The organism is Bacillus sp. FSL L8-0528 (assembly GCF_038593085.1).
Lineage (GTDB): Bacteria > Bacillota > Bacilli > Bacillales > Bacillaceae > Bacillus > Bacillus paralicheniformis.
This window is the reverse complement of record NZ_CP151961.1, coordinates 3,460,928-3,922,300: the sequence shown is the minus strand read 5'-3', so window position 1 is coordinate 3,922,300 and position 461,373 is coordinate 3,460,928. Positions and strand designations below refer to the sequence as shown.

Here is a 461,373-nt window from a genome sequence, read left to right as displayed (position 1 = left end):
AAAATCGGCCTGATTATGATGCTGGCTTCGGTGATCTCAAAAGCAAGTCCGAAAGGCTCGCGCTCGATGCAGGAGGATGTTCACCTTTTGCTGAAAATCGCAGGGGTATCTGCAGTTCCGGTCGGTTTGATTTTAATGCAGGACGCCGGTACGGCCGGTATTTGCATGTTCTTTGTCGCCGTTATGGTGTTTTTATCAGGTGTGAACTGGAAGCTGATTTCGATTGTGGCGGGGTCAGGAATCGCCCTCGTACTGCTCGTTCTGTTTTTGGTGATCAATTTTCCGGAATTTTCGAAGGATACGCTGCACATCCAGCAATACCAGATCAACCGGGTGATGACATGGGTCGATTCGAGCCAGCAGGACGCGAACGATACGTATCAGACCGAAAAGGCCGTTACGGCGATCGGCTCTGGAGAAATCTTCGGAACGGGCATGAACAATTTGAAAGTATACGTTCCTGAAGGCCAAACCGATTTCATCTTTGCCGTCATCGGGGAAAGTTTCGGCTTTATTGGCTGTACTTTTGTCGTCATCCTGTTTTTCCTTTTCATTTACCGGCTTGTCGTGCTGATCGATAAGATACACCCGTATAACAAGTTTGCGTCATTTTTCTGTGTTGGGTATACGGCATTGATTGTCATCCATACATTCCAAAATATCGGAATGAACGTCGGACTGATGCCGGTTACGGGCGTTCCCCTTCTGTTCATCAGCTACGGAGGGAGCTCTGTGTTGTCTGCTTTGATCGGCTATGCGATCGTTTATAACGCCAGCTGCCAGCTGACAAAATATAAAGGCTATATGTTTAAGTGAAAAAAGACAGCCGAATCAGGCTGTCTTTAGTCTTGGTTTAAAAATGCGAGAGCCGCCGACACAAGAATTTTCGCCGCGTTCAGCATGCCTTTTTCATCGATGTCAAACATCGGGTGATGGTGCGGGTAAACGGCTCCAGTCTGCGGATTGCCCGCGCCGGTAAAAAAGAATGATCCAGGGACATGTTCAAGATAATAAGAGAAATCTTCGCCGATCATATTCGGTTCGAGTTCGATGACGGCTTCAGGGCCGACGAGCCGTTTTGCACATTGACGGACGATGTCCGTTTCATTTTCATGGTTGACGACAGGCGGGTAGCCTTTCTCATAATCGAGTGAAAACGAAGCGCCGTTGCTGTCGCATACGCCCTTGATGACGCGCTCCATCTCGGCGATGATCGTCTCTTGGACATGCTTTGAAAAGGTGCGGACCGTTCCTTCGATGACCGCTTCTTCGGCGATGACGTTAAACGCCTGGCCTGAATGAAATGTTCCGATCGACAAGACGGCTGCTTCTGTCGGATCGATTCGGCGGCTGACGATTTGCTGGAGATGGTTGACGACCGAGGCTCCTGTGATTAAAGCGTCTGTCGTTAAGTGAGGCGCGCCTCCGTGTCCGCCCCGCCCGGATATCGTGACTGTAAATTTATCAGCGGCTGCCATCATCGGGCCTGATGTAACACCGACTTGACCGACGGGCATCGGAGCCCAGATGTGGGTGCCGAAAATGGCATCCACGCCTTCGAGACAGCCGGCTTCAATCATCGGCTTGGCGCCGCCTGGTGTGACCTCTTCACCGAATTGATGGATCAGCACGACATTTCCTTTCAAGTCTTTTTGATGCTTTGCCAGGGCTTTTGCGGCTGTGAGGAGAGCCGACGTGTGGGCATCGTGTCCGCAAGCGTGCATGACGCCGGGGACAGTCGACCGGTACGGAACATTTTTTTGATCCTGTAAAGGCAGAGCGTCGAAATCGGCTCTCAAGGCGACCGTCTTGCCGGGGCGGCCGCCTTTAATGTGACCGACGACCCCTTGGCCGCCGACATTTGTTTTCACGTCAATCCCGAGGTTTTCCAAGTAATTTGCAATGGTGCGCGGTGTATTGACCTCGCGATGGGAAAGCTCCGGATATTGGTGAAAATGTCTCCTGAGTTCGATCATTTCCGGATATAATGCATCTAATTCTTCAATTACGGACTTCACCGTCATCTCCCTTTCCGCTTCAAAAATAGTAAGTCGATTCTTTCATTTTACCATATGAAATTGAATCCTTTTGCAGTCCGCCAAACCGTTTTGCTTTAGAGAAAAGCAGATATTGGATATGATAAAGGCTGAGGAGGTAAAAGGATGAATAAAACGATTGAAACTATTTTAAATCACCGTTCGATCAGGTCTTTTACAGATCAGCTCCTGACCGAAGAAGAGGTTCGCCTGCTTGTGGAGAGCGCTCAAAGCGCATCGACGTCAAGCTATATTCAAGCTTATTCGATCATCGGTGTCACCGACCCGGACAAGAAGCGCAAGCTTGCGGAATTGGCCGGGAATCAGCCATATGTTGAAAAAAACGGCCATCTGTTTGTATTTTGCGCAGACCTTTACCGGCATGACAAAATGGCCCGGGAAAAGGATGTGGATATCACAGCTTCTCTTGAAGGGACGGAGACCTTTATGGTCAGCGTCATCGATGCAGCGCTTGCCGCTCAAAATATGTCAATAGCGGCCGAATCAATGGATCTCGGCATCTGCTATATCGGCGGGATTCGCAATAACTTGGACGAAGTCTCCAAGCTTCTGGAAACACCTGAATACGTTCTGCCGCTGTTCGGGCTTGTCGTCGGCCATCCGGCCAACCCGTCGGCCAAAAAGCCGCGTCTGCCGCTTGATCATATTTATCATGAAAATGCCTATCAAGCGGACGATGCTGAGTTTAAAAAACATTTGTCCGCATATGACGAAACGATTTCAAACTATTATCAAAAGCGGACAGACGGCAAACGGTCTGACAAATGGACAGATCAGATCACCGGCAGCCTCAAAAACCCGCCGCGTGCGTATATGAATGAATTCGTTAAAGGAAAAGGTTTCAACAAAAGGTAAGGAACTTCCCCTCCGGCTCGGAGGGGACTTATCTTGTCAGCATGTATTGAAGGAAAAGATAAAGCATCAGCCAAAAGGGAAGACTGAAAAGGATTCCGAATAAACAGCCTTTTGCAAAGTGTTCTTCTACGGCTGGCGGGTGCGTTTTTTGCTTCGTCTCATTCATCAGTATTAGGAGCTCCTTTAGGTTTTTCCATGATACTATTATTTCTTTTTGCGCAGGAAAAGTAAACGGAGATTTGGGGTGAAAAAGATGTTGTCATTAAGCATACTTGATCAGACTCCCGTTTCTGAAGGAAGCACACCTGAACAGGCTTTGCAGCATACGGTGGAGCTCGCGCAAGCGGCGGAGCGGCTCGGATACAAGAGATTTTGGGTTTCCGAGCACCATTTTTCTAGAAACTTGGCAGGATCAAGTCCGGAAGTTCTGATCGGTTATCTTGCGGCTAAAACGGAGAAGATCCGTATAGGATCCGGCGGCGTCATGCTTCCTCATTACAGCGCCTACAAGGTGGCAGAAAACTTCCGTGTCTTGGAAGGACTTGCGCCCGGCAGGATTGATCTCGGTGTCGGACGTGCTCCGGGAGGGATGCCGATCGCTTCCATGGCTCTTCAAAATGGAGGAAGACGGATGGCTGACCAATATCCCGAACAAATTCAGGATCTCGTCACATATTTATACGATCAAGCCGATGAACACCACCGCTTTCCCAACTTGACCGCATCGCCGAACGTGGCCGCAGCGCCCGCTGTCTGGCTGCTCGGCTCCTCAGGGGAAAGCGCGAGGCTTGCCGCACAAACAGGAGCATCCTATACATTTGCCCAATTTATTAACGGTGAAGGCGGAGAAGAGGCGGCAAGACTTTACAAAGAGAGGTTCGAACCTTCTGTATTGGGGGAACGGCCAAACGTGATCGTTGCCGTATTTGTGATTTGCGCTGAGACAGAAGAGAAAGCGGAGAACCTTGCCAAAAGCTTGGATTTCTCATTATTGGCCAATGAACAGGGGATGGTGATTGAAGGCTTTCCATCATTGGAAACGGCGCTGTCATATCAATTTTCTCCTTATGAAAGAAAGAGAGTCGAAGACAATCGAAAACGGATGGTCATCGGGACGCCGCGGCAGGTGAAGGAACAGCTGCTTGAACTGGCCGGCGCTTACGGAACGGATGAAATCATGGCGGTGACCATCACCCACGATTTTCAAGACAGGCTGGAATCATACCGGCTGCTGGCCGAAGCGTTTCATCAGTCAATTTAACGTTTTTGCTGAAAAAAATCGAGAAAATGGCGGATCGGAAAAAGAATAAACAGAATGCATATGTATAAAGCGGTAAACAGCCAGCTGAGCGGAACGAGGATGACGGTATCGACGGTTTGCTCCGCGGCTTTTTGAAAAGGCTGGGGCTCGCGCTTCTGCAGGTTGACGGCGAAGTACAAAATCGTGAAAAATATAAAGCAGACAATAATGAAGGATAAGCCGAATAATACGAAAAAAGAAAGCATATATACGATGTCCTCCGATTGCTTTTTTCACGTTTTGAAGAGAAGGGGGATCTTCTCCTGAACGCATTATCCGTATTTTAACATAAAAAAGCCTTGTTGAGTGGTTCTCAACAAGGCTTGTCATTATTCGACGATAAAAGGGTCTTCCGTCAAGATGTAGCTTGATTTTCCTTTGGCGGACGCATAGGCTAGCATATAGTATTTTCCGGATTTAAGGGTTGCGGCGTCATTGATTTTGCCGTTCCATTGATAAGATTGATAGCCTTTGCCCTGGTTTTTGTAAACGCCGGCCTGGCCGAGAAGGTTCAGATTTTCATCATAGACGAGAAATGCGAGCTCTTCAGCCCCGCCCGGCAGGTAGGCTTCGATCGTGTAAGCGCCCTGCTTTGCCCCCGGTTCAACCGTTACGGATGTGACGCGCGGGTAGTCTGGCTCTTTGACGATCAACAGGAGCGGGATTTCGGCGACTTTTCTTCCGTCTTCACGGATGTAAACCGTGCCTTCATATGTGCCTGCTTTCGTTTTCGCGGAATTGACGGTTACTTTTGCCGCTGCTTTACCTGTTTGATGGGCCGGTACCACGACTCGTTCCGTTCCTGATACCGTGATGCCCGCCCCTTTAAAGGAGTATTCGAGCTGATAGGCTTTTCTGTGTGAAGAAAGGTTTTCAATCGTGAACGCTTGTTTTTTCGTTTGTTTTCCTTTGTCTTTCAGAAATGTTCCGTATGAATGGCTGCCCGGCGTTACAATGGATGAAGCTTTAAGGGCCTCGATGATGCGGATGCTGCCCGCTCCTTGCGTATTGTGAGGGAGAGGCTTTCCGTTTTCATCCGTCAGTTTTTCCGCCGTATTCATCAGCACGCCTTTGATTTGCTCTGGCGTCCAATCCGGTTTGGCCTGTTTTAATATGGCTGCCGTTCCCGCGACATGCGGGGAAGCCATGCTTGTACCCTGCTTTGAACCGTAACCGTGAGGGTTTTTCGGATCATGGGTCGGAATGGTGCTGACGATATTGACGCCTGGCGCTGAAACGTCAGGTTTAATCATCCATGTATCCATGACAGGTCCGCGGGACGAGAAGGAGGCAATCGTTTCCCCGAGTTTTTTGTCCAATTTGAAAGAAAAGATAGCGGAGCGTTTTCCTTCTTTGATCTGTTGAACAAGCTTTTCGCCCTCTTCTTTCGACAATTTGACGGTCGGTACGGCCATCCCTACAACATTGGCCTCGATTTCCCCTGTTACATTATTGTAAATCACGGCTCCGACAGCGCCGGTGTTTTTGGCGTTTTCAGCCTTATCCACAAATGGAATGACGCCTCTCTGGATAACCGCTACTTTTCCTTTCACATCTTTGCCTTTGAAATCGTCAGCTTGTCCGATGCCGGCTTCAACAAGTTCCACCTCTTGACCGTTCAAAGCTTCAAGATCTTTTTCCTCCTGGTACCCCATCACTTTTGCTGATGAATAAGAAGGAAGCGTCACAGAATATTCATTAAACGGAAGCTGTGAGGCGCCGACGGAAATCGCATCCCTTGAAGTTCCCGGCGAGCCGACCGTCCAGTTTTCCGGTCCGCTGTTTCCGTTTGACGTCACAGCGACAACCCCTTCGGCCATTGCCCAGTCAAGTGCGATGCTCGTTGCATAATCAGGGCTGTTCAGTGAATTTCCCAATGAAAGGTTCATCACTTTTGCTCCGTCCGCAACGGCTTTTTCAATGCCGGCAATCACGTTCTCGGTTGTTCCTGAGCCGCCGGGGCCGAGCACACGGTAAGCAAGCAGCGTTGCTTCTGGCGCCACACCTTTAATCTGTCCGTTCGCGGCGATGGTCCCCGCAACATGGGTGCCGTGATCAGTCGCTTCCCCGCGCGGGTCGCCTGTCGGTGTTTCTTGTGGATCATAGTCATTATCCACAAAGTCATACCCCTTATATGGGCCGAAATTGTTCTTTAAGTCAGGATGTGTGTAATCCACACCCGTGTCAATGACGGCTACCTTAATGCCTTTACCGGTATAGCCTGATTTCCATGCCTGATCCGCTCCGATGTACGGTGCACTTTTATCCATCTGTGGATAAATGGCGTCCGCTGCAAGTGTCACGTCTTTTCCTTTTATGCTGTCAGGTTTGTAAGCTGCGTTCGGATAAACCGCTTTAACTTCCTTGACGGCGAGCAGCTTCGGAATTTCACTGGCCGGCAGTTTCATTGAAAAACCCGAAAATACACGGTCGTATTCACGGTTTATTTTCGCTTTTTTAAGTGTTTTCAGCGCACTGTTTTTCGCTTTGCTGCGAGCGGTTTTTAAAGAAGCTTTCGTTTGTTTTTCTCCATTCGCTTTTGCTTCGGCAAGCGACTTTTCTTTCAGCTCCACAATAACCGTTGTCTGTTTATCAGACGTCACATCAATATCACCGTAGATTTCAGCTTTCTCAAGCTCAGGCGACTTTTGATCGGGAACGGATGTTGCCTGCACTCCGGTGAGGAATGTGGATAACGCAAATAATAGAATAAAAGCCATAACGAAATTGCGCATGATACTTTTTCTCAATCTGTTTTCCCCCTTATGGATAAATGATTTCTTTGTAATCCTTAGAGTTTCGAACTTTTAAAATATTCTCTCATTTTCAAAAAAATCCTTCTATATATAGAAATAATTTTCAAAGATTCAATGTATTGGAGCGTGTTTCTTTAGATTTATGCACAATTTACTGTGTATAAGTGAATAAACTTGTGTATAGATATTGTAGGGAATATACGTTCTTATACTAAATGTTGAATAAATATGTGGATATGTGGATATACCCTGTGGGTAATATGTGTTTATCCTTAGGATAAGCTGTGAGTAAGTTACATTCATGGTTTGTTTCCGTTGAATCATGCGTTTCCATCAGTTTTCAACAAAACTTCTAAAAACTAGAATCAATTTGCACACACATTGTGACAAACATTTTCATTTTGCTGGGATAAGATAGAGCAAGAAAGTTTAATAGAGTTGCTAGTTTTATCACAACGAAACTGGAGGGGATCGGTATGAAAGGTTTGATATCATTTTTAAAATTATGGACGGCTGTACTGCTGAATGCGGTGGTGCCTGTCAGAGAGACTCAGATGAAGGTGATGGCGTTCGCCGGCGGTACATATCAGGCTGCCGATGCTTATCAGGCAGGCGGCTTTTCGGAAAAAAGAGAAGAGAAGACAGAGGGGATGTCGGGCTGTAAGAGAGTGAAGCCCGGCAGTTATACAACAGAACCAAGCCAGGCTGTTTGCAAAAAAGCGGTGAAAAGAGTAAGAGCCGGACCAACTCTTTACACGGGAACTTAAACAAGGTAAAATCCCACTCATAACGGGAAGTGGGTGACAGCTTTGAAAATCTATAAAGTACTGAACAACAATGCAGCAATCATAAAGGAGGATGGTCAAGAAAAAATTGTCATGGGGCCTGGTATCGCTTTTCAAAAAGGCAAAAACGATACCATTCCAAGAAACAAGGTAGAAAAAATTTTTACCATTCATGAAGAAAATGAAAAGTTTAAACAAATCCTCGAAACACTTCCGGAAGAACATATTGAAGCTGCCGAAGAGATCATCAGCTATGCGGAAGGGCGGCTGTCCGCACCGTTGAGCGATCATATCCACATCGCCCTTGTGGATCATTTGTCATTTGCAATCGAGCGAGTCCGCAAAGGATTCGTCATTCAAAATAAATTATTAAATGAAATCAAAGCGCTTTATAAAAAAGAATATGAGATCGGACTCTGGGCAATCGATTTGGTCAAAGAAAAATTGAAAGTCGAATTGCCTGATGATGAAGCGGGTTATATTGCGCTGCATATTCATACCGCAAAAATGGATGCGGAAAACATGCAGAAGACACTTAAATACACGAACATCATCAAAGAATTGATAGAAAAAATCGAATGCTGTTTCAATCAGAAGATTGACGAAAACAGCATCTCATATCAGCGTCTTGTCACGCATCTCAGGTATGCCATCAACAGGCTGGAATCAAATGAAGCGTTTCATGTCATGGACGATGACATGCTTTATTTCATCCGGCAAAAGTATCCTGAAAGCTACCGGTGTGCGGCAGGTCTGGCGGATTATGTAAAAATTGAATATGATCTTCATCTTCCGGAATCGGAAGTCGGATATATTACGCTGCATGTCCAGCGTTTAAATGATTCCTATAGGTAATACCGCCTGATAACGCGCGATCAGGCTTTTTTTAGGTCGATTTTCACAGAAAATAAAAAAGTAGTTGACGAAAGCGTTATCACATAATAAAATGAAAGCGTATTAAAAAAAAAATACCGGGGATTGTGACTGGTAAAGCAGGCAAGACCTAAAATTTGCTAGATGAATGGGGAGAATCTATCCGCCATTCGTTGGTGAATTTTAGGTCTTTTCTGCTTTTTTTTTAAAAAAAGGAGGAGTCATCATGAATCACAAAGAAATCGCCGTACGTCTTATACAGCTTCTTGGCGGAGAAGATAATGTCATCAGTGCAGCTCATTGTGCGACAAGGCTTCGTTTGGTGATCAAGGACGAAGCGAAAATCGACCAGGAAAAGGTCGAAGAGCTGGAAGGTGTAAAAGGAGCCTTTTCGAGCTCTGGCCAATACCAGATTATTTTCGGAACAGGACTTGTTAATAAAGTGTATGAACAGTTTGCCAAAGAGCTGAATCTTGACCAAAAGGAAACGGTTCAGCACAGCGATGCCGCAAAGGGAAAAATGAATCCTTTAGCGCGATTCGCGAAAACGCTGTCAAATATTTTCGTGCCAATCATCCCGGCCATTGTTGCAAGCGGTTTATTAATGGGGCTGTTGGGGATGATGAAGGCATTTCAGTGGGTCGATCCTGATGCGGCGCTGTATAAAATGCTTGATATGTTCTCAAGCGCGGCATTTATTATCCTTCCGATCTTGATCGGTGTCAGTGCTGCGAAGGAATTTGGCAGCAACCCTTACCTGGGGGCTGTACTTGGAGGTATTTTAATTCACCCGAGCTTGTTCAATCCTTGGGGACTGGCAACTGCATCACCGGATGTCATGAACTTTTACGGGCTCAAAATCGAGATGCTTGGCTATCAAGGAACCGTTGTTCCAATTTTGCTTGCCGTGTATGTGATGAGTAAAATCGAAAAAGGCGTAAGGAAAATTGTTCCAAACGCGATCGATCTTTTAGTCACACCGTTTGTCACGATTATTTCAACGGGATTTATTGCCTTTATCGCAATCGGTCCTTTAGGAAGAATGCTTGGTACAGGGATCACGAACGTTTTAACTTATGTATATGATCTTGCCGGACCTGTTGCCGGACTGATTTTCGGAGGAACATACTCGCTGATCGTTTTAACTGGTGTTCACCACAGTTTCCACGCGATTGAGGCCGGCCTTATCGCTGATATCGGCAGGAACTACCTGCTTCCGATCTGGTCTATGTCCAATGTCGCCCAAGGCGGGGCCGGACTTGCCGTATTCTTTTTGGCAAAGCGCGCAAAAACAAAAGAAATCGCTTTACCTGCTGCTTTCTCTTCTTTTCTCGGTATTACAGAACCTGTTATTTTCGGTGTTAACCTTCGTTACCGCAAGCCGTTTATCGCGGCAATGGCCGGTGGAGCGCTCGGTGCTGCATACGTTGTCTTTATGAATGTTGCGGCAAACGCCTACGGTTTGACGGGAATTCCGATGATTGCGATTGTCGCCCCTCTTGGAATGGGCAACCTGATCCATTATTTAATCGGAATGGCGATCTCTGTGTCTGTCGCGTTTATCACAGCCTTTATCTTAGGCATTAATGAAGACGAGAAAAAGTGACGGAAGGAGGGGAAAACGATGAATCAAGATCAAAAGGCAATAAACCGGGTTGGAGAATACCGGGATATTGTAAACCTTGATCCCTATCGGCTGCATTATCACATCATGCCTCCTGTCGGACTGCTGAATGATCCGAACGGGTTCATTCAGTGGAAGGGAGTTTACCATCTTTTTTATCAGTGGATGCCTTTTAAAACGGGGCACGGTGCAAAGCTGTGGGGGCACTACTCTTCAACAGATCTCGTGAACTGGCGGCATGAAGAGATCGCCCTCACGCCGAGCGACTGGTTTGATAAAAACGGCTGTTATTCAGGAAGCGCGATCGCTGAAAATGATGTGCTCCACCTGTTTTATACGGGGAATGTCAGAGACGGCGAGGGAAATAGGGAGACCTATCAATGTCTCGCCGTCTCGAAAGACGGCATCTCATTTGAAAAACAGGGGGTTGTTGCAAGGCTTCCGAAAGGATATACGGCTCATTTCCGCGATCCGAAAGTATGGGAAAAGAATGGAAGCTGGTACATGGTGCTCGGCGCCCAGACTGAAAAACTTGAGGGCAGAGCCGTTCTGTTTCAATCGGATAATTTGAAAGACTGGCAGTTCCTTGGCGACATCACAGGTTCAAATACAAATCAGCTCGGGGAATTCGGCTATATGTGGGAATGCCCTGACATGTTCGAACTGGACGGCAAAGACGTTTTAATTGTCTGCCCGCAAGGCCTTGAAGCGGAAGAGATGCGCTACCAAAACGTCTATCAGTCAGGTTATTTTGTCGGTGAATTGAACGAGCAGAAACCAGGTTTTACACACGGAGATTTTGAAGAGCTTGACCGCGGCTTTGATTTTTATGCGCCGCAGACGACAAAAGACGAATCAGGCCGGCGGATTTTGGTCGCCTGGATGGGTGTTCCAGACCAGGATGAACAGAGCCAGCCGACGATTCAGCATCAATGGGTGCACTGTATGACATTGCCGAGGGAATTGCATTTGCAAAACGATAAAATCGTTCAAAAACCGGTCGCGGAGCTTAGAAGTCTCCGCCAAAACGAAAAACACGCGGCAATATCACTTAATCAAGGCACCGAAAAACTGGACATTGTTCAACCGGACAAAACCGAGCTTTTCATCAGCCCGCAACTTATTGAAGAGAGCTTTGAGATTTCCTTCAGGGGTGCCGCGCGGCTCATTTACAATAAAGCTGACGGCATCATAACCTTGGAAAGAAACAGCTATGTTGATGAAATAACGGAAGCCAGACAGTGCCGTTTGCATGAGCTTCGCGATTTAAACATCTTTTTAGACGCGTCTGCGATTGAAATCTTCATCAATGGGGGAGAGGAAGTCTTTACGGCAAGATATTTTCCTTACCCGGGAAATAATGATGTTTGGATCAGTGCCAGAAAAGAAATCATAGTGAATGTGACATCCTGGACGGTGGCATAAAGGGAGCGGGTGCGGTTTGCTATTTTCTGTACAATCCCTTTATGATATGCTTTTTTTAGAGAGAGTGCAGTGAAAAAGGGGTTGTTTTTTTGGATCAAAACCAGCAGAAGTTGACAGCCGTGCGTTTGAAAAAAATAGCGGATCATATTGAGGATACGAGAGAGGAATACAATGGTTTGCTCCTTCAGATGAAGAAGCTGATCGGCGGTATTGAAGATAAAACAATTCCGAATGATGAAGAAATACAAAAGAAACTTCAAGACACTTATGAACAAATGAAAGAATATGCTCTTTTTGTGGAATCGATCGAGACTTTCTTAAGATCATCTGCAAGAACGATGAAACGTGAAAGCTAAATAAAAGCCAGCCCCTTTTAATGGGGCTGGCTTTTTATTTGCCGCTGAGCCGTAAAGCGGAGTGCTTCGTCGGCCCGACGTATTGATTCAAACGGAACGATTCGCGGATGGCTTCCGTAATAAACGTTTTTGCAGAATAAATGGCTTCTTTTACATTTGAACCTTTGGCGAGTTCAGCCGTAATCGCTGCGGAATAGGTGCAGCCCGCCCCGTGCGTGTATGGAGTTTCAATTCTTTCTCCTTCGATGACTTCTGCATCGCGGCCGTCAAATAATACATCTACCGCTTTTTCGTGATTCAGTTTGCCTCCCCCTGTAATGAGGACGTGTTCAGCGCCGAGCCCGTGAATGACTTTTGCCGCTTCCTTCATTTGCTCAACCGTTTTAATTTCTCCAAGTCCGCTGAGCTGGCCGGCTTCAAAAAGGTTTGGCGTAATGACCGTGGCAAGCGGAGCCAGAAGCTCTCTTAAAGCCTTTGCGTGTTCGGGATACAACACTTCATTTGCCCCTTTACATACCATAACGGGATCAATGACGACATTTTTCATGCTGTGCTTCTTGATTGTGTCTGCCGCCAATTCAATGATGTCAACGGTCGGAAGCATGCCCGTTTTCATCGCATCTACCCCGATGCCGTCCACAATCGTCGACAGCTGGGCGCGGATGACCTCTGTATCAACCGGGAATACCTGGTGATTCCAGTTGTTCTCAGGATCCATGGCGACAACAACCGTAAGGGCCGTCATTCCATAGACGTTCTTTTCTTGGAACGTTTTTAAGTCCGCCTGAATGCCGGCGCCTCCGCTTGAGTCAGAGCCGGCGATTGTCAGTGCTTTGTGCATTGTCATGTTCAGTCAATCCTCCACGATAAGAGATTCCATCCAAAGTTGGTTTATTACTTATTATAGACAGCTTTTCGCAAGATCACAATGAAATGACTGCCGCTTTATAGTGCAGCGGTCCTCTGCCAAATTTCGTGAATGGGTTGGCATAAAAAACCAAACCATCTTTTGATCCATGTGAAATTATTCGCATTATGATTTAATATGTTTAGAATGAAATAAGAAGGAGCGTATATTACAAACATGAACATATCTATCGTAGTTGTCACGCACAACCGGGTCACCGCTTTGTGCGAATTGCTTGAATCCATTACAAAACAGTCTGTTGCACCGTTTGAAGTCATTATTGTTAATGATGCCGGGGAGAGCGTCGACTTTGTTGAGCGCCTTTATTCAGACCTTCCGATCAGAGTTATACATCTGAAAGAAAACGTGAAGCATGTAAAAGCGAGAAATATAGGGGTGAAAGAAGCTTCCGGAGATGTTATTATGCTGTGTGATGATGATGATTTTTTCACTCCGTGCCATATGGAAAGAATGTTAAATGCGCTGGAGACCGCCGATTTTGTTTATTCGGATGCTGAGATTGTGTCTTTCGAAGAAAAAGAGGATAAAAGAATTCCGACAAGCCGTTATCTTTTTGCGTATTCCTTTAACTTGGATGAAATGAGGAAGTTTTCTACATATGTTCCTTCAGGGAGTATGTACAAACGGTCTCTTCATGACGAGATCGGCTATTTTGATCCTGCCGTCCACAATTATTGGGATTGGGACTTTTTCCTGAGAGCAGCTGAGCGGTTTCGCGTGAAAAGGGTTCCTTTTGCAAGCGTAATCTATGCGTTTTCAGATCAGGGTGACAACCAATCCGGAGATCTTGGCGGAATGAGACAGTATTATTTGGATGTCTTGAGTGAAAAGCATCAGCTTGGCAAGCTGCCGACAAAGAACTTTTTCGTACTTCTCGAAGAACCTGCCATGAAAAAAAGGGAAGCGGAAAGCGAAATCGTCTGGGACGGAAAACCGGTCGCATCCAGGCTTTCCGCTGCAAGACAATTGAGTTAAGGAGGCCTGAACATTGAAACAGATTTTGAATGACAGCTGGTGGCAGCAGCTAAAGGACGAATTTAATAAGCCTTACTATCAAGAACTGAGGGAAATGCTGAAAAGGGAGTATGCAGAACACACCGTATATCCTGAACCGAACGATATATACAATGCTTTGCATTATACTTCCTATGAAAATGTTAAAGTTGTGATTCTCGGCCAGGATCCGTATCATGGCCCGGGGCAGGCTCATGGCTTAAGCTTTTCCGTACAACCCGGCGTCAATCCGCCGCCTTCTTTGAAAAATATTTTTATAGAATTGCAGAATGACATTGGCGCCGACATCCCCAATCACGGTTCTCTCGTGAGCTGGGCTAAGCAAGGCGTTCTGCTGCTGAACACCGTTTTGACCGTGAGACGGGGTCAGGCAAATTCGCATAAAGGAAAAGGCTGGGAACAGCTGACAGACAGTATCATAGATGTTTTAAACAAAAGAGATAAGCCGGTCGTTTTTATTCTCTGGGGCCGGCATGCCCAAATGAAAAAAGAACGAATCGATACATCCAAGCATTTCATTATCCAATCGCCGCATCCGAGCCCATTCTCGGCTAGAAACGGGTTTTTCGGGAGCAGACCGTTTTCAAGAGCCAATCAGTATTTGGAACAAATCGGTGATGAGCCGATTGATTGGTCCCTTCCGAATCTTTAAAATCGCGAGAACCGCTAAAATAAGCGGTTCTTCGTTTTGTCTGGCTCCTATCTAGCTGAGAAGTTTTTTGATGATCCGCAGCCCGTTTTTTGATGAAGGGTAACGGAATGAAATGTCAAACAGGTTTGTCTGTTTTAAAACGCTTTTCTCGTGGGAAAACGTCTTAAAGCTGTGATACCCATGGTAACTTCCGATTCCGCTTTCACCTACGCCGCCAAAGGGGAGGTAAGGTGTGGCTGTGTGCATCAGCGTGTCATTGATGCATCCCCCGCCAAATGAAACCCGGCTGAGGATGTGCTTCTGTACCGTTTTTTCATTCGTGAACAAATAGAGCGCGAGCGGTTTAGGGCGGCTTTGAACCATTTGGATAACGTCTTCGATTGTTTCATAGCCGATGACGGGAAGGAGCGGCCCGAAAATCTCTTCCTGCATGATCGGCGATTCCCAGTCAGGTTCATCGATAATGGCCGGAGCAATTTTAAGTGCGTCTTTTTGATACGTTCCTCCTGTAACGATATTCTCGTTGTGTAAAAAGCGGAGTAACCGTTCGAAATGACGTTCGCTTATGATTTTTCCGTACGCCGGATGGCTTTCCGGCGCTTTTCCGTAAAAGGTTTGGATCGATTGCTTGAGAGCGCGCATCAGCTCGCTTTTTACATCTTTGTGTACGAGCAGATAATCAGGCGCGATGCACGTCTGTCCTGCGTTTGTCAGCTTTCCGAAAACAATCCTTTGAGCTGCAAGCTTGAGATCAGCATCCTTGTGCACGATGCAGGGGCTTTTTCCGCCAAGCTCAAGTGTGACTGGAATGAGCTGTTTTGCTGCGGCTTCCATGACGACTTTGCCCACGGGAACACTGCCTGTAAAAAAGATATAGTCAAATTTTTGCCGCAAAAGCTCTTGATTCGTCTTCACCCCGCCCTCAATAACGGACACATATTCGGGCGGAAAGATTTCCTTAATCATCTTGGATATGACGCTGGATACAGCGGGAGCAAGCTCTGACGGTTTGATGACGGCCGTATTCCCCGCAGCAAGTGCGCCGATCAGAGGCGAAACGGCAAGCTGAAACGGATAGTTCCATGGTGCGATGATCAGGACCGTGCCATAAGGCTCCGCAATGACGATGCTTTTTGAACCGATGTGCGAGACGGCCGTTTTGGCCTTTTTCGGCTTGGCCCATTTTTTTAATCGTCTGCTGATGAAGCGGATTTCTTCCAGTACAATGCCTATTTCCGTCATATAGGCTTCGTGCTCTGATTTATTAAGGTCTTTCTGAAGGGCTTCAAGTATGTCCCGTTCATATTTTTTTACAGCATTCTTAAGAATGTTGAGCTGTTCCAGACGATTTTCAACAGCGAGTGTTGCCCCGCTTAAAAAATATCGCTTTTGCTCGGTAACAGTCGTTTCGATGGAGGGTGTACGTTCTGCCATTCCCTGCTTCCTTTCGCTTTTAGAAATTCGAGTGAAGTTTTTTTCATTATGTGTGACAGCCTTTTCAGCTGTCAACTTCTAGCCGTAAGAAAATCGGCGTTTTCCACCTGCGTTTGCCTGCAGATATCTTTTTTAAAAGTGCAAAAGGCCATATTTCACAGCAGGAGAGGCAATTTTTCGCAATGGATATTTGCAAAGTGCATTCGGCACGAGAGAAGTTAATTTGGTAAAATGAAATGGAAACTGAAAACGGTTTGGAGGATCGATTTGATGAACATACATATATCAAGTTTGCTGGAGAAGATGGAGGACGAATTGAAAAAAGCAAAGGAATGCAGCCAGGAAAACGAATTGAAAATGCACATCGCGGTTATCCGCTCTCTTTGCGACGTCATTGTTGAACCGCAGCAGCGGCCTTCTGTCCAGTCTTCACCCTATGTTCAAACGGCCAATAAACCATCGAGCGACCAGCTGATGCTAGAAAAAATGATGGGAAGCGCCGGTGCTGAACAATACAAAAAACAAGAGAAACAAAAGCATGAAGATGACGGCAACGGAGATTCTATTTTTGATTTCTAGGCGCCGTCCGGCTGTTTAAAAAAGAGAGGTTGATCAACTTGAAACTGCTTTTTGGGGCTTTACAATGGACGGCATTTATTATTGCGTCCGCAATCGTGGTGCCCATTGCAATCGGGCAGTCATTCGGGCTGAACCAGGCAGAGACCGCAGGGCTGGTTCAAAGCACTTTTTTCGTGCTCGGCACAACGGCTTTTATCCAATGTTTATTGGGACACCGCCTGCCGATTAATGAGAGTCCGGCTGGCCTCTGGTGGGGCGTGTACACGATTTATTCCGGTCTTACAGGGACCGTATTTGCGACTCATATCGAAACGCTTCAGGGGCTGCAGGGAGCGATGCTGTTAAGCGCGGTTTTCTTCTTTATTTTTAGTTTATTTAAAGTCATTGATAAGCTGGCTGTGATGTTTACCCCTGTTGTGACGGGCATTTATTTACTGTTGCTGGTTATCCAGCTTAGCGATCCGATCGTTAAAGGTGTCATGGGGATCGGCTACCGGAAAAACGAGGTCGATATACCCGTGTTTTTGCTGGCGGTTGTGATCATGCTGGCTACGTTTCTGATGAGCCGGTCGAAGATTCCGGTACTTAAGCAATATTCAATTTTAATTGCGCTTTTCGGCGGCTGGGTCTTATTTGCCGTATTCGGCGTGGCGAAGGCGCCTGAGCGTGCGAACCAGCTGTTCCACCTTCCGGATATTTTTCCGTTCGGGATGCCGCTGTTTGACAGCGGATTAGTCGTTACTTCGCTGTTTATTACAGTGTTGTTAATCGTCAATATGCTCGCCAGCATACGGGTGGTTGAAGGAGCGGTCAGACAGTTTGAGAAACTGGAGGAGAGGAAGCGGGCCCGTCCTGCCGGATTTATCGCCTCCGTCAGCCATTTGCTGAGCGGATTGCTCGGAGCTGTAGGGACGGTGCCGATATCCGGGGCGGCCGGGTTTATTCAAACGACGAGAATGTCTTCGAAAAAACCGTTTTTGCTCGGGAGTCTGATCGTGATCGTCATCAGCTTTTTCCCGCTGGTTATGAATACTTTTGCCAGCCTGCCGTCTCCGGTCGGCTTTGCGGTGAACTTCGTCGTGTTTTCAACGATGGTCGGCCTGGCATTTGCCGAATTCGATTCTTATGAAAAGGACGAGGCAGGCCGCATCCGTTTTGTTACCGGGATTGCGCTCCTTGCCGGCGTTGGGGTCATGTTTGTACCTGAAAGTGCTTTGGAAGGAATGCATCCTGTTTTTGTTTCTATTTTAAGCAATGGGCTTGTCCTTGGAACAATTGTAGCGATTGCTGCGGAACAGATGCAGCTTCGGAAAAAGAAATTTGACAATATCGTGTCATGAGATGTGCAAACGTTGAAATTAAAGGCGTGTGCGCTATGATGATAAAAGAAAGGCGGGGGATTTGATCGTGAAATTATTTTTAATTTTAGGTGCTGTCAATGCGATGCTTGCGGTTGCTTTAGGGGCGTTCGGAGCTCATGGTCTTGAAGGGAAAATTCCCGAGAAATATTTGCAAATCTGGCAGACCGGCGTCCAGTATCATATGTATCATGCGCTCGGTTTAATTGCCGTCGCGCTCATCGCGGCAAAGCTTACAGATGCGGGAAGCGTAACTGCGGCAGGTTGGCTGATGTTTGCCGGAATCGTTTTATTTTCAGGAAGTTTATATGTCCTCAGCCTTACGCAAATCAGCGTCCTCGGCGCGATTACTCCGCTGGGCGGTGTGGCGTTTATTGCCGCATGGATCATGGTTGTTGTTTCAGCGGTCAAATACTTGTAGCTTTACTAAAAAGCCAATCTCCTGAAAAGGATTGGCTTTTTTTTATTTTAACAGGGGCTGATTCATGGTAATTTAATGTTATGAACAGGGCGAAAGACCCGGCTTTTGCATTTTGACAGAAGGGATGTGCATGGCGGAGGACCGGTCTCCGTTCAAAGATGAAAATTAAAGTGATCATTGCGGATGACAATTCATTCATAAGAGAGGGTATGAAAATCATATTGAGCACTTATGATGAATTTGAAGTGCTGGCGACGGTAGAGGATGGCTTGCAAGCGGTCGAATTTTGCCGCGGCCAAGCTGTGGATATCGCACTGCTTGATGTCCGCATGCCCAACATGGATGGAGTGGAAGCTGCGCGGCTCATTTCAGAAACGGGCGCCAAGCCTTTTATTTTAACAACGTTTGATGACGACGAATACATCGTTGCTGCAATACGGAACGGAGCAAAAGGATATTTGCTGAAAAATGCCGAGCCTGAGCGAATCAGAGACGCGATTAAAAGCGTGTTCAACGGCCATACTGTCATGCAGGATGTCATCCTCGACAAGATTAAATCCAATTTGGCGGAGCAAAAAGAAGCGGAATCCAAAATAGACGAAAGCCTGTTTACCGAACGCGAGCTCGGAATTATGGCTCTGATCGCCAGAGGGCTGTCCAATAAAGAAATTTCGAAAGAGCTGTTTATTTCTGAAGGTACGATCGCCAATTATATTTCCTCGATTTTGGGGAAAACAGGGCTTGAACACCGGACGCAAATCGCGATTTATTATTTAACCGGAAACGTTAACTTTTAACCTGGGGGATCACCATGGAATTGCGGATTATGACCGGTAAACTGATTTTGTTGGGATTTATCATCTATCAATGCGTTTCTTCGGAAATTGACAATCTGCCGTGGCTTGTATTCAGCCTTCTTGTTTACGCCTGTATCAACCTCGGGATTGCGATTTTACCTGAAGGAAAAATAAAAAAGCTTTTTATTATTATGTCTGTCATTATTTCAATTGTTTCTTATGCAGATGTGCACCCCCTATTTATATTATTTCTTCCTTTTAGCCTGTATGAAGGAGCAGCTGATTTCGGGCTGCCGAAGTGGGTGGTACTTGCCGCTTCAATCGGTCCGGTTTTGTTTATCAATGAAAGCATCTCAGCGGTCTACGCGTTGACAGCCGCTTTTCAATTTTTGCTGTACTGGGCGGCAAGCCATGATGCAGCGCGGATTGAAAAGCTTGAACATCATATCGATCAAACGAGAAGAGACCTGGAGAAGCTAACAAACATGCTGCGGGAAAACAAAGAGTTTATCAGACAATCCGAATATACGTATAAGCTTGAGGAGCGCAACCGGCTTTCCCAGGAAATACACGATAAAATCGGCCATTCCATGACAGGAGCGCTGATTCAGCTCGAAGCGGCGAAGCGCGTCCTTGACATAGACAAGGAAAAAGCTTCCGAGCTCCTGCAAAACGCGATTAACATCTCCAAGGACGGGATCGAAAACATCAGATTGACGTTAAAAAGCGTCAAACCGCCTTCAGAACAGATGGGTATCCACAGATTGAAGCTGTTTATCGATGAATGTTCGGCGCGGTACCATATGAATATTTCATTTTTGCATAAAGGCGATTTGGATGTTATTTCTCAAATTCAGTGGAAGATTATTTTTGAAAATATCACCGAAGCGCTGACAAACTCGGTGAAATATGCTGAAGCGACACATGTGTCCATCTATATTCATGTGCTGAATACGCTCATTAAAGCCGAAGTGAAAGACAACGGAAAAGGGCGGCAGAAAATCAAGAAAGGGATGGGGATCATCGGGATGGAGGAACGGGCCGCTTCTGTTAACGGAAAGGTGATTGTTGACGGTTCGAACGGCTTCTCTGTCACCACCCTGCTGCCCAAGCATGAATGATTTCATGAATTGAATATGAATTTTCTCATGTGAAAAAGATGAAATGCTGCACTGCCGCACCATTCATCTTTTTTTTATAATGAAGTCAAAATGAGGTGAGAACATGAATGTATTGGAAATTCATCATTTAACGAAAAAATTTGGCGACTTTGTTGCCGTCGATAATATATCACTCTCAATCGAAGAGGGCGAAATATTTGGATTGCTCGGCGCAAACGGGGCGGGAAAGAGTACGACCATTCACATGATCTCGAGTTTGCTGAGAAGCAATGAAGGCGAGATTTTGATTCTCGGAAAAAACATTGCGAAACACCGCAAGTTCGCCAAGATGAATATCGGCATTGTTCCGCAGGATCTGGCCATTTACGAGGATTTAACGGCATATGAAAATGTAAAGTTTTTCGCCGGGCTCTATGGTCTGCGCGGGGCCCATTTGCACAATCGGGTGGAAGAAGCATTGCAGTTCGTCGGTTTAAGCGATAAGCATAAAAGCTTTCCGAAAAACTTTTCCGGCGGGATGAAAAGAAGGCTCAATATCGCCTGCGCGATCGCCCACAGGCCAAAGCTGATCATCATGGACGAACCGACGGTTGGAATTGATCCGCATTCGAGAAATTATATTTTGGAATCCGTCAAAAAGTTAAATGCGATGGGATGTACGATTATTTACACGAGCCATTATATGGAGGAAGTTGAAGAGATTTGTACGCGGATCGCCATCGTTGATCACGGAAAAATTATCGCCGAGGGAACGAAGGAGCAGCTGAAATCGATCATTACCAACACGAAAGATATTCAAGTCGTTCTTAAATCTGCGGAAAATATCGATATCGGCGAACTAAAAACGATCAGCGGTGTGGAAGCGGCTGTTCTTGAAGACAATACGCTCAAAATCAACTCGGATGCAGGCGTCAATAATTTAAACCAGATTATTGAAAAGCTGATGAAAAACGGGGCCGAGATTCGTTCATTGGAAGAAAAAGCGCCTAATTTGGAAACCGTGTTCCTGACCTTGACCGGAAGACAGTTGCGCGATTAGAAAGGGGGGCCATGGTTTGAATACACTCATCATTGCGAAAAAAGAAATTGTATCGGCTTTTCGGGACAAGCGGACATTCCTTTTTATGCTGGCATTTCCGATTGTACTGATGATGATTTTAGGCACCGCGCTGACGAACGCTTTCGATCAACAAACAGCAGCGGTCGGCGAGGTTCATGTCTTGTATAAAGACAAGTCTGACGGAGCGTTTTCACAAGGTTTTAAAACATTCGCAAAAGAAGCGAAAACATCCGGCGTTCATTTTAAAAAAGTATTGTCCGATATGGATGAAAAACAAGAAATCAAACAAGGGAACTACGATGCTTATCTTGAAATCGAAAACAGCGGCATCAAGCTTTACCAAATGGATAAAAACAGTATGAAAAACAGCATTATTCAAGGGATGCTGACCGCGTATGCAAACCGGTACAATGCCGCAGCAGAGATCATCAAAGCCGCTCCTGAGCAAGCGGGTGCCGTGCTCGGTGACACACCGGGCGACCATTATATCAAGGAGACGTCGCTCAGCTCAGATAGAAAGCCCAACTCCATAGATTATTACGCGGTTGCCATGACCACTCTGATCGCGCTTTACAGTGCATTAAGCGCCAGTTATTTAATAAGGGGAGAGCGGCTTGGAAAAACAGCCGACCGGCTGATCGCGGCACCGGTTCATAAAGGTGAGATTTTTGCCGGCAAGCTGATTGGCAATCTTGTGACAAACGGATTGTGTATTTTTGCCGTCGTCGTACTCAGCAAATACGTATTTAAAGCGAACTGGGGAGATCATCTCGGCCTTGTGGCAGCCGTGCTGTTCAGCATCGTATTGTTTGCCGTATGCCTCGGCCTCGGCGTCAGTTATTTGACGAGAACAGGGGAGGCGGCAGTGGCGATCATTAACGTGTTGATTCCGCTGGTTGCATTTTTCGGAGGCGCTTATTTTCCTGTCGACGGTGCGGAAGGTGTTTTAGCTTTGATCAAAAACCTGTCTCCGCTCGCCTGGACGAACGAAGCCATTATGAACATTATATTTGCGGACGATCTAGCGGCAGGGCTGCCCGCCATCTTGCTGAACATCGGCTTATCCCTGTTATTTCTGCTGATTGCCGTTGTCTCATTGCAGAGAAGGGAGGGGCTGTAAGATGAAAGAAATGCTATGGCTTGTCAAAAACACACTGAATGTCACCTTCAAAAAGAAGATCAATATCTTTCTGTTTGTATGTCTGCCCTTGCTAGGCATATTCGTATCGCTTTTAACAGAGGGAAGTATGGACAAGACAGATTTGCGCGTCGGAATTATCAATCATGACGGCGGACGAATCGCCGAAGATACTAAGGATTTTTTGAAGGGGATCGAGAATGTCAACATCAGCGCGGTCAGTGAAGCAGAAGGGAAAAGTCAAGTTGCGTCAGGGGAGCTTGATTGCGCCATTACGTTTGAACAAGGCTTTTCTCAAAGCGTGCAGAACGGAGAACCGGCTCATATCGCGATTGCATCTGTCAAAGGCGCTGAAATTACCGGATTTGTGAAATCATATGTTTATCATTACATTGATAATATCGCCGCAATCGGCAAATCGGCGCAGGGGAATGAAAAGCGTTTTGAGGAAATGTATAAAAATTACCGGAGTTCTGAAGCGGGTGTCAAAACATATACGGTTGAAGACACGGCGAAAAATAGAAACATGACGGAGCGGACGGTCGGTTTTCTTCTGATGGCGATGCTTTTTTCAGCGGGAAGCTTGACCGAACTGTTAGTGAAGGAAAAAGAGAACAGAACGTATTTCAGGCTTTTGACCACACCGATAACGGCAAGGCAGTACGTGATGTCCAACGTGGCCGTCAGTATGTCTGTCATCACATGCCAAATCTTTTTAACATTGATAATGGTGAAATATGTGTTCCGCATGGAGACCGGCATCTCATTTTGGGAGATGGCAGCGGTGCTGTTGATCTTTGCGCTAAGCGCGGTCGGTCTGGCATTGATCACAGTCGTCTTTGCAAACAGCTCCAAGTCATCCGGGGTATTGCGAAATTTAATTTTCACGCCGACGATCATGCTGTCCGGATGTTTTTGGCCGATTGAAATCATGCCGTCTTTCGCACAGCGTATCGCGGACTTTCTTCCGCAGCGATGGGTGCTGGATACGCTGGCAAAATTGCAGGAGGGACAGCAGCTTCAAGGTCTGTATTTGAATATCATGATCCTGTTTGCTTTCGCTGCTGTCTTTTTCCTCATCGTTATTTACAAATTCAAACGCAATAATGATGTGAGAAACTTTGCTTAATATTGATAAAAAAAGGGTTCGGTTTTAATTAAACCGAACCTTTATCTTGGGGTATATGAGGCCATTGAATACGGATAATCATAAGTGATCGGCTCATCAAACGTAATATAGTCAAGATACACCATCAGCAGCAAATAGCGTGTGCCCGTTTTTCTGTCGCTTAAAATGATGTGGTCGCGGCCGGCTGCTTCAATTTCTCCCCGAAAGACTTTCGCATTCCACTCCGGATTGTTTTCGAATGTCATATATACGGTTGCCACTTTTCCGCGATTGAGCCGCAAAATGTTTTCAATGTAGGATTGCTCAAGCGGCAGCATGCCTGGGATGCTCGGCGAAGTCTGCTGTGCTGAAGGCATCGGAGGGACCTGGACTCCTGCCGGCTGCGGCTGAAACAGCTGTGGGCCGGGCTGCTGCTGCGATTGCTGCCCTCCCATTTGGGTGAAAGGCTGCTGTCCCTGCTGCTGATACATTTGCCCCATCTGTCCCATCTGCGGATAAGGGTTGGGCCCCATTTGCTGCCGGAAATCCGGCATCTCAAGCTCTTGAAGCGGCTGAAATTGATTTTTTTTAAATTTCATCTCGTTCCTCCTCATTTCATTGTGTCAAAGTCATGCCTACCGTCCATACATGAGGAATGATAAAGTGCTGCTATGAAGACGATCCGGCTGTAAAAGCAGGGGGGCTGACTCAAGATGATAGATCAATATTTCCCATCCCTTTTACAGTATGAACGGGCGGGATGGAATATGACGACACATCATGTTGGAAAGAGAAAAACAGAAAGACCGCTCATGAAAAGAGCGGTCTTTCAGCGTGTCGACAAACCCTCGCATTCGTTGTCGGGCCTGCTAAGTCGGTGCTTACGAATAGGAGAAGGATCGGCGGCTAACCGCCCAGGCGTCCTGCCTGAACGCCGCCGTCATCACCTCCTGTGAAAGTCCGCTCGCAAAAAGAGCGGTCTTTCTAAATATTAACCTGTGATCACTTCATCTTCAGGATGGCGGATCGGTGCCTTCTTCGGCTTGGCCAGCGTAAACGCCATAGTCAGAGGCCCGACGCGGCCGATAAACATCATCATCATGATAACCGCTTTGCCTGCGGTCGTTAAATCAGGTGTCAGTCCCATCGACAGGCCGACCGTTCCAAAAGCGGAAAATACTTCAAAGACGATTTCCAAAAATGGAGCTTTCTCTGTGATCGTCAATATAAATAATGCGAAAAGCACGAATAAAAAACTGATCACAATGATGGCCAAAGCTCTTAAAATGGTTTTCATTTTAATCGCCCTTTTGAACACAACCGTCTCGCTTTTTCCCCTTAAAAAGGTGATCGTCGCCAAGATCATCACGATAAACGTTGTCAGTTTAATTCCGCTCCCTGTTGACGCGCTTCCGGCTCCGATAAACATCAAAACGATGGTTAACAGGAGGGAAGGCGTTGTCATCTGGGCGATATCAAGCGTATTGAATCCGGCTGTTCGCGGTGTCACACCTTGGAAGTAAGCACCCCACATTTTGTCGGCTAAAGGCAATCCGCAGAGCGTACCCGGATTCGAGTATTCCAAAATAAAAATCAGCAAGGCGGCTGTCGTATTGATGATCAATGTTCCAACGATCATGAGCTTGGAATGGAGCGATAATGTCCGGAAGTTTCGCTTTGTCCATAAATCCAGCAGAACGGTAAAACCGATACCACCTGTAATGAAAAGGCCTGTGATGACAATGTTGACAATCGGGTCGCCGACATATTGAGACAAGTTGTCCGGCCACAGGGAGAACCCCGCATTGTTAAAGGCTGAAATCGTGTTAAACAAACTATGAAACAAGCCTTTTTGCAAACCGTATTCAGGAACCCATCTGATCGAAAGGATCAGAAATGCCGCAAATTCTATGACAATGGTGAAAATAAACAAATGCTTGACCAAGCGGACAAGTCCGCCTAAAGAAGTCTGGTTAAATGCTTCTTGAACGAGAATTCGTTGCTGCAAGCCGATTTTTTTGCCGATCATCATGACGACGAGGACGGCAAATGTCATTAAGCCGAGTCCGCCGATTTGAATCAGGCACATAATAACTGTTTGTCCGAAAACCGTAAAATCTGCCCCTGTATCGACAACGACAAGGCCCGTAACCGTAGTTGCAGAGGTGGCCGTAAATAAAGCATCCACCCATGAAATGTAAGTAGTGGAGGCACCGGGCAGCTTCAATAAACAGGCGCCGATAGCAATGATAATCAAGAAACTGAGCGCCAGCGTCTGCGGCGGACTAATATTGATGATCTTACCTTTTACAAGATTTGAAGAAACCAATTTAGGCATTTTTTCGTTCCTTTCTTCATCCATTCAGTCAAAACATGAATGGAGAAAAAGCAAGGTGATTTCAATTTTAAACGCAGATGGTAATGTTTCAATAATGTCAATAATGTACAGCCAGATACATCGTTTGTCAACAAAAATCAGGAGGATGAAGAGAAGGAATGTAGACGGGTCTTTTGTCCTTTACTAAAGCACAGCGGAGAAAATCAAGAGGAGCAACGCCTGGTTAAATTCTATTATTTTGTATTTATTTTAAAAATATGACATGGAAAACATTTACTACGCGCTGGAAAAATGGTAGTTTTTAATAGAAATCACCAAAGTGCCGGCGCTTTGGGAAGAAGGCGTTGCTTGATGTTGCCTTTCTTGCACGCTTTCGTCATGACGAATGATGAAAAAAATGATGACCAGGGGGAATTGCTGTGTTGAAAAGAATGTATCGTTCTAAATTGTCAATCTTGGCGGTTAGTCTCGTGATGATGGTTGCGATTTTTCTGCCTTCATTCCAGGCCGGCGCTCAAACAACCAAAACTGAATCTGTCTACCGCCCGGCTGCGAAAGCTTCCTTGTATTCGGTGATAACAGGTGCTAGCAAACAGGAGTGGTCGTTCTCGGATATTGAGTTAACGTATCGTCCGAATTCAATCCTGGCGCTGGGAACGGTTGAATTTACATTGCCGTCGGGATTTTCCGCAACAACGAAAGATACGGTGAACGGAAGAGCGCTGACAACGGGGCAAATTTTGAACAACGGAAAAACGGTAAGGCTGCCGCTTACAATTGATCTGCTTGGTATTGCGGAGTTTAAGCTGGTGCTGGCAAACAAAACGCTGCCTGCCGCAGGAAAGTATACATTCCGGGCGGAGAACAGAGTGCTGGGGCTCGGATCGACTTTCTATGCCGAATCTTCAATCGAGGTGCAAAAAAGGGCGACTCCGCCTACACAGCCGTGTAACTGCAAGTAAATAGAAAAAAGCTCCAAAGACTTCGGTCTTTGGAGCTTTTTATCATTACACATGCAAAAATGCAGGCAGCTGTTCATTTGCGAGGCGGTTGCCGACAAAGAATGAACCGAATTCACCGTAGCGGGCGCTTACTTCATCGAAGCGCATTTCATAGACGAGCTTTTTGAACTGGAGCACATCATCTGAAAAGAGCGTGACACCCCACTCATAATCGTCAAATCCGATTGAGCCGGTAATAATCTGTTTCACTTTTCCCGCATAGCCGCGTCCGATCATCCCGTGGCTGCGCATCAAGCTTCTTCTCTCTTCCATAGACAGCATGTACCAGTTGTCATCGCCTGATCTTCTTTTATCCATCGGATAGAAGCAGACATATTTGGCGTTCGGGAGCTCAGGGTACAGGCGCGCCCGCACTTGCGGATTTTCGTAAGGGTCTCCGTCGCCGCTTCCCATATAGTTGCTCAGCTCGACAACGGATACGTATGAATAAGCAGGTATCGTGTATTCAGCGAGTTTGGATTTGTTGAACTCAAGTTCAATTTGATTTAATTCCTCCATAGTAGGACGCAAAATCATCAGCATGAAGTCCGCTTTTTGGCCGACGATGCTGTAAAGCGTATGGCTTCCGTTACCTTCTTTTTGAGCAGCTCCCCATTTTTCAAGAAGACCTGTAAATTCGCTGATAATGATCTGGCGCTCATCGCTTGAAAGCATTTTCCATGCGGACCAGTCCATTGTCCGGAAATCGTGAAGGGCATACCAGCCGTCAAGCGTTTGTGCGGCTTCGTTCGTTTTTTGCTGTTCGCTCATTTTGCAATCACTCCCAATTTGTATGTACTTGTCTTCATCATATCATAGTTTGCCGCGTTTTATCCGTCTAGGAGATTTGAACAAAAGGTGACACTCTGTCGTATAACTGGGAAAGGCTGTTATATACTAATAGAAGGTTTAAAGCCTGCCGCACTTAAATTAATTTAAAAAAATCGTTTAAAAAGTGAAAGCATTATAATAAAATACAGAAGGATTGAATTTATATCACAAAAGAGTATGCTTAATAGAGAAATGAAGTATTTGTGACACTTTCAAGGAGGGTATATAGTGGCAGATCTATTTACAACAGTGCAGGAAAAAGTAGCAGGAAAAGGAGTTAAAATCGTATTTCCGGAAGGTATGGACGAGCGTATTCTCAAAGCTGTCAACGACTTGGCCGGAAACAACGTATTAAAGCCGATCCTTGTTGGAAACGAGCAGGAAATCAAAGAAAAAGCGAACGGGTTGAATTTGACGCTGGATGGCGTTGACATATACGATCCTCATACATACGAAGGAATGGAAGACCTTGTTCAGGCTTTCGTTGAACGCCGCAAAGGAAAAGCGACGGAAGAACAGGCCCGCCAAATCCTTTTAGATGAGAACTATTTTGGAACGATGCTTGTTTATAAAGGGCTTGCCGACGGTCTTGTCAGCGGTGCGGCTCATTCAACAGCGGATACGGTTCGCCCTGCGCTGCAAATTATTAAAACAAAAGAAGGCGTGAAGAAAACTTCCGGCGTCTTTATCATGGCGCGCGGCGATGAACAGTATGTATTCGCAGACTGTGCGATCAATATTGCGCCTGACAGTCAGGACCTTGCGGAAATCGCAATCGAAAGTGCGAACACAGCGAAAATGTTCAACATTGACCCTCGTGTCGCCATGCTCAGCTTTTCAACAAAAGGCTCGGCAAAATCAGACGAAACTGAAAAGGTAGCCAATGCGGTTGCAATCGCCAAAGAAAAAGCGCCTGAGCTTACACTGGACGGCGAATTCCAATTTGACGCGGCATTTGTTCCGTCTGTCGCTGAGAAAAAAGCGCCGGACTCCGTCATTAAAGGTGATGCAAACGTATTTGTTTTCCCAAGTCTTGAAGCGGGGAACATCGGCTATAAAATCGCTCAGCGCCTCGGCAACTTCGAAGCGGTCGGTCCGATTCTGCAAGGGCTGAACATGCCTGTAAACGACCTCTCCAGAGGATGCAACGCTGAAGACGTTTATAATCTTGCGCTGATTACGGCGGTTCAAGCGCTGTAATTTGTTGTTGAAAAAGGTGAACCTGAAGAGGTTCGCCTTTTTTTATGCTTCAATCGCTACATTCAGCAGAGATTCCGCCCCTTTCCGACTGGGATCGAGAGGCGGCCACTGACAAAGGTCAAAAGGAAAATCGGAACCCGGAACAAGGCGGTCTTCTCCGATGAGCTTCTTCAAATATGCCGCACTTTCTTTCTCCCACAGCACGCTGTCAAACCAAAACTTCCGCAAATATTCGATAGGCGGAGCCGAAAGCGATGAAGAAACGCCGGCCCATTTGTCATACCCTTTGTTCAGTCTTCCGATCTGATAAGGCAAAAAGCCGCCGCCGTGCGCCAACAGAATTTTCACATTTTGAAAACGGTCTGTTAACCCGCTTAACAAAAGGTCTGCGGCACAAATCGTCGTTTCCCACGGAACGCCGATCAAATTTGGCAGCATCCTGCGGCGAAGCCGCGGATCTTCAGAAAGAAGCGGATGGATAAAGATAATCGCTTTTCTTCTGTCAGCCGTTTCCCAAAACGGTGTAAATGCTTCGTCTGAGAGAAGCATTTGCGAAGCGCCGGGGCCGATAATCGCTCCTTTAAGGCCGTTGTTCATCGCTTCATTCAGGCGCTCGCTCGCCTGTAAAGGGCTGTTCAGCGGGACGGTGCCGAGGCCTGAAAGGCGGCCGTCGTGTTTTTTAACCCATCCGGCAAGCGCTTTGTTGTATACAAAGGACAATTCGTCTGTGATTTCTTCGGCGAGATCGTAAAGGAAAAGCTGCGGAACCGGCGATACCAATGAGTGTGAGACGCCGGCCTCCTGCTGGGCTTCCAAATATAAAGCCTCCTGATAGAACAGCTCTTTTAATTCAAAGCCCCATTTGTGATTGACCGTCAAAAACTCCGCTTGGCAGCCAGCCTTTTTTTCGCGGACCGCGTGGACTCTCTTTTCATTGTCGTCCAGCCAAAGCAGCACATCGTGCGGTATAAAGTGCGTGTGAAGATCATACAAAGCCAATTCCCCCAATTTTTATATTCGTTGCCAGTATCCGATCCTTTCGGAAATATCCCGGGCCGCTTTTTTTACTTGGTATACGATTTTCGCCTGCCGGGCCTTTATGCGTTCTGCCGGGCCTACGACACTGATGGCGTACAACACTCGTCCCGCGTGGTTTCTGACAGGAGCTGAGATGGATGTGACACCATCAATAAATTCCCCGCAACTGATGTCAAATCCGTTTTCTTTAACGGTTTTCAGCGCCTCTCTCAGTTTGTCCCCGTCTGTAATCGTTTGTTTCGTACAGCTTTTCAAGCCGTCCTTCACATACTCATCCAATATGCCATCTTCATCAAAGGCGAGAAGCACCTTGCCCGAGCTTGTGCAATGCATCGGGTTTTGCCGTCCGATATATGAGAGAAGTTCGACAGGGCGGGGGCATTCCGTCCGATTGAGATAAACGACGCTGAGATCGCATCGCATCGCAATATGCGACGTTTCGCCGGTCTCTTCTGTCAGCCGTTTGAGGACCGGCTGGGATTCGCGGTTGATTTCAAGAGTGGAGTTGACAATGGTGTTTAACTTCAGAACCGATAAGCCGAGCTTGTATCTTCTGGATTCCGGGTCCTTCATGACAAACCCTTCGCTTTCCAATGTAGTCAAAAGGCGCGATACTGTGCTTTTTCCGAGGCCGAGCGATAAGGCGAGTTCGGTTAGTTTCTTTTCCGGTGTCTCTAATGTAAACGATTGAAGCAGCCGAAGTGCATTTTTTACTGAACCGAGCAGCTGGTGGTCCTTTGTCTCAACAGTCATAGGTTCCTCAACTCTCTCCCTTGTTTTCGTTTCCTTTTGTTCCATAATATAACATGATTTAAAAAATAAAAAAGCGGAAAATATCAAATTTTCGGAAAAAATGTCTGATTTGTTCCGCATAGAGGAACATTGCTGTTTTCTTGTCGTTTAAAATCATTTAACTTAATGGAAAGGATTTGAAAAGGAGGATGTTTGTAGAATATGAATGTTCAGACCCCATCGGCAAAACTCGTAAAACCTTTTGACTGTCAGCACTACATAAACGGCAGGTACTTTCCTTCAGAGAACGGAAGCACGTTTGACAACATCAATCCGGCTACACAGGAAATCATCGGGAGCGTTGCGGAAGGAGGCAAAAAAGAGGTCGATCTTGCAGTCGCGGCAGCCCGGCGTGCTTTAAACGGACGCTGGAAAAACATGACCGCTGACGAAAGGATTCGGATCATCAGAAAGATCGGCGACATCATACTTGAGCGTAAAGACGAACTGGCAAGGCTCGAGACATTGGATACGGGGAAGCCGCTTTCGCTCTCAAGTAATTTAGATATTCCGCGGGCTGCTTTCAACTTTCATTTTTTTGCGGATTTTATGAGAGGAGCCGGAACGGAAGCTTATCAAACTGACGATCTTGCAATCAATTATGCGATCCGCCGTCCGGTCGGCGTCGTCGGGCTGATCAATCCGTGGAACTTGCCGCTGCTGTTGCTGACGTGGAAATTGGCGCCTTGTCTGGCAGCGGGAAATACAGCCGTCATCAAACCGGCTGAACTGACGCCGCTGACAGCCACGCTCCTCGGGGAAATCTGCCATGATGCAGGGATGCCTGACGGGGTCGTTAATATCGTCCACGGATTTGGGCCTGATTCCGCCGGCGCTGCGCTTTCTGAGCATCCCGATGTTGATGCGATATCTTTCACGGGAGAAACGACAACCGGCAAAATCATTATGGAAGCTGCTTCGAAAACATTAAAGAAACTTTCTTTTGAATTGGGAGGAAAGAACCCGAACATTATTTTTGCCGATGCCGACATGGAGGAAGCCGTCAGCACCTCATTGAAATCGAGTTTCGTCAACCAGGGCGAAGTATGCATGAGCGGCTCCCGCATCTATGTCGAGCGGGAAGCGTATGACGAATTTCTGAACAAGTTCATTGAGAAAACGAAAGAGCTCAAAGTCGGCGATCCTTTTGATCCGGATACGAATATCGGCGCCTTAATTTCTTCTGAACACACCGAGCGTGTGATGAACTACATCGAATTGGCCAAACGGGAAGGCGGCGTTATTTTAACCGGAGGAAAACGCCCTGAAGGACAGGAATCCAGCTGCTTTCTTGAACCGACGATTATCACCGGACTTTCCCGCAATTCCAGGCTCATTAAAGAAGAAATCTTCGGTCCGGTCGTGACGGTGATTCCGTTCGACGAAGAGGAGGAAGTTATTGCACAGGCTAATGACACACATTACGGGTTAAGCGCGACCGTATGGACGAACGACCTCCGCCGGGCGCACCGCGTAGCCGGGCAAATCGAATCAGGCATGGTATGGGTCAACAGCTGGTTTCTCCGCGATCTTCGGACGCCGTTTGGCGGCATGAAACAGAGCGGGCTCGGACGGGAAGGAGGCATTCACAGCCTCGAATTCTTCAGCGAATTAACCAATATTTGCATCAAGCTGTAAAAGGGGGAAAACGGATGAATACGACAGCATTAAAAGATACGGCGCGCCTCTTGTATCTTGCCGAAACAGAGAAGCGCGAGGTTGAAAGAATCACAAAGGACTATCCGGAGCTGACCGTCGAAGAGGCGTATGCGATTCAAGAAGAACTGATTCAGCTGAAATTATGGGATGGCAACGGCATTATCGGTCCGAAAATGGGCCTGACAAGCCGGGCGAAAATGAAGCAGATGAACGTCGAGGAGCCGATCTACGGTTATATTTTTGAAGATATGATCGTGCCAAACGGCGGAAGCATCCGGATGAACGAGCTGATTCACCCGAAGGTTGAAGCGGAGATTGCTTTTGTGCTTGGGAAGGATATTGAAGGACCGGGTGTTACAAAGGAGAAGGTCCTTGAAGCCGTTGCTGAATTGATTCCCGTTCTTGAAGTGATTGACAGCCGCTATGAAAACTTCTCATTTACCCTGCCTGATGTCATTGCGGACAATGCGTCATCTTCAAGGGTGGTGTTAGGTGAAAAAGTGAAGATGCCGGACCAATTCAAGCTTGATGAAGCAAAAGTCTCTTTAGTGATAAACGGCGAGGTCAAAGAGCAGGGCACTGGTGCAGCGGTTGTCGGACATCCCGCAAATTCGGCGGCCATGCTCGCCAATATGCTCTCCAGGAAGAAACAAAAGCTTGCGGCCGGAAGTATCATTTTAACGGGCGGTGTAACGGGAGCTGTCATGCTGCAGCCGGGCGACCGCGTTTCAGCACAAGTAGAAGGACTGGGAGATGTATCATTTTCAGTCCAATCATAACCTGAGGTGATCATATGCCGATCGTTCATATTCAACTATTAGAAGGCCGGCCGCCTGAAAAGGTCGAGGAAGTCATTCAAAAAGTGACGGAAACGTTGAGCGCCACCCTTGATGCTCCGAGGGAAAACGTCCGCGTTCTTGTCACTGAAATTCCTAAAAGCCACTGGGGCATAGGCGGAACACCGGTTTCAAAATTAAGACCTTAAAGAAGGCGATGGGAGGAATCTACATGTCAATCGAATTGGCGGCGCTTGTTCCGCATACACCGAGGATGTGCTTTGAAGATAAAACCCCTGACTTTCAAAAAGAGCTGGTTAAAGGGATGAAGCGGCTCTCCGGGATCATCGAAAGAATTCAGCCTGATGCCGTTGTCTTGATTTCCTGTCACTGGACGTCAAGCTTCGATCATCTGATCGATGCGGCTCCCGATCATCAAGGCGTTTTAACAGCTTTGGAGTGCCCGAATTTAATTTCCGATGTTCCGTATTCTTACCCCGGGGATACGGAATTGGCGCTGCAGTTGGCCGAAGCCGGCGCAAAAGAGGGGCTTTCCGTCATTCCTATCAATGATCCCGCCTACTGCTGGGACTACGGGACGGTTGTTCCGCTGCGCTATCTCGTTCCAAAAGGGGATATTCCGGTCATCGATTTATCAGTTACATTGGCCGCGAACCTTGAAGAAACGCATTTGTGGGGCCGGATTGCCGGAAGAGTACTGAAGGAAAGCAGAAAGAAAATCGTGTTCATCAGCAGCGGGGCACTCAGCCACCATTTGGTGAGAGGGCCCGAATGCATGCCGACTTTGGCCGAACAGGCCCTCGATGCTCAATTTTTAACCTATTTAACAGACAACGATCTTATATCTGCTCAGCAGATGCTGCCTCAATATGCTAAAAATGCCGGACTTGAAGCTGGCGGCCGCCACATTGCAATGCTTTTGGGCGTGCTTGAAGACGGATGTAAAAGCACGTTTTACGGATACGGCCAGTCTTCCGGGAGCTCCAATGTCGTCATGGCATTCGAACCGGCGGGGCAAAAAGCTCGCACGCACGCTTTCAATGAAAAAGACACCGTGCGTTAAGCTGTTTTCATAATACGATTAGAATCGTGGAGGGGAACATGAAAAATCGTTCAGTTCATCCAGCAGAAATCATGGCGGCCAGCAAATTCAACAAAGTACATCTGACTGTTTTCCTATGGTGTTTTTTCGCCATCGCCTTTGACGGTTATGATATTGCGATGTACGGCGTCAGCCTGCCGTGGCTGATGGAGGAATGGAGCCTGACCGCCATTCAAGCCGGAGCGATCGGCAGCTATACATTGATCGGTATGATGCTCGGCGCGCTTATTTTTTCACCGCTCGCAGATCAATACGGCCGCAAAAAGGTGTTAGGCTTCTGTATTTTTCTGTTCAGCCTGTTTACGGCATTAGCCGGGCTGATCGATTCTCCGCTTTTGTTTACGATCATGCGGTTTCTCGCTGCTCTTGGAATGGGCGGATTGATGCCGAATGCGATTTCGCTGATGACCGAATATTCGCCGAAAAAAAACAGGGCGGTGATTGTAGCCGCCATGTATTGCGGCTATTCCGCAGGCGGTGTGCTGGCGTCCCTCGTCGGCATGTTCGCCGTGCCCGGGACAAGCTGGAGGGTGCTGTATCTGATCGGAGCCGTGCCGCTCTTTGTGCTCCCGTTCTTTTTCAGCCGGTTCCCCGAATCTCTGTCATTTTATGTTTTGAAGAAAAAGACGAAAGCGCTGGCTGAGATTCTCAATCAGGTGCATCCGGCGGGACGGTACAGGGAAGACGATAATTATCAAATTTCGGTGATTGCGAAAGAAAAGAAAGGCTTTCCGGTTAAAAAACTGTTCGAACAAAAACGTGCAGCGAGCACATTCGCATTCTGGCTTTCCGTTTTCAGCTGCCTTCTCATGGTCTACGGCTTAAATACCTGGCTTCCGAAAATGATGCAGGCGTCAGGCTACGGGCTGTCGTCAAGCTTGTCATTTAATCTGGCGCTGTGCAGCGGACAAGCCGCAGGAGCGGTATTCGGCGGGTATTTGGCAGATAAGGCCGGCCATAAAAAAGTGCTTGCGGCTATGTATGTCATCGGAGCCTTTTGTTTTGCAGCGTTTGGAATGACGATGAACCCCGTTCTTCTGTACTTGCTGATTGCTTTAGGCGGAGCATGCACTGTCGGAGCGCAAAATATCGCCAATCCTTATATTTCAGAATATTATCCGAAAGAAATCAGAGCGACCGGAATCGGCTGGGCGCTCGGGGTCGGCAGACTCGGAGCGATCATTGCGCCTTCGCTGTTTGCATTGATTCTTGCTGCCGGGATGGAGCCGAAGCAGGCTTTCATGGTGTTCGCGGTCCCGAGTGTTTTTGCTGCATTCGGCATCATGCTCGTCCAAGAGAAGCATGCTTCATTTGATTTTGTCTCTGAGTCGGAAAGCGCCGAGTTTACGTTAGAAGCCACATCAAAACATGGATAAAGGGAGGAAACCATTTTGCGGACACAAGTGGGAATTATCGGAGCGGGGCCTGCCGGGCTTATGCTCGCCAACCTGCTCCAGCGCCGGGGAATCGAAGCGGTCGTGATCGAATCCCGCTCGCGAAAGGAGATTGAAGAGACCATCCGTGCAGGCGTTCTTGAACAGATGACGGTAGATTTGCTAAATGAAACAGGCGCCGGTGAACGGATGATGAAAACAGCCATGTTTCATCAAGGGATTGAGATCCGCTTTGGCGGCAAGCGGCACAGAATTGATATGCATAAGCTGACGGGAGGAAAGTACATTGCCATCTATCCCCAGCATGAAGTGATCAAAGATTTAATCGACGTCCGTCTGCAATCGGGAGGGAGCATCGTTTTCAATGTGTCTGGCGTCCGCCTGTCAAATATTGATACAGAAGCGCCCGTCATCACTTATCAGACTGAAAACGGCGATACAGAAGAACTGACCTGCGATTTCATTGCAGGGTGCGACGGCTTTCACGGGCCAAGCAGACAAAGCATTCCGAAGGAGATTCGTAAAGAGTACGAAAAGGTGTACCCATACGGATGGCTCGGCATATTGGCTGAAGCTCCTCCGTCCTCGTCTGAACTTGTGTATGCCCATCATGAAGACGGGTTTGCCCTCGTCAGCACGAGGACTCCGGAAATCCAGCGGCTTTACCTGCAAGTCAGCCCTTCAGATTCAATCGGGAACTGGCCGGACGAAAGGATATGGGAGAAGCTTCATTTAAGGCTGTCGGCCGATGACGGATGGAAGCTGACTGAAGGCCCGGTGATTCAAAAGAACATTGTCTCGATGAGAAGCTTTATTTGCGATCCGATGCAATACGGCAGACTTTATTTAGCGGGGGATGCCGCGCATATTGTACCGCCGACCGGTGCGAAAGGCCTGAATCTTGCAATGGCGGATGTCCAAAGGCTTGCGTGGGCACTCGAAGACTATTACGAAGCCGGCAAAACCGAACGGCTGGAGCGCTATTCTGAGGCTTGCCTCCGCCGCGTCTGGAAAGCGGAGCGCTTTTCCTGGTATATGACATCACTGCTGCACCGCCATCACGGCTACACGCCATTTGACTACCAAATTCAATTGGCTGAGCTTGACCATGTCACAACCTCAACAGCGGCCGCTCAAAGTCTTGCCGAAAATTACGTCGGGCTGCCGCTCGAATCCGGAGAACCGTCTTTAAGCGTCACATGAATGAAGGGGAAGCGCCGGAGATAAGAAATCCCACATCATGTTTTCGTAAATGGTATAATGGATGTTGGCTGAAATGTATAACGAAAGGGTTTACAATATATATGGCAAAGCAACCGATTGATCTACTCATCCAGCCGAAATGGAGAATCATTGACCAATCCAGTCTCGGCCCATATTTTGATGCAAAACAATCATTTGCGATAGATGATACGCTGTGCGCTTCTGTCGGGAAAGGTTTATCTCCGGCGACCGCGCGTTCCTGGGTGCACCATGACACGATTGTGCTCGGAATCCAGGATACAAGGCTCCCTTATTTACAAGAAGGGATTTCATTGCTTGAAGAAGCGGGCTATCAAGCCATCGTCCGCAATTCCGGCGGACTGGCCGTCGTTTTGGACAGCGGGGTTTTAAACGTTTCCCTGATTTTTCAGGATAAGAAAAACGGAATTGATATCGACAGAGGCTATGAAGCGATGTTTGAGCTCGTTAAGCGAATGCTGTCATCCTATGACGCAGCAATCGAAGCCTATGAAATCAAAGGCTCCTACTGTCCAGGAAGCTTTGATTTGAGCATCGGGGGAAGGAAATTTGCGGGAATTTCCCAGAGGCGCCTGAGAGGCGGAGTGGCTGTTCAAATTTATTTGTGCGCTGATCAAAGCGGAAGCGGGCGCGCTGAGCTGATCAAACGCTTTTACGACACCGCCTTGAAAGACATGCGCGGGAAAACAAAAGCCGTTTATCCCGATATTCGCCCGGAAACGATGGCTTCGCTTTCTGAGCTTCTCAATGAAGACATTTCGGTGCAGGACTTGATGCTCTTGCTTCTGACACAGCTGAAAGAGCTGGGCGGGGAGATTTATCAAGGCCCTCTCACGCCCGCAGAAGAGGAAGTGTATGAGAAAAACCTTGTCCGCATGATTGAACGGAATGAAAAGGTTTTTGGATAGAAGAAGAGCCTCCGCCGCCTTTATATTCGTTGTCAGGCATGCTTAAAGCGGTGAAAAACCAGCGGGCTGTAAAATGCTTCAAAGACGGCAAAATCCTAAAACGGTTGAACGTTTTAGGATTTTGCCACACCTCACCGCTTCCGGAGCGGTTTTTTTATGCTGCGCTCGAAGCGCTTTTTCGTTTTACATATGTTTTGATGAGAAGATAAGCCGCCAAAGCGATGATATACGCCAAACTGACGGCCATTAAAATAACGGTTGCCGGCGTATGCTTGGCCGCATAGACGAAAAAATCAAGCTGTGAAATATTATGTGCGTTTTTAATGGAGTCCTCTCCGTACAGCCAACTTGTAAACTTGGCTGTATATTTCCACTCCCACGGCACCTTTAAAAGCTCGCTGCCTTGATACCAGCTTGCCAATGCAGAAAACAAAAACAAAAGGGCCGCAGTGCCGAACTGAACCGCATATAAAACAAACTTCATCGAATACCCCGCCTTATGAATTGCTATCCCTATTATGAAATTTTTGTCATATAAAAGCAAGCCGCAGAAAGGTAAAAATACCCCCTTTTTTAAAGAAAGGGGTATCCTCGTATCGAAAAATGTTTGTATGCATTGTCAGTCCTTGCTGCCTGAACGTCTCTGCCGCATCCTCTGAGAGCGCTATTCAGCCATTTTTTCTAAATTGCCGTTCCGGTCCATTTTGAAGGCGGGCGCAGCGTGTTCGTCTTCTTCGAATAAAACTAGTTTTCTTGCACGGTTCATAATTTTTACGAGCGTTTCGTAGTCTTCCTGGATGGTTGTCTGGTCTTTTTCCAGCTTTTTGACTTCCGCTTCAAGCTTTTCAACTTTCTTCGTCAGTTCTTCGTTTTCCTGTTTTAAACGTTCATTTTCCATTTTTAAAGCGGCAGTTTGTTCTTCGTTTCCTGTATAGTTTTGCAGGAAGCGGATCACATCATCGATCGTCATGTCTTTCGATGTATCGGCTGTATGGCCGGCCTGCGGCTGATTTGGCGATAGAAGGTGAGATAAACTAGCTAACTCTTCTTTAAAGCTCTCATCAACATAAGGCAGATGCTCGCTGGCGATCGGCTGCTGTTCGCTTGAATCTGCGGTTGCTTTCTTCTGCTCAACAACGCTTTCTGCAGGAGGTTCAGCATTCGTTTCGACCGGCGGCTTGTATAATAAGCGTTTTTTCGCCGGCTGTCCGTTTCCGAGGGCGCGCATTCTTTGCTTCCTCTGTTTTTTAGCCAGCTGCAATGCTTTTTCGTATTGGTGGCGGACAACTGCGTTCCATCTAAAACCGCAGGCGGCTGATGTCCTGTTCAGTCTGTCTCCGACTTCCTCGAAGGCGTTCAGCTGTGTGCTCCCTTCCCTGACATGCCGCAATACCGTTTCAGCAAGCAGTAAATCATTTTCCTCAGACCAAGCGTCTTGTCTTTGTTTCATCACTTCTCAACTCCCATTGTCAGTATTGGTATTAGATTGTCCATTTTGGAAAATATTTATACAAGTTTGCTAAAAGAATAGGAACTGATTTTTTTAGCGCGATCCTTGCAGGAATGAAAGAATCCTTGTAAAATGAAGGATGGTGTCATTTTTTATAAAAGTTCGGCACAGTTGAATGCCTTTCATAAAGACAGATGAACAAAACGAAAGGAAGCGTATGAAATGGCTAATGAATTTCGAGTATGCGACGATTGCCAGGCCACCAATTTAAAGACGCTTTTGCCCCGTCTGAAAGAAATTGATCCGGATGCAAAAGTGGAAATCGGCTGCCAGTCTTACTGCGGGCCGGGACGAAAAAAATCGTTTGCGTTTGTCAATAATCGTCCGCTGTCAGCTCCTGATGAAGACGAGCTGATCGAAAAAGTGAAAAAGAAACTCAAAAAATAACCGCCTCCCTAACGGGTCAGGCGTTTTTGCTTGTTTAACGGCTTTTTGGCAGGCTGGAACAAATGGCCGGGTAAATTCAAGGATGTTTTCAAAAAAACAGACTCGATATAATAGAAGCAGACCTTAAAGAAAACAAGCAGATCGGGCAATACTTACAATATACATTTAGTTTTCCGAAGAAAAAGAGACGGATGGGCAGCGATCAGTTTGCCTCACGTTTGAAAAAAAGAGGGACAAAAATGGCGTATCCAAACGGAAAATTATCAGAAGAAAAAGTGTTTAAAGATCCTGTTCACCGCTATGTCCACGTACGGGACAAGCTGATATGGGACTTGATCGGAACCCGCGAATTTCAGAGGCTGCGCAGAATCAAACAGCTTGGGACGACCTATTTGACGTTTCACGGAGCCGAACACAGCCGTTTCAACCATTCTCTCGGCGTCTATGAAATTGTCAGAAGAATGGTTGATGACGTTTTTAAAGGCAGGGAGGAATGGGATGACAGCGAGCGCGATCTGTGCCTTTGCGCCGCATTGCTGCACGATTTGGGGCACGGCCCGTTTTCCCATTCGTTTGAAAAGGTCTTCCGGCTTGATCATGAAGACTTTACGAGAGCGATCATTTTAGGCGATACAGAAGTTAACCGAGTATTAAACAAGGTAAGTCCGACATTTGCAAAGGATGTCGCTGAAGTCATCGCGAAAACCTATCAAAATAAGCAGGTCGTCAGCCTGATCTCAAGCCAGATTGACGCTGACCGCATGGACTACCTTCAGAGGGACGCCTATTACACCGGCGTCAGCTACGGTCATTTTGATATGGAGCGGATTCTCCGCGTCATGCGGCCGCGCGAAGACCAAATCGTCATTAAGCAAAGCGGAATGCATGCTGTTGAGGACTATATTATGAGCCGGTACCAGATGTACTGGCAGGTCTACTTCCATCCTGTGACAAGAAGTGCGGAAGTGATTTTGACGAAGATTCTTCACCGTGCAAAGCAGCTTCATGAGGAAGGCTATGTTTTCACGCATGCGCCAGTGCATTTTTATTCTATTTTTGAAGGCAATGTCACATTGGAAGATTATTTAAGTCTTGATGAATCAATCATTCTTTATTATTTTCAGGCCTGGGAAAAAGAAGAGGACGAAATTTTGTCTGATTTATGCCGCCGTTTTATCAACCGCAGGCTGTTCCAGTATGCGGAATTCAATCCGAATGAGGAAATGGCGACTTACTTTGAACTGACCAACTTGTTTAAAGAATCAGGGATTGATCCCGAATATTATCTTGTGGTGGATTCGTCCTCAGATCTTCCTTATGATTTCTACAGACCGGGGGAAGAAGAGGAACGCCTCCCGATTCAATTGCTGACGCACAACGGCCAGATTAAGGAGCTGTCGCGGCAGTCCGATATTGTCGATGCGATATCAGGCAAGCGGAGAACGGACCATAAGCTGTATTTCCCGCTCGATTTAATCGAAGGGCTGCCTGACGGCCGTCATGCGAAAAGAATGAAAGAATTGCTCGGACTGAAATAGAAAGAAAAGGATGAAGGAGATGGCGGAGATTTGTTAAAAGAACATGCAAAGCTGATGAAGGTCTTCTCGGATTCGGGGGAGATTGTCGGGCGGAAAAAGCTGCAGAAAATCATTTATATCGCAAAGAAATTGGAGCTTCCTTTTTATGAAAAGTATGATTTTCATTTTTACGGGCCTTATTCAGAGGAGCTGACGCTTCAAGTCGAAGAACTTTGCAATCTCGGATTTCTCCATGAAGTCAAAGAAAAAAAGGGCGGCTATTATCAATACCGCTATTCACCCACTGAAGCGGGAAAGCAGTTTTTGAGCCAGTGTGAGCTGGATATGCGGGATATTAAAGCCTATTTAGACGACGTAAACGGCCAGTCATCGCGTTTTTTGGAACTGGTGTCGACGATTTTGTATTTTGAGGGGCTGGAGCAGGAAGAGATTAGAGAAAAAGTGTTTACCGTAAAAAGCAAACAGCGGTATACGGACGAAGAATTCGATGAAGCCGTCGCTTACATAAAAAAGCTCAGAAATCTTTGTTCATAAGCCTGCCGAAAAACGGTAGGTTTTTTGGTTTGTTTTTTTGTCTGCGTTTTGGAATTTTTGTAGGGAAATTGAAAGAAGCAGTGAAAAGAACGTATGCAATATTTCCTCTTTTTGGATGAATTGAAGGAATTTTTTGATAACTAGCAGAATTTTTCATTCGTTCAAAAAATAAGGAGGGGTTTTGCAGTGAAGAAACGTTCTTTATTCTTATCTCTATTACTTTCCGTCAGTCTCATTCCCGGTGTGACGGCCGGTGCCGCCAAGACGGGCGGGCATGAGCACGAGCACGATCATGAAGCAAGAGGAACTTATATTGATTCTTTGCCTAAAGCGAAAGATTTTAAAGACTTGAAAGGAAAAGTTCAAATTGAAAGAACGGTCAATACGAAAATACTGGATGAGAAAGGAAATGTGACGGGAACGAAAACGTTTAAAAAGAATACGGGCAAAGGGTCGTTTTCAACCCAGGCAGGCACGGGAAGCCAGAAAGTGAGCGTCCTTGCCGTGGCTGACGCTCAGTATCGGGCGAAATACAGCGATTGGCAGACAAGAATCGTCCAAATTATTGAGCAGGCGGATGTCATGTTCAACAGGGATCACGATGTTGATTTTGTCGTCGAAGCTGTGGCGCCTTGGACCTCTTCAGGCAGCAACAGCTCTCAAATTCTATCAAACCTTCAGAGCAATTTCAGCGGGCGCAGCTATAAATTCGTCGTCGGAGTTACGGCGAACAGTAATTTTGACGCCGGCGGCATCGCATACGTATACAACAGCAAGCCGAACGGCAGCGCCTTCAGCGTAAACCTCGACCAGGGAACGGCCAACACGGCAAAAGCTGCAACCCACGAATTTTCCCATAACTTCGGCTTGAACCACGATGCGCAAGGAAGCGGAATCCGCTGCATTATGAACTACGACTACGCATACACGGTCGATGTTTGGGATTCAGCTCACAATAGCCAGATCACTAAAAACAAAGCTTGGTATAAATAATAAAAACGGCGTCCCGCGCGTAAGCGGCGAACGCCGTTTTCTTTTACATATCGCTCATTCGTTTGCCGGCGACACCGTAGTTTTCCTTTTTCATTTCCTCAATGATGACCGCGATTTTTTCTGCAGGTGCGCCTGTTGTTTCGGAGACGGCTTCGGTCACTTTTTTAACGAGATTTCTTTTTTGTTCATCTGTGCGGCCTTCCAGCATTTGAACAGTTACGTATGGCATATGTTCTCCTCCTCCTTTTAAAAAATGGCTGCTCACTTTAGCATCAGGTTCTCTTATAGTATACTGGAGATAGTAAATCTTTGTATATGAGAAAGAGGGAAAGCCACATTTTAGACCGTTTTCTTATTTATCCGCTGGAAATGATTCCGTATGTTGTTTTGACACTTGCTGCCGCATTCACTGTGCATGAGGTCGCCCATGCGTATGTGGCTTACAAATTCGGCGATGAGACGGCCAAACGGCAGGGCAGGCTGACGCTCAACCCGCTTAAGCATCTTGATCCGTTTGGAACGATTTTGATCTTTATATTGGGATTCGGCTGGGCAAAGCCGGTGCCCGTTAACCGCTTTTATTTTAAAAACCCGAGGCTGGCCGGATTTCTCGTGTCAATCGCCGGACCGATCAGCAATCTGATCCTTGCTTTCATCGGTTTTATATTGCTGCTTTTGTCCGTGAAGCTGTCCGGGACGCTGCCTGCCGGTTTTTACAGCGGTTTGCTTCAATTTTTTACGATTTGGGTGAATCTCAACCTGCTTTTATTTCTGTTTAATTTAATGCCGTTCCCGCCTCTTGACGGTTTTCGGGTTATACAGGATGTGGTCGCCCCCGAAGTGCGGGCGAAGCTGTCGAAATATGAGGCGTACGGCTCGATCGTCTTTCTGATTATCGTCATTACACCGCTTGGCCAATATGTATTCTGGCCGTTTTTGAATGACGGGCGGGAATTGATCATATCGATATTTAACAGCGTTTTCCGGCCGCTGATGTAGGAGGTATTTTTGATGGAACAAGGAAAAAAGAAAAAAACAATCGGATTCAACATTATTAAAAGCGATCCGACAGACGGACACGGGGGATTTGGAGCAGGGGCTTTAAGCCTTGACAACATCTCGCCTGTCTTTGTCGATGTCGAAGAGAAAGAAGCGTTTGTTGATATCGGCGCCATGCACGCCCGCAGCACTGTTGAAAAAGGAATCAAATTTTTGCCGAACAAGGAAGAGGTGCCGAACGGAAAACCTTACTGGCTTGTGTGGGTGACGATCGACCGCAGGGAAGAAGGCCCTTATTATGCGGGGGTGACGGCTTGCGAAATGACGGTCGACAGAAGCATCCGCCGCGGCTATAAATCGCTTCCGGAGCACGTGAATTTAATGGATAAGTCGATGAAGCGGAAGATTATTGTCGAGCACATGGATGAAAGTTCCAAGCGCGTTCTTGCCGATTTTCTGAAAAATCATGATCAAGGGCTTTGGGACCGTTCATCAGATGAGCTGAAAAAGGGATTGCTTCAGCAATAGGAAAAAAACCCCCCGGACCGCTGTGAAGTCCGGGGGGGTTCGTCTATCCCGCCCAAAAAAGTTTATTCTTCTTTTTTAAACCATTTTTCCCACCACTTTTTCCGCTTATGGGGAGCGGCGGACTTTTCGCGCCCGGCTTTTTGCTCCTTATAGATTTCTTTTCCGTAGCAAACCTGCTCAGGTTCAGTACCTTCGATAAAATAAGCGAAATATTTGGACGGGCAGCTGGGCGCCGCCGCATAGCCTGTAGCCGGGTCAATATACATCCCTTTCACGCCTTCAGGCGGCTTTAAAGCTGCGGCGGGCGCGTCTTTAAGCGCTTTTTCCATGAATTCGGCCCAAATTTGTTTGGCATAGTTTTTTTCTGCGACGGCATCGATTGTGCGCTCTTTGTCATATCCCGTCCAGACGCCTGAAGCAAGGCCGGGATAAAAGCCGACCATCCAGCTGTCGGTGCTGGTCGTTCCCGATTTTCCGGCGTATGGGCGCGTCAGCTGATCTGCGATCGTCCGCCCGGTAACAGATGTATAGCCGTTGAGTGATTTGTCGAACATTCCGCTCATCATGTCGGCCGTGATAAAAGCCGCTCTTGGGTCAAGGATTTGTTTGCTCCGCTTCGGTTTTTCGTAAAGAACCTCCCCGTTCGAATCGGTAATTTTCGTAATAAAGGAAGGTTCGATTTTTTTTCCGCCATTGGCAAACATGGCGTATCCGTTCACCATTTCAATCGGCTTCACTGGGGATGTTCCGAGCGCAAGCGACGGCACTTTTTGCAGCGGGCTCGTGATGCCGAATTGTTTTGCGGCATCAATCAGTTTGTCCATGCCGAGGAAAAGGTGCGTTTTCACCGCGTAAATGTTATCAGACAAAGCCAGGGCTTGAAGAAGAGTGATTGGGCCGTCTGCGTAATAGCCGTGATAGTTGCTCGGGGAATAAGCGCTGCCTTGCCCGAGCTCAAATGTCGTTTCCGCGCTCCTCATCCGGGTGGCCGGTGTAAAACCGTTTTGAACAGCCGAATAATAAAGGAAAGGCTTCATGGTGGAGCCGGGCTGCCGCATAGCCTGGGTTACGCGGTTAAACGGGCTTTTTTCGTAGTCGCGTCCTCCGACAAGCGCAAGAACGCTGCCGTCGGACGGGTTGATCGCTGCAAACCCTGCCTGAATGTCTGATGACGAATCGATCGTGCGTTCGATTGTGTCCTCGGCAATTTTTTGGAGACGCGGGTTGAGCGTGGTGAATACGTTGTAGCCGCCGGTTTCTGCTTGCTCCGGTGTCAAATGCAGCAAGCGCGCGATTTCTTTAACAGCTTCGTCATAAAAGTACGGAGCGGTTTTAGCGGTTGTTTGCTTATCCTGCTTTTCAAAGCGGAGCGGCAGTTTTTTCAGTTCTGCCGCCTGCTTTTTCGTCAGCTTGTTTTCTTTCTCCATCATTGTCAGGATCATTTCCTGGCGTTCTTTCGCTTTTTTTTCATTAACAAAAGGCGAATAAACGGAAGGACCTTTTGGAATGCCGGCAAGCATCGCGGCCTCCGCCGCATTGATATCCTTGGCCCGTTTGCCAAAATACAGCCGGGAAGCCGCTTCGATCCCGTAGGCTCCATGCCCGTAATAAATCGTATTTAAATAGCCTTCCAAAATATCTTTCTTTGTGTAGTTTTGTTCGAGCCGTATCGTATAAAAAGCTTCATTCCACTTTCTTTTCCATGTTTTATCGTGGCCGAGGTAGAGGTTTCTCGCATATTGCTGTGTAATGGTGCTGGCTCCCTGGACCTTGGACATCGCCTTTAGATCGGCAATGAGGGCGCCGCCCATTCTCATATAGTCGAAGCCGTGGTGCCGGAAGAAGTTCCGGTCTTCAACGGCAAGCGTGGCATCGATGACGGCGGGATTGATGTTCTTCAGCGAAACCCAGTACCGCTTTTGCCCGTAATGCGTCTCCCCCATTTGCTTTCCGCTTCCGTCATACAGCACGGTAGACCTCGGCACCTGAATCGAAGGAGCGCCTTGCCATTTGGCCGCCAGGACTACCGTCATGACAACGATTGAAAGGAAGATCAGCATCAATGCTCCCATGAACAAAAATGCGCGTATCGTCTTGATGGTTAAACGGACCCGCTTGTCCGTCATCATGTCCATGTTCAAATCTCCTCCCGGATAAATAAATGTTCTTATCATTATGAGGAAAAAGAGGAGGATTTAAACAAGCGGGAAGGAAAAAACAGCAGACCCTCGAGCAGCCGATTAACAGAGCAACCGGAGGAATCCTAAGTTTTGGCGGTCGCCGTGGCAGAATAAGCCTTGCGCCTATCTGTGGCAAGCTCAGCCAAAACGGCCGCCGGGAATGGAATGACTCCTGAAAATGAATCGATCCGTCTTTACAATCAGCTGCAATTCCTCTATACTTTTTCCTTAGGCAAAAGCCGATGCTTCAGTGCAGAATAATCGCCGCCGCAGGCGAGAAAAATAGATGGAAATACAGCTTATCACGAAAGGAAGATGACGCTTTGAGCGGACTTTGGTACACAGAGAAGCAAACGAAAAACTTCGGCATTACGATGAAAATCAACAAGACTTTACATACAGAGCAGACGGACTTTCAAAAGCTCGAAATGGCCGAGACGGAAGAATTCGGCAACATGCTGTTTCTTGACGGCATGGTCATGACATCTGAAAAAGATGAATTTGTCTACCACGAAATGGTGGCTCATGTGCCCCTGTTTACGCATCCGAACCCTGAGCATGTCCTTGTGGTCGGCGGCGGAGACGGCGGCGTCATCCGTGAAATTTTGAAGCATCCGAGCGTGAAAAAAGCGACGCTTGTCGATATCGACGGCAAGGTGATCGAATATTCTAAGAAATTTTTGCCTTCCATTGCAGGCAAACTTGACGATCCGCGCGTCGAAGTAAAGGTCGATGACGGCTTCATGCACATTGCACAATCTGAAAATGAGTATGATGTCATCATGGTCGATTCAACCGAGCCTGTAGGGCCGGCTGTCAACTTGTTTACAAAAGGCTTTTACGCCGGCATAGCAAATGCGCTAAAGGAAGACGGCATTTTCGTTGCTCAGACGGACAACCCTTGGTTTACACCTGAACTGATCACTAACGTTCAGCGCGATGTAAAAGAGATCTTCCCGATCACAAAGCTGTATTTGGCCAACATTCCGACATATCCAAGCGGATTGTGGACGTTTACGATCGGTTCGAAAAAATACGATCCTCTTGAAGTGGAGGACAGCCGTTTCTTTGATATTGAGACGAAATACTATACAAAAGACATTCATAAAGCGGCATTCGTCCTTCCGAAATTCGTCAGCGATTTAATCAAATAAAACAGTTTGGCGCAGGATGGCATTCTGCGCTTTTTTTCAGGGAGGTTTTTGAAGATGAGATTTGATGAAGCATATTCCGGCAAGGTGTTTATTGCAAGCCGCCCCGATTGGGAAGAGGCGGACGCCATCCTTTACGGCATGCCGATGGATTGGACAGTCAGCTACCGTCCCGGATCGCGCTTCGGTCCGGCGAGAATCCGCGAGGTGTCCATCGGGCTTGAAGAATACAGCCCTTATTTAGACAGGGAGCTGGACGAGGTTCATTTCTTTGACGCCGGCGACATCCCGCTGCCTTTCGGGAACCCGCAGAAGAGCCTCGACATGATTGAAGAATATGTTGACAGCATTTTAGAAAAAGGAAAATTCCCGCTCGGAATGGGGGGAGAGCACCTCGTTTCATGGCCGGTCATTAAAGCGATGTACAAAAAATATCCCGATCTTGCCATCATTCATATGGATGCGCACACAGATCTCCGCGTCGACTATGAAGGAGAGCCGCTCTCGCATTCGACGCCGATCCGTAAAGCAGCGGAACTGATCGGTCCCGGCAATGTCTATTCATTCGGCATCCGTTCCGGTATGAAAGAAGAGTTTGAATGGGCAAACGAAAACGGCATGCACATTTCCAAATTTGAAGTGCTTGAGCCGCTTAAAGCCGTCCTGCCGAAACTCGCGGGGCGTCCGGTGTATGTCACGATTGACATCGATGTCTTAGATCCCGCCCATGCGCCGGGAACCGGTACGGTTGACGCCGGAGGCATCACATCAAAAGAGCTGCTCGCTTCGATTCACGAAATCGCCCGCTCAGACGTCAACGTCGTTGGAGGAGACCTTGTTGAGGTCGCACCGGTCTACGACCATTCGGAACAAACCGCAAATACGGCAAGCAAGCTGATTCGCGAAATGCTGCTCGGCTGGGTGAAATAAACAGGCTGTCCTTTTTCGGGACGGCTTTTTTCTTAGAAAATAGTTTATCTTCCCGTCCGTTCTGTTAAGATGGTATAAAGGAGCAGCGGTTGAACTTTTTTTCCCGAATGATTATACTAATCAAGTCAAATCGGATCAAAAAAGGAAGTGTCGGAATGGATCAGGAGACACCCGTTAATATCCATGTGAAATCTGTTATCCGGGAAGGATCGGACACAGAAACGATCGAGTTCCGGACAACTGGGTTTTATTATATGAAAAAAGATAAAATATATCTTTCTTATCATGAAGAGCATGATGCGGGAAAGGTGAAGACGATCGTCAAAGCAAGCGAAAACGAAGTTCTGGTGATGCGTTCCGGCGCCATTGAAATGAAACAGCGTTTCAGGCCGGGCAGCCGCACCGTCACTCATTATAAAATGCCTTTCGGCAGGCTCGAGCTTGGCGTGGATACAAAATCCGTATCAGTCACCCGGCAGCCGCCAGACGGAAAGATCAGCGTTGAGTACGATATGATTGTAAGCGATGAACAAAAGCATTTACATATGATGTCGATTTCGTATAGAGGAGGACACGAGTCATGAACATAGTCGAACAAATGAAAGATGTGCTGAAACAGGAAATTAAAGAAGCTGTCATGAAAGCCGGCCTCGCCGCAGAAAGCGAGATTCCCGAAGTCGTATTGGAAATCCCGAAAGACAAATCGCATGGCGACTATTCCACTAACATGGCGATGCAGCTGGCGAGAATCGCCAAAAAAGCGCCCCGGAATATTGCCGAGGAAATCGTCGCATCCTTTGACAAAGGAAAAGCGTCGATCGATAAACTTGATATCGCAGGACCGGGCTTTATCAATTTCTACATGAACAATCAATATTTAACGAAGCTCATTCCGGCTGTGCTTGAAGCAGGAGAGGCCTACGGTGAAACAAATATCGGAGGCGGAGAACGTGTTCAGGTGGAATTCGTCTCAGCAAACCCGACGGGCAACCTGCATCTTGGACATGCCCGCGGAGCCGCTGTCGGAGATTCCCTCTGCAATGTACTTGAAAAAGCGGGGTATGAAGTGAGCCGCGAATATTATATCAACGATGCCGGCAATCAAATCAACAACCTCGCATTATCCGTCGAGGCCCGTTACTTTCAGGCGCTTGGAAACGACAAGCCGATGCCTGAAGACGGATATCACGGCGAAGATATTAAGGAAATCGGCCGAAAGCTCGCCGATGAATTCGGCGACCGTTTTGTTCATGAAGAAGAGAGCGAACGCCTCGCGTTTTTCCGTGAATACGGCTTAAAGTACGAATTGGGCAAACTTCGTGAAGACCTCGAGAATTTCCGTGTCCCATTTGATGTCTGGTACTCAGAGACATCGCTTTACCAAAACGGAAAGATCGATCAGGCGCTTGAAGCCCTTCGCGAAAAAGGGCACATCTATGAAGAAGACGGAGCGACATGGTTCCGCTCGACGGCGTTCGGCGATGACAAAGACCGCGTCCTGATCAAAAAAGACGGGTCCTACACGTATCTTCTGCCTGACATCGCTTATCACAAAGACAAGCTTGACCGCGGCTTCCAAAAGCTGATCAACGTATGGGGAGCGGACCATCACGGCTATATCCCGCGCATGAAAGCGGCCATTGAAGCGCTCGGTTATGACAAAGAAACGCTTGAGGTCGAGATCATCCAGCTCGTCCACCTCTACAAGAACGGCGAAAAAATGAAAATGAGCAAAAGAACCGGAAAAGCTGTGACAATGCGCGATCTCATTGATGAGGTCGGCCTTGACGCGGTGCGTTACTTCTTTGCGATGCGCAGCGCCGATACCCACATGGACTTTGACCTGGATTTGGCCGTCTCTACATCTAATGAAAACCCGGTTTACTACGCGCAGTACGCTCATGCGAGAATTTGCAGCATGCTGCGACAAGGAGAAGAAAAAGGTATTTCATTTGAAGGGAACCTTGATCTGACGAAAATCGCTTCTGAAAAAGAGTATGATCTGCTTAAAGTGATCGGCTCGTTCCCTGAGGCTGTTGCCGATGCCGCAGAGAAGCGGATTCCGCACCGCATTACAAACTATATTTTTGAATTGGCATCTGTGCTCCACAGCTTTTACAATGCCGAGAAAGTTCTCGATCCCGCAGATGAAGAAAAAAGCCGGGCGCGTTTATCATTGATGAAGGCAACACAAATCACATTAAATAATGCACTCAATCTGATCGGCGTATCAGCTCCTGAAAAAATGTAAAACGAATCCCCCGTCCATTGAACGGGGGATTTTTTCTTGATTTGGTGAGGAGGCGTCTCACACAAAGGAAGGGCCGCCGCCTTCCCTTATTGAACTTGAGCGTCAGAAAGAATCGATTGTGCTTTTCTTACTAACTCCTGCGCCATCTTCCCTTCGATGACAATCAGGCACTCATTTTCGCGATTGGCCATTCTGAACATTTCCAGCTCAATTAAATCTTTAATTTTGCACATCGTTTTTCTTGAGCATATATAAAGCTGATGTCTGGCTGAGCGGCAAAGTCTGTACAGCTCAATCAAGTTTTTTAATGTCATCGATTGTGCGCGGAGCTTAATAGACTCTGCTTGGTTCATCATATATCCCTCCGTATGTAATCATCACTTTGGTGAAATGTTACCCGCATGTTATACAGGATAAACGTACGATTCATAAAAAGTATGAAATCGATTTCGCCAGCCATTCGACTGGCCGCTGCATCACCGGCCGCTTCGCATACCGCTCCTTTGTCAGAAGCTCGGCGTGTTCAATGCTTTCCTTGACGACGTCAAAGAATTGTTTTGCCCAGTCTTTATCATGGATGACGACATTCACTTCATCATTGAAAAACAGGCTTCGGTTGTCAAAATTCGATGTTCCGATCATCACATCCCGGTCGTCGACGATCAATGCTTTTGCATGATAAAAGCCTCTGTAGTACCGGTAAATATAGCAGCCCGCTTCCAAAAGTGCGGGAAAATTCGTGTAGGCGGCCTCTTTGACAAGCGGATGATCGGCTTTCATCGGCACGAGAACCGACACGATCACGCCCCTTTCCCTGGCTGAAAGAACTGCCTGCTGCAAAGCCGGACTCGGAATATAGTACGGCGTGCAAATCATGATTCTTTCTTTTGCCTGATCAATAAATGAAATATATTTTTCCTCCAGTGAAAATCCCTTTGTCGCATGCATCGAATGCGTGACAGCTCCTTGATGGAGCGGCGGAAACTCGCCGCTGTCCGGCTGTGCCTGCGGCGCTTCTCTTTTGAAGTCCGATAAAAAAATGTGCTGCAAGTCGGCAACACCTTCCCCTGTCATTCGCAAATGGTAATCCTTCCACGGTCCGAATTCCGCTTTTTTACCAAGGTATTCTTTCGCAATGTTAAATCCGCCCACATAGCCGATCTTTCCGTCTATGACGGTGATTTTCCGGTGATTTCTTGCATTCAGCCGATAAAAGAAATAAGGGAAGCCAGGCTTGTTGACAAAAAAAACGTGCGCTCCGCTTTGTTTCAAGCCTGACAGCGTTTTTTTCTTTACCTTCATCGAGCCGATCCGGTCGATCAGCAAGCGGACGCATACGCCGGCTTTCGCTCTATCCTTCAGCACTTTCAAAAATTCAAGACTGATGTCATCGTTCTTCACAATATAAAACATGACATGCACCGACGATTCGGCCTGGCGGATGTCATCCATCAGCCGCTCACACAAGTCTTCTCCATTATGAATCAGTTCAATATCGCTTTTCTTCTCTGAAAAAACGGGTTCGTAAGCTTTCTTTTCAAAGGCTTTGCGGCCGAAACGGAAATCGAGCGCAAGAAGGAGGATGAGAAAACATACCATAATCATAAGCGGCACCAATGAAGACACTCCCTTTTTTCGTGTAAAGAATAGTGTCCCCCTAATTTCCTGCATTTATGAAAATATATTGACTGAACACTCATTCATTATTTAAGATAAAGGTAGTTCAAGGGGATTTAAGGTTGGGGAAATGAAAGGGGGAGCAGCTGATGAATGTCTTATTGTGGTTGAATTTCATTGCGTTTTTAGGTGTAACCGCTTACGCCGTTTATCTGTTTGTCTATTTGATCCGAACGAGAATCAGTTACATCAGGCTCGGACAAAAAGAGGATTTTGATAAGCGGACGAAGGAGCGCCTTCAAAAGATATGGGAGAACGTGTTCGGCCAAAAGAAACTGCTTAAAGATAAAAAAAGCGGCATTATCCACGTCATGTTTTTTTACGGCTTTATTCTCGTTCAGTTCGGAGCGATCGATTTTATTTTGAAAGGGCTCGTTCCCGATCAAGGACTTCCGCTTGGCGGCGTCTACCCGGCGTTTACGTTTTTTCAGGAAATCGTCACGCTGATGATTTTAATTGCGGTAGTCTGGGCCTTTCACAGGCGTTATATTGAAAAACTCGTCAGACTGAAGCGTAATTTTAAGTCGGGGATCGTACTCATGCTGATCGGCGGTTTGATGTTTACCGTTTTACTCGGAAACGGTATGAACATGATCTGGCATGAACATTCATTATCATGGCACGAACCGATGGCATCAGGCATCGCTTTTGTCCTCGGCTTCATGGGAGAAACCGCCTCAGCGGCAGTGTTCTATGCGGCATGGTGGGCGCATCTTCTCATCTTACTGACATTTTTAATCTATGTGCCGCAGTCAAAGCACGCCCATTTAATTGCCGGACCGGCAAACGTATTTTTCAGCCGGCTGACAAACCCGGGAAAGCTTCAAAAAATCGATTTTGAAGATGAAACAAAAGAAACATTCGGCGTCGGACGGATCGAGGAATTCAGGCAATCTCAGCTGATCGACCTTTACGCGTGCGTGGAATGCGGGCGCTGTACCAATATGTGCCCGGCTACCGGAACAGGCAAGATGCTTTCGCCGATGGATCTGATTTTGCGGCTCAGAGACCATTTGACAGAAAAGGGAGCAGCAGTAACATCGAAAACGCCTTGGGTTCCCGCGCCGCTCTTTCAGCATACGAAAGGCAACCAGCTGGCCATGGCGGCGGGGGGAGAAGGATCAAAAGAAGCGGCTGCTTCAGAACTATACAATCCGAGCTTAATCGGCGACATCATCACCGAAGAGGAAATTTGGGCCTGCACAACGTGCCGGAATTGTGAAGATCAGTGCCCGGTCATGAATGAGCACGTCGACAAGATCATCGATCTCCGCCGCTATCTGGTGCTCACAGAAGGGAAAATGGATGCAGATGCCCAGCGCGCCATGACGAGCATTGAAAGACAGGGGAACCCTTGGGGATTAAACAGAAAAGAACGTGAAAACTGGCGTGACATGAGAGACGACGTTAAGGTGCCGACAGTGAAAGAAATGAAGAAAAAAGGCGAGTCCTTTGAATACCTGTTCTGGGTCGGATCGATGGGATCGTATGACCGGAGAAGCCAGAAGATCGCCATGGCTTTCGCGCGTCTCCTCAATCAAGCCGGGGTCACGTTCGCGATTTTAGGCAATAAAGAAAAAAATTCAGGCGATACACCGAGGCGGCTTGGCAACGAGTTTTTATTCCAGGAGCTTGCCGCAAAAAACATTGAGGAATTTGAAAAAAATGATGTTCGAAAAATTGTAACCATTGATCCGCATGCATACAATATTTTTAAAAATGAATATCCTGATTTTGGTTTGAAAGCGGAGGTGTATCATCATACAGAAATGCTCGCTGCCCTGATTGAAGAAGGAAGGCTGAAACCTGAGTTTCCGGTTCACGAAACCGTCACCTTTCATGATTCATGCTATTTGGGCCGCTACAATGAGGTTTACGATCCGCCGCGCGCTATTCTGCGCTCCATTCCGGGCATCCGTTTAACGGAAATGGAACGCAGCCGTGAAAACGGAATGTGCTGCGGAGCGGGGGGCGGTCTCATGTGGATGGAGGAAGAGGCGGGCACTAGGATCAACGTTGCCAGAACGGAGCAGGCGCTCAGCACATCACCTTCTGTCATCAGCTCGGGCTGTCCTTACTGTTTGACGATGCTCGGCGACGGAACAAAAGCCAAGGAAATGGAGGATCAGGTCGGCACCTACGATGTGGCGGAGCTGCTTGAACGCGCCGTATTCGGCTCAGAACAAAAAGAACATGCTTCATAGACGGATTTCATGTTTTGAATAAAGAAGGTGTGAGCCGGATCTCCGCCTTCTTTTATCATCGGTATCACAAATCATGATAAGGGGAGAGGATGTCAGGTGGCGAGATCGGTTATTGCAGGCGGCGCGCGCACGCCTTTTGGAAAACTCGGGGGCGCGCTTCAGTCAAAGACGGCAGCGGAGCTCGGCGGAATCGCCGTAAAAGAAGCATTAAAACGTTCCGGTGTACATCCTGAGGATGTCGATGAAGTCATCATGGGCTCCGTTCTTCAAGGCGGACAGGGGCAGCTGCCGTCGAGGCAGGCAGCGCGTTTTGCGGGACTGCCATGGGACGTGAAAACGGAAACGATTAATAAAGTGTGCGCTTCAGGTTTAAGAAGCGTCACAATGGCGGATCAGATCATCCGGGCCGGTGATGCGGAGGTCATTGCCGCAGGAGGTATGGAATCGATGTCAAATGCCCCTTATTTGCTTCAAAAAGCGAGATGGGGGCTGAGAATGGGAGACGGAGCGGTTAAAGATTTGATGATCACAGACGGGCTGACATGCTCATTTACGGGCGTTCATATGGGCTCCTACGGAAATGCCGCTGCGAAAGAATTGGAGATTGCCAGGGAAGAGCAGGATCGATGGGCGCTCAGGAGCCACATGCGGGCCGTACAGGCTGCGGCTTCAGGTGCGCTCGGAGAAGAGATCGTCCCGGTTCGTATACCGCAAAAGCGGGGCGGCGAATTAACGGTCGATCAAGATGAAGCTCCGCGGCGCGACACGTCATTGGAAAGGCTGTCACAGCTTGCTCCGGTTTTTGACCATGACGGGACCATTACTGCGGGAAACGCGCCGGGTGTAAATGACGGGGCATGTTCGCTTATCGTGATGAATGAAGACAGGGCAAAGGAACTCAATGTGAAGGCGTCCGCCGTCATTAAAGCGCATACATCCATTGCAGTCGAAGCCAAAGACTTCCCGAAAACCCCAGGGCTTGTCATCAGAGAACTGCTTGACAAAACCGGAGCTGAACTTTCTGATATCAAACTGTTTGAAATCAATGAAGCTTTCGCCGCGGTAGCTTTGGCAAGCGGAAAGATCGCGGGCCTTGACATGGAGAAGGTCAATGTCAACGGCGGCGCCATTGCGCTTGGCCATCCGATCGGCGCGAGCGGGGCAAGAATCATTTTGACGCTTATGTACGAATTAAAACGGCGCGGCGGCGGTACAGGTATTGCTGCCATTTGCAGCGGCGGCGGTCAGGGAGACGCCGTGATGATCGAGGTATAAAAAGGGGGATTTTAAATGAAAAAAGACACGATCATGGTCATCGGAGCCGGCCAGATGGGGGCCGGGATCGCCCAGGTCTCTGCCCAGGCCGGATACAATGTTTACATGCACGACGTATCACCTGACCAAATTGAAAAGGGAATGAAGCGCATTTCCGGCCAGCTAGTCAGACAGGCGGAAAAAGGCAAGCTTCCACATGGAGACGTGCAGCAAATCTACCAGCGTCTTTCTCCTTCGGCTTCACTCGACGAAGCGCGGGAAGCTTTTCTCATCATTGAAGCGGCTGTTGAGCAAATGGATGTAAAAAAAGAGATTTTCAAACGGCTTGATGAAGTGACCGAAGACTCAGCTATATTGGCATCAAATACATCGTCATTGTCGATTACGGAACTCGCTTCCGTCACGAAAAAACCTCAGAATGTCATCGGCATGCATTTTATGAACCCGGTTCCGGTCATGCAGCTTGTCGAGGTCATCAGGGGGCTTGAGACGAGCGGTGAAACATATGAAACCGTCGTGGCTGCGGCGGAGCGGATGAACAAGGTTCCGATCGAGGTGCGGGATTTTCCGGGATTTATCTCCAACCGCATTTTAATGCCGATGATTAATGAGGCGGTTTTTGCGCTTTATGAAGGCGTCGCCGAGAAAGAAAGCATAGACGGCATCATGAAGCTTGGCATGAACCATCCGATGGGCCCGCTGGCTCTCGCTGATCTGATCGGTCTGGATACGTGTCTGTATATTATGGAGACGCTGCATGAAGGCTTTGGCGATGATAAATACCGGCCATGTCCGCTCCTTAAACAATATGTCAGCGCAGGACGTCTCGGAAAGAAAACGGGCAGAGGGTTTTACACGTACGAAAAGCAGCCGACATAAGGAGGGGTGAGCTTGAATTTTCAGTTTACAGAAGAGCAGACCCGCATGCAGAAGATTGTCAGGCAATTTGTTAAACAGGAGGTCGCTCCTTTTGTACCTGAAATGGAGAAAGGGCGTTTTCCAACCTCTCTTTTGAAGAAAATGGCGGAGCGCGGCTGGATGGGGATTCCGATACCGGCTAAGTACAGCGGAGCCGGTCATGACTTTATCACCTATATGATGACCATCCATGAGCTGTCAAAGAAAAGCGCCGTTCTTGGCGCGGTTCTATCTGTACACACGTCAATAGTCACCATTCCCATTCTTTTATACGGAAATGAGCGGCAAAAAGAGCACTATGTTAAAAAGCTGGCAGCAGGGCAGTACTTGGGAGCTTTTTGTTTAACTGAACCGAGTGCCGGTTCCGATGCGGGCAGTCTAAAAACAAGGGCCGAAAAGCGCGGCGATACCTATGTGCTGAACGGAACGAAAGTTTTTATCACAAACGGCGGAGCCGCCGACATTTATCTTGTTTTTGCTTCAACCGATCCGAAAGCGGGAACGGGAGGCATTTCGGCTTTTATCGTGGAGAAGGGCGCGCCGGGCTTTTTCATCGGAAAAAATGAAGAGAAAATGGGGCTTCACGGTTCGCTGACGGTCACTTTAAATTTTGATAACGCTGTTATTCCCGCCCGGCAGCTGCTGGGGGAGGAAGGAAAAGGATTCAAAATGGCCCTTTCCAATCTGGATACCGGGCGGATCGGCATTGCGGCGCAGGCACTGGGCATCGCCGAAGGAGCGCTTTCTGAAGCCGTCCAATTTCTAAAAAAACGGTATCCGGACGGAGAGCTGTATAAGAACGGGCAAGGGCTTGCCTTTAAGCTGGCCGACATGGCGGCAAGGACAGAGGCAGCCAGGCTTCTCGTCTATCAGGCCGCTTCATTGAAACAGCAAGGCGTGCAAACGGGAAAGGCTGCTTCAATGGCCAAACTGTTCGCTTCGGAAACGGCGATGTATGTCGCCGGAGAGGCCGTGCAGCTGCTCGGAGATTTTGGATATACAAAGGATTTCAACGCTGAACGATATTTCAGAGATGCGAAAGTGTGTGAAATTTATGAGGGCACAAGCGAGATCCAGCGGATCGTCATCGGTAAGCATTTATAAGGGGGGAAAAGAATGATCTTTAAGCTGAGTGAAGAGCACCAAATGATACAGAAGATGGTGCGCGACTTTGCCCGTCAAGAGGTGGAGCCGACTGCAAAGGAGCGGGATGAGGAAGAGCGGTTTGATATGGAACTGTTTGCCAAAATGGCGGAATTGGGGCTGACGGGAATACCGTGGCCTGAGGAATACGGGGGGATCGGCAGCGACTATCTCGCCTATGTCATCGCGGTTGAAGAGCTTTCCAAAATCTGCGCCTCAACGGGCGTTACCTTGTCAGCCCATACTTCGCTTGCAGGCTGGCCGATTTATGCATTCGGAACGGAAGAACAGAAGCAGGAATACTTAAAGCCGATGGCCCGCGGTGAAAAGATAGGCGCCTACGGATTGACGGAGCCCGGTTCAGGTTCTGATGCCGGCGGTATGAAAACGACCGCGGTCAGAAATGGTGATGATTATATTTTAAACGGAACGAAGATCTTTATCACAAACGGCGGAATTGCAGACATCTACATCGTGTTTGCCAACCTTGCGCCGGAACAGAAGCACAAAGGCACAACCGCTTTTATCGTTGAAAAGGATTTTCCCGGTTTTTCTGTCGGGAAAAAAGAAAGGAAACTGGGCATCCGTTCATCGCCGACAACCGAAATTATCTTTCAGGACTGCCGCGTGCCTTTAAAAAACCGCCTTGGCGGGGAAGGTGAAGGCTTTAAAATCGCAATGCAGACGCTTGATGGAGGCAGAAACGGAATTGCCGCTCAAGCCGTCGGGATTGCCCAGGGCGCATTTGAGGCGGCGAAGGTGTATGCGAAAGAGCGGAAGCAATTCGGCAGGCCGATCGCCGAGCAGCAGGGCATCGCTTTTAAACTGGCTGATATGGCAACGGAGATTGAAGCTTCAAGGCTTTTAACCTACCAGGCGGCATGGCTGGAATCAGAGGGGCTGCCTTATGGAAAAGCTTCCGCCATGTCGAAGCTATACGCAGGGGATACGGCTATGAAAGTGACGACAGAGGCCGTGCAAATCTTCGGCGGATACGGCTACACAAAGGATTATCCGGTCGAGCGCTTTATGCGCGATGCAAAAATCACTCAAATCTATGAAGGAACACAGGAAATTCAGAAGCTCGTCATTTCGAGAATGCTGATGAAATAAGGGTGGAAAACAGCCGTCTGGCACGGTTTGGGCTGCTGCCGGCGGACAGGCCGCCGAGGCAGTTTTTTTCGTTTTCAAGGGGCCGGACGCTCCCGGCTGTTCTATGTTTCAATCCCGCTTGCCGCCGATTTCCAATGCAACAGGTAAAAATTATTGAATTAACGGGAATAAAGGTGGCATAAAGTGATTTCTTTTGTTTATAATGAGAGGTATGGTTTGTCGTAAAGACAGGGATTACATGCTTATTTTCTATGACAGAGATAGTAGATACATACATGAAGATAGAAAGGGAGTGTCTGGCGATGAGTTTGAAACAATACTCAGAGGAACAGCTAAAGGAAATGGCTTTAGTTGAAATCGCATACGAAATTTTTTCGGAACACAAAAAACCGATTACATTCCAGGAGCTAACAGATCAAGTGGCTTCCTTGCTTGGAATGGGGAAAGAAGAGCTGGAAGACCGCATCGCCCAGTTCTACACAGATTTAAATATCGACGGACGCTTTTTGGCGCTGTCAGACCAAACGTGGGGCCTGCGCAGCTGGTATCCGTATGATCAGCTTGATGAAGAAACACAGCCGACTGTAAAAGCGAAAAAGAAAAAAGCGAAAAAAGTGGTTGAAGAAGATCTTGCTCTTGACGAATTCGAAGAAATCGACGAGGATGATATTCTTCTTGACGATGTCGAAGACGATTTGGACATTGACGCCGATGAATTCGAAGAAATCGATGAAGCCGACGATGATGAACTGGATGATCTTGAAGACGAGATCCTGGATGATGATGAAGATTTTGAAGAAGAGGAAGACGAGGAGTAATTTTGCCGCCTGAACGGAATTCATGTTTAAATCGATCTTGACTTTCACAGGCGAACTATGTAGTATGTATTTTGGGCTCTTCAAAACGAAGAGATTCGAGTGATACGGACTATCAGCTCCCTTTCAAGAAATTGAAAGGGAGCTTTCTTGTTTTTCCGCCTCCTTATCATTTAAATCATTTAGAAAAGATCTAAATGATTTTTCATAAAAAGAGCATTTTAAGGAATAAGCGTTAATCGAAGAGAGGGGTACAGAAATGACAAAATATATCTTTGTAACCGGAGGAGTTGTATCCTCGCTTGGAAAAGGAATTACGGCGTCTTCGCTCGGCCGCCTGCTGAAGAACAGAGGTTTGAATGTCACCATTCAAAAATTTGACCCGTATATCAACGTAGACCCGGGGACGATGAGCCCGTATCAGCACGGTGAAGTGTTCGTAACCGACGACGGTGCGGAAACGGATCTTGACCTCGGCCACTATGAGCGCTTCATCGACATCAATTTAAATAAATACAGCAACGTGACAACAGGAAAAATCTATTCCACGGTGCTGAAAAAAGAGCGCAGAGGCGATTATTTAGGCGGTACCGTACAGGTTATACCTCATATCACAAATGAAATTAAAGACCGCGTATTCCGCGCCGGAAAAGAAACGGGCGCTGATGTCGTGATCACCGAAATCGGCGGAACCGTCGGTGATATCGAATCGCTGCCGTTTCTTGAAGCGATCCGCCAGATCAAGAGCGATGTCGGCCGCGACAATGTGATGTACATCCACTGTACGCTAGTTCCATATCTTAAAGCGGCGGGAGAAATGAAAACAAAGCCGACTCAGCACAGCGTAAAAGAACTGCGCAGCCTCGGCATCCAGCCAAATGTCATCGTCGTGAGAACAGAAATGCCGATTTCTCAGGACATGAAAGATAAAATCGCGCTGTTCTGTGACATCGATCCTAAAGCCGTCATCGAGGCCGGCGATGCGGATACGCTCTACTCCATTCCTCTCGACCTGCAAAAACAAGGGCTGGACAGCTTGGTCTGCAGCCACTTGAAGTTAGATTGCAGAGAAGCCGATATGGAAGAATGGAAAGAACTCGTCAAAAAGGTGAAAAGTCTGTCCAAGACGGTGACAATCGCTTTGGTTGGTAAATACGTCGAGCTCCCGGATGCTTACATTTCAGTTGTGGAATCGCTTCGCCATGCAGGTTATGCGTTTGACGCAGACATTCAGGTTAAATGGATCAATGCGGAAGAAGTGACGGAAGACAACGTTGCCGATCTTGTTCAGAATGCGGACGGTATTCTTGTGCCGGGCGGATTTGGAGACCGCGGTGTTGAAGGGAAAATCACGACAGTCAAATATGCCCGCGAACAAAAGATTCCGTTCTTCGGCATTTGCCTCGGAATGCAGGTGGCATCGATTGAATACGCGAGAAATGTGCTCGGTCTTGAAGGAGCGCACTCAGCCGAAATCGATCCTTCCACACCGTATCCGATTATCGACCTTCTCCCTGAACAAAAGGACATTGAAGACCTCGGCGGAACACTGCGCCTCGGACTTTATCCGTGCAAGCTTCAAGAAGGGTCGAAAGCGTATCAGGCATATGAAAATGAAGTGGTGTATGAACGCCACCGCCACCGCTATGAATTCAACAACGAATTCAGACAGCAGATGGAAGAAGCCGGATTCGTATTTTCCGGGACAAGCCCTGACGGCCGCCTTGTGGAAATTATCGAGCTTAAAGACCATCCATGGTTTGTCGCGTCTCAGTTCCACCCTGAATTCACGTCAAGACCGACAAGACCTCAGGCTCTGTTCAGAGACTTCGTACATGCTTCGCTGAAGACTTCGGAAAAGCTGTAAAAAAGAAAAAGCCTGCCGGCAAACCACGCCGGCAGGCTTTTTTGGATTTTTCTGGTGATCATGGCGGCCCGAACTGGTACTATATTCATTAAGGCCGGCCCCACCGTCATTAATTTCCTTTAGGCAACCCTGTTTTATTGGTATTCCTGAAGAATTTCCTTTAATGTAAAGGATAGGGCATGATAAATGTAGAGGCTGACCATCAGGGACGGAAATCCGAACCTTGTTCCGTCTTCATCGGGAAGAAGCGGCATTCTCAGCTTTGAATCGATATGGACATCGGCGAATGATGCGATCGGGGCGCCGTCTTTTCCCGAAGGGGAGACGACAACAAGTCCGATTCCTTTTTCAAATAGTTTTTCCGCCATTTTCAGCTCTTCGTCATCTGCTGAACCGGCGCAGAACATCAGCACTTTGTCCGTCATTTCAAAATCGGGCCAGTTTTCTTCGTCCTTCGGCAGCACTTTGACTGAGGGGAACGGTTCAGAACTGTACATCGCTTCTTTCAAAATGCCTTCCAATTCATTTTTTCCGTATACATAAACCGAATGATCACTGATGACCGCCTGAGCCAACAAGCGGGCGCCGTCCTCTATCGATTGGGCCTCGCCCTCTTGAATCCGGTTGAAGATTCCCGTCAATTGAGTGGTGAAAATTTTAAGCAAGCTGACTCCTCCTTTTTTACTGACTATCATTATATAACAAAAGAGAATAATGGGAAAAATCCTCTAAATATGTCGCAAACTTAAATATTTTAATTAAAGGAAAAGAGAAAAACAAAACAGAATAGATAAACTACTGCTTAATTTTGGCGAAAATTATAAATATAGAGGTGTAAATCATGAATGAGAAGATTTTAATCGTAGACGACCAGTACGGGATTCGGGTTCTGCTGAATGAAGTTTTCAATAAAGAAGGATACAAAACCTTCCAGGCTGCGAACGGGATTCAAGCGCTTGACATTGTGAAAAACCAGCGCCCCGACCTCGTTTTGCTCGATATGAAAATCCCCGGCATGGACGGAATTGAAATTTTGAAAAGGATGAAGGTCATTGACGAGGGGATCCGCGTCATCATTATGACGGCCTACGGAGAGCTCGACATGATCCAGGAATCGAAGGAGCTCGGAGCCCTGACGCACTTTGCGAAGCCTTTTGACATCGACGAAATTCGCGATGCCGTTAAAACCTATCTGCCCATAAAGTCCAACGGATAGCGGAAAAGTTTTTGATGTTGTCACAGTCACAATGTTGCCGATTTGTTGATTAATTGTTATTCTATATAAGTAGAGAAAAGCTATCTAACGTTTTTAAAAAACCAAAACATTTTACATATGGCGGATTTTTCTGGTCATGCTAGGTAGGTGTGGAGGCTTTTTTCGCAAAAGCAAATCAGGCTACATAAGGAGGACTTTCGACATGCCTTTAGTATCAATGACGGAAATGTTGAATAAAGCAAAAGAAAACGGATATGCTGTCGGACAATTTAACTTAAATAACCTTGAGTTCACTCAAGCGATTTTACAAGCCGCTGAAGAAGAGAAATCTCCTGTTATCCTCGGTGTATCAGAAGGTGCAGGACGCTATATGGGCGGATTTAAAACCGTTGTGGCAATGGTTAAAGCGCTGATGGAAGAATACAACGTAACAGTACCTGTTGCGATTCATTTAGACCACGGCTCAAGCTTTGAATCTTGTGCAAAAGCGATTCATGCGGGATTCACTTCCGTTATGATCGACGCTTCCCACCATCCTTTCGAGGAGAACGTTGCGACGACTTCAAAAGTTGTTGAGCTTGCTCATTTCCACGGCGTATCAGTTGAAGCTGAGCTTGGAACTGTAGGCGGACAGGAAGACGACGTCATTGCAGAAGGCGTCATCTACGCGGACCCTAAAGAGTGCCAAGAACTTGTTGAGCGCACAGGAATCGACTGCCTTGCACCTGCATTAGGTTCTGTTCACGGCCCTTACAAAGGCGAACCAAACCTTGGATTCAAAGAAATGGAAGAAATCGGAAACACAACTGGTCTTCCGCTCGTACTTCACGGCGGTACAGGCATCCCGACTGCCGACATCAAGAAAGCTATTTCTTTAGGTACGGCAAAAATCAACGTCAACACTGAAAACCAAATCGCTTCTGCGAAAGCTGTTCGCGAAACGCTTGCTGCGAAGCCTGAAGAGTATGATCCGCGCAAATACCTCGGACCTGCACGCGAAGCTATCAAAGAAACAGTGATCGGCAAAATGCGTGAATTTGGTTCTTCAAACAAAGCATAATGACGATTGGAAAAGCATCTGTTTTCCCGCAAAGCCGGGGAAACAGGATGTTTTTCTGATGTTTTAGGGAAGTGCTGTTAACACATGCCTTTGACGGCATGAGGCTCTTTTGCTTCCCGTTCAGTCAAAAAAGCCGCCTGATAGCGACAGGCGGTTTTATCCATATCATCCGGAAAGCGCAAACATGTTCCACAGTTCAGACATTTTCATGACAGGAGGTTTTATCAATATGCTGTTTTTTATTGATACTGCAAATTTAGACGAAATTAAAGAGGCGCACGCTCTCGGTGTGCTTGCAGGAGTTACGACAAATCCTAGTTTAGTAGCAAAAGAAAACATTTCGTTTCATGACCGTCTGCGTGAAATTACCGAAGTGGTTTCTGGGTCAGTCAGCGCCGAGGTTATTTCTCTGAAGGCTGAAGAGATGATTGAAGAAGGAAAAGAGCTTGCAAAAATCGCGCCGAATATTACGGTGAAAATTCCGATGACGTCTGACGGCCTGAAAGCTGTTAAAGCATTAACCGATCTCGGGATTAAAACGAACGTCACGCTGATCTTCAGCGCAAACCAGGCGCTTCTTGCAGCAAGAGCAGGAGCTACGTATGTTTCCCCGTTCCTGGGACGCCTTGACGATATCGGCCACAACGGCCTCGATTTGATCAGTGAAATTAAACAAATTTTCGATGTGCACGGTTTGGACACGCAAATCATCGCCGCGTCCATCCGCCATGCGCAGCATGTGACTGAAGCCGCGCTAAGGGGAGCGCATATCGGCACGATGCCTCTCAAAGTCATTCATCAGCTTACAAAGCACCCGCTGACTGATAAAGGGATTGAACAGTTTTTAGCTGACTGGAATAAATAATTGCTTCATGTGGGTGGCAAGTGGAGGGGCTCCCTCCGTTTGTCACCATTTTGTCTTACAAAGAGAAATGAATGTTTTGCAGAAGAGAACCTTGCCGCAGTCTGCTTCGCTGCTTTTCTTCCCGATAAATTTAAAATGTGTTGTATTCTTTCTCTTTTAATTGGATAGATTTTGAAATGAACCATTTATTTTGAGTCTGAAGGAAATCTCATTATGAAGCGCTCCATTAGCTATCTTCTTTAAGGAAGGAGACGATCATGGAAAAGTTAAATATAGCCGGCGGCGATCCTCTCAATGGCACAGTACATATAAGCGGAGCGAAAAACAGCGCTGTCGCTCTCATACCCGCGACGATTTTGGCTGATTCGACGGTTACGCTTGAAGGCCTTCCCCATATTTCAGACATTTTGACGCTGCGCGATCTGCTGAGAGAGATCGGCGGAAACGTTCACTTTGAAAAGGGAGAAATGGTCGTTGATCCTGCGCCGATGATCAGCATGCCTTTGCCGAATGGAAAAGTGAAACAGCTTCGGGCTTCTTATTACTTAATGGGCGCGATGCTCGGACGCTTTAAGAAAGCGGTCATCGGCCTTCCAGGCGGCTGCCACCTCGGTCCGAGACCGATTGATCAGCATATCAAAGGTTTTGAGGCGCTCGGAGCCGAAGTGACGAACGAACAGGGTGCGATCTATCTGCGTGCGGAGGAATTAAAAGGCGCGCGCATTTATCTTGATGTCGTCAGTGTTGGAGCAACGATCAACATCATGCTTGCCGCCGTGCTTGCCAAAGGCAAAACCGTAATTGAAAATGCTGCGAAAGAACCTGAGATTATCGATGTTGCCACCCTTTTAACGAGCATGGGAGCAAAAATAAAAGGTGCCGGTACGGATGTCATCCGCATCGAAGGCGTTGAGTCGCTTCACGGGTGCAGACACTCGATTATTCCGGACCGGATCGAAGCCGGCACTTTCATGATCGCAGCTGCTTCCATGGGACAAGAAGTGCTGATTGATAATGTGATTCCGACGCATTTGGAATCGTTAATCGCCAAGCTCCGCGAAATGGGGGTTCGAATCGAAGAAAGCAGCGAGCAGATTTTAATGGTCGGCGGGCAGAAAGAGCTGAAACCCGTCGATTTGAAAACGCTCGTATACCCCGGTTTTCCGACCGATCTGCAGCAGCCGATGACATCGCTCTTAACGAAGGCAAACGGGACGAGTGTCGTCACTGACACCATTTATTCCGCCCGCTTCAAACATATCGACGAGCTGAGGCGCATGGGCGCGTCGATGAAGGTCGAAGGCAGATCGGCGATTATTACCGGTCCCGTTCCTCTGCAGGGCGCCAAGGTGAAAGCGAGCGATCTGCGGGCGGGAGCGTGTCTCGTTGTTGCGGGTCTAATGGCGGAAGGAGTCACGGAAATCACCGGTTTGGAGCACCTTGACAGAGGCTACAGCCAGCTTGAAGAAAAGCTGGCAAAGCTCGGGGCCACTGTCTGGCGCGAAAAATTGACAGACCAGGAAATTGAACAGCTGCAAAATTCCTGATGGACAAATGCTGTGATAGATCAAACATAAAACGATTTCATATGGGGGAGAGGAGATTAGATAGGAATGGAAAGAAGCTTATCGATGGAACTGGTGCGTGTGACAGAAGCGGCTGCGCTTAAGTCAGCGCGCTGGATGGGTAGAGGTAAAAAGGACGAGGCCGACGACGCCGCGACAAGCGCCATGAGGGATGTGTTTGACACCATTCCTATGAAGGGAACGGTCGTAATCGGAGAAGGGGAAATGGACGAAGCACCGATGCTTTATATTGGAGAAAAGCTCGGCAACGGCTACGGCCCTCGCGTAGACGTAGCAGTAGATCCTCTCGAAGGGACGAACATCGTCGCAAGCGGCGGATGGAACGCGCTCGCAGTCATTGCTGTGGCTGATCACGGAAACCTGCTGAATGCGCCTGACATGTATATGGATAAAATCGCTGTAGGTCCTGAAGCTGTCGGCTGCATCGATATTGAAGCGCCTGTGATTGATAACTTGAAAGCTGTGGCAAAAGCAAAAAATAAAGATGTAGAAGATGTCGTAGCCACGATTTTGAACCGTCCGCGGCACGAGGAAATCATCCATGAGCTTCGCGAAGCGGGCGCCCGAATCAAGCTGATCAATGACGGGGACGTGGCCGGTGCCATTAACACCGCTTTTGATCATACAGGCGTCGATATTTTATTCGGCTCAGGAGGCGCTCCGGAAGGCGTCCTGTCTGCTGTCGCACTCAAAGCTCTCGGAGGAGAAATTCACGGAAAGCTTCTTCCTCAAAACGAAGAAGAACTGAGACGCTGTGAAAAGATGGGGCTTGATACGGGCAAAGTGCTCCGCATGGAAGACCTCGTCAAAGGAGACGACGCGATTTTCGCCGCAACCGGTGTCACAGACGGAGAGCTCTTGAAAGGCGTGCAATTCAAAGGATCTGTCGGAACGACCCACAGTATAGTCATGAGAGCGAAATCCGGTACGGTGCGGTTTGTGGACGGAAGACACAGTCTCAAGAAAAAACCTAACCTAGTCATCCGGCCATAAGGAAGAGGAAAAGCGGGGATATAGACGACCCGCTTTTCCCTTGTATTTCACTTCACGAATTGAATCAAGGTTCATACTCTGATACAATAGCTAACGGCTTTTCTTCTTCATGTCAAGGCATTTTCAAAACAGGGTCATCTCTATCAATTTCATGTCAAATCGCAAATGAAGTTGAATATGTACGACAAATGAGGTAAAACTAAAGAGTGCTGCGAAATTTTCTGCACATGTTGGTTCTTAGAGAGCCAAAATCCTGCCGCATCTATCAGATATGCGATTATCTTCTCTTGTTAAGTCCTCGCTTCTTTCTCGACTCATACTTATAATCCTTTTCAATACGTCGATATATATGGGTAGAAGCGTTGCCGGTAAACGAATCGGCAGTATAATCAAGCGTCTTTCGTGAAATTGATGAGACAAAGTAAATTATTCGATTAGAAAAGAGTGGTGTTCTTAGTGAAAGATGTATCCATTTCATCTTTGGAAAATATGAAATTAAAAGAGCTGTATGAGCTTGCAAGGCATTATAAAGTCTCTTATTACAGCAAACTGACAAAAAAGGAACTGATTTTTGCCATTCTGAAAGCAAACGCCGAACAGGAAGATCTGCTGTTCATGGAAGGCGTATTGGAAATCATCCAGTCTGAAGGGTTCGGCTTTCTCAGACCGATCAATTATTCCCCTAGTTCAGAGGATATCTATATTTCCGCTTCGCAAATCCGCCGTTTTGATTTGAGAAACGGTGACAAAGTGTCCGGAAAGGTCCGTCCTCCAAAAGAAAACGAACGGTATTACGGCCTTCTGCATGTTGAAGCGGTTAACGGCGACGATCCTGAATCGGCAAAAGAACGCGTGCACTTTCCAGCGTTAACGCCGCTTTATCCAGACCGCCAGATGGTGCTTGAAACGAAACCGAATCACCTGTCAACACGGATCATGGACATGATGGCGCCGGTCGGCTTTGGACAGCGCGGTCTGATCGTCGCTCCGCCTAAAGCAGGTAAAACCATGCTTTTGAAAGAGATCGCGAACAGCATCACAACCAACCATCCGGAGGCGGAGCTGATCGTGCTTCTTATCGATGAAAGGCCTGAGGAAGTGACCGATATCGAACGTTCGGTTGCAGGAGACGTCGTCAGCTCCACGTTTGACGAAGTTCCTGAAAACCACATCAAGGTGGCCGAGCTTGTATTGGAACGTGCGATGAGGCTTGTCGAACATAAAAAGGACGTCATCATTTTAATGGACAGCATTACAAGGCTTGCCCGCGCTTATAACCTAGTCATTCCGCCGAGCGGCCGAACGTTGTCAGGGGGAATCGATCCCGGCGCTTTCCACCGTCCAAAGCGTTTCTTTGGAGCAGCCCGCAACATTGAAGAGGGCGGCAGTTTAACGATCTTGGCGACCGCTCTTGTCGACACGGGCTCGCGGATGGATGACGTCATCTATGAAGAATTTAAAGGGACAGGGAACATGGAGCTTCATCTTGACCGTTCTCTTGCGGAAAGAAGAATCTTTCCTGCCATTGATATTCGCCGTTCGGGTACGCGTAAAGAAGAGCTTCTCGTTCCGAAAGAGCACCTTGACCGTCTGTGGTCTATCCGGAAAACGATGTCTGACACGCCTGATTTCGTCGAAAAATTCATGAGAAAAATGAAAAAGACGAAAACGAATCAGGAGTTTTTCGATATTCTGATCCAGGAATGGAAGCAAGCGAATATGTCGGCTGCAAGACGCTGATTTAAAACTTTAGTTTGCAAAACGTCCGAATCGCTGTTATAATTCTATCATGTGCGTTCCGGAGGTTTTGTCCCGGAATAATAACTCTGTTTCCGAATTGGATTCAGGGCGGAAGGAGATGACAGACATGAAAGCAGGAATTCATCCTGAGTTCAAAAAAGCAACAGTCAAATGCGCTTGTGGAAACGAATTTGAAACAGGTTCAGTAAAAGAAGAGGTACGCGTTGAGATTTGTTCTGAATGCCATCCGTTCTACACTGGCCGCCAAAAATTCGCTTCAGCTGATGGTCGTGTTGATCGCTTTAACAAAAAATACGGTCTTAAGTAATAATAGATATGATAAACAGGCAGGATTTTTCTTGCCTGTTTTTTTACTTGCAATAATCGCTGGAGAGGAGTTAGTTGGATGTACATCATGAAGCAAAGCGGCTGGCTTGAACTCATATGCGGAAGCATGTTTTCGGGCAAGTCAGAGGAACTCATCCGCCGGATCAAAAGGGCAACGTTTGCGAAGCAGGAAGTCAAAGTGTTTAAACCGGCCATTGATAATCGCTACAGCAGCGAATCGGTTGTGTCGCATAATGGGACATCCATTGTGTGCCATGCCATCGCATCTCCGGAAGAAATTTTTCAATACATAAGCAAAGAAACGGATGTCATCGGCGTCGACGAAGTGCAGTTTTTTGATGAAACGATTGTCGGCACGTTAACTTCTCTGGCTGATCAGGGCTACCGTGTGATCGCAGCAGGCCTTGATTTAGACTTCCGGGGCGAGCCTTTCGGCGTCGTGCCCGATCTGATGGCTTTAGCGGAAACGGTGACCAAGCTGCAAGCCGTGTGCTCTGTCTGCGGATCCCCAGCCAGCCGCACGCAGAGGCTGATCAATGGAAAACCTGCTTCTTATGACGATCCGGTCATTTTGGTGGGGGCCTCCGAAGCATATGAAGCGCGCTGCCGCCACCACCATGAAGTGCCTGGAAAGCCGAAATGAAATCGGAAAAACATATAGATTTTCACTCGAAAACACTTGGTAAAAACAAGTGTTTTTTTTATTGAATCCTTTTTGCGGGAATTAATGTAATTAAAAAACTTAATTAAGAATACGAAAAAATTAACTAATTTTCATCGCTTGAATTTTGACAAAAGCAGGCATAAAATGACTTACTGTAGTCAGTAAAAAGTAAATAGGTTTTAGGAAATGTTCAGTTTTTTGTCAAAAAACGCGCGTTACATATTTGACAAATCTACATGTGTAAAAAGGCAAATATTCTATATTGTTTACCGTATTTATTTCACTTCATTAACATTTTAAGAAAGAAGGTAATTAGTGTGAACAACATGAGAAGAACGAAGGAAGGACATTTGGAGACTTCTTTGCGGGGTAAAGACGTTCTTTCCATTCCAACGCTAAATAAAGGTGTTGCATTTTCTCTTGAAGAAAGAAAGAACCTCGGTCTAGAAGGGCTTCTGCCGCCGACTGTTCTCAGCCTTGATCAGCAGGCGGAACGGGCTTACGAACAATTTTCCCGTCAACCTGACAGACTTCGCCAAAACGTATATTTGAACGATCTGCAAAACAGAAACGAAGTGCTTTTCTATAAATTATTGCAAAACCACCTGCGTGAAATGCTTCCGGTTGTCTATACGCCTACTGTCGGCGAAGCGATTCAGGAATACAGCCACGAATACCGCAGACCGCACGGCGTTTACTTGTCAATCGATGATATGGACGGAATCGAAACGGCTTTTAAAAACCTGCAGGCGTCTGCTGATGACATCGATTTGATCGTCGCTACAGATTCCGAAAGCATTTTGGGGATCGGCGACTGGGGCGTCGGAGGCATCAATATTGCGATTGGTAAGCTTGCAGTATATACGGCGGCAGCGGGAATCGATCCGAGCCGCGTTATCCCGGTCGTACTGGATGTCGGAACGAATAATGAAAAACTGCTAAACGATCCGCTCTATATCGGAAACCGTCATCCGCGTGTAGAAGGCGAGCGCTATGAACAATTTATCGACGCTTATGTCGAAACAGCATTGAAGCTTTTCCCTAACGCGCTTCTACACTGGGAAGATTTCGGAAATAAAAATGCCCGCAATATCATGAGTAAATATAACCATAAAATTGCAACATTTAATGATGATATTCAAGGAACAGGGGCTATCACGCTGGCTGCGATTTTAGCAGCTGTCAAAAAGACCGGCACGTCTTTGAAAGACCACCGGGTCGTCATCTTCGGACCTGGTTCTGCTGGTATAGGAATCGCTGACCAAATCCGCGACACCATGGTGCTTGAAGGGCTTTCAGAAGAAGAAGCCAACCGTGCATTCTGGACAGTCGATTACAGAGGATTATTAACGACAGGCATGGATCAAATCATGGATTTCCAAGAACCGTATTTGCGCGATACGGAAGAAGTGAAAGATTGGAAACGCAATGAAAAGGGAGAGATTTCCTTTGAGGAAGTCATCCGTCAAGTGAAGCCTACGATCCTGATTGGTACATCAGGTGTTGCCGGCGCCTTTAGTGAAGAAATCATCAAAGAGATGGCGGCTCATACTGAGCGTCCTGTGATTCTGCCGATGTCAAATCCGACACATCTGGCCGAAGCTGTTCCTGAAGACTTGTTCAAATGGACGGACGGAAAAGCGCTTGTGGCGACGGGAAGCCCGTTTGAAGCTGTTGAGTACAATGGCGTGAAACACGAAATCGGACAATCCAATAACGCTTTTGTATTCCCTGGATTAGGCCTGGGTACAATCGTTGCGAAAGCGAAAGTCATCACAAACGGCATGTTTGCTGCATCTGCCAACGCGGTCGCGAACATGGTGGATCATGAAAAGCCGGGTGCAGGTCTTCTGCCGAAAATCGACGACCTGCAAGACGTATCCGTTCAAGTGGCGATCGACGTTGTAAAAGCTGCCATTAAAGACGGCGTGGCCCAAGTTCAGCCTGAAGATGTCGAAAAGGCTGTCCGCGAAGCCATGTGGCGTCCGGAGTATAAAACAATTGTTGCAAAACAAGACTAATATTAGGTTCTGAGGAAACGATAAAAGAAACGGCAGCCCGGGTGCGGATGTTTTGTCACCGGGCTGCACCAATCAAATTTGAAAAAAATGGGATCGGCGGCTGTGTAACAGGGCGACCGCGTTTATCAGCCGCCGTTAATACGTCCCTGAAAGGGACAACATAGAGGAGGAAACAGCCTTGAGCTTTTTAAATATTTTAATCCTCCTTGCGCCAATATTTTTTGTTATTGCGCTGGGATGGTTTGCGGGTCACTTTGGAAGCTATGATGCTAAATCAGCAAAAGGGGTAAGTACGCTCGTAACGAAATACGCGCTTCCGGCCCACTTTGTATCAAGCATTTTGTCAACGCCAAAAGATAAGTTTTACAGCCAGATTCCGCTTATGATTTCATTGGTAATCGGTATCGTTGGATTTTACGTTATTATTTTGCTTCTTTTACGATTTTTGTTTAAATACGATTTAACAGATGCTTCAATGTTCTCATTGAACTCAGCACAGCCGACATTCGCCTTTATGGGTATTCCTGTATTGGGCAGCCTGTTCGGCATGCAGGAAGTTGCGATTCCAATCGCGATTACGGGAATTGTCGTAAATGCGATGCTTGATCCTCTTGCGATCATCGTCGGAACCGTCGGCCGTTCTTCAAAAAAACAAACGGAAACGACGGACAGCATTTGGAAGGTGACAGGAAAATCAATTTTACACGGTTTGTCTGAACCGCTCGCTTTTGCACCGCTTGCAAGTATCATTCTTGTATTATTCGGTCTGCAAATTCCTGAATTGCCGCAGAAAATGCTTGATATGCTCGGAGATACGACTTCAGGAATCGCCCTATTCGCAGTCGGGGTGACTGTCGGAATCCGCAAAATTAAATTCAGTATGCCTGCCTTGAGCATCGCTTTATTAAAAGTCGCTGCTCAGCCTGCTTTAATGTTTGTGATCGCGATGGTCGTCGGCCTTTCTTCTGCCGACATGACAAAAGCGGTTCTGCTCGTGGCATTCCCTGGTTCTGCTGTGGCGGCCATGATTGCTACAAACTTTGAAAGCCAGGAAGCGGAAACGGCATCCGCGTTTGTGATCAGTGCGGTGCTGTCAATTATTTCGCTGCCGATATTGATTGCAATTACAGCTTAAGTAAGAAAAAAGCTTGCAAGAAGCCGTTTATGGCCTTGCAAGCTTTTTTGCGCTTTAAAAAGAGAAGATCGATTTCAATTTGCTCTTCGGTTTTTTTTCTTCTCTTCTGACGGCTGTATCTTTTTCCCGGCGGTTCATGCTTTCCAATTGGCTGATTTTCTGCTCGAGATGCTTGATCTGCTGCCGTTCTTCTTCAAGTTCGCGCCTTTGCTGCAGAAGCTGGTAGGAGACGACATCGTCCGCTTTTTGCTCCAGCTTTCTTTCCAGCTCGGCGATTTTCTTTTGGAGCAGCTCGCGTTCAAGCTGTTCATGCTCTAAAAAACGCTGCAGCCTTTCTTCGAGCCGCTCATTCAATTGCAGTGCAGGCTCTTTCGTTTGAATCATTTCGTTTTTCTTGATGAAGAAGGTTTTTTTCGGGCGTTTGACCGTGACATCCTGCATAGGCGTACCGTTTTTCAACTGCTCTTTTACTTCTTTTAAAATGGCGATATCGTCTTCCGTGAAAAAGTAGTGGCCAAGCTCATTTCGGGAAGCGGGCAGTTGCAGCTGCTTGACCCAACGCTGCACCGTTTTGGTTGAAACCCCCAGTTCATTTGCCGCATCAGCAGTATTCATAAGATACCTCCTTTTAACCTGTAACTGTTCATTAAAAAGGGTATTCGACCTGAATGAAAAGGCCTCCTTCCTGTTAGACAAAAGAAGAAGGGATTCGGCAAAGAAAGCGGTTTTTCCCCAGAGGGTGCAGCCGTTGCTATGCTTCGTAAAGCTCTAAAGGCAGGCCGTCCGGGTCGGAGAAGAACGTATAGCGCTTGCCCGTCCCGGGATCGGTGCGGATCGGTTCAGCAGTGATGCCTTTTTGCTTGAGCTCCTTGACGGTCTGGTCAAGATCGGCCACCGTGAAAGCCAAATGGCGGAGTCCGGCAGCTTCGGGTCTGGTAAGGCGTGCGGGCGGATCCGGAAAAGAAAACAGTTCGATGACATAGCGGCCGTTTAATGAGAGGTCCAGTTTATATGATTCCCGATCCTTTCTGTACGTTTCGCTCAGAATCTCAAGTCCGAGCTTGTCGGCATAGAATGTTTTGGATGCTTCATAATCCGAGCATATGATGGCGATGTGATGAATCGATTCCAGCATTGAGTCAAGCTCCTTTTTTCTTAAAAGTATAGCAAAAAGACGCGGCTGCTGCCGATAACGGCGAAGTTGTTTTGACGGGGAAGAGTCCCTATACTATAATTAGAATGTTACGCACAGCAAACAGAGGTGAATAGCGTGTTAGACCGTTTAAAATCGATAGAGGACCGGTACGAAAAATTAAATGAACTATTAAGCGATCCGGAGGTTGTCAACGATCCGAAGAAGCTTAGAGAATATTCGAAAGAACAATCTGATTTACAGGAAACAGTTGAAGTATACAGACGTTATCGTAGCGCGTCGGAACAGCTGAGCGATGCTAAAGCGATGCTTGAAGAAAAGCTTGACTCCGACATGCGCGAGATGGTGAAAGAGGAGATTTCCGAACTGCAGGAAGAAATCGAGTCGCTCACAGATCAGCTGAAGGTATTGCTGATCCCTAAAGATCCGAATGATGACAAAAACGTTATCATGGAAATCCGCGGCGCAGCGGGCGGAGAAGAGGCCGCTTTATTTGCCGGCAACCTTTACCGCATGTACAGCCGCTACGCAGAGCTCCAAGGCTGGAAAACAGAAGTGATGGAAGCGAATATGACAGGTACAGGCGGATATAAAGAGATCATTTTTATGATCAATGGGAACGGCGCATACTCAAGGCTGAAGTATGAGAACGGCGCACACCGCGTACAGCGCGTTCCAGAGACCGAATCCGGCGGGCGCATCCATACATCCACGGCAACGGTAGCCTGCCTGCCTGAAGCGGAAGAGGTAGAAGTCGATATACATGAAAAAGACATTCGCGTCGACACCTTCGCATCGAGCGGTCCGGGAGGGCAAAGCGTCAATACGACGATGTCAGCCGTCCGTCTGACCCACCTTCCGACAGGTGTTGTCGTGTCTTGCCAGGATGAGAAATCTCAGATCAAAAACAAAGAAAAAGCGATGAAGGTTCTGCGCGCGCGAATTTACGACAAATTTCAGCAGGAAGCTCAGGCTGAATATGATCAAAACCGGAAATCCGCCGTCGGAACAGGAGACCGCTCTGAGCGCATCCGCACGTATAACTTTCCGCAAAACCGCGTTACCGATCACAGGATCGGCTTGACGATCCAAAAGCTCGACCAAATCCTTGAAGGCAAGCTTGATGAAGTGATTGACGCCCTGATTGTAGAGGATCAGGCAAGCAAGCTTCAGCAGGCGGAGAGCTAAACATGAAAACAATTTTTGAAGCCCTCAGGTGGGCTTCTTCTTATTTGACGGAAGCGGGAAGAGACCGGAATGCCGCGGAAATTTTGCTGACAGATCAGCTGAACATCGACCGCAGCAAACTGTTGGCAAGCTTCCATGATGTCATATCAGAGTCTGATTTTGCGAGGTTTAAAAAATCTGTCGAGCTTCATCATCAAGGAGTGCCTGTTCAATATATCACCGGAAAAGAGTCCTTTTACGGAAGGGAATTTTCGGTAAATGAACACGTTCTGATTCCGCGTCCTGAAACAGAGGAAGTCGTTGAAGCTGTCCTTTCCGAAGCGGAAAGAGTTTTTCACGGGACAGATCGTCTTAAAGCTGTCGATGTCGGTACAGGAAGCGGGGCGATTGCAGTGACCCTTGCGCTTGAGAGCCCGCGTTTTTCCGTCACGGCGACGGATATTTCGGAACAAGCTTTAAGTACCGCAAGACACAACGCTGACCGGCTTGGGGCGAAAGTGGATTTCCTCTGCGGTGATTTGCTTGAACCGCTTATCGCGCGACAGAAGAAAGCTGATGTCATCGTTTCGAATCCACCTTATATATCCGAGGAAGACATGAGGACGCTGTCAGATGTCGTCCGTCTCCATGAACCCGCCGGGGCTTTAACGGACGGTGCTGACGGATTGCAGTTTTATAAGCGTTTCATGAAGGAAATTCCATCTGTCATCGCAGATCAGGCACTGGTGGTGTTTGAAATCGGCTGGACTCAGGGGAATGCCGTTAAAGACATGTTTCACCGGTTCTTTCCTGATGCTGACGTGCGGGTGAAGAAAGATCTTAATGGAAAAGACCGCATCGTCTGCGCGGTAATTGAACAACATAGTTAAAAGTGACTCCAAAAGTTAGACAATAAAATGTCATGAAACAGTTTAACTGGCATGATTCCGGTATTGTACCAGGCTCATGCCTTTTCATTTGATCTTGATCCGTTTATGCCCTTCATTCCCCGCAAATTACCCTTTAGTTCCTCAGCTGTAAATTTAGCCATTAGAAAACTGCGCCTCCAATTGTTAAGTGTGTCGAACAAAAGGGGGGCGGCTCAAATTCCCGGTGGAAAATAGGAACCGCAGCCTTGACCGTTCTGGCGGCGTGCTTTACCATTTTTTAACAAAATTTTTATCTGAATAAAATAAAAAATAGTTCAAGATTAATATATATACTAAACAGATTGTCTTATTTTTAATGCAGGGGACAGTGTCACGACATCCCTCTGTAAGCCGCTTTCCCCATTCAGAAGGTTTACCATTGCACATACGGCTTTTTGAGCCAGCTCTTCAACAGGTATATCGATTGTCGTGATTTCCGGATCGGTCACCTCACAGATCGATTGATTGTCATATCCAAGCACTGCAAGCTGCTTTGGCACTTCATATTGATAATATCGGGCCCTTTTAATAATTCCTGCGGCCACTTGGTCGTTTCCCGTAAAAATGGCGGTCGGCTTTTCGGACATGTTGTGGATCTGGTCCATAATGCGGAAGCCGTCATGAATGGTAAATGCGTGGCTGAACATCCACTTCTCCTGGAAACGCAAACCTGCATCAGACAATGCTTTCATAAACCCTTCTTTTCTCATAATCTGGGCCTTGCTGTGTATCGTGTCACAGCAAAAGGCCATTAAATGATGCCCTTTTTGAATAAAAAGCTCCGTTCCTTTATATCCGGCTTCGAATTCGTCATAGCAGATCACCGGCACGTCCGCTTCGGCGTGGAATTCATTTGCCATAACCACGGGACCGTATTTGACGTATTTTTTGATGTCTTCCCATTCATTTTCAAGGCTGCATAGCATAACGCCATCGACTTCTTTCCTCTTGAGCAGCTCCAGTACTTTCAGTTCATTCTGCTTTTGATAAAACGTCTGAAACACAATGACTTTGTATTGGTGTTTCAGCGCTTCAGCGGACATATGCTTCATAAGCTGAGCGAAGAAGGGGTGGTCCGCGTGTGGGACAGACACTGCGAGAAACATCGTTTTGTTGGATCTGAGCTTTCGTGCAGACGTGTTCGGGATGTAGTCCAATTTTTCGATGACTTCCAAAACCCGCTTCCTTTTTTCTTCAGATACATAGGGATGATCGTTCAGTACTCTTGAAACAGTTGTTTTTGACACATTACTTAATTTTGCAATTTCGTCAATCGTAGGCATAAAGTCACTTCCTGAAAAAAAGAGTTGTTATGGTATCGATTCCATCATTTAAGATATGTCATGAAATATGACAATTTCCCAAAATAATAAAAATGGGGTGAAATTGATGAAAACCGCAAACGAAAACATGACTTGCACGAGCAAACAGCTATTTGTCCTTCTGAATGATTTGAAGGAAGGAAAGCTCGCTGGTGAATGCCGTATAGACGACACACTGGCCAATCAAAAATTAAAAGAGACATTGCAGCAGGATCAATTCGACATAACCGCCAATTTGCTGAACAGAATGGATTCCCCGCCCTCCAGAGTTGACTTTATGCCGCTTCATCGACTGATCACAGAAGAAGAAGTAGATGACGTGGTTCATGCGGTGAAAGACGTGCTGCCGACCGGGCAATTTACAAGCGGTTTTTATGTTGGCGTATTTGAAGCTGAAATAGCTGCTTTTTTGAGCAAAAAGCATGTCATGGCTTCATCCAGCGGAACCGATGCCATGATTGTCGCGCTGAAGGCTGCGGGTGTTGGACAAGGTGATGAAGTCATTATGCCTGCAAACAGCTTTGCTGCAACAGAAAACGCCGTGCTCGCAGCTGGAGGCACTCCGATTTTCTGCGATATTGACCCTGTTACATTTTGCATGGATCCTTCAGAAATTGAAGCATGTGTCACTTTGAAAACGAAATGCATTTTGCCTGTACACCTTTATGGAAAGCTGCCTGACATGGAAGCCATTGCAAAAACCGCTGATAAATACGGCATCCCGATTATTGAAGACGCCTGCCAGGCGATCGGCGTTTCCGATCTGGGAAAAAACAGCCTTTGCTCCATATTAAGCTTCAATCCGTATAAAAATCTCGGCACTTGCGGAAAAGCCGGCGCAATTGTGACGGATGATCCATCATTTGCATCCGCATGCATGGAATATATGTATCACGGCTTTGAACTGAATCAAAAAAATAAAAAGGCGGCTGACTACGGCTTTAACGCTAAGATTGATAATCTGCAAGCCGCTATTGGACTGGCAAGGATGAAATATCTTTCTTTAAATAATCTGAAGCGCTTATATTTAGCAGATCGTTATATTGCGCATTTGCAGCAGTATGAAGACAGAGGTCTGATCAAATTGCCTCAAATGACCGATGATCATGTATGGCATTTGTTTACAATTAAAATACTAAACGGAAATCGTGACCAAGTCAAAGATATGATGCTTAAATTTCATAATGTCCAAACAGATATATACTACCCGATTTTATCCCATCATCAAAACACACCACTTGTAAAAGCCAATTATCGGCACACATCACTGCCGGTCACTGAATCAGTGCATAAACAAATGCTTCAGCTTCCTCTCTATCCGGGGCTCACCGTAGAAGAACAAGACAAAGTAATGGAGGCCTTAATTGATGTCGTATCATGAAACACTTTCTTTTCACACCTTGCAGCAAGTAAACAAGCCGAAGTACGCCGTATTTTGCGATTTTGATGAGACATATTTCGCCCACAGCATCACCGATGAATCGAGAAAAGCGCTCATGGACCTTGAAACATTTATTCATTCGCACCATCTTGATCACAAGATTTTGCTCGGCTGGGTGACCGGGAGCAGCCTGTCATCCGTTCTTGCAAAAATGAAGCGGGGAGGCTTTCGATATCTTCCGCATTTTGTCGCCGGTGACCTTGGCACTGAAATCACTTATTTCTCTGAAGAAGGCCAAGTCTCTGATAAAGATTGGGAAGCCCGATTGCAAGAATCAAATTTCTCCCATGATCTGGTCGAAGAAATCAAGCAGACTCTCTCTAAAAAATATGAGATTGCGCTTGTGCCTCAGACTCAGCATGGCTTTTCCCGCTATAAAATCAACTATTACTATAAATCGTTGGAAGAGAGCACAGATAAGAGGGCGCTTGAAGCCATCAGGCGGCTTGCAAGAGAGCATGGAATAGGAGTAAATATCAATCGCTGCAACCCTTTGGCAGGCGATCCGGAAAACAGCTATGATGTGGACTTTATCCCCTTGCGGACAGGCAAACCGTACATTGTGGATTTTATATTGGATAAATTCGCGATAGAGAGGGAGAATTCATTTGCTTTCGGCGACAGCGGAAACGATGTGGATATGCTAAAAAAAACCGGACATGGTTATCTGGTGGGGAATGCGACAGCAGAAGCCAAGTCGCTCCATTCCCGTATGACAGAAGGCAGCTATACGGCTGGAATTTTAGAAGTGCTAAAAGCCCATATCAAACGATAAGGAGTGTCCTTAGATGAAAATCGGAATTATAGGAGCCGGAGGAATTGCAAAAGCCCATGCGAAAGCTCTTTCAACAGTCAAAGGTGCCGAGCTTTCCGGGTTTTTTGATATCAACTCGCTTGCCTCTCGTAAATGTGCGTTTGAATACGGAGGAACTGCCTTTACCAGTATGCAGGAGCTGTTGAATCAGTCGACGGCAGTCATCGTTTCATCGCCGAACTTTTGCCATAAAGAACATGCGCTTGAAGCGATGGCTGCAGGGAAGTATGTATTGTGTGAAAAACCGATGGCTGTCTCAATGGAAGAAGCGGAGGAGATGAAAAGCAGGGCGTCTCAATCCGCTTATATTCCGATCATGGGCTTCAATTACCGCCATCTCACATTCGTTAAGCGCCTAAAAGATATGATATCCGGCAATGAACTTGGAGATATTTTGTCCATCAATGTCCATTTTAAGAAAAACAGCGCCTTGAGAAGAAAAAAATATACTTGGCGCGATCATTCGAAAAGCAACAAAACGAGCGGGGCATTAGGAGATTTGGGCGTGCATTTAATCGATCTCATACTCTATTTGTTCGACAGCCCGTTTAAACTGGACAGTTTAAAAGTCAAAATGATGACGGTCGTCAAAGAAAAAGAACAAAAACAGGTATATGTTGATGATCATTCAGAAGTATACGGCCAGCTTGAAAATCATGTGTTTGTCAATATGATTACGTCAAAATGCACAAAATCGGATGAGTGCGGCTTCAGCATCGAGGTCAACGGCCAAAACGGCGTATTTTACTATCATTCACGGCAGAAAAATCAGTTTTTGCTGAGGGCCGGATTGACGGAGCAGATGATAACAATGCCGGACACGTGGCTGACAGACCCTGAAAATGAATTTTACGGATGGGCCGATTCCTTCAGAGTTCAGCTGATCCAATGGATGAACGGAATTCGGGATCGCAATTTTGCATCTCTTGCCACTTTTGAAGATGGATACAAGACGCAGTTCTACTTAAATGAATTTTTCAATAAAGGTCAGCAGCTGTCCCTTTCAAAACAAGCAAACTAGCATTGCGAAAGACCCTTGCCGGCTGTGCCACCCAAGCCGCAAGGGTTTTATGGTCTGCAACGAAGGAGTGAGTCTAATGAAAAAAATATTTCTATTCGGCTGTTCGTTTTATTTTCTAGTAGGGGTTATCCATATTCTGCTGGGGAGCCTGTCACCGTACATCATTCAAGAATATCAACGGGATCTTCATGATCTATCCTTCCTGATCTTTTTCCAATTCACCGGTTTTCTAAACGGCGTCCTGCTTGCGCCGATGTTTGTCAGACGCACCTCTCATACGGCTGTATTGACGTTTGGCCTTCTTCTTATTCTCGTTACGCTTTTAGGTGTTTTCCTTTTTGATATGTTCATCTTTTTTGTCATCATGGGATTTTTGCTCGGCTTTGGCGCGGGTACTTTAGAAACGACGATGGGGGCGTATGTGATTGCGCAAGATAAAAATGCGAAAGGGATGAATATTTTAGAGGTTTTTTTCGGATTAGGCGCGCTGCTGTTTCCTTTTCTTATTTATATCCTTACGGAACGATATGCCTGGCATTTCCCCTTGTATGCTTTATTTATCTTCGTTTTTGTGCTCGCGTGTATGTGGGGGGTTTATTTGCGCAGAAAAACCCCCGGCACTGCTTCCGGTCAGATGGCTTATCAGGAAAAACCGACTGTATCAGCCATATTTGAAACCGGAAGGAAAGAAAAAAACATTTTCCTCTTTCTCATATTCGCTTTTGTGTATGCGGGTATCGAGACCAATTTCGCAAACTTTTTGCCGGCGCTGATGCTGGAAAAAGGGGCTGAAGAAATCAGCGTGATCAGCGTCACGTTTTTTTGGACGGGGATGGTATGCGGACGTTTATTGACAAGTATTTTTGGCGGACGCATAACTTCCGTTGCCTTTCTGATCTTCAGCGCCGGAGCCTTGACTGTTTTGCTTTTGATTCTGGCGTGGTTTCCGGTTCATCAAACACAGCTGCTCCTCGTATTTTTCATCGGGCTGTCGGCAGCCGGCATTTTTCCGTGCGCCGTCACTCTTGCCTCGTTGGCTGGAAAGCCTTTTACAGAGGAAATCACGAGTCTCTTCATTTCGTCCGCAAGTCTGGGAGGAGCGCTTCTTTCATTCTTGATCGGCTGGGCGATTGATGCAAGCGCAGCCGCTGTCTTCCCGTTTTTGCTGTTCGGCGGATTGGGGGGCTTGCTGCTGGCGATCAGCGCGGTGATTTTTTTATCCGGCCTGCAAAAAAACAAGCAGAGTCATTTGGATATGTAGATTTATTAGGAAGAGATTACAAGCTTAGTAGGATTTTTTTCAGCAGCCGTTTAAACCGTTCCATCTTTGACCATAATATTGCTAGAAAAGGTTGAAGAACGAGAGGAACGGTGGGGAAAATGAAGAAATCAAACATTGCCTGTATGTATATTTTTCTTTTATTAATAGGAGCGCTTGCAAATCTCACGACGGAAGAGACTGCCCAATCATCAGGCGGGCAGCCTGCCGTGATTCCTGATGAAGCGATTCGGCTGCGGATTTTGGCAAACAGCGACAGCGGGAGCGACCAGAGCGTCAAACGCAAAATCAGGGATGAGGTCAATAAACAAATTACGAAATGGGTGGAAAACCTGACCTCGGTTGAGGAAGCGAGACAAGTCATCAGGTCGAAGCTGCCTGAAATCCAAGAGGTTGCCATGGATGTCATGAAACGCGAAAATGTTCGGCAATCCGTGTCTGTCCGTTTTGATCGTGTTTCATTTCCGACAAAGCTATACGGCAATATGGTGTATCCGGCCGGAGAATATGAGGCTGTTTTAATTACATTAGGCAAGGGAGAGGGAGCCAACTGGTGGTGCGTCCTGTTTCCGCCACTTTGCTTTCTTGATTTTTCCAATGGGGAAGCCGTAAAGTCGCCTGAAGACGAACAAACCGCTGCCGGAGAAGACCGCCGGGAAGAAAAAACAGACGCGGCGGATGAAACGGTATCTGGCATAGATAAAGATAAAGAAGACAAAGAAGTGAAATTTTTTCTTGTCGAATGGATTACCGGGCTTTTTTCTTAAAAGGACCGCCTTGCTTTCGTGTGCAGGGCGGTTTTTTACTGTTTGTTTTTTCATGATGGTTATTGAAGCTTTTGAATATGATATAATTTTCCAAAACGGTTCAGGGGAAATACTGCTTTTCGGATATACACCTTTTGCCCCTTTCTGATGTGCCAATCACATTGCCGGCAGAAGAGAAACTGTCTTATCACCAGTACAGCGTTCATTTGCATACTCATTCAAAGCGTTGGTTCCTGCTAATCAAAATTGAAAAATGAATAGCCGGCATTCTTCCAAATCAAAAGGTATATTTTACTGTCGCCCTCATAGATTGGATAGAGAAGTTAAAAAACGGGGTGAAAAGATGTTCTACCAATTGAGGTTAGCGGAAACGAAAGACATGAATGCGATCGAAGCATTTTTAAAAAAGGCGGGGACAAGCCATAAGGGTCTTGAGGAAGCGAAGAGCCAGTTTATCATGATGGAAGACCCTCCCGATGAAATCGTCGCCTGCCTCGGAATGGAGGAATTTGAAAACAAAAAAGGACTGCTGCGCTCGCTTGTCGTGTCTGACAAGCTCAGCCAAGGCCACATCGTTTCCTTGTTTCAAAGCATGCAGGTATTGTGCGAAAAGCGAGGAATCCAAACCCTTTATTTAGTAGCCAATAAGCGAACATCGATGGATTTCCTTGAAGTGCTCGGTTTTAAACAAGCTGCGGCAATTCCTGATGAGCTGGATGAATCCGAGCATGTTTCAGACTCACTGAACGTAAACGGAGCGGTTTTAATGGAGAAAACGTCAAATTAGCCATTAACTTATACACAGAGATATCCACGGATTCAAAAGCGTTATCCACAAAATGTGGACAACGCTTGTTTTCTTTTCTTTCATCTTTTATACTTTCAACATGATTTACATGAATTATTAACGTTTTTAGTGTTTTGTTAAGGGAGTTTTGATGTTAATGAAAACAAAAGTATGGACTGTGGATGTAAAACGCGATTTGTCCACAAACTGTCCACAAATTGCACAGGCGGCAAGACTGCTTCAGCAAAATGAAACGGTTGCTTTTCCGACAGAGACTGTTTACGGTCTTGGTGCAAACGCCAAACACAGCGAAGCAGTAGCTAAAATATACGAAGCGAAAGGGCGGCCGAGCGACAATCCGCTCATTGTCCACATCGCTGAAATTGAACAGCTTGCAGAATTTGCGGAAGTTGATTCGCCTCAGGCCGAAATGCTGATGAAGCGTTTTTGGCCCGGGCCGCTGACCCTTGTGCTGCCGTGCAAGCCCGGGGTGTTATCCACAAGGGTGACGGCGGGGCTCGACACGGTCGCGGTTAGAATGCCTGATCATCCTGTGGCGCTTGAGCTGATTAGACAGGCCGGCGTTCCGGTGGCTGCCCCGAGCGCAAATCTGTCCGGAAAACCGAGTCCGACGAAAGCCGAGCATGTCGTCAACGATTTGAATGGACGGATTGCGGGTGTCGTTGACGGCGGCCCTACAGGAGTAGGGGTTGAATCAACAGTTGTTTCATGCACCGGTGAAATTCCGGTCATTTTGAGGCCGGGCGGCGTCACAAAAGAGCAGCTCGAAGAAGCGGCCGGCCCCGTCTTGATTGACCAGGGCCTCACCGACGAAAAAAAGGCGCCTATGTCTCCCGGGATGAAATATACGCATTATGCACCGGAAGCACCTCTTGCTATTGTGAACGGGGGAGTTGAGGATATTCAACGGCTGATCGACCAATATCAGAAAGACGGGATGAAAGTCGGTGTCCTTACGACAGAGGAACGGGCCGATGTCTATCAGGCCGATGCCGTCCGCATCTGCGGCAGAAGAGACCGACTTGAAACGGTTGCCGCCGGTTTGTATGACGTTCTCCGCAGCTTTGATGAAGAACGTCTCGATTTTATTTTTGCGGAGTCTTTTCCTGAGGAAGGAGTGGGCCGGGCGATTATGAACCGGCTGTTGAAAGCGGCCGGCCACCGCGTAATCGAAGCGTAGCCTAAGCGGGGGTGTTCTATCTGCCTTTGGACGTGCATAAGCTAGAAAAGCTGGCGTGTCCAAGGGGGAATTGCATGAATGTTGATGTGTTAATAGGCGAAATCCTGACGCTTTCGATGATGGCTTTTGCACTCGGCATGGATGCCTTTTCAGTCGGTCTTGGAATGGGAATGGCCAAGCTGAAAAGGAACCAGGTTTTTCAAATCGGCGTCATTATTGGATTGTTCCATGTCATCATGCCGCTTGGCGGAATGATTGCGGGACAGTTTCTTTCGGGTGCGCTTGGTGCGCTGGCGGGATATATTGGGGGAGCTCTTTTATTGGTGCTGGGCATTCAGATGATTGTCGCATCTTTTAATAAAAGCGGGGAGCAGATCATCTCTCCGCACGGCTTCGGCTTGTTCGTTTTTGCCGTCGGCGTCAGCCTTGACAGCTTTTCAGTCGGTCTCAGCCTCGGCCTCTACGGAACGAAACCGATATTAACGATCTTTCTGTTCGGTTTGTTCAGCATGGTGTTAACTTGGGCGGGCCTTCTGCTTGGAAAAAAGGTTCAAACGTGGCTCGGCGCCTACAGCGAAGCGCTCGGAGGAGCCATCTTGCTGAGCTTCGGTCTGAAGCTTTTGCTGCCCATTTAATTGAAAGATGGGAAAATCTTTTTTCTGTTTTGCATAACATAATGGAACTTAGAAAAAGAGGGGGAGATCCCCTCTTTTTTGATTTCTGGAGCGGATTTTATTATTTTCCGTCTGAATCCTTTATAATATGAAACAAAGGAGTGAACAAGATTGAACATATTATTTGTCTGTACTGGAAATACGTGCCGCAGCCCGATGGCCGAAGCGCTCTTTAAATCTGCGGCTGCCGAAAAAAATCTGGATGTCTCCGTCAAATCTGCCGGGTTGTTTGCTCCTGAAAACGGAAAAGCTTCTTTATATGCTGTCGAAGCGCTTTTTGAAAAAAACATCGCTCTGAATCATACATCTTCACAGCTTTCCGAGGAGAAGGTGGAATGGGCTGATCTTGTTCTGACGATGACAGAGCAGCACAAGCAGCTGGCAGTACATGAATTTTCAAAGAGCCAAGATAAGATCTATACGCTGAAAGAGTATGTTAATGGAGATGGCGGGGACATTATTGACCCGTTCGGCGGTTCTCTCAGCGACTATCAAAGAACGAGAGATGAGCTGGAGCAGCTGCTGAGAAAATTGGCGGAAATGCTTGCGAAGAAATCTCAGGAATAGAAGCTGGCTAAGGAGCGTTTGCAAATCAAGCGGCAGCGGGTACAATAGACATGATCAATCAGAAGTATATAACGGCTGTATGCTGGCTTAACGGTTTCTGCGAGACTTTTGGCGGCACATTAAACGAGGAGGAGTCATTCCAATGAAAGTAATCATTGCATCAGATCACGGCGGAATCAATATCAGAAAAGAAATTATGGCATTGATGGACGAATTGAACATCGAATACGAAGATTACGGCTGCGAATGCGGTTCAGGATCTGTGGACTACCCGGATTATGCGTTTCCGGTCGCGCAAAAAGTGGCGAACGGGGAAGCCGACAGAGGCATTTTAATATGCGGAACAGGAATCGGCATGAGCATTTCCGCCAATAAAGTAAAAGGCATCCGCTGCGCCCTTGTCCACGACGTTTTCAGCGCCAAAATGACAAGAGAGCACAATGACACGAATGTTCTTGCGATGGGTGAACGGGTCATCGGCCCTGGTTTAGCGAGAGAGATTGCAAAGGTTTGGCTTACGACTGAGTTTTCAGCCGGGCGGCACGCCGTCCGCATCGGAAAAATCGCCGATTATGAAGACAAGCATGAATAAAGGGTGTCGTCAATCATGAAAAATCTTGAACAGACATGGCGTTCTATATTAGATGAATTTCATCAGCAAGCGAATTTGCGCGAAGGCCACATCGTCGTCATCGGCTGCAGCACAAGCGAGGTGGCCGGAAGGCGCATCGGCACTTCGGGAAGCGAACAAATCGCTGAAGCGGTCTACAAAGGACTGGAAGAGCTCAGGGACAGAACAGGAATCGCCCTCGCTTTTCAGTGCTGCGAACATTTAAACAGGGCGTTGGTTGTCGAGGAAGAAACGGCGAAAGCATACCGTCTTCCCGTTGTTTTCGCCATTCCTGTCCCGAAAGCGGGGGGATCGATGGCTTCATATGCCTATAAACATATGAAGGCTCCTGTTCTTGTTGAACAAATAGAGGCCGATGCGGGGATCGACATCGGCGACACGTTTATAGGAATGCATTTAAAGCCTGTTGCCGTTCCTGTCCGCGTCTCTCAAAAACAGCTAGGCGAAGCGCACGTGACGCTTGCGCGGACAAGGCCGAAGCTGATTGGAGGCGTCCGCGCCGTCTATGAAGCGGAGTAGCGGAAGAAGCGGGGGGAAGAGCCGGACAGGCTTTTTTCTTTATTAGAATAATTTTTTAAACAAATGATATATCGAACTATATGATTTGTCTATTCGTTTAATATTCGGTTTTTCCAATAATAAAAAACGAATTTTAAAAATAATCTCTTACATTTGCATGAAAAACCGTGTACAATGAGATGGTATAATTAACGAAATGGAAACAGATAGGAGAGGATCTCGCTGATGAAACATTTACCTGCGCAAGATGAACAAGTTTTTAGCGCCATTCAAGATGAGCGGAAACGTCAACAGTCGAAGATTGAGCTGATCGCTTCTGAAAACTTTGTAAGCGAAGCGGTTATGGAAGCTCAAGGCTCGGTTTTAACTAATAAATATGCGGAAGGATATCCTGGTAAACGCTACTACGGCGGTTGTGAGCATGTAGACGTGGCAGAGGATATCGCGCGCGACCGCGCCAAGCAGATTTTCGGCGCCGAGCACGTCAACGTTCAGCCGCATTCCGGCGCACAAGCGAACATGGCGGTATACTTCACGATTTTGGAGCACGGTGACACTGTGTTGGGAATGAACCTTGCTCACGGCGGACATTTAACGCACGGCAGCCCTGTCAACTTCAGCGGTGTTCAGTACAACTTCGTTGAATACGGCGTTGATAAAGAGACGCAGTATATTGATTACGAAGATGTCCGTGAAAAGGCGCTCAAACATAAGCCTAAGCTGATCGTGGCCGGAGCAAGCGCATATCCGCGCACCATCGATTTTAAAAAGTTCCGCGAAATCGCTGATGAAGTCGGAGCCTATGTGATGGTGGACATGGCGCATATCGCCGGACTTGTAGCAGCAGGTCTTCACCCGAATCCTGTTCCTTACGCTGACTTTGTGACGACGACAACTCATAAAACGCTTCGCGGACCGCGCGGCGGCATGATTCTTTGCCGTGAAGAGTTTGCGAAACAAATTGACAAGTCGATCTTCCCTGGAATTCAAGGCGGACCGTTAATGCACGTGATCGCTGCAAAGGCTGTTTCCTTTGGCGAAGCTTTAAAGGACGAATTCAAAACATATGCCCAAAATGTCATCAACAATGCGAAGCGCTTGGCTGAAACATTGAAAAAAGAGGGTATCGAGCTCGTATCCGGCGGAACGGATAACCATCTTGTGCTGGTCGACCTGCGCTCTCTCGGCATGACCGGAAAAGTGGCTGAAAATGTACTTGATGAAGTCGGCATCACCGTCAACAAAAACGCGATTCCTTATGATCCTGAAAAACCTTTCGTTACGAGCGGAATCCGCGTCGGTACAGCAGCTGTGACGAGCCGCGGCTTTGATCTGGAAGCGATCGAAGAAGTGGGAGCGATCATTGCGCTTGCCCTTAAAAACCATGAAGACGAAGCGAAGCTTGAAGAAGCAAAACAGCGTGTAGAAGCGCTGACAAACAGATTCCCGTTGTATACCGGGCTTGATTACTAAGATATTTGCGCCGCTCCGAAAAGGGGCGGCTTTTTTCATAAAATTGTCTCCTGATTTTTGTTGAAACAAGCTGTTTTTTTATGTAGAATCAATAGAAGTGTGTGAAAAAAGGAGCTGAAGACGGATATGGGAAAGGTATATGTGTTTGATCACCCTCTTATACAGCATAAGCTTACATACATCCGGGACGTAAAGACCGGAACAAAAGAATTCAGAGAGCTTGTTGATGAGGTTGCAACGCTGATGGCATTTGAGATTACGCGAGACCTGCCGCTGGAGGAAGTGAATGTAGAGACTCCTGTGCAAATGGCAAAGTCAAACGTCATCGCCGGAAAAAAACTCGGGGTTGTTCCGATTCTGAGAGCAGGGCTTGGAATGGTAGACGGAATTTTGAAGCTGATTCCTGCTGCAAAAGTCGGACATGTCGGGCTTTACCGTGATCCTGAAACATTGAAGCCTGTTGAGTATTATGTCAAGCTTCCATCCGATGTTGAAGAACGCGAATTCATCGTCGTCGATCCGATGCTGGCAACCGGAGGTTCGGCGGTAGAGGCGCTGAACAGCTTGAAAAAACGCGGCGCAAAAAATATCCGCTTTATGTGTCTGATCGCTGCCCCGGAAGGTGTAGACGAAGTGCAGAAGCATCATCCTGACGTTGACATTTACATTGCCGCTCTGGATGAAAAACTAAATGAAAAAGGATATATCGTTCCCGGATTGGGCGACGCCGGAGACCGCATGTTCGGAACGAAATAATGTAAGAAAATCCTGAAAAAGGGTTTTCTTTTTTTGTGTTTTATACCATAATTAAACATGTGTGCGTCTTAAATGAGGCGAATTTGTGAACATTTTGTGAGAGCTGCTGTGATTATGAATAGTTTTTTAACTTTAAACAGATTGACACCTCAGGGGGGCTATTGTATGCTAAAATAGGCTATTATGATAAGGTTTTCATAGCGGTTATCATAATGACCAGTCCTCTGTTAAAATCCTTTGAAAACCCCATATTTGCAGGCGACAGACAGATCACCGGCCCAAGAATTTTCGGACTGTGTGAAGTCTTGAGCAGAACACTACGTTCTGTAAAATGGTCAGACCGCCTAGTTTACCGTAATCGTAAGATAGATTTAAAATTTTCACATCAGGAGCGTATTTGATGACCGATGCGAGTCTTTCATTCCGTAGGCAACAAAAATATGTCCTATATATTTTAGCAGTCTGCGTGTTAGGCTATGGATTTCTGCCATATCAGGCAATTTTTTTAGGCCTGATTACCGGCACTGTTTTCAGCTATTTCAATCTCTGGCTGCTGGCCAAAAGGATGCAGGCCTTCGATAAAGCAGTGGCAAAGGGCAAAATGATCCGTTCTCTCGGGACTGCTTCCAGATTGTGCAACGCCATTATCGCGGCGGCCATTGCTTATAAATACCCTGAATATATTCATTTGGCAGGCGTCATTGTGGGGTTGATGACAATTTATCCTGTCATTATGATAGATTCCTTTATCCAGCTAAAACGTTCATCAATGGAAGAGAGGTGAAAACCCTTTGAATCACGAATCTAGAATTGTTAATTTCTTAGGCCTCAATTTTGATTTAACTAGCATTCTAATGATTACTGTGACAAGCATCATCGTCTTTCTGATAGCGGTGCTGACCACAAGAACACTCGCGATCCGGCCGACGAAAGCTCAGAACTTTATGGAGTGGATTGTCGACTTTGTTCGCAATATTATCGGCAGCACAATGGATCTTAAAGTCGGCAGAGACTTTCTCGCCCTTGGCATAACCCTGCTGATGTACATATTTGTTGCCAACATGCTCGGCCTTCCGTTTTCCATAACAGTAGGCCACGAATTATGGTGGAAATCCCCTACGGCCGATCCGGCGGTTACTTTAACCCTCGCCGTCATGGTAGTAGGCCTCACTCATTACTACGGAGTGAAAAGGAAAGGGTTGGGGGAGTATACCAAAGATTTCTTCAGACCAATTCCATATTTAGTGCCGCTCAAAATCATTGAAGAATTTGCGAACACATTAACATTGGGATTGCGTCTTTACGGTAATATTTTCGCCGGCGAAATTCTGCTCGGCCTTCTTGCCGGACTGGCAACCAACTTCTATTCTCAAAGCATTTTCCTGGGGCTGGTTGGAACCATTGGAGCGGTTGTGCCGATGATCGTATGGCAGGCGTTCAGCTTGTTCGTAGGTACAATCCAGGCATTCATCTTCACGATGTTAACAATGGTTTACATGTCTCACAAAGTAAGTCATGAACACTAAAAATAAGACATATCCGCTAAGGATAACAATTTAAAGGAGGAACTTTTTCATGAGTTTAATAGCAGCTGCAATCGCAATTGGATTAGGTGCACTTGGTGCAGGTATTGGTAACGGACTTATCGTATCGCGTACAGTAGAAGGAATCGCTCGTCAGCCTGAGGCTGGAAAAGAATTGAGAACGCTTATGTTCATCGGGGTAGCATTGGTTGAGGCCCTTCCGATTATCGCTGTTGTTATCGCGTTCTTAGCGTTCTTCAGCTAAAAGCGAATATAAAACTGGTAAATGGCGAAGATCACTGCAAGAGGCCTTCGCCATTGCTTTATGGTTGCTTGAACTGTCATAACGGCCGGAAGAATCACCCTCCTGAAAAAAGAGGGAGAACATTTTTCGATGGCCTCGGAGAGATAATCTGCAAGAAGGGAGTTGCCGTATTCGATGTCTTTTTTACCACAGGTTATGGGTGCAGGAGTAGGGTTTAACGCCGGAACAATGCTGTTCCAGCTTGTTGCCATGCTGATTTTGTTAGCGCTCTTGAAGAAATACGCTTTAGGGCCGCTATTAAATATAATGAAAGAGCGTGAAGACTACATTACCGGAGAGATCTCCTCTGCCGAGAAAAAGAATGAAGAAGCGAAGAAGCTCATTGAGGAGCAGCAGGCGCTTTTGAAAGAAGCACGCGAAGAATCCCAGTCTCTGATTGAAAACGCGAAAAAACTGGGTGAACAGCAAAAGGATGAAATCATCAAGGCTGCGCGCCAGGAAGCAGAACGCATGAAAGAATCAGCCAGAAGCGAGATCGTCAAAGAAAGAGACCAGGCTGTCACCGCGCTGCGCGAGCAGGTTGCATCATTGTCTGTGATGATCGCTTCTAAAGTAATCGAAAAAGAGCTGGACGAACAAGCCCAGGAAAAATTGATCCAAGACTATCTTAAAGAAGTAGGAGAAAGCCGATGAGCCAATCAGCTGTCTCCAAACGCTACGCAGCCGCTCTGTTTGACATTGCCCTTGAATCCAAGCTGGTCAATGAAATAGAAGAAGAGCTGACCGTCGTTAAGAAGATATTTATTGAGCATAAAGACCTCAATGCCGTTCTGGGTCATCCTAAAGTGCCCGCTGAAAAGAAAAAGCAGATTTTAAAAGACTCGTTCGGATCCGTTTCGACTGCAGTCTTACATACGCTTTATCTTCTCGTTGACCGCAGCCGCACGTCAATCGTCCCGGATCTCGCGGACGAATATGTCAAAATGGCGAACCGGTTCCGCGGGACGGAAGATGCGATCGTATACTCTGTAAAACCGCTCAGCGAAGAGGAAATTTCCTCTTTTTCTCAAGTGTTTGCAAAAGAAGCAGGCGCCGCTTCACTGCGCGTCAGAAACGAAGTGAATCCGGATCTGATCGGCGGTGTGAAAATCCGCATCGGGAACCGCATTTATGACGGCAGTGTAAGAGGAAAGCTTGACCGGATAGAACGTCAATTAGCAGGCGAAAATCGAAAGAAGGGGTGAAACCTAAGTGAGCATCAAAGCTGAAGAAATTAGCACTCTCATAAAACAGCAAATTGAAAACTATCAGTCTGAAATAGAAGTTCACGACGTAGGTACGGTAATTCAGGTCGGTGACGGTATCGCACGCGTACACGGCCTTGATAACTGTATGGCAGGTGAGCTTGTCGAATTTTCAAACGGTGTGCTGGGCTTAGCTCAGAACCTTGAAGAATCAAATGTAGGTATCGTTATTTTGGGACCTTACAAAGACATCCGTGAAGGTGACGAAGTTAAAAGAACCGGCCGGATCATGGAAGTCCCTGTCGGCGAAGAGCTGCTCGGCCGCGTTGTCAACCCGCTCGGCCAGCCTGTTGACGGAATGGGCCCGGTTCTCACAAGCAAAACCCGTCCGATCGAAAGCCCGGCTCCTGGAGTTATGGATCGTAAATCCGTACACGAGCCGCTTCAAACGGGGATCAAATCAATCGATGCTTTAATTCCGATCGGCCGCGGCCAGCGTGAGCTGATTATCGGTGACCGTCAAACGGGTAAAACGTCGATTGCGATCGATACAATTCTGAATCAGAAAGACCAGGATATGATTTGTATCTATGTCGCGATCGGTCAGAAAGAATCGACAGTCCGCGGCGTTGTCGAAACGCTTCGCAAACACGGCGCCCTTGACTATACGATCGTTGTGACGGCTTCCGCTTCACAGCCTGCCCCTCTATTGTACCTCGCGCCGTATGCAGGGGTTGCGATGGGAGAGGAATTCATGTACAACGGCAAGCACGTGCTGGTTGTGTATGACGACCTTTCAAAACAGGCTACCGCATATCGTGAACTGTCCTTGCTTCTTCGCCGTCCTCCTGGTCGTGAAGCATTCCCTGGGGATGTATTCTATCTTCACTCCCGTTTGCTTGAACGCGCTGCAAAATTGAGCGACGCCAAAGGCGGAGGATCTTTAACGGCACTTCCGTTCGTTGAAACGCAAGCAGGCGACATTTCGGCGTACATTCCGACAAACGTCATTTCGATCACTGACGGACAAATCTTCCTGCAGTCTGATTTGTTCTTCTCTGGCGTGCGTCCTGCGGTCAACCCGGGATTGTCTGTATCCCGTGTCGGCGGGTCCGCGCAAATCAAAGCGATGAAGAAAGTTGCCGGTACGCTGCGCCTTGATTTGGCATCATACCGTGAGCTTGAAGCATTCGCACAATTCGGCTCAGATTTGGATAAAGCGACACAGGCGAAGCTGAATCGCGGTGCCCGTACGGTTGAAGTACTTAAACAGGATCTGCACAAACCGCTTCGCGTTGAAAAGCAGGTTGCGATTCTCTATGCTCTGACAAGAGGCTTCCTTGATGATGTGCCTGTTGAGGATATCAAACGTTTTGAAGAAGAGCTCTTTATGTATCTTGACCAAAATCATAAAGATCTGCTCGATTCAATCGCCCAGACAGGAAACCTTCCTGCCGATGAGGACATGAAGGGTGCAATCGAAGGCTTTAAACGTACGTTCGCGCCAAGCAACTAAACAATAAAAAGTGAGAAAAAGGCTATCTTTTTCTCTCTTTTTCACGTCAATGCGAAGGAATTTGAAAACAAAAAGGTGGTGAAACCTTTTGGCCTCATTACGGGATATTAAATCCAGGATTGCTTCAAATAAAAAAATGAGTCAAATTACGAAAGCCCAGGAAATGGTTTCTGCTTCAAAGCTGAACCGGGCTGAAAACAAAGCGAAATCGTTTGTTCCTTATATGGAAAAAATGCAGGAAGTCGTTGCCGATATCGCAGTCGGATACACCGGCAAACACCCGATGATGTCAAGCCGCCCAGTGAAGCGGACCGGGTACCTTGTCATCACAGCTGACCGCGGCTTGGCGGGGGCGTTCAATGCAAACGTACTCCGCAAAGCGTATCAAAGGATTCAGGAACGCCATCAATCCAAAGATGAGTATGCGGTCATCGCGGTCGGAAGAATGGGGCGCGATTTCTTTAAAAAGCGCGGAATTCCTGTCATTTCTGAAATGACGGGGATCAGGGACGAAGTGACGTTTTCAGAAATCAAAGATTTGGCGAACAGCACGGTGCAAATGTATATTGACGAAACCTTTGATGAACTGTATCTGTTCTACAACCATTTTGTCAGCGCGATTTCCCAGGAGGTAACGGAGAAAAAGCTGCTGCCTTTGACAGATATTGCGCCTAACAAGAAAAAGACGTCATTTGAGTTTGAACCGGATGAAGAAGAGATTCTGGAAGTGCTCCTTCCCCAGTATGCGGAAAGCTTGATTTTTGGCGCGCTTCTTGACAGCAAAGCGAGCGAACATGCTGCGAGAATGACGGCGATGAGAAATGCGACAGATAATGCAAAAGAGATTATCGCCGATCTTGAACTGTCATACAACCGTGCCCGTCAGGCATCCATCACGCAGGAAATTACGGAAATTGTCGGCGGTGCAGCTGCTTTAGAATAGAAAAAGTTTGTCAGGAGGGATAGAGATGAAAAAAGGACGCGTTAGCCAGGTATTAGGGCCGGTCGTAGATGTTCGTTTTGAAGACGGTCACTTGCCTGAAATATATAATGCGATTAAAGTTACACATAAAGCGCAGAACGAGAATGAAGTGGACATCGATCTTACCCTTGAAGTAGCGCTTCACTTGGGTGATGATTCAGTTCGTACAATTGCAATGGCTTCAACTGACGGTGTTACACGCGGAATGGAAGCCATCGACCTGGGAGAGCCGATCTCCGTTCCGGTCGGAAACGTAACACTCGGCCGCGTATTTAATGTACTCGGGGAAAATATCGATTTGGATGAGCCGCTTCCGGCTGATGCTGCCAAAGATCCGATTCACAGAGAAGCTCCAAAATTTGATCAGCTATCAACAGAGGTTGAAATCTTAGAGACGGGTATTAAAGTCGTCGACTTGCTCGCTCCATATATCAAAGGCGGAAAGATCGGTCTTTTCGGAGGAGCGGGAGTTGGAAAAACCGTTTTGATTCAGGAGCTGATCAACAACATCGCTCAAGAGCACGGCGGTATCTCTGTATTCGCAGGTGTCGGCGAGCGTACGCGTGAAGGAAACGACCTTTACTATGAAATGAAAGATTCCGGCGTTATCGGCAAAACGGCAATGGTCTTCGGTCAGATGAACGAGCCGCCTGGTGCGCGGATGCGCGTTGCCTTGACCGGACTTACAATGGCCGAGCATTTCCGTGATAAAGAAGGCCAGGACGTATTGTTCTTTATCGATAACATCTTCCGATTCACTCAAGCAGGATCTGAAGTATCTGCACTTCTTGGACGCATGCCGTCAGCGGTTGGTTATCAGCCGACGCTTGCGACCGAAATGGGTCAGCTTCAGGAACGGATCACATCAACAAATGTCGGATCTGTAACATCGATTCAGGCGATCTACGTTCCTGCCGATGACTATACTGACCCGGCGCCGGCTACGACGTTCGCTCACTTGGATGCGACGACGAACCTTGAGCGTAAGCTGTCGGAAATGGGGATTTATCCTGCGGTCGATCCGCTTGCATCCACTTCCCGTGCGCTTTCGCCTGAAATCGTCGGAGAAGAGCACTATGAAGTGGCGCGCAGCGTTCAGCAGATCCTGCAGCGCTACAAAGAGCTTCAGGATATCATCGCGATGCTCGGAATGGATGAGTTGTCAGACGAAGATAAGCTTGTCGTCAGCCGTGCGCGCCGCGTACAATTCTTCCTGTCGCAAAACTTCCACGTAGCTGAACAGTTTACAGGACAAAAAGGTTCTTACGTACCTGTCAAAGAAACGGTAAAAGGCTTCAAAGAAATCCTTGAAGGTAAGTATGATCACCTTCCTGAGGACGCTTTCCGCCTTGTCGGCCGAATCGAAGAAGTTGTCGAAAAAGCGAAAGAAATGGGTGTAGAAGTATAATCTGGTCCTAGGAGGGTAAAAGCATGAAGACCTTAAAAGTCAATATCGTTACTCCCGACGGCCCAGTATACGATGCGGATATAGAAATGGTAAGCGTTAGAGCAGAGAGCGGTGAGCTTGGTATTTTACCCGGCCATATTCCGACGGTTGCTCCGCTAAAAATTGCTGCAGTCCGTCTGAAAAAAGACGGTCAAACTGAGCTGGTTGCCGTCAGCGGGGGGATAGTGGAAGTCCGCCCTGACCATGTCACCATTCTGGCCCAGACGGCGGAAACATCTGAACAAATTGACAAAGAACGCGCCTTGGCCGCAAAACGGCGTGCCGAGGAACGTTTGCAAAAGCAAACTCCAGATGTTGACATTATTCGGGCAGAGCTTGCTTTAAAACGCGCGATTAACCGGTTGGATGTTGCGAGATAGAGATAAGGATCCTTCCCATATTTAAGGATGGGAAGGGTCTTTTATATTCAAGATCAAACAGAATTGAAAATGTTGAAAAATGTTCACAAATTGTTCGCCTTTTTAGTATGAATCTATCTATAATACAAAATAGTAAGCTATGTTCTCTTCCACCAAAAAGAGGACGTAAGACATTCAAGTAAGCTCCTAAAACACAAGCCCCTCAGGCAACAGAGGATCACTCCATCTATGGGAAAAAGTTCTATCATGAACGACTTAACATGCAACATCAAAACTGTTAAAATGACTTGAAATGACCAGCAACATTCCTTTATCCTACGGCAGAAGAGACGAGGCTGGCCGGAAGCACCAAACCGGCTGAACGTAAGGAGGCGTCATCAATAATGGAAGAGATCGGACAACAGGCTGCTGTCAGTATCATCGTTCATCTTTTTTTTATTGCATTGACTTGGTGGGCTCTTCTGGCGGTCAATATTGATCCGCTTATCAGGAAAGGAAAAGTCATTCAGGCGAGGGTGTTAATGATCATCATTACAATCGCCGTCGGCTCCACCGTCAGCAATTTTTTCTTGGACTATCTTTATTATTCCAGACAGCTTCAAAATTTATTTTCATGATTGAGTAAAAGAATTTATGGGAATGGACGAATATGGGTAACACCGCGTTCTGCAAAATCACCGGAGACCTTGTTTTTCCACGTATGCTTTTCCTGCGATCCGTCAACAATGGAGAGTAGGAGAGGATGATGCAGAATGAAGACAAAACAAACGGTTAATGCCCTTATTTTTATTGTGGTTTTATTTTTAATTGTTCATGTCTTTCAATCGCTTGAAGCAGCGGGCAATACGCCGCTTGAACAGCTGGCGGAAGGTTTGAGCCGCCATGATGTCGAGCTTGAAGAGTGGACCATGCATACAAAAAAACAGCTTACCCTAAGTGAAAAAGATTTTTTTGCAAAACTGAAACATTTCAAGAAACAGCATCGACAATATGAATGGACTTTAACGCGGGAAGACGACGATACAGTTAAAGCGACAGGTGTTTTTCAGGACAAAAAAAATCATATCAATTCCAAAATACATTTGGTATCCACCCACAAAAACCAGAGACTTGTTTCGTATTTATTGTATGAGCAAAAAGGCGCGGGACCACGGGAAAACTGGAATGCTACATATAAGCAGTTTGAACGGGATGCATTCGACATAATGCGAGAAAAGACCGCAATTTTTACTTGTCTAAAGGGCCATTTAAATGGTATGATGAATGTTGTTTTGCAAAAAAAAGCAAATGAGCTAGTACATGAATTTGATGCAAAGTCAGTTGAAGATTTAATTGAACCAAATTTCGTTTCTATTTCTGCTTACACTAACGAGTGGAAAGAATCCATCAAGACAGAAAAACACCGTATGAATTTGCAAGTCTCGCTTAGAAATGCGGGAATGGGCGAAAAACTTACCGTCACGGTTGGCACACCAATCGTCACGACTGAATATTAATATAGAGAAATTGGGACGCGGAGGGGAATACCTTGGAAAAAATCATCGTCCGCGGCGGTCGAAAGTTAAACGGCACAGTCAAAGTTGAAGGAGCAAAAAATGCCGTTTTACCAGTTATCGCTGCATCTTTATTAGCCAGTGAAGAAAAAAGCGTAATATGTGATGTGCCTACGCTCTCCGATGTATATACGATTAACGAAGTGTTACGTCATTTAGGCGCAAGTGTACATTTTGAAAATAATACAGTAACGGTTGATGCATCTCGCACTTTGTCTACGGAAGCTCCGTTCGAATATGTTCGTAAAATGCGCGCATCCGTATTGGTGATGGGTCCGCTTCTTGCTCGCACAGGCCATTCGAGAGTGGCTTTGCCTGGAGGATGTGCAATCGGTTCAAGACCGATCGATCAGCATCTGAAAGGCTTTGAAGCAATGGGGGCAAAAATTAAGGTCGGAAACGGCTTTATTGAAGCGACTGTAGAAGGCCGCCTTCAAGGAGCGAAAATTTACCTTGATTTCCCTAGTGTCGGAGCAACTGAAAACCTGATTATGGCTGCAGCTTTGGCTGAGGGCACGACAACTCTCGAAAATGCTGCTAAAGAGCCTGAAATCGTTGATCTGGCTAACTATATCAATGCAATGGGCGGTAAAATTCGGGGTGCCGGTACAGGCACCATTAAAATTGAAGGCGTTAAGGCGCTTCATGGGGCAAAACATACGATTATTCCTGACCGGATAGAGGCGGGAACGTTCATGGTTGCCGCGGCGATTACCGAAGGGAACGTACTGGTAAAGGGAGCGGTTCCTGAGCACTTAACATCTTTAATTGCGAAAATGGAAGAAATGGGCGTTCAAATCTTGGAAGAAGGAGACGGTCTTCGGATCATCGGTCCTTCTGAATTGAAGCCTATTGATTTAAAAACAATGCCACATCCAGGTTTCCCGACTGATATGCAGTCACAGATGATGGCTCTTTTGATGCGCGCAAATGGAACCAGCATGATCACAGAAACCGTCTTTGAGAACCGCTTCATGCACGCGGAAGAATTCCGCCGTATGAACGGAGATATTAAAATCGAAGGCCGTTCTGTCATCATTAATGGTCCTGTGCAGCTTCAAGGCGCTGAAGTTGCCGCAACGGATCTTCGCGCCGGCGCAGCTCTTATCCTTGCTGGCCTTGTTGCTGACGGTCATACACGCGTAACCGAATTAAAACATTTAGACCGTGGATATGTCAACTTCCACCAAAAACTTGCCGGTCTCGGCGCTGATATTGAGCGCGTTAACGATGAAGAAGCAGTTCATATTGAAAATAAAGAAGTTGTATCCGATTTAAATGCATAAATCAACTTGAAATCAGTATGTCATACGGCATACTGATTTTTGCGTTTCAAGTATTCTATATCAGTATGCCTCCCATATCTATCATTATGCACAAGAATTGCTTTTAAAATACGTAGCAGCAGTTGAAAAAGTACAGTCATATTAGCTTGTCCCCGCCCATAAAATGAAAGAGACAAAACAGAAATGGGGGCACTGATTTGAAACAGCTCATAATTGTACTAGCAGGAATCTGCACGCTGATTTTACTCATACCAACACTGCTTGTCCTCCCTTTTCACGGGGGACCGGGGGCAATTAAAACAGAGAAACACGCTCAGCAACACGAGGAAAAAAAGAAAGTCACCTTAAAAGAGTCTCCCGTTTCAATTCCGGTCTACAGAACGGCTGACCGGAAAGTTGAAGACATTCCGCTTGAAGAGTATGTCATCGGTGTCGTTGCCTCGGAAATGCCGGCAGATTTTGATATCGAAGCTTTAAAAGCACAAGCGCTGGCAGCCCGCACATACATTGTGAGGCAAATGGTGTCAGAGCAAGCTGTACAGTCGCCGAAAGGCTCGCTGGTCGATGATACGCAGATGTTCCAGGTGTATAAAAACAAAGAGGAGCTCCGCAGGCTGTGGAAGAAGGATTACGATTGGAAAATCAAAAAGGTGACCGAAGCTGTAGCCAGTACGCAAGGCAAAATTTTAACCTATGAGCATAAGCCTATTGATGCTTCGTTCTTCTCGACGAGCAACGGGTACACCGAGAATGCCGGAGCTTATTGGACAAGTGATATTCCGTACCTGCAAAGCGTGAAAAGCTCCTGGGACACAAAATCGCCGAAATTCCTGAACCATAAAACGTTTACTGTCGCTGAATTTGAACAAAAGCTCGGTGTCAAGCTGCCCGGTTCAAACAGCATCGGAGAGATCACCGAAAGAACGCCGGGAAAACGCGTAGCGACTGCCGTCATCAATGGAAAGAAGCTTGAGGGAAGAGATATTCGCGAAAAGCTCGGCCTCAAATCGGCAGACTTTGATTGGAAACGCGACGGGAATCAGATTACAGTCACGACAAGGGGATTTGGACATGGAGTGGGAATGAGCCAATACGGTGCGCATTATATGGCGAAAGACGGCAAGAAAGCAGAAGACATCGTCAAGTATTATTACAAAGGAACAGCCGTATCCAATGCAGATGAATTTTTAAATAAATACATGGCGAAAAAATAAAAAAGAGACGTCTGCCTTATTGGCGGCGTCTTTTTAAATGTCATCAAAATTTGGCATTCTCATGAAGTTGTTGCACGCCAAAATATTATACAAATATTTCAAGAATCATGTGCCGGAGGGCTTGCTGAACAGCGTCAAAAGGCCGTGAATGTCTTGTCAATATAAGGGTTAACAGGCTATAAAGTCTATTATATCCGCTTGTTGTATGCTGAAATGAATAACGAGGAAAAGGAGACATGCCCTATTTATTTCTCCCTGGTGTTCTTCTACGATATTAATGTGTTAACGACTTTATTTCAGAAAGGGGAAAGGGAGAAATGAAGAAGAAGCTGACATTAGGGATTTTGACCGCTATGGTTCTTAGCCTTGGTTCGCCTGCTTTCGCAGCTGAGAAAAAACAGGAGGTAACAGTTGCCGAAGATTCGCCTAACATCGCGATTATGCTTGATGCAAGCGGCAGCATGGCTAAAAAGATCGGCGGAGTCTCAAAATACGAGCTTGCCAAAAATGAGGCGTTCAGCTTTGGTTCTAAGCTTGAAAATGCAAACGTGCTCATGAGGGTTTTCGGTTCAGAGGGAAACAATAAAAACTCCGGAAAAGTACAATCCTGCAATGCAATCAGAGGAGTGTACGGATTCCAAACGTATGACGAGCAAAGCTTCCGCAATTCATTAAACGGCATCGGACCGACTGGGTGGACACCGATCGCAAACGCGCTGCAAGATGCCAAAAACGCGCTTGATCAGCTGAACAACAACGGGAAAAACGTCGTCTACCTGCTGACAGACGGTGAGGAAACATGCGGAGGCAATCCGGTAAAAGTTGCAACAGAACTGCGCAAATCTAATGCGGTTGTCAACGTGATCGGCTTTGATTATGAAGGAGATTTTCACGGACAATTGACAAGCATCGCAGCAGCCGGCGGCGGTGAATATTTCCAAGCAAAAACCAAAAATGACATCAAAAGAATTTTCACTCAGGAAGCAATCGAGCTTTCTAAATAAACTGGAAAAAAGCTGTGGACATGTTTCCGCAGCTTTCCTTTTTTGATGAAAAGATTGTCAAAAGTCAAGCAAAACACTTTACAAATATTAAGTTATTGTTTCAGAACGTTGAACCCCGCTGAATCCTTTGGAGGGGTAATTTGTCGTAACTGTTGTTTTATTGGGACGAAGACGGTCTTTTAGCGGACTTTTTTGGTAGGACTTAAGTGAAAGTGTCGGTCGATTATCGTAAGGATTATGAAGAATTTGTGAATTTGAAAAGGAGATCCGGCCTATTTATTTCTATCAAGCCTTCTTTTACGATGTTGGTGGACTAGATCTCATGCGGAAGATCGGTCCGAAAAAAAGTGCGGAAAGGAAAGTGAGAAAGGTGAAAAAGAGGTTTACTCTGTTAACAACGTTCACCATGCTTTTGTCATTGGCTCCGGCTGCTGCTTTCGCGGCTGAAGACGGAAATGCGGACAACAGCAAAAAAGATGTCAATGTTGCAGTTGTGCTTGACGCAAGCGGCAGCATGGCACAAAAGGTTGAAGGAGAAAGAAAATTTGATATTGCCAAAGAATCCGTAACCGACTTTGCTGACCTGCTTTCAAGCGATGCGAATGTGATGCTGAATGTGTTCGGACATAAAGGCAACAATAAAAACTCCGGAAAAGAACTATCTTGCGGTACGACGGAAACCGTCTATGATCTGCAGCCGTTTTCTTCCAACTCATTCGAAAACGCTTTAAGCGGAATCAAGCCTACAGGCTGGTCTCCGATTGCAAAATCTCTTTATGATGTAAAAGAAGATCTTGCCGATAAAGATGGTAAGAATTATGTTTACATCGTAACAGACGGTGAAGAAACATGCGGAGGAGACCCTGTTCAGGCAGCGAAAGATCTGCGCAAATCCAACATTAAAACGATCGTCAACATCGTTGGACTTGATGTGAAAACCGTGAAAGAAAAAGCAAAGCTTAAAAAAGTAGCTGCTGCTGGCGGCGGAAAATTGATTGAAGCCGACTCAGCTTCTGATTTTAAAAAGGTATGGAAAGAAGAAGGCGTAAAACTGTCTCAGTAACTCCATACGAGAGCGGGACGGCAGCAGCGCCGTCCCGACCTTCTGTTAAGCTAATCTGTCGACATTTCGAGTTCTTCGATTCGTTTTTCTGCATAGCGCGGATCTTTTCTTGAATGGAAAATCTCCGCCTTTTCAATCATGACCGCCGTGTTGTATTCCGGAATACGGGCATAGTTTTCGTATACGCCTTTAGGGATCAGGACATTTCCTTCCGGCCAGTAGACAGCCGTGTTTCCGCGTTGTACGCCGGCATATTTTGCCCGGCCTTGGAAAGTTCCGTAGCGGTTGAATAAAACGATCGCTTCTCCATCTTGAATATAAAGCTCCTCGGCATCTTTTGGATTGATCATGACATCCCGGCGATCTGCCGCGTTGAAAGGATCTTTTTCACTATAAATCATCGAATTGAACTGTTTTCCCCGTCTTGTCGTCACGAGGAAGCGTCCTTCAGTTTGTCTGTTTTCAGGAAGATCGACGGGGATCAGGTTACCCCTGCCGTCTGCCGTCGGACACATCCCGCCTTCACAAAGCCAGGCGCCGCCCCATTGAAAGACATCTCCGCGTTTTTTCAAATGCTGAATCCCTTCATAATTCCGGTTGGCAGCAGCGATTTCTTCACGGATTTCCGCAGCGTCGTCAAAATGGATCAGTTCTTTGTCTTCGGGCCGAACCCGTTTGGCAAGATCCATATAAATTTCCCATTCAGAACGGGCTTCTCCGATGCGCGGTCCTTTAATTTCAGGGCTGAAATATACCATCCGTTCCGTACTTGTTGAGGTTCCTCCGCCAGGCTGTTCATATCTTGTCATTGCGGGGAGAATGATAACTTCTTCTTTGGAATCGACAAGGGTAGAAGTATTGAAGATGATGTCCTGATGGACTCTCACCTCAACTTCCTGTAATGCTTTTTTGATAAAATCGGGGTTCGGCATCGTCTCCAAAAAGTTGCCTCCGCTTGTATAAAACACTTTTACTTTTCTTTCGTTTTCGCTCGGCAGCAGCATGTTTTCGATCGTCTGGCCGATCGTATCGCCTTGCCAAGTCGGTATACGGAAGCCCCAAACCTTCTCGATCCGTGCGGCATTTTCTTCGTCAAAATCACCGCCTGGCAGGACGAAAGGATCGGCACCCATTTCTCCAGAGCCCTGCACACCGCTGTGCCCTCTGATCGGCATGACACCGCAATGCTTTTTGCCGATGAATCCTTGTAATAGGGCGAGATTTGCCACCTGTGAAATGTTGTCGGTCGCAAAACGGTGCTGTGTGAGTCCCATGCTCCAAATGAAAACGCCGGTTTTCGCCCGGGCCAGCAAGACGGCGAATTCTTTCATTCTATCTTTCGATATGCCGGATGACTCTTCAAGCGTCTTCCAATTTTGTTTTTCGATATGCTGTTTAAGCTCATTGAACCCGTTTGTGTGTGCTTCGATAAAAGCGCGGTCAATGCTTGAACCGGGAGCCTCCCGTTCCATCTCAAACCAGTGCTTCATTACCCCGTTCATAAAGGCAATGTCGCCGCCGATATTGACTTGGTATATGTCATCAGTGATTTTGGTGCCGAAAAGGGCGCTCTCAGGTATCGATGGAATCCAGTATTTCTCCATCGAAGGTTCCAGGTACGGGTTGATCATAATGATTTTTGTTCCCGCTTTTTTGGCGGCATACATGTATTTTGTTGACACCGGCTGGTTATTGGCGGCGACAGATCCCCAGAAGACGAGGACATCCGTCCCGATCCAGTCTCGGTAGCTGCAGCTTGAGGCGCCGATGCCAAGGGACCTTTTTAAAGCCGTTTTGCTTGGCGAGTGGCAGATCCGCGAGGCGTTGTCAATGTTGTTTGTGCCGATAAACCGAGCCGCTTTTGCGGCCGTATAGTATACCTCATTCGTAATACCCCTGGCTGTTAAATAAAAGGCGAGCTGTCGTTTATCAATCGATTTGATTTTGTCCGCGATTCGGCTGAGCGCTTCATCCCATGAAATTCTCGAGAACGACCGTTCTCCTTTTTTTCTCGACAGCGGATAAGGGATGCGTCCGAGCTTTCTAAGCTCGGTGCTGTCCAGCTTTCTCAGCTGTTCAATGTCGGCGGACAGCCATTTGTCCTCGATCGCAGGCATCGTATTTAAGCGGAGGACGTTCAGCCGCGTCGTGCAGAGATGAGGCCCTGTGAGCGTCTGATCACGGAGTCCGGATACACCAAGCGCACAGCCGTCGCACACGCCTTGCGTCAAAATTCTGTAGGCGTACGAAAGGTTGTCTTTATTGTCCCATGCTGTTTTCATCGTATCTCTGATATGCTTTGGTTTTACCTTTCCGAGTCCCATCGGCGCCCAAGACGCCCACAGTTTTGGCGCGGGCTTTTTATTCAGCTTCATCGGACCTTGATGCTTTGTTTTTCCCATTCCATTCTCTCCTTTCCAGCGGATACTGCCGGATCATCCTTTTATCGAGTTTGAGACATGAACCGCCGCTTTTTTCCGCAACTGTTTAATGTCGGTTCTAATGAAGATCGAAATGAACAGGCCGATGGCGAACAGTGCTGCGAAAACCGTCAGGCTCTGGCTGTAGCTTCCTGTTGCATCACGCACCCAAGAAGAGAACATCGGGCCCGCAAGTCCTGCCGCCGCCCATGCCGTTAAAATGTATCCGTGGATTGCACCGAGCTGCTTTGTTCCGAACAAATCCCCGATATAAGCCGGAATTGCGGCAAATCCTCCTCCATAGCACGTATAGATCAATGCCATTAAAACAGAGAAGACGGCCTTGTCGGAAATAAACGGCAAAAGCGGAAAGGCGATCAGCTGTACAGCGAAAAAGACGGTATACGTATTCGGCCGGCCGATGTAATCAGATGCAGAGGCCCAGCCGATCCGCCCTAAACCGTTAAATGCGCCCAAAACGCCGACGAGAGCGGCAGCAGCGGCGGCGGACATGCCCGCACTTTCCTGCGCCAGCGGTGAAGCGATGGATATGATGGCGATTCCGCACGTAACATTAATAAAAAGCATCAGCCATAAATAATAAAAGCGTTTCGTTTTAATGGCTTCATTTGCCGTCAGCTGGGAAATATCGGCGCTTTGCGCCTTTCCGTTTTTTCCGGTTGAAAATCCTTCAGGCTTCCAGCCGTCTTCCGGCGGAGCGAGGTAAAGCGAAGACAGCATCATCACAAGAAAGTAGCAGATGCCGAGAATAAAAAAGGTATTGGCTATACCGACCGCTGAGATCAGCTTCTGCATGATCGGGCTGCTGATCAAGGCCGCAAATCCGAATCCCATAATGGCAAGCCCTGTAGCCAAGCCGCGGCGGTCAGGAAACCATTTAACAAGCGAAGATACGGGCGTAATATAGCCGACGCCAAGTCCGATTCCTCCGAAGACGCCGTAAAACAAATAAAGCAGGGGAAGGGAGCCGATCTGAACGGCGAAGCCGGAAAACGTCACGCCAGCTCCGAAGAAAAGAGCGGCGAGCATGCCTGCTTTTTTGGGTCCGTGCTTTTCGACGAAGTGGCCCAAAAATGCAGCTGAAAGACCGAGAAATAAAATAGCGATGCTGAACGTCAGGCTGATCTGGCTGAGGCTCCAGCCGAAGGTTTCAGCGAGCGGGTTTGTAAAGACGCTCCATGCGTATACAGACCCGATAGACAAATGAATGCCTACAGCACATAAAGCGATGAGCCACCTGTTTTTCACTTTTTTCATTCGAGAACCTCCTGTGGAAAAGAAAGGCTTGTCATAAAGACAGAAGGCTGCCGGGGAGCGATTATTTGAAAGCGGTTTCCGGGGTTGCTGCGAAGAAAGGCAGTCTGTTTGAAAAGTGTATATTTTTTGAACTTTTAAAAAATAATATCATGTTTTCAAGCTATCAACAAGATGAAGCTTCCAAATTTGACCTGACGGTTGTGAAACGGCATGATAGACGAGTATAGTAATAGATATGATAAGAAACAAAGGGGCGGGGTTTATTCATGGGGAAAAACATCACAACAAGCCGAAACATTTTCCGTTATGATAATGGAGAGATGACACAGCAAGAAGATCAGATGGCAACGGAATTCCCCCTGACTGTCATGGTGAACGGTGAGGAATTTGTCACGCTTGTTTGTTCGCCGGACAGCCTGGAAGAACTGGTGATCGGATTTCTCGCATCTGAAGGTGTGATCCGATTTAAAAATGAGATTAAAAGGTTTACAATAGATGAAAGTCTCGGATTCGTATATGTCGATCTTGTCAGCTCAAAAAAGCTGGTGCTGAAGGATTACACGAAGCGGGTGATCGGCTCCTGCTGCGGAAAAGGGCGGCATTTTTATTTCCAGCAGGACGTCAAAACCGCAAAAACGGCGATTGACGGCGTGACCATTACGCCTGAGAACTGTTTGGCGCTGATGCACGACATGCAGAAAAGCAGCAAGCTTTTTCGCCATACGGGGGGCGTTCATAATGCCGCTTTGTGCAGCACTGACAATCTGATTGCAGTCAGGTCTGATATCGGAAGACATAATGCGCTTGATAAATTGTACGGATATTGTCTGCTTCACCAGATTCCTGTGCGCGACAAGCTGATCGTGTTCAGCGGCAGAATTTCTTCGGAAGTGCTGCTCAAAGCCGCAAAAATCGGGGTTTCCGCGGTCATTTCCAAGTCGGCGCCGACCGAGCTGGCCATTCAAATGGCGGAGGAGCTGAATATCATGACGATTGGTTTTGCGAGAAACCGGTCATTCAATGTATATACGCATCACGAGCGAATTCAGTTAACATAAAGGAGGCAACAGGCGTGAACACCAACAGTGAACAAGTTTTGGATCAGAAAAGCCGGCCGCTTCGGGATTTAAGAATTTCTGTCACCGACCGCTGCAACTTAAGATGTACGTATTGCATGCCTGCCGAAATCTTTGGACAGGATTATCCGTTTTTGCCAAAAGGCGAACTGTTGTCCTTTGAAGAGCTTGAACGATTGGCCAAGCTGTTTGTTCATCAGTTCGGGGTGGAAAAAATCCGCCTCACCGGCGGCGAGCCGCTGATGAGAAAAGATATGCCGGAATTAGTCGGGAAGCTTGCGGAGATCAAAGGGATTCGCGATATTGCGATGACGACGAACGGCGTTCTGCTGCCGGTTTACGCTGACAAGCTGAAAAAAGCGGGGCTGAAACGGGTCACGGTCAGCCTGGATTCCCTGGATGACGAGCGTTTCAAAGCGATCAACGGCAGAGGCGTCTCCGTCAGCAAGGTGCTGGCCGGAATTGAAGCGGCGAAAGAGGCCGGACTCGGCGTCAAGATCAACATGGTCGTCCAAAAAGGGGTCAATGAAAAGGATATTTTGCCGATGGCCCGCTATTTTAAAGAAAAAGGCCATATTTTGCGGTTTATTGAGTTTATGGATGTCGGGAACACAAATGAATGGAACCGTCAGTCAGTGGTGACAAAAGCGGATATCATCCGGATCATCAATGAAGACATGCCGGTTGAACCGATCGACCCGAACTACAAAGGAGAAGTCGCCAAACGGTACGGATACCTGGACGGTTCAGGAGAAATCGGTTTTATCTCTTCTGTATCAGATGCTTTTTGCAGCACGTGCAACAGAGCAAGACTATCGGCGAAAGGCGAGCTTTTCACATGTCTTTTCGCATCGAGCGGGTTTGATTTAAGAACCCTGATCAGAAGCGGGCAGACCGACCAGGAGCTGGCAAAGGCGATCGGCACCGTCTGGCGGAATCGCGATGACCAGTATTCGCTCGACCGCGCTCTTGCAAAAGCGGCTCCGCGGAAAAAGGTTGAAATGTCCTATATAGGAGGATAATTGACTGCTTTGGAGAAAGCCGTCCATTGAAAAGATGGGCGGTTTTTTCATGCTTCGGAGACCGGATTGATTTGCATATTGACAGGTTTGATACGGGGGAAAAGCGGAAATTTTTTAAAAAACATGGGCTGAAACAGAAAGGATGATTGAATGTTCGGAATGCAGGATATTGTCAAATTCTTCTGGTGGTTCTTGATCGTTTTTCCCGCCGTGTCGGTGCTTCATGTCTTGGGCCACAGCGTCATGGCGGTGTTGTTCGGCGGAAAATCTTCGCTTGAAATCGGGATGGGCAAAAAATTGCTGAAATTCGGCCCCGTGCAAATCAGAAGTGTTTACTTTATGGATTCCTTTTGCAAATACGGGGATCTGAAATACGATAACCGTTTTACGAATGCGATGATTTATGCCGGCGGATCGCTGTTTAATTTAGCGTCTATTTTTATTGTCAATCTGCTGATTATCAAAGACATCATACCCGAAAATATTTTTTTCTACCAGTTTGTTTATTTTTCAACCTATTATGTATTTTTTGCTTTGATTCCCGTGAGATATTCCGAAAATCATCTTTCTGATGGAATGGCAATTTATAAAGTGCTGAGATATGGGGAGAAGTACGAGATTAATAATTGAGTATGCCGGCTGCGGGCACATCCCGGAGCCGGCGATTTTCAGACATGCATGATGTCTTCAGGCAGTTTCCTTAGCTTTCGAACGGATTCGATGAATGTTTCCAAAGGATCGCAGCCGCTAAAATATTGAAATGCTTCCCGATCCCCGTTGTTCATCACGACGAGGTGATCGCCTCCTGTTATCAGCCCTTTTTCGCGGCGGAACGAGGAGATGGTATCATAGCGGATGTCAAGGTGAAAAGGGGCGCCAAACAGAGAAGAATAAAACATGAGCCGCCTGTCAGTGGCCGCAAGCACGCCTCTGTAAGGAGTGTAACGTGCAGACAGTCTCGCGTTATACGCGCAAAGAATAATAGATCTGATTTCTTCATTCGGCTCAAGCCGGACATCCAAAGCTGCTTTTCCTTCTGCTATCTCTTTCATTGAAAAACACTCCTTTCATCAATCAATACGAAAGACCCTGTGAAAAAGTTCCAAAGTGAGACATGAGGGCGGGTTGAAAAAAATTTTATTTATTCTTACGATCATTAAGGATATGATAAGAGTTGACAAAAAACTTATCCTGTAACTATAATAATTACATCGGTGGTGAAAACTTATGGTGAACACCCGTCTTTCAGTGGCCATTCATATTTTATCTTTAATCGCCGCAAACCCGCGGGAATCTTCGGAAATGATCGCCGGGAGCGTCAATACGAACCCGGTTGTGATCAGGCGCATGATCAGCCAGCTCAAAAAAGGCGGTATTTTGACGTCGCGGCCGGGAGTGGCCGGGGCAACCCTGAAACGAGATCCTGAAGATATATCTCTGCTGGATATTTACCGCGCGGTTCAGCCGCAAGAGGAATTGTTTGCGATTCATGACAAGCCGAATCCAAACTGTCCGGTTGGAAGACAAATTCAAACAACGCTTGACCAAACGTTTCACAGCGTTCAGCAGGCGATGGAGAACGAATTGGCCAGCAAGTCTCTTAAAGACGTCTTAACTCATCTCTTTTAAATAAGAGATGATGTTTCATCATCAACATGTAACTGTTTTTGTTACAAATGAGGAAATATTATCGGTGACACATGCACAATCATCACAGCAAAGCCTTATGAGCTTATGGTGGACATTCATGATCGTATGCGGTTTTCCTTACTGATGAGAATGAAAAGGGAAGGCTCACCCTTAAAACTGAATATCTACAAAGCTTGCTGCAGCCATATGATGCTAGCATATCGCTTGATATATCACCTTCGCTTAGCTGCTATGTTCTAGGTCGTCGGTGATATTTTGTTGTATCCCCAATTCAGGCATCGTTCAATTCCACTCTTCCTTTAAAATAGCGTAATAATATTCATCCCACCATTCATTGCCTTTGGGAATACATTTTTTAAAGAAGCCTTCTCTTCTCATTCCAATCTTCTCCATAACTCGGTATGATGGAATATTCTCAGGTTGACATGTAGCTATAATCCTATGTAAGTTCATTTCTTTAAATCCATATTTCAAGATCGCTTGTGCTGCTTCAGAAGCATACCCTTTATTTTGATATTTAGGATGAAACACCCACCCGATCTCATATGTATGTTCACCAAAATACTTATGAAAAACAATATGGCCTATAAGTAAATCTTCATCCATTAGTATGACAGGGAATTTTTCAGCGTTATTCCCTTTGTTTTTATTTACAAATGCCTTTGCATCTTCTTCAGTAAAAACGCCTTCCGGTATATACTTCATCACATTAATATCTGATGTATACTCATATACAGCTTGCCAATCTTTGAATTCAAATTCACGTATCAATAACCTTTCTGTTGTGATATGCATGAAATGAACCTCCCATCAAAAAAACTTCTGCTTATCTTTATTTCGATATGAAGACAACAATAACCTCTTTAAAGACGATCCTTATTCAACAATCTGGCAGAAAACAAGTACCTCAGCCTGTATCTTCATGCAGACTTTTATATATGCTTTTAATTGGTCTCATCATAATCCTTGTTCTCATGTACTAATCGTTTAATTTTCCGATGTTTTTTCGTTCATCAGCCCGGCGGCATTTTTCGACCCGGAAGGAAAGAGAACAGGTTCATCTTAAAAAGGTCAGGAAAACTTGATCGCAAATACCGCCGGAGAAAGCTGCATCAGCTATGCTGACTATGCCATTGCAGCGGGGGACGAAGCTGAAAAAGGCGAGCACATCAATGAGCGTTTCACCGTTGGCGGAGAAGCCGAATAATAAAAGCCTGTCTCGGTCAATTCCCGAGACAGGCTTTTGATCATCATTCGTAATAATAAGGATCGTATCCGCTGTGTAAATCGGTAAGAATACCTAAAAAGATCAGGAAGAAAAAGGCGACTATGCATAAAATGAAGATCACAATATTGGATAATAAGAAGAAAAATTGCCATTTCATAAACTTCACATAGTTATCAAGCAAGGCTTCATGCGGTTCTTGCGGCATGTCATCACTCATTTTCTGAGCGGCGTTTGCCGATTTTATAAGGTAGATCCCCGAAAAAATCATCAGCACACCTGGAGCGGCTCCGATGATAAGCAAAGAAATTCCGAAGAAGGCATAGATGCCTCCGCCGATAATCATAAAAACGCCGGTTATTTTTCCCCATTTTGCAATCGCATCGAGCGATTTTTTCATGCTGGCTGTCATTTCCAAAATAAGAAGTCACGCCTTCCCTGTAAATATAGTAATTTCTCTATAGTTATACACTAAGCAAAAAGATATTGAAATGATAAGTATTGATTTTTTATTATATTTTAAAGTGCACATTGGGCAGATGGCCGCACTGACAACATGATTCCCCAATAAAAGCGACTGTGTTATAGTAAATCGTAAGAAGCATATCAGCTATAAGTGATGTGAAATGCACCTTGCAAACTGGTATTTTGTGCCGGACCAGAACCCCGCAACCAATTTACCATATTGTTTTAGGGGCATTTTTATTTTTGTGATATTACTGGTGTTAAGAAAGGCGGTTTTTCTATGAAATCTTCTTATTTCTATCGTCTCTTGCAAGTCGATCATATAAGAAAGCCCGGCGATCTTCCGGATGAACAGCAGCTTGCAGACTCTTTCGTTTTGATCTTTCACTTGAAGGGTGAAGGGAGAATCGATATACAGGCATCAGGCAGGCCGCTTCAAAAAGAAACGCTGTATATTGTTCCGCCTTATGAAACGTTCGGAATCACAGCTTCGTCAGCTGAAATCAGCGGGTATCTCATCAGGCTGCAGCCCTACAGCTATGACGACCGCCGCCTGACGCTTGAAGCAGACACCGACCCTGACGCTTTTTCCGACCTTCAGATGATGAATGTCCATTCTGTCGGAAATCTGGCCTCCCGTCTTCAGGAACTTTCCGCCTTATGGCCGGCTTCTTCAGCGCTCCAGGAGCTGAAATGCCAAGCAGACCTGCAGCAGCTTTTGTACGATATCTATTCGGCTAAACTGACTCATCCCGAAAACACCGCATCAGCCATAGGAAAAACAAAGGAGTATATTGAAGAGCATTCAGATGCACACCTGACGCTTGATCAACTCGCGCAAATGGCTGGAATCAGCGCGAAGCATTACAGCGAAACGTTCAAAAAGCTGTACGGTCGAAGCGTGACAGAGTTTATCACTGAGACGCGGATGACGAAAGCGAAGCAGCTGATGGCGAAAGCAAGCTACAAGCTGAGGGAAATCTCAAGCCAAATCGGGTATCAGGATGAATTTTATTTCAGCAGGACATTTAAGAAGCATACCGGTTTATCCCCGACCGTTTATATGAAAAAAAGGCGCAGGAAACTGGCGGCCTACGGCCAGAATACGATCGGACAGCTGATACCGCTTCACCTTATTCCTTACGCCGCTTCCCTGCATCCGAAGTGGACATCGTATTACTATAAGCATTACGCGGCAGATATTCCGGTCCATCTTAGCGCTTACCGCTTTCACGAGCCGTGGGAAGAAAACCTGCGGACATTGTCATCGGCTGCCCCTGAGCTCATTATCAGCATGGACAGCGTGTCTCACAAGGAACGGGAACAACTCCAGTCGATCGCCGATGTCTTCTTTTTGCCTTCACAGGAACAATGGAGGAAGCATTTTATGCTGACCGCATCCCATTTGGATGAAGAAGCAGAGGCTCAGAAATGGCTGCTGTCTTACCAGCGTCTCACAGAGACCGCGAAAGAAACGCTTTATCCGATCTGCGGACGCCGAAGCTTTTTGTTTTTGCGCCTGCATAAACACGAGATTTATCTGGCGCATAACCGCTCTGTTCAAGATGTATTTTTCGGCGACCTTGGCTTTGAACCGGCTGTATCGCTGGAAGAACCGATTGACCGGTCCGTCTCTATCGAAACGATCGCGGCATATCAGCCGGATATCATCATGATTTTCATTTTTAAAGAGCCCGAGACGCTGGCATTCTACCGGGAGCTGCAGCAGTCGGCTGCATGGCAGGATTTGAAAGCTGTGCGGCATCACCGGGTGTATCAGGTGAATTCGGATCCTTGGCGGGAATATTCCGCATGCAGCCATAAACGAATCATTCGCCAGGCGGTCCGGCTGCTGTCCGGAAAAAATCCATTTTAATTGCCGGATATTATCCATGGTGTTCTCGAAGAGGCAACCCTATAATTTTAATTGATAATAGTTATCAATTAAATCAGGGGGTCTCAATCAGATGAGAAAGATATCAATATTTTTATTTATTCTCCTTCTCGCGTTTGGTGCAGCGGGATGCGGGAACAGCAAAGAAAAGGCGGGCGGCGATGGCAAGAGCTCAGCGTCAGCTGAGAAAAGCATCGAGTACCTCGATCATACATACAAGGTGAAGACCCCGGCCGAACAAATCGTCATTACGGGAAGCGTGGAATCGATGGAAGATGCCAAGCTTTTGGATGTTCACCCGGCCGGTGCCATTTCCTTCTCCGGAAAGTTCCCGGACCTGTTCAAGAGCATTACTGACAAAGCAGCTGCCGTCGGCGAAAAAACAGAACCGAACCTGGAGAAAATTCTTGAGCTTAAACCGGATGTCATCCTGGCTTCAACGAAATTTCCGGAAAAAGTGGTGAAAAAACTGGATAACATCGCGACCACGATTCCTGTTTCCCACGTTTCTTCAAATTGGAAAGACAATTTAAAGCTGCTGGCTGAACTGACAGGCAAAGAAGACAAAGCGAAGCAGATTATTTCGGATTATGAAGCAGACCTTAAGGAAGCAAAAACAAAGCTTGAGAAAACGGCAAAAGATACAAAAGCGCTCGTTGTCAGAATCAGACAAGGCAATGTCTTTATCTATCCGGAAGACGTATTCTTCAATTCCACATTATACGGCGAGCTGGGCTTCACAGCTCCAAAAGAAGTCAAGGCGGCAAAAGCCCAGGAGTTAGTATCTTTAGAAAAACTGAGCGAAATGAATCCGGACTATATGTTTGTTCAATTCTCTGACGATGAGAATGCTGACAAGCCGAATGCGCTGAAAGATCTAGAGAATAATCCAATTTGGAAAAGCATTTCTGCAGTGAAAAATGACCATGTATTTGTCAATGCTGTAGATCCGCTTGCGCAGGGCGGCACGGCATGGAGCAAGGTTGAATTTTTAAAGGCTGCAGCTGAGAAATTGGCGCAGAACAAATAGAAAAGGTTTCTTGAACGATGCATTCAAAGCATATGACCCGCATCATTATGATCTCTGCTCCGTTTGCCATACTGCTGTCCGTTTTTCTGTCGGTATGTTACGGTGCAAAACAGCTTGAGCCCGAAGTGATTTTTTCGGCGCTGCTGCATTTTGATCCGGGCAACACAGATCATCAAATCATTTGGCATTCCCGACTTCCGCGCGCTGCCGGCGCTCTTTTAATCGGAGCGGCGCTGGCGGTGTCCGGCGCGCTTATGCAGGGCATCACCCGAAATTATTTAGCTTCCCCGTCGATTATGGGTGTTTCCGACGGATCAGCATTCGTGATCACGCTGCTGATGGTGTTGATTCCGGGTTCGACCTCCCTGGAGATGATGGGCTATTCGTTTATCGGATCAGCCGTTGGCGCCGGCCTCGTCTTCGGCCTCGCCTCGGTGATTCCAAACGGTTTTATGCCGGTTCAGCTTGCCATCATCGGGACGGTCACAAGCATGCTGCTCAGCAGTCTGTCAGCGGCGATGTCGATTTACTTTCAAATTTCCCAGGACGTCAGCTTCTGGTACAGCGCCAGGCTGCATCAATTGAATCCCGAGCTGCTGAAGTATGCTGTGCCGTTTTTTGTGATCGGCATCATTCTGGCGCTCTCTCTCAGCAAAAAAGTGACAGCTTTATCATTGGGAGATGACATTTCCGAAAGCCTCGGCCAGAAAAAACAGGCCGTCAAATGGACAGCGATGGCAGCGGTCGTCGTTCTGACAGGCTGCTCCGTCGCCATGGCGGGAAAAATTGCTTTTGTCGGACTGATTGTACCGCATATTACGCGTTTTCTCGTCGGGGCGGATTACAGCCGGATGATTCCATGCTCCTGCGTTCTCGGCGGCATTTTTTTGACGCTGGCCGATCTTCTCAGCCGGCTGCTCAACTATCCGTTTGAGACACCGATTGAAGTCGTCACTTCGGTGATCGGCGTTCCTTTCTTCCTTTATTTGATCAAAAGAAAAGGGGGGGAGCAGCGTGCCTAAAAAGGTTGCAGTCATCTATGCTGTTTTTATTGTGCTGATTCTCACAATCTGTTATCTCAGCATAACAGTAGGATCGTTTGCCGCACATCCGGCTGAGCTGTTATCAACATTGCTTCACATCAACCCGAATGAGCAATACGCCATTCTTCTGTTTGAGCTGCGTCTTCCAAGGATTGTGACGGCAGCACTCGTGGGCCTTGGGCTCGGCATTGCCGGTTCCGTTATCCAGGCGATGACAAGGAACGGACTGGCTGACCCGGGAATTCTGGGGATTAATGCCGGTGCAGGTGCGGCAATCGTCGGCTACATGCTGATCTTTCAAGGCCAGACTGAAACGACAAGCCTGCTCGCTGCAATGGGGATGCCATTCTTCGGCTTGATCGGGGGCATTTTGGCGGCGATATTCATTTTTATGTTTGCCTGGCATGGCGGCAACTTGGATTCGGGCAGGATTATTCTCGTTGGAATCGCGATTAATTCGGGTTTCAGCGCTATTTCGCTGTACCTGTCATTGAAGATGAATCCGAATGACCACGAAATGGCCATGGTTTGGAAAAACGGAAGTATCTGGTCGGCGAATTGGACGTATATTCAAGCGGCACTGCCGTGGCTGCTGCTTCTCATTCCATTCCTGCTGACAAAGTCCGGCCTGCTCGATACCATTCGCTTTCATGAAGATACGGTGAAGAGTCTCGGCGTATCCGCCAATGTTGAAAAAGTCGTGCTGCTGACGGCTTGTGTCGGCATCATCAGCGCCTGTGTGGCTATCTCGGGGAGCATGGCATTTGTCGGCCTGATTGCTCCGCACATCTCGCGGAGGCTCGTCGGCGTTCTGCACCGCCACTCATTGCTGTTAAGCGGATTGATCGGGATGTTTCTCGTATTGTGCGCCGATTTTGCCGGAAAGCTGTTGTTCCAGCCGTCCGAAGTGCCGGCGGGTATCATCCTCGCCATTTTCGGTGTGCCTTACTTCTTATTTTTACTGTTTAAACAAAAAAAGACGGTTCATTAGACTGTTTTTAGCTCAATCAAAGAGGGGAAGGGAGAATCACATGGCTCAAGAAAAACTTCAGCAGTCTGTCAATGCTGCTGAATGTATTCCGGTGGCGATACCGGGGACAGAACAGCGGTGCATGCGTTCACCGGATGGGAGCCGCACATACCGGATTTTTATTGCGAAACCATTTGGGGAACCGCCGCCCGCAGGATATCCCGTGATTTATCTGCTTGACGCCAATTCCGTGTTTGGAACAATGGTGGAGGCATTGCGGATGCAGTCGCGTCGTCCCGATAAAACCGGCGTCGTGCCGGCCGTTATCGTCGGCATCGGCTATGAAACCGACGCTCCCTTTGACCGGGGGCGGTATTACGATTTTACTCTGCCGGATTCGGGCGCCGAGCTGCCCAGGAGACCCGATGGAGCGGACTGGCCGGAGCCGGGCGGGGCGAAAGCTTTTCTGTCCTTCATCGAACAGCAGTTAAAGCCGGAAATCGAACAGGAATTCACGATTGATGTGAAAAGGCAGGCAATTTTCGGTCATTCCCTTGGCGGACTTTTTGTTCTGCAGACCCTGTTTACAAAACCGGCCCTGTTTCAGACATATATCGCCGGAAGTCCGTCCATCCATTGGCATCCGTCCTTTTTTGATGAAGAGCATGACTTTATTTCGAAGCTGCAGGAAGCGGATGACGATGTAAAGGTATTGCTCGGGGCCGGAGAGCTTGAAAAGACGCATAAAAGCGGGATGAACGACAATGCAAAAAGGCTGGCCGCCCGCTTGGCCGCCTTGGAAAAGCAGGGGATTCGCGCGGAGTACCATGAATTTAAAGGGGAAGGTCATATATCGGTTCTGCCTGTGTTAATCAGCAGAGCGCTCCAGTTTGCCTTCAAGCCTGATTGACAGCGGGGCGCTTCCGGCGCCCCGAGCTTTAAGAAAAGATAAGAATGATAACAGATAATATACCATGAGCATTGATACGGATAAACAATCGAAAACGATTTGACCGTTTGCATTTATTGGTATATTATATTTTTAAACGATAATGATTATCATTATCAATTAAGAATTTAGCTGGCAGTGACTCTTTAAGACTTGGGAGCTGCCATTTTTAAGAAAGGAAATGATAAGAGTGAAAGGCAAGGTTGCTTTGGTGACTGGGGCTTCGCAAGGAATCGGTAAAGAAGTGGCTCTGTCGCTTGCTGAACGCGGGGTGTTTGTTGCCGCAGCTGATCAAAATCGAAAAGGGCTGCTTGAACTTGAACGAAAAGATCTGCAGTGTTCCGGTTTTGCCGCGGATGTGGGCGACAGTGCCGCCGTCGAGCAGCTTGTGGACCATGTTGAACGCGAGATCGGTCCGATAGACATGCTTGTCAATGTAGCCGGCGTGCTCAGAACGGGTTTGATCCATTCATTGAGTGATGAAGATTGGGAAAAGACGTTCAGCGTCAACTCCACCGGAGTTTTTAACGTATCACGTGCCGTCGCCCGCCGTATGATTCCGCGCAGAACTGGAGCGATCGTCACTGTCGGATCAAATGCGGCGGCAGTGCCGCGGATGCATATGGCTGCCTACGCGGCCTCTAAGGCGGCCGCTTTAATGTTTACGAAATGTCTCGGTCTTGAACTTGCCGAGCACAACATCCGCTGCAATATCGTATCGCCCGGATCAACCGATACGCCGATGCAGCGGTCGCTATGGCAGGGTGAGGAAGCTGCGCAAGGCGTAATTGAAGGATCACTTGAAACATTCAAAACGGGAATCCCGCTCGGGAAATTGGCTTCGCCGGCTGATATTGCAGATGCTGTAGCATTTTTGCTGTCTGACGGGGCTCGCCATATTACGATGCACGATTTGCGCGTCGATGGCGGGGCAACGCTTGGAGCCTGATTCAATCTAAAGGAGGTTTTAATGATGATAGAACGTCATGTCGTGTCAGAAGCGCTTGCGGATCAGTTGTTAAAGGAATATCAGGCCGGTGCTTCATTCTTTTTCTCTTCCCCTGAGCGGACCATTCTGGCGGAAGGTGTTTTGGCTTCTGTTTCTCAAACAGAAGAGCAAAGCCTTGCTCAGCGGGCTGCGGAAGTTCTGAAAAAAGCGAGGGAGAACGGGCAGAAAAATCCGATGGTGGTCGGAGCTGTGCCGTTTGACGATGCAAAGCCGGCGCAGTTAACCGTGCCGGTCGAAGCGTGGCATGCGGGGCCGCTGACATGTGAAGAAGACGGTAAAGAGGAGCCTGAACCTGCCCTGTACCCCTATGATATCGAGCAGATTCCAAGCCCGGAAGCGTATATGACCGGGGTCAGACGAGGATTGGCAGGTATAGCAGCAGGAGAATACAGCAAGATCGTCCTTTCCCGGTCATTGCAGCTGACCTCACCGATTAAAGTCGATATCGGTCAATTGCTGCGAAATCTTGCCCGCCGCAATACAAGCGGGTACAACTTTGCCGTTGATTTAACCGGGCAGTCATCTGAAGCGCCTCGCACCACTTTGATAGGCGCGAGTCCCGAACTGCTTGTATCACGGTCCGGGTTCTGCGTTACGGCAAATCCTTTAGCAGGTTCAAGACCTCGGAGCGATGATCCCGAAGAAGATCGAAGACGGGCGGCTGAACTGCTTGCTTCGCCTAAAGACCGTCACGAACATGCGGTCGTTGTCGAAGCGGTTGCTTCCGCGCTCAGGCCGTTTTGCCGGAAGCTGGAGGTGCCGGAACCGTCGCTCATCAGCACGCCGACGATGTGGCATCTTTCAACGGAATTGAAGGGAGAGCTTACAGACCTCTCTGTATCATCATTGGAGCTTGCCGCCGCCCTTCATCCGACGCCCGCTGTCTGCGGCACGCCGACGAATGCGGCGAAAGAAGCGATTAAACAGATTGAGCCGTTTGACCGCGGGTTTTTCACAGGTATGGTCGGCTGGTGCGACGCGGACGGTGACGGAGAATGGGTTGTAACGATTCGCTGTGCCGAGGCGGAGGAACACGCGCTTCGACTGTACGCAGGTGCCGGAATTGTCGCCGGGTCGAAGCCTGAAGACGAACTTGCCGAAACGTCTGCAAAGTTTCGGACAATGCTTCTTGCGATGGGAATGAACAGTGAGTAACGGAGGGATAGAGATGCTGAAAGGATGCACGACATGGCCGAAGGAGTTTGCGGATAAATATCGGAAGGAGGGATGCTGGCGAGGCGAAACTTTTGGAAAAATGCTGAGGGAGCGGGCCGAAAAATACGGAAGCCGCATTGCCCTTACATACGGAGATATCCATTTAAGCTATCGTGAGTTAGACAGGAGAGCCGATTCTTTGGCTGGCGGTCTTTTAAAGCTGGGGATCAAAAAAAATGATCGCGTCGTTGTCCAGCTGCCGAATATCATCGAGTTTTTTGAAGTTTGCTTTGCGCTCTTCCGGATCGGAGCTCTGCCTGTTTTTGCGCTTCCATCGCATCGGCATAGCGAGATCACGTATTTTTGCGAGTTTTCTGAAGCTGCTGCCTACATTATTCCCGATCGTCACGCAAAGTTTGACTACCGCAAGCTGGCGAGACAGGTAAAGGAGAAGCTGCAAGGGCTCCGTCATGTCATTGTCGCCGGGGAACCGGAGGAGTTTGAAGCGCTGGCAAGCCTTTATGATCAGCCGGCACCTCCGCAAAACGTCTATCCAGAAGATGTCGCCTTTCTTCAGTTGTCGGGGGGAAGCACAGGTCTGTCCAAGCTGATCCCGAGGACGCATGATGATTATATATACAGCTTGAGGGTCAGCGCAGAGATTTGCAGGCTCGATCACAACAGCGTATATCTTGCGGCTCTTCCGATCGCTCACAATTATCCGCTCAGCTCGCCGGGAGTGCTCGGTACGCTGTACGCGGGAGGCCGAGTCGTCCTTGCATCAGGAGGCAGCCCGGATGAAACCTTCCCTCTGATCGATAAGGAGAGGGTAACGATCACGGGACTCGTACCGCCGCTTGCGTTAATCTGGCTTGATGCTGCTTCGGCGCGCCGGGACGACTTGTCAAGCCTCCAGGTCTTTCAAGTCGGCGGAGCGAAATTCAGCGCCGAAGCTGCCAGACGCGTTTCATCGGTGTTTGGCTGCAAACTGCAGCAGGTTTATGGCATGGCAGAAGGTCTGGTCAACTATACCAGACTTGATGATCCTGAAGACACGATCGTTCACACACAAGGCAGGCCAATGTCTCCGTTTGACGAGATTAAAATTGTGGACGAAAAAGGACGCGAACTTGGACCCGGACAGACAGGAGAGCTGCTGACAAGAGGTCCATATACGATTCGCGGCTATTACAAAGCTGAGGAGCACAATGCCAAAGCGTTCACTGAAGACGGGTTTTACCGTACGGGAGACTTGGTTAAAGTCAATTCATCAGGCTATTTGATTGTTGAAGGACGAGCTAAAGACCAGATCAACAGAGGCGGTGAGAAGGTTGCCGCGGAAGAAGTGGAAAACCATCTGCTCGCACATCCGGGGGTACTCGATGCGGCGGTTGTCTCGATGCCGGATCAATTTCTCGGCGAAAGGGCGTGTGCATATATTATCCCTCGCGGCGCTGCACCGGCTCAGGCTGAGTTGCAATCGTTTTTGAGAGAAAGGGGCCTTGCAGCCTACAAAATACCCGACCGGGTAGAAATGGTTGAAGATTTCCCGCAGACAGGCGTAGGAAAAGTCAGCAAAAAAGAGCTGCGTGCGGCGATTGCTGAAAAAATGTCTGCAGCTGAGAATGTCAGATGATAAAAAATGAGAGGATGTGATTTGATGGCCATTCCTGCCATCTTACCGTACCAAATGCCAGAAGCATCAAATATGCCGAAAAACAAGGTGTCATGGACTCCTCATCCGAAGCGTGCGGCGCTTCTGATCCACGATATGCAGCAATATTTTCTCAACGCTTACCGTTACGGCGAGTCTCCGGTCACAGATCTGCTGGCTAATATCAAGAAGCTTCGGAAGCGATGTGCCGAGCTCGGCATGCCGGTTATTTTCACGGCTCAACCCGGCGCCCAGACACCGGAAGAACGGGGGCTTCTCCAAGACTTTTGGGGACCCGGAATCGGTCCTGATCCCGATGAGCAGAAGATCGTAGATGAGCTGAAGCCGAATGAAGGCGACATCGTTCTGACCAAGTGGAGGTACAATGCGTTCAGAAAAACCAATCTTTTAGGTGTGCTGGAGGAGCAAGGTCGGGATCAGCTCATCATCACCGGCATCTATGCCCATATCGGCTGCCTGATGACGGCATGTGATGCGTTTATGCAAGATATTGAAACGTTTTTTGTCGCCGATGCGGTGGCGGATTTCTCATTAAAGCATCATGAAATGGCCATCACATACGCAGCTGACCGCTGCAGCGTCACAATCACTGCGGAACAGCTTTTGAGCCGGCTGAAAGATGACGCAAGCCATGAACACGCAAAAGAAAGCTCTCATGCACTGACAAAACAGATCATTCGCGAACAGGTCGCATCGCTTCTCCTTGAATCACCGGAAAAGATAAGCGACAGCGAAAATTTGATTTACAGGGGACTTGATTCCGTAAGAATCATGAGTCTCGCGGAGCGCTGGCGCCGAGCGGGGCGGGAGGTGTCATTTGTGGAGCTTGCGGAGGACCCTTCGATTGAAAACTGGTGGAGACTGTTGTCCTCCTCTAAAGAAGCACCCTTGCCAAATGCAGACTATCAATGAAGGAGGTCGCCTTAATGCCTGAAAGTCAACATAACCGAAAGCCATTATCAGGAGCGCAAGCCGGCATTTGGTTTGCTCAGCAGCTTGATCCGGAAAATCCGATCTACAATACAGCTGAATACGTTGAAATTAAAGGCCCGCTTGATCAAGAGCTTTTCGAGAAAGCGCTGCGCCATGTTATGAAAGAAGCTGAATCATTCCATGCCAGATTTGGAGAAGATCAAGACGGACCGTGGCAAGAGATCGTTCCGTCGGCAGATTTTCCGATTCATTACATTGATGTCAGCTCAGAAACCGATCCGGAACAGGCGGCTAAAAGCTGGATGAAGGATGATCTTGCCCGTCCGGTTGATCTGACCCGCGGTCCGCTTTTTACAGAAGCGCTTTTCAAAACGGCGCCGGATCATTACTTCTGGTATCAGCGAACTCACCATATCGCAACGGACGGGTTCAGCTTTACACTGATCGCCGAGCGGCTGTCAAAAATATATACCGCATTGATGCAGAACAAATCGATCGACCAGAGCGGAGCCTTTGGCTCCCTCGATTTGATTCTCGCGGAGGAAACGGCTTACCGTGCATCAGAACAGTATCAGGAAGATCGGCGATTTTGGCTTGAGCGATTCAGCGATGAACCGGAGGTAGTCAGTCTTGCCGAAAGGGCGCCGCGTACCTCTTCAAGCTTTCTTCGCAGGTCTGACTATCTGCCGAGTGAGCATGCTGATCATCTTCTGTCTGCCGCAAGCAGAATAGGGGCAACTTGGCACGAAACCGTGATGGCAGCAGCTGCAATATATGTTCATCGGCTGACGGGGGCAAATGACGTCGTTCTCGGGATGCCGATGATGTGCCGCCTCGGATCGGCCGCTCTCCATATTCCGGGTATGGTCATGAATCTTCTTCCGCTTCGGATTGGCATGCAGCCGGAAATGAGCGTAGGAGAGCTGGTCAAGCAAATCTCAGCGGAGATGGTGAAGCTGAGGCGTCATCAGCATTACCGCCACGAGGAACTGCGCCGGGATCTCAAGCTGCTTGGCGAAAATCAGCGGCTGTTCGGTCCGCAGCTTAATTTGATGCCTTTTGAGAACCGCTTGAATTTTGCCGGCTGTCAAGGCATCGTGCATAATCTTGCCACGGGACCTGTGGACGATCTGTCAATCAACATTTACGGCCGCCCGGACGGAGGCGGGTTGAAAGTAAACATGGATGCAAACCCCGCTGTTTATCATGCGGATGAACTTGAACATCATATTCATCGTTTTCTTACTCTTCTGAAAACGATTGCCGATTGCGAGCAAACTCAGCCGGTGGGGACGTTGGATATTCTTCTCCCGGAAGAACGCGCTCAAATTTTGATCGAATGGAATCAAACAGACCGCGGTCTTCCCAATGAGAGTCTTCCGCAACGATTTGAAAGGATGGCGAAGGAGTGCCCTGAATCTCCGGCAGTCGTTTCCAGTGATCAGGTTCTCACCTATTCCGAATTAAATAAAAGGGCAAATCAACTGGCTCATCTGCTGATCAATAAGGGGGCGAAACCCGAGACATTCGTTGCTTTGGCCCTGCCGCGATCAGCGGAAATGATTGTCAGCATGCTCGCCGTTCTCAAGGCTGGAGCGGCTTATTTACCTATAGATCCCGATTATCCGGCTGACAGGATCGAGTATATGCTCAATGATGCACAGCCGCTGTTTGTCATCACCAGCAAAAAAGCACAAGATGTGATCAGTTCGCAAACGCCGAAGTTAATCCTTGATGAACAAACTGTTGTGGAAAAAATCTCCGGCTGTTCTGAAGAAAATCCCGGCGGACAGCATTCCGGCTCTCAGCCGGCATATATGATTTATACGTCCGGATCAACCGGCAGACCTAAAGGCGTGGTTGTACAAGCTGAAAGCTTATTCAATTTTTTGCTTTCAATGCAGGATATGTTCCCGCTTAATCAAGACGACCGGCTGCTGGCCGTCACAACGATTGCATTCGACATCTCAGCACTCGAAATTTATTTGCCGCTGATCAGCGGGGCGGCAGTCGTTCCTGCCGAGAAGGAGACGGTACAAGATCCGTCCGCACTAGCCAAAATGATTGAAACATACGGAATCACCATGATGCAGGCTACACCGACCCTCTGGCACGCATTGGCCTCAAGCGCTCCGGACAAGCTTAAAGGTCTTCGTGCGCTTGTCGGAGGTGAAGCTCTGCAAGCCAGCTTGGCCCGGCAATTGCAGCAGCTCGGATGCACATTAACGAACCTTTATGGACCGACGGAAACAACGATTTGGTCTACAGCCGCCGCGCTGGAAGCAGGCTGCACGGAACCTCCGGGAATCGGCCGTGCGATTTGGAATACGCAGCTGTATGTTCTAGACGCCGGATTGCAGCCCGTGCCTCCGGGAGCGGCTGGAGAACTTTATGTGGCAGGAACCGGAGTGGCGCGCGGCTACTTGAACCGTCATGCTCTCACGGCTGAACGCTTTATTGCGAATCCGTACGGGCCGCCTGGATCGCGGATGTACCGTACGGGCGACCTTGTGCGCTGGCGCGAAGACGGGTCGCTTGATTATATCGGCCGTGCGGACCACCAAGTCAAAATTCGCGGATTCCGCATTGAAATGGGAGAAATAGAAGCGGTGCTTGCAAATCATCCGGTTGTTAAACAAGCTGCTGCTATTGTTCGTGAAAACCAGCCCGGTGATCCGCGTATATTTGCGTATATCGTTCCCGCTTCGGGAGAAAGCCTTCATCCTGACGAGCTTCGCGGCTACGTTGGTGAAACACTGCCCGACTATATGATTCCGTCTGCATTTGTCATCCTTGATGAACTGCCGCTTACGCCGAACGGAAAGCTTGACCGCAAATCCCTGCCGGCCCCGGCGTTGAGTATTTATACAGGCGGACGTGAGCCAAGGACTCCGCAAGAGGAAATATTGTGTGATTTATTCGCTGAAGTGCTGGGGGTGCCGCGAGTCAGTATTGATGACAGCTTTTTTGATCTTGGCGGACATTCGCTTCTGGCGGGCAGGCTCGTCGGCCGGATTCGGGAAACGCTCGGCGTCGAACTCGGAATCGGCCGTTTATTCGATGAGCCCACAGCCGCCGGGCTTGCCAAACAGCTTGATCAGGCGCAGAGCGCCCGTCCGGCATTGCGTAAAAGAGAGCGCCGCCAGGAGATTCCGCTGTCCTTCGCGCAGCGGCGCCTATGGTTTTTGCACTGTTTGGAAGGACCGAGCCCGACCTATAATATTCCGGTTGTCGTTCATTTAACCGGAAGTTTGGACCAAGAGGCGCTGACAGCCGCTCTGGGCGATGTGGCAGCAAGACATGAGCCGCTTCGAACAATTTTCCCGGATCAGCAGGGGACAACACACCAGCTGATATTGGAAGCGGATCAAGCGCGTCCCGAACTCGCTGTATCCCATGTCAGCGAACATGATTTAGAAAAAGTCCTGGCGGAGGCTGTTCGGCACCGTTTTCATTTAGAAAAGGAACCTCCGTTTCGCGCCGAGTTGTTCGTACTTGGACCGGACAAATTTGTTCTTCTTCTGCTTTTGCACCATATGATTGGCGACGGCTGGTCTTTAACGCCGCTGACCCGCGATTTGGAAACTGCCTACAATGCGCGTCTGAATGGTGAGGCACCTGCTTGGGAGCCGCTTTCTATACAATATGCCGACTATGCCGTATGGCAGGAACATCTGCTTGGGCGTGAGAGCAATCCGGACAGTCTGATTGCCAAGCAGCTCGGGTATTGGTCAAAGGCATTGGAACATCTGCCTGATCAGCTGGAGCTTCCGACTGATCACCCGCGTCCGTCGGAATCAAGCTACAGAGGCGGTACGATTGATCTCAGCATTGACGAACAGCTGCACGGCCGTTTGCTCGCTTTGTCCCGCAGCACCGGAGTCAGCATGTTCATGATTTTGCAGTCGGCCCTTGCCTCACTGCTGACACGGATCGGAGCAGGCCACGACATTCCACTCGGCAGTCCGATAGCGGGAAGAAACGATGATGCTTTAGGCGGAATTGTCGGATTGTTCGTTAATACGCTTGTGCTTCGAACGGATACATCGGGTAATCCAAGTTTTCGGGAGCTTCTGAACAGAGTTAGAAAAGTAAATCTTGCAGCATATGAGCATCAGGACCTTCCGTTCGAGCGCCTTGTTGAAGTGCTCAATCCTGCCAGATCAAGAGCGAGACATCCGCTGTTCCAAATCATGCTCGCCTTTCAAAATACGCCTGAACCTGAGCTTGAACTTTCCGGCCTTAAATCAGACATTGAAATTCGCAGTGTCGGCGCAGCCAAGTTTGATTTGACGATTGAGCTTCGGGAACATCGAAAAGCGGACGGAACACCCGCAGGTATCGGCGGATTTGTGGAATACAGCACAGATTTATTTGAGCGAAATACGGTTCAAACATTGGCCGAACGGCTTGTCAGACTGCTGGATTCAGCAGTATCCGACCCTGATCAGCCGATCGGAAGACTTGATATTCTCCTTCCGGCCGAACGTGAAAACATGCTGGCTGACTGGAGCAAATCGTCCAACAACATACCTTGTTCATCTTTGCCTGTTTTATTTGAAAAGCAGGCTGCGAAGGACCCGGAAGCCGTTGCGGTTATATATGAAAATGACTCGCTCACATACAGCGAGCTCAATAGACGCGCTAACCGGCTTGCCCATCTCCTGATCGCCAAAGGGGTCGGTCCCGAACAATTTGCTGCCCTGGCGCTGCCAAGATCTTTGGATATGGTTGTCGGACTGCTTGCAGTGCTGAAAGCTGGCGCGGCATATGTGCCTCTGGATCCGGACTACCCGGCAGAAAGGATAGCGTTTATGTTGAATGATGCACATCCTGCCTGCGTCGTTACGAGTTCAGCGGTCGAATCAAGCCTTTCTGTTCCCGCATCTGTTGAACGGATTGTACTTGATGACCCTTGCATACTAGAGGAACTGAACGGATGCGCTTCTGCGAATCCGGTTGATGCCGACCGTACGACGCCTTTGCTGCCTCTTCACCCGGCGTATGTCATTTACACATCCGGTTCGACCGGCAAGCCGAAAGGGGTGGTCGTTCCGCATCAAAATGTCGTGCGGCTGTTTGGAGCGACTGACCAATGGTTCCATTTCGACTCTGACGACGTTTGGACGATGTTTCATTCTTACGCATTTGACTTTTCGGTATGGGAAATTTGGGGAGCGCTGCTCAATGGAGGCCGGCTTGTCGTGGTGCCTCATACAATCAGCCGCTCGCCGGCCGACTTTCTCAATCTTCTCGTTCGCGAGGGAGTGACGGTGCTCAATCAGACACCTTCCGCATTTTATCAATTGATGCAGGCTGACCGGGACAATGCTGAGACAGGAAAGCGCCTTTCCTTGCGCTTTATCATTTTTGGAGGGGAAGCGCTCGAGCTGAAGAGGCTTGAAGATTGGTATGAACGCCATCCGGAGCATTTCCCGCGGCTGATTAATATGTACGGAATTACAGAAACGACGGTACATGTCAGCTATATTTCCCTCGATCAGCATACTGCAGCACTTCAAGCGAACAGCCTGATCGGTCAAGGGATTCCCGATTTAGGTGTATATGTGCTTGATGAATACCTTGAACCGGTACCCGCGGGCGTCACCGGAGAGATGTATGTGTCGGGGGGCGGCCTCGCACGGGGTTACTTGGGCAGACCCGATTTGACGGCAGACCGCTTTGTCGCTGATCCGTTTGGACCGCCGGGAACCCGGATGTACCGAACCGGTGATCTTGCCCGCAGGCGTCAAGACGGCTCTCTTGATTATATGGGCCGGGCCGATCAGCAGATCAAGATCCGCGGCTTTAGAATCGAACTCGGCGAGATAGAAGCGGTGCTTGTCCGCCATCACAGGGTGAATCAAGCCGCTGTAGTTGTAAGGGAAGACCAGCCCGGGGACAAGCGCCTGATCGCCTATGTTGTCCCGGCGTCTGCAGAAGAAACCGATCCGGCTGAGCTGCGCCGGTTTGCCGCAGGCACTCTGCCGGAGTACATGGTGCCTTCTGCATTTGTAAAAATTGCAGACCTGCCATTGACTCCAAATGGCAAACTTGATCGAAAAGCGCTGCCTGAGCCTGATTTTGCCGCGGCTGTTAAAGGGCGGGGGCCAAGAACACCGCAGGAAGAAATCTTATGCGATCTTTTTTCAGAAATCCTCAATGTGCCGCGGATTGGTATTGATGACGGATTCTTCGAACTCGGCGGTCATTCTCTGCTCGCCGTACAGCTGATGAGCCGCATTCGTGAAGCGCTCGGCGTCGAACTCGGCATCGGCGACCTGCTTGAAGCGCCTACTGTCAGCGGACTCGCTGAACGGCTTGAATCCGGCGGCGGGCAAAGTGCGCTGGATGTACTGCTTCCGCTGAGAACCGGAGGCAGTCAGGATCCCCTGTTTTGTGTGCACCCGGCCGGAGGCCTCAGCTGGTGTTATGCCGGTTTAATGACGGCACTCGGCAAGGAATACCCGATATACGGCCTTCAAGCCCGCGGGATCGCAAGGCAGGAAGAGCTTCCTGATACGCTCGACGACATGGCCGCGGATTATATCCGGCACATTCGTACGATTCAGCCAACAGGGCCTTATCGTCTTCTCGGCTGGTCTCTCGGAGGCAATGTTGTGCATGCGATCGCAACTCAGCTGCAGGAACAAGGGGAGGACATTTCGCTTCTTGTCATGCTTGATGCTTACCCGAATCACTTCCTTCCAATTAAAGATGCACCTGATGAGCAGGAAGCATTAATTGCACTCTTGGCATTGGGAGGATACGATCCGGACAGCCTTGACGGGGAACTGCTGAAACTTTCCAGTGCGATCGATATACTGCGCCGCGATGGCAGTGCGCTTGCCAGCCTGGATGAGGCTGCGATCTTGAACTTAAAGGAGACCTATGTGAATTCCGTCCGGATTTTAAGCGAATATAAGCCCCGCGTCTTTTACGGCGATATCCTGTTTTTCAAATCAACCGTGATACCGGAATGGTTTGATCCGATCGATCCGGAGTCATGGCTTCCTTATCTTAACGGAAACATTGATATTCATGATATGGATTGCCGGCATAAAGATTTGTGCCAGCCGGAGCCGCTGGCCGAAATCGGACGTCATGTTGCGGAAAAACTGGACGGCTTGAAAAAAGATACGGACAAGTAGGGAGAGATAACGATGACAAATCCTTTTGAAAATGAACAGGGCACATATGTTGTTTTAATGAATGAGGAAGGCCAGTATTCACTCTGGCCCGCCTTCATTCATATTCCGGCAGGGTGGAAGGTTGTCTGCGGGGAAACGAGCCGCAGCGACTGCATCGACTATATCAGCTCGAATTGGACCGATCTCTCGCCGAACAGCTTGAAGCCGGCTGCAGAAGTTCACGGCGGTCATCAATGAATAGAAGGCCGTTCAATCAAAGGACGGTTGTCAGCATTGTATATGTAACGGCCATGTTTATGGCTGCAATGGATGCGAGTGTCATTAACATGGCATTGCCCGCCATCATGAACGAATTTCAAACATTACCATCTGCTGCAGGCACAGTTAACATCGGATACTTAGTCAGCTTGGCTGTCGTTCTTCCCGCAGCCGGCTGGTTTGGAGACCGCTTTGGGACAAAGCGTGTTTTCATTGCCGCACTTTCCATATTTACGGCTGCATCCGCATTATGCGGAATCGCTGACAATCTGGCGGCATTAAACGTATTTCGTGTGATCCAGGGAGCCGGCGGCGGATTGATTACACCGGTGGGAATGGCGATCTTGTTCAGAACGTTTCCTCCGCATGAACGGGCTAAAATTTCGAGAGTTCTCGTTCTTCCGATTGCGGTCGCGCCTGCGGTTGGGCCGATCATCAGCGGGTTTCTGACAGATCAGCTGTCATGGCGCTGGATTTTTTACATTAATATTCCGATCGGAATGATCATTCTGCTGTTTGGCCTGTTATATCTTCATGAACATATGGAGCCGAAAGCGGGCAGATTTGATTGGCTAGGATTTCTTTTGGCTGGACCGGGAATGGCGTTGGCGGTTTTTGCACTCAGCCAGGGGCCTGTGCAGGGCTTCGGCTCTCCGAATGTGCTTGTTTCAGGAACCGGGGGAGTGATTCTCCTCGACATTCTCGTTTTTGTCGAACTGAAGGCTAAGCATCCGCTGATTGAACTGCGCTTATTGAAGGACCGGGTTTTTGGAATGATGAGCGTCATTTCGCTTTTGACAGCAGGCGGACTCCTTGGCATGCTCTATATATTTCCGCTGTTGTGCCAGGAAGCACTCGGCTATTCTGCGACCGATACCGCTCTGATCACGTTTCCCGAAGCATTAGGCTTGATGCTGGCCTCCCAGCTGATGCCGAGGTCGTTAGGAAAGCTCGGGCCGAGGCGGGTAATTTCCGCTGCGCTTTTAGGCGCCGCCGTATTGTTTGGGCTGCTGAGCCTGACCGGATACGGGTCAAATCTGTGGCTTCTCAGGCTGCTGCTGTTTTTGGCGGGCTTTTTCCTGGGGCATGCGGTTGGCGCGGCGCAGGTTGTTTGTTTTGCCAACATTTCATCCACATCAATGGGCCGAGCAACGACGCTGTTTAATGTGCAAAACCGGCTCGGATCTGTTTTTGGAGTTGCCGTCATGTCGTGCGTCCTTGCCGTGCTCAGTCAGCCCGGCGCAGGGATAGAGCCTGATTTATCAGCTTACCGGACCGCTTTGCTCGGTGCAGCCGGCTTCCTCATGGCAGCATTTTTCATCGCACTCAAGCTCAAGAACGCTGACACTGGACGTCAAATGGACAAGCATGCTTCAGTTTCCAAAGGTGCGGCGGCTTCCGGTAAGTAAAACAAAAATCCTCCCGTTTCCGGGAGGACTTTTTTTAACAGCATGAATGGCGCGCTATAAAATCGGCGACAGCAGGATCGAAATGGCTTCTTTGAAGCGGATCGATTTGCTTCTGTTTAAATATTCCTCAAAGGTCAGCTCCCTTGAGACTTGCAGATCTTTTTCAAATGATAAGACAAGGCTTCTCGAAATTTCCTCATCGTATAAAAAAGCATTCACTTCAAAATTGAGCTTGAAGCTGCGCATATCAATATTTGCCGTGCCGACCGATGAAATTTCTTCATCTACAACGATTGTTTTCGCATGGATAAATCCGTTGTCGTAAATAAATACGGAAGCGCCGGCTTTTAAAAGTTCGCCGATGTAAGAATAGGTAGCCCAGTACACAAACGGATGGTCGGGTTTGTTAGGAATCATGATTCTCACGTCAACACCGGACAGACAAGCGATCCTGAGGGCATCGAGCAGGCTTGCGTCCGGAATAAAATAAGGCGTCTGTATAAGAATCGACCGCTTTGCCGTTGATATCATTTTAATATAGCCGTTTTTAATCTGCTCCCATTCTGAATCGGGGCCGCTGGTGACGATTTGCATGCCGATGTTTCCGTGGGAATCGATGTCAGGAAAGTGGTTTGGCATATATGTAATATCGTGATGGTGCGAGGCCTGATTCCAATCCAGGATAAAACGCGTTTGAATCGAATGGACCGCCGTTCCTTTGATTCTGAGATGCGTGTCCCGCCAATAGCCAAAAACCGGATTCAGACCGAGGTATTCGTCCCCGACATTAAATCCTCCGACATAGCCGATGACGCCGTCGATAATGACGAGCTTGCGGTGGTTGCGGTAATTCATGCGCAAATTGATAAATTTAAAACGCGACGGGAAAAAAACTTCGACAAATCCTCCCGCCTTTTTCAGCTCTTTGAAAAAGCTTTTCCTGAGGCTTCTTGATCCCAGCTCATCATACAAAACGCGGACTTCAACGCCTTCTTTTGCTTTTTTGATCAGCGCATCCCGCAGCTTCTTGCCGATCTCATCGCCTTTATAAATATAATATTGAAGATGAATATGGTCTTTGGCGTTTTCTATGTCGCGAAGCAGTCTGTCGAATTTCTGGCGTCCGTCCGTTAACAGCTCGACCGCATTGTCTTCCGTAAAAACGGCGTGGTTATTCAGAATATGCATATAAATCAAATCTTTGCTGTCCGCCGTCGCTTTATTGCGAAATTCGAACTCGCGGTTTTTCAGCTTGGTCAGCTGCTGTTCCAATATTTTTTCCATCCCGATTCTCTTTCGGTCTTCCCATTGAAAAAGGTGATTCCTGCTCAAATTGTGGCCGAAGAGCAAATAAAGAATAAAGCCGAGAACGGGAATAAAGAAGAGTACCAAGAGCCATGCCCAGGAGGAGCTTGCATCCCGGCGTTCCCTAAAGATCACAACGATTGCCAACAGCGTGTTTAAAACTAATATAAAGCCGAGAAATATCGATGTGATGCTGATATTTTTAATAATATCCATATTGAACCTCACAAGACGGATTTGTTTTTATACATTCCATTTATAACAGTTACTCCCCTTTCAAGCAACTATCTCATGTTATACGGGGCGGGGGACGGAAAGTTCCTAATAAAAAGGGGAAAGGCAAAAAACTGTAAAACATGTTCGATCTAAGTTACGATATACATATAAAAAGCGTGATTTAATCAGCGAAACAACGCCTCTTTAACTAAAACGGGAGGGATTGATTATGGATATGGAACGTTTCCAGCAAATGCCGGCTTTTATGAAAGAAGAAATGGATAACCTCAAGCATGTGGCGGCGCCGTTCTTAAAGAAAAGGCTGATATTTCTTTTTATCGCGATTCCGCTGCTTGTTGCTTCATTGGTTTATCTTTCCTCTTTTTGGGGGCAGGCATCCTATGGAACCGATTCAATGATAAAAATCGGCTGCGCTGCCGCAGCAGCAGCTTTCGGCATGGCGCTGTTCAGAGAGTCGTCTTACCAAAAAAGAAATGTTCAGCAATCGGTGATGAAATATATTTTGGAACGGATGCAAACAAGCGAAGTGCTTTCCGATGAACGGAAAAGCCGCTACGTTCGGGCGGTCAAGGAAGAGCCGTTTACTGTGATGAGAAGCTTTTTGGAATTTTTAAATGAAGAAGAGATCAGAAGGCGCAGGCTGGCTGAATGATGAAAGAAAAAAAGAGCTGCATGACAGCTCTTTTTTTGTGCCATGATGATCAGGCTTCATTCAATTCTTTTCCTAATATTTTTAAATCGTACCGGATTCCGTCCATCTCGGCGATTCCGGGAAAGTGTCCCCACTCGGTAAAGCCGTATTTTTTGAAAAGCTTGATGCTCGGCTCGTTGTGGGCGAAAATAAACGCCATTAAAGAACGGATTCCAAGCTTTGGCGCAGCTTCAAGCGCTTTTTCAAGCACCGCTGAACCCGCCCCTTTGCCGCGGTGGTCTTCATGAAGGTAAATGCTGACTTCGGCGGTTTTGTTATAGGCGGGCCTTCCGTAAAAGGATTCGAAGCTGATCCAGCCGGCGATATCCCCTTGTTCATTTTCGACAATATAAAGAGGCCTTGCCTCGGTATGGTTCAAAAACCAGTTCAGCCTTTCTTCAGGTGTGACGGGTTCTGTATCTGCCGTAACCATTCGCGACGCAATGGTGGAGTTGTAAATATCGACTACTGCGGGAAGGTCTTCCCGATTGGCGATCCGTAGTTTCATTCTCTCTGTCCTTTCTTCATATGTTATATCTTCGGCGTTTTTTCCGTTATCATGCACATTGATGAAATTTCAAGTTTTAGGGCGGTTTTTACATAAAAACGAAGCAGCCGGTGCAGACTAATTTGAAAAAAAGTTTTTTGTAAATGTATATATTTTCTGAAAAGTGTTCAGAATGTTGCTGAGGTGATGAGTAATGAAAGAGGAAGAAAAGAATCGTACTTCCAAAATCACAAAGCTGCAACAGTTTTTTCGTAAACGCTGGGTATTTCCGGCCATCTATTTGACAAGTGCCGTCGTTGTATTAACCGCCGTTCTTTGGTATCAATCGGCTTCTAACAACGATGTAAAAGACCAGCTTGCAGACGATGGCAAGAAATCAGCCTATGATAACCGGGATGACGCGGTTGAAGTAGGCAAACCAGTCGAAAATGTCGCAATGCCGGTTGCTGATTCTGAAAATGTTTCTGTCGTTAAAAAGTTCTTTGAAACTGACGCAACTAAAGAAGAGAAAGAAGCAGCACTTGTAAACTATAATAACACGTACAGCATGAGCAAAGGTATCGACTTGGCTGAGAAAGACGGAAAAACATTCGATGTTTCCGCATCTCTAAGCGGTACGGTTATCAAAGCTGCAAAAGACCCTGTACTGGGCTACGTTGTTGAAGTTGAACATGAAGATGGTTTATCAACTGTGTATCAGTCTCTTTCTGAAGTAAGCGTCAAACAAGGTGACAAGATTGAACAAAATCAAGTCATCGGAAAAGCAGGCAAAAACCTTTACAATGAAGAAGGCGGAAACCATGTGCACTTTGAAATTCGCAAAGACGGTGTTGCGCTAAACCCGTTGAATTTCATGGACAAGCCGGTCTCCAGCATTGAAAAAGCAGTGGAGGAACAAGCGGCTGAAATGAAGGAACCTGCTCAGCCTTCTGTTGAAGAAAAGCCAAAAACAGAAGACAAAACGAAAGATCAAACAGGTGGAAAAGACGACAAAACCAAACGGGAAGATTCGTCTGAAGGATCAGAAAATCAAGACGGAACCCAGTCTGACGATTCAAGCCAGTCATAAGGCACGCTTCCCTCAGAGCGCCTATCAAATACGATAGGCGCCTTTTTTTGTTACAATCATAAAAAACCCGTATCAAATTTGCAGAGCCAGCCGTTTATTAAGTAAGAGGCCTTTTTTAAGGAGTGTGAATGCATTCATGAATGAGCTAGAACAGCAAGCGCTGATGAAGTATTGCATGAGAATGACAGGTGATAAATGGGATGCTGAGGATTTAGTCCAGGACACCATCCTGAAGTTAATAGAAATCAATCGAACAGACGCCTCACATGCTTATCAAAAGACGGTTGCCAAGCATAAATGGATTGACCTGCTCAGAAAAAGGAAGCGCGAAAGCTTTCTGTCTGAAGACAATCTGGAAGACGGGCGGGCAGAGCGCATGCAGGCGGCCGATGACTTTGAGCACCTGCTGAAACAGCTTTCCGGTATTTTAACGCCGAAGCAATTAACGATTTTTCTGCTCAAAGATGTGTTTTCCTTTCAGCTGCACGAAATCGCCGAGGCGCTCGGTAAGCCCGAATCATCCGTCAAGTCGCTTTTATTCAGATCGCGTCAGCGATTAAAAAGGCTTTCTCCGGATGTTTTGCAAAGGGACGCGGCGGACGGGGATGATGAACACATTGGCCTGCTTGTTCGGGCGATATTGTATCACAACCCCGATGATCTGCTCGAATTTGCCAAACAGACATGGCTTTTCGGCGCTTCACAGCCGTCTTGCGTCAGCATGATGAGGTGTGCTGCCTAGGAGGAAAAAGGCTATGAACACCATTCCTTACGTCATTGAGAAAACGGCTGCCGGTGAAAGATCGTACGATATTTTTTCCAGACTTTTAAAAGACCGGATCATTATGATCGGTTCTGAATTCAACGATGACCTCGCCAATCGGGTCACCGCCCAGTTGCTGTTTTTGTCAGCCGAAGACAATGAAAAAGACATTTCGATCTATATCAACAGCCCGGGCGGATCAACTTCCGCGGGATATGCGATTTTGGATACGATGGATTATGTGAAGCCGGATGTCCGCACGATCTGCGTCGGAATGGCCGCTTCCATGGGAGCGATTCTCCTCGCCGGCGGAGCAAAAGGCAAACGGTATGCGCTCAAAAACAGCGAAATCATGATCCATCAGCCGCTCGGCGGCGTCAAAGGACAGGCGACAGACATGGAGATTTCAGCGAAGCGGATCATCAAACTGAGGGAAAAAATCGAGCGCTTCTTTCACGAACGAACGGGCCAGCCCATTGAAAAACTAAAAGCCGACATGGAACGCGATTACTTTATGGATGGGGACGAAGCGAAGGCATACGGTGTTATTGACGCCGTTTTATAACATGAGAAAAGCTCCCGGCTTAACTCCAGCCGGGAGCTTCGATCTTTTTATAAAGCGTCAGGACCTTCCTCGCCTGTGCGGATGTTGATGGTGTTTTTAATTTCGTATATGAAGATCTTGCCGTCACCGGGTTCCCCGGTTTTCAGGACGTTTTGCGCCGTCTCGGCCACCTTTTCGACAGGCACTTTGCTGACGACGATTTCGACTTTCAACCTTTCATATACATTGCTTTCGCGTTTGACCCCGCGGTAAAGCTCTGTATGCCCTTTTTGCAGGCCGCATCCGTGTACATTGTAAAACGTAATGGACGTTACCCCGATTTTGGCCAGCTCCGTTTTCAGCTTTTCAAAGTTTGTAGGACGAGTTACAATTTCCACCTTATACATTTGACCGCTCATACCATCACTCCTGACAAATTAATCTTGATACGCTTTTTCGCCGTGCAGCGTCAGATCGAGGCCCAATGATTCTTCATCCTCTGAGGCACGGAGTTTAAAGAAGATACTGACTATCTTAATAATAGCGTATGTGACGATTGCGACAAATAAATATGTTGCGGCAATCGCAATCAGCTGTTTCCAAAGGAGACTGATGTCTCCGTAAAAAAGCCCGTTGGCACCGTCTGCGTTGACTGAAGTCGTCGCGAACAAGCCCGTCGCGATTCCGCCCCATGTTCCGCCGAGCCCATGAAGTCCGAAGGCATCAAGCGCATCATCGTAGCCGAATTTTTTCTTCAGTGAAAACACGCCCCAGAAACAGACAATTCCACCGATGAGCCCGATCCATACGGATGAGAAAGGTGTGACAAAGCCTGCGCCCGGTGTAATCGCGACAAGTCCCGCGATCGCTCCCGAGACGGCGCCGAGCATCGTCGGCTTTTTATTGATCAGCCATTCTGCCAAAATCCAGCCGATCAGCCCCGCGGCCGCAGCCGTATTCGTGTTGATAAAAGCGGTCATGGCGACTTCATCGATCGTTAGCGCGCTTCCGACGTTGAACCCGAACCATCCGAACCAGATCAAAGTCGCTCCGAGCAAGGTCAGAAGGAGGTTGTGAGGGGCGGTATCGCTGATATTTTTCCGCTTGCCGAGAACAATCGCAACGACAAGGCCGGCTACACCGGAAGAAATGTGAACGACGTTGCCGCCGGCAAAATCAATCGCTCCCAGCTCGTCAAGCCAGCCTCCGCCCCATACCCAGTGGGCGACTGGCGAGTAAACGAAAACCGCCCAGAGCACCGAAAAAAGAATAAAGGCAGGAAAGCGCATGCGCTCCGCAAAGCTTCCGGAAATAATCGCAGTCGTCAGAACGGCAAATGTCAATTGGAACATCATATAAAGCGTATGCGGGATCGTCTCCGAATAATCGGCATTGGGTTCAAAGCCGACACCTTGCAGTCCGATCCAATCCAAACCCCCGATCAATGGGTTTCCGGGAGCGAAAGCGAGCGAATAGCCGAACAAAATCCATATGATAGAAACGATGGCAATTGAAGATAAGCTGTGCATAACGGTGCTGAGCACATTTTTGCTCCTGACAAGTCCTCCGTAAAATAAAGCGATGCCCGGCGTCATCAGCCATACGAGCAAAGCGCAAAAGAACATAAATACTGTATCCCCCATCTGCATGTTTCATTCCTCCGTAGTCATTTAGATTGAGAGCAGATCTCTTTTTCTTTCATTATAGTGACAAAAGGGAGATATCATGATGAATATGTCAGATTTCCTCACATGGTTTTTAGGGAGAAAAGCGGACAGGGAGAGGCTGAAAGGGGGATTAAGCGGTTTTTTCAACCTCAACTGCAACGATTCGATGTCCGTCCATATCTTTTACTTTGAAACGGTACCCTTCACTTTCGATCGCCGTTCCGGGCTTGCTCTCAATATTCTGCGTCAGCATCCAGCCGCCGATTGTATCAATCTCCTCATCTGATAAATGAATTCCGAGCAGGTCGTTTACATCGCTGACCAGTACTTTACCGCTGAGGATGTAATGGTCATCTTCCAGTTTCTGAACAGCAGATACTTCTTCAGTATCGAATTCATCGCGAATATCGCCGACGATTTCCTCGACGATATCCTCAACCGTCACAAGGCCGGATGTTCCGCCATACTCATCTACGAGAATCGCCATATGTGTATGCTCTTTTTGCATTTTGACGAACAGCTGGTAGACGGGAATCGTTTCAATCACATGGATAACCGGATGGATATATGGCTTTAGCGATTTTGTTTCTAAAGAAAATTCCCCTGCAAGCTCCGCCAGCAGCAGTTCTTTTATATTGATCATTCCGGTGATGTGATCTTTGTCTTCCTCCATGACGGGGAAGCGGGTGTGCTTCGTTTCTTTGATGAGCTGCTTCGCTTTTTTTAAACTGTCGTCAAGAGACAGGACGGTCATTTCATTGCGGGGCACCATAATTTCTTTTGCCGTACGTTCGTCGAATTTAAAAATATTGTTTACATATTTCAATTCATTCTGGTTAATCTCCCCGCTTTGATAGCTTTCAGATAAAAGCGTTCGCAGCTCTTCCTCCGAATAGGCCAATTCGTGTTCACCAGTCGGCTTCAGGCCGAACAGACTTGTGATCATGCGGGCTGAATGATTGAGCAGCCATATAAAAGGAAACATGATTCTATAAAACCAGATCATCGGCTGTGCAAAAAGCAGCGTAACGGTTTCCGCTTTTTGAATGGCGATCGTTTTTGGCGCCAGCTCTCCGATCACAACATTGAGATAAGTGACCGATAAAAAAGCGGCCAAAAATGAAAGAATATGTGTCACCGACTCGTTCAAGCCCATTTTTGAGAAAAGGGGATGCAGCAAGGTCTGCATCGTCGGTTCACCAAGCCAGCCGAGGCCCAATGCCGTTACGGTGATTCCAAGCTGGCAGGCTGACAAGTATTCGTCAAGGTGTGAGGTCACTTCTTTTGCGGCAAGCGCGCCCTTTTTTTTCTGAATGATCAATTGGTCGATCTTTGTCCGCCTTACTTTGACGATGGCGAATTCGACCGCGACGAAAAAGCCCGTTAATGCGATTAATCCTGCCACTGCAATCAGCTTCAATAATTCCAATGCCCCGCCTTCTCAAAAAGAAGGCGCCACCTCCTTTTCTATGAAAAACTCATACTGGCTTCATACCACGTGCCGCAGCGCGGCAAACATGATGTTTATTTATGCCGAGGGCGGGCAAAGAAATATAAAACGAATGGGCCGGAAGAGGAGGAGACGAAATATGAGAGTTTTTCAGGGAGAGGGTTGGACATGGTATCAGCTCGGCCCTCACGAAAAAGCGACAGCACAAGGGCTGATCCAGCCCGATCATTGGCCGGAATGCCGAAACTGGTTTCAAGACGTTCCTTCGGCCAATATCAATTGCATTGATATCAATGCTGCCGTTCAAGGCAAGGAAGCGATCTACGGTTCATATATTTACGACCAGGAAGCGGAAGTTCAACAAAACCGGACAGCATTTCATTTTTACTTAACGAAAAACTATTTTTTCACAATGAATTTAGATATCTCGCAATTTGAAGATGCAAACAGGAGGCCGATCGATCAACATTTGAAGCGATGCAAAGATGCCCCAGAAGTGTTTCTGATCCTGTTAGGCGAACTGATGAGAATGTATTTAAAGGAACTTGAGCACTTTGAAGTTCACCTTGGAAAAGTAAGATGGGGATTTCACCATGACAACAATAAAAGCATCATTGAACTGATTCATAAACGGCGTCACGAACTGCTCGTCATAAGAAGTTTAATTTTATCGATGAAAAAGGTAGCAATGGGTCTTAAAGAAACTTTTTTAAGCAAATCGTTTGATGAAATCGAACAGCGCAGGACGTTTTACGAAATCGACAGAGGCATGTCATTGATCAAAGAGTACGCGAATGAAATCAATTATTTGCTCCATTCCGAGGAAGTGGTGACATCCCACAGAGGCAATGAAATCTTTAAAGCGCTGACGATTTTCACGACGATCTTTACACCGATGACGGCTTTCGGCGCCCTGTGGGGAATGAACTTCGAAGTCATGCCTGAACTCTCATTAAAGTACGGCTATTTATTTTCGCTGATTTTAATTGCCGTTTCTACCGTCCTTGTGTACTGGTATTTGAGAAAGAAAGGGTGGACCGGCGATTTATTGAAGGATAAAAAACGATATATGAAAAGGAAAGGCTCTTTTAAATAGGTTTAAGCCCGGGGGATATCGGAAAAGCACATAATAACCCCAGTAAAGGAGGAATTCCGAATGAAACTAAAGGACATCATGACAACCAATGCTGAATGCTGTGAACCTTCTGCTCCGATTGCGGAAATTGCCGGAAAGATGCGTGATTACAATGTGGGTTCAATTCCAGTCTGCGAGAACGGAAATTTGACGGGGATCGTTTCGGACCGGGATATCGTCATCAGATGTGTAGCCGAAAATGAAACAGACGCAGCTGCTCGGGATATCATGAGCACACGGATGGTGACCGGGCGCCCGGATATGTCGGCTGAAGAGGCAGGAGATCTGATGGCGGAACACCAAATTCGCAGGCTGCCGATTGTTGAAGATGGACGTCTCGTTGGAATCGTTGCTTTGGGGGATCTCTCCGTCTCAAATGCGGATGAGAAAGCGGGAGAAGCATTAAGCGAAATTTCAAAACCGGCTTAAACAGGTTGAAGGAAGAGCGTTTTCAGCTCTTCCTTTTTTATAGTGCAATATTTTAGTGATTGATCAATAACTTAACTTTAGATTAAGTTTTCATTAAGCATTTCAATGTTTCTTTCAGCCCTTCTTGATAAGGTGTCGCGGGAATTTTTCCTACTCTCTTTTCATATTTTTCCCCGTTTAGAATGAATGTTTCTTCAGTTAAGTACATGATTTCTACTACTTCTTTCATTACTGGATCAAATAATCCGCTTACACGAATGGCAAGCTTATTTAATGGTATGACTAATTTATTATTGCCGGTAATTTGACGTGCGATTTTTATAATTTCTTTACCTGAAATCAGTCCGGCGCCGGGAATGTTCCAGTTTTCACCGTAAGAATCGTCTTTACTTGCGATTTCCACAATCATTTTTGCGGCATCAGGCAAATATACGTACTCCCGGGGGGTTTTTAGATTGCCGATAAAAACAGCTGGTTTATTTGCTGCCATTCCGGTTAATGTAGGCTGTAAATAAGAATTTTGCGAAGTTTTTCCATAATAGTCCGGCAGTCTGACGATTAATGGTTTGGCATTTTTCCATTTCTTATCGAATATTAAGTTTTCAAAATCCACTCTAATCCTTCCTTTTTTTGTATGGGGCTGTTTCGGATGATTTTCGTCTCCTTTGGCAATTTGTCGGCCGTAAACATATATTCCATCCACAATCACGATTTTCTTGCCTAAAATATTTGCAGCCTTCATTACACTTTCACCGAGAAGCAGGAGTTTATCCGCCATTTCATGATATTGAACATTGGCGCATTGAAATATCACATCTGCGTCCTTTGCTGCTTCACTGATGGTCTGCGCATCAAAGACATCGCCAAGCTGATATGTTAATAGCGGTGTTGAATGATGTTCTTTTATGAGATTCTTTAGTTTATTTTCAGAACGGCCGAAAGCGATAACCGGAATATTTCTTGACAGCAATTCTGAAACTATGGCTTGACCTGTTCCGCCTGTTGCGCCTAAAACAATTGCTTTTTCCATTGAAAATTCCCCCTCGGGTTAGTTATTAATCAATCAATAACAAATGCTTAAATAAAAAAACCGAAACAAATCGGTTATTTTATTCTGTTTGGCCGTGCATGATCTCCGGCAAATCCAAGAAATAGGAAATGTTGCAAAGTATCCCTCTTGCCAGGAAAGTCGTAACTTCCCTCTCTGCATTCGGAACATTCGCTTCCCGGAACCTTTCCAGCGTATAGTTTCTAATACGTGATAAGCCTGTTTTTGAACAATTCCTGATCGATTCCTCCGTAACGGAGAGTCCGATGACCTGCAAGGCGATTTCATTAGGGTGTGATACAGACAACTCTTCATATGCTTTGACCATGTTTGCTACGATCTGTTCGGAGCTGGATTCAACATTTTGAAACGTTTGGAGGATTCTTTCAAAGGCCCGATCGAGCGCGGCAACGAACAACTCTTCCTTCGTCTTATAAAACCTAAATATATAGGGCTGAGAAATACCGGCTTTTTCAGCAATGAGTGCTGTCGTGGTATTATAATATCCCTTTTCTGCAAACATCTCTAATCCAGCTTCAAGTATTTGCTCCTTTCGGTTTTCCTTACTCTGTCTTATGATATGCCGCCTCCCTTCATTTTGTTATTGATTGATTACTTACTGAGATCGTAACAGATTTCTTTTCAAGATTCAAGCCCGTAATTTTTAAAAAATGCATCTATTGGTGCAACTGTTTTCCAATCAATCAGAATAGATACGCGGATTTCATCACCGGTCCCGCTGCAAAGACCAAAATAAGACGTGCTGCCGTTTGGCGTAATGGAGAAGCGGAGCGGTATCAGGCAATATGAGACCGCTTGCTCCGGGCACCGTGTTTTGTCGGATTTCGGCTTCGGCCCGCTGCAGCGCCCATGGAGAATGATGAATGTCTTCATAGTAGACCCGGTTGTTGTACGTGGTGTACAGGCGGTATCTTTCAGTCAGCCAGTATTCGATGGACCCTTTTTGGGTGGTGAAGGAATCTGACAGCGGGCGGTAGCTGACGCGGAAGGCCGCTTTTGAATCATGCCTTCTGCTGGAAAATTCAATATGGTTTTCTTCTTTTACAAAGTTTATCCCGGCGTGAAAATAAGGCAAGTGGAACATTGTGCGCGCGCCGGCGACGGCTAAGCGCGAAGCGGCGTCAAGACTGAAAAAATAAATGCCCGGTACACCTTTATATGATACATATGTCCGGACATTCAGCTCGGGAAAGCTGCTGATGAAAGGAAAGGGCGGCAAAAAACGGGGCCGCATATTTGTCAGCAGAAAAGGCAAAATGCCGATCCACGCTTTTCCGTTGAATGTCTCCAGTTCCAAGGCCGCCGGTATTCGTCCGCGAATGGCTCCAGAATCAACAGCCCAATGGGCAAATAATACATGATCCCATGTTTGCGTCATGATCCACGGTCCTTTAGGCGGCGGAAAAGGGCGGTGTGAAGTATTTTTTATCATAAAACAGCACTCCTTTGATTCGAATGTTGACCCGTTTGCAACACATCCCGAGCCTGTTGTACGGTTTTATCATTTCCCTTTTCGGTTAATTCAAAAACGAGGATACAAAAAACGGAGGAGTGATGTGATTTGTTCAAGCATACGAAAGTGCTGCAGTACCCTGCGAAACCTGAAAGGCCCGATCCTGTCTTCGCCAAGAAAATGCAGGAGATACTCGGCGGTCAGTACGGAGAAATATCTGTGGCCATGCAATACCTTTTTCAAGGGTGGAATACAAGGGGAAATGAAAAGTATAAAGATTTGCTCATGGACACGGCGGCAGAAGAAATCGGACACGTCGAAATGATTGCGACGATGATCGCGCGCCTGCTTGAAGACGCTCCGGTTTACGAGCAGGAAAAAGCCGCAGACGATCCTGTCATCGGCGCCATTATGGGCGGAATGAACCCTCACCATGCGATCGTTTCGGGACTGGGAGCCATGCCTGAAAACAGCACCGGCGTTCCGTGGAATGCAGGCTATATCGTAGCGAGCGGCAACCTTCTGGCCGATCTGCGCGCAAATGTCAACGCTGAATCGCAAGGCAGACTGCAAGTCGCGCGGCTGCGCGAAATGACGGATGACAAAGGTGTACAAGATATGCTCGGCTTTCTTTTGGCAAGAGACACGATGCACCAAAACCAGTGGATCGCCGCGATCAAAGAGTTGGAAGAAAAAGAAGGCGTCATCGTGCCCGGCACGGTTCCGGATGAAAATGAAAAAGAAGACATTGCGCATACTTTATACAATTTCTCGGATGGAGAAGAAAGCGCGCAGTTTGATTGGCTGAAAGGGAAGGCGCCGGACGGAGCGGAATTCCACTACGAGAGCGGCCCTGTCGCATATGGAGAAAAACCGGTCTTGAAGCCCGCTCCAAAACGAAGCCACAATACACCTGATTATGGAGAATAAAAAGAGCCGAAACGGCTCTTTTTTTATTTTTTAAAATGACAAAACACTCCGTAAATATTAAAATAAGTGACAGATTTGCAGATTTTTTTATTGTCAGGTAAGCTTACTATAAAAACAACAGTAAGGAGTTATATCATGAGTAAAGTACTTATTTTTGGCCACAAAAATCCGGATACGGATACGATTTGTTCAGCGATTGCATATGCCGAATTAAAAAAGGAGCTCGGCATGGACGCAGAACCCGTCCGCCTCGGCGAAATCAACGGCGAAACCGAATTCGCGCTTGAGAAATTTAATGCAGAAGTACCCCGCCTTGTGAACACTGTTGCGAATGAAACTGACAGCGTGATTCTGGTTGACCATAATGAGCGCCAGCAGAGCGTCGATGACCTGGATCAAGTTCGCGTGCTTGAAGTCATCGATCACCACCGGATCGCCAATTTTGAAACGAGCGACCCTCTGTATTATCGCGCAGAGCCTGTAGGCTGCACAGCAACGATCTTAAACAAACTCTATAAAGAAAACGGCGTCGAAATTAAAAAAGATATCGCAGGATTGATGCTGTCGGCGATCATCTCAGATTCCCTCTTATTCAAATCTCCGACTTGCACGGACGAAGATGTCAAAGCTGCAAAAGAATTGGCTGCGATTGCCGGCGTTGATGCCGACAGCTATGGACTCGATATGCTGAAGGCCGGAGCTGATTTGAGCGCAAAAACGATTCCTCAGCTTCTCTCTCTTGACGCAAAAGAGTTTACGATGGGAAGCCATAAAGTGGAGATCGCGCAAGTTAACACTGTTGATACAAACGACGTTCTCTCCCGCAAAGAGGAAGTTGACGCAGAACTTGCAAAAGTGGTGTCTGAAAAAGGATTGGATTTATTTGTGTTTGTCGTAACCGACATTTTAACAAACGACTCGGTTGTCGTCGCTTCAGGACAAGCTGCACAAGCAGTGGAAAAAGCGTTCAATGTCACATTGTCAGACAACACAGCGACACTGAAAGGCGTTGTATCCCGCAAAAAACAAATTGTTCCGCCGTTAACCGAAGCCTTAAAAGGTTAAGGAAAGGAAATGAAAAACACCCGAATCATGAGATTCGGGTGTTTTCTTATGCCGTTCTGGATACGGCTTTCCGCAATTTCCGCAAGATCGATTCGTAGAGTGAGATGATCCGTTCAAAAAGCGGCTGTACATACGCTGAGAATCTAAACATAACGAGTGATACAAATAAAGCGACCAAAATGCTGCCTAAAACGTCAACAGGGTAGTGGTGTCCGACCCAAATACGGGAAAAGCCCGTCAATAACCCGAAAGCAATCAGGCAGCTTCCAATTTTCCGATGATAAAGCCAAAAAGCGATCGAAATGGCTAACGCCCCGGTTGTATGATCGCTGGGAAATGAGGCGTCGGCAGCATGATGAATCAATACGTCCACATGGTGAGCGACAAACGGCCTCGGCTCATAGTAAACCAATGACAGCAAATAATTTGCCGCCAATCCGAGAATACCCGTCACACCTGCCTGAAGAACGCTTATTTTATAAGAACGGTTTCCGAAGATCCAGATCAAAAGCAAAATGAGCGCATACATGTAAATTGCTTTTTCTGTAATCAAAATCATAGCGCTGTCCAGGATGTGGTTGTGGTTTGATAATTGATGAATGCGTGTAAAAAGCCAATAGTTCAAAAAATCACCTTTTTAATAGAGTAGTAGTTTTTGGTCAGACAGTTAGGAGACGTATTTGATTTTGCAAAAGTTTCATTAAATGACAGATCGGACTGTATCAGCCTGCATGAAAAAAGCCGGGCAATCCCGGCCCGGCGAGGTTGAACGGCTTATTCAGCCATTGATATATCCCGCTTCCCCTTTGCGAGTGCGGATTTTTGGCTCCATGTATACAGAAACAGATTGATGAGCACAAAAACGCCTGAGAATAAATAGATGTTTGAAAAACCGGCTTGTGCCACAACCAACCCGAAAACATAGGATCCGACTGCGATCCCGGTATCAAACAGCGTAAAATAAGTCGCCGTTGCATAGCCGCTCCGGTGAGGCGGCGAAGCCTGAATCGCCAAGGTCTGAAGGCACGGCGTGATAGATCCGTAGCCGATGCCGATGACAGCTCCGGATAGCAAAAGCATCCCGCTGCTGTTTGTAAAAGCAAGCAGGAAAAGCCCGGCGCAAAAAATGATAATGGACGGATAAATGACGACTCCGGGGCCGACTTTATCATACAGTTTTCCCGTAAACGGCCGCGTGATCATCATTGTCACCGCGAACACCATAAAGAAATAGCTGCTTGCTTCAATAAGGCCGAGAGATTTGGCATAAACAGAGATGAAGGAAATGACGCTTGAATAACAAAACGACACGAACAATCCGACCGTGGCAATCCGAATCGCGCCCTTTTCAAACATGTTGGAAAAAGACAACCTGAACACAGCCGAACGGATGTCGTTTCCTTTAGGAATCCGGACCAGTGCCGTGCAGAGGATGGCCACAGTGACGATTCCTGAAAATAAAATAAACAGATCGGAAAAACTCATTTTATCCAGCAGGTTCAACGCGATAAACGGACCGATGACAACCGCCAAATTCATCGACATGGCAAAGTAGCCCAAACCTTCCCCGCGGCGGGCCGGCGGAATTAAATCGGCTGCAATTGCACTCGTCACCGTCGTGATGATGCTGAACCAAATGCCTTGGAAAAAGCGAATGCCAAGCAGCAGGTAGATATCATGAATGAAGATATAAAGAAATGATGCCAAAGTAAACAGCACGACGCTGATGAGCGCCATTCTTTTTTTGCCAAAACGTTCAATAACGGCTCCCGAAAACGGCCTCGCAAAAATCGCGGACAGCATGAAGCCGCTGATCAAAAGGCCGCCTTCTGACTCGGAGCCGCCGAGCTCCTGCATCGCATAGACCGGAAGCACGGTCAACAGTGCGTAAAAATAGACGAATATAAATAAATTAATCAAAACGACCATGATAAAATCCCTGGTCCAAATGGGTTCAGCTTGCTTCATAGGCTACAACTCCTCTGATGTCCTTCTAATAATTGATTTAACAGCCTTTGAAATGTTTTTTTATCCCGTTCTTCAAATACGGAAAGGATTTCCTCTTCAAATTCTTGCATTTTTAATTGAATGTCATCATATTTAATTTTGGCTTCTTCTGTCATTTTGACGACTTTTTCCCGTTTGTCATCGCCCTGTATCCGTTCTACCCAGCCGTTTTTTTCGAGGCGGCTGACGGTTCTCGTCACAGTCGGCGCCTCGACGTGCAAGTAAGTCCAAATGTCTTTTTGCGTCATCGGTCCGCAGGTGTGAAGACAGTATAGGATCGACCACTGTGAACCGTAAAGGCCGTATCCTTCGAGCTGTTCATTCGTTTTTTTAGCAACCATCCGCGTGCTTTGATTGAGCTGGTGAATAATCTTTCGATTGATATGTTCCATTCCCGGACTCCTTCAAAATAGTTACCTAGGTAAATAATAAACTTTATTCATTTTACCGGAAGCCAAGATTAGTGTAAAGTTAAAATTTTTGAAGCCCGAAATAAAATTATCAGAGAAACCCCTTGTCCTCCTTGAGTTTTTAGCATAATCCCATTTAAATGCTAATACACTGATACAAACCTAACAAAGAGAGTGTTTGAGGTGAGGGATCGTGGGAGTATTTCAAAATTCTACTTGGAAAAGCATAAAACGAAGAAGCTGCGCAAATAGCGAATTTTTTCACAAGACGGATCTCATTTCACACTTCTCACATCCATTTTAGGGAGGTCGAGTGGTGTGCACGATTACATCAAAGAGCGAACAATCAAGATAGGGAAGTACATCGTGGAGACGAAAAAAACGGTTCGTGTGATAGCGAAGGAGTTTGGTGTTTCCAAAAGTACCGTTCACAAGGATTTGACAGAAAGGCTGCCTGAAATTAATCCTGACCTGGCCAATGAAGTAAAAGAAATTCTTGATTATCATAAATCAATCAGACATTTGCGGGGCGGAGAAGCGACAAAACTAAAATACAAGAAAGAGGAAATCTTTGAAAGAGAACCCGTGCAATAAGGAATAATGGCTCAGAAACGAGCAGCGTTTATCAGAAATTCCCGGTATCCTCCGTAAAAAGCCACAAAAATTTTATGAAGAACTTTAATAAGCTCTCTTTTTTTTCTAATATTTATGATAAAATATATAATTAGGGCAGAATGTGGACATTGCTGTGAAACAGATTTCGAGGAGGATATAGATAGATGTTTGCAAGGGATATTGGTATTGACCTTGGTACAGCGAATGTGCTGATCCATGTCAAAGGAAAAGGTATTGTCTTAAATGAACCATCAGTCGTTGCTCTTGACAAAAACAATGGGAAAGTGCTCGCTGTCGGTGAAGAAGCAAGGAGAATGGTAGGACGTACACCTGGGAATATTGTTGCGATACGTCCATTAAAAGACGGCGTCATTGCCGATTTTGAAGTAACGGAAGCCATGCTGAAGCATTTCATTAACAAGCTGAATGTAAAAGGTCTTTTCTCAAAGCCGCGCATGCTGATTTGCTGCCCTACAAATATTACTTCTGTGGAGCAGAAGGCTATCAGAGAAGCTGCCGAAAAAAGCGGCGGAAAGCATGTCTATTTGGAGGAAGAGCCTAAGGTGGCCGCAATTGGAGCGGGAATGGATATTTTCCAGCCAAGCGGAAACATGGTAGTTGATATCGGCGGTGGAACGACAGATATCGCAGTCATCTCAATGGGCGATATTGTCACCGCCTCTTCTATTAAAATGGCTGGGGACAAGTTTGATCTTGAAATCTTGAATTACATCAAACGCGAGTACAAGCTGCTCATAGGCGAACGGACAGCCGAAGACATTAAGATTAAAGTCGCAACTGTTTTCCCAGACGCACGTCACGAGGAAATTTCCATCCGCGGCCGCGACATGGTCACAGGATTGCCGAGAACCATTACGGTAACGAGCAAAGAGGTGGAAGAAGCGCTGCGCGAATCTGTATCTGTCATTGTACAGGCTGCCAAGCAGGTGCTCGAAAGAACGCCGCCTGAGCTGTCAGCCGACATTATCGACAGAGGCGTTATCATTACAGGAGGCGGCGCATTGTTAAACGGTCTTGACCAGCTTCTTGCCGAAGAACTGAAAGTGCCGGTTCTCGTTGCCGAAAATCCGATGGATTGTGTGGCAGTCGGTACGGGTGTCATGCTTGATAACATGGACAAGCTTCCTAAGCGCAAACTGAGCTGATCAGAAGCCTCATTCTTTTTTAGAATGAGGTTTTTTATGTGAAATGCTTTAAAGGAACCGAATGGCTGCCGATAAAAAGAGTAGTATGTTTGAATACCATTATAGAACAAATGTTCTGTATTAGCAAATATAAATTGCAAGCCTTTCGCAAAAGAGGTTTTTTTCGATAGGAAACTCTGGAGCATGACACTTATTTGAGGTGAAATGATGTTAAAAGGACTTTATACAGCGACTTCAGCAATGATCACCCAGCAGCGCCGCACAGAGATGCTGACGAATAATATCGCGAATGCAAATACGCCGGGATATAAAGAAGACCAAGGATCAATCCGTTCTTTCCCGGAAATGCTTTTGAGCCGGATTGAATCCGATTCTGTCAAGGCAGGCAGCGCTTCGCGTTCGTTTTCAACACAGACGCCGATCGGTTCTATCAATACAGGAGTTTACATGCAGGAACTGAAGCCTCAATTCTCGCAGGGCGATCTGCAAAGCACGAATGAGCCGACAGATATCGCAATCAGCGAAACCGAAGTTCCGGTCAACGGGGAAACAAACGATAAAGCAGCACTTTTCTACGCGGTTCGGCTTGAAAATGGGGATGTACGCTATTCAAGAAGCAGCCGTTTTTCTTTAAATGAAAATAATCAATTGACAATAAACGGCCGACTCGTCCTTTCAACGGAAAACCGGCCGATTACGGTGGGAAGCGAGAATTTTCAAGTCGCTGAGGACGGAACGGTGACTGAAAACGGCCAAAACCTTGGAAGGATCGATGTCAGAATCGCGCTCGATACGAGAAATTTAGCAAGAGAAGGCGATGATCTGTATCGTACTGAAAACGGTGAGGCGCTGCCAAGCGCAGTCGGCAACCCCGAAGTCACTTATTCTGTCAAGCAGGGGATGACGGAACGGTCGAATGTCGACGTGACGAGAGCCTATACGGAAATGACTGCTGCCTACCGCTCGTTTGAAGCCAACCAAAAAGTTCTTCAAGCTTATGATAAAAGCATGGAAAAGGCGGCCAATGAGATTGGAAGGATCGGATAAATGACCGATCGCGATCAGCGTAAATGGAGGATGTGGAAAAACGATGCTTAGATCCATGATCACGGCTTCAAACACAATGTTTGAACTGCAAAAACAAATTGATAATATCAGCCATAATCTTGCAAATACCGATACAACGGGATATAAGGCGAAAAACACGAGCTTTTCGGAGCTGATCAGGCAGCAGATTGAACAGGTAAACGAGAAAAATAATGAAGTAGCGGCAAGCAGAAAGACGCCGCCCGGACTTCGGCTCGGCGTCGGAGCCGTCATGACCGACCGGCTGACACATAAACAGGGAAGCCTTAAGGAGACGGGCCGCGATCTTGATATTGCACTGACTTCTCCTTATCAGTACTTCCAGGTCAATGTCGACGGGGAAGTGCAATATACAAGAGACGGAGCATTTTACCTGACGCCTGCGGCTGGTAACGCCAACCAGATGCAGCTGGTGACGAAAGAAGGGCATGCCGTTCTTGACGAAAACGGAAATCCCATCAGCTTCAACCAGCGCTATAAACACATCAAAGTCGACGGTTCGGGAAGTGTCACTGTTTCGTCAGACAATCAGGGTGAAGCGCCATTGCGTTTTAACCTGGGAATCGTCCGGGCTGTCAAACCTCAGGCTCTTACGGAAGAAGGAAGCAATCTTTTTTCTGTCAGCGATGAATTGAGAGCAACGGCTCTAATCAATCTGAACGGAGCGGGGCGGCAGGACATTTCTCTAAAACAGGGATTCCTCGAATCATCAAATGTCGATGTATCGAAGGAAATGACCGATCTGATCTCTTCGCAGCGGTCTTATCAAATGAATTCCCGCGCCATCACGATGGGCGATCAAATGATGGGGCTGATCAATTCAGTACGTTAACACAGCAAAACAGGAGCCGGCCAAACGACGTTTGGTTCAGGCTCTTTTTATTTTCATTTTCAGCGTTGTCTCTCATCTTTTGTTGAAAAAGATTCCGTTTCATAATATACTTCCAGATGTACAGAATAAGGCACTGACATATCATTCTATACATATTTTTCGAAAAAGGAGATGTCAAGGCGATGCTTGATGCTCAGCAAATTAAAGAAATCATTCCCCACCGCTATCCCTTTCTGCTGGTAGACCGTGTGACAGAGGTAGAGGAAGGAAAACGGGCAGCGGGTTATAAAAATGTGACAGTAAATGAAGAATTCTTTAACGGACACTTTCCGGATTATCCGGTGATGCCTGGCGTTTTAATTGTTGAAGCGCTTGCGCAAGTGGGTGCCGTGGCGCTTTTGATGAAGGAAGAAAACCGCGGAAGGCTCGCGTTTTTTGCGGGAATTGACAGCTGCCGCTTCAAAAAGCAGGTCAAACCGGGCGATCAGCTCCATCTTGAGCTTGAAGTGCTTCGTTTCCGCGGTTCCATCGGCAAAGGAAAAGGAGTCGCGAAAGTGGACGGCGAAGTGGTGTGTGAAGCCGAATTGATGTTTTCTCTTGGCGAAAAACAGGAATAATGTAGCAAAATGGGTTTTCGTAAAAGCCCATTTTGTTTTTTTATCATAAAAGCGAAAAGGTGATCATTCATGTGGAAAGAATTTAAAAGCTTTGCGATTCGGGGAAATGTAATCGATCTTGCAATCGGGGTCATCATAGGAGGCGCCTTTGGAAAAATCGTGACTTCGCTTGTCAATGATTTAATGATGCCGCTCCTCGGTCTTCTGCTAGGAGGCCTGGATTTTTCAGCGCTCTCGTTCACATTTGTTGATGCCGAAATTAAATACGGGCTATTCATTCAGTCGATCGTCAATTTCTTTATTATTTCGTTTTCCATTTTTCTATTTATCCGTTATATCTCTAAGCTGAAGAAGAAAGATGCCGAAGAAGAAAAAGCTGCTCCTGATCCCCAGGAAGAATTGCTTAAGGAAATACGGGATTTGTTAAAAGATCAGACGAAACGCTCTTAGAGCTATAGCGAAAAGGCTGTCGGCGAAGACAGCCTTTTCTATATATTTTGTTTAAATGCTTCAAGAAGCCGGTCTCCGGAATATCCTTCTTTCATTAAATCTTCCAAAATCTTGTCGGAGCCTTTCCTCAGCTTTGAGCTGACCATTTTGCCGTCCAATAAGACGGAAACATGCTCGCCTAGTACCGTGATCTTTTTGACCTTCGCTAACAGCTGTGCGGGGCGGTTGCTTTTTTTCGTGATCGTTACATATGTTTTCACTTCTTTGCCTTCCTGAAGGAGGTATTCGAAAAAATACCGGTATTCTTTCGAAACCAGCCCCTCAACCATCCAGTGGTTTTCTCCGTCTTCTTTATTAATGATAAGGCCGTCGATCAGCGGGAACTCCTCGAGCCGCTTTGAAGTTTCATCCTGGCGGACTATTTTTAAATCAATAAGCCTAAAGGTTTTCACTAGTATCACCTCACAAGCTTCCATAGTTGTATAACCATTATAGCACATTCGCTTGGAAGAACTCTTGACCCTGGTTTGTTTATGCAATAGGAGCATATTCGTATTTTAAATTTTGCAAAAAGTATTTTATAATGCTTTATTTTTATTTATACTTTAGGTGATATTTAGCAGGAGGTGACTTATGAACCATTTTTACTTAAAAGAAGTATTTGTGATCGCAAGCAATCCAGCTGCTGACTGCCGTCAATATATGCCTATGATTTGCTTTTCAGCCGGGAACAAAAAGCACGAGATCAGCACGTATGCCAATGAAGGCATCGTGTTTCGCTATGAAACAAAAGACAGAATGGAAATATACGAATTTCAAGTAACGATTAAACAGAAAGAGTTGTCATTCCGTTTGTATGCTTGGGACGGGGGCTCATATGTCCGCGTATACTCAGAGCGGTGGCTGGCATCTCCTGTTTTTTTTCAGTTTCTGAAAAATACTTATTTCTCAAATAATAATGAGATGATTTTTTTAATTAATGGCAGAAAGAAACAAAAATTATGACGCGAACCCGGGTTTTTCCGGGTTATTTTTCTTTTATGATGATTTTGCTTAAATACCGATCTCTTATAAACTGGGGATACCCGAACAGGAAGGGAGGGACGAAATGTTTAATGAGATCATGCTGGTCGGGCGTTTGACAAAAGATCCCGAACTTCGGTACACATCTGACGGTGTCCCTGTTGCAAATGTGACGCTGGCTGTCAGCAGGCCTTTCAAAAATGCAGCAGGCGAAATTGAAGCGGACTTTGTCAATTGCACCCTGTGGCGCAAAACTGCCGTGAACACAGCCGAATATTGCGAAAAAGGCTCCATCATCGGGCTGAGCGGAAGAATCCAGACTCGCCAATACGTCAATTCAGAAGGCGAGCGCGTTTTTATTACAGAAGTTGTCGCCCGATCAGTCAGATTTTTGGGAGAAAGCCGAAAAGCCCATGAGCCGGCGGAAGCTTAAACCGTAAGATTCCTTCTATAAACGCCTTTCTTAAAAAAAATCAATCAATATCCCCTTTTTTATCCCCCTGTATGGCCGGTTTTAAATGACCGGTTTTTTTATTTTAGACAAAAAATAGACAAATTTAAATTGACGCCCAAAAATTCCGTATGTATAATGTAAGCGAATACAACAACAAATGATCAATGTTTGCACATATGTGCAAAAGTAAAGGGTGATCTTATGGAAATGAAGGATGATAAACGCCTTCTGATCAAAGTCTGCAAAATGTACTACGAAGAGGATATGACACAGAGCCAGATTGCAAACGCAACAGGGATATACAGAACAACCGTCGGACGCATGCTGAAAAAAGCGCGCGAGGAAGGAATCGTTAAAATCACGATCGATGACCATATCGGGACACACTATGATTTGGAACGGGAGCTCGAACAGCTGCTCGGGCTTAAAGAAGTTTACATATGCGACGCAAAACCGGAACAAACAGCTGAAGACAAGAAGAAACTCGTCGGCAAAGCCGGTGCCGAAATCTTAAAACGCGTCGTGAAAGACGGAGATACGGTAGGCTTCGCATGGGGGACGACGATGGCGGGAATGATCGGGGAGTTTCACGGCGTCAAAAAACGGAGCGCTTCATTTGTGCCGCTTGTCGGCGGTCCGGGCGCCATGGATACGAAATATCACGTGAACAGCATCGTGTACAGCATTGCGGGTGACTTTGGAGGCACGCCCTACTTTATAGACGCGGCAGCCGTTGTCGAAAAAAAAGAAACGAAAGAGGAAATCGTCAAGTCCCACTATTTCAAAAAAATAGAAAGTCTGTGGAACGGCCTTACTGTGGCAGCCGTCGGGATCGGAGCGCCGCTTAGTTCTTCAAATATGATCTGGACCGGATTTTACGGCGATCAGGATATCGAGCGCCTTGAAGAAAAACAGGCGGTCGGAGATATATGCTCGCGTTTCTTTGATCGGTCGGGAGCATTGGTAGAAACAGAGATTCATGACAGAACCATCGCGATAGACATCAACCGGTTAAGGAATTTGGAGTATTCCATCGGTCTTGCCGAATCCCATGAAAAAGTCCCTTCTATTATCGGGGCTGCAAAAGGCCGTTATATTAATATTTTGGTGACAACTGCCGAAACAGCCAGAGAAATTGCCGAGGAGGTAAGAAACCAATTATGATCATTTACTTTATCATCGCCCTTGGAGCTGCATGGCTTCTCCAAAGTATTTTTGGTTTTTTGCAAATCAGGCATTTCAATCGAACATTCGCCGCATACAGACGTATGGGAAGAGTCGCGGTCGGAAGGAAGACCGGATTATTCAGAGCCGGAACGGTCGTCCTGTTTGTCATTGACAAGCGCAATAAAATTTTGAAGGCGTCAAAAATGCAAGGTGTCACCGTCTTTTCAAGAATCAGGCCTTTAAAAGGGTTTGAAGGAAAGTATTTGCTGAAGATCGGACAAGCGGAGCTTGTCCGGCACGACCGCCTCACACGGCTCGCAATTGAAGATGCCTTGAAGACATTCGACATCATCACGAAAGGGGGTGATGTCCCGCAGAAGAAAACACGGTTTCAAAAACTGATGAGCTTTCAAATCAAAAAAAGAGGTGAATTATGAAAAACGTAACATGGCTTGCGGAAAAGTTTATGGACTTATTCAGACATGGCGGAGAAGTGTTTGTCAGTATGCTTACAGACATCGTTCCTTTATTGATTATGCTGCTTGTTGCCATGAATGCCCTGATACGCCTGATAGGAGAAAAGCGCGTCGAAGCGCTCGCGAGGAAGTCGGGAAAAAATCCATTAACGAGATACATGGTTTTGCCTGTCATTGGTACGTTCATGCTTGCAAATCCAATGACGCTGTCGCTTGGCAGGTTCTTGCCTGAAAAATACAAACCGAGCTATTATGCGGCTGCATCCTATTCCTGTCATACGCATAACGGACTTTTCCCGCACGTGAATCCGGGCGAGCTGTTTGTTTTCCTCGGGATTGCCGCAGGAATTACGACGCTGGGGCATGAAACGACCGAGCTCGCTCTCCGCTATCTTCTGGTCGGGATTGTGACAAACTTTCTCAGGGGCTGGGTAACGGATATGACAACGGCTTATGTCGCGAAACAGCAGGGCATTGCCTTAAAAGATTCGATTGATCTTAAATAAGAAAGGCGGTTTACAGATGAGTTCCTATCGTTCGGTTGAAGTTTTAAAAGGGCCGGGAGGGTTTGGCGGGCCTCTGGTGATCACGCCTGATGAAGAGAGAAATAAAATCGTGTACGTCACCGGCGGAAACAAACCCGATTTTGCGGATCATTTAGCTGAGCTGACGGGGTGCACACTGGTCGACGGCTTTAAAACGACAGTACCCGAAAGCGAAATGGCCGCTGTGATCATCGACTGCGGAGGGACGCTGCGCTGCGGACTTTATCCGCAAAAGCGAATTCCGACGATCAATGTGATGACGACCGGGAAAAGCGGGCCGCTTGCCGCCCATATTACAGAAGATATATATGTTTCCGGAGTAAAAAAAGAGAATATTAAACTGCTGGGAGCTGTGGAGGAGCCTGAACAGTCTAATATTCCAGAAGAAAAACAAATGCAAAATAAACAAAACCATTATAGCACAGAGAAAAAAATTAGTGAACAGCAGTCGCCGAAAGGGATGATGGCGACAATCGGGATGGCCATGGGATCGGTCGTCAGCACGTTTTATCAAGCGGGACGGGAAGCAATTGAAACCGTTATCAAAACAATTCTTCCGTTCATGGCTTTTGTGGCTCTGTTGATCGGCATCATTAAAGAGTCAGGCATCGGAGACATTTTTGCCAAATATTTATCACCATTTGCAGGGTCACTGCCCGGATTGCTATTAATCTCGCTTGTTTGTTCATTTCCGCTGCTTTCCCCGTTTCTTGGACCTGGGGCGGTGATTGCACAAGTTGTCGGTTCGCTGATCGGCGTCGAGATCGGCAAAGGAAACATTCCGCCGAATTTGGCGCTGCCGGCGTTATTTGCGATCAATTCGCAAGCAGCTGCCGACTTTGTTCCGGTCGGCCTGGGTCTTGCGGAAGCGGAAGTCGAAACGGTTGAAGTCGGGGTGCCGTCGGTACTGTATTCGCGTTTTTTGACGGGGGCGCCAACCGTTTTCATTGCTTGGCTGGCCAGCTTTGGCATGTATGACAGCTGAGGTTTTCTTAAGGAGGGAGAATTATGGTCATGCTGTATGAAACAAAAATAAACAGAATCGGAGCTCAAGCAACAGCATTTTCAGATGAAAAGATGCTTATATTATTCGGCGAAGGTGCTCCGGATGAATTGAAAGATTATTGCTTATCAATTGATATAAAGCCTGTAGAAGGCGACTTCAATGAAGGCGATGAGCTCATACTGGGCGGCGAGTCATACAAAATCACAGCCGTTGGCGGCGCCGTTCGGCAGAACCTGGCGAATCTCGGGCATATTACGCTGAAATTTGACGGATCAGCTTCGGCCGAGCTGCCGGGAACGCTGTACCTTGAACGAAAAGAACAACTGCCGGAGGTTTCAGCAGGAGACTGTATTCAAGTTAAAAGATTCTCATAAGGAGCGGGTGCAATATGGAGATAAATAAAGGAAAAGTGGCATTGATATGCGGCGGCGGCCAAAGTCTCGGAGAAGCGCTGTCCTACCGCATGGCAGAGGCGGGATATGACATCGCGGTCGCAGACATCAACGGCGAGAACGCCGAAAGGACGGCTGAACATGCAGCCGGTCAATACGGGGTCAAATCGCTGTGGATTCAAGCGGATTTTACAAAGGAAGCCGATGTGGAAAAAATGATCGGCAGGGTCACGGAGAAATTCAATAAAATCGATGTGATGGTGTACAGTGCGGGAATCGCCAAAAGCAATAAGATCACAGATTTTGAGCTTGAAGACTGGGAACGGACCATCGAAGTCAATTTGACCGGGTATTTTCTTTGCGCGAGGGAAACGTCAAAGGTCATGATTGAGCAGGGAAGCGGGTCAATCATTCAAATCAACTCCAAATCGGGAAAAGTCGGCAGCAAACATAATACAGCTTATTCAGCTTCCAAATTTGGAGGCGTCGGTCTCACTCAAAGCCTTGCGCTTGATCTTGCCGAACACAACATTCGCGTGAACAGCATTATGCCGGGGAATTTGTTAAAATCGCCGATGTTCCAAAGCTTGATCCCGCAATACGCGAAAAAGCTCGGCATTCCAGAGAGCGAAGTAGAGCGCGTGTACACCGAAAAAGTGCCGCTCGGACGGGGCTGTACGTATGATGACATCGCCAATGCCATCCTATTTTACGCTTCTGACCAGGCATCCTATATGACGGGTCAATCGATCAATGTAACCGGAGGGCAGGTCATGCATTAAAATACGAGGGGGAAGCGATGATGAACATGCTGATTGATTCAGCGCATATACCGGAGATTGAAAGATTGCTGGATTCATTTCCCGCTGGCGGCGTCACGACAAACCCGGCGCTGATTGCAAGGGAAAAGCAGCCCTTTAAACAGCAGATTCAAGATATTCGGCGGCTCCTTCCCGAGCATCTGCCTCTCCATGCCCAAGTGATCGCCGACCATTGGCGGGATATGGCCGATCAGGCGAAGGCGCTCTATAACTGGCTGGATGGAAACGTGTCGGTGAAAATTCCGGTGACGGCTCAAGGACTTTACGCGATCAGAGAGCTCGCGGCTGAAAACATCCAGACCACAGGGACAACGGTTTATACCGCTGCACAGGCTGTTTTGGCCGCAAAAGCCGGCGCCTCCTATGTCGCGCCGTATGTCAATCGTATTGATCAAGAGTATGGTAATGGGGCGGGCGTTGTCAAAACGATTGTCGGCTTATTTAACACATACCGTTTAAATTGCAAAGTGCTTGCGGCAAGCTTTAAACATAACCGTCAAATTCTTGCCGTCATGGAAGCGGGGAGCCATGAGGCGACAATCAGCCCTGAGCTTTTAAGCCATTTGGCTGATCATCCGGCTGCAGACCGCGATATCCATGCGTTTCGTGAAATTTGGCACTCTCAATATGGAACATTTTCATTTTAGCATGCGAGCCTGAGGACCGGGAAACCGGCCTCAGGCTTTATTTTTGCTTATCATTACTTATGTGTTCTTGATTTGTTCTGTGTAATCGCTTATAATCACTTATAAATAATGAATTTTACTTGTGTAAAGAAGGAATGATCGAGTGTATCAAGAGGAAAGGTTAATTTCCATCATTGACTATTTAAAAGAGCATAAACGGATTTCCGTTGAACAAATATGTTCTTTATTCGGAGTTTCAAGAGATACGGCAAGGCGGGATCTGGTCAAATTGCAGGAGCAAGGCGCTATTATCAGAACAAGGGGAGGGGCGATTCTGCCTACCGTTCATGATGAGGTCAAAGACTATTCTGGCAGGCTGGGCATGGTTTCCGAAGAGAAAAGCATGATCGGAAAAGCAGCCGCTTCTTTAATCAGAGAAGGCGACCGTATGATTTTGGACGCTTCCACGACAGTCCAATCATGCGCCGAGCATTTGCCGGATGTCAATTGCACGATCATCACCAATTCGATTAACCTTGCGGAGGTTCTTTCCTCAAGAAAAGGTGCTGATATCCACCTGCTTGGAGGTAAGCTTCAAAAAGAGCACCGCTTTTTGTACGGCGCCTCCGTCATTGAAAAGCTGTCATGCTATCATGTTGATAAAGCGCTGATCGGCGTGGTGGGGATTTCCGAACACGGGCTTACAATCGCCCATGAGGAGGATGGAATGGTGAAACGGAAAATTATTTCTCAAGCGAAACAAGTCATAGCGCTTGCCGACCATTCGAAAATCGGGAGAACGGATTTTTACCGGTATGCTGAACTCAGTGACATCGACCTTCTCATTACAGACCGGCTGCCGCCGAAACCGTTTCAGAAACTGCTTGATGAACATGATGTCGAGCTGCTCGTGGCTGAACATCACGATACTTAAGGGGGAAAACAGCAGATGAAAATGATTGCGGTCGATTTAGACGGGACGTTGTTAAACAGTGAAAGCAAGATTTCAAAAGAAAACATCGATGCGATTAAAAAAGCGCGGGAACACGGGATTGAAGTAGTAGTTGCCACGGGGAGAGCATCCTTCGATGTTCAAACGATTTTTGAGCCGACAGGTATTAAAACATGGATTATCAGTGCCAACGGAGCGGTGATTCATGATCCTGAAGGGCGCCTTTACCACTCGGTGCCGCTTGACCGGAAACGGGCGGAAGGAATTCTTCAATGGCTTGAAGAAAAGAATTACTATTATGAGGTATTCAGCGATGAAGCGATCTTCACGCCGCAAAACGGCCGCGAGCTGCTTGACATTGAGCTGGACCGCTTGAAAAGCGCAAATCCCGGGGCCGATCTTTCAAGGCTGGAACTCGCGGCTGAACAGCAGCTCAGCCAAAACGGATATGCGTACATCAGCTCCTATACCGACCTGTTTTTAGCGGGAAAAGATGTCAATGTATATAACATATTAGCTTTTTCTTTTCATAAAGAAAAACTGGAAACAGGCTGGCAGCGATTTAAAGATGCGCAAGATATTACGCTTGTCACTTCAGCCGAGCATAACTTTGAAATTGAGCATCTTCAGGCGTCAAAAGGGCTGGCGTTGGAAAAGCTTTCGCGCAAGCTCGGCATTACCCTTCAGGAAACAGCTGCCGTCGGAGACAGCCTCAATGATTTTTCGATGCTGAAGATCGCGGGGAAAAGCTTTGCCATGGGCAATGCGCGCGAAGACATTAAAGAGATGGCTGATGAGGTGACGCTCACTAATGATGAAAATGGCGTCGCTCACATCCTGAATCAGCTGATTGAACAGCAAGTCAAACCGGTTTAATTCGTACATCCTTTCAAATCGGCGTGATGCCGGTACACGGCAGCGTAACGATTGAAGGAGTGCGGTTAAGCAGCGGATGTTATTGATCCGCGGGCCGCCGACATTGTCGGCGGCCTTTATTTATTTTAACGCTGACTCGTGAACTATGAGGTATATTTTCGTTACTTTTTATTCATTGTTTGATATGGTGATGTTTGTTACTATTTAACTATTATTTCAAATTCCAAGAATGGAAGGTGACTTTATCATTAGTTTAAATCCTCGAATTTAGAAAAAGATACTAGAACTCATTGAAAAAGAGTAAATAACAGGTGATCGATTTGGATAATCAAATGAGCATAATGTATGAGAAAGCAGAGCGGCTTTCAAAGTGGGGGAAAACAAAGGAAGCCTTGAAGGAAGCAGAGCAGTTTTTATCCAATTACCCCGACTCACACGAAGGCTATCAATTGCTTTCAAATATATATTTTAATGCGAAAGAATATGAAAAAGCGGTACAGTTTGCAAAAGAGGCTTTAAATTTAGATCCGATGAACTTTGAAATTTTGGCTGTCTTGACTCTTGCATACTATGAATTGGGAATGTACGAAGAGCATGAGGAAATAAATGAATTAATGATTTCTGAGTACCCTGATTATCACTACACTTATGCAATGCACGCTCAATTTCTTTTCCATGATAAAAATGAGTATGAAAAATCGCGTTTTTATATAGAAAAGGCAGTGGAATTAGAACCTGACGATCCATTTTCTCTTGTCGTATACAGTGAAATTTTGGCGGTATTTTTTGAGGATGGATTATCAAGGGCGTGTTCAGACAGAGCGCTTGCCCAAAATGCCGATGATGCCATGATCACGGGAATGGCCGCTTCTGCGGCGCATAGAAGAGGAGATTATGCACAAGCCTTGACTTTAAACAAAACAGCTCTACAAATCAATCCGAACAATCCAGGGATTGTACCCAATTTAGCGTTATACAACATGTGTAATTTTTGGTTTATGAAATACCCGTTGAAAGTCAGGCGCTTCCATGAGAAGCTGCGTGTTAAAAAACCGGTGTTGTTTTGGCCGCTTCTAGTCATTGTGACATTGGTCTTCAAGTGGCTGATGATTCCATACCTGTTTCTCGTCTACAGTACACCTTATATGATGAACGGGCTGGCGGGAGCCCTCATGCAGCGAAAATTGCCCGAACAGATGCGAGGTAGTTCGGTCCTCACATTTTTGGGGTACACACCGATTTGGATCCTTTTTGTATTGCTGATCATTGTGATAGGGATCATATCATTCTTATACAGATTGATATTTTAAATGAATGAAAGAGTGGAAATAATGGAAATACATAAAGATAAACCGGGAACTCTATTTTTTGTTTTTTTCGGACTGCTCAGTTTTGTCGGCACGATGTCTTTGTATGACCGATTTGGGAATCTTCAAATGAAAATGCTGGCGGCTTCCGACAACTTGCTTTTTTGCTCTGATGTAAGCATATTTTACAGCCTGCTGCTGACCTTGATTTGTATACCTTACACCGTTAGAAAAGTGATAATTTCCAAAGGCTATCAGGGGCGCTTGCAGCTTCCTTTATCCTTGATTCTTCTAGTGGTAGGGCTGACGCTGCTATGCAATGCTTTTTTTCAATATCAAAATATCGGGAAAAACAGCATTGTCATGAGAGAAGGGCTAATTTCCAGCACCAAACATTACGATATGGAAGATGTCACTTCTGTCCATGCCTATTATCAAAAAGGGTTAAAAGGCGCACTTTACCTGAAGTATGATCTGACGTTAAATGACGGAAAAAAAATCGATGCCGCCTTGTCCGACGAGTTTTACAATAAAGCTGACGAACTTGATCAGCTCCTGCAGCGGAAAGGAATACATATTGAAAGAAGCGGAATCAAAAAGAAAGATCAGGCCCAGCTGGAAAAACATGCGGGTTCCAAGGCGAACTATAAAGTGATGAAAAGGATCTTAACCGGTACAAATCATAGATAGGAAGGATAAATATGAAGAGGGATGACACGGAAAAACGCGCAAAGGTGAAAGTCATTCAGTTTGATCAACATCAACATGCTTTAACCGAATTAGAACAACACTGTGAAACTTTTGCTGATGTCGGCGGATTAGAAGACATTAAAAAGAAAATCAACATGGACTTTATTTTGCCTTTGCAAAATCCTGAGTATTTTAAAGCGTTTGGAAAAGCGACGGGGGGAAGTCTTCTTCTGTTTGGCCCGCCGGGATGCGGAAAAACATTTATCGCGAAAGCGATTGCCGGCGAGATCAAAGCAAACTTTATACACTTGGAGCTTCAAGCGATATTGTCCATGTATGTTGGGCAGAGTGAACATAATCTGCATGATATTTTTGAAAAAGCGCGTGATAACAGTCCTTGCGTTCTTTTTATTGATGAGCTTGATTCGATCGGGGGGAATCGGCAGGGAATGAGCCAGCATCATGACAGGGTGCTGGTCAATCAGTTGCTGATAGAATTAGATGGTTTAGGGTCGTTTAATGACGGTGTGTATGTGATCGGTGCAACGAATACACCGTGGTATTTAGATCCTGCCTTACGCCGTCCCGGCAGATTGAATAAGATGGTATTTATGCCGCCTCCATCTGAAGAAGAACGTGTCGACATTTTAAATTTAAAGCTGTCCGGCAAGCCGCATGATCAGATTGATGTACTGAAAATTGCCAAAAAGACTTGCCATTTTTCGGGGGCTGATTTAGAACAATTGGTCAGCGATGCTTTAGATCAGGCGATCGAACGGTCGCTTCAGCAAGGAAAGCTGTCGCCTGTCCAACAGACAGATCTTGAAAGCAGCCTTCAAGGGAGAGTGCCTTCAACGCTTGAATGGTTTTCAACAGCGAAAAACTATGCCATGTTTAGTGATGCGAATAAAGAATATCAATCCGTTCTTGATTATATGAAGAGAAATAAGCTCAAATAGGTAACCTCCGCATTTTAAAGAGTCACCCGGTCAAAAGGAGAATGATAAGTATGAAAAAGCCGTTTCAATTACCCGAAAAAATGGCCCGATACCGCGGGCAATTTGAACAATCAGTGCGGGATTTTTTGAAGCTGGACGCGAGAAAAGGAAAAACAGGCCGGTATGAAAGCAAACTGGCCGGCGATCCTTATTTTCCAAAGTCTGAAAAGTATCCTGTCGATTCACAGGGAAAGCCGATGAAACTGCTTGCGCAAATTAATTTTTCAGACATGCCCCGTCTTGAGAATTTCCCGGAATCCGGTATTCTGCTTTTTTTTATCTCTGTCAGTGATGATGTTTACGGATTGAATTTTGATGATCCATGTGAACAGTCGAGTTTTTGCATCAAGTATTTTGAGAATGTCATCGAAAATGAAGACGAGCTTGTCGACGATTTTTCGTTTGTGAAGCTTGAGGATGAGCTGGCCTTTCCGATTGGATGCGAAGCCTCACTCACACCTGACATAGGGTCTGAACTTGTCTCTGCGTCCGACTTTCAATTTGAGCGATACGCGGGAACGGATGCTTGGACATTCTTTGAGCAATTCGGCGATCAAGAGGAAACGGTGTTCGAAGAATACCATGAAATGTACGACGGCTTCTCCCATAAAATCGGGGGCTACGCAGCCTTCACGCAATATGATCCGCGGGAAGGCGATTATCCGGATCATACCGTTCTGCTATTGCAAATTGATTCTGATGAGAACATTGACGCGATGTGGGGAGATGTCGGGATTGCCAATTTTTTTATAAGGCCTGATGATTTAAAGAATAAGGACTTTTCAAACGTATTGTATAATTGGGACTGTCATTAACATAAAAAACAGCTGTCTATTTCAGACAGCTGTTTTATTTAACCCGTAATAGCCGAAGCGTTCAGGGTAAATAGCTCCTCGAGTTCATGCTCGGAAAGTTCGGTGATCCAATTTTCGCTTTGGATGATTTGATCGTTCAGCGATTGCTTCGATTCGAGCATGTGGTCGATTTTTTCTTCAATTGTGCCGGTGGTGATCAGTTTATGAACGTGGACGAACCGTTTCTGTCCGATTCTGTAGGCGCGGTCTGTCGCCTGATTTTCAACCGCGGGATTCCACCATCTGTCGTAATGGATGACGTGATTGGCGGCCGTCAAATTGAGGCCTGTGCCCCCGGCTTTTAATGATAAGATCAGAATCGGAAATTCCTTGTTCTGAAACTGCTCCACCATTTTGTCCCGTTCAAGCTTGGATAAACTGCCGTTCAGAAACTTGACCGGTTCGCCGAATGATTTCTCGAGCAGGCGTTTCATCATATCTCCCATCCCGAGATATTGGGTGAAAATCAGGCAGCTTTCATCGCTTTCGCGAATTGTCTTCGTCAGCTCCAGCAGTTTTTCGAGCTTGACTGACCTTCCGTTCAGGAGCTCGCTCCCGGTCTCTTTTAAGTAAAGGGCAGGGTGGCCGCAGATTTGTTTGAGCTTGCCGAGCATGCTTAAGATGAGAGCTTTACGCTGCATTCCGGCGAGGCTTGACATATGTTCAAACGTATCTTTGACAAGCTGTTCATATAGTGAGGCCTGTTCTGCGGAGAGCGGGATGAACTCTTTTTCTTCCTGTTTTTCAGGCAGGTTGAGCGCGACTTCCTTGTCCTGCTTTGTCCGTCTTAATAAAAACGGTTTGATCAGCTGCTGGAGCTGTTCGATCCGTTTTTCGTCGCGGTCTTTTTCAATCGGCAGGACAAAACGCTTATGGAAGCTGCCAAGGCTTCCGAGATAGCCTTTGTTCATGAAATCGTAGATCGACCACAGCTCCGTCAGGCGATTTTCCATCGGAGTCCCGCTGAGCGCGATATGATGCATGCCTTTCAGCTTTCTGATTGAACGGGATTGTTTCGTGTGCGCATTTTTAATATTCTGGGCTTCGTCAAGGCAGATGCAGTTCCAGGCGACGCTGCTGAGATCGTCAAAGTCGGATTGGGCGAGGCCGTATGATGTCAAGACGATATCTGCATCTTTGTAACATTCCTGAAATGCTTCACCTTTAGGGCGTTTTGGCCCGTAATGGAGCGCCGCCGTCAGGCCGGGCGCGAAGGTCTCGAGTTCGCGCTGCCAGTTCCCGAGGACGGAAGTCGGCGCAATGATGAGAGACGGCATTTGTTGTCCCTGTTCTTTTAAATAGGCGAAATAGGCGATCATCTGGATGGTCTTTCCAAGACCCATATCGTCTGCCAGGCAGGCGCCGAAGCCGCAGTTTCTGAGAAAGATCAGCCAGTTCAAACCGTCTTCCTGATAAGCCCTGAGCGTTCCGTCAAAAAATTTGCTGACCGGGTATGACGGGAGATCATCGCGATGGCTCAGCTTTCTGATCATGTTTTTCAGCTGATAAGACAGTTCAAACCGCACCTCGCTGAATGCGGAAGCATCGAACAGATCATCATCCTCGCGGGTTTCGCTCCGCTCCGTCAGCTCGCGCGCCAGGATGTCAGACATATGAAGCCCCTCTGTTTCTGCTCGCTCCATCAGCTTTTTCATTTGTTTGATAAAATTCGGATCGATTTTAATCCACTGCCCGCGTATGTTGACAAGCCGTCTTTTATTGGCGACAAGCTGCTCAAATTCTTCTTCTGTGAGTTCGATTCCGTTCGTAGCAAAACGCCAGTTGAAGTCCATCAATGCATTCATTCCGACAAAAGACTCGCCGCGGGGAGCCGATGACACTTTCGCTTTCAGCAGCATGTTGCTGTCTCTGACGATTTGCCACCATGACGGCAGCAAAATTTCAATCCCCATGCTGACAAGAGTTTCGCTTGCTTCGGATAGGAAGATCCATGCTTCCTCTTCCGTTAAAAGCGTCGTTCCCGAGTCGATCGTCAGCCACGGCACGATTTGGCGGAATCTGTCTTGTTCGCGGGCGATTTTATCAGCGTATGTGTGCCACGATTTTTTCAGCCTGTTCAAGCCTTCAAAGAACTGAATGGCTCCGCTTTTTTTGTCGCGCAAAAACAGTTCGATTTTCCAATCGTCTCCGTCAAAATCAGGTTCATTTAAACGGAGTCCGACGGTAAACGGCACAGGGTTTTCATGCCAGCCGATCGTTTCAAGAAAATCGTCTTCATCGAGAAAGTGTCCCTGAAATGTGGTAACGGCGGGAGAATGTGCGACAATCGATTCCCATTTTGCTTTTAACTCGTCATTGTAGTTGATGTAGTCTTCGACAGCGTGTGAAAACCATTCAGCTGTATAGCCTTCCAAAATCCCTTCTTTATCTTTCCAGCGCAGCACCTCTTGCTTCCATGCTTCATAGTCGGGAAGAAAATCTTCATCTGCGATAAACTCATAAATGGTGGAAGCTGTTTTCATCAAAGGTTCGGTTTCCTCGGTGAGATTGATGTCGCTGTAAGAATTAAATGAGTTTTTACCGAGAAATTCGACCGCCATCCACGGAGACAGCAGAACCGCCGGAGTCTCTAAACCGGCATCTTCGAGAAACGTTCCGTAAAAAGACGATTCGTGCCACTGAAACAAATACCTTTCCATTTCATTCCGCGTAAGAAACTGATGATCCCCGTCATGACAAGATAAAATGAATGTATAGTCTTCTGATTGTTCGACATGTATCACGATTTCCTTAAGACTCGCCATCGATCAACTTTCCTTTCTTAAGTTCCTCCTGGAAGGCTCTCAGCCGTTTATAGCGGGCTGAAAACTGCTCCATAAACCGGTTCCAGACATCCTGTTTTTTCGATTTTTTATAAAGGGTGCGCAGCTTTTTTAATTGTTTGACGGCTTCTTTGTAGCTTGAGCGGTTTTTTTGTTCAACCAGCCCGGAAATTTCTCTGTGATAGGAAGGAATCAATGCTTCAGGAGCCGCTGCTGCGATATCTTTCAAGGCGTTCTGCCCGATCTCAGAGATTGAAAAACCGACAAGGCTGTGGATCTCCATCCACTCCGTAAAGCGGTTTTTGTTATATAAAAAATGGCTGTATTCAGTAAAGGTATAAGGAAGGCACTTTTTGCAATACCGTTCATATACATGCTCTTCTTTTGCGTTTTTGCTGTAATCGCTCAGAAACAGGAAGAGTTCGCTTAAAACATCGCGTATTTCCCGGTACGGCTTATCCAGTCTGCAGAAGCCGGCTGCAAGCTGCTCAAGGTGTTCATACCATTTTTTAAGACGCTTCCAGTCTTTTTTGGCGGTCATGACGCTGAGCCATTGAAATGTATAAGGAAGAATCTCAGGTGAAAACGATCTGGCTTGATCAAGAATCACATCGTCGTTTTTCAGCAGAAATTCAAGATGCAGCCTGCCGAATTGTATTTCAGGCGACGGCTCCAGGTCGTTGAGCACATCGAGCTCCCGCTTCAGCCAGGTTGGCCGGGACAGAAGGGCACTCCAGATTTCCCCGAAAATCCGCAGCCTTTCATACTGGAAAATGTCTTTCTTGAGCAGCAGTTCCCGAATCACGCCGGGGGTTTTTTCTAAAAACGGGTCAAGGGAGAACGATAGCGCATATGTTTTCAGTTCATCGATCGAGCTGTAGATCGTATCCATCAGCTGTTCGATATAAGGATTCAGCGAGTAAAAATCTTTTTCAGGATCGATGCGCCCTTTCTCGACGAGCAAATGCATGGCAAGCCATGTCGCAAGAGCCGCGTGGATTTGGTACATTTTTTTCAGCTCCGGCTCCGCAGGCGTCCGCTTTTTTAAAGCTGAAAAATACCCGTAGTAAAGGTATTGCATCGTTTGCTGGTTTTTAGGCGTATGCTCTTCCCATCGTCTGAACTCCGTTTTGAAAAACGATGTCCATTGATCGAGCGTGTGGCTGCGGGGCTTCATTCCGCGCTGAAGCTGTCCGAGAATATCCCTGTTTTCGCGCCGTTTTTGCGCTTCTTTCCAAAACTCCGTAAACGTTCCCAATCGATCATATTGTGCATATAAATATAAGTAAACGGCAAGCACATGCCGGCAGATGTTTTGAGCAGGGCAGGAACAGCTGCTTTTTTTAACGTCGGCGAGGTCGATGAAGACCTTTACCGGGACCACATCCTGAACGTAAGCGCTGACCGTATGCCCGCTCATCGGCTTGACCCGATAGACGGAATCCTGTCTGTATAAAATAAGGGCTTTTTTCATGAGTTGAATGTTAGCTTCTGTGCACGGCAGTACATGCTTAAACTGTTCAGCTGCATCCATCACAACCGTTTTTGAAATCATGTCTTGAAGCATGTCTATCGCTCCTAACCGAATGGCTTTTAAAAAGTTTCCAATCTCTCTATTATAGCTTAATCAACCCGTCCAAAAAAGATTTTCTCAGGAAAAGGACATAAAAACGGTTGGCTGTCGAATAATGTAATAGACTATGGCAAATCGATTCTTTACATCATATAATTTGAAATATAATCAGAAATGTTTTAATTTATGGAATCTGAAAGGAAAAGGATATGGATGACAAGGAATTGAATCAGGAAGAATTTTTGAGAATTCTTATGCATGCGTATGACATTGGTGAAAAATCAAAAGACATAACGACGAAAGAACTTCTTGAAGATCTCATTCTTCATATCAAAAATGGATATACGACGTAAAAGGTGTGCAAACTGCGGTTTGCACACTTTTTCGTTCAGCAAAAAGCGCGCAGGTCCTGCAAAAGTCGATATTTAATACCATATAAAGACGCGATTTCCCCGGTATCTCCCGTTATTTGTCAGGATTCATTTCTTTCGGAAACGAAAGAACCATGTATAATCAAAGGGAGGTGTTTAATTTGCTGAAAATTTAAATAAATACGCGAATCCTAGAGGGAGGCTTTTATGAGAGATCATATCGGCTTTAAAGATGTGTTCATCGTTTTGAAAAAAAGATTCGTTCTGATCGCACTGATCACCATTGCGGCCGCTCTGTCCAGCGCTGCCGTCAGCTTTTATTGGCTCACACCCGTCTACCAGGCATCCGCCCAAATCCTCATCAACGGCCGTCAAACGTCGAACTTCACCGATATTCAGACCAACCTTGAGCTTATCAACACTTATAACGTCATTATGAAAAGCCCGATCATCTTAAATAGGGTTAAAGACGAACTTAACCTGCCGGAAACGGCTGAAGACCTGAAGGGAAAAATTACGGTTATCAGCGAAAATGAATCACAGATTGTCAGTATCTCCGCGACTGACAAGGATTATTCCAAGGCGGCGGACATCGCGAACACGGTCGTCGCCGTATTCCAAAGGGACATTGACGGCATTATGGGTGAAAATACCGAAGTCAGCCTTGTTGCGAAAGCAAACCCCGAACATTCGCCTGCTCCCGTCAGCCCGAATAAGAAGTTCAACATCGCCGTTTCTACAGGGTTCGGCCTGCTGTTTGGCGCAGGGCTTGCATTTTTGCTCGAGCTTTTGAAAAATACCGTTCGAAATGAAGAAGACATCGAAAAAGAGCTGAACATTCACGTGTTGGGAAATATTCTGTATGTAAAACCGAAAAAAGGACAAGCCCGGAAGCTGGAAAGCTTTGTCGGTAAAGACCATACGCTCTAAAACGGGAAAACACGGGGAGGTCGCCTATGATCGATATTCATTGCCACATTCTTGCGGACATTGATGATGGGGCAGCATGTATGAATGACAGTGTAGAAATGGCTAAACAAGCCGCCCGTCAAGGGATTCATACGATTATCGCCACACCTCACCACCGAAACGGTGTATACGAACACCAAAAAGAGGCCATTCTTGCAGCTGTTTCGGGTTTAAAGACGCGGGTGCAAAAGGAAAACATCCCGGTGCTCATTTCTCCCGGACAGGAAATCCGCCTGTACGGTGAATTGAAGCGTGATCTTGAACGCGGCAGACTGCTCAGCCTCGCCGGCACAAAGTATTTGCTGATTGAACTTCCTTACCACCATGTTCCGCGGTATGCCGAAAAGCTGCTGTTCGATCTTCAGTTAAATGGTTACATTCCGATTATCGCACACCCCGAGCGGAACCTTGAATTGATGGAGAATCCCGATCTGCTGTACCGCCTTGTCAAGAACGGTGCGTGCGTCCAGCTGACATGTTCAAGTCTTACAGGCCGCTTTGGCAGAAGCGTCAAACGGCTCGCCCGCCGCTTTCTTGAAGCGAACCTTGTCCATTTTATCGCATCAGACGCCCACAACCTCACGACCCGATCTTTCTTTTTTGATGCAGTGGAAAACGATTACGGCCGCGATTTCTTAAACGTGTTTATAAAAAACGCGGGCCTTCTCTTGGAAAACCGGGAGATTCATAAAGATACACCCCGTCCCGTCAAAAAGAAAAAGCTGATGGGCCTGCTGTGAAAGGTTGTTCACAAAAGCCCGTCAGCCAAAATGTCAGCGCCGGTTATGCGGCGCTGATTTTTTATATCATCGATAGAAAGCGGCCGGACGTCGCTTTCTACAAAAGCGGAATGACAAGCCCGCCGTATGCGAAGGCGGCCACGATCAGGAAAGCCGGATGGACGCGGAACTTCGTCAAGGCCGCCAAAGAGATCAGCGCGATGACAAGTGATTGAACCATGCCGATCGACCGGATTGCGTCACCGCCGATTTCCCATGTCAAAAGAAGCATCATCACAGCGATAACCGGCTGAACCGCCAAAGTCATTCCTTTGACGACCGGCGACTGGCGGTAGCGGCCGATCAGTTTGAGCAGCAAAACGAGCGCGATGGCCGAAGGCAGTACAGTTGCGGCAAGAGCAATGAAGACACCGGGCCATCCGAGCACACTGTAGCCGACATAAGCGGCGATTTTTGTCGCGATCGGTCCGGGCAGTGCGTTTGCGAGCGCAAGCATGTTTGAAAATTCCTCTTTTGACAGCCAGTGAAAATGCTGAACAACTTCTTCAAAATTAAGCGGAATTGAAGCCGGACCGCCCCCGTAGCCCAATAAATTTGCAATAAAGAAAGCCCAAAACAAATAAAAAATGATCATGAAGCGGACACTCCCTTATCCTTTTCCCGGGCCGTTTTTCTTTTTAATTTAAAGTGGAACGCGCCATATGTTAAAAACAGGATGACAATGATGCCGGGATGGATGGAAAACACCTGAAGACCCAAAAACGCAAGAATAAAGAAAAGCACGCCGGCAAGCAAGCCGAAGCCTTTCAATGCTTTTTGCCCAAATTCGTAAGCCATGATGCCGAGCATGACAGCGATGACAGGGGTAACAGCGCCGATCATGCCGCTTACGATTTTGGAGTGGCTGAGCACATTAACGGCTGCGAACAAGGCGGCCATCGCAGCGCACGTCGGCAAGATATGAGCCGCTGTGGCCACGACAGCGCCCGGAACACCTTTGACTTTATGACCTAAATATGCCGACATTTTTGTCGCGATCGGTCCGGGCAGCGCATTGGCAATCGCCAAAATTTCCCCGAATTCATCATCATCGATCCATTTGAACTTCGAAACGGCTTCATGACGGATCAGCGGGATAACGGAGGGTCCGCCGCCAAATCCCAATATCCCCGTTCTTGTCATTGCGATGATCAGTTCCCGGTAAGGGTGCTTCATTTCGCGTTTCCTCCTATTCAGTTAAAGCTTCATTCCCATTCGGCTCTTATATCGTTTAATGAGCATCTGGCAGTCGACGCTTACAACGCCTTTCAGAGGGTACAGGCGCTTCGTCAAAAATTCCTCCATCTCCTGATCATTTGCGAAAATGCCGTGCATATGCAGTTTGCTCGGCCCTGTCATATGATAGAGGCTTGTCACGGCGGGCTCTCTTTCCAAAGTAACGGCAACAGCCTCTAAATATTGGGGTTCGACTTCAACATTGAAAAACACCGATACGTGAATCCCGACCTTGACCGGATTGATGACGGCTGTGAATTTTTCGATGATGCCTTCTTCAATCAAGTTGTTGATCCGCGTCTGTACGGCAACTCTTGAAAGTCCCACGCGTTTTCCTAAATCCGTATAAGAGATTCTTCCTTCCTCATGCAAGATCGAAAGGATTTTTTTATCCGTTTCATCAAGAATTAAATTTGGCATATGGTAGTCGAGGCTCACAAATGTCCCTTCCTTTCTGTTTGGTCATTATCATGCGAAATTGCTTGTCAATCGCATTGAAAATGAACATTTTGTAAATTGTATCATAATACAGGTTTCGATATGAATCATTTTAACGTTTTTTTAATACTTATTGAAAAAGGATGTTAGTTTTTCTTCCCTGAAAGTAGCGCCTCTTTAAACGGGCCACTATACTTCAAAGACAAATGGATGCTTGAAAGAAAGGAAGGGAGCTATGGAGAAGCTGAAGATCGGTTCGAAACAAATGGTTGTCAGTCCTCATTATCTCGCTTCGCTTGCAGGGCACAGCATCATGGAGAAGGGAGGAAACGCGTTTGACGCGGCTGTGGCAGTAAGCGCGTGCCTTGCTGTTGTCTATCCGCATATGACAGGACTCGGAGGGGATGCTTTTTGGCTGATGTATCACAATGGAAGCGGTGAGATCAAAGGATACAATGGCAGCGGGCGGTCGGGGCGGAAAGCGGACCGGAATCAGTATAAAGGAGAGCGCGCCATTCCGGTCAGGGGCATGAGCAGTGCGATTACCGTGCCGGGGATGGCGGACAGCTGGGCCGAAATACTGGCGGCATACGGCCGTTTATCACTTCGGGAGGTGCTGAAGCCGGCGATCATGTATGCAGAAAAGGGTTTCCCGGTCTCGCCGGATCAATGTCAAAACACGGTGAAAAACGCCGAGTGGCTTTCCGGTATGCCGATCACTGCAGATATTTATCTTCCGGGAGGAAACCCGCCCTCTCCAGGTGAGCGCTTTGTGCAAAAAGAGCTCGCGCGCACTTTGGCGATGATCGCTGAGAAAGGAAGAGACGCCTTTTATAAAGGGGAAATTGCCCAAGCTTCAGCAGCCTATTTGCAAAACAACGGAGGCATCTTGACCCTGGAAGATTTCGAGCGGCATCAAGGGGAATGGGTGTCTCCGCTTTCCTCTACATACAGAGGATATGCGATCTATCAAATGCCTCCGAATTCACAAGGATTTACCGGTCTTATGGCATTGAATATTTTGGAAAACTACGACTTTGGCATGATCGAGCACGGTTCTTTCGAGTATTATCATCTGCTCATCGAAGCATTGAAATTAAGTATTTCCGACAGCAATAAAGTATTGACTGACCCGGCATTTTCCCAAATTCCGCTGGGGCGCCTGCTTGACAAAGGGTATGCGCGGGAGCTGGCCGCAAAAATCGGACTGCCGGCTCTTCAGGCGGAGAGCCAGCCGCTCGGCAGCGATACGGCTTATGCTGCAGCAGTAGATGAAGACGGGAATGCTGTTTCGTTTATTCAAAGTTTGTATTTCGAATTCGGCTCAGGTGTGACAGCTGGAGATACCGGTGTCATTTTGCAGAACAGAGGGTCGTTTTTCTCGCTTGATCCCGGCCATGTCAATTCACTGGAGCCGGGAAAAAGAACTTTTCATACGCTGATGCCCGCCATGGCGTTCAAAGGCGGCAAGCCGAAATTTCTTTACGGAACGCAGGGGGGAGAAGGACAGCCGCAGACGCAGACGGCTCTTATCACGAGAATGATAGATTACGGGATGGATCCGCAAACCGCCGTTCATGAACCGAGATGGGTGTGGGGCAGAACATGGGGAGAACGGGTGGAAGGTGTAAGAATGGAAAGCAGAGTGGCGCCCGAAGTGATTGAAAAACTGCGAAAGCATGGGCATCATGTAACCATTGTCGGCGACTTTGACGGTGTGATGGGTCATGCCGGCATCATCGAGATTGATGATCGAGGTTTCCTGAGAGGGGGAAGCGATCCGAGAAGCGATGGGGCGGCAATCGGCAGTTAACTCCGTTTTCAAAACGCGAAAACGTCAATATGAGAAAAAAACCCCGTGAACAAGGAGGATTTGTCCACGGGTTTTTTTCTATCCGGCTATGAGTATTGATCCGAGATTTCGATGAAATGCTTAAGCGCCGGATTGCGGTTGTCTTTTCGATGTGCGGTAATCCATTCTGCGCGAAGGGGAAAGTCTTCGATTTCTTTGTATACAACATCGAGGTTAAATAATCGTTTAGCCGCTGTAGGCACAACGGCGATTCCCATTCCGGCTGTCACGAGGCCGATCACCATTTGGTATTCTGTAGCTTCCTGGGCGATGTTGGGGATAAACCCGGCTTTTTCACACAAGAAATTAAATTCCGTGTATAAAGAGGGCCACGCTTCTTTGGCAATGACGATCAGCGATTCGTCTTCAAGATCTTTCAAATATACCCGGGGTTTTTCTGTCAGCGGGTGGTGTTTCGGAAGTGCAAGGACACAGTGGCTTTTCTTCACTGTGTATGACTTTAGCTCGTCGTTTCCCAACGGGGGATGCAGCACGCCGATGTCAATGTGTCCGTTTAGCAGTGCTTCGACCTGATTGGGGGTTGAAAGCTCCCGAAGATCAATCTGGACGGACGGGTACCGGTTTCGGTATTCCCTGATGATGGGAGGCATGATCTCGTATGTTGCGGAGCCGACAAAGCCGATCACGAGTCTGCCCAGCTCCCCGCGGGCCGTCCGCTGAGCCATGTCGACGGCTTGATCAATCTGGGAAAGTCCTTCCTTGATTTGTTTTAAAAAGACCCCGCCTGCCGCCGTCAGCCTGACGGCTCTTTTTGACCTCTTCAGCAAGGTGACGCCTATTTCACTTTCTAGCTGTTTAATCTGCTGGCTGAGCGGAGGCTGAGTCATGTTCAGCCGAAGAGCTGCTTTTCCGAAATGCAGTTCTTCGGCAACAACCATAAAATAACGAAGATGGCGCAGCTCCATTATTCACTCATTCCTTTCTGAATGCGATTTCAGTCGTTTTACATATTAATTGTAAGACAAAGAAGTATTGGAAAACAATTTCCACAAGATGTATATTTAATAATACAATAATTTTATTAAAAATTCATTGTAAACGAATGAAAATGGAGGAGTGAGGGCTTTGAAAAATGTAGCCGCTAAAAATGAAACTCTTACTGTAAGAGGAGCAGAGCTTGTGGTGGATAGTCTCATTCAGCAAGGTGTCACTCATGTTTTCGGTATTCCGGGAGCGAAAATCGATGCGGTGTATGACGTATTGAAAGACAAGGGGCCTGAACTGATTGTTTGTCGTCACGAGCAGAATGCAGCATTTATGGCGGCGGCAGTCGGACGATTGACTGGAAAGCCCGGTGTTTGCCTGGTGACTTCGGGTCCGGGAGCGTCTAATTTAGCGACCGGTCTTGTAACAGCCAATACAGAAGGAGATCCGGTTGTTGCCCTGGCGGGTGCTGTAAAAAGAGCGGATCGTCTCAAAAGAACTCATCAATCGATGGATAATGCGGCGTTGTTTCAGCCGATTACAAAATATAGCGCAGAAGTGGAAGATGCGAACAACATCCCTGAGGCGGTAACCAATGCATTCAGAGCGGCAGCTTCCGGACAGGCCGGGGCAGCGTTTCTCAGCTTTCCGCAGGACGTTACGGCCGGTCCGGCAACTGCCAAGCCGGTGAAAACCATGCCGGCGCCGAAGCTGGGCGCGGCTCCGGATGAACTGATCAGCGCGGCTATCGCCAAAATTCACAATGCGAACCTTCCCGTCGTGCTTGTAGGGATGAAAGGCGGAAGACCTGAAGCGATTGAAGCGGTCCGCCGTCTGCTGAGAAAAGTGAAACTGCCGTTTGTTGAAACATACCAAGCAGCGGGTACGCTGTCTCACGATTTAGAAGACCAGTACTTCGGCCGGATCGGATTATTCCGCAATCAGCCCGGAGATATTTTGTTGGAAAAAGCGGATCTCGTTTTGACGGTCGGCTATGATCCGATTGAATACGACCCCGTCTTTTGGAACGGAAAAGGCGAGCGCAGCGTGATTCATCTTGATGAAATACAAGCCGATATCGATCATGACTATCAGCCTGAAATTGAGCTGATCGGCGATATCGCAGAGACATTAAACCATATTGAACATGATTCTTTGCCGGTTTCCATCGATGAATCATTTGCACCTGTACTTGATTATTTGAAGAAAGCGCTGGAGGAGCAAAGCGAGCCGCCTAAAGAAACAAAAACGGATCTTGTTCATCCGCTGCAAATCGTTCGCGATTTGCGTGATTTGCTGAGCGATGATATAACAGTGACTTGCGACATCGGCTCCCATGCGATTTGGATGTCGAGATATTTCCGCACATACCGTCCGTATGGACTGCTGACTTCAAATGGCATGCAGACGCTGGGCGTTGCTTTGCCGTGGGCGATCGCAGCAACACTGGTCAATCCGGGACAGAAAGTCGTGTCTGTTTCCGGGGACGGAGGCTTCCTGTTCTCCGCGATGGAGCTTGAGACAGCGGTCAGATTGAAAGCGCCGATCGTTCACATTGTCTGGAATGACAGCACATACGATATGGTTGCGTTTCAGCAGGAGATGAAATACAAGCGGACGTCCGGAGTCGACTTCGGCGGAATCGATATTGTAAAATATGCTGAAAGCTTTGGAGCAAAAGGTTTAAGGGTCAATTCGCCAGACGAATTGGCAGAGGTGCTTAAAGCTGGTCTTGATGCAGAGGGTCCGGTTGTCATTGATATTCCGGTTGATTACAGCGACAACGTTCATTTGGCTGATCAGCGTTTTCCAAAAAACTTTGAGGAACATTTTAGTAAACAAGCCTCTAAGCAATCTTGATCACAGCAAGTCCAGTCATAACAAACAAAATCAAGGGAGTGAAAAGAGGAAAATGAAAAGTGCAAGCAAACAAAAAGTGGTTCAGCCCGTTGACAAGAACCTCGACCAGGTCTTTCAGGTCTCAACGATGATATCGTTATTGGACGGGATTTATGACGGGGATTTTTACATGTCTGAAGCAAAGGATTACGGAGACTTCGGGATCGGAACATTCAACCGGCTCGACGGTGAGCTGATCGGTTTCGACGGTGAGTTTTACCGTCTTCGTTCCGATGGCAAAGCCTATCCTGTTCAAGGAAGCGATTGTTCTCCGTTTTGCTCGCTCGCTTTCTTCCGGCCGGATATTTATCACGAAATCAAGCAGCGGATGCCGCTTAAGGCGTTCGAGGAAGAAATGAAACGGATCATGCCGAGTGAAAACCTGTTTTACGCGATCCGCATGGACGGAATCTTTAAGAAAGTCAAAACGAGAACGGTTGAACTGCAGGAAAAACCGTACGTGCCGATGGTCGATGCGGTAAAATCGCAGCCGATCTTTGATTTTAATGATATTAAAGGGACGATCGTCGGCTTTTGGACGCCGCAATATGCCAACGGAATCGCAGTTTCCGGCTTCCATCTTCACTTTATTGATGAAGACCGCAATGTCGGCGGACACGTTTTCGATTATGAAATCGAAGAATGCACGGTGCAAATTTCTCAAAAACTCAATATGAATCTCAGATTGCCGAATACGCAAGATTTCTTTAAAGCGGATCTCAATAAACATGATCTTGCAGCCGGAATCGAAGCGGCCGAAGGCAATCCCGAGTAAATGAAAAAGCCCCCTCTTTGAAAAGGGGGCTTTTTTGCGTTCGCTTGCTTCCTTAAAAATACTGTTGCGTATGCTGAGAGGTGACGGTGAAAAAGTCCGGAATCCAGCGGGCCGTTTTGCTTATGCTTTCATTCCGGCAATCAATACCGCTTTCAGACAAAAAGACACCGGATGCCCGTTTTCACCGTGGACGATGTTAAACATGTCACGGCACGACTGGGACGGTTCTGACAAATGGGCATGGATGGCTGCCTTTCTTTGTTCAGGTACGGCGCCTCTTCGAAGCCAGCTCTCGTAATCGATCGGAAGATTCCATCTCTCCCGGATGGCAAAATCAAGTCCGTTCTCTTTAAACAGCTTCTGCCATTCGCTCTCTGAATATTCCCTTACGTGTGACGGGTCTCTCAATTGATTGAGCCGATTTATAAATCGGTCTAAAGCTTCGTCCTCCGGAGCACAATGATCGATGAGGAGAAAGGAGCCGCCTTTTTTCAAGACGCGCGCTATTTCCTGCATGGCCCGGCTGATCTCCGGGAAATGGTGGGCTGCATACCGGCATGTGACAATATTAAAGGACTCGTCTGCAAAATCCAATTGTGCTGCATCGCCTTGAAGAAAAACCACATTTTCAGCATTTTTCTGTTTGGCAAATTGAGCCGCGGTTTGAACCATTTTTTCTGTAATATCGATTCCTGTGCAATGTTTGACAAAAGTCGAAAAGGCAATGGCCGTATGTCCCGCTCCGGTTCCGATATCAAGCAGGGTTTCACCGCCGTTCAGATTCCGGCAGCTGACCATGGCATCAAGATCTTTTCCCGATGAGAACAGCGGCTCATCTCGATATTGCTCCGGATTTTTTGAAAATTGCCGTTGCGCGCTAGTTTTCATTTGTATCATCCTCCTATCGGCTATGTATTTATATTAGGGGAGTCGACAGCCATCAGTCTAAGATATAAAATGTTTGAAAATGATAGGCGGAAACTATGGGGGTGCGGGAATTGGATATGAGACTTTTTGAATACGCGGCAGAGATTTTCAAAAAAGGCAGTTTTACAAAGGCGGCTGCCAGCCTGCATATCGCTCAGCCTTCACTGAGCCAGCAAATAAAAAAGCTGGAAAGCGAGCTCGGCTTTCCGCTGTTTTACAGAAACAGAGAGGGGGTCTCGCCGACTCCTCAAGGGATGCGCTTCATCCGAAAAGCGCAGGATATTTTGCGGTCAAGAGATGAACTGCTGTGTGAAATGCGCGATCAGCTCGAGGAAATGGGGACGGAATTATCGATCGGCGTTCCCGCTGTCACGGGAGGGTATCTTCTTCCGCCGCTCCTGAAAGCCTTTCTGAAAAAGCATCCGAACGTACAGGTTCAGCTGATAGAAGACTCGCCGGCGGCATTGGAAAAAATGACGGAAAACGGATCGGTGGACCTGTCGATTCTCCCTTTGCCGATTGAAAATGACAGGCTCGCGATCCGGCCGATACTGACCGAGCCGCTTTTTTTGGCGATTCCAAATGAAAGGGAGAGCTGGATGACCGGCCAATTGCGGAAGCTCATCATTTCGGTCCGGTCGAATGCCGAAAAAAACCCCCTTGCTTTGAAAACGGCCGAGGATGTGCCGTTTATTTTATTAAAAGAAGGCTACGGCTTCCGTAGAATGGTACTTGATTTATGTGCGGAGGAAGGGTTTCAACCGAAAGTGACCTTCAAAACAAGCAGCATTGAAACCGCCCAATCTCTCGTTGAACACGGAATGGGGGTCACGGTCGTGCCCCGGATGGTCATGCGGATGTTCCTTTGCAATCCGATCCGTCCCGGACGCTTGTGTTTGCTTATCCGGAAACATGCTATTTGAGCCGGGCGGCAAAAGCTTTTATGGAGATGGCCAAAAAAAAATCAGACCTCCATTTATGAAGAGGTCTGATTTTGTAGTTACTTTTTCGTTTCCAGTTTGAGCGGTGCGGGTATCGTTTTTTCAACTTTTTTGCCGTTCAAAATATCGCGGGCCGCTTGTACGGCGAGCTTGCCGATCAATTCAGGCTGCTGGGCGATCGTGGCCGACATATCTCCGGCCTGAACCGCTTTAACCGCATCTTCATTGCCGTCGAAGCCAACGACAAGTATCTCTTTCCCTGAGCTTCTGATCGCTTCAATCGCGCCGAGCGCCATTTCGTCATTATGGGCGAAAACCGCTTGAATATCAGGATTTCCTTGAAGAAGGTTCTCCATAACGTTCAACCCTTTTGTCCGGTCAAAGTCGGCTGTTTGCTTGGCGATCACATTCAGCTTGTCATCAGCGGTCTTATGAAACCCTGAGCCCCGTTCCCTTGTTGCCGATGCACCGGGGACGCCTTCAAGTTCAGCCACTTTTGCGCCTTTGCCGAGCTGCTGTACGATAAAGTCCGCTGCCATTTGCCCGCCTTTTACGTTATCTGAAGCGACGAGCGTTTCTACTTTTCCGTTTTCGGCGGAGCGGTCAAGGGTGACGACCGGAATGCCAAGCGAATTGGCCGATTGGACTGCCGTTGAGATGGCGGAGGAGTCGGCCGGATTGATCAATAAAGCGTCAACGCCTTGCTGCAGAAGATCTTCGACATCATTCGTCTGCTTTGCTGAATCATCCTGTGCATCGACGACAATCACTTCAATCCCTTGTTTTTTTGCTTCTTTGACAACTCCGTTCTTTAATGAAACGAAAAACGGGTTTTTCAAAGTCGAGACAGATAAACCGATTTTGATATCGGTTCCTTTTTCTTTATTTGGCTTTGCCCATTCCGGCGGCTCCAGCGAGCAGGCGGACAGAAACAGAAGCGCCAATGCGGTGAAAACCGTTAATGTTTTTTTCATCAGTATAGCCCTCCTTAAGCGGATTTCTTGCGGTCCAGCAGGACTGCGATCAAAATGACGACACCTTTGACGACCATTTGGAAAAAGGAAGAGACGCCAAGCAGGTTCAAGCCGTTATTCAACGTTCCGATGATGAGCACGCCGATGAGTGTGCCGGCAATTCGTCCTCTTCCTCCGGCAAGGCTTGTACCGCCTAATACGACCGCGGCAATGGCGTCGAGTTCGTAGGAAGTGCCTGCCGTCGGCTGGGCTGAGTTTAGCCGTGACGTCAAGATGGCTCCAGCCAACGCGGATAATAGGCCGGCAAGAGAATAAATCATCATTTTGACGCGCGGAACTTTAATGCCCGAGATCAGGGCCGCTTTTTCATTTCCGCCGATTGCATACGTGCGGCGGCCGAAAGGCGTTTTGTGAAGGGTCACCCAGAGGATGATAAAGGCGGCCGCCATAGTTATCGCAGGGACGGGGATGCCTAAAAAGTAGCCGCGTCCGAAAAGCTGGAAGCCGTAGTGATTGCCGAGCCCTGTAATCGGATTGCCGTCTGTGTAAACCATCGTCAATCCGCGGAAAATCGTCATTGTCGCAAGTGTTGCGATGAACGGGGCCATTTTGCCCTTCGTGATTAACAGCCCGTTGACCAAGCCGAGCAGGGCTCCAATCAGGCAGCCGATGATGACGGCAAAAACAGGATCGATGCCGCCGGCGATCATGCCGGCGATCAATGCGCTCGACAGCGCCAAAATCGCTCCGACGGAAAGGTCGATTCCGCCGGTCAAAATGACAAAGGTCATGCCGAACGCGATCAGCGCATTAATGGCGACTTGTCTTAACAAGTTTAAAATATTTAACGGTTCTAAAAAGCTCGGGTTTAATACTGATACGATGACGACGAGAATAATCAGGCCGAGAAACGGACCGAGCTTTTGCATTACAGAATCGACATTAAGGCTTTTTTTCACAGCCGGTTGAGTTTTCATGTTACCGCCCTCCTGTAGCGAGTGTCATAATTCGTTCTTGCGTGGCATCATTTCTTGATAGCTCACCGCTTAGCGTTCCTTCATGGATCACAAGCACGCGGTCGCTCATCCCGAGAATCTCGGGGAGCTCTGAAGAGACCATGACGATCGCGACGCCGCGGTCTGTCAGCTCGTTCATCAGCTGATAAATCTCCCTTTTCGCGCCGACATCGACGCCTCGCGTCGGCTCATCCAAAATCAGCACTTTAGGACCGATTCCGATCCATTTGGCGATGACCACTTTTTGCTGGTTCCCTCCTGAAAGGTTTAGCGCGTGGGTTTCCGGCGATTTCGTTTTGATCGTCAGCCGCTTGATCAGAAGGTCGACAAATTCCTGCTCGCTTTTTTTGTCAATCCATCCTTTCGGTGAAAAGCTGGCGAGATTCGGAAGGGCGATATTTTCCCTGATGGACGTGTCGAGCACAAGTCCTTCATCCTTGCGGTTCTCAGTAATAAAACCGATTCCTTTTTGAACGGCATCGCTCGGTTTTTTGAGCGTCGCTTTTTTGCCTTCGATGAAAATGTCTCCCGAATCAAGCGGATCGAGCCCGAAAATCGCCCTCATCAGCTCGGTGCGCCCGGCACCCATCAGTCCTGAAATCCCGACGATTTCGCCGGAGCGGACGGTAAAGCTGATATTTTGGAAGACGCCTTTTTTGGATGCCTGCTTGACTTCGAGAACGACGCGTCCCGGATTTGGCTGTCTTTCAGGATAGCGTTCGGTCAGCTCCCGTCCGACCATCTTTTTCACCACTTCATGAAAGTTGGTGTCGGGAATCCGTTTCGTGTCGACCGTTTTTCCGTCGCGCATCACCGTGATCCGGTCGCAAATCGTGAAGATTTCTTCCATGCGGTGGGATATATAGACGATGGAGACGCCGTTTTTCTTTAATGCTCTAATGACGCCGAACAGTTTTTCAATTTCTCTTTCTGTCAACGCTGCCGTCGGTTCATCCATGATGATCACTTTCGCGTCTGTCATAAGGGCTTTTGCGATTTCGATCATTTGCTGCTGGCCGACGGAACAGTCTCCGGCTTCTTTTTCAAGAGAAATCGAGACTCCGAGTCTTTCAAGCTGCTCTTTTGCTAGCGCTTTCATTTTCTTGTTATTTAAAAATCCAAGTTTGGAAGAAAGCTCTCTGCCGATAAACAGATTTTCCAATACGGTCATTTCAGGCCAAATGTTCAGCTCCTGATGGATAAAGGCAATGCCGTTCTGTTCGGCTTTCTTTGGATCTGAAAAATACGTTTCTTTTCCGTCGATTTCGATCGTTCCGCTGTCCAGCTTGTGAAGTCCAGTCAACAGATTCATGAGTGTCGACTTTCCGGCGCCGTTTTCTCCCATTAAAGCGTGGACTTCACCTTCCTGAAGTTCGAAAGAAACGCCGGACAGCACCTGGTTTTGGCCAAAAGCTTTATAAATGTCCTTCATTTTAATATGCATGGGCTATCCCTTCTTTCCAGATGTAGAATGTAAACATCTAAAAGATCACTCCCGCGTGCAAGATGCAATTTGCATAAGGTGTTGCTTCCCCTGTGCGAATGACCGCTTTTGCGTGGCTCGTCGCTTTTTTGAATGCTTCGTGCGGGATATAGTCAATTTTTTGGTTTGAAAATTCAGCTTTTAAAAATGCGGCTTGACCGGGATTGACGCTTTCTATTTCTTCGGCTGCCGTCACTTTTTCGACGGCCATTTCATCGGCGATGAGCTTTGTGACCTCTTGAAATCCGGGCGTACCCAATGTCAGCGCAAGATCGATTTTGGGGACGCCGGGAGGAACGGGCAGGCCGGCGTCCGCGATGACGACGGTGTCGGTATGTCCGAGATCGGCCAGTAATTTTGCGATATGGCTGTTTAAAATCCCGTGTTTTTTCATGACAATTCACGCTCCACTTCATCCCGTTTCGGCATGCCGCCTTGCGCGCCGAATTTCAAAACCGAGAGGGAAGCCGCCCGGTTCGCAAAGCGCAAGGCAGATTCGATGCTTTGTCCTTCGGAAAGCGCAACGGCCAATCCCGCATTGAAGGTGTCTCCGGCTCCCGTCGTATCAATTGCATTGACAGGGAATGAAGGGACGATCCTTTCTTCCAGACCATTGTGATAGCGGACTCCGTTTTTTCCTTCTGTGATGAACAGCTTTTCCGGATAGCGCTTTAACGCTTCCTCCCGGGACATGCCCTGAAACAGTACCGAAGCTTCATGCTCGTTTGGCGTAATGTAGGCCGCAAGTTCGACCGTTTCCGGGCGAAGCGGACGAGCTGGTGCCGGATTCAGCAGGAGAGGAATGCCGAGTGAGCTGCACAGTCCGCTGACATAATCGACGGTTTCTTCCGGAATCTCCTGCTGAATCAGAACGATGTCTGCCTGTTTAATCGCAGGCAGCGCTTTTTGAACGTATTCAGGTGTGACATGGTCATTTGCCCCTTTGACGACGATAATACTGTTGTCGCCGTCTGCGAGAACGATATGTGCGGTGCCGCTTTCCTGACCTGTAACCGGTTCCACATAGTCTGTCAAAACACCATTCGCTTGAAAATTGTCGAGGATGGCTTTTCCGTAATGATCATCGCCGACGCAGCCGATCATATGGACCTCTGCACCAAGCCGGGCCGCAGCCACTGCCTGGTTGGCGCCTTTTCCGCCCGGAACCGTTTTAAAAGATTCGCCAAGCACCGTTTCTCCGGCAGCCGGCCGCTTAGGCGATGTCACAACTAAATCCATCGAAGAGCTGCCAATCACACATATTTTACTCATTGTCATTCCGCCTTTCTTGTCGTTTGTCTTTCAATAAAGGCAACCGGCATCTGCACTGCCGATTGTTCAATATATTCATTTTTCATTAATCTCAGCAGCAGTTTTGCCGCTTCTTTTCCCATTTCATAGGCGGGCTGCCTGATCGTTGATAAAGAGGGGAAAAGCAATTCGCTTTGCGGAATGTCATCAAAGCCGATAATCTGCAGTTCGTCGGGAACTTTGATCTTCCGTTTTAAGGCTTCATGCAAAACGGCTGTCGCCACAATGTCATTGCTTGCGATTACGCCGTCTGTTTCCGGATAGGAGGCAAACAGCTCCGCTGCCCGTTTTTGGGCTTCCGGAAATGAAAATGTCTCGGTTTTCATAACATGAAAATCGATATCGGCACCGCTTAGCATCTCCAGCGCTCCGTTGAAACGGTCTCTTGCAGTCTGAAGGTGGGCCGGTCCTTTAATCAGCGTAATTCGTTTCGCGTTTCTCCTGACCATTTCAGCCGCAGCGATTCTGCCGCCTTCGCGGCTGTCCGCGAATACAGCCGGCGCATTCTCGCCCGTCCGGTCAAGGAAGACAATCGGCATGGACAAGTCTTGATAATTTGGCGCATCCGGATAATTGGTCGCTGAAATGACTCCGACCACATGATTTTGTTTAAACGTCTGCAAATAATCAAGCTCTTTTTCCAAATTTTCATCGCTGTTTCCGAAGATGAGCCGAAAGCCGAGGCGGTGGATCTCATCTTCAACGCCGCGCGCAAGCTGAGGAAAGAACGGGTTTGTGATATCCGGCAGCAGCAGTCCGATCAGTCTGGACTCCCTTTTATAGAGAGACCTGGCCACTTCATTCGGGTGGTAATTCAGTTCTTCCATCGCTTTTAACACGCGTGTCCTCGTGTCTTCATGGACGTATCCCGTCTCATTTAATACCCGGGAAACCGTAGCGACAGATACTTTTGCAGCAAGTGCGACGTCTTTAATCGTAGCCAAAAAAGACTTCTCCTCTCCATTTATGTAACCGTTTACATAAAGATTATCATGATCCTTTTAAAATCTCAATAAAAAAGTCCGGGCGCTAAAATTTTTAGCCGGGTTGGGATATAGAGACATATACAAGTATGTTGAATAGAAAATAACCTTCATTCGGCATAAATTGGCGACTACAGTAACAATGAGAATAATAAGAAAAATTAAAAATGTTAAAGTTTGATGAATTATCGTTGAAAAAAATTAATGGCTTTTTAAATCTTAGGATTTTAACCTAAAATCTAAAGAAATAAGGTGAATCGAACGGCTCACAAAAAATTTGGATTTGTTAATGAATCCCGCTTTATGCTTAAAGAGATTTTCATTTTTTAATAGGTGATCTGATTGTCATAGGACGCATTTGTTTTGAAGAGGGAATATTGGTGACTTTTTAACCTGTTGGAAAAGAGCGAAAATACAAAAAGAAAGGGGATATCCCGGTTGACATCCCATTTATAGGGGATTTCAGCCGGGGGAAAAAGAGACCCTGAATCCATCCTTCAATCTTTCATCAGAAATAGGGAGAAAAGTACAAAAATCATAATGTCGAATTTTGAAAGCGCATACTTAAAACGCTGACAAAAAACTGATAGGAATTAAGAACTTTCGATTACCAAAAATATCAATAAAAAGATAGGCATTATTGACTCGGACTAGGTGATCTTTGTCACGGAAAATTTCGTCGTCTTCTGTTACATAATGCCGATTGTGATTTCATAGTGAACCTATATACTGATGAATGAATTTACATATCAGATTCCAAGAAGGAGATGTAGACAAACAATGTGGGTAATGCTATTAGCCTGTGTGATCGTTGTTGGGATCGGCATTTATGAAAAAAGGCGCCACCAGCAAAACATCGATGCGCTGCCTGTCCGAGTGAACATCAACGGGATACGCGGAAAGTCCACGGTGACAAGATTAACAACAGGGATATTAATCGAGGCAGGCTACAAAACAGTAGGAAAAACAACCGGGACAGACGCAAGGATGATTTATTGGGACACACCGGAAGAGAAACCGATCAAAAGAAAACCTCAAGGCCCGAATATCGGAGAACAGAAAGAGGTTATGAAAGAAACGGTGGAAAGAGGGGCCAATGCGATTGTCAGTGAGTGCATGGCCGTTAACCCTGATTACCAAATCATCTTTCAGGAAGAATTGCTTCAGGCTAATATCGGCGTGATCGTGAACGTGCTGGAGGATCACATGGATGTGATGGGACCGACTTTGGATGAAATTGCAGAAGCTTTCACAGCAACCATTCCTTATAATGGACATTTAGTTATCACTGATAGTGAGTATACCGATTTCTTTAAGCAGATTGCAAAAGAAAGGAACACAAAAGTCATCGTCGCAGACAATTCTAAAATAACAGATGAATACCTCAGACAGTTTGAGTACATGGTATTCCCTGATAATGCGTCTCTTGCGCTCGGTGTGGCTCAAGCGTTGGGTATTGACGAAGAAACCGCTTTTAAAGGCATGCTGAATGCGCCGCCTGATCCGGGAGCCATGAGAATTCTGCCGCTGATGAACGCCAAAAACCCCGGACATTTCGTCAACGGTTTTGCGGCCAATGACGCAGCTTCGACTTTAAACATATGGAAGCGTGTAAAAGAAATAGGCTATCCTACGGATCAGCCGATCGTCATTATGAACTGCCGCGCCGACAGGGTAGACAGAACACAGCAGTTTGCGGAAGATGTCCTTCCTTATATTGAAGCAAGTGAACTTGTGCTGATTGGAGAAACAACAGAGCCGATCGTCAAAGCATATGAAGCAGGCAAAATTCCTGCGGACAAGCTGTTTGATTTTGAGCACAAATCAACGGAAGAAATCATGTTCATGCTGAAAAACAAGCTTGAGGGCCGCGTCATTTACGGAGTCGGAAATATCCACGGAGCAGCGGAGCCTCTCATTGAAAAAATACAAGATTACAAGATTAAGCAGCTCGTTAGCTAGGAGGAAGAAAACACAATGTTTGGATCAGATTTATATATCGCCCTCATTTTAGGAGTCTTACTCAGTTTGATTTTTGCAGAGAAAACGGGAATTGTACCAGCCGGCCTCGTCGTACCGGGTTATTTGGGACTTGTGTTCAATCAGCCGATTTTCATGTTGCTCGTTCTTTTTGTCAGTTTGCTGACGTATGTCATCGTGAAATTCGGACTTTCCAAAATTATGATTCTATATGGACGCAGAAAATTCGCAGCGATGCTGATTACGGGAATTCTTTTGAAAATCGGTTTTGATTTTATATATCCGGTGATGCCGTTTGAGATTGCCGAATTCAGGGGAATCGGAATTATCGTGCCGGGGCTGATCGCGAATACCATTCAAAGACAGGGATTAACGATTACGCTTGGAAGTACGCTTTTATTGAGCGGAGCAACATTCGTCATTATGTATGCTTACTATCTAATCTAAAGTTAGGTGTGTCAAATCGATGAAAAAACAACTGAACTTTCAGGAAAAACTGCTGAAGCTTACGAAGCAGGAGAAAAAGAAAACAAACAAGCACGTCTTTATCGTATTGCCCGTTATTTTCTGTTTAATGTTTGTCTTTACTTGGGTCGGAAGCGCCAAAACTCCTTCGCAAATGGACAAAAAAGAAGATGCCAAGCTTACAGCTACTTTTGTGGGCGATATCATGATGGGAAGAAACGTAGAAAAAGTGACAAACTTGCACGGTTCGGAAAGTGTCTTCAAAAATGTGAAGCCGTACTTTAATGTGTCAGATTTTATCACAGGAAACTTTGAAAACCCTGTAACCAATGCAAAGGACTATCAAGAGGCAGAAAAGAACATCCATCTGCAAACGAATCAAGAATCAGTCGAAACATTGAAAAAGCTGAACTTCAGCGTACTGAACTTTGCCAACAACCATGCGATGGACTACGGGGAAGACGGTTTGAAGGATACGCTGAATAAATTCTCAAATGAGGATTTGGAGCTTGTCGGAGCAGGGAATAATCTCGAAGACGCGAAACAGCACGTATCCTATCAGGATGTGAACGGTGTTAAAATCGCAACGCTCGGTTTTACAGACGTCTACACGAAGAACTTTACAGCCAAAAAGAACAGAGGCGGAGTGCTGCCGCTCAGCCCGAAAATCTTTATTCCAATGATCGCGGAAGCATCCAAAAAAGCGGATATCGTCCTTGTCCACGTGCACTGGGGACAAGAATATGACAATGAACCGAACGCCAGACAGAAGGATCTGGCCAAAGCGATTGCGGATGCCGGAGCAGATGTCATCATCGGCGCTCACCCCCATGTTCTCGAACCGATCGAAGTGTATAACGGCACTGTGATCTTCTACAGCCTCGGAAACTTTGTGTTTGATCAGGGCTGGTCAAGAACACGGGACAGCGCGCTTGTACAATACCATTTAATGAATGACGGCAAAGGGCGCTTTGAGATAACGCCTCTCAACATTCGCGAAGCAACACCGACGCCTTTAGGCAAGAGCGATTTCTTGAAACGAAAAGCGATCTTCCGTCAATTGACAAAAGGAACAAACCTCGACTGGAAAGAAGAGAACGGAAAATTGACGTTTGAAGTCGATCATGCGGACAAACTGAAAAATAACAAAAACGGAGTGGTGAACAAATGAAATTTGTCAGAGCCATTTGGCCGTTCGTAGGTTTAGTGTTGATCATTGCATTCATGTCTGCTTTCAAGTATTCTGATGAATTGTCAAACGATGAAAAAGCTAAAATCTCAACGGAAATCCAAAAAGTGAATCAGCAGGATCACACAACGGAAAACCAACAATAACAGTGCAGAAAAGAGAGTGCCGCCGGCACTCTCTTTTTGCGTGTGCTGATTCCGGTTATAAAAGACCTGTGAAAAGCGGCTGATTTGAAAAGGAAACACGACAATTTTCTTAACCGGTCAGTGTATAAAGTTTTATAGAAAATCAGGAGAATATATACATGGTTTTGGGGTTCGTGTTTATTGTATTCTTTTGAAGGGAATAAAAACTGACAAATTTCGACTAAGCTTCAAAAATGCATCACCTTACCAATTCGGGATGGGAACTGCACCTCATGTTCATGACCTCTTTAGAATATTTCCCTTCATCCATTTAATCCGCGCTTAGGTGAAAAAGCTGATCATTCTGTGCTGCGCGTTACTTCTCGCTATGACGCTGCTGTACACGCAAAAAAAGTCCTTTAAATATCCCAATTGAATGACGATGAAAGAGGAAAGAAGAGGAGGAACAGAACAATTGATAAAAAAAGCGGCAAACAAAAAGTTGGTTTTGTTTTGTGGAATTGCGGTGTTTTGGATGTTTTTATTTTTAACGAATCACAATGACGTACACGCCGATACGATCGGCGAGAAAATAGCAGAAACCGCCAGACAGCTTGAGGGTGCGAAATACAGTTACGGCGGAGAGAAGCCGAAAACGGGGTTTGACTCGTCCGGCTTTGTACAATATGTGTTTCAATCGCTCGATATAACGCTTCCAAGAACGGTAAAAGAGCAATCGACCCTTGGAAGCAGCGTCGGCCGTCAGCAGCTCGAAAAGGGGGATCTTGTCTTTTTCAAAAATGCCGAACTGGAAACGGACGGGCCGACTCATGTCGCCATCTACATGGGAAATGATCAAATCATCCACAGCACAAAATCAAACGGAGTTGTCGTGACAAAGCTTGAAGGCAGCTCTTACTGGAGCTCGGGGTATCTTAAAGCGAAAAGGATCACAAAAGAACCTGAGATTTCTATGGACCCTGTCGTTCAAAAAGCGAAGAGCTATGTCGGTGTTCCATATGTATTTGGAGGCAACTCTCCGGATCTCGGGTTTGACTGTTCAGGACTGACCCAATACGTTTTCAGAGAGGTGCTCGGTGTTTATTTGCCAAGATCGGCGGAACAGCAATGGGCGGTCGGTCAAAAGGTGAAGCTTGAAGATATCCGGCCGGGTGATGTTTTGTTTTTCAGCAATACGTACAAACCGGGAATATCCCATAACGCCATCTATGCAGGGGGCGGCCGGTTTATCCATGCGAGCCGTTCAAATAAAGTGACGATCTCTTACTTGTCGGCTTCCTACTGGCAGAAGAAGTTCACAGGAGTCAGACGTTTTGACAACATGTCCCTCCCGAAAAATCCGATTGTATCCGAAGCGATCAGGCATATCGGCGAAGTCGGTTATCAAAAAGGCGGCACATCGCCTAAGGAAGGCTTTGATACGGCGGGGTTTATCCAATATGTCTATAAAACGGCGGCAGGAGTGGAACTTCCGCGGTACGCTGATAAACAATACAGTACAGGCAAGAAAATCACAAAACAGGAGCTGGAGCCTGGAGACATCGTGTTCTTTAAAGGAACCACTGTTCTCAATCCCGCCATCTATATCGGAAACGGCCAGGTCGTTCTTGTCACCTTGTCTGCCGGTGTGACGACAGCAGATATGGAGACGAGCGCCTATTGGAAAGATAAATACGCCGGAAGCGTCAGAATTGAGTAGCAGAAAACCGCTCGAGTCCATCTTCGAGCGGTTTTCTTAATTATTGATATTCATTTTCCAGCAGTTTATTAATGAAATAAGCGACGCCGTTTTCGTCATTGCTTTTCGTGATAAACGTGCTGATATGCTTCAGTTCATCGATTGCATTGCCCATCGCGATCCGATGGCCGGCTTCCTCAAACATTGACAGGTCGTTCGGGCTGTCGCCGATCACGTAGATATCTTTTTTCTCGATTCCATAGTGGCGGGCCAGCTCTTTTAAAGCGCGGCCTTTGCCGGATTCATCAGGCAGAATCTCGATGATATGTCTTCCGGAAGATGTGAGTCCCAATTTTGGAAAGGCTGAAAGGTCTTCTTTTGCTTTTTTCAGCTTTTCCATATCAAATGAGAAGCACAACAGCTTATAAATATGTTCGTCTCCGTTAAAAACCTCACGAATGTCGGGCACGGGTTTGATGCCGAATTGTTTAAACTGAGTCAGTGCGCCCTGCCAAAGTGTATCCCTGTCTTCATCAGGGTTGGCGCTTGTGACGATATCGAGCTCTGCTTCAAGCTTCTGCTCTCCGTCATAAGGAGAAAGCAGCGCATCGTCCGTATAAACCTCAAAATAGATTTGATGATCTGTTAAGTATTGGGCCGCCTTTTTTCCGGCTTCCTTGTCCATTAACGTTCTGCTGAGGAGTTTATAGTTGAAATCGTGAACCGTTCCCCCGTTTGCGGCAATAATCGGAATATCCAAATCGTTCAGAAGCGCTTTGACGTCAAATGTGGCCCGTCCCGTGCAAATGGTTACGATGCAGTCTGAGATGAGCGCCTTTTTGATAGCGGCCCGGTTTTCTGCGGATATTTGGCTTTCGGTATTTAAAAGAGTCCCGTCTAAATCGATCGCAATTAACCTCATTATGTAAAGATAACCTCCTGTAAGAGCAGTTTGCCGTTTTTCGGGAGGCGAAAAACAGCTCTCTTCGGCAGTATTCCCTAAAAGGACATGTTATGTAAAAGGCTAAACCTAAATTTAGATTTTTTCAATAGTAAATCTTGAGTTTCATTAAATAGAAAAAGGATGAATGATCTTCATCCTTTTTCTCATTATACATCTAACTGCTGTTTTAATTCCTGCTTGATTTCGTTGAGATTTTCCTGGTCAAGCTGGAAATAGTAGACTTTGCCCGGTTGATAATCGCTCCCTTTCAATTGAAGGGTATCGATCGTTTGAATGGACGTCATAAACGGGATCAGTCCGATTGCATCATTCAGCGACAAGTTCATTGATACGTTCTTTCCGACTGTATCAAGGATATCGTCGTAAGCCGGAATTGAAGTTAGCGATTTGGATTTGTTGATAATCGATTTGATGACTTCCATCTGGCGATCGCCGCGCTTCAAGTCCGTATCGGCTTTTCTCGTTCTTACATAAGCAAGGGCCTCTTCTCCGTTTAGCGTCTGCTCACCTGTTTGGAGGTTGACTTTGCCTTTCGTATCCTTTTTAATCTGCCGGACAATATAGTCTTCTTTGATTGTGATCGGTACACCGCCGAGCTCGTCAACTACTTCTTTGAAAGCTGAAAAATTGGCTTCCATGACGTAATCAACCGGAATGTCGAGCAGGTTTTCGACGGTTTCTGTACTGAGGTCGCGCCCGCCTAATGAGTGGGCATGCGTGATTTTATCAAAGCCGTGTCCAGGGATGTTAACATAGGAATCCCGCGGGATGCTTAATAGTTTCACTGATTTGTCTTTTCTGTTGAACGTGGCGAGAACCATCGCATCGCTTCGTTCTTTGTCCATGCTTTGTCCGGGACGGGCATCAATCCCCATCAACAGGATGGAGAAGTTATCTTTTTTGGGGTTGAACTCTTTAATCCGCTTGACGGACTGTTCTCCTCTGGAAAGGGTGACTTGCGCATCTTTGGAGGCGTTCGCCACTTTGTAGTACGCATAGCCGCCTGCGGCTGCTGTCACCGTCAGGATTAAAGCAATGAAAAACAATGAGTATTTCACCCATTTTCTTAGTCTCTTTTTCTTCGTTCGTTGCGATCGTAGCATGTATAAGCTCCTCTTTTATTTATATTGAAACGTACAATTGTTGAATAAGTCTAAATTTTGATAAAAAAATTGTTTCCCAATCTTGGATTTTACAAGATATTTGCTGTTTTGCATATGGGGATTCTCTGGAAATTACGCGGGATCTGATCATTTTGCCGCCTTAAATAAGACGATGAAACAGATAAAATGTTTCATATTTTTAAATTCCTTTTAATGGTGCTCCGAGTTTCTTAGGTTTGAAGAAAGCGAGACAAGGTTAAAGATTATAAAAGACGAGCCTTGTTAGGAGGATATACTGATGAAGGGAAAAAGATCGAATGCCTGGCTTTATTTTTTTGGAGCCTTGGGCGGTGTGCTCTACGGTTATGATACGGGCGTCATTTCCGGGGCGATTTTATTTATGAAAGATGAGCTTGGGCTCAATGCCTTTACAGAAGGGCTGGTTGTCAGCGCAATTTTAATCGGGGCGATTTTCGGATCGGGTTTGTCCGGCAGGCTGACAGACCGCTTTGGGAGAAGAAGGGCGATTATGTCAGCGGCTGTGCTGTATTGCATTGGGGGGCTCGGAACGGCCCTTGCTCCAAGCACGGAATATATGGTGGTTTTCAGGATCGTGCTCGGCCTTGCGGTTGGCTGTTCAACGACCATTGTTCCCTTGTACCTTTCAGAGCTTGCGCCGAAGGAATCTAGGGGCGCGCTTTCTTCATTAAATCAGCTGATGATTACGATCGGGATTCTGGTCTCTTATTTGATCAATTATGCATTTAGTGACGCAGGTGCATGGCGCTGGATGCTGGGCTTGGCTCTTATTCCGTCAATCGGCCTTTTAATCGGTATCTTTTTCATGCCGGAAAGCCCGCGCTGGCTCTTAACAAAAGGAAAAGAAGAGAAAGCGCGACGGGTTTTGTCCAAGATGAGGGGAGGAAAGCAGGTCGACCAGGAAGTCAAAGAAATTAAGGAAGCGGAAAAGCAGGATCAGGGGGGCTTGAAAGAGCTGCTGGAACCGTGGGTGCGCCCGGCGTTAATCGCAGGAGTCGGACTGGCGTTTCTCCAGCAATTTATTGGAACCAACACGATTATTTACTATGCCCCAAAAACGTTTACGAATGTCGGATTTGAAGATTCGGCAGCCATTTTGGGGACAGTCGGCATCGGTACGGTCAATGTTCTGATGACGCTTGTGGCGATCCGCTTTATTGACAGGATTGGCCGGAAGCCGCTTTTATTATTTGGAAATGCCGGCATGGTCATCAGTTTGATCGTGCTTTCTTTCACCAATATCTTTTTTGGCAATACCGCTGGTGCGGCATGGACGACTGTCATCTGTTTAGGTGTGTTTATCGTCGTATTTGCCGTCAGCTGGGGGCCGATCGTCTGGGTGATGCTGCCTGAGCTGTTCCCCCTTCATGTCAGAGGGGTGGGAACCGGAGTATCGACTTTAATGCTTCATGCAGGGAACTTAATTGTGACATTGAGTTTTCCGGTCCTCATGGAAGCGATGGGCATCAGTTACCTGTTCCTGTGCTATGCGGCCATCGGAATCGCGGCCTTCCTGTTCGTTTTCTTTAAAGTAACAGAAACAAAAGGCAAAAGCCTTGAAGAAATCGAGCAGGATTTACGGAACAGGCACGGCGGAATCACGGGAACTGACACGCAGCCGATAGAACGATAGGCAAAAGGATGGGTATGGCCCCATCCTTTTTTGTGTGAGGAGGCCAGCCGATCATAGCTGATCTCTGTTTTCTCCGTCTTCTGGCTGCGAATCGTCATGGCGCGGCAGATTACCCGTTCTGATCGCCCGAAACACGAGAAAGAAAATAACGAAAACAACCAGCCCTCCGACTAGTATTTGCAGCAGCATCCCAACACCTCCGTTTTCTTCTATGTATGAATCATGGCCGCTCTGCATGACGGTTAATGAAACGTTTGTTTAAAAAACTGAATAAGAACCCGGGTTTATCTCACACTAAAGTCAACTGAACGATAATGGGAGTGTGACGATTTGAAAGCTGTAACGTTTCAAGGGCCTCAGCATGTTGAAGTCAGCCAGGTGGAGGACGCCAAAATTGAAAAAAGCGATGATATCGTAGTCAGAATTACTTCTACGGCGATTTGCGGATCAGACCTCCATCTTTATCAAGGGAATTTTCCTCTTCCGAAAGGCTTCCAGCTTGGCCATGAACCGATGGGAATTGTAGAAGAAACAGGACCTGATGTAACAAAAGTGAAAAAAGGGGACCGGGTCGTCATCCCGTTTACCGTTGCATGCGGACATTGCTTTTATTGCGAAAACAAGCTGGAAAGCCAGTGCGATAATGCCAATCCCCATTATGATTCAGGCGGATATTTCGGCTACTCGGAAAAGTTCGGAAACCACCCTGGCGGACAGGCCGAATATTTAAAAGTGCCGTTTGGGAACTTCACGCCGTTTGTCATCCCTGAATCATGCGAGATGGAGGACGAGTCTCTCCTGTTTTTATCAGACGTCCTGCCAACCGCGTATTGGAGTGTGCTTCACGCTGGCGTCAAAAAGGGAGACACCGTCATTGTCCTCGGCTGCGGACCGGTCGGATTAATGGCGCAGAAGTTTGCCTGGATGGAAGGGGCGAAGCGGGTTATTGCAGTAGACTACTTGTACTACCGTCTAAGGCAGGCTGAAGCGTTAAACCGCGTCGAAGTATTTGACTTTACAAAATATCCTGACATGGGCGAGCATTTAAAGGAGATTACAAAAGGCGGGGCGGATGTCGTGATCGACTGCGTGGGGATGGACGGCAAAAAATCTCCGCTTGAGTATCTGGAGCAAAAACTGAAGCTTCAGGGCGGCACGCTCGGACCGATTCAAATTTCTACAAAGGCAGTCAGAAAGTGCGGGACCGTACAGATTACGGGGGTATATGGAAGCAATTATAATATGTTTCCGCTCGGCGCGTTCTTTTCCAGAAATGTTACGCTGAAAATGGGGCAGGCCCCGGTCATCCATTTGATGCCTAAGATTTACAAGAAGATCGAAGAGAATCAATTTGATCCGAAGGAAATCATTACGCATCAGCTTCCGCTTGAAGAAGCCGGCCGCGCTTACCAATTGTTCAACGGCCATGAAGATGATTGCATTAAAGTGATTTTGAAGCCATAGCGATGATAAAGGCTGCCGAGCTACCGGCAGCCTTTTCGGCGCATTATCTTGCCAGCCATCCGCCATCGACCGCCAGCACATGTCCATTCACATAATCGGACGCCGGCGCCGAAAGGAATACGGCGGCGCCGGCAATGTCATCCGGCTGACCCCAGCGCTCGGCCGGAATCCGTTTTAAGATTTCGGCATTGCGGTTTTGGTCCTCGCGGATCTGCTTTGTATTGTTCGTTGCGATATAGCCCGGCGCAATTGCATTGACCTGGACATTGTACGCCGCCCATTCATTGGCAAAAGACTTCGTCAATCCGGCTACTGCATGCTTGCTTGCCGTATATGCAGGGACGAGAATGCCTCCTTGAAATGAAAGAAGCGAGGCAATATTGATAATTTTCCCCTGCTTTCGCTCAATCATCTGCCGGCCGACAGCCTGCGTCAGCAAAAATAAGCTGTTCAAATTGACATTGATCACCGCTTCCCAGTTCTCCCGGGAAAAATCAGCCGCTTTTTCTCTGCGGATCGTCCCGGCATTATTGACGAGAATATCAATCTGATGACGGTCAAGCACCTCTTTTGCAAAGGCCTCCACCTCGTCAAGGCTGCCCATATCAAGCTGATAAGATGTAAACGCTCTGCCGGCTTCTTCGATCAGCCGCTTTGTTTCATCAAGTCCGCTCGTATGTGAAGTGCCGATGATATCCGCTCCCGCTTTTGCCAGCGCTTCGGCAATTCCTTTGCCGATTCCAGTTCCCGGGCCTGTGACAAGCGCCGTTTTGCCTTCAAGTGAAAAATACGATTCAAGATATCCCATCTCACGTTCACGCCCTTACCGTATGACATTCATCGGGACAGCATCCATGTCCTTAAATGTGTAGTTTTCTCCGGCCATCGCCCATATAAAGCAGTAGTTGGATGTGCCTGAGCCCGAGTGGACAGACCACGCGGGTGAAATGACTGCCTGTTCGTTGCCGACGACAAGATGCCTTGTCTCCGTCGGTTCGCCCATGAAATGAAACACCTTTGCATCTTCAGCAAGGTCAAGATACAGATAAGCCTCCATCCGCCGGTCATGAACATGCGCCGGCATCGTGTTCCATGTGTTATTGGGTTCAAGAAACGTAATGCCCATCATCAGCTGGCAGCTTTGGATGCCATCTGCGTGAATCACTTTGTATAGATTGCGGACATTTGAAGAGGCTTCTTCTCCTAAATGATCGTATGGAAGCTCTGAAAGCGAAGCTTTTTGCACCGGATACTTTTGATGTGCCGTCGCTGAGATGAAATAAAACTTGGCTCCGCCTTCATTCAAGCTTGAGAAGGAAACGTCTTTATTTCCCAGGCCGATATAAAGAAAATCTTTGTGCTCCAGTACGTATTCTTCATCACCGACTTTGACCGCACCGGGCTTGCCGACATTCACAATCCCGATTTCGCGCCGTTCCAGAAAATAGTCCGTTTTTAAAAAATCACCGGCATCGAGCGCGATGGACTCCTTCACTGGAACAGCCCCGCCGATCACGACTCTGTCTTCATGCGAATACACCATGTTCAGTTTGTTTTCAACAAACAATGACTCTATTAAAAAATGCTCACGAAGCTCTGCGGTTGTGAATCGTTTCGCTTGTTCTGGATGAACAGAATAACGATTTTCCATACCTTCTCCTCCTTGAATTGGACGTTTTTAGACTAACTTGAATGAAGGGCCCAAAGTTTTTGGTAACGGTTTCAAACATGAATTCTAAAGTAAATAATGGAAACCGTCAACAGTCTTTTCGTTTTTTTCTGAATATTGTCAAGCTCAATCTTGAAAAATTTAAAAATACTCTTCCAAATTTTAAATGATGTGATATGCTGATGGTATAAAGTTTTTGAAATCGGTTTCAAATCATAAGGTCATAGGAGTACTTGAATGAAGGATAAGCAAACAGCGAAAGTAACCATCAATGAAGTAGCCGCACATGCAGGCGTATCAAAATCAACGGTTTCCCGTTATATCAACGGGAAGATTGATGCCATCTCACCGAAAAAGGTGAAAAGCATCAAAAAAGCAATCGAGGAGCTTCATTACCGCCCCAGTCAGATGGCGCAGGGGCTGAAGGTGAAAAAAAGCAAGGTTATCGGATTTTTGGTCGCGGATATTACAAACCCGTTTTCAGTTGCCACCTTGAGAGGGGTGGAAGAGGTTTGCGATCAGTACGGGTACAGCATCATGGTCTGCAACACGGACAACAGTCCTGAAAAAGAACGGGAGATGCTGCACAAGCTGAACGCGCATTACATTGAAGGGCTGATTATGAATACAACGGGAAGAAACAACGATGTGCTCATGGATTTAATCAGCCAGGATGTGTCGATTGTGCTCGTTGACCGGAAAGTGCCCGGGCTCAAGATCGATACAGTTACAACGAACAACCGCGAAGTGACAAGTCAAATCGTCAATCTCATGTATGACAAAGGCTATGCCCAGGTCGGTCTGTTTACCGAGCCGATTAAAGGGATCAGTCCAAGGGAGGAAAGGGTTTCCGCCTATACAGAAATCGCGCTTCAACGCAATGCCGGCGGCAATCCCCTTGTATATGAGGCAGATGTAAAGGACAAAGAATCTCTTTTACAGTCCGTCAAAAGCTTTTTGGAAATGAAAGAAGGGAAAAAAGCCATTCTTGGAAACAACGGGCTTCTGATGCTGAAAATTATCAGCTGCCTTTATGAGCTTGGCATCTCAATTCCGGAAGACGTCGGAATTGCCGGATTTGATGATACGGAATGGTATAAATTGATCGGTCCGGGCATTACGACCATCGCCCAGCCGTCGCATGAAATGGGCAGGGCCGCCATGGAGCGGATCATCAAACGGATTGAAGGAGATGAAAGTGCTCCGCAGACGATTCAGCTTGAGGCGGAGCTTGTTCTCAGACAGTCGCTGTAGAACTCGTCAAATGGAAACACTCATACACCCGATAATTTAGGGGAGAGTGTTTTTCTGCAACTTTTTTTGAAACCGGTACCATTTCGAAAGGAGTGTGAAATCATGTCGCTTGATGTGATGACATTCGGAGAATCGATGGCTATGTTTTACGCAAATGAAACAGGCGGACTGGATGAGGCTTCTTCGTTTTCCAAGGCTCTTGCCGGAGCGGAAACAAACGTTGCCGTCGGACTGTCGCGCCTGGGCTTTCGAGTCGGCTGGATGAGCAAGGTCGGCGCCGATTCGCTTGGAACTTTTATTTTAAATGAATTGAAAAAAGAAGGCGTCGACATCTCTGAAGTCAAACGCAGTGCAGACCGGCAGACAGGCATCCTGCTCAAGTCAAAGGTTGAAAGCGGGGATCCTGATGTCACGTATTACCGCAGCGGATCAGCCGCAAGCACGATGAGCATTGATGACTACCCGGCAGATTATTTCAAAGGAGCCAAACATATGCATGTGACAGGCATACCTCCTGCCCTTTCAAGGGAAATGCGGGGCTTCGCCCGCCACGCCGTTCACCAGATGAAAAAAGACGGAAAGACGATTTCGTTTGACCCGAATCTCCGCTTCCAGCTTTGGCCGGACCAGCAGACAATGGTTCACACGATTAATGAGATCGCCGCGCAGGCAGACTGGTTTCTGCCTGGGATCAATGAAGGAAAACTCCTGACAGGCTGCAATTCTCCCGAGGATATCGCTAAATATTATGTGATGCAGGGGGTCAAGGTAATTGTCATCAAGCTTGGAAAAGAGGGAGCTTATTACCGGACACATGACAAAGAGGGTTATGTACCGGGTTATCAGGTGAAGAAGGTTGTTGATACCGTTGGCGCTGGTGACGGTTTTGCCGTCGGTATGATCAGCGGTCTATTAGACGGATTGCCGCTGGAAGAAGCAGTTCAGAGGGCAAATGCGATCGGAGCGCTGGCCGTCATGGCTCCGGGTGATATGGACGGTCTGCCGTCAAGGGATCAATTGAAAGCTTTTATGGCTATAGAGGTAAACAACCAAAAAACAGGAGGTTGACCGTAATGGAAATGTCTATGATCGGAAAAGTGCAAGAACAGCTGGCCGGGGCCGGGCTGATCGCGGTCGTCCGCGCAGGCAGTAAGGAAGCTGCTGAGGAAAGCATTCACAGATTGGTCGACAAAGGAATTACTGCGATTGAAATCACATATACGACGCCGGGAGCGTCTGAGCTGATTGAAAAATTTGCAGGAAAAGACGGCCTTCTTGTCGGAGCCGGAACGGTGGTTGAAAGCGAACAGGCGAGGGAAGCCGCGGCAGCGGGGGCAAAATTCATCGTCAGTCCGGGCTTTTCGGAAAAATTGGCTGAGGAAGCCGCCTCATTGCATACATTTTTTATTCCCGGCGTATTAACACCGAGCGAAATTATGGAAGCGGTCTCAAAGGGTTTTCGGGTTCTTAAGCTGTTTCCAGGGGGGACTTCCGGGATTCCTTACATGAAAAACCTCGCCGGCCCCTTTCCGAAGGTTCGATTCATACCAACAGGCGGGATCCATCCGGGCGATGTGGAGAAATGGCTCGATGCCGGAGCATTGGCAGTTGGAGTGGGAAGCCAGCTGAACAAAGTGTCAGAAGCGGATCTCCAGCGTATCTTTCAGCGGCGGATTCGGCAGAATTAAAGCGTGCGCAGCGTGAAAAGACTTCAGATTTTGCAAGATCGACAGCTTTGCTTTTTCATTAATTTCTAGAATGGGAGAAAAAATGATGAAAATTAAAGCAACGATTGAACGTGTGCCGGGCGGCATGATGATCATTCCGCTCTTTCTGGGCGCAACGCTGAATACGTTTGCTCCGGGAACTGCGGAGTTTTTCGGCGGATTTACAGGCGCCCTGATTACCGGAACGCTGCCGATTTTAGGAGTATTTATCTTTTGCGTTGGTGCAACAATAGATTTTCGTTCTTCAGGATATATTGCGAGGAAGGGACTGACGCTTCTGATCGGCAAAGTCGTCATTGCCGCATTATTAGGTTTGATCGCAGCGCAGTTCATTCCAGACGAAGGCATTCAAAGCGGGTTTTTTGCCGGACTGTCAGTGCTTGCTATTGTAGCCGTTATGAATGAAACGAACGGCGGTCTGTATTTAGCGTTAATGAACCATATGGGAAGAAAGGAAGACGCCGGTGCTTTCGCCTTTATCAGCACGGAATCGGGCCCGTTTATGACGATGGTCACTTTCGGTGTGACAGGGCTCGCGGCATTTCCCTGGGAGACGCTGGCTGCAACCGTCATCCCGTTTTTACTCGGCTGCATTCTCGGAAACCTTGACCCTGAATTGCGCGATTTGTTCGGAAAAGTCGTACCGGCGATCATTCCATTCTTCGCATTTTCATTGGGAAACACGCTCGATTTTAAAATGTTGATCCAATCCGGCCTTTTAGGCATTGTTGTCGGCGTATCAGTCGTCGTTCTCTCGGGTGCTTCTCTATACCTGCTGGACCGCTTTGTCGCAAGAGGAGACGGCGTCGCGGGCGTCGCGGCATCATCAACGGCCGGGGCTGCGGTAGCCGTGCCGTATGCGCTTGCCGATGCAAACCCCATGTTTGCGCCGGTGGCTGATTCAGCGACCGCGATCATCGCGACAAGCGTCATTGTCACCTCGCTCCTGACGCCGCTTGCAACCGTCTGGATCGAAAAACGGACAAGACAAAGAAAACCTCCGAAACAAATGACGATCGATTACAAGTAATTTCGCCGCTGACGCACCGGGACATTTTGTCCGGGGCGTTTTTTTATGACCGTTTTTAAATAACGTCACCAAATTGCTAAATTTAGCGGGTGTCATTTGTGCTAATATCAATATATAGTGTCTGATGAAAAGATGAACACTATATATGCTATTTTTTAGGAGAGATTAGGATGACAACAGGCTTTAAAGAACAGGGATTATTACAATTAACAGAAACATTTCATGATATCGTCGGGTATGGAGATCACGATATTATGCAGGAAAATGCCAACGTAGACGGCCGCTCCCCGATGGGGCAAATGAGCCGGTTTGCATCCGAAAGTTCCAGACATTATGCGCTCCATTACTTAATGTCGCCGGAAATCAAGAAAGCAGTCGATGACAACTTGATATACCCGCACGATTTAGACTATATGCCGAGCGGGACAACGACTTGCTGCCAGATACCTTTGGGCCGGCTGTTAAAAGACGGATTCCATACAGGCCACGGCTCCCTCAGGGAACCGAAGGACATTATGAGCGCATTGTCACTCGCATCCATCATTTTTCAATCGAATCAAAATATGCAGCACGGCGGCCAGTCATTTCCGATGTTCGATTACGACCTGGCGCCTTACGTCCGCAAAACGTACGAAAAGCATCTCGCGAAAATCAAACAATACCCGACAACTTTGACAGAAGAAGAGATAAGGGAAAGAGCGTGGGAAGAAACGGACAACACAACTTACCAAGCGTGCGAAGCCTTTATACATAATGCCAACAGCATGCATTCGCGGGGCGGCGGACAGGTTCCGTTTGTTTCAATTAATTACGGCACGGATACGTCAAGGGAAGGCCGCCTTTTGATCAAAAATATTCTGAAGGCGACAAAAGCAGGTCTCGGCAAGGGTGAGACGCCGATTTTTCCGATTCAGATCTTCAAAATGAAAGAAGGCGTCAACGTCGATCAAACAGACCCTAACTATGACTTGTACCGGCTTGCATTGGAAACAAGCGCTGAAAGGCTGTTTCCGAACTTCAGCTTTATCGATTCGCCCGTGAATAAACCTTTTTATGACGGAACACCGGAGAGCGAAATCGCTTATATGGGATGCAGAACGCGCGTCATGTCCAATATTCATGGGAAAGAAAACAGCATCGGCAGAGGGAATTTGTCATTCACCTCGATCAACATTGTCAAAATAGCACTGCTCAGCGAAAACGTTGAACAGTTTTTTGCTTTGTTAAACCGCTACATGGAATTAACGATTCAACAGCTGCTTGAACGGTACGCCTTTCAATGCAAAAAAAGAGCAAAAGACTTTAAGTTCCTGTATTCGCAAGGCATCTGGCATGAAAGCGAGAAGCTTGATCCTGAGGACACGCTCGAGGATGTGCTAAAGCACGGAACATTGAGCATCGGATTTATCGGACTGGCTGAAGCTTTGACTGCATTGACCGGAAAACATCACGGAGAAAGCGAGGAGTCGTTTGAACTCGGCAAAAAAATCGTTCAGTCGATGAGAGATAAGGCCGATGAAGCCACAGAAAAACATAAGCTGAACTTTTCCTTGATCGCCACACCGGCAGAAGGACTTTCTGGGAAATTTGTCAAAAAAGATAAATTGGAGTTCGGTTCGATCCACAATGTCACAGACCGGATCTACTATACGAACTCGTTTCACATTCCTGTTCACTATAAGCTGACTGCGGTTGAAAAGATCAGAAAAGAAGCGCCGTTCCATTTGATGTGCAATGGCGGGCATATCAGCTACATTGAGCTGGACGGAGACCCGAAAAAAAACATTAAAGCGATGGACATGCTTGTGACCGCCATGCGCCGGTCAGGCATGGGTTACGCCTCGATAAACCATCCAGTCGACCACTGCAAGGCGTGCGGATTTACCGGAATCATCGATAACGAGTGCCCGCAGTGCAAAAATTGCGATGAGACTTTGATTGAACGGATCAGACGGATTACGGGATATTTAGTCGGAGATATGTCAAAGTGGAATTCGGCGAAAAGACAAGAAGAAAAGGACAGAGTGAAGCACCTATGAAAGTGATGAATATTATCCATGACAGCATCGTAGACGGAGAAGGACTGAGAACAGTCGTGTTTTTAGCGGGCTGCCCGCATATGTGTGAAGGCTGCCATAATAAACAAAGCTGGAATATCAATAACGGATTTGATATGAGTGTAGACGAAGTATTTGAGGAAATTATGAAAAATCCGCTTACAAACGTCACCTATTCAGGAGGAGAGCCGCTTTTGCATGCGGGCGAACTGATCGAACTGTCTGAGAGAATTAAGCAGCAATCCGAAAAGGACATCTGGCTTTACAGCGGCTATACGTACGAACAAATCTTGAAAAATGAAAAGCACAGCGCCTTGCTGGCCTATTGCGATGTCCTGGTAGACGGCCCGTTCGAAATCAAAAAAAGGGACTTGACGCTCCTTTACAGAGGAAGCTCAAACCAGCGCATTATCGAGCTGGCATAATCTGAAACAGAAGCCTCCGGGGCTTCTGTTTCAGCGTGTCGACAAACCCTCGTATTCGTTGTCAGGCCTGCGCGTCGGTGCTCACGAATTCCAACATTCGCTCCGCTCCGATGCTCGGCCTTCCTAGACTGCAAGGGTTTTCAATCACGCTGAAAGGATGACAAAATCCCAAAACAAAAAGCCGTTTTGGGATTTTGTCAACAATCTAAAACAGAAGCCTCTGGGGCTTCTGTTTTTCCTTTCCGGCATTGACTTCTATCGAGATAACGTCATAATAAATATGAAAAGGTTTATATTTTATCATACATGTCTATCAATAAAAGAAAGCGTTTTATTTACATAAGATAATCGTGAATTAAGGGAGGAGATGGCTTCATGACTCAATCACCGATATTTCTGCAGCCTGAGTTTAAAGAGAGGATCTGGGGGGGAGCGGCTTTGCGCGAGACATTCGGCTATGACATTCCCTCTGATTTGACAGGTGAATGCTGGGCCATTTCCGCCCATCCAAACGGGCCTAACCTCGTTGCTTCGGGTCCTTACAAAGGAAAAACGCTTGCCGAGCTTTGGGACGAGCACCGCGAATTGTTCGGCGGTGCAGAGGGAGACCGTTTCCCGCTGTTAACGAAAATACTTGATGCCAATCAAGACCTTTCCGTTCAAGTCCACCCCGATGACTACTATGCGGGCGAACACGAAAACGGGGAACTCGGTAAGACAGAATGCTGGTATATCATCGATTGCAAAGAAGGTGCCGAGATCGTTTACGGCCATACGGCGAGAACGCGGACAGAGCTGGTCACCATGATCAACAGCGGTGATTGGGACAACCTGTTAAGGCGGATCAAAATCAAGCCGGGCGATTTTTATTATGTGCCAAGCGGCACGATCCACGCTCTTTGCGAAGGGACGGTCGTTTTGGAGACACAGCAGAGCTCCGATACGACGTACAGGGTATATGATTATGACCGGACCGATCAAAATGGAGAAAAGCGCGAGCTTCACCTGACACAGGCGATCAATGTCACAACAGTACCGCACGTTGACAGCTATGTTGACGAATCGACAGAAACTCAAAAGGGGATTACCATTAAGACTTTTGTAGAAGCCGAATATTTCTCCGTATACAAATGGGAGATCGACGGTGCCGCTGAGCTGACCCAGGATGCCCCTTTCCTGTTATGCAGTGTGATTGAAGGAGAAGGAAAGCTCACTCAGGGCGGAGAATTATTTCCGATCAGCAAAGGAACAAATTTTATCCTGCCGGCGGAAACCAATGACTTTACAATAGAAGGAACATGCGAACTAATCGTGTCTCACATATAAAAAGCTTGACGGTCTTCAAAAGAAGGCCGTTAAGCTTTTTTATTGTGAAAAAATAATCCGGCTCGCCGATAAAAAGAGAAAGCAAGTTTTTGAAATTAGGAGGCTTGTAGGCGAGGGGAGTAGAGAATGTGAAAAACATTAGAAAAACCGTTATTTTTGCTGCAATCATTTTGCTCATACATACGGCAGTCCCGGCAATCCCTGCTTTAGCAGCATATACCGATACTTCCGTCTATAAAATTGAAACAACAAAAGAGTTTAATAGCGAAAGGGAAGCGCTCAAAGCAGCCGAACAACTGAAAAAGGACACGGGATGGAAAGCCGAGGTCAAACCTTCAGGGAAAAACGGGACAACTTACGTTTTGACCACAGGGGGGATAGAAGGGGAGAGCAGGGCTAAAAATCTGCTTTTGCAGTTTGAAAAAGAAACCGGTTTGAAGGCGTCCTATGGTCCGATTGGACAGAAAGAACCGTTTTCCAAAGCGGTATCAAAGGAATTTGCCGGTGAAGCAAAAGCAAAGGAATGGGCGCTCCAATTTGAAAAAGAAACGGGGCTGAAAGCAACCTATACACTTGCAGGAAACATGGAAGCTTACGTGAAGGTTGCCACCGGAGGAATCGAAGGCGAAGACAACACGAAAGCCATCCTCGATCGTTTTCAAAAAGCGACCGGCCTCAAAGCGTCGTACGCACCATACGGAGCGGGACAAGTGCTCGTCAAGCTTTATTCAGGAGAAATCGCAGATGAGAGCAAAGCGAAAAGCCTGCTTGTCCAATTTGAAAAAGAAACCGCTCTTAAAGGAACGATAGAAACAGTAAAGAAACAACAGCCAAGATATAAAATTGTGACAGGTGCGATACAAGGCGAAACAAACGCAAAAAATCTGCTGAAGCAGTTTGAAAAAGAGCTCAAGGTCAAAGGGGCATATGAAGCCGCCGGTCACCCGGCGCAGCTTTACAATGTGAAATCGGGATATTTTAATGACGAAAAGACCGCGAAAAATGCCGCCGGCCAAATTAAAAAGAATACCGGTCTCACCTCAAGCACGGAAAAGGTAAAAGGCACGCGTTTCTGGATCGTCAGCATGAAAAGCGTAGACAGTCAAAACCTTAAAAAAGTCGACGCCTTTTTTAAAAAGAAAACGTGGCGTTATACTGCTGCAAAGGCAGGGAGAAAGCAGACATCTTTCAGAATCGTTTCCGTCCCGGTTTCAGATCAAAAGAAAGCAAACGACGGTATCCGGTTTTTTAAAAACAAAAACATTCAGGCTTCCGCCCAAAGCGCCGTCAGCACGACCGTCAGCCGCTTCCGGATCGCGTCCGGTGAAACAGCCGTCCAAGCGCGAATCAATAAAGGACTGGAATTCTTTAAGAAAAACGGTGCGGCGGGAACGGCTGGACCAACAGGAAAAAAAGTGTACAGCCATTATCAGCTGACAACGGAATCCGTATACGGACAGGACAAAGTGACGAAGGCGCTCAATTTCTTTAAAGAAACAGGCATTCACGCAGAGGCCGTCAAGACCGGCCAGTATGACAGCCGCTACAAACTGAGTTCGGAAGCTCTGATCGGCTCGAAGAAATTACAGCATGCGCTCGAATTTTTCAGCAAGCGGAGTATACCGGGCAAGATTGAACAAACGGGTGAGTACGGCTACAGGCAGTACCGGGTGACGACAGGTCAGATCACAAGCAAAGCAGATCTCGACAAGGGACTGAATGTCTTTAAGAAGAACAATGTCAGCGCAACTTATCAAACAAAGTCGGTCAGCCTGTTTCACATCTCAATCAATGAACAATTTACAAGGAAAGACCGTGCAGTTGCTGCCGCCAATCGGATTAAAACGAATTACGGCTGGCCGGTGAATATCGTCAAAGTGAAAAACGGCCCGCAAATCACAACGACTGACTACGGAATCACGCTCAGCCAGATGGTCGACAAACAGATGAAAGTCAGCCCGCAAACGGATGCGCCGGCTTATGTTTCATTAAGCTACATCAATACGGCGAACCAAACCGTCACGGCTGATCTGCTGAATATCAGGTCAAGCCCCCTTGTGACAGGCGGCAATATCATTGGACAGCTGCAAAAAGGGGATAAAGTCAATATCATCTCTCAGGAAAACGGCTGGGCAAAAATCAGAATGAATTGGCGTAATGCCAGCAGAGAAGAAGTCGAGAAATATGTCAACCCGCAAAACTTTACACAAGACAGCTCGGCATACTTCCAATTTTTAAAACTGTCGCAAACGGCCGGCTTGAATGCCGCCGAAGTCAATGCGAAAATCCTTTATAATAAAGGGATTTTGACAGGCAAAGGCCAAGCGTTCATCGACGCGGCAAGAACATACAGCATCAATGAACTGTACCTCATTTCGCACTCGCTCCTTGAGACGGGCAACGGAACTTCCGAGTTGGCCAAAGGAACGATGTTCAACGGCAAAAAGGTTTACAATATGTACGGGGTCGGGGCTTACGACAGCAACCCGCTTTACTACGGTGCAAAATACGCCTATGAACAAAGGTGGTTCACACCTGAGGCCGCCATTATGGGCGGAGCCAAATTCATCGGTGAAAAATACATTCACCACCCGACTTACAAACAGGATACCCTCTATAAAATGAGATGGTCTCCGAACGCCCTTCACCAATATGCGACAGATGTCGGCTGGGCTTATAAGCAGGTGGGGAGAATGTACAGTCTTTATACATTGCTCGATCAATATACGCTGTACTATGATGTGCCGGTTTATCGGTAATCATCATAAAAAGACCGGCCATGTTCCATTAGGAACCGGCCGGTCTTTTTTCATTTGCCGTCATATGCTCGCTCAAAAAGTTCAACAGGCGCATGCTGGCATCGCCTGTTGAATATTGATGCCATTCTTGTGCAAACCTCTTGATCTCTTCCTTTGTGATGGACATTTCTTTGATTTCTTTCAGCAGCATGTCGCTGTCCATGCAGGCTTTGCCGGGAATCACTGCTTCAAAATCATCGATCAGTCCGCGCTTTTCATTATATTCTGCCATATCATATGTGAAAAACAAAATCGGTTTATTTAACAAAGCGTACTCAAAGGCGACTGACGAGTAATCGGAAATCAGGATGTCGCATTCCATCAGCAGATCCTTTAGCGGAACGTCTGATACATCTTTGATCAGCCCTTCGTGTTCTTCAAAGGTAATCTGTTCCCGCACGGCCGGATGCAGTTTGACCAACAGCAGAAATTCTCCCTTCAGTTCCCCGGAGAGCTGCTCCTTAGAGAAAGGGAGGCGAACGGACGTCAAACAATAGTCCCTGTATGTCGGCGCATACAGAATAACCTTTTGGTCCGGACGGTCCGCTGTTTGTCTTCCGGCATGAAAATATTCATCAGTTAACGGAACACCCGTCCGCAAAAAACGGTCATCTTTCACGCCGAATGACCGCTTGAAAATGTCCGCCATTTTCTCCGAGCCGACGGCGATATAATCAAAAGAACGATACACCTTTTTAAACCGCTTGATATCGCCGGCGGATCGATACCTGTTTCCAATATCTTCGAGGCCGAACTTTTTCAAAGCGCCGGACGCATGCCAAATTTGAATGCACGTCGTCTGAGGGCGTTTATTCAATACGCTTGTCAGCAGAAAATAATTATCCGTTAACACGAATTTACACTTAAACATCCGGTATACGGCTTTTATGAGATGAATCGGATTTTTCTCGTTGATCACTTGCGATTGAACGGACGGATATTCATTTGCAAGGGAAACGGCGTGCCTTGTATAAAGGACTTCCATTTCAAACGGCCGGCTGCTGCTGACATACTCATTCAGCAGCGCGCGCGCATTATCCGGAAAGGAAACAAGCAACACAGCTCTGTCGCGTGCTTTTATCCTTTTGAAAATAAAGCCGGTCAAAGCGAGACCGGCCGAGTAAATCATAACCAATAAAGAACGTATATTCATTCGTTACCCAGACTCTTTTCTACAAATCGATTTTGGATTGCTCTTTGATCTGCTCCGGATAGTAGTGCCGCTGTTTTTGAACTCTTTCCTCTTTCAGAACGGAAAAGACATATTTCGGGATGTTCAGCATCCGCTTCCACCTCGTCGGATTGGTCAGCAGGCGGTACATCCATTCAAGATTCAGCTTGATGAACATTTTCGGTGCTCTTTTCACTTTTCCGCTGAACACGTCGAAGCTCCCGCCGATGCCGATCGCAATCGCCTGAGGAAATAAATGCTTATGTTCATAAATAAACTTTTCCTGATGCGGATATCCGAGAGCCACAAAAACCATGTCCGGCTTGGCTGCCGCGATTTGCTTCGCAACTTTGCCTTTGTCTTTGACATAGCCGTGTGAGTACCCGGCCAGCTCAATTCCGGGATATTCGGTTGAAAGCCGATCGGCAACCGCTTGAATAACCTCTTGTTTGGCCCCGTATAAAAAGACTCTTTTCTTTTTGCGGTCAGCCAGGCTCAGGAGGTTGATAAATACATCGTACCCCGCGATCCTCGATTTTAATCTGCTGTTGATCAGCCTTGACGTCAGGACGATGCCGATTCCGTCAGGCAGGATAAAGTCAGCAGATGAAACTGTTTGATAATAATCCTTGTCTTTTGCAGCCGCATACCCGATCTCAGGGTTTACCGTTGCGATAAATGCCCCCTCATTGCGGTCGATAAAGGATTCTTCAAGATGATTCAAAAATCCGGGCAAATCCCCGTTAACATATGCAAGATGATGAACCGTTTCCGTTTGCAGCATAGTTTTTTTCCTCCTTCCGGTTAAGAAGTGTAAGTATATACGAATGTATGAAAGTCGAAGTTTAAGAGACCAGCCCAAAAATTCAGGAGGTCTAACGTATATTTTAGCATAGATCATTCATAAAAGCTTAACAATATCTTTACATTAGATTAAGATTTTTTACGTCTTATTCAGAAAGGGCTCGATTTTTTAAAATAAAATTTGGAATTTCATTTACCGTAAACAATACTTAACGTTTGATAGGCGATGTGCTATAATGAATGATCAGTAAAGACCTGTGAAATGAATGTAACTTATCGAGTGTTTTTGATATATCAATATAGCTTTTCGCCTTAAGATTAGAAAGGAGAGCGCATGACAATGAAGAAAGTCATCACATATGGAACGTTTGATTTATTGCATTGGGGACATATCAAGTTATTGGAACGGGCAAAACAATTGGGGGATTATCTCGTCGTCGCGATTTCGACTGACGAATTCAATCTTCAAAAGCAGAAAAAAGCTTATCACAGCTATGAGCACCGCAAGCTCATTCTAGAAACGATCCGCTACGTAGACGAAGTCATCCCAGAAAAAAACTGGGATCAAAAGGTACAAGATGTGATCGACCATGACATCGATGTATTTGTCATGGGGGATGACTGGGAAGGAAAATTCGACTTCCTGAAGGATTACTGCGAGGTTGTTTACCTTCCGAGAACCGAAGGGATTTCCACGACGAAGATTAAAGAGGAAATCGCGAACCTGTAATGCCGGATCAGCTTAATAAAAATTCAAAAAGTACTTCTTAAACATAATAAGAAGTGCTTTTTGTTTCGTATACGAGTCATTTTAATATAATAAGTATGAACAGCTTTGCTTTTGAATAAAAAAGAGGAGTAGACTGATCTTATGGATAGTGCAATTCCGATAGAATTTCAGCTGCGGGAAATAAAAATGAACGATGCTTGCCTCTATTTTGCGTTCGAAAGTTCTGTCTCTCTTGATCATGTCGGTGTTTTGGCAGTTAACCGCAATTCGAAAAAAGAGATGCGTGTAATTTGTAACAACATAAGCGATTCAAAGCAGTTGAAAGCAGCGGAGATATCTTTAGATGATCTATCTAATCTGATGATAGACGAAACGGTCATCGATTTTTATGTGATATATGAAAATAATGAAAAAAATCAATGTAAAAAGAGGATTTACACAGCCTCAAAACCGATAGAGCTGTCTTGGCATCAAGATCGAGCCAATCAGTTCATTTATTTGCCGTATACGACACGTAAAGGCCATTTTGCTCTTGATGTTCTAAGGAGAAAAGCAGTGGCGGAAACGGACGGCATTAAGTTAAGCTCCGAAGGAAAACTAATGATCGAAGGCTATACTTTTCTGCTTGATGCGGAAGCACGTTCGATGATAAAAAGCAGAAGGCTGGTTTTAAAGGAAATTAGTCAAAAAGATGAGGAAAGGGTTTTTGATTTTCCTTTAAAAGACGTTCAGCGCGGCGATTCAGGTCACGCCGTTGGATTCGAGGCGGAAATTGATTTGAAAAAGCTTTATGAAGAGAACAGGATGCCTGCTTTCTTTCAGTTTTTTATAGAGTACGTAGGTGAAGATGCTGTAACAGGGGAGGAAATCGTTATAAAAAGCAGGGCATTCAGGCTTATAGATGATATAGACCGTTTTTCAATTGTTGACACAAAAAAAGGACCAGCTCGTTTCCACATCTATCCGCAGAAACGAAAAAGGGGCATGCGCCTAAGAATGAACGACTATACGATCAAAACCCGTGCGGTTTATTTTGCGAAAGGAAAAAGCAAAAGGCTGATGTCAGTCATTCGCAAAGGCAAGAATAAAGTAAAGAAAAAGATTTCGGGCATGGTGAAGAGAGCCTACTATTTTACTTTTGGACTGGCCGGCAAACTGCCTGTTAAAAAGAAAACCGTCATTTTTGAAAGCTTTGCCGGCAAGCAGTACAGCTGCAATCCGAGAGCCATTTACGAATATATGAAGGAACATCATCCGGAATACAACTTAATATGGAGTGTAAACCCGAGTTATACAGAGATTTTCGAAGAAAAAAACGTTCCTTATATTCACCGATTCACGCTGAAGTGGCTGTTTGCCATGGCAAGAGCGGAGTATTGGGTTGTAAACAGCCGGCTTCCTTTATGGATTCCAAAACCAAAGCACACGACATATGTGCAGACATGGCACGGGACTCCGCTGAAAAGGCTTGCCGTCGATATGGAAGAAGTGCACATGCCGGGCACCAACACTGAGAAGTACAAGCAAAATTTCACTAAAGAAGCATCGAAGTGGGACTATTTAATATCCCCGAATCGTTATTCAACCGAAATCTTTGCCCGTGCTTTTCAATTCAACAAAACAATGATTGAGTCCGGCTACCCGAGAAATGACTTTCTGTATACAGACAACCGCCCAGAAACGATGAAGGCCATAAAGAGAAAAATGAATATCCCCGAGGATAAAAAGGTCATCTTATATGCACCGACATGGCGGGACGATCAGTTCTATAAAAAAGGAAAATACAAATTTGACCTTGATTTGAATTTGGATAAGCTGCGAGAGGAGATCGGCGATAATTACGTCATCGTTTTAAGAATGCACTATTTAGTCGCAGAAAACTTTGACCTTTCGCCATACAAAGGATTTGCCTATGACTTCTCATCATACGAAGATATTCGCGAACTTTATATGGTATCTGATTTATTAATAACAGATTACTCTTCAGTATTCTTTGATTTCGCAAATCTAAAACGGCCGATGATTTTCTTTGTTCCAGACATCGAAACTTATCGTGACAAGCTGCGCGGCTTTTATTTTGACTTTGAACAAGAAGCACCGGGTCCGTTAGTCAAAACGACCGAAGAAGTAATTGAGAAAATTAAGGAAACAGAGACATCTGACTATCGTCTGCCTGACATTTTTGAGCCTTTTCATGAAAAGTTTTGTTACCTGGAGACGGGCAATTCTTCGGAAAAAGTTGTGAAAACAGTATTTGAATAAATACAAAAAAAGCCATTGCATTCTGTAATGGCTTTTTTGTAAAATATCCTCTGATAACAATAAAGAAAGAAGGCGAGGTTTTCAGAGGATAAAAAATATTCTCTATGAGAGCAAAAATTTTCCAGGTAAAATGTTACAAAAATAGGATTCCTAATTCCCTAAATGGTCTTAACTTTTAAGCAAACTTATGCTATTATAATTTTTATCATAAAAATAATCAACAGTCAAAGATTTAATATAGTGTTTGGAGATGTTGTGAAATCAACAGATGCTGTAAAGCAAAAACAGGTTTAATATTTTTTGCGGGAATGTTAAAATTTCAGTGGTAATTAGTTTGGAATGGTAACATTATTTTTAGAAGTGATGTATGTTACTTCTTTTTTTCTTGCCATTAACAATCACTCGGAAAATCTGATTTTTCATAATATGAAAATGTTCCAAAATACAAATAATGGCTTTTGAGTAAATTGAACAAATAGACTAAATTTCAAATAAAAACTTCTTATAATAAAAGAATACGTATGTAATCCTGAAGGAGACAAGAAAAAAATGAACAAAAAAGTTTTGAAAAGAAAAGTAAAATTCATTAAAGACCCTATTGAGAACTATCTCAAAAAAGGAAATCATAGAAGAAACAATAAATACGCTAAATTTTATAAAAAGTTGAATGTTGTGGATAACACAATCTTGTATGAAAGCCGTGACGGGAATAGTATCACTGACAGTCCTTTTGCAATATTTGACTATTTGATAAAAAATCCAGAATTCAAACATTATAGGCATATTTGGACTATTGCAGATTTTGAAACGCTTGAGCCGGTTATCTCCAAGTATAAAGATATGCCGAATGTTGAGTTTGTTAAAAGAAATTCAGATAAATACCTGGAATACTTGGCTACTGCAAAGTATCTAATCAATAACTCTACATTACAGTCATTTTTTATATGCAAAGAAGAACAAGTATATATAAACACGTGGCATGGAACGCCGTTGAAAAGCATGGGATTTGATATTCCCGGAAATCCAGCCCATTCACAAAACGTACTTAGAAACTTTATAAGTGCAGATTACCTTCTGAGTCCAAATAAACATACTACCAATATGTTTGTGAACAGCTATAAGTTAGAAGGGCTGTACAGCGGCGAGATTATTGAAGAAGGCTATCCAAGGATCGATTTCACTCTTAACACCAACCCTGAAGAGTTTAAAAGTTATTTAAAAGATTTAAGTGTGCGGATCTCAAATGAAAAGCAAACGATCTTATACGCTCCAACATGGAAAGGGAATAGTGTATCAAAAGTAAAAAACGACGTTTTTCAAATTATTTCTGATATGAATTATTTAGAGGAGAAAATCGGCAGTGAATATAATGTGTTAATTAAAGTTCACCCATTTTTATATAGTGAGGCTTCCAAAGTTTCAGAGCTGAAAGGAAAACTGATACCTGACTTTATTGACACTAACCAGTTGTTAAGCGCTGTTGACATATTAATAACTGACTATTCCAGTATATTTTTTGATTTTCTTGTCACTGATCGGCCAATTTTGTTTTATATGTGGGATGCGGATGACTACAATAAGCAACGAGGGAAATATATTGAGAATGAAGATCTTCCGGGTCCGGTCCTGTACAATGTGAGGGAATTAGTCGAATCGATTGGTAATATTGATAAAGTGAAATCAGAATTTGAAACAAATTATAAAAAGAATAAAGTGAAATTTACAAATCACGACGACGGAAATGTTACTAAAAGAGTAGTTGAGAAAATCTTTAAAAACAAGGGACAATTGAATGTAATAAGAGATCTGGATAAAAAGAAAGAAAAGATCTTGATCTATCCGGGAGGAATGAAAAATAACGGCATTACTTCTTCCTTTCTTAATCTAATGAATAATATTGACTTTGATAAATATGATGTAAGCTGTTTTATGAAAACTCCGCACTCAAGAGAGGTTCTAAACAATATCAACAAAGTGAATAAAAATGTCAGGTTTATATTTAAGCCCGGTTTACCAGTTTACACGCTGTATGATGTATATAAAGATAAGCTGGTGCACAATAGGGGAGCTAACGGGAAACTTGAAAAGAAGTTATTCCCGGAGGATGCATATTTAAGAGAACATAAAAGGCTTTTTGGAAAATCTAAATTTGATTATGTAATTGATTTCAGCGGTTACAGCTTATACTGGGCCAAGTATTTAGTTTGTGCTGATGCAAAAAAGAAGATTTGCTACATGCACAATGACCTTTTGTCAGATAGTGAAAGATTAGTTAATGGACGTCGCCCGCACAAAATCAATCTAAGAGGATTATTCTCTATTTATAATAAATTTGATAAGCTGGTAAGTGTTTCAAAGGGAACGATGGAGTTAAACAAAAAGAATCTTTCGATTTATGCTGATGAGGATAAATTTGATTATATAATGAACTCCATTAATCCTGAAAAAATTCTCGGGATTGATCATTTAAAAGAAAAGGACACTGAGAATTCAGCAATCGCTGAACAAAATCCTGATGAAATCATACCCATTAAAAGTTTTAAAGCAAGGGCAAAGATTGTAAATGGTGAAGACTTCTCCATTATCAATTCACTGTATGATAAGGCGAACCAAAAATTAACACCGGCTAAGGAATTTGAAAATAAAGAAGTCGCCATAATACGAGAAGCGCATACGTGTGATGGAAACGTGTTTTATAAATTTACTATAAATGACAGTATTATTGGGTGGCTGAACCAAGAGGCTTTTGAATTATTGCCAGACAGTATTTTACTGGAAAAGAAAGTGAATAGACTGGCAGTCATTCAACACCCTAATGGAAACGATATCTGGAATAAACCTTATAAAACATTAGACGTAGAAAAAGTATCTTCCAGCAAACAATATAAAGGGATTATCGTCGAGGTAGATAAAGAAGTCAGAACTCAGCATTCTTTCTACAGCAGAATATATATTAATGATGTATTAATAGGATGGATTGATAACTCAGCATTGAGAATTGTAAAAGAGTATGAACCGCATCCAGAAGATACAGAAAAACAATCTGCGATAAACAAAGAAAAGGCCAAAATTAAGCGTAAAAATTATGAAGAACACTCAAAGATTATCCAAGGGCTGGAGAACAGAACATTAGAAGAAATAAAGCTGAATTTATTCGCGACTATTACAAATGGCGAAAATTATACAATCTGGACCAAAGCCTATCCTAATAACGGGTGTAAAGAAATATCCACTGCTGAAGAATTTAACGATACCATTGTCATTATCAAAAAAAGCCATAAGACAAAAGAAGGTGAGTACTACCGATTCTTTGCAGATGGAAAAGCAATTGGGTGGTTGGACTCTAAAGCCTTTAATATTATAGAAGAGCCTATCATTGCAAGAAGCAGAGAAGTGGAATACAGTGCGATTGTGAACTTAAGCGAAACTGATTTCATTTACAATAAACCTTTCGCTTTACCTGGATGCACACCTATAGAAGACTATCAAAAATTTAATGAAAAAGAAGTGGAAATTGTTGAAGAAGCTCTTACACAAGAAGGCACTTATTGCAAAGCAGTCTTAAATAATGAAGTGTTGGGATGGATAGGGCGCAAAGCTTTAAATGTAATTGAGCCTCCTGGAATAAAAGTAGGTAAGACTCTCATTCCTTATCCATCTGAATGTAACTACAACTTTGTAAATATGGGCAGACTTTCTCCTGAAAAAGGGCAGGATAATTTAATAAAAGCTTTCCATACACATATTCAGAGTTATCCTGATAGCAGGCTTTATATTTTAGGGGACGGACCTTTAAGGAAAGATCTCCAAAAAATAGTGGACAGTTTAGAACTTCAAGATCACGTCTATCTGGTAGGACAACTGGAAAATCCGTTTGATTTCATGAAAATGTGCAACTGTTTTGTATTGTCTTCCCATTATGAAGGACAACCAATGGTATTATTAGAGGCCATGACTTTAGGAATGAGAATATTGGCAACTGACATTATTGCCAATAGAACAGTTTTAGAAAACGGCAGATACGGAACCTTAGTAGATGATAGTATAGCTGGACTTGAAAATGGTTTAAAAACAGTACGAACAGAGATTAATACAGTCATGCAAGCCTTTGATTATAATGAGTATAATAAAAAAGCTATGGATACTTTCTACAAAGTTTTAAATTAACAGAAAATGTTGAGGCAAATGCCTCAACATTTGCTTTTTAGTATTACTGAATCGGTGAAGTGGTTCCGGAATTTGGAGCTTTTATGAGGTTTGAATTGGCCCCGAAAGTGAAAAAAAACTGATCATCTGTTACAATAAAGAGCAGTGCTTTTAATTAGGGTTCTTTTACAGCCCAAATCTTAATCCCTTAAGGAAGATTAGAATGAATGCATTAGTGAAAATACTGAAAGAACAAGTAACATCGTTTCCTTTAACCTTGCGTTTGGCGGCTTACGAAACAAAATCAAAATATCAAATGAATTACTTGGGCGTGTTATGGCAGTTTTTGAATCCGCTCATTCAGATGCTGGCTTATTGGTTTGTATTTGGGATCGGAATCAGAAAGAGCAGTGAGATGATTACAGGCGTCGGAGAAGTGCCTTTCATCATATGGATGCTTGCCGGTTTGATTCCCTGGTTTTTTATCAGCCCGACGATTCTTGATGGTTCAAACAGTGTATATAAGCGAATCAACATGGTGGCCAAAATGAATTTTCCAATCAGCTCTCTTCCTTCAGTGGCGATTGCGGCTAACCTGTTCAGCTATTTTGTGATGATGGCAATTTATGTCATTGTGCTGCTTGCGTTTGGCATTTATCCAAATCTTCATTGGCTTGAATATATTTACTATTTGTTTTGCATGATTGTTTTTATGTTCGCATTCAGTTTGTTTAATTCAACGATCAGTGTGCTGGTCAGGGATTATCAGTTCCTGCTGCAATCTGTGACAAGGCTGTTGTTTTTCCTGCTGCCGATTTTTTGGGATATTTCCACGCAGCTGGGGGACAAGCACCCGGCATTGTTGAACGTGATTAAGCTGAATCCGCTTTTTTATATTATCGACGGATTCAGAAACAGTTTTCTCGGCGGAAGCTGGTTTTTCGAAGATGCAACTTACATGCTGTATTTCTGGGCTTTCACATTATTGCTCTTGACTGTAGGAGCTGTCTTGCATATGAAATTCAGGGACAGGTTTGTTGACTTTCTTTAATACGTAAGGAGATTTTAATGATGAAACTAAAAGTTTCGTTTCGAAATGTTTCAAAACAGTATCAGCTTTATGAAAAACAATCGGATAAAATTAAAGGGCTGTTTTTTCCGATTAAGGATAAAGGTTTTTTTGCTGTGCGGAATGTCTCCTTTGACGTGTATGAAGGGGAGACGATCGGATTTGTAGGGATTAACGGATCGGGAAAATCGACGATGTCCAACCTGCTGGCAAAAATCATTCCGCCGACAAGCGGTGAAATCGAAATGAACGGACAGCCGTCCCTGATTGCGATTTCCGCAGGATTAAACAACGCGCTGACGGGCAGAGACAACATTCGTCTCAAGTGCTTAATGATGGGTCTCACAAATAAAGAAATTGATGAGATGTATGACAGCATCGTTGAATTCGCAGAAATCGGCGAGTTTATCAATCAGCCGGTCAAAAGTTACTCCAGCGGGATGAAATCCCGGCTCGGCTTTGCGATCTCAGTGCATATCGATCCTGATATTTTAATTATTGACGAAGCATTGTCAGTAGGGGACCAAACCTTCTATGATAAATGTGTTGACAGAATTACCGAGTTTAAAAATCAAGGAAAGACCATTTTCTTCGTCAGCCATTCAATCGGTCAAATTGAGAAAATTTGCGATCGGGTCGCCTGGATCGATAATGGTGAGCTGCGCATGTTTGATGACACAAAGACGGTCGTAAAGGAATATAAAGAATTTATAAGCTGGTTTAAAAAGCTTTCCAAAAAAGAGAAAGACAAATATAAAAAAGAACAATTAGCCAGCCGCAAACAGGTCTTGTCTGAAGAAGATCTTGCTCATCGGGAAAAAGACAAGAAAAAACAAAAATCTTTGGCAAATATCATTCCGATTGCGGGTTTGTCCATCCTGGCCGTATTGGCCGCCGGAGCGATGTTTGTTTAAAAGAAAAGGCGCGTAGATGATATTATAAAAAGCTATTGGATATCCATCCAATAGCGTCAGCGTGTCGACAAACCCTCGCATTCGTTGTCAGGCCTGCGCGTCGGTGCTCACGAATAGGAGAAGGATCAGCGGCTAACCGCCCAGGCGTCCTGCCTGAACGCCGCCGTCATCACATCCTGTGAAAGTCAGCTTCCGATGCTCGGCCTTCCTAGACTGCAAGGGTTTTCAATCACGCTGAAAGAATGATGAAAAAATCCCAAAACTAAGAGCAGTTTTGGGATTTTTTCAATAATCTGAAGCTATTGGATATCCATCCAATAGCTTTTTTATTAAACTTCTTCTTTTGCCAGAAGATCCTGCATAAATGGAATTAGTGAATCCTTCAGTTCGCTGTCCTGCATGGCAAATTCGAGAGTTGTCTGGATAAAACCGAGTTTTTCTCCGACGTCATAGCGTTTGCCTTCAAAGTCATAAGCGAATACGCGCTGGATTTCGTTTAACTTCTGAATCGCATCTGTCAGCTGGATCTCTCCGCCCGCGCCGATTTGCTGTTTATCTAAGTACATGAAAATTTCAGGAGTAAAGACATACCGTCCCAAAATCGCAAGGTTAGACGGTGCTGTTCCCGGTTTTGGTTTTTCAACGAAGTTTTTGACCTGGTATAGGCGCCCTTCGTTTGTCAGAGGATCAATAATCCCGTAGCGGTGCGTTTGGTCTTCAGGCACTTGCTGAACGCCGATAACGGATGAGAGAGTTTTTTCGTACTCGTCCATCAGCTGGCGAAGGCCTGGTTTTTCCGCTTGGACAATATCGTCTCCAAGAAGCACTGCGAACGGCTCGTCCCCAATAAAGTTGCGAGCGCACCAAACGGCATGTCCGAGTCCTTTTGGTTCTTTTTGGCGAATATAGTGGATGTCAGCGAGATTAGACGCTTTCTTTACTTTTTCAAGCAGTTCAGTTTTGCCTTTTTCCTCCAGGTTTCGTTCGAGCTCCGGTGAGAAATCGAAATGATCTTCAATCGCGCGTTTGCTTTTACCGGTTACGATGATAATGTCTTCAATGCCGGCTTCAACGGCTTCTTCAATAATATATTGAATGGTTGGCTTATCTACGATTGGAAGCATTTCTTTAGGCATCGCTTTCGTTGCAGGGAGGAAACGTGTTCCAAGGCCTGCTGCGGGAATAATCGCTTTACGAACTTTCTTCAACTCAATACACCTTCCTTAAACTATGTTTTCTACTCAGCGAGAAAAAATACGCTTTAGCAAGCGGAGAGTATGCTGAATATATGTATGGTATACCCCGAAAAATTACAATTACAAACTCATCATATAAGAAAAACAATTCTTAAACAAGTATAAACAGGTATAAAGCGTAAAGATGTTATATAATGAAGGGAAATCTCATTCTTCAACAAGGATGGTTGCGGTTTGATCAACGGATGTTTTATGATGAGAATATCGTCCATAAGCAATCGATGGGCGGGATTAATTCCAACGAGAAAACACGGGCAAAGCGGTAATCAATCGATTCAGCAGACGATTCTTAAAAAAGCTGTTCATACAGAAAACAGGTGATAGAAAAATGAAGAAACTAAAAGTCATGACAGTATTCGGCACGCGCCCTGAAGCCATAAAAATGGCTCCGCTCGTGCTAGAATTAAGAAAATATCCCGAAATTGAGTCTTATGTGACGGTTACAGCCCAGCACAGGCAAATGCTTGACCAGGTGCTTGAAGCTTTTAACATAAAGCCTGATTTTGATTTGAATATCATGAAAGAAAGGCAAACGCTGGCTGAAATTACGTCTAATGCGCTTGTGAAGCTGGACGAGCTGTTTCAGTCTATCAAACCGGATATTGTGCTTGTTCACGGTGATACGACAACGACATTTGCGGGAAGTCTTGCCGCTTATTATCACCAGATTTCCGTCGGCCATGTAGAGGCGGGGCTCAGGACCGGAAACAAATACTCGCCGTTTCCCGAAGAGCTGAACAGGCAGCTGACGGGATCGATTGCCGATCTTCATTTTGCGCCGACAGAGCAGGCCGAAAAGAATCTGCTCCGTGAAAATAAAGACCCGGAGACGATTTTCGTCACTGGAAATACGGCAATCGATGCGCTTCACACAACAGTGAGGGACGGCTATTCACATCCTGTTCTTGAAAAAATAGGAAATGAAAAGATGATTTTACTTACCGCCCACCGCCGTGAAAATTTAGGTAAGCCGATGGAAAACATGTTTAAAGCGATCAGGCGGATCGTCGAAGAATTTGACGACGTACAGGTTGTTTATCCTGTTCATCTCAATCCCGCTGTTCGTGAAGCGGCTGCAAAGCATTTCGGCGATTTGGAGAAGGTCCATCTGATAGAGCCGCTCGAAGTCATTGATTTTCACAACTTTGCGGCTGAAGCTCACTTCATCCTCACCGACTCGGGAGGGGTGCAGGAAGAAGCGCCGTCGCTCGGAAAGCCGGTTCTCGTGCTTCGCGATACGACGGAACGGCCTGAAGGCGTTCAGGCCGGGACGCTTAAACTGGCAGGTACGGATGAAGATAAGATTTATCAGCTGACTAAACAGCTGTTGACCGATCAAGATGAATATCGCAAAATGTCCCGGGCTTCAAACCCGTACGGGGACGGACAGGCTTCGCGGCGAATTGCAGAGGTGCTGCTTTATCGGTACGGATACCGAAGCACGCGGCCTGATGTGTTTAAAGACTAATAAAAAAAGCTTCCTTTTCAGGAAGCTTTTTTATTAAGGCTTTCTTTCAATTCAGCTGTAATGTCGGAAAGGGAACTTTCGTCGGCTTTGTAATAATAGATTCCGTTGATTTTTGTGCCGTCGCCTTTGAGCTCATGCTGGATGACTTTTGAGCGGGCTTCTTTATAGCCGGATTGGATATCCCACATATTGTCAAACGTGAGATTCGTTTTAACGTTGTTTTCGATCACTTTGAACATATCTCCGAATTTCGTGATGGATGATATATTGGCGCCTTTGTTAATGATACCTTCGATGACTTGACGCTGCCTGTTCTGGCGCCCGAAGTCGCCGTTCGGGTCCTCTTTCCTCATTCTCGTATAAGCGAGCGCTTCTTTTCCGTTCAGCGTAATCTCGCCTTTGCCGAATGAATATCCGTCGTAGTTGAAAGCGAATGTACTGTTTACAGTAATGCCGCCGAGCGTATCTACGACATCCTTGAAGCTTTCCATATTGACTTTGATAAAGTAGTCGACAGGAACATCGAGGAAGTTCTCAACCGTGTCTACCGTCATCTGAACGCCGCCGAATGCGTAGGAGTGGTTGATTTTATCCATCTTGCCTTTGCCGATAATTTCAGTATACGTATCCCTCGGGATGCTGACCATTTCAGTCGTTTTCGTTTTCGGATTCACCGTCATATAGATGAGGGAGTCTGCGCGCCCCTTATCACCGTCCCGTTCATCGACACCCATGAGAAGCACGGAAAACGGGTCATGGTTATCAATGTCAACAGCTGAATCGCGTTTTTTTGATTTGTTAATATTTTCATGAATGTTCGCTACAGTAGATGCCGCTTTATGCCATAAGTAATAGGCATAACTGCCTGTGCTGAGAACGAAAATGCCAATCAAAGCGATAATTGTATATAGAATTTTTTTCTTTTTCTTCCTCTTTTCAGCTCTCATATAGCCCTCACCTTTTAATAGTCTACTTTGATTATAAGTTTCTTAAAATTCGAAAACAACAAAAATTTATATGTGTCCTTTTGGATAGACGAAATCATTAGAAAAATGTTTCAAAAAAACCAATCAATCTGCAAAATTTTTCGCTATAATTAAAGAATCTGTTGGAATTTGTCGATAAAAAGGGAGAGGTGAAGAAGATGAAAAAACTCATAGTTCTAACATTATCAATGCTGCTTTTGTTGTCAGCCTGCGGCACTTCGGGCCAATCGGAGGACAAGTCAAGCTCAGACAATAAAAATGCGGCCTCTGAAGAAACCGTCACTAAAGAAGGTTCATTCGCGGGGTTGGCTGACAGCCACACAATTGCGGTGAACATTGACGGCAAAGAAACAACGCTTCAAGTCGATGAAGATCTTCAGGACAAAGTCAATTCCATTGAAGAAGGCAAAAAAGTCGAAGTCCAATATACAAAAGGTGAAAATGGCGTTTTGGAGCTGAAAAGCATCGAAACAAAATAAAGAGCTGAATCAAGGGGGTACATAACGTTTTGAAAAAGATGAAGCTTCTGCTTCTGTCGTCAGTAACTGCCGCAGCTCTGATGTTTACACAATCTGCCCAGGCTGCCGACAAAACCATTTCGGTAAAGTTAAGCAATTATTTGGGCAATAAATCAAGCGTTGATGTCGACATTACCGGCGCATACGAAATCCCGGGCTCGGGAATCGCCGCGACAGAGCGGTACGGCGGGGCGACCCGCTTCGATGTGGCAAACAATGTCGCATCTGCCGGATGGACGAACCCGAGCACTGTCGTGGTTGTCAATCGGGACGCTTTTGCGGACGCGCTTTCTGCAACTCCGCTTGCAAAGAAGTACGATGCGCCGATTCTATTAACGGATGCGGGTACGCTGACGGCGAAAACCGAAACTCAAATTGCCAAGATGAAGCCTGATAATATCTTAATTATCGGGGGAACAACGAGCGTTTCCAAAAATGTTGAAAACACGCTGAAAAAGTATGGGGCAATTGACCGCATCGGCGGCGCCAACCGCTATGATGTGTCCAAAAACATCGCGAGCCGGATGGGGTCCTACAGCCAAGCGATTGTTGCCACCGGCTTAGTCTTTTCCGACGCTCTGTCTATCGCGCCTTATGCGGCAATGAACGGTTATCCGATACTGCTCTCAGGGAATAATACAATCCGAAGCGATTACAATATTCCGAGCAAGGTTACGATCGTCGGCGGTCCGTTGAGTGTCAGCACAGGCGTTGAAAACACATTAAAGAAAAAAGCGGCTGTTACCCGCATCGGCGGAGCGAACAGATACGAAGTGTCAGCGAACATTGTCAACACGCTTAACATGAACGCATCAAAGGTTTTCATGTCTAATGGAACGACTTTTGCGGATGCGCTGGCCGGTTCCGTCCTTGCTGCCAAACAAAAGCATCCTTTGCTGCTTGTCCAAGCGGGCAGCCTGCCGACACCTGTTGCAGATGTAGTCGCGAAAAAAGGAACACAGTCTTTTGCTTTGCTTGGGGGGACCACCTCGATCACGGATTCATTGAAAAATAGCCTGGCAGATATGTTTACCGGAGACGGATACTCTGTTAACGTGTCGAGCGGAAAGCTTGTGCTCTATAAAAATAATAGAGCCGTCAAAACGCTTGGAACGTCATTTACGGCATCACCTAAAAAATATTCGACGTCAAATTCCATCAGCATCAACGGAAGGCCTTATTTAGGCAAGATGAAGTTTACGATTGAATCAAGCAAATATGTTCGGCCGATAAACGAAAACATTCCGTTCGAAGATTATTTAAAAGGTGTTGTGCCGCACGAAATGCCGGCAAGCTGGCAGACGGAAGCGTTAAAAGCCCAAGCGGTGGCGGCGAGAACTTATTCGGTCGGTTCCGCAGGAAAAGTAGTGGCCGATACGCAGGCGTTTCAAGTATACGGAGGATACGACTGGAATTCGAAGACATCCAGCGTTGTAAATGCCACAAAAGGACAAGTTTTAAAATATAACGGCAATTTGATTTCAGCCGTTTACTCGTCAAGCAACGGGGGATATACGGAAGCAAGCGCAGAGGTATGGGGCGGCAGTGTGCCATATTTAATTGCCAAAGCGGATACATATGACCCGCAAAACAGCTGGTCGATTTCCTTGAATAGGACGCAGATCAATACCAGCGGCTTAAACCTGAGCAGCCCTGGCACATGGTGGAATACGACAAATGAAACGAACTCCGCCTATTTGTCTGGACTGAAAAGCTGGTTTATTACCAATAAATATCCTAGTGCAGAATCTATTAAGATTACGAAAATCTCAAGCCTGACCCTGAGCAGCGCAAAAACTGCCGGTCAGCGGCCGAAAACAGCAGAGGTGAAGTTTTCTTACTTTGTTAAAGAAAAATCAAATGGCTATGTTCTATCAAACGGAAAACTTTCAGAAAAAACAGCGACGATTTCCGTGACGACGACTCAATTAAGATCGATGCTGGGCGGCATGAATATGAAGAGCACGTATGCTTCTGTATCCAGCAATACGAACGCTTTTACTCTCAGCGGTAAAGGATTCGGACACGGCATCGGCATGAGTCAGTACGGAGCAAATGCCAGAGCTGCTGCCGGGCACGATTACAAGAAGATTTTAAGTTTCTACTATCCAAATACGACTCTATCAAGCTATTAATAGAGTTTGAACAGGAGGCAGCAGTGCCTCCTCTGTTCATGTTCAGGGGAAAACATAACATTTACATTTTTGGAGGTTATTTTTTTGAGGGTTTTTCTTAAAGCTGTACCTATGTTGTTGTTAGGGTTCTTTTTGTTTGTGCCTAATGTATTTGCGGCCAACTCTGTCACAAGATTAGACGGTGCAAACCGATATGAGGTTGCGGTGAACGTTTCCAAGCAGGGGTGGACAAGTGCAAGCACTGTGATTGTTGCAAATGGAAAGGCATATGCAGACGTCCTTTCAGCGACTCCATTTGCCTATCGAAACAACGCGCCTGTTCTATTAACGGAAGCGTCTAAACTGCCAACGGCCACTAAAAACCGAATCAGTCAATTAAAACCTAGCAAAGTGATCGTAATCGGCGGAACCGTCAGCGTTCAAAACGGTGTCGTAAGCGAGATCAAAAAGCTTGGTGTGTCATCTGTCGAACGCATCGGCGGAGCGAATCGCTACGAGGTTGCGGCGAATATTGCGAATAAGCTGCCGAGCAATTCGAAAGCTGTCATCGCAAACGGGACGGCCTATGCTGACAGCCTTGCGATCGGCGCATATGCCGCGAGAAACGGCATCCCGATTCTTTTAACATCGTCGAATTCCATACCGACAGCGACAAAAAATGCGATGAAGAGCAAAGGAACAACATCGACCATTGTCGTAGGCGGTGAAGTCAGCATCTCCAGCAGCGTTTACAAACAGCTTGCTTCTCCGACGCGGATCGGCGGCAGCAACCGCTATGAAGTCGCGGCCAATGTCGTCAAGAAATATTATTCTTCTGCCAAGAATGCAATCATCAGCAACGGCTATGCGTATGCCGACGGATTAACAGGATCTGTTCTGGCGGCTAAGCAAAACCGTCCGATGATGTTCACGAATGCATCATCTTTGCCGACACCGACAAGAGAAGTGATCGGTTCCAAAAACATGACGACGTTTACTGTGCTTGGCGGAACGGTTTCTCTTCAATCCAATGTCGTGTCACAGCTGAAGAATCCGATCGTCGGCAAAAAAATCTTCATTGATGCAGGGCACGGAGGTACAGACAGCGGTGCCGTCGGCAACGGTTTATATGAGAAAAGCGTGAACCTTGATGTTGCAAAATTAATTAATACGAAACTATCAAACGGCGGTGCTCTGCCAATTATGGCGAGAACGAACGACACTTACCTGACGCTCGCACAGCGCGTGTCAAAAGCGCAGTCAAATCATGCGGATTTGTTTGTCAGCATCCATGCAAACTCGGCAACGCCAGCTGCTTCCGGAACAGAAACCTACTATTATACAACATATGAATCTGCCAACAGCAAACGGCTGGCAACCGAGATTCAAAACCGTCTCTATGTTGCATTGAATACAAAAAACCGCGGTGTAAAGATCGGCAACTTCCATGTCATCAGGGAATCAAAAATGCCAAGCTGCCTTGTTGAACTTGCGTTTATCAGCAATGTAAGCGATGCGACAAAACTCAAAAGCTCGACTTACAAAGAAAAAGGCGCTAAAGCGATTTACGACGGAATCGTTGCTTACTATTAAAATATAAACAGAAAACTCGTTTTTCGAAAAATTGCCTATGCTGCCTTTGTTTTGTCTTTATTATATAGTATGATATTTTTGGTGAAATTAAAGATAAAACGGAGGCGGTGCATTTTTAACAAAAAATCAACGAATTTACTAATTTTAATAACTCCTTTACATTGTGTTTACGTTCGTATGCTACACTGACGAATAGATCAAACAGTAACATACTAATCGAGGTGTATGCTAGTGAGTATCGACAAAAGTTTAAGAATGTACAATGAATATTCAAGCCAGCAAACTTATTCCTGTGCTCTATCTAAAAAAGCAGTACGTTATTTATATATGAAACGGATAATGGATATCGTCCTTTCCTTGATTGGGCTCGCTCTTACACTGCCGTTTATTCTGCTGTTTTGTATATTAATCTGTATCGAAACACCGGGTTCTCCGTTATACCGGCAGGAACGCGTCGGAAAAGACGGGAAGCATTTCAAGGTGATCAAGCTGCGTTCTATGAGAATTGACGCAGAAAAATCCGGTGCGAAATGGGCTCAGAAGGATGATCCGCGCATCACTGCAGTCGGGTCTTTTATAAGAAGAACAAGAATCGATGAACTTCCGCAGTTGATCAATGTGCTGGCCGGAGACATGAGCATTGTGGGGCCAAGGCCTGAAAGACCGATGTTTACCGCTCAGTTTCACCACGAAATTCCGGGATTTAAAAACCGCTTAATCGTTAAGCCGGGTTTAACGGGACTTGCGCAGGTGAACGGAGGCTATGATATCAGTCCGAGAGAAAAATTGGTGCACGATCTGTATTACATTCGGAATTTAACGTTTCTTCTCGATTTGAAGGTTATGCTGAAAACGATTAAAGTAGTATTGACTGGCGAAGGAGCCAGATAATACGAGGAAGTTAGGAATATGCTATGTCTACCATTACGAAACAAATATTAAGCGGTGCAAAATGGACAAGTGTTTCAACTTTGATCGTCACGGTCATTCAAATTATACAGTTTGCACTGCTCGGCAATATCATGACAATTGCCGAATTCGGTTTGGTCGGAATGCTGACCACCGTAACGATTTTCACACAAATTGTACTCGATATGGGATTCGGGGCCGCTTTAATTCAAAAGGAGAACATCAGTGAACGCCAATTATCGACCTTGTATTGGCTGAATATCCTAACGGGCATCCTTTTGTTTATCGGCCTCTTTTTCCTGAGTCCGTTCATCGCAGACTTTTATCAGCGGGACGAACTTGTTTTTCTAGTGCGGATTTTGGCCGTCATGTTTTTAATCGCCCCGGTCGGCCAGCAGTATCAATATATGCTGCAAAAAGATCTGAAGTTTAATGTGCTGAGCAAAATAGAAGCGGGAGTCACCGTTTTGTCTTTTGTGCTCCTGCTCGTTTTGGTTTTTCTGATGGATCCGATTGTGGCCTATGCATTGTCACAAGTTTTTCTTAATTCGGTTAAAGGCATCATGTTTTTTGCTGTATATTTAAAAAAATGGCGTCCTTCTTTCGTCTTTGCATTGGGGGAAGTGAAAGAATTTTTCTCGTTCGGCGCGTTTCAGCTTGCTTCAAGGCTTGTAAACAGGCTTGGCGCCAATATCGACATGATTTTAATCGGGCGGTTTCTCGGTGCGGAAGCATTGGGAATCTATAACCTGGCGTATCAGATTATTACGATTCCCGTATTAAAAATCAATCCGATCGTAACAAGGGTAGCGTTTCCTGTCTTCTCAAAGAATCAAGGGGACAACCAAACGCTGCGCGAAGGCTTTTTAAATATGACAAAGCTTCTCGCGCTGATTTCATTCCCGCTCCTGATCGGACTGACGACTGTTTCAGATTTATTTGTTGAAGTCGTCTTCGGAGAAAAATGGCTGCAGGCCGTACCGGTTCTGAACATCCTCGCGATTGTCGGGCTGCTCAGGGTTCTGATGAATCCGAACGGATCGGTTTTGCTGGCGAAGGGGCGAGCAGACCTGGCATTTTATTGGGACAGCGGGATCATGCTCCTTTATGGGCTGTCTCTTTACGCGGCGGTATTAACGAATGATTTGACGATCACCGCCTGGACATATGCAGCGATCAGCCTGGTCAATTTCTTTATCGGCAGATGGCTGCTCAAATATGTCATCCAGCTGAAGCTGGGCGAATATTTCAGAACCGTTGGAAAACCGCTGGCCTTGACGCTGCTCATGGCATTGCTGGCTCTTGTCTTGAGCGTCGGCAGCAGACATCTGCTTCACGGCGCCATGCTTCAGCTGGCAGTTTCCGTCGGGATCAGCGGGATTTTTTACGGTTTTCTGGTCGGCAAATTTTATCGGCGGGCTATGAGGGCCCAATTAGGAAGATGACAGCAGAAAGGGCGGTTCATCATTGAAGGTTCTTTGGATTACCAGCGTTTATCCAAGCAGTCAAAGGCCGGGAGAAGGCGTTTTTCATGAAACACAGGTTCAGGCGCTGCAGATGCAGGGCGTTGATGTGACGGTCATATGTCCATTGCCTGTGAATCCTGCTCCTCTCAGGCTGCTGAAAAAAAAATACCGTCAAGTGCGAACAGTCCCGGAATATGAAGAAAGAAAAGGCATCCCGGTTTACAGGCCGCCGTATACGGCTTTGCCTGGACAGCTAAAATGGGCTCAGCCGCATCGCCGGATCGCAAAGTCTGTATTGAGGACGATCGAGAAGCACGGGCTTGCGCCGGATCTTATCCATGCCCATTTCGCGATGCCATCCGGGGGTGCCGCTGCCGTTGTTTCACAGAAGCTGAAGGTTCCTTATGTTCTGACTTTGCACGGAAGCGATGTCAATATTTATCCCCATTACAGCAAAGGCGCTTTTCGAGCATTTGAAACAGCTGTGCATTCCGCAGCAAAAGTATTGGCTGTCAGCGAAGCGCTGAAAGCCAAAACGAAAGAAATGACCGGTGCTGAAAGCTCGGTGCTTCCTATTGGAGTCAACCTGGACCGGTTTCAAAAGCCCTCCGCTTCAACACTTGAATTGAGGGAGAAACTCGGCCTGCCGCAAGACAAAAAGTTGCTGACGTTCGTCGGCCGCTTGGTGAAGGGAAAGGGAGTAGCCGAGCTGGCAGAAGCGGTCAGGCAGCTTGATGACAGCTACAGAGCTGTATTCATCGGCGACGGACCGGAGAAGCAGAACATCCGTCAAATCGCCGGTGAAAAAGCAGTATTGACGGGGCAGGTCGCAAACCATGAGATATCAGAATATCTGGCTGCATCAGATCTGTTTGTGCTCCCTTCGTATTCTGAAGGGATGCCGACTGTTGTCATTGAAGCGCTCGCTCTCAAGGTTCCGGTGCTTTGTACGGCGGTCGGGGGGGTTCCGTCTTTATTCGGAAAGCATGAACACCTTCTGATCAAGCCGCACTCGGCTTCCAGCATAACAGAAGCTGTCAAGGGATATTTGGAAGGCGGCAATTGGCAAGAAGCCATCGCTGAAGAGCTGTATCAAACGGTGCACGAGGATTATGACGCCTTTAAAAATGCCGGAAAGCTGCTGGATGTGTATGGGGATGTTGTCAAGAACAAAAATTAAGTTGGGGTCTGTCGGTTAATATGCGTATGAATGTTGAATATAATACTGTTTAAACCCATTTATTTGCGTCTAAGCTAATAAAAATAAGGATTGGGAAAACGAAAAACCCAGATTTTTTCAATAGAAAGAGATAAAGATCATTACCTAAATCAAGCTATTGGATTTGAAGGGTCAGCTGAAAGAAGGGAATGATAATGTTGAAAAGAATCGCTGTCATTGGAACGGGATATGTCGGGCTGGTGTCTGGAACTTGTTTTGCCGAAGTGGGAAACTCGGTTGTCTGCTGCGATATTGATGCTGAAAAAATAAGAGGACTCTCAGCCGGAGTGATGCCGATTTATGAAAACGGCCTAAAAGAACTTGTGGATAAAAACGTAAACGAAAATCGCTTATTTTTCTCTACTGATATTCCAAAAGCGATTGAAGAAGCTGAGATTATTTATATTGCAGTCGGTACACCGATGTCGGAAACAGGGGAAGCGGATCTGACATTTGTTAAATCCGTTGCCGAAATGATCGGGAAGCACCTGAACGGCTATAAAGTCATCGTCAACAAAAGCACTGTCCCTGTTGGAACAGGAAAGCTCGTACAAGCCATTATAGAACGCAATTCAAAAGGGGAATTCCCTTTCGACGTCGTGTCGAATCCGGAATTCCTTCGTGAAGGAACAGCTATTTACGATACGATGAATATGGAAAGAGCAGTCATCGGCGCGACAAGCGAAAAGGCTGCTGCCATTATTGAAGAGCTTCATACGCCATTTCAAACGAAAATCGTCAAGTCTAACCTTGAAAGTGCAGAAATGATTAAATACGCTGCAAATGCATTTTTGGCTACAAAGATCTCGTTCATTAATGATATCGCGAATATTTGCGAAAGGGTCGGAGCTGATGTATCCAAGGTGTCTGAAGGCGTCGGACTCGACAGCAGAATCGGCAGTAAATTTTTAAAAGCCGGAATCGGCTTTGGCGGCTCTTGCTTCCCTAAAGACACGATGGCTTTATTGCAAATCGCGAAGTCAGTCGGTTATCCTTTTAAATTGATTGAAGCTGTCATCGAGACGAATCAAAAGCAGCGCGCCCACATTGTGCAAAAGCTCCTTGATGTGTTCGGCGATTTAAACGGCATGACCATTTCGGTTCTTGGGCTGGCATTCAAGCCGAATACAAACGATATGCGCTCGGCGCCGTCTCTGGATGTCATTCCGATGCTGAGAAGCCTCGGTGCTAGAGTCAAAGCGTTTGATCCGATTGCTGTACCTGAAGCAGAAAAGCTTCTCGGCGATCAAGCCGTTTACAGCGAAGATCTGTATGAGACGATTCAGGATACGGATGCGTGCGTCATATTGACGGAGTGGCCGGAAGTACAGAACATGGATATTGCCAAACTTAAGTCTGCTTTGAAAAACCCCGTCTTAATCGATGGAAGAAATATATTTGAAATTGAACAAATGAGAAACGAAGGCATGATCTACCATTCAATCGGACGGCCGGAAGAACAGGGAGAAGGAATCCTGACCAACGTATAAACAACGGGGGGATAACAATGGAAAAAGTACTAGTGACAGGCGGATGCGGATTTATCGGCTCGCATATTGCTGAACAGCTTCTAAAAGAAAATTACCGGGTTTCAATTCTTGATAATTTAACTACGGGACACCGCTCCAACATTGACGGTCTCCCAATTGACTTTTATGAGCAGGATATCACGAAGCCGGAAGTCATCGACGTCATCAAAAGCATTGATCCCGATTATATTGTTCATTTAGCTGCACAAGTAAGCGTAGCGGAGTCTGTCAGCGATTTTTTAAATGATGAAAACATCAATATCAGAGGATCGCTCCATATCATTAAAGCAGCTGGTGAATGCAATGTGAAAAAGATCGTCTTTGCATCATCAGCGGCTGTTTATGGAAATCCGGATTACCTGCCTGTCGACACCCGTCACCAAACAAACCCAGGCTCACCCTACGGGCTGACGAAGCTTACAGTGGAGAACTATTTAAAACTGGCTTATGATCTATATGGAACCGAGTATTGCATTTTGCGGTACAGCAACGTGTACGGGCCGCGCCAGGATGCAAAAGGAGAGGGCGGCGTTGTATCGATTTTCTCCGATTTGCTGACCAGCGGCAAGGCTCCGGTAATTTTTGGAGACGGAGAACAATCACGCGATTTTATTTATGTCGGTGATGTAGCTTCTGCCAACGTAAAGGCGCTAAAAGCTCAATCAAACGTTTGTTTAAATGTTTCAAACGGCTTTTCCATCACGGTCAATGAGCTGTTTACAGAGATGAAAAAAGCGACGAACTCTGATCTTTCTCCGATTTATCAAGATGAACGGCCGGGGGATATCCGCCACAGCACACTGTGTAATGAAGAAACAAAGAAAATCTTAAACTGGGAACCAAAAATGCCGCTTGCTGAAGGACTGGAAAAGACCATTTCATATTATAAAAAAGAAATGAATACGTAAATCACTGGCTGCTGGCTGATGTCGGCAGCCCTTTTCCAGAAAGAAGCGGAAGGAGGGGGAAAAATGAGTCTCAAACGTTCCGCGGTCAATGTTCTGGTTTGGCTCGCCGCATTGACCGCAGGGTTAGCATTCGTTGTATTGGCCCAGTCCAATGCAAAAAAAATCTTGTTAGCATGTCTAATTTTGATTGCGCTGGCTGTGATCGTTGTGCTCCGGAAGTATTTGTCGTCCGAGCAATTGCTGATGCCCGTATTATATCTGCTCATCGCTGCAACTTTTGCCAACAATGCTTTTTTTGCGATTAAATTGGGCTTTTTCAGCCTGTTTCCATATCGAATACTTCTGATTCTGGCAGGATTCTTATTCATAGCGGAAATGTTGAAAGGCAGCCAGCACCTTGAAAAGTGGAAGCAGGTGCATGTCAAAGGCATTCTGATGTTTTTCGCGTTTTGGTTCTGCTATGGACTGATTTCGCTGCTATGGGTCAAGTCTGCCACTGATGGCATAAAATATCTGTTCCTATTGGCAATGGGAATGTTTTTTGTTTTTCTGGTTGTCATGTTTTTTCAAAAAATGGATCGTATTCTCGCGTTTTATTACATATGGCTTGTCATGACCGTATTTTTAATGGTCATCGGGTTTTACAATCACTTTACGTTAAACCACCTGCCGAGCTCGACCCTTTATAACGGGCCGCACTATAAACAGCACTATCCGACATCCGTTTTTTTCAACCAGAATGACTTTGCGACATTTCTGTCCATCAGCTTTTTCTTTTATTTATCTTTTTTCAAAAACATTAAAAACAGCTACTTAAAAATAGCGGGGCTGCTCCTTGCGTTCTGTTCGGCATACTTGATTTTCCTGACTGGATCAAGAGCCAGCATCCTGGGGGTCATAGCCGGCCTTGCCGTTTATGTGTTCATTTTGCTGCCGAAGGTGCTTAAAAAATGGGCGCTCATCGCCGCAGCTGCAGGATGTATCGCTTTTGTCACACTGTTTGCAGGAAAGATTACCGGAGCTTTTTATACATACTTTTTGGCTCCGCAAACCGCACACGATTTCAGCGAGCCGCTGCCATCCAATGTCGCCAGGGCGAATTTGTTGAAAAACGCCGGGCATTATGTGCTGGATACTTACGGATTTGGCGTCGGCGCCGGCAATGTGCCATATTATTTGGAGCATCATGCACTGTTCGATACGGACCGGGTCGTGGAGGTTCATAACTGGCTCGTTGAGATCATGACGAATTTTGGAGTGGTGATGATGCTCGGTTATTTAACGATGTACATTTATTTAATAACCGTGCTTTACAGATATTATAAAAGATCGCTTGGAAGACGGCCAAAGCTTCTTATTGAAGGTTTGACAGCCGCGCTCGTCGCCTTCCTTGTGTCAAGCATCAGTCCGAGTTCCGTCTCGAATTTATATTTCCATTGGGTGTTCCTCGCGCTTGTGATTGCGACGGTTAATACCTTTAGAGTCTGCGGAACGGATGAAACCGAACAGTATAGGTGATTTTTGAAAATCGAATTTAAAAACAGGGAGAAATTCATGTGATGAATTTAATCAAACGTATTGCTGGTAGAGTGAAAAAGTTTATTGTGGCGATTATTGCGCTTCCTCTTATTCTTGGTCTTGTCGGCTATTTTATGCCGAAGGGGAGCGTTGCTCCGTCCGATTACACGGCTACTGTAACGATATCAACCGGGAACTATGGAGAAGCGAAGTACAACAATGCAAAGCAGGTGCCGCTGCTGTTGAAAAACGAAGCTTTTTTAAAGGACATTTTCCCGGATATGCCGGAAGAGGATCTGGCACAGTTGAAAGACGATCTGGCGATTGAAATCAGAACGGATTCACTTTTTAATTTAAGCTATACAGGGCCTGATAAACAGGAAACATTGGATACTTTAGGAAAAGTTAAAGATGCCTATATGAAAGGCGATAAGGCGCTGTTTTCAAAAAGGGAAGAAGTCATCGAAAAGAATATTAAGGCCCTTGAAGGTGAAACAGTCAGCGCTGATTCCAAAGTTGATAAACAGCGGTTTTTGTATGAGCTTGAAACAAGCAAGCTTGATATGAAGGCTGCTGAAGAAATTGAGCCTTTGATCGTGCTGGATAACCAGGCTGCCGGCATGTCGCCTAAAAAAAGAGCGGTATTAGGCGTACTGATCGGTTTAGCGCTGTCGTTTTTTATCATTGTCGTTCCGGAAGTATTCAGAGAACGTTAAATTTTTAATTGGGGATGTGGATCAGGACCATGACGAGGCAAAAACCTTTAATCTCTGTCATTACGCCTTCCTATAACGCGGAGGAATTTATCGAAAAAACCATTCAGTCCGTCTTAAATCAGACGTTTTCCGACTGGGAAATGATCATTGCCGATGATTGCTCAACAGATGGGACAAGAGACATTTTGAAGCGCTATGAAGAAGATGATGAGCGGATCCATGCCATTTTTCTGAAAGAAAATCAAGGCGCTGCAGCGGCTCGAAATGCGGCGCTCAGCAAAGCCGAAGGGCGCTATGTCGCCTTTTTGGACAGCGATGATTTGTGGAAAGCAGAAAAGCTGGATAAGCAGCTTGACTTTATGAGGAAGCATCAGCATGCTTTCACATTTACGGCATACGAGCTGATCAGCCAAGACGGCGAACCGCTTCATAAAACCATTCATGCACCCGTCAGCCTTACATATGATGATGTATTAAAAAATACGATTATCGGCTGTTTGACGGTGATGATTGACAGAGAGCAAACGGGTGATATCCGGATGCCGAATATAAGAACCCGTCAGGATTTGGCGACATGGCTGTCCGTATTAAAGCGGGGATTCAAGGCATTCGGTCTGAACGAACCCCTCGCCGAATACCGCATCGTTGAAACATCGATCTCCAGAAACAAGTGGAAGGCGGCGCGAAAAACCTGGTATGTGTACAGGGAAATCGAACGCCTTCACTTGATGAAAGCGACATGGTGCTTTTTCCATTACGCTAAGAACGCAGTCATGAAAAGATTATAACGGCATTGACAGAAAAGGTGATTGAAAGTGAAAGCAGATCAATTCATACACGTCATAGTAGCGACAGGTGAATGGGGGCAGGATCAGCTAAGATACAGAAGGCACCGCCTTGCTGAGTTTTTAGCAGGCCGCAAGGAGACGAAGGAAGTCATTTGGGTTTGTCCGTCTGAAAATCCTTCCCGTGAGACTTTTACATTGCTTGACAACGGAATCAAGCAATTTGCAGTCAAAGATTTTTTGAAAAAGAAAATATTCAGGTTTGCCCGCTACAAAGATGTTTTCTATCAAAGCAAGCTGAAGCCGCTGCTTGACCGGCTGAAAGAAGACGTTCAGGGAGAAAAGGTGTGCTTATGGTACACCTTCCCCGGCTTTCCGCTGCTGTCGTCGCTTTATCAATGGGATCAGGTCATCTATGACTGCAGCGACCTGTGGGCGGCCCCGATCAGCGGTAGCCAAAGCCTTGTCTCAGGATTCAGGCAAAAGGTCATTTTTGAAGCTGAAGGCAGAATCATCAAAGCTGCTGATACGATTTTTTGCACTTCCGAATACTTGCAACAAAATGTAGCAGACCGGCTTCAAGGAGAGACAAAGCCGGTTTTTACAATCGAAAACGGTGTGGAGTACAGCTTGTTTGCAGAAAATATGCAAAAAGCGGATGTATTGAAGGGAAGGGAAGGAACCGTCCTCGGCTTTATCGGAGGAATCAAGCCGAAGCTCGATTTTAAGCTCGTCAAAGAAGCTGCCAGAACAAAAAAAGAGTGGACATTTTTATTTGTCGGTCCTGACGGGACAAACGGAGACGAAGATTTTAAAGCGCTTCTTGAAGAAGATAATGTCATCTGGACGGGCCCCGCTGCGCCGTCAGAAGTACCAGCTTATATGAATGTAGTGGATATCGGTATCATGCCGTATAAACCGTCGCCATATAACAATGCGGTATTTCCTTTAAAGCTGTTTGAATTTTTGGCTGCCGGAAAGCCTGTCGCAGGTATGAACCTCCCTTCAACGGAAAAGGTTGAACAGGAACACGTTTACCGTCATTTAACAGGAAACGACCCCGCTGAATTTACAGCGGTTTGTGAAGAGCTGGAGCTTGCGCATGATGATGTTTCCCATGTGGAACTGCGCAGAAAGATCGCACGTGAAAGAGACTGGCATCATCTATTTTTAATGATGCTTGATAAATTGAACTTGAATAAGGATGCATAATTTGCGGCGGGGGATATTAATTCGTGATGTTTCTTTTGGCTGGAGCTTGTTATAATAAATAATGAAATTGTATAATGAAAAGGTATGATCTTTTATACGACCAGACTTCATTTAAAAAGGAGACTTCCTTATGTCTTATGAACGCACTGTAATTGCGTTTTTTGTCTCTCTCATTACTGTTTTAATTATTACTCCGCTTGTCAAACGTCTAGCAATCAAATCCGGGGTCGTGGATCAGCCGGATAAACGAAAGATACATGATAAAGTAATGCCGAGAATGGGCGGTTTAGCCATTTTTATAGGAGTATTGACCGGTTCGTTTGCCGGCGGCCTTTATGAAAACAGAATAACAGCAATTACACTCGGTGCTTTTATGATCGTCATTTTAGGCATTGTAGATGACAAATACAATTTAAGCGCGAGAATTAAATTTATCGTACAAGTATTAGTAGCCTGCATCATCGTCAGTACAGGCTTGAAAATGGAATTTTTATCGATTCCGTTTTGGGATCTTCGCTTTGATTTGGGGTGGCTCGCATACCCGTTGACGATTTTGTGGATCGTCGGGATCACCAATGCCATCAATTTAATCGACGGATTGGACGGACTGGCTGCGGGTATATCCGTCATCGGCCTCTCGACGATTGCCGTCATGGCGTTTTCTGCCGATAAAATCTTGATCTTCTCTTTGTCGCTGGTAGTCATCGGAAGCACGGTCGGCTTTCTGTTCTACAACTTCCACCCGGCGAAAATTTTTATGGGAGACACGGGCTCGCTGTTTTTGGGCTATGTGATCTCGGTTCTGTCGCTGCTGGGGCTGTATAAAAGCGTGACTCTGTTCAGCGTCGTCATCCCGATTATTATATTAGGAGTGCCGATATTTGACACGACATTTGCGATCATCAGGCGGATTTTAAACAAGCAGCCGATTTCGGCTCCCGATAAATCGCATATTCACCACAGGCTGATGGCCTTCGGCCTGTCCCATCGGAAAGCCGTTATCGTCATTTATTTAATCGGCGTCGTCTTCAGCCTGAGCGCCATTCTTTTAAAAACCGCGACGCTCTGGGTGTCCATCTTCATCATCTTCGGCTTAATCCTGTTCATGCAGATCATCGCAGAAGTGACAGGCCTTGTAAATGAGCAGTACAAGCCCTTTACGAAGTTTTACAGGCGGATGGTGAAGAGGAATTAATGTGCACAAAAACCCCTGGATTCCAGGGGTTTTATTATTACCGCATTTCGGGAAGCCCCATAAGCGGTTGGTTGACTAACTAAAACTCGATGAAAAGGAGGATTTTTTATGGATGATCATCACCTTGGACAGATCGAACAAATAATGAACGCACTGTATAAATCCTGGTCTTCAGATTCAAGTTCAAAATGGAGTCAGGATAACCCTGCAAAGGGACAATGCGGCGTAACCGCCTTAATTGTAAATGATCTATTAGGTGGAGAAATAAGGAAAACAAGGCTGCCTGAAGGGTGGCATTTTTATAATGTTATCAATGGTAAAAGATATGATTTAACGGTTTCCCAATTCAAAGAAGACATCCTGTATATGGATGTTCCCTCAAATAGAAACGAGGCATTCTCAGATACCAACGAAAAACAGTATAACTATTTAAAACAAAGTGTTATCAATCATTTGTCTTTTTCAAAAGAAAGGGGAACCCTTAATATATAAAGAGTTCCCCTTCATTTTTATTCGATTATGAATTTTCACATTCAACAGAGCCGATCAATAAGAAGAAGCAGCAGACGATTCAGCTGAGCTGTCTGTCCCGTCAGCGGGTGCGGAAGATTCAGACGATGTTCCGCTCGAATCAGCGGTTGAGTCCGGGTATAAATGATGGGTCAATTCATTTTGCACGTTTGCCAGGTTTTGCTGGTCAGGCTCAAAGTAGTAAACATCAGCGATCGTAAGATCTTTTCCTGTGATGTTTAATGTTTTTATATCATCACCAGCAAAGCCGCTGTAGATTTGCTGAAGCGCCAGAGCCTGTGTGATTTTGAAGTTTGTCTGAATGTTTTTGCTTGCTTTTTGGGCTATTTTATCAATTTTAGCGAGGTTTTGCGGTTTTGAGATTTGATCAAGAACGGCTTTTAAGATTTGCTTTTGTCTGTCGTTTCTCCCGAAGTCTCCCCGCTTATCCTGTTTTCTCATCCTTGCGTAGGCAAGAGCTTCCTCTCCATTTAGATGCATGTTCCCTTTTTTAAAATAGATTCTCTTGGATTTGGAGACATCGCTTTTTTCGCTGAAATCAAAAGGGACGTCAATATCGATTCCGCCGATTTCATCGATGACATCTTTGAACCCGTCAAAATCGACTGTGGCATAGTAATCGATCGGGATTCCGAGGAAGTCCTCTACCGTCTCGATTGTTTCATCCTTGCCGCCTTTTGCATAGGCCGCATTTATTTTTGTTTTTGTGCCGGTTGTGTCGCTGGCCAAATGAACCCTTGTGTCCCTCGGAATGCTCAGCATTTTCATCGACTTCTTTTTAGGGTCGAGCGTCACGACAATCAGGGAATCCGTCCGTCCGTGCTCGCCGTTTGTCGAATAATCTTCAACACCCATAAAAAGAATCGAAAACGGCTTTTTTTGAATATTAACGACATCATCCCTGAGCTTTGACTTCTCTCCGCGCTCAAGCTCATCATAAGTGCCGTCAGCCGCGGAAATCGCGTTAATAATTTTATATATGCCCACTCCGCCGACTACGAGAAGTGCGAGCAGCATAAGGACTATAAACCGTTTAATCAGCTTTCTCTTTTTATTCTTTTTTTTTCGCACTTTCACTTTAATACGCTCAGCCATATAAAAATTCTCCTTTAATTGTTAAAAGCTTCTTCCAAATAGATTTGAATGCCTTCTCTATTCTCACTCTTGCCATTTGTTAATTCGGTTATCCATTCCGTAAATGCCTGTTTTTCACTTTCCTTGACATACGTTTCAAATTCGACATCGTCGGCATAATGAATGTCTTTTATTTGATAAGGGGACTCGCGAAGCTCGTTTTCAAGCTTGCCGAGCCATGTATAGTTCACCGTAGTGTGCATCACCCGCATCAGCTTTCGTTCGACAACGCCGACATGGTTTAGCCCCTCTGACACGGATTTTCCGTAAGCCCGTATCAGCCCTCCTGCGCCGAGTTTAATACCGCCGAAATACCTCGTCACAACGGCGCACGTATCTTTAAGGTTGCGTTTCTTCAAAACTTCAAGCATCGGAACTCCAGCTGTCCCGCTCGGTTCCCCGTCATCATTCGCTTTTTGAATTTGATCATTTTCTCCTATGACGTAAGCCGAGCAATTATGCGTCGCATTCCAATGCTGCTTTTTTATGTGATTGATAAAGTTCTGTGCTTCTTCTTCAGTACTGACGCGGCTCAAGTGGCATATAAACCGGGATTTTTCAATCACGATTTCATGGGTCCCTTCACCTGCAACAGTGAGATAACTTTGCAGCATGCCTGCTTACCTCCTGACAAGCCATGCGGCTGTTCTCCTAAAAATCGAACAGACTTAGAATTTTGGCGCGTATTTTGTTATGATTAAATAGAAATGGATCGGTAACCATAAAAAGACCAAAAAACCAGAATACGCATTCTTTCATTATAATTCGACACGAATTTCAGTTCAATGAAATTTATGATAAAACTAAATGACAATGCTGTTACGGAGGGAAAATGGGTGAGTGTTTCCAAAATGGACTCCAAAGTTTTAGATTCAATCATTATGAAGATGTTAAAAACGGTTGACGGGAGCAAGGACGAGGTCTTTCAAATCGGAGAGCAGTCCCGTCAGCAATACGAAGGCTTGGTAGAAGAGCTGAAGCAGATTAAACAGCAGGTCAACGAAGTCATCGATCTTGGAGACAGGCTGGAAGTGCATGCCCGCCATGCGCGGAACCGCTTGTCTGAGGTCAGCAGAAACTTTCATAAATTCAGTGAAGAAGAAATTCGCGAAGCTTATGAAAAAGCCCACAAACTGCAGGTTGAACTGACGATGATCCAGCAGCGTGAAAAGCAGCTGAGAGAGAAGCGTGATGATCTGGAACGGCGCCTTTTGGGGCTTCAGGAAATCATCGAGCGTTCAGAAGGGCTTGTCAGCCAGATTACCGTCGTCTTAAACTATTTAAATCAGGATCTGCGCCAGGTCGGCGTTCTCCTTGAAGATGCGCAGGCCAAACAGGACTTCGGACTGCGGATCATCGAAGCACAAGAGGAAGAAAGAAAAAGGGTCTCGAGGGAAATCCACGACGGTCCTGCGCAAATGCTGGCCAACGTCATGATGAGATCTGAGCTGATCGAACGCATCTTCAGAGACAAAGGAACAGAAGAAGGCTTTCAGGAAATTAGAAACCTCCGGCAAAACGTCAGGAATGCTCTTTATGAAGTCAGAAGAATCATTTATGATTTAAGGCCGATGGCTTTAGATGATTTAGGATTGATACCGACGCTCAGAAAATACTTGAACACGATCGAAGATTATCATGGAAAGGCAAAGATCCATTTCCAATGCATCGGAGAATCCGAAGATAGAAGAATAGCACCGCGGTTTGAGGTTGCACTTTTCCGGCTTGCACAGGAAGCAGTGACAAACGCCTTAAAACACTCCGAATCAACTGAAATTCATGTTAAAGTAGAAGTGACAAAAGATTTTGTGACGCTGATTATCAAAGACAATGGAAACGGCTTTGACTTAAAAGAAGTTAAAGGCAAGAAGAACAAATCTTTCGGTCTGCTAGGTATGAAAGAAAGAGTCGATTTGCTCGAAGGCTCAATGACAATCGATTCGAAAATAGGTCTTGGGACATTTATTTTGATTAAAGTTCCGCTGTCTTTGTAAAGATAATTGTAAAATAGAGACAAAAGACATATTGACCATAAAAGCGGTGTGTTTAACAATGAGAATGGGGAGGCGTAGCTTGTGACTAAAGTAAATATTGTAATTATTGACGATCATCAGTTATTCCGTGAAGGTGTCAAACGGATTTTGGATTTCGAACCTACCTTTGAGGTAGTGGCCGAAGGAGACGACGGAGATGAAGCGGCTCGCATTGTCGAGCACTACCATCCTGATGTGGTAATCATGGATATTAATATGCCGAATGTAAACGGCGTAGAAGCGACAAAACAACTGGTCGACTTGTATCCGGAATCAAAGGTTATTATTTTATCTATCCATGACGACGAAAACTATGTTACACATGCATTAAAAACAGGAGCCCGCGGCTATCTGCTGAAAGAAATGGATGCCGACACGCTGATCGAAGCCGTGAAAGTTGTGGCTGAAGGCGGATCTTACCTGCATCCTAAGGTTACTCATAATCTTGTGAATGAATTCCGCCGTCTTGCAACAAGCGGTGTATCATCTCACGCTCAGCATGAAGTGTATCCGGAAATCCGGAGACCTCTTCACATTCTTACAAGAAGGGAATGCGAGGTTCTGCAGATGCTGGCGGACGGAAAAAGCAACCGCGGAATCGGCGAATCATTATTTATCAGTGAAAAAACGGTTAAAAACCATGTCAGCAACATCCTTCAAAAAATGAATGTGAACGACAGAACGCAGGCTGTCGTTGTAGCCATTAAAAACGGCTGGGTAGAAATGAGATAAAGGTGGACTTGCCATAAGGCAGGTCTTTTCTTTTGGCAGAAATCAAACTTTATAATGAAAAAAGCTGCTTTTTCTTTTAAAATAGAAAAGAGTATCTTTCATAAGGAAGGTTTATTTCATGAAAACAGCAGTAGTAACAGACAGTACGGCATATATACCTAAAGACCTGCGTGACCGCTACAATATTTATATGATACCTCTCAATGTGATCTTTGGAGAGACTTCATACAGGGAAGAGATCGATATGAGCTGGAAGGACTATTACAAAGAAGTAAAAGCTCACGAAAATCTCCCGACGACTTCCCAGCCCGCGTACGGCGAGCTGATTTCTCTCTATGAAAAGCTCGGCGAAACATATGATGCGGTCATCAGCATCCACCTTTCCAGCGGCATCAGCGGAACATTCAACAGCGCTGTATCAGCACGCGGTATGCTTGAAGGAATTAAAGTATATCCGTTTGATTCAGAGATCAGCTGCACGGCTCAAGGTTTTTATGCGATCGAAGCGGCTGAGATGGCGGAAAAAGGAGCGGCTCCGGAAGAAATCATTCGCCACTTGGATCATATGAAAATCTCAATGAGGGCTTATTTTATGGTTGACGACCTTTCGCATTTGCAAAGGGGAGGACGCCTGAGCGGCGCCCAGGCTTTTGTCGGAAGCCTTTTAAAAGTAAAGCCGATTTTGCACTTTGAGAACAAGCTGATCGTTCCCTACGAAAAAATCCGGACGAGAAAAAAAGCGATGAACCGTTTATTTGAGCTTTTTGGCGAAGATGCAGAAAAAGGAAAGCCGCTGAGAGCGGTTGTGATTCATGCCAACCGTGAAGAAGAAGCCGATCAAATAATTGAAGAATTGTCGCAGCAATACGCACATGTCGAATTTTATAAAAGCTATTTCGGGCCTGTGATCGGCACCCACCTTGGTGAAGGAGCAATGGGTATCGCCTGGTATACAGTATAAAAGCCAATCTCCGTTTTGCAAAACGGAGATTTTTTCTTTTTCAACGGTTTTGGAGGGAGATTTTTAGATTTTGACTGTTTTACAAGAAAACATGGATGATAGATACTGAATGGCAGATTGGAGGTGATTTACATCGAACATCCTGTATCCTATTCCCGTGAATTGCGGTCATGTATGGAGCAGCGCCACCTTCTGAAAAGCGAACTTCCTTTTCCGGAACCTGTCATTGATTGGCATATCCAAGAAGGCCTGATAAAGACGGAGGAAGGCATTAAAAAAACGAAGAGAGGCTTTGTTTGCTTGAGGTGCGGCCAGCACGAGCGCTCATGTTTCGCTCGATATCCTTGCTATAGGTGCAATAAATGCTGCGTGTACTGCCGGGCCTGCGTCATGATGGGCAGGGTGAGCGAGTGTACCCCTCTGTTGACTTGGCGTGGGCATGGCAGACATGAATGGGCGCCTGTTTACACGGAGTGGAAAGGCGCACTTTCAGCCGGTCAGGAAAAAGCGGCCAAATCTATTATCGATGCTATACGCAGGAAAGAAGAGCTGTTGATCTGGGCGGTTTGCGGGTCGGGAAAAACAGAACTTCTTTTTCAAGGGATCGAATTCGCGCTGAACAACGGTTTGAGAGTATGTATCGCCACTCCGAGAACAGACGTTGTGCTCGAGCTTGCTCCGCGGTTTCGACAATCCTTTCCAGGGGTGGAAATTGCCGCTTTATACGGAGGGAGCTCAGACGTTGGGACTCTCTCGCCGCTTGTCATTTCAACTACCCACCAGCTGCTCCGCTATAAAGAAGCATTTGACGTGATCATCATAGATGAGGTGGATGCTTTTCCGTATTCTATTGATAATACGCTGCAATACGCTGTTAAAAAATCGGCAAAACAGCAAAGCGCACACATCTATTTGACCGCCACGCCTTCTGCGGATATGAAGAAAAGGGCTGAAAGCGGAAAGCTGCACACCGTCCGTATTCCCGCGAGATTCCACCGCAGCCCGCTGCCTGAACCTACATTGATTTGGTGCGGAAATTGGGAAAGGGGTTTGAAACGAAGAAAAGTTCCTTCTCGCCTCAAAAAATGGCTTTTTAAGCACCAGGAACTGCAGCATCCTGTTTTTTTGTTCGTTCCCTCTGTCCCTGTTCTTAAAACCGTGGTCAGTCTGCTGAAAAAGGAACTATTTCTCGCTGAAGGAGTTTATGCCGAAGACCCTGAGAGAAATGAAAAAGTGAACCGGTTTAGGGAAAGTAAGCTTGAGGTGCTCGTGACGACAACGATTTTGGAAAGAGGAGTGACCGTCAAAAAAGCGCAGGTTGGAGTATTGGGGGCAGAGTCGGCGATTTTTTCGGAAAGCGCCCTTGTCCAAATGGCCGGAAGAGCCGGCAGGCATCCCGAGCACACAGATGGAGACGTCTGTTTCTTTCATCACGGCAGGACAAAGGCGATGAATGCGGCACAACGTCATATTCAACATATGAATAAACTGTCTAAAAAGGAAATGTTGATTGACTAGTCTGATATTCATGGTAAAGTATACCTATGAATATAAAATGAGGAGCGGTGCCGGATGCTAGTCAATGCTAAAGAGGCTGTTTTGGAAGAGTTGTTTGATCAGTATATCGAACAGCTGCACATGAGCTGTATGTGCAGCAGGTGCAGAGAGGATGTGCTCGCCCTGGCTTTAAATGCTGTAAAACCGCAATATGTAACAGATGAGTCAAAGCTGGCTTACATAAAAGCAGAGCTCGTTGACAAACAAAAAAATACATCAATGCTCGTCACCTTGGCTGAAGCTGCCAGAAAGGTGAATGACAACCCGCTTTGCGAAAGCAATCGAAAAGGGAGGAAATGAACTGCATTGTTTAATTTGTGAAGCGCCTCTTTTACATTCTCTTTCATGGCGCGCTTTATTCTTTTTACGATCAGAAGAGAAAATATGCAGGGCATGTAAAGACAATTTTATCAGGATCGAAGGAAGAACGGTGTGCCCTAAGTGCGGGCGCCCCCAAGAGAGCGAAGAACTTTGCGGTGACTGCCTAAAATGGGAAGCTGATCCGTTAACCCGCTCTCTTTTGAGGCAAAACCGCTCTGTCTATATCTACAATACCTTCATGAAAGAAGTCCTTGCCCGTTTTAAGTTCAGAGGTGATGCTGAACTGGTCTTCGCTTTTGCTCCTTTATTTATCAATGCTTTCCACCAATATTACCGCCGCACTCCAGCTGTTTTAGTTCCGATACCACTCAGTGAAGAACGTAAAGCGGAGCGGGGATTCAATCAGGCGGAGAGGCTTGCTTCCTTATTAAAAAAACCCGTTATGCATCCTTTGATCAGAATCGAAAATGAAAAACAATCCAAAAAAAGCAGAAAAGAACGGATCAAGCCCAAAACGGTTTTTAGAACCGAAAAGGGATCGGTAAAGAATCTGGATATCATATTGATCGACGACTTGTATACGACAGGGGCGACCCTTCATCATGCCGCTGCTTGTCTGATGACATCCGGTGAGGCAAAATCTGTATCATCATTTACATTAATTCGAAGCTAAATCATTTTTTTTCACTGCCGATATAAAAGATAGAATTTAAGGATAGGGGTCAAAATTTATGAGTCAATTGGCGAATTGTCCAAGATGTAATGCATTGTTTATGAAAAGCAGTTTTCAAACCGTTTGCGTTTCATGCTTGAAAGAAGAAGAACGTGCGTTTGAAACCGTTTATAAATTTCTGAAAAAACAAGAAAACCGGCAGTCTACAATGTTTCAGATCGTAGAAAAAACAGGTGTCGAAGAAGAGTTAATATTGAAGTTTATCAGACAGAAACGCATTCAAATCTCCAATTTTCCGAATCTCGGCTATCCGTGCGAAAGGTGCGGCACACTTATTCGGGAGGGGCGTTATTGCCTGTCATGCGATCAAGATTTAGCATCGCAAATGAGTCAATTAGACCAGCTGGAGCAGCTTGAAAAAGAGAAGAGAAATAGTTCTAAAGGCACGTACTATACCTTTAATCCTAAAAATGACTGATTCCCTAAACTAACTTGAAGCTCAGACGATAAAATGAGTATGATCATAGATAACTATGGCGGAAAGTGAGAGGAATCCCATGAAGATCAACCAATATGGAACACAACCTGTTAATCCTTATCATAAATCATTTGAAAAACAAACAGCTTCTTCACAGGGTGCAGCCCAGCCGGAAGATAAAGTTGAGATTTCTGCGAAAGCAAAGGAGCTGCAAAAAGGTCCTGATTTAATGAAAGAGCGTCAGGAGAAAATTGCCCAGCTGAAAGCAGCCGTGGAGAATGGAACGTACAAAGTGGACGGCAAAGGCATAGCTGAAAAAATGGTCAATTTTTATAAACAGCAATAAAAGGAGGAAGTCAGTTCAGTGAAACGGGTGATTGAAGAGCTGGAGCGCTTATGCGTGCTGCATGAACATCTGCTGTCTCTGTCGGAACAAAAAACGGAGGCGCTGAAGACGAACGAAATAAAGGCACTTTCAGAAATCGTGACGAAAGAACAAAAGTATGTGCAGGCGATTGAACAAACGGAGCAGTCCCGCATTGAAGCAACTAAAAGCTGTATCGGCAGCTCGGACGCGACTATCAGCGCATGTATCAGCAAAGCTGCGGGCGGCGAGAAAAAGGTGCTGGAACAGCTGTATGCCAAGCTCTCACAGCTCGTCATCCGTTTAAAGGATGTGAACGATTTGAACAAGCAGCTGACTTTTCAGTCGCTTCAATTTATCTCGCTTACATTTGATATGCTCCTTCCGAAAGAAGGCGGTTCAAATTACGGAAAAGAGCAGCAGCCAAACCAGACAGGCGGGGCAAAACGGCTTTCTTTATTCGACTCAAAAGCTTAGAACGGAGTGAAAAAGATGACAAACCCAACTTTTTTAGGGCTGGAAATCGCCAAAAGAGGATTGTCCGCGCAGCAATCAGCTCTGAGCGTAACAGCAAACAATATATCCAACGCCAATACCGAAGGGTATTCAAGACAACGTGTTACATTTAAAGCATCAACCCCTTATCCATCCGTATCAAGAGACTCTGTCGGGCTTGCCGGCCAGATGGGTACAGGCGTTGAAATCGGTTCGGTTGAACGGGTTAGAGACAGCTTTCTGGACTATCAATACCGGACGCAGAATACAAAGGCCGGCTATTACAATGCAAAAGTGGACGCTTTTAACCAAATGGAAGGGATTATGAATGAACTGAACGACACCGGATTAAACAAGGTTCTGAATTCATTCTGGAATTCCATTCAGGAATTGACGAATAACGCCCACGAGCCGAGCGCAGCTTCTGTCGTCGGACAAAAAGGGCAGGCGGTCGCCGAGACATTTAAAACTCTGTATGAATCGCTGACAACCGTTCAATCAAATTTAGGCGACCAGATTGATCAAAATGTGATGACGATCAACTCGCTTCTGTCACAGCTGAACAGCTTAAACGAGCAAATCGCCAAAGTCGAGCCGAACGGCTATCTCCCGAATGATTTGTACGATAAGCGTGACCAGCTCCTTGATGAGCTGTCTTCAATGGTTAATATCAAAGTCAGCTATACGAAGACTGGCGGCAACCCACTTGCAACCGCTGAAGGCATTGCATCAATAGAAATCCTGGACGAAAACGGCCAGTCTCTGGGCCAGGTTCTTGACGGACCAAACTTCACGACTGAAACGGTCAAAGTAAATTACGACAACGATACAGGCCTTGTGACAGGCGTTTCCCTCGGCGGGACGGACATCGGCATCGATTCGTTTACTAGCAAAGGGTCGCTGCTCGGTTTAATCGAGTCCTTCGGATATATGTCAAACGGTGAAGAAAAAGGTTTATATCCTGAAATGCTCGCAGACCTGGATACGATGGCGCTTGCTTTTGCGAAAGAGTTTAATGCAGTCCATCAAAGCGGGTTTACTTCATCAGGAGAACCGGGAGGCATTTTCTTTGAATTCACCGGGGGAGAGGCTGAGCCTGCAAAGGGAGCTGCCGGCAAAATCAAAGTAGCCGATGAGATCATGAATTCAAAAGGCGATAAAATCGCCGCATCGCTGAATGGTGAAGCGAGTGACAACGCCAACGCGACAAATCTGGCTAATGTCTTCACCAAGAAAATTCAAATCGGCGACAAAACGACGACAGTTTTAGACTATTACGCAGGCATCATCGGTGAAATGGGCGTAAAAGCTCAGGAAACCAACAGGCTGGCCAAAAATACAGAAACGCTTGTAAACACGGCTGAATTGAACAGACAGTCTGTTAGCGCCGTATCATTAGATGAAGAAATGTCGAACATGATCCAATTCCAGCATGCTTATAACGCGGCTGCGAGAATGATTACGCTGCAGGACGAAGTCCTCGATAAAATTATTAACGGCATGGGTGTCGTAGGAAGGTAGGTAGAGATTCATGCGGGTAACCCAAGGGATGATCGCAAAAAACTCTTTGCGCTACATCAATTCAAGCTATGGTAAGCTGGATAAGCTTCAATCCCAGATTTCGTCAGGAAAAAAGATTTCAAAGGCGTCCGATGATCCCGTCGTCGCAATGAAAAGCCTGAAGTACAATACGCAATTGTCCCAGGTTAAACAATATCAAAGCAATGCCTCCCAAGCTTTTACATGGCTTGAAAACACGGAAACGAACATTACAGAAGGCATTGATATCATGGGGAAAATCAGGGAGCTGACTGTTAAGGCTCAAAACAGTACAAACGGCGGGGATGAACTAAATGCGATCGGAGTCGAAATCGGCCAGCTGAAAGACCAGCTGATTCAGATCGCCAATACGCAGGTCAACGGCCGCTACCTCTTTAACGGTACGAACTCTGACGTCGCTCCGATCACAAAAAACGCCGACGGTACTTACACATACAATTTTGAAAACTATACAAGCAGCTCTGACGTTCTCATCAATGTTTCGCCAAACGCAACCTTAAATGTAAACTCAAATCCGATTTCGGCTTTCGGCGGACAGTCAGGCAGCGGACAAAATGTGTTTGAAATGATTGAGTCTCTCGAGAACGCCTTAAAAGCGGGAACAATGGAAGGAATGGAAAACGCCCTCTCAGACATTGACCAGTTTTCCAATCAGATGAGCAATGAGCGGTCTGATATCGGAGCGCGCTACAACCGGCTCGAATTGATTAATGCGCGGCTGAGCGAACAGGAAGAGACGGCGACAAAGGTATTGTCAGACAACGAAGATGTTGAGCTTGAAGAAATCATTACTGAATTTATTACACAGCAATCGGTTCATAGAGCTGCACTTGCCATAAATGCGAAAATCGTTCAGCCGACACTGGTTGACTTTTTAAGATAAAAGCGACTCTATCCGAGTTGCTTTTTTTTCAGCAAAAGGAGGATATCATAATGGAGATGCCGAGGCTGATCATGCAAAATATCCCCGGCCGCATCGGTTTAACAACAACGCCGCCGGATTTGAAAATGGAACAGCCGCAAGCCGACTTGAAAATCGAACAGCCGCCGGCCGAACTGGAGATAACAACCACCCCTTCAAAGCTCACGATTGACCAGACAAAAGCTTGGGAAGACTTAGAAAGAAAGCATGTATTTAAAAGGATTGAAGAAGGGGCGCAGCAGGGCTATCAAGATTGGCTCGCCGGAATGGCGCGGACCGCTGAAGAAGGGGACGAAATGATGCGGATCGAAATCGAAGGCAATCCGCTGGCAGACCAGGCGAGGCGTAACAGCGAGCCTGAACCGATTCAAATCGGCGTTCATTTTACGCCGTCATTTGACAGGGTGAAAATCGCATACGAACCGGCTAAAGTGAACATTGAAGCGACGCCGCGCAAGCCTGTTATCGAAGCAACGCCGAATAAACCGGTTGTTAACTATACGCCAGGCAGTGTGAAGGTTGACATGCTCCAATATCCGGAGGTAAAAATAGATGTGGAATACCCAAAACAAAAGTAATTCAGCAAAGGATCGTGAATGATGATCATAAAAACGAAGTATCACGGAGAAACGCAAATTCAAGAAGACCAGACAATCGTGTTTAAAAACGGCCTGCCCGGATTTACAGGCGAAAAAAAGTTTGTCATTCTGCCGCTGTCCGAGGATTCGCCGTTCGTCGTCCTTCAATCGGTGCAGTCTGAAGAGCTGGCATTCATTGTCGCCAGTCCGTTCGTCTTTTTCAAAGATTACGGCTTTGATCTTGATGAAACGACGGTTGAGCTGCTTGAAATCGAGTCTGCCGAAGACGTTGAAGTGATGGCGATTTTAACGATCGAAGAGCCATTCGAAAAATCAACGGCCAATTTGATGGCGCCGATTGTGGTGAACCGAAAAACAATGCTTGCCAAACAAGTTATTTTGCATGACTCTTCTTATCAGACAAAGCAGCCGATAGGAGGGGAAGCATGCTAGTCTTATCCCGCAAGCTCAATGAAGCGATTCAAATCGGAGACGATATTGAAGTGAAAATCATATCCATTGACGGAGACCAGGTGAAAATCGGCATTGACGCGCCGAAGCATATCGAAATTCACCGCAAGGAAATCTATTTGGCGATCCAGGAAGAAAACAGCCGGGCCGCTTCCATCTCAAACGATTTGCTTGCGAAATTATCCTCACAAAAAAAGTGAGGATTTTTTTATTTTTGCTATAAACAAATGAAAGGGAGTTCCGATATATAGTATGTAGCAGGAAGGACAGCCTGAATGCTTCAAAATATGCACATGGACGTGCAATCAAACACATTTCAAGGAGGAAATATACAATGAGAATCAACCACAACATTGCAGCGCTTAACACGCTGAACCGTTTGTCTTCAAACAACAGCGCAAGCCAAAAGAACATGGAGAAGCTTTCTTCAGGTCTTCGCATCAACCGTGCCGGAGATGACGCAGCAGGTCTTGCAATCTCTGAAAAAATGAGAGGACAAATCCGCGGTCTTGAAATGGCTCAGAAAAACGCTCAAGATGGAATCTCTCTTATCCAAACTGCTGAGGGTGCATTGACTGAGACTCATGCAATCCTTCAACGTATGCGTGAACTTACAGTTCAAGCGAACAGCACAGGTACACAAGATACTACCGACCTTTCTGCAATCCAAGATGAAATCAATGCACTGAAAGAAGAGATTGGTGGATCAACTAAGGCTGGAGCAAGTAAAGGTATCTCTGACCGTACACAATTCAACGGTAAAAACCTTCTTGATGGTACATTCAACTCTACTGACGGAGACCAGTTGCAATTCCAAATCGGAGCAAACAGTGGTCAAACGATTTCAGTTAATATCGAAAGCATGGCCGTTAATAAAATCGGAACAATCGCTGATCCAGCTGATCCGACTCAGAACTTTACGGTGGAACAAATTGATGTTGTAGCACTAACTGGAAAAGTAGATTCAGAAGGGAATGATATTTCAGCTGATCCTTCTGGATTCACTTTTGATAAACAATTAGGTGCGATCGACAACGCAATCAAACAAGTATCGACTCAACGTTCTAAACTTGGTGCAGTACAAAACCGTCTAGAGCACACAATTAACAACCTGGGTGCCTCTGGTGAAAACTTAACAGCTGCTGAGTCTCGTATCCGTGACGTTGACATGGCGAAAGAAATGAGTGAGTTCACGAAGAACAACATCCTTTCTCAAGCTTCTCAAGCGATGCTTGCTCAAGCGAACCAACAGCCGCAAAACGTTCTTCAGTTGCTTCGTTAATTGCTTAAAAAAGACCTTGGCAAAAGCCAAGGTCTTTTTTATTGTAATATCAAATCCAATAAAGATTGCTAAGGTCCTTTTTTGTAATATTAGAAAAGAGACACTCAATCATTGACCTTAGGGTGTCTCAATATAGAATGCCTATTAATTAGAGAAATCGCTAATAATAAGTGTTCTTGTACCACTTAGTGCAGAATTCTTACCTTTTATGTAGTAGAGGTGATCTGGATCAGTATAAACTGTCTGAATTTCTTGTTGTAGCGAGTAATCTACACTGGAAGAGGCAACTAATGTATTTCTTCCATCCGGAGTAATTTCGTAGAGTGAACAAGTACCACCACCTAAACGTGTTGCATAATAAAATCTGCACCGGAAATCGCCTTCCCCAACGCCATGAAAAATATCAGCGCTTTGGCGAACTTCACCAGGGTATACAGCTACTCGAGCCAAAACTGCTGCCTTCGAAGAAGTGTAAAAACTAAATGACAATACAAAGGTTATTGCGAGCGACACAAAGATTTTTTTCATGATCAAATCCCCTTTCTTGTAGATATTGTAAATTTAATTATAACATTGAAACGAATAACAAATTTGAATATTTATTGAAAGATATTTTCTTATCCAAAAGGATTTATAATAAAGGTGATAATAAGGAAGTTCTATCATGGTCTTTACTCTTCAAATATACAGTGAGTGGCTAGTTTCTATCACCTTGCATTAGTTTTTTTCCATAAAGATATTTAATCTCATTCGCCCTTAGCCGATATAAGTTTTAGATCATAGCATAGGGGATGGTAAAAATTGTCGATCGGTAGATTGTCATCTTTAGAACCCATAATTGATGCTTACAAAACACAGATGATGAATAAGCAGTATGAAGCGGCAGAGCGTTCGCAGCAGACGGATGCTGCAGAATTTACATTTGCTCAGCTTGAAAAAACGGTACAAGGCGCAAACAATCTTTTAGAGCCGTCTCAAGTCCACCTACAGTTTGTGCTTCACGAAAAATTGGGAGAGTATTATGTGAAGGTCGTGGACAATCGGACAGAGGAAGTCGTCCGCGAGATTCCGCCAAAGGAGTGGCTCGATTTTTATGCGGCGATGGCGGAATTTATGGGGTTAATTGTCGATAAAACTACATAGAACAGGAGTGTTAAAGAAATGGCGATCAGAATATCAGGATTAGCTTCAGGTATGGATATAGACGACATTGTCAGCAAATTAATGAAGACGGAGCGCGTCCCGCTTGATAAGCTTACTCAAAAGAAACAGACTTTGGAATGGCAGCGCGACAGCTATCGTGAAATCAATACGAAAATTAAAGATTTGCAGGAATCCATCAACCTTATGCTCCGTCCCAGCACGTACGGCGCGAAAAAGGTGACAAGCTCTGACGAGTCGGCGGTTACGGCAACAGGCACCACGAATGCGGCGTCAGGCACGATCCAAGTCAACAAGCTGGCGACTGCGGCCACCTATAAATCTTCCAGCCTTTCAGGGTATACCGGGAGCGATCAAACGCTAACTTTCCAAGTGACAGCACCTGGAGAAACGACTGCGAAAAAAGTTGAAATCAGCGTCAGCAGCACGGATACGCTCGATGACATCGTTTCCAAAGTCAACAAATCAAATTTGGGCGTAACCGCTATGAAAGAAAAGATTTATAACGGTTCTGAATATGTAGAAACGATCGCTTTCACATCAAAAGCAACCGGCGCAGGGGGCAGCATACAGGCAGCTGATGATGCGACGGCGAGCTTTATGTCCAATCAGCTCGGATTTGCGCTTGATGCCGACAACAAGCTGACAGCCAGCCGGGCCGGCCAAAACGCCGAAGTTGTCATCAACGGATTGCAGATTGAGAAGACAACGAACAACTTTACCGTTAATAATGTGACATATCAGTTGAAGAATACGACAAACAGCCCCGTTTCGCTTGATGTAGCGACTGATGTTGACGGGATTTATGAAAAGATTAAAGACTTTGTCACACAGTACAACGAACTGATCGATATGGTCAACGGCAAGCTCACGGAAAAGAAATACCGCGACTATACGCCGCTGACAGAAGAACAGAAAAAAGATATGACGGAAAAGCAAATTGAGCTGTGGGAAGAAAAAGCGAAAAGCGGATTGTTAAGGGGCGACACGATTTTAAGCGGCGCCACCAATCAAATGAGGACAGATTTTTATTCGAATGTCTCTGTGAACGGCGAATCGCTGCAGCTCACTCAGTTTGGAATTACGACATCAAGCGTATACAGTCAGCGCGGTCATTTAGAGATCAACGAAGAAAAGCTGAAAGCGAAAATTAAAGAAGACCCTGACAGTGTGGCAAACCTCTTTATGGCGGGAACGAGCAGCACGGAAAATTACAATGAAAAAGGCATCATGAGACGCCTTCAGACGGTTTTGACCGATACGAAGAAGCAGATTGAAGATAAAGCCGGAAATTCAGCAATGGCAAACAATCAATTTACAATCGGGAAAAACTTGAATACAGTTGAATCTGATATTTCGTCCATGAATAACCGCCTGACACAAATCGAAAATCGCTATTATACAAAGTTCACGGCGATGGAAAAAGCGATTCAAAAAATGAATGAACAATCGACATACTTGGCGCAATTGCTTGGACAATAATTGTAATTTGGAGGATCAACAATGGCTTTAAACAATCCGTATGCAGCTTATCAGCAAAATTCAATCAACATGGCGACTCCTGGAGAATTGACGCTTATGCTATTTGACGGCTGCCTTAAATTTATGAAGCTGGCGAAACAGGCGATTGAACAAGAGGATATGGAAACGAAAAATACGAACCTTGTCAAAGCTCAAAACATTATACAGGAGCTCAATATCACCCTTGATCGGAAAGTCGAATTGGCCGCTTCGATGGGGGCGATGTACGAGTATATCCACCGCCGCCTGATTGAAGCAAACATTAACAATGACAAAGATATCGTGGCGGAAGTCGAAGGGTATGTCAAAGATTTACGCGATGCCTGGAAGCAGGCGCTTCAAATCGAACGGCAGGGCCGGTTCGGATCGGGCGGACTGGCATAATGGAAAAGATTGAGCTGCTCTACAGCGAAACAAAACATATGCTCGCTCAAATAAAAGGCGCCCCGGAAAGCGATGAGCTGGTTCAGGCAATTGAAGATTTTCTTAAAAAACGCGATGGCTTGATCCGCGAGATCAAGCCGCCTCTTTCTGAGACGGAAAAGCGGCAGCTGCAGCAGGTGACGGATATGGAGCCATTGATCATGGCCGAACTGAAAAGGCTGCAGCAGGCTGTCAAGCAGGAGCTGCTTCAGGCGAAGCAGAAGCGTGCCATGCATCATTCCTATATCAATCCGTACGCCAACATGACGATTGACGGCACATATTATGACAAGCGCAAATAGGTGATCGCTTTGACAAGCACCGACGATTACATGCTCTTAACGACTTATTATCAGCTTTTGTTTACGATTGAAGAGGGGTTTTGCTATTTAATAGAAGCGAATCAAGATTTGGCGAAGACAGAAGGAGAGCGGATTTTTAACGATTTAATCTATGCTTTTTTTCAGTTGGATTCGTCGCACGCTGTTTTGCTGTCGATTTTGGAGACAAGCTGTGCCAAATCTTCGATTCGTTTTTTTGACAGAGTCTTCCGTGAGTTTGACAGCTTGATCTACTACAATTATCCGTCTGCTGAATTTCAGCATGACTTGATCCATCACTTTTTACCGCTTTATCGGGAATGGATGAAAACGATCCACCAATGCATGAAACCTTATGTCATCCATTAATGGCATACATCTGTCAGGATTCTGCAGGTGTATGCCGTTATTTTTTGTTCTTATTTTATCCGCATGTGAATATATTTAAGATTTAATAAAGGGGCTCAGATGGCAGGAGACAAACTTCGTCAAAATTCACGGATTTTTCACATAATTTTTACGTTTATGCAGGAATTCAGCAGGGAAAAGACGAAATATATTTACATATCCTTAATATAAAGGAGGCGTTCTTTTGATGGAGTTCAACGTCAGAGGAGAAAATATTGAGGTAACACCAGCGTTAAGAGAACACGTCGAGAAGAAGATTGGAAAGCTTGAGCGTTATTTTGAAAATAACGTTGATGCGATTGTTCACGTCAACTTAAAATTCTACAATGATCAGGAATCAAAGGTGGAAGTGACAATTCCAATGACAGACCTCTCTCTCCGTGCGGAAGTTCACCACGAAGATATGTACAATGCAATCGATCTCGCAACGAACAAACTGGAACGTCAAATACGCAAGCATAAAACAAAAGTTAACCGGAAATTCCGCGAAAAAGGTTCTTCGAAGCATGTTTTTGCAGAAGGAAACGGCATCGGAACGGCCGTGCAGGAAGACATTGAGGATGAACAGCCGCAGGTTGTCCGTCAAAAGCGCTTTAATTTAAAGCCGATGGATAATGAAGAAGCGATTTTACAAATGAATATGCTTGGACACAGCTTCTTTGTATTCACGAACGCCGAAACCAATCTGACCAATGTGGTCTACCGAAGAAACGATGGAAAATACGGTTTGATCGAGCCGAACGAATAAATATATCGAGTCCCCTCCCGGATCTTCCGCAGAGGGGATTTTTTCCGTTCCCCCGCGGTAAATTGTTTGGAAATGACAAAAGGTATGATATGATATTGCATATATAAAAATTACTGTTTACTCATGCTTAAACAAGGAAATTAAAGAGGAGCGTTATTCTATGCTTGGAATTTTAAATAAAGTGTTTGATCCGACAAAACGCACGCTCAGCCGTTATGAAAAGAAAGCGAACGAGATTGATGCGCTCAAGGCAGATATAGAGAAGCTTTCAGACGAAGCTTTGAAGCAAAAGACGATCGAGTTCAAAGAGCGCCTTGAAAAAGGCGAAACGGTTGACGATCTTTTGGTTGAAGCGTTTGCCGTTGTCAGGGAAGCTTCCCGGCGCGTGACAGGCATGTTTCCGTTTAAGGTTCAGCTGATGGGGGGCGTCGCCCTTCATGAAGGGAATATCGCCGAAATGAAAACGGGGGAAGGTAAAACGCTGACTTCCACAATGCCCGTTTACTTGAACGCTCTGTCAGGGAAAGGCGTTCACGTCGTGACGGTCAACGAATACCTGGCGAGCCGCGACGCTGAAGAGATGGGGAAAATCTTTGAGTTTCTCGGGCTGACGGTCGGCCTAAACCTGAACAGCCTGTCAAAAGACGAGAAGCGTGAAGCCTATGCAGCAGATATTACGTATTCTACGAATAATGAGCTTGGCTTTGACTACTTGCGCGACAACATGGTGCTTTATAAAGAGCAGATGGTTCAGCGCCCGCTTCATTTTGCGGTCATCGATGAAGTCGACTCCATTTTGATCGATGAAGCAAGAACGCCGCTCATCATTTCTGGACAAGCGGCCAAATCCACCAAGCTTTATGTTCAGGCCAATGCGTTTGTCCGCACGCTAAAAGCGGATCAGGACTACACATACGATGTGAAAACAAAAGGCGTTCAGCTGACTGAAGAGGGGATGACAAAAGCTGAAAAGGCATTTGGCATCGAAAACTTGTTTGATGTCCGCCATGTCGCCTTAAACCATCATATTGCCCAGGCGCTGAAAGCCCATGCGGCGATGCATAAAGACGTCGACTACGTCGTCGAAGACGGTCAGGTCGTTATCGTCGACTCTTTTACAGGCCGTTTGATGAAAGGCCGCCGCTACAGCGACGGACTTCACCAGGCCATTGAAGCGAAGGAAGGCCTTGAGATCCAAAATGAGAGCATGACGCTCGCGACGATCACCTTCCAGAACTATTTCCGAATGTATGAAAAATTGGCCGGAATGACGGGTACCGCAAAAACGGAAGAAGAAGAATTCCGCAACATCTACAACATGCAGGTTGTTACGATTCCGACCAACAAGCCGATTGCCCGCGATGACCGACCGGATTTAATTTACCGGACCATGGAAGGAAAATTTAAAGCTGTTGCAGAGGATGTCGCCCAGCGCTATATGGTCGGACAGCCGGTACTTGTCGGTACGGTTGCGGTTGAAACATCTGAATTGATATCAAGGCTCCTTAAAAATAAAGGAATCCCGCATCAAGTGTTGAACGCGAAAAACCATGAGCGGGAAGCTCAGATTATCGAAGATGCCGGGCAAAAAGGCGCGGTCACCATCGCGACCAACATGGCGGGCCGCGGAACGGACATCAAGCTTGGCGAAGGTGTAAAAGAGCTTGGCGGACTGGCCGTCATCGGTACGGAACGCCATGAATCACGGCGGATTGACAACCAGCTGCGCGGACGTTCAGGCCGTCAGGGGGACCCTGGTATCACCCAATTTTATCTGTCCATGGAAGATGAATTAATGAAACGCTTCGGCGCAGAGCGGACGATGGCGATGCTTGACCGCTTCGGAATGGACGATTCGACGCCGATACAGAGCAAGATGGTTTCAAGAGCGGTCGAATCTTCACAGAAGCGTGTGGAAGGCAACAACTTTGATGCCCGTAAGCAGCTTCTGCAATACGATGACGTGCTCCGCCAGCAGCGCGAAGTCATCTATAAACAGCGCTTTGAGGTCATCGATTCCGATAACCTCCGCTCCATCGTCGAAAATATGATTAAAGCTTCACTCGAGCGGGCTGTTGCTTCATATACGCCGAAGGAAGATCTGCCTGAAGAGTGGAATCTTGACGGCCTTGTGGAGCTTGTAAATGCGAATTTCCTTGATGAAGGTGGAGTGGAGAAAAGCGACATTTTCGGAAAAGAGCCCGAGGAGATTACAGAGCTCATTTACGACCGCATCAAAACGAAATACGATGAGAAAGAAGAGCGGTACGGCTCTGAACAAATGCGCGAATTTGAGAAAGTCATCGTTCTCCGCGAAGTGGATACGAAATGGATGGATCACATCGATGCGATGGATCAGCTGCGGCAAGGAATTCATCTGCGCGCTTATGCTCAGACAAACCCGCTCCGCGAGTATCAGATGGAAGGCTTTGCAATGTTTGAAAACATGATCGCGGCGATTGAAGATGATGTAGCCAAATTCGTCATGAAGGCTGAAATCGAAAACAACCTTGAGCGCGAAGAGGTCATTCAAGGACAGACGACAGCCCATCAGCCGAAAGAAGGCGATGAGGAAAAACAAGCGAAGAAAAAACCGGTCCGCAAAGCGGTGGATATCGGACGCAATGATCCTTGCTACTGCGGAAGCGGAAAAAAATATAAAAACTGCTGCGGAAGAACAGAATAAAAAGAGGTGCACGCCTCTTTTTATTTTGAACCGGCTGAAATATATGATGAGGTGAAAGAATAATGGAATTGGCAGAAATCAGACAGGAACTTGAAAATATGGCTACTCGGTTAGCGGACTTCAGGGGGTCTCTTTGACCTCGAAACAAAGGAAGCAAGAATCAGCGAATTAGACGAGCAGATGGCTGACCCCGACTTTTGGGGAGATCAGCAGAAAGCGCAGACGATCATTAATGAAGCGAATGCGTTAAAAGACTATGTCAACACGTACAAAAGTTTAAGCGAGTCTCATGAAGAACTGCAAATGACACATGATCTTTTAAAAGAAGATCCTGACCAGGACCTGCAAAATGAACTGGTCAACGAGCTGAAAAGCTTAACAAAGCAGTTTAATGAATTTGAGCTCCAGCTATTGTTAAGCGAGCCTTATGATAAAAACAATGCGATCCTTGAGCTTCACCCGGGAGCCGGCGGCACCGAATCACAGGATTGGGGTTCAATGCTTCTCAGAATGTACACCAGGTGGGCAGAGCGCCGCGGATTCAAGGTGGAAACCCTTGATTACCTTCCAGGAGATGAGGCGGGAATCAAGTCTGTCACTCTCCTGATTAAAGGCCACAATGCCTACGGTTATTTAAAAGCCGAAAAAGGCGTGCACAGGCTCGTCAGAATTTCTCCGTTTGACTCTTCAGGGCGCAGGCACACGTCGTTTGTGTCTTGTGATGTCATGCCTGAATTCAACGAAGAAATCGACATTGAGATCCGTACGGAAGATATTAAAGTCGATACGTACAGGGCAAGCGGCGCCGGCGGCCAGCACGTCAATACGACAGACTCCGCCGTCAGGATCACCCACTTGCCGACAGGCGTCATCGTCACTTGTCAGACAGAGCGATCACAAATTAAAAACCGCGAACGTGCCATGAAAATGCTGAAATCGAAGCTGTATCAGCGCAGAATCGAGGAGCAGCAGGCACAGCTGGACGAAATTCGCGGCGAACAAAAAGAAATCGGCTGGGGAAGCCAGATCCGCTCATACGTTTTCCACCCGTATTCTCTAGTGAAGGATCATCGAACCAACACGGAAATGGGGAACGTGCAGGCGGTTATGGACGGAGACATTGACTCTTTCATTGACGCATATTTGCGTTCCAAGCTTTCCTAAATTGAAGAAAGGCGCATCCACATTGTGAGGATGTGCCTTTTTTGCGGGGAAAATTGCCTGAATCTGGGCAGCTTAAGCCGTAAGAAGCTTTGTCCCTCTGCCGCTTTATTCAATTAATACGTTATTTGGCTGTTATTTACTTACAGTATGCTAAATGCTATACTCTCGATTGGTAATGAATCGTGCGGAGGATGACAGACATGAATATGGACAAAACGAGATATCAATTGTTTACGGTGCTGCGTGACTACGGCTATATCCTGTTTGGATCAGCCGTCGTCGCTGTGACATTTAATATGTTTTTGCTTCCCAACCGGATTGCAGCCGGCGGAGTCAGCGGCATCAGCACCATTTTGCAATCGTTCGGCTTTGAAGCCGCCTATGTGCAATGGGCATTTAATATTCCTTTATTTATTGCCGGGGTTCTGGTACTCGGAGGAAAATTCGGCATCAAGACGCTTGTCGGGTCTGTTTTTCTCCCGTTTGTCGTATACGTGACGCGGGACATTGCTCCGGCGACAGAGAATCCGCTCTTGGCCGCCATTTTCGGCGGTGTCGGCATCGGAGTCGGGATCGGGATGGTCTTTCTCGGAAGGGGCTCGACAGGCGGCACTGCGCTGGCCGCGCAAATCATTCATAAGTACACCGGGCTGTCGCAAGGCAAATGTTTGGCGCTGATTGACGGAACGATCGTCCTGTCCGCGATGTTTGTTTTTAACATCGAACAGGGACTTTATGCTATGCTTGGCGTTTATATATCAAGCAAAACCATCGATGTCATCCAGGTCGGATTGAACCGTTCCAAAATGGCGATGATCATTACGAACCGGGAAGAGGAAGTTCGACATGCGGTACTGAATAAAATCGACAGGGGGATTACGAAAATATCAGCGGTCGGAGGCTATACAGATGATGAGCGGCCTATTTTGATGTGCGTGGTCGGCCAGACCGAGTTCACAAAGCTGAAACAACTCGTAAAACACATTGATGAGTCTGCATTTGTCATTGCGATGGATGCTTCAGAGGTGCTTGGCGAGGGTTTTAAACGCGCATAATCGAGGTTATAATAAAGGTTGACTTGTTAAAGGAGCTGACTTGAAAAAATGAAAATGAAGCTGTTTACTCTGTTTATGGCTGTTTCTTTTGTGCTGGCTGCCTGCGGCGGCAATAACAACGAAAGCAAAGAGAAAAATACAGGCGGGCAAGCAACTGCAACCGACGGGGAAGAGATTTACCAGCAAAACTGCACAGGCTGCCATGGTAAGGATTTGGCCGGCGGTTCCGCTCCGAGTTTGAAGGAAGTTGGCGGCAAGTATAAGGAAAGCGAAATTAAGGACATTGTAGTCAACGGCCGCGGCGGAATGCCTGGCAATCTTGTAGATGAAAAAGAAGCTGAAGCGGTCGCGAAGTGGCTTTCAGAGAAAAAGTAAGCATGCCTTGCCAGTCAGGAGGCGAAAAGAACCTTCTTCACGTTCAGGTGAAAAAGGTTCTTTTTTTGTTGAAAAGGTCTTTTTGCCTATTGGGAAAACGGAATTAACGGGTTCTTTTGTCTTAAATAAGGCCCAAAGTACAAATTTTTTGGCTGATTTTGCGTTTTTCCTATAACTTAGGTCGGCATTGAAACAAAACTGTAATATCATTTTGTCTAATCTTGACGTATAATGGGTGTTGTTGAAAAAGGGCTTGAATTAATACCATTTATCGTGAAATTGGCAGGGGACACAAAACGACAGGCCCTTTCGAAGAGTATGACCGTATAAACATAAAAGATTAGGTGATTACATGATCGAAATAAAAGATGTATATAAGACTTATTCCAACGGGGTCTCGGCGCTGAACGGAATAAGCATCTCTATATATCCCGGGGAATTTGTTTATGTTGTAGGACCGAGCGGAGCAGGAAAATCAACCTTCATTAAAATGATTTACCGCGAAGAAAAGCCTTCCAAAGGGAAGATTGTCATAAACAATAAAAATTTGGCGCAGCTCAAAGAAAAAGAGATTCCTTTTATCAGAAGGAAAATCGGCGTTGTATTCCAAGACTTTAAACTGCTGCCGAAGCTGACGGTGTTTGAAAATGTTGCATTTGCTTTAGAGGTCATCGGGGAGCGCCCAGAGGTGATCAGAAAAAAAGTGCTTGAAGTGCTTGATCTTGTCCAGCTGAAGCACAAAGCAAGGCAATTTCCTGATCAGCTGTCCGGAGGAGAACAGCAACGGGTTTCAATTGCGCGGTCAATCGTCAACGACCCTGATGTCGTGATCGCTGACGAGCCGACGGGAAACCTTGACCCTGAGACGTCTTGGGAAATCATGAAGACGCTCGAAGAGATCAACAACCGCGGAACAACAGTCGTTATGGCGACTCATAACAAAGAAATCGTAAACACCATGAAGAAACGGGTCATCGCAATCGAAGACGGGGTCATTGTGCGTGATGAAGCTAGAGGGGAGTATGGTTCTTATGATTAGAACTCTCGGACGGCATTTGCGCGAGAGCTTAAAATCTCTCGGGAGAAACGCGTGGATGACTTTCGCATCCATCAGTGCTGTAACAGTTACACTTATCTTGGTCGGCGTGTTCATGGTCATCATGCTGAACGTATACAATATGACATTAAAAGCCGAACAAGAAGTCGAAGTCAAAGTGCTGGTTGACTTAACGGCCAACCAGGATCAAAAAAATACATTGGAAAAAGAAATAAAGAAAATACCGGAAATCAGCAGTGTCAAATACTCATCTAAAGATGAAGAACTCAAAAACCTGAAAGACAGCTTTGGGGAAGACGGGAAATTCTTTGCGATGTTCGAGCAGGAAAACCCGCTGAACGATGCATTTGTCGTAAAAACAAAAGACCCTCAAGACACACCGAAAGCTGCCAAGAAGCTTGAGAAGCTGACCAATGTCTATAAGGTGACATACGGACAGGAGCAGGTAGACCGCTTGTTTAAAATCAGCAATGTCGCCAAAGTCATCGGGATTGCATTGGTCATCGGCCTGCTGTTTACGGCGATGTTTTTAATTTCTAATACGATCAAAATTACGATTTTTGCGAGACGCAAAGAAATCGAGATTATGAAACTTGTAGGTGCGACAAACTGGTTCATTCGCTGGCCATTTTTCATTGAAGGTTTGCTCTTGGGTGTATGCGGTTCTATCATTCCGATCGCTATTTTGCTCGGAACGTATCATCATGCCGTTCAGTGGATCGCTCCGAAAGTTCAAGGCACTTTCATACAGCTCTTGCCGTACAATCCGTTCGTCTTCCAGATTTCAGCGATCCTGGTGCTGATCGGAGCCGTTATCGGTGTATGGGGAAGCTTGATGTCGATTCGCAAATTCTTAAAAGTTTAAACCGGCGCTTTCGCCGGTTGTATCATGTTTAAAGCTGGGATGCCTGCAAAGCGCCGGGCTCCCTTGATTCTGAAGGCAAGGAGGAACCAAGGTTGAAAAGAAAGCTTATGACGCTGGGGCTGACCGCTGTGCTCGGATCGTCGGCAGTGCTGATCCCCTTAAAAAGCAACCATGCTTTAGCTTATGAAGACTTGGAGAAAAAAAAGAGCGACGTTCAAAGCAAAAAATCTGAAAACGAGTCAAAACTCGAAAAAACGAAACAGGAGCTTTCAGAGCTTGAATCAAAGGAAGCAAGCCTGAGAAGCGAGATCGAGAAAATCGACCGTAAGATGACGGACACGAATGAAAAGCTGGAAAAGAAAAATGAAGAAATCGATAAAACAAAGAAAAGCATCGAAGAGCTGAAAAAGCAAATAAAAAAGCTTAAAGAAAAGATTGAGAAACGCAATAAAATATTGAAAGACCGTGTTCGCTCAATGCAGGAAAACGGCGGTTCTGTTCAATACATAGATGTGCTTCTCGGCTCGAAAAGCTTCGGGGATTTCATCAGCCGCGCGGGTGCGGTTTCGACAATTGTAGAAGCTGATAAAGACCTGATGGAAGAGCAAAAACGCGATCTTCAGCTTGTCGAGGAAAAGGAAACTAAGCTGAGCAAGGACCTTGAAAGCCTTGAAAAAGCGCTCAAAGACCTGGAAGATTTAAAAAAGACGCTCGACAAGCAGCAAAAAGAGAAAGCAAATGTCATGAAAAAAGTGAAGCAAGATAAAGATCATGCACATGAAGAACTTGGTTCACTCGAAAATGAAGCAGAAATTTTAAAGCGCCAGGATGAAGCGATCAAAGCCGAAGAGGCGCATCGCAAAAAGCAGGAAGCTGAAGCGAGCCGCCAGGCTTCAAGCGGCCAATCGGAAGCTTCCTCATCTAAACCGTCGGCACCAAGCAGCTCAGGCTTTATCCGCCCTGCTTCCGGCACATTTACTTCCGGGTTCGGAAAGCGTTCGCTCGGAAATCACTTCGGCGTAGACATCGCCAAGCGCGGTTCAGGCGTTCCGATTTATGCGGCCGCCGCCGGAACGGTCTATAACGCCCATTACTCGTCCAGCTACGGCAATGTTGTGTTTATTACCCATAACATCAACGGGCAAACATATCAGACGGTCTACGCTCACATGTCTTCAATTAAAGTGCAGACAGGCCAGCGTGTTGAACAGGGACAAGTGATCGGAACGATGGGAAATACAGGCCAATCCTACGGGCAGCATCTTCACTTTGAAATTCATAAAGGCCTTTGGAACAACGCGAAATCCAATGCTGTTGATCCGGCCAATTATATACCGCTTTAAAATGAAAGCCGATTCGTCCGGAGATGGACTGAATCGGCTTTTTGTTATTCAAACTGGGTTTTTCTCAAAATTTATTCTTGTCAGAAAATAACACAAGGTATAGAATGAAAGTGACAACTGTCGACAGTCGACAATTTGAAATAGGGGATGATCCAATGAAAGTATTCAACATTGCCAGCATACCCGGTGACGGGGTAGGGAAAGAAGTCGTACCTGCTGCACAACGAGTTTTGAAAGCGGTTTCGGATGTTCACGGGGGACTCTCATTTCGGTTTACGGAGTTTCCATACAGCTGTGAGTATTATTTGGAACACGGGGAAATGATGCCTGATGACGGCTTGGAGCAGCTGAAAGAGTTCGACAGCATCTTTCTTGGGGCTGTAGGAAACAGCAAGCTTGTCCCCGACCATATTTCCCTGTGGGGGCTGCTCATTAAAATCCGCCGCGAATTTGAACAGGTCATCAACATTAGACCTGCGAAATATTTGCAAGGAATCAAGTCTCCGCTGGCCAACCCAAAAGATTTCGATCTGCTTGTCGTCAGGGAAAACAGTGAAGGGGAATACAGCTCGATCGGAGGCAGAATCTTCAGGGATGAAGATGAAATCGCCATTCAAAATGCCGTTTTTTCAAGAAAAGGGGCGGAGAGGGCGATGCGCTTTGCTTTTGAGTTGGCGGCTAAGCGGAAAAAGCATGTCACAAGCGCAACAAAGTCGAACGGAATCGTTTATTCAATGCCTTTTTGGGATGAAGTCTTTGAGAACACGGCAAAAGACTACCCCGATATTACCGCAGATTCGCAGCACATTGACGCGCTGTCGGCCTTTTTTGTAACGAGGCCAGAGAAGCTTGACGTCATTGTTGCCAGCAATTTATTCGGCGATATTTTGACCGATATCGGGGCGGCGATTATGGGAAGCATAGGTGTGGCGCCGGCCGCCAACATTAATGTAAACGGCAAATATCCATCTATGTTTGAGCCTGTGCACGGCTCTGCTCCGGACATCATCGGAAAAGGAATCGCCAATCCGATCGGCCAAATTTGGACGGCAAAAATGATGCTCGATCATTTCGGGGAAGAAGAACTCGGTGCAAGATTGCTTGACGTGATTGAAGACGTTCTAAAGAGCGGCTACTTAACGCCTGATATCGGCGGTTCAAGTACGACGGATGATGTGACAGAAGAAATCATCAAGCGCGTGAGGACCATATAAGCGAAAGCTGCCAGCACTCCGGCAGCTTTTTTTGCTGTGGAATGGAAAATCGATTACATGATACGGGCGGTTTTGGCGCATACTACATCAAGCAACAAAACATAGTGCAGGCAGAAGAGGAGGTATAGGATGAATCAGAAGATTGTGCGGCTCATCATTGCGCTCAGCCTGTTATGCGGCTTGGTAACAGGCGCCGGCCCGATTCCGTTACATGATGTCGTTTCAAAAGCATCAGCGGCTGAAGAAGCTGCAGCCAAAAGCACCGCTAGAAACGAATTGGAGAAAATTGAGAAAGCATATGACCTGATTTCAAATGAATATGTGGAGCAGGTCGACAGGGAAAAACTGTTGGAAGGAGCCATACAGGGCATGCTTTCAACATTGAATGACCCATACTCGGTCTATATGGATAAACAGACGGCAAAGCGGTTTTCAGATTCCCTTGATTCCTCTTTTGAAGGAATCGGTGCAGAAATCGGAATGGAAGACAGAAAAATCATTATCGTTTCTCCTTTTAAACAGTCTCCGGCAGAGAAAGCCGGATTAAAGCCGAACGATGAAATCATCAGCATCGACGGCGATTCCATGAGCGGAATGGATTTGAATGACGCCGTATTAAAGATCAGAGGCAAAAAGGGATCGACGGTTACACTGAAAGTTCACCGACCCGGAATGAAAGACCAGCTGACATTTACGATTAAGCGCGATGAAATCCCGCTGGAAACGGTGTTTGCTTCCATAAAGAAAGTACAGGATAAACCTGTCGGCTATATCGCAATATCTTCCTTTTCCGAACATACGGCAAAAGATTTTACTGCTGAACTGAAAAAGCTTGAGAAAAAGGGAATAAAAGGGCTCGTTTTGGATGTAAGAGGAAATCCGGGCGGGTACTTGCAAAGCGTGGAAGACATTTTAAAACATTTTGTGACAAAAGATCATCCGTATATACAAATCGCCGAAAGAAACGGAAATAAAAAACAATACTTCTCAAAATTAAAAGAGAAAAAACCATACCCTGTGAGCGTGATCACGGACAAGGGCAGCGCTTCGGCTTCGGAAATTCTTGCAGGCGCATTAAAAGAAGCCGAGGGCTACGACGTGGTTGGCGATCCTTCCTTTGGAAAGGGAACCGTCCAGCAGGCGGTGCCGATGGGAGACGGTAGCAATATTAAGCTGACGCTGTACAAATGGCTGACACCTAAAGGAAATTGGATCCATAAGCAGGGCATTCAGCCGACCGTTCCAGTCACGCAGCCTGCATATTTCTCGGCGGGGCCTTTACAGCTGAAAGAACCCCTCAAGCCGGATATGAACAACAATGAAATTAAGCGGGCGCAGTTCCTGCTGAAAGGACTCGGGTTTGTCCCCGGCCGGGAAGACGGCTATTACAATGAAAGCACAAAAAAAGCCGTCATGGCGTTTCAGGCAGCAAACAAGCTGAAGCAAACAGGGATCATTGACCAAAAAACGGCAAATACAATGAACCTGCGGATTGAGGAGAAAAAGATGGATGAAAAGAACGATCTTCAGCTGCAAGCCGCATTAAAAGTGCTGTTTAACAAAAAGTGAGGGCACGGGATGTCCTCACTTTTTTTATTCTCAGAAAGTAAATTCTCAATCTTTTTACCTAAAATTTTTGCTTTTTCATAAAAAAAACATTCATAATGAATAGAATTGACCCGATAACATAAGTATATGGGAGACTTTATAAGGATGTAAAGATGCAGTAAAAATGTAACTTTTGCAAGTTGTATAACATAGGAAAACTTTTTAATATAGAACCAAAGCTTTTTCAAGAATTATAATGTGTGCATTTTTTTTGCGGAGAATGTTAGCGCTGTTTGCGTTCTTCGTCTCTGTTGGTGGAGTCGTCTGACGCTTGCGCTTTTCTTATATATAAATAATAAATGGGGGTACACGATTGAAAAGGGCAAGTATTGTGAGAGAGAAAAAATACTATGAATTAGTGGAGCAGTTAAAAGTTCGATCACAAGACGTTACGTTTTCCGCTACAAAGGCAGTAGGATTGCTTATGCTGTTCAGCAGATACCTCGTGAACTACACTTCGGTCGAAAGTGTGGAAGATATTAATGAGGATTGCGCGGAACTTTATTTCAACTACTTGATGGACAACCACAAGCGGCTCGGCATCAATCTGACCGACATCAAGCGGTCAATGCAGCTGATAGGAGATATTCTTGATGTCGAGGTCAATCATTACCTGAAAGATTTTTCTTTGTCGAATGTGACGCTTTGGATGAGCCAGGAGAAATAAACCTCACGTTTACCATACCCAAGCATTTTATTATTTGTTAGAATAATAATAAAATGCACCAGCTTGCCTAAAGGTGCCAGCATTTGTCGTCACGAATGCGCATGAAAAGCACCGGCGTTTAAGCATCATGACGAAAGTTTCTGCGGCTGACGGCTCAGGCATCCCGCCTGAACGGCCGCCCGTCATTTCCTCGTGCCGACGCTTTAGACAAGCTGGGTTTCCTTAAAATATCCAACGTTAAAAAGCTGCCGTGTTGAAGGCGGCCTGAAATGCTTGGCTGAGGCGGTGAACGTTCCCTTGTCAGTTGAAGAAAGCTTAATTGAACTTTTAAAAGGAGCAGGATTGTTCTTTTTGCACCCGCTCTTCTATTTTATGATGATTATGAGTCTTGCTTACGGCTATGCCCGGATCAAACGTGAAAGAAAGACGTTCCATACGCGTATTGAAGATATTTATGACGAGTTCAAATTTACATATTCCAAGGGACTTCTGGCAGGACTTGTACTGTCCATTGTTTCGTTCGGCTTGGGGCTGTATCTCCCGATGGGCATGCTGGTTTTAATAGCGGCGGTCAGCGTTGCCGCAGCTTTAACTTTCAGACAGAGTCTGCTGTCAGCGGCATATACGCTTGGCGTGAGCATCGTCGTTGGTTTATGTATTGAATACACCGGTTTCGGAGCGCTTGACGCGTTTCTGCCGCAGCTGTCCCTCGCGAATTGGTCGGCTGCTGCCGTCTTGCTCGGACTTCTGTTGGTGGCGGAAGGAGTGCTTGTCTATAAAACGGCACATATCAAAACGTCCCCTGCGATTGTCATGAGCACAAGGGGTCTCCCGATCGGACAGCAGATTGCGGGCAGAACCTGGCTTCTGCCGTTGTTTATTCTTATTCCGGGACATGCGATCGAATCATCTGTTCCGTGGTGGCCTGTTTTGTCATTTAACGGCGGCTTTGAGCTCTTGTGGATTCCGTATTTCATCGGCTTCGGCCAAAGGGTTCAAGGATCGCTTCCGATTGAAAGCATTAAAATTACAGCGAAGCGCATCAGCGTGCTTGGCATCATCATTCTGCTGATCGCGGCCGGAAGCATATGGTGGACTCCGCTTGCCGCCCTTGCCGCCGGAGCAGCGATCGCAGGAAGGGCCTTTTTATCCTGGAAGCAGCGGATGAACGACAATTCCGCCCCTTTCCATTTTTCAAAGAGAGACCAGGGCTTGATGGTGCTCGGGATTATTCCGAACACGCCGGCAGCCGATCTCGGTCTCAAGATCGGCGAAATCATCACGAAGGTCAACGGGATTGAAGTGAAAAATGCGGCGGACTTCTACGAAGCGCTCCAAAAGAACAGGGCTTTCTTCAAGCTTGAAGTCGTCGGTTTAAACAATGAGATTCGTTTTGAACAAAGAGCTTCTTATGAAGGGGAGCATCATGAGCTCGGCATCATCTTTGTAAAAGAAGAGGATGCGGTGATGAAGCATGCCGAGGCAGCAGCCTCAGCAGAAACAGAATAACCGATGTTAAAAAAGCGCCGCTTTCAGGCGCTTTTGCTTTTGCCTTGTTTCGAAACTTTTTGGTTGTCTTTTACAAAACGTTCCGCTAGGATGATGGATAGAACTCATTGAAGGAGAATGATTGATGAAAAGGGCTTTTCTCGCAGGTGCTTTCGTTTGTTTAATAGCTGTATTGGTTTCGGCTGCGGCCGGGGATTGGACGCTGATTTTCAAAGTTTCGGGAGCAGCCGGCCTAGGCGCGATTCTGTTGTCTGCTTTATGTTCGGGCGTATTTGTCAGCGGTGACCGGTTCAGGGGAAATCACGATGCAGAAACGAAAGAGCACGGGGAGTGGAACAGCAAGCTGGCAAACGCTCTCGCCATTTTCGCCATGCCAAACCTCCTGGCCGCCGGAATATCGTTCTTTTTCGCCTTTTAACGTCCGATTCCGAATAACGCGGCAAGATGATGGACAAAATGAATGAGTGTCCATGTTTGTCCGTTTCTTTGTTCTTTAATATAATCGAATAAGATCAAGAAACGTGAGGAGGGTTTTTGTGTTTACAAAAGCCGTTTTTGCACTGATATTTCCTTTTATTCTTGTCTTGTTTTTTACAAGGGTGACCTATAACCATTACGTCGGAATTGCGCTCACTGCAGCGCTGTTGTTCGCTTCATATTTAAAAGGTTATACGGAAACCTTTTTTATTGTAGGACTTGATATCGCCTCGCTCGTCGCCGGTTCGCTCTATGCGGCAAAAAAGGCGGGCGAAAAGAAGGAAGACTCATAGAAACCGTAAGATTGATTGCCGTGAAGCCCTGCTTTTGATGACAAAAAGGAGGGGTTTTTTGATAGATCAGAAATCGCCGGCTTTTGTGGGAAAACACAAAAACCGAACTTTAGTTCGTATTTTTGCTTCGGGTGTGTTAAAATAATAAACAGGAAGATTTCGTAAAGAAACGGAGGCTTTTATGTGAAAGACCGCTTTGAATTAGTCTCGAATTATCAGCCCCAGGGGGATCAGCCGAAAGCGATTGATCAGCTTGTCAAAGGAATCAATGAAGGCAGAAAGCATCAGACGCTTTTGGGGGCAACCGGTACTGGAAAGACGTTTACGATGTCGAACGTGATTAAAGAGGTCAACAAACCGACTCTCGTCATCGCCCACAACAAAACGTTAGCCGGGCAGCTTTACAGCGAGTTTAAAGAATTTTTCCCCAACAACGCAGTCGAATATTTTGTCAGCTATTATGACTATTACCAGCCTGAGGCCTACGTGCCCCAGACTGATACATTTATCGAAAAAGATGCCAGCATTAACGATGAGATTGATAAATTAAGGCACTCTGCCACGTCTGCTCTTTTTGAACGCAAAGATGTCATCATTGTGGCGAGTGTCTCTTGTATTTACGGCTTGGGTTCTCCTGAGGAATACAGGGAAATGGTGCTCTCGCTCAGAACGGAAATGGAAATCGAGCGGAATGAGCTGCTCAGAAAGCTCGTTGACATCCAATATGCGCGGAATGACATCGATTTTCAGCGCGGAACATTCAGGGTGCGCGGCGATGTCGTCGAGATCTTTCCGGCTTCAAGGGATGAGCACTGCGTCCGAGTTGAATTTTTCGGGGACGAAATCGAACGGATCAGGGAAGTGGATGCCCTGACTGGCGAAATTTTAGGGGAGAGGGAACACGTCGCGATCTTCCCGGCTTCCCACTTCGTCACCCGGGAAGAAAAGATGAAGAAAGCGATCATAAACATTGAAGAGGAGCTGGAAGAGCGCCTCAAAGCGCTTCGTGAAGAAGGCAAGCTCCTTGAAGCGCAGCGTCTGGAACAGCGGACGAGATACGATTTGGAAATGATGCGCGAAATGGGCTTTTGCTCGGGCATCGAAAACTATTCAAGACATTTGACGCTTCGTCCGGCAGGTTCGACTCCATATACGCTGCTCGATTACTTTCCGGATGATTTCCTGATGGTCATAGATGAGTCGCATGTCACCATACCGCAGATCAGAGGAATGTACAACGGAGACCAGGCGAGAAAACAGGTTCTCGTCGATCATGGATTCAGGCTGCCTTCCGCTTTGGATAACCGTCCGCTCAGGTTTGAAGAGTTTGAAAAGCACATTCACAACATCGTGTATGTGTCGGCTACGCCGGGGCCTTATGAACTTGAGCATACGCCTGAAATGGTAGAGCAGATCATCCGGCCGACAGGGCTGCTCGATCCGATTATTGAGGTAAGGCCGATTGAAGGGCAGATCGATGATCTGATCGGTGAAATCCAGCAGAGAATCGAGCGGAATGAACGCGTCCTCGTCACGACGCTGACGAAAAAAATGTCCGAGGATTTGACGGATTATCTGAAGGAAATCGGTATCAAGGTCACGTACCTGCATTCAGAGATTAAAACGCTGGAGCGGATCGAGATCATACGCGACCTTCGCCTCGGCAAGCATGACGTTCTCGTCGGCATCAACCTGCTGAGGGAAGGACTCGATATTCCTGAGGTTTCACTCGTCGCCATTCTTGACGCTGACAAAGAAGGCTTTTTGCGGTCCGAACGCTCGCTCATCCAAACGATCGGCCGCGCCGCCAGAAATGCCGAAGGCCGCGTAATCATGTATGCCGACAAAATCACCAACTCGATGGAAATCGCAATCAATGAAACGAAGCGCCGCCGCGAACAGCAGGAGGCTTATAATGAGAAACACGGCATTACGCCGAAAACGATCAACAAAAAGATCAGGGACGTCATCCGGGCAACTCATGCTGCTGAAGACCAGGAAGAATATCAAGTGAAAGAGGAGCCGAAGCTTTCGAAGATGACGAAGAAAGAGCGGGAAAAAGTGATCGCTCAAATGGAAAGCGACATGAAGGAAGCGGCAAAAGCGCTTGACTTTGAACGCGCCGCCGAGCTTCGCGACTTGCTCCTAGAGTTAAAATCGGAAGGATGAATAGAAAATGGCAACGAAACGAATTGAGGTGAAAGGTGCAAGGGCCCATAACCTGAAAAATATCGATGTCTCTATTCCGAGGGATCAGCTTGTCGTTTTGACAGGTCTTTCGGGATCAGGGAAATCATCCCTTGCGTTCGATACGATATATGCAGAGGGGCAGCGGCGCTATGTCGAGTCTCTCTCCGCATATGCCCGCCAGTTTTTAGGACAGATGGACAAACCCGACGTCGATGCGATTGAAGGCCTGTCGCCGGCGATCAGCATCGATCAGAAAACAACGAGCCGGAACCCCCGGTCGACAGTCGGAACGGTGACGGAAATCTACGATTATCTCCGGCTGCTGTTTGCCAGAATCGGAAAGCCGGTTTGCCCTGTTCACGGCATTGAAATTACCTCGCAAACGATCGAACAGATGACGGACAGAATTTTGGATTATCCCGAGCGGACGAAGATCCAGGTGCTTGCGCCGATCGTCTCGGGAAGAAAAGGATCGCACGTGAAAGTGCTCGAACAAATCAGAAAACAAGGCTATGTGAGAGTCCGGATCGACGGCGAAATGAACGACCTCTCAGAGGACATCGAGCTCGAAAAGAATAAAAAGCATTCGATCGAAGTCGTCGTCGACCGCATCGTCATAAAAGAAGGCGTAACCGCCCGTCTCACAGACTCGCTCGAAACGGCGCTCCGCCTCGGCGAAGGCCGTGTGATCATCGACGTGATCGGGCAGGAAGAGCTGCTGTTCAGCGAGCACCATGCCTGTCCGCACTGCGGTTTTTCAATTGGGGAACTGGAGCCGAGGATGTTTTCTTTCAACAGCCCGTTCGGCGCATGTCCGAGCTGCGACGGCCTCGGGTCCAAGCTGGAAGTCGATGTAGAGCTCGTCATTCCAAACGATGAGCTGTCTCTAAAGGAGAATGCGATTGCACCTTGGGAACCGCAGAGCTCCCAATATTATCCGAAGCTGCTTGAAGCGGTATGCAGCCACTATGGAATCGATATGGATATTCCGGTCAGAGACCTGCCGAAGCACCACCTTGAGAAAATCCTCTACGGCAGCGGAGGCGAGCAGATTTATTTCAGATATGAAAACGACTTCGGACAAGTCCGGGAAAACTACATTGAGTTCGAAGGCGTCATCCGCAATATCGAAAGGCGCTATAAAGAAACCAGCTCGGATTATGTTCGTGAACTGATGGAAAAATATATGGCTAATCAGCCGTGCCCTTCATGCAAAGGCTACCGTCTGAAAAAGGAATCCCTCGCCGTGCTGATTAACGGCCTTCACATCGGTAAGATAACCGAAATGTCGGTAGCTAACGCCCTTCAATTTTTCCGTGAACTTGATCTTTCGGAAAAAGACATGAAGATCGCCAACCTCATTTTGCGGGAGATTGAAGTAAGGCTCGGATTCTTGAACAATGTCGGGCTTGACTATTTGACGCTCAGCCGCGCAGCCGGCACTCTGTCGGGGGGAGAAGCGCAGCGGATCAGGCTTGCAACGCAAATCGGCTCAAGGCTGACCGGTGTCCTTTACATCCTTGATGAGCCGTCAATCGGTCTTCATCAACGCGATAACGACCGCCTGATTGAGACGCTCAAAAACATGAGGGATATCGGAAACACATTGATCGTCGTCGAGCATGACGAGGATACAATGCTTGCCGCCGATTATTTAATCGATATCGGGCCCGGCGCGGGTGTACACGGGGGAGAAGTAATCTCCGCCGGAACGCCGGAAGAAGTGATGAACGATGATCAATCTCTGACAGGGCAATATCTTTCAGGGAAAAAATTCATTCCTCTTCCTGCCGAGAGAAGAAAGCCTGACAACCGCTTTATCGAGGTAAAAGGGGCAAAGGAAAACAACTTGAAAAATGTTTCCGTGAAATTTCCGCTCGGCGTGTTCACAGCTGTTACCGGGGTATCGGGATCAGGGAAAAGCACGCTCGTTAATGAAATTCTCCACAAAACGCTGGCTCAGAAGCTGCATCGGGCTAAGACGAAACCGGGAGAATACAAAGAAATAAAAGGAATCGAGCACCTCGATAAAGTGATCGATATTGACCAGTCTCCGATCGGCCGGACGCCGAGGTCAAATCCGGCCACATATACCGGCGTGTTCGATGACATCCGCGACGTGTTTGCCCAGACGAATGAAGCGAAAGTCAGAGGATACAAGAAAGGGCGCTTCAGCTTTAACGTCAAAGGCGGACGCTGTGAGGCCTGCAAAGGCGACGGAATCATTAAAATCGAGATGCACTTCCTGCCCGATGTATACGTTCCTTGTGAGGTTTGCCACGGAAAGAGATACAACCGTGAAACGCTTCAGGTTACGTACAAAGGCAAAAATATCTCTGACGTGCTTGAGATGACGGTCGAGAATGCCGTTCAATTTTTTGAGAACATCCCGAAAATCAAGCGCAAGCTGCAGACCCTCTATGATGTCGGTCTTGGCTATATTACGCTCGGACAGCCGGCTACAACGCTTTCCGGGGGAGAAGCGCAGCGGGTCAAATTGGCATCTGAACTTCACCGCCGTTCAACGGGAAGATCCCTTTATATTTTGGACGAGCCGACGACAGGACTGCACGTCGATGATATCGCAAGGCTTTTGGCCGTTCTGCAGCGCCTGGTCGACAATGGAGATACAGTGCTTGTAATCGAACACAATCTAGATATTATAAAAGCGGCTGATTATTTGATCGACTTGGGTCCTGAAGGCGGAGACGGCGGGGGAATGATCGTGGCTGCCGGACCTCCCGAAGAAGTCGTGAAAGTCGAAGGGTCATATACCGGCCGTTATTTAAAACCGATCATTGAACGCGACAAAAACAGAATGAAGAAGCGGCTTCAAGAAAAAGAAGCTGTCAGACCGTAAAGAAAAAGCTGCCGATGTCACGTCGGCAGCTTTTTCAATGGCCGAATGATCCGCGGCAAGCTTTGTTCAAAAAGATTTTCATTGCTCTTTTATTCAATAGCTGTTATAACGTAAAAAAACAAACAATAAAGGGGGATGGGGTGATGAAGATCGATCGCATGGATCATTTGGTACTGACTGTAAAAGACATTGATGCGACATGTGATTTTTACAGCCGTGTGCCGGGGTTGAATGCGGTCACTTTTCGAGAAGGAAGAAAAGCGCGACATTCGGCAGGCAAAAAATAAACCTCCACGAAGCCGGAAAATAGTTTGAGCCGAAGGCACAGCACCCGATGCCCGGCTCCGCAGACCTGTGTTTCATACAAATGCCGGCATTGATGATGTGATTCGTCATCTGGAGGGGCTGTCCATTAAAATTGAAGAAGGCCCCGCAGAGCGAATGGGCGCTGAAGGGCCGGTCGTTTCGGTTTATATCAGAGATCCCGACGGAAATCTGGTTAAAATATCATGAAAACGGTTAACGTTCAGTCCGGCTGATGTGTTTGGTCGCTTCACTCATACTGTTTAAAATATGGGTGCTGCTGCTGTTCAGCAGAACCTTTAAATAGCGGATTTCGCTGGAAAGCGGAGGAGCGGAATTGATCGATTCCAATCGGTTCACGATCTCCTGATTCATCCTTTTTTGTTCCTGAATCAGACTAAGAAGCTGGGAGGCGGATGAGGCGTATACTTCCGATTTCTGTTTCATAACGCTCGCTCCTTTTCATTGGCTTTGCCACATATTTTAAAGGGTTATAAAAAAAGAATCTATTCATAAAATCTAAAAAAATCAATTTGCGAAGTTTGACGCACGCCGATCGAATGAAAATGAAACCTAAAGGCCATGATACACGTAAACTAAGTATAAGGTCACTGTACATTAGACTCACAAAGAACGGTTTACATCATAAGGAGTGTTATGTATGACGAGAAACAACGCGCTGATTTCTTCAATTTGTTATTTTAGTGTTTTTTTTGCCCCGCTTATTTTGCCAATCGCAGCGTATTTTATAACAGATGATCAAGAAACGAAAAAGCATGCGATGCGTTCGCTTATTTCGCATATTATTCCGTTTATAAGCGTAGTCATATTGGCAGCAGGCGCGATAAGCGGTACGCTTATCTTTGGTGACGGCGGTTATTTGGCGGTCATTTTCATGATCGGAGGTTTCGTTTTTTTCGGGATCATCAGTTTGATTATTGTGGTCTGGAACGTAGTTCAAGGGATTAAAATGCTGACTCAGGCCTAAAAGAAGGAGAACGGGGGAGCTTTTCATGAAGCATGAGAAAGAACGAATTTTAAAATTGGTCGAGGAAGGAAAGCTGTCTGCAAAAGAGGCGCTGATCCTGATCGAAAAACTTGAAGAAGACTACAAGGAAACCGAGAGCAAGGTGACAGCCCTGTCTGAGGATGTCATTGATTCGGAGGACTTCTACAGCGAAAAGAAAAAAGAACCGAAGCCTTCGATCGGTTCAAAACTGTTCGAATGGATTGATACCGCTGTAAAAAAAGTAAAAGAAGCAGACTTGGATTTGAATTTCGGGCACTCGTACGATGTCCAGCATATATTCCAGTTTAAAGACACTGATTTTTCGACTCTGGATATTCAGCTTGCCAACGGCAGCGTCAACCTTGTACCATGGAGCGATTCCGACATCAGAGTCGAATGCCAGGCAAAAGTGTACCGGGCTGAAAATCAGGATGAAGCAAGGCAGGCTTTTCTCCAGCATATCGACTGCGGTGTGGAAGGCGATAAGTTCATGATCCGTACCGAGAAAAAAACGATGAAGACCAACCTTACCGTCTATATACCGGACAAAGAGTACGGCAAAATCCGCTTTAAACTGTTTAACGGCCCGGTCAGAGGGGAACATTTAAACGTAAAAGAGCTGTCCGCCAAAACGACGAACGGCGTGCTGTCGTTCTCTGCTCTCACGGCAGGAAAAGCTTCATTGGAAACTGCAAATGGACAAATCAAACTAGCCGACCATACTTGCGGAGAGATTGAAGCGGAAACCATCAATGGATTGATCGACCTTAAAGGTTCATGCGAGGCGCTTGACCTGCAGAGCTTTAACGGCAATATCGCGGCAACAGTCAAAAATCCGCACTGCCGGACGGCATATGTGAAAACAACGACTGGAAGCGTAGAGTTGAATGTTCCCCGGGACTGCGCTGTTACAGCGGAGCTGAAAAGCAATCTCGGTTCTCTGTCTCATGATCTTTCAGATGCAGAAATTTTAAAGGAAAAAAACGAGACAATCCAGAAGGAAATGTACCTAAAAGCAAATCAAAATCATGATCATAGCATGACCGTGTTTTTGGAATCGAAGACAGGATCGATCCATTTAAACCATACACAGGAGTGATACAATGAAAAGGCTATTTCGATCCGAAACAGACAGAAAGATTGCCGGGGTCGTCGGAGGTCTTGCTGAATATTTAAATATGGATGCGTCATTGCTGAGAATCATTACGGTTCTATTATTTATATTTTCGACCGGAGTTCCCGTCCTGCTGATTTATATTGTCTGGGTATTCCTTGTGCCGAATGAAGGAGACGTCAACAGATGATGAGATGGATTATAAACGTTCTTGTCAATGCCTTATTATTAATTGTCATTGCCGGTTACTTTGATGCGGTTCACGTCAGAAGCATCGGAGCAGCCATTACGGCAAGCTTGATTTTATCCATCTTAAATATGTTTGTGAAGCCCGTGCTGGTGATTTTGACGCTGCCCGTCACAGTAATTACGCTAGGTTTATTTTTGTTTATCATCAATGCGATCACTCTTTATATGACCGCGTCCATTATGGGGGACAGTTTTGACCTGGACGGCTTTGGGACAGCCATTTTTGCGTCGATCGTCCTGTCGGTTTTTCACTTGCTCATTCAAAAAGCAATTATCGAACCGATGTCCAGAAAATAAGTTGAAGTCTGATGAATCATCAGGCTTCTTTTTTTTGCCCGGATGTCTCTTTCATAAAAATGATCTGTAAAGGCAAAATACGAAAGGGAGGTAGACGATGAAAAAGTACAGAAATCGCCAAACCCTTTTATTGTTGGCCGCAGTTTTACTTTTTGCCTTGCAGATCCCGATTTCGTCCGCATCGGGTGAAGAGCATATTCAGCCTGGTTCACCGGTTATCAGGCATACTCCTGTTGAACAAGTTCAAAAAGGAGATGACATATATTTTTCCGCGCAGGCGGCCGCCGACACGGTCATTTTATATTACAAGCAGCATGACGAATTGCCGTATCGGGCGATTCCGATGGAAGTTGAGCCGGGCAGACAGAACGCCTATATTGCCAAATTGGAAAGCGAATCCATAGCATCCGGCAAAGTCCAGTACTACATTGAAGCTCAAGTCGGCGACTCCTCTGTGAAGACGGATGTGTATACTGTCGCCCTGAAAGGCATGCGTACAGATACACAAAAGCTTCCGGAGCTGTTGATCACGGAAATGGTAGTCGACACGTCAAACACCGGTGGAAAGGACGGCTATGAATTTATTGAAGTTTATAACAATACCAATAAAGCTGTTCATCTGAACAGCTACAAAATCAAGTACAGACATCCTGAAAAGGGCAAGGAATCAGACGTCATCTGGCCTTTTGAGCACGATGATGTGGCGATTCCTTCCGGTCAAACACACGTGTTTTGGGTGAAAAACCGCTCAAACGGTCATCTGACGGAAAGTGATTTCAATCGGTATTACGGTGTTCACCTTCGTGAAGGCAAAACGCTTACTGCTCTCAAAGGGGGCGGCATGGAGAATACGGCGCCGAGAGAGGTGATCATCTGCACAAACAGCGGAGAAGAGGTCGCATCCGCCCGTTATCAAAGCGAGCCGGATAAAACCGATGTCGCCAAAAATAAAGCGCTTCTGTATCGATATCCGCTGGACGGAACGAAGCATATGAAAATCATATCGGCCGGGGAAGAAAAACCGTCGCCTGGTTCGCTTCTGAAGACGCAGGCACCTTCACAGACGGTGACGGTTATGCCGGACAGAGAAAAGCCGGAGATCCATGATATGACGGATCATCAAGCTGTAAAACCGGGTGAAACGATCCAGCTCTTAGCTGATATGAAAGACAATCGGCAAGTGAAGCAGGCGCAGTTTTTCTACCGCATGAATGATGATGAGCCGTTTACCGAAGTCCGTGTTGAAAAAAGCCGCAATGACGGCCTGTACCGCCACAATATCTATTTTGCCGAACTCATTGGCAAAGAAAAAGTGGAGTACTATATGCGGGCCGGTGATGGATCAAATGTTTCGTCGACTGAAAAGAAAACGATACCGCTCGAACAGCGCATTTTGAAGGGACTCAGGCTGAATGTAAGCGAAGGCGGAACCGTTTCCGGAAAAATGCTGTTGAAAGCCACATCAGAAAAGCCGCCTTCTGAAACGACAATTCGTATTGACGGGATTGAACAAAAAGAAGGTGAACCGGCGCTTGAAAAAAAAGCCTACTTTGCTTTCGATGTCAATCAAACGAATCTGTATTTTAAAAATGCTGTAACGATCGGCAGGAGAGTTCAAAAAGTTTTTGACGATTCGCGCCGCCGGTATGCGACAATTACGGTCCCGGTTTCTCCGGATGAATTTAAAAAAGGAAAGCCGTTTTCGATTAAAGTTCGTTCAGGTACGAAATCAACACCATTTGAACAAACTGCAGAAGAAAACAGGGATGATTTTGTCCTCAAGAACCCCCGCCTCATACTCGCGGATGGGACCATCATCCGCGATGAGCGATACGACGATCCGAAAGCCGAGCTTCCGGCCGGTGACGGCCCTGGGGCGCATGAATGGTATGAATTCCGTTTTACGATTCCGGAAGCCAAGTTTGCATCGCTTGCGAGTCAATGGCATACACGCGCCTGGAACGAAGGGCAGCACATCGTTGAAGCGGAGAATGGCGAAGAAAGGCTCATCCGCAGGGTAACGGTCGATAACACAGGTCCTGAGATCAAAACGTCATTAAAAGACGGCAGGACGTATAAAGGGTCGTTTGAGATCAATGCGGCCGCACACGATAAATGGAGCGGGATGAAAAGCATAAAAGCCTTTCTTGACGGCAAAAAGATTGCGCTTCCCTATCTCGTATCTTCTGCCCGCCTGGATGCGGGAAAGCACGAGTTGAAAATAAAAGCGGAGGACAGCGCCGGCAACCTGTCAATCGTAAAAAAGGCATTTTACATTAAAGAGGAAAAGCCGGACAAGCCCGCTCGGGTCAAAAATACACCCGGCAGCACACATGCTAAGCTCGCCGTCCGCGTCAAGGACCCGACAAAAGATAAGATGAAAGTGTCATTCCATCAGGGATTTCAGTACACAGTAAAAGACGAAGAGCATGTTGATGTGTCAGCGAACGAAAGCGGGACGGAACCTCCGCAAAGCTTTGCGGTCAGGGGGGAAAAGGCGCTGACAAAAGAAGAGCGCAGCGGCATGTCCGCACTTGACGGAAAAGGTTTTGAAACCTCATCAACAACAAAGTTTCCGTACCATCGCTTTGATGTAAAAGTGGATGAAAATACGGGGCCGAACGACAAGGTGGAAGTGCTGTGGCGCGGGAGTTCGCTTCCCGGCAGAAAAGTCTCCATGTTCGCCTGGAACTGGGCCAGCAAGAGGTGGGAGACGCTTGCATTCCATGTTGCAAAGGATGGCAAACCTTTTACCCTCAAAGGAAGCATAAAAGCCGCCGATTATATCCGCCAATCCAAGGCGAGCATCATCATTCAGGATCAAATTCAGCTTTCGCAAAATGACTATACATTTGTGTGGATGTCTGATACGCAATATTATTCGGAAAGCTATCCGCACATTTTTGAACGTCAGGTCAAGTGGATCGCGGAACAAAAGGACAAGCTGAACATTCAGTACGTCTTTCATACGGGGGATCTTGTGGATGAAGCGGATCAGCCGCTGCAATGGAAGCGCGCCGACCAGTTCATGAAAGTTCTCGACGACAATCAAGTTCCATACGGCGTGCTGGCGGGCAATCACGATGTCAGCCATAAAGACCGGTCATATTTGAAATTCGGCAGGTACTTCGGGGAGAGGCGTTTTAAACAAAAACCGCATTACGGCGGGTCTTATCAGAATAACAAAGGGCATTACGACCTCATTTCCAGCGGGGGCAACGACTATATCATGGTGTCGATGGGGTGGGGAATCGGAAAAAAAGAACTGCAGTGGATAGATGATGTTCTGAAACGCCATCCCGATCGAAAAGCGATTTTGGCATTTCACGAGTTTTTGCTTGTCAGCGGAAGCAGAAGTCCAATCGGGGAGAAAATATTTGAACAGATCATCAAGCGGAATCCGAATGTGATTGCCGTATTGAGCGGTCACTATCACAGCTCCAACTTAAAAGTCGACAAGCTTGATGATAACGGGGACGGCAAGCCGGATCGCAAGGTTTATCAAATGCTTGCCGACTATCAGGGCGGTCCTGAAGGAGGCCAAGGTTATTTAAGAATTCTCCATGTGGATCCGAAGCATGACACGATCCATGTCAAAACGTATTCGCCATATCTTGATGACTATAACTTTTATGATCCGCACCAATTTGGCCCGAAGGACGAGTTCAACATTAAAACGGATCTGAAACCGAGGAAGAAAAAGGTTAAAACCGATTATTTTGAGCTGAATGTCTTTTCGAACAAGGAAATTGGGAAAGCAAAAACGGTGAAAAGCGGAAAGACGGCTTCCGTGACGTGGAAAGATTTGCAGCCGAATACAACCTATTTCTGGTACGCCGCAGCTTCAGATCAATACGGCGGCAACAGCAGGTCTCAAATGTGGAGATTGACGACAAAAGACGATGGCATGAAATCCTTTTTAATAGATCAAACAGCCGGGGCGGGCTCGGCCCTGAGGCAATTGTCGGGGAGCCCCCCGCCGGCCGGGATGATTTTAAAGAAAGGGACAAACCTCCCAATTGCTGAAATCAGCTTGTGGCTGGCGGCGGTTTTCCTTTGCGAACGCAAAAAGCATTTGTTTTCCTAAGAGGGAGCAAATGCTTTTTAGTTTGTCACGTCTTTTTTTAGACGGCTTGCCGTGTCGGTTTGTTTTTTCCTATAAAGCGATAAAACGCTGACAGAAGCAATGACTGCAAGTGAAAGGACGGCGGCTGTGAAGTAGAGGTTAAAAAACCCCGCTCCCACACTTTCATGGATCGCTTCGCTTATGATGTCTTTTACTTTTGGGTCGGAAATTTGGCTGAGGGATTCGCTCAGCCGCGATACGTCCGTCTCACCGCCTGCAAACCCCTTCAGAGTGATCCCTGCATCATTCAGCTTATGTTTGATATGTGTGCCGATATTTTCGTAGCCGGCCGTTATATATCCTGCATACAGCGCGGGCGCCAAGGTCATCCCCATCTGCCTGACGAGCGATAATGTACCGAGCGCTGTCCCGTAATCCTGTTTTGCCGCCTCGGATACAAGCATATTTAACGGCGCGCCTAACAGAAAGCCAAAACCGACCCCTGCGATGATGCTTGCCAAAACAAATTCCCACTTCTCTGTCACCCAGGAGGACAAGAGCAAAAACCCGGCGAACGAAATGACGCCAGAGAGCCGGGCCGCCTTTACCGGTCCTTTTCGATCGGCGAGCATTCCGCCGAGCCCGGCTCCTATCCCTGAAGCCAGCGCAAGAGGCGTCATCCAATACCCCGCTTTTTCAGGAGCGACGTGCAAATATTGTTCCGCATATGCAGGAATAAAAATAACGGCTGCCAAGAGTCCGCCGGATAAAAATCCGATAAAAAGCGTCCATTGAAACACCTTGTTTTTTAATAAACTGTAGGCAAGGATCGGGTCGCCTCCCTTCAGCTCTACGCGCTTTTCGTAAAAAATGAGTCCCGCAAACAGCGCGCAGCCGATCAGGAGAAAAAAGTAAACCTTTGGATCGGACAGGACGGCAGACAGGCGCTGTCCGTTTATATTCGTTATTCCGTACATCACAGCTAAAATCGCAAGAGACAATATCACAGTTCCGGCCAGATCTAGGGGTTTTCGTGTTCCGCCTTTTGTCTCCTTCATCAATGGAACGCTGAGGATGATCAGTGCTGCGGCAATCGGAAGGTTGATCAAAAACAGCCAGTGCCAGCTTCCGGTCATATCCAAAATAAAGCTGCCGATATTCGGACCGAGCACTGCCGCGATTCCGTTCATCGCACCTAAAAGCCCCAAGGCGGTTCCCTGTTTTTCTTTAGGCAGCGCAGTGAGAATATGCGAGCTCCCGATAATAAAGATTCCGCCTCCGCCAAGCGATTGAATCAGCCTCGCCAACAAGAACATTGGGAAGTTTTGGCTCAATGCAACGAGCAGCGAACCGGCGCCAAACAGCAAGACTTCGATGATAAACAGCTTTTTGCGTCCATACCGGTCAGACAGCTTTCCGACGATCGGAACGCTGACTGCCAAACCGAGCGTATAAAGCGTGATGCCCCAAGCTCCCCATGAGGGGGATACTTGAAACGAATCGTTGATTGTCGTCAGAGCGGCTGAAATGATGCCATTGTCTAAAGCAGCCATAAACACGCCGATCGTAAATAATAAAACGGCCCACTTTTGGTTCACGCCATATATCCTCCTTTTTTCATTAATTCAAAATGAATAATTCACTTTGAGTGAACTATTTTAATCATCCTTAAAAAAACACGTTTTGTCAAAAGAAATTTTTCAACAAAAAAAGCTGCGCCGGTTTCCGGGCAGCTTGTCTATTCATCGTCAGCTTTTAACGCTTTTTCAAGAATGGTAAGGCCTTCATTCACTTTGATTTTTTCCTGTTCATTCAGCTTCTGGAGCGCTTTTTTGAGCTTTTCGTGGCCTTTTTTGTAAAGGCTTCGAAAAATCCCCTTTGCATCTTCGGTTAGTTCAACAACAATCGTTCTCCGGTCTTGCTCGGAATGTGTTCTTTTGATGAAGTTAGCTTGTTCAAGGCGGCTGAGCAGTCCGGTCATGTTTGAAAGGGAAGCGCCCATTTTTTCAGCGATTTCGGAGACTTTCAGTGTGCCGTGGTTGTTCAGAAGCATTAAAACCTTCATTTGCGGCATGCTGAGATCGAGCTTCATCCATTCGGAGACATCCCCCAGGCCGGCAGCGGTCAGTACTTTCATATAAAGAACCCATGTCTCTTTTTCTTCCGGGGTCAAAATGTCTTCGTTCAGCACGGTTGTATCATGGATATTGTATTTCAACGGTTCTTCACTTCCTTTTCGCGTTCCTCTTTACATACTACTGATTTTTCGCTTTGAAAGAAAGCACTTCATCGAAGTGTCAAGGGGGCCATTTTCAAAAAATGTTTTAGGTTCATTTTGAAAGTGATAGAATAAAGCTGAATGTCTAGTTCTTCATCTGAGAAGAGGAGGGTGCATCAATCGTGCCGAAAGTTCGAACAAAAGATGTGATGGATAAATTTAAGCTTGAGCTCATCAGCGGAGAAGAAGGGATCAACCGCCCGATTACGATGAGCGATTTATCAAGACCGGGCCTTGAAATGGCTGGTTATTTTACATACTATCCTAAAGAGAGGGTTCAGCTGCTTGGGAAGACCGAGATTACCTTTTTTGAAAAGCTTCCAGAGGAAGAAAAAAAGCAGCGGATGCTGTCGTTATGCACGGAAATTACACCGGCGATCATTCTTTCCCGTGATTTGCCGATTCCGCCTGAACTCGTCGAGGCTTCCGAAGAAAACGGCGTGCCTGTGCTTCGTTCTCCGTTAAAGACGACGCGCCTGACGAGCCGTCTGACGAATTTTCTTGAAAGCCAGCTGGCTCCGACAACTGCGATTCACGGCGTCCTCGTCGATGTTTACGGCGTCGGGGTGCTCATTATCGGAAAGAGCGGCGTCGGAAAAAGCGAAACGGCTTTGGAGCTTGTCAAAAGAGGCCATCGCCTTGTGGCGGATGACTGCGTTGAGATCAGACAGGAAGACCAGGATACATTGATCGGAAGCGCGCCTGAATTAATTGAGCATCTCCTGGAAATCAGAGGCCTTGGTATTATCAATGTCATGACGTTATTTGGCGCGGGGGCGGTCAGAAGCTTTAAACGGATTACTCTTGTCATGAGCCTGGAGCTTTGGGAGCAAGGAAAGCAGTATGACCGCTTAGGGCTTGAAGAAGACACAATGAAAATTATTGATACAGACGTTCCGAAGCTGACGATTCCGGTTCGTCCGGGAAGAAACCTTGCCGTCATCATCGAAGTGGCCGCAATGAACTTCAGACTGAAGAGAATGGGGCTGAATGCCGCTGAGCAATTTACCCATAAGCTTGCGGATGTGATTGAAGATGGTGAGCTTGAAGAATAGGAGCTGACAATATGAATGAAACGATTGAACCTTTAAATCCGATTGCTTTTCACCTGGGGCCGATTTCTGTCCACTGGTACGGCATTATCATCGGCCTTGGCGCTTTGCTGGGCTTGTGGCTGGCGGTCAGGGAAGGCGAACGGAGGGGACTGCATAAGGACACCTTTGTCGATTTGGTGCTTTTTGCGATCCCGATTGCGATTTTATGTGCAAGGGCATACTATGTCATTTTTCAATGGGGCTATTACAGTGAACACCCGGACCAGATTATTCAAATATGGAACGGCGGCCTTGCGATCCACGGCGGACTGATCGGCGCCGTGCTGACGGGAATCATTTATGCGAAGGTCAAAGGGCTTTCGTTTTGGAAGCTTGCTGATATCGCTGCTCCAAGCATCCTGCTCGGTCAGGCGATCGGCCGCTGGGGAAACTTTATGAACCAGGAAGCGCACGGTGAGGCGGTGTCAAGAGCGTTTTTAGAAAACCTCCACCTGCCTGATTTTATCATCAATCAAATGTATATCGACGGACAGTACTATCAGCCTACCTTTTTGTATGAATCGCTGTGGAGCTTCACGGGAGTCGTCGTTCTGCTTCTTTTAAGAAAAGCTAATTTAAAGCGAGGCGAGCTGTTCTTAATCTATGTCATTTGGTATTCGATGGGACGCTACTATATCGAAGGCCTTAGAACGGACAGTCTGATGCTGACGGCGAACCTTCGCATCGCACAGGTGATTTCGATCGTCCTGATCCTCTGTGCGGCTGCGCTGATAGCCTACAGACGTTTCAAAGGCAGGGAGATTAAACGGTATCAGGAGATGTAGCGATTTTACAAAGGGGAGACAGCAATGAAGGGAACTTTAAAAGCCGGCGCTGTGGCGGGGCTGAAAACGACGTGGACGCTCGGAAAAGTGATTTTTCCTGTCACGCTGATTGTCAGCCTGCTTCAGCATACTCCGGTGATGGACTGGTTGATCAAACTGATCACGCCGGCGATGGGAATTTTCGGGTTGTCAGGGGAAGCGGCGATACCGCTTGTGCTCGGGAACATGCTGAACTTGTATGCCGGAATTGCGGGGATTTTAACGCTTGATTTGACGGTTAAAGAAGTGTTTATTTTAGCGGTGATGCTGTCGTTTTGCCACAATTTGATTATCGAATCGACCGTTGCTTCAAGGGTCGGAATTAAAATATGGCTTATTTTGCTCGTGCGCATCGGTCTCGCCGTTTTTTCGGCCTTTATTATCAACCTTGTCTGGCACGGCGGTCAGGATGCGGCTAAATACGGCTTGATCTCTGCGAAAAGCGCCGCTCCTTCCGGCTGGCTTGAAATTGCGCTTGAAGCCGTCACCAAGGCGGGTCTTGGTGTCCTTCAGCTTGCAGCCATCGTGATACCGCTGATGATCATCATTCAATATATGAGAGACCTCGGCTGGCTGCATACTTTTTCAAAGTGGTTTGCACCGCTGACGAGAATGCTCGGAATGAAAGAGAACACCTCAATGACGATGGTTGCCGGGCTGACGATCGGCCTTGCATATGGGGCCGGCGTTATGATCAAAGCGGTCGAAGAAGACGGCGTCAGCAAAAGAGATGTAACGCTCGCGTTTATTTTTCTCGTCGCCTGCCACGCGGTTGTTGAAGACACACTCGTATTTATCCCGCTCGGCATTCCGGTCTGGCCTCTTTTGTTGATCAGGCTTATTACCGCGGTTCTGCTGACGATCGCGATTTCGCGCATCTGGAGAAAGCCGGGTTATTCCGTTCGCAGAAAGGAAGCTTTGTATGAAAGTTAATACGGTTTTATTTGATTTGGATGGAACGCTCATCAATACAAATGATCTGATAATCGCCTCATTTTTGCACACGCTCGATCATTATGCACCGGGACGCTATAAACGGGAGGATGTCCTTGCTTTCATCGGACCTTCCCTTTATGAAACGTTCTCAAGCATTCAAAAGGATAAGGCTGAAGAAATGATCACCATGTACCGGACATTTAATCATCAGATGCATGATGAACTGGTAACCGAGTATGAGACGGTTTACGAGACGCTTGAACGTCTTGCGGAAGAAGGGTATAAGCTCGGGATTGTCACGACAAAGCTGCGGGACACCGTCATCATGGGGCTTAAACTAACCGGGCTTGATGCCTTTTTCGAGACGGTTGTGACGCTGGATGACGTTAAGCGGCCGAAGCCTGATCCCGAGCCTGTTTTGCTCGCCCTTTCCAAGCTTGGCAGCCGTCCGGAAGAAGCGATCATGATCGGTGACAATTACCACGATATATTAGCAGGGAAGAATGCCGGAACGAAAACAGCAGGCGTTGCGTGGACGATTAAAGGAGAAGAAAGCCTTGCCAAACACGAGCCTGATTTTATGCTTCAGCAAATGAGCGATCTCCTTCGCATTCTTGAGGTGGAGAAAGCTTGAGAAGAACGAAGCGCTATCCGGTATCCGGCCCCAATTCCTTATGGCACATCTATCAGACGGTTCCGTTTTTTAAAGTGGTCAAAAACTTTATCGTCATTCAGGCAGCGCGCTATACGCCGTTTCTTGGTATGAAAAATTGGATGTACCGGACGTTTTTGCGGATGAAAATCGGAGAGAAATGCTCATTTGCTTTAATGGTCATGCCGGATATCATGTTTCCTGAAAAGATCTCCGTCGGGCGTAACACCGTGATCGGCTACAATACGACCATTTTGGCGCACGAGTATTTAATAAAAGAATATCGGCTCGGCGAGGTTGTCATCGGCGATGAAGTCATGATCGGAGCCAATACGACGATCCTTCCAGGCGTCGAAATCGGAGACGGCGCTGTCATTTCCGCCGGTACGCTCGTTCATAAAGATGTGCCTCCGGGCGCTTTTGTCGGAGGTAATCCGATGCGGCTGATCTATACAAAAGAAGAAATGGAAAAAAAGTTGGAGACCCCCGCTGAATAAAGAACGGGGGCCTTTATTTGCAATCAGCGTTAAAATTCATGATTGTTCCTTTCCGTAATATGCTTCACACCGATCCATTTCTTTCCGACTTTTGAGTATCTTGTATTTGTCATCGTAACGGAACTTGTACTGCTGTCGGTTCTGAAGATGGCCTCTTTCATGTTTGTAATCGTGCAGTTATCAATATTGACCACTGCCTTAAATGTCGAGCCTCCGAGCTGGCGAATGAATTTGCCTCCTTGATCCGCAGTGAAATTTTTCACAGTAAATGTACTCGCTTTATTAATCTGAAAGATTTTGTCCGCGGCAAGCCGGGCTGATCCTCCGTTAATCGTGACATTTCCTTCGCTTTTAACAGTCAGGGCATCTTCGCCGACATCTTCCCAAACAACGTTGTTTATGGAAGCGTTGCCATAAGTGTGAACACCATCAGCAGCAGGAGCGCCAAGCACGACATTTTTGAGCGTTGCACCATTCTCCACTTTGAAAATCGGTTTTTGATTTTCGCGCTGGCTGTCGTCCCCCAGCTCCGGACCTGCAATCAGCCGTTTGCCTTTTCCGTCATACGTTTGTCCTTTTTCGACTACAATCGTTTTGTGAACGACCTCGGCGGCCGAAGCGTTTTCGGGCATAGCCTGTCCAAACCCGCAGACGAGCAAACCTGACAAAATAACCGTACCTGCTAATCTCTTCATCATTTTCATCCTCCTCATGAAATATTGTTCAAAACAGATTTGTCCCCCTTAGATGAAAGTAATTTCTGGTCCTTTTGCAATAAGATGAGACACCTATTTCGGTACTATCATATATGCGAACTTGCTGAAATGTACACAAATAATTTGAATATTATGAAAAAACAGTAAATTAAACATGTGCAATGAGGTTGTTTTCTGTGTTTTGGATGTGACGAAAGGGTAAAGGGGCTTATTTTAATAGGGGTTGAAAGAACTAAAAAAAGGCAGGGGTTAATCTGCCTTTTTAAGCGGCGATCACGATCGCCTGACTGCCCATTTGTGTCCATGATTTCTCAAAATTTTCTCTGTCTGTTTTTCTGTTTTTATATCCGTACGGATCATTTAAATAAACGTAATCCTCATCATAGCCTGTCACGGCAACACTGTGAACGCTGTACGTCACATCGACTTTACCTGATGGCGTATTCCATGTTTCCATATCGTTGACTGGGGTGAAATGTACAGTGGTGATAACCCAAACCGGTCTTCCTTGATTCAGCTGTTCATATATTTTCTCCGGCTCACTTCCCGTCAAATCGACAGCTTTAGTACCTGCGTATGAATAGGCCAAATCGTAAATCGGGCCATGGTAGACACTCAGTCCGGGTCCGTTTTCCATATCTCCGACAAAGCCGTCGTTAGGATTTCCCTTTAAGCCGTTTTCATAGTGCAGAGGCACTTTTTTCACCTCATTGGCAAGCTCATTTTTTGTGACATTATATCCGCTGTAGTTTAAGATCATCGCCAGGCTGGCGACTTCACAGCCGTTATAAAGCTTCGGCGAGTCCATTTGGTTGATCAGCGGGACGTCAAGCGGCTGACGTACTTCTTTATTGTCAGCAGAATTCTTATGGCTGCTGTGCAACATTTCGGCTAACGGGCTTAACGCATCTTTAGAAAACAGTATAAGAACGGCGGTCATAAGAGCTGCTACGAAAAAAATAAAAAAAAGAGTTTTGAAAAATTTCATTCTGAGTCTCCTGTCTTCCCGTTGCTGGTTTGGTTAAGGCAAAGATTTGCGATCGTTTATATTATAACATCAAGATGTTCATTACATAAAAGTTATCATTTCCCATACAGTCCGGAGTCTATTTTAAGAACGGCTGTTGATTTTGATTCTTTTATCTGTTAGCATATTATCATATTAGCGAACTAAAGGATTCGGAATTTTCCTTCAAACGGTTATGGGGGTGCAAGTGCAGATGTTTATGTTTGAAAAACCGCATGGCATGCGGGATACGCTGCCTGTGCTTTACGAAACAAAGAAAAAGGTGCGCTCTTCATTAACAGAGGTGATGGCTTTGTGGGGGTATCAGTTCATGGAGACACCGGCCCTTGAATTTTATGATACGGTCGGTGTGCAGTCGGCCATATTGGATCAGCAGTTGTTTAAACTCCTTGATCAGGAGGGGCAGACGCTCGTGTTAAGACCTGATATGACGGCTCCGATCGCAAGGGTAGCGGCCTCAAAACTTCACAAAGATGATCACCCGCTCAGAGTGGGCTATGCTGCAAATGTGTTCAGGGCACAGGAGCGTGAAGGCGGACGTGCCGCCGAATTTGAGCAAGTCGGCGTCGAACTGATCGGCGATGGATCTACAAGCGCTGACGCAGAAGTGATTGCACTCGTCATTTTTTCGCTTAAAAATGCCGGCCTGACTTCATTTAAAATCTCGATCGGCCATGTCGGAATTTCAGACGCCCTGTTTGTGGAGGTTTTAGGAAATGAAGAAAGGGCTCATGTCCTGCGGCGCTATTTATACGAAAAGAACTATGTCGGCTACCGGGAGCATGTAAAATCCCTCAATTTATCCTCAATTGATAAAAGCAGGCTGCTCGAGCTTTTGGAGTTGAGAGGCGGTATTGAAACGTGCGGCAAGGCGGCATCGATCATCGATTCTGAAAAAGGAAAACACGCAGTTTCAGAACTAAAGACGCTTTGGGAGACACTCGGCGACTATGGTTGCACGGACGACATTAAGCTCGATTTAGGCATGGTCAGCCATATGAGCTACTATACCGGCGTTTTGTTTGAAATCTATGCTGAAAACGTCGGCTTTCCGATCGGAAACGGCGGCAGATATGACCAGCTTCTCGGCCGCTTCGACTCACCCGCTCCGGCAACCGGTTTCGGCATCAGGACTGACAGGCTGCTGGAAGCATTGAAGCCGGCGGAAGAGCAAGAAAAAATCGATGTCGTCATCTTCAGCACGGAACAGAGAAAAGAGGCGATCAAATTTGCCGAAGAAGAGCGAAGAAAAGGCAAAAAAGTCGTCATACAGGACTTAGCGGGAATCGGAGATATTGACCAAATGACAAAGTCTTTTCAAAACGTGACCTATTTTATCGGGGCCAGAAAGGAAGAGAAGCATGGGTAAGGAATTGACGATTGCGATGCCGAAAGGGCGGATATTTGAGGAAGCTGCCGATATGCTTCGAAAAGCAGGCTATCAGCTCCCTGAAGAATTCGACGATTCGAGAAAGCTGATCATTCAAGTGCCTGAAGAAAACCTTCGCTTTATCCTCGCCAAGCCGATGGATGTCACAACATATGTCGAGCACGGGGTGGCCGATGTCGGAATCGCCGGCAAAGATGTGCTGCTGGAAGAAGAACGCGATGTCTACGAGGTTCTTGATTTAAACATCAGCAAATGCCGTCTTGCCGTAGCCGGCCTGCCAGAGACGGCGGCCGACAGCGTTGCGCCCCGGGTTGCGACCAAGTATCCAAATGTCGCGTCAAGCTACTTCAGGGAGCAGGGAGAACAAGTGGAAATCATCAAGCTCAACGGTTCGATTGAACTCGCTCCCTTGATCGGGCTTGCCGGCCGAATCGTTGATATCGTATCAACAGGACAGACTTTAAGGGAAAACGGTCTGGTTGAAACCGAAAAAATTTGCGACATCACGTCGCGTTTCATCGTAAATCCTGTCAGCTACCGAATGAAAGACGCAGTCATCGATGAAATGGCTTCAAAACTTTCTCTTATTGTGGAAGGGGAAAAAGCAAAATGAAGATCAAATCCATCAGCGGAAATACGTCGGTTTCACTAAAGCGCACCATTGACGCCGGAACGGAAGAACAAAGAAAAGCAGTCCGCGGCATTATCGAAGAAGTGAAAAAGAACGGGAATTCAGCTGTTTCCGCATTCACAAGGCAATTTGACGGAGCGGATGTGGCCGACTTTCACGTTTCTGAAGAGGAAATCAAGGAAGCATACACCACGCTCAAAAAACGCGATCTCGAGATTATTCGGGCGGCGATTTTTAACATTAAAGAATATCATGAGCGGCAGCTCGCATCTTCATGGTTTTACCACCGCAAGGACGGAACGATGCTCGGCCAGAAAATCACGCCGCTTGATTCAGCGGGAGTGTACGTGCCCGGCGGAACGGCTGCTTACCCATCATCCGTCCTGATGAATGTTATTCCGGCGCTTGTTGCCGGCGTCGATCGCATTGTCCTTGCCTCACCTCCGGGAAAAGACGGCAAATTGTCGGCGGGAGTGCTGGCGGCTGCCGCCGAGCTTGGCGTCACAGAGATTTACAAAATGGGAGGCGCTCAGGCGATTGCCGCATTGGCTTACGGAACGGAAACCATTTCCCCCGTCGATAAAATCACGGGACCCGGAAATATTTACGTCGCCTTGGCTAAACGGGAAGTATTCGGCCAGGTTGATATCGATATGATCGCGGGCCCAAGTGAAATCGCCATCCTCGCTGACAGTACGGCAAATCACCGGGAAATCGCCGCTGATCTACTTTCACAGGCTGAGCACGATGCGATGGCAGCGAGCATTCTTGTCACCGACTCAAAGCCGCTTGCCGAATCTGTTTTAAAAGAGGTTTACGAACAGCTCGAACATCTTCCGAGAAAAGAGATTGCACGGCAGTCGATTGACAACCACGGTTTGATATATGTTACAAAGACGATGCATGAAGCCGTTTCCGTCATCAATGAGCTCGCTCCTGAACATTTGGAAATTTTAACAGCGCAGCCTGACGCCCTGCTCGGACAGATCAAACACGCGGGCGCTATTTTCCTGGGCCGCTACAGTTCAGAGCCGGTGGGCGATTATTTTGCGGGCCCTAATCATGTTCTGCCGACTAACGGCACAGCCAGATTTTCAAGCCCGCTAAATGTGACTGACTTCCAAAAGCGCTCCAGCATCATTTCCTACAGCAGGGATGCATTCCGCGAGAATGCCGAGAACATCGCGGCCTTTGCAAGATTAGAAGGACTTGAAGCCCATGCAAGAGCAATTGAATCCAGAAACCGGGAGGAAAACTGATGAGAAAAGCCGAACGGGCAAGAAAAACCAATGAAACTGATATTAAATTATCCTTTCATATTGATGGAGAAGGGAAAGCGGATATTCAAACGGATGTCCCGTTTATGACGCATATGCTCGATTTATTTACAAAACACGGGCAGTTTGATCTTTCAGTTGAAGCGAAAGGCGATGTTGAAATCGACGACCACCATACGACGGAAGATATCGGTATTTGTCTCGGACAGGCGCTTTTGGAAGCGCTCGGAGATAAACAAGGAATCAAACGCTACGGTTCGAGCATGGTACCGATGGACGAAGCGCTCGCCCAGGTTGCGATTGATCTGAGCAACAGGCCGCACCTCGAGTTCAGAGCCGAATTCCCGAGCCGGAAAGTCGGAACATTTGATACAGAGCTTGTCCATGAATTTTTGTGGAAGTTTGCGCTGGAAGCGCGAATGAATCTTCATGTCATCGTTCATTACGGTACGAATACCCACCACATGATCGAGGCGGTTTTTAAAGCGCTGGGACGTGCGCTTGATGAAGCGACATTGATCGATCCGCGGGTCAAAGGAATTCCGTCAACGAAAGGAATGCTGTAAATGATCGGTGTCATAGATTACGGAATGGGAAACCTGTACAGCGTCTCTAAAGCGCTTGAACGGATCGATGCTCCTTATTTCGTATCCGAGCATCCGGATGAACTTATGAAAGCGGACAGCTATATCCTTCCGGGAGTCGGAGCTTTTCGGGATGCGATGGAGACTTTAAGCCAGACCGGCCTGAAAACATTTATTCAAGATACCGTAAGTGAAGGAAAACCTCTTCTCGGCATATGCCTCGGTATGCAGCTTTTATTTGAAGAAAGCGAAGAACGCGGGGCGTCAAAAGGACTCGGCCTTTTGAAAGGAAAAATCGTTAAACTGAAAGACCGTGATCAAGCGGGAAATCGCTTAAAAGTGCCTCACATGGGCTGGAATCTTCTCACGGTCCACCGCGACTCTCCGCTTTTGCCAAAGACGAAAGAAGGGTATGCGTATTTCGTTCATTCGTATTATGTCTGCGGAATCGAAGAGGAAGCTTTGCTTGCCAGCGCCGAATACGGTGTGCGTGTACCTGCTGTCGTCGGTTTCGGCAATGTATACGGCGCCCAGTTCCATCCGGAAAAAAGCAGTGCGGTCGGCATGTCGATCTTAAAGCGTTTCAAGCAGCTTACACAAGAACAGAAGGTGAAAAAATGAGCGAGTTTACTGTATACCCTGCCATTGACATGAGAAACGGCAAATGCGTCAGGCTCATCCAGGGAGATTACGAAAAAGAAACGATTTACGGTCATTCCCCTCTGGATATGGCCTCCCGGTTTGCTGAAGCGGGGGCAGACTGGATTCATCTTGTCGATTTGGACGGGGCAAGGGAAGGCAAAAAAGTGAACGACAGCCACGTCATAAGCATTGCTGATGAACTCAACGTTAAAGTGCAGATCGGCGGCGGCATCAGGACCGAAAAAGACGTGTATGACTACTTGTCGCAAGGTGTTGAAAGGGTGATCTTAGGCAGCTCGGCCGTATCAAATCCCGAGTTTGTCAAAAACATGCTGAAAGCTTACGGCCGGCATATCGCAATCGGTCTTGACGCAAGAGACGGATTTGTTTCAACTGAAGGATGGCTTGAGACCTCCTCCGTTAGAGCGGAAGAGCTTGGCCGCGAGCTTGCGAATGAAGGTGCGGAAGTTTTTATCTTTACCGACATTGCGACTGACGGAATGCTGTCAGGACCGAATATCAGCAGTACAGTGGAGCTTGCCAGAGCAACCGGCAAACAAGTCATTGCCTCCGGCGGTGTCAGCTCTCTCGACGATCTTGAGGCGCTCGCTTCCCGGACTGCGGAAGGCGTCTCTGGCGCAATTGTCGGAAAAGCGCTGTATACCAATCAATTTACCGTGGCTGAAGCGCTTGAAAGGGTGGCGGCAAAGTGATCACAAAAAGAATTATCCCGTGTTTGGACGTAAAAGACGGCCGCGTTGTCAAAGGTGTACAGTTTGTTGAATTGAAAGATGCCGGCGACCCCGTTGAGCTGGCTGAAGTATATGATCGTGAAGGCGCCGATGAGCTTGTTTTCCTCGATATCTCGGCATCCCACGAGGGGAGAAAAACGATGGTTGATGTCGTTGAAAGAGTGGCGGCCAAGCTGGCGATCCCGTTTACCGTCGGCGGCGGCATCAATCGGTTGGATGAGATGAAAACGATCCTGCGGGCCGGAGCCGACAAAGTTTCCGTTAATACGGCTGCCGTTCTCCGTCCGGAGCTGATAACGGAAGGCGCTGACTTTTTCGGCTCTCAATGCATTGTCGTCGCGATTGATGCAAAATTCGATCCGGAAGCTGATCAGTATTATGTTTATACACACGGCGGACGTAAAAAGACGGACCTTGAGGCCGTCTCATGGGCGAAGGAAGCCGTTCAGCGGGGAGCCGGTGAAATCCTGCTGACAAGCATGGATGCAGACGGGGAAAAGAACGGATTTGACTGCAGGCTCACAAAGCTTGTGTCAGAAGCTGTTTCAGTCCCGGTCATTGCATCCGGAGGCGCAGGTCATGCGGGCCACATGTATGATGCATTTGCAGAAGGGCGGGCGGACGCGGCTCTTGCCGCATCTATCTTTCATTACAAAGAAACATCTGTAAAAGAAGTAAAAGCTTATTTAAAAGAGCGCGGGGTGAATGTAAGATGATCAAGGCAGACGAGTTGACTTTTAATGAAGCCGGCTTGATCCCGGCGATTGTCCAGGATGCAGCGAGCAAGGAAGTGCTGACACTTGCTTATATGAACAAAGAATCGTTTGAAAAAACGCTGGAAACGAAGGAGACATGGTTTTTCAGCAGATCGCGAAGAGAGCTTTGGCATAAGGGAGCGACGTCAGGAAACATTCAGCGTGTGATAGACATCAGGCTTGACTGTGATCAGGATGCGCTCATCGTGCTGGTCAAACCGGTAGGACCGGCCTGTCATACAGGAAGCTACAGCTGTTTCTCGCCCGGCGAACATATCAGACAGACTGATGGCGGCCGCTTTGACATCATCAATGAACTTGAAACGGTGATTGCCAAACGGCAGGCTGAAATGCCTGAAGGCGCATATACGACATATTTGTTCCGTGAAGGCGTTGACAAGATTTTGAAGAAGGTTGGCGAAGAAGCGGCGGAAGTCATTATCGCTGCAAAAAACCGGGATTCTGAAGAGCTGAAATGGGAAGCGGCTGACCTTCTTTACCATCTGCTCGTTTTGCTGAGGGAGCAATCCCTTCCGCTTGATGATGTGCTTGGCGTCCTGAAAGAGCGCCATGAAGGCTCTGAATCATAAGCGAATTGCTTACACCCAAAAAGCTAACTGCCTTTTGGGTGTTTTCCCGGTAGGGGAGCTATTTGATGTTTAATTTCATCACGATTTGCTCTCCGACCGGCCCCATTTTTCTTTCCCCTGTGTCTGTAAATCCGGCTTTCACATACAGGTGCTGGGCCGCGGTGTTTTTCACGTTCACAACCAGCACGATTTCATGACAATGGGTGAACTCCTTGGCGACAAACTCAGGAAGCTTGAGCATTCCTTCTTTTGCAAAACCTTTTCCCTGGTGCTTTCTGTCGACGGATAGCGCCGTTAACAGCATGGCGTCCGGGTTGTCCGAATAGCCTTTTACCCTCTCGGTCGCATGCAGGATAAAAAATCCAACGGGCCCGCCTTCGCTTAAAATTACGATTGGAAACTGACCGTCCGTCCGTTTTAAAACCTCTTTCGGCAGCGCGGTAAATCGATGCTGTCCTTCAGGAAGCTCGAATTCGAGAAGCGCAGCTGAATGTTCTTCCGAGAAATGCTTCAATTCTATTGATCCGCTTTTTTTCACGTAATGAACCCCCTTTCTATTATCATACAATGGGAACATATATTCGTCACCGTCTAGTGCTAAAAAAAGATTTTGCCCGGGTTAAAATAAAAAGCGCACTTCCGATATAAAACCTGCCTTGAGCCTTCTGAAAGCCCTATGCGCTCCGGTGCTCCAAACGTCCGGAATAAAATGGTGAAAAAACCATATGTGGAAAATGAAGAGAATTTTCTCGAAACTTGTTTTTGGCCTGTTAAGCCTGCTGGAAACTATGTTATACTACTCACGGTATATAGTTTGAAATGGAGGGTATCTGTGGGAAAGTACACTTCTGAACACCATAAAGATTCGAGAATTGTCCAACTGTTCCAAGATGGGCAATATTTTTATCATAAAGGGCTCAAAGCATACAGAGAACGCAATTTATCCCGCGCGAGCAAGCTCATTCAGAGAGCGATTTTTCTTGAACCGGAAAACACGGGAATGCTGTCCCAACTTGCGGTTATTTACACTGAAATGGGATTTTACCAGCAATCAAATGAACTTTTGGACTTTATCCTGACGAACATCAACGAAAAAATGACTGAATGCTACTATTTTAAAGCGAACAACTATGCGCACCTCGGCCTTTTTCACGAAGCCTATAAAGCAGCGGAGACTTATTTAAAAGAAGACCCGGACGGCGAGTTCAGCGAGGAAAATGCGGAGCTCCTTGATTTATTGGATATGGGAGAGGAAGATGAGGGCTATTCGCAGTTCGATCAGGACGACTTGATTCTGAAACAGGATCGGGCGAAATCACTGCTGGAAAATGGACAGCTTCAGGAATCGATCGTGATGCTTGAAGAAATCACTTCCGATTACCCCGAGTTTTGGTCGGCTTACAACAACCTTGCACTGGCATATTTTTATGCCGGAGACGTTCAGAAAGCCAAAACGACGATTTTTACGGTCTTGGAAAAAAGCCATGGAAACCTTCATGCGCTTTGCAATCTTCTCATTTTTTATCACTATGAACGACGGGACGATAAGGTCGAGGCGCTTTCCGAACAGCTTTCCAGTGTTTATCCGATGCTGTTTGAGCAAAGGTATAAGCTCGGCGCCACACTGTCCCTCGTCGGCAGATACGACCTCGGCTATAAATGGCTGAAATCACTCTACCGCATGGGGTTTGAAGGGGATGAGACCTTTTATTACTGGCTCGCCTGCTCGGCTTATTACACCGGCCGTACTCAATTTGCCCGGTCTGTATGGAAAAAGATGCAGGAAGAGTATCCGGATGACGCCCGCATGGAGCCGTGGAAAGAACGGAAGGAAAAGAAACCTGTCCAGCGGCCGCTTGAGGAGCGCCTTGCCGCGTACTATATCAGCGGAAGAAAAGGGGAAAAAGCCCAGCTGAAAGCGGTGCTTGATTCACAGATGGCAAAAACGCCGTTTGAAGATCAGTTTGTCAGGCTTGTGCTTTACGGGGAAAGCAGTGCAGCCGTTGATTCAAAAGACGCGCTTCTTGCTTACAGAACTGCGAAAGCGATTGAACAAGCGGATCAGTCAGCAATGGAGCAGGAGGCCATGTGCTTTTGGATTTTTCATGTCATTCAGCAGATCAGGGCTTACGGCCTTCAGCTGAAAAATGCCGGCGGGCTTGCCGCGGCGATCTATTACATTTGGAAGACAGAGCATCAGGAGCGGCTGACAAAAGCTGAAACCGCAAAAATCTTCCATATCTCGCCCGGAACGCTTTCTAAGTATGAGCGTACATTAAAAGAACATCTATAGAAACAGGTGTGAACTTTCACTGTTCAGCCTGTTTTATTATGTGAGCAAAAAAATAGCGATTATTCATGATATTTTATAGGATATGGGTAAGGAAGATATAAGAAGGGAATCTTATTTAACAGGAATGGACTGCTTGGCAGCATAAGATTCATGAAGGAGTGAACATTGTGTCAGAAGAAAAAATGTATGACGTCATTATTATCGGAGCAGGTCCTGCGGGAATGACGGCGGCCGTTTATACGTCAAGGGCGAACCTGTCGACTTTGATGGTTGAAAGAGGCGTTCCGGGCGGACAGATGGCCAATACGGAGGATGTCGAAAACTATCCGGGATTTGAAAGCATTCTGGGACCCGAGCTTTCAAATAAAATGTTTGAACATGCGAAAAAGTTCGGCGCTGAGTATGCGTATGGCGATATTAAAGAAGTCGTCGATGAAGGAGACTACAAGATCGTCAAAGCGGGGTCAAAAGAATTTAAAGCGCGCGCGGTCATCATCACAGCAGGCGCCGAATATAAGAAGCTCGGCGTACCTGGAGAAAAAGAGCTTGGCGGCCGCGGTGTATCTTATTGTGCGGTTTGTGACGGCGCATTCTTTAAAAACAAAGAGCTCGTCGTTGTCGGAGGAGGGGACTCCGCTGTTGAAGAAGGCGTGTACTTAACCCGTTTCGCTTCGAAAGTCACAATCGTCCACCGCCGCGATAAGCTGAGAGCGCAAAGCATCCTTCAGGCGCGCGCGTTTGACAACGAAAAAGTCGACTTTCTCTGGAACAAGACGGTCAAGGAAATTCATGAAAAAGACGGAAAGGTCGGCAAAGTAACGCTGGTCGATACGGTCACGGGCGAAGAAGAAGAGTTCCGGACTGACGGCGTCTTTATCTACATCGGCATGCTGCCGCTTTCAGAGCCGTTCAAAAACCTCGGCATTACAAATGAAGAGGGCTACATCGTGACAAATGAACAGATGGAAACAAAAGTCGAAGGTATTTTTGCAGCGGGCGATATCCGCGAGAAAACCCTTCGCCAAATCGTAACGGCAACAGGCGACGGAAGCATTGCCGCACAGAGCGTTCAGCACTATATCGAAGAGCTGAAAGAGAAAGAAAAGGCTGTAAAATAACGTATTTTTATCGTCATCATGATTTAACCGCCCTGTAACACCAGTGAAACAATTATTCGTTATGATGGGTATAGTAATTGACCCCCTTTTATAATGAATTTTATTGGCACGGATGATCTTATCCGTGTCCTTTTTTTGTTTTATTTTTCCTTAAAGAGAAATTTTTACAAATTTCACAAGTTGTTCAAATTTCAATATTGAAACGTCCATTTTTGCTGTAAAATAGAATAAAAGAACGGTTTTCGCAAGCGCTTCCATTCGCTGAAAAAGCCGTTTCTTTAAGTTTTACCCGGAAAAAGCCTTAAAGCAGTCCGGAAAAAAGCGATTTTCGCGGCGGAACTGCATGTTCATTGTGAGCGGGGACAGGAAACGGTATAATAGAAAAAAGAATTGAAGGAATAAAAGGATGGGTGACAACTTTGCAAAGAGTGACGAATTGTGTGCTGACATCAGGTGATAAAGTCCTGTTGCTGCAAAAGCCCAGACGAGGCTGGTGGGTAGCCCCCGGCGGCAAAATGGAAAGCGGGGAAACCGTCAGGGACGCCGTCATCAGGGAATACCGCGAAGAGACGGGCCTGTATGTGCTGAACCCGCAGCTGAAAGGGATATTCACCTTTATCATAAAAGAAAATGATCAGGTCGTATCTGAATGGATGATGTTCACATTCGTCGCCGATCATTATACAGGTAAACATGTAGAAGAATCGGAAGAGGGCATCATCAGGTGGCATCAGGCGGGAGACGTCGGGAGCCTGCCGATGGCGCCGGGCGACGTCCATATTCTGGATTTTATGCTGAAAGGCAAAGGACTGCTTCACGGCACCTTTACGTATACGCCTGACTTTGAATTGCTGTCCTATCGCCTCGACCCGCAAGGCGAATAAACATAAGAGGGGGAGAGAAGCATGAATGCGAATGGAGGCCATGATATACAGCTTGTGATCATAACCGGAATGTCAGGGGCAGGAAAAACAGTGGCGATTCAAAGCTTTGAGGATCTCGGTTTTTTCTGTGTCGATAATCTGCCGCCATCTTTGCTGCCGAAATTTTTGGAGCTGATGAAGGAATCAAGTTCAAAAATGAGCAAAGTTGCCCTTGTTATGGATTTGCGCGGCCGCGAGTTTTTTGACAGCCTGATTGAAGCGCTTGACGAGATTGGGGAAACATCCTGGATTACCCCGCGAATTTTATTTTTAGATGCCAAGGATTTGGTTCTCGTTTCAAGATATAAAGAGACAAGAAGGTCCCATCCCCTTGCGACAACTGGCCTGCCGCTTGAGGGCATCCGAACGGAACGGGAGCTTCTCGAAGAGCTGAAAGGCCGCTCTCAAATCATTTATGATACATCCGATATGAAACCGAGGGACCTGCGCGAAAAAATCGTCCAGCATTTTGCGGCAGATCACGGACATACCTTTACGGTGAATGTGATGTCATTCGGGTTTAAATACGGATTACCGATCGATGCGGATCTAGTGTTCGACGTAAGGTTTCTTCCGAATCCGTACTATATCGACAGCATGAGGCCGCTGACGGGAAAAGATCAGGAAGTATCTTCGTATGTGATGAAGTGGAACGAAACGCAAAAGTTTCTTGAAAAACTGACCGAGCTGCTGAGCTTTATGCTTCCGTCATATAAGCGCGAAGGAAAAAGCCAGCTAGTCATCGCGATTGGCTGCACAGGCGGACAGCATCGCTCTGTGACACTTGCTGAATACCTTGCCGATTACTATAAAAAGGACTACTATACTCATGTTACTCACCGGGACATCGAGAAGAAAAGCAGAAAATAGCATGGCAGATCAGAAAAAAATCGCAATCTTTGGCGGAGGAACAGGCCTTTCGGTATTGCTCAGAGGATTGAAGCAACAGCCCGTTGACATTACGGCGATTGTGACGGTCGCAGATGACGGCGGAAGCTCGGGGAGGCTGCGCGATGAGCTTAAAATTCCCCCGCCGGGGGACATCAGAAATGTGCTCGCTGCACTGTCTGATGTTGAACCGCTTGTTGAAGACCTGTTCCAGCACCGCTTCTCTAAAGGCGGCGATTTAATCGGCCATTCATTGGGAAATTTGATTTTGGCGGCGATGACGAATATAACCGGTGATTTCTTTCACGCCGTCACTGAAATGAGCAAAGTCTTAAATGTGAGGGGAAGGGTTCTGCCCGCGGCCAATACCAGCGTTGTCCTTCATGCGGAAATGGATGACGGACAGATCATATCAGGGGAATCGACGATTCCGTCTTACGGGAAGCGGATTAAACGAGTGTTTTTAACCCCTGAAAAAATCGAACCCGTTCCGGAAACGATTGACGTAATCCGCGGCGCCGACCTGATTATTCTCGGCCCCGGAAGTCTGTATACGAGCATCTTGCCGAATCTTCTCGTTCCGAAGATAAGGGAAGAAATATTAAACGCCCCGGCAAAAAAAGTTTATATTTGCAATGTGATGACTCAGCCGGGAGAAACGCTGTACTACAGTGCAGCCGATCATGTAAAAGCGCTTAACCAGCATATGGGCGGTCCGTTTATCGATACGATCCTCGTCAACAATGAGGAAATCCCGGACGATATCCGGGAACGCTATGCGAAGGAGCAGGCACAGCCCGTCCAGTTTAACATTGATGATCTGTCTGCGATGGGGCTTGAGGTCATCAAAGATCAGATTGTGACATACGAGAATGGCGTGATCCGTCATGATACACATAAAGTCGCTTCGCTACTTGTTGATTTGTTAAAAGAATAGCAGGCCTTGGAATGGGGGTGTCTATAATATGTCATTTGCATCGGAAACGAAAAAAGAACTTACAAACCTTGAAGTAAAGGATTGCTGCGCGAAAGCAGAGCTCTCTGCCCTCATTCGGATGAACGGTTCATTGTCTTTCTCAAACCGAAAAGTGGTTCTCGACGTCCAGACCGAGAACGCGGCCATCGCCAGAAGAATTTACACATTGCTGAAGAAACAATACGATGTTTCCGTTGAACTGCTCGTTCGAAAGAAAATGAGACTGAAAAAAAACAATGTCTACATCGTACGCCTGATCGAAAATGCCAAGCTGATTCTCGAGGACCTGAAAATACTCGGAGACAACTTTGTCATTGCCAGAAACATCTCGGAAGACTTAGTCAAAAAACGATGCTGCAAACGTTCTTATATGAGAGGGGCTTTTTTAGCCGGGGGTTCTGTCAATAATCCCGAGACATCTTCTTACCACCTCGAAATTTTTTCGCTGTACAAAGAGCATAATGATTCATTGTGCAGGCTCATGAATCAGTTTCATTTAAACAGCAAAACGCTTGAGCGGAAAAAAGGATACATCACGTATCTGAAGGAAGCTGAAAAAATTACCGAGTTTTTGAATGTGATCGGCGCGCATAATTCGCTGCTCCGCTTTGAAGACGTCCGGATCGTGCGCGATATGAGAAACTCGGTCAACCGGCTCGTCAATTGCGAGACAGCCAATCTAAACAAAACGATCGGCGCTTCTCTGCGGCAGGTGGAAAACATTAAGCTGATCGACGAAAGAATCGGGCTTGATGCGCTACCGGAAAAGCTGAGGGAAATCGCCCAGCTCCGCATTGATTATCAGGAAGTAACCTTAAAGGAACTCGGGGAAATGGTGTCGAGCGGAAAAATCAGCAAATCGGGCATCAATCACCGGCTTAGGAAACTGGATGAAATAGCTGAGCAGCTGCGTTCAGGACAATCTGTCTCTTTAAAATAGGGAATGGGGGAGATCGCATGGTTCAACAAAAAGTGGAAATTCTTTTGAAAACGGGACTTCAAGCGCGCCCGGCGGCATTGTTTGTTCAAGAAGCCAACCGTTTTCAATCAGATATTTTTCTGGAAAAGGGAGATAAAAAAGTGAATGCCAAAAGCATCATGGGGCTGATGAGCCTGGCTGTCAGCACCGGATCGGAAGTCACGCTGATCGCTGACGGATCCGATGAACAAGATGCTCTTGCTGCATTGACTGCATATGTTCAAGAGAAACAAGCTAAACCTTTATGAGGTTTGGCTTTTTCTCATCGATTCAAAGCGGAAGGAGAATAACCGATGACGACGATGCTTGATTCGCTGTTTAAAAGGATCGGATACAAGCCCGGTCAGCAGGTGACATTTGCAGACTTGCCTGAGTTTTTGTCGCTGCTGGCTTTACAGTTTCCTTTTGAAAATGGCGCGGTTTTAAGAAACGAACGGATTTCGATGACGAAAACAGGACTGACGGAAGCCTTGCTGAACAATAAAAGAGGCGGGTTATGCTATGATTTGAACGCCTTTCTTTACCATGTGCTGACAGAGCTTGGCTTTTCCGTACACATGGTCCGCGGGACGGTTTTTAATACAAAAGAACAGGCGTGGGAGCTGACGGGAACGCATGTCGCCGTTATTTTGCGGGAAGGTGATGAAACCTATTTGCTTGATACCGGATTTGGCATCAACCTGCCGCTTGCACCCGTTCCGTTCTCAGGTGAACCGATCACCTCAAAAACAGGAGCTTACCGTATCAGGAAAACAAAGACAGATAAAGGAGATTACCTTCTTGAAATGGATAAGGGAGAGGGATGGCAGATCGGCTACGCGTTTTCGCTGACGCCAATCGATGAAGCAGCGCTTACGTGCGTGCGGGATGCGGTTTTCGATGAGGAAGCGTCTCCCTTTAATAAAAACCCGCTCGCTTCCAAGCTGACAAAGGACGGAAAGTTAATTTTGTCGAAGGATCACTTCACAAAGCAAACCGGGAGCGGTTTGACGAAAGAAGATGTGAACGCCGGAGATTTCCAGACCATTTTCATTCAAGCATTTTTTGACTGAAGAACCGCTGTGCGCATCAATTAAAATAAGCGGGCGCCTGTCTGCAGCGCGCCCGCTCGTTTTTTGTTTTATCCTTCTGTTTTCAGCTGAAAGCCGTCCAGTGTTTCTTCGGCTTCGCGAAAAAGCTGCAAATATGCTTCGGCTTGATCGCCCAAGTAAATCCGGCTTTTTTCGACATTCTTCCACTCGATCAGCAAAGGCATGCCGACCAAGCCGGTCAGACAATCCCATAGCGCGTCAAGATTTTCGCCATAGTAGTCCGGAAGCTCCAGCTGTTCTTTTAATGCTTGGTGAAGATCTGATACACTCGTGATCTTGTCTCCGTTTAAAGTGACTTGTTTCATATGATCATCTCATTCTCGTAAACGTTTTATAGTGGTCAGTTGTTTTATAAACCAGTCTGTCGCTGGAATAGACGATCCGGTCTGACCCCCGGAATCCCGATGTATAGTTGATGTCGGCTTCTCTCCATACGCGTCCGGACGCATCTGGAAGCAGCTTTTCTCTGTTTTGAAAGATATCGCCGCCGATGCTTTTTCCAGGTGCTACTTCTGCCAGATTGCCTTTTTGCGGGTCCCACCCTAATTTTGCCGCTTCGGCTTTTGTGATGAAGTTGTCAGGCAGCCTGCCGTATTTCACGATATAGTCGGCAACACCTTCAAACGTATTAATCATCTCATTTGACTGAACGGTGCTGTTTTCTGCATGCGGCCCTTCAGCTGAGCTTGTAAAAAGGTTCCCCGCCAGAAAGCCCAGCGCGAGAACAATCCCAAGCGCAAGTGTAGATAATATTTTTTTCACGGATAAAGTCCTCCCTGTCTTTAGACTTTATAGCATAAACATGAAGAATGTGCCTTCATGGGATTGAACAGCCGCATTTCCTCATTTCTATATTCCGTCTGTAATCATATTGAATTGTACCTCAAAACATGCTCAGAAATCATTATAGTATTGTAAATTTTCCATGAAAGCCGGGGACAGGTACGGATCGCCGCGGTTTCCTATTTGAATCCCGGAATGTTAGTCAAGATCTGAAGAAAAAAACCGACTGTTTTTCTCAGTTCTTTTCAATGGAAATATGAAATAGGCGGTAAAGTTCCTTTGCGCCCGCGGGCGTGACAGCAACGGCCCGTGTACGTGGGCGCCGCTCGATCCAATTCATGCGGATGAAAGCGTCGAGCAGTGCGGAACCCAAGGCGCCGGCAATGTGATGCCGCCTTTCACTCCAATCCAGGCATTTATGGCAAAAAGAGCGCCGTTTCTTTTTGATTTCCCCAACATCGATGCCGAGCTCCTTCAAAAATACTTCCCCTGCCTCAGTCACTGTAAAAGCCGTCTCTTCTTCTTTCAACACGCCCATCTCCACGAGCCGCTCCGCAAGTGTGACGCCGAGCGATCCAGCCAGGTGATCATAGCATGTCCGTGCTTTTCTGACCGCCCGATCTTCGGCTGACTGCCGGAAAGAGCGAATTTCAGCAGGGGGCGCTATGTTGAGCAGAGTTTCCAGCGATTGTGCAACCTTGCCATCTTTGAGCCGGTAATAGCGGTGCCGTCCTTGCTTCCGGCATGTCAGCATTTCCGCGTCAAGCAGTTTGGAAAGGTGAAAGCTTGCTGTCTGCTGTTTGATTCCCGCATACCCGGCCAGCTCTGTAGCCGTATAAAACCGGTCATCAAGCAATGCGGTTAAAATCGCGGCCCGCGACGGATCGGTGACAAGCTTGGCGACCTCGGCGATATTCGGATTCACGTTCATGACACTTCCTCCTAAAATGCAATCGATACTTCGATGTTAATTGAAATATTGGAGAATTACAATAAAAGCATAAAAGGAGGAGACCCATATGCATCAAAACAGCAAAATTATAGAGCCAAGCATTTTATACTACGGAACACCCGTCATTTTGCTCAGCACGCTGAACGAAGACGGTTCTACGAATCTCAGCCCGCTTTCCTCTTCTTGGGCGCTTGGGGATTCGATCGTACTCGGCGTCGGCACCGGCGGCAAAGCATTGGAAAATTTAGAGAGGCAAGCCGGATGCGTCATCAATGTGCCGGATTCATCTTTATGGAGCAATGTAGAACGGCTCGCTGCCTATACCGGCAAACGATGTGTTCCGGAAGAAAAAAAGCGGCTCGGCTTTACATACCTTAAAGAAAAATTTGCAGCAGGCGGATTTACGGCAGCGGATTCCCTGGCGGTGAAACCTGACAGAGTCGCCGATTGTCCGCTTCAAATTGAAGCGGAAGCCGTCAATATCCGCATTTCAGAACATTCACCGTATTTTGCCGTCATTGAAACAAAAGTGCTTCATGTGCACGCACATGAAGCGATTATAAAAGGGGAACACCACATCGATCCTCAAAAATGGGGGCCTTTAATTTATCTTTTCAGACACTATTTTGGTTTAGGATGCGAGCTCGGCAAAACATTCCGCGCTTGAATGTAAAGAATGCGCGTCATCTCAGTTCTTTGACTATATCTTTTGGCTGTCTGTTATGAAGACCGTCAATCAGGTTTTGGACGGCGCTTTTCAGCATGTTGACGTGTGTGACAAGGGTGGATGATCCAATGTGGGGAACGAGGGTCACATTGGAAAGGGTTAGGAGCGGATTGTCTTTTTCAATCGGCTCCTTTTCAAATACATCAAGTCCGGCTCCTTTAATCCATCCTTCTTTCAGCGCTTGAATCAACGCTTGTTCGTCAACGGTTTTGCCGCGGGAGATGTTGATGAAAATGGACGACGGTTTCATTTTTTTGAATTCAGCTTCGCCGATAAGGCGGTATGTCTCATCTGTGAGCGGTGTGACCAGAACAATGAAGTCCGAGCGTTCCAACAGTTCGTGAAAGCCCGTATAAACCGCGCCGGTTTTTTTCTCTGTGTCGGGTTTGCGGCTGCGGCTGTAATAGAGCACTTCCATATCAAAACCAAAGGCCGCACGTTTGGCGATTTGTTCGCCGATTCGTCCCATTCCGATGATGCCGAGCGTCCGGTGATGGACATCGCATCCGAACAAGCTTTCATCATCCTCTGATTTGGTCCATTTTCCATCGCGGACGTAGCGGTCGAGCTCGGCGATTCGCCGCGCTGAGGAAAGGATCAGACCGAAAGCGAGGTCTGCGACTGTGTCGTCAAGAATGTATGGCGTGTGAGTGCCGATGACCGATTTTTCTTTCATTGCTTCAATGTCAAAGTTGTCATAGCCGACGGAATTGTTGCTGACGATTTTTAGCTTCGGCGCATTGCATAATAATTCACGATCGATTTTTGTCCCTGAGGTCAAAAGCCCGTCTGCTTCCTTGATTTTTTCGAGCAGGGTCGATCTGGGAATACGCTCGCGCGAAGTCCAAATTTCATATGTACAGTGTTCGGCGAGCATCTCTTCGATTTCTTTTGGGACCGGTTTTGTGACATATACAAACGGTTTCATCTGCATTCTCCTTCCGCGTGTCATCTGCTTCTATTATAGAGGAAAAACGGCTTCTATAAAAATCAAAGACTGTTCCGGATAAACGCAGGACTATCAGCTCAATTATTGTTGTTTAGAAAATCATAGATACTTATTTCAGTTTTTTAATTTATTTTAATGCATTTTTATAACTATAAATCCAAATATTAGATATTCCATTTTGCTTCCAGTTCTATTTTTATAGGTGAAGAACAGTGTAGATTTTATTATTTTAGAAAGATATAAAATTAGACTTTTTAAAATATTCAGTACATTTTTAGCGAATTTTTTGATTCGAATCCAAATCGGAAATCCATGTGCTATAATTCGGCTGTAACAATATCAAGGTCATATGACTATGAAAAGGAGTGAGAGAGAAATGGCGATTTTAACTTCCATTTTGAAGCAAAATCAGTCTTTTGTAGAGGAAAAGGGGTACGAGTTTTATGAAACGACAAAATTTCCGGAGAAGAAACTTGTGATTTTGACATGTATGGACACGCGTTTATTGGAACTGCTCCATCATGCAATGGGGTTAAGAAATGGAGACGCAAAAATCATTAAGAATGCGGGGGCCGTTGTTTCTCACCCTTTTGGAAGCGTCATGCGCAGCATTCTTGTGGCTGTCTATGAGCTGCAGGCTGAAGAAGTCTGCGTGATCGGCCACCATGAGTGCGGTATGGCAAGCCTGAACGCTTCATCTATCCTTCAAAAGGCCAAACAGCGGGGTGTCGATGATGGCTGTCTCGAACTCCTGCAGCATTCAGGCATCGATTTGGACACATGGATGACGGGCTTTGACAGCGTTGAAGACAGCGTCAGCCACAGCGTGAACATGGTCCGGAATCATCCGCTGATGCCTTCAGACGTCCCGGTGCACGGATTGGTGATTGATCCAAAGACCGGCCGTTTGGATATTGTGGAAGATGGTTATTCACGTGAAGACGTTTCGCTGTCGGAAATGGGGAGGATAGATTAAATGTTACATTTTTCAGGCAGATTTGAAGGATACAGCATTAAGCGGTTTCAAAAAGATATTGTAGCAGGAATGGTCGTTGGAGTCGTTGCAATTCCGCTTGGCATGGCTTTTGCTATAGCCTCGGGGGTGAAACCGGAACACGGTCTTTACACAGTGATTGTCGCCGGTATTTTGATTTCGCTTCTCGGCGGGTCGAAATACCAGATTGGCGGGCCGACAGGCGCCTTTGTTCCGATCCTGTTCGCTATTGTGCTCCAATACGGATTTGAGAATCTGCTGATTGCCGGTTTTATGGCCGGAGTGATTCTCGTCATATTAGGGCTGCTAAAACTCGGCAAGATTATCAAGTTTATTCCGCGGCCGGTGATCATCGGATTTACGGCCGGCATCGCGGTGATTATTTTCACCGGAGAAATCGCCAAGTTTTTAGGTTTGAGGAATGTTGAGAAGCATGAGAGTTTTTATATGAATATGAGAGAGGTTGTCATCAACCTGAATACGCTCAGCTTTTACAGCATTTTGACGGCTGTCGTATCGCTCTTCTTTGTGCTGTTTACGCCAAAGATTCTGCCGAAAGTGCCGGGGGCGCTTGCAGGCTTGCTTGTATCGACGGTCATGGCCACGATGCTGTTTCCTGAACAGGTGGTGACGATCGGCTCAGCTTACGGCGAAATTCCGCGCAGCTTGCCGAGCTTTCAATTTCCTGAATTGTCATTGGAAAAAATCATTTACCTGCTGCCTCCCGCTCTTGCGATTGCGATGCTCGGCGGAATCGAATCGCTGCTTTCCGCGATGGTGGCAGACAATATGAAGGGAACAAGGCATGACAGCAATAAAGAGCTTGTCGGCCAGGGGGTTGCGAACATTGCCGCACCGCTATTCGGCGGAATTCCGGCGACAGGTGCGATTGCCCGTACGGCGACCAATATTAAAACGGGTGCTGCTTCTCCGATTTCAGGTATCGTGCACGGCGTGTTTGTTTTATTGGTCCTGCTTTTGTTTGCGCCATACGCTTCCCTTATCCCGCTTGCAAGCATGTCGCCGATTTTAATGGTGGTCGCTTGGAATATGAGTGAGCGGAAAGAGTTTGTAAATATTTTGAAAATTAAGAATTCCGACTCTGCCGTGCTTGTTGTCACATTTCTTTTAACGGTTTGGCAGGACCTTGTCTTTGGGGTGGCGGCCGGTATCCTGCTGGCGATCATCACCTTTATCGCCAGAATGAGCAAATCGTTCCGTATTAAAAAGGATGTGTCTGAATCGATTGTCCAGTCGGCTGCTGCAGCGGAGGAAAAGAAATTCCACCGTTCTGTCAGCATTTATTCTGTTGAAGGCCCGCTGTTTTTCGGCTCATCGAATTCATTGGAGGATTCAATTTTGGACAAAGGCCACCCGCCCAAACTCCTCATCCTGCTTATGAACAAAGTAGACTACATGGATTCTTCCGCAGAAGGCAGCTTGATGACGATCGTCAACCGTGTCCACCAGCAAAACGGCAAAGTGATGATTGTCGGGCTGCAGCAGCAGCCGCGTGAGCTTCTTCATAAAACAGGGCTGTTTCATAAAATCGGCAAAAAGCATTTTGTCGACAGGCCTGAACAAATATTTGACGTGACATAACTGAAGAAAACCGCCTGTTCCGGCCGGACCGAAGCAGGCGGTTGCTTTTATTCAGCGGCTTTTACATATGTGCCTTTTTTCATTGCGGCTATTGCCGTTTCTTTCATCAAAAGGACGTCTTTTAAAAGTGTGGAGGCAGGGACTTTTCTTCCGTTAACGGCCACTTTTGGATCGATCCATCTTACCTTTAATGTTTGATGAAAAGTAAAATCGCCTTCGTCTCCTTGTTTAACGCGCTGGCTCGCAGTGCTGAGCTTTTCAAGCGTTTCCCGGAAGCACGCTTTTTGCTTTAGCATCGCAAGCAGTTCCGTGTCGGTTTTGAAAAAATCGCGTCCCGTGATGATACGCATGTCAAGCGCCTTTTTCAGCATTTGGCTGAGCGTACAGAGCGCATATACACTGAGGGGATTCATAAAGAAGTCAATCACCTCTTGATAGTAAAGGCGGGCGAACCATTCGGCGTGCTCTGCCGAAGTGCAGCAGATTTCGCCTTCGACAACGGTCAGTCCAGTTTCTAAAAATCGTCCAATCTCTTCTTGGTCGCCAAACCCGTAGGCTAAAGAGTCGCGAAGCGTGTAATCGATGCGATCCGCGCATAATGAAGGAGCCGGCTGCTCCAGCAGCGTCCATTTTTTTTCATCGTATAAGATGTCTTCATCTTTGAATCCGTATGTATCCAGAATCCAGGGGATATCAGATTGCTTGACCCATTGCCGAAACATCTGTTCATGGTAATCTTCGTTTTCCATGTTAAATACATCATCAGCCACATGGGAAAATGCCGTATGGGAAACATCGTGAAGCAAACCTGCAATTTGTTCTTCCAGGCTTCCGCCAAGCCTGCGGATCAAAAGCATAACCCCGATGCTGTGTTCGCAGCGGCTGATGTTCCATGCGGGATTGACGAGAAAGCATGCTCCGCCCTGATGAATCCCATTCAGACGCTGAACGGCTTTTGAATGAATGAGGTCTGTCAGCACAGGCTCCAAATCTGCCTCTCCGTAAAGGCGGTCATTGATCTTCATGATGCTCTCTTGCAAATCTTTTCGTCAGTTTGCGTCGGTGGGCATCCATCATGTCTTCCAATGAAACATCGTATATGCCGGCAAGCATAATCAAATTCCCCATCACATCGCCCATTTCTTCGATCAGTTCTTTTTTCAGTTCAGCAGCCGGCCGTTTTGCTTCGTCAGGACGGTCTCTTCCGATTTCGTATGCTCTGACTGCTCTCGCCAGTTCGCCAGCCTCTTCCATTAAAAATCCCATCCTGATGAAAGGTCCGTATTCGCTCCATCCTCTTTTCCTGTAAAATGCCTTTGTCCATTGCTCCGCGTCTGTGATTGTCATAAGTTATACACTCCCATTTAGAAATTCAATTATATTATCGCACACGGAACAAACAATATATAGTACAATGTTAATTGCTTTTATCAATATATGGAGTTGGAGTGAGCGAAAGTGAAAACGGTATGCGTATATTCAGGATCAAATATGGGGACGGACCCGGCGTACAAGAAGAAAGCTGCAGAGCTCGGCGTTTATATTGCCGAGAAGGGGCTTCGCCTAGTTTACGGAGGATCGAGAATGGGATTGATGGGCGTGATTGCGGATACCGTATTGGAAAACGGCGGGGAAGTTGTCGGCGTTATGCCGAAAGGACTTTTTACAGGGGAAATCGTTCATCAGCAGCTGACAGAGCTGATCGAAGTGAGCGGCATGCATGAGCGCAAAGCGAAAATGAGTGAATTAGCTGACGGCTTTATCGCGATGCCCGGAGGCTTCGGTACGTTTGAAGAGCTGTTTGAAGTGCTTTGCTGGGCGCAGATCGGCATTCATCAAAAGCCGATCGGACTTTACAATGTGAACGGCTATTTTGACCCCCTTCTTAAAATGCTCGAATACAGCGTTCAAGAAGGCTTTTCGAACGAATCGCACCTTCAGCTGATTCATGCTTCGGCGAGTCCCGCGGAATTGATCGGGAATATGAATGATTATCGCTACCCTGTCCTCGAGAAAAAGTGGAAGGATTTATAGAAACTCTTACATATTGAGCGGAGGGTAGGGCAACATAAAAAAGCTGCCGAATCATCGGCAGCTTTTTTGCTGTTTACTTCTGTGCGTCGATATTGCGTGTGAGCACTTTATCAATCAGGCCGTATTCTTTTGCTTCTTCAGCCGTTTTGAAGTTGTCGCGGTCTGTATCGCGCTCGATAACCTCAAGCGGCTGTCCAGTGCGCTCTGCAAGAATTTTGTTCAGTTTGTCACGCAATGAAAGAATGCGCTTCGCGGCAATTTCAATTTCTGTCGCCTGACCCTGCGCTCCGCCAAGCGGCTGGTGGATCATGACTTCACTGTTTGGAAGAGCGTAGCGCTTCCCTTTCTCGCCGGCTGCGAGAAGGAACGCGCCCATAGATGCCGCCATTCCCGTACAAATCGTAGAGACTTGCGGTTTAATGAACTGCATGGTGTCATAAATCGCCATACCGGCTGTGATGGAGCCGCCAGGGCTGTTAATATAGATGCTGATATCTTTTTCTGGATCTTCGGCTTCAAGGAATAGAAGCTGAGATACGATGGAGTTCGCAACATTGTCATCGATTGCTGATCCCAGCATAATGATACGGTCTTTCAACAAGCGTGAGTAAATGTCATACGCTCTTTCCCCGCGGTTCGTCTGTTCAATGACTGTAGGTATTAAATTCATAATGCTCCTCCTTCACCTTAAAAGGTAAGTATGTAGTTTAATCATACATTTTTGGTCAATAAAGGTCAAACAAAAAGCTGCCTTCATTAAAAAGACATATCGGGGTTTATTTTTCCCATTTTAAAGGACATTCAAACAAAATATCAACTTTATAGAGCAAAGTATAGAAAATTGGGGTCTAAGTTCATTGATCTTCCATTTATTTTATAGGAAAAAAGGAAGCCGGTTATATATGTGAACGCGGACAAGAGCGTTCAGGGTTCCAAAATAAGAAGAAACCAAAGCTGATCGTATTTCTTTTATGGTGGTTTCTCGGAGGTGTTGCCGCTCACAGATTTTATCTGGACGAGAGAAAAGACTGCGCTGTAGCCATGCTGCTTCTCTGCCTTGTCAAAACAACGGACGAAGTAAGAAATCGAGTATAATCTGAACCTGCATTGTTTCGAGCAAGAGATTGTGATTGACTTTTTAAAGAACAGCCCTTATAATATAAATTGCTGACGTTAAAAAATCATATTGTGCGCTCGTAGCTCAGCTGGATAGAGCGGTGGTTTCCGGTACCACGTCTGCCGGGGGTTCGAATCCCTCCGAGCGCGTTTTCAAGACAAGGATTTGGCATTAGCCGCCCTTGTTTTTTTTGAACTTTTAGTCGTATTTGACTCCCCGGAAGCATATATCAATTGGGGTCACTCGTGATGACTAGACGAAGGGGCGGGGTTAAATGGACAAAAAACACAATTATTTTATACCATCAGGACTGTTGATTGGATTAGGCATCGGGATATTATTCGACCATCCGGCGCCGGGGCTTTTGATCGGCCTCGGGGCGGGGATTTTGTTGTCTGCTGTTGTGCCGAAACGAAACGGAAAGTGAGCTGGAAGGCTCGCTTTTTTACGCTTTTACAAAAAAAGGGCGGCCGTTTGGCCGCCCGTTGTTGTTTAATCATGGATTGAACGCATATGTTTGATCTTTAGATTTTCAAAGACGGCCGTTCCATTTTCGGTAAAGAGCGTGATACCTGTATCATTCAGGTCGGGAAATGCAAGGTTTGAGTGCGTCGTTTCGCCGTCATCAATAAACGCTTCGACAGTGTTTTGATCTACGATGATTGTGAAATGCACCCGCTTTTTTTCCGGATCAAACGGTGCTTTGCTTTCCAAATAGGTGCGGGTGCTGTCAGGCTGTCCCGTAAATCCTCTGTTCACAAAAGAATAACCGCCTTCAGCCGAAATACCTACATCGATATGGCGTTTTCGATCCGCAGATTCTCTGAGCCTGAATCCCGCGTTTTTAAGATCGGCCCACGAGATATCCGCCTCAAGCTGATAGGTATTTGCCTTAATCTGAAGCGTTTTTGATCCGTTTACTTCGATGCGCTCAAACTCATCTGTCGATTCGGTTAATTCATCCAATTGATCGATTGGATGAGAGGCAAGGCTGTATTGATTTCCGCCTTTATGTTTAAGCTGAATTTGCCGGACGATCGAATCGGTTCCGTTAAAGCCGTCTTTCCATGTCGGCGTCCGGTTTGCATAATCCCAGTTATTCATCCACGCCAAAGCATAGCGTTTCTCGTACGGATCGTTTGTTTCGCCGTCCTCAAATGTCACGCCCGCATACCAGTCAAAGCCGTAATCAAGCCACTGGGGTTCCGCCTCGTCCGCCGTAAATTCGTTGCCGTTGAAGCTGCCTGTCCAGTATGCATAAGTATTCGGCTTGCCGGCACCTTTTCCATTTGCGCTTGCTCCGAGAACCCATTTATATGTTCCGTCATCAGCCCGCATCTTGAACAGATCCGGACATTCGATGATGCCGATATTTTCTGTTTGAAAACTACTTGTATAACGCCATTCCTTCAGATTTTGTGATTCGTAAAAGCCGATTTTCGTTCCTTCAGCCAGCGCCATCACCCATTTATCATCCTCTTCATCCCAGATCACTTTCGGATCTCTGAAATCGACGGTGTCCGGGTTAGGCAAGACCGGCTCTTCACCGTAAGGTTTAAATGTTTTTCCACCATTTTTGCTGTACCATAAAAATTGTTCTTCCTTCCCGTCATTGGCCGAAGGCTGCGTCATAATCGCCACGATCGCCCCTTTGCCGAAGCCGGCTGTGTTTTGTGAGTCGACAACGACAGAACCGGACCAAGGATCGCCGTTTTTATTCGTATATTTCGGAATGGCAACCCCTTGATCCTGCCAGTGGACGAGATCGTCTGACACCGCGTGGCGCCACTCTGTCCCGTTGCCGTCCGGATAGTCCCGGTTATAGAGGTAGTAGTAATGATATTCTCCATTGAAATAGACGGGCTTTTGAGGGTCGTTTTTCCATTTGTCAGGGGTTGTCAAATGGAAAGCCGCTCGATATTCCGGTGTTTCCGGGGATTCTCCCTTTTTTTCTGTTTCCCGGGCTGAAGCCAATATCATGATGAAGATTCCAAGACAAACAGTTAAAATGCTAATCCGCTTATATACTGTCTTCTTCAAGAAAATTCCCCGCTTTATTCTAAGATGACACACGAAAGAAAATGCCGATGTTCACCGGCATTTTCTTTCGTTTTATTAGTTTACCGTTAATTGTCCCTGTTCAAGAATGCTGTTTTTGACAACGGATGTTTTTGATCCTTTGACTTTCAGCAAAAAGCTTGGTGCAAATGTGGCATGATGCTCGTTTGAAATTCCTCTGTTTGTGATGTAGCTCGTGATGACGACTTCGTCGCCTTTTTTCTGCGGTACGGCAAAGTGTGAATAAGTAAATGTGATGTCATTGTAATCCAGGTCCATGTGCAAAACAAGTCCGGATTTGTTTAAAGGCTTGAATGGCCCGGTTAGTGAATCTGATACATAGCCGAGCATATAAATGTCTTTTGCACCAATGCCGTCAATTGTCATTTTTGATCCTCTTGAATCTGTGAACAGATACCATTTTCCGTTCATTTTGAAGAGATTGGCCCGTTCGATTTCATCAGTCACCGCATTGGAGGCGATCAAAGGCTTCATGACTTTTTTCAGCGTATAATCGTTATTTAATTCGATGATGCCGAGTGCGCCGTTAGCCAATGAAGCGTTCTTTTTGTTCGCTCCTTGAAGCAGCTTGCTGCTTTCTTCTCTAAAGAATTTCTTGCTGCCTCCGTAGTAAGCTCTGTTGAATAGAGAGTCTTCTCCCTGATAGCCGGTTTTTGTTCCCGTATTGGCTTCAAATACGAGATATTTGCGGCCGTGATCTTCCACATAATGCGGGTCTCTCAGTGTATGGTTGTCGCCGGAGCTGTAGTTTCCTTCGTCAATGAATTGCTGAACGTTTTGGTACACTGAGCCGTCAGCGCCGTCAAAGACTGATTTATGATCTTCTACACCGTCAATTTTCAGTGTGTCCGAATCCGGCTGAGTGAAATTGACCTGCGCCGTTGTCAGCGTCTGTTTGCCGTATTGCGTGCCGGAGAAAGCTGTGTAAAACAGTCGGACTTTTCCGTCTTTTGTCAGCGTGGCGGACCCTGACCATTCTTGTGTTTGATACTTAAGGTACGGATCGTCAGGAGTGAATTTGTCGCTGTCTTTAAACACTCTGCCGGCGTTTTTCCAGCTGTCGATGGAAGTTTCGCCTTTCTTTTGATAGAACAAGTAGATGGATGTGTCATCGACGTCTTTCGGGTCGCCCGCCAACGCGAAGACAAGATTGTAGCCGTGGTATGTAGCGACTGTTCCGTCGGCATTTTGCAGCGGCCAGCTGTCCCATACATCTAAATCGATCAGTTCTCCATTTTTGTTATAACCTTTTGCCGAAGGAATGTTTTTGATGGTTTTCGGATCGAATTGAGGAACTTTAAATTGTTCGCTCTTTTGCTGTTCGGGAATTTTCAGCATATCATGTCTTGTGATATGAGAAAATCCGTAGCTCTTCTTGTAATCTTGCGTTTCTTTTGCAAAGGTTTGCGGCGCACCTCCCGCAAGCAGAGCTGCTGCGACGGTTAAGGCTGACGCTTTTTTAGCGATGTTTTTGATGTTCATCAATATTTCCTCCCTTTTTAAATATGTAACAGATTGCTCCTGACAACATGAACGTTTCCAATCATCCCTCCTAACTGCGACATTGTCCTGAAGAACAGAAAAAAGACCTAAAATGTGCAAGGTCATATAGGCAAAAGATAGACTTCGCCCTTCACACATTTTAGGTCTTGCCTGCTTAACAGTAACAATCCCGACAATATTGAATTACCATCATTCTAATATACTCATCTCTGGGACTCAACTGGTCTAAGTTCCTCTTTTCTCATACATTTTTTTGCAAACGACATCAATTTTAAGCTAAAAGACACCTTTTTTAATGAATCTATAGTCTGTATAAGGAGTATCGTCAATCGTTGAAATCAATATACATCGGTATACTTTCCCAAAAGGCATCCGGAATTGCAAGCTTCTGCTGATCATGTCTTGACAGGGTTGTTTGAATATCGTCCTCTTTTCCGGCTTGAACTTTTTGAAGCCATTCCGGATCCATCAGAAGACCCCGGCCGATTCCGACGAGATCGGCTCCTGTTTTCAGCGCTTGAACGGCATCTTCCGGTGTGCGTACTTTCCCGGCTCCGATCAGAGGGAGACGGTCCCCGACCGCTTCTTTGATCAGTTCCATCCGCGTGCGGGATTTGTCTGCACCACGGCGCGGCAAGGACCGGAAATCAATGAGAGAAACGTGCAGGTAATCCAATGTTTGTTCCCGCAGTACATTGACGAAAGCCAACGTTTCAGCCATTGTGATTCCGGGCGTTTCCGGCTCTTCGGGCGAAAATTTGTAGCCGATGATAAAAGATGGTTTATGGCAGCTTTCCGCTACGCGTCTGATTTCTTCTATAATCTGAAGCGGAAATCTCATCCGTTTCTCTAAAGTGCCGCCCCAGCTGTCATTGCGCCGGTTGTAATAAGGGGAGAAGAACTGATGGATGAGAAACCCGTTTGCGCCGTGAATTTCAACTCCGTCAAACCCAGCTTCTATCGCTCTTCGCGCCGCCTGGCCGAAAGAATGGATAAGGTCTTGAATTTCTTGATCAGACAGCGCCCTTGGCACCGGTGCATTCGGTTGATTCGGAGCGACAGCGCTGGCGCTGACTGTTCGTTCTATACCTTTGGCTCCGGAATGGAAGAGCTGCAGGATCGCTTTTGCTCCATGTTTCTTTAAAGTGGCTGCAAGCCGGGTTAGTCCCGGGATTTGATCATCGTTCTCAGCTCCGGGGATGCCGGGAAATCCGGTTCCGGGCTGTACGGTTGTCGCAGATGTGATGACCATCCCGACATCTGTCGCCCGCGCGGCATAATAGACGAGTTCGTCGTCAGAAATGAATCCTCCCGGCATAGAGGATGAATGCCCCATTGGCGGCATGATGATCCTATTTTTCAATTGGATGCCGTTTTTAAAAGTAAAGGGTGTGAATAAAGAATCGTATTGTTTTTTCATGTTTTTCCTCCTTTTGATATAACCATAGCAACCACCGTGAGGCTCCACAAGAACGCAATTTTTTTATATATGCTTTATAAAAATAAACCGTAAGATCGTTCTCTTGAATGCTCCGGTGTCCATATGGTAGGATCAAGTCAAAATTGGCGAATGAGGCAATGGAGGAATTGCTATGAATTCAGCTGTCGATCATAAAGAATGCTCTTCTTTAATACAGGGTGTATTGAAAATTTTCTCTGGTAAATGGTCATTTTTGGTTCTCGCCGAACTCATTCAGGGCAAGCGGCGATTCAATGAGCTCAGAAGGAACTTGGGAAACGTCAACACGAAAGGATTAACTGACACATTAAGACATCTTGAAGAAAGCGGTATGATTTCCCGGAAGGTGTTCCCAACGGTTCCTGTTACTGTCGAATATGAATTAACAGAAAAAGGTAAAGAGTTCCACAGCATTTTTAAAGAGATGGCCGCGTGGGGGGAAAAGTGGATGGATGAACGTGAATGATAGCCGAAGAAATAATAAAACCCGACTTTTCAGAGTCGGGTTTTTTCGATTTAAAATGACTTCAAAACATGATCTCTATATGTTTTCGCGCTTTCGGCGAGCTCGCTTTCGCCGGTTGAACCCGCCCCGTAAAACACGTACGGCGGAAGGTATGTAGTACCGATGAAGTTGCTTGTCGCCTGAAAAGGGCGTAACAGTTCGCTGATCGTATAGTGATTTGACCCGCCAGCCTGATAGGCTTCTTCGGGAGCGCCCGCCGATACAGCGACCATGAATTCTTTGCCGTGAAGCGCTGTGCCGTTTGTTCCGTATGCCCAGCCGTAGAGAAAAACGTGGTCCAGCCATTTTTTTAAGAGCGGCGGCGAGCTGTACCAATAAAGCGGAAACTGGAAGACGATCCGATCGTGTTCTTCACAAAGTTTTTGTTCTTTTTCCACATCAATGGCCTCGTCAGGATATTTCTGATAAAGATCGCGGAATGTAATGCCGGGTGCGTCTTTCAATGTGTCTGCAAATGCTCTGTTCACAACTGACTGCTCCATATTCGGATGAAATGCGAGCACCAATACTTTCATGATTCCATCTCCTTCTTCCATTTTATTCATCTTAACGAACAGCCAGCTTGGATTCAACAAAAACGCTCCGTCTCCATTCAAGGAATCGGGCCGTGACAAAGGTCTTGATATAAGCCACAAGACACAGAATTTGCATGCCTTGGAGGAAGATGCGAAAGGTCAAAATCCGAGTTTCTTCATTTATATATAAACATAAGCAAAAAGTCTCTTAAAGACTGCCATGAAAAAATAAGGCAAACAGGTGAAAACGGAGCTATAGACATGGATCATCATGATCGGGCGATATCTATTAATGCGATTATTCCGAATTTTAGGCAAGTTGAAATGGAAATGTGGATCTATATCCGGATGAATGGTTCAAGTCAAAAGCTCCCGTTATCTTCTAAAAATTAAATATGAATGCAGGATGAATTAATGGTTTTTTGTTCTCATCAAAAACGCTTCTACTTCTTTGACGGTTAATCCCATTTCTTTGGCCTCCAGCATAAGGGCTCTCCATTCGTCGATATTGGCTTGGGTCAGCTCCCTGTTTCGATAAAGCGTCCGTTCTTTCTTTTTCTGCTTGAGGCGGTGTGTGAATTGAAACAGTTCTTCCTGGTTCATCCCCGCCTGCACGGCCTGTACAAGGTGGGTTCTCCACTCGTCTTCATGCTCGGTCCGCCGATAAAGGATCACTTCGGTATCAAACAATTCCTTTAATTCCACTTTCAGCGCACGGGAGATTTTTTTCAGGAATTCGACTGACGGATTTCTGTGAACGCCGCGTTCAATTTTGCTTAAATATGATTTTGATACGCCTGCTATATCAGCAAGCTGGTTAATGGAGTAGCCTTTTCTTTTTCTGTACATTCGGATGACTCTTCCGATCATACTGATTCCTCCCCTTCCCCTTGCCATTCATATAAAAACGCTTTCCTGTTCATTATAAGAAATAATTTGTTCTTTATAAAATTCAAAAATTTAAGATATCGACAGAAAACAAAAGAAAACGAACGGATTTGTTCTCTAAAAAGAACTATATAGCTAAATTCAGCATTTTTCAATTCAAATTTTTTCTTTTATAATCCAATCATTAACAAACGGCATTCCTGAGGAGGCAGTCAAGCATGAAAGAAAATATTGATTTTAGAGAACTGATTGCAATCTTGCGAAAAAGAACGGTTCTTATTCTCGTTTTGACAATTGGTGTAACATTGACGACCGGAATCATTCAGTTCTATGTGCTGACACCTGTCTATCAGGCATCGACGCAGATTTTGGTACATCAAGTAGGAGAGAAAAAAGGGAGCGCCACGTACAGCGATATTCAAATCAACCTTCAATACACGCGGACATTCCAAGCGCTTCTGAAGAACCCGGTGATTTTGGAGCAAGTCAAGAGAGAGCTTGATTTACCTTACTCTGCCGGCCGGTTGGGTGAAAAAATCGCAACGAGCAGTGAAAGCGAATCAGAGATTATTAATATTTCGGTTCAAGATGAAAATCAGAAACGGGCAGCCGATATAGCGAACACGCTAACAGCGGTTCTCAAAAAAGAGATTAAGCAAATTATGAACACCGATCGGATAACCGTCCTTTCAAAAGCCGACATCGTCGATTCGCCGACTCCTGTCAGACCGAATTACAAAATGAATATTTTGCTGGCATTCGGCGCCGCAATAATGACCGGAATCGCTTTGGCGTTCTTTTTGGATTTTATCGATGATACGGTTGCAAGGCCGTCTCAAGTCGAAAAGGAAGCGGGATTTATTTATTTGGGAAGTATTGAGCAAATGAAGCATACAAAAAGTCTGTTTCGCGGAGACTCCGATATGAATATCCGCGTGAAAGCAGGAAGGAGTGAGCCGCTTGGCTATTAGAAAAAAACGCTCTCGCAAATATCAATCGGCGCTTGTCGCATTGCATCAGCCGAATGCGCCGATCGTCGAACAATATCGGACGATCAGGACGAACATTGAGTTCTCATCCTTTGAGAAGCCGTTTAAATCATTGCTCATCACATCGGGCCTGCCGGGAGAGGGCAAATCATTCTCGGCTTCAAACTTGGCGGTCGTATTTTCGCAACAGGAAAAAAAGGTCCTCCTGATCGACGCGGATTTAAGAAAGCCGACGATTCACAAAATTTTTGAGCTCGATAACCATTCTGGCGTCACAAATATATTGATGAAAAAAACGACGCTGGAAAATGTCGTGCAGCAAAGTCAGGCGGAAAATCTCCATGTGCTGACAAGCGGTCCGATTCCTCCGAATCCGTCCGAGCTGTTGTCGTCGCAGGCGATGGAGGATCTGCTTGCTGAAGCGTACAACCAGTACGATTTAGTCATCCTTGATTCGCCGCCGCTTTTGCCGGTCGCAGACGCGCAAATATTGGCGAACCAAGTGGATGGAAGCATCCTTGTCATCCTCAGCGGAAAAACAAAGCTTGATAACGCGATCAAGTCGCGGGACGCGCTGAATTCTTCAAAAAGCGAACTGCTCGGCGCCGTGTTGAACGGGCGGAAAGTGAAGAAGGCGCGTCAGTATAATTACGCAACCATGTAATCTTTTGAAGCGGCTGCGCCGCTTTAGGTGATGTCTCCTTGCCTTTACCGATGGAGGCACTCGGCTCTACCGTGGGCAGACTACCCGTCTGCCTTAGACGCAAGTCGTCGATGGCGGAGCGTGAGGACGGGTTAAATGCCCATTTTTATTTAATTGACGTGCTCGGTTTAAATTTGAAAATCGCCCGTATCTTTTTAGCTCATGGGATTTTGCCCTAAAAGATCCTATCAGCTAGAAAGATACATTAGGAGGTAGGAAATTGACATATCGGAGAAGGCTTTCCATTATTACCGCACTCGATTCGTACTTGGTTTTGCTGTCCATCTTTATCGGATATCAGCTGATTTCGCCATCATATGATTTATACCCTTCGGAAATGCTGCTGATGACTTCACTGATACTGCTTGGCGCTCAGCATTTATTCGCCCATTGCTTCCACCTTTACAAAAAAGTGTGGGAGTACGCAAGCATCGGTGAATTATATGTGCTGCTTAAATCGATTACCTTGTCCCATCTTGTGACGGCGGTCCTCGAACTGTTTTTCTTTCAAAACGTTCCGGTTCGCCTTTTATGTTTAAGCTGGCTGTTCCAGCTGATCTTGATCGGCGGGTCGCGGATGATGTGGCGCATCATCAGGGAACAGGTGAACAAAGAAAGCAAAGGATCTCTAAGAGCGCTCATCATTGGAGCGGGCTCTGCTGGCAGTTTGATCGCAAAACAGCTTGTGCAAAAGCCGGAATTGAACATTAAGCCCGTCGCATTTATCGATGATGACAAAACGAAATACCGGCTTGAAATCATGGGTTTGCCCGTTTTAGGCGGAAAAGAGCAGATCATGCAGACGGTCCGGCAGTGGAATATTGACCGGATCATCATCGCCATTCCGTCTTTAAGCGTCACTCAGATGCAGGACATGTACAAGGCGTGTGCGCAAACGGGGATCAAAACGCAAATCATGCCGAAAATAGACGAAATTTTGCTTGGCAGACATCCTGTCGGCCAGCTTCGCGATGTCAAAGCGGAAGATTTGCTCGGAAGGGAGCCTGTCCAGCTTGATACAAGCGAAATCTCCAATACGGTCAAGGACCGCGTCGTTCTTGTGACGGGGGCCGGAGGTTCAATCGGCTCGGAAATCTGCCGGCAAATCAGCAAATTTAAACCGAAATCGATTGTTTTAGTCGGGCACGGAGAAAACAGCATTCATTCGATTCTGCTGGAACTGCAGGAGAAGTTCGGAAAGCATGTCGCCTATTATCCGGAAATCGCCGACATACAGGACAGAGAGAAAATGTTTTTGCTGATGGAACGCTACAAACCGAATGTCATTTATCATGCAGCTGCACACAAGCATGTGCCGCTGATGGAAAAATGCCCGAAAGAAGCTGTCAAAAACAATATCCTCGGTACGAAAAACGTCGCTGAAGCCGCCGACGAAACCGGAGTGGAAACTTTTGTCCTGATCTCGTCAGACAAAGCGGTCAATCCCGCCAATATCATGGGGGCAACGAAGCGGTTCGCAGAAATGCTGATCATGAATCTCGGCAAAACGAGCAAAACCAAATTTGTCGCCGTCCGCTTCGGGAATGTTCTCGGCAGCAGGGGAAGCGTCATTCCGATTTTCAAAAAACAAATTGCTAAAGGCGGTCCGGTCACTGTCACACACCAGGACATGACGAGGTACTTCATGACGATTCCGGAAGCTTCAAGGCTGGTTATTCAAGCGGGGGCGCTTGCCAAAGGAAGACAGATTTTCGTGCTCGATATGGGCGAACCGGTCAAAATCGTCGATCTCGCCAAAAATCTCATCCAGCTCTCCGGCTATACGACAGACCAGATCAAAATCGAATTTACAGGCATCCGCCCGGGAGAAAAAATGTACGAAGAGCTGCTGAATCAAAATGAAGTGCTGGCAGAGCAGGTTTTTCCGAAGATTCATATCGGCAAGGCGGTCGACGTCGAGTTGACGGTGCTGAAGACATTCATGGAGGAATTTATGTATTTGTCAGACCGCGAGCTGAGAGAACGCTTGTTCCAAGCGATCGGCCAGCACGAGAAAAAGCTGGTGACAGCGCACTAGGGGGAAGAACATGACAAGAACGGTTTTGTTTTGCGCTACTGTGGATTACCATTTCAAGGCCTTCCACCTCCCATATTTAAAATGGTTTAAAGAGCAGGGATGGAACGTTCATATCGCCGCAAAAGGAGATATGACACTGCCTTATACAGACAAAAAATTTGATATCGACATCAGGCGTTCTCCTCTGAATGCAAGCAATATCGCAGCCTATCGGGAGCTGGCGCGCATCATTGACGAAAACCGGTACAGCATCATTCATTGCCACACGCCGATGGGAGGCGTGCTGGCAAGGCTTGCGGCCCGGAAACAGAGAAAAGAGGGAACGAAAGTGATTTATACCGCTCACGGCTTTCACTTTTGCCAAGGTGCACCTTTAAAGAATTGGCTGCTGTATTATCCGATTGAAAAAGGGCTGTCCGCTTTGACCGATTGCCTGATTACGATCAATGAAGAAGATTTCGTCCTTGCAAAAGGCTTGCGCAAGGCGCTGCGGACGGAAAAAATCCACGGCATCGGCGTCGATACGGAGCGGTTTCATCCTGTCAGCGAAACAGAGAAAATGCAGCTCAGGAAAACATACGGTTTCAAAGAAGACGACTTTATTCTCATATATCCCGCGGAACTGAACGCGAATAAAAACCAGGCGCTGCTCATCGAAACGGCGGCTGCTTTAAAAGACAGAGCCCCGAACTTAAAGCTCGTGTTTGCAGGTAAAGGGCAGATGGAAGAAAAATACCGAAGTCTCGCTGAACAAAAAGGCGTTTCTTCGACCGTCACATTTGCCGGTTTTCAAAAAAACATCCACGAATGGATTCAGCTTGCCGATGTGTCTGTCGCTTCAAGCATCAGGGAAGGGCTCGGCATGAACCTCCTGGAAGGAATGGCTGCAGGTAAACCCGCCGTTGCAGCGGACAACCGCGGACACCGGGAAGTCATTCAAGAGGGCGTGAACGGATTTTTGATTCCGCAGGGAGACGCCGGAACGTTCAGCGACCGGATTTTGCAGCTGTACCGCCTGCCTTCTTTGCGAAAAGAGATGGGGGACGCGGGGAGACGAACGGCCGCCGCTTTTTCCCAGCAGCGCACCGTCAAAGAAATGGCGGGCATTTACTCTTCCTTTATGGATCATGAAACAGTTGAAAGGAGGCTGAAAGGATGACAGGGGGTCAAAAGCCGAAAGTTTCTGTCATTATGGGAGTCTACAATTGTGAGGACACGATCGCAGAGAGCATCGAGTCGATTTTAAATCAAACCTATAAAAATTGGGAACTGATTATATGCGACGATGCATCGACAGATGGGACATATGCTGTTGCCAGGCGATATGCCGATCATTACGCAGATAGGATCAACCTGATCAAAAACGAGAAGAATCAGCGGCTGGCAGCTTCGCTAAACCACTGTCTCCGGTACGCCGGCGGGAAATATATCGCGCGCCAGGACGGAGATGACGTCTCTTTGCCAAGGCGTTTTGAAAAACAGGTCGCGTTTCTCGAATCACAATCTCATTATCATGTCGTCGGCAGCGGAATGATGGCCTTCGACGAAAACGGGATCAGAGGCATCAGAATGCTTCCTCCCTCTCCCGGGCCGAGAATCATGGCGAAAGGGACGCCGTTTTGCCATGCGACGATCATGATGAGAGCGGAAGTGTACGAGGCGCTGGACGGCTATCGGGTCGGCCGGAGAACAAGAAGGATGGAAGATATCGATTTGTGGCTTCGTTTTTTTGAGGCGGGCTTCACGGGCTACAACCTTCAGGAAGCCTTATACAAAGTAAGGGAAGACGAATCGGCGTTTAAAAGGAGAAAGCTCAGCTACTCGATTGATAATGCGTTTATCGTCTTTGCCGCCTGCAGACGGCTGAAGCTGCCGCTATCGGACTATATTTATACGATGAAACCCATCATCAGGGGGCTTATGCCTCCTTTTATCATGAACAGATATCATAAAAGAAGATTGATGAATGAAGGCGGAGGGGTCGTAAAACATGAGTGACGGAAGCGTGAGACCAGAACGGGTGCTTCACATCGTAAGCGGAATGAACCGCGGCGGAGCGGAGACGATGATTATGAATATATACCGCCATACAGACAGGCGGCATATTCAATTTGATTTTATTTCCCACCGGGAAGAAACGTGCGATTATGATCCGGAGATCATCACGCGCGGCGGCCGGGTGTTTTATGTACCGAGCATCGGGCGCTCGGGTCCTCTCGCCTACATCAAAAACATCAGAAGGATTTTGGTTGAGAAAGGGCCGTATGCCGCAGTGCACGCCCATACGGATTTTCAGACGGGGTTTGCCGCATTGGCGGCCAGGCTCGCCGGCGTTCCGGTCAGGGTCTGCCATTCCCACAACACGGCCTGGAAGCCTAACCCCCGGTTTTGGGATACATGGCAGCTCCTCGCATTCCGCCGTTTGATTTTCTCCAGTGCTACGGCTCTGTGTGCTTGCGGCAAAGATGCCGGGCGTTTTTTATTCGGCGGAAAAAAGATGGGCGAAAACGCGGTCCATCTTTTGCAAAACGGGATTGAACTTGACCGCTTCAAAGAAGCGAACGGCGTTTCAAAGACGGATGCAAAAAAGAGCTTCGGCATCAAGGAAGACGCATTGGTGATCGGGCATGTCGGCCGTTTTTTTGAACAGAAAAACCATGCGTTTCTGCTCGGGCTTGCCGCTCATTTTAAGAAATCGGGCACGCCTTTTCAAGCGGTGTTCGCAGGTGACGGTCCGCTGCGCAGACAGATGGAAGAAAAAGCCGCCGCTCTCGGTGTAAAAGACGACATACTGTTTCTCGGCGTCGTCGAAGATATCCCGGCTCTCATGCAGACGTTTGATGTATTTGCCATGCCGTCTTTGTTTGAAGGGCTCCCCCTCGTACTCGTCGAAGCGCAGGCGTCAGGGCTTCCTTGTATTGTATCAGACCATATTACGGAGGAAACCGATTTGGGACTCGGCCTGCTGACCCGTCTCAGCTTAAATGCCGGCTTTGAACGGTGGGCTGAGGATATCAGCCGTGCCGCTCAGGCGAAAAAGCCTGCATGGCCGGAGATTGAGAGAAGCCTGGCAGAGAGAGGCTATGATGCAAAAGCAAATTTGGCGAGACTGATGGACATCTATTCAATCTCCGCGGCAGAAGGACAGTGAGTGTATGGCTGTTTACATGTTGAATATGGGGATTGTTTTCATCTGGTCATGGTTTGCGAAAATGTACGGCAGGGAAGATCACAGGCTGCCGACGGGCTACCGTCCGAATGCGCTCCTCACCGTCGTTCCGCTCGCGTCTTTGATTATCGTTGCCGGCTTAAGATACAAGGTCGGAACGGATTACCACACTTATATGCTGCTTTACGAATTAGCCGGAAAATACAGAAACATTTGGGAGATTTTCGGTTTCGGAACAGACAAGTCGTCGACAGATCCCGGATTTACGGCACTCTTATGGATATTAAACCAGATTTCAGCTGATCCGGCGCTCATGTTTGCCGTCGTTGCCGCGATTACCTATATCTATATCGTCAAGACGCTTTATGTATATGGAAGGCCGTTTGAGTTGAGCATGTTTCTCTTTATCGGCATGTTTCACTACTATGCTTCGTTTAACGGCATTCGCCAATACATGGCGGCGGCCATTCTGTTTTGGGCGGTGCGGTATCTGATCGATGGAAAGCTGGTGCGCTATATGATCGTCGTGCTGATCTGTTCGCTTTTTCATTCTTCGGCTTTGATCATGATTCCGGTCTATTTCATCGTCAGAAGAAAAGCGTGGTCGCCTGTCCTCTGGTGTCTCATGCTTTTATTTTTGGCGGGGACTTTTCTGTATCAAAAATTTCTGTCCGTATTCCTTGTCGTGCTTGAAAACAGTCAATACGGACATTATGAAGAATGGCTGATGAAAAATACGAACGGCATGAACGCCATTAAAATCATCGTTCTTCTTCTCCCGCTCGTACTTGCATTCTGCTTCAGGGAGCAGCTCAGAAAGCGCTGGCCCGAAGTCGATTATATCGTCAACCTTTGTCTGATCGGCTTCCTGTTCGGAATTTTGGCGACAAAGGATGTCATTTTTGCGAGGTTCAACATTTACTTCGGGCTCTATCAGCTGATTCTCGTTCCTTATTTTGTACGGATTTTCGAACCGAAATCGAATGCGCTTCTGTATGTTTTGATTTTGATCTGTTACTTCTTATACAGCTTTATGCTCATGCCGTTCGACTCGTCGGTATTGCCGTACAGAACGATTTTTGAACGTTGAATAGCGGAATAGGCCGTTTAGGTCTTGTGAAAATTTCGACAAAGGAGTCATCACATTGGAAAATCCAGCAGTTAGTCTACTGGTCGCTGTTTATAATACAGAAGCTTTTTTGCCGAATTGTTTGCAGTCGCTGATCAGCCAGACCTTAAAAAATATCGAAATCATTATCGTTAATGACGGTTCAACGGACGGAAGCCAGAAGATCATTGATCATTACGCCCGAAAGGACGGACGCATCAAAACGATTCAGCAGGAGAATCAGGGCCTCGGCGCTGTCCGCAATAAAGGGATCGAAGCGGCGTCAGGCGAGTACTTGGCATTTATCGACTCCGACGACTGGATTGAGCCGGACTATTGCCAATCTATGTATGAAAAAGCGAAGGATGAGGATGCCGACCTTGTCATCTGTGATTATGCCGTCGAAATTCAGGATACCGGAAAAACGGTCTGCCCGGACATCGGGAAAAACTATGAAGGAAAGCCGAAAGAGGCATTCATAAAAGATTTATTAAAGGGTCAAGTAAGCGGCTTTTCCTGGAACAAGCTCTACAGGCGGAGCCTGATTGAGCGGCATAAGCTCGTTTTCCCGCTGCGCGACGAGCTGGAAAACATCGAAGATCAATACTTCAGCTTCAGATGCCTTTTATATGCAAATACGGCGGCGTTCGTGACTAAGCCGCTTTATCATTACAGGGTCCATCTGTCGTCCATCGTCCAAAAGTATCAGGCGGGGCTGTTTGAAGACGGGCTCGCTCTTTATGAAGCGAACCTCGACTGCCTGACAAAGCACGGAGAGCTTCCGGCTTTAAAGGAGGCGCTGCACGTCTTTATCGTCAACCACGGCTGCATCAGTATTTTAAATGAATGCAAGAGCCGAAACCAAAACCCTTCAATAGAAAAATATAAAAATATCCGCAGCATATGCGCCTGTCCGGAATTCAGGGGGAAAATCCCCGCGGTGGACATGTCAGCATTCGATTCGAAGAAGAAGCTTCTCCTGATGCTGATTCGCTTGCGGTTGATGCCGGCAGTGTATGGATTTGCAGCCATTTACCAGAAAATGATCGAGCACAGAATGAAGAAATAGGCGGTGAGGAAATGACCTTTCAGGAACTGAAGATCAATCTTGCAGAATGGCTTTTGCTCAAGGTGAAATATCCTTCTGAATATGTGATGGGAACGCCGGGTTTAAGGCGTTTCGATCAATACAAAGGCAAGAAAAAGATCATTCTGACTTTAATTCCGTCCCATGATAATTTGGGAGATCACGCGATTGCCCTGGCAAGCCGGACATTCATAGAAAACGAGTTTCCCGATTTTGAATTAATTGAAATCGGCATCAACGATATTTACAAACATGCAAAAGCGCTCATGCGCATCCGCCACCCCGAGGATATGGTGTTCATCGTCGGCGGAGGAAACATGGGGGATTTGTACCGCAATGAGGAATGGACTAGGCGCTTCATTATCAAAACATTCAAGCATTATAAAATTGTCCAGCTCCCGGCAACCGCGCACTTTTCCGAGACGCCCCGCGGCAAAAAGGAGCTGAAAAGAGCGAAAAAAATCTACAACTCTCATCGCCGGCTGTTTATGATGGCGCGCGATGATACAACCTATCAATTTATGAAAAGGCATTTTTCAAAGCAAACGATTGTGAAACAGCCTGATATGGTGCTTTATTTAAAGAAAGAACAGCAGTCTGAAAGAGATGGTGTGCTCGTTTGTTTAAGGGAGGATAAAGAAAGCTTTCTCAGACCGGAAGAGCGTGAAAAGCTGCTGAAGGCTGTCGGCGACGAATATGGCGGCGTGCAAACTTTTACAACGACGATCGGCAGGAGGGTCAGCCGCGTGTCCCGCGAGAAGGAGCTGAATCGGCTTTGGGATCAGCTGAGAGGTGCGGAGGTCGTCGTGACAGACAGGCTGCACGGCATGATTTTTTGCGCGATTACAGGAACGCCGTGCGTTGTGATCCGCTCTTTTGATCATAAGGTGCTTGAAGGCTTTCGCTGGCTGAAAGGCGTTCCTTCGCTGAAGCTTGTGGAAAATCCCGATGCGGCAGAGGTTCTCGGCGCAATCGAAGAGCTGATTAAGACCGGTGATTCGTATCGTGAGACTCCGTCAAGGGAGCATTATTTCACAGATTTAAGACAGAAAATTATGGGTGATGTCCAATGAAGCCATTCGTCAGTATCATTGTTCCGATGTACAATGTCGAAGATTATATAGAAGAATGCGTCGATTCGCTGCGCAGGCAGACGCTGAAAAATATTGAAATCATCCTTGTCGATGACGGCTCTCCCGACAGATCAGGAGAGATAGCCAGAAAGTACTGCAGCCTGGATGCCAGAGTGAAAGTGATTCATAAAAAAAACGGCGGATTGAGCTCGGCGAGAAATGCCGGTCTTCAAGCTGCGACAGGAGATTATGTCGGATTTGTCGACGGCGATGATTTTGTATTGCCTGCCATGTTTGAAAACATGTACGCTGCTGCCAAAAAAGACGAGCTTGATATCGTCATGTGCGGGTATCATAAACATTCCGATGCGGAAGATACCTATTTCCCGCCGCCGCTGCCGACCGATCGCCTCTTGTTGAGCTGGGATATTAAACGCGAGCTCAAAAAGGCGCACGAAACCCGCTTCATCTGGTATGTGTGGCGGAATTTGTACAGGCGCGACCTGCTGAAGAAAAACCAGCTGTACTTTTTTGAGGACATTCGTTTTGCAGAGGATTCGCCGTTCAATTTGTACGCCTTTTATGCAGCCAAACGGGTGAGGGCGATCGATGACGGTTACTACATGTACAGATGCAATCCGGATAGCCTGACGGAGGTGCCGTTTAAACCGTACATGGATGAAAGCCTGAAAAGGCAGTACCGGGCGAAAAGGAGATTCTATGAGACGTTTCAGCTTTTGGATGAATGTGCGGACGATCTGGAAACATACACATGCAAACATCAAATTCCGATGCTTTTAGCCAATGCCTGTGCGGAACCGAAGCCTTCAAAGCAGGTGAGGCGGCACATTAAAGACATTTTGTCTTACCGGATGGTGCAGTCGTGCGTCAAATCAACGTCTCTCCGCAACCGCAATCTTTTAATCGGCCAACGGCTCGTTTTATTGCTATGCAAGCTGAATATTCCGATCCTGCTCGAATTGTTTTTTAAACGAAATCTGCCCAGTAAGGGATGAGCCTTTTGAATAAGACATTTGTTTTGAATCTCGGCGCCAATGTGGCGTCTTTTTTATTATCGGTGCTGTTTTCGATGTGGCTGACGCCTTATGTCATCAAGAACCTCGGTGTTGAGGCGTTTGGGTTTGTCCATCTCACACAGAATATGATCAATTACTTTTCGATTATTACGGTCGCCTTGAGCGCGGTCGTTGTCCGGTTTTTTTCTGTTTCCGCCCACAGGGGGGCGCTTGATGAAGCGAGGGGCTATATGAATACCTACATCGTTTCATCACTGGTGCTTTCGGTCATCTTGTTTTTTCCGCTTGGCGGCACGGTGTTTTTTATCGATCAGATCATTCGCGTTCCCGCCGGTCTTTTGGGGGATGTGCAGATCGCGCTTTTAATCGGGAGCCTGCTGTTTTTATTGACCTTTGTGATGTCGGGATTTGCCGCCGGTCCTTTTTTTGCCAATAAAATCTATATTACAAGCACGATCCAGGCCGTCCAAATGCTGATTCGCGTCTTGAGCGTATTGTTGATTTTCGCGTGGTTTGCACCGAAGATCTGGCACATTCAGCTCGCCGCTCTTATCGCAACCGCTTCGGCGTGTATCCTGTCGATCTTTTTCTTTAAGAAATTGATCCCATGGTTTACGTTTCGGGTGAGGGATATGTCGTTTGCAAAGTGCAAAAAACTGCTTCAGGCGGGAGGGTGGAGCTCCGTCAGCCAAGTCGGCGTCCTGCTGTTTCTGCAAATCGATTTAATGGTGGCGAATGTGATGCTGGGGGTTTCCGAATCCGGCATGTACGCGGCGATCATTCAGTTTCCGCTGTTATTGCGGACGCTTTCGGGAACGCTTGCGGCCGTATTTTCACCTACGATTACATTCTATTATTCAAAAGGCGACAAAGAAGGGCTCGTCCGCTATGCCAACCAGGCCGTCAGGTTTAACGGCATTCTGCTCGCTTTGCCGGCTGCGCTTCTGGGCGGGCTTGCCGGCCCGTTTCTGTCGCTGTGGCTCGGCCCTTCATTCGAACATTTGAAATGGCTTTTACTGATACATGCGGGTTACTTGGTTGTTTCATTAAGCCCGGCGCCGCTGTTTTATATCTTTACCTCCTATAACAAGCTGAGAACACCGGCACTGACAACGGTTGCCTTCGGCGTTGTCAATTTGCTGCTTGCCATCGTGCTGAGCGGACCGGCGGGATTCGGCCTTTACGGAATAGCGCTGGCCGGAGCGGCAGCTTTAATGCTGAAAAATGTCGTCTTCACTCCGATTTATGCGTCAAAGATTACGGGTGAAAGAAAAAGGGTTTTTTATAAAGGCATATACGGGCCGGTGGCCGGCGCTTCATTTACCTTGGCTGTCTGTTACGCTCTTCAATACTTATTTGCAATCGGCAGCCTGCTGTCCCTGTTTGTCACGGCGCTTGCTGCGACGGGGGCATACGGCCTGTTTGCCTATTTCGTCATGTTGACGAAAGCGGAACGGCATATTGTCACAACAAGGCTGCAAGCATTTCGATGCTCTTTATCCTTACCATTTCAAAAGGGATTTTTTAAATAAAAGAAAGGGGTGCGTTTTTCGTGCTAGCGAAACGGTTTTTCGATCTTGCATTGTCGGTTATTTTGCTGGTCGCGCTCAGTCCGGCCATGATCCTGACAGCTTGCCTTATCAGATGGAAAATCGGCTCGCCTGTTTTATTTCGCCAAACCCGTCCGGGGCTGAATGGCGAGCCTTTTACATTATATAAATTCAGAACAATGACTGATGAAAGAGATGAAGCAGGCAATCTGCTAAGCGATGAAAAACGGCTGACAAAGACGGGGCAGCTGATCAGAAAAACGAGCCTTGACGAATTGCCGCAGCTGATCAACGTCATCAAAGGAGACCTCAGCCTTGTCGGGCCGCGGCCGCTTTTGATGGAGTATATTCCCCTCTATACGAAGCGGCAGTGGAGACGGCATGAGGTCAAGCCGGGCATCACGGGCTGGGCGCAGATCAACGGGAGAAATAAAGTGACATGGGAGGAAAAATTTGAACTTGATGTCTGGTATGTGGACCATCGTTCTTTTTTGCTTGATCTCAAAATCCTTTTGTTGACTGTCGTAAAAGTCTTGAAGTCGGAAGGCGTCAGCCAGGACCGGCATGTGACAGCAGAAAAATTTACTGGGAGAAGGAATGCCTGATGCAAAATGTGGTGATCATCGGAGCCGGCGGCCATGGGAAAGTCGTTCGGGATCTTGTAATAGCGCGGCCCGATACGGCGCTTGCCGGTATTCTCGATGACCGGTATGCAGAGCTTCATGTCGAGAACGGTCTGTATCGCGGGCCTTCAGGCGCCGCAGAAGAACTTGCGCGATTGCATCCGGACGCGAAGTTCGTCTTAGCTGTCGGTCAAAACGGCATCAGAAAGCGGCTGTATGAACGCCTCGGCCTTCCGCTTGACCGGTATGCGGTTTTGATTCATCCGTCCGCCGTGATCAGCGGTTCGGCCCGGATTCAAAACGGCGCCGTTGTCATGGCGTCGAGCGTTATCCAAGCGGATGCCCACATCGGCATCCACACGATTGTCAACACAGGTGCGATCGTCGAACATGACAACCGGATCGGCGATTACGTTCATCTTTCGCCGGGAACGGTGTTAACTGGCGGCGTGACAGTTATGGAAGGCGCTCATCTCGGAGCGGGAACGGCGGTCATTCCCGGAAAGACAATCGGCCGCTGGAGCGTGACGGGAGCGGGATCATCCGTAATTCACGACATTCCTGATGATTGTACCGCTGTCGGAGTCCCTGCAAGAAAAATTAAATATCACAGCAGCAAAAAGGGTGAAAAACATGAGTCAGAATAAGCGAATTTATTTATCCCCGCCGCACATGAGCGGAGACGAAGAGCGCTATGTAGCCGAAGCGTTTCGGACAAACTGGATCGCGCCGCTCGGTCCCCTTGTCGATACATTCGAAGAAAAGCTTGCCGCCTATGCGGGGACGTCCGGTGCCGCGGCAGTCGGCTCAGGAACAGCCGCAATCCACCTGGCGTTGAAATTGCTCGGCGTTGGCAAAGGCGATACGGTGTTCTGTTCTTCCTTTACGTTTGTAGCGAGCGCCAATCCGATTATATATGAGCAGGCTGATCCGGTTTTCATCGATTCTGAACGGGATACATGGAACATGTCGCCCGAGGCGCTTGAACGGGCGCTCGACGAAGCAGAGCGGGCCAGGAATCTTCCGAAAGCCGTCATCGTCGTCAACTTGTACGGCCAAAGCGCGAAAATGGACGAGATTATGGCGATTTGCGATCGATTTGCCGTCCCTGTTATTGAAGATGCGGCCGAATCGCTCGGTTCTGTTTATAAGGGCAGAAAAAGCGGAACCTTCGGACGCTTCGGCATTTATTCGTTCAACGGTAACAAAATCATCACCACATCAGGCGGAGGAATGCTTGTCAGCGATGATGAAGACGCTTTGAAGAAGGCGCGCTTTTTAGCAACTCAGGCGCGCGAGCCCGCCATTCATTATCAGCATGAAAAAGCGGGCTACAATTACCGGATGAGCAATGTCCTGGCCGGAATCGGCATCGCTCAGCTCGCCGTCCTGGATGACAGGGTACACGCCAGACGGGCGATCTTCGAGCGCTATCAGGAGGCGCTCTCCGGTATCGAAGGTATAGAATTCATGCCTGAAGCCGGCATGTCAAACCGCTGGCTCACGACATTAACGTTTGATACAGCAAAGATTCAAACAACACCGGCGGACATCATTGAACAGCTCGCAAATGAAAACATAGAAGCCCGGCCGTTATGGAAGCCGTTGCACAGACAGCCCCTTTTTAAAGGCGCGGCCTTTTATCCGCACGATGACCAAGGCTCTGTCTGCTGCGACCTATTTCAGCGCGGGCTCTGCCTGCCGTCAGGATCAAGTATGACGCGAAAAGAGCAGGATCGGGTGATTCAAATCGTGGCCGACCGGATTAAATATAAATGAGGTGCTAAACATGGCGATTACATATTCCATGGACAGCTTAAAGCATAAGCTGGCAGAAATTTTGGATGTCATTCCAAGGCATTCATCAGTCGTTTACTTGGACTACCCGCTCTACGGAAACGTCGGGGACCTATTGATCATGAAAGGAACGGAAGCTTTTTTTGAAGCATACGGCATCAAGGTGCGCGAAAGATGGAATGCAGAGAATTTCATTCCGGGCCGCCGCATTCCAAAGGACGCCATCATTGTTTGTCAGGGGGGCGGCAATTTCGGCGATTTGTACCCTCACTTTCAGCAGTTCAGGGAACGGGTGGTCGAACATTACCCGGACCACCGGATCGTCATTCTGCCGCAGTCGATTTATTATGAACATGAAGAAAATGCAAAAAAAACGTGCGGCATTTTGGCGGCTCACCCGGATCTGCACTTATTCACGCGGGAAAAGGCATCCTTCGAATTTGCCCTCAAGCATTTCGAAGGGGTGAAAAACATCAGAATGATGCCCGATATGGCGCACCAGCTCTGGCCGATCGCGGCACCTGCCGAAAAGCCTTCTGAGTCCGTTCTGCGGTTGATCAGAACCGACAAAGAAGCAAACAGCAGCCTGCAGAAAACAGGGGAGCCGGATACGTACGATTGGAACGTCATCTTGTCAGAAGGCGACAAACGCGGAATCAAACGCTTGCAGACGATCAATGTCCTCAATAAAAAAGCCGGCAATCCGCTGCCGATCGCTTCTTATTGGAAACGCTATTCGGACAGCCTCGTCGACAAATCAATCCGTTTTTTCAACCGCTATGAATCCGTCGTTACTTCAAGGCTGCACGGCCACATCTTATCGTGTCTGCTTGGAAAAGAAAATGTCGTGATTGACAACTCCTACGGAAAAAACGCAAATTACTACAACACATGGATGAAGGATATCCCGAGTACAAAACTGATTCAAAACAAGCCGGAAGAAGCAGAAAAACCGCCTGTTCATGTATGACAGGCGGTTTTTCTGCTATGCTTCTTCGCGCTTTACTTTGTTGTAGGCTTCATCCAAATGCTGAATCCGTTTTAAGACGACCGCGTTTTTTGTCAGCTGGTCTTGGACAAGCGTTGACACGACTGAACGGTAGTAGCTGTTCATCGCCTGGATTTTATCCTCATTTGGATGCATTTCAATATGGGTTTTAAAATTTTCTATGAAATAGGGCACAGAGAAAAGTTCTGTCAATGGTAACACTCCTTTTTTAAGTCTATACGGTACGGAACCGATCGTGTAAACTAATAGTGGGAGGGGAGATTTGATGAACTTGCATGTACAGCAGCAGCAAACGGCAAAACTTCACTTGACGCAAGGGCTTGCCCAAGCCATTCATATGCTTCAGTATTCGTCGGCCGAGCTGAACAGCCGGATTGACGAACTCTCATTAGAAAACCCCCTGATCGAACGAAAAGACCCCGATATTCCCCGATCATTTTACCATAAAACGAATCGTCATTTGCAAAATGAAGGAATGAGCCGCTCTGAGACGGCGCATTCACGTGAAGATGTCAAAAGTGTCTTGAAACAGCAGGCGCTCGATCTCCGGCTGTCAAGCCGGGAAAAGCGGATTTTCAGCTACTTGGTCGAATCCCTTGATCCAAACGGATATGTGACAGAAGACATCGCCTTTATCGCTTCCGAGCTGGCTGTCACCAGAGAAGAAGCGGAAGAAGTCTTGGGCAAGCTGCAGACTCTTGATCCGGCAGGCATCGGAGCGCGGTCGCTTCAGGAATGCATCCTGATCCAATTAGAGCGTCTGCCAAAGGAGACGGCAAAAGCGGAGAAAGTCATTTCCCTATACTTTGATCTGTTTGCCAAAAAAGGATGGAAAGAGCTGTCTGAGAGAGCGGGCCTTTCGCTCTCAGAGCTTCAGGACATACAAGACCTTGTCGCAGGGCTGTCGCCGCGTCCCGGATTGATGTATGGCACGGATGAAGGCGGAGTCTATATCGAGCCTGATGTCATCATTTCAGCCGAGGATGGAAAATTGGTGCTTGAGCTCAGCAGCCGTTCTTTTCCCGATATCCAGCTTAACGCGTTTTACGAGCCGTTTTTGCAGCGCCAGTCAAAAGACGAGGCGACCGCTTATATCTCTGATAAGTTCAAGCAGTGGAAATGGCTCGACAATGCCCTCAGGCAAAGACGGGAAACGATGCGGAGGGTGATGGCGGAAATTATGGTGCGTCAAAAAGATTATTTTTTAAAAGGGAAAGACGAACTGAAGCCGCTCACATTAAAAGAGGTCGCCGATGCCCTCGGTGTTCACGAATCAACTGTAAGCCGCGCAGTCAAAGGGAAAATCGTGCAGACGCCTTTTGAGCTGTGCGAGCTTAAACAGTTTTTTTCGGCGAAGGTAAAGGACGCCGCTGACGGGCATACGTCAAGTCACACAGTCAAAGCGCATCTTCGTCGGCTGATCGATGAAGAAAATAAAATGAAACCGCTTTCAGATCAAAAGCTGGCAGACCTTTTAAACGAAAAGCACGGCGTCGTCATATCGAGGCGGACCGTTGCCAAATACCGCGATCAGCTTAATATACTGCCGTCGTCTGTCAGAAAGAGATATCAATAAAGAAGCCGTCCGGCACGAACGCCGGCGGCTTTTTTACGGGATCATCCACGCAAACAGGTGATGCTGCAGGAACGTGATCATGCAAACCAGGAACAGAAGAAACAGGCTGTGTTTCAGTGTAAAGCGCAGCAAGTCGGATTCCTTTCCTGCCAGTCCGACGGCTGCGCAGGCGACCGCAATCGACTGCGGAGAGATCATCTTTCCTGTGACGCCGCCCGAAGAGTTGGCCGCCACAGACAGTACCGGCTCCATTCCGACCGACTGTGCTGTCACTTTTTGCAGACTGCCGAACAGCAAATTGGCCGACGTATCTGAACCGGTTATAAAGACGCCGAGCCAGCCGAGAACGGGAGAAAAGAATGCGAACATTGAACCCGTCATCGCAAGTGACATGCCAAGTGTTGTGCTCATGCCCGAAGAGTTGGTGACATAGGCAAAACCGACGACGGAAGCGATCGTTAATATCGGCTTGCCGAGCTCTTTCAGCGAATCTGTAAACACGGCGACCCATTCTTTCCAAGGCATGCCTGTGACAAACTTTGTCAGTACGGCGGCAATCAGGATCGCCGTTCCCGCCGATCCGGCGAGATCAAGTTTATAAAGAGCTTCAAGCGGTTTTCCGGAGCCATCGAGAATTTGATTGTGCAAAAAAGGCACACCGGGCGCGAACGTCAGCCTGCCGCCGATGTCATTGATGAACAGCAGCAATGGATTTGACCCTTCGTAATGGCCTGTCAGCGCCTGTTTGACAGCTGGAATTCCCCAGATGGAGACCATTGCCGTGAGCAGCAAAAACGGTGTCCACGCCTTGAAAATCTGCCCCGCCGAGTATGAGGCCTTTTGATGTTCAAGCTGCTGCGCCTCCGCGGCAGCGGCCATTTCCTTTTCATGTGAAAATCTGAATGTCGTTTTCGGTTTCCAAAATTTTAAGAATACAGCGAGCGCGATAAGCGATACGATGGCTGACAAAATATCTGGGAGCTCAGGCCCCAGAAAGTTTGAGCTTACATACTGCGTAACGGCAAAAGAGACACCCGACACGAGAATCGCCGGCAGCACTTCCCAAGCCCTTTTCAAGCCGCTCATGATGATAATCAAATAAAACGGAATAAATACAGATAAAAACGGGAGCTGGCGTCCGACCATTTTTGAAATGTCCATCGCAGGAATCCCCGTCGGCCCTTCAACCGCGATAATCGGGATGCCGATCGCCCCGAAAGCGACAGGCGCCGTGTTGGCGATCAGGCATATGCCCGCCGCGTACAACGGATTGAAGCCGAGGCCGACAAGCAATGCGGCCGAGATCGCGACGGGGGCGCCGAAGCCTGCCGATCCTTCTAAAAACGCCCCGAATGAAAACGCTATCAAAAGTGCTTGCAAACGGCGGTCATCTGTGATCGACAATACCGAGCTCCTGATGATTTCAAATTGGCCGGTTTTGACTGTAAGCTTGTACAAAAAAACGGAAGTCACAATGATCCAGCCGATCGGAAGCAGCCCGTAAACCGCCCCTTGCGAAGCCGACATCACAGCCTGATGAGCAGGCATGCCGTATACGAAAACGGCCAGCGCGAGCGCAATCAGCAAAGTCGTCACACCCGCTGTATGCCCTTTCATTCTTTTGATTGCCAGAGCCCAGAAAAAATACAAAATCGGTATCAGCGCTGCAAGCGAAGAGAGCAGCAAACTGTTCCCCAGCGGAGTATAATCTTGCGTCCATCCCATCTCCAATTCCCCCTTTGTTCAAAGTCTCACTCAGTCATCTGATGACATGATGATAAGACTGATCATTTAGCATTATATTTCTCAATGTCATAAATTACAATCTTTTTTTGCATGGAGCCGAAGTCTATATGTTCCGGACGGAAAGAACGGTATAATAAAAAATAGCGCATCATGCCCAGTCTGGTTACGAGGTGAAAAAAGTTGAAATACAAACAAATCAAGACGAAAAAAATATACGAAGAAGTCGCGGAAGCGCTTCTTGAATCGATTAAAAGCGGAGAGCTTGAGCCAGGTGACAAGCTTGACTCCGTCCAGGCGCTCGCCGACAGCTTTCAGGTCAGCCGTTCGGCCGTCAGGGAAGCGCTGTCCGCGTTAAAAGCGATGGGGATGGTCGAAATGAAGCAGGGGGAAGGGACGTATGTGAAAAGGTTTGAGCCTGAGCAAATTTCCATTCCCCTTTCGGCTGCGCTTTTGATGAAAAAGAAAGACGTCGCTGAACTGCTCGAAGTCCGTAAGATTCTTGAAATCGGAGCTGTTTCCAGTGCGGCTCAAAAACGCACAGAAGATGATCTCGGGCGCATGCATGCCGCACTCGAGGATATGAAGCAGGCGGACGGGAACGGCGAACTTGGCGAAAAAGCCGACCTCGCGTTTCATCTTGCGCTTGCCGGCGCCTCGCAAAACGATCTGCTGAAAGGCTTGATGAATCATGTGTCATCGCTCTTAATTGAGACGATGAGGGAGACGCGCAAAATTTGGCTGTTCTCGAAGAACACAACCGTTAAGCGCCTTTATGAGGAACACGAAGCCATCTATCAGGCTGTGATGGAAAAAGACGGCCAAAAAGCAGAGCAGGCGATGCACAATCATCTGACGAATGTGGAAAATGTGCTGGCCTCATATTTTGAAGAAACGAAACAGGCCGACGAGCCGGCCATATAAGCAGCGGCCCGAGTGAAAACGAAAAAGAAACCCCTTTCAAAAAATTTTACCAAGGTGTAAGATGGAGAAAGAGGGTTTTCTAACCAAGTCATCAGATGACCTGATTTATCGGGTTGGAGAGGGGATCAAGATGAAAGTATCACTGTTTATCACGTGTTTGGTTGACATGTTTCAGTCAAATGTCGGAAAAGCGACGGTTGAACTGCTGGAGCGGCTCGGATGTGAAGTGGATTTTCCCGAAGGGCAGATCTGCTGCGGCCAGCCTGCGTACAACAGCGGCTATGTCAAAGATTCCAAAAAAGCGATGAGACGGATGATTGAGACGTTTGAATCAGCCGAATACGTCGTCAGCCCTTCAGGATCGTGCGCTTTTATGTTCAAAGAGTATCCGCACCTTTTCCGGGATGAGCCGGCCTGGGCGGAAAAAGCGCAGCGGCTGGCTGACAAAACGTATGAGCTGACCGATTTTATCGTCAACGTTTTGAAGGTTGAAGACGTTGGGGCGACACTTGAGAAAAAGGCGACTTATCATACGTCATGCCATATGACAAGGCTTTTGGGCGTCACAGACGCGCCGATGAAGCTGCTTCGGCATGTGAAGGGACTGGAGTTCACGCCGCTGCCGCGCAAACACGACTGCTGCGGATTCGGGGGGACTTTTTCGGTGAAGATGTCGCAAATATCCGAACAGATGGTCGATGAGAAAGTGGCGTGTGTCGAAGAAACAGCCGCAGATGTGTTAATCGGGGCAGACTGCGGCTGCTTGATGAATATCGGCGGACGGATCGGGAGAAAGAACAAGCCGATTGAAGTCATGCACATCGCAGAAGTGCTGAACAGCAGATAAACAGACATCCGGTCATTTCACAGATAGAGGGGGACATTCGTTATGGCAATGAAGATCGGAACGCAGAAATTTAAAGAGCGCGTATCTGAAGGGCTCGAAAACGAGTTTATGAGGGGGGCTGTTTCAAGTGCGCAGGAGCGCTTGAGAACGCGCCGTCTTGAGGCGGCGGAAGAGCTCGGGAACTGGGAAGAATGGCGGTCTCAGGCCGAGGAAATCAGGCAGCACGTGCTCGAAAACCTGGACTACTACCTAGAACAGCTCGCCGAAAATGTCGCCAAAAAAGGCGGGCACGTATTCTTTGCACAGACGGCCGAAGAAGCGACAGGCTATATCCGCGATGTCGTGAAAAAGAAAAACGGCAAAAAAATCGTGAAGTCAAAATCAATGGTGACCGAAGAAATCAACATGAACGAGGCGCTTGAACGCGACGGCTGCGAAGTGGTCGAAACCGATTTGGGCGAATACATCCTCCAAATCGATGATCATGATCCGCCGTCACATATCGTCGCACCTGCTTTGCATAAAAACAAAGAGCAAATCCGCGACGTCTTCAAAGAGCGGATCGGCTACCGCAACACCGAAAAGCCGGAAGAGCTTGTCATGCACGCGCGCGCCGTGCTCAGAAAGAAATTTCTCGAGGCTGACATCGGCATTACGGGCTGCAATTTTGCGATTGCCGATACGGGATCTGTCAGCCTTGTCACAAACGAGGGAAACGGACGTCTCGTCACGACCATTCCGAAGACGCAGATTACAGTGATGGGGATGGAGCGGATCGTCCCTTCATTCGACGAGTTTGAGGTTCTCGTCGGCATGCTCACAAGAAGCGCGGTCGGACAGCGGCTGACAAGCTATATCACGGCGCTGACAGGGCCGCGGCTGCCCGGTGAAGCGGACGGTCCCGAAGAGTTTCACCTCGTCATCGTTGACAACGGGCGTTCGAACATTCTCGGAACGGAGTTTCAATCCGTCCTCCAATGCATCCGCTGTGCGGCCTGCATCAATGTCTGTCCCGTATACCGTCATGTCGGCGGGCATTCTTACGGTTCGATCTATTCAGGCCCGATCGGAGCCGTATTGTCGCCGCTGCTCGGCGGATATGACGATTATAAAGAACTGCCGTACGCCTCTTCGTTATGTGCGGCCTGCTCTGAAGCATGTCCGGTAAAAATCCCGCTTCATGAACTGCTTCTGAAGCACCGACAGCGCATCGTTGAAAAAGAAGGACGCGCACCGATATCCGAGAAGCTCGCGATGAAAGCGTTCGGTTTGGGAACTTCTGCGCCATCCCTATATAAAATGGGCTCCAAATGGGCGCCGGCAGCCATGAAGCCGTTTAACGAAGACGGCAAAATAACGAAGGGACCGGGTCCGTTAAAACAGTGGACTCAGATTCGCGACTTCCCCGCGCCGAACAAGTCAAGGTTCCGCGACTGGTTTGAGGACAGACGGAAAGAGAAAGGGGAAGACAGATGACAAACGGAACAATCCAAAACAAAGACGGCTTTTTAAACCGGATTGCGGAAAGGCTCGGCCGCAACAGGCGCTCGGCAGGCGTCACCGTTCCCGATTATACCTATCAGCCGCAGCACCGGGTATATCAAGGCTATACACAGGATGAGCTTGTCGGCGTCTTAAAGGACCACTGCCGGAAAATTCATACGGAGCTGATTGAAACAGATGTCATCGGCTTGCATGATGCCTTGTATGAGCAGGCATCACGATTTGGAGGCGGGCCTGTCGTCATTCCGAAAGATGACCGTTTTAAAGAGTACGGACTGTCAGGCCTGTTAACAGACAAGTGGCCGAATGAGGGGACAAAAGTGTGGGAATGGAATGCAGCGGCCGGAGATGAAAATATCCAGCGGGCCGAACAGGCTAACATCGGCGTGACATTCAGCGAGATCACGCTTGCTGAATCCGGAACGGTCGTCCTCTTCAGTTCAAAAGACAAGGGACGTTCTGTCAGCTTGCTGCCGACGACATATATCGCGATCGTCCCGAAAAGCACCATCGTCCCGCGGATGACACAGGCAAGCGCAATCATCAAACAAAAGGTTGCAGACGGCGACGCCATCCCGTCCTGCATCAACTATGTCACTGGACCGAGCAATTCAGCCGATATCGAAATGGACCTTGTAGTCGGCGTCCACGGCCCGGTAAAAGCGGCATATATTATCGTGACGGACCGGTAATAAGACGATAACAAAAAGATTAGCCTCATGCTGAGCTAATCTTTTTTATTATGCGATATGACAATTCCGGTGCATACCGATTAAACGCATCGTTCTACTTTTTTTGCCGGTTATAAATAGTATATTAAAATGGTATTTTTATCGGATTTCCGGCTCTGCATCCCCATTTCTGCCGCTGGTTCAAGCCGCTTGCATCTCATTTGTGATTCTCGGAAACACCCTTGAAGGAAACAGTCTATTAAAATTTAAGGTAATGTTAAGGATAAGATTATTTCCCGATAATGTTCACTCACTATAATGGAGAATAGTGAAGGAGTGACTCGTATGCGGGCGGTATGTCTGAATGAATTTATCAGTCTTTTTAAAAGCATCAAGTCGATTATTGTCATTATTATTATGTTTTGGGTGAGCTATAAGACTGCGGGATTGATCGAACAGGCGCCTGCAGACTTCGTGAGCGAATTGGATTTAGGAAGCGATGCAAACGCAATCGGAACGGCGGTTATCGTTTTTGCTCTCGGTTTCCTGTTTATCGCTGGACTTTCCCATGACATGATCAACCGCGAAGTCCATGCCCGGACGGTCAGATTTCTTGTGACGAAAACGTCGCGGATCAAGATCATTCTGGGAAAGTTTTTTGGCGTCTGGCTGTTTTGGTTTTTCTGCATGCTCGTTTCGTACACCTTGGTGATGATCGCCTCAAAAGAGTTTTTATGGATGAGTTATGCAGACAGCATGGCGTTTCTTACAGCTGCAATCTCTTTGAACCTTTTATTTTCGATCGTGATTTCAAGGCCCGCCATGTCCATGTTTTTCGGAATCGTGTTTGCGCTCGTCTTTCCCGCGGTCAGCTTATGGGCTGTTTATTCAGAGAACGGCATGATCACCTGGTTTAAATATTTAACGCCGTACTATTACTCCGTGCTGGGCGGTTCTTTTGTTTTCATCAACTTTGTCTACGCCGCCATCGTTCTGTGCGGTGCGATCGTTTTGTTTAAAAGGAGAGATTTATAATGAATGTGGTGATCGAGGCAAAAGGGCTGATGAAAAGCTACGGGGCCAAAACCGTCGTCAACCATGTCGACCTCCAAGTCGAAAAAGGAGAGATTTACGGATTTCTCGGCCGCAACGGTGCGGGGAAATCTACGTTCATGAATATGATCACAGGCATTACCCAGCCGACAGCCGGCAGTTTTCTGCTGTTAAATGACGCTTCGATTGAAAACGTCAAGCATCGCATCGGCGTTTTACCCGATTATTTGACCCTCTATGATTCAATGACAGCAGTCGGGCATTTGAAGTATTTTGCAAAGCTGAACGGACGAGCCGTATCGACTGAGCGGTGCGAAGAAATCTTAGAGAGAGTCGGGTTCACTGAGCATGCTGAAAAAAAAGCGGGTGCGTATTCATTCGGTATGAAAAAAAAGCTCGGCATCGCCCAGGCGATCATCCATGATCCTGAGCTCATCTTTTTGGATGAACCGACATCAGGTGTTGATGCCGAATCGGCCCTGCACATTCAAAAGCTGATCATGGATTTGCAAAAAGAAGGTAAGACGATATTTATGACGTCACACAACCTGCATGAGATAGAGAAAATTTGCACACGAATCGCGATCATGAAAAACGGCTGCATTTTAATGGAAGGCACCCTCGATGAATTAAGAAGGCATTTCATGTCGAACATAAGCGTTCACATTCGTCACTCGAATATTCCCGAGCAGCATTTCGGCCTGATCGACCGTTTTCTTGAGTCAGCTGGTGAAAACGTTCAATTCAATCACCATGAGATTTCGATCACCGTCAATTCAGAAGAAAAAATTCCCGCCATTGTCAGAGTATTAACGAACTGCAAAGTGGGAATCTACAGAATTCACGTCGATGAACCGTCGCTTGAAGACATCTTTATGGACAGCTCGGAGGAACGCGTTGTTTCTTGACAGAATGATAGTGATGACCCGGGTTTATTCGGGCAGCTTGCCTTTTATTTTGCGGATGCGGATGGCGTCAGTGGATAGATCTATTAAATACCCGAACAAAAAAACGCCTTTGAATAAAGGCGTTTTCCATAAGGGGCGCTCGGTTTCTAGTATTTCCACAAAATCGACATGTCGCCGGTCGTTTCTTCATCAATGACATTTCCGTCTTGGTCCATCTTGACGAAATACCTGCCTCCGTTTGTTACGTTTTTGTACTCGGTTTCCGAAGTGCCGTCATCGTTTTGTGTGAATTCAAATTGAACATCAGCGATGAGAGTGTTGCTGTTGAGGTCGACATAGTAGGAATGGAAGCTGACATGGCTCCAGTCGTCTTTTTCGGCGGGGATGTCTGATATGACGCCGACTTTTTCAGCGGGGTCATTGACAATCACACCGTAATCCTTCTGCAAATTGCCGGTTTCGATATCAACGTCGTTTAAAATCTCTTTAATCTGGCTAAATTCAGCATCTGTAGGCGTTGTATACCTGTCTTCAGGAATGTCTTTCGCAAAGCTTACGGACGATGAAACAAAGACGAGCGTCAATACGGACAAGATCACCATAAACGAAAGTTTTTTCACGTTCTCTTCCTCCTTTAGCTGATGTGATGATTCGGTTCACACTCTATCATCGTTAAAATATTTTGTAAAGTTTGAATAATATTTCAATTTAACTATTTTTTTCGGGGGATATCCGCCGATTTTTATATTTTTCCCCTTTTGGGGAATGCTCCATCATCATGAAAGATGTGCATATCTTCCCTTGTATTTTCCAATAGAAAAGGCGATTTTCCTTGAAAAAAGAGAAAAATTTTAATTTTTATTTTTTGGCAGTGGATTTGATGTTGACAAAGTCAAGATCGGCACGTATATTATATGAATATATTTCAGGCAGAAAAAAACACAATGAACGGGAGCAGTAAAAGATCGGCATTGGCAAAGAGAGCTGCGGGTAGGTGCGACGCAGACCAATGAACCTTTGAACTCGCCCGGGAGTGGACTGGCTAAAGGACGGACATCAATTCCTGAGGACATTACGATTAACCTTCGTTAACAGGTTTGCACAGCATGGCTGTGCTTCTCAAAAGCTGGATTCTTGGCATAGAATCAAAAAGAGTGGTACCGCGGTAAGCTTCAAAGCTCATCGTCTCTTTATCTTCAAATCGAAGAGGGAGACGGTGAGCTTTTTTCATTTTAATAGAGGAAGTGAACATAGATGGAGAAAGACATGCAGAAGCTCGAGCGCACGATGACATCGCGGCATATTATGATGATGGCATTGGGCGGGGCCATTGGAGCAGGATTATTTAAAGGAAGCAGCAAAGCGATCGATTTGGCGGGGCCTTCGGTCATGATCGCCTACTTGATCGGCGGCGTGATTTTGCTGTTTATCATGCAGGGGCTCGCCGAGATGGCTGTCCGAAACAGTGAAGCCAGAACATTCAGGGATCTCGTTCAATCAATATTAGGGCCGTATGCCGCTTATTTTTTGGACTGGATATACTGGAAAATGTGGGTTCTCAATATTGCGGCAGAGGCTGTTGTCGCCGCGATATTTTTGCAGTACTGGCTGCCGGGGCTGCCGATCTGGGTGCTGGCGCTGTTCGTTTCACTCGTCATTACGAGCGTGAATTTGCTTTCTGTCAAAAGCTTTGCCGAGACGGAATACTGGCTTGCCCTTATTAAAATCACAGTGATTGTCGTCTTTATTATATCCGGATTTATCTTGTTATTTTTCTCTTTTGGACAACATTCAGCTGTCGGTTTTACTCATTTGACAGACCATGGCGGCTTCTTCCCGAATGGCGCCGGAGGGCTGATTACCGCCATGCTAGTTGTGATCTATTCCTACGGCGGAACCGAAATTATCGGGGTAACACTGGCGGAAACCAAAAACCCTGAGAAGGTCGTGCCTAAAGCCGTGCGTGGAACGTTGACGCGCATTATTGCTTTTTATCTTCTGCCGTTTTTCGTGATCGTCAGCTTGATTCCATGGAATCAAGTCAACGGAGTGTCGGAGAGTCCTTTTGTCATGGTCTTTAAGATGATCGGCATTCCCGGAGCGGATCATTTGATGAATGCGGTCATTTTACTGGCGGTCATTTCTTCGATGAACTCAGGACTTTACGGCGCCTCCCGAATTTTGTATACACAGGCGTCAGACGGAAGAATGCCGAAAATCTTTTCGAGACTTTCCGTGAGAAAGGTGCCGGTTTATTCTATTCTATTATGTACTTCTTTCTTATACTTGGGCGTATTGTTTTCACTGTTTGCCGGCAGCCAAACGTTTGAATATTTGATGGGGTCTCTCGGCTATACCGTCCTTGTGATCTGGATGCTGATTGCCGCCGCCCATTTAAAATCGAGGAAACGGAATCAAACAGCGGGGAACGGCTACTATGTCAAATGGTTCCCTTATACGACTTGGCTGGCAATCATTTCGCTGACAGCGATACTGATCGGTGTCATCCTGACCACATCGATTGTCATTACATTGGTGACGGCGGGAATCTATTTGCTCATTAGCGCTGCTTATTTCTTTAAAGGAAGGAACCAGACAGCCGGCCAAACGGCCGCTTCTTAAAAAAAGGCTTGCCTCCGCAGGGAGGCAAGCTTTTAACACATTAGTTCGATTTTTTTCGAACTAATTTCTTTTATTCACCGGAACGATTATGTTATCGTCTAATTACATGACCACTACACTTCAGGAAGAAGGAAAGACAATGTCAGAACAGCATTTCAAAAATACGAAGTATTCCGTATTAAATCTGTCTCCTATTGTACAAGGCGGAAATGCGGGACAATCTTTTAAACAATCTATGGATTTGGCGCAGCATGCCGAAAAATGGGGATACCACAGGTTCTGGCTGGCTGAGCACCATAATATCGAAGGCGTTGCGAGCTCGGCCACCTCTGTTTTGATCGGCTATATCGCCGGGGGCACTAAGAAGATGCGCATCGGTTCGGGAGGGATTATGCTGCCGAACCATTCCCCGCTCGTCATCGCTGAACAGTTCGGAACGCTTGAATCCCTTTATCCAGGCAGAATCGATTTAGGACTGGGGCGCGCTCCGGGGACGGATCAATTAACCGCCCGCGCATTAAGAAGAAATATAAGCAGCGGGGAGGATTTTCCCGAGCAGCTTGAAGAACTCCGGCAGTATTTTAAGCCGTCCGGCAATGTAAGAAATCACGTGCGCGCCATACCGGGCGAAGGGCTTGATGTGCCGATTTGGCTTCTCGGTTCAAGCGGATTCAGCGCCCGGCTTGCCGGGGAGCTCGGTTTGCCGTTTGCATTTGCGGCTCATTTTTCGCCGGCCAATACGCTGCCTGCCTTGGAGCTGTACCGCAGTTCGTTTAAGCCGGGCGTCTTGGAGGAGCCTTATGCGATGGTCGGGGTGACCGTGATCGCGGCCGATACGGACGCGCAAGCGCAGCGCCTTGCAACGTCGCATTATCAGAAGTTTTTAGACCTTGTCCGCGGCGCCCCGACACAGCTTAAGCCGCCTGTAGATGATATGGATCAGATTTGGACTCCGCGTGAAAAAGCGATGGTAAATGAGCAGCTCAGCTCAACGATCATCGGCGGCCCGGACAGTGTGAAAGAAAAGCTTGAAGAATTCATCCGTACTACTCAGGCGGACGAGATCATGATCAATTCAGAAACGTTTGACCATGCTGATAGACTTCGCTCGTTTGAAATCATTGCAGATGTCTGGAAAAATGGATAAACGGCAAAAAAGCAACGGAACGGAAAAACCGCCCGTTGCTTTTTTTATAAGTACTTTAGTAATATATTTATTTTTGAAAATATACGAAGATGATGGACGGCATCAACCTGTACGCGAGCATCCACCTACACCCCATTCATACGTCCCAGAACGTTCGACAGCCAGATTCATTTTTTTCGAAGCCCATCATTTTAAATATTTCCGGTCCGTAATACGTAATGGCGTTCATTCTGATAACCCTTTTTAAGAAAAGGTTTTTTTTCATTGAGGCACGTTTTCATGAAATATGTATAGTATAGAAAATCAACAGGGACAATAATTAAAACAGATGTGTGAACATTCGCGCGAATCTTGTCGATGAATTGATTCTTAACAGTTGAATAAACATTTTAACCCTGTTACAATAAGGAATGTAAGCAGGAGCAATTTTTTTTGGCTGAGGTGGGACGTTTTCAGTCACTGCGGGACATTATTTGTCCATGACGAGATGAAAGGAACGTTTTGGCATGAATCAACTAATACAGGCTCAAAAAAAATTATTGCCGGATCTTCTCGATGTCATGCAGAAAAGGTACAAAATTTTGCAGTACATAAGGCTGACTGAACCGATCGGCAGAAGAAGCCTTGCCGCCAGCCTCGGCATCAGCGAGCGGATTTTAAGGGCGGAGGTTCAGTTTTTAAAAGAACAAAATCTACTAGAGATTAAAACAACCGGCATGATATTGACACTTGAAGGATCCAACCTGCTGAAAGTTCTCGAAGATACGATGAAGGACGTTTTAGGTTTAACCCATTTGGAAAATACATTAAAAGAGAGGTTGAATCTCGACGAAGTCATCATTGTATCGGGAGACAGCGACCAGTCCCCATGGGTCAAAAAAGAGATGGGGAGAGCTGCCGTCGCATGCATGAAAAACAGGTTTACGGGGGAAAATATCGTCGCCGTAACCGGAGGTACGACGCTTGAGGCCGTGGCAGAAATGATGACGCCTGACTCGAAAAACCGCAAGCTGCTTTTTGTTCCGGCAAGAGGCGGGCTCGGCGAAAACGTCAGGAATCAGGCCAATACGATTTGCGCCCATATGGCCGAGAAAGCTTCCGGTACATACAGACTGTTATTTGTGCCGGGGCAGCTGAGCAAAGAAGCATATTCTTCTATCATTGAAGAGCCTTCTATTAAAGAAGTGCTTCAGACAATTCAATCGTCCAGTATGGTGATCCATGGAATCGGGGATGCTAAAACAATGGCAGAACGAAGAAATACACCGAAGGAAGACTTGAAGAAAATAGAAGAAAATGAGGCAGTTGCAGAAGCGTTTGGCTACTATTTCGACCGCCACGGAGAAGTCATTCACAAAGTGCACAGCGTTGGCATCCAGCTCGAAGATCTTGATTCAATCCCGAACATCATTGCGGTGGCGGGAGGCTCGTCAAAAGCGGACGCAATAGAGGCGTACTTCAAAAAGCCGCGAAACACGGTTTTGATCACTGATGAAGGAGCCGCGAAACAGTTATTAAGGGAAGCTTCTTCCCTCAATATAAATTAAATATCTCTTATTTACTTAAAGGAGGAAATCATCATGGCAGTAAAAGTCGGTATTAATGGTTTTGGTCGTATTGGACGCAATGTATTCCGCGCAGCATTAAATAATCCTGAAGTTGAGGTTGTAGCAGTTAACGATTTGACAGACGCTAACATGCTTGCTCACCTATTACAATATGATTCAGTACACGGAAAATTGGACGCAGAGGTTTCTGTTGACGGAAACAACCTAGTTGTTAACGGTCAAACAATCCAAGTTACAGCAGAGCGCGATCCTTCTAAACTTAGCTGGGGCAAACAAGGCGTTGAAATCGTAGTTGAATCTACTGGTTTCTTCACAAAACGCGCAGACGCTGCGAAACACTTGGAAGCCGGCGCGAAAAAAGTTATCATCTCAGCTCCTGCGAGTGAAGAAGATATTACAATCGTTATGGGTGTTAACGAAGATAAATACGATGCGGCTAACCACCATGTGATCTCTAACGCATCTTGCACAACAAACTGCCTTGCGCCGTTTGCAAAAGTTCTGAACGACAAATTCGGCATCAAACGCGGTATGATGACAACTGTTCACTCTTACACAAACGATCAGCAAATTCTTGATCTTCCGCACAAAGACTACCGTCGTGCGCGTGCGGCAGCTGAAAGCATCATTCCTACAACAACTGGTGCAGCGAAAGCCGTTTCTCTTGTACTTCCTGAATTGAAAGGAAAACTGAACGGCGGAGCAATGCGTGTTCCAACACCAAACGTATCACTTGTTGACCTGGTTGCTGAACTTGACAAAGAAGTAACAGCAGAAGAAGTAAACGCAGCGTTTAAAGAAGCAGCAGAAGGCGAACTTCAAGGCGTTCTTGGCTACAGCGAAGAGCCGCTTGTATCTAAAGACTACAACGGCAATGCAAACTCTTCTACAATCGATGCTCTTTCTACAATGGTTATGGAAGGCAGCATGGTTAAAGTTATTTCTTGGTATGACAACGAAAGCGGATATTCTCACCGTGTAGTTGACCTTGCCGCTTACATCGCAAAACAAGGTCTTTAATCCGGAAACCAGAATCAGACTTGGTTCTTGATGAGAGAAGCGCTATAATGAAAGCGGACAAGGGAAGGGGACACACACTCCCTTTCCCTTTTTCCATATCGGCGCCATTTAAGCCGCCCGGGGATTTCCGTTTTCAGGCTTGTAAAACTTAAAAGGAGGATCTCCTAAAAGCCATGAACAAAAAATCAGTAAAAGACATTGATGTAAAAGGCCGTGTTGTTTTCTGCCGTGTTGACTTTAACGTTCCGATGAAGGACGGAAAAGTGACGGATGATACGAGAATCCGCGCCGCACTTCCGACGATTCAATACTTAACAGAGCAGGGAGCGAAAGTTCTTCTTGCAAGCCACTTGGGCCGTCCGAAAGGTCAGGTTTCAGAAGAGCTTCGCTTAACGCCGGTAGCCGCACGCCTCGGCGAACTGATCGGCAAAGAAGTGAAAAAAGCGGATGAAGCTTACGGCGACGCCGTCAAAGCGCAAATTTCCGAAATGAAAGACGGAGATATTCTCGTATTGGAAAACGTCCGCTTCTATCCGGGAGAAGAAAAGAATGATCCTGAGCTGTCTAAAGCGTTTGCCGACCTGGCTGACGTTTATGTCAATGACGCATTCGGAGCGGCTCACCGTGCCCATGCTTCAACAGCAGGTATCGCTGAACACCTTCCGGCTGTTGCAGGCTTCCTCATGGAAAAAGAGCTTGAAGTGCTGGGCAAAGCACTGTCAAACCCTGAGCGTCCGTTTACAGCGATCATCGGCGGCGCAAAAGTAAAAGACAAAATCGGCGTGATCGAAAGTCTTCTTGAGAAAGTAGACAACCTGATCATCGGCGGCGGTCTTGCTTACACATTCGTCAAAGCGCTGGGCCATGAAGTAGGAAAATCCCTGCTTGAAGAAGATAAAATTGAATTGGCTAAATCTTTCATGGACCGCGCCAAAGAAAAAGGCGTGAACTTCTACATGCCTACAGACGTGCTTGTTGCTGACGATTTTTCAAACGACGCCAACACGAAAGTCGTGCCGGTCAGCGAAATCCCTAGCGACTGGGAAGCGCTTGACATCGGGGAGGAAACAAGAAAAACATATGCTGACGTCATTAAAAACAGCAAGCTTGTTGTTTGGAACGGACCGATGGGCGTATTCGAACTCGATGCGTTCGCTAAAGGAACAAAAGCTGTCGCTGAAGCTTTAGCAGAGGCAAAAGATACATACTCTGTCATCGGCGGCGGAGACTCTGCAGCTGCTGTAGAAAAGTTCGGTCTTGCTGACAAAATGAGCCACATTTCAACAGGCGGCGGAGCTTCCCTTGAGTTTATGGAAGGAAAAGAACTTCCTGGCGTCAAAGCATTGAACGACAAGTAAGCAAAATATACAGCATAAGGAGTGGAGCACATGAGAAAACCAATTATAGCCGGTAACTGGAAGATGAATAAAGTGCTTTCAGAAGCTGTCAGCTTCGTTGAAGAAGTGAAATCTTCCATTCCCGCAGCAGATAAAGCAGAAGCTGTTGTCTGTGCGCCTGCACTGTTCCTTGAAAAGCTTGCATCAGCTGTTAAAGGCACAGATCTGAAAGTCGGCGCGCAAAACATGCACTTTGAAGAAAGCGGTGCTTTCACGGGTGAAATCAGCCCTGCGGCTTTGAAAGACCTCGGAGTTGAATACTGCGTCATCGGCCACTCCGAGCGCCGCGAAATGTTTGCTGAAACGGATGAAACGGTCAACAAAAAAGCGCATGCTGCATTCAAATACGGCATCGTGCCGATCATCTGCGTAGGTGAAACGCTCGAAGAGCGCGAAGCAAACAAAACAAACGAGCTTGTTGCAGACCAAGTGAAAAAAGCACTTGCAGGTTTAACAACTGAACAAGTAGCTGCTTCCGTGATCGCTTATGAGCCGATCTGGGCGATTGGAACCGGCAAATCTTCAACTGCACAAGATGCAAACGAAGTATGCGCGCACATCCGCAAAACCGTTGCATCAGAATTCGGACAAGCTGCAGCAGACAGCGTCCGCATTCAGTACGGCGGAAGCGTAAAACCTGCGAACATTAAAGAATATATGGCCGAATCCGATATCGACGGCGCTCTTGTTGGTGGAGCAAGCCTTGAACCGCAGTCTTTCGTGCAATTACTGGAGGCAGGTCAATATGAGTAATAAATTGGCCGCACTCATCATTTTGGATGGGTTTGGACTAAGGGACGAAACAGTCGGAAACGCCGTAGCCCAAGCGAAGAAACCGAACTTTGACCGCTATTGGAACAAGTATCCGCATCAGACGCTGACAGCTTCAGGCGAAGCGGTCGGACTTCCCGAAGGACAAATGGGAAACTCTGAAGTCGGCCACTTGAACATCGGCGCCGGACGGATCGTCTATCAAAGCCTGACGCGCGTCAACGTCGCAATCCGCGAAGGCGAGTTTGAGCGGAACGAAACGTTTTTGGACGCGATGAAACACGTCAAAGAAAAAGGCACAAACCTCCACTTGTTCGGACTGCTGTCTGACGGCGGAGTTCACAGCCACATTCACCATTTATACGCACTCTTGAAGCTTGCGAAAAAAGAAGGCGTTGAAAACGTCTATATTCACGGCTTCCTTGACGGCCGCGATGTAGGCCCGCAAACAGCTGAGAAGTACATCAAAGAGCTTCAGGAGCAAATCGAAGAAATCGGCGTCGGCGAGATCGCAACATTGTCAGGCCGCTATTATTCAATGGACCGAGACAAGCGCTGGGACCGCGTCGAAAAAGCATACCGCGCCATGGCATACGGAGAAGGACCGAAATATGAAAATCCGCTCGATGTCGTGAAAGATTCTTATGAAAACGGAATTTACGATGAATTCGTCATTCCTTCCGTCATCACGAAAGAAAACGGCGAGCCTGTTGCGACAATCAAGGACAACGATGCGGTCATTTTCTACAACTTCAGACCTGACCGGGCGATCCAGATTTCCAACACGTTCACCAATGATGACTTCCGCGACTTCGACCGCGGAGACAAGCATCCGAAAAACCTTCATTTCGTTTGCTTGACACATTTCAGTGAAACGGTTGACGGATACGTGGCATTCAAACCGGTCAATCTCGACAACACAGTCGGCGAAGTTTTATCCCAAAACGGGCTGAAGCAGCTTCGCATCGCTGAAACTGAAAAATATCCGCACGTCACATTCTTTATGAGCGGCGGACGCGAAGAGAAATTCCCGGGCGAAGAGCGAATCTTAATCGACTCGCCTAAAGTTGCAACATATGACTTGAAACCTGAAATGAGCGCATATGAAGTAAAAGATGCGCTTGTCAAAGAAATTGAGGCTGAAAACCATAACGCGATCATCCTCAACTTTGCCAACCCGGACATGGTCGGACATTCAGGAAAAGTCGAGCCGACGGTCAAAGCAATCGAAGCGGTTGACGAGTGCCTCGGCGAAGTCGTTGATGCGATTCTTGCAAAAGGCGGCCACGCGATTATTACGGCCGACCACGGTAACGCAGACGTGCTGATTACCGAAGAAGGCAAGCCGCATACCGCACATACGACAAATCCGGTTCCTGTCATCGTCACAAAAGAAGGTGTGACATTAAGAGAAGGCGGAATCCTCGGGGATCTGGCGCCTACTCTTTTAGACTTGCTGGGTGTTGAAAAACCGAAAGAAATGACAGGATCGTCATTAATTCAAAAATAAGCTTTAAAGGAGAGAAACAAACATGCCATACATTGTTGATGTTTATGCACGTGAAGTATTAGACTCCCGCGGTAACCCGACGGTTGAAGTTGAAGTATACACTGAATCAGGAGCTTTTGGACGAGCGCTTGTTCCAAGCGGAGCTTCCACTGGTGAATACGAAGCTGTTGAGCTTCGCGACGGCGACAAAGACCGCTACCTTGGAAAAGGCGTTTTAACAGCCGTTAACAACGTGAACGAAATCATCGCACCTGAGCTTATCGGCTTTGATGTGACAGAGCAAGTATCAATCGACAAATTGCTGATCGAACTTGACGGAACTGAAAATAAAGGCAAGCTCGGCGCCAACGCCATCCTTGGCGTATCAATGGCCGTTGCCCGCGCAGCTGCGGATTTCTTACAGATTCCTCTATACCAATATCTTGGAGGATTCAACTCTAAAACGCTCCCAGTACCGATGATGAACATCGTAAACGGCGGAGAGCATGCGGACAACAACGTTGACATTCAAGAATTCATGATCATGCCTGTCGGTGCGGAAAACTTCCGCGAAGCACTTCGCATGGGAGCACAAATTTTCCACAGCCTGAAATCAGTTCTTTCTGCTAAAGGAATGAACACTGCTGTAGGTGATGAAGGCGGATTCGCTCCAAACCTTGGTTCTAACGAAGAAGCGCTTCAAACAATCGTTGAAGCAATCGAAAAAGCCGGCTTCAAACCTGGCGAAGAAGTGAAGCTTGCAATGGATGCTGCATCTTCTGAGTTCTACAACAAAGAAGACGGCAAATACCATCTGTCCGGCGAAGGCGTTGTGAAAACATCTGCTGAAATGGTTGACTGGTACGAAGAAATGGTTTCTAAATACCCAATCATCTCAATCGAAGACGGACTTGACGAAAACGACTGGGAAGGCCACAAGCTTCTGACTGAGCGTCTTGGCTCAAAAGTTCAGCTTGTCGGTGATGACCTTTTCGTTACAAACACGAAAAAACTTGCTGAAGGTATCAAAAACGGCGTCGGCAACTCTATCCTGATCAAAGTAAACCAAATCGGTACATTGACTGAAACATTCGATGCGATCGAAATGGCGAAACGCGCAGGCTACACTGCTGTTATCTCTCACCGTTCTGGTGAAACTGAAGACAGCACAATCGCTGACATCGCTGTGGCAACAAACGCAGGACAAATCAAAACAGGTGCTCCGTCCCGTACGGACCGTGTTGCGAAATACAACCAGCTTCTTCGCATCGAAGATCAGTTGGCTGAAACTGCTCAATACCACGGTATTCAATCTTTCTACAACTTGAATAAGTAAGCATAAAAAAAAGAGCTTGGCTGCTGATGCGGCCAAGCTCTTTTATGTGTGAAAGCTTAATTTTTTCTTTACCCTGACAAGAGCTGTCAGGGTTTTTGACTATAATAGGCTGTATCAATTGAGATTGGAGTGTTATGGATGCAGTCGAAAACAGTTTATCTTTATGCATTTCCTACAATGTCGGATTGGGAATATGGATATTTAATGGCCGAACTGAACTCGGGAAGATATTTCAAAAAAGATGCAGCACCTTTAAAAGTCATGACAGTAGGAGTGAATAAAAAAATAGTGACGACGATGGGAGGGCTGCGCATCAAACCGGATATCTCACTTGATGAGTGGACGCTTAAGAGTACGGATCTTTTAATTTTACCCGGAGGGAATACTTGGGGAGAAGAGAATCATCAGCCGATCTTAAAAAAGGCCGGCGAAGCTTTAGAGCTTGGGGTGATGGTTGCCGCAATTTGCGGTGCAACTGCGGGACTGGCGAAGAACGGATACTTGGATTCAAGAAAGCATACAAGCAATGACTTGGCATATATGAAAATGGTCTGTCCCCATTATAAAGGAGAACCATTTTATGAGATGGAACCAGCGGTATCTGATGAGAATCTGGTTACTGCATCAGGAACGGCTCCTCTTGAATTCGCGAGGGAAGTTCTGAAAAAATTAGACGTGTTTGCACCGGATACATTGGATTCTTGGTATCAGCTCAATAAGACCGGCCAACCTGAATATTTCTTCACGTTAATGAACTCGATCAATAAGTAAGTGAAAGACCATGAGCAGAACGATGCTTTAGACGCTGGAGGAACATTTTTTTCGGTGGAAAAGCAAATTTCATGAGGGAAAAGGTTTTTTTATTTTATTTAACACTCTGCTTGGTATGGTATAATCTACCTCGTATAAAAAGCTTTGCTCACTCAAGGGAAGTCTTGCTCATCCCCTTCTGAAAGGGGGTGATAAAAATGACAGCATATGAAACAATCTCTTTAATGATTGCTTTTGGCATGCTGATTGCCATGTTGTCAAAGAACAAAGAAAAATAGACCGCCCCTTGAGCCTAGAAAGTGATAGGGAGTGGTCTATTTTAGATCAATCTGAGCAAGCCCCTTCGAAGGGCCGGCTTTTTGTACAAGCCGAAGTGTTGGAGCACTTCGGTCTTTTTAGTATATGCAACATGCTTTCTGAGATTACATCTATATCATAAGGAATTTTCATTCATTTGTAAATGGTGATAGCAAATTGTTGTTTTCATGAATCGGAAAGTAATTTTCTATCTCAGGAATAAAGCATATACAGAAGCACAGAGCACCATTTTGTCTAGCACTGTTTACAACATTGGACTCCAACAGCCCTTCAGCCTAAGAAAAAGTCCACCCGTTATCACAGACTGTTCACAGGTTTCAGCAACCAGGCGGGAAGAAAACCGCTGATGCCAATGATCAAAAAACCAATGATCGACAACAGCGCAATCGCGATGGGAGAGAGCGCTTGCTGAAGGCTGTAAGCTGTACAGGAAAGCAGCACGCCCAATCCTAAGGTGATGAGGAAGACCTGTTGATTCGTAAAAAACAACGTTTCAGATCTTTTGAATTTGATATAAATTAAAGGAAGACCCATATAGCCTCCTATGATAAGTGTGAACAGCATCGCTAAAATAAACTGAGGTATAGCTGAAACATTGACTCCGAACATTTCTCCAAATGAAACGGACCAGCTGCTTAACATCACAAATCCTAAAAGATAGAGAATGGATAAGGCCAAATTTTTCATTTAAATCTCTCCAATTGAAAATATACTATGCAAGATCCATATTATGTTTTGTGATGTGGATGGGCAATTATCTTAAAAATAAAGAACCTCTCTTAATGTCTATCTGTACAAGTTTCCTATGATTATTTGAGATTCATCTGCAGAGTTCTGTAGCTGACTTTTTGAAGTGTTCTACAGAATCTGAGTAAATGATCTTTTCATTTAAGAATAAGAGAGGACACGTTTACTTATATATCTTTTTCCATACCGAAAATAGTAAGAGCTAGCTCAATTGTAGTAACAATATCAGGTGCTGATCTATCCATTTGCTCTAAAACATTCTAAGAAAAATATGAGGAAGAATGTTCAAGAATAATTCAATAATGAAATAAAGCACCAATTATTTAGAAAAAACAATTGACATACAAGACCTTTAATGTATATATTAGGAAAAGGGAGGGAGGGATTCATTAAATGGTTTATCCTGTAATAATAAGAGAGATAAAGGACCCGCAGAAATTAAAAGAGCTATTTAAACAAAGATACAAAACTTTTGTAATTGATCAGAAAGCAGCCCCAGCAAAATTGTATAAAGATAATTTGATGAAGGATGATTTTGATGATAAAGCAATACATTTAGGTGCTTATGTAAATGGGATCCTATTAGGATCTCTATCAGTAGTTATTAAGAATCAAGATGAAGGACTTTTATTTATTGAAAAATGTCACAATATTCAGGTTAAAGTTGGACAAAGTGCAGAAGTTATGAGGTTAATCATTTCAAATAATTCATTAACTAAAAATTTCATCAACAAAAATAGGATACTAAAGAAATTACTTCAAGAAGTGAAACGCATTATAATAACCCATAATATTCAGGAAGTATACTTACAAACAACAAAATCAGCTGAAAAAATATACAAAAGGATAGGATTTAAACAAATTGGTCCTTATCGTCTTTATGAAGGTATTTCTAATGAGGCTCCAATGATGCTTAAAATTCATGATGTAAACAAGAATATAATTTAAAGGGGGATAAAAAATGATTGAAACAATAAGCGATAAGGTTAGATTTATTATTTCTGACGTAGCAGAACTGGAGATTGACGAAATTGGTTTTAATAATGATTTAATTGATGATCTGGGCATTGATTCTATGATGACTCTAGAGATAGTTACTGAACTTGAACGAACATTTCATATTAAGTTGGAAGAAGAAGACCTTCAGGACATTACAGATGTAAATTCTGTTATAAAGGTTGTATCGAAAAAAATTAAATAAGGGGCTTTCTTTAAGATGACAAACCTTGACTTCCTCTATATTCAAAAACATTTACCACATAGACATCCATTTATATTTATAGATAAAATTGTCGATTTGAGAAATGAAGAAATAACCACTCGTAAAAATGTAACAATTAATGAAGATTTTTTCGCTGGACATTTTGAAGATGTGAAAATTTTTCCAGGTGTTTTTGTTATTGAAGCAATCGCGCAGTCAGCAGTTCTTTTATTTTCGAATAAAGAAAATAATCAAGAAGATATTCCTTTACTATATCGTACAGATATTAAGTTCTTAAAGCCAGTGTTCCCTGGAGATGTACTTATAATCAACGTCAAAATAGAAAAAGTAATTAATAGCTCTATGAAAGTATCGTCAACTGTGAAAAATGATGAAGGGTTAATAGTTTGTAAAGGTAAATTATCCTTCGTTTTTAAGAAGAAAAACTCTGTTATTGGAGAGAATTGAATTGAAAAAAAGAGTGGTTGTTACTGGGATAGGAATAATTTCATCAATAGGAATAGAAAAGAATCAATTTTGGAAAAATTGCAAAAATGGTGTTTCAGGTATTAGTAAAATTGATAAATCAAATTTAAATTTGTTAGATACCTTGTATGGAGGACAGGTAAAGGATTTTAAAGCATCAGATTATAATATTCCGAAACAGCTTATTAAACAATGCGGACGAGCTTCACAGTTTTTAATTGCTTCAATGGACCAGGCAATCAAAGATTCTAGAATCGATAATAAAATGATAGAACAATCTTCTTTATATGTTGGTTCAACTATGGCGGAAATTGAAATAGAAAATACTAGAAAATTAGAGTGCGTTTCAAACAATGATAAGAAAATAAATGACCCTTCAAGTATTATTAAAAATGCTTCAAAACATTTTGGTATAAGAGGATATAGTACATTAATAACTAATGCATGTTCAGCAGGAAACTATGCTTTAATTGAAGGTTATGAGTCTATTAAAAGAGGGGAATCCAAGACAAGTTTTGTTGGGGGAACGGATCCATTTTCAACAGTAGCATACTATGGATTTAATAGTCTAAATGCAGTGGCACCAGAAAAATGCAGTCCATTTGACAAAAATCGAAAAGGAATGTTGGTTGCAGAAGGTGCAGGTGTACTATTGTTGGAAGATCTACAATCAGCGATTAATAGAAAAGCTCCAATATATTGTGAAATAGCGGGCTATGGTGTAAGTAATGATGCTTATCATATAACCTCTCCTCACCCACAGAGTAGAGGCATTATTGAATGTGTACAAAACGCACTTGACAATGCAAAAATTACTTCCAATGACATTGACTATATATGTGCACATGGGACAGGTACAAAAGCAAATGATAAGGTCGAATCTTTTGCTATTAAGAGTCTGTTCGATGCTACAAAAGTCTGCGTAAGCTCCATAAAGTCTATGTTAGGTCATTCAATGGGGGCAGCCAGCGTTATTGAGAGTATAGTATGCTGTTTGGCAATTAAAGATAGTATTGTTCCACCGACAATCAACTTTAGAAACAAGGATGATGAGTGCAATATAAATTGTATTCCAAATAAATTGATTAAAAAAAATATTAACTATGCTTTAAATAACTCATACGCATTCGGAGGAGCAAATGCTAGTGTAATATTGAAAAAATATAAGAAGGGGGATATTTAGTGTTTATAAACAGCAGCTATTCTCTTAAAGAAGATAATTTTTTTAAACGAGAACAAAAAACTGCATATGGAGATATTTATAAATTTGATTTTGATTTTAAAAGCTATATAAATAGAAGAGGATTAAAAAATATAAATCATTCAACTAAATTAGCGCTTCTTTCAGTAAATAAGTTATTAAATGACTCAGATTTAGGTATAGATGAAAGAACAGGAGTTTTTGTAGGAACAACCACAAGCTATTTAACTGATAATTATTTATTTCTAAAAGATGCAGATCAATATGGACCTGAATATGTAAGCCCTTTGAAATTTCCAAACACGGTTTTGAATTGTACCTCTGGTTGGCTCTCTATTGTTTTCGGAATATTGGGAGTGAATAATACAATTTATAATGGAGTTACTGCATATACAGATTCATTAAAGTTGGCTTATGAATATTTAAAAAGAGACTTGATAGAAACAGCAATTGTAACAGGAACAGAAGACATTAATGAACTGACCTTAAAACAAATAGCTTTAGCAAAAAAAAATAAATACCTTGAGACCTCTGGTTCTCTATTTCTTAGTAAAGAAAAACAGGGAGCATGTTCGAAAGAAATTATTAGTATTATAAGTTGGTCAAATCCTTATGAATCTATAAATGAAGATATTGAAAAACTGAGGAAATGTATAAAAAGTTTCAACGTTGAAATGTTTATATGTACAGGCGAAGTTTATGAACGAAATTTATCTAAAGAATTAAATCATCAGAAGACCCGATTTATTCTAGATAAATATCCATTTGCATTTTGTGTTAATGGTTATTTAAAAGTAGAAGAGGCATTAAGACAAAAAGAAATGATAGCAATATTTGATTATAATCCTGAGGGAACAAGAAATCTTATTATCCTTAAATGAATAGGAGGAATAAAAATTTAATGGGGAAGGTAGCTTTAATAACAGGTGGAACCAGAGGCATAGGATACGAAATTTTAAAGAAATTTGCACATGATAATATTGTTTGCTATTTCACTTATGTTTCTAGTGATGATTTTGCAAATAAAATAGAAAGTGAATATAAAAATGCGTTTGGTATAAAAGCTGATGTACGTAATTATTCGATTGCCAAAAGAATTATACAGAATATTTATGAGAAAGAGGGAAAACTCGATATTCTTATCAATAATGCAGGAATAAATCAAGATAAAACTATAAGATTTATGAATGAAAAATCATGGAAGAAAGTAATAGACACAAATTTAACAGGAACATTTAATTATTCAAAGTTCGCTTCACAAGTAATGAAAAAAAATGATGGTGGTTGCATTATTAATATTTCTTCTGTTTCTTCATTGAAATCAATAACTGGACAAACAAATTATTCAGCTTCAAAAGCTGGAATAAATAGTTTGACTAAGACATTTGCACATGAATTGGCAAGCGACAATATTAGAGTGAATGCCATTGTTCCGGGATACATCGATACAGAAATGGTAGATTCACTAAATTTAGAGGAGATAATAAAAACAATCCCGCTTAAAAGACTAGGAACTGGATCTGAAATTGCAAGCATAGTTAATTATTTAATAAGTGAAGAAGCCGGTTATATTACAGGTCAATTATTTGTAATAGATGGAGGGTTGACCCTGTGATGAATATAGTGAAATATCATAGTATTAAGAAAATAAACAGAGAAGCATTAGTAAATATGGGGGCTGATATTGATTGGTACATATACCTTGAAACTTATCACAATTCATATGAATTTACATATTACGCATTTTACCGAGGAAATGAATTAGTTGCTGTATTAACTGGTTTTGTACTTCGAAAATTAGATGTTCAAGAGTATATTCCTGAAAAATATAAAAAAATAATAAATGGGATTCGTATTTTTAATCGGCAAGCACTTTACTATGATGTATATTTTATTGTTAAACCATTATCAAGCGGAGAAGGTATTTATATAAAAGACAAAAATAATGATAATGTCACTTCAATATTTATTAAATTTCTTGCATACTGCTATACAATGGAAAATTACGATAGTGTATATATTACTAATTTGTATCAGGTCAATCTTTTAAATGCTTTGGAGAAGAACAACTTTGTATCCTTTGATTTTTATCCTAACACAGTATTGCAATTAAAGTCAGAAAACTTTAACGATTACTTAAAAACCCTAAAAAAGAAAAAGAGGTGGGATATAAAAAACAAAATGAAAAAAATGAAGGAGTACGGAATTGAGTTTCAATTTCGATTAGCAAAGGAAATATCTGAAGAGTATTACCTCAGTATATACAAGTTATATTTAAATACAAAAAATAAAAGTAATGCAATCGCTAGCCCAATTAACTACGATTTCGAGTCTTTCAAAGGTTTGAGAAACTTGTGTACAAACTATAAATTCATTTTATTTGAATATGGAGGCGAACTAGTAGCCTTTGGACTCATCGTTGTCCATAATGAAACCGAAATAACTTTGAAACATGTTGGAATGGATTATGTTCATTCTGTCCCTTCTTATGCTTATTTCAACATTTTTTATCTAACCATTCAATTTGCAATTGAGAATAAGCATGAAAAAATTTATTTTGGGTCAACCACTTACGATGTAAAAAAGGATATAGGGTGTGAGCTAATACCTAACAAATCACTAATCAACTTCAATCCTTCAGGAGTAGGAAAATTAAATTATTATCTTACTAAGAGAGTAGTTGGTGGATCATGAAACAAATTTTCACTATAAACACGCTCTTCTCATTTCTCTTTGGAGCATTGACCGCTATATTGCCATTATCCATTCTTATGACAGGAGCGGCAAGCGGTATGTCTGGAAATGTAATTGGTATATTCATGGTTGCTCTTTTTGTCACAAGAATTTTTCTTATGTTTCTCAAACCTTCTAAGAAGTTGCTGTTATTAGGATGTTTATTGTTTTTAATCGGTATTTTACTTTGGTTGTTTCTCTATCACATTCTTTTTGTTTATTTTCTAGTCGGGATTATTTTAGGGGTGAGTGTGGGGGTTATTCCTCCGTTATTAATCGTTTTTGCTTTGAGACTAAAAAAAGAAGAGGCAGGAAAAAGTTTATCATGGATCAACATTTCACAGGCCGTGGGTTCTGCATTTGCTCCTTTACTTGCCGAAGTGATTTTTAACCAGTTTAACCTTGCATTTTTGCTGCAGATTTTCTTAATAATGAGTTTGACGATTTTACTCATCTCTTGTTTTATTCCTCCTCTGGTAAGCAGTTCAATGGGAATTAGTAATAAAAGTGATGTAAAAGCCTTTTTAAAAGACAGAGATTTTTGGAAATACTGTTTTTTTTATCTTTTGGGTTCGTTGAGTTATGGATGTGCGATTGCCTATGGTCCAATATTACTTTCAGATGAGGGCGGCAGTATTGGCTTGTTTTATTTTTTATTTTGGCTCTTTTTTGTGATCTCTCAATTCTTAATTCGCAAGATTCATCAGCACATTCATTCAGAACACATTAATCTGCTCATTTGTTTTATCCTCATGTTTTTTGGATCAGCGGGCTTATGGTTTGCCAACATTCAAATCCTGTTTGTTTTATGCTCAGCATTATTCGGCTTTTCTTTTGGTTTCGTTACGATATTTCTGCAAAAAACGATTGCAAAAAGAATTGCAGATCACCTTCAAACAAGCGCATTTTCCCTTTTTAGTTTAATGTCTTATTTAGCTGTAGGGTTAAGTGGATTTATTTTTGCGCCAATTGTTAATTACAGTATTAAACTTCCGTTTCTGATTTCTCCAGTGTTTTCATTGATTTTTGCCGTGATCTTAATATTTTTCAGCGGGCCTTCAAAAAAGGCTCTTCATGAAAAGTCGATGTAAATATTTTTTTTACCAAGTCGTGATATTGACCGTTTTTTATCCAAGGGCAATTTGAAAAATGTGTTGAACAAGACACCCGGCATGAAACTTAATCCCATTATATTGAATGAGGTATCCAAAGTTAGAAAAACAAAAAGCTGATACCTGGTGGATCAGCTTTCGTTTTTGCGCAATTTTTTTCTTCTCAAAAAGAACAAAAGAGTCGATCCGCCAATCAAACAGATGACCCCAAATAGAAACGAGGCGTTTAAAAATGTTATCTTGTTTTTCATCTTGCTGCGTTTTGTAACGGTATTCTCTTTTTGCGGTTCTAAATCAAGCGGACTGTCTGTTTTGGTTGGCGCGTTGTTTTGCTTTTCTTCGGCTTGTTTTTCTTTTAAAATGCTGGGATCGTTTATGACAGCCTGAGTTTTTACAGAAAGAGAGGTGCCGCTGTGTCGTTCTGTTGAGTTAAGGTCTTTTGAAAGAATTTCATTCGTTTTCCGCCGAAGGGTTTCTCCGAATGTCGGCGGAGCGGTTTCACGGTGCACAGCTGGTTTCTTATCCATACTTAAGCTGGTGTCAGGAACTGTTGTCTTATATTCTATAGGTGAATACAAGTTGTTTCTAGTTCGATCGCCGTCCTGAGTTTTCTCAGGCTGGGACATCCTCTCGTCTGTGGCTGGGGGTTTTAAACCGTTCCTAACCAAGTGTTTGTCAGCATTAAACTGAACTTGATTTTCTCCGATGCCAGTGGGTTGCTCGTTCCCTAAGGAAGAATTCTCCCCGAGATGAGGTTGATTTTCTCCGGTATCTGCAGCTTCCTCGTCCGCAGGCGAAGGTTTTGAGTGTTCGTCAGAATCAGGCTGCATTTGATTTTCCTTGGTGCCATTTTGCTGTTTGTTCGGAAGATGCGTATTTGAATCGGCCTCAGTCGTGTGCTCTCCGAAATCCGTCTCCGTTAGAGCTTCCTCGTTGACATCCGTCTGATCATTCGGCACGGGTGAGCTTGTATCGGGTTCAACATCAGAACCGGCTTGAATGTCCTCTGGAACAGGTACATTTTGTTCCGTTCCTGGAGCCGCCGGTAGGTTTTGATGTACTTCTTCTTGGTCTGATGATGCATGTTCATCGGTTTCAGGTGGAGTCTTCTCGATCTGGTCTTTCTCGTGATCAGAGGTAGGCTCATCTATAAAAGACTCTGAAGGTTCTTCTTCTGCTTCATGTTCATATGATTCATCAAACTCGTTCACCTTATCCGCTACCTCATCTTGCACATCTTCGCACTTACAGGGAAAGCCATAAACGACAATATCATCAATCCGGTTGGACCCGGTCGTGCCAAGTGAGGAATCTCCTCCGACAGATGTGTCAGATGTTTTGAGCCAGCGTATGTATACGAGTTTCTGGTGATTGGTTTCTTTGGGGAGCACAGTTTCATGCAAGTACCCTGATCCCCAATTATAGCCGACAATGATCGCCGCATTCGGCACATCCGTCCATGTTGTGCCGTTCAAGCTGAATTGAACCTTGAAGTCCCTCGGCCCCGTGTTTGATCCATACTGTCGCGAGGATAGTGTCAAGCTTTCATATCCGGTTGTCGTAAATTGAATCAGCCAGTAGCTTTCCTCGGGTGTATTCCACCCGTTTGAATTCAGCGCTCTCGAACCGCTTCCGAAGCCAAGCACATAGCCTGCTAAATTAGCGCCTGCCAATGAAATGTTCTGATGTAGATTGCTTTCGATACCGCCGCTTGCCGTTTGGCTTTCATTGTCAAAATTCCATTCCACAATCTTCACTTCTTTCATATCAGCGGCCATTGCAATCGGTAAATCGGGCGTTATGATTAATGGAAAAAAGGTCAGAACGGTTATCAGGCATAATAAATATCGGTTAATTCTAGACTTTGAAATGCATATCCACCTCTCACTAGGATTTTATTAACTTGAAGATTATATCATAATGATACCTCTTTTGGTATTTTAGACCTATAAAATTAATTGCTTTTTCGTGACATTAAGATGCCGATTCCACTGGATATTCCCACCTGTGAAACAGCACAAAAAATGGTCTTCAGCATAATCCAAAGCAGATTTATAGGAATTTCATATTGACTTTGGGTTGAGTCATTATATAATCTAATTGATAATGAAAATCATTTGAGAAAAGGGGATACAACAAATCATGAAACGTTTTAAATGGTTTGCGCTGTTCGCTGCGCTTTTCCTTGTATTAGCCGCCTGTGGAAATCAAGATAAAGAACAAGCTGCGGAGAAGAACGACAGCAAAGATTCCTATACTGTAAAGCACGCAATGGGAACAGCGACAATTGACGGCACGCCGAAAAAAGTCGTCGTGCTGACGAATGAAGCGACAGAAGCAGTGCTCGCCCTTGGCGTTAAACCTGTCGGCGCCGTTCAATCCTGGCTGGGAGATCCATGGTATGATCATATTAAAGATAAAATGAAAGGCGTAGAGAATGTCGGAACGGAAGCTGCGCCGAATATTGAAAAAATCGCGAGCCTGAAGCCTGACCTAATCATCGGCAACAAAATCCGCCAAGAAGAAGTATACGACAAGCTGAAAGCCATCGCGCCGACCGTATTTGCCGAGACATTGTCAGGGGAATGGAAAGACAACTTTAAGCTGACAGCCGAGGCGCTCAATAAAAAAGCAGAAGGCGAAACAGTCATCGCTGACTTTGATAAGCGTGTTGAAAACATTCATGAAAAACTCGGCGATAAAGTGAAGCAAAAAGTCTCTCTCGTCCGCTTTACAGATGCCGATACCCGCATCTATCACAAGGGATCGTTTGCCGGAACGATTTTGGATCAGCTCGGTTTTGCAAGGCCTAAAGGCCAGGAAGCCAACGATCTCGGACAAATGGAAGTGACAAAGGAGCAAATTCCTGATATGGATGGAGACGTGCTTTTTTATTTCACGTATGAGACAGGCGATGACAAAGCAAGCGCCATTGAGAAAGACTATGTCAACGATCCGCTCTTTAAAAACTTAAGCGTGTCCAAAAAAGGAAACGTCCATAAAGTGAGCGATGCCGTCTGGAATACAGCCGGGGGCGTCCTTGCAGCGAATCTGATGCTTGATGATATCGAAAAATACTTTTTAAAATAATTTAAAAAAGTCAAACGGATCAGCGCATTCGTTTGGCTTTTTTTTATGCTGCCTTAAGATTAACTCCCTTCTTACGATAAATATAGTATAAAATGACTAACATAGTTCGTGTTTGATAGGAGGAAAGTCATGAATTTTTGCAAAGAATGTGGAAGGGAACGAACAAAAAATGCGCTGTATTGTAAGCATTGCGGCGCGCGGGCGGGCGAGGAACGAGCTTCCGACCCGGCGGCAGGGTATCAGCGTGCGATGACACGAAAAAGAATCATCATCATGGCGGCAATCGCGGCCTGCTTGATTTTATTGTTTGCCGGCTATAAAACCGGTGAAGCACTCACTTCAAAGGAAAAACTGATTTCCGATTTTGAAGCTGCCCTCGATCAGAAAGATGCCAAGAAAGCAGCAAAACTGCTTCAATCATCGGACGTGGATCTGGCTGTCACGGAGAAAAACGTCAAGCCGCTCCTCGATTATTTGAAAGAACATCCGGATGAAGAAAAGGAATTGATCTCATCCTTAAAGAGCGGTGCCGGCCATCCATTGATGACGATCGAAAAAAAGGGCAGGCGTTTTTGGATCTATGACCGCTACGTCTTGAACACGGCGCCTGTCTATTTAACGATTAAGACAAAATATAAAGATACCGGCCTGTTTGTTAACGGCGAAAAGGTCATCACAACAGAAAAAGAAAACTTCGAGAAAAAAATCGGCCCGTTTGTTCCCGGTATTTACGAGGTGAAAGCAAAGCTGAAAAGCGGAATCGCCGACCTTGAAAAAGCGGAAAAGGTCACTGCCCTCCAAGGCGATGTGAAGGTTAATGCGGACCTTGACGGGCACATGGCAAAACTCGTCTTTGGAGAAGGCTATGAAAACTTGAAAGGAACACTATGGATCAATGATCAGGAGATGAAGATCAACCCGTTCAAAGGAACGGAATTCGGACCCGTGCTGACTGACGGTTCAATGACTGCTGCGGTTGAAGCGCAATTTCCGTGGGGGAAGCTGAAAAGCGAAAAAACGCCGATTGAAAGCGGGGAAATCGAAGTCAATCTTGCTTCAGACAAGGAATTTATGGATGAGATGATGACCACGGTCGTCAGTCATACAAAAGAAGCAGCAAAGGCCTTTGCAAGCGGCGATGTCAGCGGCATGACACTGGCCGCGCCGTCTTATCAAACTAGCCTGAAAGAGGTCACGGACGGGCTGAAAAGCAGCAGCACCTATTATAAAGGCACCTACTTATCTACCGTATTCGATCTTGATTCGTTTCGGCTGTACAAAGAAGACGGGCAATGGAAAACAGAGGTCAAAGGGATTGAAAAGCACAAATCGGCTTATTATGACGACTACAGTGCCCCTGAACTGGAAGAAAACGATAACAGCTATACGTACACACTGGTCTATTCAGAAGGCAAGAAAAAATGGTTCGTCGAAAAAAGCGATCCTGAAGCCGTTATCAATATCGAACACCAAAAAGAAATCAAAAATGACAATCCGAAAGAATACACATCGGCATGGGCTTCGGCAAAAGGAGCTGTGAACAATGCATCAGCAGATGAAGAGCTCACTGATCAAAAGGTAGCTTCCGCCATTGAAACGTATTTATACGGTCTTCAAGACGCCATCAACACAAACAATTTCGGCCTTGTCCGCGACAGCTTGAAAGAAGGAAGTCCGCTGTACAACGATCAAAAGAAACTTGTCGCTAAACTGCACAACAGCGGGACAGAGGAGGAAGTCGTCCAATTCAGCGTAAACAGCTGGAAGCAAAACGGGCGGGAGGCAACAATTAAGACAACGGAGAAAATCAATATCATGAAAGGCGGAAAAGAACAGTTAAAAACGTATCATTGGACATATCATGCCTCCATCGAGAACGGAAAATTGCTCTTGACGTCAATAGAATAAAAAAAGCCTTTTTCCTTTGAGGAAAAAGGCTTTTTACTTCACTAAAACAGCCGCCCTAATATAGAGCCTCCAATCCTTCCGAAATATTCAAGAAACAAATCTCCCATGATCCGCACAGACATAAATGTCAGCAAATAGACGATCAGCGTCGCGTAAATCGTATCAACAGCGCCTGCCGCTTTTTCGTGGTAGCTCAAGATGACAGCCGGCGGAACTAAAAAGGCGATACCGCAAAGGGCAAAGAAAAGAACGTATACAAACAAACCTGTTTGCATGAATGATATGAGCAATGCGGCGAGCAGAAGTGCGACGAAAGGAATAAGCACCGTTCCAAAACGTCCGAGCACTTCCTTAAATGCCGCTTGCACACCTCGAATGCGCACACCTGCGTATGTAAAAACAAATAATAAGAAAATATAAATAGCAAAGGTAAAAGCGGGCTTGACGACGATATCAAAAAATGTCGGCATTGCGTAGGATCGGCCGAATAATCCGGAATAGTCCCCCAGGGAGTCAAAAAAGCCTTTGAGGCCAAAGTAAAACATCAGCGGCACTGTAAGCGCAAAGATCACCATTGTGATGATGCTGTTGAGGACGTGCTGTTCCCCCGCGTTTTTCATTTCGGTATACGGTCGTTTCAATACCTTTAAACAAAAGGAAAAATACATGGAAGATGCTTGTTTCGCCGCCTCCGTGTACCTCGCCGCCTGCGGCGTTTCAGCGGGAGCCTTGCTGCCATCACTGCCGCCTGCCAAGCTTGTCCCGCACTGCTCGCAAAATTTTCCGCCATCTGTCTGATGGCCGCACTTTGAACATGTCATAAAAATAAAATCTCCTTTGAAATAGTTATTTTATCCTATAAAAAAATATTATAAAGGAAAGTGCCGCAAGATGACATTGTTTTTTGAAAGTTTAATCGGTCAACGTCGGAGGTAAAAATCGATTACCGCATTTTCTTACAAAGAAAGGAGTGGCAAACCGTGTTTGCTTTTATCATCCATGTTTTTGTATCATTGTTCGCCGTCACAAATCCGATAGGCAATGTGCCGATCTTTTTGGCGCTCACAGAAGGCTACGAAGCAAAAGAACGCACCGCATTGGCGAGAAAGGCTGCGATTTTATCGTTTCTGATTCTGATCGCGTTTCTCATATTCGGAGAGTTCATCTTCAGGCTTTTTGACATCAACATCCATGCGTTGCGAATTGCCGGCGGTATTTTTATTTTCGGAATTGCCTACAACCTGCTGAACGCGAAGCAGTCTCATGTTCAGTCGCTCCATCATGATGAGCACCGCGAGAGCAAGGAAAAAGAGGATATCTCGGTGACGCCGCTCAGCATTCCGATCATTTCGGGGCCCGGAACGATTGCAACGGTGATGAGCCTTTCGGCCGGCAGCCGCAGCCTGGTTCATTTTGGCGGTATGATCATCGGCATCGCCGCCGTCCTCCTGCTGACGTTTGCGGCTTTTCATTATTCGACGCTGATCAGCAACAAATTGGGGCAGACGGAAATGAATGTAATTACCCGGCTGATGGGCCTGATTTTGGCTGTCGTGGCGGTCGGCATGATCGGCACGGGTTTGAAAGGGATGTTTCCGGTTTTGGCGGGATGATTGGAGAAAAAGCAAAAAAAGCTGCTTCATTCTTTGCAGCTTTTCTTCGGTTTATGAAGGTTTCGGCACATGCTTGAAGATTTCTTCGCTTTCCAAAAACGCGATCAGATTGTCAACCCACTCGCAGTAATCGATCCATTGTTTTGTTTCTGCCAGCAGCTCGTTGATTTTAGCTTCGGTTTCGGGTGAAAGGCCTTCTTCCTCAAGGGCTTCCAACAGCTCTTTTCTGATTTTCTTCCCGATCATCCTGTTCTTTTTGACGACTTTGCTCCAGTTGGCCGTAAACAATGAAATAAACGTTTGATAATAATCTTGTTCGACATCGTACAGATCTTTGCGGACGCCTTTTTCAAAAACTTTTTCGGCGATATTTAAATCGAGCATTTCGCGGACGACCTGGCTCATTCTCGTTTTGCTCATGCCCGTTTCTTCTGACAGTTCATTTAAAGTCATCGGCTTTCTGTTCATATAGATGATCCCGAGCACGCGGCCGACAGTTGATGATATACCGTACGTATTCATGTTTTCCGCGATTTTTTCTATGAAATGTTCTTCCGCTTGTTTAATCGCCTTTAAAGCGTTTTCTTCCAAAGCACATCATCCCTTCGGGCAGCCAATTTTATTGTCAATATATCATAATTTTGTGAGCGGTTGAAAACACTAAAACGGCAGGAAAACAAAGAAATCAGCCGTAATTTTAAGAATAACCGGCAGATTGATGCCATGAACATATTTTTTTATGTCTTATCTATATAATTTAAACACTTTGTAAACTTTTTATTTTATAAAGTGTATTTTATAATGAATGAGATGTTGAAATTTTTAAAAAACAGATGGAGGTGTGCGTTTTGCTGAAGCTAGAAAATGTATCGAAGGTTTATAAAGGCGGAAAAAATGCGGTCAAGAACATTGATCTTGATATAGCAAAAGGAGAATTTATCGTCTTTATCGGACCGAGCGGCTGCGGGAAGACAACGACGATGAAAATGATCAACCGTTTAATTGAACCGACTTCAGGAAGCATTTACATCGACGGAGAAAACATAATGGATCAGGACCCGGTGGAGCTGCGCCGGAAAATCGGCTATGTCATTCAGCAAATCGGACTCTTTCCCCATATGACGATTCAGCAGAATATCACGCTTGTTCCAAGGCTTTTGAAATGGCCGGAAGAAAAGCGGAAGAAGCGGGCGGAGGAACTGCTTCAGCTCGTTGATATGGGGCCGGAATATTTGAACCGCTATCCTCATGAACTAAGCGGCGGACAGCAGCAGAGAATCGGCGTGCTGCGGGCGCTTGCGGCGGAGCCGCCCCTGATTTTAATGGATGAACCGTTCGGAGCGCTGGACCCGATCACCCGTGATTCGCTTCAGGAAGAGTTCAAAAAGCTGCAGAAATCGCTGGACAAAACGATTGTCTTTGTGACCCACGATATGGATGAAGCGATCAAGCTTGCCGACAGAATTGTCATTCTACGCGCCGGCGAGATTGTTCAAGTCGGAACGCCTGACGACATTTTGCGGAATCCGGCGGATGAATTCGTTGAGGAGTTCATCGGAAAAGAACGGCTTCTTCAGTCCCGTCCTGACATCGAGCATGTCGAACAAGTGATGAATCCGAATCCGGTCACGATTACGAGCGAAAAAAACCTGACTGAAGCGATTCAAGTGATGAGGGAGCGCCGCGTCGATTCACTGCTCGTCGTGGACGAACGCAATGTCTTAAAAGGATATATCGATGTTGAAATCATCGATCAAAACCGGAAAAAAGCCGTCACGGTCGGAGAGGTTGTCAATGAGAATGTCTACTCCGTTCAAAAAGGCACGCTCATCAGAGATACCGTCCGAAAAATTTTGAAAAGAGGATTCAAATATGTTCCCGTTCTTGATGAAGAAGGGCGCCTTGTCGGAATTGTCACAAGGGCAAACCTTGTTGACATCGTGTACGACTCGATTTGGGGAGATGAAGAAACCCTTGTCCAACGTTAAATGCAGGGAGGTGCATCAATCATGAATCAGATCGTCCAATTTCTCCAGCACAACGGCGGGGAAATGCTTTATAAAACATGGGAGCACTTATATATATCCATTTTTGCGGTGCTGCTCGGCATCATTGTCGCGGTTCCGCTCGGGGTCGTTTTAACGAGAATGAAAAAAGGGGCCGGCGTCGTGATCGGAATTGTCAATATCATTCAGACGCTGCCGAGTTTGGCGATTCTGGCGTTTTTTATTCCGCTCCTCGGAGTGGGAAAAATTCCGGCGATTGTCGCGCTGTTTTTCTATTCAGTCCTACCGATTCTGAGAAACACTTACACGGGCGTAAAAGGCGTCAATCAAAATTTGCTTGAATCAGGAAAGGGAATCGGTATGACTGCATGGGAACAAATCCGCCTGGTCGAACTGCCGCTGTCCGTGCCGGTGATCATGGCAGGCATCCGGACATCCACCGTTTACTTAATCGGCTGGGCGACGCTCGCGGCTTTTATCGGCGGCGGCGGTCTCGGCGACTATATTTTTATCGGGCTCAACCTGTACCAGCCTGAGTACATTATCGCCGGAGCGGTGCCGGTTACGATACTGGCCATCGTGATCGACTATATGCTGTCGAAAACCGAAGACAAAGTCACGCCCCAAGGATTAAAAGGGATGAAGGAAGTATCATAAGGAGTTGGCTCTTATGCAAACAAAAAAATTGAGACGGCTCGGCGCCGTCATGCTGGTTCTCTCGCTTTTGATCAGCGGCTGTGCGCTGCCGGGTCTTGGCGGGGCTTCCGATAAAACGATCAAAATCGGGGCGCAAAACCTGACCGAATCCGAAATTCTTGCCAATATGATCTCGCTTTTGATCGAGCATGATACAGACCTCAATACGGTGCTTGTCAAAAACCTCGGCTCAAACTATGTGCAGCACCAGGCCATGCTCGGCGGAGACATCGATATTTCAGCGACGCGCTATTCGGGAACCGACCTGACCAGCACCCTTGGAAGGGAAGCGGAGAAAGACCCGGAAAAAGCGCTTCGCATCGTACAGCAGGACTTTAAAAAGAAATTCAACTACAAATGGTTCGATTCTTACGGATTTGACAATACGTACGCTTTTACAGTCACGAAAGAACTCGCTGAAAAAGGGAACTATGAAACCATATCCGATCTGAAAAAAGACGCGGATAAACTGAAGCTTGGCGTTGACAATGCCTGGCTGAAACGAAAAGGCGACGGATATCCGGGATTTAAACAGGAATACGGATTTTCATTCGGCTCGACCTTTCCAATGCAGATCGGACTTGTTTATGACGCCGTCAAAAACGGCAAAATGGATATCGTTCTTGCCTATTCAACGGACGGCAGGATCAAAGCCTATGATTTAAAGCTGTTAAAAGACGATAAACGCTTTTTCCCGCCGTATGACTGTTCGCCGGTCGTGCCGGAAAAAGTGCTGAAGGAACATCCAGAGCTTAAACAGACCATCAATAAACTGATCGGAAAAATCGATACCGAAACGATGCAGGAGCTCAATTACGAAGTTGATGGAAAACTGAAAGAGCCTTCTGTCGTTGCGGCCGAGTTTTTAAAGAAGCACAATTATTTTGAGTAAAAGGAGGGGCTGACAAATGGAAGTGCTGCAGCAGCTTTGGACGTATTATTCGCAAAACGGGAGCTATGTGCTGGGGGAATTTTACCGCCACTTTTTAATGTCGGCATACGGCGTATTGTTCGCTGCCGTCGTCGGCATCCCGGTTGGTATCTTGATCGCCAGATACCGGAAGATCAGCAAATGGGTCTTTTCCATCACCAATGTCATTCAAACGATTCCGGCGCTTGCGATGCTCGCCGTCTTGATGCTAGTCATGGGACTCGGCGCCAACACGGTGATTCTTTCATTGTTTTTGTATTCGCTTTTACCGATCATTCGAAACACATATACGGGAATCGTCAGCATTGAGCACGCCTATCTGGAATCAGGGAAGGCGATGGGCATGACGAAATTTCAAGTGCTCCGGATGGTGGAGCTTCCGCTCGCCTTGTCGGTCATTATGGCAGGGCTCAGAACCGCGCTCGTCATCGCGATCGGCATCACGGCCATCGGCACGTTTGTCGGCGCAGGCGGCCTCGGGGACATCATTGTCAGGGGGTCAAACGCGACCAACGGAACAGCGATCATTCTGGCAGGCGCGATCCCGACGGCGCTGATGGCGATCATCGCCGATCTGTTCATGGGATGGCTCGAGCGTGCGCTGAGCCCCGTTAAGCATCGTAAAGATAAGACGCCGAATCCGGATGCCGCTTAAATGGCAGCCGAAAAAAGCCGAATTTCTGCTAAAAAGAAATTCGGCTTTTTATGATTGGCGCTTTTTCGCTTCATTGACTAAAAAATGAAAGTACTGTTCGAGGTTGAGCAGGTCTGCGCGGGACAAACAGTCCCATTTTCCGGGCTCAAAAAGCCACAGATCTTCGACGCCGTGCTTGGCCGCGATGTCCTGCATCGTGACATAGCCGCGCGGCTGTTCGCGAACCTCGTCAGCCCTCATATAACCGGCGATATCCATGAGCTGCTCGTACGGCATTTTCAGAGCATCGGCCAATTTTCTGATTGTCGCGGGCTTGGGAACGCCGCGGTGGCCGTTTTCGATTCTGGAAATGGCTGCGGCGCTCACACCGGCATACAGGGCAAGCTGATTAACCGACAGGCTTCTTTGTTCCCTCAGCTCTTTGAGCCGCTCGCCGAACATTGTCATCGCCATCCCCCCGCAAATTCATGATATGAACATTTTAATACAAATGTTGACTAAAGGAAATGCTTCAACGGGAAAAACATTGACAAAAGTTAACATAAGGGATAAAATAACAGCAGGGTCGAAAACAGACGATAATGATAAAAAGGGGGGCGTGCGCTGCGGAGAAGGTATTCAGTTTTTGTTTCGGCTGCTTGCTTCCTGCACGAGAAAGTCGAAATATTTGTCCAGGTTTTCGATGTCTTTCTTTGAAAGCACCTTCCACTTTTCGCTGTCAAACAGAGAAAGGTCCTCTAAATCGTACTGTGAAACGATGTCGTAAATGGAATCGTAGCTGCTTCTTGCTTCCTGGACTGTAGACGCGCTGATATAGCCTGCAGATGCCATCAGTTCCTCATACGGAACTTTCAAAGCGTCCGCCAGTTTTCTGATCGTCGCCGGCTTCGGCACGCCGCGCTTTCCGTTTTCAATTCGCGAAATGCCGGCCGAACTGACGCCGGAATACATCGCCAGCTGATTGACGGTCAGTTTTTTCCGTTCCCTTAATTGTCGTAAATGGTATCCAAAGTTCGTCATGGCCAAAACCTCGCAATCTCTTATTATAAAATATTTTAGTACGAATATTGCCTATAGGAAACATATGGATGATAAAAGTATTGACAAAAGTTAACAAATCATTTATGTTCAATATAGACAAAAAGAAACATAAGAGATTAGAAAGGGGAGTAATAATGGTAAAAAAGATTCATATCAAAAGAGATTTTGTTCTCCAGTATATGATTGAACACAATCTCTCCTTAAATCAGCTTGCCATTGAAATCGGCGTATCCCCGGCGACTCTGAGCAGAGTTTTAAATGGCGAAAGGAGGCCCGGACAGCTTGTGATCGGAAAGATGATTCAGTATTTCAACAAAAAATTTGAAGATCTCTTTTATTATAAAGATGTTGACAAATGTCAATAAAAAAGGAAAAAAGGAGGCTTTTCAAACGTGAAAAATACGGGAATTGTCCGGAGAATCGATGAGCTCGGCAGAGTCGTTCTCCCGGTCGAAATGCGCAGGGTGCTGAATATCAATGAAAAGGATCCGCTCGAAATATACACCGACGAAGAAAACATCATTTTGACAAAATACGCCGCCAACATGGCATGCTTGATGACCGGCGACATCACCACGAAAAATAAAACGTATGCGGGCGGCAAAATCGTACTCAGCCCGCGGGGAGCGGAAATGCTGCTGGAAGATATGATGGCGGCCTTGTCAGAAAAGTTATAAATGTGATTACATATTCCGCCTGATAGGGAGCATAGCCGCTCCTTTTTTTGTATACCTTATTCAGGCGCTGGGAAAAAATAAAAAAAGCTGTTCGAAACGCTCGTGACATGCGCTTGCTTTTCATGTAAAATAAAACTATTGTCAGCCAGTTTGTCTGGAGGTGTAGGTTATGGCCGCATTTTTAACGGTCTTATTAGTGATTGTAAGTATCGTACTGATCGTTGTCGTTTTACTGCAATCCGGCAAAAGCGCCGGATTATCAGGCGCGATTTCCGGCGGAGCCGAGCAGCTTTTCGGAAAGCAGAAAGCAAGAGGACTTGATTTGATTCTCCACCGGATGACGGTCGTTTTAACCGTGCTTTTCTTTTTCTTAACGATTGCGCTTGCTTACTTTGTATAAGACAATGAAGCATGAGGTCTGATGTTCAAGTCAGGCCTTTTTCCTATTTGCAGGTCTTTGTATGACGGGACCGGCCGATTGATAAGGTTTGTTTCAAGACTAAACGTGGAAGAATACATATGAAAAGGAGACAGTGAATCATGAAAATCGTCAAACCACAACCTTTCACATTTAAAGGCGGAAAAAAAGCCGTCCTGCTGCTGCACGGATTCACGGGCAACACGGCGGATGTGAGAATGCTCGGAAGATATTTGAATGAAAAAGGCTACACATGCCATGCGCCCCAATATAAAGGCCACGGCGTGCCTCCGGAAGAACTTCTCTCCACAGGTCCGGAAGACTGGTGGAAAGACGTCATGGACGGGTATGAATATCTGAAATCGGAAGGGTATGAACAAATCGCCGCTTGCGGTCTGTCTCTCGGAGGGGTTTTTTCATTGAAATTGGGTTACACTGTACCCATAAAGGGAATTGTTCCAATGTGCGCGCCGATGTATATCAAAAGCGAAGAGACGATGTACGAGGGTGTGCTTGAGTATGCCCGCAATTATAAGAAATTTGAAGGCAAGACAGCGGAACAGATTGACGCTGAGATGGAAGAATTCAAAAAAACGCCGATGAACACGTTGAAAGCACTGCAGGATTTGATTGCCGATGTCAGAGAGCATGTGGACATGATCTATTCGCCTACATTTGTCGTGCAGGCGCGCCACGATCATATGATTAATACGGACAGCGCGAACATCATCTACAATGAAGTTGAAACGGATGATAAGCAGCTGAAATGGTATGAAGAATCCGGTCATGCCATCACATTGGATAAAGAACGCGAAACACTGCACAAGGATGTGTATCAATTTTTAGAAACGCTGGATTGGCAGACATAAGGAGGTCTGGTTAGTGGAAAAAGAAGAATTTATGGATAAGCTTCTCTCCTTTATGAAAGAAGAAGCGTATAAACCTCTTACAGTTCAGGAACTGGAAGATATGCTGGAAATCACCGATTCTGACGAATACAAAGAGCTTGTCAAAGCTCTTGTTACCCTTGAAGAAAAAGGGCTTGTCGTCAGAACGAGAAGCAACCGCTACGGTTTGCCCGAAAAAATGAATTTGATCAAAGGGAAGGTGTCGGCGCACGCGAAAGGCTTCGCGTTTGTCCTCCCCGAAGATTCCTCGCTTGACGATGTCTTCATTCCGCCGTCTGAGCTGAACACGGCAATGAACGGAGATACCGTGCTTGTCCGCCTGAGTACGGAGTCCGGCGGTACAAAAAAAGAAGGGGCCATCATCCGCATCATTGAGCGCAGCATTCAGAAGATTGTCGGCACATATACAGAGACGAAAAACTTCGGCTTCGTCATTCCCGACGATAAAAAAATCACGAATGACATCTTTATTCCGAAGCACGCCAAAAACGGCGCCGTCGAGGGGCACAAAGTCGTCGTCCGCCTGACAAGCTATCCTGAAGGCCGGATGAGTGCGGAAGGGGAAGTTATCGAGATTCTCGGCCACAAAAACGACCCCGGCATCGACATCCTTTCCATCATTCATAAGCACGGCCTCCCGGGGGACTTTCCGGCTGAGGCGATGGAACAAGCCGGCAATACGCCTGATACAATCGATGAAAAGGATCTTGAAGGCAGACGGGATCTGCGCGATCAAACGATCGTCACGATCGACGGCGCAGATGCCAAAGACTTGGACGATGCCGTTACCGTCACAAAACTCAAAAACGGCCATTATAAACTCGGCGTCCACATTGCCGATGTCAGCCATTATGTCACAGAAGGGTCTCCGATTGACCAGGAAGCGTATGAACGCGGCACGAGCGTCTATCTTGTCGACCGGGTGATTCCGATGATCCCGCACAGGCTGTCGAATGGAATTTGCTCTTTAAATCCGAAAGTCGACCGCTTGACTTTGTCGTGCGAAATGCTCATTAATCTTCAAGGGCAAGTCGTCGAGCACGAAATTTTTCAAAGTGTCATTAAAACGACCGAGCGGATGACTTATTCTGACGTGAACAAAATTTTAGTCGATGATGATGAAGAGCTGAAACAGAAGTATGAGACGCTTGTCCCGATGTTTAAAGACATGGAAGACTTGGCTGCGATTCTGCGCGGCAAGCGGATGGAACGCGGAGCCGTCGACTTTGACTTTAAGGAAGCGAAGGTTCTCGTCGACGAAGAAGGAAAAGCGAAGGACGTCGTCTTGAGAGAACGGTCGACAGCAGAAAAGCTGATCGAAGAATTTATGCTTGTCGCCAATGAAACGGTCGCCGAGCACTTTCATTGGATGAATGTTCCGTTTATTTACCGGATTCACGAAGATCCGGATCAGGAAAAGCTGCAGAGATTTTTGGAGTTCGTTACGACATTCGGCTATGTCGTTAAAGGGACGGCGGGAAGCATCCATCCGAAAGCGCTGCAAAGCATACTTGAAGAAGTCAGGGACCGTCCTGAAGAAGCCGTGATTTCGACGGTTATGCTCAGATCGATGAAACAGGCAAAATACGATCCGCAAAGCCTCGGACACTTCGGCTTGTCGACTGAATTCTACACGCATTTCACGTCACCGATTCGCCGCTATCCTGACTTGATCGTCCACAGGCTGATTAGGACGTATTTGATTCAGGGCAAGACAGACGAAGCGACAAGGGAGAAATGGGCCGAGAAACTGCCTGAGATCGCCGAGCATACGTCAAATATGGAACGCAATGCCGTAGATGCAGAGCGGGAAACGGATGATCTGAAAAAAACCGAATTTATGCTGGATAAGATCGGTGAAGAATTTGACGGCGTGATCAGTTCCGTTACGAACTTCGGCATGTTTGTCGAGCTGCCGAACACGATCGAAGGGCTTGTCCACGTCAGCTTTATGACAGACGATTTTTACCGTTATGATGAACAGCACTATGCGATGATCGGCGAGCGTACGGGCAACGTCTACCGGATCGGCGATGAGATTACGGTCCGCGTCGTTGACGTCAATAAAGATGAGCGGAACATCGATTTTGAAATCGTCGGCATGAAAGGCTCCCGCCGCCGGCAGAAGCCGGAGCCAAAACAGAAAAAGGGTCCAAAAAAGGATGCTCCATCGGCTGACAAAGGGGAATGGTTCACCAAGCCGAAAAAGAAAAAAGTAAAGAAAAAACGCGGTTTTCAAAACGCGCCGAAACAAAAACGCAAGAAAAAGAAAAAATAGACGGCACACGTCAAAAAAAGGGCGGCGAAATTGTAAGACGAACGTTCATTTGATAGAATAATACGTATTCGCCGCCCTTTCGAATGTGAGATTGAAGGCGGGAGGAGGTTGCCGTATGCCAAAGGGAGAAGGGAAGGTTGTTTCCCAAAATAAAAAAGCAAATCACGATTATTTTATAGAAGAAACATACGAAACAGGCATCGTGCTTCAAGGTACGGAAATCAAGTCCATTCGCGCCGGACGGGTGAATTTAAAGGACGCATTCGCCAAAATTGAGCGCGGAGAAGTGTTCCTTCACAATATGCACATCAGCCCGTATGAGCAGGGGAACCGCTATAACCATGATCCGTTGCGGACGAGAAAGCTTTTGATGCACCGCAAGCAGATCAACAAATTGATCGGTTTGACGAAAGAGCAGGGATACTCGCTCGTACCGCTCAAAATTTATTTGAAGAACGGCTTTGCGAAAGTGCTGCTCGGACTCGGAAAAGGGAAGAAGAAATTCGACAAACGCGAAGACTTGAAGCGCAAAGACGCCAAACGCGAAATCGAAAGAGCGTTCCGCGACAGGCAAAAAGGCTTGATCTAAAGCCGGAACCCATGTTATCCTATATGAACGTGATCACAGACATTACCATTTGGAATTGACGTGTGATCTTGTTATAATAGTGATACAGTCAGTTATCCGACTTCCTTTTCATCCAAGGGGACGTTACGGATTCGACAGGGACGGATCGAGCTTGAGTTGCGAGCCGAGAGGCGATCTCGTAAAAACGCACCTAAATATAACTGGCAAATCTAACCAGAACTTAGCACTAGCTGCCTAATTAGCGCAGCGATCTCTTGCCCGCATCGCCTATGTGCCGGTTAAGAGCCCATAACGAAGTAGGCTACGCTTGCGCTCCCGTCTGAGGGCGCAGGAAGAGACTTCTCAGACTAGCTCTCCGAGGGCCTGCCCGCAGGCACGAAGATGAGCGAAACTAAATATGCAGGGCTACGCTCGTAGACGCTGAAGCAATCGACGTTTCTGGACGTGGGTTCGACTCCCACCGTCTCCACCATACATATGATGGTGGTTTTTTTGTTTTTTGGGGAGTTTTTGTTGTTTGTGCAAGAGCCTTTGAAAGGCTTAATGAACATGAATGATACTGCGGAATATGTCGGGTCATCGGTCCTCATATCATGAGAAAAACGTTTTTACTGGAACTATAAAAGCTTTATTGAAATAATCAAAAAAGCCCTCTTTCAAGGGGGCTTAGGTTTATAAATTCCAACTTTTTAATTGTTATTTATCACTATCCATTTCCCATATTTTCTGACCGTCTGCTAAATATACTGCACTTGGTGGATCATCGTAAAGGGAAATTTCAACTAAGGAGCTTTCTCCTTGTCTCAACCAATCATATACACTGCCTTCGTTGTTAGTAGGGTGAGATATAATGTTATTCACTCTAAAGGCAACTGCATAATACTCTGTGTAATTGATATCGTCATCCTCTAATCCATTATCCGTTTCATAAAGTGTGTCTGGATTACCGATAATCTTTAATCCATTTTCCCATTCTAATCGCAGTTCTCTACCACCATATTCATCTAGTGTTTTTATTAAAGAGTTATATTCCATGAGTATCAATCCTTTTCTTATGGTTCTAACGGTTTTGCAGGAACTATGTGAGCACCGTCTTTTGAATAATGTATTGTTCCTCTGGTAGTTTCAATATATTTACCAGTTTTCATGTCATATGCTTTACCTATTTTTTGGCCAAAGTCAACAACTTCCCTTCCGTTCCTTGGGAATTCTCCCGTGCCAGCATATTTATCAAGCAACTCTTGTGCTTTTTTATTACCCCATAGAAAATGCTCTATGAAACTGTCATAGAACCGCAAAAAGGGGTGTGGCATTCCTCGTAAAAGGCGCGGATCGCGTCGCCGCCTTTTCCTTTTAAAGCATCATCAAGCGATGTGATGCCGTCAACGGCCTTTTTGACTTTGGCGATTTCGTCTGATTGGTGTTTTAATTGTTCCAGCGTTTGATCAATTGCATTGTGCAACGCTTGAACATCCAGAGTCTTCATGGCATTCTCCTTTAATCCATTTTGTTATCATCACTGCTCACTTTTATGAAATGAAAATGGATATACAAAAAAGAGAAATCCATCTTCTTATGATTGCAATTTTAATTTTTTGGCCTGTCCGTATGTAGTCGCAAGCTCTCTGAAAGAATGAAGTTCATTTTCAAATGTGAAAAAGCGTTTCGGTATCAAAATCAACTGGCTGCTTGATGTTTTCATGAGGATGAGGCGTTTATATTCTGTTATTGCTGTCACTTCATACCATTGAAACAACGTATCGGAATTCTTAAATTGAATCTGAATTCCTTGCGGATTGATAGTGTAAGTTCTTTTGCGTTTTAACCGTTCATTTTTTCGATAGACAATTTGCATCCGGATATAAAAAAACCCAATTAAAAGTGAGGTTAATATTATTGAAAGTACAATCATGAGAAGTCCATTCAACAATAATTCGAGTGTTTCACTATGATAAACGGTAATCGGCATCTTCCCATCGACGGAAAACACCCAGACAAACAATAGAAAAATAAGAATAAAATAAAGGAATGCGTATTTTTTTAGCCAATAAAAAAAGAAAGATCTCATATCCTGTAATGTATATTCTCCCTCAAGAAAGACACTGTGTTGGGTCATAAGTTTACTGCACCTCAAACCTGTTTTCCTTTAATTTTAGCATAAAGTTTCATTTATTCGCAGAAATTGGATTTTCTTTGGAATCGGCATAGCAGAGGCACCGTGTAATCGACTTAGGGATCGCTAAAAAGGATCAGAGTGTATTATGTCGAACTTTGATTGTATATACATTCGAAAGAGCTGGCCAAAAGGAGGTCTACCATGCTCATCATTGAATCGCTAATAGGATACGTTTGTTTTTTTACTGTTAATGCCATTTATGATACATACATCAAAAAAGCCAAGACTCCGTTTGGACACTTGGCTGTGATTTCGCTTGTTCAGACCGCGATAGCATTAGGTATTTTCTTTATTTTTTCATGATCGTGAGGAGGAGGGGGTACCCTTTCTATAGTTTTCTGCTTATTCCTTCGGAAACTTCACCTCCGGATATGACGGATTCGGCTTGCTGATCAAGCCGCCGCCGGTTACTTTTAAATGCTTGTTGAAAAAATCCAAAACGTACCGGTTCACGATATCCGCGCTTCGTGCACCGTCGATGTCGCCCGTCATGCCGAGCTGCTTCAAAAGTTTTGAATAAAGCTGCAAGTCGGTGAAGTTGTAATGCTCCGTTCCTTCAATATACACCATTGACGCTTGATCAATGATTTTGTATTCCTTTTTTCGTTCCTCAATCATCTTGTTGAATTCTTCTTTCGTTAAACCCGAATTTTTGATTTCTTCATCAGAAATCTTTCCGCTGAGCGCCTTGTTTTTGATGTTCATAAAGCTGCTCGATTCCATGAACAGAAACGGCTTTGAAATCGCCTGCTTGCCGTTGACATTGTACAGTGAACCGTCCATGTTGATTCCGGCTTTAATTCTGGGATTTGAATATGCGGCGTTAAACGCCGTGGCGCCGCCGAATGAGTGCCCCATCATCCCGATGTTGTCCATATCGAGTTTTCCCTCAAAGGCATCGCGATTCAGCTGATCCAACTGGTTGATGACAAAGTCGGCGTCCTGTGTCCAAATGTTCCCGAGCTTGCTGCTGTTTTCGGAAACTCCGTTCATATATGGCTCGGTTGTTAAGCCTGTCACCCGTCCGTCTGGAAAAGCCGTTGCCATCGTGCTGTACGAATGATCGATCGCCACTGCGACAAATCCATGGCTTGCCAGATGCTCGGCTTGGGAAGCGTGCAGCAGCCGGCTTGTTCCGAAGCCGTGGCTGATTATGACGACTGGATATCGGGTTTCAGCTGATGAAATCGCGGCGTTTTCGTATGAGTTTGTTTTGATGTAGCGCCAATAGTCCAAAGCAAACGGGGGAAGACCGAATCCGTCTGCGAACTTCTCGATATATTCGTGAAATGTGCTTGCATCTTCGGGAAAGAGAGGTGCCCGTTTCTGTCCATGCAAACTTTGGGCGGGGTACCATACTTGGACCATCAGTTCTCTTTTATCGTGCGGATTTTTTGTCAGCGTTTCTTCTCTGTCGCGGTCGGTCAAATGAAACGTCTTCGTCCCGACCGAATAAACGCCGCCAGGCTTAGGCAAATCGAAAACGGGCAGGTATACAGACAGGAAGACGGAGATCGCCAGCATGGCGAATGTGAGAACATACAAGCCATATTTCAGCGGCTTCCACATCTTGATTTGAAGCCTTTTTCCGAAGATCGCGATAAAGGCGAGGGCGGCGGAGATCAGATAGATCAAAACCATTTGCCATCTGTATCCCTCAAAAAAAAGCTGTCCCGCCAACACGCAAATACTCGCAAATCCGGCTGCCGCCGCAAGCTTTCTCGGCATTTTTTGCTGAAACAGCATGACAAAAGATAGGATCGTTAATAATATTTCGAAAATTCTCATGGTTTTCTCCCTTATGTAAGATGTTGGTGGTCTTATACATAACGAATGTGTGGTTTGATTGGTTGCAAAAATATTCCTTGTGCTGCATTAAAAAAACCGCCGGATTGCCCAGCGGTTGCAGCTTATGATGTTGTGGGGCGCTATAAGTTAGTTCTCCTTTATCTGTTTTACGAGAGCAACAATTTTGTCTCTCGCTGTTTCCTCCAATGTGTAAATCTGCGGGGAAAGAGGCACATCAAACCCGGCGTGAGAGTGATAAAAGTCAAAGAGCAGCGTCCCGGCAGGCTTTTGTTGATGATCGGAGATGACAGCCCAAAACACCCGTGAGCGGCAGTCGTCAGCTCCCCATTTTTCGATGGACTGTCTAAAGTTTAAGCCTTTTCCGATGAAAAAATCGCCTTTTCCCGCATCTTGAATCGTTGTAAAGCCGGACTGTTCGAGACTTTCAAATATAGGAGGCAGCAGGTGGTCCAAGTAGACCCCGTAAGTCGCGTCTTCCAATTCGGGAAAAACCTTTAAAAGCGCTTCGCGATGATCGTCAAGCGTTTGTTTCCAATTGGCGGCGACATAGCTTTGCACCTGTTCGCCGATTTCTTTGATCGACATGTCGGGTCTGAAACGTACCTTATACAAGAACGAAAACCTCCTTTTGATTACTTGAAATCCATTATATAACATTCTCCTGCATTGAACAGTGAATTCTCAATATAAGAGCGAACCGGAGCTCTGCCGCGGATAAAGGATTTTATCAATGGTAAAAAACGAAACGGCAATCATGATTTCCGCCGAAGACGTCAGCAGAACGTCGTCCAGCAATTCATCCGCTGTAAAAATCGCGGCCCATAAACATCCGATCGTGATGATTTCGGCGGCAAAAAACGTGATCCGCCGATTGATGCCCAGCAGCTTCATACTGTGGATGAGCAGCTTTTCAGCCGGTTCCAGGACAAAGGTCAGTGCGGTATAACAAAGCGTAAACAAAAGCAGGGACCCGACTGTTTGGTAAAATGCGCCCGGCAGATGAAACAGGATCGAAATGCCGAGAAAGTGGGCGAAAAAAACGAACATAACCGATAAGCAGCAAATAACGAAATGTTTCATGATACAACTCCTTTTAAATATGTAAACAGCAGCCGAAGGCCTGCAGGATATGTCTCCTGCAAGCCTGGCTGATTATTTCTTATCAAATTTCACGACCGGATGCTTTTCTTTAGAGAGCATGTTTGTAAACTCGCTGCCGATGTCAAGGTGCTGGCGGACAAGCTCTTCCGGAACGAGCGCAAGCCATTGGTTTAACGAAACGTCAGCATAGTGGTCGTCTTTGAAGATTTCGAGGAAGCGAAGCGGTTCGTCTCCTGTATTTTGGACGTAGTGTCCCATTGCAAACGGCACATAGCCGACATCTCCGGCCTGGTAGTTAAATGTTCTGGCATGCCCGTCGGACGCGAAAACCGTCATTTTCGCTTGTCCGGAAATGTAATACTGCCATTCGTCTGTATTCGGATGCCAGTGCAGCTCCCGGATGCCTCCAGGTTCGACTTCCACCAGCGCAGAGGCGATCGTTTTCGACGCTTTGAAATTCGTGGAATCGGCAATCCATACTTTGCCGCCGCTAGATACAATCGGTTCCTGTTCAAGCAATTTGTAGCTGAAAGATTGAGGAACCGTTCCGTTCGGGCTTTCGACTTTGTCTTTCTCAAGACATCCAGGGATCGCTTCTTGGAAAATATACTTTTCTTGATCTGGAAGAGATGCGACGACGTCTTTTGAAATGCCGAAGTTTGCGGCAATCACCTCATCAGGCGTATGGGCCAGCCAATCCGTCACCTGGAAGGTGCTGTTTTCAGAGAAAGAGCCGTCATCGAAGACGAGCAGGAATTCGCAGCCGTCTTCAAGCGCTTGGATTGAATGCGGCAGACCTGACGGGAAGTACCAGAGATCTCCTTCTTTCACATCTTCAATAAAGTTTCTGCCGTCTTGGTCAACAGACGTAATCCGCGCTTTTCCGTACAGCATATACGCCCATTCGGCTTCCTTATGCCAGTGAAGTTCCCTGATGGCTCCAGGTTTCAGCCTCATGTTGACAGAGGCAAGCTTGTCTGAAATCGGCAGCTCGCGAACCGTGACTTCCCGTGCATATCCGCCTTTTTCGAGACGGTTATGGACATCGGAAAATGAAAATTTCATGTTTGGCACCGTTCCGTGGTCGGTTTCCGGCGGCGCGAGCATGTCCGGATTTTGGCGGTCGCGCTCAACGTTGTGCGGAATTTTCGTTTCCGCTCCTTTTTCTCCTCTGATCGGCTGTGGAATTGGTTTGTTTTTTTCCATGTGATATCCCCTCTTTCTCAAAATGTAAAGGAGAGCTGAAAGGCCTTTCGTTTTCCCCTTCTGTCATGTTAAGTGAAAAAAGTGAGGCCGATGTCAATCATCGGTGTCACTTTTTTCTTTGATCAATTCGATCAGTTCATCGATTTTCTTTTCAAAACGCGTGAGCAGGTAAATTGCCAATACAGCCGGAAAGCCGACATTGCCGATTTGTTTCGCTGCTTCCTCAATGAATGCACTGTCCATTCTTACCACCTCCTATGTTAAGAAGTGAAGAAAGTTTGAAAAATGTAAGCAAAGAACTATTTTCTCTGAATGGGAACTTATGTTTGCATGTTAATAGAAGAGATGAGTTTACTTTTTTTTCATTTCTTTCATCTAAATAAATAGGAGGCGGTTTTTATGATTGATCAAACGTTACTGCGTGCGAAAATCAAGGAAATCACAGGGCATCCGCTTGTGAAGCATTTTTTGAGCAACCCCCGGTATGAGCGGCTTTTCAACCACGTTTTGGAACATCCGGATTCTGAAGAGGCAGAGTGTCTCGATCGCGAATTTAAGCGGTTTTACAAAAACATCCGCATGATCAAATACATCAACTCGATGATCCGGATTTTCTCCGTCGACTTTGATAAAAGAGTCCGGAAAAATCGAGAGCGTTTTCCATTGATGATCGACGACAGTCCGACTTTGCCCGAGCCGCCCCGAGGGGACCTGTTAGACGATGTCTTGGAACAGGAAGAGGATTTAAGTGAACATTTGCAAGACCCGATGCTTTATGAAGCGTTTTTGCAATTGACGGACAAGCAGAAAAAAGTGCTTGCGCAAATTTACATTCACGGGGTATCCATGCAGGAAATGGCTGACTCTTTGGGAGAATCAAGGCAAAATATTTCAAGAATTCATAAAAGGGCACTCGAAAAGATAAGAGAGCTGCTGAATTCTAAAGCAGAGGGGAATGATAACAGTGAGTCTGCACGACGAAAAAGAGATTGAGAAATTGCTGGAAAATTTCACGCCGATGATCAAAAGCAAATTAAACAACACATCCTATCAAGAGAGGGAGGATCTTGAACAGGAGCTGAAGATGAAGATTTGCGAAAAAGCGGAGATGCTTTTATGTCAAGAAGTACCGGGATTTTGGGAGTTTATAACAGAATTGCTGAAAGTCCTTTAATCTGAGCTGTTTTGCTTGCGTAAAGCCGCCGGAAGTGTTAAAATTTCTAACATTTGATTAATGGAATGTTCAAGCTGCTTCATTGAAATCATGGTGATGATTTGTTTTAATATGAATGAAGCTTTGGGAATGTAAATGGATTTATATTCCATTTTTATCTTATAAAAACACGCATCAGATAGGTGGTAAGATATCATGAAAAATCAATACCGAGTATTGTTGTATTATAAATATGTTCATATCGACAACCCCGAGCAATTTGCCGAAGATCACCTCAAGTTCTGCAAAGATTTGGGCCTGAAAGGGCGCATCCTTGTGGCGGGTGAAGGAATCAACGGAACCGTGTCAGGAACCGTAGAGCAGACAGACCGCTATATGAGTGAAATGAAAAACGATCCCCGCTTTGAAGATATGGTGTTTAAAATCGATGAATCAGAAGGGCACGCTTTCAAAAAAATGCATGTCCGCCATCGCGATGAGCTGGTGACGCTCCGCCTGGAAGATGATATCGATCCGAATGAATTAACGGGAAAATACCTTGAACCAAAAGAATTTTATGAGGCGATGCAGCGGGAAGATACGATTGTCGTCGACGCACGGAACGACTATGAGTACGATTTGGGACACTTCCGCGGCGCGGTCAGACCGGACATTAAAGCGTTCCGCGAATTGCCTGAATGGATCCGCGATAACAAAGAAAAGCTCGAAGGCAAGAAAATATTGACTTACTGCACGGGCGGTATCCGCTGCGAAAAATTTTCGGGATGGCTGAAAAAAGAAGGATTTGAAGACGTGTCCCAGCTTCACGGCGGGATTGTGACGTACGGAAAAGACCCTGAAGTTCAAGGTGAACTGTGGGACGGACAGTGCTATGTTTTCGATGAAAGAATCAGCGTTCCGGTCAACCAGAAAGAGCACGTCATCGTCGGCAAGGATTATTTCACCGGCGAGCCTTGCGAGCGCTATGTCAACTGCGCCAACCCTGAATGCAACAAGCAGATCATCTGCTCTGAAGAAAATGAGCACCGCTATTTGCGGGGCTGCACGCACGAGTGCCGGGTTCATCCGCGCAACTTGTATGTCAAAGAGCACGGCCTTTCAGAAGAAGAGGTGCAAGAGAGACTCGAAAAGCTGGAAGAAGAGGGGCATGCAGCGCAGTCATAAAAGTTGCAAACAAGAATATCATTTAAAAAATCGAAGATGCCGCGAGCATCTTCGAAGTGGCATTGCTCCTGCAAGGGAGTCGGCTTTGGTTTTGAATCCTGGAACGCCTTGATCTGAAAAATCGGGGTGTTCCTATTTTTTATTCGTGAAATGAAAGCAGAGTGAAAATATCGCAACGATCAGGATACCGAACGAAAGCATCAATTGAAGTGCGCTTTCTACTGCCATGCCTTTCCCTCCCTTCACCTGACGCTTTTGCTCCTGCCGCTAGTAAAAAAACGCAAAACCGGCAATCAATAGTAATATTGCTCCGCTGATCAGCGTGCCAAACTGCCCGACCGTAAAATGGCCAAAATGAATATGAGCCAGTTTGGAACCGCAGGCGGCACCTGCCCACACCGTCAGAAAACTTCCGGCGGCTGCCAAAACCGAAATCAGAAGCGGCGAATAGCCGAAGAGGCCAGCCCCGACTCCATTTGTAAGGGCATTTGCTGACAGTGCGATTCCGAGAAGGATCGATTCGAAAAAGCCAACGGTCTGTAGAGGCGAGCCAGTGCTTCCGTTTTCTTTCAAAGGGGAAGGTTTACGACGCGGAACGGCCAAAAGCATGATTCGCAGACCGATAACGGCCAATAAAACAGAACCTGCCAGAACGGGGAGAATCCCGGGTAAAACCGTTGATATCCAAAGTCCAAAGTGGATGCCGCACACGCTAAAGAGAAAACATATAAGTGAAATGACCACATTAGAAAAAAAGCTGATGCGAATTTGCCGAATCCCGTATGATAAACCGACCCCCAAATTGTCAACGCTTGATGAAACGGTTAAGCCTGCAATGATGATCCATGATGTCATGATGAGCAGCTCCTTTTTCCAGTAAGTTTGCTCTTACAGTATGTATCGTTGAGAAAAATGTGCCAGTACCATGAAAAAGCTCAACAAAAAAGCAAATTTCTCAACATATTCACATATCATGAGTTAAGAACCGTTGTGGAAAGGGGAGGGGAGATGGGACAGCCGAAAGAAAATCATATCGGACATCTGATTAAAGAGCTGCTAAAAAAGCGATCGCTTTCAATGCGAAAGCTCAGCAGCCTCTCCGGAATGGACGCCGCGACAATCTCGCGGATCGCTAACGGCAAGCAGCAACCTAAGCTTGTTCATCTAAAAGCTTTTTCCGAACATCTCGATATTTCACTTGATAAATTGATTGAAGCCTCGGGTTTTCAAGTTCATGGCAAAAAAGGACAAAACGGTACCGAGGTCCTTGGCTCTCTTGACGCCATGCTGGAAATGTTAGGGGCATCCAAGCTGTACGATCCCCAAGAGACGAGGCAGCGTATTGAACAGGAATTGAACAAATATGAGCAATATGCGCTGACAGAGGAAGGACACAGCATCATTTGTGAGGAATTCGACAACAAAGTAAGCCAGGTGAATGGAGCCGGACCGTTCATCAATCATTTGAAAAAAATGCACGACCGCTATTGTGACAATGCTACTTCTGAAAAAGACCGATCCGTTCTGGGGAGTGCGCTCCTGTATTTTATCCTGTCTGCGGACATTATTCCCGACTATACGTTTCCGATCGGCTACCTGGACGACGCCATCGCTGTTCACCTTGTATTGGACCGGCTGAATCATCGGGACGACACAGCATAATCCAATTTCCCCTGAATATTTGCCCGGCAACGTTCCATACTAACCAATATCAATATAAAAAGGCAGGTAGCAAAAGAGATGACAAAAACCCTTTACATTACCGCTCACCCGCATGACGAAAGGGCATCATACAGCATGGCGGCGGGGAAAGCTTTTATCGAATCTTACAAAGAAGCGCACCCGGATGATGAAGTGACACACCTTGATCTCTATCGGGAAAACATTCCGCAAATTGACGCGGACGTCTTCAGCGGCTGGGGAAAATTGCAGTCGGGATCGGGCTTTGAACAGCTTTCTGAACACGAAAAGGCAAAAGTCGGCCGTTTGAATGAGCTGAGCGAGCAATTTATCGCGGGAGACAAATACGTGTTTGTCACGCCGCTTTGGAATTTCTCTTTTCCGCCGGTGATGAAAGCGTACTTTGATGCGGTCGCTGTAGCGGGAAAGACGTTTAAATATACCGAGCAAGGACCGATCGGGCTGTTAACCGATAAAAAAGCCCTGCACATCCAGGCGAGAGGCGGCTACTATTCGGAAGGGCCGGCTGCGGAACTTGAGATGGGGCACCGCTATATCAGCATCATGATGCAGTTTTTCGGAGTGCCGGAATTTGAAGGTTTATTTATAGAAGGGCATAATGCAGAGCCGGATAAAGCCGAAGAAATTAAACGAAATGCAATTGCCCGGGCCAAAGAATTGGGCAGGACTTTTTGAAAAAACCGCGGATATGATCCGCGGTTTTGTTTTATTCGTTTAAGAACACCGTTTGATTCGTTTCGCTGCTTTTTTGCGCAGCTTCGATGATGCGGATGACGTCGCGTCCTTCTTCCGCCGTGACAGGCAGACTGCCGCCTTCAAGAATACTTGAAGCAAGCTGCTTGTAATAGGTTAAGTATGAACCGGGGAGCGTTTCCACGGTTTCCTTAATGACCTCGTCGCCTTCGACTGTGGCCAGTTCCCCGTAATATTCGGGTTGATCGGCTCCCCACTCATCGCCTGCAGGTTTTTGACCCGCTCTGAGTGCATCCTCCTGGCCGTCGATACCGTATTTGATAAAGCTTCCTTTTGAGCCGTGGATTTGGTAGCGGGGACCGTTGGCCGGAACAATCGAACCCGAGTGGAGAATCACTTGGCGCTGATCATAGTGGAGGACGACATGGAAGTAATCGTCTGTTTCCGCATTGGCTCTTTGAGCGGTCACTTGAGCGGTGACGCTGTTCGGCATGCCGAATAAATGAAGCGCCTGATCGATCAAGTGTGAACCCAAATCGTACAGTGCGCCTGAGCCCGGCCCTTTCTGCTCTCTCCAGCGCTGTCTGACATTCGGCCGGAACCGGTCGTAGGAGGCGTGGAATGTGTTGACCTCTCCGAGGCGCCCTTCTTTGATAAGCTGTTTGATCGTCAAAAAGTCGTTATCCCATCTTCGGTTGTGGTAGACGCTGAGAAGCACGCCTTTTTCTTTCGCGGCATTGATCAGTTTTTCCGCTTCTTCCGCCGTTGCCGTCATCGGTTTTTCAAGGACGACATGCTTTCCGGCGCGGATGCACTCTTTCGCCATTTCGTAATGAAGGCCGCTCGGCGTAGTCACGATGACGAGATCAATGTCCGGGTCATTTGTGATGTCTTCGATCGAGCTGACGGCTTCTGTTTCGGGGAGGTCTTGTTTGACTTGTTCTTTTCTTGAAGTCATCACCTTTCGAATCTCATAATCTTCTAACACAGATAATAAAGGCGCATGAAACACCGAACCTGACAAACCGTATCCTAATATCCCTGTGCAAACCTTGTTCACCATTCATTCTCCTCTCCCATGTTCGTTTTTAATATGTAATCAACACACCTTTATTTTACCCTGTTTGCCTATAGGAACAAACCTAAAGACCTTTTTCAACCGGGGAACGGAAGATTTTGTCACAATTTTGTTCAATTTGAAGAGGTGTCCGGTTATCGTTAAAAACAAAAAGAGGGGATTTTGAAAATGGAGCATGATTTGGGCGCTTTTATGAACAGGGATTTGGCTGTCGAGCCGGCATCAGCTGAAGGAAGCTTGAAAAATCTTTCGTTTGCGGTAAAGGATGTGTTTGCTGTAGAAGGCCATACAAATGCGGCGGGAAACCCTGATTGGCTGAGGACGCACGAACCTGCCGAAAAAAACGCGGAAGCCGTCGACTTGCTGCTGGGTGAAGGGGCAAGGCTTAAGGGTGCTGCACACACGGATGAGCTGATGTACAGCCTTGACGGAGAAAATGTCCATTATGGAACGCCTGTCAATCCTTGTGCAAAGGACAACATTCCTGGGGGATCTTCAAGCGGTTCGGCCGTGGCGGCAGCCTCCGGCATGGCCGATTTTGCTCTTGGGACAGACACCGGGGGTTCTGTCAGAATCCCTTCTTCCTACTGCGGAATTTTCGGATTTCGGCCGACGCACGGCGAGGTGCCGGTTGATGGTGTCATACCGCTGGCGAAAAGCTTTGACACCGTCGGATGGATGTCAAAAGATATCGGCGTTCTTCATGCTGCAGGCCGCGTCCTGCTTAGCGGACAGGAGGAGGCAGGGGCTTGTTTCAACCGGATTTATTTTGAAAAAGAGGCGTGGAGCCTGCTTGAAGAAAGCGACCGGACACAAGTATACGCTCATGCATTAAGCCTGATAGACGGCGAATTCGACTGGTGTGTTGCCGCTGACGGCGGCCTCGCGGAATGGGCGGAGATGTTCAGGGTGCTGCAGGCCCTGGATATTTGGGAGGAGCATGGAGCTTGGATCGAGCGCACAAATCCGGTGTTCAGCCCTGGAATCGCAGAAAGATTTGAATGGGCGTCAAGTCTTAGGAAAAGCGATCATGAGCATGTTTTTATGAAAAGAGAAGCGGTGAAAAGGAGACTGTCGGAATGGCTCGCGGAAGACGGCTTGCTCGTCACTCCAACTGCTCCCGGCACGCCGCCGCTCCGCGGGCTGCCGGAAAACGAATTACATGAGAGAAGGGCGCGCACAATGAAACTGACATGTATTGCCGGGCTTAGCGGGCTTCCGCAGATCACCGTTCCGCTACCGGCAAAAAACGGCAAGCCTTTGGGGCTTTCATTCATCGCCGGCCGTAAACAGGATCTGAAGCTTCTGGCTTGGACTGAAAAGCACGTGTTATCTCTTCAAGTATGAGGGAAGCATATGCTGCGGATCTTTTATGCTTTTTTGCTTGCTTCAATTATTGTTAACTGGTAAACTATTAAATAGTTAACCGGTTAACGATGATGGAAAGGACATGATGATCGTGGAAAACAAGACGTATGAGCAAGCATTTCAAGCCGTTCAGGATTTTATTCTCAAAAGAGAAAAGCGGGCTCAGCATGAACAGCAGACGCTCGTAAAGGAAGCTTTTCAAGAAGACGACAGCATCCGGAAGCATTGGACACTGACCCAGCTTCACATGATCTCGCTTATCAGCGAAAACGAGGCAGACGTCAACAACGCTTTCCTGGCAGCAAAACTTCAAATATCAAAAGCGGCAGTGACAAAAGCGGTCAATGTGCTCACAAAGCACGGGATGATCGAATCGCACAAAAAACCGAACAACAACAAAGAATTGTATTACACATTAACAGACGAGGGGAAGAAACTGGCCGACGTTCATGACAGGATGCACGAAATTGCAAAGCAGCGCTATATCGAGCTGTTTGATCGGTTTTCCGAATCCGAGCTGGAAACCGTCATCCGCTTTTTAAACGAATGGTCAAAACACATTTAATCAAGAGGAGCAGCGAATGAATAAAAGTGAAGCCCAACAGTTTTTAAGCAGCATGTATCAGGACATCTTGAGTGAAATGAAGACTGAAAAAATTCCCGATTATTTCAGCGAGAATTATGTTCAAGTAACCGACGGCAGTCAAATTGACCTTGTGCAGTTTAAAGATCACATGAGGACGCTGAAAAAGGTTGCCCGCACCATAACGGTGTCGCCCTTTCATGAGTTTTTGTTTGACGAGCGACTGCAAAGCGCAGCGGTCAGGTATACGGTCAATGTTGTCAAAACAAACGGAGACCGGGGGAGAATTGAAATCATCGCGATGTTTAAAATGAATGGTTTTAAAATCGTTCAATGCCACGAACTTTCACATGCGATCGAAGGTAAGGAGGATTTTGAAGAGCTGGCGAAGATCAGTGAGGCGGCAATTGAAAAAGCCTCCTCTCGGGAGGAGAAGGCTTTTTCACAAGATTAATGTTTGGTATCAAACTTGATATTGAGCGAGACGGGTCCGCGTGTGTAAAGGCCTGTCTCGCGGTAAACGAAGTCTTCCTCCAGCTGGATATTCTTCAGCTGATCCAGGACGATATTTGCGACAAGCTCGATTTCCGTCTTCGCAAACCCCGCTCCTACACAGTTGTGGACGCCTGAACCGAATGCGAGATGCCTGGCTGCGCCGCTGAATGCGCTTTTGACTTCCAGATCGCTGCGATGGATGTTGAACTCGTCTGGCTTCTCAAACGCTTCAGGATCGCGATTTGCCGCGCCTATCATGCAAAATACAGTCGTCCCTTCTTTGAGCTCGACTCCGCCGATCACCGCGTCTTGTGAAAGCTGGCGCGGAATGAGCTGCACCGGCGGCTTGTAGCGCAGCGTCTCTGCGATGGCCTGAGGCAGGAGCGTGCGGTCATCCAGCACATCATTCATTTGATCGGGGTGATGAAGCAAATGATAAATCATTAATGCGAGCGTCTTGTCCGCCGGTTCTGTGGCGGCAAGCAATATATTGAGAATCAGCGCGCGGATGTCCCGGTCAGACATCGCCACTCCCTCGTATTCGGAAGTGCAAAGGATGGATATTAAATCATGTCCGGGGTTTTTGCGCCTTTCCTCGATAATCGGATTCAAATATTCAGCGAGCTGTTCACTGCATTTGAGGGAATACTCCCGGTCCTCAGGCGCCTGATTCAAACTGGTAATGAAATCGGCGACGCCGCTGTGCCAGTTTCTCACTGTTTGGTGGTCGTTCTTGTCCAAACCTAAAATGTCCATCGTCACACAAACGGCGAACGTTTTGCCGAAATCATTAACAAGGTCGATCCGCCCTTTCTCCAGATGAGGAGCCAAAAGCCTTTGTGCATTGTCTTTAATGAGCGGCGTGAGGTGATCAAGGGATTCCCCGATAAAACGGCGCAGAACGATTCTCCTTTTCGCCGTGTGCTCTTTGCCTTTCATTTGGGCGAGCACAGGTCCGCGCATGACGGGCTCGGCCCGTTTGGCAAGCGATTTCGTTGTAAAGACGTCCTGATTCTGGAGCACGCGGCGCACATCCTGGTAGCGGCTGATAAAATAGCTGTCCAGCGATTCTTCATAATGGACGGGATCAGATTCCCGAAGGTATGAGAAATATTGATACGGATTCTCGTGATATTGTTCTGACAACACGCTGAATGTTTTTAGCGATTGATTCATACTCGTTCCTCCTGCATGCTTTTAGATTCCACACTTTCGTCCGATTCGGAAACCATAAGATATCCTTGATTCGGGCGCATTTTGACGGCAAATTCATGACGGGAGATCTGTTCGCCGAGCTTCCATGGACGGTGATAAGCAAGAAGCGTCTCTTCGACGCCTAAAATATCAGGGGCGGCGATGAAAAACGGAAGTTCAGCGATGACGTATTCAACAGCCAGCTCCAGCATGGCGGCGCTGACCTCCCGGACATCCATCCGAATGCCCCTGGCCCGTCCGAGGATCGCCGCATGCGACATCTCCAGGCAGGCTTTGCGAAAATGCGGCTGGTCAAAAAAGGCGTCTTCGACTTCCATCCGCAAACGCTGGTATACGGTCTGGTTCGCGAAATCGGAAAATGTATGGATGGCCTCGGGATTGCCGCCATGCGCTTCCAACGCCTTTTCAGCAAATCTCCGGTTCCGCGAGACTTCTTTCCTGACTTTCCGTTCGGCCTTCCCATTCGGGGTGCCAAGCGCTTCGAGAAGGTTGGCTGCTTCCTTTCCGGCTAAAAGCACGGATACATGGTGAAACTCACGGACGGCCCAGCCGATAAGCCGATGAATATAATCTTCGGAAAATCGGCTGTTAAACGGGCTGATGCCAACGAGAACATGGCGTCTGCGTTTTAGTATTTCATTGCAGTTTCGGGTAAGAGTTTCAGTTTTGAATGGCCGGTGTTTGCTCTCCATTGTAAGTTCTGTCATTGATTTCCTCCTTAACGGACATAGAATGACTTCTTTTGCAATCAATGATGGATACGTGCGGTTTATCGAGCTGGGAATAGGCTGGTCTCAACTTCACGATGAATCGAGAAGAATACAGCGATGGTGCGGGTCATGATGAAGGGGTATCGCATTTGTTCAATTGTTAAAGCAGAGCAAGAGTTTGAGCTCAAAATCAGGCAAGGTACAGCATGAAAGTTTACTAGTAAACAATAGTCATTTTATCCCTAACTTTTCCAGTTGTCAACACAAATCAAATTCAAAATATGAAAATATTCGTAACGTTTTTTGCAAATCTGAGGAATTTTGATCAGGATGAACCTTTTTTAAAGGCGTTTTTTGAGTAAAGGAACCCGATAAGTAAAAAATATGTAAAAAACTTTAAAGCTGCAGTAAGAAATGTCCGTTGACATTGATAAAGGGGTCATCTACAATTAATATTGTTAACTGGTAAACGATATTAAAGAGATTGTTAACGAATAAACAAAAACAAGGCAGGCGGTTTGACATGAGACCAATGAAATTAAATGCTTCTTTCATTATGTATTTTGTGTGTATCAGCGCCTTTTTCGCATCGTTGAATCAAAATATTTATTCACCCATCATTCCGTTAATCAGAGATTCGTTTCACGTTTCCGTATCGATGGTCAACCTGTCCGTCTCGCTGTTCATCTTCATTACAGCTGTGATGCAGATCATTGTCGGCTCAATTGTCGATTTTAAAGGAGCGAGGTTTGTGATGATGGCGAGCATGATCGTAACGGTCATTGCCACAATCGGCTGCGCCGTCGCCCGGGACTTTGGCCTGTTTCTTTTTTTCAGGGTGCTGCAGGCTTTAGGGACGGCAGCGCTTCCATTAATTGCGGCAACCACAATCGGTTCTCTGTTCCAGGGAACGAAGCGGGGCAGTGCGATGGGGACTTATCAAATGCTGCTTTCCCTTGCACCGGCAGCGGCGCCTATTCTCGGCGGTTTTATCGGGGAACGTTATAATTATCCGGGGATTTTTTGGTTTTTGACGGTATTGTCTGTTCTTTTGCTTTTCGGAAATGCGTTTTGCTTTCCGCAGAGCCATGCGGAGAAAAAGACCAATCTCAGCGCGGGCAGCCTGTTGTCGCATTATAAGGACATTTTCAAAAACAGGACGGGAAATGCCGTTTTGATATTAAGCTATCTTCTTTTCTTTATTTATTTTTCAGTGATCGTATATTTGCCGATTTTGCTGACCGATCATTATCACCTTGATCTGCAGATCGTCGGCTTGCTGTATTTGCCGATAGCCGTCAGCACGGTTGCCGGCAGCGTGCTGTTTAAGTGGATACAAAAGAAATTGTCGCTCAGACGCCTGTTTCTGATCGGCAATCTGACCGCCGCGGGCAGCGTCGTCTGTTTTGGCTTTACCCACTCGTTTTCACTTTTCGCCATGTCGGCGGCCCTCGTTCTTTTCGGCGTTACGATGGGGCTGATCCCGCCGCTATTCTCCACGATGATGGCAAATGAATTTGAGGAGAACCGCGGCAGTGCGATGGGCATGTTTAATTTTATCAGGTATACGGGAATGGCCTGCGGTCCCGTTATATCAGGCGTGTTATTAGGAATGTCATCTTCTGTTTTCGTTTTCGGCTGTTTCGGCATCGTCTATGCCGCGGCCGCCCTTTTGATGATCACGGTCATGCGGAAAGCAGCTCAGACAAAGACGCTGCAAGAACCAAACAAAAAAGCTGCCAGGTCTTAAAGCCGGGCAGCTTTTTTTTATTACAGATCCGTTCTCCACATTTCTTCTTTCACTTGTCTTTTCTCAGACACAAAGGCGAACAACGTCAGCGTCATTCCGCACATGGTCATAAGCGCACCGCCTGTGGCAAGGTATGTGTAGGACTCTGATGCATTAAGAATGAGTCCGCCGATCCATGCGCCGAGCGCGTTGGCCAAGTTAAATGCAGCGATGCTGACAGAGGTGGCGATCGTTGTTCCGTGTTCAGACGCAGCCACGACCTTTGTTTGCAAAAGGGGCACCGTTCCGAAAGCGCCGGCTCCGAATAAAAACGTCACGATGATGGCGCCGGCAGGGTGTCCGCTGACAAAAGGGAAGGCCGCAAGGATTGCCATGAGCGCGATCATCAATCCGATCATAGAGCGGGTTAACAGGTGAAACGGCACCTTTCCGGCGTAGAAATTGCCGACGACTCCGCCAAATCCGTAGGCGAAAAGGGCGGCTGTAATGCCGAGGCTGCCGAAACCGGCAGAATGCCGCAGCATCGGTTCAATAAACGTGTAGGCGATGAATACGCCTGAATACCCGAAAATCGTGATAGCAAAAGAGAAAAGAACTTGTTTATTTTTAAACACATCCCATTCATGGATCAATTTAGGGACGACTTTCGGTTTTCTGTGCGGCACCGTCAGCCAAATGCCGGCGAGGCCGATCAATCCGAGGCATGCGATCATCAGAAAGACGATCCGCCAGTTGAAAAGGTCGCCTAAATAAGAACCGAACGGAACGCCGAGCATCAGGGCGATGGTCAAGCCGCCGTTCATTGAAGCGGCAGCGGCGGCCCGCTTTTCGGGCGGTACCATTTCGCTGACGAACACCATCGTCGTTGCAAAAAATGTGCCATGAATGGAAGCGGATAGGATTCTTGAGATCAACAAAACGGTGAAGTTCGGCGCCAGGAAACTGAGCGCATTCGACAGTACAAACACACTCATCAAGCCGAGCAATACCGGTTTTCGCGGCATTTTTACCGACAATATGGTGACGATCGGCCCCGTCAGACAAACGCTTCCCGCATATGCCGTTACCAATAAGCCGGTAGACGAAATCGGAACAGAGAGATCCTTTGAAATGGAAGTCAATATACCCATAACGACATACTCTGTAAAGCCGATGGAAAATGTGCAAATCATAAAAATTGCGATGATCAGTTTGACTGGTGCGTGCAGTGTTTTATTCATCCTGACCCCTCCTTTTAAAAAACATGAGTTTATATATTAAAAGATTAAAAGCCGATTTTCAACCGTTTGTTGCGGATCAATATGTTCCCCAAACGGTATGCCGGCGGGACAAAAAGCGCCATCAACATGATGCCAGCGCTTTCTTAAAATCTGACATTTTATTTTCAAAATCAAAGGTTAAAACATTCCACATTCCTGACCCCGACGGCCGCCTGCTGTTGGGGGTTTTTTATTTATAGACCGATTGAAACAGCTCTATCATAAAATGGTTTCTAAAAAAGCGCTTACAAAACAAAACAAAATATGTTACTCTTTAAACAAACATATTCAAAAATAAACAAACAAAAACGGAGTGATACGTATGGTGGAATATTTATGGTCAGAAACTGAGGCTGCATCGCTGCTTCCGGGTCTTGACGAACTCGTCTACCGTTCCAACCTGATCGGCTCTGACCGCTCGGTCTGCAACTGGGGCGGGGGAAACACATCGATGAAAACGACGGAAAAGGATTTCAGGGGCAGGGACATCGAGGTGATGTGGGTGAAAGGCAGCGGCTCGGACTTGGCGACGATGTCAGCGGGTCAATTTACCGGGCTGAGGCTCGATGATATTCGTCCGCTGATGGAACGGAGCAGTATGACCGATGAAGAAATGACGGCATATTTGTCCCATTGCATGATGGACGGAAAGCACCCGCGGCCGTCGATCGAAACGCTTCTTCATGCTTTTTTGCCGTTTCCGCATGTCGATCACACCCACCCCGATGCGATTATCAGCATCTGCTGCGCTGATAATGGAAAAGAGATCGCAGAGGAGATATTCGGCAGCCGCTTTGTATGGGTGCCTTATGTCAGACCGGGCTTCGCTTTATCGAAGATGATAGCAGAAGGTGTGAAAAACAACCCGAATGCAGAGCTTGTTTTAATGGAGAAGCATGGGCTCGTCACGTGGGGGGAAACGGCGAAAGAAAGCTATGATCAGACGATTGCCGTGATTCGCGAAGCGGAAGCATACATTAAAAGCCGTTCAGAAGATCATCAGCCGTTTGGCGGACAGATGGTCGAGCCGCTTGCACCGGAGGAGCGGAAACGGATTTTAGCCGATATCTTGCCGATTATCCGCGGCGCTGTCAGCGGAGAGAAACGCATGCTGCTCACCTGGTGCGATGCTGACGATGTACTCGAATTCACGAACAGCAGGCGCGCTCCGTCGCTTTCACAGGTCGGCGCCGCTTGTCCGGATCACCTTGTGCATACAAAGCGGACGCCTGCCTATATTCCGTGGAATCCCGCTGAACAGGACACAGAGAAGCTGGCCGAACGGATCAAAACCGAGATTGCTAGGTTTAAAGAATCGTATGCCGCCTATTTTCAACGAAACCGGCGTGAAGGAGACGAGATGTTTGAACCGGCGCCGCGCGTGATGCTAATCCCGGGAATCGGCATGGTGGCAGCAGGTAAAAGCCTGGCGATGGCAAAGGTCAGCCGAGATTTATACCGGCGGGCGATTGCTGTCATGAAGGGAACGGAAGTCCTTGGAAACTTTGTATCTCTAAATGAGGAAGAATCCTACAATGTCGAATATTGGCCGCTTGAGCTTTATAAATTAACGCTTGCTCCGCCGGAAGCCGAATTTTCACGCAAGATCGCATTTGTGACGGGAGGAGCGGGCGGAATCGGCAGCGAGACCTGCCGCCGCCTTGCTTCAGAAGGTGCGCATGTTGTGGTTGCTGACATTAATATAGAAGGTGCAGAAAAAACAGCCGCAGAGATTAATGAACAATACGGTGCGGAACGGGCTTCCGCCGTCCGCATGGATGTGACAAAAGAAGAGGACGTTCAGGCGGCCTTCGAGGAAATCGTCCTTAAATACGGCGGGATCGATATTCTCGTCAACAACGCGGGGCTTGCGACATCCAGCCCGCTTGATGAAACGACGCTCGAAGAATGGAATTTGAATATGAATGTACTTGGAACAGGATATTTTCTCGTCGCCAGAGAAGCTTTTAAGCAAATGAAAAGACAGGGGTCAGGCGGCAGCATGGTGTTTGTCGGCTCGAAAAATTCCGTTTATGCAGGCAAAAATGCTTCGGCATACAGCTCTGCAAAAGCGCTTGAGGTTCATTTGGCGAGATGCATCGCTGCTGAAGGCGGACCGTACGGAATCCGCGCGAATTCAGTGCTTCCGGATGCGGTGCTTCAAGGGTCGGCCATCTGGGACTCCAAGTGGCGCGAAGAAAGAGCCGCCGCCTACGGGATTGAACCCGACCGGCTTGAAGAGCATTACCGCAAACGTACGACTCTTTCCGTCAACATTTATCCCGCCGACATCGCCGAAGCGATCGCTTATTTCGCTTCAGAAAAAACGGCAAAAACGACGGGATGCATGTTGACGGTTGACGGGGGAGTGCCGGCCGCATTTTCAAGGTAATTGGAAAGGAGCGGCTTCGGCCGCCCTTTCAGAAAACAAAGGGGGAAAAGGGAGATGAAGGGCGAGACCCATTGGATCATACCGGACGGTTTTATTCCTCCGGAAAGTTCCGGAAGCTTGACGAGCCATGAAGCGATTTGTGTTTTAAATTGCCATGAAGAAGACGCAAACCTTGCGATTACAGTATACTTCGAAGACCGTCCGCCGCTCGAAGGCATTCCCGAGACGGTTCATGGCAAGAGAACGAAGCATATTCGCACAAGTTCTTTGCATCGATCAGGAGAACGCATTCCTGAAAATATTCCTTATGCGATCGAGATCGCAAGCGATGTACCTGTGATCGTCCAGTACAGCCGGCTGGACACAACCCAGCCAGAACTTGCGTTAATGTCAACCATGGCATATCCGTTAAAAACAAGGGGGATGGGTGTACATGATGAATGACCGGGCTTACGCTTTATTTGAAGAACAGCAGAAAGACCGGGGCATCAGCCTTTCTGAAGTAAAGGAAAAATTGAAAGCGCTTAAAATCGAGACGCCTTCATGGGGATACGGGGATTCGGGCACGCGCTTCAAAGTGTTTCAGCAAGAGGGCGTACCAAGGGATCCGTTTGAAAAAATGGAAGATGCATCAGTCGTTCACAAATTAACCGGAACTTGTCCTTCCGTCGCCATCCATATTCCGTGGGATCAAGTTGATGATTACGGAAAGCTGAAAGCGCACGCCGAACAGCTTGGCCTTGCAGTCGGCGCCGTGAATCCGAACTTGTTCCAGGACGATGACTACAAATTTGGAAGCGTCACAAATGTTAAAGCGGACATTCGCCAAAAAGCGACTGAGCAATTGCTCGAATGCGTCGATATTGCAAAACAAACTGGCTCCAAGGAAATCAGCCTCTGGCTTGCCGACGGAACCAACTATCCCGGTCAGGGCGACATCAGAAAACGTAAAAACTGGATGTATGAGTGTCTGGCCGAAGTATACGAAGCGCTTGCCGATGATATGCGGCTCTTGATTGAATACAAGTTTTTTGAGCCGGCTTTTTATCATACAGACCTGGCGGATTGGGGGATGGCTTACAATTTGGCGCAAAAGCTCGGTCCGAAGGCCGAGGTGCTCGTCGACACCGGCCACCATGCCCAAGGGACGAACATCGAGCACATTGTCGCTTACTTGCTTGACGAAAAACGTCTCGGAGGCTTTCATTTCAACAGCCGCAAATACGCTGATGACGATTTGATCGCAGGCGCGCACAACCCGTACGAACTGTTTCTCATTTTTTATCAAATTTTGGACGCCTGCCGCGATTCCGACCCGAATGTCCGGAAGACGGCCGAACATATTTCGTATATGCTTGATCAATGCCATAATCTCGAACCGAAAATTCCGGCTGTACTGCGCTCTGTCATGAATGTGCAGACTCAATTTGCAAAAGCGCTTTTGATCAACTTCGATGATGTGAAGAAAGCGCAGGAAGATCATGACGTGCTTGCCGCAGAGGCTGCGATCCGCGAAGCATTTGAAATTGACGTCAAACCGCTCCTTTACGCCGTGCGGGAGGAAATGAACGTCCCGCCTGATCCGCTCAAGGCTTATGCGGAAAGCGGTTATGCGGAAAAAATACTGGCGCGAGGCAAAGGCGGTGCAAGCTGGTGACGATTCTCGCTTTTGATCTTGGTGCGTCGAGCGGCAGAGCTTATGCAGGTCATGTAGACGGCGGTCTGATCAAAGCGGAGGAAATTCACCGTTTTCCAAATCAGCCCGTTCAGGCGGGAAAACATCTTTATTGGGACATTCTCAGGCTGTATCATGAAATCAAACAGGGCATTTTAAAGGCGAAAAACGGCTGCGGACGAATCAGCTGCATCGGAATCGATTCATGGGCGGTTGATGTCGGCTTTCTCGATCGTAACGGAGAGCTGCTGGGGAACCCTTATCATTACCGCGACCCTTACACGGACGGAATGATGCGGGAGGTGCTGAATGAAATCGGAAAAGAAGAGCTGTTTTCCAGAACCGGTATTCAGCTTTTGCCGTTCAACACCATCTTTCAGCTCCGGGCGCTGAAAAAAGCGAATTCTCCGCTGTTGGAACACGCGGAAACGCTTTTAATGATTCCTGATTTGCTGCGCTATTTTTTAACGGGTGAGAAAAAAAGCGAGTTTACAAATGCGACAACAACTCAGCTGTTCAACCCGAAAACGTCTGACTGGGATTGGGAGCTCATCAGCCTTATGGGGCTCCCGGCCAATATTTTTCCTAAGGATATAGCAAAACCCGGAAGCGAAGCGGGGAGGCTGTCACAATCAGTGTGCAGCGAATTGTCGGTGCCTGCCGTACCGGTCATTGCCGTCGGCGAACATGACACGGCTTCTGCAGTTGTCGGCATTCCCGCTGAAACGGAAGACTTTGCATATTTGATTTGCGGCACCTGGTCGCTGATCGGAACCGAACTTGACACTCCGCTGATGACAAAACAGGCGCTCGATTGGAATTTTACAAATGAGGGCGGTGCCGGCGGCACATTCCGCTTTTTAAAAAACATTATGGGATTGTGGCTGTTCCAGCGCTGTCAGGCTGATTGGGAAAAAGACGGGAGCCGCTATTCGAGCGTCGAGCTTGTCAAACTTGCCGGACAGTCGGAAGCATTCAGGTCGGCGGTTGATCCGGATGACCCGGTGTTTCTCAATCCCGTGCATATGCCTGAGGCGATCAGGGAGTACTGCCGTGCAACTGGACAGCATGTTCCGGAAACGCCCGGACAGGTGATCCGCTGCGTGCTGGAAAGTCTTGCATTTAAATACCGGTTCACGCTTGAACGGATTGAAACATTGACAGGAAAAGAATATGACGGACTTCACATGGCGGGCGGAGGGATTCGAAATGAACTGCTCTGTCAATACACGGCGAATGTACTGGCCAGAAATGTATGGGCCGGACCGGCAGAGGCAAGCGCCATCGGCAACATTGCCGTACAGGCCATCGCGCTCGACATGTTTTGGGATATTCAAAGCGCCCGAAAAGCGATCAAAGCTTCCTTCCCTCAAAAAACGTATGTACCGGAAGATACAGAAGCGTGGGAGGCGGCATACCGCCGCTATACAAGTCAGATTCTCGGCGCCGCTTCCCGCTGAAAACATTTCCTGTATCGGCGCTGATGCGCTATCATGAAAGTAACAGTGACTTTTACCAAAAAAGGAAGGAAGTAAACGGATGCTTGTAGCTGAAAGACACCAAAAAATCGTCGAGCTTGTCAATCTGCGCTCGAGCGTACGCGTCACAGAACTGAGCGAGCTTTTTTCTGTCACGGAAGAAACGATCAGGCGCGATTTGGAAAATCTAGAGAAGGAAAATAAGCTGAAAAGAAGCCATGGCGGCGCGGTCAGCGTGCAGACTGAAGAAGCAGAAGTGCATTTTCGCGAGCGCGAAATTACAAACGTAAACGAAAAAAAGATGATTGCATTTGAAGCCGTCAAGCACGTGAAAAGCGGGGAACGGATTATTCTTGATGCGAGCACGACGGCGTGGTACATGGCAAAAGCGCTTGAAAATATCCCGCTGACCGTCATCACCAATTCAGTCAGAGTCGCGATTGAACTCAGCAAAAAAGAAAAGGTGACGGTTATTTCAACTGGCGGGATGCTGCTGCCGCAATCGATGTCATATGTCGGCCCTTTGGCTGAGCGCTCCCTTGATATGTATCACGTCAACAAAACATTTCTGTCTTGCAAAGGCGTCGACCCTGCGAGCGGTTTGAGCGATTCAAACGAAATGCAGGCTCTGTTGAAAAAACGAATGATCGAGATTGCGGACGAAACGATTTTGATGGCGGACAGCAGCAAATTCGGAACCCGTGCTTTTTCGCAAATCGATCGCCTTCATGACGGATACAGGATCATCACAGATTCAGGAATTGACAAAGCAAACCTTGCCCTCTTGAAAGACATAACAGAGACCATCACGATCGTCGGCTGAAACCAAGCTTTTCAAGCACTTGATTTTAAAATCAGGCGCAAATGGGATAAAATAGAAGAGTGAAAATGGAAAGGAGATGTTTTTGATGGCGAAAAAGATTTTGATCGTAACGGGCGACGCAGTTGAAGCGCTGGAAGTGTATTATCCTTATTACCGCTGTCTTGAAGAGGGCTATGAAACGACGATTGCCGCACCGAAAAAGAAAAAGATTCATACGGTTGTTCATGACTTCCTGGATTGGGATACATACACCGAAAAGCCGGGCTATTTAATTGACGCGCATGCTTCATTTGATGAGATTGACCCGTCCGAATACGACGGCATCATCATTCCTGGCGGACGCGCACCGGAATTTATCCGGATGTACGATTCCCTGCTGAAAATCGTTGCTCATTTCTTTGAGGAAAATAAACCGGTCGGCGCGATTTGTCATGCGAGCCTGATTTTCACAAGCCTGAGAGAACATCTGAAAGGCCGGGAGCTGACGGCTTACATCGCCTGCAAACCGGAAGTCGAAGCCGCGGGCGCGACTTATGTCGAGGAGAAGCTTCATGTGGACGCCAACCTGGTCTCAGGTCATGACTGGTCCAATCTGCCGGAGTTTATGAGAGAATTTTTTAAAGCGTTAAACAAATAATATGCAGGGATGACCCCGCAGCAGTTCGGGGTTGTCTCTTTTTTTAGACATGTTCCGCTTCGCATTTTATAATGGTACCAATGGGGATCTTGGACAAAATATAAAGGAAAGAGAGGTGTTCCGATGGCAGATCATCATGAACACGCGTTAAATCCCAAAAGCTCTAAAGGAAAAGAACAAATCACAAACCGCTTAAAGCGGATTGAAGGACAGGTCAGAGGCATTCAAAAGATGATTGAAAATGACCGCTACTGCGTCGATATTCTCGTTCAAATCTCAGCTGTGCAAGCCGCGATGCAAAAGGTTGCTTTCAGCCTGCTTGAGGATCATACCCACCATTGCGTCGCAAACGCGATTAAAAGCGGTGAGGGAGAAGAAGCCATCGAGGAACTGCTTGATGTGTTTAAACGGTTTTCAAAATCATGAACGAAAAAAGAGAAAATCGTTTTCTTGAAATACCCTACAGGGGTATGGTAATATAAAACCGATCAATATCATCAAACCACAGGAGGTTTTCAATATGGAACAAAAAACACTGAAAGTCGAAGGCATGTCTTGCAACCACTGTGTTCAGGCAGTAGAAGGAAACGTCGGAAAGCTTGGCGGAGTGGAGTCTGTCAAAGTGAATTTAAACGAGGGCAAAGTCGAAGTATCGTTTGATTCAGGCAAAGTCTCGCTGAAGGAGATCATCGATACGATCGAAGACCAGGGGTATGATGTTGCAGGCTGATGTATACCTACAAGGGGTATATAAGGAGTGAAGGATATGGACGGACAAAAAGAAGCCACCCTCCAAATCTCTGGCATGACCTGCGCCGCCTGTGCGGCGCGGATCGAGAAAGGGTTGAAAAGGCTTGACGGCGTTCAGGACGCAAATGTGAACTTGGCGCTGGAAAAATCAAAAATCGTTTATGATCCGGGGCAAATCGAAGTCGGACAGCTGGCTGAGAAAGTCGAATCGCTCGGCTATCAAGTTCCTGCGGAAAAAGCCGAATTTGCGGTTTCCGGCATGACGTGTGCGGCTTGCGCCAACCGGGTTGAAAAGCGCCTCAACAAGCTGTCTGGCGTCAAAAGCGCCGCCGTCAACTTTGCCATTGAGACTGCGACAGTCGACTATCATGCTGGCGCGGTTTCGCCGGAGGAGATGATCGAAGCCGTTGAAAAGCTCGGCTACAAGCTCGAGCTGAAAAAAGACCGAACTGCGGACGGTCGGGCGGAACAAAGAGAAAAAGATATTCAGCGTCAAACCGGCAAATTTATTTTTTCAGCCATTTTGTCTTTTCCGCTGCTCTGGGCAATGGTCAGCCATTTCAAATTCACGTCATTTATATGGCTGCCGGGGATGTTCATGGATCCCTGGGTTCAGTTCGCGTTGGCCACACCGGTTCAGTTTATCGTCGGGAAGCAGTTTTACACTGGGGCTTATAAAGCGCTGCGGAACAAAAGTGCCAACATGGATGTGCTGGTCGCTCTCGGCACGTCTGCCGCCTATTTCTACAGCTTGTATTTAAGCATTGAAAGCCTCGGTACAAACCGGCATCCGGACGGCCTTTACTATGAAACAAGCGCCATCCTCTTAACTTTGATCATTTTAGGAAAGCTGTTTGAAGCGAAAGCGAAAGGGCGTTCATCCGAAGCGATCAAAAAGCTGATGGGGCTGCAGGCAAAGACAGCGACCGTCGTCAGGAACGGCGAAGAGATGACCGTGCCGATTGAAAACGTTTTGGCAGGCGACATCATGTATGTGAAGCCCGGTGAAAAAGTACCGGCAGACGGGGAGATTGTCGAAGGTCGTTCAGCGCTGGATGAATCGATGATCACCGGTGAAAGCATCCCTGTTGACAAAACGGTTGGAGATCCGGTTATCGGTGCTACAATCAATAAAAATGGATTTTTAAAAGTCAGAGCAGAAAAAGTAGGCAAAGATACTGCGCTGGCGCAGATTATCAAAGTCGTGGAAGAGGCGCAAGGTTCAAAAGCGCCGATTCAGCGGCTTGCAGACCGGATTTCCGGGGTTTTTGTGCCGATTGTCGTGGCGATCGCGGTCATCACATTTTTCGTCTGGTATTTGGCGGTTAGCCCCGGCGAATTCGGCACGGCGCTGGAAAAGCTGATTGCGGTGCTTGTGATCGCATGTCCGTGCGCGCTCGGTTTGGCAACACCGACATCGATCATGGCCGGATCGGGCCGTGCGGCTGAATTCGGAATTTTATTCAAAGGCGGCGAACATTTGGAGACGGCTCACCGCTTGGAGACGATCGTGCTTGACAAGACGGGGACGGTCACATATGGAAAGCCTCAGCTCACAGATGTGCGCCCTGAACCATGGATCGATGAAACATCGTTTCTCAAGCTTATCGGTGCTGCGGAAAAAAGCTCTGAACATCCGCTTGCAGAAGCCATTGTCGAAGGCGTTAAAAAGAGAGAGATAGAACCGGCCTCCGCAGACAGCTTTGAAGCGATACCCGGCTATGGTATCGAAGCCGCAGTCAATGAAAAACGGATTTTGATCGGCACAAGACGGCTGATGGAAAGCCGTGATATTGACATTCAAGAGGCGCACAGCGAAATGGAAGAGCTCGAAACACAAGGAAAGACGGCGATGCTTGCCGTCATCGACGGTCGGTTTGCCGGGCTGATCGCCGTTGCCGATACGATAAAAGACACGTCGAAGAGAGCGGTGAAAAGGCTGCATGATATGGGGCTTGAAGTCGTCATGATCACCGGGGACAACCGGCGGACGGCAGAAGCGATTGCTGCAGAAGCCGGCATTCAGCACGTCATCGCAGAAGTTCTGCCTGAAGGAAAAGCAGATGAAGTGAAGAAAATCCAGGCAAAAGGCAAAAAAGTCGCGATGGTCGGCGACGGCATCAATGATGCGCCGGCATTGGCGGCAGCCGATACCGGAATGGCGATCGGAACGGGGACTGACGTCGCCATGGAAGCCGCCGACATCACCTTGATCCGCGGCGATTTAAACAGCATCGCCGATGCGATCCTCATGAGCAGGCTGACGATTAAAAATATTAAACAAAACCTTTTCTGGGCGTTTGCCTACAACAGCATCGGCATTCCGTTCGCGGCCGTCGGGCTTTTGGCTCCGTGGATCGCAGGTGCCGCGATGGCGTTCAGTTCTGTCTCGGTCGTTCTGAATGCACTCAGGCTGCAAAAGGTGAAGCTTGATTGGAGGAATCCGTCTTGAAGGATAAGACAGTGCTCGTTTGGACGGTTTCGGCGGTTGTTTATGTAGGAATAGTCATGCTCGTATACAGCATATTGGCGCTCAGGAACCGATACCCGATGAAAAGCCTCATGACGGTCATGTTTTAGAAGAGCATAGCAGATGATTTGCTAAAAAGCTGGATGTTAATGAACATCCGGCTTTTTGTATTAGTATCTGTTATTGCTCATACACATCAAAATCTTTTCCTGAACGATTTCTTTCATGGCTTCTTTGGCGGGGGTCATATATTTTCTTGGATCGCTTGCATCGGTGTGTTCATGCAGATAACGGCGCAGTTTATCTGAAAAAGGAATTTTTAATTCAGTCGCGATATTTACTTTTGCACAGCCGAGCTTGATGCACTTTCTTACATCTTCTTGCGGAATTCCTGAGGCGCCGTGCAGGACGAGCGGAACTGAAACCCGTTTTTGAATCGCGGCCAGCCGGTCAAAATCGATATTGGGCTCTTTTGAGTAAAGCCCGTGGGCTGTACCGATTGCCACCGCCAGTGAATCGATTCCGGTTTTCTCGACGAACTCTTTTGCTGCATCCGGATCGGTGTAATAAGCGTCGGCTTCATCCACGATTAAATCATCTTCCTGTCCGCCGAGCCTTCCGAGCTCGGCTTCTACAGTGGCATCTTTTTGCCGGGCATATTGTACGACGCTCGCTACAATTGCGGTATTTTCGGCAAATGGACGGTGCGAAGCATCAATCATGACAGATTTTGTCCCTAATGATAAAGACTCGCGAATATCATCAATCTCTTCATGATGATCGAGATGGAGGGCGACCGGGATTGAGCAGCGCGCTGCGGCCGTTTCTGCAATCGCTTGAATATAGTCGCGGCCTGCATAGCTGAAGGTTCCGGGAGTAGCCGCAAGAATCACGGGGGACCTTAAGGCTTCAGCCGCTTCTGTCACGGCTTGCACGGTTTCAAGGTTGTGAATGTTAAAGGCCGGCACCGCATAGCCGTTTGTCTGTGCGTCCAACAGCATTTTCTTCGTATTTGTCAGCATATCGATTCCTTCTTTCTGATCAAAATTAGGATATATAGCTCGAAAAGGTGTTCAGAATATCGTCAGGACTCGAGGCTTCAAGCAGCTGCTGCCTCGCATCTTCGTGAACAAGCATGCGAGACACCGATGATAATAGATTGAGATGTGTGCTGCCTGCCTCGGCATCTGGTATCAATAAAGCAATGATAAATGTGACAGGGTTTTGATCAAGCGCGTTCCATTCGATTCCCGTCTGGTTTTGAATGATGATGACAGATGCTTCTGTGATGTCCTTCAGTTTTGCATGGGGAATGGCAAAGCCTTCAATGAAGCCGGTCGTACTTTCAGCCTCTCTTTGTGCCAATCCGTGAATGACCGCTTGTTTTGTTTGGGCGGCTCCCGATTCATATGCGATCTGAGCCACCCGGTCAAATGCTTCCGCTTGGGAAGATAACGTTTCTTGAAGATAGATGTGCTCTTTTTTGATTAAAGCTGCTGTGCCCATATTTGATCAGCCTTTCTGTTTTTCATATGTCCGTTTTTGGTAAAAGCCGTATAAGAAGGCGCCGATAAGCGATCCGATGATAATTGACAACACCCATTGAAAGGCTCCTGTGACAACGGGAAGTACAAGAAATCCGCCGTGCGGGGCAGGTACTTGAACTGCGAATGAGTATGTTAATATCGCCGATACCGAAGAGCCGATCATCAAAATCGGAATGACAGGGATCGGTTTTTTTGCGGCGAACGGGATAGCACCTTCGGTAATATGAGTGGCGCCGAGAATAAAATTGACAAGCCCTGCATTTCGGTCCTGCTGGCTGAAATATTTGCGGAAAAGCAAAGTGGCAAACGCAATGACGAGCGGCGGTGTGATGCACGCGGCGGAAACGCCTGCCATGAAATATTGGTTCCCTTCAGCGAGAAGAGCAGTGCCGGTGACATAAGCGGCTTTATTGACCGGACCGCCCATGTCAAATGCGCTCATACAGCCGATAATCAAGCCGAGAATGACGGGGTTCGCCCCTTGAAAATCGGCTAAAAAGTCCTTCATCCCTTCATTGATGGCCGTCATCGGCTCGACGAGGAAAAACATGACCGCACCGATCAGAAAAATGCCGATAACCGGATAAAGAAAAATTGCTTTTAGTCCTTCAAGTGACTGAGGCATTTTTTTAAGTGCATGCGAGAGGCCGTAAATGATCAGTCCCGCCAAAAAACCGGATACGATGCCGCCCAGAAAACCCGCTCCGCCCGTGCTGGCGATCATGCCGCCGATAAAACCGACAATCAGGCCGGGGCGTTTTGCCATTGAATCGGCGATATAGGCGGATAAAATCGGAACCATCAGCTGGAAGCCGAAGGCACCAGTTTTATTCAGCAATTCGGCAAAAGCGTTGTAGCTTGGATGTTCAGGATCCGCTGAATGGATGCCGAATAAAAAGGAAAGTGCAATCAAAACCCCTCCGCCGACGACAAATGGGAGCATGTGGGAAACCCCGTTCATCAAATGTTTATATATTTTACGGCCGATGGAAGCGGATTCGCCTGTTTGGGGTTCATCCTCTGTTTTTGCCGTTGTTTGTCCGCGGTAAATCGGCGCTTCGCCGTTCATCAGCGCCCGAATTAAAGATTCCGCATCTCGGATGCCCCGCGCAACCGGGACGTCAAGGACGCGTTTGCCTGCAAAACGCTCGGCGTCTACATCTTTGTCAGCCGCGACAATGACCCCGTCGGCTTGTTTAATGTCCTCTGGCGATAGTTCGTTTTGGACGCCGATTTGTCCGTGTGTTTCGACTTTGATTTCTACACCCAGTTTGGCGGCGGCCTGTTTTAAGGCCTCTTCAGCCATAAATGTATGGGCAATTCCTGTTGGACAGCCGGTTGCCGCGATGATTTTGAACTTTTTCATAAGAAAACCCCCTTTATAAATGAGTGATTTGAATTTGTGAAGCGGTTTGATCGAGTTTGGACACATCACCGAGTCCTTTCGAGAATGCCGTCAAGGAACCGGCGGCAGAGGCGTGCCTGAGTGCTTCAGGAACGGAACAGCCGAGCTCCTGTTTTCCGACGAATACGGCAAGCATGGCATCGCCGGCACATGCTGTATTGACAACTTTGCCTTTAGCGGCGGTCGCTTTTAATGTTCTTTGGCGGTCCAAATAAAGGGCTCCGTCTTTGCCGCGGGAGATGAGAACCCTTTCAGCGCCGCGGTCGAGAAGTTCCTTTCCGCAATGGATGATTTCTTCTTCGGACAGCGCTTTCTTCCGGCTGAAAAATGCGGCAAGCTCCTGTTCATTCGGCTTAATCAGGTAAGGATGGTATGAAAGACAATCTAATAGGACGGGAGAACTGATATCCAAGATCAATTTCAGTTTGTTTTCGGCGGCAATCTCGGAAAGCGAAAGGTACATGTCATCAGGGACTCCTCTCGGAAGACTGCCTGAAATAAATAAGAAGCGGCCCGGCGGGATTTGACGGATTTTGTTGATCAGCTCCTGTTTTCGGGCTTCAGATATGAGCGGTCCTTTGTTTACAATCTTGAATTCCCGGGTTGAATTGATAAAAATATTGATCCGTGAGATGCCTTCGACTTCGACAAAGTCTGTGACGATTTTTTCATTCAGCAGTTCATTTTCAATAAAACGCCCGGTGAATCCGCCTGTAAAGCCAAGCGCGGTATTGTCAAGACCAAGGCGCTTGAGCATAAATGAAATATTGACGCCTTTTCCGTTTGGCTGATAATCTTCATCTTTAGTACGGTTGACAACATCGGGAAGCAGCTCGTCGGTTTCAACGAATAAGTCGACTGCGGTGTTCATCGTGCATGTATAGATCATGCTGTATCCCCCCTTTATATGTGGCTTCACAGACATTATGTCACAGATGAAAGGGGGGATGTTTACAGGTTGTGTAAAGGTTTTCAGCTATGAGCGGTGCGGATGACATATGAGTCCAGCATGATGCGGGAGAGGACTTGCAGAGGGAGGCGAGAGCGGACTTCATAATCGGGAAAAAATGATTGTTCCCCTTTAAACCCGACCAGTACGATCTCTGATAATTTCGCAAGACGCGAATCGATCCTTGTCGTTAATGTAATGGTGGAAATGGCTTGCAATTTGAAGTTTTGAGCGGCTTCAACAAGCTCTTCTGTCTCGCCGTTCAAGGAAACAAAAAGGCCGAGGTCTTTTTTGGCCAGTGTTTTTGACTTTCCTCTGATAATATTCGGGTCGCTGTGCATCTCGCAGTTTTTGCCGAGCAGCTGAAGCTTGATCGTCATCTCGGTTCCAATCATTTCAGACAATCCTCTTGCGAAGATGTAAACTTTTTCGGCATTGCTGATTTTTTGAATGGCATCTTCGATCAACCCGATATCAAGCATCTTAATCGTATCCAGAACTTCTCTTTCATTCTTTAGCACGGCCTGTTTAATTTGGCTGTCGATATCATCCATCAGCGGAGCGTGTCCGAGGTGGTGTTTTTCTTTTAATGCATACTTAAAAGAAGTGTAGCCGTCATATCCGAGTTTTTTCATTAACCTGACAATCGTGGCTGTTGAAACATTTGCATCCTCGCTTAATTTTACAATCGATAAAGTGGCGATGACGTCTAAGTGCTGATAAATGTACTCGAGCAAATGCCGTTCTGAATCGCTGAGAGATTGATATGTGTCAGAAGTCATTTGAAACACGCTGTCTTTCATGATAAAACCCCCTTTTATAGTCATATTGTATCAGTTTAGAAAGGGGGAAGGAGAAAAAATAAACATTTCCTACATAAGAATATCCGGCTCGAGGGCCGGATGTTTCAAGTTAAGAAGTCATTTTTCTGCACGCTTCCGCGCATGCAAAGCAGCTTTCAGCGCAAAATTGGCAGTGGTCATGCTTGTGCTGGCTGCATTCATTGCCGCAAGCTTCGCAAACCTTTGCGCAAAGCTGGCAAATATCTTCGGCATACGGGCTGTTGCGCGTCATGGCTTGAATTGCGTAACCGCACATCTCCGCGCATTCCCGGTCAAGACGGATGCATTCGGCCATCATCCCAGCCTCTTCTTCCATCAGACATTTGTCAAAGCAGTGGTTGCAGGCTTCAAGACATTCTCGGCAGGCTTTGATGCATTCCTCATATCCAGATTTCACGAAACACACTCCTTTTTCCTCGTTTTCCCTTCGTTGTACCCTGCTTTAAAATCGGAAAAACATAAGAAAAAAACTGCTGTACATCCTGTACAGCAGTTCATTGGTTATTCGGCGAGGCCTTGATGGATCCGGTCAAGGTTTTCTTTCATCATCTTATAATAGGAATCTCCCGCTTCACCGGGCTTTCCGATCGAATCGGTGAAGACTTTTGCTTTAATCGGCACGCCCGTTTCCGCTGACAGGCTTTCCATGCTCCGCGGGTCAACGCTTGTCTCCACGAATAAGGCCGGGACGTCCTTTTTCTTTACGGTGTCGACGATTTTTTTCATCTGACCGGGAGTTCCTTCATTTTCGGTATTGATTTCCCAAATATACTGCGCGTCGACGCCGTAGGCCGAAGCGAAATATTTAAAAGCTCCTTCGCTTGTCACAAGGACGCGGCGCTCTTTCGGTATATCTTTAAAGCGGTTCACCGCTTCATCATGAAGCTTTTGCAGCTTGCCGATATAGGCTTCAGCGTTATTCTCGTAATCTTCTTTATGGTCGGGATCGTTTTTGATCAGCGCATCTCTTGCGTTTTTGGCATATTGAATCCCGTTTTCTATATCGAGCCATGCATGGGGATCTTCTTCCGTTTCTTTACCTTTGGCAGTGAGATGCTTTGGCTTGACCCCTTTGCTCAGCTTGTAGACAGGGGCGTCATCGCTGTCTTTTTCAGCTGTCTCCAGCAGCTTGTTAAACCAGCCGTTTCCTGTCTCCAAATTGAGGCCGTTGTAAAAGACGATATCGGCGTCCGTCGTTTTTTGCACGTCTTTAGGCAGCGGATCGTATTCGTGCGGGTCTGTTCCGACAGGTACAATGCTGTATAAATCGATGTGATCTCCTCCGACTTGTTTGACGATGTCATAGAGAATGGAGTAGGTGGTAACGACCTTTAGTTTTCCGTTTTCTTCACTGCTGCTTTTCGAGGAGCAGCCGGCGGCGAGAACAAGGATCAATGCCGCCGCAATGGCTAATGTTTGCTTCCACTTCATGTTTTGTTTTCCCCCTTTAAATTGCGGTTATGATTGAAGTGCTGCCCGTTTTCTTCTTGATTTCAAAGCTCTCCAAAGCACGCCTTGTTTCGGTGAAAATGTAAAGGAAAGTCCGAACAAAATCGTAGCCACGAGCACGATCGCCGCTCCTGAGGAGAGGTTGTACGTATAGCTTAATCCAAGACCGACGACCGCTGACAAAGCGCCGAGGAAAGCGGACAAATAGATCATCACCCACAGCCGGTCCGTTAATAAATAAGCGGTTGCGGCAGGCGTGATCAGCATCGCGACGACGAGGATAATGCCGACGGTCTGAAGCGATGCGACCGTGACCATCGTTAAAAGCGTCATTAAAAAGTAGTGAATCAGCCGGTTCGGCAGGCCGTAGACGGCCGCCATCGTCGGGTCGAAAGAGGTGATGAGCAGCTCTTTGTAAAACAAAAAGACGGCGGTAAGAATAATGACTCCGATGACGAGCGTGATCCACATGTCGGATGAACGAACGGCCAGCACATTTCCGAATAAGATGTGGTACAGATCGCTTGAGCTTTTGACAAGCGTGATCAAAATGATCCCGACGGCGAAAAAGGCTGTGAAGACGATACCGATGGCCGAATCGTTTTTAATCCGGCTGTTTTGGCTGACATAGCCGATTCCGAGAGCCGTCAGGATGCCCGTAAAGACGGCGCCGAAGAAAAAATTGACGCCGAGCATATATGAGATGGCGACGCCGGGAAGAACCGCGTGTGAAATCGCATCTCCCATCAGCGCCATTCCCCTGAGAATGATAAAGCAGCCGATGACGCCGCAAATGATGCCCACCATAATCGATGTGAACAGCGATTTTTGCAGAAACGAATATTCCATCAAACCATGGATAAACTCCATCAGATCGCACCTCTTTTCGATTGCAGGAACGGCAGCTGAGATTCATAGGCTTTCATCATCACGTCGGGATTGAGGATGTCGGAGACAGGGCCTTTTTGAATCAGCTCTTTGTTCAGCAAAATTAATTCATTAAAGTAGCTGTCCGCTTTGCTCAAATCGTGATGGACGACAAGAACGGTCTTTCCTTCATCACGAAGTTCCTTTAAGATGCTGACAATCATTTCTTCGCTCGTCACATCAATTCCGACGAACGGTTCGTCAAGACAGAACAGCTCTGCTTTTTGGGCGAGCGCCCGGGCGAGAAAAACGCGCTGCTGCTGCCCGCCTGACAGTTCACCGATCTGGCGCTTGGCGTATGCTTCCATCCCGACTTTTTCTAGACAGTGATATGCCCAGTCTTTATCGCGTTTTTTCGGACGTCTGAAAAGGCCGAGTTCAGGATACGTGCCGAGGATGACGGTGTCGAGGACATTGATCGGGAACGTCCAATCCATATCATTCCGCTGCGGAACATAGGCGATTTGCTTGCGTACATCTTTGAGCGGTTTTCCGAGCAGACGGACGTCGCCTTTATCCTTTGGAATCAATTGGAGCATGGCTTTCAACAGCGTTGATTTTCCTGCGCCGTTCGGTCCGATAATGCCCGCCATCATTCCTTGATCGAGCGAGAAATTGATATCGCGGAGCGCTTCAGCGCCGTGATAAGAAACATATAAATCTTTTACAGTAATCGCGGGTTTCATAGGTTCATTAACCCCTTTCTATGTCTATATGAAAGTTAACCTGAATACAATATTTTTGTTCCGGTAATATTTTATTGCCTAATGACATTTTTTTTACCTAATGCAACTTTTGATTGAATTCTAATATATCATTCCTAAGTTGTAAAGCGCTAAAATTGCTGAAAAACGGTAAAAGCCATGCAGATCAAGCTGCATGGCTTTAAAAAAATTTCTTCTTTGCCGGTTTATCGTTCAAATTGAAACGTATCGATTGCGACTTTCCCTTTGAAGACAAAGTAGACGCGGTGGGTGCCTGCCGATTTTCGGACGGAAGCTTTTATCGTTTTCCAGTTTTGCAATCCGGATGTGTCAGGCACTTTTAACGAACCGATTTGCTTTCCTTTTTGAGGATGGTCGAGGAAGATGCCGATTTCGCCGCCGCCTCTGCTTGTAACCTTTGCTTTTATCCTTTTTTCGCCTTTGAAGCGGACATCATGGAACGCAATCCACGCGTTTGCTGTACTGCTTTTTACCGCATCGCCGCCGTATTTGGATTCTTCGGTGATGAGCACGCCTTTGTAGTCGTCGTAGTTTTCAGCGTTTGTCTGCCGCCGCAAGTTCCGTTCTCGAATCGTTTCACCTTGGACGAAAATCCGCTTTGTCTTGCGGATGTCCGCCGCCGAGCTCCCGACCGATATTTGATAAGCGCCCCTTTCAACGGCAAACGTTTCGCTCGTCACATCCCAGAAGGCAAGGTCTGTCTGTTTCAGCTTGAATGTCACGGTTTTCGTTTCTTTCGGTGCCAGCTCAACCCGCTGAAAGTTTTTCAAGTCCAGATTGGGCTGTTTAACCCGCGTTTTAAACAGGGGAGAAGTATAGAGCTGAACGACCTCATCTCCTTTTCTTCCGCCTGTGTTGGTGACGTTGACGCGGATCGTGACGGAGCCGTCTTTTTTGATGCTGTCAGAGGAAACGCTTAAACCGCTGTAGCGGAACGCTGTATAGGATAACCCGTGGCCGAACGGATACAGCGGCTTGCCTTCGAAATATTTATAGGTTCTTTTCCCTTTAATGATATCGTAATTCATCATATCCGGCAGTTCTTTGACTGACGTGTGCCAAGTTTGCGTCAGCCGTCCGCCGGGATTTTCATCTCCAAAGAGAATGTCCGCCAATGCGCTTCCCGCTTCTTGGCCTCCGTGAGCGGAGTATATGATCGCAGGAATGTGCGCTTTAGCCCAGTTGAGAGCGAACGGATAGCTGCTCGTTACGACAAGCACCGTATTGGGATTGGCTTTAGAAACAGCTTTCAGCAAATTTTCCTGGGCCGGAGGGAGTGTGATGTCTTTTCGGTCTTCGGTTTCCCGGCCGTTGATGTAAGGATTGTTGCCGACGAACACGACGGCTTTGTCCGCGGCTTTTGCCAGTCGAACCGCTTCATCCGTACCGCTCTTGATGATCGCCTTTGAAAACTTTTCCGCTGCTGTCGCCGGCTTTTCGGCGGCGGCTGTTAATGTCCCGTCTTTTCCGGCGGTGAGATATTTGCCGTATTTTTGATGGCGAATGTCCCGTCAGGCTGTTGTTCAAACTGGAAAGTTTCTTTGACGGTCCAGCCGTTCGGCTGTTTCTGATCAGCGATCAGCTTGCCGTCATCCTGAAGCGAGACATAGAGACCGTTCGCTTGGGCGCGGAGGGTGAAAATGCTTTCTCCCCAATCCGCCGCATCGAATGCCGCGCTTTTCTCAAGCTTGTCAGCTGATGCTGTGAGCGGTTGTTTGCCGTCCCGGCCTGCGCTTACAAACTTTCCTGTCAGCGCGGATTTGAACCCGCTTTGTTCCAGCCCTTCGGCAAAGGAGACGCGGTCTTTGCCGATTTTGTCCGCGATTCCGTCAAGCACGGTTTTCCGATAAGGCATCGTCCCGCTGTACCAATCTTCGTAAAGCGCATTTCCGAATGGTCCGATAACTGCGATGTTTTCATTTTTCCGGGCATTGAAGGGCAGCAGATTCCGGTCGTTTTTCAGTAAAACGATGGCTTTTTCAGCCGCTTTTTTCGCAAGCCGCCGGTGCTTTGGACTGTTGATGACGTCATCTGTCAGGCGGCTGTACGGATTGAGTTCGTCCGGATCGAATTCGCCCGTGCGAAAACGGATGCTGAATGTGTTGGCCAAGGCTTGATCGAGGTCTTTCTCAGACATAAGGCCTTTCTTTAAGGCGCCGGTTAAGGCGGTTTTCGTCAGCTCGGGATTTTCTCCCTGATCTGTAAAGTTGTCAATGCCGGCTTTTACGGCGTGGGCATGCGCTGTTTCGTGGCTGTCATAATACTTGTGGTCAGTGACGATTCCTGAAGGATCAAAGGCATCGCTGACGATGAAGAAATCGTCTGAGGCCCATTTTCGTTTGACTGTGCTGTTGAGCAGCGGGCTCAAAACGGCCGGTTTATCGTTGACAGAATTGTAGGCCGGCATCAGGCTGTACGCGGCTTTTGCGGAAATTGCTGTTTTGAAGGGCTTCAAATAATACTCGTTCATGTTCCTGGGATCAATGCTTGAGGAGCTGATTCCCCGGTCTGTTTCGTTGTTATAGGCAAGAAAATGTTTTAAGGTAGGAACTGTTTTCAAATAGAAGGGATGCTCACCCCTTAAACCGGAGGCATAGGCGGTTGCTATTTCCCCGGTTAAAAAAGGGTCTTCGGAATAGCCTTCTTCATTTCTTCCCCACCTTGGATCCCGCAGCAGATCGACGACCGGCGCCCAGACATTGACGCCGTTTGCCGCGGGATCAAGGTGGTGGAAGCCGCGGACTTCATCGCCGACCGCTGAGCCGATTTGTTTGATTAACGAGCGATCCCATGTGTGCGCAAGCCCGACAGCCTGCGGGAAAACGGTCGCTTCCCCGAGCCAGGCAACGCCGTGAAGCGCTTCTGTGCCCGTTTTAAAAGCGGGAATGCCGAGCCGGGGAATGGCAGGCTGATATTGATGCATCAGCGACACTTTTTCCTCAAGGGTCAGGCGTGAAAGCAAGTCGCTGACCCTTTTTTGAACAGGGAGACCCGGATCTTGAAAGGGATATTCATATTGATCAGCCCGGGTTTTAGCGGCCGCGGGCTGAGGCGGATCGAAAGCGGCGGCGGAAAGGATCGTGCACATTGCCGCCAACATGATGGTGCGGACCGTTTTCAGCATCCTGATCACTCCTTTTTAGAAAAAAATGAAGACATCCCGGTCGATTTCTTTTGGCTGAATCGCTGTTCCCTCCTGAAGCGCTTCCGCTGCGCCGTTTATGACTGAAGTGACAGAAAGACCGCGGATGAGCAGCTTCCATTTCTTTTGGACGCCTGTTGTTTTCACGCTAATCGTATTTTCATGCCGTGAAGCTTTGACTGTCATTGCTTCGCACTTTTCATTGTAAACCGTCTGTTCGGCTGTGCAGCCGTCTTTTAATTGGTAAAGGCAGAACGTCACATCGTCGAGATAATCATAATCAGGTCGCCCGGATTCCTGCCCGAGCGGCAGCAGCGTGTTTTCCCTGACAAACAGGGGAAGCCCCATATAGCCGTACTGTTCTTCTTTCCATTCTCCGCCTTCCGTCTCTTTTCCCGTCAAAAGGTGTGTCCAGGTGCCTTTTGGCAAATAATAACGGACAGCGCCGTCTTCCTGAAAAACGGGAGCGACGAGCAGCCTTCCGCCGAGCATGTACTGTCTATCAAGCCAGTGGCAAGTGTTGTCCCCGGGAAATTCGAGGAGCATCGCCCGCATCATCGGAATGCCTTCATCGTGAGCTTCATGCGCGGCGGCGTACAAATAAGGCATCAGCCTGTGCTTCAGTTTGACAAAATACCGCATGACATCGGCCGCTTCTTCGTCAAACAGCCACGGAACGCGATATGATTCGCTCCCGTGCAGGCGGCTGTGCGTCGACAAGAGGCCGAATGCGGTCCAGCGCTTATACAAATCGGCTGTTGCCGTGCTTTCAAATCCGCCGATATCGTGGCTCCAGAAGCCGAAGCCTGAAAGGGAAAGCGACAGGCCGCCGCGAAGGCTTTCAGCCATTGAATCATAGCTGGCAAAACAATCCCCGCCCCAGTGTACGGGAAATTGCTGGCCTCCGGCCGTCGCCGACCTTGCAAACACGACCGCTTCCCGTTCGCCGCGCTTTTGCTTCAACAGGTCAAATACGGTTTTGTTGTATAAAAAAGAATAATAATTGTGCATTCTGTCGGGGTCTGATCCGTCAAAGTAAACCGCGTCTCTCGGAATCCGTTCTCCGAAATCGGTCTTGAAACAGTCGACGCCCATGTCGAGCAGGCTTTCAAGCTTTGAACAATACCAGTCACGCGCTTTTTCATTTGTGAAGTCGACGATGGCCATTCCGGCCTGCCACCGGTCCCACTGCCACACATCCCCCCGGCTGTTTTTTAAAAAGTAGCCGTTTTCTTTTCCTTCCTGAAAAAGCTTCGATTTTTGGGCGATGTAAGGGTTGATCCAGACGCATATTTTCAAACCCTTATCTTTCAGGCGGCTGAGCATAGCTTCAGGCTGCTTAAAATATCGTTCATCCCATTCGAAATTGCACCATTCAAATTCTTTCATCCAGAAGCAGTCAAAATGAAACACGCTGAGCGGGATGCCGCGTTCGGTCATCCCGTCGATGAAACGGGTCACGGTCTCCTCAGAATAGTCGGTTGTAAACGATGTGGACAGCCAAAGGCCGAAAGACCAGGCCGGGGGAAGCGCCGGTTTTCCCGTTAATGCCGCATAGCGTTTCAAAACATCCTTCGGTTCAGCGCCGCTGATGATAAAATAGTCAAGCGTTTCCCCTTCGACCGAAAACTGCGCTTTGGATACGACTTCAGAACCGATTTCATACGAAACGAGCTCGGGATGATTGACAAAAACACCGTACCCTTTGTTTGACAAATAGAACGGCACATTTTTATACGCCTGCTCCGTGCTTGTTCCGCCGTCCTGATTCCAGATGTCTACGGTTTGGCCGTTTTTCGCGAATGCCGTAAAACGCTCGCCGAGACCGTAGATCAATTCGCCGACGCCGATGTTGAGCTGTTCCCTCATAAATGTGCGCCCGTCATCGCTCGTAATATAGGCGAGGCTGTTCGATTCGCTTGCGGTCAGGCTCTGTCCATCACGTGAAAATTGGCAGCGCCAACTGTTTTTGTTCACTTCGACGCAGAGGCTGCCGCTTTGGAAGGTCAGCGCATCATCGTGTTCGGAGATGACCGGTTCAACGTCTGTCATATGCAGCTGAAACTCGGGCTTCCGAGGCGTTTCCCCTTGAAAATGGGACACTTGCACACGGATCACGTCTTCAAGAGGACTCGAAAATCTGACGGTGAGCATGCGGGTGTCCAGCGTGTCCCCGCGCTTTTGAACCGCTTTGACAGGCCCGTATACGGTCAATGATTGCTGATCAATCATTCGGTCGTAGGCTTCTTTTGGCGTGTTGATGTGATATCCTTCGCGCGTCAGCCAGTAGCCGTCTGAAAATTTCATGATCGAAAACACCCTTTCTTTTTACTTGATGGATCCGCTGATCAGACCTTTAACAAGCTGCTTTTGAAGCAGTATAAAAATGATGATGACAGGCAGAACCGATAAAACGGCAAATGCCATCAAATCATTCCACTGGATTCCGTATTGGCTGATCACATTGTAAATGCCTGCCGTCAGCGGCCACAGCTCCTGATTTCGGTTGAATGTCATGCTGTAAATCAAATCTCCCCATGTAAAAAAGAAGGAAACCGCTCCGCTGACGGCAATCCCGGGTACGCTGATAGGCAAAATGATGCGGATGAATGCGGTAAAACGGCTGCAGCCGTCGATTTTGGCCGCATCTTCAAGATCCTTGGGGATCCCGAGAAAAAAAGTTCTGAGCATTAAAACCGAAAAAGGAACGCCGAGCGTTGCCCCCGTCAAAATCGGTCCGATATACGTGTTTAATATGTTCAGTTGATTAAAGGCGATAAACAGCGGAGTCAAAACAACGGTGGCAGGCAGCATTTGCGTGATGAGAAACAGTAAAATGAACATTTTTTTGCCCTTGATCCGAAAGCGCGCCAAGCCGTAAGCGGAAGGAACGGCCAATATAAGAACGATGGCGGCAGCCGCCCCGGAAATCAGCAGGCTGTTCAAAAAGTATCCGGCGATGCCTGAAGTGAACACAGCTTCGAAGCTGTCCGTCCGGAATGTCTCGGGCCACAATAAAGGCGGTGTTTTAAACAATTCTGCCTCGCTTTTGAAAGCTGTGGCGATCATCCAGTAAACGGGGAATAAAAAGCCGGCCGTAACGAGGACGCCAATAATGTTAAAGAGCCATTCCTTTTGCCTCGTTTTCATGACATCACCTCATCTTTTTTGATCAGCCGCAAATAGACAAGACTGACCAAAAGAAGAATGAAAAACAGGACATTGGCGCTCGCTGCGCCCATGCTGAATTGAAATTCGTCAAAGGAGTAGCGGTAGCTGACGGTTGACAGGACTTCAGTGGCGTGCACGGGGCCGCCTCCAGTCATCACAAACACAAGGTCGAACACTTTGAACGTATAAATGAAGCCGAGCATCATGACGACGGTGATCACCGGCCGTAATAAAGGCAGGGTCAGATGAATGAATTTCTGAAAAGCATTGGCGCCGTCAAGGCTTGCGCTTTCATAGACGTCTTCCGGAAGGGAGCTGAGACCGGCGGATATGAGCAGCATATTAAAGGGAATGCCGACCCAAATGTTGGCGATAATAACGGACCAGATGGCAATCTTCGGATCTGACAGCCAGGGGATTGGATTGTCGATCATCCCCCATGATAGGAGCAGCTGATTGAAGACGCCTTCATTTGAAGCCATCATAAACTTGAATAAAAGCGCCGTAACCGTCAGCGGAATGAGCCAGCTCACCATCATCAATCCCCTGAGAAACGGGGCAAGCCGAAATTTCATGCTGAAAAACAAAGCGAGCAAAAAGCCGATTGCAAACTGAAAAACGACGCTTCCGGCCGTGTAAAGCAACGTGTTTTTTAAAGATGCCCAAAATACTTTATCCTGGGCAAGCCGCTGATAATTGTCGATTCCTATATAGCTGATATCCTGTGAGGCTATATTTGCAAGCGACACGTTTTGAAAGCTGAGAATCATGTTGTAGATGAGAGGATAACCGATAAGGGCAAGCATAAAAAGAACGGCCGGAAACAAATAGAAGTACCCTTCCCATTTACGGACAATGGTTCTGATCATGTCAAAACTCCTTCGTGCGCTTAAAGCTAGTTTAAGGCGTTGATTTTTTGTGCGGCCTCATCCAGCGCTTCTTTCGGCGTTTTGCTTTCGCTCAATGCTTCCTGCAGGGCCGTCTGTAAAGCTTCCGAAATTTTCGGCCAGTTTTTCGAAGGACCGCGGGCTGATGCAATCTCCATGATTGGAATGAAGGCTTTTAAATTGTCATCTGTTTTCCAATGACTTGATGATTCGAGCAAATCCTTACGCGGCGGGAATACACCTGTTTCCGCTGTCAGCGTTTCGAGCCGCTCCGGATCGATCAGCCAAGTGATGAAATCCCAGGCGCCGTCGGTGTTTTTTCCTTTAACGGCCGCGATATTTTCCCCGCCGAGGGCGGAAGCGAATGTTTGATCTTTCGGGATGTAGGTAATCCCGTAATGTAAGTGCCCGGCTTCTTTCAGCCGTTCAATATTCCAGGAGCCGTTGATCATCATGGCGAGCTGACCTGCTGCAAACTGTCTGGCCAGATCATCCTGGGTGGCGTTTAACACTTCCTTGCTCATTGCGCCTTCTTTGACCAGATCCGTTAAAAACTGCAGGGAAGAGGCTGCTTCTTTTGAATGCAGCTGTTTTAAATCTGCTCCGGAAGACAAAAGAAACGGATAAAATTGAAAAGCGCTTTCCTCTGATTTGACGGCTGACAGGGCAAATCCTTTCGTTTGGCCTTTGCTCATTTTTTTCGCTGCTTTTTTCAGCTCGCTCCACGTTTCAGGCGGCTTGGAAATCCCTGCATCCTTCAAGAGGTCTTTGTTGTAAAACAAAGCAAGCGCATTGCTTGCGAAAGGGATGCCGTAGTACTTCTCTTCATATACGGCTGATGAGAGCGGCCCCTCATAATACCGGTCAGCCTGCCCCCATTGCTCGACTTTCTCCGTCAAATCTTCGAGCACGCCCATGGCGGCGAATGAGGCATTGTCGACATTGTCAAGAAAAACGGCGTCAGGCATGGCATTGCCGGCTGCTCCGACAGACAGCTGCTTTTTCACTTCATTAAAAGGAATGTACTCTGTTACGACTTTATACCGGTCCTGAGACCGATTGTACCGATCGACAAGTTCATGATAAAGTTCCTGCTGCCTGCCGGTGAAATAATCCCAGACTTTGATTTCTTCCGCATGCTTTGCGCCGGTGCCGGCGTCGGTGCCGTTTTTGCAGCCTGTGGAAAAAACGAGAAGAAAGGCGAGGCAGATGACCATCAGACACGATTTTTTCAAAAACGTTCACTCCTTATGAAAAAAAGCTTGTTAGTTTAATAGCTAAACTAAGTATATTTGGCCATCGCTTCCAATATGCCAGCAGAGTTTTGCACACGCGGAATGCAGGGTAAACACGGAAACAGCTCCGGTCCGTATGATAACAAAGATCGATTGACACATTTTTCAGATGAAGCATATAATAAGGGTATACAATATATGCGTATATGTTCATATATAAAATAAAGCCCGGCGCTGAAAAAGAAAGGTGAGAGAGATGGAAAAGGTGAAGCAGGAATACATGTTAAACGGTCTCGACTGCGGCAATTGCGCACAAAAAATTGAGCATGAGATAGCCGGTATGAAAGGGATTGAAGCGTGTTCAGTCAATTTTGCAACAAGCACGCTGACTGTCAAAGTCGACCAAAACAGCGGTGAAGACATTTCTTCAAAAATAAAGAAAAAAGTAACCGAGATCGAACCGCACGTCAACGTGATGTTGAAGGAAGGGACAAAACAAGCTCCATCCGAAGGTGATGGCCGGTTTAAAAAAACGGTTGCAAGACTGGCTGCAGGAACCGTTCTCGGCGCGGCGGGCTTTCTGTTTCCCGGCGGTACCGCAGCTGAGTGGATTCTCTTTTTCCTTGCTTACCTCATCATCGGCGGTGATGTCGTATTAAGGGCCGTCAAAAACATCTTTCGCGGCCGGGTTTTTGATGAGCACTTTTTAATGACGATCGCCACTCTGGGTGCATTTATCATTCAGCAGTATCCCGAGGGTGTGGCGGTTATGCTGTTCTATCAAGTAGGCGAGCTGTTCCAGGGAGCCGCGGTCAGCCGCTCCCGGAAATCGATCAGCGATTTGATGGACATCCGTCCCGATTACGCCAATCTTCAAACGGAAGGCGGTACGGTCAAAGTATCTCCTGATGAGGTTAAAGCGGGCGATGTCATCATCGTCAAGCCAGGAGAGAAAGTCCCGCTTGACGGCAAAGTGCGAGCGGGCAAATCGCTTGTCGATACGTCCGCATTAACCGGGGAATCCGTTCCGCGAGAAGCCGTGCCGGGCGAAGAGGTGCTGAGCGGATTTGTCAACAAAAACGGCGTGCTTGAAGTGAAAGTGGACAAAGAATACAGTGAATCAACCGTTTCAAAGATTCTTGACCTCGTCCAGAATGCCAGCAGCAGAAAAGCAAAAACAGAGAACTTTATCACCAAATTCGCCAAGTACTACACGCCTTTTGTTGTCATAGTCGCGCTTCTTCTCGCTTTTGTCCCGCCGCTGATCATTTCCGGAGCCACGCTGTCGGATTGGGTGTACCGGGCCCTCGTCTTTTTGGTCATTTCTTGTCCGTGCGCCCTCGTCGTTTCCATTCCGCTCGGCTTTTTCGGCGGCATCGGAGCAGCGTCAAAAGCGGGTATACTCGTAAAAGGCGGCAATTATTTAGAAGCGCTCAATGATGTCAAATACGCCGTTTTTGACAAAACAGGCACTTTAACAAAAGGCGAATTTGCCGTTGTTAAGCTCTCGCCGGCAGGCCGTGTCAAAGAAGATGAACTGCTTGAATATGCGGCGCTTGCCGAACATTTCTCAGGCCACCCGATCGCCGAGTCGATCCGTGAAGCATACGGGAAGGAAGTCCAAGCGGATCGCATCAAGGATTACAGCGAGACGGCCGGCTTCGGCGTCAGAGCGGTTGTAGACGGAGCCGTCATTTTGGCCGGCAATGCCAAGCTCATGAAGAAATTCGGCATAGAGTATCAAGAGGAAAGCGAAATCGGTACCGTTGTTTATGTAGCCGCCGGCGATACGTTTATCGGCTCGATTGTTATCGCAGACGAAATCAAAGAGGATGCCAAGCGTGCGATCTCTGCTTTGAAAAAAGCGGGGATTAAAAAAACGGTGATGCTGACGGGCGACGCGAAAGAGACCGGTGAGGCGGTCGGCGCGGAACTGTCCATTGATGAAGTGCATGCGGAGCTTCTTCCGCAGCATAAGGTGGACCGCATTGAAGCATTTGACAAGCAAAAGCTTCCAAAAGAAAAGCTGCTATTCGCAGGAGACGGCATCAACGATACGCCGGTCTTGGCGAGAGCGGATATCGGGGTTGCCATGGGAGGCCTTGGCTCTGATGCGGCAGTCGAAGCGGCTGATATTGTGATCATGACGGATCAGCCTTCAAAAATTGCGGAAGCCGTCAGCATTGCCAAGCGGACGAGGGCGATTGTCTGGCAGAATATTATCTTTGCGCTCGGCGTTAAAAGTGTTTTTCTCATCTTGGGTGCTTTCGGCATCGCGACGATGTGGGAAGCCGTCTTTTCAGACGTCGGTGTTACCCTTTTAGCCGTTTTAAATGCGATGAGGGTTTTAAAAGTGAAAGAAATGTAACTTTTTTACCACCTAATGAACTGGAAATTCCTTTTTTAGCATCTTCACGAATGCGGCTTGTCTTGTTAAAATGAAAGAGGTTATCAAACTGGCATACTAAAAAATAAGAATAATGAGGTGTCTAAGTGAAGAAGAAACAGCAGTCACCGATGAAATTTGCAGTGATTATGACAGTCATGGTCGTTTTTCTGATCGGCGCACTTGTCGTAATCAACAATCAAACCCAAAATGCTTCGCAAACCTTTGATGACAAGCCTTCAATTGAAGGACAGCCGCTTCTTGGCAACAAAGATGCGACTGTAACGATCACAGAATTCGGGGATTACAAGTGTCCCAGCTGCAAACAGTGGACTGAGACCGTCTTTCCGGATTTGAAAAAGGATTACATCGATAAAGATCAAGTTAATTTTTCATATATTAACTTCGTCAATGAACAGCACGGCAGAGGCTCTGAATTGAGCGCCCTCGCTTCCGAGCAAGTATGGAAGGAAGATCCGGCTTCATTCTGGAAATTCCATGAAGCGTTGTACAAAGCGCAGCCTGACAATGACACGATGGAAAACGAGTGGGCGACGCCGGCAAAATTGGCGGACATCACGGAAGCGAATACGAAAATCAAACGCGATAAGCTCGTCAGCAGCTTAAATGACAAAACGTTCGCTGAGCAATTAAAAACGGACAATTCGCTCATCAGCAAATACGAAGTAGACTCGACGCCGACAATCTTTGTCAACGGCGTAAAAATCGACAAACCGTTTGATTATGACAAAATCAAAGAAACGATCGACAAAGAGCTGAAAGGCCAGTCTGATGAAAAATAAACTGTTTTTTCTGTACGGCGCCTGGATCGTCTCATTAACGGCGACGCTAGGCAGCCTGTACTTCAGCGAAATCCGTAAATTCATTCCTTGCGAACTGTGCTGGTATCAGCGGATTATGATGTATCCGCTCGTGCTGATCCTTGGAATTGCGACATTTCAGGGCGATGCCCGCGTGAAAAAATACGTGCTGCCGATGGCGGTGATCGGCGCAGGCATTTCCCTGATGCATTACATGGAACAAAAAATTCCCGGATTCAACGGTATTAAACCGTGTGTCACAGGAGTGCCTTGCTCAGGGCAGTATATCAATTGGTTCGGTTTCATCACGATTCCGTTTCTCGCCCTTATCGCATTTATTTTGATTATCATTTTTATGTGCTTTCTCAAGGGGAAAGACGAGTAAAAAGAGCATTGTCTGACAATGCTCTTTTTTTTTACATGTTCAACAAAATAAATGCTATAATATTTGGAAATTATCAAATGGATAAGGATGATGAGGATGGAAATTAAGATTCGTAAAATGAAAAAGCAAGACATCCGACAAGTGCAGCAGATTGCCAAAACAAGCTGGAATCACACTTATGAAGGGATAATCCCTTTCGATATTCAAGAGAAATTCTTGCAGAAAGCGTACAATGATGAGAGAATGCAGCAGCGTTTGGAACACTCGTTAATGCTCGTTTCAGAAGCGGACGGAAAAATCGTCGGCTTTGCTAACTACTCCTTTGTCAGAGAAGGAGGGGAGGCCTATCTCGCTGCCATTTATTTAGCCCCGGAACACCAAGGAAAAGGCATCGGAACCGCATTATTGGAAGAGGGGCTAAAACATTTGGAGGGAGTAAAAAAGATCTTTGTAGAGGTTGAAACAGAAAACCGCACCGGAAAAAACTTTTACAAGGCGAGGGGTTTTGAGGATGTCTCCGAATATGATGAAGACTTTGAAGGGCATATCCTCAAAACGGTCCGAATGGCCTTGCGCGTATAATGCCCGCTTTCACTTCGTGACTTGGACATAGTAGTATAACAAAACCGCCATAATGAAGGCGATGGCTATTGTAAGCAATTTATGTTTTGTCTTTTTCAGCATGCCGGGCCGCTCCTTTCCAAATGTTTTGCTTTCTCAATCACGGCTTTAATGAACGATTCTTTTCCCTTTGTGTAGGAGGTGCGGTCATATGGAAAGCGCTGCGCCAAGGTTTTTTTCAATGTTTCATATTCTTGCCGCTCGGCGGAGTGCTTTCTTAAATAATTTCGGAATCTCAGCTGGTTTTTCCATTCTTCGCTTTGAAAAACATATACGTGCAGATGGTGTGTGCCCGCCCTCCACATCCCCTTTCGAAAAAAGCGCCTGGCCGGGAAGGCTTCGTGAAATACGTGCTCATAACCGAGCTGCTCAAGCGGTTCGATCCACGCTGAAGCTTCGCTGAGACTGTTGACGCCGGCCATCAGATCGAGCACCGGTTTTGCCGCAAGGCCGGGAACAGAGGTGCTGCCGATATGTTCGACAGCGATAACTTTTTTTCCGAGGGCATCCGTGAGCCGCTGTTTTTCAGATTCAAATTCCTGGACCCACCCGGCTTTCGCTTTTTCGATGATGATCTCCTGTTCCATGTTTTCACCCCTTTAAAAACGTCTTTTTATATTATAAGATATTTTGATTCAGAGAGGGTTGATTTAAAGGTTGGAGAAGTTATAAAATCAAAAAGATTGAAGTTTAGTATGGAGGACACCTTAGATGGCTTGGGAAGTGTTGAGCATCATCGGCACCGTCGCTTTTGCGATCAGCGGAGCGATCGTTGCAATGGAAGAAGAGTATGATATTTTAGGAGTTTATATATTGGGGATTGTGACAGCGTTCGGCGGAGGGGCGATCAGAAACCTGCTCATCGGAGTTCCGGTGTCCGCCTTATGGGAGCAGGGGAGCCTGTTTCTAATCGCTCTTGTTTCGATCACGATCGTTTTTTTGTTTCCGAAGCTCCTGTTAAAGCACTGGAGCATCTGGGGGAGCTTTTCAGACGCGATCGGTCTTGCCGCATTTGCGATACAAGGAGCGCTTTATGCCGTTCACATGAACCATCCGGTCAGCGCGGTGATCGTTGCGGCGGTCTTAACAGGAAGCGGCGGCGGAATGATCCGGGACCTTTTGGCCGGAAGAAAGCCGCTCGTGCTGAAAACCGAGATCTACGCCGTTTGGGCCGCTTTGGGCGGATTCATTATCGGCATGGGCTGGGCGGAGAAACCGCTCACGCTGTATATCCTGTTTGCTTTGCTGGTCGCATGCCGCGTATGTTCGTACATGTTTAACTGGAAGCTGCCGAATCGTTCGCTGCGATCCCACAGCTGAATAGAAAAAAGCCGATTTTTCGTTGATTGAAAAATCGGCTTTTTATATTGATTTGACCAAAGGTTATATGATAAGATGAAGTGTATTTTAACATAAAATTTCAAATATTATAGTATTATCCATTTTTATTTTATCATGAATATTTTTTGATGTCAAATCTTTTTAGGGAGTGGTCAGCGTGCAGGAAAACGGTCAGGAATGGCTGGAAGAGGAAAAACGAATCCGGCTTGTTTTAAAGGAATTGGATCAGAAGCTTCATTCTCTAAAGGGAAAGACCGGCGGATTGAAGGAGGATATCATCGATTTACGGAAACATTTCTGGAGCGATGTCACCGTAAACTTGGCCGATGAAAATGAAGCGGTTGAAACATTTTTTAGCATTAAACAGCAGGCTGAGTTTTTGGCTGAAAGGGAAAGGAGCCATAAGCAGTTTTACAACGAGTTGAAAAACTTGTTAAAAGTGAAAGAATCGCCTTATTTCGGCCGCGTAGATTTTTTGGAGGACGGCGAAGAAAACGCTGAATCCGTCTACATCGGACTCGCCTCTTTAATGGACGAAAAAGAAGAGCGGTTTTTGATTTATGATTGGAGAGCGCCGATTTCAAGTCTGTTTTACAACTATGGTCCCGGTGCGGCTCAATACGAAGTTCCGGACGAGACAGTCAGGGGAACGATTGAGCTGAAAAGGCAATTTCTCTTCAAAAACGGCCGGCTGAAAGCGATGTTTAATACGGATATGGCGATTGGAGATGAAGTCCTTCAGGAAGTCCTGGGGCAGCAGGCAGATATTCAGATGAAAAGCATCGTCGCCACGATTCAAAAAGAACAGAATCAGATTATTCGGAACGAAAGGAGCCGCTTTTTAATTGTTCGGGGAGCGGCTGGCAGCGGAAAAACGTCGGCGGCATTGCAGCGGGCTGCGTATTTGCTGTACCGCGGCCGCGGGCAGATCGAGTCGAGCCAGATGCTGCTATTCTCGCCAAACCTGCTTTTTAACAGCTATGTCGCCAATGTTCTGCCTGAGCTCGGAGAGGAAAACATCCAGCAGACGACATTCCAGGAATTTGTGGCGCGCCGCCTTGGAAAGCAGGTTTCGTGCGAGACTCCGTTCGATCAGCTCGAATATTGTTTAACTGCTTCAGACGATGAGGAGCAGCGCATCCGGATGAAATCAATCGAATTGAAATCCAGTCTGGCCTTCAAAGGCATTATCGATGATTACGTCAAATGTTTGGCAAAAGGGCGTCTGGATCTGGTGTTTAAACATATCGCCTTTCGCGGAAAAAGGATCATTACAAGCGATCAGGTGCGGGAATTTTTCGCGGCCCTTGATCATGCAGATACGCTGTCCAACCGGATTGAACAAACGGGAAAATGGCTGTTACAGCTGCTGAACAAATACGAACGCCAAGAAAGAAAAAAAGACTGGGTCATTGAGGAAAGCGAGCTGCTGGATAAAGAGGAATATTTAAAGGCCTACAAACGTCTTCAGGAAGAACAGCGCTTTACGGAGAATACGTTTGACGATTATGAAAGGGAACAAAGCCTCCTTGCCGCTATCATTGCCGAAAGGGAGTTCAAGCCGCTCAAGCAAGCGGTAAAAGCGTTCGGCTTTATTGATTTTAAAGGAACGTACCTTCAGCTTTTTTCCGGGCGCTATACTCCGCAAACCCGCCCCGATGACTGGCAGAGCATTTGCACATTCACCCAGAAAAGCTTTCGTTTTGAGAAGCTGCCGTATGAAGATGCCGTCCCTTTTTTATATATGAAAAACCAGCTGACAGGCGGGAGAAAAAACACGGCAATCCGCCATTTATTCATTGATGAAGCCCAGGATTACACGCCTTTTCAGCTTGCTTTTTTGAAGAGCCTGTTTCCCGCGTGCAGCATCACAATGCTGGGAGACTTAAACCAGGCGATTCTTGCCCATGCTTATCACGATAAGACGCTCCTGTCGGGAGGCGTGTTTGAAGGCGAAAAAACGGAGATCATCACCTTGAAGCGCAGCTACAGGTCGACGAAAGAAATTGTTGAATTGACAAAACGCATCATCGAGGGAGGCGAAGAGATCGAAGCCTTTAACAGGAACGGCAAAAAACCGACTTTGACAATATCGGCCGACCTTCATGCACATCATAAAAAGATGGCTTCCCTTTTGACCGCCCTTCAAAAAGAAGGACTTGAGACGATTGCAGTCATCTGTAAAACAGTCCGGGAATGCAGGGATGCGTTCCGGCATCTTCAGCAGCATACAGAGCTTAAACTGATCGATAAAGAAACGAGAACGTTTCAAAAAGGCGTGATCGTCATTCCCGTCTATTTGGCGAAAGGGATCGAATTTGATGCCGTCGTCATTTATGACGCTTCTGAAAAACAATACAAAAAAGAAAGAGAGCGGACTCTGTTTTATACGGCGTGCACGAGGGCGATGCATGAGCTCCATCTCTTTTCCCTTGGAAAGGAAACGCGTTTTTTAAACGGTGTTTCAAATGATATGTATACGAAAAGAGAGTGACGCTGTCACCTCTTTTTGTAGAGAAACCAGTGTTTCTATAAGCTTTTTTTTTTACAGACTTTTTTACACTAGGCTGAGTCTGTGGCAATCTTCTTATATTCTGGCAGGAGAGATTGTTAAAGAGTTTGTCATCTTAAACAAAAATGAAATGATTGCCATCATTTATAGAGGAAAGTGGTCTGGCTAAATAATATAAAAGCTTTTATTCATCAAATCGCTTCTCTTTTTCTCGAAGATATATAACATATTAAAACTTCTAGTCGATTAACAACCTATTAGATTTCTATTTTCATTTTACATGCAGGAGATTACGAAATCGAAATCGCCAATTGAAATCTGTTATGTTCAATTTTATAATTCTGTACCATAATATAATGCTTTTTAATATTGGGGTTTGATGATTAATTTATTCTGTAATACACTATATATATAGTCTGTTATATATAATAACAAACTCCCCTACACGTAACGGCATATTCATTTGAAGAGGATTTATTGGGAGGGAAATATTTTCATGTCAAACCATTCACCGATTACCCCTGATTTAAGTGACAGTGGTATTCGCTATTTTCAAGCTTATAAGGAAAGCCTTGGTCTTTGGCCAGTTCATTACAAATCTTTCTACGTATCTACCCGTTTCGGCCAAACGCATATTATTGCAAGCGGACCTGAGGATGCCCCGCCGCTTGTATTGCTTCATGGCGCATTATTCAGCTCCACTATGTGGTACCCCAATATCGAGGATTGGAGCAGCAAATACCGAACATATGCAATCGATATCATAGGTGATAAGAACAAAAGCATCCCTGCAGATTTATGCGGTACGAGGGCGGGTTACGCTGATTGGCTTCTCGAAGTGTTCGACGCTTTGGGGATAGAGAAGTCGCACATGGTTGGTCTTTCGCTTGGCGGGCTTCATACGATGAATTTCGTTTTACGTGCGCCAGAGAGAGTAGAAAGCGCAGCTATCCTTAGCCCCGCGGAAACATTTTTGCTGTTTCATCACGATTTTTATCAATACGCTCTTAGCCTCATAGAGCCTGATGGAGTAGAGAATTTCTTAAATTGGATGATGACAGATCGTAATGTGTTACACCCGGTTTTTGCAGAGCAGTTTCATGCAGGCGTAATGTGGCAGGATGGATTAAGACAGCCCAAGCCTAACGCCGACGGATTTCCGTATGTTTTCACTGACGACGAATTAAAATCAGTAAAAGTCCCTATTCTATTATTGCTGGGTGAACATGAAGTCATCTATGACCCGCAATCAGCCTTACATCGCGCCTCAACATTCGTTCCTGGTATTGAAGCGGAAATCATAAAACAGGCAGGTCACGTTTTATCAATGGAACAGCCTCAATACGTAAATGAACGTGTATTACGTTTTTGCAGTAAATAAACCACAGTTTTGTTGTCTATGTCATAGAGATGCAGCGGCTTATACGAGCGGTCATACAAACTTTTTCCAAAGGCTGAGAGTGACGCTGTCACTCTCTTCTTCCATCATATATATCAGTTCTGACATCCAGCACGTTGTTGTTGATGGACACATGGTATTTGTCCTGCCATTCGATTTTGGCATGTTCTTCTTCGTATCCCCAATAAATGTTTTTTCGTTCACCGGTGGCAACCGTTGTCAATTCCCCTCTGACGGAAGGGGAGTTCGTTCCCCCGCCTTTATTCACGCTATACAAATTCAGGTTGTATGCTTGATTCGGCGAAGCGGAAGACTGAATCCAATTTCCTTTCGGCAGATGATTCATCGAGTAAAAATGCGTATAAACGATATATCCGATCGTAATGCCTGACGCAAGCAAAACAGCCAAAATGGCAAACAAGACGCTTCGGCACGGGGACTTCCTCTGCTCTTCTATTTCTCCGTCAATATAAAGCTCCAATTTGTCTCATTCCTTGATGAAAATTGTTTTTTTATAGTTTAAGGAAAAAATCGCATTCTGTCTATTTTCAAGCAGGGTTAACCAAAGAGCGCCGCCATCTCATCCATCACAAACCTGATTTCCTCCTTTGTATTGTAAAAATGCGGGGCTATTCTGATGACGTTGTTTCGCGCTGAGACGATGATATGCTTTTCACGCAAGAGAGCTTCCATACGGCCCGCCTCTTCGGCATACACCGAGATCAGGCTTGTTCTGTTATGTACGGTTTCGGGGCCTGCGATCTTCAGGCCTTTTTCCGCCCCGTATTGCAAAGAGAATGCCGCGAGCTGCCGCAGGTAGGGCTCGATCCTGCCGGGCTCTGCTTCAAGCAGTAGCTTCAGTGCCGCGTCTGCCGCGTAAATGCTGATAAATGACGGTGTCCCCGACTCGAAGCGTTTCGCACCTTCCGCAAAGCATGAATCTAAGGCAAATGGTTTGTTCCTGCCGAACCAGCCGGCCGTCTTCGGCTCAAATTGTCCGCAAAGTTCGCGTTTCATATACAAAAAAGCCGTTCCGGGAATGCCGAGCATGTACTTGCGCGTCCCCGCCGCAAGGATGTCGATATCCATGTCTTTGACATGAATCGGAATGTGTCCGGCAGTTTGATAGGCGTCGACAAATAAAAGCGACCCTTTTTGATGAACAATCTCGGCAATCTGTTTTACATCTTGTTTAAACCCGTTCCGATAGCCGGCATGGGGTACACAAGTCAAGAGCGTCTGCTCGGTAACGTCTTTTTCGTATTGTTCCAAGTCAATCATCCCGTCATCGCTCTGAATGATGATAAGGTGATCTTTGAAGCGGTCTTGCGCAAGCCAAATTTGGCCGACGGCAGGAAAATCGATATCCGTGAAGGCGATCTGCCTTCGGTGGGGTGGCTGCGGCAATGAAGCGGCGACAGCCGCCACTGCGTCAGATACTGACGGCAAAACGGCTATCTCTTCTTTTTCGGCACCGATCAGCATGGCGAATTTTTCCTTGGCCTCATCCATCTTGCCGAGATGCGCTTTCCAGTCTGCACCGGCTGTTAAAAGGCCGTTCTGATACTCATCAACCGCTTTGGCAACAGGCAGAGCCAACGCGCTTCCGGAGCATGCGGCAAGGTGAACATGACCAGACAATATCGGAAATAAAGAACGGTAAGTGTGGAATGGATGCTTCATGATATCCCTCCTCATTAAAGCTTCGAGCGGGCCTGAAAAAAATCCTCTTTTTCACAGTTGAAATAAAGCGGGCAGAAGCCTCTTTAAGCGAAAAAACAAGCGCTGCAGCTGTTTGAAAACTGTCACATTTTCGGGAAGCATTCTTCCGTCAGCATCAAAAGCTCCCATGCTCTGGTGAATCATTATTCAGTGCGATTGCTTTCTTTCATCGTCTGATTTATGATTCAATTAAAGCAATTCAAACAGATGAAAAGGAGCCGAGAGGATGAAACATTACGGTGCAATAGAAGCAGGAGGCACAAAGTTTGTTTGTGCAGTTGGAACAGAAAAGGGAGAAATCATTGACAGGCTGACGATACCGACGGAGACGCCTGAAGAGACCATTGGAAAACTGACCGATTTCTTCAGCAAGTATCAACTCACATCAATGGGAGTGGGCTCTTTTGGACCTATATCCGTTGCAAAAGATAAAGAGGATTACGGATACATAACCAATACGCCGAAATTAGCCTGGAAGGGGTACCCGTTTATTCCCGAGTTGAAAAAAAGGCTCGGCATACCGGTTTCGTTTACGACTGATGTAAACGCTGCCGCGCTTGGCGAACTGACAAAAGGAGCGGCGCAAGGCTTGGAAAGCTGCTTGTATATTACAGTAGGTACAGGAATCGGAGCAGGAGCGATTGTCGGCGGCCGGCTCGTGCAGAGCACGCTCCATCCTGAAATGGGTCACCTTCTCATTAGACGGCATCCGCACGATACGTTTGAAGGAATCTGTCCGTATCACAAGGACTGCCTTGAAGGGATGGCATCGGGTCCGGCGCTTGAAAAGCGCTGGGGGAAAAAGGGCAATGATTTGGCTGAAAACGAGGAAGTTTGGGAGATTGAAGCCGACTACTTAGCGCAGGCTCTCATGCAATATATCTTGATCCTGTGCCCTGAAAAAATCATCATGGGCGGCGGTGTCATGAAGCAGCAGCAGCTGTTCCCGCTGATTCGCAAAAAGCTTGCCGAATATATGAACGGATATGTTGACCTGCCTGATCTTGAAGGATACATCGTGCCGCCGGGTCTCGGCGATGATCAGGGAATCACCGGAGCGCTCGTGTTGGCTCATGAAGCCGATTGAGCAAGTTGTTTTGTAAAATCCACCCAGTGTGAGATAATAACAGCGGTGCGTTTAAAAGCATGAAAAAAAGAAAGGTGGTCGTTCAAAATGGTAAGCAGTTTAAAGGATACTGTGACATTACATAACGGTGTGAAAATGCCATGGTTCGGACTCGGAGTTTTCAAAGTGGAAGAAGGCAGCCAAGTCGTAGAATCTGTGAAAGCAGCCATTAAAAACGGATACCGGAGCATTGACACAGCCGCTATCTATCAAAACGAAGAAGGCGTCGGCAAAGGGATTAAAGAAGCAGGCGTTCCCCGCGAAGAGCTTTTCATCACGTCAAAGGTTTGGAACAGCGATCAGGGATATGAAAAAACATTGGCGGCTTTTGATGAAAGCCTTCGAAAACTCGGCCTTGACTACCTTGATTTATATTTGATTCATTGGCCTGGAAAAGACAAATATAAAGATACGTGGCGCGCACTAGAAAAGCTGTACAAAGACGGCAGAGTGAAAGCGATCGGCGTCAGCAACTTCAATGTGCACCATTTGGAAAGCTTATTGGAAGATGCGGAAATTAAACCGATGGTCAATCAGGTTGAGTTCCATCCGCGGCTGACTCAGGCTGAACTCAGAGACTACTGCAAAAAACAGGGCATTCAGGTGGAAGCATGGTCTCCGCTCATGCAGGGAAAACTCCTCGATGATCAAGTGCTGACTGACATCGCTAAAAAATACAACAAATCCGTCGCTCAAGTCATCCTGCGCTGGGATTTGCAAAATGAAGTCGTCACCATTCCGAAGTCAATCAAAGAGCACCGCATTATTGAAAATGCCGACATATTTGACTTTGAATTAACAGCGGAAGATGTCGAAAAAATCAACGCTCTTAACAAAGATGAGCGCGTCGGTCCCGATCCTGACACAATGGTTCACGGATTCGAATAAGCATAAGAAAATCCCGGGTTCATAAAAACCCGGGATTTATTATTTTTCATGAATGGCCAAGCGGCCTTTCGCTTGTTTCCTTCTGCTGCCGTCGAGCCGTCCGCGGCGGTGCTGCTTAATAAAGAATGAGAGAACCAATCCGATTCCCGACAATGCGGCCGCGGTCATAAACGCCAGATTGACGCCGTGAATCATCGCCGTATCCGAAGACGGACCGGCAGGATCAGCAAGCGCACGCTGTGTCATGATGGTGATGAGAACAGCCGTCCCGATCGATCCGGACATCTGTCTCATCGTATTGTTCATGGCCGTTCCGTGAGGAATCAAATGGCGCGGTAGCTGGTTCAAGCCGGCTGTTGTAACAGGCATGAGCACCATCCCCATGCCGACCATCCGAATCGCATAGACGACAGACAAATACGCAAAAGGCGTCGTCTTTGTCAGATGGGTCAAGAGCAATGTGGTCACGAAGATCGCCGTTAAACCGGTGATGCTCAAGATCCGCGCGCCGATTTTATCAAAAATTCTTCCGGTAATCGGAGACATCAGCCCCATCACTACAGCTCCCGGAAACAGCATCATTCCCGATTCCATCGCTGTGAAATGGCGCATATCCTGCATATACATCGGCACGATCGTCGCCGCTCCGATCATCGACATAAAGACAACCATCCCGATAATCGTCGCAAGTGTAAACATCGGATATTTAAATACCCTGAACTCCAAAATCGGTTCTTCCAAATGGAGCTGCCTCCAAATGAACCAAAACAGCGTAACACTGCCGACCGCGAAGCCGGCCAACACGTCCGCACCCGTCCAGCCCGCAACACCGGCGCTGCTGAAGGCGTACAAAATGCCGCCGAAGCCAAGTGAAGACAATATGATGGAAGTGACATCCATCTTAGGCGACGTCTGTTCGGTGACATTTTTTAAAATAAAGTGTGCGGCAATCATGTCGATAACGGCAAACGGAAGCAACAGGTAAAACAATACTTCCCAAGGGTAGCGATCGACGATCCAGCCTGACAAGGTCGGTCCGACAGCGGGAGCGAAGGCAATCACAAGCCCGACCATTCCCATCGCTGATCCGCGCTTTTCTTTTGGGAAAATCAATAAAAGCACCGTCTGCATCAATGGCATCATAATGCCCGCGCCGGCCGCCTGGACGACGCGTCCTACAATCAGCGCCGAAAAGCTGAATGACAAGGCGCAGATCAAAGTCCCAGCCGTAAATAAAGACATTGCCGCCATGAACAGCTTTCTCGTCGTGAATTTTTCAATTAAAAAAGCCGTAACTGGAATCATGATCCCATTCACGAGCATAAAAACGGTCGTCAGCCATTGGGCAAGCCCCGGCGTAATGTTTAAGTCCCTCATGATCGGAGGCAAAGCCGTCGTCAATAGCGTCTGATTCAAAATGGCGATAAAAGTCCCCATAATCAAGACGGCAACAATCGGCAGTTGATTTGTCTTATGCTGTGTTTCACTCATATTAAAACCTTCTTATTTATCATTTTTTATAACACTTTATGAAATAATCGGTAACCGAAATAACTTCTCTTTTTATTTAGGGTAACGAAGGAACCGCAAAACCGCAAGTTCATTTTTAACATTCGGTATATAATACCCAGCTGTCCCTCAATTTAAACAGCCCCTTTAAGCCGGGGGAATCCGGCTTAAAGGGGACGGATTATTTTTTATAAAATCTCAGCAAATCACCGTTAATAATCTTATCGGAAAGGGAAAGCTCTTGATTCGCCTTCTCTATGAGCGGGCCGCATTTGTCCTCTCTGTCGTTGATCATGTCCCCGGTTTTTTTGCTGTAGCACGTATTTTTCGTGTAGATATAATCATCTGTTATAAAGCTGCCGTTTCTTAACACAGCGAAAGGCATTCTTTCTTTCGAAAACAGGTCATTACCGAATTGAATCATGCCTTTTGTATCAATTCCGAGCAAATGGAGCAATGTCGGTTTCACATCAATCTGGCCGCCTGTTTCAGATATCGTTTTCGGGTCTTGATCCGTTACCCCCGGAATGTGGATAATCAGCGGCACACGCTGCAGCTGAACGGTATCGTAAGGGGTGATTTCGTCTTTGCCCAAAAATTGAGCCAGCGCATCGTTGTGCGCTTCTGATATGCCGTAGTGATCCCCCATGAAGACGATCACGGAATTGTCGTAAAGGCCGTTTTTCTTCAGTTTTGCAATGAAATGCTTCAATGATTCGTCTTCATAGCGTACAGTCGTGACATACCGATTTAAAATCTCACTGTCCGAGTCGTATTCATCGATCAGCTTATCCTTATCATCAATTTGGAACGGAAAGTGATTCGTCAATGTGATCAGGTTGCTGTAAAAGGGCTGCGGCAAGTCTTTCATCAAGTCGGCCGATTGCGTTAAAAACTCCTTATCCTTCAGCCCCCAGCCCGTTGAATTTTCAGGTGTCACATGAAAATGGGAGACGTCATAAAAGCTGTCGATGCCAAGGGCTTTGTACATAACGTCCCTGTTCCAGAATTTTTTATGGTTGGCGTGGAAAACCGATGTTCTGTAATCGTGGTTCGCCAGTGTTTTATACATCGAATTGTACGCATTTTCGCTCTTCGTAAAAAACACCGAACCGCTTAGAGACGGATAGAGCGAATTGGCGACAATGAATTCCGAATCGGACGTTTTTCCCTGTTCGGTCTGCTGATAAAAATGGTCGAAATAATAGCTTTTTTGAATGAATTTGTTCAAGAACGGCGTGATTTCCTGGCCGTTCACCTTTTCATTGATGACAAATGTCTGAGTGGATTCAAGCGTTACAAAGATGACGTTTCGTCCTTCGGCTATCCCGAACATATCTTGGTTCGGTTTGCTGTAGTCGGCGTTTGTGTAGTTCTCGATCGTTGCCAGGCTGTTTTCATCAGCGACCGCTTTTTGTGTCAAATTAAAGGTCTGTGAAATGCCGTCCAACAGATGAAACTGATATAAGCCGATGTTTTTTACAAGCACTTCCCTGTCGTAGGAGTAGCTTAAAAACTTCGGCTGATCCAGCTCCGACAGGGCGAGATTAAACAGCACCGTTCCGGCGGCTGCCGCATAGTAGATCTTAACGGCTTTAACGGAAAGCTTTTTGCCGGTTCTTTCGCGCGTTTTCGCCAGCCAGACCATGAGAGCCAGGTCCAGGAAAAGCGCGATGAAAACCGGATTGAACAGCTCCTGAAAACTGCTTCCAAGCCCCCCGAGGTTTTTTGCCTGGAACAGGACGGGAATGGTGATGAAATCGATGTAGAAACCATAAAAAATGCTGTTTGCAATCAAGATGCCCGTCAGGACGACATTAGCCCCGATTAAATAGAAGCGCTGCGTTTTTTCGCGAAAAAAGAGGCTGATGCCGAGTACAGGGATGAGAAAGCTAAGCGGGTTGATAAACAGGATCAGTTCCTGAAGTGCGTTGTCGATTTGTAAATTAAAGCCCAGCTTGTAGATGAAGTACGTCTTCATCCACATAAAAAATATGGACAGGCATAAAAACCACTGCTTTTTAAAAAATTGTTCTTTCATATAAATAGCTCCTCACATATAATCCCCGCAGGTAAAGAACACCAAGATAAAATGACTAAAAAAAGCACAATATAGCAATCGGTCAAACCGTCTCTTTCGTCAGGCGATCAAGTTCGCAATAAAATAGCACGACACAACGGTGAGCACAGCAAGAACGCCTTGTTCTGCCTTCCCGCCGGTTTTAATATAAAGGGGGAGCCGAACCTTAATGGCGGACGGAAAGAAAAGTTTGATGCCGTTTACAGTCCCGGCATCAAGGAGCAGATGGCTCGCCATTCCGGCCATCAATCCGACAAGTATGCTCTGATCTGCAAAATATAAATGTGCCGCAAATGCCGTGATGAGCAAAAAGAGCAGGCTGTGTGTAAACGTCCTGTGCCCGAAGACAGAACTGATCACTGCTGATAAAATCGGAAGCCTTCTGCCGATCTTGCTTTTTGTATGGCAAATATCCGGAATCAATGCTCCGATAACACCCGAAGCTGTCATGAACACAGGATCATATCCGTAAAAATAAGCAGCAGCCGTACAAGAAGCGACCCCTCCCATGATGTGTGTTTTTCCTGTCATATCGCTTCTCCTTTAAGACCTATAACAATTTCCTAATGAAAACTATATCAAGAGTTCTGACGGCCTTCAAGACAGATGGTGACAACTTGTCAGCTGAAAAACCGCATTTTCTTGAGGCAATCGGCACGTTTTCATCTAAAATATGGTGTTTTCAGTTGAAAAACACACTCCAAGGTTCTGCATAATTTTAAAATGATAAGCCAAATTAAAATTGTACCACATTTTTAAAGAGGTGATTCATTTGGGTATTTTCTTTAATAAAGATAGAGGAAATAAGGAAAAGGACCAAAACGCCGTTCGGGGGGCGCTTGAAGACGCAGGACAAGCGCTGAAAGGAGACCCTTTGCAAGAGGCGGTCAACAAAAAGAAAAACAACCGATAAATGCCAGATGGAAGCGCCGTCTTCCATTCTACAGAAGGCTGCCAAAACAGGCGGCCTTTTGGCGCGGCTGTCCGTTTTTTCCATCACTTCCCTTTGACAGATTAAAATTTCTCTGGTAACCTCTTTTCAGAATATGTGATAAATCCTCACTCTTAACTCTTAGTGAGGTAGAGGTTGCGCGGATGATGAGTCGCATGTGTGAGGCTGATGGGGCCGATGATCATATGCAAAAGGCATCAGCGCCGAAGCATAAGGAAGCCATTCATTCTTTATGCTGGGTCTGCATTGAATAAGTGCAGGACTGCCGCGGGTTTTCCCGCGGAGGGCTATCCGGAGATCAAGAGTGTATGTTTAACCAAAGCATGGACTTTTGTTCATGCTTTTTTTATTTTGAATGATCTCACGGTCTGGTCCGGCATATTTTTTATAAAATGCTCGGAGGTTATATCTTATGGAACAGACAAAAAAATGGGGCTTCTGGCTTCTTACCGCTTTTGTTGTCGGCAATATGGTCGGCTCAGGGATTTTTATGCTCCCCAGCACACTCGCCCAGACGGCAAGCCCGTTCGGCGTAACGGCGGCATGGCTGGTGACGGGTGCGGGGGTGCTGATGATCGCCCTTGTATTCGGTCATTTATCCATTCGCCGCCCGGATCTTAAAGCAGGTCCGCAAAGCTATGCAAGAGCTTTATTCTCAGCCCCTAAAAAAGGGAATGCGGCAGGTTTTACAATGGTATGGGGGTATTGGGTGGCAAGCTGGATCAGCAACGTCGCCATCATTACAAGCCTTGCAGGCTATTTGACGACTTTCCTGCCGATCTTAACTGACGGACGCGAGCTGATTGAACTCGGCGGCCACCCCGTTACACTCGGCCAGCTCTTGACATTTATCGTATGTACAATTTTGTTATGGGGGACGCATTTCATCTTAGTCTCCAGCATAAATGGAGCGGGTAAACTGAACTTTTTAGCGACTTTTTCCAAAGTGCTTGGGTTTGTCCTGTTTATTGTTGCAGGTTTGTTCGTTTTTCAGACGGCTTTATTCGAATCATTTTATTTTCCTATCGAATCAGAAGGCAAAAGTATTGGGCTGGGCGGACAGGTTCACAATGCGGCGATTTCAACGCTGTGGGCGTTTGTCGGCATCGAGTCTGCGGTGATCTTATCAGGGCGCGCATCATCCCAGCGCGATGTCAAACGCGCGACGATTACCGGACTGTTAATTGCGCTCGGCATTTATATGGTCATCACTTTAATAACGATGGGCGTCATCCCGCACGATCAGCTCCAGGCATCGGATAAACCGTTCGTTGATGTGCTGCACGTGATCATCGGCAGCTTTGGCAGCGTGATTATGGCGGTCTTGGCAATCGTTTCTTTGTTCGGATCGATGCTCGGCTGGATTTTAATCGGCGCAGAGGTTCCGTATCAGGCGGCAAAGGCCGGTGATTTTCCTGCTTTCTTTGCGAAAACGAACAAAAAGGGAAGCCCGGTCAATTCATTGATCGTCACAAACGTGATGTCGCAGATCTTTATTTTCTCAACGGTTTCGGGAACGATCAGCGAGGCCTTTACGTTTTTAACAACGTCGGCGACGCTCGCTTACCTTGTGCCTTATCTTGTGGCGGCTGTTTTCAGCTTGAAGCTCATCCTCAAAGGGGAGACATACGGCGAACTGAAAGGTTCAAGAACAGGGGACGGCATCATCGCTTTGGCTGCTCTGGCGTATTCTTTATGGGTCATCGTTTCAGGTACCTCTGACTTGACCACCTTTATCTTGGGAATCGGGCTGTTTTTCGTCGGTCTTGCGATATACCCGTTCGTCTACAAAAAGTTCAAAAATAATCAAGTGTGATAAAGTTCTTTGCCAGCCGGGTCTTTTAGCAGAAGATCGGCTGGCTTTTTGATTCCCGCCGAAATTTTTGATTAAAATTTCCGCTTAGGCCTGTTATACTATAAAATGAAAATGATAATCGTTATCGGTTAAAAAGATCGAAAGGAATGGCATCGAGTGAGTTCTTACAAAAACATACATCGTATCAACAGCACGGATGGCCGTGATGAGGAACAGAGACCGATCAGCCGTCCGCTCGGAGCTGTTTTTGTCCTGGCCGGCGGAATCATGCTGCTGCTGTTTGGCGCCGCATTATCGATTGCGCTCGGTGCGGCTGATATAAAGCTTGGAACTGTTTGGGACGCCATTTTTCATTTTGATGCGAAAAATACGGCCCATCAAATTATTCAGGAACTCAGACTGCCAAGGACGGTAAGTGCGGCTCTTGTGGGCGCCTGCTTGGCGGTTTCCGGAGCCGTGATGCAGGGGATGACGAGAAACCCACTCGCATCGCCGGAAATTATGAGCGTCACGCACGGGTCAGCTTTCGCAATTGCTGTCGCGTTTGCTTTTTTTCCGGGAACCTCATCGGTCGGGCTGATGATCTGGTCGTTTGCCGGAGCGGGTCTTGGAGCGGGGCTCGTTTTTGCGATCGGAATGTTTTCAAAAGGCGGTCTTACACCTGTAAAGCTGGCTTTGGCCGGTACGGCTGTCGGCACGTTTCTGAGCGCTCTTTCTACGAGCATCGCGATCCATTTTGATGTGGCGCGCGACGTCAGTTTTTGGTATGCCGGAGGTGTCGCTGGCACGAAATGGATCAGCATTCAGTTGTTGGTTCCGGCGGCAGCGCTCGGTTTGGCCGTCGTTTTTGTCATCGCCCGTTCCATTACGGTTCTAAGCTTGGGAGAGGAGCTGGCGAAAGGGCTCGGTCAATATACGAAGACGGTTAAAGCGATCGGAATCGTGTCGGTTGTTCTGCTGACGGGTGCCGCTGTGTCCGTTGCCGGGGCAATCGGTTTTATCGGATTGATCATTCCGCATATTACCCGCTTTCTGGTCGGGGTTGATTACCGCTGGATCATTCCATGCTCAGCGGTGCTTGGCGCCGTCCTGCTGATCTATGCGGATATTGCGGCGAGGCTGGTCAACCCGCCGTTCGAAACACCTGTCGGAGCAGTCACGGCGCTTGTCGGCGTACCATTCTTTCTCTATCTGGCCCGCAGGGAAAGGAGTGGACTGTAATGCTCAAGAAAAACAACAGACGGGCGGCTGCGGTGATGCTCGTCATGGCCGTGCTGACGGTCGCCGTGTTTTTACTAAGCATGAACATGGGAGAAATCCGCATCGCCCCGCTTGATACATTGAAAACACTGTTCGGCTTCGGAACGCCGCAGGATGAACTTGTATTATTTGAATTCCGTTTGCCGCGCATGGTCCTCGCCATGCTGATCGGTGCGGGAGTTGCTGTCTCCGGAGCCGTCTGGCAGGGGATATCGCGGAATGACCTGGCCGATCCGGGGATATTGGGCATCAATACGGGAGCAGGTTTTGCCGTTGTGCTGTTCATCTTCTATTTTCAGGGAGATGTTGGCAATCTGCAAAAAGGATTCGTTTTTTCCCTGCCGATTTTCGCATTTTTGGGAGCCTGCTTTGCAGTCGTTTCCATCTATTTGCTGGCGTGGAAAAAAGGCTTGAGTCCCATACGCCTCGTTCTGGTCGGCATCGGAGTGAATGCGGCTTTCTCGGCGGCCATCTTAATGCTGCAGCTGAAAATGGACCCGAATGACTTTATGCAGGCGGCTGTTTGGCTGTCAGGAAATATATGGAGTTCGAACTGGAGTTTTGTCTCGGCCGTGCTGCCCTGGATTGTCGTGCTGCTTCCTTTTATCCTTTACAAAGCGCGCTATTTAAACGTGCTGAGTCTCGGCGATCAGCTCGCAACAGGGCTTGGAACGGCAGTTGAAAAGGAGCGGCGCACACTGCTTCTGTCGGCAGCGGCGCTGAGCGGCGCGTGTGTAGCGGCTGGAGGGAATATTACGTTTCTCGGTCTTGTGGCTCCGCATATTGCCAGAAGGCTTGTCGGGCCGAAGCATCAGCTTTTAATCCCGGCTTCCGCGTTGACCGGAGCATTGCTCTTTTTGCTGGCGGACTTAATCGGAAGAATGATACTGGCGCCTTCGGAAATTCCCGTAGGGTTAGTCATTGCCGCTTTAGGCGCGCCGTACTTTATCTATTTGCTCATGAAAACAAATTAAAGAAGGGAAGGGTGCAAGGTGTCTCTTTCAACAAACAACCTGGGGATCGGCTACGGAGAACAGATGATAGTCGAAAACTTAAACCTCCACATACCAAAAGGAAAAGTGACGACCATGATCGGTCCGAACGGGTGCGGCAAGTCAACCATATTAAAAACGATGGCACGCATACAGCGTTCGAGAACGGGCGCCGTTTATTTAAACGGCAAAGCGATCCACCAAATGTCGACGAAAGATATAGCCAAACAGATGGCGATTCTTCCGCAGACCCCTGAGGCGCCAGGCGGTCTGACCGTATATGAGCTCGTTTCTTACGGCCGTTTTCCTCATCAAAAGGGAATGGGCAGGCTCTCGGCCGATGACCGCCGCATGGTTGAATGGTCTCTCGAAGTGACAGGTATGCTGCCTTTTTATGACCGGCCGATCGAAGCCCTTTCCGGGGGACAGCGCCAGCGCGTCTGGATTGCGATGGCTCTTGCCCAGGAAACGGAGCTCTTGCTGCTCGACGAACCGACAACCTATTTGGATTTGGCGCACCAGCTTGAAATTCTGCAACTGCTGGAAAAGCTCAACAAAGAAGAAGGCCGAACGATTTTGATGGTCATTCACGACCTCAACCATGCCTCCCGCTTTGCCCATCACATGGTGGCGCTGAACTCCGGTGCGATTGTCAAAGAGGGCGCTCCTCATGAAGTCATGACATCAGAGGTATTGAAAAAGGTGTTTCAGATTGATGCTGAAATTATTTTAGACCCGCGAACAGGAAAACCGGTGTGCCTGACTTATGATCTATTGAAAAAAGAAGAGGATCAGAGGCTGGCAACCGGCTGACAGACATCAGACGATGTCTGTTTTTTTATTCCATGATTTCGTAAAGTAAAAAATCATTTCTAAAAAAGTTTATTTTTACTTTAAAATCAGAAAACTGGTGCCGATAAAGATATAATAGATGGTAAGATGAGGATATCAAAACATGATATAGACAGAAAGGAAAGAAGGATTTTGGAAAATGCGACAATTTTGATTGTGGATGACGAAGACGCCATTGTTCAAATGGTCAAGCGCGTCCTCACGAAGGAAGGATTTTCAGAAGTACTGACCGCGAGCAGCGCAGAAGAAGCGCTCGACATCGTGAAAAAGGATACCGTGCACTTAATACTTCTCGATGTCATGATGCCGGGACAGACAGGATTTGACGTATCCCCTGAAATCAGGCGGCACACCAACGCCCCGATCTTCTTTTTGACGGCGAAGACATCCGACCTCGATAAACTGTCAGGTTTTGCCTACGGAGCCGATGATTATATTACAAAACCTTTTAATCCTCTGGAATTAATCGCCAGGATTAAAGCGCATTTAAAAAGAACGTATATACATAAAGAAGTCGCGGCTGCTTCGGTATCTTCAGCCTACGAATATGAACGGTTTACATTTCATCCCGATTTTGCGGAGCTGATCGTGGACGGAGAAACGGTCAGCTGCTCCGCGCAGCTTCTCCAGCTTCTGCAATATTTTTGCGATCATCCGAACAGGGTGCTTTCCAAGGACCAAATTTATGAAAAAGTGTGGGGCGTTCCATCTTACGGAGACAGCAACACCGTTATGGTACATATCAGAAAACTGAGGGAGAAAATCGAAAAAGACCCGAGCAGCCCCGAATATATCGTCACGATTCGCGGTCTTGGCTATAAGTTCGTTCCCAATCCTGCAAGAAAAGAGAGCGAAGGATGAAGCTGAGAGGAAAGCTCGTCCTCCATTTTGTCAGCCAGATTTTCCTGATTCTCGGTCTTGTCCTTGCCACGCTGCTGTTATCCTTCATCTTTTTCGCTCTCCGGTTAAGCGAGAGCGAGGCGGATACAGGCTTGGCAAAAGCCACATCAGACACGTTTGAAAGCTGGGTCAGTGTGGATGACAATAACAATTGGCAGATTGAAGATATCTTGAAATCGGCGATCGACAAACAGGGAGGCTGGCTTCAAATATTAGACGGCAAGGAGAAGACCGTTTATTCCTACCGTCTTCCTCCGGAAATTCAGAGGCAGTACCACAGGGAAGACCTCGTATCAGTTTTTGACAAAAAAAGAATCAAAAAATATCAAGTCAATTTCTGGTCTGCCAATTTCAATGATGAAGACTATGTGATTTTATTCGGCTGGGAATCGAAAAGCGATACGATCCTGTCCTATTTGGAAAAGGAAGAAAAGGATATGGCGGACCTTTCTTCCTATAAAAAAAGCACGCTTGATTTCATTAAGAAAAACAAAGGATCGGTTTATCTGTTCAGCGAAAAAGGGAAAATGTTGAACTCGCTCTATCAGGACATAGATTACAGCCAGGGCATCACTGAGCTGGAGCTTTTAAAATACGGATCAAAGCCGTGGAACTACGAGCACGAGTTTTCATACAGGCGATTAAGCGCGACAGAATGGCTGATCGCCGCTACGCCGAACCCGATTTTTAATCCGGATCATGAGTTCAACAGGACGATGATCGGGCTCGCTTTAAAAATCGTTCTCATCGTGATCGGCGTTCTGATCTTACTGATGTCTTCTATGACCATTTGGTATTCTTTCAGATTCGGCATGCCGATCATCCATACGATTAAATGGATCGTCAACCTTTCAAAAGGGCGATTTGAAGAACCGAGAAACCGGAAAGGCCGCCCGCGAAGCCGGAACAAAAAAGGGAAGCGAAAACAGCCGTACCGGCTGTTCACAGAAGTGTTTGAATCGATGGAGCAGCTGACGGAAACGCTGAAAAAAGACGAGCAAAACCGCAAGAAAATCCAAACGACCCGGGAGGAATGGATCGCAGGGCTCTCCCATGACTTAAAAACGCCGCTCAGCACGATTTACGGCTACAGCATGATGCTGGAGTCTCCAAACTATGAGTGGTCAAAAGAGGAAATCCGCGAAATCGGCCAGGCGATGAAAGAAAAGTCGGACTACATGTCACAGCTAATCGAAGACTTGAACTTGACGTACAGGCTGAAAAACGACGCCTTGCCGATTAAACGCCAGACAGTGAGGCTCGTGCCGTTTTTAAAAAGCTTCGTTGAGGAGTTTAAGCGCCATTCGTTTTCGGAAGGGTACAACGTTTCTTTTGAATATACGCAAGAAGATACCGAGTTTGCGATAGACAGAGGCTGGTTCAGAAGAGTCTTGGAAAACCTCCTCGCCAACGCCGTCAAGCATAACAAAAAAGGCACTGACATCAAGGTGATCCTTGAAGAAACCAAGCAATATATTATTCTTAAAATTCAAGACAACGGAAGAGGCATGGACTCTGAAACCGTCTCAAATTTATTCAACCGCTACTACAGGGGAACGCATACAAAAGATGCGACAGAAGGAAGCGGTCTCGGCCTTGCCATTTCTTTGGAACTTGTTCACCTGCACGACGGCTGCATCGCAGTTGACAGCCGGACAGGACGCGGGACGGAAATTACGATGGAATTTAAGAAAAACCCTAAAGCCGCAAAATAAGCGGTATGAAAAAGAAGAAGCCAAAGGTTATTGCCTTTAGGCTTCTTTTATGTTGAGAAAATAATGGAAAAGAAGGCGAGGTTAGTATAAAATAAGATTAAATGTTAACGTTCACATCATATTTGCCAATGAAAATGTTAACGTTAACATTAAATAAAGAAAGGTGGGGATTTTATGAAGCCGTTTTTGAATGACGATTTTCTTTTAACGAATGAAACGTCGAAAGTGTTGTACCACCAGTATGCTAAAGGGATGCCGATCATCGACTACCACTGCCACTTGAGTCCAAAGGAAATTTACGAAAACAAAACGTTTAAAAACCTGACCGAAGTGTGGCTGTACGGGGATCATTACAAGTGGAGAGCAATGCGGGCCAATGGAATATCCGAAGAGTTTATTACAGGAGATGCATCAGACGAAGAGAAATTCAGCGCCTGGGCAAGAACGGTTCCGATGACGATCGGAAACCCGCTTTATCATTGGACCCATTTGGAACTGAGGAGGTTTTTCGGCATCGATGAACGGCTTGACGAAAAGAGCGCGCCGCATATTTGGGAGCGGGTGAACGAACAGCTGACCGGAGAAGGATTCGGCGCCAGAGACTTGATTGAAAAATCAAACGTTGAAACGGTTGTCACGACAGATGACCCGGCAGACAGTCTTGAATATCATGTGAAGCTGAAAGATGAAGACTTTAATGTAAGCGTTTTACCCGGATTTAGGCCAGACAAGGCGCTGGAAATCAATCAAGAAGGCTTTGCCGCCTGGGTGAGCAAGCTTGAAGCAGCAAGCGCTATGAAGATAGGAAATTACGACGATTTTTTGAAAGCGCTTAAAAACAGAATTGACTTTTTCCATGAAGCAGGCGGACGGATATCGGATCATGCCATCAATCAAATGATGTACACGGAAACAGATGAAAGCGAAGTGCGCCCGATTTTTGCAAAGGTGATGAACGGAGAAGCCGCCTCGCCTGAGGAAGAGTGCAAATTTAAATCCTTCACCCTGCACTATTTGGGAACATGCTATGCGGAGAAGGGCTGGGCGATGCAGCTTCACATTAACACCCTCCGAAACAACAGCAGCAAAATGTACCTGAAGCTCGGGCCTGATACGGGATATGATGCGATTAATGATCAGGACATCGCAAAGCCTTTGTGCAGCTTTCTCGATTCTCTTGACCGAAAAGACGCGCTGCCAAAAACGATCTTGTATTCTTTAAATCCGCGAGACAACGTCGTGATTTCAAGCCTTTGCGGAAGCTTCCAGGACGGCCGGATACCGGGGAAAATCCAGCATGGCACCGCCTGGTGGTTCAACGATACGAAAGACGGCATGCTCGAACAAATGAAATCGCTCGCCAACATCGGACTATTGAGCCGTTTTATCGGTATGCTGACTGATTCGCGCAGCTTTCTTTCCTACACAAGACATGAATATTTCAGGCGCCTGCTCTGCGATGTCATCGGCACATGGGTTGAAAACGGCGAAGCGCCGGATGATATCGAGCTGCTGGGCCGGATCGTCAAAGGGATCTGCTACGAAAATGCAAAACACTATTTCCAGTTTGAAGTGAAAGATCGTTTGAAAGCTTAGATTCACAAATTGGCTAGCAGAGGAGCTGCTTTTTCATGGAAATATCGACGAACAAACAAACCGAAACAGTCGCCGTCACTCAAGAGAAATTAAGTTTAAAAGAAAAGATTTCTTACGGTTTTGGAGATTTTGGGAACGGATTTATGTTTGACCTTGGACAGCTCTATCTTCTGAAGTTTTTTACGGATGTTGCCGGTATTCCGGCGGCGGCAGCCGGAGGCATTTTTCTTGTGAGCAAACTTTTCGCCGCTTTTGTCGATCCGATTGTGGGAACATCGATCGACTACAGGAAGAATATCGGGCCGAAAGGCAAATTCAGGCCGTATTTGCTTTACGGAAGCTTTGTGCTCGCGATTTTGACGATATTGACTTTCATCTCGCCGAATCTGTCACCGACGGGCAAACTCATATACGCTTATGCGTCATACATGCTTTGGGGCCTCGGCTATTCCTTTGTCAACATCCCTTATGGCTCGCTCGGGGCGGCCATGACGCAAAACTCGGTGGAAAGAACTTCACTTGCTTCCTTTCGACAGGCCGGCTCACTGGGCGCCCTGTTTGTGACGAGCATTGTTGTCATTCCGATGATCGTCAGGTTTGACAATCCTGCGGTTGCCTATCCGGTCGTCATGGGGCTGATGTCTTTTCTCGGTGTGTTGTTTTTCTACATTTGCTATAGAAACTGCCAGGAACGGATTGTCGTAAAAGATGAGAAGTACAAACAGGAAAAAGTGACATTCAAAGCAATATCAAAGACGTTTTTTACGAATAAACCGCTCCTTACGCTTATATTCATGACCATTTTTACGATTTCAGCCTATAACCTTAAATCCGCGATGCTGATTTATTTCGCGCAGTATAACCTCGGCAACGCCGAACTGATGGCCTACATGAACTTTATCATCATCGGCTCATCCTTTATCGGCGTCATCATGCTGCCGAAGCTCGTGAAGCTGTTCGGGAAAAAGCATACCGCTATTTTGGGGCTCGCGGTTTCTGTCTGTGCGGATCTGATCAATTTTTTCGTACCGGGCAATGTCTTTGTTTTTACGATTCTCGCAAGCATCGCCTTCATCGGCATCAGCATTCCGAACGGTATCACCTGGGCATTCGTATCAGACGCGATCGATTACGGCGAGTGGAGAACAGGGGAACGGAAAGAAGGAACGGTATACTCGCTGTTTAACTTTTCGAGAAAGCTGGCTCAGTCGCTCTCCGGCTTCCTGTCAGGGATCGGTCTCAGCATTATCGGCTATGTGCCGAATGCGACCCAAAAAGCGGGGACGCTGCTCGGCATTAAAGCAATACTCCTTTTGTATCCAGCAGCGGCGCTGACGGCGGCCATTCTTGTTCTCGGCTACCTGTACCGTCTGACAGATCAGAAGCACGCCGAAATGATCGCGGAAATCGAAGCGAGACCATAGCGGAATTTCACTTTCTAAAAAGCGCTTTTGATATGGTAAACTGATGGTAACAACAGCAGGAAAAGGCGGGTAAAAAAACAATGTCAGTAACGATTAAAGATATCGCCAGGCTGGCGAATGTATCGCACACCACAGTATCTAGAGCGCTGAACAACAGTCCGCTGATAAAAGAGAACACGAAAAAGAAAATACTCGACATCGCAGCCGAAATGAATTATAAACCGAATTTTAATGCGAAAAGCCTTGTTACGCAAAAGTCTTTTACGATCGGCCTGTTTTTAACAAGCCT

458 protein-coding genes, 1 tRNA gene, 1 other RNA gene, 5 pseudogenes, 1 riboswitch and 1 other annotated feature (2 of these 467 only partly in view) are annotated in these 461,373 nt (G+C 46.6%); of the genes and pseudogenes, 338 read left to right on the top strand and 127 right to left on the bottom strand.

The annotated features are described in order from the left end of the window. On the top strand, positions 1-816 hold the 3' portion of the coding sequence (locus tag MHI30_RS20055) for an FtsW/RodA/SpoVE family cell cycle protein (RefSeq protein WP_075751600.1). Its footprint begins 354 nt before the window's first position; only the last 816 of its 1,170 coding nucleotides appear in the window; its start codon lies beyond the left edge, outside the window; it ends in the stop codon at positions 814-816. 26 nt (positions 817-842) lie between these two features. Here the strand turns inward: MHI30_RS20055 and MHI30_RS20050 are convergent, their stop codons facing one another. Next, positions 843-2,018, bottom strand: coding sequence for an amidohydrolase (locus MHI30_RS20050; protein ID WP_075751834.1), 1,176 nt, complete (start codon positions 2,016-2,018; stop codon positions 843-845). 144 nt (positions 2,019-2,162) lie between these two features. Here MHI30_RS20050 and nfsA point away from each other — a divergent pair, with 144 nt between their 5' ends. Next, on the top strand, positions 2,163-2,912 hold the full coding sequence (nfsA, locus tag MHI30_RS20045) for an oxygen-insensitive NADPH nitroreductase (protein ID WP_075751599.1): 750 nt from the start codon (positions 2,163-2,165) through the stop codon (positions 2,910-2,912). Positions 2,913-2,940: 28 nt separating this feature from the next. Here nfsA and MHI30_RS20040 read toward each other — a convergent pair whose 3' ends face one another. Further along, positions 2,941-3,078: a hypothetical protein gene (locus tag MHI30_RS20040; protein WP_167564565.1), complete on the bottom strand. Its 138-nt coding sequence runs from the start codon at positions 3,076-3,078 to the stop codon at positions 2,941-2,943. Between the two features lie 87 nt (positions 3,079-3,165). Here MHI30_RS20040 and MHI30_RS20035 point away from each other — a divergent pair, with 87 nt between their 5' ends. After that, positions 3,166-4,173 carry an LLM class flavin-dependent oxidoreductase gene (locus MHI30_RS20035; RefSeq protein WP_075751833.1) on the top strand — a complete coding sequence of 336 codons (1,008 nt, stop codon included), beginning with the start codon at positions 3,166-3,168 and terminating at the stop codon, positions 4,171-4,173. Here the strand turns inward: MHI30_RS20035 and MHI30_RS20030 are convergent. Together MHI30_RS20030 and MHI30_RS20025 are read right to left on the bottom strand one after the other, a co-directional pair. After that, positions 4,170-4,418: a hypothetical protein gene (locus tag MHI30_RS20030; RefSeq protein WP_075751598.1), complete on the bottom strand. Its 249-nt coding sequence runs from the start codon at positions 4,416-4,418 to the stop codon at positions 4,170-4,172. The genes MHI30_RS20035 and MHI30_RS20030 overlap by 4 nt on opposite strands. A 123-nt stretch (positions 4,419-4,541) precedes the next feature. After that, positions 4,542-6,962: a S8 family serine peptidase gene (locus tag MHI30_RS20025; protein WP_075751597.1), complete on the bottom strand. Its 2,421-nt coding sequence runs from the start codon at positions 6,960-6,962 to the stop codon at positions 4,542-4,544. 482 nt (positions 6,963-7,444) lie between these two features. Between MHI30_RS20025 and MHI30_RS20020 the strand changes: the two genes are divergently transcribed. The 5 genes from MHI30_RS20020 (at position 7,445) to MHI30_RS20000 (ending at position 12,031) form a co-directional block, all read left to right on the top strand. Beyond that, complete coding sequence (locus MHI30_RS20020; RefSeq protein ID WP_075751596.1) at positions 7,445-7,735, top strand: hypothetical protein; 291 nt, start codon at positions 7,445-7,447, stop codon at positions 7,733-7,735. Between the two features lie 42 nt (positions 7,736-7,777). Beyond that, positions 7,778-8,608 (top strand): PRD domain-containing protein, encoded by an 831-nt coding sequence (locus MHI30_RS20015; protein ID WP_075751595.1) that lies wholly within the window; start codon positions 7,778-7,780, stop codon positions 8,606-8,608. 244 nt (positions 8,609-8,852) lie between these two features. Continuing rightward, positions 8,853-10,232, top strand: a complete 1,380-nt coding sequence (locus tag MHI30_RS20010; RefSeq protein ID WP_023857021.1) for a sucrose-specific PTS transporter subunit IIBC — start codon at positions 8,853-8,855, stop codon at positions 10,230-10,232. Between the two features lie 18 nt (positions 10,233-10,250). Then, positions 10,251-11,675, top strand: a complete 1,425-nt coding sequence (locus MHI30_RS20005; RefSeq protein ID WP_075751594.1) for a sucrose-6-phosphate hydrolase — start codon at positions 10,251-10,253, stop codon at positions 11,673-11,675. 89 nt (positions 11,676-11,764) lie between these two features. Next, complete coding sequence (locus MHI30_RS20000) at positions 11,765-12,031, top strand: hypothetical protein (protein WP_065644515.1); 267 nt, start codon at positions 11,765-11,767, stop codon at positions 12,029-12,031. A gap of 34 nt (positions 12,032-12,065) precedes the next feature. On the opposite strand, the gene MHI30_RS19995 is transcribed toward MHI30_RS20000, so the two are convergent. Next, a complete protein-coding gene (locus MHI30_RS19995) occupies positions 12,066-12,878 on the bottom strand; it encodes a bifunctional hydroxymethylpyrimidine kinase/phosphomethylpyrimidine kinase (RefSeq protein ID WP_020453339.1) in 813 nt (270 codons plus the stop codon). Between the two features lie 237 nt (positions 12,879-13,115). Between MHI30_RS19995 and MHI30_RS19990 the strand changes: the two genes are divergently transcribed. Next, complete coding sequence (locus tag MHI30_RS19990; RefSeq protein WP_020453338.1) at positions 13,116-13,934, top strand: glycosyltransferase family 2 protein; 819 nt, start codon at positions 13,116-13,118, stop codon at positions 13,932-13,934. Between the two features lie 13 nt (positions 13,935-13,947). After that, the gene (locus tag MHI30_RS19985) at positions 13,948-14,625 is read left to right on the top strand and encodes a uracil-DNA glycosylase (protein ID WP_020453337.1); all 678 of its coding nucleotides are present in this window, start codon (positions 13,948-13,950) and stop codon (positions 14,623-14,625) included. A gap of 51 nt (positions 14,626-14,676) precedes the next feature. Here the strand turns inward: MHI30_RS19985 and MHI30_RS19980 are convergent, their stop codons facing one another. Next, positions 14,677-16,059, bottom strand: coding sequence for an aldehyde dehydrogenase (locus tag MHI30_RS19980; RefSeq protein WP_075751832.1), 1,383 nt, complete (start codon positions 16,057-16,059; stop codon positions 14,677-14,679). A gap of 270 nt (positions 16,060-16,329) precedes the next feature. Here MHI30_RS19980 and MHI30_RS19975 point away from each other — a divergent pair, with 270 nt between their 5' ends. The 8 genes from MHI30_RS19975 to MHI30_RS19940 all read left to right on the top strand — a co-directional run bounded on the left by MHI30_RS19975 (position 16,330) and on the right by MHI30_RS19940 (position 23,662). Further along, a complete protein-coding gene (locus MHI30_RS19975) occupies positions 16,330-16,638 on the top strand; it encodes a YwdI family protein (RefSeq protein WP_020453335.1) in 309 nt (102 codons plus the stop codon). Between the two features lie 38 nt (positions 16,639-16,676). Then, the gene (locus tag MHI30_RS19970) at positions 16,677-17,978 is read left to right on the top strand and encodes a purine/pyrimidine permease (protein WP_075751593.1); all 1,302 of its coding nucleotides are present in this window, start codon (positions 16,677-16,679) and stop codon (positions 17,976-17,978) included. Positions 17,979-18,045: 67 nt separating this feature from the next. Further along, positions 18,046-18,417: a DUF423 domain-containing protein gene (locus MHI30_RS19965; RefSeq protein ID WP_041817476.1), complete on the top strand. Its 372-nt coding sequence runs from the start codon at positions 18,046-18,048 to the stop codon at positions 18,415-18,417. Between the two features lie 158 nt (positions 18,418-18,575). Next, on the top strand, positions 18,576-19,214 hold the full coding sequence (locus MHI30_RS19960; protein WP_075751592.1) for a response regulator transcription factor: 639 nt from the start codon (positions 18,576-18,578) through the stop codon (positions 19,212-19,214). 14 nt (positions 19,215-19,228) lie between these two features. Then, positions 19,229-20,335, top strand: coding sequence for a histidine kinase (locus MHI30_RS19955; protein WP_075751591.1), 1,107 nt, complete (start codon positions 19,229-19,231; stop codon positions 20,333-20,335). Between the two features lie 103 nt (positions 20,336-20,438). Beyond that, positions 20,439-21,374 carry an ABC transporter ATP-binding protein gene (locus tag MHI30_RS19950; RefSeq protein WP_075751590.1) on the top strand — a complete coding sequence of 312 codons (936 nt, stop codon included), beginning with the start codon at positions 20,439-20,441 and terminating at the stop codon, positions 21,372-21,374. 16 nt (positions 21,375-21,390) lie between these two features. Continuing rightward, positions 21,391-22,515 carry an ABC transporter permease gene (locus tag MHI30_RS19945; protein ID WP_075751589.1) on the top strand — a complete coding sequence of 375 codons (1,125 nt, stop codon included), beginning with the start codon at positions 21,391-21,393 and terminating at the stop codon, positions 22,513-22,515. A 1-nt stretch (position 22,516) separates the two neighbouring features. Beyond that, complete coding sequence (locus MHI30_RS19940) at positions 22,517-23,662, top strand: ABC transporter permease (protein ID WP_075751588.1); 1,146 nt, start codon at positions 22,517-22,519, stop codon at positions 23,660-23,662. Positions 23,663-23,703: 41 nt separating this feature from the next. On the opposite strand, the gene gerQ is transcribed toward MHI30_RS19940, so the two are convergent. Further along, complete coding sequence (gene gerQ, locus MHI30_RS19935) at positions 23,704-24,240, bottom strand: spore coat protein GerQ (protein WP_075751587.1); 537 nt, start codon at positions 24,238-24,240, stop codon at positions 23,704-23,706. A 392-nt stretch (positions 24,241-24,632) separates the two neighbouring features. Continuing rightward, entirely contained in the window at positions 24,633-25,979 is a 1,347-nt protein-coding gene (locus MHI30_RS19930; protein ID WP_075751586.1) for a TrkH family potassium uptake protein, read from the bottom strand. Positions 25,980-26,401: 422 nt separating this feature from the next. Between MHI30_RS19930 and bslA the strand changes: the two genes are divergently transcribed. Further along, a complete protein-coding gene (gene bslA, locus MHI30_RS19925) occupies positions 26,402-26,941 on the top strand; it encodes a biofilm surface layer hydrophobin BslA (protein ID WP_178388297.1) in 540 nt (179 codons plus the stop codon). 45 nt (positions 26,942-26,986) lie between these two features. Here the strand turns inward: bslA and hemQ are convergent, their stop codons facing one another. Next, the gene (hemQ, locus tag MHI30_RS19920; protein ID WP_059230855.1) at positions 26,987-27,751 is read right to left on the bottom strand and encodes a hydrogen peroxide-dependent heme synthase; all 765 of its coding nucleotides are present in this window, start codon (positions 27,749-27,751) and stop codon (positions 26,987-26,989) included. Positions 27,752-28,039: 288 nt separating this feature from the next. Here hemQ and pta point away from each other — a divergent pair, with 288 nt between their 5' ends. Beyond that, a complete protein-coding gene (pta, locus tag MHI30_RS19915) occupies positions 28,040-29,011 on the top strand; it encodes a phosphate acetyltransferase (protein ID WP_059230853.1) in 972 nt (323 codons plus the stop codon). A 42-nt stretch (positions 29,012-29,053) separates the two neighbouring features. On the opposite strand, the gene MHI30_RS19910 is transcribed toward pta, so the two are convergent. Together MHI30_RS19910 and MHI30_RS19905 are read right to left on the bottom strand one after the other, a co-directional pair. Beyond that, positions 29,054-30,004, bottom strand: coding sequence for an amidohydrolase family protein (locus MHI30_RS19910; RefSeq protein ID WP_075751585.1), 951 nt, complete (start codon positions 30,002-30,004; stop codon positions 29,054-29,056). Positions 30,005-30,022: 18 nt separating this feature from the next. Beyond that, positions 30,023-30,802, bottom strand: coding sequence for an IclR family transcriptional regulator (locus MHI30_RS19905; protein WP_075751584.1), 780 nt, complete (start codon positions 30,800-30,802; stop codon positions 30,023-30,025). Between the two features lie 201 nt (positions 30,803-31,003). On the opposite strand from MHI30_RS19905, the gene MHI30_RS19900 reads away from it, so the two are divergent. The 7 genes from MHI30_RS19900 to MHI30_RS19870 all read left to right on the top strand — a co-directional run bounded on the left by MHI30_RS19900 (position 31,004) and on the right by MHI30_RS19870 (position 37,943). Further along, positions 31,004-32,479 carry an aldehyde dehydrogenase gene (locus MHI30_RS19900; protein WP_075751583.1) on the top strand — a complete coding sequence of 492 codons (1,476 nt, stop codon included), beginning with the start codon at positions 31,004-31,006 and terminating at the stop codon, positions 32,477-32,479. 14 nt (positions 32,480-32,493) lie between these two features. Then, complete coding sequence (locus MHI30_RS19895; RefSeq protein WP_075751582.1) at positions 32,494-33,279, top strand: fumarylacetoacetate hydrolase family protein; 786 nt, start codon at positions 32,494-32,496, stop codon at positions 33,277-33,279. Positions 33,280-33,293: 14 nt separating this feature from the next. Continuing rightward, the gene (locus MHI30_RS19890) at positions 33,294-33,485 is read left to right on the top strand and encodes a 4-oxalocrotonate tautomerase (RefSeq protein WP_020453317.1); all 192 of its coding nucleotides are present in this window, start codon (positions 33,294-33,296) and stop codon (positions 33,483-33,485) included. 23 nt (positions 33,486-33,508) lie between these two features. Then, a complete protein-coding gene (locus MHI30_RS19885; RefSeq protein ID WP_020453316.1) occupies positions 33,509-34,360 on the top strand; it encodes an oxidoreductase in 852 nt (283 codons plus the stop codon). A 38-nt stretch (positions 34,361-34,398) separates the two neighbouring features. Beyond that, complete coding sequence (locus MHI30_RS19880; RefSeq protein WP_075751581.1) at positions 34,399-35,775, top strand: aromatic acid/H+ symport family MFS transporter; 1,377 nt, start codon at positions 34,399-34,401, stop codon at positions 35,773-35,775. A gap of 15 nt (positions 35,776-35,790) precedes the next feature. Continuing rightward, positions 35,791-36,996, top strand: coding sequence for a 4-hydroxybenzoate 3-monooxygenase (gene pobA, locus MHI30_RS19875; protein WP_075751580.1), 1,206 nt, complete (start codon positions 35,791-35,793; stop codon positions 36,994-36,996). 101 nt (positions 36,997-37,097) lie between these two features. Further along, a complete protein-coding gene (locus MHI30_RS19870) occupies positions 37,098-37,943 on the top strand; it encodes a biotin/lipoate A/B protein ligase family protein (RefSeq protein ID WP_009329800.1) in 846 nt (281 codons plus the stop codon). Between the two features lie 154 nt (positions 37,944-38,097). Here the strand turns inward: MHI30_RS19870 and MHI30_RS19865 are convergent, their stop codons facing one another. Beyond that, positions 38,098-38,427, bottom strand: a complete 330-nt coding sequence (locus MHI30_RS19865; protein ID WP_003186099.1) for a YjdJ family protein — start codon at positions 38,425-38,427, stop codon at positions 38,098-38,100. Between the two features lie 180 nt (positions 38,428-38,607). After that, positions 38,608-39,396 carry an RsfA family transcriptional regulator gene (locus MHI30_RS19860; protein ID WP_025805379.1) on the bottom strand — a complete coding sequence of 263 codons (789 nt, stop codon included), beginning with the start codon at positions 39,394-39,396 and terminating at the stop codon, positions 38,608-38,610. Between the two features lie 219 nt (positions 39,397-39,615). On the opposite strand from MHI30_RS19860, the gene MHI30_RS19855 reads away from it, so the two are divergent. The 4 genes from MHI30_RS19855 (at position 39,616) to MHI30_RS19840 (ending at position 42,905) form a co-directional block, all read left to right on the top strand. Further along, a complete protein-coding gene (locus MHI30_RS19855) occupies positions 39,616-39,840 on the top strand; it encodes a DUF1450 domain-containing protein (RefSeq protein WP_003186096.1) in 225 nt (74 codons plus the stop codon). Positions 39,841-40,079: 239 nt separating this feature from the next. Continuing rightward, positions 40,080-41,378, top strand: coding sequence for an HD domain-containing protein (locus MHI30_RS19850; RefSeq protein ID WP_011198398.1), 1,299 nt, complete (start codon positions 40,080-40,082; stop codon positions 41,376-41,378). Between the two features lie 30 nt (positions 41,379-41,408). Beyond that, positions 41,409-41,912: a YwgA family protein gene (locus tag MHI30_RS19845; protein ID WP_003186093.1), complete on the top strand. Its 504-nt coding sequence runs from the start codon at positions 41,409-41,411 to the stop codon at positions 41,910-41,912. 186 nt (positions 41,913-42,098) lie between these two features. Beyond that, positions 42,099-42,905 carry a zinc-dependent metalloprotease gene (locus MHI30_RS19840; protein WP_075751579.1) on the top strand — a complete coding sequence of 269 codons (807 nt, stop codon included), beginning with the start codon at positions 42,099-42,101 and terminating at the stop codon, positions 42,903-42,905. A gap of 43 nt (positions 42,906-42,948) precedes the next feature. On the opposite strand, the gene MHI30_RS19835 is transcribed toward MHI30_RS19840, so the two are convergent. After that, the gene (locus MHI30_RS19835; protein ID WP_003186089.1) at positions 42,949-43,134 is read right to left on the bottom strand and encodes a 2-hydroxymuconate tautomerase; all 186 of its coding nucleotides are present in this window, start codon (positions 43,132-43,134) and stop codon (positions 42,949-42,951) included. Between the two features lie 86 nt (positions 43,135-43,220). Here MHI30_RS19835 and MHI30_RS19830 point away from each other — a divergent pair, with 86 nt between their 5' ends. Continuing rightward, the gene (locus tag MHI30_RS19830) at positions 43,221-43,904 is read left to right on the top strand and encodes a site-2 protease family protein (RefSeq protein ID WP_009329798.1); all 684 of its coding nucleotides are present in this window, start codon (positions 43,221-43,223) and stop codon (positions 43,902-43,904) included. 12 nt (positions 43,905-43,916) lie between these two features. Beyond that, complete coding sequence (locus tag MHI30_RS19825; RefSeq protein ID WP_020453305.1) at positions 43,917-44,432, top strand: YwhD family protein; 516 nt, start codon at positions 43,917-43,919, stop codon at positions 44,430-44,432. Between the two features lie 62 nt (positions 44,433-44,494). On the opposite strand, the gene MHI30_RS19820 is transcribed toward MHI30_RS19825, so the two are convergent. Continuing rightward, positions 44,495-46,567: a PBP1A family penicillin-binding protein gene (locus tag MHI30_RS19820; protein ID WP_075751578.1), complete on the bottom strand. Its 2,073-nt coding sequence runs from the start codon at positions 46,565-46,567 to the stop codon at positions 44,495-44,497. A 368-nt stretch (positions 46,568-46,935) separates the two neighbouring features. Here MHI30_RS19820 and speE point away from each other — a divergent pair, with 368 nt between their 5' ends. The 4 genes from speE to argS all read left to right on the top strand — a co-directional run bounded on the left by speE (position 46,936) and on the right by argS (position 50,944). Next, positions 46,936-47,766 (top strand): spermidine synthase, encoded by an 831-nt coding sequence (gene speE, locus MHI30_RS19815; RefSeq protein ID WP_075751577.1) that lies wholly within the window; start codon positions 46,936-46,938, stop codon positions 47,764-47,766. A gap of 54 nt (positions 47,767-47,820) precedes the next feature. Next, complete coding sequence (gene speB / locus MHI30_RS19810) at positions 47,821-48,693, top strand: agmatinase (RefSeq protein ID WP_059230843.1); 873 nt, start codon at positions 47,821-47,823, stop codon at positions 48,691-48,693. A 155-nt stretch (positions 48,694-48,848) separates the two neighbouring features. After that, a complete protein-coding gene (locus MHI30_RS19805; protein WP_075751576.1) occupies positions 48,849-49,277 on the top strand; it encodes a DUF1934 family protein in 429 nt (142 codons plus the stop codon). Next, complete coding sequence (argS, locus tag MHI30_RS19800; RefSeq protein ID WP_154495484.1) at positions 49,274-50,944, top strand: arginine--tRNA ligase; 1,671 nt, start codon at positions 49,274-49,276, stop codon at positions 50,942-50,944. The genes MHI30_RS19805 and argS overlap by 4 nt, the downstream gene beginning before the upstream one ends. Before the next feature lie 86 nt (positions 50,945-51,030). On the opposite strand, the gene MHI30_RS19795 is transcribed toward argS, so the two are convergent. Both MHI30_RS19795 and cls (MHI30_RS19790) read right to left on the bottom strand, forming a co-directional pair. Further along, a complete protein-coding gene (locus MHI30_RS19795; RefSeq protein WP_023857054.1) occupies positions 51,031-51,297 on the bottom strand; it encodes a hypothetical protein in 267 nt (88 codons plus the stop codon). 73 nt (positions 51,298-51,370) lie between these two features. Next, positions 51,371-52,561 (bottom strand): cardiolipin synthase, encoded by a 1,191-nt coding sequence (gene cls, locus MHI30_RS19790; RefSeq protein WP_081379870.1) that lies wholly within the window; start codon positions 52,559-52,561, stop codon positions 51,371-51,373. 149 nt (positions 52,562-52,710) lie between these two features. Here cls (MHI30_RS19790) and MHI30_RS19785 point away from each other — a divergent pair, with 149 nt between their 5' ends. The 7 genes from MHI30_RS19785 to MHI30_RS19755 all read left to right on the top strand — a co-directional run bounded on the left by MHI30_RS19785 (position 52,711) and on the right by MHI30_RS19755 (position 61,956). After that, complete coding sequence (locus tag MHI30_RS19785) at positions 52,711-54,825, top strand: heterodisulfide reductase-related iron-sulfur binding cluster (protein WP_075751574.1); 2,115 nt, start codon at positions 52,711-52,713, stop codon at positions 54,823-54,825. 96 nt (positions 54,826-54,921) lie between these two features. Continuing rightward, positions 54,922-56,100 carry an acetyl-CoA C-acetyltransferase gene (locus MHI30_RS19780; RefSeq protein WP_075751573.1) on the top strand — a complete coding sequence of 393 codons (1,179 nt, stop codon included), beginning with the start codon at positions 54,922-54,924 and terminating at the stop codon, positions 56,098-56,100. A 15-nt stretch (positions 56,101-56,115) separates the two neighbouring features. Then, the gene (locus tag MHI30_RS19775) at positions 56,116-56,979 is read left to right on the top strand and encodes a 3-hydroxybutyryl-CoA dehydrogenase (RefSeq protein WP_075751572.1); all 864 of its coding nucleotides are present in this window, start codon (positions 56,116-56,118) and stop codon (positions 56,977-56,979) included. A 12-nt stretch (positions 56,980-56,991) separates the two neighbouring features. Continuing rightward, positions 56,992-58,122 (top strand): acyl-CoA dehydrogenase family protein, encoded by a 1,131-nt coding sequence (locus MHI30_RS19770; RefSeq protein ID WP_075751571.1) that lies wholly within the window; start codon positions 56,992-56,994, stop codon positions 58,120-58,122. Between the two features lie 12 nt (positions 58,123-58,134). Further along, positions 58,135-59,274 carry an acyl-CoA dehydrogenase gene (locus MHI30_RS19765; protein ID WP_075751570.1) on the top strand — a complete coding sequence of 380 codons (1,140 nt, stop codon included), beginning with the start codon at positions 58,135-58,137 and terminating at the stop codon, positions 59,272-59,274. A gap of 302 nt (positions 59,275-59,576) precedes the next feature. Next, the gene (gene rpoE / locus MHI30_RS19760; protein WP_020453292.1) at positions 59,577-60,092 is read left to right on the top strand and encodes a DNA-directed RNA polymerase subunit delta; all 516 of its coding nucleotides are present in this window, start codon (positions 59,577-59,579) and stop codon (positions 60,090-60,092) included. Positions 60,093-60,348: 256 nt separating this feature from the next. Next, complete coding sequence (locus tag MHI30_RS19755) at positions 60,349-61,956, top strand: CTP synthase (protein ID WP_020453291.1); 1,608 nt, start codon at positions 60,349-60,351, stop codon at positions 61,954-61,956. 134 nt (positions 61,957-62,090) lie between these two features. On the opposite strand, the gene MHI30_RS19750 is transcribed toward MHI30_RS19755, so the two are convergent. Further along, complete coding sequence (locus MHI30_RS19750; protein WP_020453290.1) at positions 62,091-62,621, bottom strand: DUF2529 domain-containing protein; 531 nt, start codon at positions 62,619-62,621, stop codon at positions 62,091-62,093. 173 nt (positions 62,622-62,794) lie between these two features. Between MHI30_RS19750 and MHI30_RS19745 the strand changes: the two genes are divergently transcribed. From MHI30_RS19745 to MHI30_RS19700, 10 genes are all read left to right on the top strand, one after another. After that, a complete protein-coding gene (locus MHI30_RS19745; protein ID WP_094777382.1) occupies positions 62,795-63,172 on the top strand; it encodes a response regulator in 378 nt (125 codons plus the stop codon). A gap of 202 nt (positions 63,173-63,374) precedes the next feature. Continuing rightward, positions 63,375-64,232 carry a class II fructose-bisphosphate aldolase gene (locus MHI30_RS19740; protein WP_020453288.1) on the top strand — a complete coding sequence of 286 codons (858 nt, stop codon included), beginning with the start codon at positions 63,375-63,377 and terminating at the stop codon, positions 64,230-64,232. Between the two features lie 229 nt (positions 64,233-64,461). Next, entirely contained in the window at positions 64,462-65,097 is a 636-nt protein-coding gene (fsa, locus tag MHI30_RS19735) for a fructose-6-phosphate aldolase (RefSeq protein WP_020453287.1), read from the top strand. A 257-nt stretch (positions 65,098-65,354) separates the two neighbouring features. Next, positions 65,355-66,644, top strand: a complete 1,290-nt coding sequence (locus MHI30_RS19730) for a UDP-N-acetylglucosamine 1-carboxyvinyltransferase (RefSeq protein WP_020453286.1) — start codon at positions 65,355-65,357, stop codon at positions 66,642-66,644. A 66-nt stretch (positions 66,645-66,710) separates the two neighbouring features. Then, on the top strand, positions 66,711-67,676 hold the full coding sequence (glpX, locus tag MHI30_RS19725; protein ID WP_020453285.1) for a class II fructose-bisphosphatase: 966 nt from the start codon (positions 66,711-66,713) through the stop codon (positions 67,674-67,676). A 456-nt stretch (positions 67,677-68,132) separates the two neighbouring features. Then, positions 68,133-69,416: a transcription termination factor Rho gene (gene rho / locus MHI30_RS19720; protein ID WP_003186053.1), complete on the top strand. Its 1,284-nt coding sequence runs from the start codon at positions 68,133-68,135 to the stop codon at positions 69,414-69,416. Positions 69,417-69,543: 127 nt separating this feature from the next. Next, entirely contained in the window at positions 69,544-69,744 is a 201-nt protein-coding gene (rpmE, locus tag MHI30_RS19715; protein WP_003186051.1) for a 50S ribosomal protein L31, read from the top strand. A 78-nt stretch (positions 69,745-69,822) separates the two neighbouring features. After that, positions 69,823-70,407 carry a thymidine kinase gene (locus MHI30_RS19710; RefSeq protein ID WP_009329781.1) on the top strand — a complete coding sequence of 195 codons (585 nt, stop codon included), beginning with the start codon at positions 69,823-69,825 and terminating at the stop codon, positions 70,405-70,407. A 338-nt stretch (positions 70,408-70,745) separates the two neighbouring features. Then, positions 70,746-72,449 (top strand): oxaloacetate-decarboxylating malate dehydrogenase, encoded by a 1,704-nt coding sequence (gene malS / locus MHI30_RS19705; RefSeq protein WP_003186049.1) that lies wholly within the window; start codon positions 70,746-70,748, stop codon positions 72,447-72,449. Positions 72,450-72,627: 178 nt separating this feature from the next. Then, entirely contained in the window at positions 72,628-73,584 is a 957-nt protein-coding gene (locus MHI30_RS19700) for an AEC family transporter (RefSeq protein WP_003186048.1), read from the top strand. A gap of 54 nt (positions 73,585-73,638) precedes the next feature. On the opposite strand, the gene racA is transcribed toward MHI30_RS19700, so the two are convergent. Together racA and MHI30_RS19690 are read right to left on the bottom strand one after the other, a co-directional pair. Further along, complete coding sequence (racA, locus tag MHI30_RS19695; protein ID WP_003186047.1) at positions 73,639-74,199, bottom strand: chromosome-anchoring protein RacA; 561 nt, start codon at positions 74,197-74,199, stop codon at positions 73,639-73,641. A gap of 136 nt (positions 74,200-74,335) precedes the next feature. Beyond that, positions 74,336-74,719, bottom strand: a complete 384-nt coding sequence (locus tag MHI30_RS19690) for a VOC family protein (RefSeq protein ID WP_003186045.1) — start codon at positions 74,717-74,719, stop codon at positions 74,336-74,338. A 135-nt stretch (positions 74,720-74,854) separates the two neighbouring features. On the opposite strand from MHI30_RS19690, the gene prfA reads away from it, so the two are divergent. After that, positions 74,855-75,925, top strand: coding sequence for a peptide chain release factor 1 (gene prfA, locus MHI30_RS19685; protein WP_003186043.1), 1,071 nt, complete (start codon positions 74,855-74,857; stop codon positions 75,923-75,925). A 2-nt stretch (positions 75,926-75,927) separates the two neighbouring features. Then, a complete protein-coding gene (gene prmC, locus MHI30_RS19680) occupies positions 75,928-76,794 on the top strand; it encodes a peptide chain release factor N(5)-glutamine methyltransferase (RefSeq protein ID WP_003186041.1) in 867 nt (288 codons plus the stop codon). A gap of 332 nt (positions 76,795-77,126) precedes the next feature. Here prmC and MHI30_RS19675 read toward each other — a convergent pair whose 3' ends face one another. Further along, the gene (locus MHI30_RS19675; RefSeq protein ID WP_003186038.1) at positions 77,127-78,116 is read right to left on the bottom strand and encodes a LacI family DNA-binding transcriptional regulator; all 990 of its coding nucleotides are present in this window, start codon (positions 78,114-78,116) and stop codon (positions 77,127-77,129) included. Between the two features lie 106 nt (positions 78,117-78,222). Between MHI30_RS19675 and MHI30_RS19670 the strand changes: the two genes are divergently transcribed. From MHI30_RS19670 to MHI30_RS19535, 28 genes are all read left to right on the top strand, one after another. Next, positions 78,223-79,536: an aminotransferase class I/II-fold pyridoxal phosphate-dependent enzyme gene (locus MHI30_RS19670; RefSeq protein WP_003186036.1), complete on the top strand. Its 1,314-nt coding sequence runs from the start codon at positions 78,223-78,225 to the stop codon at positions 79,534-79,536. Further along, positions 79,523-80,371: an HAD-IIB family hydrolase gene (locus MHI30_RS19665; RefSeq protein ID WP_003186034.1), complete on the top strand. Its 849-nt coding sequence runs from the start codon at positions 79,523-79,525 to the stop codon at positions 80,369-80,371. Before MHI30_RS19670 ends, MHI30_RS19665 begins: the two co-directional genes overlap by 14 nt. Before the next feature lie 13 nt (positions 80,372-80,384). Next, positions 80,385-81,431: a Gfo/Idh/MocA family oxidoreductase gene (locus MHI30_RS19660; protein WP_003186031.1), complete on the top strand. Its 1,047-nt coding sequence runs from the start codon at positions 80,385-80,387 to the stop codon at positions 81,429-81,431. 76 nt (positions 81,432-81,507) lie between these two features. Further along, positions 81,508-82,692 (top strand): MFS transporter, encoded by a 1,185-nt coding sequence (locus tag MHI30_RS19655; protein WP_003186030.1) that lies wholly within the window; start codon positions 81,508-81,510, stop codon positions 82,690-82,692. A gap of 119 nt (positions 82,693-82,811) precedes the next feature. Then, complete coding sequence (gene spoIIR / locus MHI30_RS19650) at positions 82,812-83,477, top strand: stage II sporulation protein R (protein ID WP_003186028.1); 666 nt, start codon at positions 82,812-82,814, stop codon at positions 83,475-83,477. A 343-nt stretch (positions 83,478-83,820) separates the two neighbouring features. After that, complete coding sequence (locus MHI30_RS19645) at positions 83,821-84,264, top strand: hypothetical protein (protein ID WP_003186027.1); 444 nt, start codon at positions 83,821-83,823, stop codon at positions 84,262-84,264. Between the two features lie 157 nt (positions 84,265-84,421). Next, entirely contained in the window at positions 84,422-85,465 is a 1,044-nt protein-coding gene (locus MHI30_RS19640) for an L-threonylcarbamoyladenylate synthase (RefSeq protein WP_009329761.1), read from the top strand. Positions 85,466-85,539: 74 nt separating this feature from the next. Next, complete coding sequence (locus MHI30_RS19635; protein ID WP_003186024.1) at positions 85,540-86,100, top strand: manganese efflux pump MntP family protein; 561 nt, start codon at positions 85,540-85,542, stop codon at positions 86,098-86,100. 150 nt (positions 86,101-86,250) lie between these two features. Then, positions 86,251-86,706: a low molecular weight protein arginine phosphatase gene (locus MHI30_RS19630; protein WP_009329759.1), complete on the top strand. Its 456-nt coding sequence runs from the start codon at positions 86,251-86,253 to the stop codon at positions 86,704-86,706. Between the two features lie 142 nt (positions 86,707-86,848). Continuing rightward, entirely contained in the window at positions 86,849-87,298 is a 450-nt protein-coding gene (gene rpiB, locus MHI30_RS19625; RefSeq protein WP_003186021.1) for a ribose 5-phosphate isomerase B, read from the top strand. Between the two features lie 15 nt (positions 87,299-87,313). Next, entirely contained in the window at positions 87,314-87,856 is a 543-nt protein-coding gene (locus tag MHI30_RS19620) for a TIGR01440 family protein (RefSeq protein ID WP_003186019.1), read from the top strand. Positions 87,857-88,081: 225 nt separating this feature from the next. Beyond that, positions 88,082-89,329, top strand: coding sequence for a serine hydroxymethyltransferase (gene glyA, locus MHI30_RS19615; protein ID WP_075751568.1), 1,248 nt, complete (start codon positions 88,082-88,084; stop codon positions 89,327-89,329). A gap of 126 nt (positions 89,330-89,455) precedes the next feature. Further along, positions 89,456-90,085, top strand: coding sequence for a uracil phosphoribosyltransferase (gene upp / locus MHI30_RS19610; RefSeq protein ID WP_003186017.1), 630 nt, complete (start codon positions 89,456-89,458; stop codon positions 90,083-90,085). A gap of 400 nt (positions 90,086-90,485) precedes the next feature. Then, on the top strand, positions 90,486-90,869 hold the full coding sequence (locus MHI30_RS19605; protein WP_003186016.1) for an ATP synthase subunit I: 384 nt from the start codon (positions 90,486-90,488) through the stop codon (positions 90,867-90,869). 7 nt (positions 90,870-90,876) lie between these two features. Continuing rightward, positions 90,877-91,611: a F0F1 ATP synthase subunit A gene (gene atpB / locus MHI30_RS19600; RefSeq protein ID WP_003186015.1), complete on the top strand. Its 735-nt coding sequence runs from the start codon at positions 90,877-90,879 to the stop codon at positions 91,609-91,611. A 49-nt stretch (positions 91,612-91,660) separates the two neighbouring features. Continuing rightward, on the top strand, positions 91,661-91,873 hold the full coding sequence (gene atpE / locus MHI30_RS19595) for a F0F1 ATP synthase subunit C (RefSeq protein WP_003186014.1): 213 nt from the start codon (positions 91,661-91,663) through the stop codon (positions 91,871-91,873). 174 nt (positions 91,874-92,047) lie between these two features. Continuing rightward, entirely contained in the window at positions 92,048-92,566 is a 519-nt protein-coding gene (atpF, locus tag MHI30_RS19590; protein WP_003186013.1) for a F0F1 ATP synthase subunit B, read from the top strand. Further along, entirely contained in the window at positions 92,563-93,117 is a 555-nt protein-coding gene (locus tag MHI30_RS19585) for a F0F1 ATP synthase subunit delta (protein ID WP_003186011.1), read from the top strand. Before atpF ends, MHI30_RS19585 begins: the two co-directional genes overlap by 4 nt. A gap of 7 nt (positions 93,118-93,124) precedes the next feature. After that, positions 93,125-94,633 carry a F0F1 ATP synthase subunit alpha gene (atpA, locus tag MHI30_RS19580; protein ID WP_003186010.1) on the top strand — a complete coding sequence of 503 codons (1,509 nt, stop codon included), beginning with the start codon at positions 93,125-93,127 and terminating at the stop codon, positions 94,631-94,633. Between the two features lie 88 nt (positions 94,634-94,721). After that, positions 94,722-95,576, top strand: coding sequence for an ATP synthase F1 subunit gamma (gene atpG, locus MHI30_RS19575; RefSeq protein ID WP_003186008.1), 855 nt, complete (start codon positions 94,722-94,724; stop codon positions 95,574-95,576). A gap of 25 nt (positions 95,577-95,601) precedes the next feature. After that, positions 95,602-97,023, top strand: coding sequence for a F0F1 ATP synthase subunit beta (gene atpD, locus MHI30_RS19570; RefSeq protein ID WP_003186006.1), 1,422 nt, complete (start codon positions 95,602-95,604; stop codon positions 97,021-97,023). A 23-nt stretch (positions 97,024-97,046) separates the two neighbouring features. Beyond that, positions 97,047-97,442, top strand: coding sequence for a F0F1 ATP synthase subunit epsilon (locus tag MHI30_RS19565; RefSeq protein WP_003186004.1), 396 nt, complete (start codon positions 97,047-97,049; stop codon positions 97,440-97,442). Between the two features lie 383 nt (positions 97,443-97,825). Then, on the top strand, positions 97,826-98,059 hold the full coding sequence (locus tag MHI30_RS19560) for a DUF1146 family protein (RefSeq protein ID WP_003186001.1): 234 nt from the start codon (positions 97,826-97,828) through the stop codon (positions 98,057-98,059). Between the two features lie 135 nt (positions 98,060-98,194). Further along, positions 98,195-98,938: a YwmB family TATA-box binding protein gene (locus tag MHI30_RS19555; protein ID WP_003185999.1), complete on the top strand. Its 744-nt coding sequence runs from the start codon at positions 98,195-98,197 to the stop codon at positions 98,936-98,938. Between the two features lie 32 nt (positions 98,939-98,970). Continuing rightward, positions 98,971-100,281 carry a UDP-N-acetylglucosamine 1-carboxyvinyltransferase gene (murA, locus tag MHI30_RS19550; RefSeq protein ID WP_003185997.1) on the top strand — a complete coding sequence of 437 codons (1,311 nt, stop codon included), beginning with the start codon at positions 98,971-98,973 and terminating at the stop codon, positions 100,279-100,281. Between the two features lie 197 nt (positions 100,282-100,478). Continuing rightward, a complete protein-coding gene (spoIID, locus tag MHI30_RS19545) occupies positions 100,479-101,495 on the top strand; it encodes a stage II sporulation protein D (protein WP_003185995.1) in 1,017 nt (338 codons plus the stop codon). Positions 101,496-101,812: 317 nt separating this feature from the next. Then, positions 101,813-102,499 carry a VWA domain-containing protein gene (locus tag MHI30_RS19540; RefSeq protein WP_020453250.1) on the top strand — a complete coding sequence of 229 codons (687 nt, stop codon included), beginning with the start codon at positions 101,813-101,815 and terminating at the stop codon, positions 102,497-102,499. A gap of 406 nt (positions 102,500-102,905) precedes the next feature. Continuing rightward, entirely contained in the window at positions 102,906-103,562 is a 657-nt protein-coding gene (locus MHI30_RS19535) for a VWA domain-containing protein (RefSeq protein ID WP_043054609.1), read from the top strand. A gap of 50 nt (positions 103,563-103,612) precedes the next feature. On the opposite strand, the gene MHI30_RS19530 is transcribed toward MHI30_RS19535, so the two are convergent. Further along, entirely contained in the window at positions 103,613-105,964 is a 2,352-nt protein-coding gene (locus tag MHI30_RS19530) for an FdhF/YdeP family oxidoreductase (RefSeq protein ID WP_075751567.1), read from the bottom strand. Positions 105,965-105,997: 33 nt separating this feature from the next. Next, positions 105,998-107,260, bottom strand: coding sequence for an OFA family MFS transporter (locus MHI30_RS19525; protein ID WP_065644477.1), 1,263 nt, complete (start codon positions 107,258-107,260; stop codon positions 105,998-106,000). Between the two features lie 266 nt (positions 107,261-107,526). On the opposite strand from MHI30_RS19525, the gene fdhD reads away from it, so the two are divergent. The 3 genes from fdhD to MHI30_RS19510 all read left to right on the top strand — a co-directional run bounded on the left by fdhD (position 107,527) and on the right by MHI30_RS19510 (position 109,988). Then, positions 107,527-108,318 carry a formate dehydrogenase accessory sulfurtransferase FdhD gene (fdhD, locus tag MHI30_RS19520; RefSeq protein ID WP_075751566.1) on the top strand — a complete coding sequence of 264 codons (792 nt, stop codon included), beginning with the start codon at positions 107,527-107,529 and terminating at the stop codon, positions 108,316-108,318. A gap of 14 nt (positions 108,319-108,332) precedes the next feature. Then, a complete protein-coding gene (gene moaA / locus MHI30_RS19515) occupies positions 108,333-109,358 on the top strand; it encodes a GTP 3',8-cyclase MoaA (RefSeq protein WP_218640662.1) in 1,026 nt (341 codons plus the stop codon). Between the two features lie 150 nt (positions 109,359-109,508). Beyond that, positions 109,509-109,988 (top strand): hypothetical protein, encoded by a 480-nt coding sequence (locus MHI30_RS19510; RefSeq protein ID WP_075751565.1) that lies wholly within the window; start codon positions 109,509-109,511, stop codon positions 109,986-109,988. A 38-nt stretch (positions 109,989-110,026) separates the two neighbouring features. On the opposite strand, the gene MHI30_RS19505 is transcribed toward MHI30_RS19510, so the two are convergent. Then, positions 110,027-110,410, bottom strand: a complete 384-nt coding sequence (locus MHI30_RS19505; protein ID WP_234025515.1) for a PH domain-containing protein — start codon at positions 110,408-110,410, stop codon at positions 110,027-110,029. A gap of 175 nt (positions 110,411-110,585) precedes the next feature. Here MHI30_RS19505 and MHI30_RS19500 point away from each other — a divergent pair, with 175 nt between their 5' ends. Both MHI30_RS19500 and MHI30_RS19495 read left to right on the top strand, forming a co-directional pair. Then, entirely contained in the window at positions 110,586-110,987 is a 402-nt protein-coding gene (locus MHI30_RS19500; protein ID WP_020453242.1) for an Rrf2 family transcriptional regulator, read from the top strand. 69 nt (positions 110,988-111,056) lie between these two features. Continuing rightward, positions 111,057-111,202, top strand: a pseudogene (locus MHI30_RS19495) (SOS response-associated peptidase family protein); the annotation flags it as partial. An 88-nt stretch (positions 111,203-111,290) separates the two neighbouring features. Here the strand turns inward: MHI30_RS19495 and MHI30_RS19490 are convergent. Next, entirely contained in the window at positions 111,291-111,803 is a 513-nt protein-coding gene (locus MHI30_RS19490; RefSeq protein ID WP_020453241.1) for a GNAT family protein, read from the bottom strand. A gap of 208 nt (positions 111,804-112,011) precedes the next feature. Here MHI30_RS19490 and MHI30_RS19485 point away from each other — a divergent pair. Beyond that, a pseudogene (locus MHI30_RS19485) lies at positions 112,012-112,215 on the top strand (NAD(P)-dependent oxidoreductase); the annotation flags it as partial. A gap of 43 nt (positions 112,216-112,258) precedes the next feature. Here MHI30_RS19485 and MHI30_RS19480 read toward each other — a convergent pair. After that, positions 112,259-112,645 carry a DUF5362 family protein gene (locus MHI30_RS19480; RefSeq protein WP_228119653.1) on the bottom strand — a complete coding sequence of 129 codons (387 nt, stop codon included), beginning with the start codon at positions 112,643-112,645 and terminating at the stop codon, positions 112,259-112,261. 333 nt (positions 112,646-112,978) lie between these two features. Between MHI30_RS19480 and MHI30_RS19475 the strand changes: the two genes are divergently transcribed. The 12 genes from MHI30_RS19475 (at position 112,979) to MHI30_RS19420 (ending at position 132,174) form a co-directional block, all read left to right on the top strand. Beyond that, the gene (locus MHI30_RS19475; RefSeq protein ID WP_075751564.1) at positions 112,979-114,574 is read left to right on the top strand and encodes an AraC family transcriptional regulator; all 1,596 of its coding nucleotides are present in this window, start codon (positions 112,979-112,981) and stop codon (positions 114,572-114,574) included. 91 nt (positions 114,575-114,665) lie between these two features. Continuing rightward, positions 114,666-115,622 carry an iron-hydroxamate ABC transporter substrate-binding protein gene (locus MHI30_RS19470; RefSeq protein WP_020453238.1) on the top strand — a complete coding sequence of 319 codons (957 nt, stop codon included), beginning with the start codon at positions 114,666-114,668 and terminating at the stop codon, positions 115,620-115,622. Positions 115,623-115,639: 17 nt separating this feature from the next. After that, positions 115,640-116,644, top strand: a complete 1,005-nt coding sequence (locus MHI30_RS19465) for an iron ABC transporter permease (protein WP_075751563.1) — start codon at positions 115,640-115,642, stop codon at positions 116,642-116,644. Continuing rightward, positions 116,637-117,656: an iron ABC transporter permease gene (locus MHI30_RS19460; RefSeq protein WP_075751562.1), complete on the top strand. Its 1,020-nt coding sequence runs from the start codon at positions 116,637-116,639 to the stop codon at positions 117,654-117,656. Before MHI30_RS19465 ends, MHI30_RS19460 begins: the two co-directional genes overlap by 8 nt. 40 nt (positions 117,657-117,696) lie before the next feature. Next, a complete protein-coding gene (locus tag MHI30_RS19455; protein WP_075751561.1) occupies positions 117,697-118,545 on the top strand; it encodes an alpha/beta hydrolase in 849 nt (282 codons plus the stop codon). A gap of 220 nt (positions 118,546-118,765) precedes the next feature. Continuing rightward, positions 118,766-119,533, top strand: a complete 768-nt coding sequence (locus tag MHI30_RS19450) for a 2,3-dihydro-2,3-dihydroxybenzoate dehydrogenase (RefSeq protein ID WP_075751560.1) — start codon at positions 118,766-118,768, stop codon at positions 119,531-119,533. A gap of 24 nt (positions 119,534-119,557) precedes the next feature. Then, positions 119,558-120,748, top strand: coding sequence for an isochorismate synthase DhbC (gene dhbC / locus MHI30_RS19445; protein WP_237562633.1), 1,191 nt, complete (start codon positions 119,558-119,560; stop codon positions 120,746-120,748). Between the two features lie 13 nt (positions 120,749-120,761). Then, the gene (locus MHI30_RS19440) at positions 120,762-122,384 is read left to right on the top strand and encodes a (2,3-dihydroxybenzoyl)adenylate synthase (RefSeq protein WP_003185956.1); all 1,623 of its coding nucleotides are present in this window, start codon (positions 120,762-120,764) and stop codon (positions 122,382-122,384) included. Between the two features lie 24 nt (positions 122,385-122,408). Further along, positions 122,409-123,335 carry an isochorismatase family protein gene (locus tag MHI30_RS19435; RefSeq protein ID WP_075751558.1) on the top strand — a complete coding sequence of 309 codons (927 nt, stop codon included), beginning with the start codon at positions 122,409-122,411 and terminating at the stop codon, positions 123,333-123,335. A gap of 14 nt (positions 123,336-123,349) precedes the next feature. After that, complete coding sequence (locus MHI30_RS19430; RefSeq protein WP_075751557.1) at positions 123,350-130,507, top strand: non-ribosomal peptide synthetase; 7,158 nt, start codon at positions 123,350-123,352, stop codon at positions 130,505-130,507. Positions 130,508-130,519: 12 nt separating this feature from the next. Beyond that, entirely contained in the window at positions 130,520-130,744 is a 225-nt protein-coding gene (locus MHI30_RS19425) for an MbtH family protein (protein ID WP_075751556.1), read from the top strand. Next, a complete protein-coding gene (locus MHI30_RS19420; RefSeq protein ID WP_075751555.1) occupies positions 130,741-132,174 on the top strand; it encodes an MDR family MFS transporter in 1,434 nt (477 codons plus the stop codon). The genes MHI30_RS19425 and MHI30_RS19420 overlap by 4 nt, the downstream gene beginning before the upstream one ends. A gap of 54 nt (positions 132,175-132,228) precedes the next feature. Here MHI30_RS19420 and cls (MHI30_RS19415) read toward each other — a convergent pair whose 3' ends face one another. Further along, positions 132,229-133,677 (bottom strand): cardiolipin synthase, encoded by a 1,449-nt coding sequence (gene cls / locus MHI30_RS19415; RefSeq protein WP_075751828.1) that lies wholly within the window; start codon positions 133,675-133,677, stop codon positions 132,229-132,231. A 247-nt stretch (positions 133,678-133,924) separates the two neighbouring features. On the opposite strand from cls (MHI30_RS19415), the gene MHI30_RS19410 reads away from it, so the two are divergent. Continuing rightward, entirely contained in the window at positions 133,925-134,368 is a 444-nt protein-coding gene (locus tag MHI30_RS19410; protein ID WP_075751554.1) for a YwnF family protein, read from the top strand. 49 nt (positions 134,369-134,417) lie between these two features. On the opposite strand, the gene MHI30_RS19405 is transcribed toward MHI30_RS19410, so the two are convergent. Beyond that, positions 134,418-134,915 carry a GNAT family N-acetyltransferase gene (locus MHI30_RS19405; RefSeq protein ID WP_075751827.1) on the bottom strand — a complete coding sequence of 166 codons (498 nt, stop codon included), beginning with the start codon at positions 134,913-134,915 and terminating at the stop codon, positions 134,418-134,420. Between the two features lie 193 nt (positions 134,916-135,108). Between MHI30_RS19405 and MHI30_RS19400 the strand changes: the two genes are divergently transcribed. The 3 genes from MHI30_RS19400 (at position 135,109) to MHI30_RS19390 (ending at position 137,312) form a co-directional block, all read left to right on the top strand. Further along, positions 135,109-135,984 carry a M23 family metallopeptidase gene (locus tag MHI30_RS19400; RefSeq protein WP_075751553.1) on the top strand — a complete coding sequence of 292 codons (876 nt, stop codon included), beginning with the start codon at positions 135,109-135,111 and terminating at the stop codon, positions 135,982-135,984. 136 nt (positions 135,985-136,120) lie between these two features. Next, the gene (locus MHI30_RS19395) at positions 136,121-136,726 is read left to right on the top strand and encodes a sigma-70 family RNA polymerase sigma factor (RefSeq protein WP_075751552.1); all 606 of its coding nucleotides are present in this window, start codon (positions 136,121-136,123) and stop codon (positions 136,724-136,726) included. A 13-nt stretch (positions 136,727-136,739) separates the two neighbouring features. Then, positions 136,740-137,312 (top strand): ATP-dependent Clp protease proteolytic subunit, encoded by a 573-nt coding sequence (locus tag MHI30_RS19390; RefSeq protein ID WP_075751551.1) that lies wholly within the window; start codon positions 136,740-136,742, stop codon positions 137,310-137,312. Positions 137,313-137,359: 47 nt separating this feature from the next. On the opposite strand, the gene MHI30_RS19385 is transcribed toward MHI30_RS19390, so the two are convergent. The 3 genes from MHI30_RS19385 to MHI30_RS19375 form a co-directional block, all read right to left on the bottom strand. Further along, on the bottom strand, positions 137,360-137,710 hold the full coding sequence (locus MHI30_RS19385) for a P-II family nitrogen regulator (RefSeq protein WP_003185936.1): 351 nt from the start codon (positions 137,708-137,710) through the stop codon (positions 137,360-137,362). Between the two features lie 18 nt (positions 137,711-137,728). Beyond that, positions 137,729-138,940 carry an ammonium transporter gene (locus MHI30_RS19380; RefSeq protein ID WP_075751550.1) on the bottom strand — a complete coding sequence of 404 codons (1,212 nt, stop codon included), beginning with the start codon at positions 138,938-138,940 and terminating at the stop codon, positions 137,729-137,731. A gap of 148 nt (positions 138,941-139,088) precedes the next feature. After that, positions 139,089-140,387: a hemolysin family protein gene (locus MHI30_RS19375; RefSeq protein ID WP_075751549.1), complete on the bottom strand. Its 1,299-nt coding sequence runs from the start codon at positions 140,385-140,387 to the stop codon at positions 139,089-139,091. Positions 140,388-140,547: 160 nt separating this feature from the next. Here MHI30_RS19375 and MHI30_RS19370 point away from each other — a divergent pair, with 160 nt between their 5' ends. Both MHI30_RS19370 and MHI30_RS19365 read left to right on the top strand, forming a co-directional pair. Next, positions 140,548-141,504 (top strand): magnesium transporter CorA family protein, encoded by a 957-nt coding sequence (locus MHI30_RS19370; protein ID WP_075751548.1) that lies wholly within the window; start codon positions 140,548-140,550, stop codon positions 141,502-141,504. Between the two features lie 60 nt (positions 141,505-141,564). Beyond that, positions 141,565-141,972 (top strand): CBS domain-containing protein, encoded by a 408-nt coding sequence (locus tag MHI30_RS19365; RefSeq protein WP_075751547.1) that lies wholly within the window; start codon positions 141,565-141,567, stop codon positions 141,970-141,972. Positions 141,973-142,054: 82 nt separating this feature from the next. Here the strand turns inward: MHI30_RS19365 and MHI30_RS19360 are convergent, their stop codons facing one another. The 3 genes from MHI30_RS19360 to MHI30_RS19350 all read right to left on the bottom strand — a co-directional run bounded on the left by MHI30_RS19360 (position 142,055) and on the right by MHI30_RS19350 (position 144,473). Next, a complete protein-coding gene (locus MHI30_RS19360) occupies positions 142,055-143,002 on the bottom strand; it encodes an SDR family NAD(P)-dependent oxidoreductase (protein ID WP_075751546.1) in 948 nt (315 codons plus the stop codon). 79 nt (positions 143,003-143,081) lie between these two features. After that, on the bottom strand, positions 143,082-143,597 hold the full coding sequence (locus MHI30_RS19355) for a TetR/AcrR family transcriptional regulator (RefSeq protein ID WP_075751545.1): 516 nt from the start codon (positions 143,595-143,597) through the stop codon (positions 143,082-143,084). A 150-nt stretch (positions 143,598-143,747) separates the two neighbouring features. Continuing rightward, positions 143,748-144,473, bottom strand: a complete 726-nt coding sequence (locus MHI30_RS19350; RefSeq protein WP_075751544.1) for a DUF2071 domain-containing protein — start codon at positions 144,471-144,473, stop codon at positions 143,748-143,750. A gap of 129 nt (positions 144,474-144,602) precedes the next feature. Between MHI30_RS19350 and MHI30_RS19345 the strand changes: the two genes are divergently transcribed. After that, on the top strand, positions 144,603-145,424 hold the full coding sequence (locus MHI30_RS19345; protein WP_075751543.1) for a manganese catalase family protein: 822 nt from the start codon (positions 144,603-144,605) through the stop codon (positions 145,422-145,424). A 135-nt stretch (positions 145,425-145,559) separates the two neighbouring features. Continuing rightward, positions 145,560-146,489 carry a manganese-dependent inorganic pyrophosphatase gene (locus tag MHI30_RS19340; RefSeq protein WP_075751542.1) on the top strand — a complete coding sequence of 310 codons (930 nt, stop codon included), beginning with the start codon at positions 145,560-145,562 and terminating at the stop codon, positions 146,487-146,489. 46 nt (positions 146,490-146,535) lie between these two features. Here the strand turns inward: MHI30_RS19340 and MHI30_RS19335 are convergent, their stop codons facing one another. From MHI30_RS19335 to MHI30_RS19325, 3 genes are all read right to left on the bottom strand, one after another. Next, positions 146,536-147,114, bottom strand: coding sequence for an undecaprenyl-diphosphatase (locus MHI30_RS19335; protein ID WP_020453212.1), 579 nt, complete (start codon positions 147,112-147,114; stop codon positions 146,536-146,538). Between the two features lie 149 nt (positions 147,115-147,263). Beyond that, the gene (locus tag MHI30_RS19330; RefSeq protein ID WP_075751541.1) at positions 147,264-148,457 is read right to left on the bottom strand and encodes an MFS transporter; all 1,194 of its coding nucleotides are present in this window, start codon (positions 148,455-148,457) and stop codon (positions 147,264-147,266) included. Beyond that, a complete protein-coding gene (locus MHI30_RS19325; RefSeq protein WP_075751540.1) occupies positions 148,454-148,888 on the bottom strand; it encodes a MarR family transcriptional regulator in 435 nt (144 codons plus the stop codon). The genes MHI30_RS19330 and MHI30_RS19325 overlap by 4 nt, the downstream gene beginning before the upstream one ends. Positions 148,889-149,224: 336 nt before the next feature. Between MHI30_RS19325 and spoIIID the strand changes: the two genes are divergently transcribed. The 6 genes from spoIIID to mscL all read left to right on the top strand — a co-directional run bounded on the left by spoIIID (position 149,225) and on the right by mscL (position 153,672). Beyond that, positions 149,225-149,500 (top strand): sporulation transcriptional regulator SpoIIID, encoded by a 276-nt coding sequence (spoIIID, locus tag MHI30_RS19320; RefSeq protein ID WP_003185911.1) that lies wholly within the window; start codon positions 149,225-149,227, stop codon positions 149,498-149,500. A 185-nt stretch (positions 149,501-149,685) separates the two neighbouring features. Next, positions 149,686-150,687: a cell shape-determining protein Mbl gene (gene mbl / locus MHI30_RS19315; RefSeq protein ID WP_003185909.1), complete on the top strand. Its 1,002-nt coding sequence runs from the start codon at positions 149,686-149,688 to the stop codon at positions 150,685-150,687. Positions 150,688-150,894: 207 nt separating this feature from the next. Next, positions 150,895-151,734, top strand: a complete 840-nt coding sequence (locus tag MHI30_RS19310) for a flagellar hook-basal body protein (protein ID WP_075751539.1) — start codon at positions 150,895-150,897, stop codon at positions 151,732-151,734. A gap of 43 nt (positions 151,735-151,777) precedes the next feature. Continuing rightward, positions 151,778-152,605, top strand: coding sequence for a flagellar hook-basal body protein (locus MHI30_RS19305; RefSeq protein WP_020453208.1), 828 nt, complete (start codon positions 151,778-151,780; stop codon positions 152,603-152,605). Between the two features lie 182 nt (positions 152,606-152,787). Beyond that, positions 152,788-153,222, top strand: coding sequence for a 3-hydroxyacyl-ACP dehydratase FabZ (fabZ, locus tag MHI30_RS19300; RefSeq protein WP_003185902.1), 435 nt, complete (start codon positions 152,788-152,790; stop codon positions 153,220-153,222). A 69-nt stretch (positions 153,223-153,291) separates the two neighbouring features. Further along, positions 153,292-153,672: a large conductance mechanosensitive channel protein MscL gene (mscL, locus tag MHI30_RS19295; protein WP_075751538.1), complete on the top strand. Its 381-nt coding sequence runs from the start codon at positions 153,292-153,294 to the stop codon at positions 153,670-153,672. Between the two features lie 38 nt (positions 153,673-153,710). Here the strand turns inward: mscL and MHI30_RS19290 are convergent, their stop codons facing one another. Beyond that, complete coding sequence (locus tag MHI30_RS19290) at positions 153,711-154,124, bottom strand: YwpF-like family protein (protein ID WP_020453206.1); 414 nt, start codon at positions 154,122-154,124, stop codon at positions 153,711-153,713. A 181-nt stretch (positions 154,125-154,305) separates the two neighbouring features. On the opposite strand from MHI30_RS19290, the gene MHI30_RS19285 reads away from it, so the two are divergent. The 15 genes from MHI30_RS19285 (at position 154,306) to MHI30_RS19215 (ending at position 165,820) form a co-directional block, all read left to right on the top strand. Further along, positions 154,306-154,677: a hypothetical protein gene (locus tag MHI30_RS19285; protein ID WP_020453205.1), complete on the top strand. Its 372-nt coding sequence runs from the start codon at positions 154,306-154,308 to the stop codon at positions 154,675-154,677. A gap of 103 nt (positions 154,678-154,780) precedes the next feature. Then, a complete protein-coding gene (gene ssb, locus MHI30_RS19280; RefSeq protein WP_048350529.1) occupies positions 154,781-155,128 on the top strand; it encodes a single-stranded DNA-binding protein in 348 nt (115 codons plus the stop codon). A 222-nt stretch (positions 155,129-155,350) separates the two neighbouring features. Then, entirely contained in the window at positions 155,351-156,313 is a 963-nt protein-coding gene (locus tag MHI30_RS19275; protein ID WP_048350528.1) for a sugar-binding transcriptional regulator, read from the top strand. Then, positions 156,310-156,753: a transcriptional regulator GutM gene (locus MHI30_RS19270; RefSeq protein ID WP_075751537.1), complete on the top strand. Its 444-nt coding sequence runs from the start codon at positions 156,310-156,312 to the stop codon at positions 156,751-156,753. Before MHI30_RS19275 ends, MHI30_RS19270 begins: the two co-directional genes overlap by 4 nt. Then, positions 156,750-157,298: a PTS glucitol/sorbitol transporter subunit IIC gene (locus MHI30_RS19265; protein WP_043925087.1), complete on the top strand. Its 549-nt coding sequence runs from the start codon at positions 156,750-156,752 to the stop codon at positions 157,296-157,298. Before MHI30_RS19270 ends, MHI30_RS19265 begins: the two co-directional genes overlap by 4 nt. Before the next feature lie 16 nt (positions 157,299-157,314). After that, positions 157,315-158,322, top strand: coding sequence for a PTS glucitol/sorbitol transporter subunit IIB (locus MHI30_RS19260; RefSeq protein ID WP_048350526.1), 1,008 nt, complete (start codon positions 157,315-157,317; stop codon positions 158,320-158,322). Positions 158,323-158,345: 23 nt separating this feature from the next. Then, positions 158,346-158,717 carry a PTS glucitol/sorbitol transporter subunit IIA gene (locus MHI30_RS19255; protein ID WP_048350525.1) on the top strand — a complete coding sequence of 124 codons (372 nt, stop codon included), beginning with the start codon at positions 158,346-158,348 and terminating at the stop codon, positions 158,715-158,717. Between the two features lie 14 nt (positions 158,718-158,731). Beyond that, positions 158,732-159,517 (top strand): sorbitol-6-phosphate dehydrogenase, encoded by a 786-nt coding sequence (gene srlD, locus MHI30_RS19250; protein ID WP_075751536.1) that lies wholly within the window; start codon positions 158,732-158,734, stop codon positions 159,515-159,517. Between the two features lie 17 nt (positions 159,518-159,534). Next, complete coding sequence (locus MHI30_RS19245; RefSeq protein ID WP_342409724.1) at positions 159,535-160,203, top strand: transaldolase family protein; 669 nt, start codon at positions 159,535-159,537, stop codon at positions 160,201-160,203. A gap of 142 nt (positions 160,204-160,345) precedes the next feature. After that, complete coding sequence (locus MHI30_RS19240; protein WP_020453196.1) at positions 160,346-161,116, top strand: DeoR/GlpR family DNA-binding transcription regulator; 771 nt, start codon at positions 160,346-160,348, stop codon at positions 161,114-161,116. Between the two features lie 15 nt (positions 161,117-161,131). Next, positions 161,132-162,010, top strand: a complete 879-nt coding sequence (locus MHI30_RS19235; RefSeq protein WP_075751534.1) for a Cof-type HAD-IIB family hydrolase — start codon at positions 161,132-161,134, stop codon at positions 162,008-162,010. 320 nt (positions 162,011-162,330) lie between these two features. After that, positions 162,331-163,320, top strand: coding sequence for a tetratricopeptide repeat protein (locus MHI30_RS19230; RefSeq protein WP_142238574.1), 990 nt, complete (start codon positions 162,331-162,333; stop codon positions 163,318-163,320). A 21-nt stretch (positions 163,321-163,341) separates the two neighbouring features. Next, positions 163,342-164,007 carry a hypothetical protein gene (locus tag MHI30_RS19225; protein ID WP_075751532.1) on the top strand — a complete coding sequence of 222 codons (666 nt, stop codon included), beginning with the start codon at positions 163,342-163,344 and terminating at the stop codon, positions 164,005-164,007. 11 nt (positions 164,008-164,018) lie between these two features. Beyond that, positions 164,019-164,966, top strand: coding sequence for an ATP-binding protein (locus MHI30_RS19220; RefSeq protein ID WP_075751531.1), 948 nt, complete (start codon positions 164,019-164,021; stop codon positions 164,964-164,966). Positions 164,967-165,016: 50 nt separating this feature from the next. Beyond that, complete coding sequence (locus MHI30_RS19215; RefSeq protein ID WP_075751530.1) at positions 165,017-165,820, top strand: YwqG family protein; 804 nt, start codon at positions 165,017-165,019, stop codon at positions 165,818-165,820. 38 nt (positions 165,821-165,858) lie between these two features. Here the strand turns inward: MHI30_RS19215 and MHI30_RS19210 are convergent, their stop codons facing one another. Together MHI30_RS19210 and MHI30_RS19205 are read right to left on the bottom strand one after the other, a co-directional pair. Then, positions 165,859-168,624 carry a DEAD/DEAH box helicase gene (locus MHI30_RS19210; protein ID WP_075751529.1) on the bottom strand — a complete coding sequence of 922 codons (2,766 nt, stop codon included), beginning with the start codon at positions 168,622-168,624 and terminating at the stop codon, positions 165,859-165,861. After that, positions 168,611-170,209, bottom strand: a complete 1,599-nt coding sequence (locus MHI30_RS19205; RefSeq protein ID WP_075751528.1) for an SWIM zinc finger family protein — start codon at positions 170,207-170,209, stop codon at positions 168,611-168,613. Before MHI30_RS19205 ends, MHI30_RS19210 begins: the two co-directional genes overlap by 14 nt. A 215-nt stretch (positions 170,210-170,424) precedes the next feature. On the opposite strand from MHI30_RS19205, the gene MHI30_RS19200 reads away from it, so the two are divergent. The 3 genes from MHI30_RS19200 to MHI30_RS19190 all read left to right on the top strand — a co-directional run bounded on the left by MHI30_RS19200 (position 170,425) and on the right by MHI30_RS19190 (position 172,295). Next, positions 170,425-170,568 carry a hypothetical protein gene (locus MHI30_RS19200; RefSeq protein WP_020453188.1) on the top strand — a complete coding sequence of 48 codons (144 nt, stop codon included), beginning with the start codon at positions 170,425-170,427 and terminating at the stop codon, positions 170,566-170,568. A 225-nt stretch (positions 170,569-170,793) separates the two neighbouring features. Next, complete coding sequence (locus MHI30_RS19195; RefSeq protein ID WP_075751527.1) at positions 170,794-171,516, top strand: Wzz/FepE/Etk N-terminal domain-containing protein; 723 nt, start codon at positions 170,794-170,796, stop codon at positions 171,514-171,516. 26 nt (positions 171,517-171,542) lie between these two features. Further along, complete coding sequence (locus MHI30_RS19190) at positions 171,543-172,295, top strand: CpsB/CapC family capsule biosynthesis tyrosine phosphatase (RefSeq protein ID WP_075751526.1); 753 nt, start codon at positions 171,543-171,545, stop codon at positions 172,293-172,295. 97 nt (positions 172,296-172,392) lie between these two features. On the opposite strand, the gene MHI30_RS19185 is transcribed toward MHI30_RS19190, so the two are convergent. The 3 genes from MHI30_RS19185 to MHI30_RS19175 are packed head-to-tail and all read right to left on the bottom strand — an operon-like array spanning position 172,393 to position 174,008. Continuing rightward, on the bottom strand, positions 172,393-172,929 hold the full coding sequence (locus MHI30_RS19185) for a chromate transporter (protein WP_065644239.1): 537 nt from the start codon (positions 172,927-172,929) through the stop codon (positions 172,393-172,395). Then, complete coding sequence (locus MHI30_RS19180) at positions 172,926-173,510, bottom strand: chromate transporter (protein ID WP_065644240.1); 585 nt, start codon at positions 173,508-173,510, stop codon at positions 172,926-172,928. Before MHI30_RS19180 ends, MHI30_RS19185 begins: the two co-directional genes overlap by 4 nt. Positions 173,511-173,531: 21 nt before the next feature. Continuing rightward, complete coding sequence (locus MHI30_RS19175) at positions 173,532-174,008, bottom strand: Lrp/AsnC family transcriptional regulator (RefSeq protein ID WP_059230832.1); 477 nt, start codon at positions 174,006-174,008, stop codon at positions 173,532-173,534. 235 nt (positions 174,009-174,243) lie between these two features. On the opposite strand from MHI30_RS19175, the gene ggt reads away from it, so the two are divergent. Then, a complete protein-coding gene (gene ggt / locus MHI30_RS19170; RefSeq protein WP_059230830.1) occupies positions 174,244-175,821 on the top strand; it encodes a gamma-glutamyltransferase in 1,578 nt (525 codons plus the stop codon). Between the two features lie 86 nt (positions 175,822-175,907). Here the strand turns inward: ggt and alsR are convergent, their stop codons facing one another. Continuing rightward, the gene (alsR, locus tag MHI30_RS19165; RefSeq protein WP_075751525.1) at positions 175,908-176,786 is read right to left on the bottom strand and encodes an acetoin biosynthesis transcriptional regulator AlsR; all 879 of its coding nucleotides are present in this window, start codon (positions 176,784-176,786) and stop codon (positions 175,908-175,910) included. A 160-nt stretch (positions 176,787-176,946) separates the two neighbouring features. Between alsR and alsS the strand changes: the two genes are divergently transcribed. Together alsS and budA are read left to right on the top strand one after the other, a co-directional pair. After that, on the top strand, positions 176,947-178,665 hold the full coding sequence (gene alsS, locus MHI30_RS19160; protein WP_020453180.1) for an acetolactate synthase AlsS: 1,719 nt from the start codon (positions 176,947-176,949) through the stop codon (positions 178,663-178,665). A gap of 52 nt (positions 178,666-178,717) precedes the next feature. Next, complete coding sequence (budA, locus tag MHI30_RS19155; protein WP_020453179.1) at positions 178,718-179,479, top strand: acetolactate decarboxylase; 762 nt, start codon at positions 178,718-178,720, stop codon at positions 179,477-179,479. A gap of 120 nt (positions 179,480-179,599) precedes the next feature. On the opposite strand, the gene MHI30_RS19150 is transcribed toward budA, so the two are convergent. Further along, positions 179,600-180,367, bottom strand: coding sequence for a class I SAM-dependent methyltransferase (locus MHI30_RS19150; protein WP_075751524.1), 768 nt, complete (start codon positions 180,365-180,367; stop codon positions 179,600-179,602). A 116-nt stretch (positions 180,368-180,483) separates the two neighbouring features. On the opposite strand from MHI30_RS19150, the gene MHI30_RS19145 reads away from it, so the two are divergent. Continuing rightward, entirely contained in the window at positions 180,484-181,329 is an 846-nt protein-coding gene (locus MHI30_RS19145) for a LysR family transcriptional regulator (protein WP_237562643.1), read from the top strand. Positions 181,330-181,406: 77 nt separating this feature from the next. On the opposite strand, the gene rbsB is transcribed toward MHI30_RS19145, so the two are convergent. From rbsB to MHI30_RS19115, 6 genes are read right to left on the bottom strand one after another with little or no spacing between them, the layout of a single operon-like run. Then, positions 181,407-182,321, bottom strand: coding sequence for a ribose ABC transporter substrate-binding protein RbsB (gene rbsB / locus MHI30_RS19140; RefSeq protein WP_020453176.1), 915 nt, complete (start codon positions 182,319-182,321; stop codon positions 181,407-181,409). 14 nt (positions 182,322-182,335) lie between these two features. Next, positions 182,336-183,298, bottom strand: a complete 963-nt coding sequence (gene rbsC / locus MHI30_RS19135; protein ID WP_075751523.1) for a ribose ABC transporter permease RbsC — start codon at positions 183,296-183,298, stop codon at positions 182,336-182,338. Position 183,299: 1 nt separating this feature from the next. Next, positions 183,300-184,781, bottom strand: a complete 1,482-nt coding sequence (locus MHI30_RS19130; RefSeq protein ID WP_075751522.1) for a sugar ABC transporter ATP-binding protein — start codon at positions 184,779-184,781, stop codon at positions 183,300-183,302. Between the two features lie 37 nt (positions 184,782-184,818). Continuing rightward, complete coding sequence (gene rbsD / locus MHI30_RS19125; RefSeq protein WP_017473880.1) at positions 184,819-185,214, bottom strand: D-ribose pyranase; 396 nt, start codon at positions 185,212-185,214, stop codon at positions 184,819-184,821. Further along, positions 185,211-186,092 (bottom strand): ribokinase, encoded by an 882-nt coding sequence (rbsK, locus tag MHI30_RS19120; protein WP_075751521.1) that lies wholly within the window; start codon positions 186,090-186,092, stop codon positions 185,211-185,213. Before rbsK ends, rbsD begins: the two co-directional genes overlap by 4 nt. A 2-nt stretch (positions 186,093-186,094) precedes the next feature. After that, positions 186,095-187,075 (bottom strand): LacI family DNA-binding transcriptional regulator, encoded by a 981-nt coding sequence (locus MHI30_RS19115; protein WP_020453172.1) that lies wholly within the window; start codon positions 187,073-187,075, stop codon positions 186,095-186,097. An 819-nt stretch (positions 187,076-187,894) separates the two neighbouring features. Here MHI30_RS19115 and pgsB point away from each other — a divergent pair. The 5 genes from pgsB (at position 187,895) to MHI30_RS19090 (ending at position 192,593) form a co-directional block, all read left to right on the top strand. Next, complete coding sequence (pgsB, locus tag MHI30_RS19110; protein ID WP_003185833.1) at positions 187,895-189,076, top strand: poly-gamma-glutamate synthase PgsB; 1,182 nt, start codon at positions 187,895-187,897, stop codon at positions 189,074-189,076. Between the two features lie 15 nt (positions 189,077-189,091). Further along, the gene (pgsC, locus tag MHI30_RS19105) at positions 189,092-189,541 is read left to right on the top strand and encodes a poly-gamma-glutamate biosynthesis protein PgsC (protein ID WP_003185831.1); all 450 of its coding nucleotides are present in this window, start codon (positions 189,092-189,094) and stop codon (positions 189,539-189,541) included. A 19-nt stretch (positions 189,542-189,560) separates the two neighbouring features. After that, complete coding sequence (locus MHI30_RS19100) at positions 189,561-190,730, top strand: CapA family protein (RefSeq protein WP_059230822.1); 1,170 nt, start codon at positions 189,561-189,563, stop codon at positions 190,728-190,730. Beyond that, positions 190,727-190,894 carry a hypothetical protein gene (locus MHI30_RS19095; protein ID WP_020453170.1) on the top strand — a complete coding sequence of 56 codons (168 nt, stop codon included), beginning with the start codon at positions 190,727-190,729 and terminating at the stop codon, positions 190,892-190,894. Before MHI30_RS19100 ends, MHI30_RS19095 begins: the two co-directional genes overlap by 4 nt. Positions 190,895-191,348: 454 nt before the next feature. Then, a complete protein-coding gene (locus MHI30_RS19090; protein ID WP_059230820.1) occupies positions 191,349-192,593 on the top strand; it encodes a C40 family peptidase in 1,245 nt (414 codons plus the stop codon). A 40-nt stretch (positions 192,594-192,633) separates the two neighbouring features. On the opposite strand, the gene MHI30_RS19085 is transcribed toward MHI30_RS19090, so the two are convergent. Both MHI30_RS19085 and MHI30_RS19080 read right to left on the bottom strand, forming a co-directional pair. Next, positions 192,634-193,494 (bottom strand): Cof-type HAD-IIB family hydrolase, encoded by an 861-nt coding sequence (locus MHI30_RS19085; protein WP_075751520.1) that lies wholly within the window; start codon positions 193,492-193,494, stop codon positions 192,634-192,636. A 188-nt stretch (positions 193,495-193,682) separates the two neighbouring features. Next, positions 193,683-194,639, bottom strand: a complete 957-nt coding sequence (locus tag MHI30_RS19080; RefSeq protein WP_059230818.1) for an LCP family protein — start codon at positions 194,637-194,639, stop codon at positions 193,683-193,685. A gap of 298 nt (positions 194,640-194,937) precedes the next feature. On the opposite strand from MHI30_RS19080, the gene MHI30_RS19075 reads away from it, so the two are divergent. After that, complete coding sequence (locus MHI30_RS19075) at positions 194,938-196,311, top strand: sugar porter family MFS transporter (RefSeq protein WP_075751519.1); 1,374 nt, start codon at positions 194,938-194,940, stop codon at positions 196,309-196,311. 51 nt (positions 196,312-196,362) lie between these two features. On the opposite strand, the gene MHI30_RS19070 is transcribed toward MHI30_RS19075, so the two are convergent. Further along, positions 196,363-196,500 carry a hypothetical protein gene (locus tag MHI30_RS19070; protein WP_167564563.1) on the bottom strand — a complete coding sequence of 46 codons (138 nt, stop codon included), beginning with the start codon at positions 196,498-196,500 and terminating at the stop codon, positions 196,363-196,365. A gap of 141 nt (positions 196,501-196,641) precedes the next feature. Between MHI30_RS19070 and MHI30_RS19065 the strand changes: the two genes are divergently transcribed. Continuing rightward, complete coding sequence (locus MHI30_RS19065) at positions 196,642-197,775, top strand: zinc-dependent alcohol dehydrogenase (RefSeq protein ID WP_075751518.1); 1,134 nt, start codon at positions 196,642-196,644, stop codon at positions 197,773-197,775. Between the two features lie 43 nt (positions 197,776-197,818). On the opposite strand, the gene kduD is transcribed toward MHI30_RS19065, so the two are convergent. Then, positions 197,819-198,583, bottom strand: a complete 765-nt coding sequence (gene kduD, locus MHI30_RS19060) for a 2-dehydro-3-deoxy-D-gluconate 5-dehydrogenase KduD (protein WP_075751517.1) — start codon at positions 198,581-198,583, stop codon at positions 197,819-197,821. A gap of 15 nt (positions 198,584-198,598) precedes the next feature. Further along, positions 198,599-199,426: a 5-dehydro-4-deoxy-D-glucuronate isomerase gene (gene kduI / locus MHI30_RS19055; RefSeq protein ID WP_020453163.1), complete on the bottom strand. Its 828-nt coding sequence runs from the start codon at positions 199,424-199,426 to the stop codon at positions 198,599-198,601. A 255-nt stretch (positions 199,427-199,681) separates the two neighbouring features. Between kduI and MHI30_RS19050 the strand changes: the two genes are divergently transcribed. The 8 genes from MHI30_RS19050 (at position 199,682) to MHI30_RS19015 (ending at position 210,022) form a co-directional block, all read left to right on the top strand. Then, positions 199,682-200,698: a LacI family DNA-binding transcriptional regulator gene (locus MHI30_RS19050; protein WP_075751516.1), complete on the top strand. Its 1,017-nt coding sequence runs from the start codon at positions 199,682-199,684 to the stop codon at positions 200,696-200,698. Between the two features lie 102 nt (positions 200,699-200,800). Further along, on the top strand, positions 200,801-201,766 hold the full coding sequence (locus MHI30_RS19045) for a sugar kinase (RefSeq protein ID WP_075751515.1): 966 nt from the start codon (positions 200,801-200,803) through the stop codon (positions 201,764-201,766). Positions 201,767-201,771: 5 nt separating this feature from the next. Further along, positions 201,772-202,386: a bifunctional 4-hydroxy-2-oxoglutarate aldolase/2-dehydro-3-deoxy-phosphogluconate aldolase gene (locus tag MHI30_RS19040; RefSeq protein WP_075751514.1), complete on the top strand. Its 615-nt coding sequence runs from the start codon at positions 201,772-201,774 to the stop codon at positions 202,384-202,386. An 85-nt stretch (positions 202,387-202,471) separates the two neighbouring features. After that, complete coding sequence (gene kdgT, locus MHI30_RS19035) at positions 202,472-203,455, top strand: 2-keto-3-deoxygluconate transporter (RefSeq protein ID WP_075751513.1); 984 nt, start codon at positions 202,472-202,474, stop codon at positions 203,453-203,455. A 170-nt stretch (positions 203,456-203,625) separates the two neighbouring features. Next, positions 203,626-205,494, top strand: coding sequence for an anaerobic ribonucleoside triphosphate reductase (locus MHI30_RS19030; RefSeq protein ID WP_075751512.1), 1,869 nt, complete (start codon positions 203,626-203,628; stop codon positions 205,492-205,494). Then, a complete protein-coding gene (gene nrdG / locus MHI30_RS19025; protein WP_020453157.1) occupies positions 205,491-205,937 on the top strand; it encodes an anaerobic ribonucleoside-triphosphate reductase activating protein in 447 nt (148 codons plus the stop codon). The genes MHI30_RS19030 and nrdG overlap by 4 nt, the downstream gene beginning before the upstream one ends. 375 nt (positions 205,938-206,312) lie before the next feature. Beyond that, positions 206,313-207,263 carry a mannose-6-phosphate isomerase, class I gene (gene manA, locus MHI30_RS19020; RefSeq protein ID WP_075751511.1) on the top strand — a complete coding sequence of 317 codons (951 nt, stop codon included), beginning with the start codon at positions 206,313-206,315 and terminating at the stop codon, positions 207,261-207,263. Between the two features lie 128 nt (positions 207,264-207,391). Then, the gene (locus MHI30_RS19015) at positions 207,392-210,022 is read left to right on the top strand and encodes an N-acetylglucosaminidase (RefSeq protein WP_075751510.1); all 2,631 of its coding nucleotides are present in this window, start codon (positions 207,392-207,394) and stop codon (positions 210,020-210,022) included. Between the two features lie 28 nt (positions 210,023-210,050). Here the strand turns inward: MHI30_RS19015 and MHI30_RS19010 are convergent, their stop codons facing one another. Together MHI30_RS19010 and MHI30_RS19005 are read right to left on the bottom strand one after the other, a co-directional pair. Continuing rightward, positions 210,051-211,214, bottom strand: coding sequence for a CDP-glycerol glycerophosphotransferase family protein (locus tag MHI30_RS19010; RefSeq protein ID WP_075751509.1), 1,164 nt, complete (start codon positions 211,212-211,214; stop codon positions 210,051-210,053). A gap of 19 nt (positions 211,215-211,233) precedes the next feature. Beyond that, a complete protein-coding gene (locus tag MHI30_RS19005; protein ID WP_075751826.1) occupies positions 211,234-212,013 on the bottom strand; it encodes a WecB/TagA/CpsF family glycosyltransferase in 780 nt (259 codons plus the stop codon). 363 nt (positions 212,014-212,376) lie between these two features. Between MHI30_RS19005 and tagD the strand changes: the two genes are divergently transcribed. From tagD to tagH, 5 genes and pseudogenes are all read left to right on the top strand, one after another. Next, complete coding sequence (tagD, locus tag MHI30_RS19000) at positions 212,377-212,766, top strand: glycerol-3-phosphate cytidylyltransferase (RefSeq protein ID WP_011198365.1); 390 nt, start codon at positions 212,377-212,379, stop codon at positions 212,764-212,766. A 141-nt stretch (positions 212,767-212,907) separates the two neighbouring features. Then, positions 212,908-215,028: a CDP-glycerol glycerophosphotransferase family protein gene (locus MHI30_RS18995; RefSeq protein ID WP_075751508.1), complete on the top strand. Its 2,121-nt coding sequence runs from the start codon at positions 212,908-212,910 to the stop codon at positions 215,026-215,028. A gap of 549 nt (positions 215,029-215,577) precedes the next feature. Further along, positions 215,578-219,195 carry a CDP-glycerol glycerophosphotransferase family protein gene (locus MHI30_RS18990; RefSeq protein WP_075751507.1) on the top strand — a complete coding sequence of 1,206 codons (3,618 nt, stop codon included), beginning with the start codon at positions 215,578-215,580 and terminating at the stop codon, positions 219,193-219,195. Between the two features lie 202 nt (positions 219,196-219,397). Then, complete coding sequence (tagG, locus tag MHI30_RS18985; protein WP_075751506.1) at positions 219,398-220,225, top strand: teichoic acids export ABC transporter permease subunit TagG; 828 nt, start codon at positions 219,398-219,400, stop codon at positions 220,223-220,225. Positions 220,226-220,245: 20 nt separating this feature from the next. Then, positions 220,246-221,151 (top strand): annotated as a pseudogene (gene tagH, locus MHI30_RS18980) (teichoic acids export ABC transporter ATP-binding subunit TagH); the annotation flags it as partial. Positions 221,152-221,486: 335 nt separating this feature from the next. Here tagH and galU read toward each other — a convergent pair. Further along, a complete protein-coding gene (galU, locus tag MHI30_RS18975) occupies positions 221,487-222,365 on the bottom strand; it encodes a UTP--glucose-1-phosphate uridylyltransferase GalU (protein ID WP_075751504.1) in 879 nt (292 codons plus the stop codon). Positions 222,366-222,741: 376 nt separating this feature from the next. Here galU and wecB point away from each other — a divergent pair, with 376 nt between their 5' ends. Next, on the top strand, positions 222,742-223,881 hold the full coding sequence (gene wecB / locus MHI30_RS18970; protein ID WP_075751503.1) for a UDP-N-acetylglucosamine 2-epimerase (non-hydrolyzing): 1,140 nt from the start codon (positions 222,742-222,744) through the stop codon (positions 223,879-223,881). A 17-nt stretch (positions 223,882-223,898) separates the two neighbouring features. Here wecB and MHI30_RS18965 read toward each other — a convergent pair whose 3' ends face one another. Continuing rightward, positions 223,899-224,828: a LytR family transcriptional regulator gene (locus MHI30_RS18965; RefSeq protein ID WP_075751502.1), complete on the bottom strand. Its 930-nt coding sequence runs from the start codon at positions 224,826-224,828 to the stop codon at positions 223,899-223,901. Positions 224,829-225,025: 197 nt separating this feature from the next. On the opposite strand from MHI30_RS18965, the gene MHI30_RS18960 reads away from it, so the two are divergent. The 14 genes from MHI30_RS18960 to MHI30_RS18895 all read left to right on the top strand — a co-directional run bounded on the left by MHI30_RS18960 (position 225,026) and on the right by MHI30_RS18895 (position 241,041). Further along, on the top strand, positions 225,026-225,346 hold the full coding sequence (locus MHI30_RS18960) for a hypothetical protein (RefSeq protein WP_003185762.1): 321 nt from the start codon (positions 225,026-225,028) through the stop codon (positions 225,344-225,346). 29 nt (positions 225,347-225,375) lie between these two features. Then, the gene (locus MHI30_RS18955) at positions 225,376-227,520 is read left to right on the top strand and encodes a SpoIID/LytB domain-containing protein (protein WP_003185760.1); all 2,145 of its coding nucleotides are present in this window, start codon (positions 225,376-225,378) and stop codon (positions 227,518-227,520) included. An 84-nt stretch (positions 227,521-227,604) separates the two neighbouring features. Further along, the gene (locus MHI30_RS18950) at positions 227,605-229,092 is read left to right on the top strand and encodes an N-acetylmuramoyl-L-alanine amidase (protein WP_011198357.1); all 1,488 of its coding nucleotides are present in this window, start codon (positions 227,605-227,607) and stop codon (positions 229,090-229,092) included. A gap of 231 nt (positions 229,093-229,323) precedes the next feature. Beyond that, positions 229,324-229,983 carry an exopolysaccharide biosynthesis polyprenyl glycosylphosphotransferase gene (locus MHI30_RS18945; protein WP_003185754.1) on the top strand — a complete coding sequence of 220 codons (660 nt, stop codon included), beginning with the start codon at positions 229,324-229,326 and terminating at the stop codon, positions 229,981-229,983. 23 nt (positions 229,984-230,006) lie between these two features. Continuing rightward, positions 230,007-231,446, top strand: coding sequence for an MOP flippase family protein (locus MHI30_RS18940; protein WP_003185752.1), 1,440 nt, complete (start codon positions 230,007-230,009; stop codon positions 231,444-231,446). 22 nt (positions 231,447-231,468) lie between these two features. Continuing rightward, entirely contained in the window at positions 231,469-232,647 is a 1,179-nt protein-coding gene (locus MHI30_RS18935) for a glycosyltransferase family 4 protein (protein WP_003185750.1), read from the top strand. 197 nt (positions 232,648-232,844) lie between these two features. Beyond that, a complete protein-coding gene (locus MHI30_RS18930) occupies positions 232,845-234,176 on the top strand; it encodes a UDP-glucose/GDP-mannose dehydrogenase family protein (RefSeq protein WP_087635003.1) in 1,332 nt (443 codons plus the stop codon). A 17-nt stretch (positions 234,177-234,193) separates the two neighbouring features. Further along, on the top strand, positions 234,194-235,123 hold the full coding sequence (locus MHI30_RS18925; protein WP_075751500.1) for an NAD-dependent epimerase/dehydratase family protein: 930 nt from the start codon (positions 234,194-234,196) through the stop codon (positions 235,121-235,123). A gap of 63 nt (positions 235,124-235,186) precedes the next feature. Then, positions 235,187-236,641: an O-antigen ligase family protein gene (locus MHI30_RS18920; protein WP_073425430.1), complete on the top strand. Its 1,455-nt coding sequence runs from the start codon at positions 235,187-235,189 to the stop codon at positions 236,639-236,641. 41 nt (positions 236,642-236,682) lie between these two features. After that, complete coding sequence (locus MHI30_RS18915; RefSeq protein ID WP_075751499.1) at positions 236,683-237,357, top strand: hypothetical protein; 675 nt, start codon at positions 236,683-236,685, stop codon at positions 237,355-237,357. Between the two features lie 29 nt (positions 237,358-237,386). Further along, a complete protein-coding gene (locus MHI30_RS18910; protein ID WP_048350271.1) occupies positions 237,387-238,145 on the top strand; it encodes a glycosyltransferase in 759 nt (252 codons plus the stop codon). Positions 238,146-238,172: 27 nt separating this feature from the next. Continuing rightward, positions 238,173-239,354 (top strand): glycosyltransferase family 1 protein, encoded by a 1,182-nt coding sequence (locus MHI30_RS18905; protein ID WP_011198354.1) that lies wholly within the window; start codon positions 238,173-238,175, stop codon positions 239,352-239,354. Between the two features lie 130 nt (positions 239,355-239,484). Further along, the gene (locus tag MHI30_RS18900) at positions 239,485-240,549 is read left to right on the top strand and encodes an MraY family glycosyltransferase (protein ID WP_003185739.1); all 1,065 of its coding nucleotides are present in this window, start codon (positions 239,485-239,487) and stop codon (positions 240,547-240,549) included. Positions 240,550-240,657: 108 nt separating this feature from the next. Further along, positions 240,658-241,041 carry a hypothetical protein gene (locus MHI30_RS18895; protein ID WP_048350274.1) on the top strand — a complete coding sequence of 128 codons (384 nt, stop codon included), beginning with the start codon at positions 240,658-240,660 and terminating at the stop codon, positions 241,039-241,041. A gap of 54 nt (positions 241,042-241,095) precedes the next feature. Here the strand turns inward: MHI30_RS18895 and MHI30_RS18890 are convergent, their stop codons facing one another. Next, on the bottom strand, positions 241,096-242,175 hold the full coding sequence (locus tag MHI30_RS18890) for an LCP family protein (protein WP_075751498.1): 1,080 nt from the start codon (positions 242,173-242,175) through the stop codon (positions 241,096-241,098). 14 nt (positions 242,176-242,189) lie between these two features. Continuing rightward, entirely contained in the window at positions 242,190-242,828 is a 639-nt protein-coding gene (locus MHI30_RS18885; protein ID WP_075751497.1) for a YigZ family protein, read from the bottom strand. Positions 242,829-243,050: 222 nt separating this feature from the next. Here MHI30_RS18885 and MHI30_RS18880 point away from each other — a divergent pair, with 222 nt between their 5' ends. The 15 genes from MHI30_RS18880 (at position 243,051) to hag (ending at position 254,641) form a co-directional block, all read left to right on the top strand. Next, positions 243,051-244,208, top strand: a complete 1,158-nt coding sequence (locus tag MHI30_RS18880; protein WP_020453119.1) for a histidine kinase — start codon at positions 243,051-243,053, stop codon at positions 244,206-244,208. An 81-nt stretch (positions 244,209-244,289) separates the two neighbouring features. After that, positions 244,290-244,979: a two-component system response regulator DegU gene (degU, locus tag MHI30_RS18875; protein WP_003185730.1), complete on the top strand. Its 690-nt coding sequence runs from the start codon at positions 244,290-244,292 to the stop codon at positions 244,977-244,979. A gap of 118 nt (positions 244,980-245,097) precedes the next feature. Further along, on the top strand, positions 245,098-245,940 hold the full coding sequence (locus MHI30_RS18870) for a DegV family protein (protein ID WP_075751496.1): 843 nt from the start codon (positions 245,098-245,100) through the stop codon (positions 245,938-245,940). 123 nt (positions 245,941-246,063) lie between these two features. Next, complete coding sequence (locus MHI30_RS18865) at positions 246,064-247,458, top strand: DEAD/DEAH box helicase (RefSeq protein ID WP_075751495.1); 1,395 nt, start codon at positions 246,064-246,066, stop codon at positions 247,456-247,458. A gap of 54 nt (positions 247,459-247,512) precedes the next feature. Continuing rightward, positions 247,513-247,797: a late competence development ComFB family protein gene (locus MHI30_RS18860; protein ID WP_075751494.1), complete on the top strand. Its 285-nt coding sequence runs from the start codon at positions 247,513-247,515 to the stop codon at positions 247,795-247,797. Beyond that, positions 247,754-248,491 carry a ComF family protein gene (locus MHI30_RS18855; RefSeq protein ID WP_026580174.1) on the top strand — a complete coding sequence of 246 codons (738 nt, stop codon included), beginning with the start codon at positions 247,754-247,756 and terminating at the stop codon, positions 248,489-248,491. Before MHI30_RS18860 ends, MHI30_RS18855 begins: the two co-directional genes overlap by 44 nt. Positions 248,492-248,549: 58 nt before the next feature. Beyond that, positions 248,550-248,969 (top strand): TIGR03826 family flagellar region protein, encoded by a 420-nt coding sequence (locus MHI30_RS18850; protein ID WP_020453114.1) that lies wholly within the window; start codon positions 248,550-248,552, stop codon positions 248,967-248,969. Positions 248,970-249,048: 79 nt separating this feature from the next. Then, the gene (flgM, locus tag MHI30_RS18845; RefSeq protein ID WP_003185713.1) at positions 249,049-249,315 is read left to right on the top strand and encodes a flagellar biosynthesis anti-sigma factor FlgM; all 267 of its coding nucleotides are present in this window, start codon (positions 249,049-249,051) and stop codon (positions 249,313-249,315) included. Positions 249,316-249,333: 18 nt separating this feature from the next. Next, positions 249,334-249,810 (top strand): flagellar protein FlgN, encoded by a 477-nt coding sequence (locus MHI30_RS18840; protein WP_025810700.1) that lies wholly within the window; start codon positions 249,334-249,336, stop codon positions 249,808-249,810. Positions 249,811-249,825: 15 nt separating this feature from the next. Further along, on the top strand, positions 249,826-251,349 hold the full coding sequence (gene flgK / locus MHI30_RS18835; protein ID WP_025810701.1) for a flagellar hook-associated protein FlgK: 1,524 nt from the start codon (positions 249,826-249,828) through the stop codon (positions 251,347-251,349). A gap of 10 nt (positions 251,350-251,359) precedes the next feature. After that, the gene (flgL, locus tag MHI30_RS18830) at positions 251,360-252,271 is read left to right on the top strand and encodes a flagellar hook-associated protein FlgL (protein ID WP_023856389.1); all 912 of its coding nucleotides are present in this window, start codon (positions 251,360-251,362) and stop codon (positions 252,269-252,271) included. 50 nt (positions 252,272-252,321) lie between these two features. Next, the gene (locus tag MHI30_RS18825) at positions 252,322-252,888 is read left to right on the top strand and encodes a DUF6470 family protein (RefSeq protein WP_025810702.1); all 567 of its coding nucleotides are present in this window, start codon (positions 252,322-252,324) and stop codon (positions 252,886-252,888) included. Between the two features lie 21 nt (positions 252,889-252,909). After that, entirely contained in the window at positions 252,910-253,341 is a 432-nt protein-coding gene (gene fliW, locus MHI30_RS18820) for a flagellar assembly protein FliW (protein ID WP_065644255.1), read from the top strand. Continuing rightward, the gene (gene csrA, locus MHI30_RS18815; RefSeq protein ID WP_065644256.1) at positions 253,335-253,559 is read left to right on the top strand and encodes a carbon storage regulator CsrA; all 225 of its coding nucleotides are present in this window, start codon (positions 253,335-253,337) and stop codon (positions 253,557-253,559) included. Before fliW ends, csrA begins: the two co-directional genes overlap by 7 nt. 134 nt (positions 253,560-253,693) lie before the next feature. Beyond that, positions 253,694-254,641 carry a flagellin Hag gene (gene hag, locus MHI30_RS18810; protein ID WP_065644257.1) on the top strand — a complete coding sequence of 316 codons (948 nt, stop codon included), beginning with the start codon at positions 253,694-253,696 and terminating at the stop codon, positions 254,639-254,641. A 144-nt stretch (positions 254,642-254,785) separates the two neighbouring features. On the opposite strand, the gene MHI30_RS18805 is transcribed toward hag, so the two are convergent. Then, positions 254,786-255,169: a hypothetical protein gene (locus MHI30_RS18805; RefSeq protein ID WP_075751493.1), complete on the bottom strand. Its 384-nt coding sequence runs from the start codon at positions 255,167-255,169 to the stop codon at positions 254,786-254,788. A 273-nt stretch (positions 255,170-255,442) separates the two neighbouring features. On the opposite strand from MHI30_RS18805, the gene flaG reads away from it, so the two are divergent. The 23 genes from flaG to MHI30_RS18690 all read left to right on the top strand — a co-directional run bounded on the left by flaG (position 255,443) and on the right by MHI30_RS18690 (position 279,098). After that, positions 255,443-255,784 (top strand): flagellar protein FlaG, encoded by a 342-nt coding sequence (flaG, locus tag MHI30_RS18800; RefSeq protein WP_065644259.1) that lies wholly within the window; start codon positions 255,443-255,445, stop codon positions 255,782-255,784. Positions 255,785-255,802: 18 nt separating this feature from the next. After that, the gene (locus tag MHI30_RS18795; RefSeq protein ID WP_044789408.1) at positions 255,803-257,284 is read left to right on the top strand and encodes a flagellar hook-associated protein 2; all 1,482 of its coding nucleotides are present in this window, start codon (positions 255,803-255,805) and stop codon (positions 257,282-257,284) included. A gap of 21 nt (positions 257,285-257,305) precedes the next feature. Beyond that, a complete protein-coding gene (gene fliS / locus MHI30_RS18790; RefSeq protein ID WP_003185688.1) occupies positions 257,306-257,707 on the top strand; it encodes a flagellar export chaperone FliS in 402 nt (133 codons plus the stop codon). Further along, the gene (fliT, locus tag MHI30_RS18785) at positions 257,707-258,048 is read left to right on the top strand and encodes a flagella biosynthesis regulatory protein FliT (RefSeq protein WP_003185686.1); all 342 of its coding nucleotides are present in this window, start codon (positions 257,707-257,709) and stop codon (positions 258,046-258,048) included. The genes fliS and fliT overlap by 1 nt, the downstream gene beginning before the upstream one ends. Positions 258,049-258,057: 9 nt before the next feature. Beyond that, complete coding sequence (locus MHI30_RS18780; protein ID WP_003185684.1) at positions 258,058-258,435, top strand: hypothetical protein; 378 nt, start codon at positions 258,058-258,060, stop codon at positions 258,433-258,435. A 226-nt stretch (positions 258,436-258,661) separates the two neighbouring features. Then, entirely contained in the window at positions 258,662-259,222 is a 561-nt protein-coding gene (gene raiA / locus MHI30_RS18775; RefSeq protein WP_009329664.1) for a ribosome-associated translation inhibitor RaiA, read from the top strand. A 160-nt stretch (positions 259,223-259,382) separates the two neighbouring features. Next, positions 259,383-261,908 carry a preprotein translocase subunit SecA gene (secA, locus tag MHI30_RS18770; protein ID WP_003185681.1) on the top strand — a complete coding sequence of 842 codons (2,526 nt, stop codon included), beginning with the start codon at positions 259,383-259,385 and terminating at the stop codon, positions 261,906-261,908. A 62-nt stretch (positions 261,909-261,970) separates the two neighbouring features. Further along, positions 261,971-263,072 (top strand): peptide chain release factor 2 gene (prfB, locus tag MHI30_RS18765; RefSeq protein WP_097366454.1). Its coding sequence is split into 2 segments (ribosomal slippage): positions 261,971-262,042 and positions 262,044-263,072, totalling 1,101 coding nucleotides; the frame shifts between segments, so codons are not numbered across the junction. Between the two features lie 206 nt (positions 263,073-263,278). After that, complete coding sequence (locus tag MHI30_RS18760) at positions 263,279-264,127, top strand: YitT family protein (protein WP_025806165.1); 849 nt, start codon at positions 263,279-263,281, stop codon at positions 264,125-264,127. 48 nt (positions 264,128-264,175) lie between these two features. Continuing rightward, positions 264,176-264,502: a cytochrome c551 gene (cccB, locus tag MHI30_RS18755; protein WP_003185673.1), complete on the top strand. Its 327-nt coding sequence runs from the start codon at positions 264,176-264,178 to the stop codon at positions 264,500-264,502. 352 nt (positions 264,503-264,854) lie between these two features. Beyond that, positions 264,855-265,541 carry a cell division ATP-binding protein FtsE gene (ftsE, locus tag MHI30_RS18750; RefSeq protein WP_003185670.1) on the top strand — a complete coding sequence of 229 codons (687 nt, stop codon included), beginning with the start codon at positions 264,855-264,857 and terminating at the stop codon, positions 265,539-265,541. Then, complete coding sequence (gene ftsX, locus MHI30_RS18745) at positions 265,534-266,424, top strand: permease-like cell division protein FtsX (protein WP_011198348.1); 891 nt, start codon at positions 265,534-265,536, stop codon at positions 266,422-266,424. Before ftsE ends, ftsX begins: the two co-directional genes overlap by 8 nt. Before the next feature lie 92 nt (positions 266,425-266,516). Continuing rightward, complete coding sequence (locus tag MHI30_RS18740) at positions 266,517-267,767, top strand: M23 family metallopeptidase (RefSeq protein ID WP_003185665.1); 1,251 nt, start codon at positions 266,517-266,519, stop codon at positions 267,765-267,767. 155 nt (positions 267,768-267,922) lie between these two features. Further along, positions 267,923-268,981, top strand: coding sequence for a tartrate dehydrogenase (locus MHI30_RS18735; RefSeq protein ID WP_003185664.1), 1,059 nt, complete (start codon positions 267,923-267,925; stop codon positions 268,979-268,981). Between the two features lie 129 nt (positions 268,982-269,110). After that, positions 269,111-270,550 carry a S41 family peptidase gene (locus tag MHI30_RS18730; protein WP_009329656.1) on the top strand — a complete coding sequence of 480 codons (1,440 nt, stop codon included), beginning with the start codon at positions 269,111-269,113 and terminating at the stop codon, positions 270,548-270,550. A gap of 352 nt (positions 270,551-270,902) precedes the next feature. Then, on the top strand, positions 270,903-271,256 hold the full coding sequence (gene swrA, locus MHI30_RS18725; protein ID WP_003185659.1) for a swarming motility protein SwrAA: 354 nt from the start codon (positions 270,903-270,905) through the stop codon (positions 271,254-271,256). 297 nt (positions 271,257-271,553) lie between these two features. Beyond that, a complete protein-coding gene (locus MHI30_RS18720) occupies positions 271,554-272,765 on the top strand; it encodes a PDZ domain-containing protein (protein ID WP_011198347.1) in 1,212 nt (403 codons plus the stop codon). A gap of 124 nt (positions 272,766-272,889) precedes the next feature. Beyond that, positions 272,890-273,183: a DUF5316 domain-containing protein gene (locus MHI30_RS18715; RefSeq protein ID WP_003185656.1), complete on the top strand. Its 294-nt coding sequence runs from the start codon at positions 272,890-272,892 to the stop codon at positions 273,181-273,183. A 118-nt stretch (positions 273,184-273,301) separates the two neighbouring features. After that, a complete protein-coding gene (locus MHI30_RS18710; protein ID WP_003185654.1) occupies positions 273,302-273,535 on the top strand; it encodes a CsbA family protein in 234 nt (77 codons plus the stop codon). 183 nt (positions 273,536-273,718) lie between these two features. Further along, entirely contained in the window at positions 273,719-275,704 is a 1,986-nt protein-coding gene (gene uvrB / locus MHI30_RS18705) for an excinuclease ABC subunit UvrB (protein WP_003185651.1), read from the top strand. 7 nt (positions 275,705-275,711) lie between these two features. Further along, positions 275,712-278,585 (top strand): excinuclease ABC subunit UvrA, encoded by a 2,874-nt coding sequence (gene uvrA, locus MHI30_RS18700; protein ID WP_075751492.1) that lies wholly within the window; start codon positions 275,712-275,714, stop codon positions 278,583-278,585. A 143-nt stretch (positions 278,586-278,728) separates the two neighbouring features. Then, positions 278,729-278,872: a VOC family protein gene (locus tag MHI30_RS18695; protein ID WP_003185642.1), complete on the top strand. Its 144-nt coding sequence runs from the start codon at positions 278,729-278,731 to the stop codon at positions 278,870-278,872. A gap of 67 nt (positions 278,873-278,939) precedes the next feature. Then, positions 278,940-279,098, top strand: a complete 159-nt coding sequence (locus tag MHI30_RS18690; RefSeq protein WP_003185640.1) for a hypothetical protein — start codon at positions 278,940-278,942, stop codon at positions 279,096-279,098. A 6-nt stretch (positions 279,099-279,104) separates the two neighbouring features. Here MHI30_RS18690 and MHI30_RS18685 read toward each other — a convergent pair whose 3' ends face one another. Continuing rightward, complete coding sequence (locus MHI30_RS18685) at positions 279,105-279,335, bottom strand: hypothetical protein (RefSeq protein WP_003185639.1); 231 nt, start codon at positions 279,333-279,335, stop codon at positions 279,105-279,107. Between the two features lie 214 nt (positions 279,336-279,549). On the opposite strand from MHI30_RS18685, the gene MHI30_RS18680 reads away from it, so the two are divergent. From MHI30_RS18680 to MHI30_RS18660, 5 genes are all read left to right on the top strand, one after another. Then, entirely contained in the window at positions 279,550-279,876 is a 327-nt protein-coding gene (locus MHI30_RS18680; protein ID WP_003185637.1) for a DUF4870 domain-containing protein, read from the top strand. A gap of 25 nt (positions 279,877-279,901) precedes the next feature. Beyond that, a complete protein-coding gene (locus MHI30_RS18675; RefSeq protein ID WP_003185635.1) occupies positions 279,902-280,996 on the top strand; it encodes a DUF4097 domain-containing protein in 1,095 nt (364 codons plus the stop codon). A gap of 4 nt (positions 280,997-281,000) precedes the next feature. Beyond that, on the top strand, positions 281,001-281,201 hold the full coding sequence (locus MHI30_RS18670; RefSeq protein WP_003185633.1) for a PspC domain-containing protein: 201 nt from the start codon (positions 281,001-281,003) through the stop codon (positions 281,199-281,201). Beyond that, positions 281,198-281,557, top strand: a complete 360-nt coding sequence (locus MHI30_RS18665) for a phage holin family protein (RefSeq protein ID WP_003185632.1) — start codon at positions 281,198-281,200, stop codon at positions 281,555-281,557. The genes MHI30_RS18670 and MHI30_RS18665 overlap by 4 nt, the downstream gene beginning before the upstream one ends. A gap of 97 nt (positions 281,558-281,654) precedes the next feature. Continuing rightward, positions 281,655-285,644 (top strand): metallophosphoesterase, encoded by a 3,990-nt coding sequence (locus tag MHI30_RS18660; RefSeq protein WP_009329651.1) that lies wholly within the window; start codon positions 281,655-281,657, stop codon positions 285,642-285,644. A gap of 17 nt (positions 285,645-285,661) precedes the next feature. On the opposite strand, the gene MHI30_RS18655 is transcribed toward MHI30_RS18660, so the two are convergent. Continuing rightward, complete coding sequence (locus MHI30_RS18655; RefSeq protein WP_003185627.1) at positions 285,662-287,221, bottom strand: MFS transporter; 1,560 nt, start codon at positions 287,219-287,221, stop codon at positions 285,662-285,664. A gap of 140 nt (positions 287,222-287,361) precedes the next feature. After that, a complete protein-coding gene (locus MHI30_RS18650; protein WP_043926654.1) occupies positions 287,362-287,841 on the bottom strand; it encodes a MarR family transcriptional regulator in 480 nt (159 codons plus the stop codon). 182 nt (positions 287,842-288,023) lie between these two features. Here MHI30_RS18650 and hprK point away from each other — a divergent pair, with 182 nt between their 5' ends. The 5 genes from hprK to MHI30_RS18625 are packed head-to-tail and all read left to right on the top strand — an operon-like array spanning position 288,024 to position 291,904. Continuing rightward, entirely contained in the window at positions 288,024-288,956 is a 933-nt protein-coding gene (gene hprK, locus MHI30_RS18645) for an HPr(Ser) kinase/phosphatase (RefSeq protein WP_043926653.1), read from the top strand. 11 nt (positions 288,957-288,967) lie between these two features. Beyond that, positions 288,968-289,780 carry a prolipoprotein diacylglyceryl transferase gene (lgt, locus tag MHI30_RS18640; protein ID WP_075751491.1) on the top strand — a complete coding sequence of 271 codons (813 nt, stop codon included), beginning with the start codon at positions 288,968-288,970 and terminating at the stop codon, positions 289,778-289,780. 24 nt (positions 289,781-289,804) lie between these two features. After that, complete coding sequence (locus MHI30_RS18635) at positions 289,805-290,752, top strand: nucleoside recognition domain-containing protein (RefSeq protein WP_075751490.1); 948 nt, start codon at positions 289,805-289,807, stop codon at positions 290,750-290,752. Next, positions 290,742-291,389, top strand: a complete 648-nt coding sequence (gene ppaX, locus MHI30_RS18630; protein WP_075751489.1) for a pyrophosphatase PpaX — start codon at positions 290,742-290,744, stop codon at positions 291,387-291,389. The genes MHI30_RS18635 and ppaX overlap by 11 nt, the downstream gene beginning before the upstream one ends. Next, a complete protein-coding gene (locus MHI30_RS18625) occupies positions 291,386-291,904 on the top strand; it encodes an acyltransferase (RefSeq protein WP_075751488.1) in 519 nt (172 codons plus the stop codon). Before ppaX ends, MHI30_RS18625 begins: the two co-directional genes overlap by 4 nt. Positions 291,905-291,933: 29 nt before the next feature. On the opposite strand, the gene MHI30_RS18620 is transcribed toward MHI30_RS18625, so the two are convergent. Then, on the bottom strand, positions 291,934-292,599 hold the full coding sequence (locus MHI30_RS18620; protein ID WP_075751825.1) for a pectate lyase: 666 nt from the start codon (positions 292,597-292,599) through the stop codon (positions 291,934-291,936). Between the two features lie 283 nt (positions 292,600-292,882). After that, positions 292,883-293,608, bottom strand: a complete 726-nt coding sequence (locus MHI30_RS18615; protein ID WP_075751487.1) for a C39 family peptidase — start codon at positions 293,606-293,608, stop codon at positions 292,883-292,885. A gap of 232 nt (positions 293,609-293,840) precedes the next feature. On the opposite strand from MHI30_RS18615, the gene MHI30_RS18610 reads away from it, so the two are divergent. Genes MHI30_RS18610 through hisIE form a run of 8 tightly spaced genes read left to right on the top strand, consistent with a single transcriptional unit; the run spans position 293,841 to position 300,268 of the window. Beyond that, on the top strand, positions 293,841-295,016 hold the full coding sequence (locus MHI30_RS18610; protein WP_075751486.1) for an ATP phosphoribosyltransferase regulatory subunit: 1,176 nt from the start codon (positions 293,841-293,843) through the stop codon (positions 295,014-295,016). After that, positions 295,009-295,650, top strand: coding sequence for an ATP phosphoribosyltransferase (gene hisG / locus MHI30_RS18605; protein WP_065644281.1), 642 nt, complete (start codon positions 295,009-295,011; stop codon positions 295,648-295,650). Before MHI30_RS18610 ends, hisG begins: the two co-directional genes overlap by 8 nt. After that, entirely contained in the window at positions 295,647-296,927 is a 1,281-nt protein-coding gene (gene hisD / locus MHI30_RS18600; RefSeq protein WP_075751485.1) for a histidinol dehydrogenase, read from the top strand. The genes hisG and hisD overlap by 4 nt, the downstream gene beginning before the upstream one ends. Further along, positions 296,927-297,511 (top strand): imidazoleglycerol-phosphate dehydratase HisB, encoded by a 585-nt coding sequence (hisB, locus tag MHI30_RS18595; RefSeq protein ID WP_075751484.1) that lies wholly within the window; start codon positions 296,927-296,929, stop codon positions 297,509-297,511. The genes hisD and hisB overlap by 1 nt, the downstream gene beginning before the upstream one ends. Beyond that, complete coding sequence (hisH, locus tag MHI30_RS18590) at positions 297,512-298,150, top strand: imidazole glycerol phosphate synthase subunit HisH (protein ID WP_075751483.1); 639 nt, start codon at positions 297,512-297,514, stop codon at positions 298,148-298,150. It abuts the gene before it with no gap. Next, complete coding sequence (gene hisA, locus MHI30_RS18585) at positions 298,147-298,884, top strand: 1-(5-phosphoribosyl)-5-[(5-phosphoribosylamino)methylideneamino]imidazole-4-carboxamide isomerase (protein ID WP_075751482.1); 738 nt, start codon at positions 298,147-298,149, stop codon at positions 298,882-298,884. Before hisH ends, hisA begins: the two co-directional genes overlap by 4 nt. Beyond that, positions 298,881-299,639 (top strand): imidazole glycerol phosphate synthase subunit HisF, encoded by a 759-nt coding sequence (hisF, locus tag MHI30_RS18580; RefSeq protein WP_075751481.1) that lies wholly within the window; start codon positions 298,881-298,883, stop codon positions 299,637-299,639. The genes hisA and hisF overlap by 4 nt, the downstream gene beginning before the upstream one ends. Then, positions 299,636-300,268 (top strand): bifunctional phosphoribosyl-AMP cyclohydrolase/phosphoribosyl-ATP diphosphatase HisIE, encoded by a 633-nt coding sequence (gene hisIE, locus MHI30_RS18575; RefSeq protein ID WP_075751480.1) that lies wholly within the window; start codon positions 299,636-299,638, stop codon positions 300,266-300,268. The genes hisF and hisIE overlap by 4 nt, the downstream gene beginning before the upstream one ends. Positions 300,269-300,326: 58 nt before the next feature. On the opposite strand, the gene MHI30_RS18570 is transcribed toward hisIE, so the two are convergent. Then, positions 300,327-300,806, bottom strand: coding sequence for a GNAT family N-acetyltransferase (locus MHI30_RS18570; protein ID WP_075751479.1), 480 nt, complete (start codon positions 300,804-300,806; stop codon positions 300,327-300,329). Between the two features lie 294 nt (positions 300,807-301,100). Here MHI30_RS18570 and MHI30_RS18565 point away from each other — a divergent pair, with 294 nt between their 5' ends. From MHI30_RS18565 to MHI30_RS18530, 8 genes are all read left to right on the top strand, one after another. Further along, on the top strand, positions 301,101-302,561 hold the full coding sequence (locus MHI30_RS18565; protein ID WP_075751478.1) for a tetratricopeptide repeat protein: 1,461 nt from the start codon (positions 301,101-301,103) through the stop codon (positions 302,559-302,561). 167 nt (positions 302,562-302,728) lie between these two features. Then, complete coding sequence (gene trxB / locus MHI30_RS18560) at positions 302,729-303,679, top strand: thioredoxin-disulfide reductase (protein ID WP_020453061.1); 951 nt, start codon at positions 302,729-302,731, stop codon at positions 303,677-303,679. Positions 303,680-304,089: 410 nt separating this feature from the next. Continuing rightward, on the top strand, positions 304,090-304,563 hold the full coding sequence (locus MHI30_RS18555) for an 8-oxo-dGTP diphosphatase (RefSeq protein WP_142238573.1): 474 nt from the start codon (positions 304,090-304,092) through the stop codon (positions 304,561-304,563). Between the two features lie 21 nt (positions 304,564-304,584). After that, entirely contained in the window at positions 304,585-305,472 is an 888-nt protein-coding gene (gene rapZ, locus MHI30_RS18550) for an RNase adapter RapZ (RefSeq protein WP_020453060.1), read from the top strand. A gap of 1 nt (position 305,473) precedes the next feature. Further along, positions 305,474-306,427 carry a YvcK family protein gene (locus MHI30_RS18545; protein ID WP_075751477.1) on the top strand — a complete coding sequence of 318 codons (954 nt, stop codon included), beginning with the start codon at positions 305,474-305,476 and terminating at the stop codon, positions 306,425-306,427. Positions 306,428-306,455: 28 nt separating this feature from the next. Next, positions 306,456-307,406, top strand: a complete 951-nt coding sequence (gene whiA / locus MHI30_RS18540) for a DNA-binding protein WhiA (protein WP_020453058.1) — start codon at positions 306,456-306,458, stop codon at positions 307,404-307,406. A 17-nt stretch (positions 307,407-307,423) separates the two neighbouring features. Further along, positions 307,424-307,693 carry an HPr family phosphocarrier protein gene (locus MHI30_RS18535; protein WP_059230974.1) on the top strand — a complete coding sequence of 90 codons (270 nt, stop codon included), beginning with the start codon at positions 307,424-307,426 and terminating at the stop codon, positions 307,691-307,693. A gap of 45 nt (positions 307,694-307,738) precedes the next feature. Beyond that, positions 307,739-308,497 carry an arylamine N-acetyltransferase gene (locus MHI30_RS18530; protein ID WP_075751476.1) on the top strand — a complete coding sequence of 253 codons (759 nt, stop codon included), beginning with the start codon at positions 307,739-307,741 and terminating at the stop codon, positions 308,495-308,497. Between the two features lie 68 nt (positions 308,498-308,565). Here the strand turns inward: MHI30_RS18530 and MHI30_RS18525 are convergent, their stop codons facing one another. The 3 genes from MHI30_RS18525 to MHI30_RS18515 all read right to left on the bottom strand — a co-directional run bounded on the left by MHI30_RS18525 (position 308,566) and on the right by MHI30_RS18515 (position 310,250). Then, positions 308,566-308,841, bottom strand: a complete 276-nt coding sequence (locus MHI30_RS18525; RefSeq protein ID WP_075751475.1) for a barstar family protein — start codon at positions 308,839-308,841, stop codon at positions 308,566-308,568. Between the two features lie 4 nt (positions 308,842-308,845). Then, a complete protein-coding gene (locus tag MHI30_RS18520) occupies positions 308,846-309,298 on the bottom strand; it encodes a ribonuclease (RefSeq protein WP_075751474.1) in 453 nt (150 codons plus the stop codon). A 256-nt stretch (positions 309,299-309,554) separates the two neighbouring features. Continuing rightward, on the bottom strand, positions 309,555-310,250 hold the full coding sequence (locus MHI30_RS18515) for a winged helix-turn-helix domain-containing protein (protein ID WP_075751473.1): 696 nt from the start codon (positions 310,248-310,250) through the stop codon (positions 309,555-309,557). Between the two features lie 88 nt (positions 310,251-310,338). Here MHI30_RS18515 and MHI30_RS18510 point away from each other — a divergent pair, with 88 nt between their 5' ends. Further along, positions 310,339-310,938, top strand: coding sequence for a flavin reductase family protein (locus MHI30_RS18510; protein ID WP_075751472.1), 600 nt, complete (start codon positions 310,339-310,341; stop codon positions 310,936-310,938). Between the two features lie 16 nt (positions 310,939-310,954). On the opposite strand, the gene MHI30_RS18505 is transcribed toward MHI30_RS18510, so the two are convergent. Beyond that, positions 310,955-311,926, bottom strand: coding sequence for a D-glycerate dehydrogenase (locus tag MHI30_RS18505; RefSeq protein ID WP_075751471.1), 972 nt, complete (start codon positions 311,924-311,926; stop codon positions 310,955-310,957). 397 nt (positions 311,927-312,323) lie between these two features. Between MHI30_RS18505 and MHI30_RS18500 the strand changes: the two genes are divergently transcribed. Together MHI30_RS18500 and MHI30_RS18495 are read left to right on the top strand one after the other, a co-directional pair. Then, positions 312,324-312,923 (top strand): carbonic anhydrase, encoded by a 600-nt coding sequence (locus MHI30_RS18500; protein WP_075751470.1) that lies wholly within the window; start codon positions 312,324-312,326, stop codon positions 312,921-312,923. Next, positions 312,924-314,543 (top strand): solute carrier family 23 protein, encoded by a 1,620-nt coding sequence (locus tag MHI30_RS18495; protein ID WP_075751469.1) that lies wholly within the window; start codon positions 312,924-312,926, stop codon positions 314,541-314,543. Positions 314,544-314,590: 47 nt separating this feature from the next. Here the strand turns inward: MHI30_RS18495 and MHI30_RS18490 are convergent, their stop codons facing one another. Then, positions 314,591-315,568, bottom strand: a complete 978-nt coding sequence (locus MHI30_RS18490) for an HD domain-containing protein (RefSeq protein ID WP_075751468.1) — start codon at positions 315,566-315,568, stop codon at positions 314,591-314,593. Then, a complete protein-coding gene (locus tag MHI30_RS18485; RefSeq protein ID WP_075751467.1) occupies positions 315,555-315,890 on the bottom strand; it encodes a MazG-like family protein in 336 nt (111 codons plus the stop codon). Before MHI30_RS18485 ends, MHI30_RS18490 begins: the two co-directional genes overlap by 14 nt. Positions 315,891-316,001: 111 nt before the next feature. On the opposite strand from MHI30_RS18485, the gene MHI30_RS18480 reads away from it, so the two are divergent. Continuing rightward, positions 316,002-316,577, top strand: coding sequence for a TIGR00730 family Rossman fold protein (locus MHI30_RS18480; protein ID WP_075751466.1), 576 nt, complete (start codon positions 316,002-316,004; stop codon positions 316,575-316,577). A gap of 73 nt (positions 316,578-316,650) precedes the next feature. Here the strand turns inward: MHI30_RS18480 and clpP are convergent, their stop codons facing one another. Continuing rightward, positions 316,651-317,247, bottom strand: a complete 597-nt coding sequence (gene clpP, locus MHI30_RS18475) for an ATP-dependent Clp endopeptidase proteolytic subunit ClpP (protein WP_003185550.1) — start codon at positions 317,245-317,247, stop codon at positions 316,651-316,653. A 197-nt stretch (positions 317,248-317,444) separates the two neighbouring features. On the opposite strand from clpP, the gene MHI30_RS18470 reads away from it, so the two are divergent. The 3 genes from MHI30_RS18470 to MHI30_RS18460 all read left to right on the top strand — a co-directional run bounded on the left by MHI30_RS18470 (position 317,445) and on the right by MHI30_RS18460 (position 318,121). Next, the gene (locus tag MHI30_RS18470; RefSeq protein ID WP_305954528.1) at positions 317,445-317,672 is read left to right on the top strand and encodes a TM2 domain-containing protein; all 228 of its coding nucleotides are present in this window, start codon (positions 317,445-317,447) and stop codon (positions 317,670-317,672) included. A gap of 95 nt (positions 317,673-317,767) precedes the next feature. Beyond that, a tRNA-Arg gene (locus tag MHI30_RS18465) sits at positions 317,768-317,843 on the top strand. 125 nt (positions 317,844-317,968) lie between these two features. Next, on the top strand, positions 317,969-318,121 hold the full coding sequence (locus MHI30_RS18460) for a hypothetical protein (protein ID WP_023856347.1): 153 nt from the start codon (positions 317,969-317,971) through the stop codon (positions 318,119-318,121). Between the two features lie 65 nt (positions 318,122-318,186). Here MHI30_RS18460 and MHI30_RS18455 read toward each other — a convergent pair whose 3' ends face one another. The 3 genes from MHI30_RS18455 to MHI30_RS18445 all read right to left on the bottom strand — a co-directional run bounded on the left by MHI30_RS18455 (position 318,187) and on the right by MHI30_RS18445 (position 322,696). Continuing rightward, complete coding sequence (locus MHI30_RS18455; RefSeq protein WP_075751465.1) at positions 318,187-319,734, bottom strand: glycoside hydrolase family 32 protein; 1,548 nt, start codon at positions 319,732-319,734, stop codon at positions 318,187-318,189. A 75-nt stretch (positions 319,735-319,809) separates the two neighbouring features. Then, positions 319,810-321,255 (bottom strand): glycoside hydrolase family 68 protein, encoded by a 1,446-nt coding sequence (locus MHI30_RS18450; protein ID WP_075751464.1) that lies wholly within the window; start codon positions 321,253-321,255, stop codon positions 319,810-319,812. A gap of 346 nt (positions 321,256-321,601) precedes the next feature. After that, on the bottom strand, positions 321,602-322,696 hold the full coding sequence (locus MHI30_RS18445) for an NADH-dependent flavin oxidoreductase (RefSeq protein WP_075751463.1): 1,095 nt from the start codon (positions 322,694-322,696) through the stop codon (positions 321,602-321,604). 172 nt (positions 322,697-322,868) lie between these two features. Here MHI30_RS18445 and MHI30_RS18440 point away from each other — a divergent pair, with 172 nt between their 5' ends. Then, positions 322,869-323,201, top strand: coding sequence for a helix-turn-helix domain-containing protein (locus MHI30_RS18440; protein ID WP_075751462.1), 333 nt, complete (start codon positions 322,869-322,871; stop codon positions 323,199-323,201). A gap of 50 nt (positions 323,202-323,251) precedes the next feature. Here MHI30_RS18440 and MHI30_RS18435 read toward each other — a convergent pair whose 3' ends face one another. After that, on the bottom strand, positions 323,252-323,776 hold the full coding sequence (locus tag MHI30_RS18435) for an NAD(P)H-dependent oxidoreductase (RefSeq protein WP_075751824.1): 525 nt from the start codon (positions 323,774-323,776) through the stop codon (positions 323,252-323,254). Between the two features lie 411 nt (positions 323,777-324,187). Beyond that, positions 324,188-324,646, bottom strand: coding sequence for a helix-turn-helix domain-containing protein (locus MHI30_RS18430; RefSeq protein ID WP_023856335.1), 459 nt, complete (start codon positions 324,644-324,646; stop codon positions 324,188-324,190). A 236-nt stretch (positions 324,647-324,882) separates the two neighbouring features. On the opposite strand from MHI30_RS18430, the gene MHI30_RS18425 reads away from it, so the two are divergent. From MHI30_RS18425 to MHI30_RS18355, 15 genes are all read left to right on the top strand, one after another. After that, positions 324,883-325,635: a Wzz/FepE/Etk N-terminal domain-containing protein gene (locus tag MHI30_RS18425; protein ID WP_075751461.1), complete on the top strand. Its 753-nt coding sequence runs from the start codon at positions 324,883-324,885 to the stop codon at positions 325,633-325,635. Then, positions 325,625-326,317 (top strand): CpsD/CapB family tyrosine-protein kinase, encoded by a 693-nt coding sequence (locus tag MHI30_RS18420; RefSeq protein ID WP_154495500.1) that lies wholly within the window; start codon positions 325,625-325,627, stop codon positions 326,315-326,317. The genes MHI30_RS18425 and MHI30_RS18420 overlap by 11 nt, the downstream gene beginning before the upstream one ends. A 259-nt stretch (positions 326,318-326,576) precedes the next feature. Beyond that, positions 326,577-328,394 (top strand): nucleoside-diphosphate sugar epimerase/dehydratase, encoded by a 1,818-nt coding sequence (locus MHI30_RS18415; protein ID WP_075751459.1) that lies wholly within the window; start codon positions 326,577-326,579, stop codon positions 328,392-328,394. A 10-nt stretch (positions 328,395-328,404) separates the two neighbouring features. Then, positions 328,405-329,553 (top strand): glycosyltransferase family 4 protein, encoded by a 1,149-nt coding sequence (locus MHI30_RS18410; RefSeq protein WP_075751458.1) that lies wholly within the window; start codon positions 328,405-328,407, stop codon positions 329,551-329,553. Then, positions 329,550-330,392: a glycosyltransferase family 2 protein gene (locus MHI30_RS18405; protein ID WP_075751457.1), complete on the top strand. Its 843-nt coding sequence runs from the start codon at positions 329,550-329,552 to the stop codon at positions 330,390-330,392. The genes MHI30_RS18410 and MHI30_RS18405 overlap by 4 nt, the downstream gene beginning before the upstream one ends. After that, positions 330,385-331,545, top strand: a complete 1,161-nt coding sequence (locus MHI30_RS18400; RefSeq protein ID WP_075751456.1) for a glycosyltransferase family 1 protein — start codon at positions 330,385-330,387, stop codon at positions 331,543-331,545. The genes MHI30_RS18405 and MHI30_RS18400 overlap by 8 nt, the downstream gene beginning before the upstream one ends. Before the next feature lie 4 nt (positions 331,546-331,549). After that, on the top strand, positions 331,550-332,653 hold the full coding sequence (locus MHI30_RS18395) for an EpsG family protein (RefSeq protein WP_075751455.1): 1,104 nt from the start codon (positions 331,550-331,552) through the stop codon (positions 332,651-332,653). 55 nt (positions 332,654-332,708) lie between these two features. Then, positions 332,709-333,740: a glycosyltransferase gene (locus tag MHI30_RS18390; RefSeq protein WP_075751454.1), complete on the top strand. Its 1,032-nt coding sequence runs from the start codon at positions 332,709-332,711 to the stop codon at positions 333,738-333,740. A gap of 11 nt (positions 333,741-333,751) precedes the next feature. Further along, a complete protein-coding gene (locus MHI30_RS18385; protein WP_075751453.1) occupies positions 333,752-334,831 on the top strand; it encodes a polysaccharide pyruvyl transferase family protein in 1,080 nt (359 codons plus the stop codon). Next, the gene (locus MHI30_RS18380; protein WP_075751452.1) at positions 334,828-335,847 is read left to right on the top strand and encodes a glycosyltransferase; all 1,020 of its coding nucleotides are present in this window, start codon (positions 334,828-334,830) and stop codon (positions 335,845-335,847) included. The genes MHI30_RS18385 and MHI30_RS18380 overlap by 4 nt, the downstream gene beginning before the upstream one ends. Then, on the top strand, positions 335,844-337,400 hold the full coding sequence (locus MHI30_RS18375) for an MATE family efflux transporter (RefSeq protein ID WP_237562635.1): 1,557 nt from the start codon (positions 335,844-335,846) through the stop codon (positions 337,398-337,400). Before MHI30_RS18380 ends, MHI30_RS18375 begins: the two co-directional genes overlap by 4 nt. Before the next feature lie 20 nt (positions 337,401-337,420). Next, complete coding sequence (locus MHI30_RS18370; RefSeq protein ID WP_075751450.1) at positions 337,421-338,023, top strand: sugar transferase; 603 nt, start codon at positions 337,421-337,423, stop codon at positions 338,021-338,023. Further along, on the top strand, positions 338,023-338,688 hold the full coding sequence (locus tag MHI30_RS18365) for an acetyltransferase (RefSeq protein WP_075751449.1): 666 nt from the start codon (positions 338,023-338,025) through the stop codon (positions 338,686-338,688). Before MHI30_RS18370 ends, MHI30_RS18365 begins: the two co-directional genes overlap by 1 nt. Further along, positions 338,675-339,820 (top strand): aminotransferase class I/II-fold pyridoxal phosphate-dependent enzyme, encoded by a 1,146-nt coding sequence (locus MHI30_RS18360; RefSeq protein WP_075751448.1) that lies wholly within the window; start codon positions 338,675-338,677, stop codon positions 339,818-339,820. Before MHI30_RS18365 ends, MHI30_RS18360 begins: the two co-directional genes overlap by 14 nt. Before the next feature lie 10 nt (positions 339,821-339,830). After that, complete coding sequence (locus MHI30_RS18355) at positions 339,831-340,808, top strand: polysaccharide pyruvyl transferase family protein (protein ID WP_075751447.1); 978 nt, start codon at positions 339,831-339,833, stop codon at positions 340,806-340,808. Positions 340,809-340,823: 15 nt separating this feature from the next. Here the strand turns inward: MHI30_RS18355 and yvfG are convergent, their stop codons facing one another. After that, positions 340,824-341,039 (bottom strand): protein YvfG, encoded by a 216-nt coding sequence (yvfG, locus tag MHI30_RS18350; RefSeq protein ID WP_075751446.1) that lies wholly within the window; start codon positions 341,037-341,039, stop codon positions 340,824-340,826. Between the two features lie 73 nt (positions 341,040-341,112). Here yvfG and rpoN point away from each other — a divergent pair, with 73 nt between their 5' ends. Beyond that, positions 341,113-342,423: an RNA polymerase factor sigma-54 gene (rpoN, locus tag MHI30_RS18345; protein ID WP_075751445.1), complete on the top strand. Its 1,311-nt coding sequence runs from the start codon at positions 341,113-341,115 to the stop codon at positions 342,421-342,423. 33 nt (positions 342,424-342,456) lie between these two features. On the opposite strand, the gene MHI30_RS18340 is transcribed toward rpoN, so the two are convergent. Then, positions 342,457-344,148: an L-lactate permease gene (locus tag MHI30_RS18340; protein WP_075751444.1), complete on the bottom strand. Its 1,692-nt coding sequence runs from the start codon at positions 344,146-344,148 to the stop codon at positions 342,457-342,459. A gap of 201 nt (positions 344,149-344,349) precedes the next feature. Here MHI30_RS18340 and MHI30_RS18335 point away from each other — a divergent pair, with 201 nt between their 5' ends. The 6 genes from MHI30_RS18335 to MHI30_RS18310 all read left to right on the top strand — a co-directional run bounded on the left by MHI30_RS18335 (position 344,350) and on the right by MHI30_RS18310 (position 350,072). Next, on the top strand, positions 344,350-345,090 hold the full coding sequence (locus tag MHI30_RS18335) for a FadR/GntR family transcriptional regulator (protein ID WP_075751443.1): 741 nt from the start codon (positions 344,350-344,352) through the stop codon (positions 345,088-345,090). Between the two features lie 130 nt (positions 345,091-345,220). Then, the gene (locus MHI30_RS18330) at positions 345,221-345,937 is read left to right on the top strand and encodes a (Fe-S)-binding protein (RefSeq protein WP_020453014.1); all 717 of its coding nucleotides are present in this window, start codon (positions 345,221-345,223) and stop codon (positions 345,935-345,937) included. A 42-nt stretch (positions 345,938-345,979) separates the two neighbouring features. Then, entirely contained in the window at positions 345,980-347,413 is a 1,434-nt protein-coding gene (locus MHI30_RS18325; protein ID WP_075751442.1) for a LutB/LldF family L-lactate oxidation iron-sulfur protein, read from the top strand. After that, positions 347,410-348,132: a lactate utilization protein C gene (locus MHI30_RS18320; RefSeq protein ID WP_075751441.1), complete on the top strand. Its 723-nt coding sequence runs from the start codon at positions 347,410-347,412 to the stop codon at positions 348,130-348,132. Before MHI30_RS18325 ends, MHI30_RS18320 begins: the two co-directional genes overlap by 4 nt. Positions 348,133-348,456: 324 nt before the next feature. Then, positions 348,457-349,146 (top strand): ABC transporter permease subunit, encoded by a 690-nt coding sequence (locus MHI30_RS18315; RefSeq protein ID WP_075751440.1) that lies wholly within the window; start codon positions 348,457-348,459, stop codon positions 349,144-349,146. Further along, positions 349,146-350,072, top strand: a complete 927-nt coding sequence (locus tag MHI30_RS18310) for an ABC transporter ATP-binding protein (protein WP_075751439.1) — start codon at positions 349,146-349,148, stop codon at positions 350,070-350,072. Before MHI30_RS18315 ends, MHI30_RS18310 begins: the two co-directional genes overlap by 1 nt. A gap of 146 nt (positions 350,073-350,218) precedes the next feature. Here the strand turns inward: MHI30_RS18310 and MHI30_RS18305 are convergent, their stop codons facing one another. Further along, positions 350,219-350,692: a hypothetical protein gene (locus tag MHI30_RS18305; protein WP_075751438.1), complete on the bottom strand. Its 474-nt coding sequence runs from the start codon at positions 350,690-350,692 to the stop codon at positions 350,219-350,221. A 315-nt stretch (positions 350,693-351,007) separates the two neighbouring features. Further along, positions 351,008-351,265, top strand: a binding site (T-box leader). Between the two features lie 61 nt (positions 351,266-351,326). On the opposite strand from MHI30_RS18305, the gene MHI30_RS18300 reads away from it, so the two are divergent. Both MHI30_RS18300 and MHI30_RS18295 read left to right on the top strand, forming a co-directional pair. After that, entirely contained in the window at positions 351,327-352,694 is a 1,368-nt protein-coding gene (locus MHI30_RS18300; RefSeq protein WP_075751437.1) for an amino acid permease, read from the top strand. Positions 352,695-352,833: 139 nt separating this feature from the next. Beyond that, positions 352,834-353,841, top strand: a complete 1,008-nt coding sequence (locus MHI30_RS18295) for an LLM class flavin-dependent oxidoreductase (protein ID WP_075751436.1) — start codon at positions 352,834-352,836, stop codon at positions 353,839-353,841. A 169-nt stretch (positions 353,842-354,010) separates the two neighbouring features. On the opposite strand, the pseudogene MHI30_RS18290 reads toward MHI30_RS18295, so the two are convergent. Then, a pseudogene (locus MHI30_RS18290) lies at positions 354,011-354,082 on the bottom strand (hypothetical protein); the annotation flags it as partial. A 265-nt stretch (positions 354,083-354,347) separates the two neighbouring features. Here MHI30_RS18290 and MHI30_RS18285 point away from each other — a divergent pair. From MHI30_RS18285 to MHI30_RS18250, 8 genes are all read left to right on the top strand, one after another. Then, the gene (locus MHI30_RS18285) at positions 354,348-355,388 is read left to right on the top strand and encodes a sugar-binding transcriptional regulator (protein ID WP_043925534.1); all 1,041 of its coding nucleotides are present in this window, start codon (positions 354,348-354,350) and stop codon (positions 355,386-355,388) included. A 33-nt stretch (positions 355,389-355,421) separates the two neighbouring features. Then, positions 355,422-356,429 (top strand): type I glyceraldehyde-3-phosphate dehydrogenase, encoded by a 1,008-nt coding sequence (gene gap, locus MHI30_RS18280; RefSeq protein WP_075751435.1) that lies wholly within the window; start codon positions 355,422-355,424, stop codon positions 356,427-356,429. A gap of 173 nt (positions 356,430-356,602) precedes the next feature. Further along, positions 356,603-357,787, top strand: a complete 1,185-nt coding sequence (locus MHI30_RS18275; protein WP_020453004.1) for a phosphoglycerate kinase — start codon at positions 356,603-356,605, stop codon at positions 357,785-357,787. Positions 357,788-357,817: 30 nt separating this feature from the next. Next, positions 357,818-358,579 carry a triose-phosphate isomerase gene (tpiA, locus tag MHI30_RS18270; RefSeq protein WP_020453003.1) on the top strand — a complete coding sequence of 254 codons (762 nt, stop codon included), beginning with the start codon at positions 357,818-357,820 and terminating at the stop codon, positions 358,577-358,579. Beyond that, on the top strand, positions 358,572-360,107 hold the full coding sequence (gene gpmI / locus MHI30_RS18265; protein ID WP_075751434.1) for a 2,3-bisphosphoglycerate-independent phosphoglycerate mutase: 1,536 nt from the start codon (positions 358,572-358,574) through the stop codon (positions 360,105-360,107). The genes tpiA and gpmI overlap by 8 nt, the downstream gene beginning before the upstream one ends. A 22-nt stretch (positions 360,108-360,129) precedes the next feature. Further along, positions 360,130-361,422 carry a phosphopyruvate hydratase gene (gene eno / locus MHI30_RS18260; protein ID WP_020453001.1) on the top strand — a complete coding sequence of 431 codons (1,293 nt, stop codon included), beginning with the start codon at positions 360,130-360,132 and terminating at the stop codon, positions 361,420-361,422. Between the two features lie 138 nt (positions 361,423-361,560). Then, positions 361,561-362,193 (top strand): type 1 glutamine amidotransferase family protein, encoded by a 633-nt coding sequence (locus tag MHI30_RS18255; RefSeq protein WP_075751433.1) that lies wholly within the window; start codon positions 361,561-361,563, stop codon positions 362,191-362,193. Positions 362,194-362,390: 197 nt separating this feature from the next. Further along, the gene (locus tag MHI30_RS18250) at positions 362,391-362,471 is read left to right on the top strand and encodes a putative holin-like toxin (protein ID WP_095292191.1); all 81 of its coding nucleotides are present in this window, start codon (positions 362,391-362,393) and stop codon (positions 362,469-362,471) included. Between the two features lie 337 nt (positions 362,472-362,808). On the opposite strand, the gene MHI30_RS18245 is transcribed toward MHI30_RS18250, so the two are convergent. After that, complete coding sequence (locus MHI30_RS18245) at positions 362,809-363,198, bottom strand: hypothetical protein (RefSeq protein WP_075751432.1); 390 nt, start codon at positions 363,196-363,198, stop codon at positions 362,809-362,811. A 453-nt stretch (positions 363,199-363,651) separates the two neighbouring features. Between MHI30_RS18245 and MHI30_RS18240 the strand changes: the two genes are divergently transcribed. From MHI30_RS18240 to MHI30_RS18205, 8 genes are read left to right on the top strand one after another with little or no spacing between them, the layout of a single operon-like run. Then, positions 363,652-364,206: a GNAT family N-acetyltransferase gene (locus tag MHI30_RS18240; RefSeq protein ID WP_075751431.1), complete on the top strand. Its 555-nt coding sequence runs from the start codon at positions 363,652-363,654 to the stop codon at positions 364,204-364,206. 13 nt (positions 364,207-364,219) lie between these two features. Then, on the top strand, positions 364,220-364,459 hold the full coding sequence (locus tag MHI30_RS18235) for a phosphopantetheine-binding protein (RefSeq protein ID WP_075751430.1): 240 nt from the start codon (positions 364,220-364,222) through the stop codon (positions 364,457-364,459). Between the two features lie 15 nt (positions 364,460-364,474). Beyond that, positions 364,475-364,927: a 3-hydroxyacyl-ACP dehydratase FabZ gene (fabZ, locus tag MHI30_RS18230; protein WP_075751429.1), complete on the top strand. Its 453-nt coding sequence runs from the start codon at positions 364,475-364,477 to the stop codon at positions 364,925-364,927. Between the two features lies 1 nt (position 364,928). Further along, a complete protein-coding gene (locus MHI30_RS18225) occupies positions 364,929-366,128 on the top strand; it encodes a beta-ketoacyl-[acyl-carrier-protein] synthase family protein (RefSeq protein WP_075751428.1) in 1,200 nt (399 codons plus the stop codon). After that, positions 366,128-367,027: a beta-ketoacyl synthase N-terminal-like domain-containing protein gene (locus MHI30_RS18220; protein ID WP_075751427.1), complete on the top strand. Its 900-nt coding sequence runs from the start codon at positions 366,128-366,130 to the stop codon at positions 367,025-367,027. Before MHI30_RS18225 ends, MHI30_RS18220 begins: the two co-directional genes overlap by 1 nt. A gap of 20 nt (positions 367,028-367,047) precedes the next feature. Beyond that, positions 367,048-367,761, top strand: coding sequence for a 3-oxoacyl-ACP reductase family protein (locus MHI30_RS18215; protein ID WP_162009193.1), 714 nt, complete (start codon positions 367,048-367,050; stop codon positions 367,759-367,761). Beyond that, on the top strand, positions 367,761-368,840 hold the full coding sequence (locus MHI30_RS18210; protein ID WP_075751425.1) for a peptidogalycan biosysnthesis protein: 1,080 nt from the start codon (positions 367,761-367,763) through the stop codon (positions 368,838-368,840). The genes MHI30_RS18215 and MHI30_RS18210 overlap by 1 nt, the downstream gene beginning before the upstream one ends. Then, positions 368,837-369,970: an MFS transporter gene (locus MHI30_RS18205; RefSeq protein ID WP_154495502.1), complete on the top strand. Its 1,134-nt coding sequence runs from the start codon at positions 368,837-368,839 to the stop codon at positions 369,968-369,970. Before MHI30_RS18210 ends, MHI30_RS18205 begins: the two co-directional genes overlap by 4 nt. A 152-nt stretch (positions 369,971-370,122) precedes the next feature. Here MHI30_RS18205 and MHI30_RS18200 read toward each other — a convergent pair whose 3' ends face one another. After that, the gene (locus tag MHI30_RS18200; protein ID WP_142238571.1) at positions 370,123-371,466 is read right to left on the bottom strand and encodes a hypothetical protein; all 1,344 of its coding nucleotides are present in this window, start codon (positions 371,464-371,466) and stop codon (positions 370,123-370,125) included. Between the two features lie 667 nt (positions 371,467-372,133). Between MHI30_RS18200 and MHI30_RS18195 the strand changes: the two genes are divergently transcribed. Next, positions 372,134-373,081, top strand: a complete 948-nt coding sequence (locus MHI30_RS18195; RefSeq protein ID WP_075751422.1) for an iron-siderophore ABC transporter substrate-binding protein — start codon at positions 372,134-372,136, stop codon at positions 373,079-373,081. Positions 373,082-373,210: 129 nt separating this feature from the next. Next, a complete protein-coding gene (locus MHI30_RS18190; RefSeq protein WP_075751421.1) occupies positions 373,211-374,989 on the top strand; it encodes a zinc ribbon domain-containing protein in 1,779 nt (592 codons plus the stop codon). Between the two features lie 41 nt (positions 374,990-375,030). Here MHI30_RS18190 and MHI30_RS18185 read toward each other — a convergent pair whose 3' ends face one another. Further along, positions 375,031-375,810, bottom strand: coding sequence for a zinc ribbon domain-containing protein (locus tag MHI30_RS18185; RefSeq protein ID WP_075751420.1), 780 nt, complete (start codon positions 375,808-375,810; stop codon positions 375,031-375,033). Between the two features lie 159 nt (positions 375,811-375,969). Here MHI30_RS18185 and MHI30_RS18180 point away from each other — a divergent pair, with 159 nt between their 5' ends. Further along, positions 375,970-376,602: an NAAT family transporter gene (locus MHI30_RS18180; RefSeq protein ID WP_075751419.1), complete on the top strand. Its 633-nt coding sequence runs from the start codon at positions 375,970-375,972 to the stop codon at positions 376,600-376,602. 51 nt (positions 376,603-376,653) lie between these two features. On the opposite strand, the gene MHI30_RS18175 is transcribed toward MHI30_RS18180, so the two are convergent. After that, positions 376,654-377,193 (bottom strand): GbsR/MarR family transcriptional regulator, encoded by a 540-nt coding sequence (locus MHI30_RS18175; RefSeq protein ID WP_075751418.1) that lies wholly within the window; start codon positions 377,191-377,193, stop codon positions 376,654-376,656. A gap of 257 nt (positions 377,194-377,450) precedes the next feature. Here MHI30_RS18175 and MHI30_RS18170 point away from each other — a divergent pair, with 257 nt between their 5' ends. Genes MHI30_RS18170 through MHI30_RS18155 form a run of 4 tightly spaced genes read left to right on the top strand, consistent with a single transcriptional unit; the run spans position 377,451 to position 380,890 of the window. Beyond that, positions 377,451-378,590, top strand: a complete 1,140-nt coding sequence (locus tag MHI30_RS18170) for a betaine/proline/choline family ABC transporter ATP-binding protein (RefSeq protein ID WP_075751417.1) — start codon at positions 377,451-377,453, stop codon at positions 378,588-378,590. Between the two features lie 21 nt (positions 378,591-378,611). Then, a complete protein-coding gene (locus MHI30_RS18165) occupies positions 378,612-379,265 on the top strand; it encodes an ABC transporter permease (RefSeq protein WP_075751416.1) in 654 nt (217 codons plus the stop codon). A gap of 13 nt (positions 379,266-379,278) precedes the next feature. After that, positions 379,279-380,196, top strand: a complete 918-nt coding sequence (locus MHI30_RS18160) for an osmoprotectant ABC transporter substrate-binding protein (RefSeq protein ID WP_075751415.1) — start codon at positions 379,279-379,281, stop codon at positions 380,194-380,196. Positions 380,197-380,212: 16 nt separating this feature from the next. Further along, positions 380,213-380,890, top strand: coding sequence for an ABC transporter permease (locus MHI30_RS18155; RefSeq protein ID WP_075751414.1), 678 nt, complete (start codon positions 380,213-380,215; stop codon positions 380,888-380,890). Between the two features lie 48 nt (positions 380,891-380,938). Here MHI30_RS18155 and MHI30_RS18150 read toward each other — a convergent pair whose 3' ends face one another. Further along, the gene (locus MHI30_RS18150; protein WP_075751413.1) at positions 380,939-381,337 is read right to left on the bottom strand and encodes a helix-turn-helix transcriptional regulator; all 399 of its coding nucleotides are present in this window, start codon (positions 381,335-381,337) and stop codon (positions 380,939-380,941) included. 171 nt (positions 381,338-381,508) lie between these two features. Then, positions 381,509-381,910, bottom strand: a complete 402-nt coding sequence (locus tag MHI30_RS18145) for a transcriptional regulator (RefSeq protein WP_020452987.1) — start codon at positions 381,908-381,910, stop codon at positions 381,509-381,511. 152 nt (positions 381,911-382,062) lie between these two features. Between MHI30_RS18145 and MHI30_RS18140 the strand changes: the two genes are divergently transcribed. The 7 genes from MHI30_RS18140 to ssrA all read left to right on the top strand — a co-directional run bounded on the left by MHI30_RS18140 (position 382,063) and on the right by ssrA (position 387,273). Then, positions 382,063-382,296 carry a helix-turn-helix transcriptional regulator gene (locus tag MHI30_RS18140; protein ID WP_164470226.1) on the top strand — a complete coding sequence of 78 codons (234 nt, stop codon included), beginning with the start codon at positions 382,063-382,065 and terminating at the stop codon, positions 382,294-382,296. Between the two features lie 27 nt (positions 382,297-382,323). Further along, on the top strand, positions 382,324-382,608 hold the full coding sequence (locus MHI30_RS18135; protein WP_075751412.1) for an AbrB/MazE/SpoVT family DNA-binding domain-containing protein: 285 nt from the start codon (positions 382,324-382,326) through the stop codon (positions 382,606-382,608). 169 nt (positions 382,609-382,777) lie between these two features. After that, positions 382,778-383,008, top strand: coding sequence for a preprotein translocase subunit SecG (secG, locus tag MHI30_RS18130; protein ID WP_003185418.1), 231 nt, complete (start codon positions 382,778-382,780; stop codon positions 383,006-383,008). Between the two features lie 140 nt (positions 383,009-383,148). Continuing rightward, positions 383,149-383,895 (top strand): carboxylesterase, encoded by a 747-nt coding sequence (locus MHI30_RS18125; protein ID WP_075751411.1) that lies wholly within the window; start codon positions 383,149-383,151, stop codon positions 383,893-383,895. A 13-nt stretch (positions 383,896-383,908) separates the two neighbouring features. Further along, positions 383,909-386,212 carry a ribonuclease R gene (rnr, locus tag MHI30_RS18120; RefSeq protein ID WP_075751410.1) on the top strand — a complete coding sequence of 768 codons (2,304 nt, stop codon included), beginning with the start codon at positions 383,909-383,911 and terminating at the stop codon, positions 386,210-386,212. 115 nt (positions 386,213-386,327) lie between these two features. Beyond that, positions 386,328-386,801: an SsrA-binding protein SmpB gene (smpB, locus tag MHI30_RS18115; RefSeq protein WP_009329604.1), complete on the top strand. Its 474-nt coding sequence runs from the start codon at positions 386,328-386,330 to the stop codon at positions 386,799-386,801. Between the two features lie 116 nt (positions 386,802-386,917). Then, positions 386,918-387,273, top strand: a transfer-messenger RNA (tmRNA) gene (gene ssrA, locus MHI30_RS18110). 224 nt (positions 387,274-387,497) lie between these two features. On the opposite strand, the gene MHI30_RS18105 is transcribed toward ssrA, so the two are convergent. The 4 genes and pseudogenes from MHI30_RS18105 to MHI30_RS18090 form a co-directional block, all read right to left on the bottom strand. Beyond that, complete coding sequence (locus MHI30_RS18105; RefSeq protein WP_075751409.1) at positions 387,498-387,836, bottom strand: hypothetical protein; 339 nt, start codon at positions 387,834-387,836, stop codon at positions 387,498-387,500. Positions 387,837-387,853: 17 nt separating this feature from the next. Further along, positions 387,854-388,039, bottom strand: a complete 186-nt coding sequence (locus MHI30_RS18100; protein WP_237562649.1) for a polymorphic toxin type 50 domain-containing protein — start codon at positions 388,037-388,039, stop codon at positions 387,854-387,856. 33 nt (positions 388,040-388,072) lie between these two features. Beyond that, positions 388,073-388,287 (bottom strand): annotated as a pseudogene (locus MHI30_RS18095) (T7SS effector LXG polymorphic toxin); the annotation flags it as partial. A gap of 87 nt (positions 388,288-388,374) precedes the next feature. Continuing rightward, the gene (locus MHI30_RS18090) at positions 388,375-388,917 is read right to left on the bottom strand and encodes a YcxB family protein (RefSeq protein WP_075751408.1); all 543 of its coding nucleotides are present in this window, start codon (positions 388,915-388,917) and stop codon (positions 388,375-388,377) included. A gap of 201 nt (positions 388,918-389,118) precedes the next feature. Here MHI30_RS18090 and MHI30_RS18085 point away from each other — a divergent pair, with 201 nt between their 5' ends. Beyond that, on the top strand, positions 389,119-389,280 hold the full coding sequence (locus tag MHI30_RS18085) for a hypothetical protein (protein ID WP_154495504.1): 162 nt from the start codon (positions 389,119-389,121) through the stop codon (positions 389,278-389,280). A gap of 39 nt (positions 389,281-389,319) precedes the next feature. Here the strand turns inward: MHI30_RS18085 and MHI30_RS18080 are convergent, their stop codons facing one another. The 5 genes from MHI30_RS18080 to MHI30_RS18060 form a co-directional block, all read right to left on the bottom strand. Further along, the gene (locus MHI30_RS18080) at positions 389,320-390,765 is read right to left on the bottom strand and encodes an alpha/beta fold hydrolase (RefSeq protein WP_075751407.1); all 1,446 of its coding nucleotides are present in this window, start codon (positions 390,763-390,765) and stop codon (positions 389,320-389,322) included. 147 nt (positions 390,766-390,912) lie between these two features. Then, positions 390,913-391,398: a DUF6022 family protein gene (locus tag MHI30_RS18075; RefSeq protein WP_075751406.1), complete on the bottom strand. Its 486-nt coding sequence runs from the start codon at positions 391,396-391,398 to the stop codon at positions 390,913-390,915. Between the two features lie 69 nt (positions 391,399-391,467). Then, the gene (locus MHI30_RS18070; RefSeq protein ID WP_075751405.1) at positions 391,468-391,866 is read right to left on the bottom strand and encodes a YrvL family regulatory protein; all 399 of its coding nucleotides are present in this window, start codon (positions 391,864-391,866) and stop codon (positions 391,468-391,470) included. A 72-nt stretch (positions 391,867-391,938) separates the two neighbouring features. After that, a complete protein-coding gene (locus tag MHI30_RS18065; RefSeq protein ID WP_075751404.1) occupies positions 391,939-393,093 on the bottom strand; it encodes an oxalate decarboxylase family bicupin in 1,155 nt (384 codons plus the stop codon). Positions 393,094-393,186: 93 nt separating this feature from the next. Further along, on the bottom strand, positions 393,187-393,336 hold the full coding sequence (locus MHI30_RS18060) for a YvrJ family protein (protein WP_020452973.1): 150 nt from the start codon (positions 393,334-393,336) through the stop codon (positions 393,187-393,189). Between the two features lie 156 nt (positions 393,337-393,492). Here MHI30_RS18060 and MHI30_RS18055 point away from each other — a divergent pair, with 156 nt between their 5' ends. The 3 genes from MHI30_RS18055 (at position 393,493) to MHI30_RS18045 (ending at position 395,431) form a co-directional block, all read left to right on the top strand. Next, complete coding sequence (locus MHI30_RS18055) at positions 393,493-394,086, top strand: sigma-70 family RNA polymerase sigma factor (protein ID WP_020452972.1); 594 nt, start codon at positions 393,493-393,495, stop codon at positions 394,084-394,086. Then, the gene (gene rsoA / locus MHI30_RS18050; protein ID WP_003185286.1) at positions 394,058-394,267 is read left to right on the top strand and encodes a sigma-O factor regulator RsoA; all 210 of its coding nucleotides are present in this window, start codon (positions 394,058-394,060) and stop codon (positions 394,265-394,267) included. The genes MHI30_RS18055 and rsoA overlap by 29 nt, the downstream gene beginning before the upstream one ends. Before the next feature lie 195 nt (positions 394,268-394,462). Beyond that, positions 394,463-395,431, top strand: a complete 969-nt coding sequence (locus MHI30_RS18045; protein ID WP_075751403.1) for a rhodanese-related sulfurtransferase — start codon at positions 394,463-394,465, stop codon at positions 395,429-395,431. A 132-nt stretch (positions 395,432-395,563) separates the two neighbouring features. Here the strand turns inward: MHI30_RS18045 and MHI30_RS18040 are convergent, their stop codons facing one another. Both MHI30_RS18040 and MHI30_RS18035 read right to left on the bottom strand, forming a co-directional pair. After that, positions 395,564-395,659 carry a putative holin-like toxin gene (locus MHI30_RS18040; protein WP_222426460.1) on the bottom strand — a complete coding sequence of 32 codons (96 nt, stop codon included), beginning with the start codon at positions 395,657-395,659 and terminating at the stop codon, positions 395,564-395,566. A gap of 39 nt (positions 395,660-395,698) precedes the next feature. Further along, positions 395,699-396,286, bottom strand: coding sequence for a manganese efflux pump (locus tag MHI30_RS18035; protein ID WP_075751402.1), 588 nt, complete (start codon positions 396,284-396,286; stop codon positions 395,699-395,701). Positions 396,287-396,439: 153 nt separating this feature from the next. Between MHI30_RS18035 and MHI30_RS18030 the strand changes: the two genes are divergently transcribed. After that, a complete protein-coding gene (locus MHI30_RS18030) occupies positions 396,440-397,093 on the top strand; it encodes a helix-turn-helix domain-containing protein (RefSeq protein ID WP_075751401.1) in 654 nt (217 codons plus the stop codon). Positions 397,094-397,171: 78 nt separating this feature from the next. Beyond that, positions 397,172-397,807 (top strand): FMN-dependent NADH-azoreductase, encoded by a 636-nt coding sequence (locus MHI30_RS18025; RefSeq protein WP_059232005.1) that lies wholly within the window; start codon positions 397,172-397,174, stop codon positions 397,805-397,807. A 31-nt stretch (positions 397,808-397,838) separates the two neighbouring features. Here MHI30_RS18025 and MHI30_RS18020 read toward each other — a convergent pair whose 3' ends face one another. Continuing rightward, positions 397,839-398,888, bottom strand: a complete 1,050-nt coding sequence (locus tag MHI30_RS18020) for an oxidoreductase (protein ID WP_075751400.1) — start codon at positions 398,886-398,888, stop codon at positions 397,839-397,841. A 183-nt stretch (positions 398,889-399,071) separates the two neighbouring features. On the opposite strand from MHI30_RS18020, the gene MHI30_RS18015 reads away from it, so the two are divergent. The 3 genes from MHI30_RS18015 (at position 399,072) to MHI30_RS18005 (ending at position 401,308) form a co-directional block, all read left to right on the top strand. Then, a complete protein-coding gene (locus tag MHI30_RS18015; RefSeq protein WP_075751399.1) occupies positions 399,072-400,250 on the top strand; it encodes an amidase in 1,179 nt (392 codons plus the stop codon). A 103-nt stretch (positions 400,251-400,353) separates the two neighbouring features. Beyond that, positions 400,354-400,836, top strand: coding sequence for a MarR family transcriptional regulator (locus MHI30_RS18010; RefSeq protein ID WP_202615189.1), 483 nt, complete (start codon positions 400,354-400,356; stop codon positions 400,834-400,836). A 16-nt stretch (positions 400,837-400,852) separates the two neighbouring features. Further along, a complete protein-coding gene (locus MHI30_RS18005; protein WP_075751398.1) occupies positions 400,853-401,308 on the top strand; it encodes a metallopeptidase in 456 nt (151 codons plus the stop codon). On the opposite strand, the gene MHI30_RS18000 is transcribed toward MHI30_RS18005, so the two are convergent. Beyond that, positions 401,305-402,525, bottom strand: a complete 1,221-nt coding sequence (locus tag MHI30_RS18000; RefSeq protein WP_075751397.1) for a cytochrome P450, cyclodipeptide synthase-associated — start codon at positions 402,523-402,525, stop codon at positions 401,305-401,307. The two genes, MHI30_RS18005 and MHI30_RS18000, sit on opposite strands and share 4 nt — an antisense overlap. Beyond that, positions 402,522-403,271 (bottom strand): tRNA-dependent cyclodipeptide synthase, encoded by a 750-nt coding sequence (locus MHI30_RS17995; protein ID WP_075751396.1) that lies wholly within the window; start codon positions 403,269-403,271, stop codon positions 402,522-402,524. Before MHI30_RS17995 ends, MHI30_RS18000 begins: the two co-directional genes overlap by 4 nt. A 526-nt stretch (positions 403,272-403,797) precedes the next feature. Here MHI30_RS17995 and MHI30_RS17990 point away from each other — a divergent pair. Beyond that, a complete protein-coding gene (locus tag MHI30_RS17990; protein WP_075751395.1) occupies positions 403,798-405,024 on the top strand; it encodes an MFS transporter in 1,227 nt (408 codons plus the stop codon). A 20-nt stretch (positions 405,025-405,044) separates the two neighbouring features. Here the strand turns inward: MHI30_RS17990 and MHI30_RS17985 are convergent, their stop codons facing one another. Then, positions 405,045-406,244 (bottom strand): MFS transporter, encoded by a 1,200-nt coding sequence (locus MHI30_RS17985; protein ID WP_075751394.1) that lies wholly within the window; start codon positions 406,242-406,244, stop codon positions 405,045-405,047. A gap of 361 nt (positions 406,245-406,605) precedes the next feature. On the opposite strand from MHI30_RS17985, the gene MHI30_RS17980 reads away from it, so the two are divergent. The 10 genes from MHI30_RS17980 to MHI30_RS17935 all read left to right on the top strand — a co-directional run bounded on the left by MHI30_RS17980 (position 406,606) and on the right by MHI30_RS17935 (position 416,618). After that, on the top strand, positions 406,606-408,675 hold the full coding sequence (locus MHI30_RS17980; protein ID WP_075751392.1) for a bifunctional aldolase/short-chain dehydrogenase: 2,070 nt from the start codon (positions 406,606-406,608) through the stop codon (positions 408,673-408,675). Between the two features lie 54 nt (positions 408,676-408,729). Then, entirely contained in the window at positions 408,730-409,119 is a 390-nt protein-coding gene (locus tag MHI30_RS17975; protein WP_075751391.1) for a sensory rhodopsin transducer, read from the top strand. Continuing rightward, positions 409,112-410,332, top strand: a complete 1,221-nt coding sequence (rhaI, locus tag MHI30_RS17970; protein WP_178388296.1) for an L-rhamnose isomerase — start codon at positions 409,112-409,114, stop codon at positions 410,330-410,332. Before MHI30_RS17975 ends, rhaI begins: the two co-directional genes overlap by 8 nt. After that, on the top strand, positions 410,329-411,810 hold the full coding sequence (locus tag MHI30_RS17965) for a rhamnulokinase family protein (protein ID WP_075751389.1): 1,482 nt from the start codon (positions 410,329-410,331) through the stop codon (positions 411,808-411,810). Before rhaI ends, MHI30_RS17965 begins: the two co-directional genes overlap by 4 nt. Before the next feature lie 79 nt (positions 411,811-411,889). Then, positions 411,890-412,651: a DeoR/GlpR family DNA-binding transcription regulator gene (locus tag MHI30_RS17960; RefSeq protein WP_075751388.1), complete on the top strand. Its 762-nt coding sequence runs from the start codon at positions 411,890-411,892 to the stop codon at positions 412,649-412,651. Between the two features lie 85 nt (positions 412,652-412,736). Then, positions 412,737-413,288 carry a DJ-1/PfpI family protein gene (locus tag MHI30_RS17955; RefSeq protein ID WP_003185255.1) on the top strand — a complete coding sequence of 184 codons (552 nt, stop codon included), beginning with the start codon at positions 412,737-412,739 and terminating at the stop codon, positions 413,286-413,288. A 123-nt stretch (positions 413,289-413,411) separates the two neighbouring features. Continuing rightward, positions 413,412-413,714, top strand: coding sequence for a copper-sensing transcriptional repressor CsoR (gene csoR / locus MHI30_RS17950; protein ID WP_003185252.1), 303 nt, complete (start codon positions 413,412-413,414; stop codon positions 413,712-413,714). Positions 413,715-413,808: 94 nt separating this feature from the next. Then, positions 413,809-414,018, top strand: a complete 210-nt coding sequence (copZ, locus tag MHI30_RS17945) for a copper chaperone CopZ (protein WP_003185250.1) — start codon at positions 413,809-413,811, stop codon at positions 414,016-414,018. Between the two features lie 36 nt (positions 414,019-414,054). Further along, entirely contained in the window at positions 414,055-416,490 is a 2,436-nt protein-coding gene (locus MHI30_RS17940) for a heavy metal translocating P-type ATPase (RefSeq protein ID WP_075751387.1), read from the top strand. Then, positions 416,487-416,618 (top strand): hypothetical protein, encoded by a 132-nt coding sequence (locus MHI30_RS17935; protein ID WP_256700593.1) that lies wholly within the window; start codon positions 416,487-416,489, stop codon positions 416,616-416,618. The genes MHI30_RS17940 and MHI30_RS17935 overlap by 4 nt, the downstream gene beginning before the upstream one ends. Before the next feature lie 60 nt (positions 416,619-416,678). Here the strand turns inward: MHI30_RS17935 and MHI30_RS17930 are convergent, their stop codons facing one another. The 15 genes from MHI30_RS17930 to MHI30_RS17860 form a co-directional block, all read right to left on the bottom strand. Beyond that, a complete protein-coding gene (locus tag MHI30_RS17930) occupies positions 416,679-417,530 on the bottom strand; it encodes a tagatose bisphosphate family class II aldolase (RefSeq protein ID WP_065644314.1) in 852 nt (283 codons plus the stop codon). 25 nt (positions 417,531-417,555) lie between these two features. Further along, complete coding sequence (locus tag MHI30_RS17925; RefSeq protein WP_075751386.1) at positions 417,556-418,014, bottom strand: PTS sugar transporter subunit IIA; 459 nt, start codon at positions 418,012-418,014, stop codon at positions 417,556-417,558. A 6-nt stretch (positions 418,015-418,020) separates the two neighbouring features. Further along, positions 418,021-419,421 carry a fructose-specific PTS transporter subunit EIIC gene (locus MHI30_RS17920; protein WP_075751385.1) on the bottom strand — a complete coding sequence of 467 codons (1,401 nt, stop codon included), beginning with the start codon at positions 419,419-419,421 and terminating at the stop codon, positions 418,021-418,023. Between the two features lie 13 nt (positions 419,422-419,434). Further along, entirely contained in the window at positions 419,435-420,349 is a 915-nt protein-coding gene (pfkB, locus tag MHI30_RS17915) for a 1-phosphofructokinase (RefSeq protein ID WP_009329594.1), read from the bottom strand. 83 nt (positions 420,350-420,432) lie between these two features. Then, positions 420,433-421,212 carry a MurR/RpiR family transcriptional regulator gene (locus MHI30_RS17910; RefSeq protein WP_003185233.1) on the bottom strand — a complete coding sequence of 260 codons (780 nt, stop codon included), beginning with the start codon at positions 421,210-421,212 and terminating at the stop codon, positions 420,433-420,435. 109 nt (positions 421,213-421,321) lie between these two features. Continuing rightward, entirely contained in the window at positions 421,322-421,648 is a 327-nt protein-coding gene (locus MHI30_RS17905; protein WP_255220641.1) for a four-helix bundle copper-binding protein, read from the bottom strand. 104 nt (positions 421,649-421,752) lie between these two features. After that, the gene (locus MHI30_RS17900) at positions 421,753-422,682 is read right to left on the bottom strand and encodes a metal ABC transporter substrate-binding protein (RefSeq protein WP_075751383.1); all 930 of its coding nucleotides are present in this window, start codon (positions 422,680-422,682) and stop codon (positions 421,753-421,755) included. A 27-nt stretch (positions 422,683-422,709) separates the two neighbouring features. Further along, entirely contained in the window at positions 422,710-423,570 is an 861-nt protein-coding gene (locus MHI30_RS17895; RefSeq protein WP_075751382.1) for a metal ABC transporter permease, read from the bottom strand. Next, positions 423,570-424,313 (bottom strand): metal ABC transporter ATP-binding protein, encoded by a 744-nt coding sequence (locus MHI30_RS17890; protein ID WP_075751381.1) that lies wholly within the window; start codon positions 424,311-424,313, stop codon positions 423,570-423,572. The genes MHI30_RS17895 and MHI30_RS17890 overlap by 1 nt, the downstream gene beginning before the upstream one ends. Before the next feature lie 224 nt (positions 424,314-424,537). Next, positions 424,538-425,719, bottom strand: coding sequence for a glycoside hydrolase family 3 C-terminal domain-containing protein (locus MHI30_RS17885; RefSeq protein WP_339327583.1), 1,182 nt, complete (start codon positions 425,717-425,719; stop codon positions 424,538-424,540). Positions 425,720-425,802: 83 nt separating this feature from the next. After that, complete coding sequence (locus MHI30_RS17880) at positions 425,803-427,476, bottom strand: glycoside hydrolase family 3 N-terminal domain-containing protein (RefSeq protein ID WP_237562636.1); 1,674 nt, start codon at positions 427,474-427,476, stop codon at positions 425,803-425,805. Positions 427,477-427,491: 15 nt separating this feature from the next. Further along, positions 427,492-429,801, bottom strand: coding sequence for an alpha-xylosidase (gene yicI, locus MHI30_RS17875; protein ID WP_075751380.1), 2,310 nt, complete (start codon positions 429,799-429,801; stop codon positions 427,492-427,494). A gap of 21 nt (positions 429,802-429,822) precedes the next feature. Next, the gene (locus MHI30_RS17870; protein WP_075751379.1) at positions 429,823-430,644 is read right to left on the bottom strand and encodes a carbohydrate ABC transporter permease; all 822 of its coding nucleotides are present in this window, start codon (positions 430,642-430,644) and stop codon (positions 429,823-429,825) included. After that, on the bottom strand, positions 430,641-431,534 hold the full coding sequence (locus MHI30_RS17865; RefSeq protein WP_075751378.1) for a sugar ABC transporter permease: 894 nt from the start codon (positions 431,532-431,534) through the stop codon (positions 430,641-430,643). Before MHI30_RS17865 ends, MHI30_RS17870 begins: the two co-directional genes overlap by 4 nt. 26 nt (positions 431,535-431,560) lie before the next feature. Then, a complete protein-coding gene (locus MHI30_RS17860) occupies positions 431,561-432,787 on the bottom strand; it encodes an ABC transporter substrate-binding protein (protein ID WP_075751377.1) in 1,227 nt (408 codons plus the stop codon). A 256-nt stretch (positions 432,788-433,043) separates the two neighbouring features. Here MHI30_RS17860 and MHI30_RS17855 point away from each other — a divergent pair, with 256 nt between their 5' ends. From MHI30_RS17855 to MHI30_RS17840, 4 genes are all read left to right on the top strand, one after another. Beyond that, the gene (locus MHI30_RS17855) at positions 433,044-435,155 is read left to right on the top strand and encodes a heavy metal translocating P-type ATPase (protein ID WP_075751376.1); all 2,112 of its coding nucleotides are present in this window, start codon (positions 433,044-433,046) and stop codon (positions 435,153-435,155) included. 125 nt (positions 435,156-435,280) lie between these two features. Continuing rightward, complete coding sequence (locus MHI30_RS17850; RefSeq protein WP_048350387.1) at positions 435,281-435,976, top strand: thioredoxin domain-containing protein; 696 nt, start codon at positions 435,281-435,283, stop codon at positions 435,974-435,976. After that, a complete protein-coding gene (locus tag MHI30_RS17845; protein WP_048350388.1) occupies positions 435,966-436,379 on the top strand; it encodes a disulfide oxidoreductase in 414 nt (137 codons plus the stop codon). Before MHI30_RS17850 ends, MHI30_RS17845 begins: the two co-directional genes overlap by 11 nt. A 96-nt stretch (positions 436,380-436,475) precedes the next feature. Then, positions 436,476-436,961 carry a GNAT family N-acetyltransferase gene (locus MHI30_RS17840; RefSeq protein ID WP_048350389.1) on the top strand — a complete coding sequence of 162 codons (486 nt, stop codon included), beginning with the start codon at positions 436,476-436,478 and terminating at the stop codon, positions 436,959-436,961. Between the two features lie 95 nt (positions 436,962-437,056). On the opposite strand, the gene MHI30_RS17835 is transcribed toward MHI30_RS17840, so the two are convergent. After that, complete coding sequence (locus MHI30_RS17835) at positions 437,057-437,587, bottom strand: GrpB family protein (RefSeq protein ID WP_048350390.1); 531 nt, start codon at positions 437,585-437,587, stop codon at positions 437,057-437,059. A gap of 124 nt (positions 437,588-437,711) precedes the next feature. On the opposite strand from MHI30_RS17835, the gene MHI30_RS17830 reads away from it, so the two are divergent. The 3 genes from MHI30_RS17830 (at position 437,712) to MHI30_RS17820 (ending at position 442,234) form a co-directional block, all read left to right on the top strand. Then, positions 437,712-438,320, top strand: a complete 609-nt coding sequence (locus MHI30_RS17830; RefSeq protein ID WP_003185205.1) for a trimeric intracellular cation channel family protein — start codon at positions 437,712-437,714, stop codon at positions 438,318-438,320. A 178-nt stretch (positions 438,321-438,498) separates the two neighbouring features. Continuing rightward, the gene (helD, locus tag MHI30_RS17825; protein ID WP_075751375.1) at positions 438,499-440,835 is read left to right on the top strand and encodes an RNA polymerase recycling motor HelD; all 2,337 of its coding nucleotides are present in this window, start codon (positions 438,499-438,501) and stop codon (positions 440,833-440,835) included. Positions 440,836-441,349: 514 nt separating this feature from the next. Then, complete coding sequence (locus MHI30_RS17820) at positions 441,350-442,234, top strand: alpha/beta hydrolase (RefSeq protein WP_075751374.1); 885 nt, start codon at positions 441,350-441,352, stop codon at positions 442,232-442,234. An 88-nt stretch (positions 442,235-442,322) separates the two neighbouring features. On the opposite strand, the gene MHI30_RS17815 is transcribed toward MHI30_RS17820, so the two are convergent. Both MHI30_RS17815 and MHI30_RS17810 read right to left on the bottom strand, forming a co-directional pair. Continuing rightward, positions 442,323-442,733 (bottom strand): DUF5412 domain-containing protein, encoded by a 411-nt coding sequence (locus MHI30_RS17815; RefSeq protein ID WP_075751373.1) that lies wholly within the window; start codon positions 442,731-442,733, stop codon positions 442,323-442,325. Positions 442,734-442,810: 77 nt separating this feature from the next. Next, the gene (locus MHI30_RS17810; protein ID WP_075751372.1) at positions 442,811-443,935 is read right to left on the bottom strand and encodes an aminotransferase class V-fold PLP-dependent enzyme; all 1,125 of its coding nucleotides are present in this window, start codon (positions 443,933-443,935) and stop codon (positions 442,811-442,813) included. 265 nt (positions 443,936-444,200) lie between these two features. Between MHI30_RS17810 and MHI30_RS17805 the strand changes: the two genes are divergently transcribed. Further along, complete coding sequence (locus MHI30_RS17805; protein WP_075751371.1) at positions 444,201-445,061, top strand: ROK family protein; 861 nt, start codon at positions 444,201-444,203, stop codon at positions 445,059-445,061. Positions 445,062-445,148: 87 nt separating this feature from the next. After that, on the top strand, positions 445,149-445,988 hold the full coding sequence (locus MHI30_RS17800) for an aldo/keto reductase (protein WP_075751370.1): 840 nt from the start codon (positions 445,149-445,151) through the stop codon (positions 445,986-445,988). Positions 445,989-446,027: 39 nt separating this feature from the next. On the opposite strand, the gene MHI30_RS17795 is transcribed toward MHI30_RS17800, so the two are convergent. The 3 genes from MHI30_RS17795 to MHI30_RS17785 form a co-directional block, all read right to left on the bottom strand. Next, the gene (locus tag MHI30_RS17795; protein WP_075751369.1) at positions 446,028-447,479 is read right to left on the bottom strand and encodes an MDR family MFS transporter; all 1,452 of its coding nucleotides are present in this window, start codon (positions 447,477-447,479) and stop codon (positions 446,028-446,030) included. A gap of 199 nt (positions 447,480-447,678) precedes the next feature. After that, a complete protein-coding gene (locus tag MHI30_RS17790) occupies positions 447,679-449,538 on the bottom strand; it encodes an LTA synthase family protein (RefSeq protein ID WP_075751368.1) in 1,860 nt (619 codons plus the stop codon). A 99-nt stretch (positions 449,539-449,637) separates the two neighbouring features. Further along, the gene (locus MHI30_RS17785; RefSeq protein ID WP_075751367.1) at positions 449,638-450,108 is read right to left on the bottom strand and encodes a metal-dependent hydrolase; all 471 of its coding nucleotides are present in this window, start codon (positions 450,106-450,108) and stop codon (positions 449,638-449,640) included. Between the two features lie 241 nt (positions 450,109-450,349). On the opposite strand from MHI30_RS17785, the gene sspJ reads away from it, so the two are divergent. The 10 genes from sspJ to MHI30_RS17735 form a co-directional block, all read left to right on the top strand. Next, entirely contained in the window at positions 450,350-450,490 is a 141-nt protein-coding gene (gene sspJ / locus MHI30_RS17780) for a small acid-soluble spore protein SspJ (protein ID WP_003185183.1), read from the top strand. Between the two features lie 160 nt (positions 450,491-450,650). Next, a riboswitch (Lysine riboswitch) is annotated at positions 450,651-450,827 on the top strand. Between the two features lie 114 nt (positions 450,828-450,941). Then, positions 450,942-452,345, top strand: coding sequence for an amino acid permease (locus MHI30_RS17775; protein ID WP_048350392.1), 1,404 nt, complete (start codon positions 450,942-450,944; stop codon positions 452,343-452,345). Positions 452,346-452,501: 156 nt separating this feature from the next. Then, a complete protein-coding gene (locus tag MHI30_RS17770; RefSeq protein WP_048350393.1) occupies positions 452,502-453,566 on the top strand; it encodes an iron ABC transporter permease in 1,065 nt (354 codons plus the stop codon). Continuing rightward, the gene (locus MHI30_RS17765; protein WP_057957803.1) at positions 453,566-454,579 is read left to right on the top strand and encodes an iron ABC transporter permease; all 1,014 of its coding nucleotides are present in this window, start codon (positions 453,566-453,568) and stop codon (positions 454,577-454,579) included. Before MHI30_RS17770 ends, MHI30_RS17765 begins: the two co-directional genes overlap by 1 nt. A 63-nt stretch (positions 454,580-454,642) precedes the next feature. Further along, positions 454,643-455,410: an ABC transporter ATP-binding protein gene (locus MHI30_RS17760; RefSeq protein WP_048350405.1), complete on the top strand. Its 768-nt coding sequence runs from the start codon at positions 454,643-454,645 to the stop codon at positions 455,408-455,410. Between the two features lie 171 nt (positions 455,411-455,581). Beyond that, complete coding sequence (locus MHI30_RS17755; RefSeq protein WP_020452923.1) at positions 455,582-456,310, top strand: response regulator transcription factor; 729 nt, start codon at positions 455,582-455,584, stop codon at positions 456,308-456,310. Beyond that, on the top strand, positions 456,307-458,064 hold the full coding sequence (locus MHI30_RS17750) for a HAMP domain-containing sensor histidine kinase (RefSeq protein WP_048350394.1): 1,758 nt from the start codon (positions 456,307-456,309) through the stop codon (positions 458,062-458,064). The genes MHI30_RS17755 and MHI30_RS17750 overlap by 4 nt, the downstream gene beginning before the upstream one ends. Positions 458,065-458,238: 174 nt before the next feature. Continuing rightward, a complete protein-coding gene (uxaC, locus tag MHI30_RS17745; RefSeq protein WP_048350395.1) occupies positions 458,239-459,660 on the top strand; it encodes a glucuronate isomerase in 1,422 nt (473 codons plus the stop codon). A gap of 35 nt (positions 459,661-459,695) precedes the next feature. Beyond that, positions 459,696-461,084, top strand: a complete 1,389-nt coding sequence (locus MHI30_RS17740; protein WP_075751365.1) for a glycoside-pentoside-hexuronide (GPH):cation symporter — start codon at positions 459,696-459,698, stop codon at positions 461,082-461,084. A gap of 80 nt (positions 461,085-461,164) precedes the next feature. Then, positions 461,165-461,373, top strand: partial view of a LacI family DNA-binding transcriptional regulator gene (locus MHI30_RS17735; protein ID WP_048350397.1) — the 5' end (the start) only. 790 nt of this gene lie beyond the right edge of the window; 209 of the gene's 999 nt are visible here — the first part of the coding sequence; it begins with the start codon at positions 461,165-461,167; its stop codon lies off the right edge, out of view.

What these genes read in the sequence shown, in the direction of transcription:
- MHI30_RS18340 (WP_075751444.1), bottom strand. Translation starts at nt 344,148, where the DNA reads ATGGGATGGACGCAAGATTATACTCCGCTGGGGAACAGTTTGCTGCTC.
- MHI30_RS19870 (WP_009329800.1), top strand. Translation starts at nt 37,098, where the DNA reads ATGGCAAAGCAACCGATTGATCTACTCATCCAGCCGAAATGGAGAATC.
- MHI30_RS19195 (WP_075751527.1), top strand. Translation starts at nt 170,794, where the DNA reads ATGAGAGATCATATCGGCTTTAAAGATGTGTTCATCGTTTTGAAAAAA.
- MHI30_RS19470 (WP_020453238.1), top strand. Translation starts at nt 114,666, where the DNA reads ATGAGAAAGATATCAATATTTTTATTTATTCTCCTTCTCGCGTTTGGT.
- MHI30_RS18495 (WP_075751469.1), top strand. Translation starts at nt 312,924, where the DNA reads ATGTTACATTTTTCAGGCAGATTTGAAGGATACAGCATTAAGCGGTTT.
- MHI30_RS18015 (WP_075751399.1), top strand. Translation starts at nt 399,072, where the DNA reads ATGGAGCATGATTTGGGCGCTTTTATGAACAGGGATTTGGCTGTCGAG.
- rpoN (WP_075751445.1), top strand. Translation starts at nt 341,113, where the DNA reads ATGAACTTGCATGTACAGCAGCAGCAAACGGCAAAACTTCACTTGACG.
- MHI30_RS19270 (WP_075751537.1), top strand. Translation starts at nt 156,310, where the DNA reads ATGATCATTTACTTTATCATCGCCCTTGGAGCTGCATGGCTTCTCCAA.
- MHI30_RS18850 (WP_020453114.1), top strand. Translation starts at nt 248,550, where the DNA reads ATGAGTCAATTGGCGAATTGTCCAAGATGTAATGCATTGTTTATGAAA.
- ggt (WP_059230830.1), top strand. Translation starts at nt 174,244, where the DNA reads ATGGAGAAGCTGAAGATCGGTTCGAAACAAATGGTTGTCAGTCCTCAT.
- MHI30_RS18530 (WP_075751476.1), top strand. Translation starts at nt 307,739, where the DNA reads ATGACGACGATGCTTGATTCGCTGTTTAAAAGGATCGGATACAAGCCC.
- MHI30_RS19455 (WP_075751561.1), top strand. Translation starts at nt 117,697, where the DNA reads ATGGCTCAAGAAAAACTTCAGCAGTCTGTCAATGCTGCTGAATGTATT.
- MHI30_RS18620 (WP_075751825.1), bottom strand. Translation starts at nt 292,599, where the DNA reads ATGAAGAGATTAGCAGGTACGGTTATTTTGTCAGGTTTGCTCGTCTGC.
- fsa (WP_020453287.1), top strand. Translation starts at nt 64,462, where the DNA reads ATGCTGTTTTTTATTGATACTGCAAATTTAGACGAAATTAAAGAGGCG.
- MHI30_RS19885 (WP_020453316.1), top strand. Translation starts at nt 33,509, where the DNA reads ATGTCAATCGAATTGGCGGCGCTTGTTCCGCATACACCGAGGATGTGC.
- MHI30_RS18730 (WP_009329656.1), top strand. Translation starts at nt 269,111, where the DNA reads ATGAATCAGAAGATTGTGCGGCTCATCATTGCGCTCAGCCTGTTATGC.
- MHI30_RS18515 (WP_075751473.1), bottom strand. Translation starts at nt 310,250, where the DNA reads ATGAACGTGAATCCGAATATCGCCGAGGTCGCCAAGCTTGTCACCGAT.
- MHI30_RS18360 (WP_075751448.1), top strand. Translation starts at nt 338,675, where the DNA reads ATGAGTCAGAATAAGCGAATTTATTTATCCCCGCCGCACATGAGCGGA.
- MHI30_RS19510 (WP_075751565.1), top strand. Translation starts at nt 109,509, where the DNA reads ATGTTCGGAATGCAGGATATTGTCAAATTCTTCTGGTGGTTCTTGATC.
- MHI30_RS17930 (WP_065644314.1), bottom strand. Translation starts at nt 417,530, where the DNA reads ATGCTGACAAATACGAAGAAAATGCTGTTGGACGCACAGACAAACGGC.
- MHI30_RS19890 (WP_020453317.1), top strand. Translation starts at nt 33,294, where the DNA reads ATGCCGATCGTTCATATTCAACTATTAGAAGGCCGGCCGCCTGAAAAG.
- MHI30_RS17830 (WP_003185205.1), top strand. Translation starts at nt 437,712, where the DNA reads ATGGCTTGGGAAGTGTTGAGCATCATCGGCACCGTCGCTTTTGCGATC.
- MHI30_RS19305 (WP_020453208.1), top strand. Translation starts at nt 151,778, where the DNA reads ATGCTTAGATCCATGATCACGGCTTCAAACACAATGTTTGAACTGCAA.
- nrdG (WP_020453157.1), top strand. Translation starts at nt 205,491, where the DNA reads ATGAAAGTGATGAATATTATCCATGACAGCATCGTAGACGGAGAAGGA.
- MHI30_RS19210 (WP_075751529.1), bottom strand. Translation starts at nt 168,624, where the DNA reads ATGGCGAGTCTTAAGGAAATCGTGATACATGTCGAACAATCAGAAGAC.
- MHI30_RS19070 (WP_167564563.1), bottom strand. Translation starts at nt 196,500, where the DNA reads ATGCTGCTGCAAATACTAGTCGGAGGGCTGGTTGTTTTCGTTATTTTC.
- MHI30_RS18485 (WP_075751467.1), bottom strand. Translation starts at nt 315,890, where the DNA reads ATGACAATCACAGACGCGGAGCAATGGACAAAGGCATTTTACAGGAAA.
- MHI30_RS19805 (WP_075751576.1), top strand. Translation starts at nt 48,849, where the DNA reads ATGGATCAGGAGACACCCGTTAATATCCATGTGAAATCTGTTATCCGG.
- MHI30_RS19995 (WP_020453339.1), bottom strand. Translation starts at nt 12,878, where the DNA reads ATGACAATGCACAAAGCACTGACAATCGCCGGCTCTGACTCAAGCGGA.
- MHI30_RS18210 (WP_075751425.1), top strand. Translation starts at nt 367,761, where the DNA reads ATGAATATAGTGAAATATCATAGTATTAAGAAAATAAACAGAGAAGCA.
- MHI30_RS18310 (WP_075751439.1), top strand. Translation starts at nt 349,146, where the DNA reads ATGAATGTGGTGATCGAGGCAAAAGGGCTGATGAAAAGCTACGGGGCC.
- MHI30_RS18825 (WP_025810702.1), top strand. Translation starts at nt 252,322, where the DNA reads ATGGAGATGCCGAGGCTGATCATGCAAAATATCCCCGGCCGCATCGGT.
- flgM (WP_003185713.1), top strand. Translation starts at nt 249,049, where the DNA reads ATGAAGATCAACCAATATGGAACACAACCTGTTAATCCTTATCATAAA.
- MHI30_RS18250 (WP_095292191.1), top strand. Translation starts at nt 362,391, where the DNA reads ATGACAGCATATGAAACAATCTCTTTAATGATTGCTTTTGGCATGCTG.
- MHI30_RS19820 (WP_075751578.1), bottom strand. Translation starts at nt 46,567, where the DNA reads ATGGACATGATGACGGACAAGCGGGTCCGTTTAACCATCAAGACGATA.
- MHI30_RS19785 (WP_075751574.1), top strand. Translation starts at nt 52,711, where the DNA reads ATGAATGTCTTATTGTGGTTGAATTTCATTGCGTTTTTAGGTGTAACC.
- kduI (WP_020453163.1), bottom strand. Translation starts at nt 199,426, where the DNA reads ATGGAAAATCGTTATTCTGTTCATCCAGAACAAGCGAAACGATTCACA.
- MHI30_RS18445 (WP_075751463.1), bottom strand. Translation starts at nt 322,696, where the DNA reads ATGAAAAAACAATACGATTCTTTATTCACACCCTTTACTTTTAAAAAC.
- racA (WP_003186047.1), bottom strand. Translation starts at nt 74,199, where the DNA reads ATGAATACTGCTGATGCGGCAAATGAACTGGGGGTTTCAACCAAAACG.
- MHI30_RS19795 (WP_023857054.1), bottom strand. Translation starts at nt 51,297, where the DNA reads ATGAACCAAGCAGAGTCTATTAAGCTCCGCGCACAATCGATGACATTA.
- MHI30_RS17765 (WP_057957803.1), top strand. Translation starts at nt 453,566, where the DNA reads ATGCTCAAGAAAAACAACAGACGGGCGGCTGCGGTGATGCTCGTCATG.
- MHI30_RS18190 (WP_075751421.1), top strand. Translation starts at nt 373,211, where the DNA reads ATGAATTTTTGCAAAGAATGTGGAAGGGAACGAACAAAAAATGCGCTG.
- atpE (WP_003186014.1), top strand. Translation starts at nt 91,661, where the DNA reads ATGAGTTTAATAGCAGCTGCAATCGCAATTGGATTAGGTGCACTTGGT.
- MHI30_RS19080 (WP_059230818.1), bottom strand. Translation starts at nt 194,639, where the DNA reads ATGCTACGATCGCAACGAACGAAGAAAAAGAGACTAAGAAAATGGGTG.
- MHI30_RS19350 (WP_075751544.1), bottom strand. Translation starts at nt 144,473, where the DNA reads ATGATAAAAAATACTTCACACCGCCCTTTTCCGCCGCCTAAAGGACCG.
- MHI30_RS17900 (WP_075751383.1), bottom strand. Translation starts at nt 422,682, where the DNA reads ATGAAGTGGAAGCAAACATTAGCCATTGCGGCGGCATTGATCCTTGTT.
- flgK (WP_025810701.1), top strand. Translation starts at nt 249,826, where the DNA reads ATGACAAACCCAACTTTTTTAGGGCTGGAAATCGCCAAAAGAGGATTG.
- MHI30_RS18275 (WP_020453004.1), top strand. Translation starts at nt 356,603, where the DNA reads ATGAACAAAAAATCAGTAAAAGACATTGATGTAAAAGGCCGTGTTGTT.
- MHI30_RS18795 (WP_044789408.1), top strand. Translation starts at nt 255,803, where the DNA reads ATGGCGATCAGAATATCAGGATTAGCTTCAGGTATGGATATAGACGAC.
- MHI30_RS18060 (WP_020452973.1), bottom strand. Translation starts at nt 393,336, where the DNA reads ATGGACAGTGCATTCATTGAGGAAGCAGCGAAACAAATCGGCAATGTC.
- MHI30_RS18890 (WP_075751498.1), bottom strand. Translation starts at nt 242,175, where the DNA reads ATGGCTGAGCGTATTAAAGTGAAAGTGCGAAAAAAAAAGAATAAAAAG.
- MHI30_RS19185 (WP_065644239.1), bottom strand. Translation starts at nt 172,929, where the DNA reads ATGATCATTTTTTATTTGTTTTGGGCTTTCTTTATTGCAAATTTATTG.
- tpiA (WP_020453003.1), top strand. Translation starts at nt 357,818, where the DNA reads ATGAGAAAACCAATTATAGCCGGTAACTGGAAGATGAATAAAGTGCTT.
- MHI30_RS18400 (WP_075751456.1), top strand. Translation starts at nt 330,385, where the DNA reads ATGAGTGACGGAAGCGTGAGACCAGAACGGGTGCTTCACATCGTAAGC.
- MHI30_RS18995 (WP_075751508.1), top strand. Translation starts at nt 212,908, where the DNA reads ATGGATAGTGCAATTCCGATAGAATTTCAGCTGCGGGAAATAAAAATG.
- dhbC (WP_237562633.1), top strand. Translation starts at nt 119,558, where the DNA reads ATGATAGAACGTCATGTCGTGTCAGAAGCGCTTGCGGATCAGTTGTTA.
- MHI30_RS19835 (WP_003186089.1), bottom strand. Translation starts at nt 43,134, where the DNA reads ATGCCATACGTAACTGTTCAAATGCTGGAAGGCCGCACAGATGAACAA.
- MHI30_RS19225 (WP_075751532.1), top strand. Translation starts at nt 163,342, where the DNA reads ATGGAAATACATAAAGATAAACCGGGAACTCTATTTTTTGTTTTTTTC.
- MHI30_RS18040 (WP_222426460.1), bottom strand. Translation starts at nt 395,659, where the DNA reads ATGGCAGTAGAAAGCGCACTTCAATTGATGCTTTCGTTCGGTATCCTG.
- MHI30_RS17820 (WP_075751374.1), top strand. Translation starts at nt 441,350, where the DNA reads ATGTCAAACCATTCACCGATTACCCCTGATTTAAGTGACAGTGGTATT.
- MHI30_RS20030 (WP_075751598.1), bottom strand. Translation starts at nt 4,418, where the DNA reads ATGCTTTCTTTTTTCGTATTATTCGGCTTATCCTTCATTATTGTCTGC.
- MHI30_RS18695 (WP_003185642.1), top strand. Translation starts at nt 278,729, where the DNA reads ATGAAGATCGATCGCATGGATCATTTGGTACTGACTGTAAAAGACATT.
- MHI30_RS18855 (WP_026580174.1), top strand. Translation starts at nt 247,754, where the DNA reads ATGACAACCCGCTTTGCGAAAGCAATCGAAAAGGGAGGAAATGAACTG.
- csoR (WP_003185252.1), top strand. Translation starts at nt 413,412, where the DNA reads ATGGCAGATCATCATGAACACGCGTTAAATCCCAAAAGCTCTAAAGGA.
- alsR (WP_075751525.1), bottom strand. Translation starts at nt 176,786, where the DNA reads ATGGAGCTGCGCCATCTTCGTTATTTTATGGTTGTTGCCGAAGAACTG.
- MHI30_RS19825 (WP_020453305.1), top strand. Translation starts at nt 43,917, where the DNA reads ATGGAACAAGGAAAAAAGAAAAAAACAATCGGATTCAACATTATTAAA.
- MHI30_RS17740 (WP_075751365.1), top strand. Translation starts at nt 459,696, where the DNA reads ATGGAAATATCGACGAACAAACAAACCGAAACAGTCGCCGTCACTCAA.
- prmC (WP_003186041.1), top strand. Translation starts at nt 75,928, where the DNA reads ATGAAAACAATTTTTGAAGCCCTCAGGTGGGCTTCTTCTTATTTGACG.
- MHI30_RS18505 (WP_075751471.1), bottom strand. Translation starts at nt 311,926, where the DNA reads ATGAAACCGTTTGTATATGTCACAAAACCGGTCCCAAAAGAAATCGAA.
- MHI30_RS19265 (WP_043925087.1), top strand. Translation starts at nt 156,750, where the DNA reads ATGAAAAACGTAACATGGCTTGCGGAAAAGTTTATGGACTTATTCAGA.
- eno (WP_020453001.1), top strand. Translation starts at nt 360,130, where the DNA reads ATGCCATACATTGTTGATGTTTATGCACGTGAAGTATTAGACTCCCGC.
- MHI30_RS17960 (WP_075751388.1), top strand. Translation starts at nt 411,890, where the DNA reads ATGCTTGTAGCTGAAAGACACCAAAAAATCGTCGAGCTTGTCAATCTG.
- clpP (WP_003185550.1), bottom strand. Translation starts at nt 317,247, where the DNA reads ATGAATTTAATACCTACAGTCATTGAACAGACGAACCGCGGGGAAAGA.
- fabZ (WP_075751429.1), top strand. Translation starts at nt 364,475, where the DNA reads ATGACAAACCTTGACTTCCTCTATATTCAAAAACATTTACCACATAGA.
- MHI30_RS18245 (WP_075751432.1), bottom strand. Translation starts at nt 363,198, where the DNA reads ATGAAAAATTTGGCCTTATCCATTCTCTATCTTTTAGGATTTGTGATG.
- MHI30_RS19950 (WP_075751590.1), top strand. Translation starts at nt 20,439, where the DNA reads ATGAATGTATTGGAAATTCATCATTTAACGAAAAAATTTGGCGACTTT.
- MHI30_RS19330 (WP_075751541.1), bottom strand. Translation starts at nt 148,457, where the DNA reads ATGAAGCAAGCTGAACCCATTTGGACCAGGGATTTTATCATGGTCGTT.
- MHI30_RS17955 (WP_003185255.1), top strand. Translation starts at nt 412,737, where the DNA reads ATGGCGAAAAAGATTTTGATCGTAACGGGCGACGCAGTTGAAGCGCTG.
- MHI30_RS19245 (WP_342409724.1), top strand. Translation starts at nt 159,535, where the DNA reads ATGATGAACATGCTGATTGATTCAGCGCATATACCGGAGATTGAAAGA.
- MHI30_RS18330 (WP_020453014.1), top strand. Translation starts at nt 345,221, where the DNA reads ATGAAAGTATCACTGTTTATCACGTGTTTGGTTGACATGTTTCAGTCA.
- MHI30_RS19980 (WP_075751832.1), bottom strand. Translation starts at nt 16,059, where the DNA reads ATGGCAGAACGTACACCCTCCATCGAAACGACTGTTACCGAGCAAAAG.
- MHI30_RS19390 (WP_075751551.1), top strand. Translation starts at nt 136,740, where the DNA reads ATGAACACCATTCCTTACGTCATTGAGAAAACGGCTGCCGGTGAAAGA.
- MHI30_RS19500 (WP_020453242.1), top strand. Translation starts at nt 110,586, where the DNA reads ATGGTGAACACCCGTCTTTCAGTGGCCATTCATATTTTATCTTTAATC.
- rbsC (WP_075751523.1), bottom strand. Translation starts at nt 183,298, where the DNA reads ATGAAAACTCAACCGGCTGTGAAAAAAAGCCTTAATGTCGATTCTGTA.
- MHI30_RS20010 (WP_023857021.1), top strand. Translation starts at nt 8,853, where the DNA reads ATGAATCACAAAGAAATCGCCGTACGTCTTATACAGCTTCTTGGCGGA.
- MHI30_RS18635 (WP_075751490.1), top strand. Translation starts at nt 289,805, where the DNA reads ATGAAGGGAACTTTAAAAGCCGGCGCTGTGGCGGGGCTGAAAACGACG.
- MHI30_RS19765 (WP_075751570.1), top strand. Translation starts at nt 58,135, where the DNA reads ATGATCTTTAAGCTGAGTGAAGAGCACCAAATGATACAGAAGATGGTG.
- MHI30_RS20035 (WP_075751833.1), top strand. Translation starts at nt 3,166, where the DNA reads ATGTTGTCATTAAGCATACTTGATCAGACTCCCGTTTCTGAAGGAAGC.
- MHI30_RS20040 (WP_167564565.1), bottom strand. Translation starts at nt 3,078, where the DNA reads ATGAATGAGACGAAGCAAAAAACGCACCCGCCAGCCGTAGAAGAACAC.
- MHI30_RS19560 (WP_003186001.1), top strand. Translation starts at nt 97,826, where the DNA reads ATGGAAGAGATCGGACAACAGGCTGCTGTCAGTATCATCGTTCATCTT.
- MHI30_RS18150 (WP_075751413.1), bottom strand. Translation starts at nt 381,337, where the DNA reads ATGACAATGTTCGGCGAGCGGCTCAAAGAGCTGAGGGAACAAAGAAGC.
- MHI30_RS18410 (WP_075751458.1), top strand. Translation starts at nt 328,405, where the DNA reads ATGACAAGAACGGTTTTGTTTTGCGCTACTGTGGATTACCATTTCAAG.
- MHI30_RS19620 (WP_003186019.1), top strand. Translation starts at nt 87,314, where the DNA reads ATGAAAAATCTTGAACAGACATGGCGTTCTATATTAGATGAATTTCAT.
- MHI30_RS19555 (WP_003185999.1), top strand. Translation starts at nt 98,195, where the DNA reads ATGAAGACAAAACAAACGGTTAATGCCCTTATTTTTATTGTGGTTTTA.
- MHI30_RS19010 (WP_075751509.1), bottom strand. Translation starts at nt 211,214, where the DNA reads ATGAATATACGTTCTTTATTGGTTATGATTTACTCGGCCGGTCTCGCT.
- MHI30_RS19370 (WP_075751548.1), top strand. Translation starts at nt 140,548, where the DNA reads ATGAGAGTTTTTCAGGGAGAGGGTTGGACATGGTATCAGCTCGGCCCT.
- MHI30_RS18525 (WP_075751475.1), bottom strand. Translation starts at nt 308,841, where the DNA reads ATGAAACAAGTCACTTTAAACGGAGACAAGATCACGAGTGTATCAGAT.
- MHI30_RS19400 (WP_075751553.1), top strand. Translation starts at nt 135,109, where the DNA reads ATGAAAGAGGAAGAAAAGAATCGTACTTCCAAAATCACAAAGCTGCAA.
- hisB (WP_075751484.1), top strand. Translation starts at nt 296,927, where the DNA reads ATGAGAAAAGCCGAACGGGCAAGAAAAACCAATGAAACTGATATTAAA.
- hisD (WP_075751485.1), top strand. Translation starts at nt 295,647, where the DNA reads ATGAAGATCAAATCCATCAGCGGAAATACGTCGGTTTCACTAAAGCGC.
- lgt (WP_075751491.1), top strand. Translation starts at nt 288,968, where the DNA reads ATGAATGAAACGATTGAACCTTTAAATCCGATTGCTTTTCACCTGGGG.
- MHI30_RS18240 (WP_075751431.1), top strand. Translation starts at nt 363,652, where the DNA reads ATGGTTTATCCTGTAATAATAAGAGAGATAAAGGACCCGCAGAAATTA.
- MHI30_RS19900 (WP_075751583.1), top strand. Translation starts at nt 31,004, where the DNA reads ATGAATGTTCAGACCCCATCGGCAAAACTCGTAAAACCTTTTGACTGT.
- MHI30_RS18450 (WP_075751464.1), bottom strand. Translation starts at nt 321,255, where the DNA reads ATGAACATCAAAAACATCGCTAAAAAAGCGTCAGCCTTAACCGTCGCA.
- hemQ (WP_059230855.1), bottom strand. Translation starts at nt 27,751, where the DNA reads ATGAGCGAACAGCAAAAAACGAACGAAGCCGCACAAACGCTTGACGGC.
- rapZ (WP_020453060.1), top strand. Translation starts at nt 304,585, where the DNA reads ATGAATGCGAATGGAGGCCATGATATACAGCTTGTGATCATAACCGGA.
- rbsD (WP_017473880.1), bottom strand. Translation starts at nt 185,214, where the DNA reads ATGAAAAAACACGGGATTTTAAACAGCCATATCGCAAAATTACTGGCC.
- MHI30_RS17790 (WP_075751368.1), bottom strand. Translation starts at nt 449,538, where the DNA reads ATGAAAGAACAATTTTTTAAAAAGCAGTGGTTTTTATGCCTGTCCATA.
- MHI30_RS18965 (WP_075751502.1), bottom strand. Translation starts at nt 224,828, where the DNA reads ATGAGAGCTGAAAAGAGGAAGAAAAAGAAAAAAATTCTATATACAATT.
- MHI30_RS18365 (WP_075751449.1), top strand. Translation starts at nt 338,023, where the DNA reads ATGCAAAATGTGGTGATCATCGGAGCCGGCGGCCATGGGAAAGTCGTT.
- MHI30_RS19850 (WP_011198398.1), top strand. Translation starts at nt 40,080, where the DNA reads ATGGCGTATCCAAACGGAAAATTATCAGAAGAAAAAGTGTTTAAAGAT.
- mbl (WP_003185909.1), top strand. Translation starts at nt 149,686, where the DNA reads ATGTTTGCAAGGGATATTGGTATTGACCTTGGTACAGCGAATGTGCTG.
- MHI30_RS19895 (WP_075751582.1), top strand. Translation starts at nt 32,494, where the DNA reads ATGAATACGACAGCATTAAAAGATACGGCGCGCCTCTTGTATCTTGCC.
- MHI30_RS18375 (WP_237562635.1), top strand. Translation starts at nt 335,844, where the DNA reads ATGAGCCTTTTGAATAAGACATTTGTTTTGAATCTCGGCGCCAATGTG.
- MHI30_RS18030 (WP_075751401.1), top strand. Translation starts at nt 396,440, where the DNA reads ATGGGACAGCCGAAAGAAAATCATATCGGACATCTGATTAAAGAGCTG.
- MHI30_RS17795 (WP_075751369.1), bottom strand. Translation starts at nt 447,479, where the DNA reads ATGAGTGAAACACAGCATAAGACAAATCAACTGCCGATTGTTGCCGTC.
- MHI30_RS18610 (WP_075751486.1), top strand. Translation starts at nt 293,841, where the DNA reads ATGTTTATGTTTGAAAAACCGCATGGCATGCGGGATACGCTGCCTGTG.
- flgL (WP_023856389.1), top strand. Translation starts at nt 251,360, where the DNA reads ATGCGGGTAACCCAAGGGATGATCGCAAAAAACTCTTTGCGCTACATC.
- MHI30_RS18660 (WP_009329651.1), top strand. Translation starts at nt 281,655, where the DNA reads ATGAAAAAGTACAGAAATCGCCAAACCCTTTTATTGTTGGCCGCAGTT.
- MHI30_RS19180 (WP_065644240.1), bottom strand. Translation starts at nt 173,510, where the DNA reads ATGAAGCACCCTTACCGGGAACTGATCATCGCAATGACAAGAACGGGG.
- MHI30_RS18300 (WP_075751437.1), top strand. Translation starts at nt 351,327, where the DNA reads ATGGAGAAAGACATGCAGAAGCTCGAGCGCACGATGACATCGCGGCAT.
- MHI30_RS19755 (WP_020453291.1), top strand. Translation starts at nt 60,349, where the DNA reads ATGACAAAATATATCTTTGTAACCGGAGGAGTTGTATCCTCGCTTGGA.
- MHI30_RS17785 (WP_075751367.1), bottom strand. Translation starts at nt 450,108, where the DNA reads ATGACAGGAAAAACACACATCATGGGAGGGGTCGCTTCTTGTACGGCT.
- MHI30_RS18285 (WP_043925534.1), top strand. Translation starts at nt 354,348, where the DNA reads ATGAATCAACTAATACAGGCTCAAAAAAAATTATTGCCGGATCTTCTC.
- atpD (WP_003186006.1), top strand. Translation starts at nt 95,602, where the DNA reads ATGAAAAAAGGACGCGTTAGCCAGGTATTAGGGCCGGTCGTAGATGTT.
- MHI30_RS19710 (WP_009329781.1), top strand. Translation starts at nt 69,823, where the DNA reads ATGTACATCATGAAGCAAAGCGGCTGGCTTGAACTCATATGCGGAAGC.
- MHI30_RS17895 (WP_075751382.1), bottom strand. Translation starts at nt 423,570, where the DNA reads ATGGAGTTTATCCATGGTTTGATGGAATATTCGTTTCTGCAAAAATCG.
- MHI30_RS17760 (WP_048350405.1), top strand. Translation starts at nt 454,643, where the DNA reads ATGATAGTCGAAAACTTAAACCTCCACATACCAAAAGGAAAAGTGACG.
- MHI30_RS17800 (WP_075751370.1), top strand. Translation starts at nt 445,149, where the DNA reads ATGGTAAGCAGTTTAAAGGATACTGTGACATTACATAACGGTGTGAAA.
- MHI30_RS18860 (WP_075751494.1), top strand. Translation starts at nt 247,513, where the DNA reads ATGCTAGTCAATGCTAAAGAGGCTGTTTTGGAAGAGTTGTTTGATCAG.
- MHI30_RS18405 (WP_075751457.1), top strand. Translation starts at nt 329,550, where the DNA reads ATGACAGGGGGTCAAAAGCCGAAAGTTTCTGTCATTATGGGAGTCTAC.
- MHI30_RS17995 (WP_075751396.1), bottom strand. Translation starts at nt 403,271, where the DNA reads ATGACAGAACTTACAATGGAGAGCAAACACCGGCCATTCAAAACTGAA.
- fabZ (WP_003185902.1), top strand. Translation starts at nt 152,788, where the DNA reads ATGCTTGATGCTCAGCAAATTAAAGAAATCATTCCCCACCGCTATCCC.
- MHI30_RS19435 (WP_075751558.1), top strand. Translation starts at nt 122,409, where the DNA reads ATGGCCATTCCTGCCATCTTACCGTACCAAATGCCAGAAGCATCAAAT.
- MHI30_RS18145 (WP_020452987.1), bottom strand. Translation starts at nt 381,910, where the DNA reads ATGACGAACTTTGGATACCATTTACGACAATTAAGGGAACGGAAAAAA.
- hisIE (WP_075751480.1), top strand. Translation starts at nt 299,636, where the DNA reads ATGATCAAGGCAGACGAGTTGACTTTTAATGAAGCCGGCTTGATCCCG.
- MHI30_RS19285 (WP_020453205.1), top strand. Translation starts at nt 154,306, where the DNA reads ATGAACCATTTTTACTTAAAAGAAGTATTTGTGATCGCAAGCAATCCA.
- MHI30_RS19960 (WP_075751592.1), top strand. Translation starts at nt 18,576, where the DNA reads ATGAAAATTAAAGTGATCATTGCGGATGACAATTCATTCATAAGAGAG.
- upp (WP_003186017.1), top strand. Translation starts at nt 89,456, where the DNA reads ATGGGAAAGGTATATGTGTTTGATCACCCTCTTATACAGCATAAGCTT.
- pgsC (WP_003185831.1), top strand. Translation starts at nt 189,092, where the DNA reads ATGTTTGGATCAGATTTATATATCGCCCTCATTTTAGGAGTCTTACTC.
- atpF (WP_003186013.1), top strand. Translation starts at nt 92,048, where the DNA reads ATGTCTTTTTTACCACAGGTTATGGGTGCAGGAGTAGGGTTTAACGCC.
- MHI30_RS19640 (WP_009329761.1), top strand. Translation starts at nt 84,422, where the DNA reads ATGAAAACAAAAGTATGGACTGTGGATGTAAAACGCGATTTGTCCACA.
- MHI30_RS18065 (WP_075751404.1), bottom strand. Translation starts at nt 393,093, where the DNA reads ATGGAAAAAAACAAACCAATTCCACAGCCGATCAGAGGAGAAAAAGGA.
- hisG (WP_065644281.1), top strand. Translation starts at nt 295,009, where the DNA reads ATGGGTAAGGAATTGACGATTGCGATGCCGAAAGGGCGGATATTTGAG.
- gap (WP_075751435.1), top strand. Translation starts at nt 355,422, where the DNA reads ATGGCAGTAAAAGTCGGTATTAATGGTTTTGGTCGTATTGGACGCAAT.
- MHI30_RS18885 (WP_075751497.1), bottom strand. Translation starts at nt 242,828, where the DNA reads ATGCTGCAAAGTTATCTCACTGTTGCAGGTGAAGGGACCCATGAAATC.
- MHI30_RS18900 (WP_003185739.1), top strand. Translation starts at nt 239,485, where the DNA reads ATGTCTTATGAACGCACTGTAATTGCGTTTTTTGTCTCTCTCATTACT.
- MHI30_RS19340 (WP_075751542.1), top strand. Translation starts at nt 145,560, where the DNA reads ATGAGTAAAGTACTTATTTTTGGCCACAAAAATCCGGATACGGATACG.
- MHI30_RS18070 (WP_075751405.1), bottom strand. Translation starts at nt 391,866, where the DNA reads ATGAAACATTTCGTTATTTGCTGCTTATCGGTTATGTTCGTTTTTTTC.
- hag (WP_065644257.1), top strand. Translation starts at nt 253,694, where the DNA reads ATGAGAATCAACCACAACATTGCAGCGCTTAACACGCTGAACCGTTTG.
- MHI30_RS18535 (WP_059230974.1), top strand. Translation starts at nt 307,424, where the DNA reads ATGGTTCAACAAAAAGTGGAAATTCTTTTGAAAACGGGACTTCAAGCG.
- MHI30_RS19095 (WP_020453170.1), top strand. Translation starts at nt 190,727, where the DNA reads ATGAAATTTGTCAGAGCCATTTGGCCGTTCGTAGGTTTAGTGTTGATC.
- MHI30_RS18510 (WP_075751472.1), top strand. Translation starts at nt 310,339, where the DNA reads ATGCATCAAAACAGCAAAATTATAGAGCCAAGCATTTTATACTACGGA.
- MHI30_RS18020 (WP_075751400.1), bottom strand. Translation starts at nt 398,888, where the DNA reads ATGGTGAACAAGGTTTGCACAGGGATATTAGGATACGGTTTGTCAGGT.
- MHI30_RS17890 (WP_075751381.1), bottom strand. Translation starts at nt 424,313, where the DNA reads ATGAAACCCGCGATTACTGTAAAAGATTTATATGTTTCTTATCACGGC.
- MHI30_RS19480 (WP_228119653.1), bottom strand. Translation starts at nt 112,645, where the DNA reads ATGACAGCCAGCATGAAAAAATCGCTCGATGCGATTGCAAAATGGGGA.
- MHI30_RS19565 (WP_003186004.1), top strand. Translation starts at nt 97,047, where the DNA reads ATGAAGACCTTAAAAGTCAATATCGTTACTCCCGACGGCCCAGTATAC.
- MHI30_RS19205 (WP_075751528.1), bottom strand. Translation starts at nt 170,209, where the DNA reads ATGCTTCAAGACATGATTTCAAAAACGGTTGTGATGGATGCAGCTGAA.
- MHI30_RS19490 (WP_020453241.1), bottom strand. Translation starts at nt 111,803, where the DNA reads ATGCATATCACAACAGAAAGGTTATTGATACGTGAATTTGAATTCAAA.
- MHI30_RS18185 (WP_075751420.1), bottom strand. Translation starts at nt 375,810, where the DNA reads ATGACATGTTCAAAGTGCGGCCATCAGACAGATGGCGGAAAATTTTGC.
- MHI30_RS18355 (WP_075751447.1), top strand. Translation starts at nt 339,831, where the DNA reads ATGGCGATTACATATTCCATGGACAGCTTAAAGCATAAGCTGGCAGAA.
- MHI30_RS17985 (WP_075751394.1), bottom strand. Translation starts at nt 406,244, where the DNA reads ATGAATAAAACACTGCACGCACCAGTCAAACTGATCATCGCAATTTTT.
- MHI30_RS18205 (WP_154495502.1), top strand. Translation starts at nt 368,837, where the DNA reads ATGAAACAAATTTTCACTATAAACACGCTCTTCTCATTTCTCTTTGGA.
- srlD (WP_075751536.1), top strand. Translation starts at nt 158,732, where the DNA reads ATGGAGATAAATAAAGGAAAAGTGGCATTGATATGCGGCGGCGGCCAA.
- MHI30_RS19730 (WP_020453286.1), top strand. Translation starts at nt 65,355, where the DNA reads ATGGAAAAGTTAAATATAGCCGGCGGCGATCCTCTCAATGGCACAGTA.
- MHI30_RS17855 (WP_075751376.1), top strand. Translation starts at nt 433,044, where the DNA reads ATGGAAAAGGTGAAGCAGGAATACATGTTAAACGGTCTCGACTGCGGC.
- MHI30_RS19255 (WP_048350525.1), top strand. Translation starts at nt 158,346, where the DNA reads ATGGTCATGCTGTATGAAACAAAAATAAACAGAATCGGAGCTCAAGCA.
- MHI30_RS18430 (WP_023856335.1), bottom strand. Translation starts at nt 324,646, where the DNA reads ATGATCGGAAGAGTCATCCGAATGTACAGAAAAAGAAAAGGCTACTCC.
- MHI30_RS19450 (WP_075751560.1), top strand. Translation starts at nt 118,766, where the DNA reads ATGATAAGAGTGAAAGGCAAGGTTGCTTTGGTGACTGGGGCTTCGCAA.
- MHI30_RS18805 (WP_075751493.1), bottom strand. Translation starts at nt 255,169, where the DNA reads ATGAAAAAAATCTTTGTGTCGCTCGCAATAACCTTTGTATTGTCATTT.
- MHI30_RS18870 (WP_075751496.1), top strand. Translation starts at nt 245,098, where the DNA reads ATGAAAACAGCAGTAGTAACAGACAGTACGGCATATATACCTAAAGAC.
- MHI30_RS17865 (WP_075751378.1), bottom strand. Translation starts at nt 431,534, where the DNA reads ATGATCAGAACCATTGTCCGTAAATGGGAAGGGTACTTCTATTTGTTT.
- MHI30_RS20020 (WP_075751596.1), top strand. Translation starts at nt 7,445, where the DNA reads ATGAAAGGTTTGATATCATTTTTAAAATTATGGACGGCTGTACTGCTG.
- whiA (WP_020453058.1), top strand. Translation starts at nt 306,456, where the DNA reads ATGTCATTTGCATCGGAAACGAAAAAAGAACTTACAAACCTTGAAGTA.
- MHI30_RS19040 (WP_075751514.1), top strand. Translation starts at nt 201,772, where the DNA reads ATGGAAATGTCTATGATCGGAAAAGTGCAAGAACAGCTGGCCGGGGCC.
- MHI30_RS20005 (WP_075751594.1), top strand. Translation starts at nt 10,251, where the DNA reads ATGAATCAAGATCAAAAGGCAATAAACCGGGTTGGAGAATACCGGGAT.
- MHI30_RS17775 (WP_048350392.1), top strand. Translation starts at nt 450,942, where the DNA reads ATGGAACAGACAAAAAAATGGGGCTTCTGGCTTCTTACCGCTTTTGTT.
- MHI30_RS18425 (WP_075751461.1), top strand. Translation starts at nt 324,883, where the DNA reads ATGAAAGAAAATATTGATTTTAGAGAACTGATTGCAATCTTGCGAAAA.
- MHI30_RS17750 (WP_048350394.1), top strand. Translation starts at nt 456,307, where the DNA reads ATGAAGCTGAGAGGAAAGCTCGTCCTCCATTTTGTCAGCCAGATTTTC.
- rbsK (WP_075751521.1), bottom strand. Translation starts at nt 186,092, where the DNA reads ATGAGTAAAATATGTGTGATTGGCAGCTCTTCGATGGATTTAGTTGTG.
- MHI30_RS18615 (WP_075751487.1), bottom strand. Translation starts at nt 293,608, where the DNA reads ATGAAATTTTTCAAAACTCTTTTTTTTATTTTTTTCGTAGCAGCTCTT.
- MHI30_RS19740 (WP_020453288.1), top strand. Translation starts at nt 63,375, where the DNA reads ATGCCTTTAGTATCAATGACGGAAATGTTGAATAAAGCAAAAGAAAAC.
- MHI30_RS19395 (WP_075751552.1), top strand. Translation starts at nt 136,121, where the DNA reads ATGAATGAGCTAGAACAGCAAGCGCTGATGAAGTATTGCATGAGAATG.
- pfkB (WP_009329594.1), bottom strand. Translation starts at nt 420,349, where the DNA reads ATGATCTATACATGCACGATGAACACCGCAGTCGACTTATTCGTTGAA.
- MHI30_RS19150 (WP_075751524.1), bottom strand. Translation starts at nt 180,367, where the DNA reads ATGAAAACTAGCGCGCAACGGCAATTTTCAAAAAATCCGGAGCAATAT.
- MHI30_RS18085 (WP_154495504.1), top strand. Translation starts at nt 389,119, where the DNA reads ATGCTCATCATTGAATCGCTAATAGGATACGTTTGTTTTTTTACTGTT.
- fliT (WP_003185686.1), top strand. Translation starts at nt 257,707, where the DNA reads ATGGAAAAGATTGAGCTGCTCTACAGCGAAACAAAACATATGCTCGCT.
- MHI30_RS18670 (WP_003185633.1), top strand. Translation starts at nt 281,001, where the DNA reads ATGAAAAGGCTATTTCGATCCGAAACAGACAGAAAGATTGCCGGGGTC.
- MHI30_RS19030 (WP_075751512.1), top strand. Translation starts at nt 203,626, where the DNA reads ATGACAACAGGCTTTAAAGAACAGGGATTATTACAATTAACAGAAACA.
- MHI30_RS18925 (WP_075751500.1), top strand. Translation starts at nt 234,194, where the DNA reads ATGGAAAAAGTACTAGTGACAGGCGGATGCGGATTTATCGGCTCGCAT.
- MHI30_RS19440 (WP_003185956.1), top strand. Translation starts at nt 120,762, where the DNA reads ATGCTGAAAGGATGCACGACATGGCCGAAGGAGTTTGCGGATAAATAT.
- mscL (WP_075751538.1), top strand. Translation starts at nt 153,292, where the DNA reads ATGTGGAAAGAATTTAAAAGCTTTGCGATTCGGGGAAATGTAATCGAT.
- manA (WP_075751511.1), top strand. Translation starts at nt 206,313, where the DNA reads ATGACTCAATCACCGATATTTCTGCAGCCTGAGTTTAAAGAGAGGATC.
- MHI30_RS19260 (WP_048350526.1), top strand. Translation starts at nt 157,315, where the DNA reads ATGAGTTCCTATCGTTCGGTTGAAGTTTTAAAAGGGCCGGGAGGGTTT.
- hisA (WP_075751482.1), top strand. Translation starts at nt 298,147, where the DNA reads ATGAGCGAGTTTACTGTATACCCTGCCATTGACATGAGAAACGGCAAA.
- MHI30_RS18315 (WP_075751440.1), top strand. Translation starts at nt 348,457, where the DNA reads ATGCGGGCGGTATGTCTGAATGAATTTATCAGTCTTTTTAAAAGCATC.
- MHI30_RS19585 (WP_003186011.1), top strand. Translation starts at nt 92,563, where the DNA reads ATGAGCCAATCAGCTGTCTCCAAACGCTACGCAGCCGCTCTGTTTGAC.
- MHI30_RS18005 (WP_075751398.1), top strand. Translation starts at nt 400,853, where the DNA reads ATGAATAAAAGTGAAGCCCAACAGTTTTTAAGCAGCATGTATCAGGAC.
- MHI30_RS17920 (WP_075751385.1), bottom strand. Translation starts at nt 419,421, where the DNA reads ATGAAAAAGTTCAAAATCATCGCGGCAACCGGCTGTCCAACAGGAATT.
- MHI30_RS18735 (WP_003185664.1), top strand. Translation starts at nt 267,923, where the DNA reads ATGAAAGTATTCAACATTGCCAGCATACCCGGTGACGGGGTAGGGAAA.
- MHI30_RS19675 (WP_003186038.1), bottom strand. Translation starts at nt 78,116, where the DNA reads ATGCCTACGATTGACGAAATTGCAAAATTAAGTAATGTGTCAAAAACA.
- MHI30_RS19605 (WP_003186016.1), top strand. Translation starts at nt 90,486, where the DNA reads ATGACCGATGCGAGTCTTTCATTCCGTAGGCAACAAAAATATGTCCTA.
- MHI30_RS19670 (WP_003186036.1), top strand. Translation starts at nt 78,223, where the DNA reads ATGAAAACCGCAAACGAAAACATGACTTGCACGAGCAAACAGCTATTT.
- MHI30_RS19465 (WP_075751563.1), top strand. Translation starts at nt 115,640, where the DNA reads ATGCATTCAAAGCATATGACCCGCATCATTATGATCTCTGCTCCGTTT.
- MHI30_RS18380 (WP_075751452.1), top strand. Translation starts at nt 334,828, where the DNA reads ATGAAGCCATTCGTCAGTATCATTGTTCCGATGTACAATGTCGAAGAT.
- MHI30_RS17835 (WP_048350390.1), bottom strand. Translation starts at nt 437,587, where the DNA reads ATGGAACAGGAGATCATCATCGAAAAAGCGAAAGCCGGGTGGGTCCAG.
- MHI30_RS19190 (WP_075751526.1), top strand. Translation starts at nt 171,543, where the DNA reads ATGATCGATATTCATTGCCACATTCTTGCGGACATTGATGATGGGGCA.
- MHI30_RS19100 (WP_059230822.1), top strand. Translation starts at nt 189,561, where the DNA reads ATGAAAAAACAACTGAACTTTCAGGAAAAACTGCTGAAGCTTACGAAG.
- ftsX (WP_011198348.1), top strand. Translation starts at nt 265,534, where the DNA reads ATGATTAGAACTCTCGGACGGCATTTGCGCGAGAGCTTAAAATCTCTC.
- pgsB (WP_003185833.1), top strand. Translation starts at nt 187,895, where the DNA reads ATGTGGGTAATGCTATTAGCCTGTGTGATCGTTGTTGGGATCGGCATT.
- MHI30_RS19410 (WP_075751554.1), top strand. Translation starts at nt 133,925, where the DNA reads ATGGATATGGAACGTTTCCAGCAAATGCCGGCTTTTATGAAAGAAGAA.
- glpX (WP_020453285.1), top strand. Translation starts at nt 66,711, where the DNA reads ATGGAAAGAAGCTTATCGATGGAACTGGTGCGTGTGACAGAAGCGGCT.
- MHI30_RS18035 (WP_075751402.1), bottom strand. Translation starts at nt 396,286, where the DNA reads ATGACATCATGGATCATCATTGCAGGCTTAACCGTTTCATCAAGCGTT.
- nfsA (WP_075751599.1), top strand. Translation starts at nt 2,163, where the DNA reads ATGAATAAAACGATTGAAACTATTTTAAATCACCGTTCGATCAGGTCT.
- MHI30_RS19540 (WP_020453250.1), top strand. Translation starts at nt 101,813, where the DNA reads ATGAAGAAGAAGCTGACATTAGGGATTTTGACCGCTATGGTTCTTAGC.
- MHI30_RS19420 (WP_075751555.1), top strand. Translation starts at nt 130,741, where the DNA reads ATGAATAGAAGGCCGTTCAATCAAAGGACGGTTGTCAGCATTGTATAT.
- MHI30_RS19530 (WP_075751567.1), bottom strand. Translation starts at nt 105,964, where the DNA reads ATGGGAAAAACAAAGCATCAAGGTCCGATGAAGCTGAATAAAAAGCCC.
- MHI30_RS18000 (WP_075751397.1), bottom strand. Translation starts at nt 402,525, where the DNA reads ATGAATCAATCGCTAAAAACATTCAGCGTGTTGTCAGAACAATATCAC.
- raiA (WP_009329664.1), top strand. Translation starts at nt 258,662, where the DNA reads ATGGAGTTCAACGTCAGAGGAGAAAATATTGAGGTAACACCAGCGTTA.
- kdgT (WP_075751513.1), top strand. Translation starts at nt 202,472, where the DNA reads ATGAAAATTAAAGCAACGATTGAACGTGTGCCGGGCGGCATGATGATC.
- ftsE (WP_003185670.1), top strand. Translation starts at nt 264,855, where the DNA reads ATGATCGAAATAAAAGATGTATATAAGACTTATTCCAACGGGGTCTCG.
- tagD (WP_011198365.1), top strand. Translation starts at nt 212,377, where the DNA reads ATGAAGAAAGTCATCACATATGGAACGTTTGATTTATTGCATTGGGGA.
- MHI30_RS19955 (WP_075751591.1), top strand. Translation starts at nt 19,229, where the DNA reads ATGGAATTGCGGATTATGACCGGTAAACTGATTTTGTTGGGATTTATC.
- MHI30_RS18960 (WP_003185762.1), top strand. Translation starts at nt 225,026, where the DNA reads ATGAAAAAACTCATAGTTCTAACATTATCAATGCTGCTTTTGTTGTCA.
- MHI30_RS18125 (WP_075751411.1), top strand. Translation starts at nt 383,149, where the DNA reads ATGAAAATCGTCAAACCACAACCTTTCACATTTAAAGGCGGAAAAAAA.
- MHI30_RS18675 (WP_003185635.1), top strand. Translation starts at nt 279,902, where the DNA reads ATGAAGCATGAGAAAGAACGAATTTTAAAATTGGTCGAGGAAGGAAAG.
- MHI30_RS18160 (WP_075751415.1), top strand. Translation starts at nt 379,279, where the DNA reads ATGCAAACAAAAAAATTGAGACGGCTCGGCGCCGTCATGCTGGTTCTC.
- fliW (WP_065644255.1), top strand. Translation starts at nt 252,910, where the DNA reads ATGATCATAAAAACGAAGTATCACGGAGAAACGCAAATTCAAGAAGAC.
- MHI30_RS19130 (WP_075751522.1), bottom strand. Translation starts at nt 184,781, where the DNA reads ATGCATATTAAAATGAAGGACATTTATAAAGCTTTTGGCCAAAACCAG.
- MHI30_RS18940 (WP_003185752.1), top strand. Translation starts at nt 230,007, where the DNA reads ATGTCTACCATTACGAAACAAATATTAAGCGGTGCAAAATGGACAAGT.
- MHI30_RS18685 (WP_003185639.1), bottom strand. Translation starts at nt 279,335, where the DNA reads ATGAAACAGAAATCGGAAGTATACGCCTCATCCGCCTCCCAGCTTCTT.
- MHI30_RS19425 (WP_075751556.1), top strand. Translation starts at nt 130,520, where the DNA reads ATGACAAATCCTTTTGAAAATGAACAGGGCACATATGTTGTTTTAATG.
- MHI30_RS19940 (WP_075751588.1), top strand. Translation starts at nt 22,517, where the DNA reads ATGAAAGAAATGCTATGGCTTGTCAAAAACACACTGAATGTCACCTTC.
- copZ (WP_003185250.1), top strand. Translation starts at nt 413,809, where the DNA reads ATGGAACAAAAAACACTGAAAGTCGAAGGCATGTCTTGCAACCACTGT.
- MHI30_RS18255 (WP_075751433.1), top strand. Translation starts at nt 361,561, where the DNA reads ATGCAGTCGAAAACAGTTTATCTTTATGCATTTCCTACAATGTCGGAT.
- MHI30_RS17975 (WP_075751391.1), top strand. Translation starts at nt 408,730, where the DNA reads ATGAAGGGCGAGACCCATTGGATCATACCGGACGGTTTTATTCCTCCG.
- MHI30_RS18460 (WP_023856347.1), top strand. Translation starts at nt 317,969, where the DNA reads ATGGACAAAAAACACAATTATTTTATACCATCAGGACTGTTGATTGGA.
- MHI30_RS18090 (WP_075751408.1), bottom strand. Translation starts at nt 388,917, where the DNA reads ATGACCCAACACAGTGTCTTTCTTGAGGGAGAATATACATTACAGGAT.
- MHI30_RS18080 (WP_075751407.1), bottom strand. Translation starts at nt 390,765, where the DNA reads ATGAGAATTTTCGAAATATTATTAACGATCCTATCTTTTGTCATGCTG.
- rbsB (WP_020453176.1), bottom strand. Translation starts at nt 182,321, where the DNA reads ATGAAAAAAACATTAACGGTTTTCACCGCATTGGCGCTTCTGTTTCTG.
- tagG (WP_075751506.1), top strand. Translation starts at nt 219,398, where the DNA reads ATGAATGCATTAGTGAAAATACTGAAAGAACAAGTAACATCGTTTCCT.
- MHI30_RS17805 (WP_075751371.1), top strand. Translation starts at nt 444,201, where the DNA reads ATGAAACATTACGGTGCAATAGAAGCAGGAGGCACAAAGTTTGTTTGT.
- spoIIR (WP_003186028.1), top strand. Translation starts at nt 82,812, where the DNA reads ATGAAGAAATCAAACATTGCCTGTATGTATATTTTTCTTTTATTAATA.
- MHI30_RS19655 (WP_003186030.1), top strand. Translation starts at nt 81,508, where the DNA reads ATGAAAAAAATATTTCTATTCGGCTGTTCGTTTTATTTTCTAGTAGGG.
- MHI30_RS19360 (WP_075751546.1), bottom strand. Translation starts at nt 143,002, where the DNA reads ATGGAAAAAGCAATTGTTTTAGGCGCAACAGGCGGAACAGGTCAAGCC.
- MHI30_RS17940 (WP_075751387.1), top strand. Translation starts at nt 414,055, where the DNA reads ATGGACGGACAAAAAGAAGCCACCCTCCAAATCTCTGGCATGACCTGC.
- MHI30_RS18055 (WP_020452972.1), top strand. Translation starts at nt 393,493, where the DNA reads ATGATTGATCAAACGTTACTGCGTGCGAAAATCAAGGAAATCACAGGG.
- MHI30_RS19085 (WP_075751520.1), bottom strand. Translation starts at nt 193,494, where the DNA reads ATGAGGTTAATTGCGATCGATTTAGACGGGACTCTTTTAAATACCGAA.
- MHI30_RS18440 (WP_075751462.1), top strand. Translation starts at nt 322,869, where the DNA reads ATGAATTCAGCTGTCGATCATAAAGAATGCTCTTCTTTAATACAGGGT.
- uvrA (WP_075751492.1), top strand. Translation starts at nt 275,712, where the DNA reads ATGGCAACGAAACGAATTGAGGTGAAAGGTGCAAGGGCCCATAACCTG.
- MHI30_RS18715 (WP_003185656.1), top strand. Translation starts at nt 272,890, where the DNA reads ATGAAAAGGGCTTTTCTCGCAGGTGCTTTCGTTTGTTTAATAGCTGTA.
- smpB (WP_009329604.1), top strand. Translation starts at nt 386,328, where the DNA reads ATGCCAAAGGGAGAAGGGAAGGTTGTTTCCCAAAATAAAAAAGCAAAT.
- MHI30_RS18490 (WP_075751468.1), bottom strand. Translation starts at nt 315,568, where the DNA reads ATGAAGATCAATGACCGCCTTTACGGAGAGGCAGATTTGGAGCCTGTG.
- kduD (WP_075751517.1), bottom strand. Translation starts at nt 198,583, where the DNA reads ATGGGATATCTTGAATCGTATTTTTCACTTGAAGGCAAAACGGCGCTT.
- MHI30_RS19235 (WP_075751534.1), top strand. Translation starts at nt 161,132, where the DNA reads ATGAAAATGATTGCGGTCGATTTAGACGGGACGTTGTTAAACAGTGAA.
- MHI30_RS18045 (WP_075751403.1), top strand. Translation starts at nt 394,463, where the DNA reads ATGAAAAATCAATACCGAGTATTGTTGTATTATAAATATGTTCATATC.
- MHI30_RS18435 (WP_075751824.1), bottom strand. Translation starts at nt 323,776, where the DNA reads ATGAAAGTATTGGTGCTCGCATTTCATCCGAATATGGAGCAGTCAGTT.
- ppaX (WP_075751489.1), top strand. Translation starts at nt 290,742, where the DNA reads ATGAAAGTTAATACGGTTTTATTTGATTTGGATGGAACGCTCATCAAT.
- MHI30_RS17990 (WP_075751395.1), top strand. Translation starts at nt 403,798, where the DNA reads ATGAGACCAATGAAATTAAATGCTTCTTTCATTATGTATTTTGTGTGT.
- MHI30_RS17980 (WP_075751392.1), top strand. Translation starts at nt 406,606, where the DNA reads ATGGTGGAATATTTATGGTCAGAAACTGAGGCTGCATCGCTGCTTCCG.
- MHI30_RS18680 (WP_003185637.1), top strand. Translation starts at nt 279,550, where the DNA reads ATGACGAGAAACAACGCGCTGATTTCTTCAATTTGTTATTTTAGTGTT.
- MHI30_RS19220 (WP_075751531.1), top strand. Translation starts at nt 164,019, where the DNA reads ATGAAGAGGGATGACACGGAAAAACGCGCAAAGGTGAAAGTCATTCAG.
- MHI30_RS19365 (WP_075751547.1), top strand. Translation starts at nt 141,565, where the DNA reads ATGAAACTAAAGGACATCATGACAACCAATGCTGAATGCTGTGAACCT.
- hisH (WP_075751483.1), top strand. Translation starts at nt 297,512, where the DNA reads ATGATCGGTGTCATAGATTACGGAATGGGAAACCTGTACAGCGTCTCT.
- MHI30_RS19050 (WP_075751516.1), top strand. Translation starts at nt 199,682, where the DNA reads ATGAAGGATAAGCAAACAGCGAAAGTAACCATCAATGAAGTAGCCGCA.
- MHI30_RS18215 (WP_162009193.1), top strand. Translation starts at nt 367,048, where the DNA reads ATGGGGAAGGTAGCTTTAATAACAGGTGGAACCAGAGGCATAGGATAC.
- MHI30_RS19880 (WP_075751581.1), top strand. Translation starts at nt 34,399, where the DNA reads ATGAAAAATCGTTCAGTTCATCCAGCAGAAATCATGGCGGCCAGCAAA.
- MHI30_RS17880 (WP_237562636.1), bottom strand. Translation starts at nt 427,476, where the DNA reads ATGCTGAAAACGGTCCGCACCATCATGTTGGCGGCAATGTGCACGATC.
- yicI (WP_075751380.1), bottom strand. Translation starts at nt 429,801, where the DNA reads ATGAAATTTTCAGACGGCTACTGGCTGACGCGCGAAGGATATCACATC.
- MHI30_RS18010 (WP_202615189.1), top strand. Translation starts at nt 400,354, where the DNA reads ATGATGATCGTGGAAAACAAGACGTATGAGCAAGCATTTCAAGCCGTT.
- MHI30_RS19645 (WP_003186027.1), top strand. Translation starts at nt 83,821, where the DNA reads ATGTTCTACCAATTGAGGTTAGCGGAAACGAAAGACATGAATGCGATC.
- MHI30_RS17910 (WP_003185233.1), bottom strand. Translation starts at nt 421,212, where the DNA reads ATGAAAGACAGCGTGTTTCAAATGACTTCTGACACATATCAATCTCTC.
- MHI30_RS19690 (WP_003186045.1), bottom strand. Translation starts at nt 74,719, where the DNA reads ATGCTGGAATCGATTCATCACATCGCCATCATATGCTCGGATTATGAA.
- MHI30_RS18545 (WP_075751477.1), top strand. Translation starts at nt 305,474, where the DNA reads ATGGCAGATCAGAAAAAAATCGCAATCTTTGGCGGAGGAACAGGCCTT.
- MHI30_RS19405 (WP_075751827.1), bottom strand. Translation starts at nt 134,915, where the DNA reads ATGAAACTACGGATCGCCAATCGGGAAGACCTTCCCGCAGTAGTCGAT.
- MHI30_RS18325 (WP_075751442.1), top strand. Translation starts at nt 345,980, where the DNA reads ATGGCAATGAAGATCGGAACGCAGAAATTTAAAGAGCGCGTATCTGAA.
- MHI30_RS19775 (WP_075751572.1), top strand. Translation starts at nt 56,116, where the DNA reads ATGAAAAAAGACACGATCATGGTCATCGGAGCCGGCCAGATGGGGGCC.
- MHI30_RS19145 (WP_237562643.1), top strand. Translation starts at nt 180,484, where the DNA reads ATGAGACTTTTTGAATACGCGGCAGAGATTTTCAAAAAAGGCAGTTTT.
- MHI30_RS18165 (WP_075751416.1), top strand. Translation starts at nt 378,612, where the DNA reads ATGAATCAGATCGTCCAATTTCTCCAGCACAACGGCGGGGAAATGCTT.
- rpmE (WP_003186051.1), top strand. Translation starts at nt 69,544, where the DNA reads ATGAAAGCAGGAATTCATCCTGAGTTCAAAAAAGCAACAGTCAAATGC.
- MHI30_RS19200 (WP_020453188.1), top strand. Translation starts at nt 170,425, where the DNA reads ATGGATGACAAGGAATTGAATCAGGAAGAATTTTTGAGAATTCTTATG.
- uxaC (WP_048350395.1), top strand. Translation starts at nt 458,239, where the DNA reads ATGAAGCCGTTTTTGAATGACGATTTTCTTTTAACGAATGAAACGTCG.
- MHI30_RS19385 (WP_003185936.1), bottom strand. Translation starts at nt 137,710, where the DNA reads ATGAGCGGTCAAATGTATAAGGTGGAAATTGTAACTCGTCCTACAAAC.
- MHI30_RS18195 (WP_075751422.1), top strand. Translation starts at nt 372,134, where the DNA reads ATGAAACGTTTTAAATGGTTTGCGCTGTTCGCTGCGCTTTTCCTTGTA.
- MHI30_RS19635 (WP_003186024.1), top strand. Translation starts at nt 85,540, where the DNA reads ATGAATGTTGATGTGTTAATAGGCGAAATCCTGACGCTTTCGATGATG.
- MHI30_RS18155 (WP_075751414.1), top strand. Translation starts at nt 380,213, where the DNA reads ATGGAAGTGCTGCAGCAGCTTTGGACGTATTATTCGCAAAACGGGAGC.
- MHI30_RS19430 (WP_075751557.1), top strand. Translation starts at nt 123,350, where the DNA reads ATGCCTGAAAGTCAACATAACCGAAAGCCATTATCAGGAGCGCAAGCC.
- cccB (WP_003185673.1), top strand. Translation starts at nt 264,176, where the DNA reads ATGAAAATGAAGCTGTTTACTCTGTTTATGGCTGTTTCTTTTGTGCTG.
- MHI30_RS17870 (WP_075751379.1), bottom strand. Translation starts at nt 430,644, where the DNA reads ATGAAAACGAGGCAAAAGGAATGGCTCTTTAACATTATTGGCGTCCTC.
- MHI30_RS18990 (WP_075751507.1), top strand. Translation starts at nt 215,578, where the DNA reads ATGAACAAAAAAGTTTTGAAAAGAAAAGTAAAATTCATTAAAGACCCT.
- wecB (WP_075751503.1), top strand. Translation starts at nt 222,742, where the DNA reads ATGAAGAAACTAAAAGTCATGACAGTATTCGGCACGCGCCCTGAAGCC.
- budA (WP_020453179.1), top strand. Translation starts at nt 178,718, where the DNA reads ATGAAAAGTGCAAGCAAACAAAAAGTGGTTCAGCCCGTTGACAAGAAC.
- MHI30_RS18895 (WP_048350274.1), top strand. Translation starts at nt 240,658, where the DNA reads ATGGATGATCATCACCTTGGACAGATCGAACAAATAATGAACGCACTG.
- MHI30_RS19990 (WP_020453338.1), top strand. Translation starts at nt 13,116, where the DNA reads ATGAACATATCTATCGTAGTTGTCACGCACAACCGGGTCACCGCTTTG.
- ssb (WP_048350529.1), top strand. Translation starts at nt 154,781, where the DNA reads ATGTTTAATGAGATCATGCTGGTCGGGCGTTTGACAAAAGATCCCGAA.
- MHI30_RS19275 (WP_048350528.1), top strand. Translation starts at nt 155,351, where the DNA reads ATGGAAATGAAGGATGATAAACGCCTTCTGATCAAAGTCTGCAAAATG.
- rhaI (WP_178388296.1), top strand. Translation starts at nt 409,112, where the DNA reads ATGAATGACCGGGCTTACGCTTTATTTGAAGAACAGCAGAAAGACCGG.
- gerQ (WP_075751587.1), bottom strand. Translation starts at nt 24,240, where the DNA reads ATGAAATTTAAAAAAAATCAATTTCAGCCGCTTCAAGAGCTTGAGATG.
- MHI30_RS19310 (WP_075751539.1), top strand. Translation starts at nt 150,895, where the DNA reads ATGTTAAAAGGACTTTATACAGCGACTTCAGCAATGATCACCCAGCAG.
- MHI30_RS19665 (WP_003186034.1), top strand. Translation starts at nt 79,523, where the DNA reads ATGTCGTATCATGAAACACTTTCTTTTCACACCTTGCAGCAAGTAAAC.
- MHI30_RS19830 (WP_009329798.1), top strand. Translation starts at nt 43,221, where the DNA reads ATGAGAAAGAGGGAAAGCCACATTTTAGACCGTTTTCTTATTTATCCG.
- MHI30_RS19535 (WP_043054609.1), top strand. Translation starts at nt 102,906, where the DNA reads ATGCTTTTGTCATTGGCTCCGGCTGCTGCTTTCGCGGCTGAAGACGGA.
- MHI30_RS19475 (WP_075751564.1), top strand. Translation starts at nt 112,979, where the DNA reads ATGAAATCTTCTTATTTCTATCGTCTCTTGCAAGTCGATCATATAAGA.
- speB (WP_059230843.1), top strand. Translation starts at nt 47,821, where the DNA reads ATGAGATTTGATGAAGCATATTCCGGCAAGGTGTTTATTGCAAGCCGC.
- MHI30_RS18320 (WP_075751441.1), top strand. Translation starts at nt 347,410, where the DNA reads ATGACAAACGGAACAATCCAAAACAAAGACGGCTTTTTAAACCGGATT.
- MHI30_RS19905 (WP_075751584.1), bottom strand. Translation starts at nt 30,802, where the DNA reads ATGACTGTTGAGACAAAGGACCACCAGCTGCTCGGTTCAGTAAAAAAT.
- MHI30_RS19505 (WP_234025515.1), bottom strand. Translation starts at nt 110,410, where the DNA reads ATGAAAGAGATAGCAGAAGGAAAAGCAGCTTTGGATGTCCGGCTTGAG.
- MHI30_RS18235 (WP_075751430.1), top strand. Translation starts at nt 364,220, where the DNA reads ATGATTGAAACAATAAGCGATAAGGTTAGATTTATTATTTCTGACGTA.
- MHI30_RS18395 (WP_075751455.1), top strand. Translation starts at nt 331,550, where the DNA reads ATGGCTGTTTACATGTTGAATATGGGGATTGTTTTCATCTGGTCATGG.
- fliS (WP_003185688.1), top strand. Translation starts at nt 257,306, where the DNA reads ATGGCTTTAAACAATCCGTATGCAGCTTATCAGCAAAATTCAATCAAC.
- MHI30_RS17810 (WP_075751372.1), bottom strand. Translation starts at nt 443,935, where the DNA reads ATGAAGCATCCATTCCACACTTACCGTTCTTTATTTCCGATATTGTCT.
- rpoE (WP_020453292.1), top strand. Translation starts at nt 59,577, where the DNA reads ATGAGTTTGAAACAATACTCAGAGGAACAGCTAAAGGAAATGGCTTTA.
- MHI30_RS17925 (WP_075751386.1), bottom strand. Translation starts at nt 418,014, where the DNA reads ATGGGCACAGCAGCTTTAATCAAAAAAGAGCACATCTATCTTCAAGAA.
- MHI30_RS19325 (WP_075751540.1), bottom strand. Translation starts at nt 148,888, where the DNA reads ATGGAACATATCAATCGAAAGATTATTCACCAGCTCAATCAAAGCACG.
- MHI30_RS18760 (WP_025806165.1), top strand. Translation starts at nt 263,279, where the DNA reads ATGGACAAAACGAGATATCAATTGTTTACGGTGCTGCGTGACTACGGC.
- secG (WP_003185418.1), top strand. Translation starts at nt 382,778, where the DNA reads ATGGCCGCATTTTTAACGGTCTTATTAGTGATTGTAAGTATCGTACTG.
- MHI30_RS18920 (WP_073425430.1), top strand. Translation starts at nt 235,187, where the DNA reads ATGAGTCTCAAACGTTCCGCGGTCAATGTTCTGGTTTGGCTCGCCGCA.
- MHI30_RS18910 (WP_048350271.1), top strand. Translation starts at nt 237,387, where the DNA reads ATGACGAGGCAAAAACCTTTAATCTCTGTCATTACGCCTTCCTATAAC.
- argS (WP_154495484.1), top strand. Translation starts at nt 49,274, where the DNA reads ATGAACATAGTCGAACAAATGAAAGATGTGCTGAAACAGGAAATTAAA.
- MHI30_RS19045 (WP_075751515.1), top strand. Translation starts at nt 200,801, where the DNA reads ATGTCGCTTGATGTGATGACATTCGGAGAATCGATGGCTATGTTTTAC.
- MHI30_RS18665 (WP_003185632.1), top strand. Translation starts at nt 281,198, where the DNA reads ATGATGAGATGGATTATAAACGTTCTTGTCAATGCCTTATTATTAATT.
- MHI30_RS18295 (WP_075751436.1), top strand. Translation starts at nt 352,834, where the DNA reads ATGTCAGAACAGCATTTCAAAAATACGAAGTATTCCGTATTAAATCTG.
- secA (WP_003185681.1), top strand. Translation starts at nt 259,383, where the DNA reads ATGCTTGGAATTTTAAATAAAGTGTTTGATCCGACAAAACGCACGCTC.
- MHI30_RS17845 (WP_048350388.1), top strand. Translation starts at nt 435,966, where the DNA reads ATGAAAAATAAACTGTTTTTTCTGTACGGCGCCTGGATCGTCTCATTA.
- MHI30_RS19525 (WP_065644477.1), bottom strand. Translation starts at nt 107,260, where the DNA reads ATGAAAAAAGTGAAAAACAGGTGGCTCATCGCTTTATGTGCTGTAGGC.
- rpiB (WP_003186021.1), top strand. Translation starts at nt 86,849, where the DNA reads ATGAAAGTAATCATTGCATCAGATCACGGCGGAATCAATATCAGAAAA.
- MHI30_RS18500 (WP_075751470.1), top strand. Translation starts at nt 312,324, where the DNA reads ATGGCGATTTTAACTTCCATTTTGAAGCAAAATCAGTCTTTTGTAGAG.
- MHI30_RS18385 (WP_075751453.1), top strand. Translation starts at nt 333,752, where the DNA reads ATGACCTTTCAGGAACTGAAGATCAATCTTGCAGAATGGCTTTTGCTC.
- MHI30_RS19075 (WP_075751519.1), top strand. Translation starts at nt 194,938, where the DNA reads ATGAAGGGAAAAAGATCGAATGCCTGGCTTTATTTTTTTGGAGCCTTG.
- MHI30_RS19660 (WP_003186031.1), top strand. Translation starts at nt 80,385, where the DNA reads ATGAAAATCGGAATTATAGGAGCCGGAGGAATTGCAAAAGCCCATGCG.
- MHI30_RS18915 (WP_075751499.1), top strand. Translation starts at nt 236,683, where the DNA reads ATGAATTTAATCAAACGTATTGCTGGTAGAGTGAAAAAGTTTATTGTG.
- MHI30_RS19865 (WP_003186099.1), bottom strand. Translation starts at nt 38,427, where the DNA reads ATGAAGTTTGTTTTATATGCGGTTCAGTTCGGCACTGCGGCCCTTTTG.
- gpmI (WP_075751434.1), top strand. Translation starts at nt 358,572, where the DNA reads ATGAGTAATAAATTGGCCGCACTCATCATTTTGGATGGGTTTGGACTA.
- glyA (WP_075751568.1), top strand. Translation starts at nt 88,082, where the DNA reads ATGAAACATTTACCTGCGCAAGATGAACAAGTTTTTAGCGCCATTCAA.
- MHI30_RS18105 (WP_075751409.1), bottom strand. Translation starts at nt 387,836, where the DNA reads ATGGAATATAACTCTTTAATAAAAACACTAGATGAATATGGTGGTAGA.
- MHI30_RS19930 (WP_075751586.1), bottom strand. Translation starts at nt 25,979, where the DNA reads ATGCCTAAATTGGTTTCTTCAAATCTTGTAAAAGGTAAGATCATCAAT.
- MHI30_RS19215 (WP_075751530.1), top strand. Translation starts at nt 165,017, where the DNA reads ATGAAAAAGCCGTTTCAATTACCCGAAAAAATGGCCCGATACCGCGGG.
- fdhD (WP_075751566.1), top strand. Translation starts at nt 107,527, where the DNA reads ATGGGGAAAAACATCACAACAAGCCGAAACATTTTCCGTTATGATAAT.
- MHI30_RS17840 (WP_048350389.1), top strand. Translation starts at nt 436,476, where the DNA reads ATGGAAATTAAGATTCGTAAAATGAAAAAGCAAGACATCCGACAAGTG.
- MHI30_RS18025 (WP_059232005.1), top strand. Translation starts at nt 397,172, where the DNA reads ATGACAAAAACCCTTTACATTACCGCTCACCCGCATGACGAAAGGGCA.
- MHI30_RS19855 (WP_003186096.1), top strand. Translation starts at nt 39,616, where the DNA reads ATGGCTAATGAATTTCGAGTATGCGACGATTGCCAGGCCACCAATTTA.
- MHI30_RS19975 (WP_020453335.1), top strand. Translation starts at nt 16,330, where the DNA reads ATGAACATACATATATCAAGTTTGCTGGAGAAGATGGAGGACGAATTG.
- csrA (WP_065644256.1), top strand. Translation starts at nt 253,335, where the DNA reads ATGCTAGTCTTATCCCGCAAGCTCAATGAAGCGATTCAAATCGGAGAC.
- MHI30_RS19380 (WP_075751550.1), bottom strand. Translation starts at nt 138,940, where the DNA reads ATGCAGATGGGGGATACAGTATTTATGTTCTTTTGCGCTTTGCTCGTA.